Origin of the sequence: Nocardia vinacea (assembly GCF_035920345.1) — a bacterium.
Classification (GTDB): Bacteria; Actinomycetota; Actinomycetes; order Mycobacteriales; family Mycobacteriaceae; genus Nocardia; species Nocardia vinacea_A.
Window position 1 is genome coordinate 3,897,058 of the sequence record NZ_CP109149.1, and the last position, 461,373, is coordinate 4,358,430.

The following is a 461,373-nucleotide window of genomic DNA, read 5'->3' on the forward strand; positions in this document are numbered from 1 at the left end:
ATCGGGATCCTGCACCAGGAATTGAGCCGGATCCGGGCGCGCAACGGCCTCGCCTTCGAGCGCGGCGAATGCTATTCGCATATCGCCTGTGTCGGTGCGGCGGTGCGCGGGCCGGACGGGCCGATCGGCGCGATATCCATCGTCTGCGACGCCCAGGCCGCACTCGAACGACTGGCGCCGCTGGTCGCCAATACCGCGCACGCGATATCGGAGAAATTGTTCGGCGTCGCGCCGCAGCCGGACCGGCCACGTCACGTACCGGCCACGCCACGGATCGCCCTGCCCAGCGAAGCGCTCGGCGAACTGGTCGCCATGGGCGAGCGGGGCGCGTGGTTCTGAAATAGCGAACAGCAGGTCGATCACGCCCGCATCGTCTTAGCTTCTCGCGACCAACGGAAATTCGGGATCGGCTGGCCCCGCACCACCGGTGCGGGGCCGTCGAATTCCCTTATTCTGCTTGCGCTTTCGGCCGCCAACTCACGGCGAGCAGAACCGCCGCGCCGCCGACGCCACCGATCACCGCGATGGCCGATCCGAGACCACCGTCGAGCGTCGCATCGATGCCGAGCGCGCGATCGAGCGAGGCCTTGCCCGGCCCGATGGCCGCGACACAGGCGGCCACCACAGCAAGCATCAGCACGTACTCGTAGCCGTCCTTGAATACGAAGAAGCCGTTCTTCCGATGCGCGATGACTGCGGCCACCGCCATACTGCCGACGATGAACGCCGCCGCGGGCGCGGTGAGCAGTCCGGCCGCGAAGGCGATTCCGGCCGCCAACTCCCCCGCACCGCTCAATGTCGCATGGACGCGGGGCGGCCGCAGCCCCATCGAGGCGAACCAGCCCGCCGTACCGGCCACACCACCCGGGCCGAACAGGTGGTTATAGCCGTGCGCGGCCATGGTCAGGCCAGCCACCAGCCGGAGCACCAGGATCGCGGCATCGATCGTTGTCATACGAAAAGAGACTCCTCATTGTCGGGATCCGGCTACGAGGTCCACAGCCGCGCACAAGGCAGCGGAAGCAGCCCGTCGTCGAGCTTCGTATCGATGTCGACGTCCACGCCCAATCCCCGCACGGCCGCCGCGAAACATTCGGCGGCCTCCCGGGCGGCGCGGTACTGCAGCGGGGGGTGCCCGTGAAAATGCACTCGGATACGGCACTCGTCACCGCACGGGCGAGACCTCCGCAACGATATCGGGCGCCAGTCGGGCTGACATGCGAGCGCCGTGGGTGAATTGTGTCGAGCCATTGTCGTGTCCTCGCCGTGCAACACATCGATGTGTCCGCTCCTCGCACCGGGATGCCAGGCGAATGAGCGACAGCCAGATTCAGTGCACTCAATATAGACCTCACGGCAGACCCGAAACACGCGAGTGTGATCCACGCCACAAATGTTTTCGAGGGCTACTGCCGACCGGTACCGGCGGGCAGTAACTGCGTCAGAAATGACAGCGGCGTCCGGCGCAGCCCCGGATCGGTACCGATGAGCGCGACGACGGCGGGCTCGATGGCGGCTCCGGCATCGGCCGCCAACCGCGGCAAGCCGAGTTCCGCGCACTGCGCCAACACCGGATCCAGCACAGCGATGGCCTCTTCCAAGCGGTCCGCCGTTGCCAGGCAGCACGCCGATAGCAGTCGCGCCTCCAATAGCGCCCGCGGCCGGCCTTGGCGTTCGAGGCCCCGCACCAACCGCTCGGCCAATACGGTGGCAGTCTCGGTGGCCCCGGCCGAGTGATCCGCCAGTAGCAGCCGTATTGCCGAATCCCACTGGATTTCCGAGGTGAGAATGGTGATTCCATCGCCTTCGGCGCGGTAGGGCGCGAGCCGCTCGAGTGCCGCCGCCTCGTCCGCAGCGATGGGCAGGCCGAGGCGGATTCGCTCGTTGACGATGCGGGCGGCCAAGCGGGGCAGCGCGAGATTGCGGGCCATCTTCGCGCCCTCGGCAAGTCGCTCCCGCGCCGCCCCGAGATCGCCCCGCAGCGCCGCGATCCGCGCGCCGATTCCATAGGTTGCCGATACGAATTCGACCGCTCCGCCCTCGGGCCCCGCCTTGACGCTCTCGTCGAGCAGCGCCGCCGCTTCGTCGAGTTCGCCCCGCCAATAACACAGCGCACCGAGCAGTGCGCCCGTCATACGCGTGATGTAGGAATGGCGACCGGTTTCCAGTGCCAGTGACCGAGCGGTTTCCAAATGCGTCTGTGCCGCCGCGATATCGAGTTGCTCGAAGGCAGCCACACCGGTCAAGCCGTAGCTGTGCAGTAAGCCGGTCGGCCCCTTGACCCGGGCCCGATGCGGCGCGACCCACCGCTGCCACCGGTACACCTCGTCGAAGTCGAACCGATAGAGCGCGGCCGCCGATCCGACTCCCGCCGCGATGGTCGCGATGAACGGGTCGACTACCGACTCGAGCCGATGCGCGACCAGCTCCGGCATTTCGGCGGCTCGGTCGGCGGTGAGCCGGCATGCGGCCCGCGCCAGCGCGGCCTCGAGATGGAGATCGGTGACGTCATCCGCATCCGGCCGATCGGCGCCCAGCACCGCATCGACCCGATCCAAAGCCGCCTCGGCGGCCACCGGCCGCTGCAGCGATATATTGCCCCAAGCCACGAACAGTTGCAGGCGCGCACTCGATACCGCGACCGCGGTCGGCAGTTTGGCAACCAGCCCGAGCAGTGTGGCCGTCCGGGCACTCTCCAGCAGTTCCGTCGCGCGCTCCTCGATCAGGCGCAGCGCACCCGCCGAATCACGGGCGGCCAGTGCGTGATCCACCGCTTCGTTCAACATCGCGTGGTCGGCGAACCAGTCGGCCGCGATGCGGTGCAACCGGACGCATCTGTCGGGATCCTGTTCGGCCAGCCTGCGGCGCAGGAAGTCGCCGAACATACGGTGATAGCGGAACCACTCGAAGTCGTCGCCGACATTGTCCCGGAAGTCGACATTGCGCAGAAACAGATCTCGAGCCTTGACCTGCTGCAACAGCCGTGGAGCCGCCGGGCCGGACAGCGCCTCGGCCAGTCCGGCGCAGATCTTCTCGGTGATCGAGGTCGCCAGCAGAAAGTCCAGCAGGTCCGGATCGAGAGTGTCGAGCACGTTTTCGACGAGATACTCGCCGATCGCCTCATGCCGGCCCGACAGTTGATCGATGAACCCGGCGGGATCACTGCTGCCGCGCAGCGACAGTGAAGCGAGTTGCAGTGCCGCGATCCAGCCTTCGGTCGAGTCGAGCAGTTCGGCGACCTGCGATCTGCCCAGCGTCAGGCGATTGATGTCGAGCAGGAACGCCGTCGATTCGGCATCATCGAATCGCAAGTCGTCGGAATCTATTTCGACCAGTTCGTCGCCGACGCGCATCCGGCTGAGCGGCAATCCCGCACGCGTTCGGCCGGTGACGATCACCCGCAGGTGATGACATCCGTTGTCCAGCAGGAATTCCATGGCGGCGCGGGTACCGGCATCGGTGACGAGGTGCCAGTCGTCGATGACGACGGCTAGCGGCGCACCGCTGTCGTGCACTTCATCGATGAGCGATGCCAGCACGTATCGAGTGGCATCGCTGGAATGCTCCTCCAGCATGGTGACGAGCCCGCCGGCCAGATCCTGGCGAGCCCGGCGAATCGCCTCGACCAGGTGGGCGAGGAACCAGACGACATTGTTGTCGTCGTGGTCGATCGTCAACCACGCGACCGACATCCCTTGTGCAGTAAGAACATCGCGCCACTGCGCAGCCAGTGTGCTCTTGCCGAAGCCCGGCGGCGCGTGGATGAGCAGCAGTCGGCGATTGCCGCCCTCCTGCAGTTTGCGCAGCAGCCGCGGCCGGTCCACCAGGGGGCGGGCCGAGGTCGGCGGACGATATTTGGTCGACGCGACCGGCGGTGGCGCGGTGGTCCGTGGTCCGGTCCCCCGCTGTGCGGGCACCATTATCGGCCCGGACCGCGGTTCGTGCGCGTCGGCGGGCACCGCCATGGCGTCCACATCGAGCCCGCAATTGCGTTGGACATCGCGCAGCAGATATCCGAATTCGACTGCCGTACGCGGCCTTCGGTCCGGATCGGTGGCCATCGCGGCTTCGATCGCGGCGCGGAGTTCGGCGGGGACATCCACTTCGCCCAGGTCGGGCCCGGGTGTCGAGGTGACTCGAACGAAATGCGCGAGCACGGCCTCACCCGTCTGGCGTTCGACGGCCGCGTGCCCGGTCAGCAGGCAGAACATGGTAGCGCCGAGGCCGTAAACGTCCGAAGCCGCGCTCGGCGGCGCACCCCGCAGCACCTCCGGTGCGATGAATGCCGGTGTGCCGGTGATGCGTCCGGCGGAGGTCTCGAATCCCCCGCCGATATGCGCGATGCCGAAGTCCGCCAGTTGCGGCTCCCCGTAATCGGTCACCAGAATGTTCGCGGGCTTCACATCCCGGTGCAGTGTGCCCCTCGCGTGCGCCGCGGCGAGCGCCCCGGCGATCTTCACCCCGATCGACAGCAACTCCTGCCACGGCAGCGGCCCCGTCGCGCGCAATCGCGCATCCAGCGACCCGCGCGAATGGAAGGGCATGACAATGAACGGACGGCCGTCGGCGGTCACATCGGCTTGATGAATCGCAACGATATTGGGGTGACCCGAGAGTCGGCCGAGCGCGTGCTGCTCCCGGACGAACCGCTCCCGTTCGTCACCGCTGATCTCCGAGGTCAGCACCTTGACCGCGACAGTGCGATCGAGCGAGGGCTCCAGACACCGATAGACGACGCCGAAACCCCCACGACCGATCTCCTCGGCATCCTCGAATCCGGCGGCGGTCAGTTCCGCGGCGATTCCGAACCGGATATCGCGCTGGGTATGTTCGTTCTCGTGGTCGGGCATGGCGAATCGGCTAATCGACTGGTGTCGATCTGCGCGAATCCCCGAAGCCGCTATGTCCGACCATGTGATCACCTCTCGAGGCAGAACCGCCGACCCCGACCTGCCGATCATAGTCGGGAAAGCCGAGCTCCGGTGGGGTTGCCGAGGCAGTGCCGGGATTCCGGAAAGCCGTTGCGGGCGCGATCTCCAGGCACTCGAGATCGTTCCGCTCACCGGGATCCGACAGACGCAGTCGCCGGGCGCTCGCTATCGTCCAATATTCGTCATCAACTGACGAAATCCATCGGCAAGGAGTACCGGATGTGCGAGGAACAGGGCATTGCGCACGAGTCCGACCTGGTGATCGCTGACTTGCTGGTGGAAGAGGTCTCGATCGACGGTATGTGCGGCGTCTACTGACGCGAATACACCAGGTCACCGGCCACGATGGTCGCCGCGACGATCTCGGCATCGAGTCGATGGGCGGCCTCGTCCGGCGTTACCGACAGCAGTGTCAGGTCGGCGACCGCGCCCGGTGTGATCCAGCGCGCCGCCGCCGGACTGTCGGGTGCGCCGAAGAACAGTGACAGCGCTTTTGGGACCGACACCGCTTCCGCGGCATGGAATTCCGTCGGCCTATGTACCGCGGCACGCACGACCGACCACGGATCGGGTGCACCGAATGGCGCATCGGACCCGGCTGCGACACCCACCCCGGCATCGACGAGTGAACGCAGCCGCCACAGATCGGGCAGATCCGCCGCGGGCACCTCGTCTCGGTACTGCTCGGCTCGTTCGACCACGAAATGCGGTTGGGTGACGACCGAAACCCGCTGTCTGCGTAACCAATCCAGCGATTCGTGCGGTATCACCGCACCGTGTTCGATCCGATCCCCCGCTCGCACACCGGCCAGGTCCAGTGCGGCCATGGTCAAGATGAACTGCACCCGCGTGACGCAGTGCACCGCGACGGCCCGGCTTGCCGCGTGAATCGCGCGCAGCCGGTCGGCGAATTCGTCGAAGGGGGGCAGATCGAAATCGTCGAGCACGATCTTGGTAGGGCCCAACGTGAAACGTGCGCCGTCGGGCTGCGACACCTCGGGGGGCGCCATGCAGTGCACCCGCTGCACGATCCGCCCGGTTTCGACCGTCTCGGCCAGTTGGTCGATATCGGCTTGCGCGAGTCCCGGGGTCGCGTCGGTGAATCCGGTGATGCCCATTGCCGCTGCGGCGGCACTCACTGCGGCCAGATCCGTTGTGCGCGAGTCGACTCGCTCCCCCATCCAGGAGTCCATCCGGCGCAGCCGCCCGGTCGGCCGCCCGGTCTCGTCGCGTTCCACACCCGGCGCGTCATTGCTGTCCAGACCGACCAGCTCGCATGCCATCGAGTTGAGCTGCCACAGCACACCGGTGCGGTGCTGCACGCGCACGGGACGGTGCGGGAGCATCCGGTCCAGCACCGCACGATCGAGGGGTCCGGCTACCGACTCGTGGTATCCGGTGCCGCGAATCCACTTGCCAGGCAGCAGCTTTCGATCGGCCTCCTGTAGTCGCGCCGCGAACTCGGTTGCGGTGCGCACATGCGGCGGGCCCAGTGGAACAGATTCGTAGGTCGCCGCGAGTGAACGCAGGTGGATGTGGTGGTCGTGCAGTCCGGGCAGCAACCAGCCACCGCCCGCGTAGATCTCGTCCTCGCCCGGCAGGCGACCCAAACCGGTTGCGCATTCGGTGATGACACCGCCGTGGATGCGCACGTCCATCCGGCCAGCACCGAAGACCTCGGCATCACGAATCAACATGAGGCACAACTCGTTTCATGCCGCGCCGCCCAGTTGCGGCACCCGCGGACGCAGCACCCGTTGCGAACGACCGTAGTGCGGGCATTCGACAACCCAATCCGCACCATCGGCAAGCACTCGATGCGGTCCATGGGTGAGCGCGGGGGCCGAGGCAAAGGCGGCGGCAGTGGCGCGCATGGACAGGTCGATCAGCTGTCCTCCGCCACCGAGAACGGCGCAGCATACCGCCAATGCCGCACAGATTCCGGTGAGTGGATCGGCGATGGCGTCACCGCAGAACACCGGCTCGCCCGCATCCCAGCCGACCAGGCCGCCCGCCACCGCCGCATCGTCGCCGAATGCCACGCGCATCGGCTCGGCGCGACCATATCCGGTCAGGCTCAACCAGACCTGTCCGTCGCGATGCACACGGTCCCCGGGAGCCAGGCCCAGTTGAGCCAACGCCCGCGGCCGGGATGCCTCGATCACCACGTCCGCGGTGGACACCAGCTCGCGCAGCGTTTCCTGCCCTGCGGGCGTATGGAAGTCGACGGCGATCTGTTCGTGCCCGCCGTGGAGCCAGTCGAAGAAGCGAGGATCACCGCGGCGTGCGCCATCCGGGCGTCGGGGGCTCTCCACCTTGACCACCCGTGCGCCTGCGCGCCCGAGCAGGTGGGCACACAACGGTCCCGCCCACATCGAGGACAGGTCGACGACCACCGCCCCGTCCAGCCGTGCTCCGAGAACCGGTTCGGCTATCCGTGTTGTCTGCCACGGGAATTGAATGCCCGACGTCGCGGACATGGCGGCTGACGGTCTGGCGACGGGGGGTGCTGCGCCATCGGGCAAGCGAGTGGCGGGGTGCGCGTCGGCAGCCAATGCGTCGGCGGGGTGCGCGGCAGCGGGTAACGCCGCGGCGGGGCCAGCTTCGACAGGCACCGCAGCGACAGAGTCCGCAGCAGCAGGCACCACAGCGGCGCGGTCCGCATCGACAGGCACCGCAGCGGCGCGAGGCGCGATAGCAGGCACCGCAGCCACGGGGTCCGCATCGACAGGTACCGCAGCGGCGTGGGGCGCGGCACCGGACAGCGCAGCGGCAGAGTGCGCGTCGACAGGCGGCCCGGCGGCAGACAGCGCAGCGGCAGGGTACGCAGCGGAGGGCAGCGCGGCGGCGGGAACGCCGAGTAACTGTGCTCGGTCGGCGAGGTCGGTTGCGGTCCACTCGCGGGCGGCCCTGGTGAGCGTCGCCCACGGATCGTCGGACACCGAATCCGCCCCAAGGATCGCAGGCACCGAGTCGATATCGTCTTGGCGGCTCAAGGTGATCGCGCACCAGCCGTCCGAGGTTCGCAGCAATCGACCGGCTCGACCCACAGTCTCCCGACCGCCGCGCCGCAGGTCCAAGAACCCGGCTCGACCGGCCAGTAGCAGCCCTGGATCGGCACGGACCTCGGAGCCGATCTGCGCGGTGATTCGCGCCAGCGCCTCGGTGGCTTCGAGAAGCAGTCCATATGCCGCCGCGGGCGAGATGACGGGAGCGCCATCGGGGCGTCCGGTCAGATCCATGGCGCCGGACGCTGCCCAGGCGAGCGCCGCGCACTCCGGCTGCGTTTCGACCGGGCGCGACAGGACATCGGGCGGGCACAGCGACCGCACCCAATCCCGCAGCACCGCTGCCGTAGCCGAGGTATTCGTGTGCGATCAACTCCTCGTCTGTTCCACCGCGTCGACCATGCCCCACTCGAGCGCGGCCGCCGCGGTCAATCGCTGTTCGGTCAACATCAGCCAGGCGGCGCGCCAGCGGCCGATCCGCCGCGGCACGCTGACGGTACCGCCCGCTCCGGGCACCAGGCCCATCCGCAGTTCCGGGAATGCGAAATAGGTATCGGGGGTGGCGATCACCGTGCCCGCGAATGCGGCCACTTCCGCGCCCGCACCGATGCATGCCCCGTGGGCGCGCACCGTGACCCGGTCCCGGATGCGGTCGATGATCCGCCATGGCGCCCGGTCCAGCCGGACCAGATACGCGGCCACCAGATCCGTCGCCGTACCGAATTCGTCCAGATCGCCGCCGCTGCTGAAAACCGGTCCGGCCCCGTTTATTTCGACGGCCGTGAGCGTGGGATCGAGGTCGGCCAGGCGCACCGCCTCCAGCAGATCCTCACGCAGCCGCATGCTGAGTGCATTGCGTCGCTGCGGGTGATTCAGCGTGATCGTCAGGCGATCGTCGTCGCGGTGCGTCCGGACCAGGGCATGCTCCGGCGGTGTGACTGTGCGCGCCGCGCCGCGCTCGGCCAGCCAACGCTCGAATTCGTTGCCACCGAGGAGCATCGAGTACACCGCCGCCTCCGCCGCCAGCGCGGGCACGGTCGGCAATCGCACCGTCTGGCGCAGCAACTGTCCACACGTGACGGCCGCGCGGGGCGAATGTTGAACCGCCGCCCCCAACAGATCGAGCGCGGCATCGATATCGTCCACCACGACGGCCTGCGGCAACGAGTTCGCCGCGGCATCCGTGGTGAGGGTGAGCGTTGCCGCCTGCAGCAGTGGCGTCAGGCCGGGTGTCGTTGGCCCACGCAGCACCCCGACGACGAGCGGTAGCGCCTGATTCATCCGCTCGGCGGTCCGGGCGATTCGGTCCGGTGTTTCCGTGCCGAATGCGTCCAGCGGGACCACCACCATGGGGGTAGCGGGAGTTCCGTCCGCGGTGAGCTCCACCGCGAACTCGTCGAACAAATCGATCCCCGAATCCGGCATAACTAAAAACTAGCCGCGTCGACGAGAGGGACCAACTGCATCGACGCTCCAGTCGTTCATGGTCGGAACCGACCGGAAAGAGTATACCTAATCTGGTTAGATTAGCTCACGTCCGATTCTCGACCCGGAAGGCCCACAATGACCGATCAGCCCGATGTCCTCGTGGAACGCACCGACACGATCGTGCGGCTGACCCTCAACCGCCCCGAACGGCTCAACGCCCTTACGGCCGACATGATGAACGAGGCCGCGACAGCCGTCGAGAAATTCGGCGACGATCCGACCGTTCGGGTGTTCGTCGTGACCGGCAACGGGCGGGCATTCAGCTCAGGAGCGGATCTTTCCAACTCGGCCAGCAATGGTCCACAGGTCGCGACACTCGATGCGGCGAACCGGTTGATCCGTGCCCTGCGCGCCGCGCCCCAACCGGTGCTCGCGGCGATCAACGGTCCCGCGGTCGGCGTCGGATGTTCACTGGCGCTGGCCGCGGACATCACCGTCGCCCGCGAATCCGCCTACCTCCTGCTCGCCTTCGCCAATGTAGGCCTGATGCCCGATGGCGGTGCCACCGCGATGGTCCCGACGCTGATCGGATATGCCCGCGCCGCCCGCATGGCCATGCTGGCCGAGCGCATTCCCGCACCGCTGGCTGCCGACTGGGGTTTGATCGGCCAGGTAGTGCCCGATACCGACTACGATGCCGAAATCGCGAGGCTGACAACCAAGCTCGCCAACGGACCGACGGCGGCATACACCCGCACCAAGCGCGCATTCAACGCGATGGCCCTCGCCCAACTCGACCAGGCGCTCGACCTGGAACGCGAAGGTCAGTCCGCCCTCTTCGAGACCGCTGATGTCGCCGAGGGCATCGCGGCGTTCAAAGCCAAGCGCACGCCAGGTTTCATCGGCCGCTGAGCGAGTTCGTCAGATACCACAAAAATCTGCGGAACCTGTTCCAGAGGCTTCACAAAAGCCCTGCTCAGCGCGGATAGTGCGGCGCGACTGCGTCATTGACACCGAGGCGGACGACTCGTAGCTTCGGCGGACCGGAACGAGTTCCGGCCCGGCGAAGGGAACTCAGCGTTGATACGGCGTGCGCGGTCAGATCTCTGGTCGACGAAGCAATCATGGTGGCGCGCATCAACTTCGGCGATGGCAGGTGTCGCGGCGGCAGCCGTGCTGGTGCCCGCGCACGCGGAGCCGATCGACGCCGGGCGAACGGAAGTGCCGGCGATCTCGACATCGGCGATCTCCTCGGTCAGCGAATCCGTTGTGACCGTGACGATTCCGCTGCCGGAGTCGGCTGGACCGCATCCGAGCGCCTGCGACCAACTGTCGTATCTGCGCTACCGCGACATAGACGGTCCGCGTCGCTCGGCCGATGCGGACGCCGTTCTGGTCGCCCAGCCCGGCATCTTCGAAGGTGCGGGAGCATTCGACAGCGTCGCCCGTAACACTGTAGCCGCGGCCGCGAAAGTCGGCCGGCACGTGGAATTCTGGGCGCTGGATCGCCGTTCCAACTGCCTCGAGGACCACACCGGAATCCACGCCGCCCTCGCCGACGGAGACGTCCATCGCGCTGTCGACTACTACTACCGCAACGCCGAGATCAACGGTAACCGGTTCGACGGCTATCTGCTCGACGACCGTTCGGCCTGGCTCGCCCACCTCGGCATCGCACAAACCGTGCAGGACGAATTCGACCTGCTCACCGCCGAACTGCCGGATCCCACGGTACGCAGACAGAAGGTGCTGTGCGGCGGCCACTCGCTCGGCGGCATCGTCACCGGCGTATTCGCCGAATGGGATTTCGATGGCGTCGCCGGTGGTGATCAATGCGCGGGCTATTTCGCACTGGACTCCGCGATCGACACCTCACTCTCCGCGCTCAACGGCATCCCGGACATGGTCGATCTGTCCATCGGCGGCCGCGGCTACGATGCCGTGACGGCCGGGCTCGCCATCGGCGCACTCCCGCGAGTGCTTGCGCTACCGGCGGTCATCAACCCGGAGACGATGAACCTGCTCGGCATCGCGGGGCTGGCCGCATATCTGGCGCCGGACACCGAATCCGATCTGGCACACGACATTCCGAACAGCCTCAACCAGGACGCCACCTATCGGGTGCTGATGTCACGCGATGCCGCGACCGCGGCCACCGGCTCGCCATCGGTCCGCGACTTCCGAGTCACCAACGCCGCTGTGCTCGGCGCCTTCCTCGATGCCAACTCCCAGCCACTCGCACTGCTGCAAACCGGGTTCGGATTCTTCGACGGTGCACCGGTAGCCGAGAAGAACTTCCCGGTTCCCGGCGACATCGCCGCGATACCCGCGCTGCACGGACTGACCGGCACCATGCTCGGTCCCGATCGCAAGGCGATCCCGGCAGCCCCCAACGGACCGCTCTACACCTGGCGCGACTACGACCAACTCGCCGATGTCGCCATACCGGTCGACAGCCACGGGGTCCCGTTCACCGATTCCGGACAGGAGGTGACCGACCTGCGGGACCTCTCGCGCAGTCTGGCGGCACAGCCCTTGGACTTCACCGAGTGGTACTTCCCGACGAAACTGGCCGGCGATACCTACCAACTGCACGCCCCCGACATCGCTCGGCACACCACCCATCCCGGCGCCATCGATGCCCACCCCACCATCAATCTGATCGGCGGCTCCGGAATCGCCCTCGCCAGCGGACATCCCGGCCGCGGCAGCACCGTGGTGGCCCCCGGCTACCACCACCTCGACGTACTCACCGCCGCCATGAACCAGAACAACCGGCAACCCGAAATCGTCTCCACCACACTCGCCCAGTTCGCTGTCACTACCACCGGTCCACATTGATCGGAGGTGTACCCAGGTACACCATCGTTTCGGGACCGCACTCCCTGGGCTCGCCCCTCCGGCGAGGGCATCGTTGATGCCAACGAAGTCGTCGGCGTCGTACCGAGCCGACGGTGAATCCAGAGAGGACAGCCAACATGGCAACGATGAAGTCGGTTCAGACCAGCACACCCGGCGCGATCACAGTGGTCGAGGAGCAGCGCCCGACGGCGGGCCCGGCCGATGTGCTGGTACGGATCCGGGCGTGTGGAATCTGCGGCACCGACGCGACCTTCGTGCACATGGGCGGTATGCCGAAGGTGCTCGGGCCGCAGGTCAAGGCCGAGGCCCTGACGCCGGACCAGATGCGGCCGGTGGTGCTCGGCCACGAACCGGCGGGCGAGATCGTCGAGGTCGGCGCCGATGTCACCGGCCTGCGGGTCGGTGATCACGTCGTGGTCAATCCGCAGGCCGCCCCGTCGGGCATCATCGGTTGCGGCGGACCGCTGGGCGGTATGAGCGAATATCTGCTCATCGAGAATGCCGAGGTCGGCTCCAGCGTCGCCATCGTGCCGGATTCCGTGCCCTTCGCCGTGGCCGCGCTCAACGAGCCGATGGCCGTATCGCGGCATGCGGTGAACCGCTCCGAGGCCACGCCGGGTGATAAGGCGATCGTCTTCGGTGCGGGCCCGATCGGGCTCGGTGCGGTGATCTGGCTGAAGCTGCGCGGCGTCGAGCACGTTGTCGTCGCCGATGTGATCGCCTCCCGGCTCGACACCGCCCTCGCGGTGGGCGCGGACGCGGTCATCGACTCCGCCACCGAGGATGTCGCCGCCCGTCTCGGTGAACTGCACGGTTACGGAAGCAACGCCCTCGGCGCACCGCGCCCCGACACCGACATCTACATCGATGCCGCCGGAGTCGCCGCCGTCGTCAACACCGCCCTCGCCACCGGCAAGTGGGGCGCCAAACTGGTCACGGTCGCCGTGCACAAGAGGCCCGAGCCGATCGACCTGGGCGCCATCCTGCGCAACGAGATGACCATCATCGGTTCTCAGGGCTACCCCTCCGAGATCTTCGAGGTCACCCCCGAGATCGCCGAGCACGCGGACCGCTTCGCCCGGCTCATCAGTCACCAGGTCCCCTTCTCCGATGTGCAGAAGGCGTTCGAATTGGCCCTTACCCCGGGCGCGGCGGAAAAAGTGGTCGTCACCTACGAATGAGCCGCAGCCTGCTTCCGCTCGCCGGGATCGGCGCTGGCGGGCCAGGTCCAGCCGAAATAGCATTCTCTGAAATAAGAGAACCATTCTCCTACCTAGCCCCGACCGACAAGGACTGTGCATGACCGAAGTTACGGCGCGGCCATCCGAACACGCCGAACCCACGCTCCGCACCACCGCAGGTGCGGTCCGTGGGCGAAGGGAGCACGGCTTGGTCGTATTCCGCGGGATTCCGTTCGCGCAGCCACCGATCGGTGCCGCACGCTTCGCGGCACCGCAGCCGGTCCCCGAGTGGGCCGGCGTGCGGGATGCCTTCGAGTTCGGCCCACCGCCGCCGCAGGAAACCTCGTTCGGCAACCGCTCCGGCGGTGTCGTCCTACCGAAGGGCGACGACTGGCTCACCGTGAACGTCTGGACACCCGATCCCGACCCGGCTGCCCTTCGGCCGGTGCTGGTGTGGATCTACGGCGGCGCCTACAAGCTCGGTTTCTCCGGCAGCCCCGGCTACGACGCGCAACATATCGCACGCGACGGCGACCACGTGGTCGTCACGCTCAACTACCGGCTCGGTATCGAGGGTTTCGCGCGCATCGACGGCGCACCGGCCAACCGCGGTCTGCTCGACCAGGTCGCCGCCCTCGAGTGGGTGCGCGAGAACATCACCGCGTTCGGCGGGGATCCCGATCAGGTCACTGTCTGCGGGGAATCCGCTGGCGCCGGGTCTATCGCGGCGCTGCTGGCCATGCCGAGCGCGGCCGGACTGTTCCAGCGCGCGATCCTGCAGAGCCTGCCGGGCACGTTTTTCTCCGACGAGCTCGCCACCGATATCGCGACCGCCCTCGCCGCACAAATCGATCTGCGGCCGACGGTCACGGACCTGTCAGGGGTGGATCCATGGCAATTGACCGACGCGGGAGCCAAGGTCGGCGCCTCGATGCGGCAGTATCAGCGATGGGGCGCGGTGGCCCACACCATTACCGCGTTCTCGCCCGTGGTCGACGGTGACGTACTGCCGAAGGCACCGTGGCAAGCGCTCGCGGATGGCTCCGCCCGCGATGTCACGGTGGTCGTCGGGCACAACCGGGACGAATTCCGGCTGTTCCTCGCCCTCGGCGGCCAACTCGGCACGATCGATGACGCACAGGCGGCGCACGCGCTGCAGGTGTTCGGCCCGGGATCCGACGGTGCGCACGCATACCGCACGGCATTTCCGTCCGCCGGACCGGAAGAGCTGTTCGAACTGGTTCAGACGGACTGGCTGTTCCGGATGCCCGCACTACACCTGGCCGATGCCCAGGCAGCAGGCGGTGGCCGTGCTCATCTGTACGAGCTGACCTGGTCCGCGCCGGGCAACGGCGGCGTCCTCGGCGCCTGCCACGGCCTCGACGGACCATTGTTGTTCGCCGCCTTCGGCGCTCAACTCGGCCCGCTGCTCCTCGGTCCCGAACCGTCGGCTGAAGCTCGCGAACTGTCGGCCTATATGCGTACGCGCTGGAGCGGGTTCGTCAGGACCGGCGAACCGGGCTGGGCCGCTTACGATCCGGAGCAGCGCCTGACTCATATCCTCGATGCGAAACCTTCGGTCGTCGCCTACCCCGAGGAAACCTCTCGCAGTCTGTGGCGCGACCACGTCTTCTCGGCGCTGCCACTGCTTGATTAGTGCGCGCTCGGTGCGGTGCTCGCGGCGGTACAGCGCTCACGGCGGGGCCGCACCGAGCTCCTTTCGCCGGTGTCCGTGGCGCAGCCGGCCCGATGATCGGACCGGCTGCGCTACGGCGTGATGGGCTTGCTCGACGACTTACTTGGCGGGTGGCATCGGCGAGTTGATGGTGGTGAAGTACTGCACCGCAGCGGCGATCGCGATCGGGGCGGTAATCAGTATCTGACCGGCCAGAGTGCCGAGGGCGCCGATCGCCAGGATGCCGCCGACGCAGCCGATGGCCGCGGCCGGGATGAAGGCGCCGAACAGACCGACAATGGTGGCCGAGGCCACGGTCGCACCGGCGATGCCGCCGAGTATGCAGCCCACGGCGCCGCCGCCGATCCCGCCGACCATACCGCCGATGGTGGCACCCATGGTGATCGTGCCGATCAGTCGACCGAACGCCGCCTGCTCGCGGTCGTACTGGGTCTTCCACGGCGCCTGATCCTCATACGGCAGCGCCACCGGCTTGTACACCGCATGCGCCACATCGAACTGCGGAGTGAGGGTGGCGGTGCGGCCGGCGATATCGGCGGCGATCGGGAACTCGAAGTCGTCGACCCGGAACTTCAGTTCGGTGCCGGCGAGTACCGCGCCATTGGCCGCCCTGATCTCCAGCACGTCGTCTCGGATACCGATCGAACCCGCATCGGTCGAGATGATGGTCGACTTCTCATTCGTGCTCGCCTGGAAGTTGACCGCACCGGCCTCTTCTCCGGGAGTTGCACCGGCCGTGCCCATTCCGACGCCGAGTGCTGTCGTCACAACAGCCGCCGCCACAGTGAGGTTCCTCATCTTCACGGTAACTTCCTTCTTCCCTACGCGAATCTCTCTCTCCATTGAGAGAATGCCATTCTTACAAGGGATGCGGGCAGTTAGAGGGGTTTTTGCGAATATTCGGCGGCTACTGCTGTCCGGGCAGCAAGGTGAGAAATAGCGCGTGCGCGTCGGCGCACAGTCGGTCGCCGTCGTGCAAGGTCGCGACCAAGAAGATCTTGCGCCCCTCCTGCCGCTCGACTCTGGCGCGGATGGTCAGCTCTGTGTCGAGCGGGGTAATGGACCGATAGTCGACGGTCAGTGAAGCGGTGCGGATCGCCGCCCCCGAATAGGCGACCCCACTCATGCCGAGCACGGTGTCGAAGGCGAGCGCGACATAACCGCCGTGCACCGCCGAATTGCCACCGAGATGGAAGCGGCGAAAGGTAATACGAGCCGACACGCCGTCTCGGTCGGAGCGGTCGACGACGAACGGCGGCAAGGTGATGTTGCCGTTCGCGGGCAGGTCGGGCCGAACCCAACCGGGCACCGACCACTCGTCGACCAGGACCGTGTCGAGCAGGCCGTTGAGCTCCTTCAGCGTGGTGATCGTCTCCAGCGCCACGTCATCGGAGGGGCAGGCCAGTCGCACACGGTCCATCAGGCCGCGAATCTGTTCGATGAACTCCCCGTAGTGCGGACCGCCACGGGAGATATCGGGCGTGCGATCCAGCGACCGAGACCGTGCCGGCCGAAACCCACCTTCGTGGTGCTCTTCGGTGGGTAACGGCTCGAACTGGCTCTCATACATGAGAATTACATTATCGCCCGGCCCTGCCGCACTACAGACCGCCGCCCACCCTACGGAACGGCGGCACCGTCGTGGGTGATCGCCTTTCCGTTCAACTGGTCACCCAGTTGCGCGAGATCGTAGGACTGCCTGGCCAGCCAGAAGCGCAGGAATCCGGTCAGCGAATAGCGCAGGAACAGCGCCGCTCCGACCACGCTCGCGGCCACGCCGCCGAGTGCGAGGGTTATCGCATCGCGTTGTGCCAGTGGGTCTTTGGTGCCGTGCGCCATGAAATAGGACACCACGGCCACCAGCAGGCCGAGCACCATGAGGGTCACTCCGGTGCGCAGCCACAGCACGGCCCGGCCGGCCGCGGGGTCGGGAATCTTGGCTTCGTTGAGTTCGCGGACGAAGCGGTCCGCACGTGTTTCGGTCATTCGGAGCTTCCTAAGTAGAGGGCCGCCAGTTCGTCGCGGATGCTGTCGGGGTGGCCTTGTTTTTCGATGCGACCGCGCACGAGCACGGCCGCGTGGTCGGCGATATCCAGTACCGCCGCGGCGAACTGCTCGACGACCAGGACGGCCACGCCCTGGCGGGCGATTTCGGCGACCTGCTCGTAGAGCTGACCGACCACCAGCGGCGCCAACCCCATCGACAGCTCGTCGAGCATGAGCACCGCCGGATCGGTGGCCAGGCCGCGGGCCAGGGCGAGCATCTGCTGTTCGCCGCCGGACATGGTGCCTGCCGTCTGTTCGGCCCGCTTCCCGAGAATCGGGAAGCGGGTGAAGGCGATCTCCTGGATCTCCTCCCGGGAGCGACCCGTAAAGGTCATCATCAGCAGGTTGTCGCGGACCGACAGATTGGGGAATACGCCGCGTCCCTCCGGGATCAGGCACACCCCGGCCCTGGCCAGGTCGCGTGGGTCGGCACCGGTCATATCGCGTCCGCCCAACCGCAGTTGGCCGGACGCGACCGGATGCACACCGGCGGCGACCTGCAGTGTGGTGGTCTTGCCCGCGCCGTTCGGCCCGAGCAGGGCGACCACCTGCCCCCCGACGACGCTCAGATCGATGCCGTGCAGCACCGTGATCGCGTCATAGGCCGCGCGCACCTCGCGCAGTTCCAATAGCGGGCCGGCGACGAGATCCGGTGTCGCCGGTGCTGTTTCGATGCTGTCCACGGTCATGCCGCCCCCAGATAGGCCGCGAGCACGGTTTCGTCGCGCCGGATCGCCTCGGGTGGACCCGAGGCGATGATCTTGCCGAGGTCGAGTACATAGACCTCGTCACAGACATTCATGACCAACCCCATATCGTGTTCGACCAGCAGTACCGCCGTCCCGTCGGCGGCCAGCGAACGCAGTAGCGCCGCGAATCGTTCGGTCTCGCTGTGGTCCTGACCGGCCGCGGGTTCATCGAGCAGGATGAGCTCGGGTCGCGCGGCCAGTGCCCGGCCCACCTCGATCAAACGGCCGGTCCCCGTCGGTAGCGCGTCGGCACTGCTGTCGGCGACTTCGCGCAGATCCAGCCGTTCGATGATCTCGTCGACAACCCGGGCGGCATGCCGACGCTGTGGCCCGAGTTCCGCGGCGACCAGGAGATTGTCGCGAACGCTCAAGCGGCCGAACAGTTCCAGCCGCTGGAAGGTGCGAGCCATCCCGAGCCGGGCGCGGCGGGCCGTGCCGAGCCGGGTGATATCGCGGCCATTGATCAGCACCCGCCCCGAGGCCGGTTTGCGCAGACCACAGATCACGTCGAAGAACGTGCTCTTGCCTGCACCGTTCGGACCGATCAATCCGGTGACACGACCGGCTTCGGCCACCAACCCCGCGCTGTCGAGCGCGCGGTGGCCGCCGAAGACGACGCTCACATCCTCAACTTGCAGCAGCGGTGGCACGGCTCAGCACCTCCTCGTCCTGGGTCCGCCATGGCCGCCGAATCCCCCACCATTCGACCGGTAGTTCGGGTTCGGCCGGCACGCGCTGCCGCGCGATCCAGACGCGGGCTCCGACGACGACGAGCACCAATCCGAAGAACAAATGCCAGCCGGTGATCACATCAGCCAGTCGAAGCACCCACAGCAGCACCGAGACGACCAGCACCACCGGCATCACCACACGATCGCGGAACATCGGCAGCCATTCCTCCCGCATGGCGGCAATCGCACCCTGACCGAGCATGCCGCCGGCGAAGGCGATACCGCCCAGCGAAGGCAGCACCTGGGACAGGTTCAACAGCGACGGCCAGAGCACCGGAATCACCAGCAGCGGCCCGGCGTAAGCGACGCCGGTGAAGAAGCCGCTGCCGACCGCCCCGAGACCGGCGATCACCACGATCAGGAAGATCGGCAACCCGGAAACCAGGTTGAAGTGATCGGAGGTGACCGCCCGCAACTGCATGCCGTACAGCGCACCGCCGAGTCCGGCGATGGCCGCCGAGAGGGCGAACACCAGTACCTTCGCCATCAGCAGATCGCCGCCGAGGGTCGCGTACGCGGCCTCGCTGTCGCGCATCGCGATCAAACGTCGCCCGAACCGGCTGCGCCGCAGCATCGCTATCGCGAAGCCCGCCGCCGCCAGGCATACCGCCGCGAATACGGTCACCTGGGCGGTGCTGTCGAGATGCAGACCGAACAGTCGTGGCCCGACCAGACTCACCGAACCCTGTTCGAAGAAGTTGATCTCCAGGCCGAATATGTGCACGCTCGGCAAGGTGAATACCCACCGGTCCAGGACGACCGAGAACGCCACTGTCGCCAGGGCCAGATAGACCCCGGACAGCCGGAGCGCGGGCAATGCGATCACCGCACCCACCGCACCCGCGACAGCCATTGCCAGCAGCAATGCCCACCACTGCCCGTCCGCGCCGTACTGGGCATAGATGACCGCTCCGATTCCGGCGATGCTGAGCTGACACAGCGAGATCTGCCCCGCGTATCCGGCCAACGGCACGAACGACAACCCGATCACGCCGAAGGCGAAGATCTGCCCGTAGGTGATCAGATCGGCCTCACCGAGGACCGTGGCCAGCACGACGCCCAGCGCCACGACCACCGCCGCGAAGGCGGCCGATCCCGAAACCGTCGGTAGCGGAACCGGACTGAGCCGCCGATCCCGGCCGCGCAGCCGTCCGTGCGGGAACAGCAGCAGCGCGATGAACAGCAGCAGCGCGGGCGCGGCCAGCCGCAGGCCCGGCAGATATTCGTTCTGTGGCAGATAGCCGGTGAGGTAGCTCTCCAGACAGCCGACCACGATCGCGCCGAGGAAGGTCATCGGCAGGCTGCGCAACCGGCCGAAGATCGCCGCGGTGTAGGCGCTGACGATCAGCAGCGACAGCTGGGGCGCATCGAGCGCGACGGTCGGCGCCACCAAGATGCCGCCGATCGCCGCCAACTCGATGCCCAGAATCCACGCCACTCGGTTCGCCCGCCGCGGGTCGGCGCCGGTCAGACCCACCAGCGCACGATCGTCGACCGTGGCCCGCATCTCCGCACCGGTCCTGGTGCGGTACAACAGGATCCGCAGTCCCACGGCCACCGCGATCGCGACCACCATCGTCAATGCCTGATGCCAGGTGATGGTGACGACCCCGAAGTGCATCGGTCGCTGTTCGGCGAAGAACTTCGGCAGGGTGCGGGCCGTGTTGGGGTCCCACACCCATTGGGCGAGCAGGATCAGACCACTCAGCAGGGCAATGGTCATCACCAACTTCTCCGCGTCGCCGAGGCCCTGGGTAGGGGCCAACGCCCGCGCGAAGACCAAGCCGAACAGCGGTGCGAATACCAACAGCACCGCGGCGATCGCCAACGGCGCTGGCACGCCCCAGCCGATATGCAACTGCCAGTACACGAACGCCGACACCATGCCTGCCGCCCCGTGCGCGAAATTGAATACGCCGGTGGTGGTGTAGGTGAGCACCAGGCCACTGCCGATGATCGCGTAGATCGCCGCGGTGCTCAGCCCGACGATGCCGAAGGCGAGGAATTGCTCCATTGCCGAACGACTCCGCTACTTGAAGTCGCTGATACTGAGACCGACGTCGGCGAGGGTCAGACCCTTGCCGTAGTCGTTCTTGTACACGTAGGCGTTCATATCGCAGCGGTACGGGCCGTTATCGGGCTTGAATTCCGCGGGCTGCTGCCAGCCCTGCGGGGTGGCCTGCACGATGTTGTAGCACTTCGGCAGTGCTGCCCCGGTCGGGCGCATATCCGTCGGCGCCTGGAGACCGCCGGCGGTCCACGCCGTCTCCTTGGTGGCGGCGTCGTAGGCGCACTTGCGGGTCAGCTGATCACCGCAGGTCGCGGCTGACTTGGCGAAAAGCAGCCACGCGGAGAACGCACGCAGTACCGGATAGGTGACATCTTTGCCGGGGGCGTACTTGGCGAACAGGTCCTTCACCAGCTTGACGTCCGGCACCGTCGCGCCCGCCTCGACCGGCGCGATGCCGGCCAGATCGGCGAAATTGCTCTGTCCCGCAAGGGAGTTGCCTGCCAGCTGCAGGAACTGCGAGTTGTAGGCGTTGCTGTTGGCGTCGATCCAGTCCAGCTTGTAATCCATCCCGGTCAGCACATCCTCGAGCTTTGCCAGGCTGCGGAAATCGCCGAGGAAGATCAGCCCCTTGACGCCCTTGCTCTTGATCGACTGCGCGTATGGTGTCCAGTCCGCGACGCCAGTGGCCGGATAGAGCTCGTTGTAGACGACCGAGGCGTTCATCGCGGTCATTGATTCCTGGAATTTGGGCACCATCGCCTTGGTCGATGGCGAATCGCCGGTGATGATGCCGACCGCACCGGCGGAGGCCGGGTAGGTCGTGATCAGCCACTGGTGGTAACCGGTGTAGGGGTTGTAGGGGCGAGAGGCCGACGCGCCGCTGGAGACCTGCAGGTCGGATCCGGTGTTCTTGACATCGACGACCTGCGCCGGGAAGTCCGGCAGCAGGCACTTCAACCGATCCTCGGTGCCGAGCGAATCCAGCGCGGCGCCTCCACCGACCAGCGCGAAGTCCTCGCGGCAGGCCTCGATCATCCGCTGGCGGACTTCCCTGAGCTTCGCATCACGCACGGTGGCCACCACCTTGCGCCCGCCGATACCGCCGGCCGCATTGCACCAGGAGGTGAAAACGTTTGCCGCATCGACGAATTCGGTGTTCTTGGTGAACCCGACGTCACTGAAGACACCGACCTTGATCTCGCCCGCGGTCACGCCCTGCGCGGACGAACTCGACGGCTTAGCGGCCTGGCAGACATTCTTCAGATCACCGAAGTCGCCCGACGCAGTCGAGCTGGTGGTGTTGGTGCCCTCGACTTCCTCACCACCACGACTACAGCCGGCCGCCAGCAGCGCGGCTGCCAGCAGAGCAACGAGTATTCGCTGCGATTTCACGTTTCCTCCTCTACGGACGCCACCGCCGATCCACGATCGGTCGAGGTCACGTCCTTGTTCTTCATCGAGCGGCGGCCCTACCGGATCTGGCGCTCTCGCCGCTGGAAAAGCAGCTTTCCATATTAAGAGAATTAAGTGGACCGAATTGGGAAATGTCGTCTACGTCGACCTTCCGCCCGCACGACCAGATCGGCCCCGCAACAACCCGCCACCACCACCGATTGCCACTGAACGGGAATGAGAATAGGATTCTCACAAACAGTGAAGGAGGATCTCATGTCGGCGCAAACCAAGTTGCCGTACCCGCTGTTCGACGCGGACAACCACCTGTACGAGACCAAGGAAGCACTGACCCGCCACCTGCCCAAGCGGTACGAGGGCATCATCCAGTACGTCGAGGTCAACGGCCGGACCAAGATCGCGGTACGGGGGCAGATCAGCCAGTACATCCCCAATCCCACCTTCTCGGTGGTCGCGCGTCCGGGCGCGATGGAGGATTACTTCAAGAACGGCAACCCGGAGGGCAAGAGCCGCCGCGAGATCTTCGGCGAGCCGATGAAGGCCATCGACGCCTTCCGTGAGCCCGGGCCGCGCCTGGCGCTCATGGACGAGCTGAAGGTCGACCGGAGCTTGATGTTCCCCACCCTGGCCAGCCTGGTGGAGGAGCGCCTGCGTGACGACCCGGAGGCCATCCACGCCATCGTCCACTCGTTGAACCAGTGGATGCACGAGGAATGGTCGTTCAATTACAAGGACCGCATCTTCGCCGTCCCGGTCATCACCCTGCCGATCGTCGAGGAGGCGATAAAGGAGCTGGAGTGGGTCGTCGAGCACGGCGCGAAGGCGATCCTGATTCGCCCCGCTCCGGTGCCCGGCTTCCGCGGCCCGCGCTCGTTCGCGCTGCCGGAATTCGATCCGTTCTGGAAGCGGGTCGTCGAGCTGGGCGTCGCCGTGACCATGCACACCTCCGACAGCGGCTACGCCCGCTACACCCAGGAATGGGACGGCGCCAACGCCGAGATGCTGCCGTTCGTCACCAACGCCTTCAGCATGGTCAACGAATGGCGACCGGTGGAGGACGCCGTGACCTCGTTGCTGACTCACGGTGCTCTGCTGCGGCATCCGGATCTGAAGGTCGCCATCATCGAAAGCGGCGCAGCCTGGCTGGGCCCGCTCATGACCAAACTGAAGGAAACCTTCAAGAAGGCGCCCGAAGGCTTCGGCATGCAGGACCCGATCGAGACCATCAAGCGGCAGATTTTCGTCAGCCCGTTCTACGAGGAGGGCGTGTCCGATCTGATCGATCTCATCGGTGTAGATCAGGTGCTTTTCGGTTCCGACTACCCGCATCCGGAAGGCCTGGCCCAGCCCACAACCTTCGCCGGCATGCTCACCCATCTGCCGGTCGACGACCAAGCCAAGATCATGGGCGGCAATCTGGCGCGTCTTCTCGGCGTATGAGTGGTCAGGCCCGGAGGCGGCAGCGAAGCGTAACCACGCAGGGCCCCGCTCATGCACCGAGTAGGCAAAGCGTATGACCTGGGAGACCATCCCGCAGATGGTCATGAGTGCGGCCGACCGTTTCGGCAGTGCCGAAGCGGTCGTCGACGGATCGTTGCGGATCAGCTTTACCGATCTCGCTGATCGGGTACGCCGGTCCGCGGGCGCCTTCGCGAACGCCGGAGTCGAATCCGGTGACCGAGTGGCGATCTGGGCGCCCAATTCGGCCGAGTGGATCATCGCGGCGTTCGGGTTGCTGAGCGCGGGCGGGGTACTCGTCCCGGTCAACACCCGGTTCAAGGCCGAGGAGGCCGACGATATCGTGCGCCGCAGCGGGGCGAAACTGCTGCTGGTGCAGCAGGGCTTCCTCGGCGTGGAATACGCGGGGCCGGACGGCGTGCCGGTGATCGACCTGAAGTCGGACTTCCTGTCCAGCGGTATGCCGTTCGAACGGCAGGTGCGTGGCACGGATATCGCCGACATCATCTATACCTCGGGCACGACCGGAAAGCCCAAGGGCGTCATGATGAATCATCTGCAGACCCTGCGGCTGTATTCGGAATGGTGCGAGCTGGCCGATCTGCGGGAGGGTGATCGCTATCTGATCGTCAATCCGTTCTTCCACACCTTCGGATACAAGGCCGGGATCATCGCGTCGCTCATCCGCGGCGCGACGATCCTGCCGGTGCCGGTGTTCGATGTCGATCGGGTGCTCGAGCTGGTCGAGCGCGAGCGGGTGACGATGCTGCCCGGTCCGCCGACCCTTTATCACTCGCTGTTGGAGGCCAAGGACCGTTACGAGCTGTCGTCGTTGCGGACAGCGGTCACCGGGGCGGCCGATATTCCGGTCGAACTGATCCGCCGGGTGCACGAGGAGTTGCCGTTCCGATCGATCATGACCGGATACGGGCTCACCGAGGCGGGCACCGCGACGGCGTCGCGCCCCGGCGACACCTTCGAGCAGATCGCGACCACCGTCGGGACCGCCTGCGACGGCATCGAAGTGCGCATCGCCGGTGACGGCGAGGTGCTCGTCCGCGGGTACTCCGTCATGCAGGGCTACCTCGACGATCCCGAGGCAACCGCCGCGGCCATCGACCCCGAGGGCTGGCTGCACACCGGCGACCTCGGCAGCCTGGATTCCGCCGGACGGCTGCGCATCATCGGCCGTAAGAAGGACATGTTCATCGTCGGCGGCTTCAATGCCTATCCGGCCGAGATCGAAGGCGTACTCCTCGAGCATCCGGCCGTCGCCCAGGTGGCGGTGATCGGCGTTCCCGACGAGCGGCTCGGGCAAGTCGGTAAGGCGTTCGTGGTAGCGACCGGCCCGATCTCCGAACAAGAACTGATCAGCTGGGCCAAGGCCCGCATGGCGGGTTACAAGGTCCCGCGTTTCGCGGATTTCCGGGAAGCGCTGCCGTTGAACGCCACCGGGAAGGTGATGAAGGATCAGCTGCGGTAGGCCTACCGCGGATTCCCGATCACCTTCGCCCCGAATTCGGCCAATGTCTCCGGAGCGGCGAAATCGGTGAACCACACGTAGAACCGCTCGACGCCGCGCTCGACGAGGTCGCCGAAGTGTGCGACGAGTTGCGCGGCGTCACCGACGACAAGGCCGTCACCCAGCTGACCGAAGCGCCGAGTGCTGCGCGCGTGAACCTCCGCGGCATCCCGGCCATGGCCGACGAAGCCGACCATCTGCTGGACAGATACCCGCGCCGACCCGATCTCGGGTCGCAGTTCGGTCAGCCGATTCAGTTGCGGCGCAGGCAGATTCCACCAGGTCGCATAGCCGCGCACCAGTTCCAGCAGGGGTGCGCTGGTGCCGCCGATGACAATCGGAATCGGTGTACGCGGTGCCGGTACCTGCACCGGTCCCTCGGTATTCGGTGCGCCCCAATACTGGTGCAGCAGTTCCAGACTGCGCCGCAGCCGATCGCGTCGCGCCGCCGCTCGGTCCCGGGTGATGTCGAATCCCACCAGCTCGTGCGGTACCGAGCCGGCGCCGAGGCCGAGTTCGAATCTGCCGCCCGATGCCTCCTGCAGCGTCACCGCCTCCTTGGCGAGTATCGCCGGATGCCGGAACGAGTCGCACAACACCAGATGTCCGATCCGCAGCCGCTCGGTTCGCGCGGCCACCCAGGCGGCCACGGTCATCGCCTCCCACAGCGGTAGCTGTTCGGCGCCGGGCGCGACCAGATGATCGATGAACGCAATGCCGTCGAACCCGCTGGCCTCGGCCACGCGGGCCCGTTCCACGATGTCGTCGACGCGCAGCTTGATCTGCGGCAAGAACAGAAACCACTCGGGCGTCGGATTTTTCACAGCGCCAGGCCACCGTCGACGGCGACCGTCGCACCGGTCATCGCGCTGCTGTCGGGCCCGGCCAGAAAGGCGAGTACGCCGGCGATCTCACCCGGATCGAGCAACCGTCCGATCGGCTGTTGGCCGGCGAATCCCGTCACGTCGGGCAGCCGGTAAAGACGCGCGATCTCGGCCAGCAGCGCGGTATCGGCGGAGCCGGGACTCACCGCGTTCGCGGTTACCCCGGTACCACCGAGTTCCGCGCCGAGTGCCCGAATCAGCCCTGTCACACCGGCTTTCGCCGCACAGTAGACGGCGAGCTGAGGCAGACCCTTCGTCGCGGCGGCCGAGGCGACTGCCAGGAACCGCCCCGATCGCGGTGCGGGCCGGGCCAGCAGCGCCGGAACGGCCGCCCGCGCCAGATTCACGACCCCACCCAGGCAGACATCCAGGACCGCGCGCTCCTGGTCGATCGGCATCTCCCACAACGGAACTCCACCGGCGATCACCCCTGCCGCTGCGACCACCGCATCCAGCCCGCCCCAAGTACCGACCGCCTCGGCTACCGCGGCCTGCAGCGCAGACGGATCGCGCACGTCGGCGATATACGGTCGCACCGCACCGACCCGGTTCACCCGACTGCCCGCCTCGGTCGCCACCGCGACGAGTTCGCGTTTACTTCCCATCGGATAGGGCAGCGCGGGATCGTCGCTCGCCAGATCCACCGCGAGCACCGACCAGCCCCGAGACGCCAATTCCAGCACCGTCGCCGCCCCGATCCCCCGCGCGGCGCCGGTAACCAGCGCAACCCGCCGATGCTCCGACCGCGAAGTCACGCCGACCTCCGAACCGCCGGATGTTCGACAACCGGTCGACGCCGATGCGAATAATCCTCCGAGGGCGTCGCGGCCAGGCGGTCGATCCCGGCCGGCGCCGAATCACCGTGTCCACCTAAACGTTCCGCATACGCCCCGCTGCTCTGCGGCCTGCGCAGTTCGGTGAACCGTTCCGAGTTGTGCCAGATGGGTTCGAATCCACCTGCGGTACGGATATTTCCGGCGCGGTACCGGTCGTGGTCGGCTAACCCGTAGACATCGCCGACCGGGTCGATCAGACACATCACCGGCCCCGCGCCGTGCACGCTCGAACCCAGCAGCGATTCGCCGTAGCCGGACAGCTGGAAGAACGAATCTCCGGTGAGGACATCCACATCGTGCTCGCGCAGCCAGTCGTCGAGCATCCGCCGCTGGTCCGCCGTCGGGTGCAACTCGTCCCAGGTGTCCGTGCCGCGGCCCGACGGCCGCAACGGGTTCAGTCGCAGCCGCGCACCGAACATATCGGCAATCGCCGAGAGCGCGTCGAGATGGCCGACGTTATGTCTGCTCACGGCGACGGACAGCTCGAATCCATAGACCCCCGACGAAGCGAGCAACTCCATCGCGCGCACCGCCGCCCGGTATGCCCCGGTGCCGCGCACCGCGTCATTGACCGCCTCGGTCGCGCCGTCGAGGCAGATCTGCACGTCGATACTGCCGTTCCCGGCGATCCGCCGCGCGGCATGGGGAGTGATCCGAATTCCATTGGTGGAGAACTTCACTCCGATGTGCTTGGCGGTGGTGTAGTCGACCAGTTCCCAGAAGTCCGGGCGCGCGGTCGGCTCGCCACCGCCGATATCGACGCGGCAAATCCGCATCCGCTCGAATTCGTCGATCAGCGCCTTGCATTCGCCGGTGCTCAGCTCGCGCGGATCGCGGCCGCGACTGCTGGACGAGCAATGGATGCAAGACAGATCGCAGGCGTGGGTCAGCTCCCAGGTCAGGCAGGTCGGCGCGGCGACGGTTTCGCTGGTGTTGTCGATCATGGGGACTCCCGCGTCATTGCTTGCGCCACCGAAGTGGGAAATACTGTTCTCGTCACAGGATAATGACATTCTGTAACGGAAACAAGGAAAGCAGGGCCCATTCGATATCAGGCGACGGCTTCCTCGCCGACGAGGGTGGTGCGGTGCATCAACCGGCGCGAGCTAACCTCATAGTGCTGAGCGCGGTGCAGCATGCCGGTGTTGTCCCACACCACCAGATCGCCGGGCCGCCATTGATGCTGCAGGGCGAACCGCGGCTGGGTCGACCATTCGAGCAACCGATCCAGCAGCGCCCGGCTCTCGTCCGCCGACATGCCGACGACCTGCGCCGCCGTCGCTCCGATCAGCAGCGACTTACGTCCGTTCTTGCGCGTCCACACCAGCGGATGCACCCGGGTCGGCACCTTCGCCCAGGCGGCCCGCTCCCGATCCGTCGGATCCGGGTTGGCCAGCGACTGCGCGTGCGCGAAACTGTGCACCACGCGCAGGGTTTCGAGTTCGGTTCGCTCCGCGTCCGGCAGCGCCGCGTAGGCGGCGAAGGTGTTGGCGAATTCGGTGCCACCGCCGTCGGCGGCAACTTCGAGCGCGGTCAGCAGGGTGGCTTGCTGCGGGACCGCATCGGTCGCGCCATCGATATGCCAGAAGAAGGTGCCCTCCCGATAGGCGGCCAGCACGCTCTTGGCCGGATCACGGGTGATGGCGGATACCTCCGGATGCGCCTTCTCCCCGCCGAACGGCGCGACCACGACCTCACCGAGCAGGCGACTCAGCGCAACGAGCGCGTCGTCGTCGATGTGGGCGTCGCGGTAGATCACCACCCCGTAGCGGTCGAGCGCCGCGCGCAGGTCGTCGGCTACGCGCCGATCGGCGAGTCGCCGGCCGGTCAGGCCGGTGATTTCCAGTCCGATGTGGTCGGTCACGGGGATGGCAGTGACGGTCATATGCGCCTCTTCGGTACGGCAGCACGCGGGTCGATGCCCTTGCATGTGCTGAACAAGTGCCCAAACTTGATTTGTGCATATGCTTAACACCGTGACGGATGACAGGTCAAGAGGCCTCGCGAGCACGGACGAGGCGGCGGCTACGCGCGGCACCGCCCGGGTACGCCGGATCGGCGCGCAGGATTCGACCACCCGACTCGCCATCCTGGATGCCACCGCGCAGATCATGCTCGAGCAGGGACACGCCGCGGCGACGTCACGGCGGGTCGCCGCGCTGGCCGGGGGCAAACCCGCACTGGTGCACTACTACTTTCCGACCATGGACGACCTGTTCCTGGCGGTATTCCGCCGCGGCGCGGAGGCCACTCTGGAGCGGCAGCGCCGAGCCGTGTTCTCCGAGCAGCCGCTGCATGCACTCTGGCAGCTCAGCCGGGAACCGTACGGCACCCGGCTACAGCAGGAATTCATGGCACTGGCCAACCAGCGCCCGGCCATCCGCACCGAAATCGCCGCCTATATCGAACGTTTCCGCGATATCCAGGTGACCGCGCTGACCTTCATCGCCCGAGCCAACGGTCTCGACCTCACCGAGCTACCGCCGGTGGTGATTTCACTGCTCATCGCCAGCGTGTCCGGCGTCATCGCGACCGAGAATGCCGTCGGCGTCACGCTCGGCCACGCCGATCTCATCGCATTCGTCGAGCACTACCTGGACAGGTTCGAGGCGACCGCATCCGAACGCACAACGATCGAGGCCGCGGATTCGTGATCCGCGGCGCGTGCTCAGTCCGAGTTTGAGCGCTAGTTCAGCATCAGGGGCGAGGTAGCGCGCGGCTCCGACAGCTCGTCGTCGATATCCGGTGGGAATTTGTCGACCGCGCCCGCGCGCAGGGTGTATGGTCGACCTCACTGCGAGAGTGGCATTCTCCCAAATGAAGATTGACCATCTCTCCGCTTGTCGAGATCGGGGTGACGCACACCCCCGGCGTCGCACGAACAGCGAGGAGTCACGTGAACATCGACGACATGATCCTGGTGAGCATCGACGACCACGTCGTCGAGCCGCTCGATATGTTCGACGGCCGGGTGCCGAAGAAGTGGGCCGATCTGGCGCCGAAGGTGATCGTCGACGAAAAAGGCGTCGACCGGTGGGTCTACCGCGGGAAACCGACGGGTGTCACCGGGCTCAACGCGGTTGTTTCCTGGCCGCCGGAGGAGTGGGGGTACGACCCGGCCGGTTACGCGGAAATGCGGCCCGGTGTCTACGACATCCACGCCCGCGTACGGGATATGAACGCCAACGGCATCCAGGCCTCGATGTGCTTCCCCACCTTCGCCGGATTCAGCGCCGGCCACCTGAGTCACTTCAAGGACGAGATCACCGTCGCGATGATCCAGGCATACAACGACTGGCATCTCGAGGGCTGGTGCGACATCTACCCCGGCCGGTTCATCCCGAACGCCATTCTGCCGCTGTGGGATCCGCAGTTGGCCGTCGCCGAGATCCAGCGCGTCGCCGCGAAGGGCTTCCGCGGTGTCACGATGGCGGAACTGCCGCACCTGCAGGGCAGTCCCAGCTATTTCGACGAGGACTTCTGGGGACCGGTCTTCGGGGCGCTGAACGAAACCGGTCTGGTCATGAATCTGCATATCGGCACCGGATTCGGGGCGCTCAAGCTGGCGCCGGACGCGCCGATCGACAATCTGATGTGCCTGGCGCCGACGGTCTCCCAGATCACCGTCCAGGATCTGCTGTGGGGTCCGGCATTTCGCAACTACCCCAATCTGAAGGTGGCGCTTTCGGAGGGCGGCATCGGCTGGATCCCGTTCTTCCTGGATCGCTCCGATCGCCACTACACCAACCAGAGGTGGCTGCGGCGCGACTTCGGCGGCAAGCTGCCCAGCGAGGTCTTCCGCGAGCACGTGATCGCCTGCTACGTCACCGACCCGACCGCACTCACCTATCGGGACGCAGTCGGGATGGACATCATCGCGTGGGAATGCGACTACCCGCACTCGGACTCGCTGTGGCCCGACGCACCCGAATTCGTGTTGAAAGAACTGAACGCCGCCCACGCCGACGACACCGATATCAACAAGATCACCTGGCAGAACGCGTGCCGTTTCCTGAATTTCGATCCGTTCGAGCACACCCCGAAGGAGCAGGCCACCGTCGGCGCGCTGCGAGCGAAGGCCGTGGGTTGGGATATCTCGACGACGACGCGGCAGCAATACGCCGAAGCTTATGCCCAGCAAGCGCACTGATCGAGGGACGCGATATGAAGTTGATGGTTTTCTCCCGCCCGCAGCCCGGCCGGGACGAGGAATACAACACCTGGCAGCACGACGTCCATGTCCCCGAGATGCTCGCGATCGATGGCGTGAAATCCTGTACGCGCCATCGCCTGCGGACCACCGGTGATCAGCCCGTGGAATACCTGGCGGTCTATGACATCGATGGCGATATCGACATTGTGATGAAGGAGCTGATCACCCGCTCCAAGGACGGCCGGATGCGGCTCAGCCCGTCGATCGATCCGGCCAACACGCGGATGACGATCTGGGAGCCGATCTGACCGCAGCCCCGGGGCCAGCCCGTGCTCATGGAGCATGCCCTCACTGGATCCTGCCACTGATGTGGCAGATGGAACACTGTCTACGCGGCACAAGCCGTCGCTGGTTGATCAAGTGCAAGCCCTCGGAATACGTCAAGTGCCGGGCAGCGAAACCTGCAGTTCCCGATGCTGCTCGGTCGGCATCGAAAGCACCCGCATCCCGCTCTTGTTCGCCTGTGCCGCAAAGTATTCCGAACGTTCGCGCAGCGTTTCCGGCGCCAGCTCGCGCGCCGGATCGACCGTGAGTCGAATAACCGCGATCCGCATGTCTTCAGAACCCGAGATCGGCGAGCAGCCGCTCGCTTTCGGACCAGAGGCGGGCGGCGGCGGCATCGTCGAGGGCGGCGGGGGCCGGTGTTTCCACCGTCTTCCGGTAGAAGTAACGCCCGCCGTCGCGACCGCCCTCGGGATCGGTGGCCAGCCACATCAGGGTCTCGGCCGGTTCATCCGGAGGCACCGTATCGGCCGCGGCCATATGGGCTCGCATCGCCGCATCGCCGTGTGCGGCGAAGTTACTGGCGACGACACCTGGATGCATGGCCTGCGCGACGATCCGGTCAGGTGCCGCACGTCGCGCCAGTTCGCGGGTGAACAGAATATTGGCGAGTTTCGCCCGGCAGTAGGCGGCTGTCGGGTGAAAGGCGTTCAGGCTCTGCGGATCCGCCCAATCGAACCCCTCGGTCGCACGGTGCGCGCTAGACGATACGGCGAGCACGCGCACCGATCCGGATGGCAGGCCCGCCGCGCTCTTCCGCAGCAGCGGCATCAGTTCTCTGGTCAGCAAGAACGGGGCGAGGTAGTTGGTGGCGAAGGTCGCCTCGGCGCCTTCCACGGTGATGATCTTCCGGTCCCGCACGCCACCCGCGTTGTTGATCAGGACATCCAGACGCGTTGTGCGGCTCGCGATCTCGGCGGCCACGCGCGCCACCTCCGTCATCAGGGTGAAGTCGGCGCGCACCATGTCGAAGCCGCCGCCGCGCGCGGCGGCGGTGATCCGCGTTCGCGCGGCCGCACAACGCTGTCGATCGCGACCGACACCGATCACCTGCCAGCCGCGTGCTACCAGCTTTTCGGCGGTCGACGCGCCGATGCCGGAACTGGCTCCGGTCACAACCGCGACCGGACGATCTGCCTCGAACGTCAAAGTCATTGCCTCTCAGTCATTTCAGCGGGGCCGAAGGCCGTCGAGCAGGAGGCCGACGGTGAATTGGACCCGCTCGTCGAGTTGTTCGGGAGTGGGTGGGCGACCGGCCACGATGGAGCGCACCTGGCCGCCGACGACCATGCTCATGAAGGCGCGGGCGGCCTGCCCGGAGTTGGTCGGCGCGATCGTCCCGGCGGCGATCGCGCGGTCGAGGACACCGGCTACGAAGTCGACCACCGGCCCGGCACTCAGTTCGTAGTTGGCTACGAAGATCTCAGGAAAGCGATAGCTCTCGGTATTGATAATGCGTTGCAGGCGTAGCCCGTTCGGTGTCATCACCTGATCGATGCGCAACCGGGCGACCGCGGTCAGTGTCTCGGCCAGATCGCCGTTGTCGAAGCCGGCGAGCACGTCCGCGGGTACGACCTGTCGCTCGATGGCGCGCCGGACAGCGGCGAGGAACAGCGATGCCTTGTCCGGATAGCGGGCGTAGACGGTGCGTTTGGTCATGTTCACGCGACCGGCGATCATCTCGATCGTCGCCAGCTCGTAGCCGTGCTCCAGGAACAGATCCAGTGCGGTATCGAGCAATTCCTCGTGCCGAGCCTCGGCCTGTGCCCGGGTGGGCCGCCCGGCCGCGCGCCGAATAGGCGGTCCGACCTCGGTCATCTCCACCGCCTCGAAATTGCCGCTTGCGTCATCGTGTCTCCGATCGCTAATAATGATACGCATGAGTTGCCATTTTTCCAGCGGGCAACGTCACCGGGAAGGACTCCCCCGTGAGCTCAGCCATCGAAACCCTGACACGGCTGGCCGATGCCGCCGATCGCTTCGACCACTCCGCCGCCGACCTGCGGGAAACCCAGGTCGCGGCACTCGACGAAAAACTCCGACAGCACCACGACCGGAACAAGCTGCTCGGACACCGCGCGCGGGAAGCCGGTATCACCGAGATCCGCGACCGCGCGGATATGGTGCCGCTGCTGTTCCCGCACTCGGTCTACAAGAGCTATCCGGAAAGCTTTCTGATCGAGGAGAAGTGGGATCGGCTCGGCAAGTGGCTCGGCACCGTATCGCCCTATGCCATCAGCCCGATCGACACCTCGGACATCGCCGATATCGACGACTGGATCGGGCGGCTGCAGGCCGCTGGGCACTACGTCTCCTGTTCCAGCGGAACGACCGGTAAGTCGGCCATGCTGCTCGCCTCGGAGCGGGATATGGAATGGTCGCGCAAGGATACGGTCAATGTCTTCTCCTGGGGCTCGGGTGTGCGGCCCGCACAGGACCGGCGGATGGTCGGGATCGCCGCCACCGCGTCGGTCCCGAAGAACACCGTCATCGCCGCGGCCCAGCAGGCGGCGTTCGGTGATCCGGCCAAAGAGCGTTTCCGCCTGCCTATTCCACCGATCACCGTCGGATCGCTGACCAAAATGGTGGTGCTGCGCAAGAAGATCGCCGACGGCACCGCGCGACCGGAGGAGCTGGCCGATTTCGACCGGACCTCCCGGGAGCGGCAGGAGGCACTCGACAAAGCGATGATCGCCGGTGCTGAGGCGCTCGTGCGATACCGCGCGGACAAGCTCTATATCTCGGGCATGTGGAATGCGCTGTACCAGGTGGCCGCGATCGTGCGGGATATGGGCTACTCCGCCGCGGACTTCCACCCCGACAACTGCCTCTATGTCGGCGGTGGGCTCAAGCGCGCCCAATTGCCGCCGGATTACCAGCAATTCGTCCACCAGACCTTCAATATCCCAGCCGACCGCGACTTCCAGAACTACTCGATGCAAGAACTCAATTCCGGAATGCCCAAGTGCCGCAAGGGCGATCGCTATCACATACCACCATGGGTCGTGCCGTTCATCCTCGACGAGGACGGTGCGACATCGCTGCCGCACGAATCCGGTGAAATCGAAGGCCGCGCCGCATTTTTCGATCTCTCACTGGACGGACGCTGGGGCGGGATCATCACCGGCGACAAGATCGCACTCGATATCGACCCCTGTGCCTGTGGCAACAAGGGGCCGTCGGTGCGCAATGACATCGTCCGATACGCCGATATCAAGGGCGACGACAAGATCGGCTGCGCCGGAACCGTCGACGCGTATGTTCGGGGGCTGTCATGACCATCGCCGACGCCGTTGCTGCCGCGCCGTTCTTCCTGCGCGGCGAATTGCTCGAGGGTGACGACGTCACGCACCGCTCGCGCGATCTGGGCGTCACCTTCGCGACACCGAGCATCCCGATGGACCGCGCGGTGCATCCGCGCGGCGAGGTGCCGCCGCTGCTGAATGTCCCGCTCGCGGAGATCATCGATTTCCTCGTCGAGACCGGCCGTCGGCTGCGGGCCCCCGAAAACCCGTTCGTGCGCGACTGCATCGACCGGATGTCGTCCACCCATGTGCTGCCGCGCGCCGTGCTGCAGGCACAGGTCATGGGTGCGGCGGGCTATCTCGACAAGCGGCTGCTCGAGACCGTGGTCGAACAGAATTTTCCGAACCCGCGGGCGCTGGACGAGTGGATTCCCAAGCGCGACTTCACCGGTCGCCAGAGTTTCGTGCGGGCATTCGCACCCCGGCTGATCCATGTGCTGCCCGGCAACTCCCCCGGCGTCGCGGTGAAATCCATTGCCCACGGCGCACTGGTCAAGGCGGTCAATCTGTTCAAGATGTCCTCGAGTGATCCGTTCACCACGGTCGCGATCCTGCGGACCATGGCCGATATCGATCCCGACCACGCCATTGTGCGGTCGATGTCCGCGCTCTACTGGCGCGGCGGCGACGATACGGTGGAGCGGGTGCTGTACCGGCCGCAGTATTTCGACAAGATCGTCGCCTGGGGTGGCGGCGACGCGATCGATAACGTGATCAAATACCTCGGGCCGGGCTTCCAACTGGTGTCCTTCGACCCGAAGACGTCGATCTCGATGGTCGGCCGGGAGGCCTTCGCCTCGGACGAGGCGCTCGACCGGGCGGCAGAACTTGCCGCCGCCGATGTGATGGTGCTCAACCAGGAGGCCTGCGTCGCAAGCCGTTTCGTCTATGTCGAGGCCGATCAGGACGATGCCGACCGCTTCTGCGCACGGCTGCACGCCCGCATCGTCGACAAGGCCGCCGGATCGGACGACGCCCGACCGCTCGATATCGATTTGCGCGAGCAGATCGACACCCTGATGATGCTCGACGACGAGTTCCAGGTCTGGGGACGGACCGACGGCAAGGGCCTGGTGATCCGTTCCGATGAACCCGTGGACTTCCACCCGATCAACAAGACCGCCAACGTGGTTCGCGTGGACAGCCTCGACACGGCGATGAAATACGTCAATGTGGCGACGCAGACGGTCGGCTTCTTTCCGTTCGACCGGATGGCCGACTACCGCGACCGGTTGGCCAGCGGCGGCGCACAGCGCATCGTCCGCCTCGGCGAAGCCGGACCGAGCACGATCGGCAACCCACACGACGCCATGTACCCGCTGCACCGCTTCGTGCACTGGATGGCGCATGAGGACGGGGTCGCACCGAATTGCTAGTGCCGTGTCCGGATTGCTTCTGCCGTATCGAGCCTTGGGCTCGGAGGGATTCCGTCGAACGCAGTCGAATGGTGGTCGCCCACACCGCATTCGACCGCCATATCACTACCCTCGGCGAGCAGCCGGAGGGATGGCGCGGCAAGCTGCTGGACGAGGCACCAGCTAGGACACCGGGTCGTGGTCGGTGGCGGGGAGCCGCACCGCGACGCGGACCTGGAGCATCAGCGAGCGGGTCGGCAACACCATGGGCGCACCCAGCGCCACCGCCAGCCGCACCGCGACGGCGTGCGCGCCGACCGGCCCCCACCACCAACTCCAGCCGCAGCCGTGCGGGGCGAGAATACGGGCGGTGCTGGTGAAGTCCACGGCCTCGAGCCCGACGGCATCGACGAACAGTCCGCTCAGCGCAATGGATCCGAAGAGCATCGACGGCGAGATCCCATCACAAACCACGTGCACGGTGCCCGCCGCGCCGACACACCGTGCGGCCCGGTCCAACACCGCACGGCGACTCTTCGCGCTGCCCGAAACGAGGGCCACCGCCGCCGGCCTCGCCGTCAAGCGCGGGATCCTTCCAGAATCGTCACCGCCGAAACCGCGGTCGGCCCACCGAGGTTGTGCGCCAGGCCGATCCGCGCACCGTCGACCTGATTGACCGCCGTACCGCGCAACTGCTGGAACAATTCGACGCACTGGGCCACGCCGGTCGCCCCGGGCGGATGTCCCTTGGCCTTCAGGCCGCCACTCGGATTCACCGGCAGCGCGCCGCCGATCTCGGTGACTCCGCTCTCGATCAGTTTCGCGGCCCCGAATCGCTCGGCGAAGCCGAGGTCCTCGTAGCTGATCAGTTCGATACCGGTGAAGAAATCGTGCACCTCGGCGACATCGACATCCGCGGGAGTCAGACCCGCCATCGAGAAGGCCGCCTCGGCGGCTCGCACGGTGGCAGGAAAGGTCGTCATATCCCGCTTGTGCTGGTGCATCACCGAATCCAGGCCGAGGCCGACACCGCGGATCCACACCGGGCGATCGGTGTAGCGATCGACCACATCCGCCGCGGCGAGCACCAGCGCCGCCGCACCATCGCTCTGCGGTGCGCAGTCGTAGAGCCCGAACGGTCCGGCCACGATCGGCGCCGCCAGCGCCTGTTCCAAGCTGATCTCGAAACGCAAGCGGGCCTTGGGATTACGCACACCATGCCGGTGGTTCTTCACCGCGACCATGGCCAAATGCTGTCTGGTCGCGGGCGATTCGTGCAGATATCGGGCCACGTGCAGCGCGAATCCGACGGGCGCGATCAGGCCGAGTGGGTAGTCCCAGGCCATATCGCGCGCCATCGCCTCCCATTCCCACAGCATGTCCTTCTGCGCGGTCTCGCGTAACTTGTCCGCGCCGACGACAAGGGCCACGTCGAAAGCACCGGAGGCGATGCCGAACAGGGCATTGCGCACCGCATCATTGCCTGTCGCACAGGAGTTTTCGACCCGGGTCACCGGCAGATCCGGGAGCCCGAGCGCATCGGCGACAATCCCGGCCGGGAATCCGTCGGTATTGCCCATCGCGCCGAACCAGGCCGCCTGCAGATCGGAGGTGGCCAACCCCTTGTCGATGCTGGCGGCGCATTCGGCGAACGCCATCGGCACCAGATCCTTGACGCCGAGGGCGAAATGCTCGGCGAAGGGCGTCATGCCCGCACCGACGATAGCCACTTCCCTCACTGCGCGACCTCCGGTTCGAATGCGTATCCATAGTCGGGCACCCCCGAGCGCACCGCGACCCGGCGCAGCACCATGCGGCCACGGTCCCCGATCGCCACGGTGCCCGGATCGGCGCCCGTCACCTTCGCCAGCGCCCGCACCCCGACACCGTCGAGTTCGATGATCACCAGGGTGTACGGACTTCTCAGCCCCGGCACCGGTATCGCGACGGTGGCCTCGGTGTACACGGTGCCGGTGCGCGGCAGCGGCACCAGGGTGTAGTCGGTGCTCAGACCGCCGTCCGAGGCGACCCGATAGCGCGGCGGGAAGTCCAGTTCGTCACTGCCGGAGTGTTTTCCGGCCTCCCAGCGCACCTTCGCCTCGAATGCGCGCTCGTAGGCGGCCAGCGAGATCGGAATCTCGGATCCGGGCCACAGGTCGCCTTCGGGCAGCTCTCTGGCCGTCGACTCGCGCCGGTGCAGCACCGCCGTACCGGTGGCCACCGTGATACCGGACAGGCTGGCCTGCTCCACCCCCACCAACAGACCCGTGCTGCCCCATTCGGCCATGGCCGCCAAGGCGAACAGTCCGGCGCTGGCGCCCACCGTCGGCAGCGACGGCGGGCCGCCGAGGCACAGCGCGGCCGCCTGTTTGTCGTCGACCCCGGCCACCGCCACCGGCGTATCCAGCCAGGCCGCCGCCAGCGAGGCCAACAAGCCGCGCGTGTGCAGCAGTCGCGGATCGCCGTAATCGTGCACGGCCCCAACGGCATTACGGGTGCGCACCGGCAGGCTGCGCGCCACCCGGGCGGCGGTGCGCACCTGCAGGCCGTGATCGGAAACCAATGCCGCGGCCGCGCCCGCGGGCTCGGTATCGACCCCGATGATCAGGGTGCGCGGCCGGGCGGAACTGAGTGAGTCGAGGGTGGCGGGCGCGCCGCCGAGCCGCTCGATCACCTCCAGTTCCGGATCCAGCCCGAGCCCCGCCAGCAGGACCGCGGCATTACTGCTTCCCACCAGCGGCAGATCGCGACTGACCACGATCACCCGTTCCACCGGACCGGCGTCGTGCAGCGCGGCACGGCCGGCCTGCACGGCCAGGGTGATCGCGTCCTCGTCGTCACCGAGCACCCGATGGCGCTGGGCGCCCCAGCATGGCAGGTAGGTACCTATCGAAGCGATGTAGGTCATGGGTACTCCAGCGGATTACGTGATCGCACCCGCGGTTTTGAGCGCGATGATGCGGTCCCAGTCCAGGCCGAGTTCGAGCAGGACCTCGTCGGTCTGCGCGGCGAATTCCGGGCCGGGACGCAGGTCGGGAGCGGTGAGATCGAACTGCACCGGACTCGAAACCAGCTGCAGATCACCGGCTTTGCGGACATATTCGTTCGCCTGCACCTGCGGATCGTCGATCGCCTGGAGCGCGTCCTGCACCGGCGCCCACGGCCCGGACAGGGTCGCGAAACGCTCGGTCCACTCGGTGAGCGTGCGGGTGGCGAACACCTCGCGCAAGATCTGCACCGCCGCAGCGGTATTGGTCGCGATCGCGGCGGCATCGGCGAACCGCGGATCCTCCGCGAGGTCCGGCCGGTCGATATGTTGGCAAACGTCGGCCCAGAATTTGCCGGGCTGCAACATGACCAGCGACAGATACCGACCGTCCTTGGTGGCGTACAACCCCGACAGCGGATTCGACGGCGACCCGTGCGATCCGGTCGGGAACGCGCGCAGCGGCTCCCCCATATACGCCGAGAGCGCGATGGTGTGCCCCATCGACCACAGCCCGCTGCTCAGCAGCGACACATCCACGATCGACGGCTCGCCCGTGCGTTCGCGCTTCAGCAGCGCGGCCGCGATGCCGCCCGCCAGATTGGTTCCGGAGATGGTGTCGCCGAATGCCGGACCGGGCGGAGGGATCAGTCCGTCGATATCGGGCGGGGTGATGGTGGCGGCGACGCTGCCGCGGCACCAGTAGGCGGTCATGTCGTAGCCGCCTTTATCGGCCTCCGCGCCGCGCGGGCCGAGACCGCTGCCGCGGGCATAGATGATCTTCGGGTTCACCGCGCGAATGTCGTCGACATCGATACCGAACTTGCTTCGGTGCTGCGGCAGGAAACTGGTCAGGAATACGTCCGCGGTCTTGGCCAGGTCGTGGATCACCGCCCGGCCCTCCGGCACCGACATATCGACCCCGATACTGCGCTTGCCCCGATTGGCATGTTCCACATTGGGATTGGGGTCGCCCTCGACCTTGAACGTGGCGATCTGACGCAGCCCGCGCTGCGGGTCACCGGTGACCGCGTGCTCGACCTTGATCACGTCCGCACCCCAGTCGGAAAGCACGGCGCCCGCAGACGGCACGAACCCGTACATCGCGACCTCGAGGACGCGGATCCCGTCGAGTGGCCCCCCGCTCATGCCGCCACCTCGCTAGCGCTCGGCGGCGTCACGAGCGGGCGCCCGGCTGTGTTGATTGTTCGCTCGCTGCGCTCGCTCATCGGACCGCCGCCGCGAAGGTCTTGATCTCCAGGAATTCCGTCAACCCGTCGACTCCCATCTCCCGGCCGATGCCGGACTGCTTATAACCGCCGAAAGGTGCGTCGGCAGCGAAGTAGTTGCCGCCGTTGATGCTCATGGTGCCGGTGCGGATACGCCGCGCCACCGCCAGCGCCCGCTCCTCGTCGGCGCTGAACACGCCGCCGGACAGGCCGTAGATCGAGTTGTTCGCGATCCGTACGGCATCGTCGTCGTCCTCGTACGGGATCACCGCGAGCACCGGCCCGAAGACCTCCTCCTGGGCGATTTCGCTGTCCGGATCGACACCTGCCAGCAGCGTCGGCTGGTAGAAGAAGCCCGGATCGACCTTCTTGCCACCGGTTACCAGTTGGGCACCCGCCGCCACAGCGCGCTGCACCAAGCCGTCGACCTTGTCGCGCTGGCGCTCGCTGATCAATGGGCCCATATAGGTTTTCGGATCGGCGGGGTCGCCGTAGCGCACGTGCGCGAAGTTCTGCGCGACCAGCTCCACGATCGCGTCGTGGTCCTTGCGCGGCACCAGCAGCCGGGACGTCAACGCACAGCCCTGCCCGGCATGGACGACAATGCTGAACGCCGCGAACTGCGCTGCCGTCCGGTAGTCGGCGTCGTCGAGCACGATCGCGGCCGACTTCCCGCCGAGTTCCAGGAATACCCGCTTCAGCGTCACGCTCGCGGCGGCCATGATCTTGCGTCCCACCGGAGTCGAACCGGTGAAGGTGACCACGTCGACATCGGGATGTGTCGTCATCCGTTCGCCGACGGCCACATCCGAGGAGGTGAGCACATTGACCACACCGGCGGGAATATCGGTGTGGCGCGCGATGAGCTCGCCGATCGCCAGGGTGGCCAGCGGCGTATCCGGTGCACCCTTGAGCACCACCGTGCACCCGGCCGCGAGCGCGGGCGCGAGTTTGGCCAAGGCGAGCTGATGCGGATAGTTGTAGGCCGCGATGGCCGCCACCACACCCGCGGCCTCCTTCTCGACCCAGCGCCGATGGCGCTGACCACGGACTTCGATGTCGTCGAGCTCGTCGGTGAAGGAGAACTTCCGTACCAGCTCGGCGTAATAGCGGACGATCTCGAAGGGGATCTCGAGCTGATTACCGTGCGTGAGCTGCCTGGTCGCGCCGACCTCCGCGATCGTCAGCTCCCGCAGTTCTTCGACGTTATCGCGAAACGCCTGGTAGAGCTGTTCGAGGCAGTGCGCGCGGAATGCGGCGTCGGTGGCCCAGGTCGTGGTGTCGAAGGCCCGCCGGGCCGCGCCGATGGCCGCGTCGGTCTCGGCGCGGCCCGCCTCCGGTGCGTACCCGTACACCTCGCCCGTCGCGGGATTGAGCGAGGCGAGCGTGCGCCCGGTCTCGATCAACTGTCCGTCGACGAGCAGCCGCCGGGTCGGAATCTGCTCCGTCCGGGCGGCCACTTCTTCTTGCACTGACATCCGGTCTCCTCCGCTGCGCAATGGAAACTTCATTCTCGTTAATGGAGAATCATACGTTCATCGCTTGCGCGACTGTAGCAACAATCCCGAAATAGGCAACCAATGTCGCGCGCGGATGACATCGGTGCTCGCACGTCGATTCCCCCCATCACCCGGGAAGTCTTGCGCGTACGATCAACGCGAGAGTACGGTTCTCAACATCCGGAAGGGAGATTCTTGCGTGAAAACCGCTGTGGTCACCGGAGGCGCCTCGGGCATCGGCCTCGGCATTGTCGAGCGCCTGCGCGCCGACGGCCTGCACGTCGCCACCCTCGACCTGAACCCGTCCGCCGAGGACGATTTCGCCTATCAGGCCGATGTGACGAAACCGGACGAGATCGCCGCGGCGTTGACCGATGTGCGCGCGAAGCTGGGTCCGATCACCGTGCTGGTCAATGCCGCCGGAATCGAGAAGTACCGCCGCTTCCAGAACCTCACCTTCGAGGAGTGGCAGCGCATCATCGATGTCAACCTGCACGGCGTATTCCACATGGTCCAAGCCGTACTGCCGGATATGACGGCCGCGAACTGGGGACGCATCGTCAATATCTCCTCCTCCAGTACCCACTCCGGCCAGCCGTTCATGGCGGCGTACGTGGCGGCCAAGTCCGGACTCAACGGCCTCACCAAATCGCTTGCGCTGGAACTGGGGCCGTATGGGATCACCGTCAACGCGGTCCCGCCGGGCTTCATCGATACCCCCATGCTGCGCCGATCCGAGGAGAAGCAGCTGCTCGGCGGAACCATCGAGGAGCACATCCAGCGCACCCCGGTGCGCCGGGTCGGTCGCCCCGCCGATATCGCCGCCGCCTGCTCGTTCCTGATCTCCGAGGACGCCGGCTACATCACCGGACAGATCCTCGGCGTCAACGGCGGCCGTAATACCTGAACCCGTCCGTGCCCCGGCACGGGTGGTGCAGCCCAGAAGAAGTAGGACCGAAAGGAACAGCCGTGGGACGTGTGGAGGGCAAGGTCGCCTTCGTCACCGGAGCCGCGCGAGGCCAGGGCCGTAGCCACGCGGTGAAGCTCGCCGAGGAGGGTGCCGACATCATCGCGGTGGATATCTGCCGTGATATCGAGAGCATCCAGTACTCGCTATCGCGACCGGAGGATCTCGAGGAGACCACCCGTCTCGTCGAGAAAACCGGCCGGCGCATCATCGCCGAACAGGCCGACGTGCGCGACCGAGCGCAACTCGCCGCGGTGATCGAGCGCGGTATCGCCGAATTCGGCCATCTCGACATCGTGGTGGCCCAGGCCGGCATCGCCGGTATGAAGGGCGAACCGCAGTGGCAGGCCTGGACCGATGTCATCGATACCAACCTGATCGGCGTCATCAACGCCGTCCAGGCGGCGCTGCCGCATCTCGGCGCAGGCGCATCGATCATCGCCACCGGCTCGACCGCGGCGCTGATGGAACTGTCGAAGGTCGATCAGCCGGGCAAGGACCCGGGCGGTGTCGCCTATATGGTCGCCAAACGCCTTCTGTCGCAATATATCCACGAGATTGCTACACACTTGGCAGCGGGCAATATTCGCGCCAATGTCGTGCACCCCACCAATTGCAACACCCCCATGCTGCAGAGCGAGCCGATGTACCGGTCGTTCCGCCCGGATCTCGAGCATCCCACCCGCGCCGACGCCGAACCCGCCTTCTTCGTACAGCAGGCCATGCCGGTCCCCTATATCGAGCCGGAGGAGATCAGCAACGCGGTGTTGTTCCTGGCCTCCGACGAGTCCCGTTTCATCACCGGTACCCAGCTGCGGGTCGATGCCGGCGGCTATCTGAAGTGGTACGACTACCGCGTCTGAAGGGAAGAAATACCGTGAAGGTTCGAGTCGATGACGAACGCTGTCAGGGCCACACGCTGTGCGCGATGATCGCCCCGAAAGTGTTCGAACTCAGTGAAATCGACGGGCATTCGTCACCGGTCAGCGAAGACGTTCCCGCCGATCAGCAGGACAACGTCCGCGAGGCCGTCCGGTCCTGCCCCGAGCGGGCGATCTCCAGCACCGAATAGAGGAACCGCCGATGACCGATATCGCATCCGATGCCGAGCGCAGACAGCCGGAATTTCACTTCGATCGACACACCCCGCAATATCGCGGACAGTTCGTCGACATCACCCAGCAGATGCAGAGCGAGTGCCCGGTAGCCTGGACCGAAACCTACGGCGGGCACTGGGTGGCCGCGGGTAACCGCGAAGTGTTCGAACTGGCTCGCTGCCCGCACATCTCCAACGACAACGACCCCAATGGGGAGCGCCGCGGCTACAAGGGGATTTCCATTCCGACGCCGGAACGCGGCCAGGGTATTCGCGCGGGCATCCTGGAAATGGACCCGCCCGAACAGCGGGAACTGCGCTCGGCGCTGAATCCGTATCTGTCCCCAGCGGCGGTGCAGCGCTGGATTCCGTTCGTCGACGAAATCGTGCGCGCCGGCATCGACGAGCAGATCGAAAGCGGCAGCATCGATTTCGTCGACGAGTTGGCCAATATCGTGCCCGCGGTGCTCACCCTCGCGATGCTGGGCATCCCGCTGGACAAGTGGACCATCTACAACGAACCCGCGCACGCCTCGGTGTACACCCCACCGGATTCGCCGGACACCCCGCGGATCGCCGAGATGCACCGCACCATGGGCCTTGACCTGCTGACGAATTATCTGGAGGTCAAACAGAATCCACGGCCGGGCATGCTGCACGCCGTCGCGGAGTCCACCCTGAACGGCGAGCCGATCTCCGATATGGACGCGCTCGGCATGCTCAGCCTCATTATCGGCGGCGGTTTCGACACCACCACCGCGCTCACCGCGCACGCATTGGAATGGCTGTCGGAGAATCCGGATCAGCGCGAATTGCTCAGCCGCGAACGCGATCTCATGCTGGATTCCGCGACCGAGGAGTTCCTGCGCTACTTCACCCCCGCACCGGGTGACGGCCGTACCTTTGCCCAGGATTGCGAGGTCGGGGGCAAGCGGTTCGCCGAGGGTGAGCGGCTGTGGCTGTCGTGGGCGATGGCCAACCGGGATCCCGAGGTGTTCGACAACCCCAATGAGATCGATATGGAACGACGGGGCAATCGGCACTACAGTTTCGGTCTCGGCGTGCATCGCTGCATCGGTTCCAATATGGCGCGCATGGTGTTCAAGCGAATGCTGCTCGCGGTGTTCGACCGGATGCCGGACTATCGCTGTGATCCCGAGGACGCCGTACATTACGACACCATCGGCGTCATCCAGGGCATGCGGCATCTGCCTGCCACCTTCACCCCCGGTCCTCGGCTGGGCGCCGGACTCGACGAAACCCTGGCGAAGCTGCAGCGCGTCTGCGATGAGCAGCGGCTGGCCGAACCGGTCACCGTACGCAAGGGCGACGCCCAGATCTGACGAAAGAGCGAGGAGGCGATATGGGCGAAGCATCGGGACGTCCACTGCCATTGCTCACCCTCGAGAACGAGTTCTTCTGGACCTCGGGGAGCGATGGCACGCTGCGCATACAGGAATGTGAATCCTGTGCGGCACTGATCCATCCACCGCAGCCGGTGTGCCGGTATTGCCGTGGACACGAGATGGGAGTGCGTGCCGTCTCCGGCTTCGCCACACTCGCCGGCTTCACCGTCAACCACCGTTTCGGTGTGCCGGGATTGCCCGCGCCCTACGTCGTGGCGCAGGTAGCGCTCGAGGAGGATCCGCGAGTTCGGCTGACCACCAATGTGATCGACTGCGATCCGGATGCCCTGGTTCTCGGCATGCGGCTCGAGGTGGTCTTCCAACAGGACGACGACGTCTGGCTGCCGCTGTTCCGGCCCGTCGAAACACAGCCGAAACCGGCCCCGCTGCCCGTGGACGATATTGCGCCACAAGAGTTCTGGCGGCACGTGCGGCCTATGGTGCGCTCGGAGAAATTCGAGGACCGGGTCGCGCTCACCGGTATCGGCATGTCGCCGATCGGGCGGCGATTGCAGGTTCCGCCGCTGCGGCTGACCATTCAGGCCTGCGAACGCGCGGTCGCCGACGCCGGATTGACACTCGACGATATCGACGGCCTGTCGACCTATCCCGGCGGCGGCAACATGGGCGGATTCAGCGAGGGCGGTGTCACTGCCCTGGAGTCTGCCCTCGGCATCCGGCCGACCTGGTACAACGGCGGCATCGAAACCTTCGGCCCAGGTGGGGCGGTCATCGCGGCCATGCTCGCGGTCGCGGGCGGGCTGGCCAGGCATGTGTTGTGTTTCCGCACCCTGTGGGAAGCCACCTTCAATGATCTGATGCGCACGGGCAAGATCAAGCCCTCCGGTGGGCGCACACCCGGCTGGATGGCCCCCTTCGGCGCCACCTCGGCGGCACATACCTTGGCGCAGAACGCACAACGGCATTTCCATCGCTATGGCACCACTCGCGAAACCCTCGGCTGGATCGCATTGAATCAGCGCGCGAATGCCGAACTCGAGCCGACCGCGATCTACCGAGATCCGATGACCATGCAGGACTACCTCGAGGCGCGCACGATCACCACCCCGTTCGGGCTCTACGACTGTGATGTGCCCTGCGACGGCGCGATCGCGGTCATCGTCTCGAGCGTGGACGCGGCGCGCGATCTGGCCAAACCACCCGTTCTGGTGGAGGCGGTCGGCACCCAGATCATCGAGCGCATCGAATGGGATCAGAGCACCCTCACTCACGAACCACAGGTGCTCGGCCCGGCCGCGCACTTGTGGACCCGAACCACGTTGCGCCCCACCGACGTAGACGTCGCCGAGTTGTACGACGGCTTCACCTTCAACTGCCTGTCCTGGCTGGAGGCCCTCGGCTTCTGCGGTATCGGCGAGGCCAAGGACTTCCTCGACGGCGGTAAGAACATCGCCCGCGACGGCCTACTCCCGCTCAATACCCACGGTGGCCAGCTCTCGCACGGCCGCACCCACGGTATGGGCCTGCTGCACGAGGCGATCCTGCAGTTGCGCGGTGAAGCCGGTGCGCGTCAGGTCGCCGACGCCCGCATCGGTGTGGTGTCGAGCGGCGGGCTCACCCCCGGTGGGGCAATGCTGCTGCGGAGCGATTCATGACGATTACCGAATCCGATTTCTCCCTGCTCACCGACGACGACCCGATTCCGGTGGTCACCGAGGTCGACGGCATCCCGATGTCCGGGTTGTTGGCCGAGGCGCCGACACCGCGGGCGGTGCTGCTCGCACTGCACGGCGGCGCCACCACCTCGGCGTATTTCGACTGCCCGGACCATCCGCGACTGTCACTGCTGCGGCTGGCCGCCGCGGCCGGATACACCGTGCTGGCTCTGGACCGGCCCGGATACGGCAGCTCGCACACGCATGCCGACGAACTCGCCGACCCACAGCGCCGTGTCGATCTGATGTACGCGGCGGCCGAGCGGCATCTCGGGTCGCGGCCCCGCGGCGCGGGCACCTTCTTGCTCGCCCATTCCGCGGGCAGCGAACTGGCGCTGCGGATGGCGGCCGACGAGCGCGGCCGCGAGTTGCTCGGCCTCGAATTGGCCGGGACCGGATTGGAACATCAGCAGGAGGCCTACGACATCCTGTGGGGACCGGATCCGCAAGGGCGGCGGCGCATGCGGCGCGACGGCGTGCCGGGCGGCGTCACCGAACTGCTGTGGTATCCGGCCCGGCTGTACCCGCCCGAGCTGGTCGGCGGCGCGCGGATCGGGTCCTATGGCCCACGCTACGAAGGGAATTCGGTCGAGGACTGGCCGACGGTCACCTTCCCCACCCTGGCCGCCGAGGTTCGGATTCCGGTGCGGTTCACTGTCGGCGACCACGAACGGGTGTGGCGCAACGACGCCGAGGCACTCGCCGAGGTCGCCAACCGGTTCACCGCCGCGCCCAGGGTCGTGCTCAATGTCCAGCCCAACAGCGGCCACAACCTCAGCATGGGACATACGGCCGCCGCCTACCACCTCGGGCTGCTGGCCTTCGTCGAAGAGGCGGCCGTCGCCCGGAGCACCGGCGAATTCCACGGCCCGGCAATACAATTCAACGGCACCACACGGGAGGTGAACTGATGGACGTCGTCGACGTTGCCATCGCACTCGTGCGACTCGTCGTGGGGGCCACCATGATCGCCCACGGGGTCAATCACTGGGTGGGCGGCGGCAAGATCGCGGGCACCGCGCGCTGGTTCAGCGGCCTCGGACTGCGCGGTGGCGTCCTGCACGCGTGGCTGAGCGTCGTCACCGAAATCGGTGCGGGCGTGCTGTTGATCGTCGGGCTGCTCACCCCGCTGGCGTGTGCGGCGGTCATCTCGGTGATGGCGGTCGCGGGCCTGCTCGCCCACCGCACCAACGGATTCTTCGTATTCAAAGAGGGTTACGAGTATGTGCTCGTGCTCGCGGTCGTTTCGCTGGCGCTGGGGCTGCTCGGTCCCGGGTGGCTGTCCATCGATCACGCCGCCGATATCGAGATAACGGGTTGGGCCGGTGGCGGCATCGCCCTCGGGGTCGGCCTGGTCGCCACCGCGGGCCTGCTCGCCGTGTTCTGGCGGCCCGAAGCGGAAGGCGAAGCGTGATGCGGGTCGGATTCATCGGACTCGGCAGCCAAGGTGCGCCGATGGCACGCCGGATCGTCGACTCCGGATATGAGACAACGCTGTGGGCGCGGCGGCCCGCCTCACTCGAGCCGTTCGCCGATACGGCGGCGAAGGTCGCCGCAGCACCGGCGGAACTGGCAGCCGCGAGCGATCTCGTCTGCCTCTGCGTGGTCGGCGACGCCGACGTCCGCGAAGTCGTGACCGGCGCCGACGGCGTACTGGCGGGCATGGCCGCCGGCACGATCCTCGCCGTGCACAGCACGGTGCATCCGGACACCTGCCGCGATCTCGCAGATATCGCTGTGGCACAGGGGGTTTCGATCATCGACGCACCGGTCAGCGGTGGCGGCGCTGCAGCCGCCGAGGGCCGGTTGCTGGTGATGGTCGGCGGCTCGACCGATATCGTCCAACGCGCTCGCCCGGTATTCGAGACCTACGCCGAGCCCGTCGTCCATCTGGGCCCGCTCGGCGCCGGACAGACCGCCAAGCTGCTCAACAACCTGCTTTTCACCGCGAATCTCGCCACGGCGGCAAGCACTCTCGCGCTCGGTACGTCGATCGGTATCGATCCGACCCGCCTCGGCGAGGTGATCTCGCACGGCACCGCCGACAGCTTCGCGCTCGGTCGTGTCGTCTCCGCGGGCGGCACCCTGGACCGGATCGCCGCACACGCCGGGCCGCTGCTGCGCAAGGATGTCGGTCTGATCGCGGACCTGGCCGCCGCCGCGAGCGCCGAACCCGGCATCGTGCTCGACGCCGCGGACGCGACCCTCGCGATGATCGATCATCCGCGCTGATGCGCGTCGGATTCCTCGGCGCCGGGCGGATGGGGCGTCCCATGGTGGAGCGGCTGGTCCGGGCCGGACATGAAGTGTGCGCGCTCGGCCGGTCGCTCGATGCACGCCGGGCCCTCACCGAGATCGGCGCGCAGGCCGTATCCGCCCCCGCGGCGGTCGGGACCAACGCCGATCTGGTCATCGTGTGCGTCTTCACCGATGAACAGGTTCGAGCGGTATGTCTCGGCACACCGCTGCTCGCCGCCATGCCATCCGGTTCGACTCTCGTCCTGCACACCACCGGCAGTCCGCACACGACGGCGGCCATTGCCGCCGAAGCCATTGCCTCACATGGCATCCAGGTGCTCGACGCGCCCGTCAGCGGCGGCCCACCCGATATCGCGGCCGGGCGGCTCACCCTCTTCGTCGGTGGCCCGGTCGAGACCGTGGACCGGGTCCGGCCCGTGCTGGCCGCCTACGGCGACCCGATTCTGCACGTCGGTCCGCTCGGCGCGGGCCAGCGCGTCAAGTTGGTCAACAATGCCGTATTCGCCGCACAGCTCGGAATACTCACCGCGGCAGTGGATCTCGGGAAACAGCTGGGCGTCGCGGAGACCACCCTGTTGGCCGCGCTGCCGCACGGGAGCGCGGCAAGTCGCGCGCTGACCGGTGTCGCGGGGCGGGGTTCGGTGGCCGAATTCAGCGCATCGGTGGGCGAATTCGTCGGTAAGGATGTCGCGGCGGTCCGGTCGATCGCCGCCGAACTCGGCACCGATCTCGGCCTGCTCGACGCCGCTATCGACAATCGGCACTGACCCGCTGGTGCCGGACTGTCGGCGGCGGCCGAACCGTACTGCACGACAGCTCGTTTCGCGTAGATGAGGCTTCCACGCCAGCCGGACCACAGACGCGACGGCGCCCCGAACCTGCAGCCTGTGCAGGTTCGGGGCGCCGTTCCCAACCACGCCGCGCTGCGCGGGTGAGCGTGATCCGCGGTCTCAGACCCGCGCGGGGACTTCCGCTTCGGTCTGCTCGACCGGACGGGCGGCCATCGCACGACGGACCGGAATGGCCATCGCGACCAATGCCGCCAGCACCGAGACACCACAGCCGATCAAGAACGCGACGCGGAAACCGTCCTCGGTGGGGATGCTGTGACCGCCGACCGTGACGGTCAGCTGTGCGAGCACCGCGCCGACCACGGCCGCGGAGATCGAGGTGCCGATCGAGCGCATCAGGGTGTTGAAGCCGTTGGCGGCGGCGGTCTCCGACTGCGGCACCGCACCCATGATCAGGGCGGGCATGGCGCCGTAGGCGAAACCGACACCCGAGCTGCAGATGATGTTCACGATCAGCAGTCCCCAGGTGCTGCCCATCAGAACCTGCGCGGAGCCGTAGCCGATGGCCATGACGACGGCGCCGACGACAAGGGTGAACTTCGGACCGCGCATTGCCGACAGCTTGGCGCCGACCGGGGAGATCAGCATCATCATGATTCCGGCGGGAGCCATCCACAGCCCCATCGCCATCATCGACTGGCCGAGACCGTAGCCGAGTGAACTCGGCAGCTGCATCAACTGCGGGACACTCAGCTGCAACGCGTACATACCGACGCCGATGGCGACCGTCGCGAGATTGGTGACGAGTACCTGCGGCCGAGCGGTGACCCGCAGGTCGACCAGCGGCTCAACAGTCCGCAGCTCCCACCAACCCCACACCAGCAGCACCGCTACGGCCGCGACGAACAGGCCGAGAATGCTGCCGCTCGTCCAACCCCACGTCGCGCCCTTGGACACGGCGAGCAGCAGCGACACGAGGCCGGCGCCGAGCAGTACCGCACCGAGTCCGTCGAAACGACCCGACGGCCCTTCGGCAATACCCTCCGGGACGATCAGCGTGATCAGCGCGGTGGCGACCGCGACCAGCGCCGCCGCCGCCCAGAACAGCACCCGCCAGTTGCTGTACTCGGTGACCGCCGCCGCCAACGGCAGACCGAGCGCGCCACCGATACCGAGCGAAGAGCTGATCAGTGCGATGGCCGAGCCGAGTCGCTCGGGCGGCAGCACATCCCGCAACAGTGCGACGGCCAGCGGGATGGTGCCGAAGCCGAGGCCCTGCAGGCCGCGGCCGATGATCATCGGCAGCAATGAACCCGCGATGGCACAGACCACCGAGCCGACGATGAGCGGCACGGTCGAGGCGATCACCATCCGGCGCTTGCCGAACATATCGCCGAGGCGTCCGGCGACCGGAGTGGCGACCGCACCCACGAGCAGGGTGACCGTGACCACCCAGGACGTATTGGCCGCCGAGGAATTCAGAATCTGCGGCAACTCGCCGAGCAATGGCACCACGAGCGTCTGCATCAGCGACGCGACGATGCCGGTATAGGCCAGCACGGCCAGGATGGCGCCCGGCCGGACAGCGGAATCAGGCTTGTCCACGCAAATCTCCCTCGGACTCACAACAATCAGCGTGTATCGTACACTACATGTGTATCATGCATTCCACGTGAACAATACACGCACCGTGTGTGATGCACATCTCCGAGGAAGGAAGGCATGGACAAGCGCATACAACTGATCGAGTTCGAGACCTTGCTACTCGGCCACTACCGACTGAGCCCGCAGCATCGGCGCAATGATGACCATCTGGAGCGCAGCTCATATCTGCTACTGAGCCGACTGCGGATCCAGGGCCCGATGTCGCTGCGACAGCTCAGCGACGCCCTGGGATTGGATGTGTCGACGCTGCACCGGCAGACCGCCACACTCCTGCGCACCGGACTCGTCGAACGCATCCCCGACCCCGACGGCGGTATCGCACGCAAGTTCCGCCTCACCCCCGCCGGCGCTCAACGCCTCGACCAGGAGCGCGCCGTCATCACCGAGGTGCTAGCAGCGGTAACCCAGGATTGGACCGCCGACGAGCGCGCCGAATTCGCCCACTACCTAGAACGTTTCAACACCGACATCGAACGCCTACGCGGCCGCACCTGGCCGCGCCCCGCTCCAGCGTCCAGCTATCAAGATCAGGTGGAAACCATGGCGGCATCGCCCGAGTAGCCCCGCCACCAGCTCCACTTGATCTTGATCGCCGCGCGTCGTGTAAACGCCCGGTAGGTCGCTCAGCTGACCAGCGTGTCGTGGCCTTCCCAATACTGGGCGCGCAGTTGGCGTTTGTAGAGCTTGCCGCTGGGATCACGGGGCAATTCGGTGACGAAGTCGACTGTGCGCGGGCATTTGTAGGCGGCTAGTTCCGCGCGGCAGTAGGCGATCAGCTCGGCTGCGAGTTCGGCACCGGCGGCGGCCGGATCGACCAGTTGGACAACGGCTTTCACGGCCTCGCCCATTTCCTCGTCCGGTACGCCGAGCACGGCGACGTCGGCGACCGCGGGATGTGCGGCGAGGACGTTCTCGGCCTCTTGCGGGTAGATATTTACCCCACCGGAGATGATCATGTGGGCTTGCCGATCGGTCAGATACAGATAGCCGTCGGCATCGAGATAGCCCACATCGCCGAGGGTGCGCCACCCCTTCTCATGGGTCACCGACGCGGTCTTCGCGGCATCGTGGTGGTATTCGAAGGGCCGTCCCCCACCGAAATACACCACCCCGACCTGGCCGAGCGGCAACTCCTCGCCATCCGCGCCGACAATGTGACACTCCTGCGCCGGTCTGCCCACCGAACCCGGATGTGCCAGCCACTCCTCGGCGCCGATGTAGGTGTTCCCGACATCCTCGGTCCCGGAGTAGTACTCGCTGACGATCGGTCCCCACCACTGCAGCATCTGCCGTTTCACCGGCACGGGGCACGGCGCCGCCGAGTGGACCACATTCACCAGACTGGAGATGTCGTAGCGTTCGCGTTCGGCCTTCGGCAATCGCAGCAAGCGCACGAACATCGTCGGCACAAGTTGCGCGTGCGTGACCCGATGACGCTCGATCAGCTCCAAACATTGCCGAGGGTCGAAGCGTTCCATCACGATCACGGTCGCGCCGATTCGATGCCACGACATCGAGAACACCAGCGGCGCACCGTGGTACAGCGGTGCGGGCGACAGATACACCGCATCCGCACCGGCGCCGCTCACCAGCAGACCCCGCGCGATCTGCACCGGCGCCGACTCCGGATCGCCGAGCGGAGCGGCAGGCAGTGGTTTGCGAACTCCCTTGGGCTGCCCGGTTGTTCCCGAGGAGTACAGCATCTCCCGGCCTTCGCATTCGTCGGAGCCGAGCGGATGCGGCGATGTCGCCGTCAGTACATCCTCGTACTGTTCGAAACCGACCAGCTCCCCCACCGCCACGATCCGGACCGGGATAGCGGAGAGGTCGAGCTCGGCCACCACCTCAGCCATGGACTCGCTGGTCACCAGCGCGGTGGCGCCGCAGTCGTCCAGGATGTACTGCACCTCACCGGCTTTCAGATGCCGGTTGATCGCGGTGTAGTACAAACCGCAGCGCTGCGCCGCCCACGCGATCTCGAGAAACGGGCGATTGTTCTCCATGAGAATCGCGATGTGGTCGCCGACCGCCAGCCCGCGCGAACGCAGGGCCCTGGCGAACCGGATCGACCGCTGCTCCAACTGGGCATAGGTCACCACCTCGCCACTGGACGCCAGCACGATCGCCGGGCGATCCGGCGACCGATCGGCGTGCCAGCCGGGCGTCATCGGTGCCGCGGTGGTCCGCACAACGTCGTCGCCCGCCACTGGATCACCTTGTCCGGCAATGTGATTCTCGGCCATGGAACAACACTCTTCCTCGAATTCGATGCCGGTCAGCTGAATACAGGCGGCCGCACCGAACCGGTCAACTCGCGGTGATGGCATGCTCCGGGCAGGCCGACACCGCCACCAGGACAGCACTGGCGTGGTCGGCCGGAACCTCGGGAGTTTGCACCTCGGCGTAGCCGTCGTCGTTGAGGGCGAACACCTCCGGGCACAACGACAGGCACACACCGTGTCCGCGACAGCGGTCGGAATCGACCGAGACCTTCATCGGGTACCACCTTCCGCGATATCGAATTCCAGATGCAGCGCGGTCAGGCCGCGCAGGACGAAGGTCGGCACATACTCGTACTCGCGTGCGTCGGCGGCGCCGTGCACCGCTTCGTCGATGCGGATATCGGTCGTGCGGTCCAGCAGCCGCTCGATGGCCACGCGGGCCTCGGCCCTGGCCAGCGGCGCCCCCGGGCAGGTGTGGATGCCACGGCCGAAGGCGATGTGGGTGCGGGCATTCGAGCGCTCGGGGTCGAAGGTCGACGGATCGTCGAAGCGGCGCGGATCCCGGTTGGCGCCACTGTTCACCACCATCAGGGTGGTACCGGCGGGCAGGTCGACCCCGCCGACACCGACCGGCACCTTCGACAAACGGAAGTCGCCCTTGACCGGGCTCTCCATGCGCAGCGCCTCCTCGATGAAATTCGGTATGCGCGAACGGTCCTCGCGCAGCCACCGCTGCAGTTCGGGCTGCTCGGCGAGCAGTTTCAGCGCGGAGCTGAGCAGTCGAACGGTCGTCTCCTGACCGGCCGAGAACAGGTTCGCCGCCACCCGTACGACATCGAGCACCGTGGGTTCGGAGCCGTCCGGGAACACCGTGCTCGCCATGCTGCCGAGCACGTCGCCGCGCGGTTCGCGGCGCCGGTCCTCGATGTAGTCGGCGAACTTGCCGTAGAGGAATTCGATCGGGTTGTGGTGCATGGATTCACCCTCGGTACTGCCGAGGGTGGAGCCCTCCCGGTGCGGGTCGCGCTGCAATGCCTGCAGGAATTCCTCCTGGTCGGCCGCGGGCACGCCGAGCAGGTCGGCGATGACGTACAGCGTGAACGGTCCGGCGAAGTCACGGATGAAGTCGCCGCGGCCGGGTGCGAGGTAGCTGTCGAGCATCCGGTCCGCGAGCGTCCACATCGCGTCCTCGTTCTCCTTGAGGCGCTTCGGGGTGATCAGCCGCATCAGCAGGCCGCGATGCTGGGTGTGCACCGGTGGGTCCAGGGTCGGCAGCTGGTCGCTGAACGGCAGCTTGTCGCGGTGCTCGGCGATCAGCGCATCGATATCGCCCTCCAGCGGCACCGGGAAACCGGGGAACGGACCGGTCACCGAGGTGCAGGAGGAGAAGTGCTCGGTGTCGTTCAGCACCTCGAGCGCCTCGTCGTAGCCGGTCACCATGTACACGCCGTGGTGGTTCTCGCGTGCCACCGGGCACTGCGCCCGCATGGCGTCGAAGTACGGATACGGATCCGCTATGAGCTCCCGCCCGAGAAAGAAATCCATCTTCTCGAAGTCGTTCACCACTGATGGCTCCCTTCGCCACCGCGCGCTCGTCATGGACCTACCGACCGGCACGCGAGAATGCTACTCTCGATAACTGTTGAATCCGATTCTCACATCGGTATGGGAGACCGTCAAATAGGAGACGGCGGCGCGCGGTTTCCGACCAGCGCGTCTCAGCCCGGTGAGCATGTGCTCAGCGGTTGATTCGGAGGACCGAAAATCATGAGTGTCGAGCCGACCGGCGATCAGCGGTTGTTCCAGACGACGACCCGCGAGTTCCTCGACCACACCGTCCCGATCGAGACGGTGCGCGAACTCGCCGATGCCGCATCGGGTTTCGATGACCTGTGGTGGCGGCGGGGCGCGGAGTTGGGCTGGACGGCGATGCTGGTGCCCGAACATCTCGGGGGCGGCTCGATTTCCGGTCAACCGATGACCGAACTCGCGCTGGTGGCCGAGGAGTTCGGTCGCACCTGCGCGCCCGGCCCGTTGATCCCCACCAGTGCCGTACTCGCCGCACTGGCGGCCGCGGGCGATCGGTTCGCCGATGTGATCGCCGAGATCGTCAGCGGGGACGCGATCGCCGCGTGGGCGCTCTATGAGCCCGGCCACGGTTTGGATCTCACCGCCCCCGACACCCGGGCCGAACCCGACGGTACCGGCTACCGGCTCACCGGACTCAAGGACCGCGTCGAAGCCGGTGACCGCGCCGACCTGTTCCTCGTCACCGCACACGGCCCGGATGGCCCGATCCAGCTCCTGGTGCGCGCCGATACCCCGGGCGTGACGGTCACCCCGACCTGGACGCTCGACCTCGTTCGCCGTACCGCCCGGGTCGAGTTCGCGAATGTCTTCGTCGGCGCCGACGCCGTGGTCCAGCAGGGCGAAACCGCCACCGCGGCAGCGCAATCGCAACTGCATATCGCAGCGGCGCTCAGCGCCGCGGAATCGGTCGGCGCCGCCCAGCGCGCCTTCGACGCCACTGTGACCTGGATGTTCGACCGCTACACCTTCGGCCGCCCGCTGGCCTCCTATCAGGCCCTCAAACACCGCATGGCCGATAACAAGACCTGGCTGGAGGCCTGCCATGCGACCGCCCGCGCCGCGGCCGCGGCCATCGACCAAAACCCTTCCACAGCAGCCGAATTCGTCAGCGTCGCCAAATCGTATGTCGGTACGAAGGCGCCGGTGATCGTCCAGGACTGCGTCCAGATCCACGGCGGTATCGGCGTCACCTGGGAACACGACCTGCATCTGTTTCTGCGGCGCGTCACCTACGGCCGGGCCCTGTACGGCACCCCGGAGGAACATCACCGCCGCATCACCGACCTACTCGTTCGGAGCGCCGCATGACCACCGATCTCGAACCAGTCGACAGCTTCCGTGACCGTGCCCGGCGCTGGCTGAAGGAAAACCTTCCGCCCACCACGCAGACCTACACCGGCGCGGACCACGACGAAGTGTGGGATCGCGCGCGCGAACTGCAGCGCATCCTCTCCGACGGCGGCTTCGCCGGTATTTGCTTCCCGAAAGCCTATGGCGGCCAAGGGCTCACAGCCGCCCACCAGCAGGCCTTCACCGAGGAATCGCTCGGCTACGAGATGCCGCTGGTGCTGAATGTGCCGACGCTGGCGATCTGCGCGGCCACCCTGCTCGAGTTGGGCACCGAGGAGCAGAAGCGCACGCATCTGACCGCGGTGCTGCGCGGTGAGGAGATCCTGGCCCAGTTCTTGTCCGAACCGCGTGGCGGCTCGGATCTGGCCGGGCTGACCACCCGCGCCGATCGTGACGGTGCCGAGTGGATCCTCAACGGCTCCAAGATCTGGAGTTCGGGCGCCTATGCCGCCGACTACGGGCTGTGCCTGGCCCGCACCGATTGGGACGTGCCGAAGCACAACGGGCTCACCCTGTTCCTCGTCCCGGTCGCCGCGCCGGGTGTAACTATCCAGCGGATCAAACAGGTCACCGGATCGACCGAGTTCTGCCAGGAGTTCTTCGACGATGTCCGGCTACCCGCCGACGCCGTGATCGGCGAGGTCGGCGACGGCTGGGCGGCGGCGTCGCGGCTGCTGAATCACGAACGGGCCGCCATGGGCGGCACCTCGCCCTACACCAGCGGCCAACGCCCCCACCTCGGCGCGGAGGCCACCACGTTGGTCGACTTGGCGCGCGCGACCGGCCGCCTCGACGATCAACGGGTGCGTGCGGATATCGGGGCGGCCAGGGCCATGATCGTGGTCCGCAACCAGCTCATCGCGCACGTTTCGCACGCCATCGGCACCGGCGCACTGCCGCCCGCTGCCGGATCCATCGTGCGCCTGTTCAGTGCCGAAAATGCCTTGCTGCAAACCGATTCCGCGGTCACGATCGCGGGCGCGGCGGCGGTGACCGGCGATCCGGACGGTCCGGGCATCGGCCAACTCGGCATCGACTATCTGTTCCGCAACGCCTGGAGCCTCGCCGGCGGCAGCACCGAAATGGCCCGCAACATCATCAGCGAACGCGTACTCGGCATGCCCCGCGAACACGCCGCCGACCGCGACGTGCCGTTCAACAAGGTCGAGCGAGGTCGTTGAGTGACGGGTTGGTTCGAACAGCGCAGCGGCCTCGACGGCACCGTGGCCGTGATCACCGGCGGCGCAGGCGGTCTCGGGCAGGCGATCGTGCACGATCTGGTCGCCAACGGTGTCCGGCCCGCAGTCCTCGACCTCGATGCCGAAGCAGCCGAGGCCCTGCGGCACACGATAGCCGACCGCGACGCCCTGGTACAGGTCGGTGACGCCCGTGATCCCGATACGCTGGCGGCACTGTTCGCCGCCGCCGACGAGCGCTGGGGTCGGCTCGACACACTCGTCAATGTCGTCGGCGGCACCTTCCGTGCGCCGTTCACCGACACCACACCGAAGGGCTGGGACGCACTGCTGCGCACCAATCTGCTGCATGTATTCCACGCCTGCGCACTGGCGGCGCCGCGGATGCGGGCCGGTGGGCGCGGCGGCAGCATCGTCAATATCACCACCATCGAAGCGCACCGTGCCGCACCAGGTTTCGCCGTCTACGCCGCCGCGAAGGCGGCCGTCGAACAGTTCGGCCGCACCCTCGCCGTCGAACTCGCACCGGACCGGATCCGGGTCAACAATGTGGCCCCGGACTTCGTGCCGACCCCCAACCTCGCCAGGTTCTCGCACGGCGACGGCGCCATGTCCGATCCGGCCGGGGCCCGGGTCGCCATCCCACTGGGCCGCCCCGGTCAGGTCACCGATGTCTCGAACTGCGTGGTCTTCCTCGCCTCGGCCCTTTCGGCCTACCTCACCGGCACCACCCTGCACCCCGACGGTGGCACCTCGGCATCGGCCGGCTGGTTCAACTGGCCGGATACCGGTTGGGCCAATTACGCTCCGCTGCGCTATCTCCAGAGTTGATCGGGGTGATCGCGCGCAGGCAGAACGCGGTCGTGCGGTCGATATCGGCGGCGGTCGGCTCGACCCGGCGCCAGAGGAAATCGGTCAGACTGCCGACGGTCGCGTGCGCGACGAGCCCGGCATCGAATTCCGGGTCCCGGCTGCCCAATTCGGCGAATGCGCCGTACAGCAGTGTGGCGAGCCGACCGCTCGGCGTGGGCGATCCGGCATCGAGATCCGGGGCCGACCCGCCGGCGTTCCACAGCACCGCTCTGGTCAACGTCGCCGTGGCCTCGGCTGCCTGGGACAGCACCGCCTCGACCCAGCGGCGCACCTGGTCCTCCGGTGTATCCGCCGTGCGCATTCGGCGGCCGGCGTAACGCACCAGGCGCTCGGCGCCATCCTCGATGAGCGCGGATATGAGTGCGTCCTTCGACGGAAAGTGCCGGTAGAAGGCGTCATTGGACAGACCGGCGGCCGCGACGATATCGGCGACACGCGGTCGCGAGGTGGTGTCGCTGGCGCGGATGACGGCCAGTGCGGCATCCAGCAGGCGCCGCACCTCGTCGGCGTAGGTCGCCTCCCGTTTGGCGAGAGCCCGCGCTGCGATGCGGCCCACCACATCGACCTTTGGACCCGCAAGACTATTCTCGCTCACAAGAAGAGTATTCTCAGAATTAGGAGTCGGCGCAAATGCCCGAGCGTGTCCTCACCCTGCAGGGTGCGACGAACTTCCGCGATCTCGGTGGCTATCCGACCGTCTACGGCGGATACACCCGCTGGGGCATGGTCTATCGCTCCGACGCTCCGAACCGGCTCAGCATCGACGACCTCGCCATCATCGAACGCCTGGGGCTGCTGGTCGCCTACGACCTGCGCACCGACGAGGAACGCGACCGGTCCCCCTCGGCCCTGCCCGCCACCGTGCGCCGGATACCGCTCACCATCGGCGGCACCGCCGCCCACACCCGGGCCAATGCCGAGATGATCCGGACCCGGCCCGCCGAAATTCCCGACGACTTCCTTGCCGAAATGTACCGCCGGATGGCCGATTTCGACGCCGGGATATTCGGGCGGATTCTCAACGAGCTAGCTGACGCGGACGGTACACCGGCGCTGATCCATTGCACCGCGGGCAAGGATCGCACCGGCGTCGCCGCCGCATTACTGCTGGCGGCACTCGGTGTCGACGAGACGACGATTCTCGACGACTACGAACTCAGCGCCATCCACTTCACCGACCGGCGCCTGCCGCGCCTACTGGCCCGCCTGCCCGAGGATGTCGACCCCGCACGCTACCGCGCAGTGTTCGGTGCACCGCGACTGGCGATGTCCACCCTGCTCACCACACTGCGGGAACAACACGGCAGTATCGAGGGCTACCTGCGTACCAGGGCCGGGCTATCGCCTTCGACCCTCACCGCGCTGCGCGACCGGCTGGTCCAGTCAGCCGTTTCGTGACTCCGCCTGGTACCCGGCAACGAAGTCGGTGGCCTGCTTGTGCAGATGCCGCAACAGGATCTCCTGGTCATTGAGCGGGAACTCGGTGATCGCCCGTGATTCGAGCATGGTCTGGGTGGCCTCCAGAGTGTTGCAGTCCTGCAGGCCGAATTCCTTGAAGGTGAGCGCGGCCAGTTCCTGACGCAACCGGTCGGTGGCGTTGCGCGCGGGGGCGAAATAGCAGGTGCCCTCGAAGATGTGCTTGTTGTAGGCGGTCGGCCAGTAGTGATACGTCAGGTACCACCCCGGCGCCCACACGACGATCATGAAATTCGGGAAGAAGACATAGGAGTCCAGGCCCCATGCCCGGTGCCGGGCGGGGTTCAGGCCGGGTGGCAGATTGTCCAGCGCGGGGATGTCCGGGCGATCCCAGGCGCCGAAATTGCCGCTGCGCAATACCCTTTCGATCGGCTTGACCATATTCAGGTCCTTCGGCGGCGCCATGCCACCCCACGAGGACACCATGCCGTGCGGCCCGTCCAGTTCGTAGTGCAGCGCCTCGAAGCCGAAGTTCGACAGCTTCGATGACTCACCGGACACGTACTGCTTCGCGTGCAGGATGGGCGCGTGGTAGAACTCGGCGAAGGCGTCGATGTAGAGCTTCCAATTACTGCCGACCTCGGCCCGATACTTGTACACCTCGGTCATCTCCCCGAACGGGTAGCCCGCCAGCCCCTCAGCGAACTTGCCGAGATAGTCGGTCAGCGGCGCGGCATCGTCATCGAGATTGACGAAGATGAAGCCCTCCCACACCTCGCAGCGCACCGACTTCAGGCCGAACCGGCTCTTGTCGAAGTCGAAGAACTCCGGCTCCTGCTGCACGAAGGTGGCCTCGCCCTCGAGGCTGTAGCGCCAGGCGTGGTACTTACAGGTGAACTGTCGGCAGGTACCGGCAGCCTCCTGGCCCGGATAGTCGTCCCAGACCAGCTTGTTGCCGCGATGGCGGCAGACATTGTGGAAAGCGCGAATTTGCTGGTCGTTGTCCTTGACGATGATCAGCGACGTGTTCACCACCGCGAGCTCTTTGGTGAAGTAGCTGCCCTTGCGTGGAAGCTGTTCCACCCGACCGACATTCAGCCAGGTCCGCGCGAAGATCGCCGCACGTTCGAGCTCGTAGTGCTCCGGCGAGATCGAGTCCTCGAACGACACCAGGCCGGTGCCCAGCTCTGGATAGTGCTCCGTCCACGACCCCTCCGCGGGCTTCGCGAAATGCGGCATCTGTAGCTCCCGTCATATCGAATACCGCGGCCAACGGGCCGCCGACACGAGTGAATGCTAGTCGTTCGTAAAGTGAATCGCTAGCCGTTCGTAAAGTAAATGACTTGTCGATCGTCAAGTACAGTCTTAGGCGTCACAATGAGCTCACCGGAAGGAAAGGCATGACGAGGGCAGATGATGTCGTGCGAGAAGCCGACAGTCGGCAACGCCTGATCGACGTCGCGGTAGCACTTTTCATCCGGCACAGCTTTGCCGGGACCTCGCTGCAGATGATCGCCGATGAGCTCGGCTTCACCAAGGCCGCGATCTATTACCACTTCCGCACCCGCGAACAGCTACTCCTCGCCGTGCTGCGGCCACTGCTGCAACAACTCCGGTCGGTGATCGAGACCGCCGAACAGCAGCGCACCGCGCGCGCCCGCGCCGAGTCGATGCTGAACGGTTACGCCGAACTCGTCGCCGCGAGCCGATCGATCGCCGCCGTCGTGACCACCGATCCCAGCGTCATTCGCGTGGTACGTCAGCAACCGGACTGGCGCAAGGTGATCGATCAGCCTGTCGCACTACTGGCCGAGCTCACCCCGGGACCGGATGGTGTCATCGCGGCCACCGCGGTGCTGACCGGTCTGGCCGGTGCTGCGTCCGGCGCACCGAGCGATGTCGACCAGGAGACGCTGAACCGACAGCTGCTCGACATCGGTCGCCGCATACTCGGACTGCGCAGACCGCGAGTCACATAACGCCGCACCATATTTCGAGCCGCCGGCGGTCCGCTGGAGTCCGGGGTCGTGGCGCGTTCGAGCTTGTCGGCTATCGAACCTGCTCGGCCACTGACGTCGGCGCCTCGAAACCGCCGATCTCCTGCTCGAGCAGTTCGGCCAGCCGCAGCGGGGTGCGGTCCTCGAACATCGGACCGATCAGCTGCACCCCCACCGGCAGACCCTCGGGGGACCGGCCCGCAGGTATCGCTGTGGCGGGCAGGCCGGGCATGGTCGCCAGACCGGCCCAGACGAGCTGGTCGGCGAACGGGTAGGCCACGCCGTCGATGTCGATCCGCCGGTCTCCCAGACCGGGGGTGTGGTCGTGCGGGAATGCGGGAGTCGGCGTGATCGGACAGACCACGGCATCGAACTCGGCGAAGAGCTGGCGCCAGCCGTGGCGGTGACGCTCGCGACGGTTGTTGGCCTCGATCCAGTCGCGGTGGCTGAACACCGCGCCGCGCAACCGCGCCGCGTCGAGACCCTCGTCGTCCGCGTTCAGTTCGGCGGCGTGGGTCCGCAACTGCTCATACCGCTCCACGGGATACATTGCCGCGAGGTTCGCCAGCAGCAACTGCGTGTAGAGCGTCGCGGCCTCGGTCAGATCGGGCAGCAACGGACTGTGCCGTTCGACGCGGGCGCCGCCGCCAACGAGCGCGTCGGCGACTCGGTTCACCGCCGCCCGCACAGCGGAGCTGGTTGCAATGAGCGGATGTTCGTCGATAACAAGGACACGAAATTCGGAAAGCTGCTCATGGCGCGCGGCCGGAAGAGCCAAGTCGAATGCGACGCCGAGCGTCAGCGGGTCCGGGCCGGCCATCACGTCCAGCAGCAGTGTGAGGTCTCGTGCGGTGCGCGCCATCGGACCGACGACGGCCAGGTCGCGCTCAGAAGGCAGTGCCGGCGCGGGCGGCGGGACATGTCCGCGGCTCGCCACCAGCCCGTATGACGGCTTATGTGCGTAGACGCCGCAGAAATGCGCGGGGTTGCGCAGCGAACCGCCGATGTCGGAGCCGATGGACAGCGCGCCGAATCCACACGCGAGGGCCGCCGCTGATCCGCCGGAGGATCCGCCCGGAGTGCGGCCGAGATCCCACGGGTTGTTGGTGGTGCCGTAGATCTCGTTGAAGCTCTGCAGATCTCCCAGCATGAACGGCACATTGGTCTTACCGAGCACCACCGCGCCCGCGGCCTTCAGTCGCGACACCTGTACCGCGTCCTCGGCCGGCACATAGTTCTCATAAGGCGGCACGCCCCAGGTCGTGGGCAGCCCGGCCATGTTGTAGGACTCTTTGACCGTCACCGGAATGCCGAGCAGCGGCCGGTCCTCGCCGCGAGCACGCGCCTGGTCGGCATCGCGCGCGGCAGCCCGCGCACGGTCGAAGTCCGGCACACAGATCGCGTTGATCGACTTGTCGTCGTGCTCGATACGGGCGATCGCCTCGTCGGTCAGTTCCACGGAGGTCACCGCACCGGCACGCAACGCAGCCGCAAGTTCTTCGGCCGACCGGAAACTCCACTCCATCAGACCGACCCTACCGGCCCGCCGGATGGGCTGACCTCGGTCCTGTGCGAATTGCGTGGTGACGCTTGATTTTCAGATGGACAGGACACCAGCCCCCGCACCGATTCACCGCGCCCAGCACACTCTCGAACGGCCCAAAGCGCCAGTGATCACCTTTCATGGCTAGCTTTCGGAAAGGACTCCGTTGACCACGACGCTGACCAGCTTTTCGGGAAGGTCCGGCGTTATCGGCCTACCCGTCAGGATCACACGCATCTGGATCGTGGCGAATAGTGGCTCGAGCACATCAATGGCGGCGATTCCGGACTGCACCTCACCGCGGGTGATCGCGCGCTCGACGACAGGCTCCATCGCCCGAAGCCGGGTTTCGAAATACTGCCGTCGCGCCTCGCTCGCCGCGGGGTAGTCCGCCGCGGTGACACTCATTTGCAAAAGCGAACGCCCGACCGGGCTCCCGAGGTAGTCACATGCCTGTTTCATGAGATCGGTCAGATCTTCGCGCAGCGAGCCGTGATCGGGTACGACCAGCGACGCCTCGCTTCGCGTCGTCAGCGCGTCGAGGATCATGCGTTCGCGCGTCTTCCACCGTCGGTAGACCGATGTCTCGTGTATGCCGGCGAGCCGTGCGACGGCCGCGACGGACACAGCGTGTACCGGTGTGCCGTTCATGATTTCCGATAGCACCGCGTTGCGCACAGAAGTAACGATGTCCGGTGTATCGGCGACCTGGGGCACACTGAACTTGTCAGGCATTTTCGCAGTATAACGGCGCTAGCGCATTGTTCCCGCTGCTGGCATTCAATTGAGATTTCACAGAATGGGCCGGAGCTGACCGCACATCGAGCCGGACGGGTTCGGATAAATCACGGACTCGAATTCGACTGCAGGGCAAGCCGATCCGGACGCAATGGCGGAAGTAGTCGCGCGCTGCTGATGGCGCGCCCGATGCTCTGCGCCGTAGTTCGGTCGACCGGTACTCGGCACCGGATGGCACTCGACAGTCGACGACCGGAGCGCTCTCGGCAGGCACTCGCGGTGTCCGTATCCGCGCGCGGGCAGGCTGAGGAATGAGCGGCGTCACTGGCCCTTCCGGCGAATCGGCTTCGCTGCCAACAGGTTTCGATCTCGCGGGCATGCACCGAGCCTACCCTGACTAAAGATGCCTATAGTTACAGAAACTCGTGTTGCGCAGTCGGGCCGACCCGATTATGGTCATATGCAAGTCGACTTGCGCAGCGCCGAGCGGGGCCCGGTGGTGGGGATCCTGAAGCATTTGTTGTGTGTACCTACGGTGACCATGCGACGGGAAACGCTGCGCCTAAAAAGAAAGTCGACTCGAGCGCGACATCGCCGTCGCCGCGTTCGACAATGCTGTCGCTACGTTTATTGCAAACAACTGGCCCGCTGGGGCCGTTCTGCACAGTGAAGGGGAGATTTAAATGAGCCTCGAAACGGACGTGTACGACGATATCGCCGACTACCTGGAAAATCACTACAGCATCGAGGTCGACAAGGTTGACCCATCCGCGACATTCGAGGACGTGGGCCTGGATTCGCTTGGGCTGCTTGGCATTGCGGAGATCTTGGAACGCAAGTACACGATTTCGCTGAACGACGAACGCATCGCAAGCATCAAGACGTTCGGAGAACTCGTCGATGCAGTGCGGTCGCGCTCGGAGGAATCCAGCGCGAAGTCCCTATAACGGACCGAGTGACACAACCAATAGCATTGGAGTTCCGGTGACCGCATACATCACCAGCACTGGACGATTTTTACCAGGCGATCCGGTAACAAACGACGAAATCGAAGACTTTATCGGCAAAGCGGGGAATGCGAGTTCCGCCCTGCGGGACACGATTCTCGCCAATAGTGGTATCAAGACACGCTATTACGCACTGGATCGGGAACAGCAAACTGTGTTCTCGAATACGGAATTGGCCGCTCGGGCGGTGGAGGACGCAGTCGAACGATCGGAGATCGCTGCCGAGGATCTTCAGTTACTCGCCGCCGCCACGACGTTGCCAGACCTGATGGGACCGGGTCACGCGAGTATGGTCCACGGCCGCCTCGCCTATCCGCCCTTCGAGATCGTCACCGCGCACGGCATCTGCAGCTCGGGAATGATGGCGCTGAAGAACGCCTACCTGCAGGTCGCGATCGGCGAGAAGTCGGCCGCCGTCGCGGTCGCCAGTGAGTTCGCTTCCCGTGGCTTCAAGAGCAGCCGCTACAAGCCACTCGAGAGCCGGACGGAGGACGGTTCACTGCCCATGGAGACCGCGTTTCTGCGGTATATGCTCTCCGACGGCGCGGGAGCGGCGGTCGTCCAGGACAAGCCGAGGTCGAACGGGGTGAGCCTGCGTATCGACTGGATTTCGCTGACCTCGTATGCCAATACCGAGAAGGCATGTATGTATTTCGGCAGCGAGTCCAACGATGCCGAGAAGACCTGGATGGACTACGCAGACGCGACCGAGGCCGCGGCAGCGGGCACGCTGGTTGCCCGACAGCGCCTCTCGCTGCTGCCGCATCTGGTCAAGGTCGGCATCGACGAGTACGAGCGGCTACTCAACGCGGGCAAGTTCGACCCGACCACCTTGAAGTGGATTCCGGCGCACTATTCGAGTGAGCGCATGAAGTCGATGGTGCTCGGCGAATTGTCGCGGCGCGACGTGCCACGGCCGGGGCCAGAGGTGTGGTACAGCAACCTCACCCGCGTCGGGAACATCGGTAGCGCAAGCATTTTCGTGATCCTCGACGAGATGCTGCGCGAAGAACTCGTCACACCGGGAGACACCATGCTCTGCATGGTCCCGGAATCGGGCCGTTTCGCGATTTCGTACATGCACCTCACGGCAGTGGACGGCGGCATGAACGCATGAGCACCGCGCCACCGGATCTACCCGTGCGGGAGGTCGGCGCCGAACCCGCTGTGATCGCGGTGTACTGGTACTCGCAGACCGGGCAACTGCGAGAGTGTCTCGAACATTTTCTCGAGCCGCTCGTTGCCGCAGGCTGCGAGGTCCGGTGGGTCGAAGTCACCACCTCCGGTGACTTTCCGTTTCCGTGGTCACTCGGTCGCTTCTTCGGTGTGTTCGCGGAGGCCGCCGATGCCGAGTCGACAGTGGACATCTCCGTCGGAGACGGCAGTCGGCAAGTCGGCGACGACGTGGACTTGGTGCTGGTCGCGCACCAGGTGTGGTATCTGAACCCATCGATCCCGATGCGATCGTTGGTGCGGCGCTACCCCGAGCGGGTGACCGGTCTGCCCGTTGTGCAGTTCATCGCCTGCCGCAATATGTGGGTGTCCGCGGCGGTGAGTATGCGCAGCATGCTGACCGCCGCGGGCGCTCGCCCGGTCGGCGTGATCGCGGTGACGGATACCGCGAATCAACTCGTGTCGCTGTTCACCACCCTGCGGTGGCTGCTGTTGGGACGGCGGGAGGCATCGTTCGGTCTGCGTGCCGCTGGTGTGCCCGATGCCGAGCATCAACGGCTGCGCAGGCTCGGACGACAATTGGTCGAGGCCGGCGCGGACACGCGGGGGCAGATCACCGCGGTGCTGCCCGAGGTATTGGCGCGGGCCGAATCGGCCCGCGAGAATGCCGCGGTAGTAGGTCCGGATCTGTTGGCGGGCACGGCCTTTCGGTTCGCGTCACGGCTGATCCGCCGGTACACCGAACCGGATGGTCTCGGCGAGAAAACAGCACTGGCCGTTTTCGTCGGTGCACTGGGCACGGGGATCGCACTCGGCCTGCCGGTGGCCACGGTGCTGCGCATCGCCTTCCGTCGGCGCGTGGACGCCGCCATCACGAGCTATCTCGACCGCGCGCTGTACGCGGTCGCCGACGACGCTGTGCCGGCCCGGCGCAGACACGAGGTGTGACCATGGCTGTCGACAACTGCGAAGTATTGATCGTCGGTGGTGGTCCGACCGGCCTGATCGCAGCACATCTGTTGGGCCGCAAGGGGATTCGCACTCAGCTGGTGGAGAGCCGATCGAGTGCGTCCACACATCCGCGGGCCACGATGGTCAATGTTCGTACCGCGGAAATACTCCGGGACCTCGAGCTGCTCGGTCCAGCGCAGAAGGTCGGCACCAGCCTGGAGGCGTCCAGCCGGGTCAGTTTCCACACCACCCTGGTCGGCGCTGAGCTCGGCGAGATCGACATGGTAGGAGACGCCGAGAAACTCATGCGGACGGTGTCGGCGAGTCCGGTGCTGCCGCTGATCTGTCCGCAGAACGAGTTACAGACGCTCTTGCTGCGTGAGTTACCCAACTACCCCTCCGTCAGCGTCGAGTCGGGTGTGGAGATCACCGATCTGATCGTCGACCCCGATGGGGTCGGCGCGGTACGAGCGGACAATTCCGCGCTACGCGCTTCCTACGTGGTCCTCGCCGAGGGAATTCACGGTCGGTTGCGTGAGCGCATAGGCATCACAGTCCAGGCCTGCGCACCGCTCGGAACGATGTTGGACATCCATTTCACCGCCGATCTCGGCTCGACGGTCGCAGGCAAGGAGAGCGCCCTGTACTGGGTCATCAACGATGACATACAGGGGGTGCTCATCACCGTCTCGCCGCAGCGCGGTACCTGGCTGCTCGAGCTGACCGGCATCGACATCGACCCATCGGCGATGCCCGACAAAAGCGAATGCGAGCGCCTGGTCCGAATGGCCATCGGTGCGGCCGATATCGACATCACGATCGAGTCGGTCCGGACGTGGGCGATGGGTACGACGGCCGTCGACCGCTGGAGTGACGTCCACCAACGGGTATTCGTGGCAGGCGACGCGGCGCACAGCTTCCCGCCGACCGGTGGCTTCGGCATGAATACCGGCATCCAGGACGCGCACAACCTCGCGTGGAAGCTGCACGGTGTGCTGCGTGGCTGGTCGAGTCCGCGACTGCTGAACACCTACGAACCCGAGCGGCGGCCCGTCGCGGATTTCAACGCCGAGCGCAGCGTGCACAACGCCGTTGCCATGGACGAGTTCTTCACATCGGCACGGTCGCTGATCGGATCCGGAAACGGATCGGGGCCCGAGATCAGCGATGCCGCCGCACTGGCCGACGGCATCGAACGACAACGGCCGCATTTCGACTTCTACGGTCAGGCAAGGGGATTCGTCTACTGCACCGACGAAGACCACCCGCAGCCGGTTGTCGCGGACGTGGTCGAATATCTCCCCAGAGTGATAGTCGGTGCCGTCGCACCTCACGTGTGGCTGGAAGAGGATGGCCGGCGCACGGCTGTCACCGATCTGACCAACGGGGCCTTCGCGCTGCTGACTTCCGTCGAAGCCGCGCCCGAATGGCAGGACTCGTTCGGTGCATGGGCGTCGGTGCTCGGTGACATACCGCTGCGGGTATGGCCGGTGTCCCCGGTACCGCGTCCGGACGCCTTACACGATTTCCGCGACGACGCCATCGGGGTCTTCGGTTTGTCCGACGCGGCGGCGGTCGTCGTGCGTCCCGACGGCCACATCGGCGCGATATTGCCCGGTGCGGATCCGCACGGCGAATTGGCCCGATACCTCAACTCGATACTCGGCGAGAAAGCGGTGACCGCATGACCGACATTTCCCAGGACGACACCTCCGGCGTCGATCCGCAGCTTGCGGCGGATCTGCTCAGCAATGACCGGGGTCGGGTCAAGCGCGCAATCGAGAGCATCTCCGCACAGCGGCTCGCGGACCATCTCGAGACCGACACCGGCACAGCGGGTTTGGTCGCGGCATTCGATTTGATGCCGACGTTCTATCGCGGCGGTATGCCCGAGCGTGCGGTGATTCGCTGGGCCGTGACCCGGCGCTCGCACGGCAAACTCGAACGCGACGTCGAGCTGACCCCCGCCATCTGCACAATCGGTGAAAAGGGCGCCTTCTCCGCGCAACCGGCGGCGACACTTACCGCGCCCGCATCAGCGTTCGTCGCGCTTGCCTGCGGTGCGACGCGCGGTGTCGAGCTGATGTCGCGGGGTGATCTGCGGGTGGCGGGCAACGTGCAGCTCGCGATGAAGATGGAGCGCCTGTTCGATCTCGAGCCGAATGCGACATCGTCATGAGCGCGCCGAGCCTGCCGCGTGCGGTGACCGCCCGGCGCAGGGTCGCCATCACCGGGATCGGTGTGGTGTCGCCGGTGGGAAACTATCCCGGCGTGCTGTGGGACAACCTGCTCGAAGGCCGTTCGGGCGTGGGTCCCGTCACCACGTTCGACGTCTCGAACAAACGGGTTCGGATCGCGGCGACGGTCGATGATTTCGCAGCGACGGACTGGATGGAGCGCAGGGATGCCATCCGGTTCGATCGTTTCTGTCAGCTCGCGATGGCAGCTTCCGACCTGGCACTCAAAGACGCCGGTGAGCTCAGCGCCGATCTGTCCGACGTTGCGGTCATCATCGCCAGCGCACTCGGTGGGGCCGACACGATTCGCGCCACCGTCGGCAACGACCCGGACGGTGAACGGATCCCACCGACCTTCATCCCCGTGTCGATGTCCAACGTCGCCGCCTCGGTAGTGGCCCAACGCCACGATTTCGCGGGGCCGAGCTACGCGCCGAGCAGCGCGTGCGCGTCCTCGGCCGACGCCGTCGGCCAGGGCATGCGGATGATCAGGGACGGATACGCCGACGCGTGCGTTGTCGGCGGATCCGAAGCTTGTGTAAATCCCGTTATCATGGCCGGTTTCGCCAGCATGCGGGCATTGTCGCGGCGCAACGACAGTCCCGAGCAGGCCGCGCGCCCGTTCGACGCCGACCGCGACGGATTCGTGCTGGGCGAGGGCGCGGCGGTGCTGATTCTCGAGGATATGGATCGTGCCCTCGCGCGGGGAGCGACCATATACGCCGAGATCGCGGGCTACGGTCAAACGAATGACAGCCACCATCTGACCGCACCGAGGGCCGATGGTTCCAGTGCCGCCCGGGCGATCCGCATCGCGCTGCGCGACGCGGGCATCGCGACAACCGATGTGGACTACATCAACGCACACGGCACCGGCACGATACTCAACGACCGCGCGGAAATGGCCGCGTTGCGTACTGTTTTCGGTGCTGATCTCGCGAAAACCGTTGTGGCTTCTACCAAATCCATGACCGGCCACCTCCTCGGCGCGGGCGGCGCGTTGGAGGCCGCGATCGCCGCCCTGGCCGTCAAGACATCGATGATCCCACCGTCGGTCAATCTGGACCAGGTGGCCGAGGACTGCACGGGCGCGTCGTTCGTCTCGGCATCGACCGAGTCCGATGTCGCTGCCGTGCTGACGAATTCCTTCGCATTCGGCGGCCACAACTCGTCATTGGTCCTGCGCCGTAACGACCCTTACCGCACCGAGGAGTAGTCCATGGAATTGAAGTTCGAAGGTGAAGTCACCGCGTCATTGCATCCTCCTCGCATGGTGGGCAACACCCCGCACGGAATTCGCATGTTCATCGAGGTCGGTGAGGGAAAGCTGGAGGGTGAGCGCATCAACGGGCGGGTGCTGCCCGGCGGTGGCGACTGGGTGCTGATCGGCACCGACCAGTGGGCGCGCGCCGATGTGCGCGCGCAATTCGAGACCGACGACGGTGCGATCATCTACGCGCAATTCGATGGGCTGATCGAGATGACCGACGCCGTGCAGACAGCGTTCGCGGACGGGGTGCCCACCGCATTCGAGGACCAATACTTCCGGGTACTGCCGCGCCTGGAGACCGGTGATCCCGACTACGAATGGATCAACCAGACGCTTTTCGTCGGTGAGGGCCGATTCACCGAAGGCTTTGGTCTGCAATACCGCTTCTACCGGATCACCTGACCCGACCTGGCCGCCCCGCACAGTGTCACATCCTTCGAATGTCTGAAAGTGAGGTGATCGGCCCGATGAATTCCTCGGATGCCGACTCGTCGTCGCGTGCGATCGACGTCCGGTCGGTGACTGTGCGAAGGAGGCGGAAAACGATCCTCGACGACATCTCGTTCACCGTCGGCCAAGGCTCGGTGACCGGTTTGCTCGGGCCCAGCGGCTGCGGCAAGACAACTCTGATGCGCACCGTCGTCGGCGTACAGAGGTTCTCGTCGGGCACGATCACCGTGCTCGGCCGGCCGGCCGGGCATCGGCGGCTGCGCCGTGACGTCGGCTACGTGACCCAGTCGCCGTCGATCTACGACGATCTGACCGTTCGGCAGAATGTCCGCTACTTCGGGGTGATGTACGGGACGAAGGCCGAGTCGGTGGATCGGGCTATCGAGGACGTCGGGCTGCTCACCTACCGAGACACGCTGGCCGCCAAGCTTTCCGGCGGACAGCGTGCACGGGTGTCGCTGGCGTGCGCGCTGATCGCTCGGCCCAAACTACTGGTGCTCGACGAGCCGACCGTCGGCCTCGACCCGGTGCTGCGCCGTGACCTGTGGGCCTCCTTTCACAGCTTGGCCGATGGCGGCACGACGTTGTTGGTGTCCAGCCACGTGATGGACGAGGCCGAACGCTGTGATCGCCTGCTGCTCATGCGGGAGGGCAGCGTGCTCGCCGACTCCGACCCCGCGGGCTTGCTGCGGCGAACCGGAGCCGACACATTAGAGGGCGCTTTCCTGCGGCTGATCGAGTCCGGCGACGGAGCACGATCGTCCACCACCGTGAATTACGTTGCGACTCATCAGGTTTCCGAAGAGACCCGGCCGGAGGTTTCGTTGTGAATGCCCACATGCTGTTGCACACCACCGCGCGTGTGCTCACCCAGATTCGCCACGACCGCCGCACGGTGGGGCTACTGCTCGTGGTGCCGAGCGTGCTGCTCACCTTGCTGCGCTTCGTCTTCAACGGTCGCCCCGATATCTTCGACCAACTGGGATTGATGCTGCTCGGCATCTTCCCGTATGTGTCGATGTTCATGGTCACCAGCGTCGCCATGCTGCGTGAACGCACCACCGGCACGTTGGAACGACTCATGAGCACGCCACTGTCGAAGATGGATCTATTGCTCGGCTACGGACTGGCCTTCGCCGCGGTCGCCGTGGTGCAGGCGGCGGTTGCGGCTACGGTCGCCTACCAGTTCCTGGGGCTCGAATCGCAGGGGTCCATCGCGGCAGTGCTGCTGATCGTCATCGCGACGGCTGTGCTCGGCTCGTCGACCGGCCTGCTGACCAGTGCGTTCGCGCAATCGGAGTTCCAGGCAATGCAGTTCATGCCCGCGTTGGTGATCCCGCAGCTGCTGCTCTGCGGTCTCGTCTGGCCACGGGAGGAGATGAGCGGTTTCTTGCAGGGACTGAGCAACGTCGTGCCGTTGCGCTATGCCGCGCAGGGTCTCACGGAAATCGGCACGTACCCACACCCGACCACCACGATGTGGATCGACCTGGCTGTCGTGGCAGCGTTCGCCGCGGCCTCCTTGCTCACCGGCGCGGTAACGCTACGCCGACGCAGTTCGTAATCACCACCCGATCCCAGCAGGAGCTTCCACGTGACAGCACTTCGCGTTCTTCGCCGAATACTGCCCGTGCCCACCCAATCCGACGCGCTGTTCGCACGCCGTGGGTTCCCGACCTCGGCACCGATAACCAGCACGCTCGAGCAGGTTGGAGTAGTGGTGATCCGGGGTTTCGAGATGGGCGCAGACATTGCCGAGATCGATGACCTCGCAGCGGCTCTCGACCATATCGACCCGTTCTATCGCAGCCTGGCCTACGAAGGGGCGGTGACCGCGCTCGTCACCCGCGACCTCATCGGCCTTCGGCGGCGACACCTGGCCCGGCAATTCGTCGAGGGCCCGGGTGCCCCACACGCCTATATGGCTTATGTCGGCTATGGGCTGCTGATGCCGCGCCTGCCGAGGTTCCTGTGGCGACGGTGCACGCCGAACCTCGGCGACGATGCGGTGTTGTCGCAGCTGACCTGGCTGGCGGCCGACGGATTCGGTTTCGACGGAGCGTTTTTCCAAACGGCACGATGGATCGATAGGCAGTGGCGGCCCAAGCCGTACTCGTGGGAGGGGGACAGTTCCTACTTCCTGCGCGCAGTCGATCAGGGCGTCGGACGAGCGCTGTACTTCGTCAACGACGCAGACTTGGCGGCGATCGCCGACCGGATCGACCGCATGGATCCACACCGCCGAGCCGACCTGTGGAGCGGCATCGGCGCCGCCATCGCCTACCTCGGCGGGGTCGCGGAGTCCGACGTGCGCACGGCCCAGCGACGCGCCGGGCTCGCGGCCGCGGATATGGCGCAGGGTGCCGCGTTCGCGATCAAGGCCAGGGCGCATGCCGGGTACGTACCGGAATGCTCGGTGTCGGCGGCACGACTGCTCTGTGATCGTGATGTCGATGCGGTCGTCGCGGTTGTCGACGAGACGAGCACTCGATCGTTCAGTACCGGCGAGCCCGGTTATGAGCAATGGCGACGCCGGTTACGTGAGCGCCTCGCGCCACCGACGCTATTGCACGCGGTCGATCAACCACGAGGAGCTTAGATGTCGCGCTTTATCGATGACGTACTGTCCAACAGCACCTCCGACCGTGGCTTCTCCTACGGCGAGCCGGATGCGCTGCGCCGCAAGACGTGGGCGGAGTTGTTGCGGCACAGTCGATGTGCCGCGCAGTCGCTGACCGACCAGGGTGCGTCCATGGGGTCGCGGGTCGCCATCCTCGCCGGTGAACCGGAGGACGTCGTGGTGTCGGTCCTGGCCTGCTGGTTGCTCGGAGCCTCGGCCACCATGCTGCATCAACCGACGCACCGAACCGATCTCACCGTCTGGGCGCGTGACACCGTCAGATCCCTCGACGTCATCGACGCCAAACTGGTGTTGATCGGAACCCCTTTCGACAGCGCGGCGACCATCCTCGCCGAGCACGATGTGCCGAGTGTGTCGATAGCGCGACTCGGCGCGTCGACACCGTTGGAGCCTGCCGATGTTCCGGATGACACCCTGGCGCTACTTCAGCTGACGTCGGGGTCCACCGGTACCCCGAAAGCCGTCGCCATCACCCACGCCAACCTGTACGCCAGCGGCCACGCCATCGCGCGGGCCGCTGATATGGATCCGGCCAGAGAGATCGGTGTGAGCTGGCTTCCGCTGTTCCACGACATGGGCATGGTCGGATTCGTGGCGACGCCGTTGCAGTTGGGGGTGGAGGTTGTGTGTGTGAGTCCGACGCATTTCCTGCGTGCACCGCTGGTATGGATGGATCTCATCACTCGATATCGCGGCACGATGACCGCCGCGCCGAACTTCGCCTACGAGATCGCGGCACGGCGAATGGAGTTGGCTCCGGACGGGGCCTTCGACCTGTCGAGTATGCGGTTCGCATTGAACGGCGCCGAACCGATCGATGCGACCGCAGTCGCGCGATTCGTCGAGGCCGGAGCACGTTTCGGCCTGTCCCCCGGTGCGGTAGTGCCCGCGTACGGTATGGCGGAGGCCACGCTCGCGGTGTCGTTCAGTCCGGTCGGTCTCGGTGTGCGAACCGACGCCGTGCGGCCTGACGCCATCGAGACGGCGGGTTACGCGCAGCCGACCGACGCTGCGGACGCCCGGATGTTTGTGACGCTCGGGAAGCCGGTGACCGGTGTCGAGGCACGGGTGCTGGACGACACCGGAGCACCTGTCAGGCCGCGCACAGTCGGCGAGATCTTCATCTCCGGTGCCGCGGTCACCGATGGTTACTTCACCGAAAACGGTTACAGCTCAGCACGAAACGACCACGGGTTGTTGCCGACCGGCGATCTCGGCTACCTCACCGAATCGGGGGAGATCGTCGTGTGTGGGCGCAAGAAGGACACCATTATCGTCGGGGGCCGCAATATTTTCCCCACCGACATCGAGCGTGCCGCCGCGACGGTGGCGGGTGTCCGACGCGGCAACACGGTCGCCGTGCGACTCGAACCCGGGGAAATCCGTGAGGGTTTCGCGGTCGCCGTCGAGTCCGCCGACTGGAACGATGACAAGCACGTCGCACGCATCCAACGCGAGGTGACCCGCGTCGTCCGCGACGGCGTGGGGGCGACACCACGCTCGGTTGCCGTTGTCGCACCGGGTTCGATCCCGAAGACTCCGTCGGGCAAGGTGCGCCGAACCAACTCCGCCCACCTGATCCGATGATCGGCCGACGCGCCGGTATCGGCATCGCCATGGCCGCCCTGCTGTTGCTGATCGGCGGCACCGCGTGCACCGCGGATGGCGGTCTGCCGCGGCCCGCCCAGTTGCTGCGTAACGCCGCCGCTGCGGCGCGTGCGACGACAAGCGCGCACGTCACCTTGCAACTCAGCGGCGCGCCCCTGAGCGGAGTGAGTGTGCGGGCCATGTCGGCCGACGTTGTCCGTGACGGTGACGCGCGAGCGAAAGGTCAGCTCGTGGTGCCGTCGGCATTCGGTGACGCCCGCCTCGATTTCGTCGAGATCGACTCGACCATCTACACCCGCGACCCCTCGGGGCGATTCGCGTCGGCGCCGCCACAGCAGAACGGGTCGGCAAATCCGTTGCCCACCACGCTGATCGACCCACACCGAGGAGTCGCGAACCTACTGGCATCGATGTCTTCGGTGCAGACCGAGGCCAGGGAGACCATCGGCAACGTCGATGCGTTCCGTGTCACCGGACTGGTAGCGGCCCACGACATCGCGCAGGTGGTCCCGAGCGTCACCACGGACGGAAAATTGACGGTGTGGTTCAAGGTTGGTGGCCGACACGAGCCGGTCGCGACTCGGCTGGTGATCGGTCAGGGGGACCCCGCATCGCAATCCGTGCTCGATGTGACGGTCAGCGACGTCAACCGCCCCGTCCATGTCGCCGATCCCCGCAGCTAGCTCGACATTTCGACAACGGCCATGAACACCGTGACAACGAACGCGCCGCAGCCATTCGGCGGCCGATGGAGGGAATCCGATGGACGACATCACCGAGATCGACCCCGAGCAAGTCTCACCGGGTGAGTTCAAGAACCTCATCACCAGTACCTCCGATGAACAGCTGCGCGCCGCGCTGGCTGACCCGGACTTACGAAGCGCCATGTTCGACACCGTTTTCACGCGCATGCCGGACCGATTGAGTGTCGAGGAGGCACGCGGGGTCGACGCCACTGTGCTGTGGCGAGTAGGACAGACACCCGACGAGTGGCTGGTGACGATTCGCGACGGTGCGTGCACCGTGACGAAGGCGACGGCAGGTGTCAAACCGACGGTGTCGTTGACGCTGGGCGATGTGCTGTTCCTGCGATTACTGTCCGGGCAGGCGTCGGGAACGAAAGCAATGCTTTCTGGCAAGCTGCGCGTCAAGGGTGACCTACTGTTCGCCAGGCGAGTGGAGAAGCTGTTCAACACGGATTAGTCAGGTGTCAGCGTGGAATGGGGCATGAGCGGATATTCAGACGCAGCCCGGCTCCGGCGTCAGTGCTTCATTTGTCCTGCCATCGCCATCAGCGCATCGCGCCGCGGCATCGAGAGAAGCGTCTCGAACGTTGCCCGGTAGTAATCGCTGCTGATGAAGACGGGACCGTTGGGGAGATTCTCCAGGGTGAGTCGCGCTACTTCCTCGGCCGCCATCACTTCGGGCAGAGCCGACATGTCGATGCCTTGATTGGCTGCGGCTTCGGATTCCGTTGCGCCGGGGCATAGGGTCAAGACACTAGCAAATCCGGCTTCGTTATATCGGATGGTTGTGCTGCCGAGCAGACCACCATCCACCGGGTGGGACGACTCATCGTCCGTGCCACCGCGGGGAACGCTTTTCGGCAAATGCTCGCGGACCCTCCTGCGCATCTTCGCTGTGGTAGCAGTATTCGGCCGCGTGCCGTGCGGCTTGCAGAGCGGCCGAACGACCCATCTCAGTGGAGAGCATCACCGTTTCCCGGGCCGCCCGCACCGACAGCGGTGCGCCCGCGAGAACTTCGGCGGCCAACTCGAGTGCGGTCGCCAGCAATTCGGATGGTTCGGCGAGGCGATTGACCAGACCGATCTCATAGGCGCGGTGGGCGGTGATCGGCTTGCCGGTGAGCAGGATTTCCATCATGACCCGCTGCGGGATCATATGAATCAGCGGTGCCGCCCACGGCGCGCTCCGGCCCACCTTGACCTCCGTGATCGCGAAGCGCGCGGTGGTGCTCGCGACACACAGATCGCAGGCCTGGGCGATCATCCAGCCGCCCGCGTAGGCAACGCCATTGACCGCCGCGATGGTGGGTTTGGACAGCTCGATCGTGTCGTACGGGAGCGCGAACATATCGCGCGGCGGCACCCGCATACCGGTTTCCACCATCTCCTTCAGATCGCCGCCCGCGCAGAATGCCTGGTCACCGGCACCGGTGAGAATTGCGATGCGCAGGGCCGGATCTCGCTCGAACCGGTCCCAGGCCGCAGCCAGTCCCGCGCGCACATCGGTGGCCAGGCAGTTGCGGGTCTCCGGTCGGTTCAGCGTGATCACGGCGATGCCATCGCCGCGGGGGTCGAAGAGCACGGCGTCGCTCATTCAGAATCCTCTCTGGGCAATGGCGTGGGCGGCGCGCGCCAGGTCTTCTCGAAAGTCGGGGTGGACGATGGCGATCAGGCGACGTGCACGCTCGGCCAGGGTCCGGCCGCGCAGTTCGGCCGCGCCGAATTCGGTGACGATCACGTCCACATCGCTGCGCGCGGTAGTGACCGGGCCCGCGAGACCGACCGTGATCCGGCTGATGGTGCCGCCTTTGGCGGTCGCGGGCAGCACGATGATGGAATGCCCACCCGGCGACCGCGTCCCGGCGCGCACGAAGTCCACCTGACCGCCGGTACCGCCGAGGTAGGCCGAACCGCTCTGCTCCGCGTTCACCTGGCCGGTGAGATCGACCTCCAGCGCAGAGTTGATCGTCACCAACTTGTCCAGTCGGGCAAGCACTTCCGGATTGTGGGTGTACGACGTCGGGCACATGCGGATACCGAGGTTGCGGTGGGCGAATTCGTACAGTCGCTCGGTGCCGATCAGGGCGCCGGTGATCGACACGCCCCGGTCGATACGCTTGCGCGCATTGGTGACAACACCGGCCTCGACCAGATCGACCAGCCCGTCACCGATCATGCCGGAATGCACGCCGAGATCGCGGCGGTCGTGCAGCAGGCGCAGGATGGCATCCGGCACCGCTCCGACTCCGGTCTGCACAACCGATCCATCCTCGATGAACGCGGCAGCGTGCTCGGCGATGGCCGTGTCGGTCGCACCGATGCGCGCGGGCGGCACCCGCACCGGCGGCCGCGAAACCGTTACGGCGTAGTCGATTTCGGCTGCGGACAGCAGTTCGCCGTGGGTCCACGGCACCTGCTCGTTGACCTCCGCGACCACCACCCGGGCCCGCGCCACGGCCGCGCGGACATAATCGCTGATCAAGCCGAAGCTGTGGTTGCCGCGCGCATCCGCCGGGCCGACCTGAATAAAGGCCACGTTACAGCCGATGATCCCGTCCTCGATGAGCGCGGCAACCTGGCTGACATGGCATGGGATCACGCTGAGCCGGTGTGCGTCGGCCAGCGCGCGCAGCGCACCGATCGCGCCCATGCTCGACAGCGAAAAGCTTTGCGTCGCTCGAGCGGTGAACAGACCGGAGAAGCTGGTCGCGATGAATGCCGACAGCCCGCCGATATCGCCGCCGCCCGCGATCAGCGCCTCGATCAGGGTGGTCGGCTCGCCGCAGGCCTGACCTATGACGATGCGATCGCCGGGACGCAGGAATTCGCGCACATCCAGGTCGGTGTCGGAGATGATCTTCATGCGCGTGCCTCCCCCGCCGCACCGAGCTCGCGGACGATTTCGGCGGTGTGCTCACCGAGCCGGGGCGCCGGACCCGCGACACGACCGGGTGTCCGCGAGAACCAGGTCGGCGGACCGGGGAAACGCACTGCGCCATAGGGAGATTCGACTATCTCGAAGAAATCGGCCGCGCGTAGGTGCGGATTGTCGAACAGTTCGTCGAGGGTGCGGACCGGCGCGGCGGGAATATCGAGGGACCGCAGTAATTCCAGCCACTCCCCCGTCGAACGTTCCCGGAAGGTTTCACCGAGTAGCGCATAGACGGTATCGATCCGGCGGGCCCGCTGTTCGAGTGTGGCGAATTCCGCACTCGCCCAAGATGGTTGCACGGCATCGATGAAGGCGGACCACTGCTTGTCGTTGTACACCAGCGCGGAAATATAGCCGTCGGCGGTGCGGTACGGCTTCCGGTTCGGTGCCACCGCACGGGGATACACCGCGGCACCCAATGGCGGGTCGAACAGCGCGCCGTTGGCATGCTCGACCAATACGAACGCCGCCATGGTCTCGAACATGGCGACCTCCACCTCTTGGCCCGCACCGGTCCGCTCGCGATGGAAAAGCGCCATGACGGTGGCATACAGCGCTGTCAGGCCGGCCACCTTGTCGGCCATGATGGTGCCGACATAGCCTGGCGCACCGGTCAATTGCTCCTGCACGAACGGCAGGCCACATTCGGCTTGGATGGTGTCGTCGTAGGCGGTGAGATTCGCATCCGGTCCGCGGCGGCCGTAACCGTAGCAATTGGTGTAGACGATCGACGGATTCAGCGCGGCGACCGCGGCGTAGTCGAAGCCGAGATCAGCGATCGCCTTGGCGCGCATCGAATGGATGAAAACATCTGCGGTGCGGATTAATTCACGCAGTACGGACCTTCCGTCCGCAGAGCGCAGGTCCAGCACCGCACTGCGCTTACCGCGGTTCACGTTGACGAACACCCCACCCATACCCGATTCGGGTCCGACCGAGATGTAGCGGGTGTTGTCCCCGGCCGGGGGTTCGACCTTGATCACGTCCGCCCCCATATCGGCCATGATCTGAGTGCAGTAGGGCCCCATCACCATTGCCGTGAGATCCACGACTCGCACCCCGGACAACGGACCCGAACGTTCCATCTGCCTCAGCCTCCACGATTCGGCGCGGTCCCCAGAGCACCGCCGGCGTCGACAGACTATAAGATTAATCCTTGCAAGGATAGCAACGATGCTGATATCAAGAGGGCGTGGAAAGTAGCATCGCGCGGGTCCTCGACACCGCGCTTGCCACCCGCCCGGACGCGCCCGCGATCGAGGCGGCCTCGGGTATCTGGTCGTATGCGGAACTCGACGACCAGGCGCGGCGGGCGGCGGGCGCACTGTGGTCGCTCGGTGTGCGCCCCGGCGATCGGGTGGCCGCCTGTCTGCCCAACGATCTGACGATCGTCGCGGCTTTCCATGGCGCGCAACGGATCGGTGCGGTGTGGGCCGGCATCGGTGAGGCGCTGTCCGAGAGCGAACAACAAGATCTCTACGAGCTTTGTGAACCGACGGTCGTACTCGCGGGCCCGCGGTGCCGGTTGACGGCGCCGGAGTGCGTCGACAGCCGACGCTGGGCACAGCTCATCGCTCGGCCCGAGGCGGCTCCAGCGGTCGACCCCGATATCGACGCACCTGCCGCGATCGCCTTCACCAGTGGCACATCCGGGCGACCGAAGGCCGTCGTGCACAGCCAGCGCAATCTGCTGCTGCCGGGCGCCGCGCTGGTCACGACCCGCGGCTGGGGACCCGACCTGCGCAAGGGCGACAGCTTCCCGCTGACGATCCTCAACCTGATGGTGTTGTCCACCCTGCTCACCGCACAGGCCGGTGGTTGCGCGGTGATCATGGATCGCCGCGATGTCGACGGGGTGGCGGAGTGGATCGCCACGCGCCGGGTGACGGTCTGGAACGGTGCTCCCGCACAGCTTTTCGATCTGGCCGGGCGTCCGGAGTTGGATCTGAGCTCGCTACGGGAGGTGTGGAGCGGCGGCAGCGACACTCCGGACCAGTTGCGGATGGCCTTCGCCGCCGCGCACGGTGTCGTGCCGCGGGCCACCTATGGCCTCACCGAAGCACCGACGGTGGTGTCGATCGACCCCGCCGACGGCGCTTGGCGGCCGGGCTCGAGCGGCCGGGTGCTGCCGCAGTACGACGTCGCGGCCTACGACGAGGGCCAACGCCTACCCGCGGGCGAACTCGGCGAACTGGGGCTGTGCGCGACCACGGCCGGGCCGTGGGCGCATCGGTGGCGGCCAATGCTCGGATACTGGGAGTCCGGTGGTCTCCGGTCACTCGAATCCGGCCCGATCGCTACCGGTGATATCGGGACCGTCGACGACGAGGGGTGGCTGACGGTGCTGGATCGCAAGAAGCTGGTGATCATCCGGGGCGGGGCCAATGTCTACCCGCTGGAAGTGGAGCGGGTCATCGGAAGCCATCCGGATGTGGCCAAGGTCGCGGTGTGCCCGGTACCCGACGACCGACTCGGGCAGCGCGTTGCCGCATTGATCGAATCAGCCAGTAATGCAGTCGATTTCGGGGCTCTCACCGATCTGTGCCGGACGACGCTCGCCGGTTACAAGGTGCCGGAGATCTGGTGCCGGGTCGATACCCTGCCGGTCAATGCCATGGGGAAGATCGACCGGACCCGCCTCGTCGAGCTCGTCGACCGGCACCGGAGCATCGGGGAGACCAGGTGACCGGCATGTTCGGTCTCGACGGCAGGGTCGCGATCGTCACCGGCGCCTCGTCCGGCCTCGGCGCGGCGGCGGCGCAATCGCTGGCATCGTTGGGTGCGCGGGTAGCGGTGGTCGCCCGCAGGCACGACCGGCTGGCCGAACTCGCGAAGCGCATCGACGGCATCGCCGTCGCAGGCGACCTGTCCGATCTCGAGCGCGTCGACGGCGTGGTGTCGTCCGTGGTCGAGCAAATGGGTCCACCGGAGATTCTGGTCAATGCCGCCGGAAACCGGTTCACCACCGAACGCGCCGAATCCGAGGCGCTCGATGATGTGCGCGACACCGTGGATCTCAATCTGCTTGCACCATTTGTGTTGGCGCAGCAGGTATTTCCACATATGCGCGCCGTCGGCCGCGGCGCGATTGTCAACGTCTCGTCGATCAGCGGCCGCGTCGGCATCCCCGGCATCCCGCAGGCGTCCTACGCGGCGGCCAAGGCGGGCCTGTCGGGCCTGACCGCCGAACTGGCGGTGCAGTGGGCACGGTATTCGATCCGGGTGAACACCGTCGCGCCCGGCTTTTTCCGCAGCGAGATCACCGACTCGCTCTACGACAGCGAGCGCGGCGCCGAATATCTCCGCCGCAATACCCCACTACCCCAGCAAGCGAGCGCCGACGACATCGTCGGCGCCATCGTGTGGCTCGTCGGCGATGCCGCGAGCTACGTCACCGGTCAGACCATCGTCGTCGACGGCGGCTGGACCGCGCGATGACGGACTCCAGAAAGGATCTCCGCCAATGTTTTCCGCACTGCTGATCGAGAAGGATGAAGCCGGGCAATCAGTTTCGCCGACCAGGTTGGACGAGAGCCGCCTGCCAGACGGAAACGTCACCGTCGAGGTCGCCTACTCCACACTGAATTACAAGGATGCCCTGGCCATTACCGGCGCATCGCCGGTGGTCCGCAAGTTCCCGATGGTGCCCGGTATCGATTTCGCGGGTGTCGTCACGGCGAGCACCCACAGTGCGTGGGCGACCGGCGACAACGTCGTGCTCAACGGGTGGGGTGTCGGCGAAACCCATTGGGGCGGTTTGGCGCAGCGCGCCAGAGTCGACGGGGATTGGCTGGTGCCGCTGCCCGCCGTATTCACCGCCCGGCAAGCGATGGCCATCGGCACAGCCGGTTATACGGCGAGCCTGTGTGTGAACGGGTTGTGGGACCACGGCGTGCGGCCGGACCAGGGCGAAATCCTGGTGACCGGCGCGACGGGCGGTGTCGGCAGTGTCGCGGTCGCCCTGCTGGCGAAGGCGGGCTTCACCGTGGCCGCAGCGACGGGCAAGACCGCGGAGGTCGACTATCTACAGCAACTCGGTGCCGCGACCGTGGTGGACCGGGCCGAACTCACGGCCGGCGGCAAGCCGCTGCAAAAGGAACGCTGGGCGGGTGTCGTCGATGCCGTCGGCAGTCACACCCTGGCAAATGCCTGCGCCCAGACCAGATACGGCGGCGCGGTCGCCGCGTGCGGTCTCGCCGGGGGCATGGACTTTCCGTCGACGGTCGCACCGTTCATTCTGCGCGGGGTAACTCTGTTGGGCATCGACAGCGTGCAGGCGACCGAACAGCGGCGTCTCGCGGCCTGGAGCCGCCTGTCGCGCGATCTGGATCCGGCTGCGCTGGAAGCCATCACCCGCGAGATCGCGCTGGGGGATGCGATCGTTTCCGCGGGTCAGCTCATAGCAGGCACGGTGCGTGGCCGCATCGTCGTCGATGTCAATCGGTAATCCGTCACCCTCAGGAGAAGCAGTGAGCGCCAAGGCAACCCCCGAACCCGATGTCATCGAACTCGACCTGTCCGACGTGGAACCCCGTGTCGGACAACCGATCGGCGGTGGACAATTGTGGGAGCCGTGCAGTGCCTCCGACATTCGCCGCTGGGTGATGGCGATGGATTATCCCAATCCGCTGCACTGGGACCACGAATTCGCCGGGGAGTCCCGCTACGGCGGCATCATCGCACCGCAATCCATCGCGGTGGCCCTGGATTACGGACATGGCTGCGCACCCGCGTGCGTCGGACGCATCCCGGGCAGCCATCTGATCTTCGGCGGCGAGGAGTGGTGGTTCTACGGCGCCGCCGTGCGGCCGGGCGATAAGTTGCTCCAGGAGCGGCGTTTTCACGACTACAAGGTGGTCCAGACGAAATTCGCCGGGCCGACCATGTTCCAGCGCGGCGACACCACCCATCGCAACCAGCACGGCACCCTGGTGGCGCGCGAACGGTCCACCTCCATCCGGTATCTCGCCGCCGAGGCGAACAAGCGCGGCATGTACGAGAATCAGGTCGGCGAGGTAAAGCGCTGGAGCGAGCTGGAATTGAACGAAATCGCCGTCCTGCGCCATGAATGGTTGATGTCGAATCGCCTCGGTATTTCACCGCATTTCGACGAGGTCGAGGTGGGCGATACGCTGCCGAGGCGGGTGCTCGGACCGCACAGCATCGCCAGCTTCACCACCGAATACCGGGCCTTCCTGTTCAATATCTGGGGCACGTTCGGCTGGGTGACGCCCGAGGGCGTCGAGGATCCGTGGGTCTACCAGGATCCGGGCTGGACCGAGGGGTTCGCCTTCGACGAGGAGGGCGCCAAGATCGATCCGCGCAAGCGCGACGGTCTGTATGTCGGTCCGTCGCGCGGCCATATCGACGGTGACAAGGCGGGTGCGGTCGGCATGGCACGCGCCTACGGCTACGGCGCGACCATGGGCGCTTGGTGCACCGACTACCTGGCGTACTGGGCGGGCAACGACGGTCTGGTGCGCCACATCAAATCGGATTTCCGTGGACCGGCCTTCGAAGGCGATGTGACCTATTTCGACGCCGAGATCATCGGCAAGGAGGCCATGTCCACGTGGGGCGTGCCGCTGATCCAGATCAAGCTGCGACTGACCAATCAGGACGGCGGTGTGCTGGTGGACAGCACCGCCGAGGTCGAACTGCCGTTGTGAAAGTAGCCCGAGTGAGCAAGCGACCGATGGCCATAGCTGAACCCGCACAACCTGTTTCGATTGCCTCGGGGCCGCCGTTGGACGAGGAGCCCGGCATCGGGGCGCGCACGCTGCCCGGATTTCTGCGCGAGGTGACGCGGCTGTACGGCGATCGCGAGGCGGTGGTGGGGCGCACCGTTCGGTGGAGTTACCGCGAGTTGTGGGAGCGTGCGGTCGAGGTGGCACGCGCGCTGCGTGCGGCCGGGGTCGGGCACGGCGGACGGGTCGGTGTGCTGATGACCAACCGTCCCGAGTGGATCGCGGCGGTGTTCGGCACCTCCCTCGCCGGGGGCGTGGCGGTCACGCTCAGTACCTTTTCGACCGCAGCCGAACTGGAGTATCTGCTCGACGAGTCCGGCGTATCGGTCCTGCTGTTCGAACGCGACGTGGCCGCAAGGGATTTCGCCGCCATCCTGACCGAGTTGGAACCGCGGATCGGCACGGCCGCGCCCGGCGGCTTGCACTCGGTCCGCTTTCCTTTCCTACGCCGTCTTGTCGCAGTCGGAGAACCCGTACCGGACAACGCAATCGAGACCTGGGACGCGTTCCTGGCGCTCGGCCGCACCGAACCGGCCGATGTGATCGAGGCGATCGCGGCTGCGGCGCGGCCGAGCGATACCGCCGTGCTGTTCTTCTCGTCCGGTTCCACCAGCCGCCCCAAGGGCATTCTGAGCGCGCATCGCGGTGTCACGATCCAGATGTGGCGGTTCCGCCGCATGTACGGATTCGTCCCAGCCGACGATGTCCGCTGCTGGACCGCCAACGGATTCTTCTGGTCCGGCAATTTCGCCCTGGCGCTGGGCGCGACGCTCGCCAGCGGTGGTGCCATCGTGCTGCAGCCGACCTTCGACGCCACCGATGCGCTGAACCTCATGCAGGCCGAACGGGTCAACTTCCCCTTCGCCTGGCCGCACCAGTGGGCCCAACTGGAGGCCGCAGCCAACTGGGGCAGCGTGGACTTGAGCAGCATGCGGTTCGTCGACCGCCGCAGCCCATTCGCGCGACACCCAACGGTGTCGAGCCGCTGGGACGAGCCGAATCACGCCTACGGAAATACCGAAACATTCACCATCACAACGGCGTTCCCGGCGAATACGCCTGACGAAACACACGCGGGCAGCAGTGGCGTACCGCTGCCCGGCGTCACGATCAAGATCACCGACCCGATCGCCGGGACCGTCGTGCCCCGAGGCGAACGCGGCGAGATCTGCGTCAAGGGACCCACGCTCATGCTGGGCTATATCGGTACGCCCCTGGACGAGACACTCGACGCCGAGGGTTTCTTCCATACCGGCGACAGCGGCCACCTCGACACCACCGGCCGACTTTTCTGGGAAGGCAGGCTGACCGACATCATCAAAACCGGCGGCGCCAACGTCTCACCATTGGAGGTCGACGAGATACTCGCCACCTATCCCGGAGTCGAAGTCGCCCGAACCGTCGGCGTACCACACGAAACCCTCGGCGAACTCGTGGTGGCATGCATCGTGCCGCACACCGGAATCCACCTCGACACCGAGGAAATCCGCACCTTCGCCAAAGCCCGCCTGGCCAGCTACAAAGTCCCCCGCGCAGTACTGTTCTTCGACGAGGCCGACCTCACCCTCACGGGCAGCGCCAAAATCAAATCCAGCGACCTACGCGAATTGGCGGCCAAACGGCTGGCACAGTAGTCCCCCGTTCAGTCCAACCCGAGATCGAGCTGATTCATGTCCAGGTACATCGCCATATCGACAATCGGGATCGGTTTACGCAGCCACGACCAGTCGACAGCCTCGCTCATGCCGTAAGGCTAGCGTCACCGCTGGTCCCCGCACTCGATCCGCCTCGCGAGTCCGCGGTCGCGACCGCTGCCGAGACGCCCGCCGTATCAACGGTAGCGGGCGGCTATGTGGCGGCGAAGGGCGGCCGGGGAGCCGAACAGCGCACGGTTAAAGGTCGCGCGTTTCAGGTAGCGGTGGATTCCGCTTTCCCAGGTATAGCCGTAGCCGCCGTGCAATTGCATTGCCTTGCCTGTGATTTCGACTGCGGCGGTGCAGGTGTAGGACTTAGCCATCGCGGCCGCGGTAGTCACGTCGAGCCCGACGGGATCGTTTTGCCGCACTGCGGCAGTGTCGAGCTGCGACTGGTCGGCGGCTGCCAGCTGCCGCACTGCGGCGTCGACCAACTGCCGGGCGACGGTGATCTGTACGAGCATGTCCGCGCAGGCGTGTTTCACGGCCTGGAATGAACCGATCGAGCGGCCGAACTGGGTGCGGGTGCGCACGTAGGCGACCGTGGCGGCCAACATGGCCTCGCTGAGACCGAGGCTGTCGCAGGCGATCGCCACGGCCGCTCGATCGTGCAGCCGCCGGATCGCGGTGGATGGGTCGCCGTCGAAGTGCCACACCGCATCGTCCGGCACCGCGATCGCATCGACGGTGACTGTGCCGAAGCTCCGTGTCTCGTCGAGCATCGCTCGGCCCGAGCAGACCAGTCCGGTCGTATCCGCCGCGACGGCGACGATGACCGGTACACCGTCGGGATCCGCGGCGAGCAGGAGCAATCGATCGGCGCCTACTGCGTCGGGCACGAATTCTGCACAGCCGCAAATCGTTTGTCCGCCCGCGCCGCGATCGATCCGGAACGGTGGCGTGGCATCGCAGTCGTCGGGGTTTGCGGTGAATGCCACCGTCGCCATGGCCGTACCGGCGGCCATAACGGACAAAAGTGCGTCCCTGGCAGGTGCGGGGGCGAGCAGCCCACAGACTCCGGCGGCCAGTGCAGCGCCCAGATAGCCGCTGGAGACCACCGCGCGCCCCAACTCCTCCAGCACGATCGCCACCTCGGCGTAAGTGGCTCCGGCACCGTCGAACTCCTCCGGCACCTCCAATCCCAGCCACCCTTGGGCGGCCAGCACGCGAGAGTCGATGCGCTCTCCCGGCCCGACCGTCGCGAGCACGTCGCGGGTAACCGCTCGGAGTTCGTCGTGGATTTCGGTGAAATCCGGTTCGGTGCACACCGTTCCGGCCTTCATGTCGCTGCCGGTTCGCGGGGCAGGCCGAGGCCGCGTTCGCCGATGATGCTGCGCTGGATCTCGCTCGTCCCGCCGGGAATCGTCCATTCCCACGAGCCGATGAAATCGAGCACCCACGCACTGGACTCCCATCCGCCCGACATCGGTTTGCGCAGCACTGTAAGGGCCGCCGTGCCACCGATCTCCGCGCCGAAATCTGTTACCCGTTGCAGTAATTCGCTGTAGAACAGCTTCACGATCGAGGCGTCGGCCGGGCCGACGGTTCCGGCTTCGTGGCGTTGCACCAGGTCGCGGCACAGTGCGCGCAGACCGGCGATCTCGGTTTCGAACCCGGCGAGCCGATCGGCCACCACGGGATCATCGATCGGACGCCGCCCCGTCACGTCCGGCCGGGCGCACGCCTGCAGCAGCCACCGGAACCCGGCGTTGCCGAGTCGTTCGGCCAACTCCAGCATGGTCAATCCGCGCTCGGCACCGAGGGTCTGCTGCGCCACCTGCCAGCCCGCGTGCTCCGCGCCGACCAGTTGGGTGGCAGGAATGCGCACCTCGTCGAGAAAGATCTCGCAGAAGTGCGATTCGCCGGTGGCCTGCCGAATGGGCCGCACATCGATGCCGGGCGTGCACATATCCAGCAGAAAGTACGAAATGCCCTGGCGTTTGGGTGCTTTCGGATCGGTGCGGGCCAGCAGCAGGCACCAGTCGGCGTACTGCCCTCCGCTCGCCCATACCTTCTGTCCGGTCACGAGATAGCTGTCGCCGTCGCGGCGCGCGGTGGTGGTGAGCGCGGCCAGATCTGATCCGGCCGCGGGCTCGGAGAAACCTTGCACCCAGATCTCGCCGTCCAGGATGGCGGGTAGATGTCTGCGGCGCTGTGCCTCGCCGCCCGCTGCCAGCAGCGTCGCCGCCGCATGGTGGATGGCGACGAATGCCAAGACCAGCCGTGGCGCATCGTGTGCGGCGAGTTCCTGATAGAGCACTATCTGCTCGGCGACCGGCATCCCGCCGCCCCACGCCTTCGGCCAATGCGGCACCGCGAAGCCGCCGCCACGCAGTTGCTGGAACCACCACTGCTGAAATGCCACGAATTCCGCTGCTGTACAACCAGTTTGCGTCTGCCGCCAGTCAGCGGGGATGTGCGCTCGGCACCAGTCCCGTACCTCGGCCCGGAAATCGGCCGGATCGCGACCGCCCGCAGTCATCGGGCGACCGATCTCACCGCGTCGGCCACGCACCGTCGTCCCAGCATGCTCGAAGGTTTACGCCGAACCGCCCAGGTCATCGCCGAGCCGCTTTCTGCCGCAGAGCCGATAGCCGGTCACGATGCTCGGCGGACTGCATAGTCACCACCTCGGCGGCGAAACCCGCTTGCAGCGGACCGCCGAGCGCCTTCGAAAGGTACATATTCACAACACGTTTGGTGCTGCGCAGGGCCTCCATCGGCTGGGCGGCCAACCGTTCGGCGAGCAGCCGGGCTTCGGCGAGCAACTGCTCCGGCGGAACGACACGGGTGGCCAGGCCGAGTTGGACCGCGGTAGCCGCATCGATGCGATCGCCGGTGAACAGGTATTCCCTGGAACGCAGAATCGGGGTGAGCAGCGGCCAGAATGCGGCGCCGCCGTCGCCTGCGACCAGGCCCACCGCGACGTGCGGATCGGCCAGATGCGCCCGCTCCGATATGAGCACGACATCGCACAGCACGGCCACGCTCGCCCCCAGCCCCACCGCAGCACCGTTGACGGCGGCGATCACCGGCAGCGGAAAGCGCAGCAACTCCTCGACGATCTGCGCACCCTCGCGGATACTTTCGTCCCGCGCGGCCGGATCGTCGAGAAATGAAGTGATCCAATCCAAATCACCACCGGCACTGAAGGCCCGGCCCGCACCGGTCAGGATCACCACCCGCGCCTCCCGATCCGCCGCCAACTGCCGCCAGACATTGGCCAGCGCCCAGTGCAGCGGGGCGTCGACCGCGTTCGACTCGGCGGGCCGGTTCAGCACAACCGTGCGGATCGGTCCATCGCATTCGATCGTCAGCGCGGCCGGTAGGTCGTACTGCACGTCGCTCACACACCCGTCGGGTCGGAATACAGCCCGGCTAGACCGGCTCGATCGATGCTGCGAGCTAGCAAATCCTCGGTGGCCGAGCGTCCCAGCGGCAGTCGGCAAATCGGCCTGCTGTAACGCGATAACCACGACAGCGCCGACTCGTCGCAGAAACCGAGAGCGCCGTGCAGCTGGTGCGCGACGCGGAAGACGATATCGGCGGCCTCCAATGCGGCCAGCCGCAGCGCGAGCGCGTCGTCGACAACGGCATTGCTACCGGTATCGATGCTCCACAACGCGTACCTGGCCAGCATCTCCACACCCCGGCGCTCGACCTCCGCATCGGTCAACTGGAACTGCACCGCCTGGAACTCTGCGAGCGGACGGCCGAACTGCTCGCGCGTCAGTACATGCGCGCGCGCGAGATCCATTGCACGGTCCAGCATTCCGAGGAGCGTCCAGCAAGGCAGCACCAGCCCCAAAGCCAGCTCGGTCGTAGTGGCCTGGCCGGAGTCGTCCCGGCCTGAAAAGCCCTTGCTGTCAAGCGGATGCACATCCAGCTGTGCGACGAACATTGATTCTCGTGGCGACGAATGCGCCTGCCGCACCGATACTCGCCCGCGCACACCATCCAGTGTCACTGCCCCCCAACGCAAGTCGAGATCCGCCACCGGAGCGGCCGGTTCCCGGCCGTACACCACCACCAGCCCGTCGACATCCACGCCGACCGGCCGTGCCAACCGCTCGGCCACTGGATACGGCAGCGCCCAGTACCCCGCGCTGCGGCACAACGCGGCAGCGGCTTCCAGCTCGGCGACGTCGCGCAAAGGCTCGAGCTCCCAGGCCCCGAGTTCACCGAGCACCGGCGCGATCAGCGTCCGCCGCACCCCGACCTCCCCCTCGGTCCGCCGCACCAGTTCGTCGCCCCCGGCAGCATCCAGCGCCCGCAGCACCTGCCTGCCGAATTCCCGCGCCTCCGAGCAAAGTTCGATATTCACGCCCGCTCCTCCGCCCAGCCGGACACCCGCAGCACCGACTCGCCGCCGCTGGCGGCCTGCAGCGCGCGCAGCACCTGCCCGCCGAATTCCTGCGCCTCCACGCATAGTTCGATTTTCATGCTGCCTCTCCCGCGCGGTCGGACGCCCGCAGCACCAGCCCGTCGTCCCCGACCGCCTGCAGCACCGATCTACCGAATTCCCGCGCCTCCGAACATAGTTCGATTTTCATGCCGCCTCCCCCGCGCGGCCGGGCGCTCGCAGCAGCGACCGTGCCAGCAGAATCCGCTGCATCTCGATACTTCCCGAGGCGACCGTCGCGGCGTTGGCGTACCGCCAGTGATCCTCCACGGCACGTCGGAACCGATGTTGCGCTTGATCATCCGCGGCGGCGAATGCGGCGATCTCGGAAAGCACCGCGGCGCTGTCCTGGTCGAGCCGTGTCACCGCGATGCGATAGGCCGCGGCGTCGCCGGGTGCGACCTGCCCAGCGCTCTGCAGCGACAGGACCTGGTAGGCGAGCAGGCGGGCCCGTCGGCAGTGTGTGAGCAGGCGCGCCCAACTGCCGCGCAGCTCACGGGGCAACTCGTCCCAGCGCTCGCCCAATACCGCGGGCGCGGCCTGCAGCAAGCGTTCACAGCGGGCATATCGGGCAATGCCGACCCGCTCGAAGGCCAGCACTTCCTGCACCACCGGCCAGCCGTCGCCGACTCGGCCGAGCACATCGGCCTCGGTGGCCCGGACGCCGTCGAAGAAGACCTCGTTGAGGTGATGTGGTCCGAGCATGGACCGAATGGGGCGAACCTCGATGCCCGGATCCGACATCGGTAGCAGGAAGACGGTCAACCCCTGCTGCTTGCGCTCCCCCTTCGAGGTCCGCGCGAGCAGGAAACACCACTGCGCCATGGTGGCGTAGGAGGTCCAGATCTTCTGACCGGAGATGCGCCAGCCGTCGCCGTCGCGGCGGGCCGCCGTGCGCAGCGATGCGAGATCGGAACCGGCATCGGGCTCGCTGAAACCCTGGCACCAGATCACCTCGCCGCGTGCGATCGGCGGCAGATGCTTGCGCTGCTGTTCCGGGGTGCCGTGTCGCATGATGGTCGGGCCCACCCAGTTGACGCCCATATATTGCGCACCGCGCGGCTCGTGGTGCGCCCACATCTCTTCCCGGACCACGGTCTGTTCCCATACCGAGGCGCCGCGACCACCGAATTCTTCCGGCCAGGCCAGACACAGCAGACCGCGGTCGGCAAGAATGCGGGAAAACCGCTGGGCGACAGCGAGATCCGCGGGATCGTCGGTGAAAGCGCCGAGAAAGTCCGCGGAGACCTCGGCGGCTACCAGCCGGCGCAGCTCACTGCGTAGCTCGGCGGCGGCCTCACCCATCGTGAAGTCCATACGGCGGACATTACGTCAATCCTCATAAGGATAGCAATATTTGAATGGTCACGAGCCTATGAGTAAACTCCCTGCATGGACGAAAGGCGGCTTGCGTGACGATGGACGAATGGCGGTCCGCGTGACCAACGCCCGGCGCGGCCGGATTCCGCAACGCCGCATCGCGGAGAGCGTCGCCGCGGAGCTGCGCGCACGCATCCTCTCCGGCGACGACGACTACCGGCTCCCCACCCAGGATCAGCTGGTGCAGGATTTCGGTGTCAGCTACCCCTCGATCCGAGAGGCACTGCGAATCCTGGAGACCGAGGGCCTGGTCACCGTCCGTCGTGGCAATGTCGGCGGCGCCGAGGTGCACCGCCCGGACCAATCGTCGGCGGCATATCACCTCGGTCTCGCGCTCCAGGGCGCCCGGGTCACGCTGGGCGATCTCGCCGCGGGCCTGCGGACATTGGAGCCCATGTGCGCCGCCGAATGCGCTCGCCGCGAAGACCGCGCCGAGGTGGTCGTGCCCGCACTCGAGGCCAATATCGAGGCATCCGCGGCATTGATCGGCGAAGGCCTGCCCTTCACCCATACCGCGCGCGACTTCCACGATCTCATCGTCTCTTTCACCCCGAACGCGACGATCCGCTACGTGGTCAGCAGCCTCGTCGCACTGTGGTCGTCGCAGGAGGAGGCGTGGGCCGAGGTACTCACCAAACGCGGTGAATACCCCTCCGCGGCCGAGTCCGAGGAATCCGTTCGCACCCACCGCCGCCTCCTGAAGGAAATCGCGGCCGGACGGGCCGAGGCGGCGGAACGGCTCTATCGGGCCCACCTCACCGCGACCCAAGCATTGGTACTGGAGCGATTCGACAACGGCATCGTCAACGCCACCTCCGACATGGCACGCCAGGCGATCCAGGCCAGTCGGGGACCACGGATCTAGATTTCGCTCAGCGGTGCGGTCATGCGTCGTCGGGCGAATTCGATCCCTTTCGTCACACCGCGGGAAAGGCGATGGATTTGAGCTCGGTGTACTGGTCGAATCCGGCGATGCCGTTCTGGCGTCCCACACCGCTGGCCTTGTATCCGCCGAACGGGGTGTCCGCGCCGTAACCCGCGGTGCCGTTGATGCCGATGAAGCCCGCGCGCAATCGTGCGGCCACGGCAAGTGCGTGCTCCACGGATCCCGACATCACGTTGCCCGCGAGGCCGTACGGGCTGTCGTTGGCTATGCGAACCGCATCGTCCTCGTCGTCGTAGGGAATGACGACCAGCACCGGACCGAAGATCTCTTCCTGGGCGATGGTCATCGAGTTGTCCACATCGACGAAAAGCGTTGGCTCGACGAAGAATCCCCTGTCGAAGCCTTTTGGTTGCTCGGCGCCGCCGACGAGCAGCGTGGCGCCTTCGTCGATGCCGGTCCGGATATAGCCGCGAATGCGGCTGCGTTGCTTATCGGAGATGACCGGACCGCACAGCGTGGCGGGATCCTGCGGGTCGCCCGGTGCGACCCCCTCATACATCGCCTTCAGAATCGCAACCCCCTCGTCATACCTCGACCGCGGCAACAACAGTCGAGTGGGATTGGCGCAGCCCTGGCCGGCGTGCATGCACGGCGCAATACCCATCATGCAGCCCAAGGCCAGGTCGGCGTCCTCCAGGACGATGGTCGCCGACTTGCCGCCGAGCTCGAGGAACAGGCGCTTCATTGTCGCCGCGCCCTTCGCCATGATCCGTTTACCGACGGCGGTGGAACCGGTGAAGGAGATCATGTCGACCTTCCCGGACAGCGTCAGCTCCTCACCGACCAGATGATCCGATGCGGTGACGACATTCACCACACCCGGTGGTATGTCGGTCTTTTCGGCGATCAACCGGCCGAGCCTGGTGGCATTGAACGGGGTGTCCGGTGCGGGCTTCAGCACGACGGTGTTGCCCGTCGCCAGTGCTTGACCGACCTTGTGGATGGTGACCTCGAAGGGGAAGTTCCACGGCACGATCGCGCCGACGACGCCGACCGGCTCACGCCAGACCTGCCTGGTCGTGTGCACGCCCGTGACCGACACCAGGGCATCACCGAGGGAGGTTCGCCACGGATAACTATCGATCAGCTCGGCCGGATACCTGAGCGCATCCGCCAGTGGCGCGTCCAGTTGCGGACCCATCGTGATCGCCCGCGGGCAGCCGGCCTCGAGTATGAGTTCCTCGCGCAATTCCTCCCGCTCGGACTCCAATGCATCCTGCAACTGCAGCAGACAGCGTTGTCGGACGGCATGATCGGTAGACCAGGCCGTTTCGTCGAAGGCTCGGCGGGCCGCATCGATGGCCACCCGCATATCGAGTTCCGACGCGTCGGCGACCGCACCGAGCACCTCCTCGGTGGCGGGGTTGATGTTGTCGAATGTCCCGGCCCGGCCGTCGACGAGCTCCCCGTCGATCAACATCCTCGATTCGAAACGAACCCGGGGATGGGAGCCGGCGGGGTGGGTAAACACAGTGTCAGGCATTTCTCTCGCTCTCATGCGACTGGAGGTCGGCCGGTCGAGGGTGGCTCGCGGCACCGGATCGTGGAATCCCCAGCATCAAACGGGTCAGGTGGTGCAAGGCCACAGTGGGCAGAACGCGACTGGCGATCAACAGCATTCGCGCATCCGGGCCCACTGCGCGGCGTACAAACGGTGCGGTGCCGCCGAGCGCTCGGGCGAGTCCGGCGGCGAACTGTTCCGGCGAGCGGGCCGCGTGCTTCATCGCCGCCCGCCCGCGCCGGTCCATGGTGCGGTGATGGCGGGCGTACGGCCCGTCGAGATCACGGCAATCGGTGGTCCCCGCGTCGGTGATGATGTCGGTGTCGTAGGTGCCCGAGACCAGGACCGTGACACCGACGCCGAACGGCGCGACCTCGATGGCCATCGATTCACCCCATCGCTCGAGTGCCCCCTTGACCGCGGAATACGCTGCCGTAGCGGGCATTCCCCGCACACCGGCCTGGCTGGAAACCAACACGATGCGCCCACGGCCCGCCGCCCGCATCGCAGGTAGGAGCGCCTTGGTGAGTGCCACCGGGCCGAACAGGTTGGTCACGAACATCCGCTCCCACAAGCTCACCGGTGTCTCCTCGACCATTCCGGCCGCGGAGACACCGGCGTTGTGCACCACCGCGTAGGGAGCACCGACCGCACGGACGATGGCAGCCGCGGCCTCCTCGATCGACGACGGGTCGGTCAGGTCGAGCCGAACGCCGATCAAGCGCGGATCACCCTGTTGTGCACCGGTTTTCGCGCGTAACTGATCGAGCCCGGTATCGACGGAACGCATGGCTGCGACAACTCGCCACCCCTGCCGGTAGAGATACGCCGCGGAGGCGAGTCCCAGCCCCCTCGAAGCCCCGGTGATGACAACGCTGCGCGATTCGTTCGGCATAGAACCTCCGTGTCGTTGGCCGCAATCCCAACCTAATATTTGTTCAGACACTAGCGACGGATGGATCGGTCGGTCAATCACTATCGGTCCCATACCATTGCCGCATCGACGAACGGGCGAAAGCGAATTCGTGCAGCTTGCGATAGATCTGATGCTCGGGTTCCTGCATCTCGAGGATCGTCGGACCCTGCAGCGGACGCACGATCGCCTCGTAGCACCGTGTGCTGAAGGTCTTGTTGTCGGTGAATACGGACTTCACCGCGTCGAAGGTATATGCCGAAAAGATCTGCCGGCCGTCTGCCGGATTGTCGAATATGGACATCTCCGGCCACCCCGGATGCACCGCCGCCCGCGCCCGCAAGTCGGCCAGCATCGGATACGGCGACGCATCGCCGTCGGCACCCATGCCCGCATCGAATCTGGCCTGCGCATCCTTGACGCCCTGTGTCAGTTCATCGGCCATCTGACGACTCCTCACAACACCTAACTTTTGTTCGGATCGTAATCGTTCGCAAGGCGATCCATCGACCGTTGACCAAATATCTGTTCAGAGCTACAGTCCGAACGAACGGATGACAAGGAGCGCGGTATGGACATGAACGACTTCGTACTCGTCTCGGTCGACGATCATCTCGTCGAACCGCCGGACATGTTCGACAACCACATCCCCGCCAAGTACAAAAACGACGTGCCCAAGCTCATACAGCGAGCAGACGGCACCGACGCGTGGGTGTTCGAGGGCCAGGAAGCCACCAATGTCGGCCTGAACGCGGTCGCGGGCCGCCCCCCGGACGAGTACGGCGCCGAGCCGACCAAACTCAGCGAGATCCGCGACGGCTGCTACAACATCCACGAGCGCATCCGCGATATGAATGCCAATGGCGTTGCCGCGGCGTTGAATTTCCCGTCCTATCCGCAATTCTGCGGGCAGTACTTCGCCCGCGCCAAGGACAAGGATCTGGGCCTGGCCGTACTGCGCGCCTACAACGACTGGCACATCGACGAGTGGTGCGGCACCTACCCGGGTCGAATGATCCCGCAGGCGCTGCCCCCGATCTGGGATCCGGAACTCATGGCCGAGGAAGTGCGGCGGGTGGCGAAGAAGGGCTGCCACGCCGTGACCTTCTCGGAGAATCCGACCAAACTGAACTATCCGTCACTGCACGACCCGCACTGGGATCCGTTCTGGCAGGCGTGCAGCGACGAGAACACCGTGGTCAACCTGCATATCGGCTCCTCGTCGAGCGTGGTCATCACCTCGATCGACGCACCGGTCGACGTGATGATGACCTTGCAGCCCATGAGCATCGTGCAAGCCGCCGCCGACCTCATCTGGTCGCCGATGCTGCGCAAATTCCCGGATCTGACCTTCGCGCTATCCGAGGGCGGGATCGGCTGGGTGCCGTACTTCCTCGAACGCGTCGACCGGGTGTACAAGATGCACCGCGCGTGGACACACCAGAACTTCGGCGACCGGCTGCCCAGCGAGGTCTTCCTCGAACGCATCGCACTGTGCTTCATCGACGACGGCTTCGGCGTCGAGAACCGGCACAAACTCAACCTCGACATGGTCGCCTGGGAATGCGATTACCCGCATTCGGACTCGACGTGGCCACTGGCTCCGGAGACGCTGGCCGATTACCTCGACGGTGTGCCCGACGACGAGATCGACAGGATCACCCACGCGAATGCGTTGCGGCTGTACTCCTTCGACATGTTCAAGCATCTGTCCAAGCAGGACGCCACGGTCGGCGCACTCCGAGCGCAGGCCGCCGACGTCGACCTGGGATTCCGTTCATCCGAACGCCTCAAGAAGACCGGCACCGATACCGTGACGGTCCTCGACCTGGCCCGGCAACTACCGACGCCGTCGGCTTGAGACCCTCTGCTACCGTTGAACAAACATTGGGTACCCCAGTTTGTCAGGGGCCCCATCACGGCGGCGAGGTGTCGGGGAGGTGCTGTGGCGCGTGGCCAGGGCAAGCCGGCGCAGCGCGATGTGCAGCCGCGCGCCATCGCCGCCCATATCGGCCACGCCTACGACGACGGCACCCGACGCACCGAGATCCTGCAGACCGCCGCATCCCTGATCGCAACATCGGGGCTGCGCACGTCGCTGCAGGAGATCGCCGACGCGTGCGGCATCCTCCCCGGCAGCCTGTACCACCATTTCGAATCCAAGGAAGCCATCCTCGTCGAACTGCTGCGCCGCTATCACGCGGACCTGGACCAGGTCGCGCAGCGGGCACAGGACCGGTTGAATCATCCGGACTCGCGACCGCCTTTCGACCGAATCGTCGAGCTCGGTTCGGCGATCGCGCAGTGCGCGGTCGCCCATCGTGCCGCACTGCAGATGTCGTTCTACGAGGGGCCGAGCTCGAAACCCGAACTCGTCGAATTGACCAGGCAGCGACCGACCGCCGTACTCGAGGCAATGCTGCAAACCCTGCGCGCCGCGAGGTGGAGCGGCTACCTGAGGGCCGATGTCGATCTGCCGATACTGGCCGATCGGATCTGTCAGACGATGCTGCAGGTCGGTTTGGACGTCATCCGGCACAAGGGATCGCCGGATCAGGTGGCCACCTTGTTGTGCCGAATTCTGTTGGAGGGTTTGGCCACACGGCAACACACCGATGCGGAGCTCGACCGTTCCGCCGCCTTCCTCGCCGCCGACGAAGTCGTCCGGAGCTGGTCCGAGGAGAGCGAGCCCGATAACAAGGCGGCTCGTGTCCGCGCGGTCGCGCGGGCCGAATTCGGTCGCCGCGGATATGAGAATACGACCGTCCGCGATATCGCGTCGGCCGCGGGACTCGGCACCGGAACCGTGTACTGGCTGATCGGCTCGAAGGAGGAGCTGCTCGCCTCGATCATGCAGTCCTTCGGCGAGAAGATCGGCCTCGGCTGGACGAATGTCCTGCGGTCGGATGCCTCGGTTGTCGAGAAGCTGGATGCGCTGAGCTGGATCAATACCAACGCGCTCGAGCGTTTCGGTGACGAGTTCCGCATCCAACTGGCATGGATGCGGCAGTCGCCGCCCGACACCCCGAATCCGGGCTGGCTCTTCACAAAGCGGGTGCGACAGATGAAAACATTGCTCGCCGAAGCGATTCGGTCGAATGAGATCAAGGTCGACAGTCCGTCGAACGAGATGCTCGCCCGCTGTGTAATCGTCGTGGGTTGGATCCCGGAGAACATCCTGCGGGATATCGGGACTCACGCATCCCAGATTCACGTCCGCGACACCGTATTGCGCGGCGTCATCGACCGAGCAGGTTGATTCGTAAGAACCGGCAGCGCGGCACCCTGGCCGGTCCACTTTGAACAAATTTTAGGTTGGGAGTCTCCGTGACAACTCCTTTGCGAACGGTTGTCTGGTCGACCGGCGGCGTCGGCTCGATCGCGATCGACGCCATCCGACGACGGCCGGATCTCGAACTCGTTGGCGTGTGGGTCCACTCCACGGACAAGATGGGCAGCGATGTCGGCGAATTGATCGGCGGCGAACCACTCGGCATCACGGCCACCAACGATGCCGACGCCCTGATCGCGCTGCGACCCGACTGCGTCGTGTACGCCGCCAGCGGACCCGAACGCGACGCCGGTGCGGTTCCCGACTACGTCCGGTTACTCGAGGCGGGGATCAATGTCGTATCAACGACTTCCACCAGTTTGGTGTATCCCCCGGCGTACTACTCGCCCGAATGGCGCGACCAACTCGAGGCCGCTGCGAAGTCCGGCAATGCGTCGTTCTATGCGTCCGGCATCTTTCCGGGATTCGGGTCGGATCACCTGGCGTTGCTCTTGGCCACGCAGTCCAAGAAGATCCGATGCGTCAAGGCGACCGAAGTCGCGTTGAACGACCACTACCCGGTGGCCGACGTGATGATGGACGGGATGGGTTTCGGCAGACCGCTGGATTTCGAACCGATGCTCGCGACCCCGGGATTCATCGAAATGGCTTGGCGAGCACCGATCTACCTGATCGCCGAAGGGCTGGGCGTCGAGGTGGAGCAGGTGCACGGAGCGCTCGATCGGCAAACGACGGAGCGAGATATCGAAGTCGCCTTCGGCACGATCGCCGCCGGAACCTGCGGCGCCGTGCGCACCCGAGCCGCGGGCGTCGTGAACGGCCGGGTAGCGATCGTGATCAAGCACATCATCCGGATGTCTCGCGAGGTGGCGCCGGACTGGACGACATCGGAGTTCGATGCCACCTACCGGGTCGACATCGAGGGCGATCCGGATATCCACTGCGCGATGAACCTTGGCGCAGCCGAGGGGCACGGGGCAGGACACGCCGCGATGACCGCGACCGCGATGCGTGTCGTGAACGCCATCCCGTTCGTGGTGGACGCGCGGACCGGGCTGCTCAGTTCCCTCGATATGCCGACCACCCTGCCGCGGCACGCATTCGACTGAACACCACCGAGAACGAGATTCTCGAAACTCAGAATGTCGACTGGTGAAATTCGACCAGTCAAGTATTGCTATCCTTATGAGGATTGAAGTAGCGTGAGCCCACGAAAAGTGGCCTGCGTCACGACAACCGGCCCCGTCCGGCGTGCAGCACCACATCGTGGACATCGACCTTCTCTTCGCATGGGAGGCCCCGCCTTGACTCGAGGGGCGCGCTATACCAGCACCGCACCAGTAACTCTCGCCCCGGGCTGGAGTCTGGAACGACTCACACCGCCGAGCCGACTGTTCGGCGCCAACGGATTACGCACCGGTCCCGACGGCCGCATCTACGTCGCCCAGGTGACCGGCAGCACGATCAGCGCCCTGGACGTCAGCACCGGACAGGTGGAGACCATCAGCGCCAAGGGCGGCGACATCATCGCACCCGATGACGTCGCCTTCGACGACGCGGGCAATCTCTACGCCACCGAGGTGATGGACGGCCGGGTCAGTGCGCGCGGCACCGACGGCCGCAGTCGGCTACTGCGCGATGATCTGCCCAGCGCCAACGGCATCACAGTGCATCAGGGGCGGCTGTTCGTGAACGAATGCCGGGTCGGCGGGCGCCTGATGGAACTGCCGCTCGACGGCAGTGCACCGCGCGTCCTCGTGGAGCACATCGCGATGCCGAATGCCATGGAAGTCGGCCCCGACGGCCTTCTGTACTACCCGGTGATGGGGACCAACGACATCTGGCGCATCGATCCCGAAGGTGGCGAACCCGAACGCGTCGTCGGCGATCTCGGCGTCCCCGACTCGGTGAAATTCGACGCCGAAGGATTCATCGTCTCCACCCAGGTGGCCAGCGGCGAGGTGCTGCGCATCAATCCTCGCAACGGTGAACGCCAGGTGTTGGCCGCCCTGACGCCGGGGCTGGACAATTGCACCTTCGTCGACGGTCGGCTGTTCGTCTCGCACTTCACCGGCGCGATCACCGAAATCCTCGGCGGAGGTGAAACCCGGGAAACGCTTCCGGGCGGCCTGAATTGGCCGCTGGATCTGACCGTCGGCTCCGACGGAATCCTCTATGTCGCCGACGGCACCTACTTCTACTCGCTACCGCCCGGCGCCGAACCGCAGACGGTCGGGATGCTCTTCACACCGGGCTACCCGGGCTTCCTCCGTGGCGTAATCGCCGTCGGCCCAGGCGAATTCATCGTCACCACCGCGAACGGTGAGGTGGGCCGCTACCTGACCGGTGCATCCGAAACCGAAGTGCTGGCCGAGGGATTCGACCAACTCTACGGCGTGGCAGTGGCCCCGGGCGGGGCCGTCGTGACCGCCGAACTCGGCCAGGGACGGGTGCTGTCGATCCGGTCCGGCACGGTCGAGGTGCTGGCTACGGGGCTGAACGAGCCGCTCGGCGTCACCTTCGGCCCGGACGGCACCTGTCTGGTCTCCGAATCCGGTGCGGGACGGATCATTTCGATCACCGGCACCGGGACCGACACGGTGGTAGACGGCCTGGAAAAACCGCAAGGCATCCTCGTCCGCGACGGAGAACTGTTCGTGGTCGACGCCGGAGCCAAAACACTGATCAGTGTCGATCTGACCACCAACGCCCGCCGGATCATCGCCCGTGACCTGCCGGTCGGCGCACCGGCCGGAGTAACGCCCAAACCCCTGCACGGTTTGCCGCCGTTCTCCGGACCGCAGGGACCCTTCGCCGGGATCGCCGCCGGTCCGGATGGCACGCTCTACCTTTCCGCCGACGCCGAGGGCAGTGTCATGGCGCTGCGCCGGACCGAATGAGCCCGTTATGACCAACGCGGACAACGACTTCTTCGGCCTCGGCGGACGCATTGTCATCGTCTCCGGCGCGGGCGGCGGCGGCATCGGCACCGCGGTAACCCGCATGGTCGCCCGGGCCGGGGCCACCGTGCTCGCGGTGAGCCGATCCGCGGAAAATCTCGGTAAGCACGTCGAACCGCTTGCTGCCGAGGGACTTTCGGTCCTGCCGGTGGCGGCCGACGCGTCCACCGACGTCGGCGTCGCCACGGTGCTGGAGCGGGCGCGACAGCTCGACGGCGAACTGTACGGGCTGGTCAATGTCGCAGGCGGCGCCGCGCCGTCGACCTGGATGCCCTCGACCCGGGTGACCCGCGACGACTGGCGGGCCCTGTTCACCCAGAACCTCGAAACGATGTTCTTCATGAGCCAGGCGGTCGCGGCGAAGCTGAAGTCGCGGGGCCGTCCGGGTTCGATCGTCTCGATCTCATCGATCAGCGGTATGAACACCGCGCCGTTCCATATCGCTTACGGCACAGCCAAAGCCGCGCTGGTGGCGGCCACCCGGACCATGGCCGTCGAACTGGCGCTGGACGATATCCGGGTCAATGCCGTCGCCCCCGGCGTGACGGAAACGCCCGCCTCGGGCGCCTATGTCGGCGACGATGCCGAGCGCGACCGCCGGGCCATCGCGATGGGCCGCCGCGGCCGGCCGCATGAACAAGCAGGAGCGATTCTGTTCCTGCTGTCCGAGTTGTCGAGCTACATCACCGGGCAGACGCTGCTCGTGGACGGCGGTCTGAATCTCAAATGGCCCCACCTGGGCGCCGACAATACCTCCCTATTTCTCGAGGACGAGTCGTTCCGCGCGGCAATCACCCACTGACACCAGGAGAATGCCATGACCGAAACCGTCGAGAACGCGCAAGCGGCGGTCGAGCCGTTATCGACGCCGATGACGATCGGCGTGGAAGCGTATCTGTCCGAGCAGTACGCCCGCGCCGAGCGGGACAGGCTGTGGGCCAAGGTGTGGCAACAGGTCTGTCGGGTGGAAGAGATTCCACGGGTCGGTGATTTTCTGACCTACGACATCCTCGACGACTCGTTCATCATCCTGCGCACCGCGCCGGACACCATTCGTGCCTACTACAACGTCTGCGCGCACCGGGGCCGCCGACTGATCGACACCCCGCCGGGCGCGCACGATGCCCGCGGCAGCCGCAAACAGTTCGTCTGCGGTTTCCACGGGTGGCGCTACAACCTGGAGGGCGAGAACACCTTCGTACCGGAACGCGCGGACTGGACCTGCGGGCTGACCGAGCGCAACGATGGGCTGCAGCGAGTCGCGATCGACACCTGGGGCGGCTGGGTCTGGATCAATATGGATCCGGAATGCGAACCGCTGCGGGAGTATCTGGAACCCGCGGCCGGTCTGCTCGACCCCTTCCACCTGGAGAATATGCGCTACCGGTGGCGGCGGTGGCTGACCTTCGACTGCAATTGGAAGGTCGCCTTCGAGGCGTTCATGGAGACCTACCACGTGCCCTACACCCACCCGGAGTTCATGAACTTCGGCAACTTCCTCGGCTGGGGACGGGCCCAGGGCAAGCACAGCAATATCGGCTACGACGCGCCGAAAGGTATGGAGGAGAACCAGGGCAAGCTGCGGATCGGCAGCGGCCCCGACGCTCGACTGTCCACCGCCCAGCTGCAGAACTTCACGTGGGACAACGCCAATACCAACACCACCGAGTCGATGGTCGCCGTCGCCAATCGGCTGGCCGACGAACTGCCCGAAGGCACGCCCGCGACCGAGGTGCTGCGGTATTGGCTGGACACGTGCCGGCGCGAGGATGCCGAGCGCGGCGTGATCTGGCCGACCGTCGACCCCGAAACCGTCGCGAAGAGCGGCACGGCCTGGCAGATCTTTCCCAATTTTCAGATCGGCCATGCGCTGAACAACATGCTGTGCTACCGATTTCGGCCCTACGGCTACGACCCCGATAAATGCATTTTCGAGGCCGCGGTATTCGAACTCTTCCCGGCGGGCGAGGAACCGGAAACGGAGTGGATCTACACACCGGTCGGCGATAAGGACTGGCGGACGGTGCTGCCGCAGGACTTCGACAATATGGCCGCGGTCCAGCAGGGCATGAAGTCGCGCGGTTTCTCCGGCCCCAGACCCAACCCGTATCGCGAACGCACCATCGTCAACCTGCACCACAACTTGGCCAAATATATGGGCACCGGTGAACCGCACGAACTGCGCTGACGCCCGCCCTTTCCGAGATCCCTGTCGACCCGAATCATCAGCAGTAACAAAGGAATTGGCATGCGAGACTGCGCACCCACGCAGACCCCCGAGGTCGATAAATCGGCCCTCAGAGCGAAGTATCTGGTGGAGCGGGACAAACGCCTGCGCCCCGACGGCGGGAACCAGTACCTGCAGGCCGAGAACGAATTCGCGGAGTTCTACGAGGGCGATCCGCACCTCCCGGTCGTGCCGCGGCAGCCGATCAGCGATGACATCGAGGTAGTGGTAATCGGTGGCGGTTTCGCGGGTCTCATCACCGCACACCGCTTACTACAGGCCGGTGTCGCCGACTTCCGCATCATCGAATTGGGCGGCGATTTCGGCGGTGTCTGGTACTGGAACCGCTACCCGGGCATCCAGGTCGACTCGGATTCCTATTGCTATCTCCCGCTGCTCGAGGAAACCGGCTTCATGCCGAAGGAGAAGTTCTCCCACGGCGACGAATGCTTCGAACACGCCCAGCGCATCGGAAAGCATTTCGGCCTCTACGAGAAGGCGATCTTCCATACCCTGATCCGCTCGCTGGCATGGGATGAGCAGCTCGAGCGCTGGCACATCGGCACCAACCGCGGCGATCAGATCCGCGCCCGCTTCGTCGTCATGTGCCAGGGGCCGTACAACCGGCCGAAACTGCCTGGCATTCCCGGCATCACCGACTTCGAGGGGCACACCTTCCACACGGCGCGCTGGGACTATGAGTACACCGGTGGCGACCTGCACGGCGGGTTGGACAGAATCGCCGACAAGCGGATCGCCGTCATCGGCACAGGCGCCAGTGGCGTCCAAGCGATTCCGCACCTCGCGCGCGGTGCCCGACATCTGACCGTTTTCCAGCGGACGCCGTCCTACATCTTCGAACGCGACAACCACCCGACCGATCCCGAGTGGGTGCGGACGCTGCAACCGGGCTGGCGGGCCGAGCGGCAGCGCAACTTCCACAACGCGGCCTTCGCCTTCTACTCCCCCGGCGAACCGGACCTCATCTGCGATGGTTGGACCGAGGTCGCCCGCAACCTGGCCGCCAAGCTGAATCGCGGTAATCGCTGGGCGGAGCTGACGCCCGAGAAGTTCATGGAGTGGAAGGAAGACGAGGACTACCGGGCGATGGAACGGCTCCGGCGGCGCGTCGAGGAGATAGTCCGGGATCCGCAGACAGCGGAAAAGCTGAAGCCGTACTACCGCAATATGTGCAAGCGGCCGGTCTTCAACGACGATTACCTACCGACCTTCAATCGCCCGAACGTCACGCTGGTCGATGTATCGCAGACCAAGGGTGTCGAGCGTATTACCGAAAAGGGAGTTGTCGCAGGCGGTTTCGAGTACGAGGTCGACTGCATCATCTTCGCGAGCGGCTTCGAGATCACCACCGGCCTGGACCGCCAACTCGATATCGAGCCGTTCGCGGGCCGCGAAGGCAAGTCGCTCTACGACCACTGGGGCAAGGGATTCCGCACGCTGCACGGCGTCATGGCGCACGGCTTCCCCAACCACTTCGCCACCGGTTTCATCCAGGGCGGTGTGACCGCGGCGACGACCCTGATGTTCGAGCAGCAGGCCGATCACATCGCCTACATCATCAAAGAGGCGCAGCACCGTAGCGCGACCATCGTGGAGCCGACGGCGGAAGCCGAGGCGGAGTGGGTCCGGACGATCCGGGCGAACGCCTTCGACAACAGCACCTTCGTCATGGAATGCACACCCGGCTACTACAACGCCGAGGGCGAGCCGAACGGGCGTTCGTTCCTCGGTGACCCCTTCTGGGGTGGCTTCTACGTACTCGAGGAGTTGCTGCAGGCCTGGCGCGATGCGGGCGACCTGCGGGGCCTGACGCTGAGCGAGTGACGGCTATCGACCTATCGGGAGAGGAAACCCTTTGTCGGAACTGAGATTCGACGATCGCGTCGCCGTAATCACCGGCGCCGGACGTGGTTTGGGGCGCGCATATGCCGAATTACTCGCCGCCCATGGCGCGAAGGTCGTGGTCAACGATGTCGGCGGCACCGTGCGCGGCGACGACGCCGCGGGCAATGTCGCGGCCGAGGCGGTGCGGGCGATCACCGAGGCCGGTGGCACGGCGGTCGCGTCCACCGATTCGGTCGCCACCCCCGCGGGCGGTCAGGCGATCATCGATACCGCGCTGGATGCCTACGGCCGTATCGACATTCTCATCCACAACGCGGGCAACGTGCGCTACGGCTCATTGACCGAATTGAGCTACGAGGATTTCGATGCCGTTGTGGACGTGCACCTGCGCGGCGCCTTTCACATGGTGCGGGCGGCGTTCCCCCGGATGAGCCAGGCGGGCTACGGCCGAGTGGTACTGACGTCCTCGATCGGCGGCATCTACGGCAACCTGGCGGTCGCCAACTATGCGGTCGCCAAGGCCGGTGTGATCGGACTGTCCAATGTGGTCGCATTGGAGGGGGCTGAGGTCGGCGTCAAATCGAATGTCATCGTTCCGGCCGCGCTGACCCGGCTGGCCGAAGGCCTCGATACCTCTGCCTACCCGGATATGCGTCCCGAGCTGGTGGCACCGACCGTGGGGTGGCTGGCCCACGAATCCTGTTCCGTCAGTGGGGAATTGCTGGTATCAATCGCCGGACGGGTGGCGCGCGCCTATATCGCCGAGACGCCGGGGGTATATCAGCCGTCCTGGACCATCGACGAGGTCGGCGCGCGCATCGACGAGATCCGCGATACCGGGAACTCCTGGGTGCTGCCACCGGTGCCGTCCGCCTTCGGCGAACACATCGGGCGCAGCTTCGCGATGGCAACGGAATGGAAGTGAGCATGAGCGAGCGAACAATCAACACAGCCGTCATGGCGGTCATGCCGGAGCCGAGCGCCAGCGAGGCGCAGGCATGAGCGTCAAGGTTTACGAGCGCATTCTGGACCTGTTCGAGGCCGAAGGAATCAATACCCTGTTCGGCATCCCGGACCCCAACTTCGTGCACCTGTTCCATCGCGCCGAAGAGCGCGGCTGGCAGGTCGTGGCACCGCACCACGAAGAGTCCGCCGGTTTCATGGCCGAGGCGGTCTCGCGGATGACCGGCAAAGCGGCGGTGTGCATCGGCACGCTCGGTCCCGGCGTCGCCAATCTGGCGGGCGCCATGATGTGCGCCAAAGTGGAGAACTCGCCGGTCATCTTCCTCGGCGGACAGCGCGCCCGCATTACCGAGCAGCGGGTACGTCGCGGGCGGATCCAGTTCGTGAAGCAGTCCGGGCTGTTCGAACCGTCGGTGAAGTATGCGGCGAGCATCGAATACGCGGATCAGACCGATGAAATCATCCGGGAGGGCCTGCGCAAGGCACTCAGCGGGACGCCGGGGCCGGTCTATATCGAGTATCCGTCGCACGTCATCACCGAAGAGCTCGACGTCGCACCGGCATTGCTACCCGAGAGGTATCGCCTCGTCGGTCAGACCGCGGGACCGGACAAGATCGCCGCGGCCGTCGAGCTGATCCGCGCGGCGCGGCAGCCGGTCCTGCTTGTCGGCCACGGTGTGCACACCGCCCGCGCGGGTGCTTCGGTCAAGGCACTCGCGGACCTCATGGCGGCACCGGTCATTCAGACCTCCGGTGGCACGTCCTATATCGAGGGTCTCGAGGACCGCACCTTCCCCTATGGCTTCTCGCCGTCGGCGGTCGAAGCCGTGGTGCAATCGGATCTGGCCCTGGCCATCGGCACCGAACTCGGTGAGCCGGTGCATTACGGCCGAGGCCGGCACTGGGTCGCGGGCGAGGCCGACCGCAAGTGGATCCTCGTCGAGCAGGACCCCACCGCGATCGGCGTGAACCGGCCTATCGACGTGCCGCTGGTCGGTGACCTGCGCGCGATCGTCCCGCAATTGGTTGCGGCGCTGCGGGATTCACCGCGCACGGCCTCCCCCGAACTGGCGGGCTGGATCGAGCGGGATGCGGCCCGACTGGCCGAACTCGCCGAGACCGCCCCTTCCGGCGCCTCCCCCGTCCATCCCGCACGCCTGATCGTCGAGGCCACCAAGGCGTTCCCGCCGGAGGGCATCATGGTCCGCGACGGCGGCGCCACCACGATATTCGGCTGGACCTATTCCCAGGCCAAGCCGCACGACGTGATCTGGAACCAGAACTTCGGGCATCTGGGTACCGGCCTGCCCTACGCGGTCGGCGCATCGGTGGCCGAAGGCCGCAAACGTCCGGTCATGCTCATCACCGGAGATTCGTCGTTCCAATTCCAGATCGCCGAGTTGGAGACGGCGGCCCGGCTGAATCTGCCGCTGGTTGTCGTTGTCGGGGTCGACTACGCCTGGGGTCTCGAAGTCGGCGTCTACAAGCGCACTTTCGGCCAGGGATCACTCGAGACAGGCGTGCACTGGAGCACGAGCACCCGCCTGGACAAGGTCGCCGAGGGCTTCGGCTGCTACGGCGAATACGTCGAGCGCGACGAAGATATCGCCCCGGCGATCAAACGGGCCTATGCCAGCGGCAAACCGGGAGTCATCCACGTCGCGGTGGATCCGAAGGCGAATTCGGAGGAGATGCCGAGTTATGACGAGTTCCGCACCTGGTACGCGGAAGGAATGCAGTGATGGGTAGGTATTCGAAGTTCTATATCGACGGGCAGTGGGTCGAGGCGGCGCAGGAACGGACATTCGAGGTCGTCAACCCCGCGACCGAAGAGGTCTGCGGCACAGTCGCATTCGGCTCCGCAGCTGATGTCGACCGCGCGGCCGCGGCCGCCCGTGCGGCGTTCCCCGCGTGGTCGGAAACCGGTGTGCCCGAACGACTGGATGTACTGCGCGCCATCGCGGACGCGTACCAGAAGCGCCGCGACGATCTGGGCGCCGCGCTGACCGAGGAGATGGGCGCGCCGGCCGGGCTGGCGAATGGTTTCCAATTGGACCTCGCGGCCGGTCATCTCGCCAAGGCGATCGAGGTGCTGGAAACCTTCGCTTTCACCGTGCAGCGCGGGCAAACCCTGATCGTCAAGGAGCCGATCGGGGTCTGCGGCCTGATCACACCGTGGAACTGGCCATTGAATCAGATTGCGGTGAAGGTATTTCCAGCCCTGGCGACCGGCTGCACCGCGGTGCTCAAGCCCTCGGAGCAGGCGCCGTTCACCGGGCAGATCTTCGCCGAAATCCTCGATGCCGCAGGAGTTCCCGCCGGTGTGTTCAATCTGGTGCAGGGCGACGGCCCGAACGTCGGCGTGCCGCTGTCGGCACATCCGGATGTCGACCTGATCTCCTTCACCGGTTCCACCCGCGCGGGCATCGATATCGCCCGCAATGCCGCGCCGACAGTCAAGCGAGTGACTCAGGAACTCGGCGGCAAGAGCCCGAACCTCATCCTCGACGACTCCGACTTCGCCGACAATGTCGGCAGGGGCGTATCCGGGGTGATGCTCAACTCCGGCCAAACCTGCAGTGCCACAACGCGTATGCTGGTCCCGCGCAGCCGCATGGCAGAGGCCGTCGAGGCAGCACACGCGGCGGCCGTGCAAGTCACGGTGGGCGATCCGAACGGCGACGCCGCGATCGGACCGGTGGTGTCCGGATCGCAGTTCGACAAGATCCAGGCGCTGATCCAGCAGGGCATCAATGAGGGCGCCACGCTGGTGATCGGCGGCACCGGCCGCCCAGACGGGCTGGACAAGGGCTACTACGTCAAACCCACCGTATTCGCGAATGTCACCAACGATATGACGATCGCCCGCGAGGAGATCTTCGGGCCGGTGCTATCGATTCTCGGCTACAACGACATCGACGACGCCGTGGCGATAGCCAACGACACCGAGTACGGGCTGGCAGGCAATGTGGCGGGTGCGGATCTCGACCGGGCCCGCACTGTCGCCCGCCGCATCCGCGCCGGTTGGGTATCGATCAATGATGCCTTCGACTTCGCCTGCCCGTTCGGCGGTTATCGCAAGAGCGGCAACGGTCGCGAATGGGGCGAATTCGGTTTCGACGAATATCTGGAAATCAAGGGCATTCTCGGATACGCGGACCGGTAGGAGCGATGGATGGCCCCGCTTGTCACGAAGAAGCTGAGTGCGACGGTCGGAGTGGAGATCCTCGACGTCGATGTCGAGCGACTGGTCGGTGACGACGATCTGCCCGCCCGATGTCTCGAACTGCTCGAGCGGCACAGTGTATTGCTGTTTCGCGAATTGCACGCCGGTGACGATGCCCAGGTGGCGTTCGCTCGGAAGTTGGGGCCGCTGGCTCGATTTCCCAATTATCCGAATCCGAACGTCATGATCATCAGCTTCGACCCGGACAATCCGAATGCGAAGTACTACCCCAGCAACGACTACTGGCATATCGACGGAGCCATGGACGAGGTCCCTGCCAAAGCCTCGATCATGAGCGCCCATGTGATCACCGACAAGGGCGGCGAAACGGCATTCGCCAGCACCTACGCCGCCTACGACGCACTGTGCTCGGCGGAGCGGGAGCGCTTCGCCGACCTCCAGGTAATTCACCGGATGGCCCGGATCCAGCGGCTCACCAACCCGAATCCGACGCCTGAGCAGGAGGCGGACTGGGCACGATGGCCCGACCGCGCACATCCGCTGGTGTGGACGCATCGGACGGGCCGAAAGTCGTTGGTATTCGGTGCTTCCGCGTCACATATCGTCGGGATGGAACCCGAGCAGGGCCGAGCACTGCTGGACGATCTGACGGCACGCGCCACCGCGCCCGACCGGGTGTACAAGCACACCTGGTCGGTGGGCGACATGGTGATCTGGGACAACACCGGCCTGATCCATCGGGCCTGCGAATTCGACCGAAACCTGCCGCGCCGGATGCACCGATCCACCGTCGTCGGCGAGGAGTCGATCAAATGAGCTCTCGCACAAGCATTCCCACCCGTACAGCCATCGTCACGGGCGGCGCTTCCGGTATCGGCGGCGCGACCGCCCGTCGTTTGGCGGACGATGGTGTGCTGGTGGCGATCTTCGATCTCGACGGTGCTGCTGCCGAGGCTGCGGCCGCCGCGATCGAGACCGCCGGTGGCCGGGCCATCGGTCTGCCCATCGATGTGGCCGATCGCGCCGCCATCGATGCCGGTGTCGCCGAGGTTCGCGGCAGGCTGGGCAAGCCGACCATTCTGGTGAACAGCGCCGGGGTCACCATCGCCGGCCCCTTCCTCGATATCACCGCCGAGACCTGGAACCGGGTGCTCGCGGTCAACCTCACCGGGACGTTCGACTGCTGCCAGGCGGTGCTGCCGGACATGATCGACGAAGGCTGGGGGCGCATCGTCAATATCTCGTCGTCGAGCATGCATTCGGGTGTTCCCGGTATGGCGGCCTACGTCTCGTCGAAGGCGGGCGTGGTCGGTCTGACCAAAGTGCTGGCACTCGAATACGGCCGAAAAGGCATTACCGTCAACACGATTCCGCCCGGCTTCATAGAAACCCCCATGATGCGCGAGAGTCTGCGTCGAGGGGTATTCGACCTGGACAATCAAGTGGCCGCGACCCCGGTGGGCCGGATCGGCCAGCCCGAGGATATCGCCGCCACCTGCGCGTTCCTGGTAAGTGCCGAGGCCGGCTACATCACCGGTCAGGTCATCGGCGTCAACGGTGGCCGCAATACCTGACCGACTCGAAAGGATTCGACGACTATGGCTCGCATAGCACCGGTCCCCCGCGCGGAATGGTCGGAGGATATGACGGCATTCATTGCCCGATTCCGCAATTCGGTCATCGGCGAGGAACCGGACGACAGTCACCAGAGCGGTACCAATCTGCTCGGCACATTGGCGGGCTATCCGGCATTGACGAAGCCGTTCCTCAGCTTCAACCGGCACCTGCTGACGGAGAACACATTGTCGGTAAGGCAACGGGAGTTGGTCATCCTGCGCGTCGCGCACCTACGGCACTGTGCCTACGAATGGGCACAGCACGCGATCCTTGCCGAACGTGCCGGTATTGCTCCCGAAGAGATCGCCCGCGTGGCGCAGGAAGCTCTTCGGGACTGGTCGCCGGGCGAGCGGGCGCTCTTGGGCGCGACCGACGAATTGCTCGCCGACGGCACGATCGGCGAGGACACCTGGCGCGTTCTCGTGGGTGAGTTCGACGAAAAGCAGCTGATGGACCTGGTCTTCACGGTCGGCACCTATGCTTTGGTAGCCATGGCTTTGCGTTCGTTCGGCGTCGAGCCCGAAACCGAACTCCTCCCGCACCTCCCGAACGGCCACTGAATGCGAGCCATATGCTGAGCGACGAATTCGATACGCAGGCAGATATCGCCGCACCCGCGTGGAATCAGGCGGAACTACAACGCCTGATGGATGTGCAGCCGTCCGGCGCGGGCCGATATCTGGCCCCAGCGCACGGTCCGACGGCCCGCGATGTGGTCGAAGCCGGACAACTGCTCGGCGACGCGGTGGTGGCAGCGGCCAAACATGTACCGCACCAACGTGTTACCTCGGCATCGATGATCTTCTCGCGCGCGGCCGCACATACGGCCCCGCTCGATATCGAGGTCGATGCGCTGCGATCCGGGCGCACCTTCACCACCGCGCAGGTCACCATCCGCCAGCACGATTCGCCGCGCTGCGCTGGGATCGTGCTGCTCGATTCCGGTGCGCCCGACCTGATTCGCTCGGCGACCCCGATGCCGCAAGTCGATCCGCCGGATCGGCTGCGCCCACTCGCGATTCCGGGCACCGAGGTGGACGGCCGCGATATGCGGGTGGTCGACGATGCCTACGACCCGGATCCGAATCGGGTCGGCCCGCCGGAGTTGTTCGTCTGGACGCGATTTCGCGACGCACCGGAGCACGACTACCTCCACACCGCGCTACTGACCCAGTCCAGCACCCACTGGACGGTGGCCGCCGCGCTGCGCCCGCACGCGGGTTTCGGTGAGGCGATGGCGCATCGGTCGATCTCGACCGGAATCACGATGGCCACTATCACTTTCCACGACGAGGTCGACGTGACGCAGTGGCTGCTGTACGCCACCCGCGTCACCTACGCCGGGCGCGGCCACGCCCAGAGCGAGGGCCAGGTGTATACCGAGGAGGGGGCCGTGGTCGCCTCCTACAGCGTGCACGCGATGGTGCGTGGCCTCGAACCACGCACCACGTCCTCCGTCACACTGCTCTGACCCACAGGAGACCTCTTGGAGCCATCGGGCTATATCGACCGGCCGGACTATCGCGTCGATATCCGGCGCATCCGCAATCTGGTCCGAGTCACTTACGGCGATCGGATTTTCGGCGAGTCGACCGCGAGTCTGCTTGTCGCGGAACAGGATCACGGCATCGTGTGCTACCTGCCCGCTTCCGATGTGCGCTTCGACCTGCTCGTCCCCCACGAACAGACCTCGCGCTGTCCGTTCAAGGGCACGGCGCGGTACTGGCGTCCGGCCGATGGTCCGGATCCGATCGCCTGGGAGTACGCCGAGCCCTATGCGGAGGTCGCGATATTGAGCGGCCACATCGGTTTCTATCAGGATCGGGTCCGCGTCGAGGTCGGCGTGGCGACTCCCGCGGTCAGCCGGTGATTCCCCGGGCCGCGCGTCAGATGTGGTAGTCGTACCACCTGAGGTAACCACCGGCATCCACCCGCATCTGCATACCTGTCACGTAGCGTGATTCGTCCGATGCGAGGAATACCACCATCTCGCTGATGTCCTCGGGCTCCACATAAGGCACCGGCATCACCTGCTGCACCGGGAAGGCCACCTCGGCATCCTCGCGCGTGGGATTCTCCAGATCCGGACGGAACGCGCGATACATGGGCTCGCTGTGCAGCATCGGCGTATTGCAGTTGGTTGGGTGAATGACATTGGCACGAATCTTGCGTGGGCCGAACTGTGCCGCGAACTCGTGCATGTATTGGGACAGCAGGCGTTTGGACAGCGGGTACGCGATACCACCCGGATCGCTGCCGGGGACGTCCAGTTTCTTGGTGTCCATCAAGCCCGCGGTGGAGCCGGTCGCGATAACCGACGCGCCCTCCCCCAGATGCGGCAGTGCCGCCTGAACGGCGTTGATGGTGCCCATCAAATTGGTGGCGATCACGTCGCACCACGCCTGATCCTGCGGTTCGCCCCTCATCCCGGCGATACCCGCCTGGGCGACCACAATATCGAGCTTGCCGAATTCGGCGACACCGCGCTGGACCGCTCGACGCATCTGTTCCGGGTCCCGCACATCGGCTTGGATCGTCAGGATGCGCCCGCCGACCTTCTGCACCAGCCGGGCGGTTTCGTCTAAATCTTCCGGTCGCGCCAAGGCGTATCGTATCGTCTCGATATCGCGACACAGATCGACCGCGACGATATCGGCGCCCTCCTCGGCCAGTCGCACCGCGTGACTTCGCCCTTGGCCGCGGGCCGCACCCGTGACGAATGCGACCTTGCCTGCAACACGCCCCATCTCGATTTCCCTTCGCATAGTTTCGATTTCGATGCCCCCATCTGACTCGTCAGCTTACGGAACGAATATTCGGTTCACAAGTGAACCGAAAGAACCGCGACCGCAATCAAATACCGAGATAGGCATCGACGAGTTCGACAAGTCCCGCCGTCACGGCGGGGTCATCGCTGAGCGGACCGGCAATCGCCGCCAGTGCCGCATCTCGCGGGTGCAGTCCCTCGGCGATGAGTCGGCCGGCCGTGACCAGCACCCGGGTCGAGGCGACCTCACGGAGCCCGACACCGTCGGCGCGGCGGACGGCGTGACCTATCTGCACCAGTCGCGCGGCCGTCTGCGGATCGACACCCGCTTCGGCGGCGACGACCTTCTCCTCCACCTCGATCGGCGGGAAGCCGAGCTCGATGGCGACCATGCGCTGGCGCGTCGAATCCTTCAGATCCTTCAACACACTCTGGTATCCGGGGTTGTAGGACACCACGAGACAGAAACCTTCGGCGGCGTCGAGCGTAACGCCCAGCCGATCGATGGGTAGCTGTCTGCGATGGTCGGCCAGCGGATGGAGCACGACCGTTGTGTCCTGTCGGGCTTCGACGATCTCGTCGAGGTAGCAGATCGCGCCCTCGCGCACCGCGCGCGTCAAAGGTCCGTCCACCCAACGTGTTTCGCCACCGTGCAGCAGGTAGCGGCCGACCAGATCGGCGGTGGTCAAGTCGTCGTGGCAGGCGACGGTGATCAGCGGCCGCCCGACGACGTGTGCCATCGCCTCGACGAATCTCGTTTTCCCACAACCGGTCGGCCCCTTCAGCATGACCGATAAACCCTGCCGGAACGCCGCCCTGAAGACCTGTTCCTCGGTGCCGACCGGCACATAGTAGGGACGTAGCGAAACTGTCATGGGGGTCTCCTCGAGATTGTCTGCTGCCGAAGGTCTGCCGCACGAATTGCGTCGCGGAGTAATGGACCGATAACCGGCACCAGATCGTCCGGCCGGGACACGGTCGCATGTGCGGCGGTTCCGAAGACCCGGCGAAGTGCGGCGAGTTCCGCACCGGCACCGATACTCAGGCACAGACAACCTGTGCCGTGCGTGCGGGCCTCGGCCAAGGCACGCCGCGCGTCCGCCTCCGCATACGGGCCTTCGTAACCGTGGTCGTAGGCGAACCCATCGGAGAGCACGACCAATATGCGACGAGTCGTCCCACCGGAGGCCTCCAATAGTGCGGTGCCGTGCCGGATTACCGCACCCAGGCGCGTATACGCCCCCGGCACGAGCGCGCCTAGACGGCGCAGCGCGGGCAGGTCGAGACGATCGTCGAAACTCTTCACCCGCACCAAACGGACAGCGGAGCGCCCCTGGGAATAGAAGCCGTAGAGTGCGACTCGATTGCCCAGACCGTCGAGCGCGGTGGTGAGCGACGCGGCCGCGGCTCGCTGGAGTTCGTGCACCGATGCTCCGCCGGTGCTCGGCATGGCCGTCGAGCCCGAGACATCGAGCAGGACCAGAACCGCGAGATCGTGTCTGCGCCGGACACTTTCGATATAGACCGCGCCGTCGGGCGTCGCACCGGTCAGGGCATCGACCCGCTCCTCCACGGCCGCGTCCACATCCAGATCGTCACCTTGCGGCCGTCGATGACGGCGCTCCAGGCTCAGGCCCAGGCGGGCCAGCGGTCGATACAGTCCGGGACCGGTGACGAGGACCGGTGTGCCGAGATCGCGCGGATCCAGCTCGGTCACGGTACACCAGTCGGGCCGGTAGCGTCTGCGGCCGAGATCCCATTCCGGGTACGTGATACCGCGATGTCGGATCGCCGGAACCGCAGCACGCAGCGCGGCGGTACCGATCACCGGTCCGGTGCCGCGCAGACGCGCCGCGGCGACCCGCATGACTCGCGGCCGGTCCCCACCGGTGGCGCCGCCCTGCGAGGTGCGGCCGAATCCGATCATGCGCTCGAACAGCCTCGATAGTGCCCCTCGACCACCGACCAGGTCGATGCTCAACGATGGGGCTGCCGAATCGTCTTCGGTTTCGGATTCGGGCTTCCGGCGAGCGGTTTCGTCGTCGACCGGACGTTGCCCGAGAGCCGCCGCGACGACCGGAGGGATTTCCGAGGCAACCGTCAGGCGTTCGGGATGGACAGCACCGAAGCTCCGAGGCGGATCAGGGAGCGGGTCGGCTCCACGCGCGACGGCCAACGATGCCTCAGCCGAACCGGCGCGCCCAGCCAGTTCAGCGTCGACGAACGACTGCACCGACCATGGCAGCGCGAGCCTGTTGGCAGCCAAGGCCCGATGGCCCTCGATCGCCAGGTATCGCCGGGCGAGCGCGGGCCGACGGGCCAGTGGCCGAACGACTTCGGGCGCGAGGCTACCGGCGGCGAGCAACGATGCCTGCACCGCGACAGCAGTGATCTGCTCCCGGAGCGGGGCAGCCGGATCGAGGTGGACGCGGCTGCCGTCGGTCCAGGCGAGCTCGCCGGCCTGAGCCGAGGCCACCTCTAGCGGCCGACCGGCGATACCTGAAGCCAGCAATCCGAATCGGTCCGGGTGCCGCCCGGGATCAGGGCCGACCGCGATCATCCGATTCCCACGGCTCGTTTCGCCGCCGACTCGAATTCGGCAGGCCGAGCTCGCCGCCGACCTCAGCCATTGTTCGCTCCGCAGCGGCCGCCATCCGCGGGCGGGGTCACGGCGGGGCGGCCGGATTGCGCGCTCTCCCAGCCCGCCCAGATCCCGGCGGAGTACGGCCCGGGCTGTCCGGCCTTCTCGTAGAAGCCTTGCGGGTCATACACTTTCGCCTCCGGAAACGGCCATGGACAGGCCACCGATGTAGCGACTCGCGTATCGCGAATGAGCATGAACCCAGCGCCGTAGCAGAGGTAGGCGACGTTCACGATCACGAACATCACCATGAACGCACCCAGCACGGGCCTGCCGCGGAACAGTCGCACACGCAGCGCCATTTTCTCGGCGACGGTACGACCGGTGTCGTCCCGATAGAGCAGCACGCCCGCCGGGATCATCACGACCGTGACGAGCGCCGACTCCCAGATCAGCGGAAACTGGTAAGGCTCACCGGTGAATACCGAACCGAACGGAATGACCTGCGAGTAGATGTACAGCTGAGTCCGGACCAGAAAGCATTCCAGCAGCGCGTCGAAGACGAACCCTATGGCGAGAATCAAGGCGGCCAGGCAGATCAGCGGATGCCGCCAGATGAACGAGCCGGGCGCCCGGCGGGCCTGAATTCGTCGCAGCAGCCAGATGGCCGGAAAGAACGGGCCGAGATAGAAAGTCGCGTAACCGATCACGATGAACGGCTCGACCGTCGGCGACAGCGATACCAGCGGCCAATGCACCGGCCAGTGCCACAGCTGCGGGTTGTAGACGGCGTACGGCGCCCAATTCATGATCGGGTCCTGCCACACGATCGCCGTTGTCACCAGCACCATCAACAGCACCGGGTGGCGCGGATGCCGCCGCCACATGACCACCACCACCGTGATCAGCGCGACCATCATGACGACGGTCCCGATCTGGTGCAGCGTGATCCAGTGGTCCCAGCCGAACAGCGGCCGCACCGGGCGGGGCGCACCGCTCACTTCGGGGTTCGCGATGCGCGGATCGTCTGCACCGCGCCGGGCGTTGGCGGCGATCAACCCGATCACGACGACGATCAACGCCACCACCGCGATCGGCAGCCACCTTCGTGCGGCCTGCCCTCCTGTGACCGGATCCGTTGTGCCGAGCGATGTTTCGCTCGTATCCGATTTCGACGATGTCATGGTTTCAGTCCTCACCGAATCGCGCAACGAGATGCGAATTCTGTCCGTCCGGATCCAATTTGCGGGCAACGAGATAACCGGCGCCCATCCAGCCCCGCCGAGTCCACTTCCCGAAGGAAAGCCGGGTCCCGGGTGCACCCGCGGCGGCGGGCAGCATCTTCACCCGCTCCATGGCCTCCTTCACCCCACGCGGCGACAGCGGATGAGCGTCGGCGAACGCGTGCAGCAGCACGGTCGCGATATCCCGGTTCATCACCGGCACGCAATACTGCGGACGGCGTCCGTAGGCAGTCTCGAATTCGTCCAGGAACCGCTGTCCGACCGCATTTCCCTCGTCGTACTGATCCACACCCGTCCAGCCGAGGAATGCCCTCCACAGCAGCGGATTGATCCAGGCATTCTGGAATGCGGTGCCCATGAAGCGGGGCGGGTCCCAGTCGAGCGCGTGCAGCGCGGGCGTGACCATGGCGACGCCGAATCCGAAGCCGCAGTGCACAATTGCGCTTGCCTTGGCTTCCTGCAGGGTGCGCACCGCGGGGCTGATGTCCTGGGCAGTCTGCGGGATCTGCGCCTCGGCCACGATCCGGATGCCCTGCTCCCGGCACGCGCGGCGAAAGTTCTTGATGTAGCTCTCGCCGACCAGTGACTGTTCGACGAGTGCGCCGACGTCGGTGTGTCCGCCCTTGGCCAGCAGATGCGCCCAGAACACCGGTTCATCGGTCATCGAGCCCTGTGGCAAGGCGAATGTCCACTCGCCGAGCCAGTCGTCGGACCCGGACACATTGATCGCCGGAACGTGGAATCGCCGTTCGATCTCCTCGCGGGTGGGGACCGCATTGTCGGTGATGTGCGGTCCGAAGACCGCCAGGCAGCCCTCGTCGACGAGTTCGCCGTAGGCGTCGATCACCGCCTTAACCGAGCCCTTCGGCAACCCCTCCACCTCGCGGAACACGATCTCGACGGGGCGGTCGATGATGCCCTGCCTGCGGCCCTGTTCGAAGACCAGATCGAATGGGCGGGTCAGATCCGCTCGCATCTCGGGCGGATAGCCCTCCGGGAGTCGGAAGTCGAACAGATAACCGAGTTTGATCGGCTCGGCAGTGCTTTCGTAGGCCACGTCACTCTCCGTCCGCACGGCCATTCTCAGGCCGAACCTAAAATTCGTTCAGAATGTAACGTAGCGGTTCCGGCGCCGTCAACGGATCGATCAGGCCTGCTTGATGCCAATTCCCAAGCGCTACACCTGACCTGGCTGAACGGCCGCGATCGTCCGCAGAGACCGTTGACGGGACCATTCGACTCATTTACGCTGACCCGGAACGAATATTCGGTCAGATGCGAGGAGAAGCCGTGGACACCCCTGTTCGGACCACGACCGACAATGCGAATGCCGACCAGGATCGCCGCGCCGGCGACGACAGCGACTTCGAAGTGTTCGACGATGCCGTCGCGGGCGATGTCCGTGACCCGTACCCGGAGCTGGCCCGCGCCAGGCAAACCAATCCGGTGCAGCGGCTGGACACATCGAACATGCCGCACGCCGACAATCAGGCGGTGTTCTTCGTCTACGGCTACGACGACATACTCGAGGTGCTGCGCGACGGGGCGAAGTTCTCTTCCGGGCACATCATCGACATGCTGCTCGGCGACATCATGGGCAAGCACATCATGCTCGGAATGGACGATCCCGAACATCGTCGCTACCGCGGGCTGGTATCGACCGCGTTCCGGCAGAAAGCGTTGGCGCGCTGGGAAACCGAACTCGTCGGCCCCGTCGCCGACGAACTCATCGATGGCTTCGCCGACCGCGGACGAGCCGAGCTGGTCAAGGAATTCACCTTCCCGTTCCCGACGAAGGTGATCGCGGGCATGCTCGGGCTGCCGCGTGAGGATTACAAGCAGTTCCAGCGCTGGTCGATCGCCATTCTCAGCTTCCACACCCAGCGCGAGCTGGCCGTCGCGGCCTCACAGGAGGTCAAGGAATACCTCGCCATAATTCTCGACGAGCGGCGCCGGTCTCCGCGGGAGGATTTGATCAGCGATCTGGCCCGCGCTGAGCTGGACGGCGAGCGCCTGACCGACGAAGAGATCTTCTCGTTCCTGCGACTGCTGTTGCCCGCCGGTGTCGAGACGACCTACCGCTCTACCGGGAACATGCTGATGGCACTGCTGTCGCGCCCGGCCGAACTCGAAGCGATCCGCACCAATCGCGCGCTCGTGCCACGGGCGATCGAGGAGGTGCTGCGGTATGAGACCCCATTGCTGAACATCACTCGATTGGCCACCCAGGACACCGTGCTGTCAGGTGTTCCCATCCCGGCAGGGTCGACGGTCATGCTCATGCTCGCCGCGGCCAATCGGGACGAGAACCGCTGGCCGGACCCGGACCGCCTCGATATCGTCCGCGCCTCGCGGCCGCATATGTCGTTCGGTCAGGGCGCACATCTGTGCCTCGGAATTCACTTGGCGCGCACGGAAATGCGCGTGGCGCTCAATCGGTTGCTCGATCGCCTGCCCGATCTGCGCCTCGATCCGGACGGCGACGACCCTCATATTCGCGGTCAGGTGTTCCGCTCCCCCACCACGCTGCCCGTCCTGTTCGGGTAGGTCCGCGTGGACTTCTCCCTGCCCGCGCACGTCGAGGAATTCCGAGATGAACTGCGCACCTGGTTGGCCGAGCATTTGACCGATGACATCGTGGCGGCGAGCAAACACATCGGCGACGATCCCGCCGCGTTCGAGATCGTGCGCGATTGGAATCGCACCATGGCCGACGCCGGATGGGGCGCCGTGTCCTGGCCGGAAGAGTACGGCGGTCGTGGGGCGGGCCCGCTGGAGCAGTTGGTCTATGTGGAAGAAACGGTGCGTGCTCGTGCTCCGCTGCCCGTCAATATCATCGGCCTGAACAATATCGGCCCGGCAATCATGCACTACGGGACGCCGGAGCAGAAACGAACGCTGCTCCCGCGCATGGTCCGCGCGGACGATATCTGGTGCCAGGGCATGTCCGAACCCGACTCCGGCTCGGACCTCGCATCGCTGCGCACCCGCGCGCTGCGCGTGGGCGAAGAGTACGTGGTCACCGGTCAGAAGATCTGGACCTCGCTGGCCCAGCGCGCACACTGGTGCCAGCTGTTCGTCCGCACCGATCCGGCCGCCCCCAAACACCAAGGCATTTCGTGCCTCATCGTGAATATGAGACGGCCCGGAATCAAGGTGCGGCCGCTGACCACGCTGACCGGCGAGGCCGAATTCGCCGAGATATTCCTCGATGAGGTACGGGTGCCGCGCACCGCCCTACTCGGTCCGGTGCACCAGGGCTGGCAGGTGGCCACCACCACGCTCGGCCACGAGCGGGCCAATGCCGCCCGGCTGTATTCGGAACTGCAGGTCCGCCTCGACGATCTCGTCGTCGACCTCGACGAGACCGGCGGCGATGGCGACGCCCCCCTGGACGATCCGAACACCCTGCATCGACTCGGGGAGGTGGCAGTACGGATCGCATTTCTCGAAGACCTTTGCCGCCGAGCGGTTTCGGCGGCGATGGCAGGCAGCGACGCGATCGGTTCGGCCAGCCTCGCCAAGACCGTATGGGGCGAGCTGGGCCAAGATCTGGCCACGCTCGGTTTCGATGTGCTCGGTCCGCATGCCGCCGGCGGCAAGTGGGCGAAAATGCGGTTGGCCGCACGCGCCCTGACGATCGCGGGCGGCACCACACAGATCAACAAGAACATCACCGCAACTCGCGCCCTGGGGCTGCCGCACCGATGAACCTCGAATTCACCGAAGAGCAAGTGGCATTACGCGACCTGGTTCGTCGCTTCCTTTCCGAAAAGGCGTCGATCAGCGAACATGTGCGCACGATGCTCGACCATCCCACCGGCACCACGCAGCCGCTGTGGCAGGGCCTGGCCGACCTCGACGTGACCGGCCTGCTCGTCCCGCACGATTACGGCGGCGCAGGCGCCACCATGGTGGAAGCCGGAATCGTGCTCGAAGAAATGGGTCGCGCACTGGATCCGGGGCCGTGGCAATCCACCGCGGTCGCCGCGACCCGAACCCTGGCCCGGCTCAACGCGACCGAGCACGCCGCCGATGTGCTGACAGGCATCGCCGACGGATCGGTGACGGCCACGGTCTGCCTGCCGCACGCACAAGACGTCGTTGCGACCGCGCTCGTTACCGACTCGTTGGTGACCGGCACATTCACCGCAGTACCCGATGCGGCGGCCGCGAACGTGCTGCTGATACCCGTCCCGACGGCAACGCGCATATCGTTGTTCGCCGTCGAAATACCTTCGGCCGGAGTGGAAATCACGCCCCAACCCACCGTGGACCGGACCCGCAAGCAATTTCGGGTGACTCTGGTGAACACGCCCGCTCGACACCTCGGCACCGCGTCGACGACGGGCCTCGCGGCGGTGATCGACGACGTTCTCATCGCATCGGCCGCCGACGCTCTCGGTGCGGCACAACGCATTCTGGAACTGAGCATCGACCATGCGAGGACCCGTCAGCAATTCGGCCGCCCGATCGGCGCATTCCAGGCGGTTCAGCACCTGTGCGTCGACATGTTCGAAACCGTGGAATTGGCTCGCGGCGGCGTGCTGCGCGCACTGTGGGCCGCCGATTTCGCCTCGGACGAGTACCGGCACCTGGCGGCAATCCGGACCAAGGCCTTCGCCGGCCGACTCGCGACCGTCGGCGAAGCCTCGATCCAGATCTTCGGCGGCATCGGCTTCACCTGGGAACACGATGCCCATCTCTACCTGGAGCGGCTGCTGAGCTGGAGCGCGTTCCTCGGTGGACCAGACCGGTACCTGCAGGAGATCGGGTCACACGTCGCCCGGGGCCGTCAACGGACAGCTACACCGCGCAGCACGGTATCGCGTGCGTGAATGAGCGCGGCGCGCTTACCTATCCGACGGACGATTCCCTCGGGCATCCAGGTCAATTCCAGGACGCATCGCGCGGTCAGTTCGGCCGCCGGGTTGGCGAGGCGGATCTCCCCCTGCTCGGCACCGGTGCCGAGCAGGGTCCGCAACTGCCGAAGCACCGCCGGAAACGACATTCCGGGATTGCTCACCTCGGGCGGCGATTGACGTAGCCAGGTCAATTGGATCTTGAACTCGTCATTGAACCGGTCCACGACATTGATGTGCAGCCAGGCCAGGGCGTCGAGCTTCTGGACGGCGGTCGAATCGGAGCTGAGCGCGGCCTCCCAGCCCGCGACGGTCTTCCTCGAAAACGAGCTCATGATCGACGCGAGCAGTTCCTCTTTGGAGCCGACCGCCCGATAGACGGTCCCGATGCTCATGCCCGCGGCCGCGGCGATATCTCGGATCGTGGTGACCTCATAGCCGCGGCGGCCGAATTCCGTCCGCGCGACCTGGCGGATCAAGGCAACCTTGCTATCCGCGTCGGCCTCGTCCGTCTCGTTCCACAGTCGGATGACTCGATCGACCGCGACCAAAGCATCCGACTTATCCAATTCACCGTTTTCCGGCGACGCCGTGGCCACGCCGTGCAGCAGGATCTCGCAGAACAGGTCGGCCACCCGATCGACCGCCGTGTAGCGGTGGAACAAATACAGGCCCACGTGCAGAAACGTCTGGCACATTCGATCGGCGAGCGTCACCAGATCGATACCCGGACGAATGAATCCAATCGACCGCCCGGCGCGCAGCGTCTCCAGCACGGCGAATTCGATCGCCGTCGCACCACGGCTGGTCAACCGCACCAGCTCGAGTCCGGCGCCCGCCGACGGCTCATAGAAGGTGAACTGCAGGGCGGCACTGTTTCGGGCGGCGCATTGCGCGATCGCCTTACCCAGTTCGACGATATTGTCCGGGGTGAATCGGGAACCTTTCAGGCCCGCTAGAGCCGTCTCCGCCACGCGATCGATTTCGGCGTGATAGCGCTGAACCAACTCGACGACGATGGCTTCTTTCGAACCGAAATGGTGATAGAGACTCTGCGGTTTGATACCGCACGCATCCGCTATTTCCTGCAGCGAGGTGCGCAAGCCGGAGGAGGCGAACAGGCGAGAGGCCGTCTCGAGAATTTCATCCTTTCGGCGGCCATCCGTCGACAACGCACCGACGCTCGTTTTATCCCCGTGCCCGACTCTCACTTGCCCGAGCCTACCGGACGATGATTCCGGCTCCTACCCCTGATCGGCTATGTCATCGGATGCCGTAATGGCAAGTGTCGGACAGGAAGCCACCGCCGCTCGGATGTCCGGCCAGGCCTTGTTGTCGGGTGCCGGATCGATAACTCTGGACAGGTCGTCGTCACCGACTTCGAACACGGTCGGCGCGATGGCCGCGCACAGCGCGTGCCCTTCGCATTTCTGCGGATCGACAGATATTTTCATACATATCTCCAAGCGTTTGTGCTCAGACGTACAAGCCGCCATTGACGCCGATGAGTTGCCCGGTGATGAAACCGGCCTGATCGGAGCACAGGAATTCACATGCGGCGGCCACATCCTCGGCGGTTCCGGCGCGACGCACCGGCGTCACCGCGGCAATGGCATCCAAACCGGGGAACCAACCCGCCTTCGTCGCATGGTGTGCCATGGGTGTATCGATAATGGACGGCGGAATGGAGTTCACCGTAATGCCTTTCGGCGCCAACTCGGCGGACAACGCTTTCGTCAAGGCGATCACGCCACCCTTGGACGCAATATAATGAGCCATATTGGCGGCACCGGATTGTGCGCTGGACGACGATATCGTGACAATCCGGCCCCACCCCGCTGCGATCATATCCGGGACGACGGATTGAATGCATGCGAAGGTGCCGGTGAGGTTTACCGCGATAATTCTTTCCCACTGTTTTCTCGTGATGTCGGTGACCGGGGTGTGCTCCTGAACACCCGCGCTGGTGACGATTATCTGCACCGGACCGAATTCGCTGCGGACGCTCGCGATCGCCTCGGCGACCGAAATTTCATCGGCCACGTCCACCGCGTAGGTCAATACCTCGATACCGACAAACCGCAATTCCGCGGCGACCTCGCCGAGCGCCTCGACATCGCGGTCGAACAAAGCCATGCGGTGCGGGCCCCGGGCCAATTGCCGGGCTATTGCCGCCCCGATCCCGGACCCGGCTCCGGTCACAATGGCAACTCGTTTCGCTGCGTCCTGTGTCATCACTCCTCCTCACCGATGCGAAATGCGATCAACCGACCGGGGTGAATTCCACATGCAATGCGCTGAGCCCGCGCAAGATGTACGTCGGCTCGTATGTGTAGCGCCGGGCGTCGGCCGGGCCGTGCTCGGATTCGGAAATCCTGATATCGCGCCAGCGCTGCAGGATCCGCTCGAAGCTGATGCGCGTCTCCATGCGGGCGAGCGGGCCGCCGGGGCAGGTGTGGATGCCGCGTGCGAATGCGATGTGCTCGCGCGCGTTCGCACGGTCGTAACGGAACTCGTGCGGATCCTCGAACCGGCTCGGTTCCCGGTTGGCAGCACCAGGAGCCACCATAACCATGGTCCCGGCCGGAAGGTCGACGCCGCCGAGTTTCGTTGTCGTGCGGGCCAATCGGAAATCGCATTTGACCGGGGCCTCCATGCGCAGGCACTCCTCGACGAAACCCGGAATGACCGAACTGTCCTCCCGCAGTATCTGCTGCAGCTCCGGCCGTTCGGCAAGTATGCGCAGACCGGATGTCATCAGCTTGGCGGTGGTTTCCTGACCGGCGGCGAACAGGAAGGCGGCCAAATGGACGAGTTCGTCGACGGCAGGCAGTGAACCGTCCGGGAATTTCGCAGAGGCCAAAGCGGTCAGCACGTCACCACTCGGGTTGCGGCGGCGCTCCTCGATGTAGGACGTGAACCGGTCGGCGAGAAATTCGAGCGGATTGCCGACCATCGCGTCGCTTTGCACGGCTCCCGGCGGTGTCTGCGACGCGAGTGCCTGCCGAAAGTCCGGATAGTCGCGTTCAGGCACACCGAGCAGATTCGCGATCACCAGCATGGCGAGCGGCTGTGCGTATTCGCGCAGGAATTCGAGCTCGGAGCGGGTGTCGAACTCATCGAGCAGCTGATCGGCCTGCCGCCACATGAATTCCTCGTTCTCCTTCAGCCGCCGCGGCGTGAACAGAGTTTTCAACAGGTCGCGTTGCGCGGTGTGCTCGGGCTGATCGAAGGTCACCATGTGCTCGTGCAGGGGGAATTTCTCCCGATGCTGTTCGATCAGCGGCCCGATATCGTCACCGGCCGGCTCGAATGGCAGCGGCGGGAAGGGACCCGTCGGCGCGACGCAACTCGAGAACACCTGATGGTTGCGGTACACCTCCACCGCCTCGTCATAGCCGGTCACCGCGACGACGCCGTGGTGTGGCTCGCGAAAGACCGGACATTGCGCACGTAACGCGTCGAAGTAGGGGTGCGGATCGACAACGGTCGACATGTCGGTGAAGAAATTGATTTCGTCGGACATGCTCACGGCAGGCTCCTAGCGAGAAAAAGCACCGCACGACCCACCGGCCAGCACGGGAGAACATCCCCGCCGGTCGACGCCATGCTAACCAAGTGCTCAGCATCAATTGCTGAGCACATGCTTAGCACGCGCGGCCGAGCCCGGTCAAGGCATGGAATCCGGCGCGCGGGCTGCCGTCGGCGATCAAGCGGGCGGGTTACTCGGGCTCGACAGGCAGCGGACCGAACCGGTCCAGCTGCCGTTCGACGAACTCCGTCATCGCCGCATGCGCGCTCGTCATCCCGAACCCGTTCTCCAGGACCATGGTTCGAGACACACTCGCCATCACGAACGCCACCACGGCGGCGGGCCACTCGGCGGAGTCGACACCGTAGCGCTCGAGCAGCTTCTCCATCGCCGCGATCTCAGCCTCCCGGAAGCGGCTCGAATAGTCGGCAAGCGCGGTGCGAACCACCTTTCGATGGTTGGCCAGCGCGACGAACTCCGTCGTCAGCGCACCACTGGCCGCCGCCTCCAGGTTGAACTGCCACAGCGCACGCAGCGGATCCGGCGCCTGCAGGGCGGCCGCCTGGCGCTTCAACCCCTCTTCGGCGCGGCGCTGGAAAACCGCGAGAAACAGGTCGTCCATCGTGCGGAAGTAGTAGTAGACGAGCTGATATTTCAGTCCAGCCTTGCGCGCGACACTGCGCGAACTCACTGCGGCATAGCCTTCTTCGAGCATCAACTGCTCGGCCGCATCCAACAGTACGGCGCGATTCTTCGCGTCGGGCGTACCGATCCTCCTCGGCGATGCCATCACAACAACCTCCATAACCCTCGTCATCGACTCGACGTCGACCTCGCCCGCAACTATTGACCGCGCCGGACCCAACATGCTAACCATATGCTCAGCATTATTTGCTGAGCACATGCTTAGCACGGGCCCGTCGGCGGTGGCCACCGTACGCGCGGCAAGCCCCGAATCGAGGTAGACGATGAGCGAAGCCGACGCAATGGAGCAGTTCGTCTTCGCCGCGGTCGCGGACGAGCGGCGGCGAATCGCGGATCTGCTCGACGAATTGGATGAAGCACAGTTGGCGACGCCGAGCCTCTGCGCGGGCTGGGATATCAAGACGGTGGCCGCACACCTGGTCAGTGTGCTCGCCGACAGTTTCTGGACGTTCCAATGGCGGACAGTGCGCCACCGGAGTCTGGCCGCTGGGATCGATGAGCTGGCACGGCGTCGCGCTCGGGAACCGGCCGCGGAGATCGCCGACACACTGCGTCGCTGTGCCGATCGCCCGATCAGTCCGCCACTGTTCGGGCCACTCGACCCGCTGGCCGACATCGTTGTGCACAGCGGCGACATCAGGATCCCGCTCGGCCTGCCCTTCGCTCCGGACCCGCGGCGGGCTGGTCTGGCGCTCGACTTCCTGACCGGACCCTGGCGGATCGGCTTCGTGCCATTGGGCCGACTGCGCGGTATTCGCCTGTGCGCCACCGATATCGATCGGACGTGGGGGCGCGGAGACGAGGTTCGTGGGTCGGCGGCCGCGTTGCTGATGAGCGTCGGCGGCCGCACCGCACTCCTGCACCAACTGGACGGCCCCGCCCTGCCACTGCTGCGCCGCCGGTTGTCCGGCTAGTTCGGCGGATCCGTGAGTATGTGCGGACAGCAGGGCGCAGTGCCGGACATGGATACGCCGAACGGCTCCACCAATTGAGCCGCAGCCAGGCACAGTCCATACAAGAAGGCAGGACCGGGTGTCGCCCGGCCTCCGCAGGCACTTTCCGGATCCGACGCGACGAAAAATACGCACTGAGGGCGAAAGTATCCGCTCAGACCGGCTTCCGGCAGACCTCCGACGCCGTGGGCGGGTCAGCCCCGCGACGTGCGCAGGTCATCGCCGCGACGGTGGTTGCGTGATCGAGGATATCGGTCAGCTCCGATTTCGCGATGTCCCGCAAGGCATTCCGCCGATCAGCACCGAGCAGATCGCGCCGGTACAGGCCGGCCAGCAACCCGGCCGAGAAGGCGTCACCGGCGCCCACGGTGTCGACTACCGGAACTTGTTTGCCCGACCGGTACATCGGCGTCGGGTCCGCGCCGGTCGCGGCGAGGCAGCCGTCGGGGCCGAGGGTCACGACGACCAGGGCGGGTCCGTGCGCGGCCCAGTCCACCAGGATGTCCTCCGGCGCAGTGTGCGGATACAGCCACGCGAGATCCTCGGCGCTGACCTTGATCACGTCGGCGAGCTGCAGCAGCACCTCGATACGCTCGCGGGCGGTGGTGCGAGCCATCAAGTGCGGCCGGAAGTTCGGATCGTAGGAGATCGTCGCCGTCCGCCGGGCCCGTTCCACCAGGCGTAGCAGCGCCGCCGCACCGGGCGGGAGCATCATTGCCAGCGAACCGGTGTGCAGCGCTACCACCGCATCGTCGACGGCGTGCGCCAATTCGGCGTCGGTCCACTGCCAGTCCGCGGTGGCGTCGATGCGGAAGTCGTAGTGCGCCATACCCATCGCATCAACGTCGACCACCGCCAGGGAGGTCGGTTCGGCCGCGGCAACGACATGGTCCAGGCTGATGTCGTTGTCCTGCAGGTATTTTCGAATCTGCCCCCCGAGCGGATCCGTGCCGAGGCGAGCCAGCATGCGCACCGGCGTGCGCAACCGCGCCAGACCCACCGCGACATTGGCCGGACTGCCGCCCGGCACCGCCTGGAATTGCCCCGGCACCCCCGTCGGCATCAGGTCGACGAGCGCCTCACCGGCGACCGCGACGATCCGCTCAGCTGCGGACACGGTGGGTATCCACCTCGGTGCCGGCCATCGCCCCGGTCATGATCGCGACCGCGTCGGACATGGAGAATTCGTGTGGTTCGATCACCGCCACCCGGCGGCCGAGTCGCTGAATGTGCACGCGGTCGGCGATCTCGAACACATTGGGCATATTGTGGCTGATCACGATCACGGCCAGGCCGCGGTCTCGGACCTCGTGAATCAGGTCCAGCACCATACCGGTCTCCTTGACCCCCAGCGCCGCGGTCGGCTCGTCCATGATCACGACATGCCGGGCAAACGCCGCACTGCGCGCGACCGCCACTCCTTGCCGCTGCCCACCGGACAGCGTTTCCACTGCCTGCTTCATGGACCGGATGCCGATCTTCAGATTCGCCATGTGCAGCTGGGATTCTCGAACCATGCGGTCCTTATCGATCATCCGGAACACCGATCCGAGAATGCCGCGGCGGCGGACTTCCCGGCCCAGGAACAGATTGTCGGCGATGTCGAGCGCGGGCGCGACCGCCAGATCCTGGTAGACAGTTTCGATGCCGGCACGTCGAGCGTCGACGGGCCGCCGGAAACGCACCCGCTTGCCGTCGAGGTAGATCTCGCCCTCGTCCGGGATCAGCGCACCCGACAGCGCCTTGATCAGGGTGGATTTCCCGGCGCCGTTGTCGCCTATCACCGCGAGAATCTCGTTCGGATACAGCTCGAAATCCGCCCCGTCGAGGGCGGTGACGTGGCCGTAGCGCTTCACCAATCCCTTCGCCTGCAACACCGGAGCCTGCTGTTCGCTCACTTCTGCCTCCCGCGGTTGAACTGGTCCACGGCCACCGCCGCGATCACCAGGATGCCGGTGATCAGGGTCTGATAGATCGACGGAACTCCCATGAGCTGCAGCCCGTTTCGGATGATGCCGACGATCAGTGCGCCCAGCAGTGTGCCGATGACGCTACCGCGCCCGCCGAACAGGCTGGTGCCGCCCAGCACGACCGCGGTGATCGAGTCGAGGTTGTCGGTCTGCCCCGCGTTCGGGTCGCCGACACCGGTGCGCGCCACCAGCAGCAGCGCCGCGAGGCCGTAGATCAGCCCCGCCGCGGTATATACACCCAGCAGCACTCGCCGCGTGTCGATTCCGCTCAGCCGTGCCGCCTCCGGATTGTTACCGACGGCGTAGACGTGCCGCCCGGCCGCGGTCTGGCGCAGCACATACCAGGCGAGCGCGAACAGCACCAGCATCGCCACGGAACCGTAGGTGATGTCGGTGTCGCCCAGCGGGAACGTCTTGTCGAAGTAGGTGAGCGTGCCGGGCAGACCGGAAATCGTCTGCTCTTCGGAGTAGATGTGCGTGAGGGCGAACGCGATGCCGTAGGTGCCGAGGGTCACGATGAACGGCGGCAGCTTCACCAGACTCACCAAAGAGCCGTTGAGCAAACCGAACCCGGCCGTGAGCGCGAGCCCGAGCACGATCGCCACCAGTGGCGGCAGCCCGGAGTCGACGGCCAATTTGGTGATGGCGATATTGCCCAGCGCCATCACCGCGCCGTTGGACAGGTCGATGCCCGCTGTGAGGATGATCAGTGTCTGGCCGATCGCCAGCGTGCCGACCACCATCACCTGCTGCACGATCAGCGAGAAGTTGCCGCCGGTGAGGAATCGATCGGACTGGGCGGCGAAGAAGACGACGGCGATGATGATCGCCGCGATCGGCCCGAAGTTGGGGATGGCGAGCAGGCGAGTGAGGGTCGACGGTTTCGGCTGCGGCGGTGCCTGCGAACTGGTGGCGGTGCTCATGTGAATCCTTGCTGCTCCTTGCGGTTACGACGGCGAGGCCCCGGCGCTCACCCCCAGCAGTTGTCCAGGCCGAACTGCACGTCCTTGGAGTCCACGCCCGCTTGCGGTTTCGCGGTGATCAGCGTGACTCCGGTATCGGTGTAGCCACTGACCTTCTTGCCGTTCTTGGCGTAATCGACGACCGCCTTCACGCCCTCGGCGGCCATCTTCAGCGGGTACTGCTGCGAGGTCGCCGCGATCTTGCCGTCCTTGACCGCCTGCACACCGCTGCAGCCGCCGTCCACCGACACGATCAGGGCACTGTTCTCCTTGCCCGCGGTCTTCAGCGCGGTGTACGCACCCAGCGCGGACGGCTCGTTGATGGTGTAGACGAGGTTGATGTCGGGATCCTTCTGCAGGCAGGTTTCCATGGCGGTCTGCGCCTTGGCCTGGTCGCCCTGGGCGGGTTGCGCACACACCACATTCGGCGCGGTGACGTCCTGGGTCATGTCCTGAGTGGCCTGGGCCGCGCCGTAGCCGGACAGGAAACCGTTGTGCCGCAACACACCGACGGTGACGCCGGGGTTGAGGTCGATCATTGCGATCTTCACCGGCTTGTCGCCCTCGGCGGCCTTTGCGTACTTGCCGATCAGCTGCCCCGCGGTGAAGTTGTTGGTTGCGAACAGGGCGTCGACGGCGCTCTGCGGGTCGGTCGGGGTGTCCAGCGCGATCACCTGCACCCCCTTGGCGCGCGCCTTCTCGACGGCGGGCACGATCGCCTTGGTGTCGCTGGCGGTGATGAGAATGCCCTTGGCGCCGGCGTTGACCATGTTCTCGATCGCCGTCACCTGGCTGGCGTTGTCCCCGTCGAATTTGCCGGCGGCAGTCAGCAGTTTGACGCCCGCGGCGTCGGCCTCCTTCTGGGCGCCCTCCTTCATCTTGACGAAGAAGGGGTTGGTGTCGGTCTTGGTGATCAGGCCGACCGTGATCTGCCCGGAACTGGAGCCCTTGCCACATGCGGTGGCAGAGAGGGTGAGGGCGCTGACGGCCAGACAGACGGCGGCGAGGCGGACGGCACGAGAGGACATCGATGTGCTCCTGCGATACTGGGATGACAACGTTGTCATGACGATAGAACGTGATCAAGCTCACGTCTAGAGGAATCTCCTAAGATGTTGGCCGAGAACAGCAGCGTTCCACGACACACAGAAGCAGGTGGCGATGTCAGCGTTGTCAGACCGGTTGCCGCGCCGGAGCGCCACCATGCGCGAGGTCGCCGCGCTGGCGGGGGTCAGTATCAAGACAGTGTCGCGGGTGGTGCGCGGCGAGGGCGGCGTTTCGCCGGAACTGGCCGCACGGGTGACCGATGCCGCCGCAATGCTCGACTATCGGCACAATCTCGCCGCCAGCACGCTACGCGGCCACGGCCAGAAGACGGCCGCGATCGGCCTCGTGCTGATGGATGTCGCCAACCCCTACGCATCGGCACTGCATCGCGCGGTCGAGGATTTCGCGCACGGCCGTGGCACTTTGGTGTTCGCGGTCAGCAGCGACGAGGATCCCGACCGGCAGCGGGAAGTCCTCGACGCCCTGCTGTCCCGGCGCGTGGACGGGCTGATCGTGATGCCGGTAGGCGCCGACCACGGCGCGCTGCTCCACGAGCAGAGGCGCGGCACACCCATCGTTTTCGTCGACCGCGCGCCGGCCACCGCTGAAATCGACAGTGTCACCGTCGACAACCACGACGGCGCACGTCGCGCGATCGAGCATCTGGCCGCCCACGGGCACCGGCGGATCGCGTATCTCGGTGACCTGCAGACGATCTGGACCGCCGCCGAACGCTACGCCGGCTACGTCGAGGGTCTGGCCTGCACGGGAATCCCGCTCGACCCCACCCTGATCTGCGCCGACCTGCACTCACCGGAAGTAGCTGAGGCCGCCGCGGACGCCCTGCTGTCTCGCCCCGATCGCCCTACCGCATTGTTCAGCGCGCAGAACCTGGTCACGGTCGGCGCGCTGCGCGCCATCCAAAAACGCGGCCTGCAAACCGAAATCGCGCTCGTCGGCTTCGACGACCTCCCCCTGGCCGAACTCCTCTCCCCCGCCCTGACCGCGGTCACCCAGGACCCATCGAGCATCGGCCGCACCGCCGCCGAAATCCTGTTCACCCGCCTCGACGGCGACATCTCCGCACCCCGGCACGAGGTGATCCCGACTCGTCTTCTCGTTCGCGGGTCCGGGGAAATAGCGGCGCCCGGAATTCGTGCCAACGGCTAGCCGGCATTCCGGCTCCGCGATACGCGTGTCCCGCTCAACGATCCAGCCGTCAACGCGGCTATCGCCGCGGCCTGGGCAACCACCGACTCGGCAAGTCGCCTATAGGTCGGCTACGGCATGAACACAGCCCTCACACGCCGATCCGCGCAATCAGATCCATAGCCCCCGCACCATGCCGAGCCAAACCATGCATGATCGCGAAAAACAGGCGACGCCGTAGTCCCTCCTAAGAGGGCGAATCCCCCTGGCGCTCATCATCTCTCGTGTCGTCGATCCCCTCCTCGCCCGGAATTCGGCCGCCGAACATGCGCCCCAGATCGCCCACAAACGCCCGCTGCGACTCCGGTCCGACCTCTCGAGACCCCATCCGGTAGCGGTTCCGGCCGGCTGCGTCGACGCAGGGGCCTATTCCGTGGTTCCTGTGTTCGGGCCTTGGAGGCGAACAAAGCCTTTGCGGCCGAATGGGCTTCCTCCGACGCGGGCGGCGCAACCGTCAACGCGGGTTGGAACTTCGGCGCGAACGGCACCGGACGCGCCGACCGAATCAGAGCGGTCACATGCGCGGGCATGATCCGCTCCGTCGACACCGCGTAGTGCGCTCCAATCGCCTCCAGTGCGGCATCACGCTGCCAACCAACCTGGTAGCGGCGTCGAGCCCGGTTATCCGGCTAGTCCGGCTCGGCCATCCGGGTTGGACTCGGTGCGGCAGCGGGCGGGGTCCGGCCCCGGCGCCGCCCGGGTGCCAATGCGCCGATGGCGAGTGCGGCGGCCAAGGTCAGGGCCCCGAGAATAGCCGCTGCTTGCCGGACGCCGTGGACGAACGCGGCCTTGGCCGCGTCGGCGAGCGGTTGCGCTTGCGGGCCCAGATGCTCGACCACGGCCAGTGCGCCGACCAGTGAGCCGGAGACCGGACCGCGTAGCTGTTGCGGGAGCATCGGCAGGATCGTCGCGATCTGGCGGCTGTAGCCCGCGGCGAGAATGCTTCCGGCCAAGGCTATTCCGATCGCGGCGCCGACCTCGCGCGATACGTCGTTCACGGCCGCCGCGATGCCGTGCTGGTCGGCAGGCACGCCCGCCATGATCGCGGTGGTGGCGGGCGCCGCTGACAGGCTGATGCCGAGGCTGACGATCAGCAGGGGCCAGACGACATCGAAATAGGTGCCATCGACCGACAAGCGGGCGACCGCAAGGAGCCCGACGCCCAACAGCGCGAGACCGCATAGGGTCTGCAGCCGCAATCCGAATCGCTCGGCGAGCCACGGCGAGATCGGCGAGATGGTCACGAACGGAATCATCATCGGCGCCATGGCCAAAGCCGAGATCAGTGGACGGTAGCCGAGGATCAATTGCAGGAACTGCACGACAAGCATGAACATGCCGAACGAAACCAGGAACTGAATCGCGACGGAGGCAGTCCCGGTGCCGAATCGACGATCGGCGAACAACCGGACGTCGAGCAGCGGATGCGCCACCCGCAGTTCGATCAGCGCGAATGCTACGAGCGACACGATGCCACCGATGGCGGCACCGATCACCAGCGGATGCGACCAGCCGAGCTGCGGCGTCTCGGTTGCCGCCGCCACGATCATGCCGACGCCGATTGCCGAGGTCGCCGTACCCCACGGGTCGAAACCGGGCCGCGCCGATGCGATCGATTCGGGGATGACGCATCCGGTGGCGGCAAGCAGCGCGCTGCATGCGCTCATCGCCGCCATGATCGAAAGCCAGGTCCAGAACTGCAACAGCAGACCGGAAACGAGGATCCCGCCCACTGCGCCCATACCAACGGAACCGGCCCACATCCCGACGGCGACGCCGCGCCTGCGCTCCGGCAATCCGGCGGTGAGCAGCGACAGCGTCGACGGCATCACCAGGGCGGCGCCGACACCGGCCGCCGAACGAGCCGCGATCAGCCATATCGGACCGTCCAACAGCAGCGGCACAGCGGAAAACAGTGCGAACACTCCGAGACCGATAAGCAGCATCCTGCGGCGTCCGTACCGGTCCCCCAATGCGCCGCCGGGCAGCACCAGACAGGCCAGCGCAAGGGTGTAGCCGTCCACGATCCAGGTCAGCTGCTGCTGGGTGGCGCCGGTGGCCGCGGCGATCTCGGGTAACGCGGTGTAGAGCGCGGCCATCGATGCAACGACCAGCGCCACCGCGGCACAGGACAGCATCAGCGCCCACCGTTGCATGACCGATAACCGTGTCGCGGTGGATTCCATGGCCTGCCTACTTGAGCATCATGCCGCCGTCGACCGGTAATGCCACCCCGGTGATATAACGGGCGTCGTCGGAAGCAAGGAACAGCACCGCGTTGCTGATATCTTCCGGCTCCACCCAGGCGATCGGCAGCACGTGGAACATCTGCGCGACCGGGATGAAGTCGTCGACGGTCGGATTCTCCAGATCCGGTCGGAACATGCGGAAGGTGGGCTCGTTCAGCAGCATCGGCGTCGCCACGTTCGTAGGGCAGATCGCGTTTACGCGAATGCTCTTGTCCCCCAACTCCATTGCCAGCGAGCGCATGATGCCGATGACACCGTGCTTGGCGGCGGCGTAGTGGCCGATATTCGGAACGGCGCGCAGGCCGCCGATCGAGCTGGTGAGCACGATCGACCCGCCGCGGCCGCCCGCGACGATATGCGGCACCGAGACCCGGGTGGTCATCCAGACACCGGTCATATTGACGTCGATCATGTCGCGCCAGGTCTGTTCGCTCATCTTGTCCATCGCATCGCCATCGCTGGCCAACCCGGCATTGGCCACCACGATGTCCAGGCGACCCAGTTGTGCGACACCGTCGTCGACCACAGCCTGCATGGTCTCCAGATCGCGCACATCGGCCTCGACGGCGATGATGCGCCTGCCGGTCGCCTCGACCAGCGCGACCGTTTCGGCCAGGTCGTCCGGTGTCGACATCGGAATGGTGACACCGTCGAGCTGCTTACAGACATCGACGACGATGATGTCGGCGCCCTCCTGCGCCAGTTTCACGGCGTGGCTGCGCCCTTGGCCGCGCGCGGCACCCGTGATGAAGGCGACCTTGCCCTCTACTCGTCCGGTCATCGGTATCACTCACTCCCTGGATTCGTGGCCGCCGCCGGCCCGGTGCCGACGGCGAAGCAACAGCAGAACGGTCAGCAGCACAGCGGTGACGGCGATCGCGCCGCAGCGCGCCGCACCGCCCATACCGCTGGCGGCGAGCAGGTCGATCGGTGCCGCGGACGCGCGCGGCGCCGCGACCGCCGCGACCGCGGCGGACTCGGCGCTCGAGGTGTCCTCGACTTTCCCATCGGCCGAAGCGGATTCGGGCTCGACGGGTGCACCGGCGGTGATTTCGGCCGCGAGATTGGTGGCGAAGGTTCCGATAAGTGTGCCCGCGACGTCGGCGAGCGCGCCGCGGCCGAATTGGGCCGGTTTGCCCGTGATCGCCAGCTCGGTTTCGACGAAAACATCTGTCACGCCCGCGTTTTCGACCAGCCTGCAGGTGATCGTCGCCTTCGCGGTGCCGTTACCGCGCGCCTCGCGGCCGCCGCCCTCGAGCACCGCGATCCCGGCCGCCTCGTCCTGCGAGGCGATCTTGATGGTGCCGTTATAGGACAGGGAGACGGGACCGAGTTTGACCTTGATCTTGCCGCGGAAATCGTCGCCGTCGCGCCCGGTGATGGTGGCGCCGGGGACGCAGGGGGCGATCCGCTCCAGGTCGAGCAGCACCTGCCAGGCTTGCGCGGCGGGAGCGGGAATACTGAAGGTGTTCTCGAACTTCATGCGGACTCCTTCGCGATCGATTCCGCAGCCGTACGAACAGCTTTCACGATTCCCTGATATCCGGTGCACCGACATACATTGCCGGACAACGCTTCTCGGATCTCCGCATCGGATGGATCTGGACTTTCCTGCAGGAATGCGGTCACGCTGGTGATGAAACCCGGTGTGCAGAAACCACATTGGAGCCCGTGACAGTCACGGAAGGCGGCCTGGACCGGTGACAGGTGGCCGTCCGGCGATGCGATCCCCTCCACGGTCGTCACCTCCGCACCGTCGGCCTGCACGGCCAGGACCAGGCAGCCACGCACCGCCTGCCCGTCCAGCAATACCGTGCACGCACCGCACACCCCGTGCTCGCAGCCCAGGTGGGTCCCGGTCAGCCCGCATATTTCGCGCAGGTAGTCGGCCAGCGTCAGCCGAGGTGGCACCCGATGGCGCCGGGCCCGCCCGTTGACCCGCACCTCGATATCGATGTCAGTCATTGCTCGCCTCCTCAACGGCGCGGCGCCAGGCGCGCGCCACCATGACTGCCCCTACCCGTTTGCGGTAGTCGGCCGTGCCGTGCAGATCGGATGGCACCGCATCCAACGGTTCCGTCGCCGCATGACCGACCTCGTCGGGAGCGACTTCGGCGATGTCGCGACCGATCAGCTCCCCCTCGAGGGCGGTGGCCCTGCTCGGGGTGGGGCCGAGTCCGAAAAGGCCGATACCGCACCGGTCTATGCGGGAGTCGGCATCGAGGCCGACGGCCACGACAGCACCCGCCAACGCGAAATCGCCACTGCGGCGGGCGAATTCCTCGATCGCGAAACCACACCGGCCGCGTCGCGCCGGAAAGACGATCCCGGTCACCAGTTCGTCGGCGGCCAGTTCGGTGCTCCACATGCCGGTGAAGAAATCCGACGCGGACAGGGTACGGCGCCCGCGCGGCGACTCAGCCTCGATTCGCGCGTCGAGAACCATGGCCACCGCCGGATATTCGGCCGCGGCATCGGCGTGCGCGATCGAGCCGCCTATCGTGCCGCGGTTTCGGATCTGGGCATGACCGATCAGCGGGGTGGCCCGTGCCAGCAGTGGCACCGCTCGGTTGACTTCGGCGGACCGGCCGACCGTGGTGTGGGTGGTCCCCGCGCCGATCCACACCGAGTCCGCGCGCGACTCGATACCGCACAGTTGATCGATGCGGCGCACGTCGACCAGATGCTCGGGGACCGCCAACCTCAGCGCCAGCATCGGCACCAGACTCTGCCCACCGGCGATGAGCTTCGCATCGTCACCGAGTTCGGCGAGCAGCTCGACGGCCGCCATGGTGGAGATCGGCGAATGATATTCGAACGGCGCGGGTTTCATGCCGACACCGTCCCGGTTAGCTCGGCGCGCGCCCGGTCCACCAGTGCCACGATCGCCGCGGGCGAGAGCGGCAGCTGGCCGACTTCCACACCGAACGGCGCCAGGGCATCGACCACGGCATTGATCACCGCGGGCGCGGCCCCGATGGCGCCGCCCTCGCCGACACCCTTGAAACCGCCGGGACCGGGGCTCGGTGTCTCGACATGCCCGACCTCGATGACCGGCACCTCGGTCGCGGTGGGCAGCAGGTAGTCCATGAAGGTTGTGCTGATCGGATTCCCGCTGTCGTCATAGGCGAGGTGCTCGTACAGCGCGCCGCCGATGCCCTGTACGGTGCCGCCGAAGATCTGGCCCTCCACCACATCCGGGTTGATCATCGGCCCGCAGTCCTCGCTGACGATGTAGCGCAGCAATGTCACCGCACCCGTTTCTATGTCGACCTCACAGGTGCACACGTGGGTCGCGTTGGCCCAGATCATCATGTGCGGCGTCCGATATCGGCCGCTGGCCTCCAAGCCCGCGGGCACGCCCGGAGGCAGGTCGTATCCGTTGAAATAGGCGATATCGGCTATCTCGGCCAGCGTCATCGCCACATCGGGCACGCCGCGGACCCACGCACGACCGAGGGTCAACTCCACGTCCTCCACGGGTGCGCCCAGTTTATGCGCGGCAATCGCCACTATCCGCTCGCGCAGCACGGCGGCCGTCTCCGCGATCGCACCGGCCAGCATGGAACCCGACCGGCTGCCGCCGGTGCCGCCACCGAACGGAGTCAGTGCGGTATCACCCTGAATGGTGTGGACATCGGCGATGTCCACACCGAGCGCGTCGGCGGTCAGTTGAACGACCGTGGTCTCCAGACTGTTTCCCGAGGATCCGCCCGAGACATACACATTGACCTTCCCGGAGGGTTCGACCCGGATGGTCGCGCCTTCGGTGCTGTGCAGCGGAGTACCGCCGGTGGTCGGTTCGAGGTAGGTACAGGTGCCGACCCCGAGGTAGCGTCCGTCGGCCCGCGCGCGCCGCTGCTGATCGCGGAAGGCGTCGTAGTCGAGCATGGCCAGTGCCTGCTCGAAGGTCTCGGACGGCGACACATCGGAGTACGGCATGCCATTGGCGTTGAACGTCGGAAACTCGTCCCGCCGCAACATATTTCGTCGTCGCACCGCCACCGGGTCCATGCCCATCCGGCGGGCCGCGGTATCCAGCAGCACCTCACGGGCCACCGACTCGAACTGCCAGGGACCGCGATAGGCGACACGTCCCACGGTGTTCGAATACATCAGCCGCACATCGAATGTCGCGGCAGGCACGCGGTACGGTCCCGGGAACAGCATCCCGACCGGGATGGCGGCCGTCAGCGGTGACGGCGTCGGATAGGCGCCGACATTCTGCACGTAGTCGATGGCGGCGGCGAGGATGGTGCCGTCCGCGTCGAAGGCCATGCGGACGTCACCGTGCTCGTGCCGGGCCATACCGCCCGCCATCAGGTTTTCCTGCCGGTCCTCGATCCATTTCAGCGCCACCGGAAGCTTGCGGGCGGCCAGCACGATACAGACGTCCTCACGCAATGGCGCGGCCTTCAGTCCGAAGCCGCCGCCGGTATCGCGCATGATGACCCGCACGCAATGTTCGGCGATGCCGAGCAGTCGCGCGCAGAAGCCGCGGATCTCATGCGGTACCTGAGTGGATGCCCAGACCGTCAACTCCCCGCTCGGCGCCCACCATTCCGCGACCAGGCCCCGCGTCTCCATCGGCACCGGCGCGTACGCCTGCTGAAAGATCTGCTGCCGCACCACATGTGCCGCCGATTCGAAGATCGGGTCGAGCTCCGCCGCGGGGCGCCCGCTCAGCGCGCCCGCCAGGTTACCGGGAGACTGCGCATGCACGAGTTCGGTGGTTTCGTGTGCTGTTCGGTAGTCGACGACCGGCTCGAGCGGTTCGTAGTCGACGACCACCAACTCGACCGCATCCTCGGCCACATATCGATCGACCGCGATCACAAGGGCGACCGGATCACCGACGAAACGCACCTCGTCCTCGGCCAGCGCCGGCCGCGGCACCGGCGGCAGTCCGGGGGCGTCAAGCGAGTACGAAAACTGGTGCACGCCAGGATTCAGGTCAGCGGCGGTGAACACGGCATACACTCCGTCGAGCGCCAAGGCCTCCGCGACATCGATGCCGAGGATCCGGCCACGCGGGATGGGACTTCGGACGAAGCAGGCGTGCAACATGCCCGGCCGGTGCACATCGTCGACGAATACGCCGGCGCCGGTCACCAATCGGAGATCTTCGACTCTGGGCACCCGGGCGCCGACGAATCCGGCCGACGCTTCGGTCACCTGACCGATAGCGATATCTGTCATCAGGCGGCCCTCCCATTCACTGTTCGGGACGTTTCCGCCACAACCAGGTAAAAGGGCCTTCGGAAACGTTCCGCCGGAAGAAATGTGCACCACGGCGATGAAAATCGAGAAGCGGGTAAAAAGGGCATCACAATCCGTTCGAGATCAACACGGTCCGGCACCCTCGGAGCCGCCAATTGCTGCTGAGGAATTGTCTAGCATCGCGCCGATAACGGTGTCAAGAGTGTAATTTGTCTAGACTGAGAATTATGGTCTCATCTCGGGCACTTGTGATTCTTGCATCTGCTCCTACCGTCGCGCAATGTCGTCGAGAGGGTCGATCATGCGGGAACTGACCGCGTCATTACTGCGCTGGCATGCGACCGGCACGCCTTACGCGGTCGCGACCGTCGTCGGAGTGGCCGGAAGCGCGCCACGGCCGATCGGCGCCGCACTGGCCGTCGACGCCGCAGGCACGGTTATCGGCAGCATCTCGGGCGGCTGTGTCGAGGCCGCCGCATACGATCTGTGCCGCCAAGTCCTGCGCTCGGGCACGCCGATGCGAGCGAGCTTCGGCTATGCCGACGTCGACGCCTTCGCGGTCGGCCTGACCTGCGGCGGCACCATCGATGTGTTCGTCCATCGGGTGTGCGCGGTCGATTATCCGATCGTCGAGGCCGCGCTGCGGCAACCAGGTCCGGTGGCACTGGTCCGCGATCTGGACAGCGGGGCCATGACCACGGTGGATCCGAGCCACACCGTCGGAACGCCACTGGACGCCGCGGTCGTTGCCGAGGTGCGCGCCATGTTGGATATCGGCGCCACCGGCGTACGCCGGATCGGCTGCGGCGGTGCGGAATCGACGATCCTCGTCGAATCTTTCGCGCCGCCACCACGGATGATCGTCTGCGGGGCAACTGATTTCGCCGCGTCGGTGTGCCGGGTGGGCAGCCTGCTCGGCTATCGGGTCACGCTGTGCGACGCGCGCGCGGTATTCGCGACCCGGGATCGTTTCCCGGATGCCGACGAGGTCGTCGTCGGCTGGCCGCACCGGTATCTCGCGGATACCCCGGTCGACGCCAGAACCGTGGTGTGCGTACTCACCCACGACCCGAAATTCGATATCCCACTGCTGGAGATCGCGCTGCGACTGCCGATCGCCTATGTGGGCGCCATGGGTTCGCGCCGAGCCGACGCCGACCGGCGAACGGCGTTGCGCGCGGCCGGCCTCACCGATGCCGAGCTGGCGCGCCTGCATTCCCCGATCGGCCTGGATCTGGGTGGGCGGACCGCCGCCGAGGCCGCCGTCGCCATCGGCGCCGAAATCATCGCGGTCCGCCGCGGCGGATCGACCCGGCCGTTGCACGCCACCGACCGGCCGATCCATCCCGCCGAACCCGGCCGAGGCGCACCGAATGCCTCGGAATTCGATCTCGAAAGCGCTCCCTCGAGTCAGTAACACGGTTACCATGGTAACCGTGTTACAGTTCTCGCGTGAGTCGGACAGCAGCACGGATTCCGTCGCAGAAGATCATCAAGACCGTGCTCGCACTGTTGCAGTCGGACGGCTACGACGCCGTTCAGCTACGCGAGGTAGCACGTCGCGCACACGTATCGCTCGCGACGGTGTACAAGCTGTTCCCCACCCGGGACGCGCTGATCATCGCCGCGGTCCACGAGTGGATGGCCACCAATACCTATCCCGACATCGCCCCGCCCACACCCGAGGAATCGATCGCCGACGGCGTGATACGGATTCTGCGACATGTGTTCCAACCATGGGAGCGCAATCCCACGATGCTCGAAGCGTTCTACCGGGCCAACTCGGCCCCGGGCGGTGCGCGCCTGAGCATCGATGGGTTCGCCACTGTCCTACCGGTAGCCGCGCAGATCTTCGAAGGTGCCGATCCCGATTACATCGAGGACATGACACTGATACTGCCCAACATGGTCTACGCCCTGATCGGGCGGGTCGCGGACAAGACCCTCGATGTCGACGAGATCCTGCCGATACTCGAGCGCACCGTGCGGCGGCTCACCGCGGACAACATCGCCCAGGACCGGGCTGTACGCGAGCGGCGCAACGCCACCGACCAGCCGGAACCGTTGGTTCTGGGTCCGGAGGTCGCCGCGCCGTTCATATACGACCGGAACGCCGACACATCGGCGACGGCGCAGGATGGCGCCGTGCGTCGACCGAACGCGGGCTAGCAGGTCCCGAATCCAGCCTTGCCGTCCGCCGGGGCACCGCGACACCGCGCCCCGACGGCAACGGGAGGTGGTATTTCTGATCGGAAATCCGATCGCTGAACAAAAATAGAAATTACGGCAAACAGGTAACCGAAATTCGGCGGTTATCGAATTCGACGCACCCTCCGGTTTATATGCGGTGAAGGTGCTGATTCAGTACGCCGAAAACAGGAACAAGCAGCCGCGAAAAATATTTGCTCGCACCTATTGACCGGATCTGTGACCGCGCGCACAATCATCGACGTAGCGAGTCGGACCGAAAATCGGATTCGATGTCGAGCAGCATTCTCCGCATTGCGCTGCCACCATAATCCCACGAAAGTGATTTCGCGATCGATGTTGATCCCGCACACTCCCGCGCCCGCCGAATCCGGGCCAGTTCCCGATGCGGTGGCAAACGCAATAGTGACAATTCACTTGGACGGCGCCATAACGTCACAGCCCGGCCGAGCCGACGAGACGGTACTGGAGACCGCGCGCCGTGCCGGGCTGACACCACCGTTTTCCTGCGAGGCAGGCAACTGCGGAACTTGTATGGCCACCCTCGTCGACGGGCGGGTCGCGATGAAGGTGAACGACGCGCTGACCGACGACGACCTCGCGGCCGGCTACATCCTCACCTGCCAGGCCCTGCCCCAGACCACCTCGATCACCGTGCAGTACCCGTGACCTACCGACTCAGGAGCCGACGTTGACCGATTTCGACACCATCGACTACTTCACCGATCCGGCACTCGTGCCCGATCCCTATCCGTACTTCGATCACCTACGCGCCAAGTGCCCCGTCACGCGGGAGCCGCACTACAACGTCCTCGCGGTGACCGGATACGAGGAGGTCTCCCAGGTAATGCGGGACGCCGACACGTTCTCCTCGTGCATCGCGGTGGGCGGCCCGTTCCCGCCGCTGCCGTTCGAGCCCGAGGGCGAGGACATCAGCGCGCAGATCGAGCAGCACCGCACCCAACTGCCCATGTACGAGCACATGGTCACGATGGACCCGCCGCAGCACACCTACGCCCGGTCGGTTCTGAACCGGCTGTTGACACCCGCGCGGCTGAAGGAGAACGAGGAGTTCATGTGGCGGCTGGCCGACCGCCAGCTCGACGAATTCCTGGCCAACGGCCGCTCCGAATTCGTCGCCGAGTACGCGAAACCGTTCTCGCTGTTGGTGATCGCCGACCTGCTCGGTGTTCCGGAGCAGGACCACCAGGAGTTCCGGACCGTGCTCGGCGCCGACCGACCCGGCAGCCAGGTCGGTTCGCTGGACAAGGTAGCGATGGGCATCAATCCCTTGGAGTGGCTCGACGAGAAGTTCAGTGCCTACATCAGCGATCGGCGGCGCGAGCCGCGCGATGATGTGCTGACCTCGCTGGCGCTGGCGAAATATCCGGATGGGTCGACCCCCGAGGTCCTCGATGTGGTCCGTTCGGCGACCTTCGTTTTCGCCGCGGGTCAGGAGACGACCGCCAAGCTGCTCGCCGCCGCGGTCCGCGTGCTCGGTGACGATCCTGAGCTGCAGCGGACACTGCGTGCCGATCGCAGCCGCATCCCGGTCTTCATCGAGGAGACACTGCGCATGCACGCACCGGTCAAGAGCGGCTTCCGGCTCGCCCGCCGGTCCACCGAGGTCGGTGGGGTCGACGTACCGGCCGGATCCACGCTCATGGTCTGCCCCGGTGCGGCCAACCGCGACCCGAGCCGGTTCGAGAACCCGCACGAGTTCCGCCTGGATCGCGCGAACTCCCGCGAGCACATGGCTTTCGGACGCGGTGTGCACTCCTGCCCAGGAGGTCCGCTGGCACGGGTGGAGGGTCGGGTATCGCTGGAACGAATTCTGGATCGGATGCTGGACATCACGATCGATGCGGATGAGCACGGTCCCGCGGACGACCGCCGCTACAGCTATGAGCCGACCTACATCCTGCGCGGGCTCACCGATCTGCACATCCGATTCACGCCGCGAGACGCATCCGCGCCGCGAGAGTGAGTGGATTTCGTGTCGATCATGTTCGAGCCCGACGGCCGAGGCCCCTCCTCGGTTCGCCTGCTGTTGACCGGTGTCTGTTGCGTCGTCGCTATCGCGGCAGCCGCCACCCTGATGGTCGCGAATTCCCGAGGGGCACTGCGCAAGTCCGTGACGGTGACGGCAGTCATGGCGAATGTCGGCGACGGGCTGCCCGCCAAGTCGGATGTGAAATTCCAAGGCGTTCGCGTCGGGTTGGTCACGGCGGTGACCCCCGCCGCCCAGAGCGGAATGAACGATGTCCGCATCGAGCTGGATCCGCATTTCGCGCAGGCGATTCCGGCGACGGTGACCGCGCGGGTGGTACCGAGCAACGTATTCGCGGTGCCCTCGGTGCAACTCGTCTACAACGGTGCGGCACCGGCGCTGGGTTCGGGAGCCCGCATCAGCCAGGATCACAGCCTGGCGACCGTGCGCCTGCAGACCTCGCTCGATCAGCTGCGGCGGATCATCGCCGCGGTCGGTCGGGACGAAACCGATGACGCGGTGGGCATGTTGGCGATCCTCGCCGAAGCCACCAACGGGCGCGGCGCCGGCATCGAGAATGCGGCGGCACGGCTGCGCGATATCGTCGTCGAACTCGACAAGGTCGTCTCGGTGCAGGCGGCGCCGTCCACGCTCGACTCGCTCTCGGCCGCGCTGCGTGAACTCCAGTCGGCGGCACCGGATCTGCTCGACGCCATGCACCAAACGATACTGCCGCTGCAGACGCTCGCACAGCAGCGCGCGAAGCTCACCGCGCTGCTGTCCGGCGGCCTGCACACGCTCGGCACCGTCGGTACCGCACTGGACAACAACACCGACAAAATCATCGATATCACCACGCATATGTCACCTGCCCTCGGCGCATTCGGTGACGGCGCGAGCAGTTTTCCGCAGATCAGTGTTTCGCTCACGCGAATGATCACCGGTTTCACCGGGTTGTGGAATCCGCAGACACAACGGCTTACCCCGCGCGTCATTGTGCAGCTGACACCGAACCGGCAGTACACCTCGGCGGACTGCCCCCGATACGGCGAGCTGGCCGGTCCCAACTGCGCGAGCGCTCCGGCGACACCCGCCCCGGCCGAGGGCTTACCGCCCGGCTTGGATCCGCGCCGCTTCCAACCACCGGCCTCGCTACTCGATAGCGATATCGGGCCGGTCGGCAGTCCCGCCGAACAGGAGCAGATCGCGGACATCCTCGGCGGAAAGCCCAATGCCGCCGCGGACATTCTGTTCGGTCCGCTGGCCCGCGGCGCCAACGTCTCGATCACGCCGGACCCGAGCGGAGGCACCCGATGAGCTATCGCGGATCACTGCTCGTGCTGATCGCTTTCCTGATCAGTTCGGCGCTGCTCAGCTGGTCGGTCGCGGTCACCCTGCAGCGCGGCATCGGCGGCGAGACCACCGAGTACTCCGCGCTGTTCACCAACGTCTCCGGCCTGCGTGTCGGCGATGACGTCCGGATGGCCGGGGTACGGGTCGGGCGGGTCGAATCGGTCGAGTTGGCGGGCACGCTCGCGCGGGTCGGTTTCCGGATCCACACCGATCAGGTGCTCACCGGGAACACCACCGTATCGGTGACGTATCAGAACCTGATCGGTCAGCGCTATCTCGGTGTGGCCATGGGCAACCACGGCGACCCGACCGTACTGAAACCCGGCGCCGAGATTCCGGTCGACCACACCGAGCCGTCGTTCGATATCTCCAAGCTGCTCAACGGTTTCGAGCCGCTGTTCGGCACACTGGACCGGACCGCGGTCGACAACATCACCGCTGCCCTGATCAAGGCTTTGCAGGGCGACAACGGCTCGATCACCATGCTGATCGCGGAGACGACCCGGCTGGCCGAATCGTTCGCCGGGCCGGACGAGGTGCTCGGACAGGTCATCTCGAATCTCGCCACCATCGTCGGCAATCTGGCCCAGCAGAGCGGAAATCTGACCACGGTGATCGACCAGACACGAGCCGTCTTCGAGGGCCTGCAACAACATCAGCGAGCACTGTTCGATTCCGTGGACCAGATCGCGAAGGTAGTCGGCCGAGCGTCGGAGATCGTGGCCGCCGACCAGCCCACCCTGGTCGAATTCCTGACTCGGGAACCCGGATTCACGCAGCACTTCCTGGACAACAAGGCCAAGTTCGAATACCTCGGCTACAACCTGCCACTGATTCTCAAAGGGCTGGCCCGCATCACGCAGGAAGGCGGCTACGTCGACGCCTACATCTGCGAGGTGACCGTGTCGCTCGTGCCGGGCCTGACACCGCTGATTCCGCAAATAGTCGACGCGGTATCCCCCGGCGGGGTTGCCCAACACACCTCCAAGTGCAGGTGAGGCGCATGCGCATACCGTGGAAGCACAACGGCCGCAACCGAATCGGGCGTCGGCAACTCGAAGAACTCAGCAGGCCCTGGCTCGGATTCGCGGCGATCGCGCTGCTGGTAGTCGCGGTCGTCGCCGCACTGGTCGTCAATTCGCTCGATATCGGTGAGCGACGTCTGGAGGCGGATTTCGCACAGGCCGCGCAGCTCGGTGCCGGCGATCAGGTGACGGTGGCGGGTGTGCCGGTCGGCCATGTGGTCGGCCTGCGGTTGGCCGGCGAACACGTGACGGTCACGCTGAGCATCGCCGATAATGTCGCGCTCGGCCCCGCCACGACCGCGTCGATCAAACTCACCACTTTGCTGGGCAATCGGTATGTGGAACTCGCACCGGCCGGTTCCGGTGCGCTGCCGAATGGCCGAATCCCCTTGGCGCAGACCAATGTTCCCTACGATCTGCAGTCGGCCCTGGCCGACGCCACGACCACCTTCACTCAGGTCGATGCCGATAAGGTCGGCCAGGCGCTCACCGAACTGTCCACCCAGCTACAGGGGCTGCCACAGCTGATTCCGTCGGTGATGCAGAACGTCACCACCCTGTCGGGTGTGATCGCGGAACGACGCGGGCAGATCGGCACATTGCTGACCAGCACGAGCCAACTCACCACGGTCATCGAGAATCAACGGGCCGGCCTAGGCGTGCTGTTCGACCAGGGCCGCGACCTGCTGCGGGAGATCGCGGCCAAGCGGCAGTCCATTGCCGCCCTCATCGCAGCCACCAGCAATGTGGTGCGGACACTGCAGCCGATTGTCGTGGACGACCAGCCCGAAATTCAATCCCTGTTCGACAACCTCGGCCAGCTGGTGCAGATGCTCAGCAGGCACGACGACCTGCTGCGCAACATATTGCAGATCCTGCCGGTGCCGTGGCGCAGCTGGGCGGACCTGACCGGCTCCGGGCCGGAACTGGAGGCCAACGCGTCCTCGGGAGCGTTCATCGACTCCTTCATGTGTGCGCTGGTCGGCCGCGCGCAGATCCAGCTGCCCCCCTATTCGGAGGACTGTCGATGAGATCGTTACCCCGTCCCGTCAAACTGGTTCTGGTACTAGCGGCCACCGCGCTGATCGCCGGGGCAGCCAGCGCTCCGCTAGCCCGGCTGAACGAAACCATCACCGTGACAGCGCATTTCGACAGCGCAGCCGGTGTCTTCGTCGGTAATCCGGTGGATGTGCTCGGCATGCGGATCGGTAAGGTCGACCGCGTCGAGCAACGTGGCGCGTATGTCGAAGTGACGATGGGGGTGGACGCCTCGGTGCGGATTCCCGCCGATGTCACGGCGGTGACCGTCTCGGATTCGGTGCTGACCGACCGGCACATCGAACTCACCCCGGTCTACCGCGGCGGACCGACCCTGGCGGACGGGGCGACGCTTGGTACCGATCGCACGAAGACGCCGGTCGAGTTCGACAGTCTGCTGGCCATGGCGGAGAAGCTGTCCACGTCACTGCAGGGCGACGGGCAGGGGCACGGCCCGATCGCCGACGCGGTCGGTGTCGGCGCGGCGGTGGCAACGGACAACGGCGATGAGATCAAGGCCGCGCTGGACCAGCTGTCCCGAGCGCTGCGCATGGGCGACGATCATGGCGTCGCCACCAAGAACGCGATAACCACTCTGGTGCACAATCTGGACTCGCTGTCCGCCGCGGCCGCGCGCAACGACCAGACGATTCGCGAGTTCGGCAGCGGGGTCCGCCAGCTGAGTGAGCTGCTCGCCGAACAGAATCTCGGCACCGGCGACACCGGCGCGAAATTGAACGAAATCCTCACCCGGACAACCGATCTCATGCAGCGCAATCGTGGCGCCCTGTCGAATACGGCGAGCGGTGCGAACGTCATCTTCCAGAGTCTGTCGGATTACAACCGCAACATCGCGGAATTCATGGATCTGTTCCCGCTGGTCGTCGACAACGCCTATGCCGTGATCGACCAGAACGTGGGCGCCGGTCGGGTGCACGTGAATGTGGACAAGATCGTGCTGGACGGGCAGATGGTGAAGCAGGTGTGCAACCTGCTCGACTTGAAACAGCTCGGCTGCAACACCGGGAAATTGTCCGATATGGGGCCGGACTTCGGCATCGTGGCCATGCTGGCCGGAATCGCGGGTTTGCCGAAATGATTACCAGGAAAGCAACTTTCACCAGTGCCGCCGTCGTGCTGCTGTGCACGGTATCGGCGAGCGCTTGTTCGATGGGGCTGGATCGGATGCCGCTGCCCGCGCCATCGGTCGGATCGCACACGTTCACGCTGACGGCCACCTTCGCCAACGCGCTCAACCTCCCGACCAAGGCCAAGGTGAAGGTCGACGGCGCCGATGTCGGAGAGGTCGGGTCCATGACGGCACGCGATTACACCGCCGTGGTCACCCTGCGGATCCGATCCGAGGTGCTGCTACCGACGGGCACGACCGCCGAATTACGGTCGGCCACACCGCTCGGCGATGTATTCGTCGCACTCGATCCGCCACCGAATCCAGCTCCCGGTGCCGCGGTGCTGCACGATGGGGACAGCATTGCGCAATCGTCGACCTCGGCGGCGGCGACGATCGAGGAAGTACTCGCCCGGGCGGCATTGCTGGTCAACGGTGGTGTGATCCGAGATCTGACGAAGGTGATCAACGGTCTCGGCGCCGAATTCGGTGGGCGGGGCGACCGCATGGGTGAGCTGATCGCCCAAACGACCACATTGGTCGGGACGCTCTCGGCACGATCGGACCAGATCCGAGCGGTAGTGCAGGACACCGCAACGCTGACCGCCACCGTGGCCGCGCAACAGTCGGTGGTGAACGATGTGGTGGCCGCCGCGAGCCCGGCCCTGGATGTTGTGGCCGCCAGCACCCAGGACATCGTGGATCTCGCAGCCCAATTGAATCGGATCGCCGGCCAGCTCGCGAAGTTTCCGTCGATCAACGGAACCGGAAAGCGCAGCCTGGTTACCGACCTCAACAATCTCGCCGCCGGACTCAACACCGCCGCGATAGACCCCAACGCCAACCTCGACCCGCTGAACCACACCCTGGCCATCGTCGGTGGCAAGGTAGCCAACGCCGCAGCCGCTACCGCCGACGCCGATATCTATCAGATAGTGCTCGGAGCGGCACCCGACCCGAACTTCCCGGGTAATCCGGAAGCCCGGGTGCCGAGCCAGACCGACTGGGAGAACTTCGCCGGTTCGTTGGCGTACTCGTTGGGCCGGTTGTACGGCCGAGTGATCGGACCGGGACGATGAACCGCCCGGACCCGAATCGGGCCTTCGGCGTCCGCCTGGAGTCGGCGGCGGGCGCGGTCCTCGCAGTCACCGACCGGTTGGTCCGTCATCGACTCGTCTTCTCGCTGGTTGCCCTGGTGGCCACGCTGATAGCGGGAGCGACGTATGTCGTGTTCGGATCGCTCGAGCTGAACCCGTTTGCGTCGACCTACCAGATCCGGGTCCACCTGGCGCAATCCGGTGGTCTGCTGCCCGACCGGGACGTCACCGTGCGCGGTGTCCGCGTCGGCCGAGTGTCTTCGGTCGACATCGTCGACGGTGACGTGGTCGCGGTCGCGTCGATCGAGGCAGGCACCAGGATCCCGACCGACAGTGCGGTCCGGGTGGCCGGATTGTCGATGGCCGGTGAGCAATACCTGGATTTCGTTCCGACTGACTCCGGTGGCCCCTATCTCGCCGGCGGCGCGGTCATCGGCAAGGACCGGACCACAGTGCCGGTGCAGCTGGCACAGTTGCTCGGCGACCTCAACGGCACCATCGCACAACTCGATCCCGACAAACTGCAGGCGATCGTGCACGAGTTGGGCGCGAGTTCGGCGGCGCCGGAGAAGCTGGCGGCGATCATCGATGGTGGCGCCTTCCTGATCACCACACTCGGTGCGGTACTTCCGCAGACTGTCAGCCTGGTGCACACCAGCGAGGTGGTGCTCGGCACCGCACGCGAGCTCGGACCGGCGCTGGCGGCTACCGCGGCCGATCTCGAACGCACTGCCGCTGGTGTGAATTCGATGACGGGCGGGTTCGACACCCTGCTCGACGTCGGGCCGGAGGCACTGCGGACCATGGACCAGATCATCGCCGACAACTCCCCGACCATGGTCCAACTGCTCGGCAATCTCGCGACCGTGGCCCAGATGTCATACGTGCACGTACCGGCCATCAACAATCTGTTCTTCCCCACGCGGCGGGCCGGCTCCACCGCAGATGCTTTGGGCACCGCATTCCACGACGGCGCGCTCTGGGCGATCGCCAGCATCTATCCACGAAAGCAGTGCGATTACAACCTGCCGCGCCTGCCGGTCACCGTCGCGAACCATCCCGAACCCTACTTGTACACCTACTGCACCGACCCGGATCCGACGCTCGTGCCGCGCGGAGCACGCAACGCGCCACGGCCGCCAGGCGACGACACCGCGCACCCCCCGCCCGGAGTCGATCCGCTGGCGACCGCTGATCCGACACCGCAGGGGCCGCTGTCGATCCCGACACCGTACGGCGGTGCATACGTTCCGGCATATGTACCACCGAAGTAGCAAACCAACAACGAAGGCCAGGAGGTTTCGATGAAGAAATCAGTGCTGGAGACCGAAACCGCTACCGAGACAACCGATTCGGCCGCGGACACCGACGACTCGTCCGTGCCCGAGCAGGAAACGGCCACCGAGACAACCGATTCGGACCAGGTGGCCGATGACTCGCCCGTGAGTGCGGACGCCGCACCACCCTTCTGGCGGCGTCGTTGGGTGCCGCGCGCCGCGGTCGGCGCGATCACCCTCGTCGCGGTATCAGCCTCGGTGCTCGCCTGCGTGCTCGGCTGGAAACTACACGACCGCAACGAGATCGATGCCGCGGCCCGGCAGGCCGCGAGCACCGCGCAGACCTACGCGGTCACACTGACCAGCATCGATTCCCAGAATATCGACCAGAATTTCGCCGCCGTCAGCAGTGGCGCGACCGGCGAATTCAAGGACACCTATACCCAATCCAGCAACCAATTGAAGGCACTGCTGGTGGAGCACAAGGCGGTCAGCAAGGGACGCATCGTGGACTCCAGTATCAAGTCGGCGACCAAGGACCGTGTCCAGGTAATGCTGTTCATCGATCAGGAGGTCACCAACTCGGTGAGCCCCGAGCCACGGATCGATCGCAGCCGCATGGTCATGACGATGCAACGGGTGGGCGAGCGCTGGCTGGCCGGCAAAGTGGATCTGGTGTGATGTGATCGATCAATCCTCGGCACCGTCGCTCACCCGGATCAGGAACTGGGGCCACGGCTATGTACGCCGTCATCCGGTCGCATCGCTGGATACGGTAGGCGCCCAGTTCATTTTGGGTGTGCGTGCCGTGCAGTATCTGGTAATCGACATCGCGACAGGCCGTTTCGCATTCAAGGAGTTCGTGCGGCAGGCCGCTTTCATGATCAAAACCTCCTACCTGCCTACCGTCGCGGTCGCATTGCCCATCAGCGCGACCCTCTCGATTCAATTCGGGCTGATCGCGGGTCAGGTCGGCGCGACCTCGCTGGCCGGCGCGGCCAGCGGTCTCGCGGTCATCCGCCAGGCGGCGCCGGTGGTCACGGCGATGCTGCTTGCGGCGGCGGTCGGTTCGGCGATCTGCGCCGACCTGGGCTCGCGCACCATCCGAGAAGAGATCGACGCACTCGAGGTTATGGGTGTCTCGGTGCTGCGCAAGCTGGTGGTGCCACGGGTGGCCGCCGGAGTGCTTGTCGCGGTCGGGCTGACCGGGCTGAGCGCCTTCGTCGGATTCCTCGCCGGATATATGTTCAATGTCTATGTCCAGGGCGGTACGCCCGGCAGCTTCATCGCCACCTTCTCCTCGTTCGCGCGCATCGGCGATATGTATCTGGCGGTGGTCAAGGCCGTGGTGTTCGGACTGATCGTGACCGTCGTCGCATGCCAGAAGGGATTGAGCACCAAGGGCGGTCCCGGCGGTGTCGCGAATTCGGTCAATGCCACCGTGGTGGCCTCGATCGTGCTGCTCATGGTGGTGAACGTGGGCTTCACCCAGATGTACACGATGCTCTTCCCGCGGCAGGCGCTCTGAGATGGCGGCGCCGTACTATCCGCTGCACTTCAGGCAGGTGCTGCGCGTTGCCAACGCACCGCTGCACGGGGCCATGCGCCTCGGGCATATGGCCATATTCTTCCTGCGCGCGCTCGCCTCCATTCCGATCGTCCTGCGCCACTACCGCAGGGAACTACTGCGCCTGATCTCCGACATCACCTGGGGCAACGGGTCTCTCATCGTCGGCGGCGGTACGGCCGGCATCATTGTCGTGCTCGGCGCGAGCGGCGGTGCACTGGTGGGGATCGAGGGCTACAGCGCACTGAAATTGCTCGGCATCGGCCCAGCGACGGGTCTGGTGTCCGCGACCGCGTCGACCCGCGAACTGGCCCCGATCATGGCTTCCATCGCCTTCGCGTCCCAGGCGGGCTGCAGATTCACCGCGCAACTCGGCGCCATGCGCATCGCCGAGGAGATCGACGCGATGGAAACACTCGCCATCCGGTCCATCCCCTACCTGGTGACCACGCGGCTCATGGCCTCGGTGGCCGCCATCGTTCCGCTTTATCTCGTCTGTCTGGCAATGAATTTCGTCGCGGTCGAGGTGGCCATCGGCGTCGCGGGCAGCCAATCGCCCGGCACCTACGACCACTACTTCCGCATGGTGCTCAGTGCGACCGATGTCGCGTATTCGCTGGCGAAAGCCGTCGTCTTCGTCGTGATCACCACGACCATCCAGTGCTACTTCGGCTACTACTCCGCGGGCGGTCCGGTGGGCGTCGGCATTGCCGCCGGTCGCGCGATGCGCGCCAGCATCACCGTCATGATCTGCGTCAACCTGCTGATGACGCTGGCACTGTGGGGCTTCGACTCGGGAGCGCGAATCAGCGGCTGACCGCTCCGATATCGGCGCCACGATGACCACCATCAGGTCGGCCCAGATGCGGCGGATCAGGCGCCGGTCAGTGTCTGCAGCACCGTGTCGGCCAATTCGGGTCGGCAGATCAGCAGGTCGGGCAGGTAGGGATCGGGGCGGTTGTAACGCAACGGTGTTCCGTCGAGGCGGGATACGTGCAGCCCGGCAGCCGCGGCGACGGCGACCGGGGCACACGAATCCCATTCGTATTGGCCGCCGGAGTGGGCGTAGACGTCGGCGCCGCCACGGACGACGGCCATCGCCTTCGCCCCGGCCGACCCCATCGGGACCGGCGTCGCCGACAGCGCATCCATCAGCTGCGTCACCTGTGCGGAGAGCCTGCTGCGGGATACGGCCACCCGAATGGGTCCGGGCACGGCGGGCGCGAGCTCGGGTGGTCGCCCGGTGTGCAGGACCAATCCCGTGGCCGGCAGCGCCACCGCTCCGGCGACCGGGCGGCCGTCCACCGCGAGGGCGACGTGCACCGCCCAGTCCTGTCGGGGCGGCTCACTGTATTCGCGGGTGCCGTCGAGCGGGTCGACGATCCACACCCGCGAACGTTCCACGCGGGCACGGTCGTCGGGGCTTTCCTCGGACAGTACGGCGTCGCCGGGCCTGGCCTGCCGCAGCCGGTCCAGCAGTAGCGTATTGGCCTGCCGGTCCCCGGCCGCTCCGCCTTGTGATCGGATGGTGAGCAGAAGTTTCCCGGCCGCCTCGGCGAGGGTGGCGGCGAGATCGTGGTCGTCCATGGCTAACCTTCTACCGCAGGGGCGAGTTTCCCCGCCAGGCGCAGGTGTTCGATCACCTGGTCGGCCAGTTCGTCCGGGGTCTGCGTGCCACTGGCATCCAGGTGCAGTTCCGGCGAGACCGGCGTCTCATACCGCGAGTCGATTCCCGTGAAGTTCGCCAGTTCACCGCGACGAGCCTTGGCATACAAGCCTTTTCGGTCCCGGGCCTCGACCACTTCGAGCGGTGCGTCGAGGTGGCGGTGACGGCGGCACCTCGTCCCAGCTATTGAATGCTGCGCCGTCGTGAGAATAAAATTCTCCTAGAATGCGAAGGAGAGTTTCATGCCCAAATGGGATCTGCCCTACCCGCTGTTCGACGCCGACAACCACCTCTACGAGACGAAGGAGGCGCTGACCACCTACCTTCCCAAGCACTACCGCGACGCGGTCAAGTACGTCGAGGTCGACGGTCGCACCAAAATCGCGATCCGCGGCCAGATCAGCGAATACATCCCCAACCCGACCTTCGATGTGGTCGCGCCTCCCGGGGCGATGGAGGAGTACTTCAAGAACGGCAATCCCGAGGGCAAGAGCATGCGCGAGATCTTCGGCAAGCCGATCCGCTCGACGCCCGCCTTCCGCGAACCGGCGCCCCGCCTGGAACTGATGAACGAGCTCCAGATCGACCGCGCCCTGATGTTCCCGACCTTGGCCAGTCTGGTCGAGGAGCGCATGAAGGACGACCCGGAGCTGATCCACGCGGTCGTGCATTCGCTCAACCAGTGGCTGTATGAGACCTGGTCGTTCAACTACTCCGACCGCATCTTCACCGTGCCGGTGATCAGCCTGCCCATCGTGGAGAAGGCGATCGAGGAACTGGAGTGGGTCGTCGAGCGCGGCGCCCGGGCGATCCTGGTCCGGCCGGCACCGGTGCCCGGCGTGCGCGGACCGCGCTCGTTCGCACTGCCGGAATTCGATCCGTTCTGGAAGCGAGTGGTCGAACTGGATGTGCTGGTGACGATGCACTCCTCCGACAGCGGATATTCCCGCTTCGCCTCCGAATGGGACGGCCGCCAGCAGGAGATGCTGCCGTTCGTGACCAACACCTTCAAGATGATCAACGAGTGGCAGCCGATCCGCGACGCGATGGCGTCCTGGGTCTGCCACGGCGCGCTGTTCCGGTTCCCGGAGCTGAAGATCGCGGTCATCGAGAACGGCGCCGAATGGCTGCCCGGACTGCTGGAGACCCTCGCCAAGGTCTACAAGAAGGCCCCGCAGGGCTTCCCGGGCGATCCGGTCGAGGCGGTCAAGAAGATCTACGTCAGCCCGTTCTGGGAGGAGGATCTGGTCGCACTGTCGGATCTCATCGGGGCCGACCATGTGCTGTTCGGATCGGATTATCCGCATCCGGAGGGACTGGCCGAACCCGCCCGCTACGTGAACGAGATCAAGGATCTCCCCTTGGACGACCAGGCGAAGATCATGGGCGGCAACCTCGCCCGGCTGCTGAAGGTGTAGCAATCCCGTTGCCCGCGTTGCTGTTTGCGGCGCGGGCACCAGGGACTAACCGGCTGTCCGCACCGCCGCCATAGCGCCGCCGTCCACGAGCAGGTCGATACCGTTGAGAAAGCTCGCCTGGTCCGACAGCGCGAATGCGACCGCGGCGGCGACTTCGTCCGCGGAACCTCTGCGCCGCAACGGTGTTCGCTGCACCAGCGCCGCCATGCTCGGATGATTGTCGGCTTCCTGGCGGCCCTGCGGAGTGTCGATGATGCCGGGTGAGACCGAGCAGATGCGCGCGCCGACCGGACCGAGGCGCACCGCCTCATGTGCCACGAAGCGGTGCACGCCCCGTTTCGCCCAGCTGTATGCGAGACCGGGATCCTCGACGGCAGGGCCGAGCGCATCGTAGATGCGCTCGAGAAACTTCTCATCGAGCGGATCGTCCACAACCGCGAGGCCGGCCGGGTCCGGCGCGACAGGATCGAGCAGCGGCGCCATCGAAGCGAAACACACCATGGCCGTGCCGGTTACGGCTAACGGGCGCAGCGCCTGCGCGAGCAGCGCCGTCCCGATCAGATCGACGGTGAAGATCCGGCGCCAGTCAGCCATCGTCGGAGAGATACCAGCGGCATGGGCGACAGCTCGCAGTGTGCCGTGCCGATCCACCCGCTCGGCGAGCCGCGCCAGCCCTTCGGCGTCGGTGACGTCGAGCTCCACCGCTTCGACTGTGGCACCGCCATTTTCGGCCAACTGTTCCCGCGCGGCAGCGGCGGCGGCCGCGTCCCGATCCACCAGCAGCAGTACGTCGACCATCTCGGCCAGTCGTTGTGCGCAGGCGTAGCCCATACCGCGACCCGCGCCGGTCGCTATACCCACCGTTGTCATGTGTCGCTCCTCGTGGTCGTGGGTGTGGCCCAGCACTGCGCCAGGCTCGATTCCGCGGCCCGGTCGACAAGTTCCACCCGAAAGCCGTCCGCGCCGCGCAGGAATGCGAAGAACAGCCGCCCGTCGGCGCCGGGCCGGGTGGCCTCGGTGATGTAGCCGTGCCGCACCAGGTCGGCGGCATCGGCGGCCACGTCGTCGGACCAGTACCCGACGTGGTGGAGTCCGGCTGCCCCCGCAGGTTCCCACAGCGTGCCCGCGACACTGCGCACGATCTCGAGGCGCGGCACGGTCGTGGAGTATCGGCATTTCAACTCCAGGACAGCCGTCCGGGTGTCCGGCAGGTCCACCGAGACCGACCCGCCGACCTCCGGCCCCCACTCGTATCCGAGTACGGCCGACAGCGTCGCCACGGTGGCCTCGAAGTCCGCCGCGACGATCCCGATATGGAACTGATCCTCGGCCCTCACGACATGAGCTCCACTCGGCTCGAAATTCCTAGAAGAATTGCATTCCGTATCACGAGAAGCATATTCTCATCATGCGAGAGGAGATGCAATGGCATGGGATTTCGAGACTGACCCGGAGTATCAGAAGAAGCTGGACTGGGCCGACGAGTTCGTGCGCGCGGAAGTCGAACCACTCGATCTGGTCTGGGAGCATGAGCAGTTCGTGCCCCTCGACGGGACACGGCGCAAGGCGATCCAGCCCCTGAAAGAGGAGGTGCGGCGTCAGGGTCTGTGGGCCACACATCTGGGCCCGGACCTCGGCGGCCAGGGCTATGGACAGCTGAAACTGGCCCTGCTGAACGAGATTCTGGGCCGCTCGTCCTGGGCGCCGATCGTATTCGGCTGTCAGGCGCCCGATACCGGCAACGCGGAGATCATCGCCCACTACGGGACGGCCGACCAGAAGCAGCGCTACCTGCAGCCACTGCTGGACGGTGAGCTGTTCTCCAGCTATTCGATGACCGAACCGCAGGCCGGCGCCGATCCGACCCAATTCCAGACCCGGGCGGTGCGCGACGGCGACGACTGGATCATCAACGGCTGGAAGTACTTCTCCTCCAACGCCAGAACCGCCGCATTCCTGATCGTGATGGCCGTAACGAATACGGACGTCAGCCCCTACCAGGGCATGTCGATGTTCCTCGTACCGGCCGACACCCCGGGCATAAATATCGTCCGCAACGTCGGCCTCTACGGCGAGCCGATGAACGACGGCAGCCACGCACTCATCCATTACGAGAACGTGCGCGTGCCCGCCGAATCCCTGCTCGGCGGCGAGGGCCAGGCCTTCGTCATCGCGCAGACCCGCCTCGGCGGCGGCCGCATCCACCATGCGATGCGCACCATCGGGCTCGCACAGAAGGCCATCGACATGATGTGCGAGCGGGCGCTGTCGCGTACCACCGCGGGCAGCAGGTTGGCCGATAAGCAGTTCGTACAGGGCTACATCGCCGATTCCTACGCCCAGCTGGCCCAGTTCCGGCTGTTCGTACTGCACACCGCCTGGAAGATCGACAAGTACAACGACTACAAGAAGGTCCGCAAGGACATTGCCACGGCCAAGATCGTCATGCCGACGGTGCTGCACGATATCGCCTGGCGCGCAATGCAAGTGCACGGAGCCCTGGGCACCACCAACGAGATGCCGTTCTTCCGGATGATCCACGGTGCCGGTGTCATGGGGCTGGCCGACGGGCCGACCGAGGTGCACAAGACCACCGTGGCCAAGCAGGTGCTGCGCGACTACCAGCCCACCGACGGCATGTGGCCCACCGAATGGATTCCCGGAAAGCAGGAAGCCGCCCGGGCGAAGTTCGCCGAATATCTCGAGCACGAAGTAGGGAACCAGTGAGCATCGACACCACCCGGCTCGCCGATTGGATGGACGGCCAGGGCCTGCCCGGTAAGGGCGAACCCCTCGAAACCCGCTTCCTGTCCGGCGGTACCCAGAACGAGATCTATCAGATCCGCCGCGGCGAACACATCAGCGTTCTGCGCATCCCACCTGCCGAGGCGCCCGCCGAACGGGATGCTGGCATTCTGCGCGAGTGGCGGATCATCGAGGCCCTCGACGGCACCGATGTCCCGCATACCGCAGCCGTCGGAGTCTGCACCGACTCCGACGTGCTCGGCCGCACCTTCTACCTGATGGGCTTCGTCGACGGCTGGTCACCGATGGACCATCGCGGCATCTGGCCCGAACCGTTCGACTCCGACCTGCAGGCGCGGGCCGGACTCGGCTACCAGCTGGCCGAGGGAATCGCGTTGCTGTCCAAGGTGGATTGGCAGGCGAGGGGCCTGCAGGATCTGGGACGTCCGGACGGCTACCACGAGCGACAGGTATCGCGGTGGCTGAGCTTCTACGACAAGATCGATGGCGCCCGCACGCTCGACGGCATGGACGTGGCCACCGAATGGCTGCGCACCCACCGCCCGCTGGACTACATCCCCGGCCTGATGCACGGCGACTACCAGTTCGCCAATGTGATGTTCCAACACGGCGGACCGGCGCAGCTCGCGGCGCTGGTGGACTGGGAGATGGGGACGGTCGGCGATCCGAAGCTCGATCTGGGCTGGATGCTGCAGGGGTGGCCGGAGGACACCAGCGATCCTGCCGTTGCCACCAAGGGCTACGCCAATATGCAGTACATGCCCTCGCGTGACCAGATGCTCGCGCACTACGCGCAGGTGTCCGGACGCCAGGTCGACGATATCGACTACTACCTGATCCTGGCCAAGTGGAAGCTGGCCATCGTGCTCGAGCGCGGTTTCCAACGCGCCAAGGGTGACGTCAAGCTTGCGGCGTTCGGACCGATCGTGGTCGACACCATGCGCGCCGCCGCCGAATTGGCCGAGAGTACGGAGTACAAATCATGAGCGAGCGAACGATCGACACAGCCGACCTGTCGGTCATGATGGAGCCGAGCGCCGGCGAGGCGCAGGCATGAGCGACGCGGAGTTCGTACTCGACCGGCACGGCCCGGTCATGGTCGTCCGGCTCAACCGTCCGGATGCGCGAAATGCGTTGACCGGCACCATGATGCGCGGAATCGGCGCGGCGATCATCGCGGCCGAGGCCGATCCGCTGGTGCGGGCCGTAGTGCTCACCGGCACCGGTGATCGCGCCTTCTGCTCCGGAATGGATCTGCGCGCCTTCGCCAGTGGCGAGGACTTCGGCAGCGGCGCGGAAGCCGAGGCCTACGGCCGACTGGCCAAGGGGCAGGTGAGCGTGCCGGTGATCGGCGCGGCCAATGGCAGCGCCGTCGGCGGCGGACTGGAACTACTGCTTGGCTGCGATCTGATCGTGGCGTCCGCGGCGGCGAAATTCGGCTTCCCCGAGGTCAAGCGCGGACTCTTCGCCGGTGGCGGCGGTACCTTCATCGGCACCCGGATCCCGCTCGGCATCGCACTCGAACTGCTGCTGACCGGTGATCTCGTCGACGCCGAGCGCGCCGAGCGGATCGGTCTGGTGAACGCGGTGGCCGAACCGGATGCCGTGTTCTCGACCGCACTGGCCATGGCCGAGCGGATCGCCGCCAACGCGCCACTCGGGCTGGCTGCTTCGAAAGAGCTTGCCCGCCTTGCGGTCTCGGATGCGGCGGCGGCCACCGATCGACTCGGCAAGTGGCAGGCATTGGTATTCGCCAGCGAAGACGCCAAGGAGGGCGCCCGCGCCTTCGCCGAGAAGCGCACGCCGAACTGGCGAGGCCGGTGAGATGCGCGCGGTGATCTGCCCGGCCTACGGGCCGCCGGAGGTCGTGCGCATCGAAGACCGTGCGGCGCCCGCACTCGAATCGGGACAGGTTCGAGTGCGGGTCGGCGCGGCCGCGGTCAATTTCCCGGATGTTCTGGTGATCGCGGGCGAATATCAGATCAAGGTGCCGACACCGTTCGTGCCCGGCAGCGAATTCGCCGGCGCGGTCACCGAAACCGCCGACGACGTCACCGAATTCGCCATCGGCGACCGGGTCACCGGCACCGGGATCGTCGGGGCGTTCGCGGAAGAGGTCACCGCGCCCGCCGCGGGACTCGGCCGCATCCCCGACGGAGTCGACGACCATCGCGCGGCCGCGTTCGGTGTCGCCTACCGGACGGCATATCACACACTGCGTTCGGTGGCCCGGGTGCGGCCCGGGGACCGGCTGCTCGTACTCGGGGCCGGTGGCGGAGTCGGGCTTGCGGCGGTGCAACTCGGGGTACATTTGGGGGCCGAGGTCACAGCCGTCGCGTCCTCCGCCGAAAAGCTCAGTGCCGCAGCCGCTCACGGTGCCGGCGGGCTGATCGACCACACCAGCGGTGACCTGCGCGCGGCGCTGAAGAAAGCACTGCCCGACGGCGCCAACGCCGTCATCGACCCGGTCGGTGGGCGACTATCCGAGCCCGCGCTGCGGTCGCTGCGCCGCGGCGGGCGGTTCGTCACCGTCGGCTTCGCCTCCGGCGAGATTCCGCGGATCCCGCTGAATCTGGTGCTGGTCAAGGGAATACAGATACTCGGCTTCCAATTCCAGGATCTGGATCCCGGCGAATTCCGCCGCAATGAGGACGAATTGCGGGAACTGCTCACCACCGGCCGGGTACTTCCGCATATCAGCGCTGTGTATCCGCTCGCCGAGGCCGCCACCGCACTACGGCAGGTCGCGGACGGCCAGGCCATCGGCAGGATCCTGCTCGATATGAAGGCATAGTCCGAAGCAACGAAACCTATTGACCACCAACTCGAGCCACGCTAACCAGGTCGACGACGTGATCGAGACGTAGCGGAAATGGTGTCGCTGCGCACATCCAACCATGACCGAATCATCGTGGGGCAATATCTGCGCCGAAGCCGCCGTACCCGTGGACGATGCGCCCCTACGCGATGAACTCGTCGATGGAGTCGGCCTCGACGGCGCGCTCGAGCCAGGTGGTCATCTGGTCGAGGTCTGTGCAAGTAGCAATACGGGCACGCATATCCTCAGGTACCGCAAACTCACGCAGTTCCAAGATTCGCAAGATGGACTCGGCCGGACCACTGGCCGCAGCTTTAGCACAGCGTTCAGCACGGCCCGCAGCGCGGATTGCCTGCCACCACTCGGAACGGAAGAACCACGTGGGGGCATTGTCATCAACAACCTCCTGTGCGGTGAGAGCGTCCTACGCGAAGAGATCTTCGATGGATTCGGCCACGAGGACGCGATCGAGCCAGGCGGCCAGTTGATCGAGATCCGTGCAAGCAGCGATTCGGGCATGCGCATCGTCGGGTACCGCAATCCCACGCAGTTCCAGCAGCCGCAAGATGGATTTGGCCTCACCTTTGGCCTCACCTCGAGCAAGGACTTCTTGCCAGTATTCGGAACGGAAGAACGAGGTATCCACGGTCATCAACTGCCTCCAGGTCTGTCCGGCCGGGCCTTTGCCCAATCCGAGTGCGGTGAGTTCGGCAAAGATCACGCGATCGGGTTTATCGATACTGCGCAGTGCGGTGGCCAGCGTGCTCATTATGTCACCGATGACGGAATCGTCGGCGGCGTGCGTGATTGCCGAGAGCGTCGCCAACGGAATATCTTTGATGGCTGCCTCCAGGTCCACCACTGCGGGAACATTGTCCGGGCCGAATACCAGTGGGTGAACGGTGAGACTGGTCCATTGCGGTGGGCCGATGGTGAGTGGCCCACGGGCCCAGGCGGCCGTGGCAGCATCTTGGCAGACGACCAGCAGCACGGGGTGAAGCCGGTATTTGGCGTGCAGATGCGCCAAGTAGTACGCCCAGGCACTTGGTTTCTTCTTGTCGTCGTGCCCCTGAGCTTCGACGAGCAGCAGGAAAGCTCCTTCCGCAGTTTCTACGCGGAGCAGGGTATCGACGCGGCGCTCCAATGGTTCGATCTCCGTGAGATCGGTCGGCAGCAGCGCGACATCGATCGGATCGGGAAACGGCAGGCCCAGATCACGGATCGTGCGGGCGAATACGCCCGGATCCTGCCGAAAGAGGTGATGCATCGCCTCGTGCTGGGAGCTGACCATGCGCGCGACCGTACAGGCAACTATCGCAAGTATGTTCGATACTGCGAAATCGGTCCAGAATCGCCGGAATAGCTTGGGACACGCCGGATGTCGTCCCGTGTCGGTCCTGGACGGATTCCACGGGGCGCCACCGCACAGCTACCCGGCAGATATACGCATTTCAGAAGTCACTCAACCCACCGGAAGCAGATCCGCCGCCAAGTGCTCCCGGGTTTCACTGCAGCGGAACATCTCCACATCCTCGAGCACGTCGACCGGCTGCGCCAATGCCGCCAGTGCCCGTGCCTTGAACGCTCGCGCGGCCACGCTCAGTCGGTGCTGCACTCCCTCGGTCCGGCAATCGAGTTCACTCGGACAGGCGGCGCCCCAGACCGTCACCTCCAACGACCGATCCTCGATATTCTTCAGCACCCCTTGGTGGACCCGCGGATCGGTTTCGAAAACCTTTGCGGCGACCGCGATTCCATTCGGCCACACGCCCGCATCCGATAGCGATGCCATCGAAGTCTCCAGATCCAGTACGGTCGCCCCGAGGATCCGCAGCGGTCGGATATCGGCGACGTCGCCCACGCAGACGGTCACCTCCCACCCGGCCATCGCCCGGTCGAATAGCCAACCTCCCGAGTACCGCACCACATCCGCGATATCGGGGGCGATGACCGCCAGCCGATATCTCAAAGGGTGCTTGCGGGCATGAGCTCGCGCTCGAGCGAGCGGACGTACTCCGTGAATACCCGGTTCAGTGGTATCGAGGGGTCGAGCAGCCATGAGGTTTCCATCCCGTTGAGAAATGCGACTATCTCCACAGCCTTGACGGCAGGGTCCAGATCGGTGCGGTAGCGGCCTGCGCGCTGGCCGCGGCGGATGCCGCCGGCAATGGTGGCGACGGCGGCTCGGTACCGACCGAGCAGGCGATCGTGCAGCGGCGCATCCGGATCGAGATTCTCGACGAGCAGCACGGTGAACATGCCGACCAGATCCGGCGAACGCCGGAAGCGGTCGGCGACGTGTTCGACCTGCTCGATCAGATCGCCTCGGCGGTCGGAATGGAGTTCGTCGTCGGTGTCGCGAGCCTCGAGTACCGCATGCAGCAGTTGTTCCTTGGACTCGAAGTGATGCAGCACCCCGGCCGTACTGACTCCGGCCTCCCGCGCGATCTGCGCCAGCGTCGTATTACGCCAGCCGTTGCGCGTGAGCAGTCGCTGTGCGACGGCGAGAATCTGCAGCTTGCGGTACTCGCCTTTGGCGAGCAACGTCTCATATGGCCGCGGGGTACCGGCTTCGGGATCGGACACCGAACTCCTTCGTTCGATCAACCTACTTAAGACACAGTAGGTTGGTTTCGAGACTGTGACAAGGGTCTCAGATAGCCCAAATTTTGTGCTGAATCACAGGCCGAGAGATTTGGCTATGATCATTTTCATCACTTCACTGGTACCGGCATAGATGCGGGCGACACGCGCATCGGCGTAGAGCCGGGCGATCGGATATTCCGTCATGTAGCCGTAGCCGCCGAACAGTTGTAGGCAGCGATCGACCACCCGCGCCTGCACCTCGGTGCAGAACAGCTTGACCCGCGCGGCATCGGCCCCCGAGAGCTGCCCCTCGACCAATTCCAGCACTGCGCGATCGACCATGGTCTGCGCCGCCTCCACCTCCGTCGACAGCGCGGCCAGCTCGAATTTCGTGTTCTGGTAGGCCGCCACCGGCTGGCCGAAAACCTTGCGCTGCTGCACATATTCGATCGTGGCGGTGATCGCGGACCTGGCCTGCGCCACCGATCCGACGGCAACCGTTATCCGTTCCTGAGCGAGGTTGTGGCCGAGATAGGCGAACGCCTGCCCCTCCGCGCCGAGCCGGTTCGCCACCGGCACGCGCACATTGTCGAATGCCAACTCCACCGTGTCCTGCACCTTGCAGCCGAGCTTGTCCAGGACCCGACCCTTGGTGAACCCGGCTCGGCCGCTTTCCACCACGATCAGGCTCAGGCCGGCGCGCCGGTTGTCCGGATCGGATGACGTGCGGGCCACCACAATCACCAGATCCGCGAGCAGACCACCGGTGATAAATGTCTTGGCGCCGTTGAGTATGTACTCCTCGCCGTCGCGAACCGCGGTGGTCCGCACACCGGCCAGATCGGAGCCGGTGCCCGGCTCGGTCATGGCGATCGCGGTCAGCAGCTTGCCGCCGGCCAGACCCGGAAACCAGCGGTCGCGCTGCTCGGCGTCGGCGTATTCCAAGAAGTAGGGCAGGATCACGTCGATCTGGGTGCGGACGGTACTGAGCGTGACGAGCGCGCGGTAGGCCTCCTCCTGCAGCACGGCGTTGAAACGGTAGTCCCGCATGCCGCCGCCCCCGTATTCCTCGGGGATCGCGGTGCCGAGCAGGCCGAGTTCGCCCATCCGCTCGAAGATTTCGCGTGGCATCTGCCCGGCCCGCTCCCAGTCCGGGTAGTGCGGCACCACCTCCTTATCGATGAATTCGCGGGCCAGCTGCCGGAATGCTTCGTGGTCTGGGGTGAAAATGTCTCGGCGCACGGTCGGCTCCTTCAGTGCACGAGTTCGACGACGGTGGCGTTGGCGGTGCCGCCGCCCTCACACATGGTCTGCAGGCCGTAGCGAATTCCGTTGTCGCGCATGTGGTGGATCATCCGGGTCATCAGTACGGCGCCGGAGCCGCCGAGCGGGTGGCCCAGGGCGATCGCGCCGCCGAGCGGATTGAGCAGGTCCGGGTCGGCCCCGGTTTCGGCCAGCCAGGCCAGCGGGATCGGGGCGAATGCCTCGTTCACTTCGAAGACGCCGACCTCCGACAAACCGATACCGGCCTTGCGCAACACCTTCTCGGTGGCCGGAATCGGACCGGTCAGCATGAGTACCGGATCGGCACCCGTGACCGCGCCTGCCCGATACCACACCAACGGCGTAAGCCCCAACTCGCGCGCCTTTTCCGGGGTCGTCACCAACAGCGCCGCGGCGCCGTCGGAGATCTGCGACGAGTTACCGGCATGGATGACGCCATCGGCCTGGAAGGCGGGTTTCAGCCCGGCCAGTTTCTCGACCGTGCTGCCGGGCCGGATGCCCTCGTCGGCGATCACCGTCCCGGAATCGGTTGCGACGGCAACGATCTGCTCCTCGAACGCGCCGCGGTCCTGAGCTGCGGCGGCCCGTTCGTGCGACAGCACCGAGAACTCATCGAGCCGGGTGCGGTCGAAACCCCATTTCTGCGCGATCAATTCGGCGGAGATGCCCTGGTTGAACGCGAAATCGTCGTAGCGGGCAAGAGCTTTCGGGCCATAGGGCATGCCGTCGGCGCGCGCGGAACCCAGCGGCACCCGGCTCATCACCTCGACGCCGCCCGCGACCACGACCTCCTGTGCACCGGATGCCACCGCCTGCGCGGCGAAATCCAAGGCCTGCTGGCTGGATCCGCAGGCCCGGTTCACCGTGGTGCCCGGAATGGTTTCCGGCCAGCCCGCGGCGAGCACCGCGTAGCGCCCGATATTGCTGGACTGGTCGCCGACCTGGGAGACACAACCCCAGATGACATCGTCGATGACCGCCGGGTCGATGCCCGTGCGGCCCGCCAGCGCATTGAGCACGATCGCCGACAGATCGGCGGGATGCGTACCCGACAGTCCGCCATTGCGTTTGCCGATCGCGGTCCGCACCGCTCCGGCGATCACTACCTCACGCATCTGCTGTACTCCCCTGTTCGGACCGGTCCGCGCCGCGGACCGGTGGTCTGTGCACGGTCCAGCGACCGTCGAACTGCGGTTCTCGTTTCTCGGCGAAAGCCGCGAATGCCTCCGGGGCGTCCGAGGTGGCGAAATTGAGGCCCTGCGCGGCGGCCTCCCCCGCGAGCGCTTCGCGCAAGGTGTGATCGACACCCGCGTTCAGCAGTGCCTTCGTCTGTGCCAGCGCTACCGGCGGGCCAGCCGCCAGCCGCGCGGCGAGATCGGTTACGTAGACATCGATTTCGTCCACAGGGACGACCCAGGTCACCAGGTTCAGTTCCCGCGCCTGTTCGGCGTCGATCATCTCGCCCAGCAATGCCAACCGCTTGGCCTGTTGCAGCCCGACCAGTTTCGGTAGCAGCCACGAGCCGCCCAGATCCAGCGAAAGTCCGCGGCGGGCGAAGATCTGCGAGAAGCGGGATTCGGGCGTGGCGACCACCAGATCGCAGCCGAGCGCCAGATTCCATCCGGCGCCGACGGCAACGCCGCTCACCTTGGCGACCGTCGGCATCGGCAGTTCGTGCAGAAGCAACGCCACGTCGGTCAATGCCCGCATGCGATAGATCGGATGCCCGTTATCGGGCACCGAAATATCGGCGCCGGAACAGAACGCGCCACCGGCTCCGGTGAGCACCAGTGCTCGCACGGTGCGATCGGCCGCGGCGGCCCGCAGCGCATCCGCCAGCGCCTGCCACAGTTCGGCATCGATCGCGTTCTTGCGATGTGGCCGATTCAGGGTCAAAATTCGTACGCCGTCACGATCCTCGGTCAGCAGCGAACTCAGCATGCCCGCTCCGCGGGTTGCCGGTATGCGGGACCGATTGCGCCCGCCGCGCGGAGTTCGGCGATTTCCGCACCGCCGCAGCCGATTTCGGATAACACAGCGTCGGTATGCTCGCCGAGTCCGGGGACCGCGCCCATGGGTGGATCGAATCCGTCGACAATGGCCGGTGGCAGCAGCGACGGGATCGGGCCGGACGGGGTGTCGATGCTGCGCCAGCGATCGCGGGCCGACAGTTGCGGGTGGGCGATGACCTCGCTGGGCAGGTTGTAGCGGGAGTTGCCGATTCCGGCGGCGTCTGCGAGCTCCTGAATCCGGGCGAGATCGTGTCGGGCGCACCAGGATCCGATGGCCTCGTCGAGGAGGTCGCGCCGCTTACAGCGGTCCGGATTGGTGCGCAGGCCCTCGTCGTCGGCCAGGTCAGGACGGTCGATGATGTCGCGGGCCAGCCGCTGCCACTCCCGATCGTTGGTGGTGCCAATCACCACGGTCTGTCCGTCCGCAGTGCGGTAGGCGCCATAGGGCGCGACCGCCGCCGAGCTCATGCCCAGTGGTTGCATATCGATTCCGGAGTGCCTGGCGTAGGTGAGGTGATAGCCCATCACATCGGCCATGGTGTCGAACAGGCTGACCGCGATCGTCGCGCCCGCATCGGATCCCCGACGCTGCCGTCCGCACAGCGATGCCAGAATCGACAGCGCCGCATACTGTCCCGTGATGACATCGGCCATCGGCGGGCCCGGTTTCGCCGGGGCATCCGGATATCCGGTGACCGCGCACACCCCCGATTCGGCCTGCACCAGCAGGTCGTAGGCGCGCTTGTGCGACAGCGGCCCACCCGAGCCGAATCCGTCGATCGATACCGCGATGAGGTCCGGGTGCCGCTCGGCCAGATCCGCCGGTGCCAGACCGAGCCGGTCGGTCGCACCCGGCGCCAGATTCGATACCAGAACCTCGGCCCGATCCAGCAAGCGATGCAGAATCGCCACGCCCGCAGGCGTTTTCAGGTCCAGCGTCACCGATTCCTTGCCGCGGTTGACCCAGACGAAATGCGCCGCCTGCCCCTCGACCACATCGTCGTAATACCGGGCGAAGTCGCCACCGTCCGGATTTTCGATCTTGATCACGCGGGCACCGAAATCGGCGAGTGTCCGGGTGCACATCGGCGCCGACACCGCCTGTTCCAGGGCGACGACGGTAATACCCGCCAACGGTCCCGCTTGCGCCGTATCCGGCATCACATCACCATGCCGCCGTCCACCGGCAGCACCTGCCCGGTGACGAACGAGGCGGCGTCGGAGGCGAGGAAGACGAAGGCGCCGGCCACCTCCGCCGGATCGGCCCAGCGCCGCAATGGAATTCGGTTCAGCATCTGCGCCGCGAACTTGTCGCCGGTGCGAATGGTTTCGGTCATCGGCGTGGCCGCCAGCGGCGCCAGCGCGTTCACCAGGATGTTCTTGCGCGCCAATTCGCGAGCAAGGGATTTGGTGATCCCGATGATGGCCGCCTTGGCCGCGGAGTAGTTGACCTGCCCAAGTGTGCCGACCAGCCCGGCCGACGAGGTGACGTTGATGATGCGCCCGGTGCCGTCGGTCGGCAGGTACGGCAAGGCCGCCTGCGAGCAGTTGAAGGTGCCCAGCGTGTGGATCTCGAACAGTCGCCGCATCGAGTCGACACTGGTATCGGCGAACATGTGCGGATCGGTGACCCCGGCGTTGTTCACCACGATATGCAGTGTGCCGCCGGCCAATTCGGCCGCCTTGGCCGCGGCGGCGTCGGCGGCCGCCCGATCGGACACGTCGAGGGCGAAACTCGCCGCGCTGCCACCGTTTCCGGTGATCTTCTCGGCGACGGCCGCGGCCGCGTCCGCATCGACGTCGGTGACCAGCACCGCCGCGCCCTGCGCGGCGAGGGCCTGTGCCACCGCTGAGCCGATGCCGCCTGCCGCGCCGGTGACCATTGCGGCCCGCCCGGTCAGCTCGAAAAGTCCGTTCTTGGCTGCCATTCGGTAATTTCCTGCCTCTGCTAATAGCTTCTGGGTAGGCCCAGCGTGTGGGAGCCCAGGTAGTTCAGAATCATTTCCTGGCTGATCGGGGCGATCCGCATGACGCGGGCCTCCCGGAAATAGCGGGATACGCTGTATTCCTCGGCGTAACCCATGCCGCCATGGGTCTGCAGCGCCCGGTCGGCGGCGGTGAATCCCGCGTCGGCGCACAGATATTTAGCGGTGTTCGCCTCACGCCCGCACGATTTTCCGTTGTCGTAGAGCCAGGTGGCCTTGCGCAGCACCAATTCCGCGGCATCCAGGTGGGCGAGCGAATCGGCCAGTGGGAATTGGATGCCCTGGTTCATGCCGATCGGCCTGCCGAACACCACTCGCTCCTTGGCGTATTTCGTGGCCCGATCCAGTGCGACCCGCCCCAGCCCCAGTGCTTCGGCGGCGATCAGCATGCGCTCGGGATTCAGGCCGTCGAGCAGATAGCGGAATCCCTTGCCCTCCTCCCCTACTCGGTCCTCGACCGGGATGCGCAGACCGTCGATGAACACCTCGTTGGAGGTGACGGCATTGCGGCCCATCTTCGCGATCGGCCGGATATCGACGTGCGCGCGATCGAGGTCGGTGAGGAACAGCGTCATGCCGTCGGTCTTCTTGGCGACCTCGTCGTAGCGCTGGGTGCGGGTCAGCAGCAGGATCTTCTCCGACTCCATCGCCTTGGAGATCCATACCTTGCGGCCGTTGACGACATAGTGGTCGCCATCGCGACGCGCGAAGGTGGTGATGTGGGTGGTGTCCAGGCCGGCACCGGGTTCGGTGACGCCGAAGCACACGTGCAGATCACCGGTGGCGATTCGCGGCAAGGTCCGCTGTTTCAATTCCGCGGACCCGTGCACGACGACCGGATGCATGCCGAAAATCGACATGTGGATCGAGCTGGCGGCATTCATACCACCGCCCGATCGGGATACCTCCTCGGCCAGCAGCGTGGCCTCGGTGATGCCCAGCCCGTGTCCGCCGTATTCCTCCGGGATGGTGATGCCCAGCCAGCCGCCCTCGGCGATGGCGTTGTAGAACTCGGTCGGGAATTCGTGTGCCTGGTCTTTTTCCATCCAGTACTGGTCGTCGAACTTGCGGCACAGTTCGGCGACCGTGCTGCGGATCAGCCGCTGATCCTCGGTGAGTTCGAAATTCATGCCTCCGACGTTCATGTCGTCGCGCACCAGCAACCCCTTTCAGTCGGAGGCAGGCAGCGCTTTGGCGGCCTTGCGGGTCATCGCGGTCCCGTTGCAGGTCAGCTCGCCGGTGCCCGAGCTGGTGCACAGCAGCTCGACGGTCTCCGCGGCGTCGACATAGCGTTTCCCGATCAACGTGACCGCATCCGCTCCTGCTTTTTTCCCGGGCGGGGCCGAGGCCGCGGGCACCATGGGCGCGCCACCGCACGCGATTTCCGGCCGAGCGTCGGCGGGCGCCCGGACCACCACCACCCGCGTGCCGCATACGGTGCTGGCGAACTGTTCACCGGGACGAATCGGCGCCGTCATGGTGAATCTCCTTTCCACTCGGGCTGACCTCTCCAGTCATTACGCTCTCGCTATCAGAAAACTATATTCTCATTCTAGGAGAATCAACATCCGATCGGAAGATGGGCATGACTGAGCAGCGACGAGCACGGGCGATCGCGATGACCGCCACCGAACGCGACACCTTCCTGCAGAGCCAGCCGATCTGCCGGGTCGCCACCCTCGGCCCCGGCGGACACCCACATACGAGCCCACTGTGGTTCGCCTGGGACGGCACGGCCCTGTGGCTCAACTCGCTGGTGCGCAGCCAGCGGTGGACCGATATCACTCGCGATCCACGGATCAGCGCGATCGTCGACGACGGCGGGACCGACTTCCTCCAGCTGCGCGGCGTCGAACTGCGCGGACGCGCCGAAGTGGTCGGCGAAACGCCGCGCACCGGCACACCGGTCGAGGAGCTCACCGAACCGGAGCGGCTGTTCGCCGACAAGTACATGGGCGGGCAGCCGTTTCGGTACGACGGCCGCCACGGCTGGCTGCGGCTGACGCCGGACCACGTCGTCAGCTGGGATTTCGCCCGGTTACAACCTCGACGTTGACTATCGCATCTGTCCGTGGAAATCTAGTCTTCAGTTTTGGAGAATCTAATTCTCATGAGAGGAGGACAGGAATGCGTCTGCCGCCGTTGCCCGCGGAGCAATGGAACGACCGGACCCGCGACGCCTTCAAGGCGCTACTGCCGCGCGCGATCCGCAATGCGGAAGGGGCAGGCCCCGCCATGGGACCGCTGGCCCGGCACCCGGACCTGACCGAGGCCTATCTCGGATTCAGCGTCTACCTGCTGTTCCGGTCCACGCTGCCGCCCCGGGTGCGCGAGTTGACGATCCTGCGGGTCGCCCACCGGCGCGGCTGTGCCTACGAGTGGGCCCATCATCTGCGGTTCGGCCAGGATGCCGGACTCACCCTCGACGAGATCGAGGCCGTCACCCGCGGTGAGGCCGCCGACGATTTCGACCGCCTCGTCCTCACCGCTGTCGACGAACTCGACGACAAATCCGAACTGTCCGACCAGACCTGGGCGGCACTTGCCGAACGACTCGATGAAAAGCAGCGCATGGATCTGGTTTTCACGGTCGGCGGCTACATCCTGCTGGCCATCGCGCTCAACACCTTCGGCGTACAGCCCGACCCTGAAAGGTAATCCCTTGCCACACTTCACCAAACCGACGGCGGGCAGCTGGACGGAGAACTATCCCGAGCTCGGCACCGAGGTGGTCGACTTCACCGACTCGACCGATCCCCAGTTCTACAAGGACGAACAGGAAGCCATCTTCAAGAAGAGCTGGCTCAATGTCGGCCGGGTGGAGCGGCTGCCCCGCGTCGGCAGCTATTTCACCAGGGAGCTGGCCTGCGTCAACGCCTCGATGATCATCGTCAAGGACCACGATCAGCAAGTGCGGGCCTACTACAACATCTGCAGGCACCGCGGCAACAAACTGGTCTGGGACGACTTCCCGGGCGAGGAGACCGCCGGTAGCTGCCGACAGTTCACCTGCAAATACCACGCCTGGCGCTACAGCCTCGAGGGCGAGGCCACCTTCGTCCAGCAGGAGAAGGAATTCTTCGACCTCGACAAGAGCAAGTTCGGGCTCAAGGCCGTGCGCTGCGAGGTGTGGGAAGGCTTCATCTTCATCAACCTCGACGACGACGCCCAGCCACTGGAGGCGTACCTCGGCGCATGGGCGAAAGGCCTGGAGGGCTACCCCTTCCACGAGATGACCGAGGTCTACAGCTACAAGGCCGAGATCGGCAGCAACTGGAAGCTGTTCATCGATGCCTTCGCCGAGTTCTACCACGCGCCGGTGCTGCATATGAAGCAGGCGGTCAAGGACGAGGCCGACAAGCTGCTCAATGTCGGCTTCGAGGCACTGCACTACGAGTGCTGGACCCCGCATTCGATGGTGTCCTCGTGGGGCGGTATGGCCCCGCCCAAGGACATCAATATGGTCAAGCCGATGGAGCGGGAGCTGCGCAGCGGCCTGTTCGGTCCGTGGGACCGGCCCGATATCGAGGGGCTGGATCCGCTGCCGTCCGGGGTCAACCCCGCCGGCCACAAGGCCTGGGGCATCGACGAATTCGAGGTCTTCCCCAACTTCGGCATCCTCATCTGGGCGCCGGGCTGGTACCTGACCTACCACTACTGGCCGACCGCGGTGAACAAGCACATCTTCGAGGCGAATCTGTACTTCGTGCCGTCGACGAGCGCGCGTGAACGTCTCGGCAAGGAACTGGCGGCGGTCACTTTCAAGGAATACGCGCTGCAGGACGCCAACACCCTCGAAGCGACCCAGACCATGCTCGAGACCGGTGTGATCACCGAATTCCCGCTCAACGACCAGGAAGTGCTGCTGCGCCACCTGCACCTCACCGTTCAGAAGATCGTCAAGGAGTACCGCGATGCCCGAAACAACTGAGAAGGCGCTGCCCGCCGAATTCGCCGACCTGGACCGGTTTTCGGACTGGATCCTGGCCACCGAGCCCGAGCGTTACGCCAAGCGGCTGGCCTCCCCGATGGAGGAGATGCAGGACCTGTACGACACCGTTTTCCCGCGCCTGCAGGCGGCGCTGGACTACTGCGACAAGTTCGAGTGGTCCGACCTGCCCGATGACGCCCGGCACCTGTTCCACCTGCTGCAGTCGCTGGTGATGGTGTCGTTCCCGATCGAGGTGTGGAAGCAGCCGCGGGTGCCCGATTCCGGCGCCGCCTACCTCGACGTGATCAAGGAGCCGGTGGTCTAAACCATGCTGACACTGAAGGCGGCCGGTCTACTCGATATCGACACCGGCGAGATAATCCGACCCGGCATCGTTCGCATCGACGGCGATCGGATCGTCGGCGTCGGCGCGACCGCGGACGACGGCGACGAGGTCATCGATCTCGGTGATGTGGTGCTGCTGCCCGGCCTGATGGATATGGAGGTCAACCTCCTCATGGGCGGTCGCGGCGAGACCGGCCTGGCCTCCAGTGTGAAAGACGATCCGGCACTGCGCATGCTGCGTGCGGTGGGCAATTCCCGCCGCACGCTGCGGGCCGGTTTCACCACCGTGCGCAACCTCGGGCTGTTCGTGAAGACCGGCGGCTACCTGTTGGATGTGGCGCTCGGCAAGGCGATCGACGCGGGCTGGATCGAGGGCCCGCGGATCGTCCCGGCGGGCCACGCGATCACACCCACCGGTGGCCACCTGGATCCGACCATGTTCTCCGCCTTCGCGCCCGACGTGCTGAAGCTGACCCTCGAGGAGGGCATCGCCAACGGCGTCGACGAGGTGCGCAAGGCGGTGCGGTACCAGATCAAGCACGGCGCGCAGCTGATCAAGATCTGCGTCTCCGGTGGCGTCATGTCACTCACCGGAGCTCCTGGGGCGCAACACTATTCGGACGAGGAGCTGCGCGCGATCGTCGACGAGGCGCACCGGCGCGGGCTCAAGGTCGCCGCCCACACGCACGGTGCGGAGGCGGTCAAACATGCCGTCGACGCCGGAATCGACTGCATCGAGCACGGCTTCCTCATCGACGACGAGGCGATCAAGATGATGGTGGCGGCGGGCACCTGGCTGGTGCCGACCACCCGGCTCGCCGATGCGATGGATGTATCCAAGGCGGATCCGGCCTTGCAGGCCAAGGCCGCCGAGATGTTCCCGAAGGCCCGCACCTCGGTCCGGGCGGCCTACGAGGCCGGAGTGAAGATCGCCGTCGGCACCGACGCACCGGCGATCCCGCACGGCCGCAACGCCGACGAATTGGTGGCACTGGTCGATCGCGGCATGAGCCCGATCGATGTCCTGCGCGCGGCCACTGTGCGCGCGGCCGAACTGATCGATGTCACCGACCGTGGACGGCTGGCCGAGGGACAGCTGGCCGACATCATCGGCGTGCCGGGAGATCCGTTGCGCGACATCACCGCCACCCAGAACGTGCGGTTCGTCATGAAAGGCGGCAAGGTCCATGTCCAGAAATGATGATCTGCTGGAGATCCAGCAGCTGCTGGCCCGCTACGCGGTGACGATCACCAAGGGCGATATCGATGGCCTGCTCGCGGTATTCACCCCCGACGGCACCTACAGCGCATTCGGCGACACCTATACCCTCGACCTGTTCCCGGAGCTGGTCGCCGCCGCGCCGAAGGGGCTATTTCTCACGGGCACACCGGTTCTCGATATCGACGGTGACACCGCCGCGGGCACCCAGCCGCTGTGCTTCATCGACCACAGCACCCACGATATGCGCATCGGCTACTACACCGACAGCATCGTGCGAACCGAAGCGGGATGGCGGCTGAAGACGCGCCGGATGACCTTCATCCGCCGCAGCGGCGTGCACGATTCGGGCATCCCACACGCCTTCGAGAACACCCGCGGATGACCATGGACGTGTCCGAATTCCGGTCCGGCGTGCGGGCCTGGCTGGACGAGCACGATCTGTCCCCCGGTCCGGATCATTCGCTGGACGGTCAGGTCGCCCAGTTGGCACGGGTGCGTCGGGCCCTCTATGACGCGGACTGGATGCGCTACGGCTGGCCCGCCGCGATCGGCGGTCTCGGCGGGCCCGCCATGCTCCGCGCGATTCTCGGGGAGGAGGTCGCCACCCGCGACCTGGCCGAGCCGGGACTCTATTCGATGGTCGAAGTGCTTGCGCCCACGATGATTTCGTATGCGCGCCCGGAGCTGGCGGCGGAAATGGTGCCGTTGCTGCTGTCGGGTCGTGAGCAGTGGTGCCAGGGTTTCTCGGAGCCGGGTTCGGGCAGCGACCTCGCCTCGCTGACGACGAAAGCCGTTGCGCGCGGAGATGATTGGGTGGTCAACGGCCAGAAGGTGTGGACCAGTCTGGCCCAGTACTCGGCGCGCTGCGTCCTGCTGACCCGCACGGCACCCGGACACGACGGGATCACCGCGTTCTTCCTCGATATGGACTCCCCCGGCATAACGGTGCGTCCGCTGCGGACGATGCACGGCGTCGACGAATTCGCGGAGGTGTATTTCGACGATGTCGTGGTGCCCGGCGACCGCATGCTCGGGCAGCCCGGCGATGGCTGGCGGGTCGCGATGGATCTGCTCCCGCACGAGCGCTCCACCTGCTTCTGGCACCGCGGCGCCTATCTGTTCACCCGGCTCGACCGCTTGGCGGCCGCGGCCACGGTGGCCGACGATGCCGACCTCGGTGCCGCCTATCTGGCATTGCATACGTTGCGCTGCCGCTCCCGGCTGACCCAGCAGCGGTTGGCCGCCGGCGAGCATCTCGGACCGGAAACTTCGATCGACAAGGTGCTGCTGGCCGGTGCCGAACAGCAACTGTTCGACACCATGCGCGATGTGCTGCCCGGTGCGGTGGAGCTGACCGATCCGGAATTGCGTACCGAATTCCTCTATTCGCGCGCGGCCACCATCTACGGCGGCACGGCCGAGATCCAGCGCAATATCATCGCGCGCCGTCTGCTCGACCTGGGCAAGGAGTAAGCCGTGACCAGCATCGATACCGATACTGCCGAGCTCGAACTGCTCACCGACACGCTGCGCAAGACGATGACGGTGACGTGGGGGCAGCAGCTCGATCGGGCGCTGACCGACCTCGGTTGGCCCGACCTGCTCACCGAAATACCCGACGTGGCAATACCTCTGGTGTTCCGCCTGCTCGGCGAGACCGGTGCGCACGCGCCACTACTCAACGATGTCATCGCCCACGCCGCCGGTACGCCCCTCGGGGCAACGCACCCGCTGCCGTTCGCGGGCGGGTCGTGGGTCGTCTGGGAGCGTGCCGATCGGCCCGGTACCACGGTGGACGAGGAACTCCCCCTGCACCCGGTGCGGACCGGAACCGCTGTCGAGGTGGCGGCCGGTCGCCATGCCCTGGCCTGCTGGCTGCTCGGCAGCAGCCGCGCCATGCTGTCGCTGGCCCGCCGACATGCCTTGGACCGCAAGCAATTCGGTCGTCCCGTCGCGTCGTTCCAGGCGATCCGGCATCGCCTCGCCGAAACGCTGGTCGCCATCGAAGGCGCCGAAGCCACCCTCACGGCCGCCGACGACGATTTCGGCGCGCTGCTGGCCAAGGCCGCCGCCGGACGCGCGGCACTGATCGCGGCCCGACACTGTCAGCAGACACTCGGCGGTATCGGCTTCACCGCCGAACACGACCTACAGCGGCACATCCGTCGCGTCCTGATCCTGGACGGATTGCTGGGCAGCACACGGGAACTCACCCGCGAGGCAGGCACCCGCATCCGCACCGCGGGCGCGGCACCGCGCCTGGTTCACCTGTAGATCCGAACCGCAAACCCCGAGGCGCCCGCCATGAAATTCGCTCCAACCGCGATCGGCTATCTCCGCAGCGATGTATCCGGAATACGGCAGGGGTGGGACGAAACCCAGATCCGGAGCCTAGCCGGGCGTCTCGGCTACAACCTCACCAAAACCGTTGCCTTCAGCGCCAAGACCGACAATCCGGTCGCACAACTGGTCGCCCTGGCTCGGAAGATGAACGCGGACGCGGTAATCGCGCCCGACCTGATCCATTTCGGCGGTGCGATACCGCGCGAACTGGACCAGATCACGGCCGTGATCACCGTCGTCTCAGAAACAATCTGAACCAGATACGAAGGAGTACCAGGTCGCATACGCGGCGAGGCGGTGTCAGCTATGCGCCATGACGAGATCGCGGTAGGGAAGGTCGATCACACGGTGGTCTGCGATTCCGAGTTCGATCTCGACCTGTTCGAGATGGGTAGTTGCTGCGACGGTTTCGGTTGCGGTGACCTCGGTTTCGACGAAGGTTCCGGCTTTGGTGACTGTGTCGATGCTGACCACGATGTCGTCGTGGTGGGGGTGGCGGTAAGTGGTCCGGGCTTTCTCGACACGGACAAGTTCGATCATGCCGATTGCGGTGAGGAGATGGTTGGCGGCCTCGGCCTGGTCGGCGCCGTTGAGGAGCACGTTTGTTTCGCGCTTCGTGATCAGGTCGGCGTGGCTGTGTGTGCTGGCGGTCGACGGCGGCTTGTAGGTGACTTCGGCGAAACCGTCGCGGTGTCGAACCCGAAGGCACTCAACGGGGGTGCGAGTGGCACGGGTCGATGAATCCGGGCAAGGTAGCGGCCCAGGTCGTCGGCGAGATCACTGTCTCCAGATCGCAAACGTCGCATTCGTCGTGTTCAGGCGCTCCGACAACCCGCCGAAGCGGATGGAGCACCCCACACTTCTCGGCCAGATGCTCGCCACCGCCCCAGACCTGAAGAACTTGTGGCTGCAAGTGATTACCGACTACGACATGGAACGCCGCCCACTGATGGGCCTGTCACCGTCGATGACGTTCACCCGCCGCACCGATTCACCGAGCTCCTGGCAACAGGAACGGACATGTCAGCCGTAATCCTTTTCTCCCGCCTGCCGTGTAACCCATTTCCTTCCTTGGTGATTCGGCTGCTTCCAACCAACTCTTCACAAGGCTATTGCCGTTCGGTCACCGTCGCGATGACCGGGAACTTGGTGTTGAGGGTCAGCGCGGAGATCGGTGTGAGGTCCGGGTTGTCGATGGTCAGCTCGAACCGGCTGACTATGGTCGAGAGCGCCAGCTGCATCTCCATCATCGCGAATGCGTTGCCGATGCAGAGGTGTCCGCCCGCGCCGAAGGGCAGCCACAAGTTCCGGTCACGGCCGGCGACCGCGTCGGCGGCGAAGCGGTCCGGGTCGAAGGTATCGGGCCGGTCCCAACACTCGGGGTTTCGGTGCGCGTGGTAGAAGCTGTACATCAGCGGCGTGCCTGCCGGGATGTGGTAGCCCCCGATCTCATCGTCCTCGGCGGCGCGCCGCTGCCCCATCCATGCCGGCGGTTTGAGCCGCAACACCTCCTCGAGTACCTGCTTGCTGTAGGGCAGCGTGGGCAGGTCGGCCAGGGTGGCATGCCTGCCGGTCAAGGCGCTGTAAACGTCATCGCGCAGCCGCTGGTGCACCTCCGGATGCAGTTGCAACAGCAGTATGGCCGACGTCAATGCCGAGGAGCTGGTCTCGTGACCGGCGAAGAGCATGGTGACGACCTCGTCACGCAGTTCCAGGTCCGTGAGTTTCTCGTTGGTATCGGCGTCCGTGGAGTTGATGAGCATAGACAGCAGCCCACCGGTGCCGGAGTCGCGCAAGTCGTCGATCACCTTGTAGACGATGGCATCCATTTCGGCGATCCCGCGCCAGAAACGGCGATGGCTGGGCGTCGGAAACTTCAAGGGAACCAAGGGCATTCGCACGAACTTCCCCAACTCGGCGTTCACCTTCTGCGTCGCGCGGGCGAAGCCGGTGACCTCCGGGCCGTTGGGATCCAATCCGAACAGCGCCCGCACCACGATCCGCAGCGTGAGGTGGCTCATCTGCTCACCGATATCGACCGTCCGTCCGGCGCGGGCGTGTTCGGCCCATTCGTCACACATGGAGTCGATCTCGGCCACCATGATCTCGCTCAGCGCACTGATCTTCTTGTGGTGGAAGGCCGGTTGGACGAGGCGCCGGTTGCGTCTCCACCGGTTGTGGTCGGCGATGGTCGCCAGCCCTCGCCCCACGAACGGCTCGATGATGTCGTACATCTGGGTCTCGCGGGTGAAGTTCGCCATGCGTTCCTGCAAGACGTACTTGATGTGGTGGGGATGGGTGATCCCGACCATGCTCCCGTTGATCAGTTGGAACCGAAAGACGTCGCCGTGGTGGGTCATGGAGTCGGAGAGGAACGAGATCGGGTCGACGACAAAATGTTTGGTATTCCGGAGGCGGCCGGCGACCATCGGGGGCAGGCCGCTGACTGTGGAGGTGGAAGACATGACAATAAGTAGAACCGATCTCCTCGGAATCCGGCTGATTTTCAGTGGTTGTGACTGGAGGCCAACTCCCGCAACAGGTCCCGGCCGGCAAAGCCGCTGGCATTCTCATCGCAGGCGAAAGTGGCGCTGTCGTAACAGATTCCGATGGCAGCGCGCACAGCCTGACTGCGGAACATACCATCGCGGCAAGCCCGGCCATTGCTCCGCTCTTGCTCGATCTGATCGCAAGCGCCCGGTAGCAACGCCACCAGATCGGCAAGCGAGAGATCGTTCTCGCCGCCGAGTGCTCGCCGCCTCGCCTATCTGCCGATTCGACACCGAAACCATCCGCATTCGGCGAAAAGCCATTCCGCCACAACCAGAATCAGCTCCCAGGTCGCCGTCACCCGCACACGCCGCAGTCGACCTACTGCATCTTTTGCTTCATCTCGTCCAGATGCGCCAGAATCGGCAGCCCGGCGTGACTGAGGGCATTGCCGTGGCCGGTCTGGTGCACATCGAAGACCGATTGGATGGCGGCGTAGAAGCCCTGTATGTCCAGCGTTTGATTCACCGCGCGCTTGGCCTGACGCAGCCCGAACGGCGGCATCTTGGCGATCTGCGTGGCCAGCGCGGTGGTCTGCGCATCCAACTCCGCACGAGGCACCACCTTGTTCACCATGCCGACCTGCTCGGCCTCGCGCGCGGTCACCGGACGTCCGGTGAACAGGATCTCCTTGGCCTTGCGCGGGCCCAATTCCCAAGTGTGCCCGTGATATTCGACGCCGCCGATACCCATCAGCACGACCGGATCGGAGAAGAGCGCGTCCTCGGCGGCGACAATGAGATCGCACGGCCAACACAGCAGCAGGCCACCGGAAATACAGCGCCCCTGCACCGCGGCGATGGATGGTTTCGGCACATTCCGCCAGCGCAGCGAATACTCCAGATACCGGCGCGATTCGACGTTGTAGATCATGTCCAGGGTGATCTTGTCCGGTAGCGGCCCGCCCGAGCGCAGATCATGACCGGAGGAGAAATGCTTGCCTTCGGCCCGCAGGACGATCACCGAGACGTCGTCGTCGGCAGCCGCCCGAGCCCATGCCGCATCGAGTTCGTCCAGCAGCTCACCGTTCTGGGCGTTCGCGACCTCGGGACGATTCAGGGTGATGGTCGCGATCTTATCGGCGACGGCGTACAGAATATGCATTGCGAACTCCGCTACCTGGGCAGTCCGAGCACCCGCTCGGCGACGATATTGCGCTGAATTTCGGAAGTGCCGCCGGCGATGGTTCCGGCGAAGCTTCGGACGTACCGCTCGAACCAACTGCTGATGAAATTGTCATTGTTCAGCGGATTGAACGGCGCGGTCATTGCCGGATGGATCAGGCCGTCGGGGCCCTGCGCGGACAGCGCCTGTTCCGAACCGTTCTGCACCGCCTCCGAGCCGAGCAGTTTCAGCACCGACAGCGCGGCCACATCCTGTTGGCCCCGCGCCTCGCGCGCCAGCGCCGCCGACCCGAGCAACCGCAGCGCCTGAGCATCCATGACCAGCGTCGCGTAACGGTCGCGATCGAGGACGGTGCGCGGGTGGAAGTCCTCGATCAACTCCTGCAGCCGGTCGGCGAAACTGAGCCACAGCAGCGTGCGCTCATGTCCGAGCGAACCGTTGGCCACGCCCCAGCCGCCGTGCAGCGGGCCGACCAGATTTTCCGCGGGCACCCGGACGTCCTCGAAGAACACCTCGTTGAAGTCCAGATCGTGCGGGCCACAGATGGAGGCGAACGGTCGCCGGGTCACGCCGGGAGTATCGGTGGGGATCAGCAGCACGCTGATGCCCTTGTGCTTGGGCGCATCCGGATCGGTGCGCACGAAGGTGAGCAGTACGTCGGCGTCGTGTGCACCGGAGGTCCATACCTTCTGCCCGTTGACCACGAAATGATCGCCGTCGCGCACGGCGCGGGTGCGCAGTCCGGCCAGATCCGACCCTGCCCCCGGTTCGCTCATGCCGAGCGCCGCGGTGATCTCGGCACGCAAAATCCTTGCCGCCCAATGCTTCTTCTGCTCCGCGCTGCCGAACGACAGCAGCGAGGCGGCGATGATGCCGAGCCCCTGCGGATTGAAGCTGTGATAGATGCGCCGCTTGGACAGCTCCTCCAAATGCACATACTGCTGCAGGATTCCGGCATTGCGGCCGCCGAATTCCGGTGGGTTGCCGGGCAGCAACCAGCCGTGGTCGAACTGCAGCCGCTGCCATTCCCGCGCCCACGGCGGGACCTCCGCACTGGAGATCGGTCGATCCCGGGCGGCCACCGCCTCGTCGGGCATGAATTCGGTGAGGAAGGCGATGAATTCGGCCCGGAACTCCTCGACCTCGGTATCAAAAGTCAGTCGCACGGTACTCCTCGGCGATCAGCGCCCGGTGCTCGGCCGCGCCGCCGAGCAACAGCTCACCGGCTTTGGCCCGCTTGAGCGCGAACTGCAGGTTGTTTTCCCAGGTAAAGCTCATGGCGCCGAACAACTGCATGCCGCGGCCGAACACCTGCGACTGGCACTCGCCCGCCGCGGCCTTGGCCATCGACGCGGCCAGCCGCCGCCGCGGATCGTTCTCCCGGATCGTCATCGCCGCGAAATATGCCAGGGCGCGGGCTCTTTCGATCGCGATGTGCATATCGGCGGCCTTGTGTTTGACCGCCTGGAACGAGCCGATCGGCACGCCGAACTGCTGTCGATTGCGTACATGCTCGAGCACCATGTCCAGTACCCGTCGACACGCGCCGACCATGGTCAGCGCCATCCCGGTCGTAGCCAGGTGGCGCGCAGGCTGCGGATCGACGCGCAGGTAGCGATCGTCCGGAACCCGCACCTGGACAAAGCTCACTTCGGCGATATGCAGCACCGGATCGAACACGGCTGCGCGCCGCACGGTGACGTCGTCGGCGGGCACCACGAACACCCCGGCCTCGGTCGTGACGGCCAACTGCCGCGCCCGATCGCCGTCGAGCACATGACGCGCGGTGCCGCTCAGCAGCCAGCCATCCCGGTCGCGCACTGCCGATACACCGTCGTACACCGCGGCGCCCGGTTCACCCGTGCGCACGAAATCCGGTGCGAGCGGGGCGAATTGGGTCATGGTGGCCAGATACGGGGTGGGGTCCGTGGCCCGCCCCAACTCCTCCAGCACGATCGCCAGTTCCACCGCGTCGGCCGGGTCGGTCAGCTCCATCCATCCCAGCTCCGCATAGGTGCGCCACAGCCCCTCCGGATCCGCGCCCTTATCGGCAACCTCGCGGATCAGGGTCGGTGGGCACTGCTTGGCGACCACCTCGCGCACGGTTTGCTGCCACAGCAGTTGATCGGAGTCGAACTCCAAAAGCATCCGGCCTGCCTCCTTGCCACTCCGACACACTCCAAAGCTGAGAATATCATTCTCCAGTTCGGAAAGTAAGAGTCTCGCATTTGTTCGCTGACACAGCGTCCAGCCAACACGGACACACCACGTTCTCCGGTACAGTGCATCCATGTTCTCTCTACATGACCGAGGACCGGAGCGCCGGTGACCAGCCCGAGCGAAGAGCCAGCCTGGAAGCAGCGCGCCGTCGAGCGCTCGTTACGGACCGCGAAACTGCGTGCCGAACAGCGCGTTCAGCGCTTCCTCGACGCAGCGCAGGCCATCATCACCGAGAAGGGCAGCACCGACTTCACCGTGCAGGAAGTCGTCGATCGTTCACGCCAGTCGCTGCGGAGTTTCTACCTGCAGTTCGACGGCAAGCACGAGCTGCTGCTCGCCCTCTTCGAAGACGCACTCGTGCGCACCGCCGACCAGTTGCATGCCGCCGCCGATGCCAAGGCCGATCCACTAGAGCGGCTGCAGGTCACCGTCGAGCTGCTGTTCGAGTTGTCCCGGCCCGATCCGGCCGCACAGCGCCCGCTGTTCACCGACTTCGCGCCACAGCTGCTCGTCACGCATCCGGCGCAGGTCAAGGTTGCGCACGCACCGCTGCTCGCGCTGTTCACCGAGCTTATGGAGCAGGCCAAAAAGGCCGATCAGCTGCGCTCGGATGCGAACCCGCGGCGCACCGCCGCGATGGTCATGCAGACGGTCATGTTCATCGCCCAGTCGACCGGCGGCGCCGACGAGGAGACCGTGCACCCGATCACCGCGACCGAGGTCTGGAACTTCTGCGCACACGGCTTCACCAAGGATTGAGAATATTATTCTCAGTTCAGGAGAGTTTCACTTACACTCGGAGGCATGCCCGACCTCTGGAATGATCTTCTCGGCTGTCTCGACCTGACCGCTCGGCCGTCCCTCGACGACGAATCCGTCTTCGAGGGACGCAACCAGCAGCTCGAGTACTACCGCGTCTTCGGCGGGCAGTTGCTCGGGCAGTTCATCCGCGCGGCCGATCTGACCTGCCCGGAGAAATCGGTCAAGTCGTTGCACGCACTGTTCGCCCGCGAGGGCAGGACCGATGAGCCGATCCGCTATCGGGTGCGCCGGCATCACGAAGGCCGCTCCTTCGCCACCGTGACCATCGTCGCCGAGCAGAGCTACGGGGTCGTGGCCACCGCATCGGTGTCGTTGCACGCGGAGGCGGAGGGACCGGAGCATCAGAGCGTGCCCGCCGCTCCCCCACTGCTGAGCGCCGAGCACAAGGTGACGTGGGACCTGCTGCCCTGGGAAACCCGATCCGCCGTCGATCTCGACGACACCGCCTCCGCCCCACCGGAATTCGAGTTCTGGATGCGCACACCGGACGTCGATCCGCAGCTGGCCCCGGCGATCATCGCCTACGCCACCGATCTCAACCTCATCGGCACCGCACTGCGACCGATCGAGGATGTGTGTCAGCGCGGCAACGGCACCGCATTCCATTCGGCGGTGACCTCGCACAGCGTGTGGTTCCACCGACCGTTGCGCACCGACGATTGGTTGTTACTGCGCCAGCACAGCCCGCTCATGGCGGGCAGCCGCTGTTTCGGCCGCGGCGATGTGCTGACCGAGAACGGCCGGTTGGTCGCCTCATACGCGCAAGAAGCCATGGTGCGCTTCCCATCCGAGGTCGCGTGAACCCGTGGTCGTGAATCGAATGGTGATCAAGCGATCCTCCGACGCACCCGGGAACCGGCCGCACCGGGTGGTGCAATGGGCCACCGGGACCATCGGCGCGCGTGCACTGCGCGGGGTCGTCGAGCATCCGAAGATGGAGCTGGTCGGCCTGTTCGTGCACAGCGCGGACAAGGTGGGGCGCGACGCGGGCGAGTTCTGCGATAGCCCGGCCACCGGCGTGCTGGCCACCGATGACATCGAGCGGATCGTCGAACTAGACGCCGACTGCGTGCTCTATATGCCGCTCGTGTTCGACACGGAGGTGGTGATCCGCCTCTTGTCATCGGGCAGCAACGTGGTGACGACGTGCGGCCTTTTCCACCACCCGCCGAGTATGGATCCCGCACTGCGCCAACGCATTCAGCAGGCCTGTGCGCTCGGGGGCACCTCGATCCACAGCACCGGCAGCAGTCCGGGTTTCATCACCGAGGTAGTGCCGCTGGTGCTGTCCTCGATCCAGCGCCGGCTGGACCGGCTGATGATCGACGAGTACGCGGATCTGTCGCAACGCGATTCGCCCGCCATGCTGTTCGACGTCATGGGTTTCGGGCGGCCACCGGGTGATTCCAACACGGCTCGTGCAGAGCATCTGGCCGCGAGTTTCGGCCCGTCACTGCGGTTGGTCGGCGACGCGCTCGGCTGCCCGCTGGATTCGATCGAGGCACACGGTTCGGTGGCGACGGCGCGTGCGACCACCCGGATCGCGGCGGGCACGATCGAGCAGGGAACCGTTGCGGCCCAACGCACTACGGTCTCCGGTCTGGTGGCAGGCGAACCGGTGCTGAGCTTTCGCGCCAATTGGTATTGCACCACTGATATCGAGGCCGATTGGGACCTGCGCGATACCGGATGGCACATATCGGTGGTCGGCGACGCGCCACTGGAGGTCGACCTGCGCTTCCCGATCCCTCTCGAACGCATGGCCGCCGTATCCCCCGCCTATACCGCCAACCGTGCGGTCAATGCGATTCCGGCGGTGTGTGCCGCCGATCCCGGGATTCGGTCGACCCTCGACTTACCGCACATCGCGGCCCTACTCGGCTGAGCGCATCGCGGCCGTACTTCGCGGCGCGCATCACCGCCGCACTTCCCGGCGCGCATCACCGCCGTACGCGGCTGAGTGTTGTCGACCCTGGGCCCCTATCGCCTCGGTATCTATTGCCGCAGTGGCTAATTCGCGTCAGGCGACGGTAATGCCTGCACATCGCGGCGGTAACTCGGCTGAGCGGTTGTCAACTTCACGCGATATCTGTTACCGCTGTGGGCAATTCACGGGTCAGGCGACGGTGATATCGGCCAGCAGCGTGTCTACCCGGGCCCGCGCTCGCGTGGCTACACCGTCGCCAGGAGCCACATGGACGCGACCGGCTTCGATCGCGGCGAGTGCGGACTCGGCAACCTCGCGTGGGGAGAGGATTCCGCCGCGGGCGGCAGCGAGACTGCGCATCGAGGGTGACGCGCCAGCCGGTAGTTCGATCGCACCCAGCGCGGCGGAGTTCTGCCCGAGCGGGGTGTCGACCAACCCAGGGCAAAGCACAGTTGCGCCCAGCGCGGGCGCTACCTGCTTGAGCTCGAGGTCGAGCGTCTCTGTCAGACCGACCACTGCGTGCATTGTGCCGGTGTAGGGGGTGCGGCCGGGCAGCGGGGCGAGGCCGCCGGAGGAGGCGGTGTTGAGGAAATGGCCGGTGCCCTGCTCGATGAGCAACGGCGCAAATGCCTTGACGCCGTGGACGACACCGAGAATCTTGACCCCGATCATCCGCTGCCAGGTGCGCGCGTCCTGATCCCACAGCGGCGCGGCCGGGCACACCACGCCGGCGTTGTTGCAGACCAGATCCACCCGGCCATAGGCCGCAGTGGTGCGCTCGGCCAGCGCGCGCACCGATGCCTCGTCGCTCACATCGGCCACCACGGCCGTGACCTCGGCGCCGCGCAATGATGCCGCCGCCGCGATCAGGCCGTCCTCGCGAATATCGGAGATGACGAGCCGTACCCCGCGCGCGGCGAGCGCCTCGGCCAGGCCGTAGCCGATGCCGCTCGCACCGCCGGTGATCACGGCGACTTGTCCCTCACGTATCAGCATCGGCTACTCCTCTTTGCCGGGTGGTGGGTCGAAATGCCGTCAGAGGCTGAGAACCGATGCCGCCGCGGTACCGGGTGCCCCATAGACCTGGGCATAGCCGACGCGGGGATTACCCGGCACTTGACGCTCGCCCGCCTGGCCGCGCAACTGCAGCACCAGTTCGTACACCTGCCGGATACCGGAGGCGCCGATGGGTTCGCCGTTGGCGATGAGCCCACCATCGGTGTTCACCGGCAGGCGGCCGCCGATCTCGGTCGCCCCCTCGGCGAGCAGCTTCTCCTGGTCGCCGTCGGCGCAGAAACCGTTCTCGGCCATATGGATAACCTCGGCGCCCGCGTCGGTGTCCTGCAGCTGGATCACGTCTACATCCTCGGGTCCGATTCCGGCCGCCTCGAAGGCGGCCCGAGATGCGTACACCGTCGGCGAGACGTCCTCGTCGATGGCCGCCCAGGTGCTGTGCACTTCGTACGCGCCGTAGCGACGCGTACGGATCGCGGTCGAGCGCAGGTACACCGGATTGCTGGTGTAGCGGTGCGCGATATCCCCGCGGCACATGATCACGGCCGCGGCACCCTCGTCGGGCGAGCAGAACATGTACTGGGTCAACGGATAGTTCAGCATCGTCGAGTTCAGGATCTCGTCTTCCGGAATCGGCTTGCGCCGGAGGGCATTCGGATTGAGTGCGCCATTGCGGAAGTTCTTGGCGGCGACCTTGGCCAGGGTGCGCTGGGAGATGCCGTGCTCGTGGAGGTAGCGGTTCGCCTTGATCCCGAAGAACTGGGTGGTGACGAACTGTCCGTTCTCCGCGTACCACGCGGGCAGCCCGAGCTTGGCCGGATCGTCGGTGAACGCACCGCGGGGGTGTTTGTCCATGCCGACCGCGATGCCGATGTCGTATCGTCCGGACCGGATCGCCTCCGCGGTCTGTTCGATCGAACTGGCCGCGGTGGCACAGGCATTGAATACATTGGTGAACGGGATTCCGGTCAGCCCGACCAGCCGGGTCACGGCATCGGGATTGCTGACCTCATAACTGCCGCCGAAGCCGAACTGGATGTCCTTCCACTCGACACCGGCGTCGGTCAGCGCCAATTGGATTGCGTCGGCGCCCATTTCGATGGCCGACTTGGCGAAGCGGCCGAACGGGTGCAGGCCGACGCCGATGATGGCAACGTCGTTCATTCAAATCTCCTCGGTAGCCGTAGCCGCTGTTCAGGCCGGTGCGAAAGCGACCGTGACGACTTCGTTCCCGTCGTCGTCGACATAAAGGGGGACGAAGGCCAGCTCGACATCCATCCCGAAGCGCAGCTCGGCCGGTTCGGCCACGGTCAGCCGGGCCTCCACCCGCACGTCATCGCCCAGCTGGATCAGACCGATCCCGAACGGCTCGAAGCTTTCGGCCGTCTCCTTGCCCGCGTACGGCAGTTTGGGGACGAAGCCCTGGGTGGTCCACGCCACGAGCGTGCCGCGTCGGGGCAACAGCCGTTCGGACATGTCCGGGCCGCTGCAGCGCGGGCAGCGTGGTTGTTTGGGCCAGGTGACCGCGCTGCACGCGGCGCAGCGACTGCCGATCAACTGCGGATTCTCCGCCGGCCACGTCGAGACATCGGGCGCGAGGGCCTTTGCCATGCCGTCCTCCATCAGGTGGAAATCTCATTCTCATAAACTGTATACGCTATTTCCGAAGAAATGCGAACAGTGAGTAGTTGCTCTGCGGCGGTGTACGCGTCCAACTGTCCCGCCGCGACCGAGTCCGCCAATGCCGTCAATGCCGGATCGGTCCGCAAGCGGGTCTGCGCCAGGGACAAAATCTGTGCGCGCGCTCGCGCGGTACGCCGGTCGTGCGTGTCGGTGCGGTGGTGTGCGTCGATCGCGGCCACCAACTCGGCGATGCCGACGCCCTTGGCCGCGACCAGGGTGAGGATCGGGGCGGCGGACTCCTGATGCAGATCCCGCACGGTCTGGTCGGCGCCCTCTCGGTCGGCCTTGTTGACGACCAGGATGTCGGCGACCTCGAGCAGACCCGCTTTCGCGGCCTGAATTGCGTCTCCCGCACCGGGATTCAGAATCACCAGGGTGGGGTCGGCGATCGCGGCGATCTCGATCTCGGACTGTCCGACACCGACCGTTTCGAGCAGGATCAGCTCGTGGCCGAGCGCGCCGAGCAATCGGATGGCGGCGGGCACCGCCGCCGCGAGACCACCCAGATGACCGCGCGTGGCCACCGACCGGATCAGCACATCGGGATCATTGATGTGCTGCGCCATCCGAATTCGATCACCCAGCAGCGCGCCACCGCTGTACGGCGAGGACGGATCGACCGCCAGCACCGCCACCCGCAGGCCCTGCTCGCGGTAGGCGGCGACCAGTGCCGCGATCGTGGTCGATTTACCCGCGCCCGGCGGGCCGGTGACCCCGATGACCCGAACCGGGACCGCGTCGAGCAGCGCGAGCACCTCGTCGCGCCGTGGTCCCTCGACCGCGCTCAGCAACCGCCCCGCGGCCCGCACCGATCCGGCCCGCGCGGCGGCGATGAGCTCCGCAATGGTCCCCACGCGCTACGGAGCCGGAACCTCGATGACGGTGGCCGAACCCATCCCGCCACCCGCGCACAGCGCCGCGATTCCGAAACCGCCACCACGACGCCGCAATTCGTGCACCAGCGTGACGATCATCCTGGCTCCGGTGGCGGCAACCGGATGGCCGAGCGAGCAACCGCTGCCGCTGAAGTTGACCCGATCGGGATCGATATCGAGTGCCTTGGTCGCCGCGATCGGCACCGAGGCGAATGCCTCATTGATCTCGTAGAGACTCACCTCCGACAGCGAAATACCGGCCCTGGCAACGGCCTTGGTGATCGCCTCGATCGGCGCCAGCCCGGTGTCGTGCGGATCTACGCCGACCGAGGCCCACCCGCGGATGATGCCGAGTGCGGGCAATCCGAGCCGGTCGCTTGCGATAGCCAAGGCCGCGGCACCGTCATTAGAGCCCGACGCATTGCCCGCGGTGATGCTGAAGCCCTCGATCTCCGGGTGCAGCACCTTCAATCCGGCCAGCTTTTCCAGACTGGTGTCCCGGCGCGGATGCTCATCGACCGCGAACAGTCCGTGCGGAGTGCCGATCGGCACGATCTCCTCCTTGAACCGGCCCTCGTCGATGGCGGCGATGGCATTGCGGTGCGAGCGAAACGCCCACGCATCCATCTCCGCGCGCGAGATGCCGGACGCCACCGCGGTGTTCCAGCCGACCGTGATCGACATGTCCAGGCAGGGCGCGTCCGGCCGGTCCGGATGGCTCGGCGCGACCCACGGGTCGATCCATTCGTCCGCGCCGACCCGGAAACGCACACGCGGCGCGGTGGATTCGGAATTCACACCACCGGCGATGACGAGTTCGTCCATTCCCGCCCGGATCCCGGCGGCCGCGGTCTGCACGGCGGCCATGCCCGCGGCGCAGTGCCGGTTGTGCGCCACACCGGCGACATTGGTCAGCCCGGCGGTTATCGCCGCGTGCCGTGCCAGCACGCCGCCGCCGTAGCGGCCCTCGCCGAGGACGACATCGTCGATACGGGCCGGGTCGAGGCCCTCGGCGGCCGCGGCGACCACATGCTGGGCCAGGTCGAAGGCATTGGTATCGCGCAGCGTGCCCTTGCGGGCGGTTCCGATCGGAGCGCGCAGGGCGGACACGATGACAGCTTCAGGCATTGGTGTTCTCCATTTCGGTGACGAGGTTGCGGCGCAGCAGTTTTCCGGTTTCGGTCTTGGGCAGTTCGCGGCGGAACACGATGGTGTCGGGCGTCTTCGACGACCGCAGCCGCGTGCGGACCCACTGTTTGATCTCGTCCGGCCGGCCGGACCCGACGAGCACCGCGACCAGCCGCTGCCCCCACTCCGGATCCGGCACCCCGATCACCGCGGCCTCGGTGATGCCCGGATATTCCAGCAGCACGTCCTCGATCTCGGCGGGCGCGATGTTCTCGCCGCCGCGAATGATGGTGTCGTCGGCGCGCCCCTCGATGAACAGATAGCCATCGGCGTCCAGCCGCCCCAGATCCCGGGTGGGGAACCAGCCTTCGGCATCCAGGGCGCTGCGGCCGCCGTATTCACCGGAGATCTGCTCGCCGCGCACGAATACCAGCCCGACCTCCCCCACCCCGGCGGGCTCGCCGGACTCGGCGCGGATCTGGATCTCGATTCCGGGCAGTGGCTGCCCCACGGAGCCGAGTCGATCGCGGACGGCCGGATCGCCCGAGGCGAAGGCCGCACGGTGATCGTCGGGTCCGAGTACCGCGATCGAGGACGCGGTCTCGGTGAGTCCGTACGCATTGACGAAGCCGGTGTCCGGGAACACCCGCAGCGCGTGCTCCAGCACTGGGCGCGGCGTGCGGGAGCCGCCATAGGCGAGACTGGCGAGCGTCGGCACTCCTGCGTCGGCGCCGTCGACGGCCGCGACGATGCGAGCCAGCATGGTCGGCACCAGCATGGCGTGGGTGATCCGTTCGCGCCGAACGGTTTCCAGCCAGCCGGACGCGTCGAACGCCGCCAGGTAAACCACCCGGCGGCCGGAGTAGAGATTCGACAGCAGATTCGTCAGACCCGCGATGTGATAGGGCGGCACCGACACCAGCGCCGCATCGGTCTCGGCCGCACCGCCGAACTCCACGGTGTTCAGCAAGTAGGCCATCAGATGCCGATGCCGCAGCAGCGCCGCCTTGGGTTCGGAGGTGGTGCCACTGGTGTAGATGATCGCGGCGACCGCATTGCCATCCCATGGCGCCTCGAGTTCGGGCGCATCGGCGCCCTCCTCGACCAGGGAGTCGAGGTCCTCGGGCCGCAGCGCCAGTGCCCCTGGATGGCGATCCAGGAGCATGGCCAACTGCTGCTCGCCGAGCCGATAGTTCAGCGGCACGAATGGCACCCCGGCCAGCGCCGCGCCGAAGAGCGCGACCGGATAGGCCAGGTGATTCGCACCCAGATACAGCACGGCGGGGTGCCGCTGGAAGCGGACGGCCGCGCGACGCGCATTGCCGAGCAGGGCGGCGGCGGTCAGCGAGCGATCGCCGACCGTGATCACGGTCCGATCGCCCGCCGATGCGGCCATGTCTAGGATCATGCTGATATTCATGAGAACATTATTCTCTCCATAGGAGAGTGTTAGTTGCAAGAGAGGATTGCGATATGCAGATCATTGGGAGCGCTGCCATCGTCGTCGGCGGCACCGGCGGACTCGGCGAGGCCACCGTGCGTCGCCTGCACGCCGCCGGAGCGAAGGTGGTGGTCGCCGATGTCGCCGACGACAAGGGCAAGGAACTCGAGAAAGAACTCGGCATCCGCTACGTGCACACCGACGCGACCAGCGAGGAGTCGGTGCTCGCGGCCATTGCCGAGGCGGAATCACTTGGACCGCTGCGCATTTCGGTCGACACCCATGGCGGCCCGGCCACCGGCGGCCGCCTCGTCGGCAAGGACGGCTCGCCACTGGCACTCGACGGTTTCCGCACCACCATCGAGTTCTATCTGACCGCCGTATTCAATGTGCTGCGCCTGTCGGCCGCGGCCATCGCCAAGACCGAGGCATTGGATGAGGGCGCCCGCGGTGTCATCGTCAACACCGCCTCGATCGCGGGATACGAGGGCCAGATCGGTCAACTCCCCTATTCGGCGGCCAAGGGCGGCGTCATCGGCATGACCCTGGTGGCGGCCCGTGACCTGTCCCCGCTCGGCATCCGGGTGGTCACCATCGCGCCGGGCACGGTCAACACGCCCGCCTACGGCAAGGCCGCCGACCAGTTGGAGGGCTACTGGGGCCCGCAGGTGCCCTTCCCCAAGCGGATGGGCCGCTCGGTGGAATACGCGCAGTTGGCCCAGTCGATCATCGAGAACGACTACCTCAACGGTGAGATCATCCGGCTCGACGGCGCACTGCGCTTCCCACCGAAATGAACGGGCAACCGTACCCCGGGTTGGGTGAAACACTCAGCGGCAAGGTCGCATTCGTCGCCGGTGCCAGTCGCGGCATCGGTGCGGCGATAGCCGCCGGGTTGGCCGGAGCGGGTGCTGCGGTGGCCGTCGCCGCGCGCTCGGAAACCGAGGGCAAGCTGCCGGGCACCATCGGTTCGGTCGCCGAACGGATCACCGCCGCCGGCGGAACGGCACTGCCGGTGGCGTGCGATGTCACCAGTGAGGAGTCTGTCGAAAATGCCGTGGCCGCAACGGTTTCGGAGTTCGGCGGTATCGATATCCTGGTCGCCAATGCGGGCGTGATGTGGTTGGGTCCGATCGAGACCACACCCCTCAAGCGCTGGCAGCTGTGCATGAATGTCAACCTGACCGGCGTCTTCCTCGCGACCAAGGCCGTCATCCCGCATCTGAAAGCGCGCGGCGGCGGCTCGCTCATCGCGATCACCACCACCGGCGTGGATATGATCCGCGGCGCCAACGCGTACTGGGTGTCCAAGGCCGCCGTCGAACGCCTCTACCTCGGTCTGGCCGCGCAACTGAAGGACGACAACATCGCGGTCAACTGCCTGAGCCCCTCCCGAGTGGTACTGACCGAAGGCTGGCAGGCCGGTGGCGGTGGCCAGGAAATTCCAGCGAACATGGTCGAGCCGCCGGAAACGATCGCCCGTGCCGCGGTGCTGCTGGCGGGCCAGGATGCCGCCGGTATCACCGGCACGGTGCAGCGTTCGGAAGTGCTGATTCCGAGGGGCTGATCGACGCGAGGGCCCCGAAGAAGTATGGTCTTCGGGGCCTTGCGCGGACCTCAACACTCGGCGGCATCGGCACAGAACTCTCGCCCTGGAACATCAGATCCTCGGCTGCGCTGGGCGGTCTTTCCATGCCGTACGAGTTCACGTCGAACTGGTGCCGATTCCAGTGATCCCGACACTGCGGTACACAGATGCGCGATCGCGCGGTGCGAGGTTCTACGTGACCTTCGTGTAGGACAGGTCGAAGTCGGTCTTCCAGGTTCTTCGGTCCTCGGCCAGCTCCCAGCGACCCTGGATCGTCGTCCCATCGTCGGAAAATCTGCCGGTGAATCGCTGGGCGAAAGGTTCGCCGTCGCGGTGCAGCGTCCAGATGCCGTCGGTCAGGGTCATTTCGTACATTCGCTGAACGTCTCGGTCGTCGGTGTAGAGCTGGTAGTAGGTGTCGCTCATGCCATCGCAACCGATGACGGCGACACCGTCGGGAGCCTCGGGCAGGTCGATATGCCAGCGCTGGACCAACAGCGGTGTGCCCGTGAGCCATTCGAAGGTGACGCGGCCCGCACCCGGCCACGGCGGCCCGCCGGGAGGTCCGGCCTGCATCGTCCACTCTCCGACGAAGACCTCCAGGCGCTCGCGTGCCGATTCGTTGGTGGACTGGTTCATCGCGCTCTCCTCTCCGGTGGCTCACTGATATCGACGCCGCGGGACGATCGATTTCATCGGTGACGGAAGAATGACCATTCCCGGCTACCAGTCGGGATCGTCACGATGTGCCCGCGCGGCACCCCTCCGTTGGTGAACGGTCCGAGCCGGATTTCGTAGCTGTCGGTGTCGATCGCGCGATGGACTCGTTTCACGGCGGCGGTATAGGTGTTGTTCGGTGCTGGATACATACGGACCGTGTCGGTGCGATGCATGAACAGGCCGACCGCTGCCACGGTCGTAACGAGCGCTCCCCGATCAAGGCGAGGATCAATCCCGAGGTGAAATACCGACCGGCTGCCGGCCTGCGGGAGTTCGCTATATCCCGGGGCGGCGTCGGTATCGTCATGGCCTCATCATGTCCCACATATCTGAATCCCTCACGTGATGAACAGGAGGCCGAGGTGGCCGAAACGACGGTGGCCGAGGTGATGGCCGAGCTGGCCGCACTCGAGGACCCGAGGACGCGTGTGGTGAACGAGAAACACGGTGACGGTCACGGTGTGAACCTCAGCAAGCTGCGCGCGCTCGCGAAGCGGCTGAAAACACAGCAGGAACTCGCGCGCCAGCTCTGGGAGACCGATGACACCGCGGCAAAACTACTGGCGACCCTGATCTGCCGCCCGAAGGCGTTCGAGCGTGACGAGTTGGACGTCATGGTGCGCGAGGCGCGCACACCCAAGGTGCACGACTGGCTGGTGAACTACGTGGTGAAGAAGAACCCGCACGCCGAAGAGCTGCGCCTGTCCTGGTTCGCCGATCCGGACCCAGTGGTCGCGAGTGCAGGCTGGGCGTTGACCACCGAACGCGTGGCGAAGCAGCCCGAGAGCCTCGATCTCGCAGGACTACTCGACGTCATCGAGGCACAGATGAAGGACGCCCCGGATCGCCTGCAGTGGGCGATGAACCACTGCCTGGCTCAGATCGGGATCGAGCACGCCGAGCAGCGCGCCCGTGCAATCGACATCGGTGAGCGCTTGAAGGTGCTCGAGGACTACCCGACTCCACCGAACTGCACGTCTCCGTTCGCGCCCATCTGGATCACGGAGATGGTGCGCCGACAGCACGACAAGTAGGAAGGCTCGCGCTCGCGACCTCCGTCAGAACGCGGCAACACGATCAACGGACCGAGATCATACAGATTGGTCAGCTGATCAGGTGGAAACGGTGGCGGCATCGTCCGAGAGGAGCGCGCCGCCAGTTCCACGTGATCACTTGTCCAGCAGTGCATCTCGGATGTCATCAGCCGAATGCGGCATCAGGTGAGTCCTCGAATTGCCCATCCGCTTGCGCCCACGAGATGTAGTCGATGCGAATCGCAACGCCGTGCTGCTGCGTTGGCGGGGCGAATGTCAGCGGCACGGTGCGCGGTAGCGCTCACTCGTAGTCAACGGTGATGGAGTCCGTATCCGGCACGGCCTGACAGGTGAGGACATACCCCTCGGCAAGTTCGTCGTCGGTCAGGGCGTCGTTGCGGCGCAACGTGGCATGACCTTTCGTCACCTTGGCCATGCAGGTGGCGCAGTTACCGGCCTCGCAGGAGAACGGGGGTGTGAGACCGGCGCGGCGGGCGCTGTCGAGCAGGGTTTCGCCGTCCTTGCGCGGAACCGACTTCTTCTTGCCGTTGAGAATGATCGTGACGGTGTTGTCAGTGGTCGCGACGGGGGTGGTGACAGTGGGGGTTTCGACGGTCACGGCGGGGGTTGTGACCGTAGGGGTTTCGACGGCCGCGGGGGTAGCGGACAGCACCGGGGCCGGCGCACCGAATCGTTCGCTGAACACCAGGCCCGGTCCGGGCAGGGCGTTCTCGACCATCTCCATGAAAGCCTCGGGTCCGCAGATATAACTGTCGCCGCCGCCGTCCGCGCCGACGAAATCGCGGATCGCGTCGGGTGTCAGGAAGCCGCCGCCGGCGTCGAGGTGGCGGATCACCTCCAGCCGCCCCGGGTAGCGGTCGACCAGTTCCGCGAGTACCGCCTCGAAGATCACCGACTCCCGATCGCGGTCCGCGCACAGCAGTCGCACCCTCCTGGCGGTGCTCGCCAGCGCGCTCTTGGCCAGCGACAGGATCGGTGTGATGCCGCTGCCGCCGCTGAAACCGAGCAGCGGTGCCTCGGCGGGGCGCAGACAGAATCGGCCCGCCGCCCTGGTCAACTCCAGTTCGTCGCCCTCGACCACGTTGTCGTGCAGCCAGTTCGAGACCTGTCCGCCGGGCACCCGCTTGACCGTGGTCATCAGTTCGCGGTCGGTTTCCGGCGCACTCGACATCGAGTAGGAGCGGAACAGGTCCTTGCCGTCCAGGTGGACTCGGAAGGTGCAGAACTGCCCGGATTGATATGCGATCGGCCCGTCGTGCGGGGCGAGCACATAGGTGCGCGCGTCGGCGCTCTCTTTAACGATCCGCGTTACGGTCGCGCGCTGAAATAACGGGGGTCTCGCCATGAACTGCCTCCTCCTGGTATTAAGATTCTAGTACAAGGAGAATTGTATTCTCTCCGACGAGACGGGATCTTCTCATATGGGGTCGAACGACAGCCGCCGCGGTGCCGCCCCTGCCGCGACCGTGCGCGCCGAACCGGTCGCCCTCGCGTTCGAGGACCGCGGGTACACGTACGGTCAGCTGGATCGGCTGGCGGGGGGTCTGGCCGTGGAGTTGGTGGCGCGGGGTGTTCGCGCCGGGCATCGCGTCGCGCTGATGTCGACGAACCGGCCGGAATTCGTGGTCGCCGTGCTGGCGACCTGGCTACTGGGTGCGACACCTGTCCTGATCAGTCCGGCCTGGAAGCGTGCCGAGGTCGAACATGCCCTGACGCTGACCGAACCGGCGCACGGACTCGGCGATGCGCCGATATTGGCCGAGCTGCTGCCGACGCGCCACCTCGACGATCCGATCACACCGCTGACGCATACCTTCGTGCGACCCGATCCGGAATCCGACGCGGTGCTCGTATTCAGTTCGGGCACTACCGGATTACCGAAGGCGGTGCGGCACACCCACGCCTCGCTCGCCGCCGCGGTGCGGCACTGGACCCGGGTGCTGGAGCTGAACTCCTACGACCGCCTGCAGATCGTCACACCGCCCTCGCACATCCTGGGGCTGCTCAATATCGTCACCGTGCTGGAGGCGGGCGCCTGGATGCGGCTGCACCGGCGCTTCGACCTGGAACGGATGCTGCAGTGCATCGCCGAGGACCGGATCACCATCGAGATGGCTGTCGCGCCAATCGCTCTGGCGCTGGCCGCGCATCCCGAACTCGAGTCCTATGACCTGTCCTCACTGCGCTACATCATGTGGGGCGCAACGCCGGTCACCGCAGCCGTCGCCGAAACCGTCACCGCCCGAACCGGTGTCGGCTGGCTGCCCGCGTACGGAACCACCGAACTGCCGGTCATCGCGTGCAGTCCGATCGGGGACGTGCGGTACGACAGCGTCGGAAAAGCGGCGCCGGGCGCGCGACTGCGGGTGGTGTCGACGGCGACCGGAGAACCGTTGGGCCCGGGCGAGATCGGTGAAATCCAGGCGAAGTCGCCCTCGCTGATGGCGGGTTATCTACCGGCCGAGGCGACAGGCGAAGTCTTCGACGACGGCTGGTACCGGACCGGTGATATCGGCCGCATCGATGCCGACGGCTGGGTCCAGGTGACCGACCGATCCAAGGAAATGATCAAGGTCCGCGGCTTCCAGGTCGCCCCCGCCGAAATCGAGGCCGTGCTGCAGGGACATCCCGCGGTGGGCGACTGCGCGGTGTTCGGCATCGCCGACCCCGGCGATGGGGAAGCGATCGTCGCGGCCGTCGCCCGCACCGCGGCGGTCACCGCCGACGAACTCATCGCACTGGTCGGCGACCGGCTGGCCGGCTACAAGCGACCGCGCGGCGTGGTGTTCGTCCCCGAAATCCCGCGCTTGCCCTCCGGCAAGGTGTTGCGCCGAATTCTCAAGGAGCAGTATGGACGTTCGTCTCACGAGTGAACAGCGACAATTGCGGGACGCCGCCGCGAAATTAGCCGATGACCTCGGCCCCGGCTCGGTACTCGACCTCGACGACGCGGCGCGGGTGACCCGACTGGAGAAAGCGGTCGACCAGACCGGCTGGCGGGCACTGCGTTCGGACGGCGCCTCGGGAGTCGAGGTGGCGATCGTGGCCGAGGAGTTCGGGCGCGGACTGGTAGATGTGCCGTTCCTGGGACCGGTACTGGCCGACGATCTGCGTGGTCCGGCCGATGACGATCAGCGCTGGACCGTCGCTGTGGCGGCTCGGGCGATCGACGCGCAGGGCGCCGACCGGGCGCTGGTGATCGACGACGGCCGGCTGCTCGTCGGCGGGGTCGGTGCCGAACTCCCCGGTGCGGATCTCACCAGGGTCGACGCGGAGCTCATCGGTCGACCCGACTTCCTCGGCGAACTGTCCGCCGATCAGGTGACCCAGTGGCAGGCCTTGGCGCTGGTGGCCACCACCGCCGATCTGGTCGGTGTCGCCCGCGGCGCGCAGTCTCTCGCCGTCGACTACGCAAAAGTCCGTACGCAGTACGGCAATACGATCGGCTCGTATCAAGCGGTCGCGCACCTGCTCGCCGAGAGCCAGGCCCTCATCGAGGGATCGATCAGCGTCGCGCGCCACGCGGCCTGGTCGGTCGACGAATTGCCGCACGCCGAGTCGATGCGGGCGGCGCGGATCGCGAAGCTGTACTGCGCGCGGGCTGCGCGGACGGTATGCGAGACCGCGATTCAAGTGCACGGCGGCATCGGCAACACCTGGGAGTGCCTCGCGCACGTATACCTGCGGCGGGCCCTGACCTCGACCGAATTGTTCCCCGTCAGCCTGGAGGAGATCGACCTTGGACTTTCGTGATGCACCGCAGGAGGCCGAATTCCGGGACCGGCTGCGCGCCTGGCTGACCGAGGTGGCCGGTACCTTTCCGACCTCGGGCGACGAATACTGGGCGCGGCAAGGCGAATGGCATCAGGCGCTCTACGCGGCCGGATTCTTCGGACTGTCGTGGCCGCGAGAATTCGGCGGCCACGACCTTTCACCGGTCTACGACGTCATCCTGGACGAGGAGTTGGCGATCGTCGGGGCGCCGCCGCGGCCCAGCCTCGGCTACCTGGTCGCAGGCCTCGGACGGCACGCGAGCAAGGAACTGCAGCAACGGTTCCTGCCCGGCATGATCAACGGCACCGAGCGCTGGTGCCAGGGCTTCAGCGAGCCGGGAGCGGGTTCGGATCTGGCCGCGCTGACGACCACCGCTACGCGCGAGGGCGACCACTACGTCATCAACGGCCACAAGATCTGGACCAGCTATTCCGATGTCGCCGACTGGTGCCTGCTCTTGGCACGTACCGATCCGGATGCGCCACGGCACAAAGGCATTTCGGCATTCATCATCTCGATGAAGCAGCCGGGTGTGCAGCAGCGGCCATTGCGGATGATCAGCGGGGTGACTCGGGAATTCGGTCAGGTGGAATTCGACGGGGCGATCGTGCCCGCGGATCAGCTGGTCGGGGCGCCCGGGGAGGGCTGGAAGCTGGCGATGACCGTCGTCGGACACGAACGCGAGCCGTCCACCCTGGGATTCGCGGCTCGATACGGAAAACTGGTGCGCCAGTTGGCTGCTCGCGTCGAGGGCACGGCGCCCGAGGAACTCGCCTGGGCGGCGGTGCAGACCGAAATGCTGCGCCTGCACGTGCGGCGCCGGCTCTCCGAACAGCTCGACGGCGTCACCCACGGGCCCGACGGGTCGCTGGACAAACTGCTCATGACCTGGGTCGACCAGGCGGTCGGCCATGCGGCGCTGGCTGTCGGCGGTACCCGCGATCCGGAGCTGCTCGGGTCCTACTTCTACAGCCGCGCACAGAGCGTCATGGGCGGCACCTCGCAGATACAGAAGAACATCATCGCCGCGCGCATCCTGGGATTGGGAGTTTGAAATGTACGACATGCCAGCCGAAATCGATGTCCGTGCCGAGGGACCGGTCCGGATTGTCACGCTGAACCGACCCGATGCCCTCAACGCCGTCAACGATCCGCTGCATGCCGGGCTCGCCCGGCTGTGGCCGCGGCTCAGCGCGGACAGGGGGGCGCGGGTAGCAGTGCTGACCGGCGCGGGCCGGGCCTTCTCCGCGGGCGGCGATTTCACCTACCTCGAAGAACTCAGCCGCGATAGCGATCTACGCGCCAAGACAATTGCTGACGGCCGTGACATCGTGCTCGGCATGGCACGCTGCCGGATCCCGGTGATCGCCGCGGTCAACGGTCCGGCAGTCGGTCTCGGCTGCAGCCTTGTCGCGTTGAGCGACATGGTCTACATCGCCGAAACCGCGTATCTGGCCGATCCGCACGTGCAGGTCGGGTTGGTCGCCGCCGACGGCGGCCCGCTCACCTGGCCCCTGCACACCAGCATGCTGCTGGCCAAGGAATACGCGATCACCGGCGCGCGTATCCCCGCCGTCAGGGCACGCGAGATGGGTCTGGCCAACCACGTCGTCGAAGATCCGGTCGCCGAGGCGCTGGCCTGTGCCCAGCGGATGCTCGAACTTCCGCAGCAGGCGGTGGAGAGCACCAAGCGCGTGCTCAACCTGCAACTCGAGCATGCCGTGCTGGCTACACTCGACTACGCCCTGGCGGCCGAGGATCTGACGTTCCAGAGTGCGGACTTCCGGGCCAACATCGCCAAGCTCACGGCCAAGCGCTGAGGGTTCCGGCAAGGTCCTGTTCAAGCCGCCGTCTCCTGGGCGATGGCGGCCGCGAAGGCGTCCACGTCAGCCTCGGTGGTGTCGAACGAGCACATCCAACGGACCTCGCCGGTGCGTTCGTCCCAGATGTGGAAGCGGAACCGCTTCTGCAGCCGCTCGGTGACCTCCCGGGGCAGTATGGCGAAGACGGCGTTGGCCTGGACCGGCCGGACGATCTCGACGCCGGGCACCGGGGCGACGGCCGTGGCAAGCCGGGCCGCCATCGCGTTGGCGTGCCGGGCATTGCGCAGCCACAGGTCGCCCTCGAGCAGCGCGACGAGCTGCGCCGACACGTACCGCATTTTGGAGGCCAGCTGCAGCGCTGCCTTGCGCAGGTACCGCACGCCACGCACCGCGTCCGGGTTGAGCACCACGATCGCCTCGCCGAGCATCAAGCCATTCTTGGTGCCGCCGAAGGACATCACGTCCACCCCGGCGTCGGTGGTGAACGCGCGCAGCGGCAGGTCGAGCGCGGCGGCCGCATTGGCCAGCCGGGCGCCGTCCACATGCAGCAGCATGCCGCGCTCGCGCGCCAGCGCGCCGATGGCCGCGATCTCGCCAGGCGTGTAGAGGGTGCCGAGCTCAGTGCTTTGGGTGATGGAGACGACCTTGGGCTGGGCGTGGTGCTCCTCGCCGAAGCCCCGCGCGTACCGGTCGAGCAGTTCCGGCGTCAACTTGCCGTCCGGGGTGGGCACCGGGATCAGCTTGAGCCCGGCCACCTTCTCGGGTGCGCCGCACTCGTCCAGGTTGATGTGCGCGGATTCCGGGCAGACCACCGCGCTCCACCGGTCGCACATCGCCTGCAGCCCAACCACGTTGGCGCCGCTGCCGTTGAAGACCGGATAGACATCGGCGCGCTCGCCGAAATGGCCCTTGATCAGCTCGCGCAGCCGAGCGGTGTGGACGTCCGCACCGTAGGCCGACTGGTGGCCCTCGTTGGCAGCCGCCAGCGCCGCCAATACGTCCGGATGCACGGAGGCGTTGTTGTCACTGGCGAACCCGCGTAACGGCTCGCGCTCGGGAAAGGTATCGCTCACTTATCCTCTTCCGTCAGCAGTGGGAAGGCGCCGTTCTCATCGTGGACCTCGCGGCCGGTGAGGGGCGGGTTGAACACGCACACCGCGCGGAAGCGGGTGTGGGCGCGCAAAGTGTGATGCTGATGTGCGTCGACCAGGTACATCACCCCGGGCTCGAGACGGTGCTCTTCACCGGTCTCGTCGTCGACCAGTTCGCCCCGACCCTCGATGACGTAGACGGCCTCGATGTGGTTGGCGTACCACATCTTGATCTCGGTACCCGCGTCCACCACGGTGTCGTTCAAGGAGAAACCGACCTTCTCCTCGGCGAGCACCAGGCGACGGCTATTCCACGTGGGGCCCTTCACTTCTCGCTCGGTGCCGATGATCTCTTTCAGTGAACGGACGATCATGGAGTACGTTTCCTTTATCTCGTGCGTTTCCTGCGAACACTAAGATCATGGCTGCTGGTGCGGCATCCCCGACAGTGGCAGGAACGCCCCCTATCTCTAAGATCGCGCCATGCCTCCCTTGGTAGCTTGAGCTGCGCCACCCACTGAACTCGCCGTGCTCGCGGGAAGCCATATGGTGTAGGTCCACCTCTAGCCTGGTCGGCGGGAACGACGTGGGCAGTTACGAAGCGCAGAAATGCGGCAGAAGCGGACGTCCTGTGCCACAGCGGATCTCGTCGGGTCGACCGCCCCATAAGCAGCAGGCGAGGTGGTGGTCGGACAGGAGTCCGGCGGCGTAGATTTCCGCGGGCTGGCCCGTTTGCGGGGCGATGCCCGCCGACTGATCGCCTTGCCCAGCGGCTCGAACGGGGCGATGACCAGGCCCGCGGCCGAGTGCTGCTACCAGTACTGATGCTGTCTTCCATCGGTATCGGCGATGAAGATGACCGCGTCGGCGCCGTCCAATTCTGCTGGGGTGAGCGGGATGTGGCCGGGCACGATCGGTTCGCCCGGACCGATCGACGGGGGAAGCGCGGAACGCAGGGCCTGTGTCGGGAACAGGGCGCGGCGGCTGGTCGCCTCGGCCAACATGCCCTGGAGGGTACCGAGATCACTGTGGGGGTTGGCGTCGGTTGCCAGGAACGCATAGCGCTCGCCGAGGGTGAGCGCGACGAGCGCTCCAGCGCTTCCCCGGCTCGCCGCGTCCTCGCCGACCGACTGCGTGCGTTGCAGGAGGGCGTTGTGCGCGAACACCAGGCTCGGCCCGCGGCGCTGTTCCTGGGCCACGATCGCGAGCAGGTTCTCGGCCATCATCTCGGCACGCAGGCTGAGCAGGATCGCGATGCGATCAGGGGCGGGGCCGGCCATGGCCGCGTGATAGCGCAGCAGGCCCAGGGCGGTGCGCGCGTGCGCGGCGGCGAGTGCGTAGCCGGTGGGGTCGGCACGGTGCAGGTCGGGTGCCGCGCGGCGCAGCGTGCTGGCGAGGTCGTCGGCGACGATGCGTAGGGCGCGGGCACGGTCGGAGTCGCCGATGGAGGCTGCCGGATCGAACATGGCCGCCGGGTTCGTCCAGTCCGTGTCCTCGCCGAGTAGTGTGTCGAGGTCGTGGACTGATTCGGGCCGCAGCGCCGCGGGCAGATAGTCGTTGATCGAGGACAGCGCACGTCGCGGGCTCGGTGCCCCGGAGTACTCCGTCGGCGCGTCGAAACCGTGGAAGCGAACCCGATCTTGCGGCGCGCGGCCGACATTGTGCGCGCGGAGCCATTCGACGAGTTCGCGGTTGCCCGGCACGGCGCCGAACCCGTGGCTGAACCCGGTCGCGAGCACCGTGTCGATCTCCGCTGTTGCCCCGGCCACGTAGTCATCGACCACGGACGCGGCAAAGACATCGGTCTCCAGCACGATCGACCGGTACCCCCGTTCGACGAGGTGGCCGAGGATTTCGTTGCGCAGCAACGGGAACGCCTCGATCCCGTGGGTCGGCTCGCCGAGGGCGAGCAGGGTCGGCGGCTCGGTCCGCGCGGCGATCAGCTCGTCGAGGGCACGGCCCAGGCCGGCCAGGTCGTCGAGTTGGCGGCCGATCCCACGCAGTGATGCGGCAATAGACATGAACACCCCTTCCGGAAGGAACTACCCTCGACGGTATCGTTGAAGATTCGGGTGAAACTTCCGAAACTTCTACCTGTAGTCCATCGATGAAAGCCTCAATCGGAGGTACCGGCTGCGCCCCATCGACCTCGCCCGAGAGCACGGGTTGTCGGCCCAGGCGATCCGCAACTACGACGATGCAGGCATCCTCCCGCCGACCGAGCGCAGCGATGCCGGTTACCGGCGATACACGCCCCTGCACGCGCGGGCCCTGCGCGCCTTCCTCGCATTACGCGGCGGCCACGGGCACCAGCAGGCAATGGAGATCATGCGCGCGACCAACCGGGGCGACACCGAGTCCGCCTACCGGCTCATCGACGCCACGCACGTCGCGCTGCTCGCCGAACGCAACACCCGCACCGAGGTCGCGACGGCCCTCGACAGCCTGTCCACCACGACACCGCCCCCTGTCAACGGCCGACCGCTGACCGTGGGCGAACTCGCGCGCCGGCTCGGCGTGCACCCGGCGACGCTGCGCACCTGGGAGACCGAGGGCATCCTGCGCCCCGAACGCGACCGGGCAACGGGCTACCGCGAATACGGACCGGACTGCGTGCGCGACGCCGAGATCGCACGACAACTGCGCCGAGGCGGGTACCCGCTGCACCAGGTCGCACAGTTCATCGAGTCGCTCCGAGAGGCGGGCGGGGCGGACGCGTTGAGCGATTTCCTCGACTCCTGGCAGGACCGGGTCACCACGCGCAGCCGCAACCTTCTCGCCGGCGCGGCCCAACTCGACGCCTACCTCGCCCTGCTCGATCAGACGTAGCGAGGGCGGCCGCCCGCAGTCGGCCATCGGCTTTGCTCGCTCGAACGACCGGATCGCGACGTTACGGGATATCCAGGCTGACAGTGCATCCCGGCTGCCCGATCCGCGCCGACACATGGTGCGCGGACTCAGCTTCGGTCGTCCCGACTTATGCCGGGCGATGCTCCTGGACGCGGCGAAGCCATTCGGTGATGAGCGCCTTGACGAGGTCACCCTGCTCGTACGGCAGCGCGTGCCCGGCGCGGTCCAGCACCGCGAATGTGCCGCGGGGATAGTGCTCGACCAGATCCCAATGGCCTGCGAATCCCATTGAGGAGTCTTGGCGGCCGGTGACGATGAGGGTTGGGTTGGGATACGGCGGTCCGTCCTCGGGACCGGGGCTCAGCCGCCAGCGTTCGCCGATCCGCGCCATCGCGCCCTGGTCGGCCAGGGGGATGGCGGGAGCCACATAATGCCGGAACCGCTCTTGCATGGCCGATGTGTGCACCACAAAGTAGCCCTCGAATTCGGTCCGGTCGTCCGGGCTCAGAACGTCGCCGAGGTCGCCTGCGGCATGCACCACCTGGTGTGCGGGTATGTCGCGCGGGTCCTCGATGAGGGGACAGCTGACGGCCAGCCCGATCACCTGGTCACGGCGCCTGTTCGCGACCGCCCTGGCAAAATAGCCGCCGGCGGAATGACCGATGACCAGCAAATCCCGATCACCGATCACAATGTCGACCAACCCGAGGACGAGCTCGACCACATCGTCGGAGCTGTTGATCGTTTCGGGCGCCGGAGTGCGCCCCATACCCGGGAGATCCAGATAAATCCGCCGATAATCAGGTATATCACCGAAGATCGGCTCCATCGTCCCGACCATCTCGCGATGATCCACTCCCGAACCGTGCATCATCAAGATCGGAGTCCCGTTGCCGTATTCGACGTAATGCACGGAAACGCCGTTGACGTTGCACTCCATATCGACACCCTAGTCAGCTGGAAGCGGCAGCAGAGCGCGGTTGCGCATGAGGGCGATCCGCGCAGGTTCACTGAGCGGTGAGGTGCGTCGATACCCAGAACCCCCGCAGCGCGAAGGATGCACCGAAGCACGAGTGATCAAGCGCAGCAACGAGTTACACCGGACGAACATCGAACGAGGGCGCTACACAGGGCCGAGCGCCCAGGCACGGCAGTCGGATTCCGAGAGTAAATGGAAGGGACAGGCTGCGCGCCGCGCGTAGTCGAAAGGTGGCTCGCCACGCCCTCCGACACCGCAATTCGACTGCGCTCGACGGGATGGGTTGCGGGCTGTTGAGTTCGGCGGCGACGGAGTCGAAGTGGTCCGGCCAGATACAGGATTGCGATCCCGAGCGCCTACATCTCGTGCGCGCCGAGCCGGTGCGGCGGTCGACGGCGGCAGGGTCAGCGCGGTGACTCGGAGGCCGAGCCGGACGCGATGTCGTCGGCCAGCGGGGCAATAGCCCCGATGATCTGTTCCACCAGCGCCGTCGGCACCCCGGCGCCGGTCAGCGCATCGGTCAGATGTCCGGCCACGAGGGTGAAATGCTGCATCGTGATGCCACGGCCCTGATGGACCTGCTTCATCGGGGCACCGCTGTAGGGGCCGGGGCCGCCGAGCGCAGCGGAGAAGAACTCGACCTGACGCCCCTGCAACCGAGACATGTTCGTACCGGTGAAGAACGGCGCCAGCTGGTCGTCGGCGAGGACACGGACGTAGAAGTCCTCGACTACCGCCTCGAGCGCCTCCTGTCCCCCGATCTGCTCGTAGATTGTGCTGGGCTCGGCGATCGTGGCCGCCCCGGACTTGGACCTGAACCATGACGTGATATCCATGCATTCAGGACAGCACCGGTCGGTTTCCGCACCGTTAGTCGGCTGTCGCAGTCCGTTTTCCATTCGTAGCCAATATATTTCACGGAACTCACAGCAGGCTGACGCACCTGTGAGCAATGTTTCGAACCTCACTCATCCCGCGGAAACCGTACAGACTCTTCGTGCCCACTCAGGGCACCACGAGCCCCCACGACTACACGTCATGCTCACCCAGCACCGGCGGCGGACCGTATCGCGGCTGGTATCCGGCTATCCGGATCGGACTGCCGATCAGTCGATAATCGCCTACGGTGACGATGGTTTCGGGGGTGGCGGCCAAGGCCTCGGGCAGGGTGCGCACGGCCGCCGCCGGGATGCCGAGTGGGCGCAGGCGAGATTCCCAGCCGGATGCGGTATCGGTGGCCAGGGCTGTGGTTACCGCGGCGAGCACCTCGTCGCGGTGCGCGGCCCGCTCGGCCATTGTCGCGAATCCGTCGACACCGGCCTCGGCGGCGAAGACCTTCCAGAAGCCGTCGTGGGTGATGAACAGCGCCAGGTAGCCGTCGGCGGTCGGAAAGAGCTGTGCTGGAACGTAATACGAATGCGCACCGAACTTTCGGCGTTGCGGCTGTTTGCCGTCGTTGAGATAGGCCGACGCATGGTAGTTCAGCTGCGAGAGCATCACCTCGTACAGCGAGACGTCCACCTGCCCGCCCCGGCCGGAGACGATCTGGGCGAGCAGGCCGAGCGCGGCGGTGAGGCCGGTCGAGTTGTCGGCCGACGAATACCCGGGCAACGTGGGCGGCCCGTGCGGATCGCCCGTCATCGCGGCGATGCCCGTGGCCGCCTGGATCACGTAATCGAAGGCGGGGTCGTCACCGCCGTCCAAGCCGAAACCCGTGATCGCCACACACACGATCCGCTCGTTGAATTGCCGCAGCGACGCATACGTCAGGCCGAGCCGCCGGATCGCCGACGGCTTCAAATTCACCAGCAGCGCATGCGATTCCGCGACGAGTTCGGCCAGCCTGCGCTGTCCGGTCGGGCTGGTCAATTCGAGTCGGATACTGCGCTTGCCGCGATTGAGGCTGGCGAAATAGGAGTCGCCGACCTGCCGCGAGATCTCCCCGTTCGGCGGTTCGATCTTGATCACCTCGGCACCGAGATCGGCAAGCATCATCGTGGCGTAGGGACCGGCGAGCATAGTGCCGACCTCGAGTATCCGGATACCCGCCAGCGGCCCAGCGGCCCCGCCGGATATCGGTCGGCTCACGACTGTGCCTCGCTGGTGCTCGGCTCCGTCGTGCGCCATTGCGCGCTGTGTCGATGGTTCTCTCGCTGGCGCTCGGCTCCGCCATGACCGAGCGATGCTCGGCTGTGTCGATGGTTCACTCGCTGAGGCTCGCTCACCGCAATTCCTTCGCCAGTTCGGCGATCATCTCCCGGGTGCGGCGCTTGGAGGCGATGAGTTCGTCGCGGGTGTCGCCGATGGGCAGCAGCCGCACCGACAGATCCGTGGCGCCGGCGTCGGCGAAGCGCCGCAGTCCCGCCGCGATCGCCCGCTCGTCGCCCGCGACGCAGATATCACCGATATCGCGGGCCGACCCCTGTTCCAGTAGCCGCTGGTAGTTGGGTGAGACCTCGGCCTCGCCGAGAATCCGGTTGGCCCGCGCCTTGGCCTCGTCGACCTCCGACGGCGAGCACAGGCACACCGGCAGCCCGGCGATGATGCGTGGTGCGGGCCGCCCGGCCTCGGCGGCGGCCTTGGTGATTTTCGGGACGACATGGTCGGCCACCGCACGCTCGTCGGCCATCCACAGGATGGTGCCGTCTGCCTGTTCCCCGGCGATGCGCAACATGACCGGTCCGAGTGCGGCGATCAGCACCGGCACCGGCGCTACCGGGCCGAGGTCGAGCGGATTGTGCACGGCGAAGGTGTCGTTTTCGATATCGACCTGGCCGGGCCCGCGCAGACCGGCATTCAATACGTCCAGGTAGTCGCGGGTGTAGGCCGCCGGTTTCGTATAGGGCAGCCCGAGCATGTCCTGCACGATCCAGTGATGCGAGGGTCCGACACCGAGCGCGAGCCGACCACCGGCCGCGGCCTGCGCCGAAAGCGCTTGGCGGGCAAGGGCGATCGGATGCTGTGCCTGCAACGGCACGACCGCGGTGCCCAACTCGATGCGGGTGGTCTTCATACCCATCAAGGCGATGGTGATCAGCGCATCGAAATCGGTGGGTATCTGCGGAATCCACGCGGTGTCCAGCCCCGCGGTTTCGGCCCATTCGATATCGTCGAGCATCCTGCTGAGCTTGCGCGCGGAGTCCCCCTTCTCCGGCCCGATCATCACTCCGATTCGCACGAATTCCTCCAGTTTCCAAGCTCTTTCAGACGACTGCGGCCGCTCAGGATCACGACGGCGTCGAGGTTTCGGTCTCGGGGACGGCAGTCGGCGGAGCCGACGGGGTGGGTGAGCACTCGGGGACGGCAGTCGGCGGAGCCGACGGGGTGGGTGAGCACAGCGCGCGGATCTCGGTGACCAGCGTCTCCAGCGCGGTACCGGTCGGAAAGACCGCGGCAGCACCGGCTTCCAGTAGTCGCGGCACATCCGCCTGCGGGATGGTGCCGCCGACCACCACCGCGATATCCCCGCCGTCAGCGGCCCGCAGCGCGTCCACGACGCGCGTCGTCATAGACACATGGGCGCCGGACAGGATGCTCAAACCGACCACGGCGACGTCTTCCTGCAACGCGATCGACACGATGTCCTCCACACGCTGGCGGATGCCGGTGTAGATGACCTCGAACCCGGCATCGCGCAGGGTGCGGGCGACGATCTTGGCGCCGCGGTCGTGACCGTCCAACCCCGGCTTGGCGACGAGTACGCGTGCGGGCATCAGAACACCACCGGCTGCTGGAATTCGCCCCATACCGATTTCAGTGCGGCGGTCATCTCGCCCACCGTGCAGTACGCGTTGGCGCAGTCGATCAGATTGTGCATCAGGTTTCCGTCTCCTTCGGCGGCATGCGACAAAGCGGTGAGACAGGCACGCACCGCAGCGGGATCGCGTTCGGACTTCACCCGAGCCAGGCGCTCGAGCTGCAATTCCCGTCCCTTGGCGTCGAGTTCGTAGGTGCCGATATCGGGTGCGGGCTCGTCGGAGACGAATCGGTTCACTCCGACCACCGGACGCGAACCCGACTCCACCTCCTGATGCAGCCGATAGGCCTCGTCGGCGATCAGCCCCTGCAGATACCCGTCTTCGATGCAGCGCACCATGCCACCGTGCTGCTCCAGATCGGTCATGATCTCGACGATGCGGGCCTCGGTGGCGTCGGTGAGCGCCTCGACGAAGTAGGAGCCGCCGAGCGGATCGGCCACCCGCGTCACACCGGTCTCATAGGCGAGGATCTGCTGGGTTCGCAGCGCTAGCGTGGCCGACTCCTCGCTCGGCAGCGCGAACGGTTCATCCCACGCGGCGGTGAACATCGACTGCACCCCGCCGAGCACCGAAGCCATCGACTCGTATGCGACCCGCACCAGATTGTTCTGGGCCTGCGGCGCGTACAACGACGCGCCGCCGGCGACACAGCCGAACCGGAACATCGCCGCCTTATCCGTGCTCGCGCCGTAGCGCTCGCGCACCAGGGTGGCCCAACGACGCCGACCCGCACGGTACTTCGCGATCTCCTCGAAAAAGTCGCCGTGGGTGTAGAAGAAGAACGAGATCTGCGGCGCGAATTGATCGATCGTCATCCGGCCGCGTTCCACTACGGTGTCGCAGTAGGTCACGCCGTCGGCGAGGGTGAAGGCCATCTCCTGCACCGCGGTCGCCCCGGCGTCGCGGAAATGCGCGCCCGCCACCGAGATCGCGTTGAACCGTGGCACCTCGGCCGCGCAGAACTCGATTGTGTCGGCGATCAACCGCAGCGACGGTTCCGGCGGCCAGATCCAGGTGCCACGCGAGGCGTATTCCTTGAGGATGTCGTTCTGGATGGTGCCCGTGAGCTTTTCCCGCGGCACGCCCTTTTTCTCCGCGGCTGCCACATAGAACGCCAACAGGATCGCCGCGGTGCCGTTGATGGTGAAGCTGGTGCTGATCTTGTCCAGCGGGATGCCGTCGAAGAGCACCTCGGCGTCGGCGAGCGTGTCGACGGCGACGCCGACCCGGCCGACTTCCTCGCTCACCTCGGGATCGTCGGAGTCGTAGCCGCACTGCGTCGGCAGATCCAGCGCCACCGAAAGTCCGGTGCCGCCTTGGTCGAGCAGATACCGGTAGCGCCGGTTGGATTCCTCCGCGGTGCCGAAGCCCGAGTACTGCCGGAACGTCCACAACCGACCCCGGTAGCCGGAGGCGAAGTTGCCACGCGTGAAGGGATATGCGCCCGGCTGGGGCGGATCGGCACGCCGGTCTTCCGGTCCATAGACCGGCTCGAGCGGGATACCGGACGAGGTCTGCACTTGGTCGTTCATCAGTGAATACGCTACTTGCCAAAAAAGAGAATGCCAATACCATCTGAAGCGAGTGAGTTCTCACAATCCGTTTCCCGAGGAGCACGATGCCCGAGCAGCACCGACCGTTGACCGACCGCACGATGGTGATTTCCGGCGCCAGCCGCGGTATCGGACTGGCCATCGCGGTCGCCGCCGCCCGCCGGGGCGCCAACGTGGTGCTGCTGGCCAAGACGGCCGAACCGCATCCACGGCTGCCCGGCACCGTCTACACGGCGGCCGCCGAAATCGAGGCCGCGGGCGGCAAGGCGGCCGCCGTGGTGGGAGATGTGCGCCGCGAGGAGGATGTGCAGCGGGTGGTGGGCACCGCGCTGGAACGCTTCGGCGGCATCGATATCTGCGTCAACAATGCCAGCGCCATCGCGACCGAGCCGACCGAGCGGTTGTCACCCAAGAAGTTCGATCTGATGATGGACATCAATATCCGCGGCGCCTTCCTGCTGACCCAGTCCTGCGTGCCACACCTACGCAATTCGGCCAACCCGCATGTGTTGACCATCGCGCCACCGGTGAATATGAACCCGCGCTGGCTCGGCGCGCACCCGGTCTACACGCTGTCGAAGTACGGGATGACGCTGCTGTCGCAGGGCTGGGCCGTCGAATACGCCAAGGCCGCAATCGCATTCAACTGCCTGTGGCCCGAGACCTTCATCGCCACCTCCGCGGTGGCCAACCTCGACGACGGCACGAATCAACTCGCGGCCGCGCGCAGTCCGGAGATCATGGCCGACGCCGCGGTCGAGATCGTGTCCCAGCCCGCGCGGGAGATCACCGGCAACTGCTTCATCGACGCCGAGGCACTGGCGCGATTCGGCGGCGTCGAGGACCTGTCCCGCTACGGCGGCGGCGCGCACCCGACACCGGACCTGTTCCTCGACTGATCGCCGAAAGGATTGCCGGATATGACAATCGATCCCGACCAACGGCCGCGCTACGAGGCCGGACTACAGGTCCGCCGCGAGGTCGTCGGCGCCGACTACGTCGACCGGGCGCTGGCGGCCGCCACCGACTTCTCCGAGCCGCTGCAGGATCTGGTCACCGAATACTGTTGGGGTGCGGTGTGGACCCGCCCCGGCCTGGACCGCCGGGCCCGGTCGATGATCACCCTGGCAATGCTGACTTCGCTCAACCGTTCCACAGAATTCGCCACGCACGTGCGCGCCGCATTGACCAACGGCGTCACCCCGGACGAGATCCGGGAGGTGCTGCTGCACGCGACGGTCTATGCCGGTGTCCCGGCCGGAGTCGAAGCCTTCCGAATCGCCGGACCGATCCTGCAGGAGCACGCTGATGCCTGAACGCGCTACCAGGCACATCGCCTTCCTCGGCCTCGGCACCATGGGCGCGCGCATGTCGCGGCGGTTGGTGGCGGCGGGCTTCGACGTCACAGGATTCGACCCGTCCGAGAATGCCCGCGAAGGCTTGGCCGCGGTCGGCGGACGAGTCGCGACCAGCGCCGCCGCAGCCGCCGCCGGAGCCACCCACCTGATTCTCATGCTGCCCAGTTCCGCCGTCGTCGAATCGGTACTCGGTGACGAGCAGGTCCTGGCCGCCCTGGCCTCGGACGCGATCGTGGTCGATATGAGCTCATCTGAACCAGTGTCGACGCGGCGGCTGGCCACCGCATTGGCCGAGCGTCGGATCACGCTGGTCGACGCACCGGTGTCCGGCGGCGTGCGCGGGGCGGCGGACGGTACCCTGACGATCATGGTCGGGGGCCCGGAAGACACTGTCGCCCAAATTGTTTCGGTGCTGGCGCCGCTGGGCAAGGTACGGCGCATAGGTGCATCGGGGGCCGGTCATGCCGTCAAGGCGATCAATAATCTGCTCGCCGCGGTCAACCTGCTCGCCGCCGCCGAGGGGGTCGCGGCCGGACGCCGTTTCGGCCTGGACCCCGCCGTGATCGTGGAGACCATCAATGCCGCCAGCGGCCGCAGTGCCGCAACCGAACTCAAGTTCCCGCAGGCGATTCTGCCGGAAACCTTCGACTCCGGATTCGCGCTCGCACTCATGCTCAAGGACATGCGCATCGCCACCGACTTGGCGGCCTCGCTCGGCATACCGGCCGCACTCGGCGAACGCGCCGTCGAGCTGTGGACGCGCGCCGCGGCCGACCTTGGTCCGAGCGCCGACCAAACCGATATCGCGCGCTGGGCGGACGCGCAGTCCGCAGAACACTAAGGCCTACACCATGAATACGCCCATACGATTCTCGGTCGTCGACGTGCTCCATTACTTCGGCAAATGCCCGCGCTGCGGCTATTCCGCCACCGCCGCGGCGATGATCCAGACCTTCGCCGACGGCGCCACCGAATCGCAACTCGTCGCCACCTGCGGGCAGCCGTGCGGGTGGAGCGGCCCGGTGGCGCTGACCACGATGACCGACGCCCGGTCCAGTTGACTCGGATTCACCACCGTTGCACGGCGGTCGGCGCGGCAATGCCGGCATTCTCCGCGGCCAGCACCGCCGTCGGGATCACAACGACGGCGCGAACGCCCCCGTAGTCGGATTCGGTCAGGCGCACCGAGATGCCGTGCCGAATCCCCAACCGGGCCACCACGAACAGCCCGAGCCGTGAATCCGACGACAGTGTCGCGACGCTGAAATCCGGTGGGGCGGCGAGCACTTCGTTGGCCCGCTCCAGTTCTGAATCCGACATACCCATGCCCTGATCGCTGATCGCCACGACAACGCCCGTCCCGATCAGATTGCCGGTGACATCCACGCGCGACTGCGGTGGCGAGAACGCGGTCGCATTGTCGACCAGTTCGGCAAGTAGATGGATGAGATCGGCCACCACCGCACCGTTGACGAATACCGAGGGCAGTCCGGCGCCGGTGAACACCCGTGCGTATTGAACGGTTTCCGCGATCGCACCTCGGACGAGCTCCCCGAGCGGAACCGGACGTCGCCACTGTCGACCCGGGCGGCCGCCGCCGAGAATTATCAGATTCTCGGCATTGCGGCGCCCGCGGGTGGCGAGATGGTCGAGCTGGAACAGCGTTTCCAGCAGTGCCGGATCCTCCTGTCGCCGTTCGGCCGCGTCGAGGATCTCCAACTGTCGGTGCACGACGATCTGGCTGCGGTGGGCGATATTGCTGAATACCGCGCGCACACCCTCGCGGGTATTCGCCTCGGTGACCGCGGCCGCGACCGCCGCGCCGTGCGCCCGATTGAAAGCCTGGGCGACCTGACCTATCTCGTCGTTACCGAAATCCAACTGTGCGGCTTCGGTTTCCGGGTCGATCCGCACCCCTTCGTTCAGGCGCCGCAACGTCTGCGGCAACCGAACCTCGGCCACCGCAAGTGTTTCCGAGTGCAACCGTTTGAGTCGTCCGATCAATTGGTTGGCCAGCCACAGCGACAACAGGAACGCCAGTACAGCGACCGCACCCAAAACGCCCGCGGCCAGCAACGAGTTGCGAGCGTGCCGGGCACCCGCATCGGCGGCGTACTGTTGGGCCTGCTTGGCGTGCCCCACCCACAGTGTCACCAACTGCTGGCTCACCTCGTCCGCGGCTGCGCGCCACTCCGCGACGCTCATCGGCAACTGCGGCGCACCTACGGGCCGCGCCTCGACGATGGCGCTCTCCATAGCGCTGACCTGCTGCCAGGCCGGGGAAGCGGTGAGGTCCTTTATGCGCTGCGCGTTGGCGGCGTCGAGTACGGTTGCCAATCGCGCGATCTCGACGTGGTAGTAGCTCACCAGGTTGCGGTATTCGGCGAAAAGGGTCGGCGACACATTCTGCGGGTGCACGACAGCCGTGGTCAACGCGCTGGCGCGCGACATGGATTCGACCACGTGCAGCAGACCCATATTTCGGGCGAGGTCGGCGCCGGAGGCCGCGTCCGGAGCAAACTGTCCGATCGTTGCCGAACCCTGGTCCATGCCGTCCAATAGTCGGCTGTAGAAGTCGTAGGCGTCGGCGATCGGTAGCCGACCGGAATCGATGGCACTGCGCAGCTCCGGTAACCGAGCCTTCAACTCGTCGAAGGCCGCCACCGTGTTTCCCATCGCGCTGCCGCCCACACGTTGCAACGCGACTTCGGTGACTGCCAGCGACTTCAGCGCGGAGTCGAACCGTATACGAGCGGTGACCAGCGCACCGGGATCGATGACCCCGCCTGCCAGCTGGGACACCGACAGCAGTCGCTCCTGTTCCACGGCCAGGACCAATTCGCGCGTGGGAGTGAGGTGCGTGTCCAGCGTGCGCGCGAAGTCCTCGGCGTGTCGCCCGTCATTGAACAGGTAGATCGACGTACCCACCCCGAGGCAGATCAGCACAAGGCTGGGTACCAGCGCAATGACAAGAATCCGTGTCCGGATCCCACGGAATCGAGCCTTCACCATCGCGATAATATAACTTACATATTCGAGAATGACATTCTTGATCCATGCCGACCCAGGCACACGGAGGACCCGATGCGATTTATCCTGCATTACCCCGAGACCACCGGCTACGACGGTGACATGCTCGATGTCGGCGCACTGCACGACGTGGCGATCGCGGCCGAACGATCCGGATTCGACGGACTGTCACTGAGCGAGCACCCCGTTCCCGGCGCCCGATGGCTGGCTTCCGGTGGACATCAGACGCTTGATCCGTTCGTCGCACTCGGCTATGTCGCCGGTGTGACCGAACGTCTGCGGCTGATCACTTATCTCGCGGTGCTGCCCTACCGCAATCCGTTCCTGCTGGCGAAGGCGGCTGCAACGCTGGACAAACTGTCGGGCGGGCGCGCGATCATCGGTCTGGGCACGGGTTATCAGAAGAGCGAATTCCACGCCCTCGGAGTCGATTTCGATGAGCGCAACGCACTGTTCGACGAGGCGCTGGACGTGCTGCCACTGCATTGGAGCGGCGAGCCGTTCAGCTATCAGGGCCGCTATTTCAGCGCCCGCGATGTGATCGCCCGGCCGCGGCCGGTGCAGAATCCGATCCCGATCTGGATCGGCGGCAATTCGAAGCTGAGCCGCCGCCGGGTCGCCGCACGCGCACAGGGCTGGATCCCGATGACCGGCGGCGCGGAGCTGAGCACCTCCGCCCGCACACCCGAACTCGGCACGCTCGACCAGCTCGCCGCGAAAATGGCCGAGGTGCGATCGGCGGCCCAGGACGCGGACCGATCCGAGCATATCGATCTGGTGTACTCCTACCCCGACGCGAGCATCGCCACCCCGGCGGTGGATGCCGACCGGCACCGCGAAGCCTTCGCGGCGTTGGCCAAGGCCGGTGTCGACTGGATCGTCGTCTCTTGTCGCACCCGCGAGCCCGGCGCGATATTCGACTTCATCTCGGAATTCGGCGCGACCTACCTGACCGCGCCCGAATCCTAGGCTTCGCCGCCGATCATCGCGGCCGGCTCAGCACGTTATCCGCCGCCGCCCAGTGCTCGTCCGAAACCCAAAGCCGCGCAAAGGCATTCACCGCCTCGGCCGGGGAAACCCCGGACAGCACCCGCTTGATCTCACCCGCGGGCGCGTTGGCCAGCGAGCGAGCCAGTGCCAGCCAGCCTTCCTCGAACGACGCACGGGGCAGCACCCGGTCCACCAGGCCGACGCGTTCGGCCTCGGCGGCGTCGAGCACGGTTCCCGAACCCGCGAGCAGCAGCGCTCGGCTCCGACCGACCAGCGCGCCGAGCCGCTCGGCACCGCCCCAGGCCGGCATGATCGCCAGCGCGACCTGATTGAACGCGATCTTGATGTCGTCGGCGGCGACCCGGATATCCGCGGCGACCGCGACTTCGGCGCCACCACCGAAGGCGTGGCCGTTCATTGCGGCGATCACCGGAGCGGGAAAGTCCGCGAGGCGATCGCAGATGCCCCGCATCCGCCAGGCCATCTGCTCGGCGGCCTCGAGGGTACGAATCGCGCTGAGCTGCTTGAGATCTCCCCCTGAGACGAACGCCTTGTCCCCCGCGCCACGGATAACCAGCGCCCGGGCCCCCTCGGCCGCATCGAGCGCCTTCTCGAGCTGGTCCATCGTCTCCGGCGCGATGGCATTGCGCGCCTGCGGGCGATCGATGGTGACGACCGCAAGCCCGTCGCTCAGCTCGAGTTCCACCATTGTCAGTTCTCCGATCAAGATATTGGCATTCTACTTTCAGGAGAATAGTATATTCGGAGCGGCAGCCCCCGACACTCATCCCGTAACCGCCCGACCGCGCCGCGGGTGTGGCCGACTCGTGCCCGCGCGCCGGGTACTTGGAGTCCATATGCGCACAATCCCCGCCGAACTGGTCAAACGGTACGAAGACGAAGGATGGTGGAACCGCGATTCGCTCGGCGATCTGCTGGCCCGCGGTCTGGCCGCCGCACCCGATGCCCGGTTCCGCGTGCATTCGGCGGTCCGGCCCTATACCGGAACCTTCCGTGACGTCGAACTGGTCGCCCGCCGACTGGCGAAGGGCTTGCACAAGCGGGGAGTCGGTCCCGGTGATGTGGTGGCCTTCCAGCTGCCCAACTGGATGGAGGCCGCCGCGACCTTCTGGGCCGCAACCTTTCTCGGTGCGACCGTGGTTCCGATCGTGCACATCTACGGACCACGGGAAGTCGGCTACATTCTGGGCGCGGTGCGTCCGCGCGCCTTCGTCACCACCGACCGATTCGGTTCGATCGACTACGACCCGGCCGTCTACGCGGATGTGCCGATCGTCGGCGTCGTCGGACGCACCTTCGACGATCTGCTCGATGACGAGCCGTTCACCGGGGTCGTCGAGGTCGACCCGGCCGGTCCGGCGCTGATCGCCTTCACCTCGGGCACTACCCGCGCGCCCAAGGGCGTGATCCACAGCCATCAAACCCTCGGCTGCGAGACCCGCCAGCTGGCCGAGCACTACCCGGCCGACCTCGGCCCGCAGATCACCGCCGCGCCGGTCGGCCATTTCATCGGCATGCTCAATGCCTTCCTCATCCCGATCCGCGACGGCATCGCGGTCAACCTCGTCGACACCTGGAATCCGGCCCAGATCCTGACCCTGATGACCAACTACGGCATCACCGTCGCGGGCGGCGTGCCCTACTACCTGACCAGCCTGGTCGACCATCCCGACTTCACCGCCGAACATCTGCTGCACATGAAGTACGCGGGCATGGGCGGCGCCTCGGTGCCGAGTTCGGTCACCGAGCGGCTGAACGAACTCGGCCTCATCGTCTACCGCTCCTACGGCAGCACCGAACACCCCTCGATCACCGCCTCCGACTGCACCGCCCCGGAGGGCAAACGGCTCTACACCGACGGCGATCCGCAGCCCGGCATCGAGATCCGACTGACCGAGGACGGCGAAATCCTCAGCCGCGGACCGGATCTGTGTCTCGGCTACACCGACGAGGCGCTCACCGCGAAGGCTTTCGACGACGAGGGCTGGTATCACACCGGCGATATCGGCGTACTCGACAACGACGGGTTCCTCACCATTACCGACCGCACCTCCGACCTGATCATCCGCGGCGGTGAGAACATCAGCGCGCTCGAGGTCGAGGAGGTCCTGCTGACCATGCCGGCGGTCGCCGAGGCCGTTGCCGTCGCCGCGCCCGATGCTCGACTCGGCGAGCATGTGGCCGCGGTGGTGCGCCTGCACCCGGGTTCGGACGCCCCGACGCTCGCGGATCTGCAAGCGCATTTCGCGGAGGCGGGCCTGGCCAAGCAGAAGTGGCCGGAACAGCTCGTGGTGGTCGAGGACTTTCCGCGCACCCCGAGCGGCAAAGTGCAGAAGTACCGGATCCGGCAGAGCCTGCGCGAGGCGTGATCAGTGGCTGATGATGGAATGCCGCGGCCACGGACGGCCGTGGTAGCGCTCGATATCGGTGTTGAAGCGTTCGAGATAGGCGGCGAAGGCGGCGACATCGTCGGGCGTCCAGTCGGCCATGATGGTGTCCAGATCGCGAACGCTCTGCGTGCGGTCGGATTCGAGTCGGCTACTTCCCTCGGAGGTGATGCGGAACAGTCGAGCCATGCCGCCCTCGGGATCCGGGATCCGCTCGATCAGCCCCGCACGCATCATCGCGGCGGTTTGCCGACGCAGCGTGGACGCCTCCAACCCCAGTGCGTCGCTGAGCTGACCGATGGACATCGGCCCTTCCCCGTGCAGCCGGTTGAGCAGGGTGTACGCGCTGCGGTCCATGCGACTGGCACCACGCCGAGACGCGAGGCTGTACCGCCCGAGCAGCATGGTCTCGAATTCGATCAAATGCGTGGGCTTGTCCATCCCGACCCTTCCGCCGATGCGCGCGTCACCAATGACGCATTGTGTATCACACAGGGCGCATACCCATACATGTATACTACACGCAGTATGTATTATACACGCCTCATGTTTACTGGGCTCAGCGAAGGTGGGCGGCCGGCCACGACTTATGCGCGATCGAGAACGCAGCGGCAGCTTGCGCGGTCGCCCGCCTGCGCGCGGGAACCCCCGAAAGGCGCGCCTGCTCAGGGCAGGCGCGCCTCCGGTTGGGGCGAGTCAGGAGGTGGGCTGGCTCAGGTCGTAGACCGTCGTGCCGCCGACCGTGATGGCGGTGTAGTGCGCCTTGACCCATGCGGTGATTTCGCTTGCGCTGCTGTTGGATCCGCCGCCGGGGCCACCGCCCATGCCGCCGCCCGCGATGAAGTAGGCGATATCGCCGTTGGCGACATACTGCTGGAATTGCGCCAGCGTCGGTGAATTGTCGCCGCCCGTGAAACCGCCGATCGCCATAATCGAAGCGCCGGTGGACAATTCGAGGCCGCTCGCCGACTGCGAGCCCACCGCCGCTGCGGCCCAACGGGTGTCGGTATTGCGCACCAACTGCTGCAGTTCGGTGTTGGACGAATTCGAGCCGCCCGGTCCGCCGCCGTCACGGTTGGTGGTCGCGTCGGTTCCCGTCTGCTCGGTACCGGTCTGCTCGGTACCCGCTTGTCCAGGTGCCGTGCCGTCGAATGACGGTGCGCCGGTTCCTGATTCGCCGGAACCATCGGGGGCCGCTCCCCCGCCGCCACCCGGTCCGCCCATACCCATCCCCTTACCCGCGACAGCCGGGCCGGAGGTCGGAATGGAACCGGAATGCGCGGTTGACGCAGTCTCGATCGCGTACGCGGTGGTCCCCGCGAGGCCGAACAGCAGTCCGGCGATCGCGACGACGGCGGTGAACCTGCCGAGCTGGTGTGCGCCGACCGCGACGATGGCCGCGACCACGATCGAACCGATCAGCACGATCCAGCGCAGTGCCGGGTACCAGTCGGGTGTGCGATCGAGCAGGATGAAGTTCCAGATACCGGTCGAGGCGGACATGGCCGCGAGTGCGATACGCGCCGTGACGAATTGGCGACCGCGCCACAATTCGACCACCGCGACACCGACCAGCGCCGCGATCGCCGGGGCGAGGGCGACGGTGTAGTACGGGTGCATGGTGCCCTGCATGTAGCTGAATACGACACCGGTGACGAGCAGCCAACCGCCCCACAGCATCAGGCCCGCGCGAGTGCGTCCGGTCCGCGGCGTGCGCCGGGTGAACCACAGACCAGCCACCAGACCGATCAGGGCGGCGGGCAGCAGCCAGGAGATTTCGGTGCCCATCGAATCGCCGAACAAGCGGGTGATCCCGGTGCTGCCGCCGAAGCCGGTGTTGCCACCGCCACCACCGCCACCACCACCGCCGTTGCCTTCGCCGCCGAGGACACGGCCGAGACCGTTGTAGCCGAGCGCGAGGTCGAGCAGGCTGTTGTCGGTCGAGCCGCCGATGTACGGGCGCGAAGCAGCGGGCCACAGGCTGACCAGGGCGACGAACCAGCCACCCGAAATCACCATTGCGACAAAAGCGCCGAGCAGCTTGGCGATACGACGCCAGAAACCGATCGGTGCGGCGACCAGGAACACCAGTCCGAGCGCGGGAAGAACCAGGAAGGCCTGCATCATCTTGGTGAGGAAGCCGAATCCCACTGCCACACCGGCCAATGCGAGCCAGCGGCCGCTGCCGCGCTCGGTGGCGCGGACCGTGCAATACGCGGCGACGACGAGCAGCAGCACCAGCAGTGCGTCCGGGTTGTTGAACCGGAACATCAGTGCCGCAACGGGAGTCACGGCCAGAGCCACACCCGCAAGCAATCCGGCCGCCGGGCCGCTCCACCGGCGCACCGCGGCATACACCAGTCCGACCGACGCCACCCCCATCAGTGCCTGCGGCAGCAGCATGGAGAACGAACTGAAACCGAGCAGCCTGCCGGACAAGCCCATCACCCACAGCGATGCGGGCGGTTTGTCGACGGTGATGGCGTTACCCGAATCCAGCGAACCGAACAGCAGCGCCTTCCAGCTCTGCGTGCCTGCCTGGACCGCAGCCGCGTAGAAGTCGTTGGCCCAACCGGATTTACTGAGTCCCCACAGGTAGAGGACGGCGGTGGCCGCGAGCAAGGTCCACAATCCGGGGCGTGCCCACCGCGGCTGGTCGGGCGGGCCGAACAGCCAGCGAGTCGATCGTTTCGGACGCGTGTCCGCATGCCGCGGACCCGCTGGTTGGGCGTGCCGCACGGGCGGCGCATCGGTCATGGTCATATCGAGTCCCTCTCGTGTAGTCATGGTCAGTGAGTGGCGGTGAGGTCGTAAACCGTGACGCCATCGATCGTCTGGGCGGTGAAGTTGGCCTCGACCCAGGCCGCGATTTCGCTGGCGGCCTGGCTGCCGCCGCTCCCGGATCCGCGCATCCCGCCCATGATCTGGGCGCTGATGAAGTAGTGGATCTTGTGTTGGGCCACATAGTCTTCGAACTCCGACAGCGTGGGTGCCGGGTCGGTGCCGTTGAAGCCGCCGAGGGCCATGACCGGATCACCGGTGGCCAGTTGGTATCCGGCGGCATTGCTGGAGCCGACGACGGCGGCGACCCAGGTGTAGTTGTCGGCGTCGGCGCTCAGTGCCGCGGTTAGGTTCGCGCCCGGTGTGATACCGCCGAACATTCCGCCCATCGGGGCACCGCCACCCGCGCTACTGCCTCCGCCCATGCCGGTTGGCGCACCCGCACCACTGCCGGTCCCGGTCGATGCACCCGCGCCACCGCCGGTCCCGGTCGATACACCCGCGCCACCGCCGGTCCCGGTCGATCCGCCCGCGCCACCGCCTAGCGCACTCGCAGTGCCGTCCTGCGCACCCGTGGCGCCACCTTGCGCACCCGCGCCACCGTCAGTGCGGCCCGGCGCACCCGCGCCACCGTCAGTGCCGCCGGGCCGCCCGCCGCCCGGGAAGGACCGGCCCGCCCCGGCTGGTCCTGCGGACGGAATCGCACCGCTGTGTGTAGTCGCCGCAGTGGCAAGTGAATAGGCACCGGGTGCGGCCAAGCCGACGGCCATGGCGACCGCGAGGACACCAGTCGCAACGGCCTTCGGCAACCGACCGACCACCAGCAGCAATGCCGCCGCTCCGACACCGGCAATCGCGACCACCGGCCCCAGCCACGGCAGCCGGTCGCGGGTCCGTGCGAGCAGGACGCAGGCCAGCACGACCGTCACCACCAGCGCACCGGACAGCATCACCGTCGCCCGAATATCGTTGCGGCGCTGCCACAATAAGCTCGCGCCGACCCCGATTGCGCCCGCGATCGCCGGTGCCAGCGCCACCGTGTAGTACGGGTGCAGGATGCCATTGGCGTAGCTGAACACCACGCCGGTGACGATCAGCCAGCCCAGCCACAGCAATAATGCCGCCCTGGTCGGATCGGTGCGCGGGGCCCGACGGGTGAGCCACAGTCCGGCAACGCCGAGGATCAATGCGGCGGGCAGCAACCAGCCGATCTGGCCGCCCATTTCGGAACCGAACAAACGGGCCCAGCCGACGTCGAAATTCAGGTTCCCGAGGCCACCGGTCTCGTTACCGGTCAACCGGCCGAAACCGTTGTAGCCCAACGCCAATTCGAGCACGCTGTTGTGCTGAGATCCACCGATATAGGGCCGCGACGACGCGGGCCACAGCGTGACAAGCGCCAGATACCATCCTGCGGATACCACCATCGCAAGCACAGCGGCGGCCGATCGAATGATCCTGGTGCGCAGCGGCGCATGCGCGGCGAGCAGATACACCAGCGCGAACGCGGGCAGCACCAGGAACGCCTGCATCATCTTGGCCAGGAAGCCGAAGCCGACCGCGACACCGGCCAGCGGCATCCACCAAGCGCCGCTGTCCTTTTCGATGGCCCGCAGCACGCAATAGGCCGCAACGGTCAGCAGCAGCACCAGCAGCGCGTCCGGATTGTCGAACCGGAACATCAGTGTCGCCGCCGGTGTCAGCGCCAGCACCGCACCGGCCAGCATCCCAGCCCAGTGACCGCTGACGCGGCGCACCGCCGCATACAGCACCGCGACCGCCGCAACGCCCTCGAGCGCCTGCGGCACCAGCAGACTCCAGGAGTTGAAGCCGAACAGCCGCGCCGAAATATCCATCACCCAAAGCGCTGCGGGGGTCTTGTCGACGGTGATCGCATTGGCCGCATCGCTGGAACCGAACAGCATCGCCTTCCAGCTCTGCGATCCGGCCTGCACCGCGGCGGCGTAGAAGTCGTTGGCCCAACCGCTGGCACCGAGATTCCACAGATACAGCAGTGCTGTCGCGCTGAGCAGCACCGCGAGCGATACCCGCCGCCACAGCGGGCCGCGCCCGGATGACCGCGCATCCGATGGCTCGGCCGCCGCGGCGGCAGGAGCTCCCAGCAATGTTGTCGTCATGCTTTGATCGTCGCGGCCCGACGTAGTTGCAAGCTCTGTCGTAACTGTGAGTTCGCTGTGTGGCGCAGCGCTCAGTTCGCGGCGGTGGCACCGGGCAGACGCACGGTGAATTCGGTGCGGCCGGGCGCACTGTCCACGGAGATATCGCCGCCGTGCGCCTTGACGACGGCCGCGACGATCGCCAGCCCGAGACCGGTGCTGCCCGCCCGCCGCGAGCGCGACGAGTCACCGCGCGCAAAACGCTGAAAAACCATCGGCTGCAAGCCTTCCGGGATGCCCGGACCATCGTCGGTCACGCGCCACACCGCTCCCCCGTCGCCGTTGAATTCCAGCGACGTGAGCACCGTGGTGCCGGGACTGGTGTGGACGCGCGCGTTGGTGAGCAGATTGGCGAGCACCTGATGCAGCCGGGCCGCATCACCGGTGGTCACCACCGGCTCGTCGGGCAGCTCCAGATCCCAGCGGTGTTCGGGACCGGCGATATGCGCGTCGCTCACCGCGTCCACCGTCAGCTGGGTCAGATCCACCGGCTCATGCTCGAGCCCCCGTCCGGAATCCAACCGCGCGAGCAACAGCATGTCCTCGACCAAACCCGTCATCCGCCGGGATTCGGAGTCCACCCGGCCCATCGCATAGGCCACCTCGCCCGGCACCTCGGCCCGTTTGCGTTGCGCCAGTTCGGCATAGCCGCGAATGGCGGCCAGCGGGGTGCGCAGTTCGTGACTGGCATCGGCGAGGAATTGCCGGACCCGGGTCTCGCTGTCGTGGCGCGCCGACAACGCGCTGGTGATGTGATCGAGCATCCGGTTCACCGCCGAACCGAGCTGCCCGACCTCGGTGCGCGGATCGGCGTCAGCTGCCGGAACCCGAACGGGCAGTACGACTTCGCCGCGATCGAGTTCCAGATCGGCCACCCGCGCCGCTGTCGCCGCGACTCGATCCAAGGGTGCGAGCGCCTGCCGGATGAGCCAGATTCCGACCGTTATCGCGATGATCGACACGATCGCGGTGACGATCCCCAAGATCAGTAGGACACGCAGCAGCGTGGCGTCGACGGTGGTCAACGGCATACCGGTGACCACGACCTCGCCCGACCATGTCGTATCCGCGACCACTCGATAGCGGCCCTGACCATCGAGCGCGAGAGTGACCGGCTTTCCGTTGGCCGGTACCGCGGTGAGCTGCCGTTGTGCGGCATGCGAGAGCGAACGCTGCGTGCCGTCGCCATCGATTCGGCCCGCCTTGGTGACGCTCCCCTCGTGGACGATGGCGCCGATCGTGTCGGGCTGGATGCCACGCCGGTCCAGGAAGTCCGGTCCCGGACCGGAACCCGATGGCGGCGGAGGTGGCGGTGGCGGCATCGACGGCTGGCCGCTGGGTCGTGGCCCGAGGCTCGGACCGCCGCCGACATCACCGAGTGAACGCTTTTGCACATCGACCAGTTCGGTATCCAGCTGATGCACGAGGAACTGCTGCAATGCGAATTCGGTCACGGCGCCGATACCGACGACCACGATCACCAGCAACAGCACCTGCCCGACCAACAGGCGGGCCCGCAGCGACCAGCGCCGCGGCTTCAGCATCCGGCGCGCCACCTCAGTTCGCGGGCTTGAGGACATATCCGGCGCCGCGCAGGGTGTGGATCATCGGTGCCCGTCCACTGTCGATCTTCTTGCGCAGATACGAGACGTACAGCTCGACGATGTTGGAACGGCCGCCGAAGTCGTAGCTCCACACCCGATCCAGGATCTGCGCCTTGCTCAGCACCCGCTTGGGGTTGCGCATGAAGAACCGCAGCAATTCGAATTCGGTGGAGGTCAGCACGATCAGCTCACCGGCCCGGATGACCTCGTGACTGTCCTCGTCGAGCACCAGATCGCCGACCACCAGCTGCGCGCCGCTGTCCTCGGTGGCCACGCCGGTGCGGCGCAGCAGCGAACGCAGCCGCAGCACCACCTCTTCGATGCTGAAGGGTTTGGTGACGTAGTCGTCGCCGCCCGCGGTCAGTCCGGCGATGCGGTCCTCGATCGAATCCTTTGCGGTCAGCAAGAGCACCGGCAGGTACGGCAGCTGTGCGCGCAGCTTGCGCAGCACCTCGAGCCCGGTCATATCCGGCAGCATCACATCGAGCACCACCACATCCGGGCGGACCTCGCGCGCCTTCGCGACGGCCGTTCGACCATCGCCCGCGGTGCTGACCTCCCACCCCTCGTACCGCAGAGCCATCGACATCATGTCGGCCAGCACGGGCTCGTCGTCGACGACCAGCACGGTGATGGCGCTGCCATCGGCGCGGCGCATGACAACTCGTTCGGCCGGCCCGTTCCCGGCGCTCATCGCGGACATCGTCCTACCATGACCGCGAACGCTGAGGGGTAGCTGTGCCGAAACTATGTGTCAGCTGTGAGCGCACACCCAGCGGATCCAGAACTAGCGCACAGCCGACGCCAAGGTAGGCGGACCAAGGTCGGATCCGAGCATTTATTCGGTCCGCACCCGCAAGGAGCACCATGAGCCACCCCACTCAACAACCGTCATCGGAACCCGACACGGTCTGGGGCGCACCAAAGCCCGCGCAGGCGGGCACCTGGTCCACCAAGAAGACCCTGGCCGCGGTCGGGATCGCTGGAGCGATCGCCGCGGCGGGCGGCGGTGCCATCTACGCGGCATCGTCGTCCAATTCGAACAGCAGCCATGGCCCGGGCGGTCCCGGTGGCATCGGGTTGTCGATGAACGGCGCGTCGGGTCGGTCCGGTCAAGCGGGTGGTCCGGGTTCCGGAACCATGATTCCCGCGGCGCTACACGGGGAGTTCGTCGTCGCCGATAGCAATGGCGGTTACACCACCGAGCTCACCCAGACCGGCACCGTCACCGCTGTGAGCGCGACCTCCATCACCGCCACCAGCATCGACAACTACACCCAGACCTACACCATCTCCGGCGCGACCAGCGCGTCGACGGTGAAAGCCGGGGATGCAGTGAGCATTCGCGCTACCAAGACCGATGGCACCGCCACCGTGACATCGATCACCGCAGGCAATGCGACCGCGCCGGGCGGTATGAGCGGCGCGCCGGGTGCGATGGACGGCGGACCGGGTCAGATGAGCGGTGGACCCGGCCAAGCAGGCGGCAAACCGACCGGATAACCCGTGGACCCGGCCAAGCAGGCGGCAAACCGACCAGATAAACCGTGAACCCCGGCCAGACGGGCGGCAAACCGACCAGATGGGCGGAACATCCGCGGCCGGCGGGGGCGGTGGGCAGAGCCGAACCGGCAACTGATCGGTTCATAGCTGGCACTTAACTTCCGCCAACGAAGGACAAATGTTGGGGCTCAACGATTCTCGGGGTCGGCCCGAAGAAGCGGTCGACGGTTTCGGATCTGATCCGACAACAGGAGGAACGCAGATGAGTTTCACATCGAAGCTGGCAGTGACCGCGGCGGCCGGTGCCGTCGCGCTCGGCATGCTCGGCATCGGAGCCGGTGCGGCGAGCGCCGACGGACCCCAGGGACCGGTGCCCGGACAGCAGTGCCAGCCTCCTGGCGACCACCCGCAAGGCCCGCCGCCCGGTGACCACCCGGATGGTCCGCCGCCCGGCGACCACCAGGGCCCGCCTCCGGGCGACCACCCGGACGGCCCGCCGCCCGGCGACCACCCGCAGGGCCCGCCGCCGCAGTGCCAGCCCGGCCAGTAACCCGTTGCAGCCCAACACATCCCGATAAGCAACCGCGGCGGTGGACTCGATAGTCCACCGCCGCGCTGCGTCGGCATAGGCGAGTGATTGCAATGAGTCGACCACATGGCGAAACACCGCGACCAGCGCATCCGCAGCGGCAGGCCCTGATCAAGATCAGGTGGAACTGAGGGCAGTGGCTTCTCGCCCGATGCCGCCATAGATTCCACCTGATCTTGATCAGGGCAGCGCGAGCGGGAGCGGGAGCGGGATTCTCGTGCAAGCGAGGATCGATGGTGGGTCGAACACCTTGCGAAACAAGGCATTTCGAATCACGCAAAGTGAAGTATGATGACACGGGCTGTCGCTTCGAAGTACCAAGCGGCCGTCTCGAATCTTGTGCCAATCGACCGAGGTGGCGGATGTGGGTCTGAGTGGTAAGCGGTTCCTGGATGTGGCCGGGAGCCGGGAAGCGGCCGTGACGGTGCTGGCATCGATCACCGCGTTGTACTACCTGATCGTCGCGGTCACCAACTGCATCGACACCGATACCAACCGGCGCGGGGTGCAGGCGGTGCTGTCGATGCAGGCCACGATCCACCACTCCGGTACCGACTGGCATGCCATCACCAACAGCACGGTCATTCTTATCGCCTACATCCTTATCGTGACCTGGGAGTATCTGACCGGCTTCGTGCTACTCGCCGGGGCAGCGACCGGCTGGTGGGCACTGTTCGGCCGGAACTCCGCCAGGACCGCGCTGGCCGCGAAGTTGTCGAGTCTCGGCTGGACCATGGCCGTGCTGCTGTTCGCGGGCGGCTTCCTGACCATCGGCGGCGAATGGTTCCGGATGTGGGCGAACAAACAAGTGAACGCCACATCGGCGGCGCTGCAGAACTTCCTCCTCGCCGCGGTCGGCCTCATCCTCGTACACATGTCGAGCCGCTCCGAAGCCCGAGAGCAGCCGTAGCAGAAGACGTTTCGTCCAGGTGCAGAAGTGCGCGGGCCGCTCAGTGGGTCGTGCGACATTCCTGCGGCTGGAGAATGCCGAGTTGCCGAACGAATTAGCCTCTGACTCCGGGTTTTTCTTTCGGTGGTTGCTGAATTTGTTGTCTGCGTTGGCCGATGCACCCGCCTCCGTCGATTCGGCGGCGGAACGCGGTCGGCATTTCGCGTCTCAACCAGAGTAGGGATAGCGGCGCATCCACTTAGTCATGATCCATTTTTCGCCGGCGAGGACCGGTGCGCCGGCGTGCTTTGTCCCCGGGTCGACCTGTCCGAGGTTATTGAAGTATCGGAAATAGACTGCATGGCCTTTGCGCGGGAAAATCGAAATGCCTGCCTCAGGAAAGACGGTGTCACCGCCGCCTTCGACGTCATTGAGATAGACCACGAGAGTCGCCGTTCGCTGGCCGCCGCGAGCGATATGAGCGGCGTGGCCGGGTTGCTCCGGCGGAAAGTAATCGAAATGGGAACGGTACTCGCCTCCGACGCCGTACCGCAGAATTTGCAGCCCCTCACCGTTTTCCATCGGACAGTTCATCAGGGCGGAGATCCGCCGATCGAGTCGGTCGATCAAAGGGGTCTCGGACAACTGAAAAGACGTGCCTTCGCTGGAGCGATTCCTAATTGTCTCCGGACGCCCGGTCTCGGGGTCGACGATCGTGGACCGCTGCAATTTTCCTTCGGACAGCTCGATCACCTGATCACATTCCTCGGCGGAGAGCACATTACCGAACAGAATCAGCTGCGGCCGTTCCAACCGCAACACCGAGTAAATCGCGCGGTCGTGAGCATGAATAATTCGATCGGGGGAAACGGGACAGGCGTCGTATTCGTAGCCCGAGGATCCTGGAAGCTCTCCCGCCAGCAAAGCGCGCACCGCCGCGGAGGCCACATCCTTGTCGAAACCACCCGTGATCATCGATTCGACTACCGATTCGACAGAACAACCACGTGCGAGGTTTTCCTCCAGCCAGTTCCGCCACGAAGCATCCATTGCCATCGTCATATTCGCAGAGTTTATGCTCCGATACCAGGAGCCTGACTTTCCACTGCTGGGAATTATGTTTCCGAGTTGCCACAACGGCTGCGACGTTGTCGGCTCCCGGCGCTGCGCTGGGACTGGGCAGATCCGCCGTTTCGGCAGGTCAGCGACTCAGCACTGTCGTATCGAAGAAATGCCGCGAGGCCCGGTAGACATGCCTGCCCATTTCGATCGGACGCCCGGAATCATCGAAGGCGACCCGCTGCATGGTCAGCAACGCCGCATTCGTGCGCTCGTCCAGCAGCTGCGCCTCGGCCCTGGTGGCACCGCGCGCACCGATCCGCTGGCGCGCGAGCGCAATGTGAATTCCCTTGGCCCGCAGGCATTCATAGAATCCGTGCAGTTCGAGCTGGTCGGGCGCGGGTGCGAATTCGGCGGGCACGTAATTGGTCATGACGGCCAGCGGCTCACTCCCGGCACGGCGCAGCCTGCGGAAGGTCACGAAGCGGGCATCCTCGGGCACGCCGAGTTCCTTGGCGATATCGGGATCCGGGGCGCCGAGCTGATAGTCGAGCAATTCGGTAGTCGGTTCCTGACCTGCGGTGAGCAGATCGTCGTACAGACTGGTCAATTCGACCGGGCGATGCACCTGATTCTGTACGACCTGGGTGCCCACACCGCGCCTGCGCATCAATAGCCCTTTGTCGACCAGCGCCTGGATCGCCTGCCGCGTGGTCGGCCGCGACAGATTGAGCCGTTTGGCCAGGTCGAGCTCGTTCTCGAGGCGATCCCCCGGGGTGAGCCGACCTTCCAGGATCGCGTTCTGGATGCCCTGTGCCAGTTGGAAATACAGCGGGACCGGGCTCGAGCGGTCGATCGCGACATCCAGTGGCGCGGGCATCGTCGGCTCCTCGGGGCGAGCGGGCGCAGGTGAGCGCCATTTCTTCCACTGTAAATCACACCGAGCAGTTCTTGTTACGTATGTCCTTATGTCCTGACAAAGTCTTGACAAGCAGGTATGACGAGCGCACAGTCTGGATACGCGGCCATGCCCGTCCGAGGACCGAACCCTGGAGTCAGCCTGTGAACGCTCAATTCGAGGTCGTGTCGACCGGTCGGGTCGGCGTCGACATTTATCCGCTCCAATCCGGAGTGGGGCTGGAAGATGTCGACACCTTCGGCAAGTTCCTCGGTGGCAGTGCCGCCAATGTCGCCGTCGCCGCGGCGCGGCTCGGTCGGCGCGCCGCGCTGTGGTCCGGTGTCGGCGCCGATCCCTTCGGTCGATACGTACGGCGTGAACTGGTCCGACTCGGTGTATCCGACGCCCTCGTGCAGACCACCGATCGCCTGCCGACCCCGGTCACCTTCTGCGAGATCTTCCCGCCGGACGATTTCCCGCTGTACTTCTACCGCGAACCGAGCGCGCCGGACCTGCAGATCACCGGCGGCCAGGTGGATCCCGACATCATCCGCGGTGCGGGCGTGTACTGGTCGACTGTCACCGGCTTGTCCCAAGAGCCTTCTCGTGCAGCGCATTTCGATGCTTGGTCGATCCGGGAACGGCGGCCGCTCACCGTACTCGATCTGGACTACCGGCCGATGTTCTGGTCCGACGAGGAACAGGCCCGCACACAGGTACGCGAGGCTCTGCCCCAGGTGACGGTGGCGGTCGGTAACCGCGAGGAGTGTCGCATCGCCGTCGACGAGACCGATCCGCATCGGGCCGCCGACGCGCTGCTGGATCTGGGAGTCGAACTGGCCATCGTCAAACAGGGACCGGATGGGGTGCTCGGCAAGACCCGCCACGAATCCGTCGTGGTGCCGCCGGCCACCGTCGAGGTGCTCAACGGCCTCGGCGCGGGCGATGCCTTCGGCGGCAGCCTATGTCACGGCCTGCTGGCCGGATGGGAGCTGGAGACCATCCTGCGCCGCGCCAATGCCGCCGGGGCCATTGTGGCCGCGCGGCTCGAATGCTCCACCGCCATGCCGACCAGCGCCGAAATCGACGATCTCGTCGCCCTGTCATTGATTGGAAAGGCCCGGAAATGAAGGTAGCCTCGCGCGGCGATTCGGTGAGGGGCGGTGACCAGGAGACGGGCTGGCCCGAGTCGACCTCGGCACCCGTGGGAGTGCGGTCCTATGCCGAGCTGACCGAGTTGCGTGCGGCCGATCCCGGCGCCATCGCCCGAGCTTTCGGCACGCGGACCCGTCGCGGTCTGGTGCGCGGCGACGGCCGGTTGATGATCATCGCCGCCGACCACCCGGCCCGCGGCGCACTGTCGGCGTCCGGCAACCCCTACGCCATGAACAGCCGCAGAGAACTGCTGGACCGGCTGATCACGGCATTGGCTCGGCCGGGCGTGGACGGTGTGCTCGGCACCGCGGACATCATCGAGGATCTGCTACTGCTCGGCGCGCTCGCGGACAAGGTCGTCTTCAGCTCCATGAACCGCGGTGGCATCGCGGGCGCGGATTTCGAACTCGACGACCGGATGACCGGATATACCGCGCGGGCGACCGCCGCGGCCGGACTCAATGGCGCGAAAATGCTCAACCGGTTCGATCTCATCGATCCGGGCACCCTGTCGATGATGACCGCGAGCGCCGCCGCCATCGATGAACTCGCCGCGCTCGGTTTGGCCGCGATGCTCGAGCCGTTCATATCGCACCGGCCCGATGGGCCGGGCACCAAGGTGGTCAACGATCTGTCACCGGATGCGGTCATCAAAAGCGTGCATCTGGCGCAGGGATTGGGCTCCACTTCCGCCTATACCTGGTTGAAACTGCCCGTCGTCGCGGAGATGGAGCGGGTCATGGATGCCACCACCCTGCCCACCCTGCTGCTCGGCGGCGATCCGCAGACCGGACCGGACGAAACCTACGCGCGCTGGGCGAAAGCCCTTGCGCTGCCGGGTGTTCGGGGCCTGATCGTGGGTCGTGCGCTGCTGTATCCACCCGACGACAATGTCGCGGGTGCAGTCGATACGGCCGTAGCACTGGTCCGGTGATCGCGATGCACAGCAAGCATTACGTGCCCGCCGCCCGCACCTATCACGCCCCGTACACGGTGGCGCTCACCCAGGAGGTGGCCGGGTGGGATCACGCCAGTCTGCACATCATCGAGCTCGCGCCGGGACAGTCGCATCGCACGCACAGCCGAGCCGATGAGATCGTGGTGGTACCGCTATCCGGTTCGTGCACCGTGGCCAGTGCTGGCGAGTCTTACGAATTGGCCGGGCGCACATGCGTTTTCGACGGTCCGACCGATTTCGCCTATATCGGACGGGACAGCTCCTACACCGTAACCAGTACCGGCGGTGGACGATTCGCGCTCGGCGGCGCCGTCGCCCAGCGCCAGCTGCCGTTCCGCTATGTGCCTGCCGCCGATGTGGCCGTCGAGTTGCGCGGTGCGGGCAACTGCAGCCGTCAGGTGCACAATTTCGCGACGGCAGACGCCTTCGAGGCCGATTCGATCATCGCCTGCGAGGTGATCACTCCCGGCGGCAACTGGTCGTCGTACCCGGCGCACAAACACGATGAGCTCTCCGATACCGAGACCCCGCTCGAGGAGATCTACTACTTCGAATTCGCCCGTGGCGCGGACGATTCGCCCGGCTTCGGCTACCACCGTGTGTACGGGACCCCTGAGCGGCCGATCGATGTGCTCGAGGAGGTTCGCGACGGCGATGTGGTGCTGGTGCCACACGGCTACCACGGACCGTCCATCGCCGCGCCCGGCTACCACATGTACTACCTGAACATCATGGCCGGCCCTGGACCGGAGCGGGCCTGGCGGATCAGCGACGACCCGGCACAGACGTGGCTGCGCGACACCTGGGCGGATATGGCGATCGATCCGAGACTTCCCATGAGCGCGAAGGAAACTCGACAGTAAATCCGATCGACCAAACCACCGGTTCGGTCGCGGTCGCGGCGGACTGAACCTCGGCTTCCCACAGAACAACTGAGCGGCAGGCTCGGACCCGACCAAGTCCGAGCCTGCCGCATCGGGTTCTCACTGCGGGGAAGAGCCCGCGGCCGTCCGATGACGCACAATCTGTCCTGGCTCGAAGTGGGCCTGCCCCAACGCTTTTGCGCCGCATCGCACCGAGCGGGTTGCCGGTCGGGCAGCGACTGCGAAATCCACTCCAGGACAGGAGTTCTCGTGATGGCCAGCGATCGGGACGCGCTCTCGGACAGATACCGCAAGTTCCGGGTCGAGAACTTCCCGCAGACGGATTTGGCCGGTTATCTTCCTGTCGACGGCGTCGAAGTCAAATTTCTCGACGGCTGCAATCGGTCGTGCATCTTCTGTGTGAACGAGGACTACATCGGAAAGCGGTTGAATCCGTTGGACGCCGGTCGCTTCGCACAGTCGCTGTTCGACTGGATCGATTCACCCACCGAGCCGGAACGGCCCGAGGCCGTCTACGGCACCGGCGGTGAGCCTCTGATGGCGCTGGATCTCGTCGAGGAGGTCTTCCGTCCGCTGGGCGAACGCGGCATCACCACGCGACTGGTGACCAATGGCACCTTGCTGGACGGGAAGCGGATCGCCCGACTGGTCGATATGAAGTTGTCCGGGGTGAAGGTCACGTACAACACCGCCGATGCCGCTCGGCTGGCGGCCCTGATGAAGGGTTCGAAATCCAATGACGCCGAACTGATTCTGCGCAACATCGAGCTGGCCAAAGCGGCCGGACTGTGGGTGTTCATCCGAATCGGACTCGGCAAGCACAACTTCGACGAGGCACCGAAGATCTACCGCACCATGCGCGAGATCGGCGTCGATGTCGTGCAGATCAAGCCCTGGATTCCGTCCGGACTCGCGGCGGCCAATCAGACCGAGCTGAGCCTCAGTCCCCCGGTGCTGTTCGATCGGTTCACCGGAATTATGGAAGAGCTGTACGACGAGATCCAGCAGCCCGGGGGTCCCGAGGTGACCGTCTCCTGCTATCCGCCCGCGCGGGATCTGGGATTCACGGTCAAGGATTGCGCCAATGTGGCCAAGATCTACTGTGAACCCTGCGGCCATGCGCTGGTGTGCAATTTCTCCGACGAATACCTCGGCAGCTGGTTTCCCGAGGACGGTGGCCTGCTCGCGTGTGTACAACGTCGCCGTGAGTTGTATCCGAGGATCATGGACGCCCATGGTGTCGCGTCGTGCCCGGCCCGGCTGAACTGGTCGTCCCCGACCCGGGTGGTCAACCCGGCGCCCGAATGGAAGCCCGCTGCACTATTACCGCTCGCTGTCGTCAATGCCGAATGAGGTCGTGCCGCAGCGGATCTTGCTCCTCTCGCGTAAACCGCTCAGCGAACGCCCACTGCACGAATGGCTCCCGGAGGTCGTGACGGACACCGTTCTCATTACCGTGCCGGGGGCGCTGGCGGGCATCGGCGCGGATGTGCGCGACCGGTTTCGCGACTGCCGCACCGTCTCGGATTACCAATCGTGGTCCACCGAGTGGCTGGCCGAATGCGCGGCGCGCGAACACCGAGTCGGTCTCGTCGCCAGTTCGAGTGAGGACGATGTGCTGCGTAGCGCACGGCTGCGCGGGCGGCTCGGATTACCAGGGCAGACACTGGAATCCGCGCGTGCCTACCGCGACAAGCTGATCATGAAGGATACGGTGGCGCGGGCCGGAGTAGCTGTCCCCCGCCGGCGGGCCATCGACCGGCCCACCGACCTGATCGAGTTCATCGAGGAGGCCGGATTGCCCGTCGTCGTGAAGCCGCGTCGCGGCTCCGCGTCCATCGGAGTGCGCATTCTGCGCGGCGGAGGCGATGTCACCGCATTCCTGGCATCGGGCGAATTGCCTGCGGCACCACAGCATCGCGACCGGTGGATTGCCGAGGAATACGTCGACGGCGACTTCTTCCATGTGGACGGGGTTATCGCCGACGGGGCGGTGGTGCACTGCTGGCCGAGCCAGTACAGCAGCGGCAATGCCGAAGCGGCACAAAGGGAGTCCGAGCTGTCCAGCGTTCTGCTCGCGCCCGACGACCCGAGAACGGAGCTGCTGCAACGCTTTGCCGCCGATGTCCATCGCGCGTTGCCGAGTCCCGCGTTCCCGACGAGTTTCCACCTGGAGGCGTGGATACCGGCCCATGGCAAGCCGGTGCTCTGCGAGATCGCCTCGCGAACCGGCGGTGCCCTCATCGCGCGCATCTATCGGGAAGCGTTCGGCGTGCATCTGTCCCGGGAGAATCTGCGCGGGCAGTGCGGACTCGACCTCGAACTGACGCATCAACCCGCGGCGCCGCGGCGCGCCGGTGGCTGGGTGCTCTTCCCACCCGGACACGGCCGATTCGAGCCGCCCACGGATGCCTGTCCGACTGCCGGGTCTGAGCTCGAATTGCACATGGCGCCAGGTACTTTCGCGCACGGACCAGAGTACGCCGCGCATTCGGCAGCTGCGGTCGCGGTGTACGGCGACACCGCCGACCAGGTGCGGCAACGAATCCGGGACACGACACGCTGGTGGGGCGAGGTGGCCCGGTGGCTGAATTGAGCCGCGAGCGCCGGGTGGCCGTGCTGTCGAAGAAGCCGCTGACCACGCATCGCTACGATCATTGGCTCTCGGAATTCGGTATCCAGACCACACTTTTCGCGGAAGACACGCCTACGAGTCGTACCTTTCTCGCTGGGACTCATCGATATTCGACCGCACCTCGTCTCTTCCCGGATTGGAAGCGCAATCGAGCCGTCGATGAAGCGGTGGTCGCCGAACATGCCGAACAGCCCTTCGACCGGATCGTCGCGCTGAGCGAATGTGATCTCGTCCGAGCCGCCGAATTGCGCGCCTACCTCGATATTCCGGGCCAGAGCTTGGCTTCGGCAACCGCGTTTCGCGACAAGTCCGTCATGAAATCACTGGCAGGCCGGGCCGGGCTGCGCGTGCCGGACCACGCGCTCGTCGATTCGGTTTCCACCCTGATGGACTTCGCGGACAACCACCCCGACGGTGTGGTGATCAAACCGGTCGACGGATCGGGCTCGGTCGGCGTCGTCGTGCTGCGCGACCGGGTCTCGATCGAGTCCTGGGTGCAGACCCGCGCGCTGTCGGGTGACGATCCCACCGACTACCTCGTGGAGGAATGGGTTGCGGCCCCGATGCTTTCGGTGGACGGATTGATGCGAGCCGGACAGGTCCAGGCGATTATGGTCGGGGCCTACACCCGGACCTGTCTGGACTCGCTGGTCGACCTGGCGCCGCATGGCATTCTGCTGCTCGACGCCGACGATCCGCGCGTCGCGGCGGCCCGCGATTACCTGGCCCGGCTGCTGCATGCACTGCCCGCCGCCGGGGAGACCATGAGTTTCCATTGCGAGCTCTTCGATCACCCCCGCCACGGCCCCATACTCTGCGAGATCGCCTGCCGCACCGGAGGCGGCAATCTGAACCTGATCGCCGCCGCAGCCCTCGATGTCGATCTGGAACAGGCTTCCTGTCTCGGGCAGGCCGGTGTCGTCGTGTCGGTCGAGCGCACGATGCCCGAATCCGGCCGCTGCTACGGGGATATCGTGGTGCCGCGGTCTCCGCGATCGTTCCCGCCGGGTCTACGGTGCGATCTGCCCGGTGTCCTGAGCTTCCACACTCACCTGAATGAGGGACCCGGGCGGGCGGCGAAGGTGTCGGATTATGTGTTCGATGCGCTGCTGGCCCACGACGACCATATCGGTGTGCGCGGCGTGTACGACTCCGTCATCGCATGGCTGGACGAGCACCTGACACCCGAGTCCGCGAAGAGGCGGTGCTGACCCGCGATGGATCTCGGACTGGCCGGACGCGTCTATTACGTCACGGGCGGCAGCCGCGGTATCGGACGCGCGGTGGTTACACTGCTGCTCGCCGAAGGCGCCGCGGTCGCGGCCTGTGCCAGAGACGTTGCGGCGCTGGAACAGCTGCGTGCCGCCCTGCCACCCGGCCACTGCGACCGGTTGCTCACGCACATCGCCGACGTTCGGGATCCGGCGGCCCTCGACCAGGCCGTCGGCCAGGCTCGCGAACGATTCGGACGACTCGACGGTGTGCTGGCCAATGCCGGAGCCGGCGTCTCCGGCAGCGTGCTGACGACACCGGAGACCGAGTGGCACAACCAATTCCAGGTGAAGGTGGGATCGGTGTTGAACCTGGTCACCTCGGCGCTGCCCGCGCTGCGCGAATCGGATGCCGGACGGGTTGTGGTCATGAACGGTGTCACCGCGCACGCACCCGAGGCGGATATGGCCGCCGTCAGCGCGACGCGCGCCGCCGTGGCCAATCTGACTCGGTCACTGGCCGTCGAACTGGCATCATCCGGCATTCTCGTCAATACGATCAGCCTCGGTCCGATCGCGACCGACCGTCAGCGCGCTCGATATCTCGCCTCCGGAGCGGATGAGCCCTTCGAAAACTGGTGCGCGGGCGAGGCGAGCCGCCGAGGTGTGCTGCTGGGGCGCTTCGGAACACCACAGGAGGTGGCTCCGGTTGCGGCACTGCTACTTTCGCCGAGCTGCTCCTACGTGACCGGCAGTTCCATCGATGTCTCGGGCGGCTCCGGTGGCCGCACCTGACTGGGAGATCGTCATAGCCAGGCACGGCCCGACCGAATGGTCACGCGCAGGGCGATTCAGCGGTCATATCGACATCCCGCTGTCGGCAGAAGGGCGCACCCGCGCGGCCGAACTCGGGCGGGCACTTCGGCGACCGGTACCGGAGCGCATCCTCAGCAGCGACCTGACTCGCGCACGACAGACCGCCGAAGCAATCGCCGGTGCCGCCGGGCTCGACCCGCGCGGGATCACGATCAGCAGCGGTCTGCGCGAAGAATCGCTCGGATCGTGGGAAGGTCGCACTCGGACCCACATCGCCGGAACCAACCGGAATGGTTACGCCCGCTGGCTGGCCGGCGATATCGGGGCATTCGACGGCCGGGAAGGACTTGCGGCGGTGGCGCGGCGGGCCGTTCCCGTACTGCTCGACCATTGCGCCGAGCGGCCCCGGACCACGGGTCGGTTGGTCGTGGTCACCCACGCGAATACGGCGGCGGCGCTCATCGGCGCACTCGTTGGTATTCCGTTCGGTCATTGGGCGGATCTGCCGTGTCCCGGACCGGCTGAAGCCATGGTCCTGTGGTGAGCGGGCCCGCCCGGACGTTGGCCTGCGCGATACTGGTCACCGCCATCGGCAACGGTCTGTATCTCGCCGGTGCGGTGCTGTTTCTGACCCGGTCGGTGGGGCTGAGCGGCACGGACGTCGGGATCGGACTGACCATCGCGGGCATGACCGGACTCGGTGCGGGACCCGTGGTGGGCCACCTCGCCGACCACTTGGGTGCGCGCGAGGTCTATCTGGTCACGCTGACCGCCGAGGCGCTGGCCACCGGGGGCCTGGCCCTGGTCCACAGCTTTGCGGCATTCGTGGTGGTCGCAGCCGCGGCCGGCATTGCCGAGCAGGGCAGCAGAGCGGTGCGCGGCGCGCTGATCGCACGGATCGGCGGGGAGATGCGAGCGCGTCTGCGTGGCTATCTGCGATCCGTGACCAATATCGGCGTGGCGCTGGGGGCCGGGGGTGCCGGTCTGGTCATCCGATCCGACACGCGCACAGCATATTTGGCGCTGCTCCTCGTCGATGCCGCCAGTTTCCTGCTCGCCGCCCTGGTAATCGCTCGCATTCCGCGACAGGCCCCGCTACCTCGAACCGACCGGGACCGCACTGTGCGCCCCGACCGGTTGGACCTGCCGTTCCTTGCCGTCACCGCGGTGTACGGCGTGCTGTCCCTGCAGTATGCGGTGCTCACCGTGGCACTGCCGCTGTGGATCGTCACCCACACCACTGCCCCGGCGTGGCTGGTCTCGCCGCTGCTGCTGACGAACACCGTGCTCGTCGTCTGTCTCCAGGTGCGAGCGGGCCGCCGCGTCGATTCGATCGCCGACGCAATCGCGATCACCCGCCGAGCCGCTGTCCTGCTAGCGCTGGGATGCCTGCTGTTCTGCATAAGTGGCGTGGGCTCGCCGGTATTCGCCGCGCTGGCCTTGACAGTCGCGGTGACGGTGCACACATTGGGCGAAATCGGCCAGGCCGCAGGCGAATTCGAACTGAGTTTCGCGCTGGCGCCAGATCACGCACAAGGCCGCTATCAAGGAATCTTCGGCATGGGAACCGGAGCCTTCATCGCCGCCGCCCCAGCTCTGCTCAGCGTGATCTGCATTGATCGGGGCCGGGCCGGATGGATTCTGCTCGGCGGCATACTGCTCACCGCCGGAGTCTGCATCGGGCCGGTCGCGCGCTGGGCGCAGCGCCGGGCCGCGAATCTGATCGATGCGTGAAACCCGAGCAGTGCGCCTGCACAACTTCCGGGCACACCCGTGCGTGTGGAATGGGCCCACACCCCCGGCGCGGCCGTCACCATGGAATTCGATGCCGCAGAACAGATCTACCACTTCGCCCACCCCCTCCTGATCCCTGCGGACGACCGCGAACTCTGCATCCCTCAGCGCAATGGCTTCGCCGAGAATGCGCTGGTGATCCCGTGACCTGGGGGTGGTTACAAGTCTGCGGGCGTGGGCGTGTGGTCGTCGTGTAGCACAGCGCTCGGGTCGCCCGCGGTGATCAAATGACCGTCACGCAGCAGGAGGCAGTTGTCGGCGCGCAGGGCCTCGTCGCGGTCGTGGGTGGCCATCACCACGGTGACGCCGTAGGCGCGGATTTCGTGCAGGACTTGGGAAATCCGTTGTTGGGCTCGGGTGTCCAGGCCGGTGGTTGGTTCGTCGAGTAGCAGTAGCTCGGATTCTTGGACGAGAGCCTGGGCCAGCAGGGTCCGCTGGCGCTGACCGCCGGACAGGGTGGTGAGGCGACGTCCGGCCAGGTCGGTGATGCCGAGGCGGGACATGCCTTCGCCCACGATGGCGATGTCGGTGCGGGTGAGGCGGCGCCACGGTCCACGGTGGGCCCAGCGGCCCATGGCGACGGTCTCGCGTACGGTGATCGGCAGAGTTGCGGGGACCGCGCTGTGCTGCACGACCAGTGCGGGTCGCCGTGTACTCCCCCGCTGAATCGTGCCCGACGTCGGCGTGAGCACACCGGCGAGCACGCTCAGTAGCGTGGACTTTCCGGATCCATTGGCGCCCACGATCGCCGTGACCTGCGCGGCCGGGATCGCGGTGGTGATGTCGTGCAGCACGGTCCGCGACGGGTAGCCGGCAGATAGCGCATCGATTCGAACTGCCGGGGTCATCCGTTTGTGCACTATCTCACCTTACTTGTATTGAAAATCATTTCCATCATAAGGTATCGCGCCATGGATGTCCTATTCGCCCCATTCGAGGTTTCGTTCGTGCAGAGAGCGATGTGGGGCGGCCTGCTGGTGTCCTGCATCTGCGCGCTGGCCGGGACCTGGGTTGTGGTGCGCGGGATGGCATTTCTGGGGGATGCCATGGCGCACGGGATGCTCCCCGGAGTTGCGGTGGCGTCGCTGCTCGGCGGAAATCTGCTGTTGGGCGCGGCCGGTAGCGCCGTGGCTATGGCGCTGGGAATTACTGCGCTGCAACGAAATCCGCGCTTCACCGCAGACACCGGCATCGGGCTCGTTTTCGTGGGGATGCTGGCCGCGGGGGTGATCATCGTGTCGCGCTCGCAATCCTTCGCGGTCGACGTGACCGGATTCCTGTTCGGTGACGTACTCGCCATCCGGGACCAGGATCTCGGCTACCTCGCGGCTGCGCTGGCGATCGCTGCAGTGGTCACAGTGCTCGGGCATCGCGCCTTCGTCGCGCTGGCCTTCGACACGCGCACCGCGCATACGCTCGGTCTGCGGCCGCGCTGGGCGCAGGTGGCGCTGCTGGGTCTGCTAACCCTGGCGATCGTCGCGTCCTTCCACATTGTCGGCACCCTGCTGGTGTTCGGGCTGCTCATCGCACCACCCGCGGCGGCAATGTTCTGGGCCGCGCGCATTCCGGTGATCATGCTGCTGGCGGCACTGTTCGGTGGGTTCGCGACCGTGGCCGGGCTGTTGGTGTCCTGGCATGCGGGTACCGCGGCGGGCGCGACCATTGTCGCCATCGCGGTCGCGGTGTTCTTCGCATCGGCCGCGGCCTCGTGGCTGCGCGATCGGATACGGATTTCCGGTTCCGCTATGAGCACCCTGGCGGTGCTGGTCACTGTGCTGCCGCTGGTCGGATGTGGTTCGGGCACAGGCAATTCCACCGACAGCGAGGAAACACCGCACGGATACGTGGCAGGCGCGGAGGAGACCGACGCACCGCAGACCCGGCTGGTTCTGGCCGATGCCGAGGGCGCGATCCGGGTCGTCGATCTGACCGATGAACACGTCACCGACGCCGGGCGGGTTGCCGGTGTGACCGGGATTCGAGGCGATGCCCGATTCGCGTATCTCCGCAGCGGGGAGGGGGTGCGAGTCATCGATGGCGGCGCGTGGACCGTCGACCACGGTGACCATATGCACTACTACCGGGCGGCGATCCGGGAGGTCGGAACCGTGCGGCGCAGTGGACTTTTCGCAGTGCACAGCGATCCCGCCGTGACTGCGGTCGTCACCGATTCCAGCACCCTGCTGCTCGACCGGACCGACCTGGACAGTGGCCGAATCACCGAACGCGGTGCGATCGGCGACGGGCTCGCGGTGCCGTACGCCGAACATCTCGCCGTCATGACAAAGGGGGGCAGGGCCGAGATCCGCGACCGTGACGGCAATGTGTCGGCACCGCTGCCCGAGGCCTGCCCATCGCCGCGCGGGTCCGCGGTGACCAGGCGAGGTCTCGTATTCGGCTGCGCCGACGGCGCTTTGGTGGTGACCGTATCCGACCAACAGTTCAACGCCGTGAAAATCGCCTATCCGCGACAGATTCCGGACAGCGAGCGCGCAGTCGAGTTCGCCCACCGCCCCGGCAGTACCACCCTCGTCGCGAAGGCGGGCGAACTCGGCGTCTGGGTGCTCGACATCCGCGCGCGGACATGGCGATTGGTGCCGACCGGTCCGGTAATCGCGACCAATACCGCGGGCGAGGGCAGTGTCCTGCTCACTCTGACCCGCGACGGCGTGCTGCACGGCCACGACATCAGCACTGGTGCGCAGACCGCACAGGTGCAGCTGCTCGCACCGGTACCGGACGGCGCGCCGCCGCCGGTGATCCAGATCGACACCGGACGCGCTTACGTCAATGACGCTGTGGCCCACGTCGTGCACGAGATCGACTACCGCGACAAACTCCGTCGCGCACGCACATTCACCCTCGACATCGCACCCGTGCACATGGTGGAGACGGGCCGATGAGGACCATGATCCGGGTTTGCCTGGCCCTACTCCTGGCGGCCCTGACACCGGCCTGCACGGATCAGCGCACCGACCGTCACGAAATCGTCGTCACCACAAATATTCTCGGTGACATCACCCGCACCATTGTCGGCAACACCGCCGCTGTGACGGTGCTGATGCCGCCGAACGCCGATCCACACCAATTCGCGATCTCCGCACAGACCGCAGCACGAATCGAGCGCGCCGTCCTGCTCGTACACAACGGACTCGGTCTCGAGGAGGGCGTGCTGCGCCACGTCAGCGCCGCCGAACAGCAGGGGGTGGCGTCGATTTCGGTCGGTGAGCAGGTGGATCCGATTCGCTATCGAGGCACCGACGGCGAGGGTCCGGATCCACACTTCTGGACCGATCCCAAGCGGATGCGCCGGGCGGTAGCGGCGATCAGCACCCAGGTAGCGGAAATCGATGGAATCGACGCGAATGCGGTGCGCGCCAACACCGCGCGCTACCTGGCCGAGCTGGACGAACTCGACCGCTGGATGACCGAGCGGTTCGCTACGATAGCGCCCGCCCGGCGGAAGCTGGTTACCAACCATCACGTATTCGGTTACCTGGCACAGCATTTCGGATTCGAGGTGGTCGGCGCTGTCATCCCCGGCGGCTCCACCCTCGCCTCACCGAGCGCCTCGGATCTAGCCGAACTGGCCGGAACCATCCGAACCGCGGGCGTTCCCGCCATCTTCGCCGACTCCTCCCAGCCCGACCGCCTCGCGCGCGTCCTCGCCGAACAGGTCGGCGTGCAGGTGCAGGTCATCGCGCTGTACTCGGAATCGCTTACCGAACCCGACGGCGGGGCGGCCACCTACCTGGACATGATGCGCGCCAATACCGAGGCCATCGTGCGCGGGTTGGCAGCGTCCTGACCGAACTTCGAACAAGAGAAATGGAGCAGCACATGCGGTTACGAGCACGCGGCGCGGTGGCCCTGTCCGGACTATTGGCGTCGGTGGTCGCCCTCACCGGTTGTGGCACAACCGGGAGCGACTCGGATCATCCGACGATCATCGATCCCGTCGCGATCACCTATGACGGCGGCATCTTCCTGCTGGACGGAAAATCCCTCGCCATCGCCGAGGAGCTGAAGCTCGACGGCTTCAACCGCCTCAACCCGGCAGGCGACGACCACCACGTGCTGGTGTCGACGAAGGACGGCTTCCAGGTCCTCGACGCCGTCCACGGCGAACTGACCGACATCACCTTCCCCGGCAGCAAACCCGGACATGTGGTGCGCCATGCCGGAAAGACCGTCCTATTCGCCGACGGCACCGGCGAAGTCACCGTCTTCGATCCACATCAACTCGCCGGCGGCAAGCCACAGCCGGAGATTTATCGAGCGCCTGCCCCGCATCACGGAGTGGCGATCCAACTGTCCACCGGGGAACTGGTCGTCACCCTCGGCACCGAGGACAAGCGCACCGGCATCGCGGTGCTGGACAAGAACCGCAAGGAGATCGCCCGCAACGAGGACTGCCCCGGCGTGCACGGCGAATCCACCGCGCAGGGCGAAGCGGTCGTCATCGGCTGCGAAACCGGCGCTCTCATCTACCGCAACGGCACCATCACCAAGGTGACCGGCCCGACCCCGTACGGCCGCATCGGCAACCAGGCAAGCAGCGATGCCTCGCCGATAGCGCTCGGCGACTACAAACAGGACAGGGACGCCGAACTCGAACGGCCACAGCAGATTTCGCTGATCGACACCCGCAGCGGCAGCCTGCGGCTGGTCGATATCGGCACCAGCTACACCTTCCGCTCCCTGGCCCGCGGCCCGCAGGGCGAGGCATTGGTGCTCGGCACCGACGGTCGCGTGCACGTCATCGACCCGGTGACGGGAACCGTCACACGCACCATCCCGGTCACCGGCACCTGGGAGGAGCCACTGAGATGGCAGGAGCCGCGACCGGCGATCTTCGTGCGCGGCAACGATATCTACGTCTCCGACCCGGCCACCAAACAGGTCCACCGCATCGACCTGACCACTGGCGCAATCGCCGCGACCACCACACTGTCCGCTACCCCCAACGAACTCAGCGGCGTCCGCGCCAACTGACCACACGCCGGTCCGTCCGCACCGATTCGCCCGGGATGTTCCCGCACACCGATTCACGCGCCACGCACGTTTTGGCCCCGCGATTACATGCGCGGCGTGCCAAAAGGTGCGCGGGGACATCGATCCCCTCTGCGCGACCTGACAACACCGCTACCGCCCGCCCCGGGCGCGACCCCGATAACCGTCGCGGGCCATCGAGCCGTCCCGATCCGCGAGTCCTCCCGGTAGCTGTTCGGTGCTCGTGCGATCCAAAACATATCCAGTCCGCGGGCGAGATCGGCACAGCCCTGGCCGATCTCGCCTCGGAAATATCCAGCTCAGTACCGAGTCCCTCGGATCAGGCACGAACGTGTAGTCCGAACCCGGTGCGCCCCTTGGGTTCCAGACCTTCGCGCAGGCGCAGGGCGGGCATTTCGTAGTCGCCGCTGTTCTGGGTGCGGAAGGCGATGGGGTCGGTCTGTTCGATCGACAGTAGGCGCTGCTCCCAGGCCTTGGCGGTGTCGGTGAAGTCTTCGGCCGAAAGGCGATCCGTGCCATAGGTCACGAATGGGGGCAGCACGTCCATGCCGGGGTAGTAGAAGATGCCGTGCTGGATCGGGAAGAGGAGATCGTCGATGGGGCCGTTGATGCCGCGATCGGTGTAATGCGGTTCGCGGCCGCCGATCGTCACCGACAGCATGGCACGCTTGCCCGCGAGGGTGCCCTCGCCGTAGCGGTCGCCGTAGCGGGTGTCGCTGTGTTCGCCTACGCCATAGGCGAAGTGGTAGGTGAAGACCCGGTCGACCCAGCCCTTGAGGATTGCGGGCATCGAGTACCACCACAGCGGGAACTGGAAGATCACGGTATCGGCCCAGAGCAGTTTTTCCTGCTCGGCCGCGATATCGGCGGTGAGTGTGCCGGTGTCGTATGCGTGGCCGGAGTCTTCGACGACCCGCAATCGGTCACTCGTCTCACCGAAATCATCGGCGTCGACCGTTGGCTTCCATCGCATCGCGTACAGGTCGCTGATCTGCACCTCGTGCCCGGCGTCGCGCAGAGTGGTCACCGCGATGTCCTTCAATGCGCCGTTGAGTGACCGCGGTTCGGGGTGGGCGTGGACGATGAGTGTCCGCATGGGCTGCTCCTTCACATCGGATGTGATCGATCTTCGGCGTCCGCGCGGCCGCCGTTCAGGGACGCTTCTTCCATCGGACGGGACTTCCTGGTACCGGCAGGACCACCCTCGCCACGCGAAGCCGTGGCAATACTGGAGGGATGGACGAGCTCAGCGACTTCCTGCGCACGCGGCGGTCCCGGGTGGATCCCGGATCCGTCGGCATCGCGACCGATTCACGCCGTCGCGTGGCCGGATTGCGCCGGGAGGAGGTCGCGCATCTGTCGGGGGTGAGCGTCGATTACTACGTGCGTTTGGAGCAGGGGCGGGCTCGGCAGCCGTCCGCGCAGGTCCTCGATGCGCTGGCCCGGGTGCTCGGCCTCGATGAGGTGGAGCGCGAGCATCTGCATCGGCTGGCCCGCCGCCCGCAGCGCCTGGCGAAGTCGGCACCGAACGTTCGCATCCGCCCCGGTTTGCGGCGGGTGCTGGATCTCATCCCCGACGCGCCCGCATTCATCGTCGATCACCGCCTCGAAGTGATGGCAGGTAACCGGCTCGCGGAGTTGCTCTACGGGCACAGTCCGATGAAGGGCCTGAATACCGCCCGGCATATCTTCCTGGACGACGACGGCCGCTCGCTCTACGCCGAATGGGAGGTCTGCACTCGCGATGTCGTCGGCCACCTGCGCCTGGCCGCGGGCAAGTATCCCGACGATCCGAAACTGTCGGCCTTGATCGGCGAACTCGCCGTGCACAGCGACCGCTTCCGCAAGCTGTGGGCCCGCGCCGACGTCCGGTCGCGGACACATGGCCGCAAGGCCTTCGCCCATCCGCTCGTCGGCGCCCTGGACCTACACCAGGAAAACTTCGCCCTGCCGGAGGAAACCGGCACCGAACTGGTCATCCTGTCCGCCGAACCCGGCACTGAATCCCACGACAACCTGCGCATACTGGCCAGCCTCGGTGCCACGGATGCCGCGGTTGCGCCCGACCGGCGCATGACATAACCCTAGCGAACGTCATGTTCATGTAATACGGTGAATCGGGGGCCACAGGAGAACCGGGGCCGCTGATGACCATCGAACGCAACATCGTCACCGATTTCAGCTCTCGCATGAGCTACGGCGCGTACCTGGACCTCGACACTTTGCTGAGCGCGCAGCATCCGGTCAGCCGACCGGAGCAGCACGATGAGCTGCTGTTCATCATCCAGCACCAGACCACCGAGCTATGGCTGAAGGTGGTACTGCACGAATTGCGAGCCGCGCGTGCGGCTTTCGATGCCGACGACATCGGCGTCGCACTCAAATGCATTGCGCGGGTGAAACATATCCAGAAGACGCTGACCGAGCAGTGGTCCGTGTTGGCGACGCTGACGCCCACCGAATACGCGCAGTTCCGTGATTTTCTCGGGAACTCGTCCGGCTTCCAGTCGTACCAGTACCGTGCGATCGAGTTCATTCTCGGCAATAAGAATGCGGCCGTACTTCGGGTGTTCGAATCCGACCCCGTGGCGTACGAAGAGCTGGCCACGCTCCTGCGGGAACCGACCCTCTACGACGCGATCTGGCGTCACCTCGCCCGTACCGGGCTCGCGGTGCCGCGCTCGGCGCTGGAACGCGATGCGACCGAGGCCCACGAGCTCGACCCCGAACTGCTAGCCCTCGTGCAGTCGATTTACGAGGCCCCAGAAGAACATTGGTCCATATACGAGACATTCGAGGAACTGGTCGACCTGGAGGAGAACTTCCAGCTGTGGCGCTTCCGGCACCTGCGCACCGTGCTGCGCGTCATCGGAAGACGAAGCGGAACAGGTGGATCCAGCGGTGCCGGATTCCTGCAACGTGCACTCGAGCACACCTACTTCCCGGAGCTGTTCGCCGTCCGCACCTGGACTGGACACTGACGAAATCAGCGGATATTCCGGACGAGCCGTGTCGAGTCGCCGCTCGACACCTGACCTCGACCTCGACCTCGAAGGGATACCCGACACGCGATGACCACTGACCAACAGGCGCTCGCGTCCGCGGTGCTCGATGACTTCGATGCACGCCCCGGCAGCGCGACCTCACTTACCCGCACGGTGCTCGGCGCGTATATCCGCGACCTCGGCGGCTGGATCGCGGTGGCCGATTTCACTGAACTGCTTGCCGTGCTCGGCATTCCGGCACCGAGCACGCGCACCGCGATCACGCGCCTGAAGAGAAAGGGCGTGCTGCACGCCGAAAGCCGTAGCGGGCGTGCGGGTTACGCGCTGACCGACGCTGCCTTGGCCATGTTCGCCCGCGGCGACCCAAGAATCTTCGGATTCCGCCAGATGACCTCGGGCGATGCGTGGCGGCTGCTGTCGTACGGCATCCCGGAGACCGAACGCGCTGCGCGACACCAGCTTCGGCGACGACTGTCCGCGATCGGTTGCGGCACAGTCGCGGCAGGTCTGTGGATCTACCCGGAGTACCTCGCGGCCGAGGCATCCGCCATCGTCACAGCCTTGCACCTCGACGACTACGTGACCTCGTTCCGCGCAACCGACCCCGCTGTGCCCGGCAGCCTTCGGGACGCGGCCGCACAATGGTGGGACCTCGATGCCCTCGCGGCGGCACACCGAACCTTCTACCAGCGGCACCGCAATATCCTCGACCTCGACGACACGAGCGACAGAAATGCCTTCGTGCACTTCACCCTGATGCTCGACGAGTGGCGGATAATCCCCTACGTCGATCCGGGATTGCCCGACGAAATCCTGCCCACCGACTGGCCGGGCCCTGCCAGCGTGCACCTATTCGCAGACGCCCGACGGCGGTATCTGGAACCGTGTCGCCAGTGGGTACGAGCATTCATCGGTGGTTGAGCAAAGCACCGCCACGCGCTGGCACATCAACTCGGTCGGATCGACGGCCTTCGCCACCTGCAGCGGGGGCAGGAGCGATGCGATCGCACCCACCACGGCAATAGCGGTGCAGACCCACAGCATCGTGGCAAACCGGCAACGAACAGGATCAGCACGCCGCCGGCGTCTTCTTGCGACCGAGCAGTCGCCGAGCGAACCGGCAGGCAGGGCCGGGTACGACGTGGAGCGCGGACACCCCCGAGCGGACAGCGACTCGCCCAGGCCGTCGACTTGTTCGACTTCGTTCAGCAGGATCTGTACGGCCGCATCGCCCGTTGGCGCGAACACCAGCGAAAGGCGCAACAGCACTAGGGCTAGGCTGCTTGCGGTAGGTGAGAAAGCCGAACGGAGAGGGCTGATATATGGCGTCCGCAACAGCATCCGCGCAGATCGGGGTTACCGGCTTGGCGGTCATGGGTAGCAATATCGCCCGGAACTTCGCCAAGCACGGCTACACCGTGGCACTGCACAACCGCAGCATCGCCAAGACCGACGCACTGCTGGCCGAACACGGCGGCGACGGCAACTTCGTGCGCACCGAAACGATCGAGGACTTCGTCGCAGCGCTGGAGAAGCCGCGCCGGGTGCTGATCATGGTCAAGGCGGGCGATCCGACCGACGCCGTCATCGAAGAACTCGCCGCCGCCATGGAGCCCGGCGACATCATCATCGACGGCGGCAACGCGCTCTACACCGACACCATTCGCCGCGAGGCCGCCATGAAGGCGCGCGGGTTGAACTTCGTCGGCGCGGGCATCTCCGGTGGTGAGGAGGGCGCGCTCAACGGGCCGGCGATCATGCCGGGCGGCCCCAAGGAATCCTACGAATCCCTCGGTCCGCTGCTGGAATCCATTGCGGCGCAGGTGGACGGCACGCCGTGCTGCACGCATATCGGCCCCGACGGCTCCGGACACTTCGTCAAGATGGTGCACAACGGCATCGAATACGCCGATATGCAGCTGATCGGCGAGGCCTACCACCTGTTCCGCGACGCGCTCGGCTTCGACGCCAAGCAGATCGCCGATGTGTTCACGCAGTGGAACTCCGGCGAACTGGAGAGCTACCTCGTCGAGATCACTGCCGAGGTGCTGAACCAGGTCGATGCGAAGACGGGTCAGCCGCTGGTGGATGTCATCGTCGACGCGGCCGAGCAGAAGGGCACCGGGCGCTGGACCGTGAAGTCCGCACTCGATCTCGGCATCCCGGTCACCGGCATCGCGGAGGCGGTCTTCGCGCGGGCGCTGTCGGGCTCGCGGGCGCAGCGTAAAGCCGCGGTCGGGCTCGCCGCTGGCAAGCTCGGCGAAAAGCCCACGGACGTAGTGCAATTCACCGAGGACATCCGTCAGGCGCTCTACGCGTCGAAGATCGTCGCGTACGCCCAGGGTTTCGATCAGATCGCTGCGGGCAGTGCCGAATACAACTGGGACCTGCGTCCCGGCGACATGGCCACCATCTGGCGCGGCGGCTGCATCATCCGAGCCCGCTTCCTGAACCGGATCAAAGAGGCATACGACCAGAACCCGGAACTGCCGAGCCTGATCCTCGCCCCGTACTTCCGCGAGGCGATCGAGACGGCCATCGACAGCTGGCGCCGCGTGGTCGCCACCGCCACCCTGCTCGGCATCCCGGTGCCCGCGTTCGCATCCTCGCTCTCGTACTACGACGCCCTGCGCGCCGAACGGCTGCCCGCCGCCCTCACCCAGGGCCAGCGTGACTTCTTCGGAGCCCACACCTACGAGCGGATCGATGCGCCCGGCAAGTACCACACGCTGTGGAGCGGCGACCGCAGCGAGGTTTCGGCCGACTGATTCGAGCGCCGTCCCAACTCTGGGAAGGCTCGACAATGGGGCACCGGGCTTCCCGGTGCCCCGCGCTCGAATGAGGAGGACTGTTTGGCGGACGAACCACGCGAACCAGCCGCCGAGCAGCGGCTCGCCGATGCGCTGAAAGCGCTCGGACCGACGGGCTGGCAGCAAGCGGATGCAGTATTCGCGGTCACGGTGGCGGGGGAAGTCGGGCAGCTCGCGTACTCCGTCGGCGATCAGGTAGTTCCGCTATCACCCCCGGAGTCGGTCCTCACGCTGGTCCGGGAACTGCGCACGCTCGCGGCCCGATCCAATGGCGGACCATGGTGGCGCATGCTGGTCGTACTGGCCGAGTCCGGCGAGATAGATATCGATTACGACTATGGCGAGCAGCCGTTTCCGCCCGGACAGTTGTTCGCTCCGGAGGCGTATCGCGCCGACCTCGAGGCTTATCCGCGCGCCAAGATCCCGGTGTGGATGGGCGCCTACATCGGCCACGGCGACCGTCAGCGGCGCACTCCGCAACAGGCCGCCACCCAGGCGCGTGGCGATCGATCCCGCCAGGTATGGGCGACGCTGGCGGAATACGAATTTCCCCCGTTCCCGCAGATGTGGGCGCGCTGGGCGACGATCGCCGCGGCCTTTGTCGCGGCCGGGTCGGATCACGGCCCTCGCATGCAGCCGTGGACGGGAGTTTTCGACGGCGCGGGCTTGGACGGGTCGACGTTGCATGCGCTTCCGGCCGGGCGGGCGGTGCTCTCGGGCGGGGTGTGGAATGCACCGACCCTGGACGCGGTCTACAACGGCGGCGAGCCGATGCCGAATCTCTATGCCGGTGCGCCGGATTGGGTGGCCGATCCGGTGCTCGACCCACGTGCCGCATCGGGTCTGCTGTCGTTCTGCTACTGGTGGGAGGCTGGGCGCTGGTACCGCGGGGCGTCGCCGGCGGCGGAGGAGTGCGCCGTGGCGGTCCCGGGGGTGTGGACCAGGGAAACGGTGCTGGGGATCGTCGCCGACCTGCTCGGCACAGAGCCGAATCCTGGTGCGCGCGAAGCGATTCCCGCGCTGCTGGCCGCGGCCGAGGGTGGCAGGGTCACGCACCGGGAACTGGTCGAGGTTTTCGGCGAGGATGGCCGGTTCGATATCGACGGTGCGCTCTATCAGTACTCACTGGCCGGATTGGCGCCGCCGACGCTGGAGCCGATACCCGCGGCGGAGGCGATCTCCCGGGTCCGCGATTACATCACCGGGCGGGTGCTGGACACCACGGGATATCCGCTCGAGCAATTGGTCGCCGAACGAATCAGCGTCGGCTGGATGGTGCATGTGCCGGTGCCCGCCGGGATGGTCGCGACCGATCGGGCGATCTTCTACCTCGGCGACGACGGTCTGCTGGAGCAGTCGTCGTCGTCCATCGATCCGCCGGTCTACATCGCCGACTTCGAACGGCGATACGCCGAACGCCACGGCTGATCCGGACCGGAGGAAGGTAGTCATGGACCGTTGGGAACGAGAAGGACTGCGCTCGGCCAACTTCGGGATGCGCAATCAGGTCGAGAACATTCTCGACGCACTCACCGAGCAACGCGCCCACCGAGCCGAGGTCCAGCGGGAGTTGGACACCGCGCGGTGCACCGCGACCTCGGCGGATGGTCTGGTGGAGGTGACCGTCGACAACTCCGGTGTCCTCATCGACGTGCGGTTCACCGCGGACGCCGCGCGCAGTACCGCCGACCAACTGGGCCGGTCGGTCACCGAGGCCGGGCGTGCGGCGGCCAGTCGCATGCGGGAGCAGACCACACAGATTCTGGCCCCGGTTGCCGCGGCCGTCCAAGCGATGCCCGACCTGCCCGACCTGGTGCTCGGCGCGTCGAGCCTGCGCGAGCCGGTGGAAGCCGAGAGCCGCAACGAAAACCCGGACAATTATTCCCAGCGTTGAGAAGGCTCGCCGCGCACGCAGTAAGATTCTTCGCCAGGCAAATCGCCTTCTCGGTTTCGCTGGTGAGGGTTGAAGGGTGACCGGGTAATGGGCCAGTCGTTGCATATCGATCCCGACCGTCTCCATGCACTCATCACCGAACTCGCCGCGGTCGCCGAGTCCGCGCACCAAGATCTGACCGAACTGAAGGACGCCTTGGCCCGTGAAGGCCAGCCATGGGGTGACGACGAGCCCGGACGAATGGTCGGCGATACCTATGAGCCACAGGCGAAGAAGGGGCTCGAGGGATACCAGAACCTGGTCGACAATCTGCGCGCGCTGAGCAAGGGCGTCAGCGAGGTCGGCGACGCGCTCGACGAGCAGGACCAGAACAGCGGCCAACAGATCCGCACCACCGGCTCGAATCAGCCGGTATCCGTCGCGCCGGATTCGATGTGGCCCGGTACCGGTACACCCCGAACTACTTCGCCCGCAACCGATTCCGGATCGAACGCGGACAACGGAAATACGACGCCGACACTTCCGAGCGGTTCCGCGCCCATCTCGTCTACCCAGCCGAACGCTACCCCGAGCGCCTACCCGCAGCCGGAGGCCAACGGCTACAGCCCGATCGGCGAACCCACACCCGTCGGTCCGCAGCCGATGTACCCGGATTCGAGTACACCGAGGACCGAACCGGACTCCGCGCCCCAGCCCACTGCGCAAAACTCGGCCGAAAACGGTGAGAATGCCGCAGCACCGTCGGCCGCGGACGATTCGATCCCGGCCGCGCCGGGCACAACATCGCCCGCGGCCACGGCAGCACCGCGGACCGGTGATCCCGCGGTCGCCGACAAGCCCGCAGGCACACCGTGGTCGCGAACGCCAGGGACAGCGTTCCCGCCGATACAGTCGGGGACCCCATGGTCAGGAGCCCGCACTGGCGCTCGCCCACCGGCACAGGTTTTCGCACCACAGCCGACCGGCGTCGGTGCGGCGCAGCCTACCGATCAGAAGCGAGAGGACAAGCCCCGCAAGAAGAAACGCGAAAAGACCGAGTCGGCGCAAATCCGAATGCCGACCGATGCGGCAGCGTTGGCCGCGGCCCAGGAACTCGCCGATCGGCACGAACTGCGGATCGTCGGCTTCGACGCCTCGGGTATCGGTCAGGAGATGGTCGGCCAACTGGCCGCGGCCATCGACAACATTCTCGGCAAATATCCGTTCGTCGATCTCGGTGGAATCGAGATCACCGAACTCGGCGACGGCCAGATCTCCCGGGTTACCCGTGATCGAGGCGATGACGAGTCGGAATCCGCGAGCACCGGCTCATGGATCCTGCTCGACCGTGCCCTCGTCGCGAATCCGGCACAATTCAGCGAAAGGGTCTACACCGCAATACAATCCGGGAACTCTGTAGCCGGATCCGAGGAGCGACCGATGTATTCGACGATCGTCGGCGACCTCGGCCGGATATTGGCGGATCAGGCGGGGCAGCCCATCCAGCGGCTGGCGCAGCGGTCCCTGATCACCGAATATCGGCGCATCGACGGCCCGTGGGATGCCGGGGACACCCTGGCGCGCATCGTCGGCGGCTACCGGCGGTGGCGAGACCAGTTGGGCGGCAACAGCATCGTCGACGGCCGGTTCCAGCCGCGCGCGGCGTTGGTTGCCGCATTCGCCGAAGTGGAGTTGCGTGGCGACGACGCGTGTGGTCCGGCGCGGGTGCTGTATCGGTTGCTGGTAGAGGGAGCAAGAGGGCGGTCGGCGCCCCCATGAGTGTCACGATCCCACCCGACTGGCCAGACTGGCTGACGCGCTGGGTGATCGGCCACTTCCCGGTCGGTAAACCCAAAGATATCCGCGCCGCGGCCGACGCCTGGGTGCGCTCGGCCGAGCGTCTCACCGTTACCCTGCGACACCTCGAGCGACTCGCACAGGAAGTGCCCGCGGCAATCCAGAGCGAGGCGGGCGAGGCGATCCAGCGACAGCTGAAGACCGAGATCGCCAACACGCGCAATCAAATCGAATTCTCCGACGGCATGGCCACCCTGCTCTACGACTCGGCCAACGCCATCGAACTCGAGCAGTACATCGTCATCGGTATCGGGGCCGTCCTACTCGCCAACCTGCTCATCGATACCGCCGTACCGATGAAAGCCGCCAGCGACCGCATCGCCGCCGATGTCGCCGCCACCGCCGCCCGCCGCGACACCTCCATGTTCCTATTCCAACGCATCGCCGCCTTCGCGGGCCGATACCCGCACATGGCGCTCGCCATTCGCGCGACCATCATGGGCGCGGTCTCCATGGGTGGCGTCGTCGCCGGTGCGCAATACGCCCAGATCGTCCAGGGCCACGGCAAACCCGGGCGCCGCACCACTATGGATTGGGGCCAGGTGGGGGTGGCGGCGACCGCCGGTGGCGCCGGCGGCCTGGTCGGCTCCCTGGCTACCGTCGCGGTGCTGCCCGCGCTCACCCGCATCGCGGCCAACGCCGCGACACCGGTGGGACGCACGACGGGACGGGTCGTCGCCATCATGCTGGCCAGCGCCACCGGTGGCGCCGCCGGTGGCGCCGGCGCCGCGGTTGTCGTATCCGAGCTCACCGGCACCGAACTCACCGGCCGATTCCTGGTCCAGATGATGGCGATGGGTGGCGCCAGTGGCGCCATTGCGGGCATCGGCGCGGCGGTGCGCGCCACCCGAGCCATGAGCTCCGCCCGGCCTCCTGCGGGAACCGTCCCCGAGATCGGCGGATCCCGAGGCAGTGGCGACGGCCTCCCGGTCCGATCAGCGTCCGACTCGGCCAGGCCGCACAGCAGCGCCGACACACCCCGGCCGCGCGAGGAGACCATCCCCGAGACCAGCGGATCCCGGGACACCACTGGTGACGGTCACACACCTCGGCCGCACGAGGAGACCGTCGCCGAGATCAACGAACTCGGCAAGTCGTACGACGAGGCCTTCCGCCTACTCGATAACGGCGACACCCCACCGCCCGCGGATCCCAACCAACCACCGCCGGGCACGCCGCAGGCCCCGCCGGCATCGCCGACCTCCCCTGGCAAGTCATCCGAACCCGGCCACGGCTGGAGTTCTTGGGATATGGCACTGCAACAACTCACCGAAGGCACATACACATCCGCGCCGCACGACCCCATGGCCGCACCGGGCGGCTCGTCGTCGACCAATCTTCCGGGCACCGCCCAATTCCACAGCAGCCGACCCGAGTCTCCGCAGATGAGCCTCGCCGGAACCATTCTCGCCGCGGAGGGCCAGCCCAACGCCACACCGGGATCGGTGATGACGATGAATGCCAACCCCCATGTCGAGAACAACACCCATATGGGCACCGCCAAGGATTTCACCGGCACCGGCGGCGGCAACGGGCCCGGAGTCACGGCGGGACCGCCTGTCACACACGGAAATTCGCCGACTGGAGGCGGACCCGGCGGGCGCCCGCCGGGACACGGGGCAGGCGAACTACCGCCCAACCCCGACGAGCCCAGCCCCCTCGACCTCGACTTCTTCGATTTCGAGTCGAATTTCAACGAGCCCGCCACACCAACCGGTACCTCCCCTGCCGCGACACCGCACACCGCAGGCACCACCCCGGTCGAACCGGGGATGGGCACTGGGCCCGGTTCGACACCGTCGGGCAGTTCGACGGAGGCGCAGAGCCCTACCGCACAGGTGGGTGCAACGGCTGGTACCGGCGGCGCACCGGCTCCCACGCCTGTGGCCAACACACCTCACGCCACGCCGCAGGCCAACCCTCCCCAACAACCCCACGCCAACCCACAAGGCGCGCAAGCCAACACACCACAACCCCAGGCCACACCACAAGCCAACGCGCCCCAACCGCAGGCCGGACAAGCCAATCCACAACAACCGCAAGCCAACCCACCGGGCGGGCAAGCCACCCCGCAGGGCGGGCAGGCCAACTCACCACAGCAGCCGCACGCCGCCACACCGAATCCCACTGCGGCAAACAACCTTGCAGCCCAAGCGATCCCACCAGCAGCACTGGCAGGCGCAGCGGCACTGGGCGGGGATGACGCGTCGAATCCCGATGCCGCTGCCGGATTCTCGGCACCCGCGCCCGCGTTGTCCGGCGGTCAGCCCACCGATAACGACCAAACTCCCAGCGATCCCGAAGAATTCCCCGACCGCATCGGCACTGTCGTAACACCCCCGATGCCAAGCTACGTCCCCGCACAACCACAGGTGGACGAGTATCCGAACAACGCACCCGACGAATTCACCCAACCCCAGGGCACCAGCTACAAGATCCCCGGCCAACCGGACGCGCCGGACGGCCCACCCCCCAACGCAATTCCGATCGTCCCGCACCCGTCGACCCCGGCTCTACCAGATACCGGACCTGCCATACCGCTGACCGACCGACCACAGGTCCCGATTCCCGACCACGCCGTCCCCGGCGCACCCGCCGAAAACGACCAGGACGGACAAAAACCCCGCGTACACGACTCCGAACCACCCCTACCCCGCCACGCCAACACCCCCGCACCACACCTGCCGGCCACACCCGCCGACCGGCCCACCGAACTCAACCCACCATCCCACTACGCCACCACACCCAACCCCGGAACCCCCGGCGCTCCAACAGATCCCAGCGCCGCTCCACGACTCGACCAGCACAGCACGAACTACATCCCACCCCTCACCACCGAACCCACGCGCGGCGGCGTTCCCCCAACCGCGCCCGCCGGACCCTTGCCGCAACCGGTGGTCCCCGCACGCCCGGTCCCAATGGCCCAAGCTTCGGTCGAGGCGCCCAAGAAACGCAAACGCAAAGCAGAAGCGCCACCACCCGAGCCACCCAAGCCGACGCCGAAACCGCCTGCGCCGATACCGATACCGACGGCACAACCCAGGCCCGACAGGCGCCCCCAACCGTTTACCTCACCGGTCCGCACGACCGTCACCAGACAGTCGGCACGCACCACGGGACGCGACCTGGCGCGCACTCTCGCCGGCCCCGCCAGTGCTGCCGCCGGTGCGATAACCCTCCCCGCGCTGACCCACACCGAACCACGCGGCCGCAACCTCGCCGAGCAGGTACTGAGCGGCGGCCTCGCCACGGCGATCCGCCCCACCCGTGCCACGGACACACTGGTCCGCCCCGTCGAGGAACCCGCCACCGAGATCGGTCGAATACTCGATAACCCCGACGACAACTGGCTCGAGGGTCTCCTGCTCCCCGCGGAGCCCGAATCCGCCGAAAAACACACCACCGTCGACGGACACACCCCCCGGCCGCACGAGCAGACCATTGCCGAGATCGAAGAGATCGGCCGCGCCCTCTTCCACGAACTCGGCCTACCCGACCACGAGGGCGGCACCCCACCACCCTCGGGCTCCACCCAACCACCGACCTCCCCAGGAAACACGGCCGGGAACGGCTGGAGTGCCTGGGACACGGCCCTGCAAGAACTCACCGACGGCACCACCACATCCGTACCGCCGGACCCCATGGCCGCGCCGGACAGCGCGCCTTCAACCGGCCACCCCGGCACCACGCAATTCCACAGCAGCCGACCCGACACCGAGACACCCCTCGCCGGAACCATCGACGGTCAGCCGAACGCCACATCGGAATCGGCGCCGACGATCGGTGCCAACCCCCGTGCCGACAACAACACCCACGTCGGCACCGCCGAGGATTTCGGCGCCACCGGCAGACCGGCGGACACAACGGAACCGCCTGTCTCACAGAGGGATTCCGCACCGAGCAGCGGAAACGACCCGACCGCACCCGAGCACAGCCCCAGCGAACCCAGCATTCCCCATCTCGACTTCCTCAACAACGAGACGGCCGTCGACACTCCCGTCACGCCATCCACCGCGACAGCGGCGAACAACCCAACCACACCGGCGGGTCCACCGTCCGGTCCCCCCGGCGGACCGACACCCCCCACACCCGGCGCCAACTCACCTCAGCCACCCAACGCCGCACCCGGCACGGCAACGAACAACCCTGCCGCGCAGGCGATCCCACCAGCAGCACTCGCCGGTGCCATGCCGAGCGTTCTCGGATTGTCGAATACCGATACCACCACGGGACTCTCGACACCCGCAATGGCCGGGCAGGCCTCCGACGACGAATTCCCCAGCGACCCAGAGGAATTCCCAATCCCACCGGGCACCATTGTGCCCGACCCACGCGAGCACAACGTGTGGAAAGACCCCCGCGAACACAGCGTCTGGAAAGACCCTCGTGACCACAACGTGTGGAAACCCCCCGCAGGTGACTACGTCACCATCCCCGGTGTCACATACCCATTGGACAACGAGGTACCCGACAACGCCATACCCGTAATCCCGCGCCCACCCGCCCTCACCCCCATCAACCTGCCCGCCGACTCCGCCCGCTTCACCCCTGCCCCCCAAGACCCCAACGCCCCAGCGGACCCCACCCCGACGCGCCCCCCGGAAGTCACACCGCTGCCACGTGATTCGGCCGCGCACCCAACCCACCAGGACGCCGTCCCCGAAAAGCCCGACACCCCGATCCTGCCGACCAAGTACGCCACCACCCCGAACCCGGAAGCCCCCGGCGCACCCCACAAACCCGCTGCCCCGCAACTCAACCCGCACAGCCTCGACCACAACCCCCAAGACAGCGGCGTACCCAGCATCGGCGGTGTCCCACACCTGACACCCGCCGCACCACCCAAAAAACAGGTGGAACGCCGAAGCCTGGTCCGAGCAACGATGGGCGAGAAACCCAACAAGAAACGCAAAAAACGTCCCGAGGAACAACCGCCACCCCCGCCCCCACCACAGCCTGCGGCCGAACCGCCACCAGCACCCACACCCGCACCACCGACACCCGCCGCTGCGCCCAAACCGCGAAAGCGCGCCCAACCAGCCACACCAGCGATACGCGAACACTTCATCGTCCGCCGAGACGGCGAAGATGCCGGCCCGATAGGTGCGGAAGGCGAGCGCGTCAAACCCGTCCAACGCGCCCGCGCCTGGGTGCAATCGCTGCGGCAGAAGTACTCCTGGCTCACCGAGGATCTGGTCGACACCTCGAATCTGCTGGTCTCGGAAACAGCGGCGAATTCACTGCGGTGGACCATGGACGAGGTCGCGGTCACCTTCACCGTGACCGACACCGACGACGTCCGCAACATCCGGTTCACGGTCACCGACAAGAGCCCAGTTGTCCCGGAAAACACCGACATGCCCGACTGGGACGCCGAACGCGGCCGCGGCGGCCCATTGGTAGAGATGCTGTCCGACGCCCACGGAACCACCGTGCAGGACGACGGCACCGGCAAATCCACCTGGTTCGAACTGCACCAGCCGCACGGCGGTGCATCCGGCCACAGCAATCCGCCCACCGCACCGGACAACAACCCCGGCACCCCCGATGCCACACCGACCACCGCGCCATCCGCTCCGACACCAACCGACGTCAGCAGCAATGACTCAGCCACGCGGGACGATCCAGCACAAGCGCGAGCGGGCGATCAGACCTCCGAGGATGCCGACGCCACCGCGACAATCCCCCACGAGCAAGGCACGACGAACTCTCCCGCGGACGGTCACCAGGCCGCCGACCAGGAGCTGATACGACGCTACGTGGAAGCGGCACTCGCCTTCCACCGCGCCCGATTCCGCGCCGCCATGCAACCACAACAGGGCCCCCGTGTCGGCTTCTGGCATCCCAGCCTGGCCGAACAACAAACCACCGACAACCAACAAACCACCCACGACAACAACACAACACCAACCACCCCAGACGGCCACATCGGCTTCTGGCACCCCAACATGAAAGCCGCCGATGTCACTCTGGCGGCCATCGACCAAACGTTCTCGAAAAAGGTCCGCGACGCTCTGGCGGACCTGCCGGACTCTGAGATGGCCGAGCGTCTGGTCGAACTCGTCCTGCTCCAAAACGCATCGCTGGACGAGGCCGCCGCAGAGTTGCACATCGACGACGCCACCGCACGCAACATGCTCGGGCAGGTCGTCAGCGCGCTCGCACCGGTACTCGACCCACCCGCCGCGGACACCGACAAGCCTGAACCGGACAGCACCACCCCAGAGGACGCACCAGCCCCCGAGCACCCAGAACAGGAGGCCGTCGATCCGCGGCAGGCGTGGTTGGCGCAGCGGGTGGCAGACGAGCTGGCGGGGTTGCCGTCGCCAGATCCGGCGACGAAGGCGGATCTCACCCCGGAGCAGTCGGCGCAGTTGACGGCGGCGGCGAAATTGGGGCGGGCACTGCATCGGATGCGCAAGAAGGAGTTGGCTGCCGAGTCGTGGGCGAAACGGCGACGGATGATGGAGAACGGCGACGACGTGGAGTCGATGTTGCGCTACATCGAAGCGATGCGGGCGGGCACGGGAATGACGCCGCGGTGGAATCAGATCAAGGCGTTCTTGGTGCAGGGGTTCCTGCGGCAGATGGGCACGGGGCAAGGCAAGTCGATAGTCGGCTCGCTGGACGGGATGTGGCAGTTGTCGCGCGGGAAGCCGGTACAGCTCCCGAGTGGGCGGTGGGCGCGCGTGCACCACGTGATCACCACGACTGAGACGCTGGCCAATGAGGGGGTCCGGCAGTTCGAGCCGATGCTGCGGAGCCTGGGCTATCGGGCGGCCCGCTGGGATCCGCACAATCCATCGCCGGAGCCGGAAGAACCGACGGTGTACTACATGACCTACGACGAGCGGGCGACGGCCAAGTTGTTCAATAACTCGCCGCCGGGGGTCACCGCGACGATCGATGAGGCGGACGCGGTTCTGGTGCACAACCAGACGGTTCACTACCTGTCCGACGGACAGCGTGAGCCTGCGTTGGCGGAAGAGAGCGCCGGGGTGTACCGGGTGCGGGACTTCCTCAAGGGTGTGCTGAAGGATCGGGTACTGACCTCAGCGGATCTGCGTGCCGACCGCGAGGCGTCCCTGGTGACGGCGAGTCGGTTGTGGGAGGAGCACGCCGGTCGGGCTTTCACCACGGAAGAGGTCAACATGGCCGGTGCGTTCCTGGATGTCAAAGCGGGCCGCTTGAAGCTGAATCGGGATTTCCAGAAATTCGACGGGAAGATCCAGATCCTCGACGAGTACGGGAAACCGCGCAGTGATCCGAAGGTCGGCACCGACAGTCGCTGGTTCGGTGGCCGCCACAAGATGCTGGAAGCGATGTTCGGTGTCCAGGTGTACTCCGATGGGAAGGGGCTCAAGCAGGTCACCGTCGAGGACGTGCTCGGCGACTACGAGAGTTTGAATCTGATGTCGGGCACGCTGGAGGGGACCGCTGAGGAGATCAAGCAAAATTTCGCGGTCCAGGGCGGTTTGGCGAAGATCGAGGACTTCGGCAAGTCGAAACGCGTTGGTGAGGAAGATCGGATCTTCCTCACCGTGCCGGAGAAGTTGAAGGACGCCCTCGCGCGGGTTCAGCAGTTGCAGGCCGAAGGGCGGCCGGTCCTGGTGATCAGCCCGTTCAACGATTTGGCGGTGCAGTTCTCGCTGATGTTGACGAAGGCCGGTGTCGAACACAACGCGATCGTGTCCCGGTGGTTCGCCGAACACCGGGACAACAACGCGGCCGAGGAAAACCTGTTGGGGATCAAGGACAAAGCCGGTGCTCGGAGCGCGGTGACTGTGGGGACGGGCATGCTGGGTCGCGGTTTCGACGTGTCGATCACCGATGAGGTCAACGAGTTGGGCGGGGTACACGCGCAAATGCTGGGCCGCTCGCTCCACAATCCGGACGAGGATCATCAGTGGTCCGGGCGTGCCGGGCGCAAAGGCCGCAACGGCAGCTACGGCTTCAACGTCGCGGTCACGGACCTCAAAGACGCGGCGCAGCATCCGATTTGGCAGGTCGCGGTCAGCCATTTTCGGACCGCCGTCGCCAAGCACACCAAAGCGACCGACCAATATGCCAAAGCCGCTGGCCAGGCCAGCGAACAGCAGGGGGCGCAACCGGCAGAGGCCGACAGCGAGGTGCTGCAAGCGGCAAAGGAGATAGTCGATGCCGCGGCCGCCGAGGTCGAGTTGGCCGCCCAAGGGATACGCATCCTGACCCCCGTTTTCCAGAGCGTTGCCGCCCAGCACGCATACCTGGGCCGCGCACAGCAGCGAGCCAACCGCGCCAACGCACCGCCTGGCGGAGGCGATTCCGCAACACCACCGACAAACGCACCCGTCCCTGACGACGAGTGGACTGCGATCATCGCCCAACTCTTCGGCGTGTCCGGAGAGGAGGTCGACAAGCTTGCCCAACAGCTCACCAAGAACGCCACCGCCACGGAACTGAGCCAGCCGACCGAGCCAACCAACAGCAGCGAGAACACCCCTCCCGCCGCGAGCGAAACGCAGTCGGCCGCACAGCCTCCCGCATCCTCCAGTGTCCGTCCCGCTGCGGGGACCGGCAGTTCTGGAACGTCCGATACTCCGACCGACGGCAACGGCGGTAGTAGCGGTGGCAACGGCAGCAGCAGCAGTGGTAGCGGCAGCAGCAACGGCAACAACAGCCCCGGCGGCCCTGGTGGCCCAGTTGGCCCCGGCAGCCCTGGTGGCCCCGGCAACAACGGCAGCGGCAGCAGCAGCACCGGCGGAAGCGGAAGCGGCGGCAGCAGCAGCAACAACACCGGTAGCACCGGTAGCACCGGTAGCAGCACCGGCGGCAACGGCAACAGCACTGGTAACGGCAGAAGTAGCGACACCGGCGACAGCGGCAGCAGTACCAGCAGCGGCACGGGCGGTAGCAACAACGGCAGCAGCAGCAGCACCGGTAGCGGCGGGAGCGGAAGCGGCAACAACAGTAGCGGCAGCGGCAATAACAGCACCGGCGGCAGCGGCGGCACCGGTAGCAGTAGCAGTAGCAGTAGCGACGACAGCGGAAGCAGCAACAACAACGGCGGCAACAACGGAAGCGGAAGCGGAAGCGGAAACTCGTCTTCCAGTTCCACTGCCGCAGCAGTCAGTGGATCGCTCGCCGATGCCGATCTGATGCGAAAAATAAAGGAATGCGTCGCCTTCGTATTTCATGTAACGCGCGCACTGGGCGTGAACGACGGACGTGAACCCAAAGAAGACGAAGACGAACAAGATATGCTGGCACTTGAAGCAGCGATTATCACCCAGCTAATAAAAGTCCAACGGCGGCACCCCGCCGAAAACTCCGCCAAAAATGATCCGATGGGATGGATCACCGATAACATCAAAAAGAAAGTGGGCGGCGCCGACACCGCAGTCATCACGGTCGGCCAGGGCAAGAAGAAACACGCATACGCCATAACAAATTTCGACGGCGAAATATTCGTATTCGACACCCTCGCTCGTAAAAAGGTCATCGATAGCGTTACCGACGAGAAGATCAATGCTCCCGGAGTCCGCCACTACGACGACTGGACACCTTCCTACGAAAACCCCACCGAAGCATTCGTCGCCTACCTGAAATACGAGAACGACGAACTGACACCCCTATTCGAACCCCTTCCAGACGAGAACCGGACGATTGCCCTCGGCCCCATCACCGGCTCCCCCGACAACCCAGAACCCGAGCCGGGGCAACCACAACACCCACCCACCAGCCAAGCCGACACCGGAACGACTGAAGTCCCCGGCGCGGATCCCCAGACTCCTGTCGTTGGAGCCGAGCAAACACCGGGCCCGAAGCGCGAACCCGAGCGAGCCCGTACGGAATTCGCGACAGACCCCGTTGGGGTGGCGAACGCGCATACCGCCGTTGGCCAACTACTCGGTGCCGACGGCGACATCGCGGCGGCCACCGCGCTGGTCGATGCTCTGTTACGCACTGCGGAGAGTCCCGGAACCATCTCGTTGAAGCACGGCGGGACGGGACCGACGCGATGGGTACGGGTCGAAGTGACCGACCAGAGCCGAACTTTGCCAGCGCGCGACAAGCCGGATAAGCACACGGGATTGGTGACGCCCACCGAATCCGGACAGGTCACCGAGCTGTTGGACAAGTCATGGCAGTGGGGTGCGACGCTGCACAAGAACGGGGAACGGACGAGGTGGTTCGAACTCGCCGCACGCGACGGTCGAGCGCGATCCAGTGCCGAACCCGCGTTGACGATGACATTCAAGAAGGGCCAGGTCGCGCCGGGCGTGTCGACTGCACGCAACGGAGTCGCCGATTTCCTGCGACAGACTGCTCGACTCGATGAGAAGAAGATCGAGGCCGCTCGACTGGCAGTGTCGGAATTCCTCGGTAACGCGGGGCTGCACGCGAAGGAGGGCGGTGCCGAGCTCACCGTCGAGGTATACGACGATCGCGTGCGAATCACGGTTGCGGACAAGTCCCGAGGATTGCCGGTATGGCGGCCGGAGAGCAACGTCGATGCAGCCGACGAGGTGGCGCCGTCGGCGGTAGTCGACCAAGCCGATGTAGACCTCCTGCTGGCCGGAATGAACCTGGATGCCTTGGAATCCGGCGGCATGGATCCGTCTGTTCTGGGTGAGCGCGCAGACGGCGAGCACGGACGCGGCAACGTGCTGGTCATGGCCGATGCGATCAAGATCGGCGTCGACCTGGCACCGAACGGACGGCCAGGAAAGAAGGTCTGGGTCGAGTACCGCACCCCCCCAAGGGATTATCCGGGTTCACCGGACGACTTACTCGACAGCGCTCCGGGACGCGCAATCCGCGCAGACGGCAACCCCGTCGCGATAACACCGTTTACAAAGAAGGGAATGCCGGTCGAGGGATTCCTCACCTTCCATACACCTCCCGATGACGTGCCGGGCGTCGGGAAGTCCGAAAATGATCCGCAGACGACAGCGGGCTCGGCATCGACCAATGTGGAAACCACCCGTGCATCGCGGTCACCGGTCAGCGAGCCGCCTGATCCGCAGGAATCGCCGAGTCACGGGTTGTCCGGGCGCGAGATCGAAGTACTCACCTTGATCGCCGAAGGTAAATCGAACGCCGAAATCGGTACCGACCTGGGAATCTCAGAATCCACCGTCATCAACCACCTCACCAACGTCCGTCGTAAGCTCGGCACCGGTGATCGAACGGCAATGGCAATTGCGGCGCTACGCGCAGGCCTTCTCCCCAGCGAGGACCCCACCACCGCAGACACACCCACCCCCACGTTGTCCGAGCGCGAGATCGAAGTACTCACCCTCGTAGCGGAGGGGAAATCGAACGCGGAAATCGGCACCGACCTTGGAATCTCAGAGCGCACCGTTCAGTCCCATCTCCTGCGCATGGGTAAGAAGTTCGGCACCGGTGATCGAACGGCAATGGCAATTGCGGCGCTACGCGCAGGCCTTCTCCCCAGCGAGGACCCCACCACCGCAGACACACCCACCCCCACGTTGTCCGAGCGCGAGATCGAAGTACTCACCCTGGTCGACGAGGGCAAGTCGAACGCGGAAATCGGTGCCCACCTGGGAATTTCAGGTCAAACCGTGGTAGTCCATCTCAGAAATATCCGCCTCAAGCTCGGTACCGGCGATCGGGCGACCATTGTCGCGCGAGCGCAGCATGTACAAAACCTTCGAGAATCCGCGACACAGCGATTTCCCCACCCCGCCGATTTCGACCCGGACGACCCACATGCGGCGAATGAATGGCTCGCCGCGCTACGCCGCACCCTCGGCCGTTCCCGAAACCAGTTCGCTGGGCCGGTCAGCCCTGCGCTTGTGACGCATTTCGAAAGCCGGAGACGTAACCCGAGCGCGCAGGCCGTCCGCGACCTCTGCGCGGCGAACGACATCCCGGACGCGCTCGCACGCGAAGCCCTCCTACTGTTCTTCGACGGTGAAGGGCTCGCTTGGTACGACCCCGACGGGGAACACATCCCTCGACCCGCGGCTTTCGATCCCAGCGACCTATTCGCGGTGAACAAATGGCTCACCGAGTTGCGCCGCTACCTCGGCAAGAGCCGAAAAGATTTCGCGGGTCCATTGAACCAAAGAACGGTGCGCAATATCGAGGAGCAGGAGTATCAGCCGACCGCGGCGACTCTGCGTGATCTGTGCACCACCAACAACGTCCCGACCGACATCGCCCGCGAGGCCATTGTTTGGTTCTACGACCGCGAAGGACTCGCCTGGTACGACCCCGACGGCCAACACCCGCCCAACCCCAACGACGGCTTCGACACTGTCAACGTATGGCTCGCAGCGTGGCGCCACTACCTCGGCCGCAGCCAAGAGAAGTTCTCCGGCACCCTCAGCGCCGGAGCACTGAAGCACATCGAGCACGCCCGCACGATACGGCCGCGGTTGTTGTCGCTGCGAATGCTGCGCGATGCCAATGGCATCCCGGCCCACTTGATCACCGCCGCCATCGAGCGCTTCTATCCGCACGAGGACACGACCGAAGTCGACCCGGACGAGCAGGCCCTGTTCTGGCGATACATCGCCACCCGGGTCGGATCACCGGAAGAACGCGCGATCCGAGACGAGATCTTCGCACGCTACGCCAGGATTCCCGAGGCGGTGGTACGCCGGATGGCGAAGGAGGGCGAGGACCCTCATCAACTCGATGAACTCCGGCAGCGGTGCCGAATCGCGGTCATGTCGGCGATCGCTAATCACACTCCCGGTGGCTCGTTCGCCCAGCATGCATGGGCGGCTGCTGTGTGGACGGTCATCTCAGCCCGCTACGAGGCCGCGAATCGCCGCCGCCTGAACCGTTCGGACCGCGAACTTGTCCTCCAAGTGCATCGTGAACTGGCCACACAAGCGTCAAGACTGCACATGGACGAGACCCGTGTGCCAGATGCGGCGGTTGCCGAAGCCCTCGGCCTCACCCTCGCCGACGTGGACTGGGCACGCCAGGTCCTCACCGGAGGATCCGTTTCGTTCGATCGATCGGTGGTCGACGACGGCGGACGTGACCTCGAAGAGGTAGTCGGCGACGAGACGGCGGAATCCCCCTTCGCCGATGTCGAACTCGCTGAGGTCATCCGCGCGGGCCTTGAAGGCCTCCCCGACCCGCGTATGGCATGGAACCTGGTCGTTCTCCATGTCGTTGACGGAGATCCGCTGCCCGAAGTTGCCGAGCGCCTCGGCCTGTCGGTCGAGAAAGGCCAAGAGCTCCTCGCCCAAGTCACTACCGCGCTCCAGACCGTACTCCCACCCTCTGCCCGCGACAGCGACGCCCCACCGGACGAGAACGAGCCCGAACCAGGCGATACCCCCGCCCCCGCACCGCCGAAGCGGTCCGGGGGCGGCGGGCGGCCACCTGGCCCAACCGCCGGACCAGACGCTCGACACCGCCACGGGGGAAGGCCGCATCAGCGATCCATCGGCGGGATCGAACCCGCCCAACACGACCCATTCGCTCGGCACCACCATGAGACACCCGGCCCGCATGGACGCCGCCGACGCCAATCGGGCGCAAGGGACACCTACACGGCGGACGCTGCGAGAACCGATGCGAATGAACCTGATTCGGCACACGCCGATGCTGCGTCCGAACAAAACACCCCTGGGGTCAGCGATGCGGCACACGCCAACCCCGAAGGCATGCGGACGAATCCGCGCCCAGAGGATGCGACGCCCGCAGCCAATGCTCCGACCTCGCCGGATGCTGCCGGACACCACATGGGCGACGCCGGACGGGCGACCGAATCCGCGGCTCCAGATTCGCCGTCACCGCGCGATTTCGCGACGCCAGTATTCGCCTATGCACTGAACGCGGTGGCGCAAGGAGTCGGACAGGGCGTTATCGAACTCGATCCAGACCAACAGCGGCAGCTGGCTCATGACATCACCGAGCAGACACTGCTCATCGCGGACGAAGCCGGTATCACAACCGATTTCGGTCAAATACTCGCGATCGCGGATGCCAACACCCAGTTTCTGCTCGGATACACTCGGCACAGCTTGCCGACCCAGCCCACCGAGGCCGTCGAAGAACGGCCCAAGGACCGGGCAGAGTTGCTGCTGGAAATTTTCCCGGCGGATTACTCGGCAGCAGATCTGACGGAGATCGCGCAAACTATCGACTGGCGCGAAACCGTGAAATTGGCATTACGCCAGGCGATCCTGTCCGGCCGAATTCCAGCGGAGACGCACCTGCCCTCGAGCAGAGCAGTCGCCGACCGTCTCGGTTTGTCGTCGTCAACTGTGGCAGCGGCGTACCGGGAACTAGCAGGCTATCTCGAGAGCCGCGGCAGGCGCGGCTGGACGGTGGCCCACGACAGCCAGTGGCCGAATGAACCGGCATCGGACCCAGGTGTACCGATGCTCGCACAGAAATTGGTGGATACGCTCGCCACGGAATCACCGACCGGGAAGCTGGCCGACATCGCGCAAGCCATCGGCTGGCGCGACACCGTGACATTGGCGTTGCGCCAGGCGATCCTGTCCGGCCGGATACCAGAGGACACCCGACTGCCCTCAGCCAGAGCGCTCGCCGACAGGCTCGGTGTGTCGCCGGCAACTGTGGGAGCCGCGTACCAGGAACTAGTCGCCGCAGGCAATCTCGTGAGCCGCGGCAAGCGCGGCACCACGGTGGCGAAACACCGTCAATCGCGCGATGCCACGGCCACCCCTGATGCGAATCGGACTACCGGCGGTGCCGCAGGACCCACACGTCGACGCCCGGCCGGTCCAGGCACACCACACCGCCACACCACGAGGCCGCAGCTATCCCCCGGCGGGATCGCACCCGCCGAAATCGACGGCAGGCGGCACCACCACACCCCACCAGGTCCCGACGGACGCCGCCGACCCCAATCGGGCGCAAGGAATCCCGAACCCGACGGCACCACAGCACACCCCAGCGAAACACCAGATATGTCGGCCGACTCCGACGCGAGCACCTCGGCGAGCGATACACCCCACGATCCCGCGTCCGCTCCGCTCGCTGTCGCCGATCGCGACTCGCCGGAACGACAGGAGTCCGTTGACCCAGACGAGTTCTGGCGGCGAAATCCGTTCGCGGTCGATTTCAGCGACAGCCTCGGATTTTCGTTTGCGAAGCCCACCAAACGCGGCCACCACCAGGAACTCGTAATCACCGCGAACACACTCGACTGGCAGGTCCAAGAGTTCCTAGGCGCGTCTATGTGCCACTGGCTCACCGGCGCGCTGCATTATCTCACCGGGTGGGAGATTGTCGCGATCGATAGCCTGGTCGGCAGGGTATGGCAGCCCATTCACACTGCCGTCCGAACTCCCTACGGTGACCTGCTCGACATCTTCGGTCGTGCCGACGTAGATGCCGTCGGCGCGAGGTGCGCAGGCTCGGACCCGTTCAGTCACCGACCCGTGGCCGCGGATCGCGTGCCCGGCGACGTGGTCGTCGGGATCGAACACCTTCGTGGCGACAAGCTGTGGTGGGCGGCCGAAACATCGCTGGAGGTTGTCGCCGTCATTGTGCATTTCGCACGATATCTGTTACGCCACAATGGATTCGCCGATATCGCCGATGCCCCGGCTAGCCACGGCGAGCAACCCGATGCCAGCGAACGGCGGACCGAGACGCGGATGAGGACGGGGTCCACAGCGTCGATCGAAACGGACGGGCGCCCAACACCCACCGCCCGGGCATCTGAGTGGCTAACCCAGTGGCTTCCGGACTGGCCGCCGGAGCAGGTCGCCGACGCGGTTCAGCAGTTGGCCGAGCTGGTCGCCCCGGAAGAAATGCGTCCGAACCATGAGATCCGGGTCGTGCTGCACGAATCCGGAGAACCCGGCGACCGGAAGCTACGAGTCACGGTCGGTGACTCGAGCTTCGAATTGCGCGAAGCGACTCCAGTGGCTACGGAACCGGCGCTCACCCTCGACCCCACCGTAATCAAGAACTGCGCCATCCAACTCGCTCGCGTATTCCGGGCGGTAGCACTCATCAACGACGGCTCATCCGAACCCGACGACACCAACCGCCAATGGGACTCCAAAAAGAACTGGAAACCCGTCGAAGCCACCCTCAAAACCCAACTCCAACCCACCGCATACGACGGCGATCCCCGCTTCACCACCACCGCCGAAACCGTTCGCAACGCCGAACAAACCGGCATCCACATAGCCGTCCGCGTCGTCAACGACGGCACAAAGACACACATCCTCGGCTTCGTCAACGCCGAAAACCAAGTCCTCGTCTTCGACACCCTCACCGACGATCCCACCCCCGACCCCGACGATCCCCACCCCGACATCTACATCCCCCACGTACGCAACTACGACGGCGACGAAAGCGACAAAAACAAATGGGATCCCAAATACCAGACCGTCACGGAACTCTTCGCCGCCGACTACACCATCAGCGACGACGGCACCCTCACCCCCACCAACAAACCACTCCCCTGGTACCGACACACCAAACACCCCCGCAAAATCGAAGGACCACCCAGCAACCAGCAAAACCCACCGGACCACCCCGAACCCGGACAGCCGACCCCCGACAACGCCGCCAGCGAGCACCACCCCACACCAGCCGCCAACATCGATCCTGTGGCCGTGGTTCGGACATCGCCCGACACCGCGGTCATCGAATACCACGATCGCTCCAGGTCGGCAACCGCGACCGAGGTATCGGGCGCGATTGTCGTCCGCTCGTTGAAACCCGGGCCGGTCGACCTCTTCACCGTCTGCGGCATTGTGACGGCCGTCTGGCCGGAGGGCCATGCGGAGCCGACTTCGGCTACCGAGGGACCATCAGCGCCACGCCCAGATGCCACATTGGTACTGCACGCCGTGGAAGCGAAGGGCAAGGGCCACCCCGCGATTGCCAAAGAGCTCGGCGGTCTGCCTTCGATCCCTGTCCAACACGGCGATCTGACCGTACATCTCACGATGCTCTACCGGATTTACCACTCGGGCGGTGTCGAGGCGACGATCATCTACGTTCTGCCCGATGCTAACAATCCCGACTTCGACGCCATAGGCAGCCAGGTCGATGCGACTCTGATGTCCCGCTTCCCCGGCGCCACGATTAAGATTCGCGAGTTCCACCAGGGCGCCATCGACGACTCCTTCGACCGCGAGCTGCACTCCGATCCCGCTGCAGCAGGCGGAGTTGCTGGCGCAGGAGGGGGTGTCGGGGGAGGCGGTGGGAGCGGGTCCGAACCGCCCGAAACAACCGACGAGCGCGTCAACGAAATCGAGGTGATCGATGAGTCCGTCGACGACGTCGGCGGTGAAACCACCACGACCGCAAGTAGTTCCGAAACGCCGGCCTCAGCCGATGAGACACAAGCAATTCCCCCCGGACCGGCCCCTGGCCCGGGTGACGGTCCGCCCGTTGCGGATCTGCTGGCGGCTGTCGATCCCGTGCGGTTGGAGTTGTTGTGCGCGGTCATCGCGGCGGAACACCCTGACGCGGAGCCGAATCCGACCGATGCGGTATCGGACGCGGACGTAGCGCGCAACCAGCATCTGGACGGTATGCTCCGCCGACTCGATGAGTTGCGCGCGGTGCTGGATCAACCGGATACGGTCACACCACGCCGACTTCAGTTGCTGGTGCACCATTTCCACGCCGTGGCAGAGCGGCTGGCGGCGTTGGCGGCATTGATGAACGCAGACGACGCCACTCACCCGGATCAACAATTCCCGCAAAGTGCCCTGGAACAGGACCCGCTGCGCGTGGCTGCGGTCGACCGCTATCGCATCGCCGATGATCGAGTCCGCGCACTCGGCAACGTATTGCCGGACAATCCCCCCAATCGCCCGGTACCGCCCAATCCTGCAGCACCACAACCTGCCCCGGTTTCGGCGCAGAACCGGCGCGGGCTCGCGCGCACAACCGACGAGCAACTTGTGCAAATGGTCCGGGAGCGGGCGGGGTTGCCTCCGGAACGCGAGCACGGGCACCAGGATCTCCGCGCTGAGCGTGCCCGAGAAATGCGTCAGATCCATGCGATGGATGAACGCTACGCCACCTACGGACCGGAAGGTGCTGATCACGCCGGCATCGGTGGCACGCCGAACGAGCTTCGTACCGAGCCGACATCCGATCTCTCGGCCCTGCTTGCGGAGATCCGCGATGCCGGTGTCGAAGCACGGCTGGTGGTCGGTGGAGGGCACAACTACCGGCCGGCGGAACCAGGAGAGGTATTCGTCAATATCGCCGAGCAAGTCCGGCCCGACCTGGTCACCGATGTCCGCGATCTATCTGCCCTTCCAGACGATGAATTCGACGTGGTCTACCTCGAGCGGGCACCGATGGATGTCATCGTCGCAGAACCGGACTCGCTGGCAGAGGTTCACCGTGTCCTGAAGCCGGGCGGCAAGCTGCTGCTCAGTCCAGGCATCGGAAGGATGATCGCCGCCGATAGCCGCACCCACACCATCCAACGGCTCGACGAGGCAGGATTCGAGCAGGTCGAATTCCGGATCGGTAAAGAAAGCCTGTTCATCGATGAACGGCCGGATGACTGGTACGAAATCACCGCCGTCAAGCCGCCGCAACGCTCCGAGGGCGCACAGGGAGCCGCCGAATCTCCACGCGGCGTCGCAGCTGTCCATGATGATCCCTCAGCACCTAGCGCTCTAACCGGGGCTGCACCCGCGAGAACCGATGCGGGCCAACCAGGTACTCCCCCGTCCCCTCGAGAGCCAGCTCTGTCGGGCGCGATCGCTTACCGAGAAATCGGCCGAGAATTCGGCGCAAACACCACATCGGTAGGTGGACTGGTGACCGGAGCCAGTGCCGAAGGTGGACCGAATTCCCTTGTACTGCACGCGATCGAGGGCCGTGGTCCGAGTCACCCCGAGCTTCAGAAAGAAGCCGGCGTTCCCTTCTTGATCACGATCGAATACAACTCGATCACGGTGAATTGCAATATTCGCTACCGCGATCACGATGATGGGAAACTGCGCGCCTGGGCGTGCTACCACAATCCGGATCGCGACAACCCGGACTTCGTCGCCCTGCGAACAATCGTCGATGACGCTCTGCTGAAACGCTTCCCCGGCAGAGTGATAGAGATCCAGGACTGGTACCACTTCGGCGAAAGCTGGCTGAACCCCGATACCACGAGTTCTGATGCGCGGCGACTCGGCCCGCAGGCAGCGACATCGAGCACCCGGCCGTCCCATCCTGAACGAGCCGAGTCGGCCACCGCGGAGCCTATGCCGGACACCCCCACCGGCGTGCCGCCTGCGGCGGGCGGGGTTGCTGGCGCTGGCGGGGGTGTCGGCGGAGGCGGTGGCAATGGGAGCGGGTCCGAACCGCCCGAAACAACCGACGAGCGCCAGACCACCGCCCTACCCGAGTTCCGCGGTCGGCCCAGCGATGACGCGGTGGAATTGTTCGAACGAATCCTCGATGCGGAACAGACCGGTGATCCGCAGGCGCAGGAACTTCGGGCCGAGGCGGAGCAACTCATCCCCGACGACGCCGAGCGTGCCTATGCCGAACGTTATGTCGGGAATGCGCGCCGTGCTGCGGCGTTGGCCGCGGAACTGGGGATGACGCCCGAGCAACTCGATGCGCAGATGACCGAGGAGCTGCGGCAGGCATTCCGCGGCCAGATCGTCGTTCGCGTCACGTCCTCGACGCTGCGCAAGATTCTCGCCGACGGCAGATATAAAACTCTGTTCGAAGTTGCCGCAAAGGGCAGGCTTGCACAATTACCGGTGGCGGCAAGGGCGCAGCGCGAACGTGAGTTGTTCGGGCATGCGCTCGATATGCCCGAACAATCGCGGCCGGTCTACGGACGCATTCGCTCCGGTCGGCTCTCCTGGCTGCAGGAGGGCAATCTCCCGACCATTCTCGAATACGGCGACGTCGATATCGTCGTCGCCCCATCGGAGCGAGCAAGGACAACGGCATGTGTCGGCAGCCCGACGTTCGTGCAGGCAATACCGAGCAGCGTCGACGATCCGCGGCCCGAGTCGTTCGGCGCGACACCGAGCCAGCACGGCGAGTACGGCTACTTCGGACTCGAAGGCATCGGCCGCGACTATGACGGGGCGCGGTTCCACCGGAACGCCCACATTCTGACCCAAACCCATGGCGGTCTCCGGGCTCCGGACATGACCTTCATCGTCTTCCATCACGAACGTCCGGACGAGGAGCTACAGCAAGCGCTGGCAAACGCCGGAATCGGGTGGTCCCATGCGGTCGACATGGACACAGCGACCGAGACCGTGTCGGCCGCCGCTACCCCCGAGGCCGCCGCCCCCATCGCCGGCTTCGACGCGGCGCACGCGAACAGGCGCGGCGCTCGATCGACTCCGCCGCCCGACCGTGTAGATACCGCTCCCAAAGGTGACGAGCCGGATGGTGCCGTTGCGTCAACTCCGGATACCTGGACTGAAATACCCACTGGCAGTGCCAGCTCGACGACCACCGAGTCGACGGGCGGCACTGCCCCGGACCCGGGTCCCGAATCAGCGCACACCGCAACAGATTCCGGCGAAACCACAGATGTTTCCGACCAGCTGGCACCACCTGCTGAAAACAGCCGGGTCTTCCACCTGCTGATGGCCCGAGTCGGCAACCCGGTGGTAGCACGAGACCTCGCCGCCAGAGTCCATGCGCGCGCCGTCCAAGAACAACTACCCACCCAATCCGACGACGCCCCAGAACGACTGCACGAAATCGCCGAAAACGTCCTGGCCGAACACCGAGCCGCCATGGCACAACTCGACGACGCCATCGGCGACAAACCCAAGCCCGCGAGACAACAACTCCCCGCCCACCTCCAACACGCCGACCGCTTCTTCCACCACCTCCCCGACAACCATCAACCAACACCCCAAAACCCAGACGAATCTGCCGTACCCGCTTCCCAGAGCAACGCGAGACCCGATAGGGACCCGGCCACCGAAAGCGCCATCCCAACACCAGCCGACACGGCGGACGATGCGCCGAGCGAACAGACACTGCCCCGGAACACCGGTGACGAGTCGAGAACCGGTGCGAGCCAATCGGATTCGGAGCCACAAGCAGCCGCTGAGCACTCCAGCACCGAACAACCAGCACCCACGAACCGGTCCGACGAACGACCGGACCACAGGCCCGATCCTGCCGCACCGACGGCACCGTCGGCGCTCTTCCGGTTCAGCATGCCGGGACCAGAGCATCCGGTCGCCCCGACCCCATGGAGCAGTCACACGACGCCTTGGTCGGGTAAGAGTGAGCCCGCATCTGCTCCGGCGGATAGCCCCGCACAGCCCAGCACGGCTGTTGGCAACCAAGCACATCGACCACCCACCGCGGCGACCACACCCGAGGGACCGAGTGACCGCGAGGCCACCAATCCGTGGTCCGGACGGAAAGCTGGGTCGCCCGCATCGACTCCGGCCCGGGCAGGTCAGGGAGCCGACCCGGCCGTACCTGCCGAGCCGCTTCGACAACTGATCGATGAGCATGTGGTTCTCCGGCAACCGGACCAGGCGGTCGATCTGCTCCGGGAGCACTTCGGGAAGAACGTACTTCCGTGGATCCAGGCGAACATACGCGAACCTCGAGTCGCTCGGCAGATCTTCGACGAGGCGTGTGCCGGCGCAATCAGTCGTCTCGGCCAAATTCGTGATCGGGATATCAAGGATTGGGTCGTCCTCAACGCTCGAAACCTGATGAACGAACACCGCGAATTCGTTCAGTTCCGACAGCGCATCTGGGACATCTTCAGCGCAGGTGCCGGCGCCGATGAACTCGGACCGGCGAGCCGCATACTTGCCGCTGACAGAAAAGAAATCGAAAACGGCATCCGCACATTCCTCCTGCCCGAACAGCAGCGAAAGGTCTGGCAGCTCTGGCCGGTCCGGCGCGGCTCGTCGGCTGTGAACCCGCAACCACCCGCCGATATCGCGGCCACTGACCTCGTGCTGTGGACTGCCGTACGGAGGTTGGCCATTGCCATCGCTGCCGAGGGCACCGGAATCGATGCCGCCAGTACCCGGCTGTCCGCGATGCTGGCACCGACAGCAAAGGAATCATCTCCGCCGCGCGCGCGAACGGCGCCGCGGACACCCAGTGGGTTGTCCGCGCGTGAAGTCGAGGTGCTCGAGTTGGTTGCGGGCGGAATGACGGATCGGCAGATCGCGACGACGCTCGAGATCACCCACCACGCCGTGCGCTACAGTCTCGAACGCATTTCGCTCCGGCTCGGTACTAGTAAAGACCGGAACACATTGGTGTCGGTAGCCTCGGCGCGGGGAATTATCAGTCTGGACAATTCCGCAGATCGTGCATCGCAGGCAACGCCTTCCGAATCACCTGCGCCCGTCATCCGCCCAGATGCGGCCCCGGCTGGTACCCCTGACGATTCGGTGGCCACGGGGCTGGGTGCGACGGTCGATACAGCCTCGCCGGAAACCGCACCTGCACCAGGAACCGTCGTCGCGCAGGAGAGCGAGCCGATCGAGGGCGATAAGGCACCCGCACCACCGCTCCGCCTCACCCGCGCGAAACCTGCTGGCCGAACCAACGCCGAAGGCGCTGTGGATCCCACGTGTGCGGTAGGAGCGTTCGCGGATGCCAGGAATCTCGGGTTCGACGTGCAGCAACCGGTGGAGGTGGACGGACCGGTGCCGCCAGCGGCGGTGGCCTGGCTGGCCGGGGCGCACCACCGGCGGTTCGATGGCGGACTCGGTGAAGCGGCGCAGTTCCTGACCGATTTGGAGGCCGGTGCGGGGATGCTGGTGAACGCCCGCCCGGTCGGTGCGGCGATCGGGCATCTATTCCTGCTGCACAACGACGGCAAACAGATCTGGATCTACGACCGGCAGGCAGCGCAGCCGAGGGCGGTGTTCGACCCGGAGAATCCGCCGTTCGCGGCGCAGACCACACATGGTCTGGTACTGACTCGCCGGGATGGCGCCAGCACACTCGAGTCACGACAGCAGCAGCTCGAACACAACCCTCACGCCGACCCGGACATGACACGAGGACGAGCCCTCCGACCCGTCGATGCCGGCGCACTACCCCCCGGAGGGGACGAGCCACACCGGGCCTCGGCAACCGAAGCAACGCAACCGACCACGCCCACTGACTCAGCGGAGACCGGCGAAACCCGTTCGGCAGCTACGAGTTCGCAGCCGGATGGGCCCGCGAGCCCGCGCGGCAACAAGCCGGTCGAATCGAGCCAGGAAACGGCCGCCGATCGGATCAGGATGCTGCGGCAGCGAAATACCGAACTGATCCTCACATACGCGCAACTCGCGCGGGAAGGCATCACGTTTCGGGCCCATATCGTGAACCAAGCCCACGATCAGATCCGCGACGAGATATCTCGTCTGGGAAGCACCGGAACAATAAGCGATGACGTGCCCGTGGTCGCCGGTCCGGACACGCAACTGGCGATCGATTGGGTGTTCCCCCACCGCATGGGGCCACGGGCCATCGAAATGGCGCACAGCTATCTTGCTGGCCGCGGGGATAGGGCACCGGCTGAGGCCCGCGACCAGCTGAACGAACTGTGGCGGGTGATCACTCGCGCGGCTGCGGTGTCCTCCGGTACCGGCTATGCCCGCGATGTCGCCAAATTGGAGGCCGTCATAACGATTGCCGGCTGGACGGATCAGCTGGGCGCCGTGGGGCAACCGTCACCTGTTCGGCTCGATCCGGCCGATCCTCACGAGGTCGACCCCCTCGCCGCACTCGATCTATCCGCCCCACGCCGACAGCACCGACCACGTATGGGCGGCGGGCCCGGATTCGCCGGAATTCCGGACGGCGCAGTCGCACAGTTCCATGCGGGTGACGAACCGATACCACGGCCGCTCGTACACTCCAGCACCGAAGCGGACAGCACAACGAATCCGAATAATGTTCGACAGGAACAAAATTCGACCGAACGCCGACACATCGTCGACCACCACACGATGCTGCCCGAGGACATCGTGCGCTTTGTGCCCGAGCCTGCCGAAACCGCCGACCTGGGCGAGATCTCGAAACTCCACGCAGCGCGGATGCCGGACGGCAGGACCGTGTATTTCCGTACGCTCGGGGACCCCTCGGGTTACCCCATCATGGTGTCTCCCGGCACTCCGGTCGGGGTCGACGGTCCACTGCCGGACGCACAAGCGTTGGCCGACCGCGGATACTTTGTTGTCGTCGTGGAGCGACCAGGGTACGGCGACTCCGACCCCCTGCCCGGGCGCACGGTGGCCGACTGCGCCCGCGACATCGTTTACATCGCAACAGCGCCGTTCGGCTTCGAGCACTACTCGGTACTCGGACGCTCCGGCGGCGGCTCGGTGGCGATCGCCGTCTGTGCGCTCGACCCCGACCACGTGGACCGAGGCGTCGCGCTCGTCGGCACGTCACCGGTCCTCGGCGATCGTGGTCCCTGGATGAAGGGCATGGCCGAGCAAAACCAGGCGGCTTACCGGAGCCCGGATCTGCGGGCCATCAGGAACATGGCCAGGGAAACCGCGCAGGACGGAACCTGGCTGATCAGCCACAACTGGAATGCTTACACGATCGTGGACCTCATATGGGTGGAAGCATTTCTGAATCTGCTAGCCCGTGGCTATCAACGTGCGCTGCGCAACTATGAGGACGCATGGCCCGACGACATGGTGCAGTTGGTTCAGCCCTGGGGAATCGATTTCGACATCCGCGTACCAGTCGATCTCGTGCACGGTAGCGTCGACCAGTTCTCGCCGGTCCACCACAGCGAGACCAATGCCGCGCTAATCCCCACCTCGACGCTGTATCTCTTCCCCGGCGTATCCCACATGCTGGGCATGGACATGCTGCCCGTCATCACCCACTATTTCCGCGCCGAACGAGACGCGTACTTCGATGAGGATCTGCCACGAAAGGCCGAAATCGAGCGCATTGAATCCGAGCCACGGCCTTTACCAGCCTGGTTGAAACAATGGATGCTGGCCCGTCTGGATGCGGTTGTCCGCGACGACGATGTCTCGGCGCGACTGCTCGATCTCCTCTCCCTGGTCCAGCCCACAGCGGCAGGCCATGATGACGGCGAAACCTCCCCGCCACCACCAGCTCGCCCCGAACCGCGGCAAAAACCACGACGCGACCCCCTGATCGGCCAGGGCGGCGGAGTCCCCGACCCCGACGCCCCCTGGGACGGCGGAGAATTCAAGTTCGGCCGGGTACGGGACCAGATGGACGAACTCGGTGTGTGGCACAACGACGGCGGTGGCGCGGAGCGCGGAAATCGCGAACCCGACCGACCGGATACACCAGCCGCCCTGCCCGGTGGCGACGAAAGCGACTCGACCACAACGGAAACCGACGATGCGCGCACGCGGCAGGAGACGGCGCGGGCCGAAGACGCGGGCTCGGTCACGCTGACCGAAGGCGAGGCCCGGCCCGAGAGCGGCGAAGGCGCCTCCGGAGTCGCCGCGCCAGATGTCGAGTCCGACGATCTCGACCCCGCGACGAATCCCGTCCTCGCGGCAGCACTGGACCCGACCGGAGTTCCGGCCTTCGACTGTATGGAAGCGCGGCATTTCCTGCCCGTATTCGAATTTGCGATGAAGGAGCAGCTCGGCGCACTCGACGATCTCGTCACGAACCCGGGTCCACGGCCTGCGGACACTCTGCGCCGATTTGCCTTGTCGGGCCTGTTGCTCGGCGCGGTGCAGCAACTTTTTTCAGAGAAAGCGGCAGTGGACCGGGATTCCGAAACCGCACGCTTGGAGCCGGAGATCGCGGCGCTGAGCAAAATGCACGATCAAAAGATCATGGCGAATCCGTCATTGCTGAACATCTTCTCCGAAATGCAAGCGAACATCTTCGATTTGGAGTTGACCGCTCGGGAGCGATGGTTCGTATTGCACATGTTCGAGAGGTTCAGATACGCCGGAGCATATCTCGACGAGCAAGAAACTTCGATAATCCATGAAATCGATGCCAAGGTGGCCGGTCTGCAAGCCGACTACAAGGCGAATCAGATCAACGCGGCCGATGCCTTCGAGATCCATGTGGACGATGTCGGGAAACTGAACGGTCTGACTGCCGACAAAATAGAAAATGCCAGATCTCGCGCCGGCGAGAAGGGCGGTTACTCACTGTCCAAGCCCCCGTCGATCAGCGGCATCTACCACCCCGAACTGGCGTCACTAACAGATCGTGCGATGCGGCAACAGGTGTACGAGAAGGTCTCGTCGTTGTCTGTCGGTGGAGAATACGACAATTCGCCAAACGTGCTGAATCAGGCCAGGGCATTTGCCGAACGTGCCGAAAAGGTCGACTACAGAAACTATGCGGACTTCCTTATACCTACGGGCCTTTTCGGATCCACCGAGGAGATAAAAGATATCCTGCATGCTATCGCGCCGATCGTAAGGACTGCGGCCCGAGCCGAACTACAACAATTCGCCGAGGCCATCGGCGTAGCGGAGATACAACCGTGGGATTGGTCGTATGCAAAAGACACCCTGCTCCTTCAGCGGGTCGGGATAGACGAGAAGGCCATCCGTGAGTATCACGAGCTCGATCGTGTTCTGAACGACGGCCTGTTCTTCGCGGCGGAGAAACTGCTTCGACTTACCATTACCGAGCTCCAAGGAGATCACAAGCCTCCGGTATGGCACGACGACGTGCGAGTTTTCGCAGTCGTCCACGAGCAGGGACAGTGGCTCGGGCACATCTACTTCGACCCCTACTCGCGCGAGGGCAAGAACGGCGGGGCATGGACCGACCCGGTTCGGCTCAAGTTCACGCCGACAGGCCAGACACCGTTGGTGAGTGTTCACCTGAACATCGAGAAACCAGTTGCCGACGGGCCGGTACTGCTGAGCCAGGACGACGCGGATATGCTGTTCCACGAGTTCGGGCATGCATTCCATTTCCTGCTCAGTGAGGGCACTTTCGATCCAGCCAACCGTCACCTGGTGTTCGCCTGGATCGAATTCGTCGCCAAAGTTTTCCAGCGCTTCCGGAAACATCCGCAGGTGCTGGCGAACTTCGCCAAGCATCACGAGACCGGCGAGCCGATGCCGCCCGAAATGGTCGAAAAGCTGGACGAATGGACAACCGCTTACCGTGGCGTATCCACAGTTTTCCGAATGGCGGGCGCCATAATCGACCTTGCATGGAGTTCATTGTCGTCCGAGCAGATACCCAGCGGTAAATTTTTTACAGATGATACAGTGCTGGTGAAAGACTTCGAAGAAGCCGCTCTGGCCGAGTTCGGTCTGAATTTCCCGCAAATCGGGAACAGCTACCCATCTCAGTGGTTCCGCCACATATTCGCGCATATGGGCGGTTTCGGAACCTACTATGCGCAATACTGGTCGTATCTGGTGAGCGACATGCTCGCCCTGATGGTTTTCGCGCAACACATTGATCCGATACTCGAAGAAGAGGGCGGACTTACCCCGAAGGCCGGAAATTTCATCATCGACAATGTCTTCGCTCCATTGGAAACAAACCTGGTCCAGGCATTGCGCCGACTGATCGGACTGAATCCCAATACCGAGTCCTTCCTCGCGGATCAAGGCCTCCTGTGGGCACATGCGCTGCTGAAGCTGCACCCGGAAGCAACCCCCGAATGGCTGACCATTCCCGACATGTGCCCGCCCGGGATCGACCTCGAGTCGTGGTGGAACCGCCGGCTGACCCAGGCCGAACGCGCAGCGCTGATCCGGGCGTACCCAGCCGAAGTGCTCGCGATGGATATGACGCACTCGCCGGAGACCGTGGACGCCGCCGACCAGCGGCGGATGAAACTGCGCGCATACGCGCGGGATGCCCAGACCCGCGCGCAAAGCGCGGGGCCGATCGCCGACGATGCGCAGACCACCGAGCCTTCTAATCCACAACCGCACTCGGCACAACCTGGTCAGCCGTCGAACCAGGGCGCTGAAAATCCCTCGGCCGCAGCGGGTACCGCCGATCCCACACCCGATGCAGAACCTGCCGGCGACGGCGAAAGCGATTCGACCACAACGGAAACCGACGATTCGCGCGCGCGGCCGGAGACGGTGCGGGCCGAAGACGCGGGCTCGGTCACGCTGACCGAAGGCGAGGCCATCACCCTTCGATTGGTCGCGCAGGGCGAGTCGCACGAGCGGATCGGGATCGTACTCGGCATGGCGCCGAGCCAGGTCGATCGGCTCCTTGCGCAACTGGCCGACAAGGTCGGGACCGCCGACACGGTTCGAGTGCTGCCATCCGATAGCGAGCCCGCCTCGACCGATGCGCCGACGAATCTCATCGAACTGTCGTCCAACCAGGTAGAGATGCTTCGTGTCGTGGCCGGAGTCCTCTCCGCCACGACCGACGACGATACGACGACAGTCTCCCCGGACACGGTGCGGGACTTCCGAACCAAGATGGACGAACACAGCGCCGCGAACGCACAGACCGCCGGCGCCACCCAGACCGAGCCGACCGACCGCGAGCGAAACGTACTTCGGCTGGCCGCAGAAAGCTTGTCGTTCAAGGCAATCGCACGGATCGTCGGCGTATCGGACAACACCGTACGCAACGACCTCGAATGCCTTGTGGGCAAGCTCGGCGCCCCGGACCGAGCGACGCTGCTGGACGCGGCGCAACGTGTGTGGATCGCCGACCACCCGTCCGCCGAACCTGTGCCCGACCCGCCCGCCGACGTCAAGCTGGTGCGACGGGAGATGCAGGTCTTGCGCCTACTGACTGAGGGGCTTTCGAACAGGGCCATTGCCGTGGAGCTGGACGTGAAAGAGCGCGGGGTGCAGGTCCTCCGATCTCGGCTCCGGTCCAAGCTCGGTATCAAGGACACCGACGCGATGGTCGAGTGGGCCGTGCGCAACGGTGTCGTCCCCGCCCCTGCGAACCGGCCCACCCCGCCCCCCGAAGAGGCGGCTGCCGAGCAGGCGCGCATCACATTGCAGGCACGCGTCGCGGCGGTGCTCGCCGACGGCGCCACACCGCCCCCGCTCAGCGGCGCACCGGATAACCCGGTAGCGAATCAGCCGACCGATTCCGAATCAACCGATCCCTTCGCGGTGGAACCGGCTTCGCAAGCCGACCGCGACCTTGCGGCGCAAGCATTGCGCAAAGCGGCACCGAACGCGACGGCCGCGTGGATGACACGACCCGACGACGCCAGCCGTCGCAGTGTAGGGCTCGGGATCAAGCGCTGGTGGCACCAACGTTTGAGCGATGACGAGCGGGCGGCGTTGATCAAGGTGTATCCGCGTGAAGTGAGCGCGCGGGATTACTTTGCGACGAACGTAGCAAACGAGGCTTGTGAACGGTCCTTGAAACTGCTTGTGCAGGAACTGCGTTCGGCGCCGGTCGCGGAACGCGACGATGCGCGGAAGCGGCAGCTGGAGTACGCCATTCGCCTGTGGGACGGCCTGACCCGGGCCAGAGCATACGACCTGGACATGCCGTTTACCGTGCAACTACTGCAATTCGACCCGACGACGCTGGTGAGTCGAGTCGGGTTGAGATTGATCGTGCCAGATGCAGAGGACGGCGGATTCTGGCACATCCGGGTCGGTCCGGACGACACATTGTGGCCCAACCAGCTTTTCGAACAAGGTCCGGGCGAGGATGACATGGCGGTCCACCCAGGACGCCGTGTCGGAGTCCCGCCGTTCGAGGTGACTGTGGGCCCACCCGGTGTGGCAGGCGCACAGCTGACCGCCGCCGAAGTGGAGCATGCTGCGGCGGCCGCGGCCGATGAGGTGGCCAAGTGGTTGGGTCTGAGGGTCTGGCGCAGCGACGAACAGATTGAAACCGTCCGCGCCGGCGTCACAGAATTGGCAGCGCGAGCGCGGGCACACAGCACCGGCGAGGTTCGTGTCGTTGTTCGAATCCCCGGGCGCCAGCACAGACCCGGCGAGCGCGAGCTGATTGTCGAAGTGATCGACAACAACCCCGAATCGTCTGCGGTGCAGGAGTTTACGGCCACGCAGAAGGCGGATAACGCTGGTGTCGTACAGCTCGACGACCGCAAGTCGACGTGGCTCGAATTCAGCGAATCGATGATTCATGCACTCCTGCCTCCGAATGTAGTCGGGGAGGAGCTCTTGGGGCAGCGGCGCGTCGAGAACTTGGGTGGCGAAGACCCGGGTTTCATGTGCGGCCGAATGGCGTTGCACCGCCTCGGGTTCTCCACCTTCGGCGCGCCGGGATTCAATGCGAGTTCCCGTCCCGAATACCCGCTGCCCACACCATGGCCCGACGAGGTTGTCGGCGCCATCACCATGCCTGCCCCGTTCTGCCCGCCCAGCTTCGCCGCGGCGGTGGTCGCCCATGCTCGGGACTTCCGTGCGATCGGCATCGGCGTCGGCGAGCACCAACCGTTTTCCCACGCCGGGCAACCGGGCGCCTTCCTCAACGACGAGGAATGGGCTTGGCTACAGAACGTCGGCGGCCAGGACCTGATACGCGACGGGGTCCATTTGGAACGATTGTTCCGCGTTATCAAGGACGCGGCCAGTGAGGTCGCGGAGGCGTTAGTCCCGGACGGAGTACCCGACCACGACATCCACGTCACGATCGATCTGACCACCGGAATATTCCGAGCCCACCTGTCAGACGATGGCCTGACCTTCTTCGGTCCATCGGTCGCGCTCATCGAAGGGAAATGGCGGATACGCGACGGCATCGTGCTCGCGGTGGCGACGGTACCGCAGGCTGGTGGAAACCAGGGCGACGAGCACACCCCAACCGCAGCCGAAGAACACCAGTCCACTCCCACCGACCCACCCGACACCTCACCCGAACGGAATGCACGGCCCGACCCCCTCATCGGAGATGGAGGGATCGTTGCCACCTGGGACGGACGCGAAGGCGACTGGGCTGGAGAGAAGAAGCGCCAGCCGCGGTGGAAGCAGATGCAAGAGCAAATGCAGCTCCATATCGATGGCGGTGGCGCGGCACGAGGAAACCCGACGGGCCTGATCCAGCATGTTCTGCCTCCCGACGTACATGTCGCCGAAATGGTAGGGAATGAACACAGTTCCGTGCTGAGCGTGCGGCTCTGCGCCTTGCGAGTACTGGGCGATCTCGGTCTGGGCGATGCGCCGATCCCAATGGGCGCCGACGGTGAGCCGGAGTGGCCGGAAGGACTGATCGGGATAACCGTCCGAGCGCCGAACTACACGGCCGTAGCTCTCGCCGACGCCGACAAGTTCCTGGCGATCAACATCGACACCAAGAATCATGTCGCCGTCCGGACCAACACGCTGATCAATATGACCCAACCCGAGGAGCGCGCCCACTTGCGGGGACTCGCCCAGGCGCACACCGGAATGCACTGGGATCAAGTGCTGGGCTCGGCGAAGCACAACACCCTGGTCCTTTACTCGCGACTGACCGGACACCACCTCAGGCACAACCAGGTGGAGGTGACGATCCACCCCGGTGCCGACGCCGCGACCGGTACGTTCGAGGTGCGGCTCCCCGATGACACGGCACTGTCCGATCCGTCACCACCGGTGTTCTCGGGCCGCTTCCACGTCCACGACAACCTCGTACTCACCGCGATCACGGTGCCGAACGAGAATGGCGCGAGTGAGCACGACAACCTCGTTGTCACTCCAAACACGGTGCGGGAGAACGTCGCCGAAGAAGACCGTGGTGTGTCCGCCGAGGAAGCGGTCCGATCCGGCCGGTCCGAGCGCCGGAGCACCGCCGAACTCGTCGCGGCCGTGCGCGGCGGCGATGCGGATGCTTACGGCGAGTTGTACAAGCGGCATGTCGCCACTGCACGAAGGGCAGCCGAACGTCTGGCCCAATCTTCCGACGTCGTGGACGACGTCGTATCCGAGGCATTTACGAAAGTGTTCGCGACGCTGCTCAACGGCCGCGGACCCCGGTGGGACTTCCGTCAGTACCTGCTCACCACGATCTACCACTCGGTGAACACCGGGCAATTCCGGCCCGAAACCCATCTGGTACTCAGCGGCGATATGACCGACTACGACGTGGCCGAGCCATACACCGATACCGCGGTAGCAGGCCTCGAAAAGTCCATGGCGGCACGGGCATTGAACTCCTTGCCGGAAACCATGCAAACCGTGTTGTGGCACACCGAGGTTCACGATCTGACCACAACCGAGACAGCCGAACTGCTGGAGTCCAACGCGAATGCCATTGCGGCGGCTTCCTTCCGGGCGCGAGAGCACCTGCGCCGGATGTACCTACAGATGCATCTGAAGCAGACCACCACCGAGGCCTGCCGCGCCACGGTGGAAAACCTTGGTGCGTGGGCGCGCAACGGTCTGCGTAAGCGGGCCGACAGCAAGATCGCGACCCATCTGAGCGAGTGCGAGAGCTGCCGAGAGCTGGCCGCATACGTGTCAGAGGAGAACCGCAGCCTCGGCGGTCCGCCACGCAGCGCCGCCGTCGCGGATTACGAGACACCCCCGGTCGGTAACGCCGCGCGCGCAAACCCGCTGGGCGGACGGCCGGTCAACGAGCCACCCACGGCGGCTGCACTCGGAGACACCGTAACGCCCGGCGAAGACACACCGACGGACTCGCCCGGCACTGCCTTCGGCCGGATACTGCCGGAGGCCAGCACAGCGGAAGTGATCGGCCGCGGGTCGGCCACGGTGTCCGAGAACCGAGCCTCGACACCGCTTCCCGAGGAAACAGCGACGCGCGTGCGTGGAATCGCCAACGAGCGGGTCGCCGCCCAACAAGCCCTCGCCGAACGGGGTCACCCGGACGCACTGGTACTTGCCGGCCCGGACGGCACACTGGAATGGCCGACCGGCATGATCGGCACAACCACCAGCATCGACGACGAATACGCCGCCGCCGCGGTCGTCGAAGCGGACAAGGTGACCTCGATCGGAATCGATGCGGAGCCGAACGCCGCCCTGCCGAGCCGCCTGCTGGACAACGTGGCACAGCCTGCTGAGCAGACCTGGCTGCGCGAGATCGGCACCCGCGACCGGGTGCACTGGGACCGAATGCTGTGGTCCGCCAAGAAGAGTGCGAATGCGGCAGCCCTCCCGCTGACCGGACACCGACTCGGTTTCGCCACCATGCACACAACCGTGAATCCGGCCGCCGGAACGTTCCACGTCCACCTGCAGGCTCCCGTCACCACCGAATCCGGTCTGACCCTGACCGAGCTGTCCGGCCGTTTCGCGATCGCGGACGGTCGAATCCACACCGCCACAGTCATCCCCAAATTCGAACCCACCGCTGCCGTGGTCACACCAGCAGAAACATCAGCGGATCCAGCCGTGCAGACCGAGCGTCACACGGAAGCCGAATCGGCGAGTGTCATGCCCGACCCGACCGCCGCGACAACTGAACCCGCCATACCGCAGACACATGCAACGGCAACGCCCGCACCCCAGCAACGACCCGAGCCAGACGCCGCGTCAGCTGTGTCCGACGGCCCGCCAACCGCCGTCACGAGCGAGACCACACAGCACAATCCCTGGGCAATAGCGCGGCCCAGCCAACCGGCACCTTCGGATTCTGCCCAGCTACGAGCGGAGCTGCTCGGTCACGGCTACGACTACATCGCCGATCTGCCGAAGCCCGCGGCCGACGAGCCGCGAGGCCAGGCCTGGATCGGTAGCCCGGAACAGCGCGCCTGGGAGCTGTCCTGGCTGGCGGAGCGGAGTGCTCGGTTGAGCGCGCTTGCCGCGATCACCGCGGCCTCACTGGAGGCGGCAGTGCAACTCGGCCTGCCGAATTCGGCGCCGGGCGCGCTGCTGATCGTGCAGTATCGGCAAGAGCTGCCGGGTGTGCTGATCCCGGTGTGGAAGTTTCAGACCCAGACCGAGGATGGATCGTCCAACGTCATCGCCCGGACTGCCCGCGCCGTATCCCTCGACGAACTTCCGCAATATCCCTACCTCCCATTGGTGGCGCCCAGGCCGCTGCTCCCCGCGGAACACGACTGGATGGCTCCGGTATTGACGCCCACCGAGCATGCGCACTGGAACCAGATCCGGCGGGGCGGAGTGTTCGGACTGCACTTCCCGGGCTGCCGACTGCTCGTGCGCCAATCACCGACATACCTGCGCACACGAGGTACTGCCGATGTCCTTTATGAAGACCATCTCGCCTCTCCGACGGTCGACAAGAAGTACCTCAACACGGTTGTCGAGCCCTACCTGCTGGGCGAGGCACGCGAGATAGCGGCAAGTTTCGACGGCGCGACATCAGCCGAGGATCGGATCGGTCAGTGGTTCGCGACGACCGTGGCGAAAATGCTTGCGGCACCCCCCGATTCCGCACCTGAGCTACTCCGACGGGCCCTCCGAGTGCGAAGCACCGACACATTGTCGAGCGAGGAGCGAGCGGTCGAACAATTCGTATCGACGGTACGAGACCTGCTGGCCGGAGAGCACGATTTCGGCCGGTACCTGCACCGCCGGGGGCTCTCCGAGGCGCAGGCGTTCATCCACGATGTCAGAGATGCCGTCCAGAGGCGCGCCCCGCAGAACGCCACCATCGCTGTGCCGTTCATCGATAATCTGATCGGATCGTCGACAACGCACACATCCCCAGCGCCTGAGGCGGATTCCACAACGGGGACGCGGACCGCGACCGAGCCGGACAAGTCCGCGAAGCCGCGCGGTGGCGGCGGCACCAGCTCGCCGGGGCCAGTAGTCCCCTTCCACGAATTCGACGTACGCGAAGCACTCGACCTGCCCGCCCGACGCGCACCACGCCGACCACGCATGGGCGGACCCGGATTCGCCGGAATCCCCGACGGCGGAATCGCTTTCCACCACGACCCGGAAAACGACCGGGAATGGGGTCCCGCCGAACAGTCGTCGACACCACCGGACGCGGACCCGCCGGCACAGAATCCTCCCGACGATCAGATCGCAGCGACTCCAGAACTCGCACCGCCCCTGCGCCGCGCGCTCGACACCGCCGAGAACGATGCGGCGCAGGTGGCGGCGGAAGGACTGCGGCTGGCTCGCAACCTCGGGATGCGGACGGAGGGGGCGCACGGGAAGGAGATCGAGGGCGTCGAGCAGGTGATCGAGGATCTGCGGGCGAGGCAGCGTCGGCGGTTCGATGCGGCTTTGCGTGGGCTCGTCGTCGACGGGTTCGCGACGCTGGTGCTGCGCGATGAGAGGTTGGTCCCCAAGGCGGCCGAGCATTTCGAGTCACTGAAACCGCATATCATGGCCGCCCGGAACTACGTGCGCACGGTGCGCACGGCGTTGGCGGTGCTCGCGGCACGAGATGTGCTGACGGCTGTCGGCGCGGAACCGGTCCTGGATGACGACGGTCACCGGATCGAAGGGTTCGGGATAGTGCCCGGTGAAGGCTTGGTCGTCGCGTCGCCTCTGCTCGGCCAGCAGAGGCTGGCGGACGAGCTGATACCGGGAGTACGGGAACGGTTCGCGCGGCAAGGAATACCGATCAGGTACCTGCAGGTCTTGATAGACGAGAACGCCGAGCTGACCGTACAAACCGTATCCGGCAACCACATCGGTCCGGAGCTGGCGACGCAGTACTACGTCGACCGCAAGGCCATCGAATGGCTGACAGACCTCGCCGATGAGCGATCGTTCGCCGAGAAGTTGGCCGAAGCGGAAGCCTCGGGTGAGGTGGCGCGCACACGTCTGGAGACCAGGCACCATTACACCTCGTCGGCATCGGTCTGGTTGATCCTCTACCGGAATGGCTACCGGGCGGTCAGGAAAACGGTCCGGGAGATCGACCACGCCGATGCCGAGGAGTTGGCTGCACGGACACTTCGGGATGTCGGAACACGGGCCCCGGCAGTGCTGCGCCGCGGCGACCTCACGCTGATGGTCGAATTCGTGCCGGGAATTCCCGCGGATAGGCTGTTCTACCACGGAAAAGACGGGTGGCGCGAATATTACCCCACACCTGCCGCAATGCGACAGGGCTTGGGCGACATGCTGATTCGCCCGTGGGATCGACATGAGGGCGGCAATTGGCTGCTCGCGCACGGGTTCTACATTGTGCCGATCGATAACAGCAACGCCTACCAGCGGAAGTGGCCGTCGCCGAAAGGGTTCAGCGATCATTTCATGGCAGTCGAACGCGGCCTGAACGTACTGCGCATGCATCACATCCCGAGCGCGGAACTGGAGGCCATACGAGACCGAATCCGCACCTCGGAATCCGACTACCTCCGTCTCGACCGTTGGGAGTGGTACCGGGATATGGTCCGGATCTTGGAGCAGATCATGGCAAAGGCGGAGGACGCCATGCCGCGGACTCCCGAACCCATCGAAGTGCTGCCCATGCTCGAACAACATCGCGACGAGCTCGCGGATCTGCTCGGCATGGAGTATCCGCACGACATGCGAACGCCACGTGAATGGCGCAGCGCGGTCGTTAACCTGCGACAGAGGTACACCGACAATCCCGACTCGGAAATGCTCGGCTATGTCGAAACCTTGGACGGGCTGGTCAAACTGCACCTGCACGCGCAGCTGAACGAGGTGAGCGCCGACGAACTCGACGACACCTGGGTCGGGTTGGCCGACGTGTACCTGGATGGTCTTTCGGTGCGACTTGGGGATTTGGCGGAAGGCGCACGTTACCCCGATCCCAATGGCGAGACCGACGCGCAATGGCAGACCCGCTTCGACCGCGAAATAGCAAGTGCCACATCGAAATCACAGGGATCTCCGGCCGATCCACGCTTCCACGAATTCGACGTCCGCGAGGCACTCGATCTACCCGCCAGACGCGGACCACGCCGACGCATGGGAGGGCCTGGATTCGCCGGAATTCCGGACGGCGGAATCGCTTTCCACCACAACCCCGATGACGGCCAGGAGTGGGGCCCCGCAGCCTCGGCGGCAGCAGGCGAGGATATTTCGTCGTCCGGGTCGGCATCCGATCCAATCGGCGACCAGCCGGGTGACGGATCCACGCCTCGGGTCGGTTCTGAGGAACAGACGGAATCCGAACTCGGCGAGATCGTCGAACCTGTCGGTGCCGCGCCCCGCGAATCCCGAGGGTCTCGTGTCGATACAGAGTTGCTGTGGGTACTCGACGATCGGTTGTTGCGCGCGAAGCTGGAGGCGGGCTTCCCCGCGATTGCGACCTTGGCAGACGCGCTGGGTGCGGCGATTCGGTCCGGTCGGCTGGCCGCGGGTCAGCGGCTGCCGTCGGCGGCGAGGTTCGCCGAGCACTTCGGGTTGTCGCAGGCGACGGTTGGGCTGGTCTATAAGCAGCTGAAGAACGAGCAGCTATTGGTCGGCCGCCATGGCTATGGGACCGTGGTGGCGTTTACCGGCGGGCGGCCGGGCAGCCGCGAGTCCGGGGCTGATTCGACTTTCACCGTGCGTGGGGTGCTCGACTCAGCGCGTGTGCGGGAGACGCTCGAGGATTGGTCGCGCAGTGCCGAGCCGGAGGTCGGTACGTGGAATGTCGCGCTCCTCGTGGAAGGCTTGCGTGCGGCGATCCGCTCTGAAGAACTGCTGGTGAACTGGAAGATGCCCGCGACCGCGGACCTCGCGCATGCTCTCGGGGTGTCGAAATCGACTGTGGCAAAGGCATATCAACGATTGCGCGACGAGGGGTTGATAGCGATCCGCCACGGTGCGGGCGCCGTCGTGGCGAATGGTGATGAACCGCAAGGGGTCGGCCGAGCGCGAACCGGCCCGACGCAGCTGTTGTCGCGCGCAGGCACCGGTGTCACAGAAATCATGACGGACCCCGACAGCTGGACGGATAGCATTGCGCCAGAGAGCTATTCGAACTTGATCTTGCGCGACCTTGCCGACTTGACGGACGTGCAACGGCTACTCGAGGACTGGTCGTTCGGTGAGTTGACAGCGGCCGGCCTCCCGGATTTCCTGGCACTGGCGGATGCCTTGCGCGACGGGATCATTGACGGCAAGTTGCGCCCCGGTCAGCTGCTGCCGTCAGACCTCGACCTCGCTGAGGATCTCGGGTTGTCCGTGAAATCGGTGACGACGGCGTACGGACTGTTACGGGACGAGCGGTATGTGCTGATCCGCCCTGACATCGGAACTGTGGTGGCGGATTCCGGCAGATGGTCGGATGATCGCGAGCCTGGCGACAATCTGGATCTAGGTGCACGCACGGTGATCGGTGTGGCAGATCTGGTGGGGATACTCCCGGACTCGTACTCGAACACAATGTCGGAAACAATTACTCAGCGCGTCGCGATCCTCATCGAAAGCTTGCGGGCGGCGATCCTCGACGGCAGGGTCCCGGTGGGCGGACTGCTGCCTCCAGACCACGATGTTGCGGCAGCGCTCGGGCTGCAGTCGCCCAGCGTCGAGTACGTCTATCGCTTGTTGCGGGACGAGGGGCGTTTGGCGAGCGAGGGGCGTGCGGGGACCCCGGGCGGCGTAAAAACTTGGGTGGCAATCGGTCCCGATTTCGTTGAGGGCGGGCAAGTCTCGTCAGCGGGACTGCGGCGGCTACTCAGGGACCGGTCGCTCGACACAGCAGGTCCCGCCCCGAGTGGCCCGGATCTATTTCGCGCGTTGCGGAAGGCGATCCGCTCGCGCATGCTGCGCGTGGGCTGGCGGCTCCCCTCGACTCGAGACCTTGCCACGGAACTCGGATCGTCCGCGCCGACCGTGTCACGCGTATTCGGACGGTTGCGCGACGAGGGGTATCTGACAATCGACAACGGAGCAACGACGGTGATGAGTCGCCTCGGAGCGGGGGAACGTCCGCTACTCGGAGACTGGGCGGCAATGAAGACCGTCATCGCGGCGGGGTGGGATTCGGAGACGAGTATCGGCGAACGGCTGTACACCGCGTTGCTGGTCGGCGGGGGGTTTGCGGATTCCGATCGCCTGCGAACGGTGGTGGCGCGAGCGGATAGGAAAGCGATGGCGGGGGCCCTCGTAGAGCGCAGTCGGTCTGGGCGAATCAGTATTGCGCAGCTGTTCGTGCAGGGCAAAACAGTCGATCAGACGGCGCAGTCGCTTGGTTTGAGCGACGCGATGCTGCACGACGTGTTGCGCAACTCACTCATCGGGTTGGTCGAGTCACTGAGCCGTTCCGCGAACGTCACGGCAGCCGACACCACCGATTCCGAATCTGATGCCGACGCCCGCGCGGCCGACAATCCTGAGCCGCCGGCGCACCCGCCGCACGAGCCGGCTGACGGCGCGTACCCGGAAGCTCTCGCGGACACGGTGTTTCGCGAGGTCTTGCGCCTGGTGGGTGCGGACCAGGTCGCCCACAGGATTGCCGCTGAGGCGCTGGCGCAGGCCGGCGATCGCGATCAGGCAGCGCTGGTCACCCTTGCCCGAAAGCTGGCGGTGGACCACGTGCGGCACGCACGGTTCCGGCAGGCGATGCTGTGGGAATTCATGGGCCCCAGCAGGGACGCGTCGCACCCATTGGTCCGAGCACTGGCGGGGGCGGATAGACAAAAGTGGGACCGCGGTTTCGACGCTCTCGAGCCCCATGAGCGCGAATACCTTCTGCTGTGGTTCTGGGAAGGGCTTCCTGATGTGGTAGCCGCGGACACCCTGCACCTCGCCGGGAAGCCCGGGAAGCTGGCGGCCGACACAATCAGCAAGTTGGCAAGGTTTCTCGCCGCCGACAGGTCGTCCACAAGTGCAGACACCGACCGACCGGAGGGGCAAGACGCAAGCGCGAACCCTGTGCCAGGCATCCTGCCGATCGAGGAGTATCGGTTTCTCGGTGGGACAGCAGGCGTGGACATGCCTGACGACGTCGCCCTGGCCATTATCGAGAGAGCATTGCCATCACTCGCCTCGGCGATGGGGGGAAACTACAATCTGAACATTCGAGTCGGCCAATTCATGGTGCGCTTCGCCAAGTCCGGGGGCGATGGCCTCGACACCCGAGTCGAGAAAGAGTGGCGGGTGCTCGAACTGCTCGCGCGATATGGTGTCGGCGGCGGGCCACGGGTGTACGTACCACGGGTGTTCAAGAGGCTCCGCGGCGTCGAAATGCACGATGGCAGCCGCATTGATGAGGTCCAGATCCAAGGATTCGTGGACAATGCCGAGCGATTTGCCGATATGGCAAATCCACCGGTCGAGCAGTTGGTTGCCGCCATCCAGGAGCTACACAGGCAAATGCGTCCCATCCCAGTTGGATCGGGCGACCCGGTAGAAACCGGAGAACCTCGGGATGATCCCGGAGAATTCATACGCCAACTGGTGGACGAGCAGATGAAAATCCTCGAAGCCGCGCTCCCCGAGTTCGGCGCCATACTTGCCGAGTTGGAAGTGCCTCGGAATCCGTTCGGACCCGTCATCAAAATGTCGTGGTACCACGATTTAGTACGGAACCGTTTACTCCATACCGACCTGCATTTCGGGAACATTCTCTTCTCCCATTTCGAGAAAGTTTTCCTCACCGTAGCGGACGGCCGAATAACCGTCTTGGACTGGGAGTTGGCCAGACCAGGCCCCACAAGCTATGACTGGGCCCGCCTCTACCACCTGGAAGGTGTTGGGCCTTCCGGCGGCACCATCTACGTCATCCTTCTGCAGATCCAGCGGATCATTCACGACGTCATCCGACTAACGCGCGCGGCGGCCTTCGGACTCCTCACACCAGAACAGATTCACTTCGCCCGTACCAAGTTGCGGCAGGCTTTCATGACGGCCCGGCCAGAGTGGGGATACTCGCAAGGCCTGCCCCGCAGGCCGATCGGTGCTGCGATCGGCGTGTTCGACCCGCCTCCGGCACAGTGGACCGCCCCGACTGTTCAGCCGGCGACAACAGAAGGACGCGCCCAACCGGCGACTGCCGGGTTGGAGACCGTCGGCGCTCCGTTTGCCGCCACACGACACGCGGCTCCAGCGCCGACCACCATACCGACACCCCGAGTCGTCCCCACGACGCCGCCGACAGTCGAGATCGCGATACCCGATCTCAGCGCCACATTGACAGAACTTGAATCCTGGGCCCAACACCTTTCCGATGATCAGGCCCGACAGTTGATGACTGATCTGCGTACAAGAATCACCGCCCACCTCGCGGCATTCGACGATGGCGAGCCGCAGTCCACAACCGAGGAGTTGGCCGGCGCGGCACGTGCGCTGAATGTGCTGGTCGTCGAATTGACTCGTCGGCTCGACAAGAATGCTCCCGGCCCGGTTTCCGACTACACCTCGCTTTTCGAGGTAGCGCGGTACCTCGTGGATCAATTGCCGACGGCACAAGAGATCGCCGCCAGTGCGAACGCGGTGCGGGACAGTGTCGGGGCCATGATCCCCCACCCCACGGATCCCCGCTATGCGACCGAACTGCACAAAATGCCATCGCTGCTCGGACGGAACGCTCAGTTCGTCGAGCGGGCGGTAGCGGCTGTCCCCTGGGACGAAGAATCCGCCTTGCCCGGAGATTCCGATCCTGTGGAAACCCATCGGGGACCGGTCACTGCCGCCCGCAAACTAATGGCGTCGGATTGGCTGTGGAAGGAGATCCGCTTCTGGTCAGAAGTTATCGACAGTTACTTACTGATGCGATCGATGAATGGGTTTGCCCCCGAACTTATCCACGCTCTGCGGTCTCTGCCCCACCATGCAGCGGCATTCGCCCGCGCGCGGCCCGGGTCGGCCCGAGATTTCGCCACCGCGGCCGAGCCATACCTGTCAGGCCGACTCGAGGCCGCAACGTACTACCTTATCTACACCAGCAATTACGCGGCCGGGCTCGACCTCATTCGCCAAGCCGATGAAGCGCTCGCCGAGGTCGCCACCCTCCTGACATCCCACCAGGCACCGCAGGATGCCTCGAACGCAATACACCAGTTGCACATCGAACTTGCGGAACTGTACGAAGACCTACCGGTCTACATGCGTACGGAGGAGATGTATGAGATCACGCTCGATCAACTCCTGACAAACGCACAAACCCAGGAGGCGATCGAGCAGACGCTGACGCTACTGCGCAGGATGGGGAATCCACCGAACGGCGAGCCCGCGGATTCCGGAAGAGTCGATTGAACACATAGAAATCGCTGGACAGGCTGTCGCGCGCCTCGCGCGGCAGCTACTCCCTCGAACACCAAGACCGATATCGAGGCGAAGAAAGGCCGCTATGCAGGCGCCGGGATTCCGTCGTACTGGGAAGTGACATTGGATCGTGAATCCAGCGCCATCGCAACGGTACGCGCCTACGGCCTCGACATCGGGCACGTCCAACTACCGGATGGTGTCCCTCCGCTGCGCCCGGCCAACTATATTCTCCCCGACGAATGGACCCACGAGAACCCGGACGGCATCGCCATCGACTCCCCGTTCCCCATCGCCATCCCCTGAACCGAACTCGAACATTGACCGCAGCGACGACCTTTCGGTCCGAGCTCACGACAGTGGGAAAGCCGCGGCGTCCACCGAGGTTCAACGACAAGCGGCCGCACTCCGAAGCTGTTTCAGAATGCGGCCGTTCACGGTCACACCACCTCGAGCCGAATGTCCGGGTCGAGAGCGCGGAGATCGCCGGGATCGGAGGTGATAACGGCGCGGGCGCGGGTCAACCGAGCGCACACGATTACGTGCGCGTCCACCACATCGGCGGTGCCGGAACCGGCGAGGAGCGCACCGACGGCTTGGGCATGGCGTCGGTCGAGGTCGATGATCTCCACACCAGCCGCACCGAGCAGCCGCCCGATCGGATGCTGACGGGGACTGTTACGCCACACCTGTGCGAGCACAGTAGCCGGCACGTGCACTTGCAGCCTGTTATCCATAGCGCGCTTGATCAGCGCGGTTGCGTGTGCGTTTCCCTTCTCGATGCCGATCAGCGCCCCCGCATCGAGAATGATCATGCGGCACCGCCGATTTCGGCGTCGTCGAGTCCGAGCACCCGGTCCGCCCAGGCGAGATCTTCGTCTGTCACGCCGGCCTCGCGCGCGAGTTCGTCGGCGATCTCCCGCGCGGTGGCCCAGTCGGGTTCGCGGCGGGCAATATCGGAAAACCAAGCGGATACGGAGGGGGCTTCACCGTGCGAGACGGCGGCCTCGGCCTTGGCAGCCACATCATCGGGAATGCTGATGGTAATCCGTTTCATACTCCAATCATACCATCGGGTATGAGGATGTTCATACTATTCTCGACAGCGCCGGATTACCGAACCGGCGACCGGCGAGGTCTGCGGTCAGCGGGCCGCGGCGTGGGGTGCCGGATAGGTCGTAGAACGTCGCGCTCGCCGATCCGGTGAACTCGTCACCGTGCACGATCAGCTCGAAACGCACGATTCCCTTCTGCACCAACTCGGGATCCACACGGTCGACAGTGAATTCGAGGAAGGCGCCTAACACCGTTGCGCCGTCAGCCTTCCAGGTGCCCATGCCGTTGCTGTCGCTGGTGGTTCGGTTGCCGTGGTCCGGATTCGATTGCAGCATGGTGCCATCCGCGTGGAAGGTCATGACGTGGTAGCCGAACGGCGCGCCGTCGGCGATCACTTCCCAGACTCCGACGATACTCATGCGCACAGTCCGGCCAGCAGTTCGATGCCGGGCTCGATCCGATGTTCGGGCACGGTGGCGAAGCTCAGCCGGAGCGCATTGCGTGGCGCATCGGTAGCAGCGAAGAACGCGGATCCGGGCAGGAATGCGACTCCCCTGTGCAACGCTGGAACAACCAGCGCGTCGGCGTCGAAATCGGTTGGGCCCTCGACCCATACGAACATTCCGCCATCCGGTTCCGTCCAGGTGAATCCGGCCGGAAAGTACTTTTCCAACGCGGCAGCCACCGTATTCAGTTTGGCCGCATAGGTTTCCACGAGCAGACTCAGATGCGCGGATCCCACTGACGTGCCGAGGAATTCGGCGGCGATCGCCTGATTGAAGGCGGAGGTCTGCATATCGATGCCCTGTTTGAGGGCGAGTACCGGTTCGAGCAGGTCGTCGGGCAGCACCGCGATGCCGATACGCAACGCGGGAGCAAGGGTTTTCGACAGCGAGGTTATGTAGGCGGTGCGGTCCGGCGCGAAAGACCACAGCGTCGGCAGCGGCTCACCCCGATACCGCAGGTCGATGTACACATCGTCCTCCACGACCAGTACATCGTGCCTGGTGATCACCTCGGCCACCTGCGCGCGCCGGGCCGCGGACATGGTCCGCCCGGTCGGGTTCTGGAAGGTCGGCAGCAGATAGACGAACGCCGGATCATGGTGTGCCAGTGCATTGTCCAGCGCTTCCGGCAAGATGCCATCCGCATCGGAGGCGACCTCGACCACCAGCGCACCGTGGCTGCGGAACACCTTCACCGCGGGGCCGTAGGTCGGTGTCTCCACCAACACCACCCCGCCGGGATACAGCAGCGCCATGCAGATGTTGTGCAGTGCACCGGATCCGCCCGTGGCGATATGCACCCGCTCGGGCGAACATCCGATGCTACGGCCGGACAACAGTATTCGCGCCTGCTCCAGCAACGGCGGGAAACCCTGCGTTAGTCCGTACTGCAATGCGGTATTCCCGTACTTCGCGATCGCGGCCGCGGCCAGTGACGCCACCAGATCCCCCGGCAGCAGCGCCGGATCCGGCGCGCCGACCGCGAAGGAGATCACGTCCGGTCGGCGCGCCAATGTCGCGAATGCGTCGTCGATCGGCCCGCTGCGCATGGCCGTTTCCCGGCCGAGCGCGACACCAGTGCTCATACCCGAGCCAACTCCCGCCGCAGTCGCGCGGCGACTTCCAGTGCCGCGGCATCGAACTCCGGCGTCAGCACCAGGTCATCGCTGAACAGCGGGTCGGTGCGAATATCCACCGCCACCAAACCCTCGGTGTCACTGAGATTCACCGCCACGTGCACCACGCCCTCAGGGATGTACAGAAATTCGCCCGGCCCGTGCACATAGGGTTCCAACTCCGGACCGATCAGTGTCACCGCACGTCCGGTCACGCAGAACACGATGGTCTCACTACGCGCGTGATAGTGCGCCCGCGCCACCTTCCCCGGCGCCATATTCACCATGGCCGCCGAAATGCCTTCGGCACCACAGGTATCCCTCGTTATGCAGGGCAGCAGATGCTGCTCCTGCGGTCCAACGACCTCCGCGACATCGGCTGCGGCAACCACTCGCACGGACTTGGCAATATTTCCCATTCGGCAATCCCAGACATCATTGTTTCGGACAGGGCAAATACTCGATTTCACGACTTCGCACGCAGTTGGTCGAGCTCCGCGCGGAGTTCGGCGATCTGGTTGTGCAGAGCCTGAATACAAACCAGCGCGACACCGCTGGCATCGACGTTGTAGATCCGCTTATCGCTGTCCCCGAAGCCGAAGGCAGCCCGAAAGTCTTGTGCCATCGGACCCAGGTGTCGAACATCCGGCGATTCCCATTCGTACCGCCAGGTGCTGATCGGCAACCGCACGACCTCCGCGAGAATTTCGTAGCCGTTCACGGCTCGCTCATATCCCGGTTCATCTGCCGGCCCGGGCTGGATCTGCGGGGCCGACGCCCGACGGCGCCGACCCCGAAGTAGACCGAACACGTTCAGCGATCCCACACCACCGCGACGCGATCACGCTTGATCGCCCGATCGCTCTCGATGGTCGCGCTCGCGACGCCTGCTGCGGCCGAGGCCAAACCTGTGCTGGCGGCAGCAATAATTGCGATTCGTGTGAGCACGGCCACGCGTGTGGTCATCGAGCTGATCTTCTTCATGAATTACTTCCTTTCTCCCGAGGTCCCAGCCGACGGCTGCGGATCCACGTATCTATGCGACTATTCGGGAACTCTCCGGAACGCGAACCGGAGCAGCACCAGGTGCTCGTTGTCGAATTGGCCGGCGGAGACGTCGAGGTACCGCTCGTAGGTGTGGACGGAGGCCTCGCCGACGACTTCGGTCGCTTTATCGCGATTCGCCCGAAGTCGTTCGAGCCATTCCCGGCAGGTCTTGGCGTAGTCTTCCCGCCCGTTGACTACCGAGCGCACCTCGAACAATTTTTCTGCCGCGTGCGCCACCTCCGCGAACCTGGGCATATCGGATTCCGGGAAGATCTCGGCCCAGAGGAAGGCGTTATCGGCGATGACGGCGTGGTCGATCGGCCGGTTGCCCTTCGCGATCGTCTGCACGACCAGCCGTCCACCCGGCTTCAGAATTTTGTAGCAGTGCTCGAAGAACTGCCGATAGGCCGCGACCTTCTCCTGTCGAGAAGACCCGAATCGAACGAAGTGCTCCATCGCGCCGACGCAGAAGATGGCGTCGTACGGCTGGTCCGGCTGATGGTCGACCCAGCTCTCGAGTCGAACATCGATGCGGTCATCCGACAAACCCTTGATGTGGTCGTATTGCTGACTGCTCAAGGTGATTCCGGTAGCGTGCGAGACTCCGTACCGGTCGAGGGCCGCGCGCATGAGACTGCCCCAACCGCAACCGATATCGAGAATGCGCTGCGATTCGCGCGCCGCGCCCGATTCCAGCAGGTAATCGATCTTGCGCACCTGGGCCTGCTCGAGGGTGTCGCCGTCCTCCCATAGCGCGCACGAATAGTTCAGACCTGCATCCAGCCACAGTTCATAGAACGAATTTCCGAAATCGTAGTGGTGCTGAATGGCATCCTGGGATGCTCCCCGGTACTCGGTCGTTTCCGTCATGATTCCTCCGCATAGTCGATCAATGAGCGCATCGGCTCGAGATTGGTTTCGGTTGTCATCCGGCCCGTTGGTGCGGCATCTCGGTTCCCGCGAGCGCGTCGTGCTCCTCGAACGCGTCCGCGCCCAGCTGCCGATCGTCAGATGAGCGACCGCCGGAGCGGGCGGCTTGGATAAGCACCGCGACCAACGTGACGAGCACGACGGCCAGGGCGGCGATGAGCCCGGCCCGGTAGCCGTCGATGAACGCAAGGTGGATGTCGCGCATCAGCAGCGCCCCGGCAGACCCACCGACGCGGTCGGCCACCGCCACACCCTGCCCTACCGAATCGCGTGCCGCATCGGCCAGCGCGGCTGGAAGAGACTGCGGCAGTGTCAGATTCGCGCGATAGCAGATATCCGTCAGAGTTCCGATGATGGCGACCCCGATCGATCCGCCCACCTGCATCACCGTGGTGTTCGCGGCACCGCCGACACCGGCCCGGCGCGGCGGCAATGCGCCCATCACCGTGTCCTGTCCAACGCTCAGCACCATCCCGTAGCCGAGCCCGCCGATCACCAACACCACGAGCGTGGGCGCCACCGACGACTCGATGCTGGTGGTGAGTCCGTACACCAGCCCGGCCAGCATGATCGTGAGTCCCGCACTGAGGACACCGCCTGATCCGAGCGACCGCCGCAGCATCGGCCCCAGCCGCGCCCCGACCGCGATCGCCGGTGCCCCGGGCAGAAAGGTCAGCCCCGCGGCGAGCGGCGAATAACCCCGCACCGACTGCAGATATTGGGTTACCAGAAACAGCACCCCGAACATCGCGAGGAAGACCGCACCGAGGCTGAACATGGCGATCGGCACATTCGAGCCACCGAGCAACTGCCGGTCCAGCATCGGCTGCCTGCTTCGAACCTGCACGACGGCGAACACCGCCAGGATCACCACCGCACCGATGAGCGCCACCAGTGTGCTCGGCGCGGTCCAGCCCTGCTCGGGCGCCTCGATGAGACCGAAAACCAGTGCACCGCAACCCAATGCAGCAGTCACCGTGCCGAGCCAGTCGATGGCGCGAACCTGATCGGCCCGAGTGACCGGCACCAGCGCCAGCACCGCGATCAACCCGAGCAGCACCGCGCCGGTGAACACCACGAAGATCGAACCCCACCAGAAGTGGCCCAGCAGCAGTCCACCGAGCGGCGGACCCACCACAACGCCCGCCCCGTTCAGAGCCGCCCAGAGGGTGAAGGTCGTCGCGCGAGAGGCAGCGGTGTCACAGATGGTCGCGATGGTCGACAAGGTGGCCGGAACCATCACCGCCGCACCGACTCCCATGACCAGGCGAGCCACGATCAGTGTCGCACTGTCCGCGGCCACTGCCGCGACGACGCCGCCGAGCAGGAACAGCAGATACCCGCCCACCAGAACGCGCTTGCGCCCCAACCGATCCGCGAGCGTGCCGCCGGTCAGCAGCAGCACCGCGAAGGCCAGGGTGTAGGCATCGACGATCCACTGCAACACGCTGGTCGAGGCGCCGAGTTCGCGCGACAGTGTCGGCAACGCGACATTGAGGATCGTATTGTCCATCCCGACCAGGAAACTCGTGCCGCACAGTGCGGCGATCACGAGACCGCGCGGCCGGGGCGTGGCCTCGGCGACGTTGTCGTGCACGCTCACGTCTCCTCCTCGTCCACGCTCGGCTCCGCCACCACCGAGCAATGCCCAGCGGCATCGACTGCCCGCTCGCAGCACTTCCTCATATCTCCACCTCGCCGCCACTCGGCTCCACCGTGACGGCGGCCGTGTTGACTGGCTCGCTCACTCAGGCCGCATTCGCATGGTCAGATTCCGCGGCGGCGCGAATTGCGAAGTCGCGGACCAATTCCTGCATGATCACCAGGCGATGCGCTTCCTCGGTCCCGCCGGCAATGCTGACGCAGACCGCGTCGAGCCACATCTGATAGAGCCCCGCGTCCTCCTGGACGCCGTAGCTGCCGCATATCTGGATGGTGTCGGTGACCGCATCCATGCAGGCCCGCATCGAGGTCATCTTCACTTGCGAGGCCTCGAGGGTGTAGCGCTGCCCGGCCGCCATTTTGGCTACCGCGTCGGCGGTGAGCATGCGGACACTGTCCAGGCGCAACTTGATATCGCACAGGCGGCGCTGGATGTGCTGATGGTAGGCGATGACCTTGCCGCCTGCCTCGCGCGTCGCGGCAAAGCGCATGGCGTGCTGCAACATTCGATCCATCGCACCGGTCCCGACGAAGCCGGCCATGATGCGCTCCCGGCGCAGCGCTGCATTGAGCAGTTCCTTGCCCCGGCCCCGGCCGAGGACGTTCCGATGCGGGATGTGCACACCCTCGAACGCATAGCGACCGACCGGCGCCGATCGGGTGCCCGCGGGCTCCAATGGCGTCACCGACACCCCTGGCGACGCGGTCTCCACCAAGACGCCGACAAGTTCGCCATTCTCGGCGTCCTTGGCCCACACCAGTGCCACATCCGCGACCGGCGCGCTGGTGATATGCCATTTGACGCCGTCGAGCCGGTAATCCTCACCATCGCGGGTGATGGTGGTGCGCGGGCGCAGGGCGTCGGTGCCGCCGTGTTCCTCGCTCAGCGCGAAGGCCAGGATCTCCCCACCGGTCGACAATCGACGCAACCACTGTTCACGCACCTCGGGTGCGGCCGCCTCCGCGATCACTCCCATGCCGAGCAGACCGTGGGTGATCGGCACGATGGTAAAACCTGGATCACCGCTGCCTGCCGCGATACCTTCCAGCGCCGCACCGAAATTCGCGACCGTGCCGGCCTGATCACCGGCATCGATCAGGTCGAGAATGCCCTCGGCCACGATCGCATCCCACAGCACCTTGTTGAATGTGCGGTTGGTCCAGGCGTGGCGCGACGCCTGTTCGACCTTCGCACTGGCCCGTTCGAAGCGAGCCCGGATATCCGCCGCGCTTTCCGGTCGCCGCGCAGAAGCGAGAACAGCCGCGACTCCCGGCACTAACGATGCCGATCTGGTATCAGTGTCCATTTACTGCTCCAAGAAATGTACGCAGGATCATCGCTGGTAGCGATGAATAATTCATCGAAGGTTTCTCCGGGAACGGACGTTACGCATGTGACCAAGGCGGCTCCACCGGAGGAGGAAACATTAACGCAGATCTCACAATGTGTTAAATGTTGTTACTTAACAGTTATCTTAAGATTTGCTAAAGACGAAATGGCGCGGAAAATAAACCGCTCGGATAGCCGACGCCGCCCTCAACTTCAATACAGCGCCGCTTCGCTGACAGCCGAAAATCACACGGCTACAGCCTGATACTGCGCCGAACCGGCGCAGCCATAATCGCGCACGGCGGCGAACCGCGGCCATGCTCAGTTATTCGATGAACAGTTGCTGAAGCTCTTATTGCCTCCGTGGATTCGACATCTCAGATTTCTCCCAGACCGTTCAGGGATATGTCTGTACGCAACGGACAGATAGATGGAAATGACCTCTTCGCCATGCCGGTCGGCCCTCGCCAATTCTGACTCGAGCGACGCCGCCGGAAACGATGGACCTCCCCATCCGTGGGGAGTCTGCTATAACTGGACAATGAATCGACGGTTGATGTACCGTTGGATATCGGCACATTCGAATTGGCCAGGTTCGCGGGCCATCGCCTATCCGGCCGCAGGCGGAGGATGAAACCATAGGACGTCAATGGCTGACCTCTTCTCGATAGTCGGCACGCTATGGCACATGTCCACCGGGAACATCCGCCCCACCAGACCGAAATATCCGTACTATTCGTTCGTCGTATCGGGCCCGGTGTCGCACTTGCTCGAGCCCGCTGACCAGCCGCGACGGCACCCTGTGGGCCGGATGATGTACCACCCGGCGATCCGCGGCGAATCGATGCGGATATTCCCACCCGAAATGGCGGATGATCCAACTCCCCGACTGCCCTAGTGTCCGAAATGCGACCGCTCGAACCTTTCGAAATCGGCCGGGCACAAAGCATTCGAATGCAGAGGGATCGGGTATGCGGGTGATCGTGGTCGACGGCAACGACGATACGGGCGACGCACTGGTGCACAAGTTGCGCGTGCGTGGGCACCATGCCGATCGCAAGCGTCGGGGTGCGGACCTGCTGGTCGCGCATCATCGGTATCACGCGGTCATCCTCGATCTCGAGCTACCGGATATGTCCGGACTGACGGCGCTGCGCAAACTGCGCGAAGTCAGCTCGGTGCCGGTGGTCATGCTCACCGCTGATACCGATGAGCGCTCTGTGGTGCGGGCGTTGCGCAGTGGCGCCGACGACTACCTGGTGAAACCGCCGCGGGTGGCCGAGTTGGCGGCTCGGCTGTACGCGATCACGCGACGCCTCCCGGTGCCCGCCGTGCCCGAGCCGACAACGACGGTCGTCGCGGGCGATGTTCGGGTGGATCTGGAAGCCGAGACAGTCGAGGTCGCCGGTCGACAGGTGCAGCTGACTCGAGTCGAGTTCGCGGTATTGCGCGCCCTGCTGGAGCAGCCCGGTGCGGCGGTCAGCCGTCAGCAGCTGCTGGATCGCATTTGGGGCGATGCGTTCGTCGCGGTATCGCATTCGCTGTACGTGCACGTCAATGCGCTGCGGACCAAGTTGAACCGCCCGGGACTGATTACGACCATCCACAGCTATGGCTACCGGTGGAATCCCGTTGCCATGGCAATGAAACCGGTCGATGACGAAGCAGCAATGGCGATGAGCGTCCTGGCGAGTCACACCGCGTAACCGATCATCGACGATTGCCACCATCGCGGCATCAGGCTCGATCATCCGACCGGTCGCCGTATCGGTGGTTCCGACCATCGCGGCATCAACGTCGCGGCAAGCACCGCACCGGTAAGAAGCAGCGCGCCGCAGATCAACAGGGCAATGCGGAAGCCACTGCCGAAGGCAATGGCATCGGTGAGCCGCGCGCCGGAAATGCCGACGAGCCCCGGCAGTGCGGCGACGGCGAGCAATTGTGCGGTGCGGGCGACCGCATTGTTCACCCCGGAGGCGATCCCGGATTCCGTTGCCGACACCGCGGCGAACACCGCACCAGTCAGCGGAGCCACGAACACCGCCAATCCGACACCGAGCACGATGGTCCCTGGGAGTACCGCGCTGAGATAAGTTGCGCGCGGGCCGATCTCGGTCAGCAATACCGCACCGAGCGCGGCGAGCGCGGGCCCGAGGATCATCGGGATACGCGCGCCGTGGCGCTGCGCCCACCTACCGGCCGACGCGGACGACACCAGCATGATCCCGGTGATCGGCACCGTCGCCAAGCCCGCCGCCAGCGGCGAGTACCCCGCAACCATCTGTAATTGCAGTGGCAGCAGGAAGTAGACGCCGCCGAGACCCGCATATACCGCAGCGGTCACCAAGTTGGCCGCGGTGAATACGCGCGAGGAGAACAGTGCGGGCGGCAGCAGCGGGTGATCGCCACGTACCTGGATCAACGCGAATACCCCGAGCAGTGCCATACCGAGCAGCGAAATCCACCCTCGCGCACCGATGAACCCGTAGGTCAGCGCACCCAGCCCGGCCACGGCGGTCACCGCACCCGGCAGATCGAGCGGCCGCGCATCCGCATCCCGCGATTCCGGAAGGTAGCGCACCGCTACGACTGTCACGGCCACGGCGAACGGCACGTTGATGAGAAATACCGAGCGCCACCCGGCCAGCTCCGTCAGCCAGCCTCCGACAATCGGTCCGACCGCCTCGACAACGCCGATGAACCCCGCCCACAAGCCGATTGCCGCGCCATGGTCGCGACGATCGATCGAGGCCGAGATCAATGCCAGGCTGCCCGGAGTGATCAGCGCACCCGCGATCCCCTGCACTACCCGGGCCGCGACGAGCATTTCCATGGAAGAGGCCAAGCTGCACAACAGCGATGCCAGCGCGAAACCGACACTGCCCCAGATGAATACCGTGCGTCGACCCAGCCGATCCCCCAATGCTCCGCCAACCAGAATCAGCGATGCCAAGGCCAGTGTGTAGCCACCGACTACCCACTGCAGGTCGGCCACATTGTCGCCAAGACTCGAACCGATCCGTGGCACCGCGATATTGACGACCGACGCGTCGAGCACCACCACGGCTGAACCGAGCACCGCCGCCGCGACAACCCAGCGTCCGGCGACCGAACGCAGGCGCGGCGGTGCGGACGCAACCCGGTTCGGTGCAACGAGATCGCTCATCCTCTGCAGGCGAGAACCAGCGCGAACCGATCATCGGAATCGGTCCACGAATGCTGCACCTGGAAGCCGGAAGTTTCGAGCTCCCGATGAAATTCGGTCAGCCGGAACTTCGCCGAGATTTCGGTGCGCAGCTGCTCCCCTGCCGCGAACTCGACGACGAGATCCAATTCGGCGACCGTGACCGACATGTCGGCCGTGGCCTCGAGCCGCATCTCGATCCACTCGTTGTCGGGATCCCATACCGCTATGTGCGCGAATCGGTCGGGCTCGAAGTCGGCGCCGAGCCGCTGGTTCACCACATGCAGGATGTTCCGATTGAATTCGGCCGTCACGCCCGCGGCATCGTCGTATGCCGGGACCATGACGGCCGGATCGACCACCAAACCGACTCCGAGCAGCAGTTGTTCGCCGGGCTCGGTCACCTCGTGGACACACCGGTAGAAATCCGCGCGTTCCTCGGGTACCAGGTTGCCGAGCGTGCCTCCGAGCAGCGCGATGATTCGCCGGTCAGCGCGCGGCAGCGTATGCAGCATGCTGGTGAAGTCACTGACCACCCCGTGCACGGCGAGTTCGGGATACTCCTCGTGGATCCAGGTCACCGCCGCCCGCAGCGCGGATTCGGAAACATCCTGCGGCAGATAGGATTTCAAAGATTTGTGCGCACTCAATGCGGTCAACAGCAGTCGCGTCTTCTCCGATGAACCCGACCCGAGTTCGATCAGTTCCCCGGCCTCGGCCGCGGCCGACGCGATCGCATCGGCAGAGCGGCGCAGCAGCGTTCGCTCAGTGCGGGTGGGGTAATACTCGGGCAGTTCGGTAATCGCTTCGAACAGCTTGCTGCCCTGCGCGTCGTAGAACCATTTGGACGGCAGCCACTTCCGGCTCCCGGTCAGTCCCCGCAGGACATCGGCACGCAGTGCGGCCGCGAGATCGTCTTCGGAGAGTTGGATGTCGATACTGACGTGAGGCCGCACTGGCTTACTCCGATCGATGCTGAACGCCGACGCAAGGTCAGGTGTGGAGTACAAACCTTGCGGTCCACTTCTCCGACAACGGAATTGTCGACGCCACCACCACACCCCCGCCAACCGGCGAATCGCACATTTACATCGGCTTAAGTTTTGGCCACCCGCGCCCACACGCTACGGATCAATGCCCAGTTCGGAGAGGTTCACGGCCATCTTCTGTTGGGGACGGACGAGACCCGGTCCAGGCGGATGACCACGGCGAGCGTCGGGGTCGGCGATATCGTGGCGTAGCACCGTATCCAGCGAGTTCGAACAAGGTGGCCGAATGGGACCAGAACGAATCGCGGGCACGCCGTTCGTGCCGGATGACGTATCCGATGTCATGGTGGTGGCGGGCCCGGCGCGGTCGTATCGGAACAGTGTGCACGAGGAGATCAAGCTGGTTCAGGTGACCGGCTCCGGCTTCACCGTTCGCAGGCGTGGCGCCGTCCATCACGCGGCGCCGGGCGAGTTGATCGCGCTGCATGCCGATGACGCGCATACCGGGGCACCCGATAACCTCGAATCGGCCAACTGGCGGATGATGTGTCTGTCGCCTGCCTTGATCGCCGAGGTCATGCCGACGGCGGCAATGCGGTTCGGGGATGTCGTCATCGGCGATCGCGCCGTGGCGAACCATTTCCGCTCGCTGCACACTGTGCTGCACCGGCCAGGTGGCCGTCCCGGTTCCGCGCTGGGCCGGGAGGGTGGGCTGCTGGAGTTCGTCTCGGCATTGGCGCTGCGTTCGGACCGCGCCGAGATTCCCGGATCGGATGCGGTCGGCAGGGTCGCGGAGATCGTTCGGGATTACCTGCGCGAGAACGTCTCTCGCAACGTGACGCTCGACGAGCTCAGTTCCGTTGCGGGCACCAGCAAGTATCAGCTCGTTCGAGCCTGCACGGCACATTTCGGTTTGCCGCCGCACAAACTGCATGTTCGCCTACGCCTGGATTACGTCCGATGGATGCTGCGCCGGAATATGGATATCGCCGAAATCGCCTATGCGACAGGCTTTCACGATCAATCACACCTGACTCGTGTGTTTACCGCCGCCTACGGCATCACACCGGCGAGCTACCGGTCGAGCTTCCGCGGCACCGCACGGCGGAGCTGGACTTCGAGTGCCGCGCAAGAACGTACAAGACCGACCGCGCCGAGTGCACCTAGTGTCTTTGTCCGGCCATAAGAGAGGGATAACCATGACGCGGATCGAAAAGATCGAGTTCACCAGTGACGGACATCGCCTGGTTGGCGATCTGCACCTGCCCGAATCGGGCACCGAACGCGGCGCAGTAGTGCTCACCGGACCGTTTTCCGGTGTGCGAGAACAGGTTACGGGCTACTACGCGGAGCGGTTCGCCGAGCGCGGCTATGTCGCATTGTCCTTCGACCACCGCAACTGGGGCGATAGCGAGGGCCTGCCGCGCCAGCACGAGGATGCCATCGCCAAGGTGGCCGATCTGCGGTACGCGGTGAGCTTCCTGGCAGCCCGCCCGGAGGTCGACGCCGATAAGATCACACTCTGCGGGGTGTGCTTGGGCGGGATCTACGCGACGCAACTGGCCGCATTCGATCCGAGGATCAAGGCTGTGGCCCTCATCGCCGCCGCCTACAACAATCCGACGCTGATCCGGAATCGCTTCGGGGCGGACAATTTCGCCGCGCTGATGGATCAGTTCGCGCAGATCACGCAGCGCCAGTTCGACTCCGGTGCAATCGAGTACTGGCCGGCGGTCAATCCGGAAGGGATGCCCGCGGGCAATCCCGGACCCGAACCATTCGAGTACTACGGCACCCACCGTGGTGCGCGCCCCGGCTGGGAAAACCGTTGCACCGCACTGTCGGTGCTGCAGGAGCTGACCCTGGACGTGGACGCCTACCTGCCGCTGCTCACCACTCCGCTGCTGATCGTGCACGGCCGCGGCGACCAGGCCATTCCGGTCGGCGATGCCGAAGCGGCCTACGCGAAAGCACCCGAGCCCAAGGAACTTCTGCTGCTCGACACCAGCAACCACATCGACCTCTACGACAACGACACCTACGTGCTGCCCGCCATCGAGCGAGCCGTCGCCCACTTCGACCGGAACCTCTGATACGCCGCCGCCTGCTCGGCAAGACCGGGCTGCGGGTGTCGATCCCGACCGACCGATAACTCGGCAGGCCCGCAACTGGATAGATGATCACCATGCATCAGCGGGGAGGGCTCTCGGGCGATGCAGCCAAGAACGCATGGTGATCGTCTGACCAGCTGTGTTGTGGCGGAACGCCGCGTGCAGGGGGCTTATGCGTGCAACGATGTGAGGTGGGGCTATCTCGTGTAGGGAGGTGGCGTAGGTGTCAGGAGATTCGCGGGGGGCACGGCGGCCGACCAGTCATGAGCGGATGACCGGGCGGCCATGGGACGCGTCGTATCAGGACGGGCCTGCGCCTTGGGATGTGGGCATGCCGCAGCAGGCGATAATGCGGGTGGGGGCTGAAGGCGGGTTCGCGGGGGCAGTGCTCGATGCGGGGTGCGGGAGCGGGGAAAATGCGCTGTACGTTGCGGCGCTGGGATTTTCGGTGCTCGGCGTCGATGTGGCGGAGACGGCGTTGGCGATCGCGCGTGCGAAGGCCGCCGAGCGCGGCATCGATGTGGAGTTCATCGCGGCCGATGCGTTGCGGTTGGACCGTTTGAGGCGCGGGTTCGAGACCGTGCTGGACTGCGGACTGTTCCACACCTTCGACACGGACGAACGCCCGGGATACGTGACGAGTCTGGCGTCGGTGACCGAGCACGGTGGCACCCTGTACGTGTTGTGCTTCAGTAACGAGGGTCCCGATACCGGCCCACACCCCGTCAGCCCGGAGGAACTGACAGCGGCGTTCAATTCGGGCAATGGATGGAAGGTCGTCGCGATCGAACCGGATCGGCTCGACACCAGATACCACGACAACGGCGCACCAGCATGGTTCGCGACCATCAAACGGATCTAGCACCTCATCCAATCGGCCTCTGCGGTAACCGAGTCTCGGGTCTGGCACCTCCCGTCGAGCGCAGTCGAATTGCGGTGTCGGACCTTCAGCTATCGCCGTTCGATTACCTTGGCGATGACGGGGAACTTGGGGTTGAGGGTGAGGCCGGACATCGCGGTGAAGTCCGGGTTCTCGATGGTCACCTCGAACCGCCGGGCGATGGTGGACAGCGCCAATTGCATCTCCATCATCGCGAAGGCGTTGCCGATACACAGATGGCCGCCCGCGCCGAAGGGCAGGTATACGTTCCGGTCCCAGGCGGCGACGGCGGCGGGCGCGAAGCGGTCCGGGTCGAAGATGTCGGGTTGGTCCCAGCACTCGGGGTTTCGGTGCGCGTGATAGTAGCTGTACACCACCGGAGTGCCCGCCGGGATGCGGTAGCCAGCGATCTCGTCGTCCTCGACGGCGCGACGCTGCCCCATCCATGCCGGTGGCTGCATCCGCAAAACCTCCTCCAGCACCTGCTTGCTGTAGGACAGCGCGGGCAGGTCGGCCATGGTGGCACGCCCGTCGGGCAACGCACTGTCGACGTCGGCGCAGAGCCGCTGGCGCGCAAGGGGATTCGACTGCAACAGCAGCATCGCCCAGGTCAGTGCCGACGCGCTGGTCTCGTGACCGCCGAAGAGCATGGTGACGACCTCGTCGCGCAGCTCCTGGTCGGTGAGTTTTTCGTTGGTGTCCTCGTCCGTGGCGTTCATGAACATGGACAGCAGGCCACTGTTGTCGGAGCCGCGCAAATCGGCGATCACCTGGTAGACGATGGCGTCCATCGCGTCGATCGCCCGCCAGAAGCGGCGGTGGCTCGGCGTCGGAAACTTCAACGGCACCAAAGGCATTTGCACGAACTTCCCCAATTCGGCAAGCATCTTGTGCATTTCGCGGGCTAGGCCGGTGACCTCCGGGCCGTGCGGGTCCAATCCGAACAGCGAGCGCACCACGATCCGCAATGTCAGGTTGCTCATCTGCGCGCCGAGGTCGATTGCCCGCCCGGCGCGGGCATGTTCGGCCCATTCGTCACACATGGAGTCGATTTCGGCCACCATGATCTCGCTGAGCGCGCTGATCTTCTTGTGATGGAACGCAGGTTGAGCGAGGCGCCGGTTGCGTCGCCACCGGCTGTGGTCGGCGATCGACGCCAGTCCACGCCCCACGAACGGTTCGATGGTGTCGTACAACTGGGTCTCGCGCGTGAAGTTCGCCATGCGCTCCTGCAAGATGTACTTGATGTGGTGCGGATGGGTGACCCCGACCATGTTCCCGTTCAGCAGCTGGAGCTCAAAAACGTTGCCGTACCGCGTCATAGCGTCGGACAGAAGCGCAATCGGCTCTCCGATGAAGCGCTTGGTGTTACGCAGACGACCGGAAAACCTCGGGGGTAGCCCACTGGTTGCGGCAATTGATGACATGTGCCAAGTAAAACCGATCAGGTCGACATCCGCACCGTGAGAATCGATCCGCCACACGCCGCCAACGACTTTCGAAGGCAGCGCTACTTTCCCGATAGCGCGGCGGCGATGTCGCGGCGGGATGTGATGCCGAGCTTCGCCAGGATGTTGGAGACGTGGGACTGAATTGTCCTGCGCGACAGGAACATCTGGGCGGCGATATCGGAGTTGGAGAAGCCCTCGGCCACCAGGGCGGCGACCTTGCGTTCGGTATCGGTCAAGGCGGCGCGTCCGGACTTGGGGCGGTTGCGGGGTCCGCGGACGCCGCGGCGAATTCCGTACGGGCGCATGCGCGCGACGGCGCGGGCGGTGTCCCAGGACGCGCCGAGGCCGGTGTAGAGCTCGACCGCAGCATCCAGGGCGCTGCGGGCATCCGCGGCGTGCCCATCCGCGGCGAACAATACGGCGGCGTTCTCGAATGCCTGCGCCTCGTAGAGCGGTCGTCCCGCCTGTCGGAATTCGGCGGCGGCCGCGCGAAGGAGAGCAGGGTCGCGCTCGGCGACGCCGCGGCACAGCAGGGCGGTACCGGTTCGGGCCGCCGTCGGCCGACGCGCCAGCAGCTCTGTCGATGCCACAACCGCCGAACGGGCAGCGCCCTCGTCACCGATGTCGGCGGCGAGCCGGGCCATGTCCGGATAGATGTAATACAGCGTGGGTGCCGACAAACCGTCGGCCAGTCGCCGGTGCGCATCGACAAGGAGATCCAGCGCACCACGCGGATCGCCGCGTGTCTCGAGCAGCAATGCCTTGACCCACGAATAGAACTGCGCGTAGCCGCTGCTCCCGAATTGGTCGGTCGGTGGCGGAATATCATCCGGATCCGGTTGGAAGGTGCCGCGATGGATTCCGATCAGCGCGGCCAGGCTGTGCAGAATCGGGGCGTAACCGAAGACGTCGGGCACCGCCAGACCCGTGGCGCATTCGACCATCGCATCGTCCCAGCGACCATTCAATACATACAGCCGTGCCTGGGCGGCCAGATTCGCACCGAGATACACACCGTTGATCCGGCGATTGTGTCCGATGGCCTTGTGTAGAAACTCTTCCGCGTCGGCAAGCCGATCGAGCTCGATCAAGCAGTGCGCGTAGAGCACATACGGATCGAACTGGTCGGATCCGAACCCGCTCTCGAATACCGCCAGGATCCGGCTGCTCAGCTCCAGCGTCTCGTCGAGATAGCCATGGGTATAGCGCAGAGCGCCCAACGTCAGCAGCCCGTAGCCGGTCGCGATCGGGTTCTCGTGAGCCTCCCCGATCGCCACCGCTTGCTTACCTGCTACCTCCGCCGCATCGAATCGACCGAGGAAGAAGTTGTCCAGTCCGCTCATCCCATAGAACCGGCCCGCATCCTCGACCGCGAGATTCGGTGTGGCCAGGGCCTTTTCGGCGACGGCAACCACTTCGCGCAGATCGCCCCGCGCATGGCAGGCCTGCATCAGCAACCACCGCAGTTCGATATCGTCCTGCGGCCGGCTCAACAACGCCGCACGCACCAGGGCTTCGGCCTCGACCGCGCGACCGTTCCACAGCAGCGCCTGGGTATGCAGCCGCAGCAGTATCGGACGCATGCCGAGGTCCGCAATGCCGGCCGCGCGCTGCAACAGCTGCACCGCGATCTCGGGCACGCGCACGATCAACTTGTCGGCCACCGCGATCAACCAGTCGAGCGTCGGTTTGTCGAACTCGTTCTCCCCCGCCAACAGGTAGTAGGCGATCCGCTCGATCGGTGCGTCGGTGGCCAGCAGGATCTGTCCGGCCCGGCGCAGCAATCCGGCGCGCAGCGAATCGGGCAGCTGATCGGCGAGCACTTGACGGATCAGATCGTGCCGGAAGACCAGTTCAGAGTCGGCACGGGTGAGTAGTCCGCCGTCCGTCGCCTCCGTGACGACGTTCCAGATTTCCAGGATCGGACTGTCCAGCACCGCGGCCAGTTCCGCGACGTACACCGTCGGCCCCAGTGCCGCGGCCATCGGAAGGACTTGCCGCGCCGAACGTGACAGGAATTCCAGCCGCTGCGTGATCGCCCCCGCCAGCGATGCGGAGGGACGTTCATCATCGGCGGATTCGGTCGGATCAGCGGTATCCGCGACCACCGTGATCGCCTCGTCGCGCAACAGAGAGGCCACCAATTCCGTGATGTAGAGCGGATTCCCGCCCGCACCGACCACCTGCCGCATCAAACCCGGCCCTGGAATCGCACCGACCATATGGCGAACCAGTTCCGTCGTCGCAGGTTCGGGCAGTGCGCCGAGCCGAAGCGTCGGCGCACGACGTTCCGCGAGTTCGGCCGTCAACGCGACGAATCCGGTGTCCCTCGGCAGTGGACGCGCCGCGAGCATCAGCAGCAGGGGCAGATCGTCGATGACCCCACAGATCCGATGCAGCACCGCCAGACTCTGCCGGTCCGCCCAATGCACATCGTCGATGATCAACGCGACCGGACCAGCGGCACACCAGGTATCGACCAGATCGAGGATCGCCTCGCTGATCGCGAACTCGTGCGTCGCCGCGCCGTCGCCCGCTCGATCCCCACTGCGCAGCAGCGCACGCACCGGATCGGAACCGCGGTCGCTATCCAGCCAGGAACACACGGCAGCGAACGGCACCTGCCACTGCAACTCCTTCGCGGCTCCCCGGCGCACACTCAGGCCGTCGGCCGCATATCGAGCAACGGCCGCATCGAGTAGCGCGGTCTTACCGATACCAGGCTCGCCCTCGACAAGCACCACCACCCCCTTCCCCGCAGTCGCTCGCAGACTGAGCGCGACAACACGCTCGACCTCGGCATCTCGACCGACGAATACGGGGATAAGGGGACCCTGCACTCAGGAGATCCTATGCGTCCGCGCGACGTTACGCAGAATGCACACCCCCCGCTCAGCGCGAGATTTCGCCGTCCGATGCGGATATTCCCACGGGCTATGACGGATGTTCCCGCCGCGCGGCTGCTATAGGGTCCGATGTCGGCGGCCCGCGTCCGGCGAATCTGCCGGTTGAAGCACATCCGAGCGGCCGCCGAGCAGAGGAGATCCGTTGCAGTCCGAGGCACCGACCCGGTACCCGGCACTCGCGGTGGTGCGCGGAATCATCCGCATCGGTGGTCATTTCGCGCGGGAAGCGGTCACCCGTCCACAGGCCGTCCGTGCGGCCGATGTGCCGGTGACCGGTCGAGAATTGACCACCGATTGCTGACCGCTGTGCTGAGCTACGACCATCCGAGTGCGGTGGTCGAGGCGTTCGACACCACGGATAAGACCAGCGGGGCCTCGATACGGTGGAAACTGACCGTTGGCTACAACGAGATCGCCCAGGTCGCGGGCCTACCGGGAAAGCAGTTCACGAAGACCACCGCGGACTTCGAACAGCGGCTCTCCCGCGACCCGGCCGGCATCCTGCACGGCGACAGCCGTTGTCGACCTCGATGCCGCCGGAGCCGTCGAGGCGGCCGGAGGAGCGGACCGGAGGTAGCCGATGCGCATTGTCAGTAATCGTTGCCGCACCGTCGAATACACGGTGACGATGGCGAGCCCGTGCGCCATTGATATCGAACCGTCGGTGATCGGAGCACGCCGATACTTCCACGACTGCCTGCTGGTGACGATCGGGGTGGATCGCGGCGACCGCGCACTCGCGGGCACCGCCGTGCAACTGCTCCGGCGCATGGTCACCGAATCCGATGCCGGACCGATCGTCGTCGAGGGCTTCGTGTGCCTGCCCCGACCCGGCGAAAGACACAGCACGCCAGCGGGATTCGATGTGCTCTCCGAACTCGCCGAGGCTCTCGACGTACTGACCGAGGTCGCCGAGCGGCTGGAGGAACGCGGTGAGCAGGTACATCTGATGCCGTTCGGCTGGTACAAGAATTGTCGTATCGACCCGCTCGGGACACAGCATGTGATCCATATGTCGGCCGAGGACAACCGACAGTGCGAGCCGGTGCTGCGCTGGCCCGGTCCGCGCTCACAGTTCCTGGCGCATGCGGCCCTCGCCGCACGGGTCAGGAAAGTATGCGTCAGCCCTGAGCGTGGCCGACGCTGAAATCTGGAACGAACGCTGGCAGGCCGATGTCCTCGACGGTGAGCGGGAACAGCGCGTCGTCCATCTGCCGATCTGAGAAGCGCCGGCTCGCATAGACCCCGAAATCCTCCCCGCTGCTGGAAACACTCCCGCGCGACAAGCATTACGCTGTCCGACCGTGGCCGAATATGCGGGTGGTGGCCAGGCACGCCACCGCTGAAACTCGGTGCAGGCTCCGCGAATTGGGCGCCGGCCCCCATGTCGCGGCATACTTCGGAGTTCGCGTCCGGGCGGGCCACCTGAATCACGCTGAGCGGAATCCGCGCCCCTGCTCCCAGAAATGGGGATGCGGCCGGGATTTGCAGAACTTTCACAACGAGACACTATTGATTGTGCCGTCAAATAGCGGCACAATAGACCTCATACAACCTGCATCCCCGGCACACCCACTACCGACCAAGTCCGGGCTCGGCGGGACGAAGGAGATATCGGTAACCATGAACCTCAAGTCGAAGAAGGTCGTCATCGCCGGCGCTGTCGCCGGTGCACTGGTGATCACACCGGCCGCCATGGCGATTCAGTCGACCATCGCGGCGCCCGGTAACCACAGCAACAGCAACGGTGGCGGCGCACGAGGCGGCGGGTACAGCAACAGCAACTCCGGCGGCAACCGTCGCGTCGCCGATCAGGATCACGCCGCCACCGGCAACAACTCGAGCCGGGGCACCTACGAGAGCGGCAGCGACGGCGGACGCTGGGTCTGGGTGCCCTCCGAGGGCAGCCGCTGACCCGCTCCCATTGCGGCTCTTCATATTACGAATGCGACCGTCGCTCCGAAAGGAGCGGCGGTCGCATTCGTTTGCGCACCCGATGCGTCGTACCACCTACCCCTCGAAAGACAGACTTGCGTCGGGTAGTCAATTGCACTCCACCAGGGGCTAATCGACCGTCAACACAGACCGATACCCTCCCGGGCGGCGTGCGGAATTGCACGACCCGCCCGAAAGGGCATCAGCGGTAAGAAGTTTCGGCGGTTACTCAGGTCAGGTTGCCGTCGATGCACAGGCTCGACGAGCGCCACGAGGGTCCCGGCCGGTTCGCGGCCATATCGAAGGTCCAGTCCGAAATCGGTCCGGCCGCACGCCAATACAGCCCGCCGCGGCCGTCCGCAACGGCCTCGTAGATGTCTTCGCGACCCTCGATCAGCTGACTGCCGACGCAGTAGTCCATGTAGTCGGTGCCCGGCTGCTGCGCACCCGGGCTGAACTTGCCGGCGGGGTTGCCGTTGGTACCGGGGTTGTACACGGAGCTGCGGCCGCGGGCGTAGCCCTCACGGGACCAGCGCGCGAAGCCGAAGAAATCGGACTGGCACCGGTATGTCCAGCCGCCCGCGGAGATGGCCACGCCCTGCGGCACAGCTTCACCGGCCCACAGGCAGCGCACGCCGATATCGGCGTTGGCCGCCGGTATCTCGGTGCCGATGCCGAATCCGCCGACTCCCGCCGCGATCGCCGCAAGCAATGACAGTGCTCGGATCTTGTTGCGCCCCTTGGCATTACGTGCCTGGTCGGGACATTCCGTAGGTCTGGGTGCGCCGCGCAGTTCGCTGACGTTGATCATCGACGTCTCCTTCATCATTGTCTCGCCCGCCGGCCGACGTCGATACGGGCCGACGGGAGGTGCTGTTCCCGTTGTCTAATGTAACGCTATTTAACGGCACGTTAGGCTAAGTATCACCACACGTGGGAACGATGACGAAGGAAAGCCTGGCCAGGGACGTGTCATAGGCGAAGATCGGCCGCAAGCCAGGTAAGAAAAATGCGCGCCTTGGCGCGTCAGGCGTCGGGCAGCGCCTCGGTGAGTTCGCTGTCCTGTTCGAGATACTTTGCGATAAAGCGGTTCACCAGCTCGGCGGTCGCCTGCCCCGGGCGGATCCTCGTCTCGGCCACCCGGTCGGCGAGTACCGCCGTATCCGCAGGTGTGCGCTCGGAGTGCTGATACGGCTCCCACGCCGACCGATGGAACAGATCGACGAAGCGGCGGGCGATCCGGTCGCAATCCGCGCGCAGCCGCTCCAATTCGCCGAGCAGCGCATCGCCCGGCATGCCCGCGCCCTCCAACTGATCGAAGATGCGGATCAGCTGCGGATCGGCAATACGGTAGGTCGCGGCGTCGACCGGTTCGTACAGACCGGCCGAGACCACGCGGGCCAAACCGTGGGGCACGTCGCGATAGCGCTGCTCGAGTTCGGTCGCCGCGATCGTGTCGCCGGCTGGCGGCGCGGTGGACTGCGTCGCACCGGGCTCCACGACACCGAGGATGTCGCCGAGATCGTCGCCGCGATCCCACGCCTCCAGCAGTTCCCTGATCCCGTTGAGCTTGATACCCCGGTCCAGCAGACGGCTGATCGTCTGTACCCGATTGAGGTGATCCGGTCCGTAGAAACCGGTGCGGCCCTTCACCTGTGGTGGGGGCAGGATGCCGCGCTCGGCGTAAACCCGCAGGCTGCGCACGGTCGTACCAGCCTGGCGCGCCAGCTCATCGATCGTGTATTCCACGTCCCCTGCCATATGTCTAGGAAACCACACAGAAACATTACCCACAGGTAAGCATACGTCAGTGATGTCAGGCACCTATGGTCGGCGAGGTGCTGTCAACCCCCAATGACGCCCCTAACTATTCCCGCCGTTGGCAATTCGTTCCATCGACACGGATGCGGCGGGGCTTATCCTTCGGATATGACCGAGGCGCAGGCTTCTCGAATTACCGTGACGGAACGGGAACGGGCGCTGGAACAACTGTCGCACCATCTCGGCACCGGGCGATTGAGCCTCACCGAGTTCGACGAACGCAGCGCCGTTGCCGCGGCGGCAACCACCAAAGGACAATTGGCGGAATTATTCGCCGACCTGCCCGGCACTACACCGGCCGCACCGCCCACGCCCACCGGCGGTAATGCGCTGCAGCGACTGCGGACGATCGCCGCGGTGATCTCGATTGTCGCGGTCGTGCTCGCGGTCGCCACCGGCAACTGGCTGTGGCTGCTGGCGGGCACCGGAACCATCGTCGCCTTCGTGGTGCAACAGCTGCGCTGAGTTCACCCACCCCGTCGGCTCCGCCGACTGCCGTCCCTGTAAACCGCAGGCCTACCAGCGGGTGCGCGGCCGAACGGAATTCGCCAGATCGACGAGCCGGTAGCGGTGCCAGCGATCCGGAGCTGTCCTGGCCAGGGCGCGCAGGCTGGTTTCGAGCCCCTGCCGCAGCCCCGCCGAGGTGACCGGGAAGCCGAGGATCATCCTGCTCGGTTTCCGCGGCCGCCCGCCGACCCGCAGCCACTCCAAGGCCGCACCGACCACGATGACCTGCAATTGCAGAGTTCGCGCATCGTCGGGCAGCGCCTCCAACCGACCCGCCGCCGTGCAGATATCTTCCTCGGTGATATCGGCGATCGGCCGCGAGACCAGCAGCAGACAGCCCGTCGTATGCGCCACGCTGTGATGCCGGGACGCGGCGGGTACCTGGTCGAGCACCGCGACAGCCTCGAGCAGTTCGCTGTCGGCGGCGAGCCGGCGGGCCAGGCCGAAGGCCGCGCTCACCACGCCGTGGTTGGTCCGCCAGACCGCACGGTAGTGCTCGGCCGCGGCCCGGTGCCAGCGATCCGATTCGGCCGGGTCGTCCAGATGTTGCAGCACCAGTTCCGCGGTGGCGGCCAATGCGAGCTCCGGGCCGATCTCGCCGGGCAGCATCGAATGCACGGTCTCGAAATGCTGCCAGGCCCGGTCGTAATGGCCGTCGAGCAGCGCGGCGACGCCGACATACCATTCGATGCGCCAGTCCGCGCCGTAGTCGGGGCGCAGATCGGCCAGCAGCTGGCAGGCCGGAACGGTTTCGCCGAGGTCGAGGTAGGCGCGGACCGCGGTCAGCGGTCCCTCCAGGTCGAAGGATTCCGGGGCGACGATCGTGCCGGCACGGATGCGTTCGTGTGCGCGGCGCAGCGCGTCCAGCGCGTGCCGCGGTTCCCCGTGCAGTAGCGAGGACAGCAGTTCGGCACTGGGATCCTCGCTATCGATCAACGGGGTTGGTAGGGCCGCGACGACATCGCGTGCCTCGAGCACCGGCATCCGGTCCATACCGTCGACGATGCCATCGGTCTGGCCGATGAGCGTGTCGATGCCGAAATCGTCTCGCATGGAGCTCAATTCGACCGAAGGCTGCGGATGCTCCAGGCCGGTATCGATCGCGAGCACCATGCGCAGCGCACCGGCGAGCTGGCAGTACATCGAGTACGCGGACGGGAAGCGCCGCTCCGGCTCCGGATCGGTGGCGCGCAGCAGCAGGCGGTACAGGCACGGATAGCGCGCCAGCAGCGGATCCTCATCCGGTTCGGGTATCCCGCCGAGAAAGTGCCCGTCGCGGTCCCGCGGCAGATCCAGGGCCAGGGCCGCCAGGGTCCGGCCGACGGTATAGATATCCGAAACCACGGTCGGCCCGGTCTCGGTGATCTCCGGCGCCTGATAGCCGGGAGTTCCGTAGATGCTGCCGTAGGAGTCCATGGCGGCGACCGCACCCAAATCGATCAGTTTGACCTCGTGCTCGCTGACCATGATGTTGTCGGGTTTCAGGTCGTTGTATGCCAATCCGAAAGAATGCAGATAGTCCAGCGCAGGCAGGATTTCCATGATGTAGGCGATGGCCTCGACGACCGGAATGTGCTCCTTGCCGCGCAGATCGAGCATCTTCTTCAGCGATTGTCCGCCGACGTATTCCATGACGATGTAGCCGTCCGGAATATCGCGGGCAGACCGATGTTTGACGAAGTTGTAAATCTTGACCACACCGGGGTGTGCCACCTCGGATAGGAATTGCCGTTCGGCGAGCGCGACCACATGCGCCTCGAAGTCCAGCGGGTTCTGCAAACCCTTCAGCACGACCCAGCGATCGCTGACATTACGGTCGACCGCGAGATAAATCCAACCGAGTCCACCGTGTGCCAGCGATCCCTGCACCTCGTATTGATCGGCGACGAGTTCGCCGCGCTGCAGGGTTGGACGGAAGTTGAACGGCGAGCTACAGCGGCCGCATTCGCCGACCACCTCGCCCGGCCCGTCGGCGGTGCGGCGCCCGACCGGTTCCTGACATTTCCAACAGAACCGTTTGAGTTCGGGCACTTCCGGATCGTCGAGGATGGCGGCACGCGGGTCGACCGGCGCCACCCGCGGCATCGGCACCAGACCCGCGCCGAGTCGGCGCACGCTCGGCCGGGAGCGACCACTGCGTCCGGAGACCGGCTCGTCGAGTTCCAGGGTCGGCTCGGCGCCCGTCACCGGATCGCTCACCGGCATGGTGTCGCCAGGTGCCGGGGGCACGGAGAACCGTTGCGCCGGAGGACGTTCCACGGTGCTCGGCCCGGACCATGGATGTTGGCGGCGTTGCGACGGTTCGAATTTCGGCATGCCGCGGGTAGCCCAGGGATGTGGCGTCCGTCGCGGAACCTCGGTACCGCGCATCCGCCGATTCGCCCATGGGTGCGGCAGCGGATTCTCGGAGGCGCTGGGATGTTCCGGCATGGGAACCTTTCGAGCCTGGTGAATAGGGGACCTATTCTCTTCCGCCGCCCGCCGCCGTGCGCATGCCATATTCCCTGCAATGGGAATAGCTCCGCCCCGGACATGTTGTCCGGGGCGGAGATCGGATTATTTACTCCTCGTCAGGCTTGTCGAGAACGACGACCGTGTCACTCTCGCGGCGCGGCCGCTCGGCCAGCACCGGGAACTGACCGGTGATGCCCTCACGTTCCTGCGCCACCTGCAGCACCCGCCTGCGGGCCAGGAACCAGCCGCCGACGAATGCCGGAACCACGACCACCGCCATGGCGATAACAGCACCGCGCTGCTCGATTTCGTGGCTGCATGCCATCAGCACGATCACCGCGACCAGGAACACCAGCGTGGCGTAGCTGGTGTAGGGCGCGCCGATCAGTCGGAACGACGGACGTTCGATCAGCCCCTTCTTCGACCAACGGAACAGCTGCAGCTGGCAGATCACGATCGCGCCCCAGGCCGCGATGGTGCCGAGTGCGGACATGTTCAGCACGATCTCGAATGCCTTGTCCGGCACCATCGCGTTGAGCCCGACACCGACCAGCGCGATCGCACCGGTGGCGAGGATGCCGACGTAAGGCACACCGCCGCTGGACATCCGCGAGGCGATCTTGGGCGCACTACCGTTCATCGACATCGAGCGCAGGATGCGGCCGGTCGAGTACAGGCCGGCGTTGAGGCTGGAGAAGGCCGCGGTCAGCACCACCAGATTCATGATCGAGCCGGCACCGCCGACACCGAGCTTGGAGAAGAAGGTGACGAACGGGCTCTCACCGGACTTGAAGACGACGTAGGGCAGCAGCAGGCCGAGCAGCACCAGAGAGCCGACATAGAACAGCGCGATGCGGGCGATGACCGAATTGATGGCCCGCGGCATGATCTTTTCCGGATTCTCCGCCTCACCGGCGGCCGTGCCGATCAATTCCACTGCGGCGTAGGCGAATACGACACCCGTGGTAACAGTGACCAGCGGCAGCAACCCGGTTGGGAACAGCCCGCCGTTATCGGAGATAACGTTGAAACCTGTGGTCTCACCGTCGACCTTGAAACGGCCCGCCAGGAAGATGGTGCCGATGATCAGGAAGGCGACCAACGCGACGACCTTGATCAGCGCGGCCCAGAACTCCAGCTCACCGAACCATTTCACCGAGATCAGGTTGATGCTGACCACGATGGCCAGCGCCACCAGCGCGATCAACCACTGCGGTATCGCCTCGGTGGCTCCCCAGAAATGGACATAGGTGGCGATCGCGGTGATGTCTACGATGCCGGTCATGCACCAGTGGAAGAAGTACATCCACCCGACCGCGAAAGCCAGCTTCTCGCCGTAGAACTCACGCGCGTAGGAGACGAACGATCCGGAGGACGGACGATGCAGCACCAGCTCGCCCAGCGCCCGCAGGATGAAGAACACGAAGATGCCGCAGACCGCGTACACGATGAACAGTCCGGGACCGGCCGTGTGCAAACGACCACCCGCACCAAGGAACAGTCCGGTCCCGATCGCGCCACCGATCGCGATCATCTGCAGCTGGCGCGGGCGCAACGCCTTGTGATAGCCCGCATCCTCAGCATGCAGAGCGTCCGCGGGCGCCGGCACTTCCGCGGAGTGTTGAACGGTTGTCATGGTGAGGCCTTTCACGTGACGGCGATCATATCGCTGCTTAATGTATCGCTATTCAACGGCACGTTCAATAGCGAGTCAAGAGTTGTAACTTCACGGAAACGAAGCGCAGCCCCGCCACCCGCCGTGACCTCGGCGTTAGTTGATCGTGCCGCTGAACATCGGTACGCTGGTTACGTTTACGGCTGATGGAGCGCGAGCATGGCATGGTTCGAACGGGAGTTCATCGCGGTCCCCGAGGGCCGCAAGAATCAACTGGTCTACAAGTGGCCGGATGTCAACATCCGCCGCTACAGCCGTGCCATCGTCAACGCCGACGAGATCGCCCTGTTCGTCAAGTCCGGGCAGGTCGTGGCCGCGATGGGGCCGGGGCGGCATCGGATCGATGCCGATGAGCTGCCGGTCCTCGGCGCGCTCGTGGATACGCTGACCGGCAACAACTTCTACCGCGCCGAACTGTATTTCGTCTCCACCCGCGAGTTCCCCGGCATCAAGTTCGGCGGCCGCCTGGCCGATATCGCCGATCCGGTCAGCGAACAGGTCGTTACGCTGCGGGTCTTCGGGGAATTCGCGCTGTCGGTGCGGGATCCAGCCGAACTGGTGACATCACTGGCGGGCACCACCGATCTGAGCACTCCGGCGACGGTGGAGTCCTGGAGCTCGGACCTGCTGCTGAAGTCCATGAAAGTTGCTGTTACACAGGGCATTTCCCGAGGCGACTGGCCGATGCTCGGCCTGTCCGGACAGTTGGAGCCGATCGAGGCCGCCGTGGTGCGCCAGACCAATCTGACGCTCTACGAATACGGCCTGCGCATCCCACGCCTGGGCAACTTCGACATCACCCTGGCACCGGAAGATGCGGAGCGCATCAAGCGACTCGCCAAGGACGTCACCTACATACGCCTGGCCGGAGACTTCCAGCGTTACGCCGCAGGCGAATTGGCGCTCGGAGCGGGCCAGGGTTTCGCTCATGGCAATGGCGGTGGCGACGGATTCCTCGGCGCCGCATTGGGTTTGAATGCCATCCAGCAGCAGGCACCGAGCAATCCATGGCAGCGGCAGGCGGTTCCGGCTGTCGCACAACCGGTTCCGCCGGTGTGCGCCGGCTGCGGGACCGACAATCCCGCGAATGCGCGATTCTGCATGAACTGCGGTGACCCATTGGCGGCCCGACCACGCCACTGCACCGAATGCGGCGCAGACCTGACCGCGGCAGCTAAGTTCTGCGGAAGTTGCGGCACCGCCGCCGCGAGCTGATCAGCTCGCATCGACTCCCGAAGCGCGTCAGCCGCAAAGTGTTCGACTGCTTGTGCGGCGTCGACAACACCGCTTGTGCCTCGATCGTTTCTGCTGCTCATCGCGGCCGTTTCGGTACGCGTGGGCGGCGGGTGTGCGTTAGATTCCTTTCGGCCGCAGAACGTTTCGGCCGGCGGTGGATCGAGAGGATCGGGGAGTCAGGTGGTTCTGGCCGCGGGGGATGTTTTCGCCGGATTCGTGATCGAGCAAGTCCTCGGCGCTGGTGGGATGGGTGTGGTGTACGCCGCGCGGCACCCACGCATGGATCGCCTGGTCGCGTTGAAGGTACTCAACGACGCCCTCGCCGCCGACCCGCGCGCCCGGGCGGCGTTCGACCGCGAAGCCGCCCTGGCCGCACGCCTGGATCATCCGAACATTGTCACCGTTCACGATCGCAGCGCACCCGGTGATCCGGTGTTGTGGCTGGCCATGCGCCACATCCGAGGCGGAGACGCGGGCACGCTGCTCACCGGGTCCCCCGGTGGGTTGGCGCCGGAATTGGTGGTGGAGTTGATCGCCGATGCCGCGGCCGCCCTGGATTACGCACACACCCACGGTGTGCTGCACCGGGATGTGAAACCGGCGAACCTGTTGACCGAGGCCGACTTCCGGCACGGGCAGCGTGCCCTGCTCACCGATTTCGGGATCGCCCGAACCCTCGACAGCACCGTCACCCTCTCCTCGATCTCGGCCAGCATCGCCTACGCCGCCCCCGAGCGCTTCACCCGCGCGGGCGCCGACCAGCGCGCCGACATCTACTCCCTCGGCTGCACCCTGTATCACCTGCTCACCGGCCAGCCGCCGTTTCCCCGCGCCGACCAGGCCGCCGTGATCGGTGCCCACCTCAGCGAACCCCCACCAGCACCCACCCGGATACGACCCGATCTACCCGCACGACTCGACAGCGTGATCGCGTCCGTCCTGGCCAAGAACCCCGAGGACCGCTACCAGACCTGCACCGCCCTGGCCAAGGCCACCCGACACGCCCTCACCTCGACAGCAGCCCGAACCACCCACGGGGCACCACCTTCCGCGCCGACACCCGAACCACCACAGCCCACTGCCGCCTCCCTCGAACGGACGTTCGCGGAGACCGTGGTCGAAGCTCCGACACCGCCGCCGGCAGCCTCGCCTGGCCGCCGGATCGGTCGGCGCCAACTGTTGATCGGCGCAGCGATCACCGTTCCGGTCACCGCCGCCGCAGCGGGGATCATCATCGCCCGTCGCCCCTCGACCGACGAGCCCCCCACCGTTCTCACCGTTCTCACCGGCCACACCGCGTTTGTGAATTCGGTGGCGTTCAGTCCCGACGGCATCCTGCTGGCCACCGCCGGTGGGGACGCCACGGTGCGGGTGTGGGATACCCGCACGCATCAATCGGTCTGGCGGCTCACCGGCTACGACGGTTCGGTGAATTCGGTGGCGTTCAGTCTCGACGGCACTCTGCTGGCCACCGGCAGCTGGGACGCCACGGTGCGGGTGTGGGATACCCGCACGCGTCAACCAGTCGGGCAGCCCCTCACCGGCCACACCGCGTATGTGAACTCGGTGGCGTTCAGTCCCGACGGCACCCTGCTGGCCACCGCCAGCGGGGACGCCACGGTTCGGGTGTGGGATACCCGCACGCGTCAACCAGTCGGGCAGCCCCTCACCGGCCACACCGCGTATGTGAACTCGGTGGCGTTCAGTCCCGACGGCACCCTGCTGGCCACCGCCAGCGGGGACGCCTCGGTTCGGGTGTGGAGTACCCGCACTCATCAACCGGTCGGGCAGGCCCTCACCGGCCACGACGGTTCGGTGAATCCGGTGGCCTTCAGTCCCGACGGCAGTCTGCTGGCCACCGGCGGCGGTGGGGACGCCACGGTACGGATGTGGGATACCGGCACCCATCAACCGGTCGGGCAGCCCCTCACCGGCCACGACGCGTTTGTGAGTTCGGTGGCGTTCAGTCCCGACGGCACCCTGCTGGCCACCGCCGGTGGGGACCCCACGGTACGGGTGTGGAATACCCGCACCCATCAACCGGTCTGGCAGCCCCTCACCGGCCACGACGGTTCGGTGTCATCGGTGGCGTTCAGCCCCGACGGCACCCTGCTCGCCACCGGCAGTCGGGACGAGACGGTGCGGTTGTGGAAGGTGACCAAGCCGCAGTAGATCCACCAATCCGGCTGTCAGCTCGCCATTGATCAACAACGCACCGATGCCCGCCGATGTCGACAGTTGCGCCCTCCCTTGATGCGGTCCGCGGCTCCGGTGACGTTGGTGTTGTCGGCAAACGTCTTCCAGGCATCCGCCGCGATGCCGAGCTTCGTGGCATCTCCGTTGGGAATTTTCTTGACTTGGTCCAACAGTCCGGTGATCGAGGTTTCGATTCCGGCACCGTTGGGGCCTTTGGCACTAGTCGGCAGTGCCATGCCCGAGTCGTACAGCGGTTCGGACTGGGTGGGGCGTGCCGGCTCAGCGCCGCTGGTGGCCGATCGGTTGGACTGCCACCAGTTGTAGCCGTTGGCGGCCAGCACATCTTCGAAGCGTTGCAGTGCATTGCACAGGGTCGCGGCGAGAGTGACGATGTCGCAGGCATTCCGGTCATATGTGGTCGTCCACCCCAGGGACTTCTCGTGATCCCCGGCCATACCGCCGCAGTCATGTACCAGAGCACGCTGCAGCGGCCCCAATGCAAGCGAGATGTCGCTGGCCAACGACTGGCATTTCTTGGCGGCGTCGAAGTACATGCCGGAGTCGATGACCCAGGTGTCGCCCATGGCTTACCCGCGCTGAAGCATCTGCTTGTCGGCTTCGGCGGCAGTGCTGTAGCGCGTGTGTGCCTTGCGGGCGGCGGCGCTCATTTCACGGACGCCCTCGGCGAACTCGCGCGCTCCCGTCATCCACTGCTGGTGCGCATCGGAATATGCCTGGGCGGCAACGCTTTCCCAACCGGTACCGGTCAGTGTGGCGACCTTGTCATCGATGTCTTCTCCGCCATGGCGGCGAGCGCGACGATGATCTGACCGCCACCGTCGCGGATATCGCACCAGCCATCAGCGAATTCCGCCGCCAGGCCACCGGTCCAACTGCCATTGGCCACCGCATCCACATCCGTGGCCGCGGAATCCAATGCCGTGCACAGTGTTTCGGCCAGTTCGTAGACGTACTCACCGACGTCACGAACCTGCTCGTGCACCACCGAGAGCCACTGGGCCGAAGCTGGCGTCCCCCGTCGCTCACGCTGACGAATGCTACCGACCTCGGATGTTGGTATCGAACGCGAGACAGCGGCCGTCCAGGGGGATGTTCCAGTCCCGCTCGACTTCTTCGCAGTCCGGAATCGGCTGCGCGCCGGAGCCACTGGGTTGACCGGGGACTCGCTGGCGGGCCGCTTGTAGGCGGATCAACCGGCCGGTACGGTCGAACCAACTGAACAGGGGGCGGGAGCCGGGCCGGCCCTGATGCCGTCGACACCACCGGCGATCTGGAGGAACGGATGATCAGCAGGGGGAAGTCGCTGCTCGGCGCTGTGTTGGGGGTTGGTGCCGTCGTTCTGCTGTCAGGGTGTGGGTCATCGACCGACGGAGATGCGAAGCCGGTCTCGACTTCCGCGAGCGCCGGGCCGTCGCTGGCTGCCGATGTTCCACACACCTATGACCCCTGTAAAGACGTTCCGCAAGACGTGCTGGATTCGGAGAAGCTGCACGGCAAGGACCCTGCCAATGGCGATGCGGACGGCGGGGTCAAATGGCGCGGTTGTGCCTGGGTTCGATCCAGCAGCTACTCGGTCAGCATTCGCGCCACGAATCTCACGATCGATCTCATTCGCAGCCGCAACTTCCCTGAGACCACCGAGTACACGATCGACGGCAGGCGGGCGATCTCGACGCGCCAGTTCGACGGCCCGTTCATCAAAGAGGCGTGCACGGTGGACGTGGAGATGAAAGGCGGCAGTCTCGAATTCAACCTGAACAATCCGAAGTCGACCAGCACGGGAAGCCTCGACTCGTGTGACTTGGCTCGTAGTTTGGCGGAGAAGGTTGTTCCGAGTCTGCCAGCCTCCGCCTGACCACCGCCGCCGCACGGACCGAACTGGGAGGGATCGACATGGCCGACGACACGACTTCAGCGAGCCCGTTGACGAATCTGATCACCGAGGCCCGTGAGGGCCGGTTGACGATTCGGATGGATCTCGAGAAGTTCGTCTATATCGACCGCGACTGCGAATACTTCAAGGACGTGATTCTGAAGATCCAGCGAACCATGACCGAGACCTCACAGCAGGATAAGTGGGGCCTGGGTGAGGGTTTCCCCACGCAGGGCGACCGAGACCTGATCTCCGCCAAGACGATGGTCACGCGGTGGCGAGAAAAATCCCGAGGCTCGGAGAACAGCGTCTACGCGGTGATGGAGTCGCACTACAAAGTTATCGAAGACTTCCAGACCCTCTTCCGCACCGTCCGCGAACGCATCACCGGCGTCGACACCGAGCAGGCGGCGAAATACCAAGACCTGGTAGCGAATCTGCCGCAGCAAGCACCCGCGCAAGCCAAGATCTTCTCCTGGCCAGGACTATAGAATTCCGCGCTCGCGCACACCTTCGCCACAGGGCACACATCGACGCTCCGCATGACACGCCGGTCTGAAATCAGAAGCTCTGTGCGAGATTGGTTTTCGACCGAGCTGAGACGGAAGACGGCCCCATCACGACATCAAAGTCGTCGTGATGGGGCCGCCATGGTGCTCGGAGATACGTCAGGCTCAGGCGCGACGGTCGAACTCTCCATCCACGATGCCCACGGTGAATGCGCCCCACTCGCCGGGAGTGAAGATCAACGCCGCGCCAGTCGGGTTCTTGCTGTCACGCATTCCGACCATTCCGTGGTCGAGAAAGGCGACTTCGACGCATTCCCCACCCTGTTGGCTGTGGCTACTCTTGAACCACTCGGCGTTCGAGATGTTCACCGAGGTAACTCCTTCGCGATCTTAGACAGGTAAGCGCGGGTCTTGGCAGCGCTCAACGTGGACCGTTCTATGTCGGCCCAGGACCGACGATACCGTGCCACCTGCTCCGGTTTCTGGAGGTACAGGTTGCCGCTGCCTGCGCCCGTTTCGACGTACACAACGGGGGGTTCCGGTTCGAGGTCCGGCGTCCCGATGAATTCGAGGATGATGAAAGAGCCGATCTCGGTGCCGCGATAGATGCCGACGTCAAAGGGCACGAGCCGAATACTGACATTGGACATCGTTGAGACCTCGGCGATGTGGCGCAACTGGCCCGTTGCGAGTTGAGAGTCACCCAGCGCCCGACGAATCACGCTCTCGTCGAGTACCACATCCAACTTCGGCCGCGATTCGGTCAGAACGGCTTGTCGCCGCATTCTGACCTGGACATGTCGCTCAACTTCCTCGGCCGTGAGGTCGGGGCTGGTACGAAGCAGGGCGCGGGCGTAATCCTCGGTTTGCAGCAAACCGGGGATGCGGGCGCTCTGGTACATCGAAAGAGCGGTGGCGATGCCTTCGAGGGTGATGTAGACATCCAACTTGTCGGCCGACACGACATCGTCAAAGTCGTACCACCAGCCTCGCGCTGATTCAGCTTGCGCGGCAAGAGCTTTCAGGTTCATCCTGGCGCTGGGTGTGGCGCTGTAGATGTCGCAGAGCTTGTCGATGTAGATCGGCTTCAGCTTGCACGGCTGCCCCTTGAGCATCTTCGTCACGGTGGTGTGGTGCAGGTTGACCTGTTCGGCCACGTCCTTGATATAGAGCCCTGACTCTCGATGCAGCTTCGACAGGACGCGCGCCACCTGACGACGAGGGACGGATGGGGCGGCAGGCTGTGCGGGCATGCGATGACCTCCTTGTTTGACCAGGGCGAACGCCGATAGACGTTGAGCGTACTCGTTTTTCCGAAGCGAGGAATTTAATGATCAGAGATTGCGAATTCGCTTTCACAGGTGTGAGCTGAAACACGCGTCCAGCGGCTAGCTATCAGCGGCCAAGGCTCGCGGCAAAGCTCCGAAGGCTTCACTGACGACCACACCAACCAGGTTCTGGGGGAACCATGACACCCACGCAAACCATCGAGCCGCAGACGATCACTGCGGGCGAAAAGCCGAAAGCCATTGGCTTCGTTCGCAATGACGTATCCGGCCTGCATGCCCCACGCCATGCGCTCGACGTGCAGCGGCACGCGAACACGCTCGGCTATCAATACGTTTACACGGTTCGGCCGCCTGCCGATGTCGACGATCCGATCGCGTACGCGCTCGGCATAGCGGCCGGGCTCGACGTTCAAGTGATCGTGGTGTTCGACCTCGGTCACGTCGACTGCCAGCCCGCGTTGATCTGTGACGCGGGGTTCGACCTGGAAACCGTTTGCCCGCAGAGCACTTGGGCGCGTTCCGCGCAGCGTGTGCCCGGCGGCGAGACAGGGGCGGCGTGATGTACGAAGATGCTCTGCTCAATCCGCCGAATATCTGCGGGTCAGCCGAGGTCGAGTTGGCGCATGAGCAGATGCGCCGACACCGAGCATGCCGGATCCAGCGGTGCGCGTGGAAGCGGGTCGCGTATTACACGCTCGTGCGGCACGGCCGGATCGCACCACCGAAGTCGAGTCCGCGCGAACGCGCCCGACTGCGCGGTATCGACTTCCCCGTCGACACCACCGACCACCCGCTGCCCGAGGGCATACCCGAACTCCGGACATTGCACCAAGTGCTCGACGGGCTCGCCCAGCTGGCACTACCGCCGACCTCCTCCGGCAGCGGCGGCGAGAGGTGAACGGCTATGGGGGCGTGGCAGATAGTGCACAGCATCCTCGTGGTTGTCGTGGGCTGTGTTTTCGCGATGGTCGGGGTGGCGTGTGTGTGGCCGATGAACCAGCCGCGCCGCGACCGGCGCGCTGTGCGTCGCTGCCGATTGCGCCCGGTCGAATGGCCGACGGCGTGGACATGCGGCCCACCCGAGCAGCCGCTCACCCTCGCCGACGCCCATGTGGCGATGCAACTGCACCGCGAGCACGACTGCGAACGCAAGCACGCGGCGTTCGATGTGCTGGTCGCGGCCGGACGCATCCACCGCGATTCGGCACGGCAACATCGGCTCTGGGGCAAACCCTGGTGAACCAGCACGGACGCTCGGTGCCATCCGACCCGGATTCGATTGCCGCGCAAGTGCGCTCACTGCGCGCACGGGCCGAGCGAGCCGGGTACCGACTGGTCCGCAACGAGCATCCGCCGTTCGGCTGGAAGCTGCTGGCCGCCGAGGGCGATGAATGCGTCTTCGGCGGCAGCCTCGACCGGATCGACGTGTGGTTGACGTCGTAGCGGCGCAAAGACATACCGCAACCTCGATTGGAGCTTGTTCAATGGCCGAATGGACCTGGGAACCTGACGATTTCGCCGCACTCTGGTTCGCACCCGGAATCAACCAATTCCCCAATCCCCTCCGCTTCACCAGCCGCTTTCCCTACCGCGAGGACTTCGATGCCCACCGAATGACCGTGCGCGAGCGCTATTCCCGCGATGAAGGAATCCGAGTTGCCCTGCGCACTCTGACCACCTGCGCGGTCCGCATCGAAATCTTCGGCGGGACGACCGAACACAACGATCCCAACGGCGACGTGCACGTCTATCGCGTCGTCGGTGCAAGCGCCGGAGAACACGCGATGTCGTTGGCCCAGAGCACCTTCGGCGACGCCAACGGACCGATCTGCTGCCGCCTCTTCCCCGCCGACCATCTCCCCGCACAACTCGTCGACTGCCTTCCACCCTGCAAACCCGGCACCCGACCGCAGGTCACCGAAGACCTCGGCGACCGACCTGAAAGCGACACCCCGCCCGACCGCTACCAACACCTGCTGCATCGCCCCGCCGATGGCGGTGGGTCCGCCCTGCTCTACACCGGCCCCGCCGACAAACCGAATAAACCCCTCGCCACTGTCCAATGGCACGACATCACCGATGACGGCCGCTACACCGAACTACACGACCGACATCGCACCGTCAGGCCCACCACCCCAACCGACCTCGCCGCCCACTTCACAACCTGGATCGTCAACGCCACCCGACCCCAATTCGGAGCCGAACCGGATCGTACGTAGTCGCCGCGACACAACTCGGGCCAGTAATCGTCGACGTCCCTACGGTCACGAACGACTCGCGCCTCGCGAGGCTCCCGCCGACCCTGAGCTCTGCGCGAGCCTCGGATTTGGCGCGGATGCCGACAGCTGATCCATTCGCTTTGGCTCAACAATCAACACCCAGGGATCTAGTGTACACATACCGTGTACACTAGATATGTGACCGACCATGTGACCGTCCGTGAACTTCGCGCCGGACTAGCTAAAACCCTGGATGCGGCAGAGCACGGTGAGACGACCATCGTCACCCGCGACGGCCACCCAGTCGCCGCCCTGGTCCCGGTGAGCATGCTCCAAGCTTTGGAGAACTGGGAAGACGAACAGCTCGCCGATATCGCCAAACACCGCTACCAGCAGTACAAGGGCGAGGGGGCGATCAACCTCACCGAGATGTTCGCTGAAATCCTGGACGAACCGAAGTGAAATACAGGTTCGAGTTGACCCCGGAAGCACAACAGGACATCCGCAACATTCCCAAAACGGACGCTATCCGGCTACTTCAGAAGCTCGCCCAATTGGGTGATGATCCATACGCCCCGAACAATGCGGTCAAGCCGATGGCAGGCGAATACGTCGGTTTCTATCGGCTCCGGTGCGGTGACTATCGTGCCATCTATCGGGTAGAGAACAATCGATTGCTGATTCTGGTTATCGCGGCTGGCGGCAGGGATGTCGTCTACCGGTAACGAGCACTCGCTCGGATAGCCTCTCGCGCAATCGATGTCGAGCTCTCGAGTGGTTCCCCGTCATCCCGGCGAACACCGGGACCCACTGCGGAGGTATGGGTCCCGATGTTCGCGGGAATGACGGGGAAATTCACCGGAAACGCTTTGCGCACCCCCGCGGCCTCGGCGGACCGACGGCCGAGACCGCGGGGGCGTGCCGCCAGTTAGCTCGAAACAGGTGCTGCCGCAGCGGATTCCCCGCTACTGACCATGCTGCGCACCTGCCGTGCGGCCACCGAAAGCGTCGCCAGGTCGTGCGTGCCCGCAGCGAAGATCTCGCCGAGTGAGGCGCCGGCACGCGCCAGGCGGGGGCGGTTGACCGACTCCCATTCGGCGATCTTGTCGGCGGTGCTCTCGTTCGGTTCGGATGCGGTGATCACGTCCAGGGTGAGCGAGCGCAGCGAATCGTAGAGGTCGTCGCGGACCGCGAGCCGGGCCAGGGTGCGCCACCGGTCGTCGCGGGGGAGGTTGCTCACCGCGGTCAGCAGCCGCTCGATCTGGAAGTGATCGTCGAGTGCGTAGTAGAGCTCCGCGACCTCCTCCGCGTCGCGCTCGGCGATATCGGCCACGTCGATGATGTCCAAGAGCGGGAACAAGTGGATGAGCCGATACACCTCCTCGGCCAATTCCGCCGGCGCACCGCGCTCGACGGCGGCGCGCGCATGCGTCGCCAGATCCTCGGCGTGGGCCGCAGGAAGCCGGGCTGGCAGCATGTGCCCTGCGAGCTTGCGGACACCGTCGCGGTACCGGGCGATATCAGCGCCGATGGCAATCGGTTGCGGGCGACTGGTCAGCAGCCAGCGGGACACGCGATCGAGGGTGCGCCTGGTCTCCCGCTCGAGTTCGTCACGCGCCGCCGTCGGCATCGGCGTGGTCCGAATGCGCTGCCAGAGCGTGTGCAGATCGAAGATCTCCACCGCGACGGTAAACGCACGCACCGCGTCTTCAGTACTCGCACCCGCCTCCTCCGCAAGCCGGAAGGCATAGGTGATGCCGCCGTGGTCGACCATGTCGTTGATCACCATGGTGGCCACGATCTGACGGCGCAACGGATGCCTGCCGATCGCGTCGGCGAACCGGGTCCGCAGCGGCTTCGGAAAGTACGACCGAAGCACCGACGCAAAGGCCGCGTTATCCGGCAGATCCCCGGACAGCACATCGTCCTTCAGCGAAAGCTTCACGTGCGCGAGCAGATTCGCCAGTTCCGGCGAGGTGAGCCCACGCCCTTCCGCCGTCCGCTTTTTCAGCTCGGCGTCCGACGGTAGCGCCTCGAGCCGCCGGTCCACACCTCGCCGGAACTCGAGGTCGGCGATCAGCCTGCGATGCACGCCGGACAAGGGCACCGACTGGGCGCGCGACAGACCCATCCGGAAGTTCTGCGAAATATTATCGCGCAGAACAAGTTCGGCGACCTCATCGGTCATCGCGGCCAGCAGTTCGGTGCGATCGGCAGCGGCAAGCTCGCCGCCGGAGATGACCGCATCGAGCAGCACCTTGATATTGACCTCATGGTCCGAGCAGTCGACGCCCGCCGAGTTGTCCAGGGCGTCGGTGTTCATCCGACCACCGTTGGCGCAGTATTCGATGCGGCCGAGCGCGGTCGCGCCCAGATTGCCGCCCTCACCGATCACCCTGGCGCGCAACTGATTAGCGTCGACCCGCACCGCGTCGTTGGACTTGTCACCGGCATCGGCATTCGTCTCGGTGGAAGCCTTGATATAGGTGCCGATACCGCCGTTCCAGAAGAGATCGACCGGTGCGAGCAGAATCGCCCGGATCATCTCCGGCGGGGACAGGGTGGTCACACTCGGATCCAGGCCCAGTACCGCGCGCACCTCAGGGCTGACCGGAACAGCCTTCGCGGACCGGTCGTAGACACCGCCGCCCGCACTGATCAGCGACTTGTCGTAGTCGGCCCACGACGAACGCGGCAGTGCGAACATCCGCTGCCGCTCCCGGAACGACGTCGCCGCTTCCGGATTCGGATCCAGGAAGATGTGCCGGTGGTCGAACGCGGCTACCAGGCGGATGTGCTCGGACAGCAGCATGCCGTTGCCGAAGACATCGCCGCTCATATCGCCGACCCCGGCGACCGTGAAATCGGTTGTCTGCGTGTCGATATCCATCTCGGCGAAATGCCGTTTGACGCTCTCCCACGCCCCCTTGGCGGTAATGCCCATCGCCTTGTGGTCGTAACCGACCGAACCACCCGAGGCAAAGGCGTCACCCAGCCAGAAACCATATTGGCGCGCAACATCGTTGGCGATATCGGAGAAGGTTGCGGTGCCCTTGTCGGCGGCGACGACCAGGTAGGTGTCGTCACTGTCGCGGCGCACCACCCGCTCCGGTGGCAGCACCTCGCCGGAGGCGTGGTCGACGTTATCGGTCACATCGAGCAGACCGGAGATGAAGGTGCGGTAGCAGGCGATGCCTTCGTTCAACTGCGCTTGCCGATCCGCGGTCGGATCACCGGTCACCGTCGGCGGCTGCTTCACCACGAAACCGCCCTTGGCGCCGACCGGCACGATCACCGCGTTCTTCACCGCCTGCGCCTTCACCAGGCCCAGGATCTCGGTGCGGAAATCCTCCAGACGGTCCGACCAGCGCAACCCACCACGCGCCACCGCACCGAAGCGCAGATGCACACCCTCCACCCGCGGCGAATACACGAAGATCTCGAATTGCGGCCTCGGCCTGGGCAATTCGGAGACGGCATGCGGATCGAATTTGAACGACAGGTACTCCGGCGCGTTGCCGTCGGCGTCGCGGCGATAGTAGTTGGTGCGCAGCGTCGCGGTGATCAGCCCGAGTACCGCGCGCAGGATACGGTCGGCGTCGAGGCTCACGACCGCGTCGATCTCGGCCTGCAGCCGTTCCGCGATGCCCGCGGCCCGCGCCGATGCCACCGCTCCGACACCCTCGGGATCGAAGTAGGCGTCGAACAATTCGGTGAACAGCCGGGCCATGGTCGGCTGCGCCAGCAGCACACGGGAGATATTGCCCAGCGTGTAGGCGAATCCGGCCTGCTGCAGATACTTCCCGTAGGCACGCAGTATCGAGATCTGCCGCCACTGCAGTCCGGCGCGCAAAACCAGTTCGTTCAGCGCGTCGACCTCGGCGCTGCCGTTCCACATGGCCGCGAAGGCCTCCGGGAAGTACTGCCGCACACCGCCTTCGACCGATGATTCGTCGGCAGAGCGGGTGAGGTCGGCCTCGAGGTCGGCGTCGATCGCGGTGCGCAGCAGCGTCGCCGGGACGCGCAGCCCGAAATCGTAGATCCACTTGCGGGTATCGTCCGGCAGCGTGATGCGGTGCGGCCGTTCGTCGACCACCTCCACCCCGAGACTTTGCAGCACCGGAAGCACCCGGCTCAGCGAGACGCCCTCGCCCGCGACATACAGCGTGAAACGCCACTCCCCCGAAGGCGATTCGGCGTTGCGATACAGATTCGTATCGATGGCGCCGTCGGCGAGACGGTCCAGCCGCTGCAGATCGACCAGCGCGTGCTCCGGCTCGTACTCCTGCTGGTAGCCGACCGGGAAGGCGTTCGCGTAGGCGTTGGCCACCTTCGACGAGACCGCGGGTACGCCGGTCGCGGCCGCTACCAAGCGGTCGGCCCAACTCCGGGTGCTCGCGAAGAGCAGCTCCTGGATGCGTTCGCGATTGGATTCGGAGATGTCGGCAGGCTCCGCTTCGGGACCGCGATGCACCGTGAAATACACCACGGCCAACTCGGATTCGCTCGCCCTTGCGGAGTAGGCGACCTGCTCCCCGTCGAATTCCGCGCGCAGGATCTCCTCCATGCGCAGCCGGACCTCGGTCGAGTACCGATCGCGGGGCAGGTAAACCAGGCAGTAGACCGCACCGCTGCGCCCGTCGCGCCGGATGAACAGGCGCACCTGCCTGCGCAGCCCCAAATTCATGACCGCGGAGACGGTTTCGAACAGCCGCCGGGCATCGGTGGAGAACAGCTCCACCCGCGGGAAGGACTGCATCATCTCCAGCATCGCCTGCCCGGAGAACGAATTCAGTTCGAAGCCGGCCCATTCGATGACCTGGTGCACGCGGCGGGTGATGACCGGAATATCGAGGATGTTCTCGTGCAGGCCGGTCACCGTGAAGGAGCCGACGAAGACGTGCTCACCCTGCACCTGGCCGACGCCGGTACCGCCACTGCCGTAATCGGCAACGCTGACGAAGTACAGCTCACCCGATCCCGGGATCAACGCATCCACCGATCCGTTGGACAGCCGCAGGACCGGTCGGGTATTGCCCATTACGGGGACATCGAGATCGACGTTCGAACCGTTCCAGAGCACGCCGAGGCCGGTGCCAGGCACCTGCTGCGGTTCGTTTCCAGCGTCGGTCCGGCTGCTGCGGTAATACCCGTAGCCCAGCACCGTGAAGTGCCCATCGGCCAACCAGCGCAACAACTTCGCGCATTCGGGCACCTCCGGATCGTCGGAGCGATGCGCGATATGGTCGAGCCGACCCGCCAGCGCGACCATCGCGTTCGCCATGCCCGACGTATCGTCGACGACCTTGCGCAGCACCCGCAGCAGCGCGGGCAGTTCGCGATCGATCCGGTCCAGCAGTGCGGCACCGACGGTCGGACTCAGCTGCACATGGATCCACGATTCCGTGACGGTGTGGCTGCCGTTCGCCGGTACGGTGTCGGGCTCCTTGGCCGCGATCGCGCGCAACCGCCCGCGCCGGTCCCGCACGATATCGAAGACCGGGTGGACGACCTCGGTCACCGCGGCGCCGAGGCGACGCAGCGCGGTGGTCACCGAGTCGACCAGCAGCGGCATATCGTCATTGACGATCTGGATGGCCGCGCCGAGTCCGCTGCCGTCCTCCGGGCGGTACACCCGGGTGATCGCCGCGCCCGGCAGCCGGATCGCCGCCAGTTCCAAGTGGTTTCGGAAGATCTGTTCGGCCCGATCGGTGATCGTCGGCGCGGTGGCGCCGGGCTGGATCCAACGGAAGTAGGCCGCCTCCAGATCGGTCGGATCGTCGCGGAACCGTTTGAATGAAATCGTCTGCTGGGTGGTTGCCACCATCGACTCGTGCCTTCCCGAGATCTGAGCCCGTAACCGTACGGTTCCCATACATTACATGGTTTGATGTGCCGTTGTATAGCGGCACGTTAAATGCGTAACACATTCTTGAAAGAAATCAGCACTGGTCAAGTGCACTGACCGGCCGGAGTCCGGTCGGTCAGGGGGTTAGACCGGATCGCGACATGAAGGTCTGCGCGGCCGCGCGCCCGATGAAGGCACCCGTCTCGACCCGAAGTCCGACAAGGGTATTCACGTATCGCAGGGTTGCCGACGGACTGATCGCAACGAAGACGACACCATCGGCCAGGACCGTTCCGCCCGCCGTTCGCCAGTTGCGCACGGTATCGGCCCGGCGCTCGGGCGAATCCAGTGCCACCGAGAGGGTCAGATCCTTGCCACCGGTGATTCCGCCCGCGAGCAGCGGGTCGGCCGCCGGGATGACACAGTTCTCGGCCTTGGAATCGACCGGCTGACAGGAAGCGGCCGCACGCAACTGGCTGGGCAAGGCCTGATCGATACCCACACCGGGCAGCGAGCTCAGCGGCGTCGAACACGAACGGACGGCCGTAAAGCCGAGGCCGAGGACCATGGCCACGGTACCCGCGATCGCGGCACCCCACTGCCAGCGCGGATACTGTTTGGCGGCAAACTTTTCCGCACCCGCCACCGCGTGCTCCGCACCCACTACCGCGTGCTCCGCACCCGCCACCGCACTCCCGGTGGCCGCCACGGCCCGCTCGGCACCCGCGACCACCTGCTCGGGCTGCCCCACATGGGTCAGGCTCGATAGTCGATGCACGGCGGCCAGCGGCGCACCACAATGCCCGCATTGCGCCGGATTACCGATATTGCGGTGTGAGCAGTACTGGCAGACCAACTCGGCTACTGACATCTCAGTGCCCGGTGATCACGATGGAGGAAACCGCTGTCGTATTGATCGTCGGATCGCCCTTCGATTCCTGAATTGTCAGTACGACCTTGGACGCCTGCACCGGAACTTCGAACTTGGTGACGACCAGAGTGCGCTGATCCATGGTCTGTTGGGTGTAGCTCGTTTTGTTCGGATCATCGAACGTATATCTGACCCGGCTGGCGGTGCGGAATTTCGTCCACTGGTCCACACCGTCGCTGCCGACGCTGTCCCAGCCGGGAACGATGCCGATCGAATCGATCTGATAGGTCTTGCCGAGATCGATGGTCAGCACCTGCCCGTCGACCTTGTATGCGCGCACGCATGACCATGCCTTGCCCTGCTGCCCACCGAAGGCGTCCATGCCCGGTGTACTGCCCGGCGGGCAGTTGGCGGTGGCGGCTTTCGGGGTGATCGTTCCGGAGGAAGGTGCCGATGATTCCGGTTTCGATGTCGGGGCCGCCGCGGTCGCCGAAGGAGTGATGACCGCGATGCGATCCGGCGCCTGCGAATCATCCTTCCCACCGGTGGAAACCAACGCGATGATGAGCAAAAGGGCCAAGACGCCGCAGACCGCCAACGCGACCTTGGGATTCTTGAGCTTCTTCGCCAGCACGACGACCCGCTCCGCGGGGTCGGGTGCACGCGTCTTGGACGACCCGGACGCGGACCGCGCCGGTTCCTCGGGTGGCGGCTGCTTTGCCGACACTTCGGAGTAGTCCGCTGAAAAGTCCATTGCCGGTGCGGCATCCTGCTGCTGACCGTTCAGCAGCGCGATGATCCGCTCGCTGGCCTTGGGCCCGTCGGAGGACCGCCGCGGCGGCAGATCCGTTTCGGGCGGAGCGCCCTGGGCGGAACCGGCAGCCACCGCGGCACTGGAATACGGATCATCACCGAAACCCGGTTCCCCGAAACCCGGTTCCCCGAATTCCGGATCGCCGACCAGGGGCCCGCTCAGCACAGATCCGGTGGCCGGATCGTTTTCGCCGAATGCGGGATCCGAGAGCAGCGCATCCAGGACCGCGCCTCGATGGCGGAGAATTACATCTCCCGGGTCCTCGGCAGCCATGGTCGGGATCGTATCCAGACCGGCCTGCGCTGCGGTCCTGCGTTATTCCCGCTGGCGGGAATAACGCGATCAGCGATTCTTCTGCTCGGTGACGAAATGTTCCGGCGGCACGTCGAATACCCGTGCCAAGGCGATGATCAGATCGAGCCGTGGTACCGCGTCACCATGAATGAGCCGGTACAGCCCCGACTGGGAAACCGGAACATCCGGATACGCCTGTTCCAGATGCTGGGCAAGCGAATAAAGGGTCAACGACCGAGTCGACCCGTCCTCGGTCGATACCACCGATTCCGCGATCAATTCCGACAGCCGACTCGAGAAGATCGCCACCGCAGCCTGTCTCGGGGTCAGTGCCTCCCCGTTATCCTCCTGCACAAATTCGCCGTCATTCGGCTGGGAGTCCACAACCACGCTGATAGACACTACCTGTCTCCGATCAGCTCATGCGCCGAACGTCGGGCCCTGGCGTGGCACCATTGCCACCCGCGGTGATCGCGGGTTGTTCGGCGGCGGAATCGAAATAGCGGGTTTCACCGCGCGGCTCGATCAAATCGACGCGCACGGTCCGCATCGGAATACTGATATCCACCGCGGTCGCGCTGACCTGGTTGATCGCCAGATCGACCGACCGCCGCCGCGGCCCACCGGGCTCACTGATGGTGACGGTGGTCTGCGCGGTCGATACCTGCGGCGGCAGATTGTCGAAGACCGTGATGGTCGCCGAGGACGGTGGCGGACCCGAACCGGCTTGCCCCGCAGCGGCATTCGCGGCACCGGCCTCCGGAGCCAGCCGCAGCGATTCCGGATCACCGACCGCGGCGACCAGCTGCCACCAGCGGTGCGGGCGCCCCGAATGGACCTCGACATCCGCGCCGACCACCATGGCACGCAAAACGATCTGCTGTGCCACCGGCAGGTCGGCATGCACATCGATGGTGCGCCTACGCGGGTTGTAGCGGGCCGGGTCGAACAGCGGCAGCGCCAAAGTATGTCGTGGCTGACCACTGATGGAACCGAGAATCTGGCCATTGGGACCGATCGCGATCGTGAGCTCCGACAAGAGCTCATCGGGGGCGATATCGCGGCCCGATTCATCGACGGGCACCGCGCGGATCGACGTCCCGGTCGGCATGGTGGCCAGCAAGGCGACGGCCTGCCTACCGGTCAACCGGCGCAGATAGTCCGGCGGCTCGGTCGTGACCGGCGGGCCGATATACCGCGCGAGCGCGCGCGGCCCGGCCGTGGCATCGGTGAGGCTGACCACCAACGTGGTCCGGCCGCGGTTCCACGACCAGCAATCGTCCATGCCGGCACCGTCCATCCGCGTCCAGTCGATCAGGAAGCTCGTCACACAGCGACCTGGTACCGAGGACTCCATACAGGTCCAGGTCTCACGCAGATCGCCGAGTTCGACACCGGCGTGCAGCACCCTGGTGGCCTCTTGCATTGCCACCGCGGGCAGCGCGTGCGCGGCGATACCGCGTTCCCGCAATCGGCCCGCGATGCGGTGCGCCGCCGTGGCCAACGCTCTCGGCCCGACCATCGCGACCAGTCCGCGCCGCTGCAGCAGATCCAGGTTCCGCTCCATGTCCAGCCGCACGACCAACCAGGTGAGGCGATGGCCGACGACCGGATGGGAGCCGATCAGCTGGTCGTAGAGCATGCTGTAGTTGCCGGTCGGACGAACCCGCTGACCGGTGGTCACGATATCGATATCGACCGCGAGACCGAATTGATCGAGCAGGCCGATCAGCGCATCGACCGGGACAGTGTCCTCGGTGTAGATGGATTTCTCCGCGATGACCGTCGGCAGATCGAGATTGGGGGCTAGCTGGATCATCGCCGTGAGCACGGTGCCTTCGGAACGAATGCCGCAGACCCCGGCGGGAACCTCGATATCGGCCACATCCACCGGACCGGCGAGCGCCTCGGCTCTGGCGACCCTGCTGAATCGGTAATCGATCCAGTCGAGCAGCCACCTGCTGGTCGTGCGGCCGTTCACCTCGACCGCCACGGTCACCAGCAGCACGGTGATCACCGCCGCGCTCGCCCAGATCGGGGTATGCGACCACAGCCCGGTCACCACCAAGCTGCCGCCGATCACGGCGAAGGCGAACGGACCACGTTCGACACCGCCTACCCGAATGCTCGGAAGGCTCACCGCCGCCTCCGGACCGCGGAGCTCGCATAGGTGGCGCCGACCCCGAGCAGCACAGCGGCGACGATGACGACGGCGGCCGCGAACGGCGGACGACGATCCTTGGCACGCGGCGGATCCGGCATGACCAGAACCGAGGACCGGTAGAGCCCGATCGGCGGCTTGGGCGCGGTGCGGTAGCCGAGCGCGGTGAGCGGATCGATGACACCGGCACCGACGACGTTATCGATGCCGCGCGCCGGCGCGTGCGCGCTGGCGGTCAGTCGAGCCATGATCTCGGCCGGGGTTTCGTTGGGGAATCGAGAGCGCAGCAGCGCGGCCACTCCGCTGACATAGGCCGCCGCAAAGGACGCGCCACCGACCGGCACCAGTTTTCCGGGCTCACCGACACCATTGATCAGACCACCGCCACCGGGACCGATCGATTCGATCGCGGTACCCGGTGCACCGACCGAAACCCATGGACCCGTCATCGAATCGGGCATGGCGGCACCGGTGGCGGTCGTGAAGCCAACTGTCAGTACGTCCGTACCGAACCAACCCGGTGCGGACACGGTCTTGACGTCGCGCCAGTTCCTCGGGTCGCTCGGTCGGGTCGGGTCGATATCCGGATTCTGATCACAGCCGACACCCACATTGCCGGCACCCGCGACGATCAGCGCGCCCCGCACATGTACGGCGTAGCCGATTGCCACCGACAGTATCGACTGATCCACCGCGAGCCCCACCGGAACACAGACCGGCAGCGCCACCGTGATCACGCCGGCACCCAGATTCGCCGCATGCACGATCGCCCGCGACAACGTCCGGATATCCATCGAGAGTTGTTGCGCCTGCTCGCCATTCTGCCGCTCGGCACTGAAGGCGCCGGAGCGATAGCGAATGGATATGATCCTGGCGTCCGGGGCGACCCCGGTGAATCCGTCCGTGGGATCGGATGCGGCGCCGATGATTCCGGCGACCAGGGTGCCATGCGCATCGCAGTCGGACAGACCGTCGCCACCTGCTGCGACATAGTCACCGCCGCCGACCAGACCGGGCAGGCGGCTAGTGGGCGTAACACCGGTGTCGAGCACCGCGACGGTCACCCCGGCACCCCGGCTCAGCGCACGAGCGTTCGGTAGATCCAGTGCCAACTCCGACGGGGGCGTGCGCGTCAGATCACTGTCCTTCAGTACGCCGGTCGCCAAGCAGCCCTTGTCCTGTTTCGTCGGCAACTCCGGGCCGGGCGGGTCATCCGCGGGCGCGCCGATGACCACCTGCGGCGGTTCCACCGCCAATGCCGGTGCGGCGGAGGCGATCAGCGCGAATCCGGCCAGCACCGCGATCGCGGTTGAGCCGATTCGCATCAGATCGCCCGCATCGCGGTATAGATGCCCATGATCCAGCAGGCGATTATCGGGATCACCAGAATGAGCGCATACTCCGCTAGATCGATCATCCGCCGGGTGACCGGCGAGAGCCGCCGACCCGGCAACTGCACCGCCGCGACGCATGCCGCGACGGCCGCCACGCCGACCACAAGGACGACAACCAGCCGTGCCGGTGCCGTTTCATACGCACTGACCAGCACGAACCCGATGCCGATCACGGTGACCGCCGACGCGATGACGAGCGCGATGGCCTGCACCCGGTCCGGGAACCAGCGCGCGCGCAGGGCCAAAAGTCCCGCCACAGCCGCGGTCAGCACGATTTCCCGGATACCACCGGGGCTCACCGCGGCCGACAGCACCGCGGCGCCCGCCAAAAGTGCCGAGGTCGCGGCGATGAGCCCGCGCAGACTGGTAACCGCCAGTCGAGCCCGGCCTTCGATACCGGCGCCGGCCTGCTCGCGCTGTCGTTCGATGTCCTCGGCGGAATCGAGTTCGGCGTCATCGCGGGCGGATTCGGCATCGAAGATGTCGGTCAGCGTCGCCGGGTTGACCTCGTTGCCGGGGTCCGGCAGATCCGGTGGCCGAATCCGGGCGACTACAACGGAAAGGCGCGGTGCGGCGGTCAGCAGCACCAGTCCGACAAGTGCCGCGCCACCGGATATCTGGCGCACCGACAGATTCAGATAGGTCAGCGGAATCGCCGCGGCCGCCACCGTCACGCCGAGCACGGTGACCGCCATCAACGTCGCGATGCCGAGCTTGGTCACGCGCAACATGGCCGCGGCCGCGACGGCCGCGACAACCGATCCGGCGGCCAGATTGGCGGCGGCGAACGGACCCGGCTCACCGTAGGCAGGCGGCACCAGCATCGCGCCGCCGGCGAACAACAGCGGAATCGAGGACAATGCCAACCCGAGACAGATCCGCGGCGCGAAGTTGCGTTGCCGCGCTTGCACCGCGCCGCCCCAGCACACCGCGCCGAGCAGCAGCGCTGGCAGCGCGTACCACCAGATCGCCCCGGATTCGGTCCACGCCACCGACAACATCGCCGCGATGGCGACCGCGCCGACACCCAGTGTGCTCAGGCCGACGACCGCGGCGGTCTCGCCGTCGAATTCGGCGAATTCGCGCTCGTTGATCAGGGCGAGCGCGTCGGTGATGTCCTCCACGACCGGCGTGAAGACCTCCGCGGATTCGACCGCGGCCAACACCAGCACGGTGCCGTCGACGACATCGTGGTCGGCGAGGCTGCGCCAGCGCGGCATCGGCGCTTCGCCCGGTCGAGCCAGGCTCCACTGTCCGGTCGGCGGGGTGAAATCGACGGTTTCGTCGTCGATGGCCTTGGCCAGTACGACGAGCAGATCATCGATGAAAGTCTCGATGGTGAACTTGGTCGGCACCACGACGTCGACCTGGTAGCTGGATACCAGGACCGCCATGCGGGCACGCGCCACCTCAGCGGATGCCGCGGGTGCCGAACCCGGTGGCGAAGCAACGGCAGTACTCATCGCCACCCTCCGGCGGTCCGCCCGCCGCTAGTGCCACCCAGATAATTCGGGAATCCATCGGAAAGTCCGGCCGCGAGTTCTTCGAAGGCGAGCAGGGTTTCCTTCTCCACCAGGCGCAGATCGATTTCGCCGCCCTCGGCCAGATGGTCGTCATAGGGCAGGATGCAGGTCGGGCGCTGCCCGGTGGCGAACAGCTTCTCGATCGCCGCGACATCGACGACCGGCTTGGTCGGTTGCTGGTGCACAATCGTCACGACCGATTTGGCGATCAGATGCTGCATACCGTGCGAACTCAGCCAATTCAACGTGGCCACCGCGCCTTTCACCCCGCCGACGGTGGGCGGGGTGACCACCACGACGGCGTCGCTGGTCTGCAGCACGCTCATTGTCACCGAATCCAGCACGCCCGTACCGCAATCGACGAGCAGCAGATTGAAGTGGCGGCGCAAAACCTCTACGGCCGTGGCGTATTCGCGACCCGAGAGGGCTTCGTTGGCCTCGATGGTCCACGGCGAGGCGATGACGGCGAGATCGGCCGAATTGATCGACATGAACGACTGCACCGTCGAGAAGGCCTCCAGATTCGACGCCTGCGCCAGATCGCGCAGGGTCAGGCCATACGGGTGCGGGGCGGTACGGGTGGGCAGATCACCGAAGTCCGGATTCCCGTCGACGGCGACAACTCGGTCCGGGCGCAACGCCGCGAAGGTCGAGCCGAGTGTGGCGGCGGTCGTGGTGCGGCCGACGCCGCCCTTCACGCTGATCACCGCGATCTGATACGGGGTGTTCAGCTGGGTCCGGATTCGGGCGCGCCGGTCCTCGGCGCGCTGCTCGGCGGGTGAGAGGCCGAGCCGGAACCCGACCTTGTTCAGCGCGCCGCGTACACCGGTGCTGGACTGCAGCCTGGCCCGATTGGCCGCCGAGATATCGGCCAACAGATCCATCGAGGTCAGTGCCGCGGGCAACACCTCGACCGGCGCCGCCGTCGTGCGGTCGATGCGATCGGGCACCCAGCTCGTCGACTGGGCGGGTTGCCATGGTGTGTCCGCGGATTCGGCGCCGGGTCTTTCAACGCTGGGTCCGGTATCGCCGCTCGATGTATTCGCCGAATTCGATGCGGTTTGTGTGATCCGAGCGGTGGCGGGCTCGGCCCCGGCGTGGGCCGTCCACGTCTCGGGCGACGACGATGTCGCCGTCCCATAGGTCTCGCGCGCTGAATCCGCCGTCGGCCCAGCCACATTCGGTGCAGCCGCATGTGGCCCGGCGGTGTGCGCCACACCGGCCTGCGGTGCGGTCGCGCTCTGCGGTGCCGCCGGACCGGCTGGCGCCGCCTGCGGTGTCGACTGACCGGGCGCGCCGATCACCGGTTCGTTGAAGCCTGGGTTCGGGCGTGCCGGGACGTTGCCGGCCACTGGGCCGCTGCCCGGTTCCTGCTCTGCCTGCATGAAAAAGGCGTCGTAACCGCCCTTGTGACGGACGGACTCGGCCGGATGACCATTAGTACTCGGCGCTCGGCTCATATCTGTCGTCCTCTCCAAAAACCCAGTACCACCGGAAACCGGTGCGCCGCGACAACTCCGACGTACCGATCACCCGACCCGACTGGTGTCGAACCAACTTCGGCCCGGCAACAGTTCGACCAGTGCACCGATGGCAGCATGCAAGGCGGCGTCGTCACCCGGAGCGTAGGTCGATCGGACTTCCCCGTCCATCGCCACACTCGGAGTCACGATGACCCGTCCCGAAAGTGTATCCAGCACATTGACACCGGCGCGCGGCCGATGCTCGCTACCGTCCCGGTGCTCGATCATCGCCACCTCCGCACGCCGCACGACCTCGTCGAATACGCGGCTCAGCACCCCCGCGGTATGCGGCTGCGCGCCCAACTCCAGCAAAGCCTGCCGACATTCGTCCTGATCATCGGGCACTTCGGCCAATTCCGCCTGTGCTGCGGTCATCGACTCGAAACGCAGTGCCGGACAGGGGCCCAACGCCGCGGCCAAGGCCGCGGAGATGGCATCCAGCTGGCGTCCCTCCTGGAATACCGGCTGAATAACGACCTCGTCGTCATGGCGAACGGCCAAGACGTGCGCATCACCATGGCGGACCAGAGACAGCCGCAGCATGCCCTGCGGTTTACCGTCCGGGCCGAAATCCAGTACCCGTGCGACCAATTCCACATCCGGTCGGTAGAGACACTGCAGCCAGTCCTCGACCACCGGGTGCACCCGATCGCCGTCGATGATGCCCGCTTCCGCGAGATCCCGCGCGACAACGGTGCGCACCCGGTCCAGATCGTCGAGTTGGTAGACGTTCGGCAGCAATGCCAATACCGGAGGATAGGTGTCGATGCCCGCCATGTCTTGCAACAGCAGCGCGGCATCGACATTCAGGTCGACCGCGATCGGATCGGTCTCCACTGCCTACCGTTATGCCTTGATCGAGCCGAACCGGTTTCCCTGGATGATATCGATCTGGTTCATCGTTCCGCCGCTGTTCATATGCTCGGACATTTTGGCGTTCAGCGCCTTGACCTGGCCGTCGTAGGCGGTGATCTTGCTGTCGAAGACGCTCATGATCCCCTGGTATCCCTCTGCGGCAGAACCCTGGAATTCCTGCATGAGCAAATTGTAGAGAGCGCGCAGATTATCCGAGTTCGTCTGCATCGAAGCGACAAGGGATCCGATACTGCCAGTGGCCGCCTCTGCGGCGCCGTAATTGAAGTGGATAGGTCCGGTCATTGTAATAGCCCTTCTTTCTTGAGCCTAGTTTATTTACTCAGTGCCAAGTGTTGAAATCGACCTTCGATGATCCGGCGTTATAAGCCGCCTGACCTGTGGCGCCCAGGAAGCTGTGGTCGCCCCCCGCAGTCACGAGGCCGTCGGCGTTGCCGCTGTGGCTGACCTGTGACGCCGCGTCCAAGTCACTGGCATCGATCTTGACATGGGCATCGGTCAACGCGTCGATGATCTCTTGCAGCGTGCCACCCAGAGATTTCCCCGCGTTGTACGCGTTGGACAGCGCCGTCTGAGCCGCCCGACCGGTGGCACTGGTGGGCGGTACTGCCGCGGCCAGCTCGTCCTGGGCACTCCACATCCCGCTCAGGTTCTTCTCGAGTTCACGGAGGCAGGCATCCGAGTTGGCTGCTCCTGTCTTCAACTTCTCGGGGTCGACGTGTGTGAATTGAGCCATTGTTGTTCCTCTCCATCAACTGGAATTCGACCTCGGTGATTTACCTCGGAAGAACTGGGGTATTAATATCCGCATCGTCGTCGGATCGCTCGATGACTCCGACCAGAACTTCCTGATCGGTATCCGATTCCTCCGGACGATCGGTGTACTCGATGACACCGACCACCGGAGGCTTCTCCAGAACCGGCACTTCGAACTGCTCGCCCGGCACGAAGACCTTTTCCGACTTGCGTTCCTCGTCGCGACGACGCCGCCGCATCCGAGCGCTCGCCGCGACCACTCGCCGCGGTGGGCCGCCACGGGTCGCGGGTCCGGCCGAAGCCGGATTCGAGGTGGGTCCGAAGCTCGCACCGGGGGCGCGCAGCCAGCTCGACGGCATGCGAAATCCGGTCGAGGCACCCGGCATCGAACCGAGCCCACCGCTCATCATGTTGATGGCGACGAGACTGCCGATCCCACCGTTCAAGCCAGCCAATGTCGTCGAGTTCTGCGATGCGCCGTACAACCACTCATCCCCCACACCGGAGTCGACGCCGTTCACGCCCGAATCACCGGACAGCGAACTGGGATCCACCTCGGGTGCCAACTGCTGCGGATCGGTGGTCGCGTTCGTCGGATCAGTGGGCTGAGTGGTGTCGGTGGGCTGAGTGGTGTCGGTGGGCCGAGTGGTATCGGTGGTGTCGGTGGACCCGGTGTCACCAGTGCTGTCCGAACTGGTTTGAGTCGTGGTGGTTTGGGTTGTCCCGGTATGAGTGTCGGTCGGGCCGTTGAATGTCGAGTCGTCAAAGGTGGAATAGTCCATCGACCGGCCCGGATCATCGCCGCCGGTCACGATCGGCGGCGCCATAACCGGTGGCGGCAGCGCGGCCAGTACGGGCAGGAGTGCGCCGGCATAGCCCGCCATCACACCGAGCGCGGCCCCCCTGACCATCAGCAATTCGGCCTCGGCCTCGAGCAACGCCAGCCCGGCACCGATTCCAGTGGCGGGGGCCAGCGCTTCCTGCGCCCGAACTTTGGCGCACCATGTGGCGACAGCCTGCATGGCACCTTGGGCCTGGTTGAAAATGGTGGCTGCGGCATTCGCGAGCTCAGCGGTCTGCCGCGCCACCATGGCCTGCTCACGCATCCAATTCGCATGGTTATGGAACGCGGCCTGCGCTTGATCGGACGACAATCCGGTCCACGGTCCTCCGCCCATCTGAGTCATGGAGCCGTCGGTATTGGCCGCAGCCGCATCCAATTGTGTGGCTATTCCCTCATAAGTGAGTGCCGTCAACCGCGTCGTCGCGGCTCCGTCACCCAAGAGCAACGGGTAGATTATTGCTTCCGGCGCCAATGCACCGAATACCACTTGAAGCGGCATGTCATCAGCCTTTGCTCGGGCTGTCCCCGACTACTTTTCGAATACCGTGCCCCTGCTGAGAACTTGCCCACCATCGTGCACATCGGTAGTGGTGTAGCTGAAATCCACCTGGGGCAGCGCGGCCGCCCCATCAACTCCTTGCACTACACCGTTCGCAGTGGTGGGGAAGAACGCCACCGCATGCTTGCCGAAGGCCGCGGGAATGAGTTTGCTGACATCGTCGAGACCCGGCGGCACCGGGACAGACTCGGGGGCAGCCGAACTGAGCATCGCCATCAGATCCTCCGCGCTGATACCGAGTCGTGCGGCTATGACCGGGAGTTCCCCCGGAAGAAGATCGAGGTTCATGACAGTCTCCTAACGACTGGTGCCAGTTGCCGACAAGTGGCACATCAAGAACGTTCCGTCATAGAGAACGCTATGCCATTCCCATCTATGGGAATGGCATAGCGATCGAAACTCCGGAAGAGCTATACCCACTGGCGATCTCGGACAAACCACCACCTACTCCTCTGGCGGCACCCAAGCGGACTGTACGAGATCCTTGCGGGAGTGCAGCGGCTCGACAAAGATGCCGCGACCGACCGGCTGCTTCATCGGCTTCACATCCCCGATGAGAATGCCGTCCAGTTTCGAGCCGTCCATGATGAGACCCGACGAGTTGAGGTTCTTGATCTGACCGAGCACGTTGTCGTACATCGCGGTATCGGCCTGAGCGATATTACGCGCGACGATGACATGCAAACCGGTGTCGCGACCGTCGATGATGATGTCCTTCAACGGTTCCAGAGGATTGCGCAGACCACGCTGGGCGACCATGTGATAGTCGTCGATCACCACAAAGATCTCTGGACCGCTCCACCACGAGCGCTCCTTGAGCTGCTGGGAGGTGACCCCGTCCGGCGGCCGGCGGCTGCGCATCTTTTCCGCGAACGCCGGCAGTCCGTCGAGCAGGTCGCGCTCGCTGGTCAGGAAGCCGATCGACTGCTCGTCCGGGATGGCGTCCATATGCTGGCGGCGGTAATCGATTAGCAGTACCCGAGCCTGATCCTTGGTGAACTGCCTGCGGATCGACGCGAGCAGCGCGGCAAGCACCGTCGACTTGCCCGAGCCGGATGACCCCAAGACGACGAAGTGCGTCGAAACTCCGAAATCGACTGCGGCGGGGTGCAAATCGGATTCGCGAATGCCGAACGGCACCACCAGTCGCTGGGCCGGGCTCGCCGGGCCCGGACGGCCTGCGAGGATTTCGTCCAAGGTGATCTGGGCGGGCAGCAGCTTCACCTCCGGCGCCCGGCGGCCCTGGTAGGTCTGGTGCAGCTGCTCGATCGCGGCCGCCATACCCGAGCCCGCCGAGTCCGCCGCACCAATGCCGTCGATGCGCGGCAGTGCGGTCAGCATGTGCAGCGCGTCGTTGGAGATACAGCGACCGGGGCGATCCGGCGGGATCGCGGCGACGACATTGCGGTGCCCCATGAACACCGTGTCGGTCAAGTCGCCCAGGCGCATCTCCAGCCGGGTCTGCAACAGATCCTTGATGGCCGGACGGATCGCCGCCCACCTGGAGCTGCTGACGACCAAATGAATTCCGTAGTTCAAACCCTGCAGCGCGATCGACTCCATCACCGGCAGGTACTCGTCGAAATACGGTCCGGTGACGGCGAATCCGACATCCCAGCCATCGACGACCAGGAAGACATCGCCATGCTCGTCACCCCGCGCGGTGAGTTCCGCCGACTCCAGAGGCAGGCTGCGGCGGCGGCGGAACTCACGCATGGAATCGATGCCGAGTTCAGCGAACAGCGCCTGCCGACTCGCGATGAGATTGGTGATCAGAGCGAAGGTTCGGCGGATCCGGTCACCGTCTCGGCCCGGGGCGACCGAGCCGACATGCGGCACATTGCGCACACTCGGCAGGCCACCGGAAAAGTCGAGGCAGTAGAACTGCACCTGTTCCGGGGTGTGGGTCAGTGCGGCGGCCATGATCAACGTCTGCAAGGCGGTCGACTTACCGGACTGTGGACCACCGACGACGGCCACATGCCCCCCGGCCGCGGACAGATCGACAGACCACACGTCCTGGCGTTGCTGGCGCGGCTTGTCCACGATCGCCAGTGGCAGCTGCAGTGCGCCCGCTGTGACAGCGGGAAGCAGCTTGTCCAGAGTCGGTGGCACGGTCAGCGGCGGCAGCCACATCTTGTGCGCCGGCGTACCGAATCCGCCCAGCTGTTGCAGCACCGTCTCCATCACGGTCACCGGCTCACCGTCCGGCGCTTCCGGTTGCTGCACAACAGGTTCGGGCTCGACGGCCGCGGGCCGCACATCGATGACGTGCGCCGTGGTGAAATGCTGTGGTGGCCGATAGCCACCGCCGGGTCGCCTGGCCCGTTGGGCGCTGGACGCCGATGCCTGCGCGGGCGCGACATACGGTGAGCCGACATAGGCGGCCTGGAATCGCTGCAGATCACCCGAGCCGACTCGCAGATAGCCCGAACCCGGCTTCTTCGGCAGGTGATACGCGTCGGCGGTGCCGATGGCGTCGCGGGAATCAGCGGTCTGATTGGTGCGCAACGCGATTCGGTACGACAGGTGCGCTTCCAGCTCACCCATCCGGTTGGCGGGCACCTTCTGGGAGGCCAGCAGCAGGTGGATGCGCAGCGAGCGCCCCAACCGACCGATCGCGACGAACAGTTTGGAGAAGTTCGGATGCTGCTCGAGCAGTTCGGCGAACTCGTCGAGGATGATCAACAGCGTTGGCAGCGGGGCGAGTTGCGCGCCCTGTTCACGGGCCCGCTCGTAGTCGGCGACGCTGGCGAAGTTGCCCGCATCGCGCAGCATCCTTTGCCGCCTGCCCATTTCGCCGTTGATCACGTCTTCCATACGAGTGACGAGATCGGCCTCCTCCTCCATATTGGTGACCACGGCCGTCACATGGTGCAGCCGGTCGAACCCCAGGAAGGTCGCACCACCCTTGAAGTCGACCAGCAGCAGGTTCAGCGCATCCGGGGTATGCGTCGCCACCGCCGAAAGCACAAGGGTGCGAAGGAATTCCGACTTTCCGGAACCGGTGGCGCCGATGCACATGCCATGCGGGCCCATGCCCTCCTCGGCCGATTCCTTGATATCGAGATAGACCACGCCACCGGCCGGATCGTGGCCGAAGGGAACGTTCAGCCGGGATCGGTCCGCGTCACGTCGGTGCGGCCACTGCTGCTCGACCCGGATCGCCCCCGGATCGACAATGCCGACCAGATCCTCCCACGACGTGCCGCCGCTGGCCTGATCCGCGACCACGGCCTCGACCACGGTGGACAACCGGTACGGGGAGATGTTGCGGGCCAATGACTTCGCCGTCGCCACCGACATCGCGTCGGCGGCTCCGACTCGCCGCAGCCCACGCACGGTCACCTCGTGCAGCGCTCGATCGGGCCCCACCGTGAACTTCAGCGCCCGTGGCAAGGTCTGCTCGGCCCGCCCCAGCCGCAACCAGGTGCAGCCATCGACACCGGAAATATCCCGATCGGTGGCCGGACTGGTGTCATCGACGATCAGCAGATAATGCTTACGATCCAGCGTCGGTTCGGAATTCGCGGAGAACGGACCACGATTCAGTCCGGCAAGTGCCTTGGCACGCAACTCCGAAACGCTGCGGTACACCATCCGGCTCGACCCGATCGCATCCGTATCACTCGGATGTTGGGTGTGCGGCAGCCATTTCAGCCATGACCACTCCGGTGCGTCCGGATTCGACAGCACCGCCGCGACCGCGACCTGATCCGGGCCATGCAGCACGACGACCTCGGCAACCATCGCCCGCGCCAGCGCGGCCACGGCATCGGGATCGCCGTCGACACCGATCTGCGGCGCCGAAAGCAGATTGATCGCGACCGGCATACCCCCGACAGTCGAATACGCCTTCGCGAATCGAGTCACCTCGACGACGCCGACCGGATCCAGATCGGACGTCGGCGCGGCCTCGGGCACGATGACCCGGACCTGGTTGGCGATCCGGCCCCGCCCGATCCGCACCCGCAGGAACTGCGGACTGGCGACCTGGACTTCCCACATGCGCTTACCGCCGATCAACGCGGCGATCTCGGCCGGACCCGGATGGGTGTAGCGCAGGTAGGTATGCAGTTCGGACTCCGCGGCGTGCACGGTTTTGCGGTTATCGGTAATGCTGCGCAGATAGTCCTTGCGTTCTTCGTTCAGACTCGCAGCGCCCCCGCTACCGCCACCGGAGAGCGCGCCGCCCATCATCCCGCCCATGGAAACCAGCATCATGATCGGGAACATCAGCATCATCGGGTTCAGCTGCCCGCCGCCGCGGAACATCATCACCATCATCCCGGCCATGGCCGCAACCATGACCACCGGCATGATCATCTTCAGCCGCGACGGCGGCACCGGTTTGGGCAGTTCGGTCGGCGGCTGCAGCCGCAATTCGGTTACCGCGGGGGCCTTGGGCCCACGCACCATCCGAGCGGGCCGCACGAACCGGCGGGTAGCCGTCACGAAGTACCTCCCGGAAGTCCTCTGACAGCCTTATTCGTCGGGATGCCGTCGTGCTGGATCTTGGCGTCCTTCTGCGACAGGGTGGGGCCGACCGCGAACAGCGACACGATGGACCATGGAGCGGGCACCGGAGTCCGCAGGCCGAGCGAGGTCAAGGTCGAATCCGGGGTGGAGTTGGACTCGACCACGGCGTCGATGCCGTAGCGAACGCCGCTGTCGGAGATCCAGAACAGCGACTCCCGCCGCGGCGATCCGGATTCCGCGCCGGTCACCTGGACGAAGCGTCCGGTGGTGCGCGGCAGATATGCGGCGTCGGCGGTGGTACCGCGCGATCCGGTCGCCGTCACCAGGCCGACGGTTCGGTTCTGTTCGTCCACCTTCAACGGTAATTGCCGTCCCACGAGCAACTCGGTCGCGGCATTCGGATCCGTGCCCGCGCGCGACCAGTGATAACAGGTCACCCCCAGGCGCATCGGATCGATGACATGCACCGGTCGAGTCGGGTAGCTGGCGGTCCCCGGCCACGCACCGGGCCGCAGATTCGCCGCGATGACATCCGGGCCGACGGTCCGCGTCGTTACCGAACCGTGCGAATTGGCGTTGCGGATGATCGATGCGAGTACCGAATTGATCTGCACCACACCGGATTCCGAGGCCAGATAATAGAATGCGCCACGATCGGGCGCCGATACCGTGAGCACCGTACCGACCGGCACGCTCAGACCCGAGGAGAATGTCACGGTGCTGCCCGCACCGGGCACGTCGGGCACGCGCAGCGGCGGCACCTCGGGGATGGCCGAGATGAAACCCTTGGAGGCCGAGACCACGGTCGAGGTCGGGTCGATGCCCAAAGCCAGGATCACCGCAGAATTACTCATATCTATGGCCGCCCGGACAATGCCCTGCTGCTCGTCGGAGTACACGAGCCAGGTGGTGCTGTCATCGCGCAGCAGTCGCGCCTCATCGGGGCCCAGCCCGCGGACCGCATCGCCGTCGACGGTCAGCGGACCGCTGATCGCGGTCGTCACCACCGGCGACAACGCGACCGTCGGCAATCCGGTCTGCGGATTGACCGGTGCCGCCGCCCCGACCTTCGCGGTATCACACACCGTCCATGAGGAATTCCGGTCGCCGTTGTCCGCGATCACCCCGGGTGCGCCCGGAATACCGACCCATGGCCCGCGCGGATACTTGGCCAACTCGTCACGCGAGACCGGCACCGGATTGTCCGACGAACCGGCGATGAGTCGCGCCGAGGTCAGATTCAGCGCCGGATGCATGCGACCGCCGACGCGCACATACAGCGCGCCGGTGTCCTTCTCCGCGACGATCTTCGAGTCGCCGACCTTCTTCGCCGGTTTGAAGAATCCGAGCATCGCCGCACCGGCGATCACCACGCAGGCCAACGCGATACCGATCGACAGTGCGGTGGAGCGACCGCGCTGCGGATCGTCGATCATCGAGGCGTCCCGACGGACCAGCGCATGCTCGATCCGGCGCAGCAGAAACCGCCAGCCCGATATCTGGTGCTTGGTCACCACCCGGAAGCGCGCCATGCGAATCAGCCAGTCGCGGCCGGCGCCAAGCCCGCGAGCGCGGCGGTGATATCTGAGGAGTCGATGGTCATCAACTCCTCATTGGTCATCGAAAGCACATCCGCGTTTTCCCTGGTAAACCGATAGTCTCGCTCGGCTTCGGCGGACTCGACGACATTGCGGACGAAACGACCGTTGCCCGCCAGATCGATGAGCCGCCGACCGTTCTTGGTCTGCCCCGACAACTGCTCGCACCGTGCCCGCAGCACTTCTTTGGCGTCGGCGGCGAGAATCGAATCCTTTTTGTGCGCAATATGATCGGCAATCCGCACCAGTTCATCGGCGTTGTAGCTGGAGAACCGGATGCGCTTGGTGAAACGCCCGGCGAGACCGTCGTTGGAGGCCAGGAATCGGTCGATCTCCTCCTCGTAACCCGCGATGATCACGACCAATTTGTCGCGATCGTTCTCCATGCGGGCCAGCAAGGTGTCAACGGCTTCCTTGCCGAATGCGTCACCACCGGACAGCCCCTCCTGGATCAGCGTGTACGCCTCATCGATGAACAGCACGCCACCGAGCGCGGAATCGATCAACGCGTTCGTCTTCGGCGCGGTGTGGCCGAGGTGGGTGCCGACCATATCGTTGCGCGATACCTCGATGACTTCGGCGTTCTCGACGACGCCGAGTCCGGCGAAGATCTTCGCGATGACGCGGGCGATGGTCGTTTTTCCGGTGCCGGGCGGGCCGGAGAAGATCAGGTGCTGCGATCGGGAATCCACGGCCAGCCCGCGTTTGGCCCGGACCTGATCCATCAGCACACCCGACTTGAGCCGGTCGACCTGCTCCTTGACCGAATCCATACCGATCTGGGCCCGCAGCAGATCGGAGGCCTCCTCCAGCTGGGACTCGCGTGCGAGCCGCGCGGCGGATGCGGCGACTTCGGTCGGATCGTCACCGGACTTCGGATCCCACTGATTCGTGCGCGAAGCGATGACCTCGGCGGTGGTGATCTCGAGTCGATAGCTCTTGTCCCGCACCGCACGCTGCCATTCGGGGCGGTCCTGCCACAGCGCCGACCCCTGCAGGCCTTTGAGAATCTTGTCAGCGGCTTCTTGATCGCCGTCGTGGCGCAGCAGCATACCGAGCAGGTAGTGCGCGTCCGCCCAGATGTAGGAAAGATTGCCGGACTGACTGTCCTCGACGATGCGCTGCGCGCGCGGCAGGGCTTCGCCGAGCCGACCCAGATGCGCCAGCGACTGTGCCGTCATCAGCTCGGCCGCGATATCCAACAGCCCATCGTCGAGCGAGGGCTTGGCATTGCGGGCCGTGAGCACATCGATCCACTGCTTGGTTCGGAAGAACAGCGACATCCGCACGAAGTCGGCGACATCGTCGCGCGGCACTTCGGCGAGAATGGCCGCGGCCTCCCCCCATTCGCCGCCCTCGGCATAGGAGCAGGCCTGGGCGATGGCGATCTGATCCCGATCCGCCATGGCCACGCGCAGCCCGAAAACGCCGATCTCGACCTGACACCACAGCGCACGATCGACCAGACCCGCGCGTTGCTGATCCCGGTACAGGTTATGCACCGATCGATACGCACCGTAGATCACCTCGGAGGTGACCTCACCGGCCATGGCGCGCCCCAACCAGGCGTCGCACATATCCGGATCCAGGTCCGTAGCGGCGCGGAAGGCAGCCGCCGCCTGCTGTTCATTTCGCACGCCCCCGGCGACGAGCGCCAGACTTTGCACACCTGTGTAGAACGCGTCCTCGGCCGCAGACAACTCGGACTTCCCTTCCGACGATCCTCGTGGACCGAAGATAGCCATTTCCGCCCAGGTTGGGACCGCCGAACCATTCCCAACGCTGGGAAGGCGGCATTGTTACCCGACGTCCGGATATATGTACACATCAATTATCGGCTCGATATTGAATGTACCGCTATTTAGCGGTATGTTGATGGTGGGTCGACGGTCCCTCATCCCGAAGACCCAGCCCCGTCCAGTGGTGGCCGGCGGCCGAGATCCGGCAGCCGGCCACCACCTGGCAAGCGGCGGATCGTCACCCCCAAAACCCCGGCGATCTGTCGTGCGGCGGCCCTCGGTACCCCACGCACCGTCGGCCGCCGCACCCCTGCTTCGCGGCCCGCTCATCGGCCGCCATCTTCGCGGCGCCGGACCGTCGGTACGGTGACCGCCATTTCGCTCGATGCCTCCTCCGGTTGCCGAGCGAGCTTCGACCACGGCGTTTCCCGCGGCTTGCGTGCCGTTGTCGCGCGCCGGTCCAGTGTTTGGAAGACCTTGGAGGGCACCCCTTTCGAGAAGGCCGCGCGCTGTGCCGAGGCCCGGACCGCATGCGCCCACGGTGTTACGAAGCCGCGCGAACGGCTCGGTCCGAGCGGAGGTTGCATGCGGGGGGCGCGGCCGCTTGGGACGACGCCGGAGGCCGCCGCGTCATCGGCGGGACCCACGCTGGGCAGCTGCGCTTCGGCAGGAGAAATACCGGGCATACGCGGTTCTGCGGGGGTAACGCCAGGCACCACCGGTTCGGCCGAGGTCAGGCCAGGCTTCTGCGGTCCCCCAAGCGCCGCACCAGATTTCCGCGATTGAGCGGGGGCCATATCAGGCTTCTGCGCTTCGTCAGGCGCCGCACCGGGTTCCTGCGATTCGGCATAGGCCACACCAGATTTCCGCGAATCCCCAAGCGCCGCACCGGGCTTCTGCGATTCGGCCGAAGTCACGCCAGGCATCCGCACCTCGCCAAGCGCCGCACCAGGTTCCTGCGCCTCGGCCGAAGTCACGCCAGGCTTCTGCTCTTCGATACGGGCCGCACCAGGCTTTTGCCGTTCACCAGGGGCCACACCAGACTTCTGCGGTGCGGCAGGCAACTGCGCTTCGACTGGGGCAGCGGCAAGCAACTGCGGTGCGGCAGGGGCCGCAGCAGGCGTCAGCACATCGCCAGAGGTCACGCCGGACAGCTGGGGTTCGGCAGCAGCGGCGGGCAGCGGCGCTTCGGCCTGCGGTGCAGCAGGCACCTGCAGTTCGGCACGGGGTACCTGCGGTTCGGCAGAGGCAGCGCCGGGCAGCTGTGGTTCGGGAGCCGGTTCAGCGGGCGACGTGCTGACCGACGCCGCACCGCTGAACAGCTTGTCGACGCCGCGTCCGAGCGGTTCGACGGCCCTGCCGATCACCTCGATGACGAGGTAGCCGATCAGAGCTCGCTCCATCTGGGTGCACAGTCGACGCGCCGCAGCAGTGACGAGTGGTCCGGTGATCCGGGCGGCAGGTGTGGCCGTCATGGCCGCGTAAGTCGTTGCCAGCGCGGCGAGTTCGGTCAGGACCACTGCCTTCGTCACGGTAATGACGTAGGCCACCGCATCCAGTGCCTTCGCGATGATGGCGCACACCCGATCGAGTTCGGCCTGATGGTCGTCATCGGAACCGGCCCAGCTCGCGGCCAGGCGCTCATACGCGGCGAGAGCGTCCCCGTTCTCGGAGACACCAGGCCCGCGAGTATTCGTGGCAAAAGTGCGCACCTTGACCGCCAGCCCCCGCACATCGCCTTCGTCGATATCCGGGTATCGAACCCCACAACAGTCGAGGAAATCCGCGACCTCCGGCGGAATCTCCACCGCCACTACAGCACCCGCACCACAATGGCGTCGCTGGACATGCGCGACCACTTCACGGTCGAACCGGAATACGGCGCCTCGATGACCATGCCGTTGCCCGCGGCCAACTGGACATGCTCCGGCCCACGCGCGCTGAACGAACTCGCGGGAAATACCAGGTCGCCGGGGCGCACATCGGCCGCGGAGATCCGATCCCCGCTGTAGATCTGCTCGTAGGTCGTCCGTGGCAGCATCACATGGCCGTCGGAGGCCTGCGCGATCGCGTACTGGGTCAGACCGGAGCAGTCGAAGCCGCCGCCGGTCGGTCCGCCTGCACCACCGCCGCCCCAGATGTAAGGGGTGCCCAGCCATTCACTGGCCGAGGCGACGGCCTTGCTCCCCGCGGTTCCATCCGACGGCACCCGAGGTCGGCCGCGCCGACGACCGTTGGACAGCACCGCGGATCGCGAACGAGCCCGCCGCCGCCGACGCGGTGCCGAAGTCGAGGCTTTTCGGCGGGACAGTTCGGGCATACTCGGCGGCATGATCTGCGCCGCCCGCTGACGCGCCGCCGCGACATCGGTATCGACCTGCTTGGCCGCTTTGGCGATGGTCGTATGCGCCGCTTCGAGCAGGGCGGGCCCGCTGAACCGGGTATCGCCGACCGATGCGATCGCCTGGATGCGCGATTGCAGATCGGCGATCTGATTGGTCAACCGATTCCGCCCGACGACCGTGCCGTCTCCTGCCTCGCCCACGGTCTTGTGCACCACGCCGTCTTTGCCCGCATGGGATTCCACGATCGTCGTTTGGATGCCGCGCGCGTCGGTGTAGCGGGCAACTCCGGTTCCACCGTGCGCACTCAGGTCGGCGTTCATCGCTTGGGCAATGCTCGCCGCGGCGGCCGGATCGGGTTGCCCGTTGCCGTACAGCCCAAGCAGGGCTCGCAGGACCTCTTGGAGGTCGCCCGTCAATGCCGGCGACATTCGACCGACTCGCTCTCGCTCATCACCGACCGCCTCTCAGGACCTGCTCACCAAATGCACTGCCGGTTGGCACCGGTCGCCCCGAATGTCTGGGGCTGACAACGACTATGCGGCAATTTCGCGAATGATTCATCTTCCCAGCGGCGGGAAGCCACGACAATGGGAACAACTTCTGGGAGGCGGTGGCGACAATATGGCGGAGCTGGCGGGTACCGCGGCCGAGACGTGGCAAACACTATTCGGCTCCCCCACCGCCGGCAATTCCACCGAAACCGGCGCTTCATACGGAGCGTCACCAGGTGGTCTTTTCGGCCAACCCCCCGGTGGTCCGCCCGGCCAGCCCCCTGGCGCGCCACCCGGCCAGCCACCAACTGACGGATCCGGGCCACCACCCGGTGGTCCGCCCGGTCAGCCCCCCGGCTCGCCACCCGGCCAACAACCGCCAACCGACGGATCCGGCCCACCACCGGGCCAGCCGCCAGCCGACGGATCCAGTCCACCAGCCGATGCCACCTTGTTCGGCGCACCGCCCGGCGCGACCCCCACCGCTGCCACCACGGCGAGCAAGGCCAAAACCGGCCACTACTGGACGGTGGAACTGACACCACCTCCAGGCGCGTCGGCGGGTCTGAAGGCATTTATCGAAATGGCCGAGGAAGCCATCCAAACCGCCGTCGACCTGCTGGGCCGGGGAACCCCCGAGTTGCCGCCGAACGTCGACGATCTGCTGCGACCGGTGATCTACGAGAGCATCGGCGACAGCCTGATGAAGGAGCAGTACCAAGAAGCTCTAGCGGAGGTCCAATCTCGGCAGACCGCACTGCTGACCTACGACACCAAGGTCATGAAGACCTCCATCGTGGTCGCCGCGGGCAGTGACGAAACGCTGCGAGCCATCAAAGCGATCGTGGCCGAACTCCAGGCGAAGCTGAAAGCCGCCGGAAGCGGGAAGCTCAAACCCGCTCAGGAGGTGGCCCTCATGAAAATTGCCGCCCAAGCAGTAGAACTCGTATATGAGAAGGTCGAGGCGGTCTACCAGCTCAACAACGATATGGCTGGTAGCGGCAACCAGGGCTCCGACGGCAGCGGGTCCGGCAGCGGCAGCGGCCAGTCCGGGGCGAGCGGCTCCGGTGGTGGCGGCGACGGCGGGCTCGGGCAATTGGTGTCGATGCTCGGAATGTTGCCCATGATGGCAATGCCATTGATATCGCAGCTGCCGGAACTGTTGAAGCAGCCGGACAAAGACAAAGACAAGGACAAAGACGGAGCCCAGGACGGCGCGCAGCCCGGCGAGCCGCAAGCGGCGGCGCCCGGCGCCGCGCCCGGCAGTCCCGCCCCCGCGGCGGCGGCACCGGCACCCGGCACCGGCCAACCCGCGGCGGCGGCACCGGCAGCGACGGCAAGCGCGAGTACACCCTCGGCGACGCCGGTGGCGAATACGTCAGGGGTGTCGGCTCGCGCCAATGTCCGGCGCGCGGTGAATCGGACCGGATCGACTCCGACCGATACCGAGACCGACGAAACGCACGAAGACGATCCCGACGACGAGGTCACCGTGGATTCGCCTGTGGTGCAGGCATAGTCGCTGGTTCCCTCGGCCCGAGTCGGCAGACGATATCGTCTGCCGACTCGCCCTGGCCGAATTGGTTCGGCGCGAACCAAGCTCCACCTGGCCATTGCCGAGCCCCGTGAATTTCAGCGGGACCACAGTGCCATCGTCGTCGGCGCGGGAACCGCACGCAGGGCTGTCGGCGTAGACAACACGCGGTGGCCGCTACGACGACGAACGCGCGGCACCGGTGGACTCGAATCTGGGCCGCCGCGGTCCCACCGTGAATCTCAGCGGGACCGCATTGCCGTCATCGTCGGCGCAAGAACCGCACGCGGCGCTGTCGGCGTCGACGACGCGCTACGACGACGAACGCACGGCACCGGTGGACTTGCCCTGAGCCACTGCGGTCCCCGGTGAATTCCAGGGGACCGCAGTGCCATGTCAGATCGTCGTCGGCGCGGGAACCGCAGGCGGAGCTGTCGGCGTCGTCGGCGCCGCGGTGACTCCCGGCGCACTCGGCGTCGGCGTCTCTTGCTGCTGCGCGGAGGTGTCCAGATCGGCCCCGCTCGGGTGGAAGAACCCCTGGAACTCGCCGTAACCGCCGTTGCCGCCATCGGGTGGGTTGTTCGGGTCCAGCGGCACGAGCTGGCCGTTGATGATGACCTCCAGTCCGGAGGGATCCACCACGACAATCGCACTCCGATTCGCCCACTGAACCACGTCACCGGTCTGCAGGTGCGAGCTGTCGACCGAGACCCACGGAGTGCCCGCCGAGGGCTGTCCGGACGTGCCCGAGTAAGCCGACCTGGCATCGCTGCCATTCGGATTATTGAGCTCCTTGTTCACGGCCTGCGCGACCGCCGAGGACACCTTCTGTGTCGTACCGTCGGGCAGCTTCATATCGACCATCGACCGCCCACCGGCGCCGACCGCCGGTGGTGTACTGGCGTCCGCCTGTACGACATTGGTCGGCGCGTCCGTCGCGACGGCCGGGGCGGCCTGTGCCTGCGCCTGCGCGACAGCCTGCTGCTCTTCCTCCCTGCGCCGCCGTCGCTCTTCGCGCTCCTCTTCCTCGCGCTCCTTCTGGGCGTCCTGGCCGTTGTTTCCCATCATCTGCTGCATCATCTGCGACATCATCAACGGCATCATCATCGAGCTCATATCCATACCGCCGCCGGAGCCCGACGAACCGCCGCCACCCGAGTTGTACCCGGCCTGAGTCGCGTTGGTTCCCGTCTTACCGTTCTCGAGCGCGCTGATCGCCGAATTGATCGCCGACATGATGCCGCTGTTCGAGCCGGTGGCGTCGGTTCCGGTGGTCGTGGTGCCGTCGGTCGTGCCATCGGTGGTCGAAGTCGAACCGTCGCCCAGCAGATCGTCGTAGGTGTCGCTGTAATCGGCGTCGGTCGGGGTAGGTGTGGGAGTCGGCGTAGGAGTGGGAGTGGGCGTAGGAGTGGGAGTGGGCGTAGGAGTGGGAGTCGGCGTAGGAGTGGGAGTGGGAGTGGGAGTGTCGACCGCCTCGGCATTTGTATGGAATTTTGTCTCCGCCGCCGTGTACGCCTTGTCCCATTGCTCCATAGCCTCGTGGATGTGCTGGCCGTAGTATCTCTGTTCCGCCTCGTAGGTCAGGAAGTACTTGCCATATCCATCGCTACCCTCCGTCGTATTCTTCTCGTAGACGGGAATTTGCCTTTGTTCCTCGGGTCGTCCCCCCGAGTTTTCTGTGAGCTTGTTGTCGGTGGGCGCCGAGACCTCCGGCTCGAACTTGAGATGCTCGTTTAGTTCGTCTTTGATTCCCACGAGCTTTTTGAAGGCATCGGAGCCCGTTATATCGGAGTCGTACGTGAGTTTTGTGACATCCTTGTACTTATCGGTGTACTCGGTATGCCGCGCGTCCAACTGTTCCTTCAGGCCCTCGTGCGAGCTTCTGACCTCGCCCCAGCCGCTCGCAGTCGTGAGCTGGTCGCCGTCGAACGCGTGAGTGAACTCGGGTGTGCCCTTCGTATCACCGACACCGAGTGAGTCGATATCCCACTGCATAGTGCTCTCGGTGTCCGTGATCGCGAGTTTCAGCTCCGGACTGGCCCCCTTCGGCACCCACAGGTCAACGTACTCCGCGTGTACGAACTCATCGCGATACGAGTTTTCGCCGTATCCCTCCTCGAACTCCGGCGTTTCGGACGCCTCCTGCTTCTTATTCTTGGCGTTGACGACTTCTGTCGGGTCGCCGGTGTCGAGCGCGTTGACAATCTGGCGGTATTTGTCCTGATCGGCCAAGCCCTGGCTTTTGCTCGCGTTGACAAGCAAATCCACAGTGGTGCCGTCGAGCTTCTCCAATGCCTTCTCGAACTCGGGCCCAGACAAACCATCCAGCTCATTCAACGCCTCGGTGGCGTGGTCCGCTATGTCATGACTCAACCCATAACCGTCATCCCAATTATGGATCTTTTCGACGGCTTCATCTGCTGTTGCCATTAGACCCTCCTCTGCTCGCCGGAGCTCTCGGACACCGCCGGACGATTCAGCAATCCGGCTATGGACGGAGGAGGCCCGCCGCGGACAGTTGAACTGACGCTGATCGACCCGACACTGGCAGCGCTAGGTCCAGCATTGTGGGCAACCTGGCCGTTCTGAACCGCCGTACCCGCGTCGACTGTCTTCGCCCCTTGTGCCGCCTCTGTACGACGCGCTGTCGCCTGGAATAGCGGGTGCTCGACGATCTGGCCGTATGCGTAAAGCGCGTCGCGCAAAGTCTGCCGGTCGGGTTCTCCTGCGGCGAGCAACAACAGCAGTTCGTCGGCACGACGCTCGAAAACCATGGCGCGCACGGCTTCCGTGTCGGATGTGACCGGGCGGACGCCGCCGACGGGAACGAAGGACACATGCACCCGCGCCGAGCGCGATGCCGCCGCCATGCCATCGGCTGCGCGTAGCTGATCCCAGTAGTTCGCCGGCACGGGCTGACCGGTATCGAGCACACCGAGAATCCGGTGCCGCAGGGCACGACGGGTGACGGTCGCCTCGTCGAGGCCGGAGAAGGCGGTGCGGACCCGCGCGTCCGCGACTCGAGCCAGCTCGAGGCACTTGGCCCGAATTTCCGTGTCGGGCACCGTGGCCGCCTGACTCAGCGACTCGTCCGAGCCTGCCAGCGCGAGCCGGTCGACCAGTCCGACACCGGGCGCGGCGAGGTCGACGGCGGACTCGGCGGCGGACACCCACTCCTCGATGGCGACGTTGCCGCCTACCGCTGCGCGTATACCGTCTGGGATTGCCGCAGACGACACCAGGGCGCTCGGCACGATAGGCCCGCGACGAACCATCATCAAGCCGAACTCGGCAAGCATTCGGGCCGGGTCGGCAGTCCCCTCCAATGCCGCGATGACCTCGCGCCCCGCAGCGCCGACAATGGAGCTCCACTGCCATAGGAGGGTGACCTCCGACGGCAGGAACAGTCCAGGAGGCAGCCAGCCACGGCCCTCAGTGGAGGTCAAGACAACCATGGGTCCGGCTGGGGTTCGTGCCACGGCCACCGCCCACTCCAAACCGAGCGCCGAATCATCCACCGCGTCGAGGATGGCGGCAAGCAGAGTGCGGGCAAGCATCAAGTCGTCTTCAACCTGTTCCCCTACCACAAACGACGGTAGCGCTCGCCTTTCCTCGGCCGTACGCATAGCGGCCGCGAACGGGCCTGCGGCCAGTGGTGCGGGGATCCGGGCAGCCGCGCCGCTGGCGACCGCTGCCGGGTATGGATCCGTCGCCACTGGTGCGGTTATTCCGCCGACCAGGCTGGGGCCACCGGTAGCGCCCGTGGCACTGCTCGAATCGCCCGCCGTAGTGACCGGCATGTCGGCGGCACCGTACTCGGATCCGCCGCCCGAGGGTGACGTGGGTTCGATCGATGCGATCGCTCCAGTTGGGAAGGTGTTGTAGGTCTGTGGCGCCGATGCGGCCGGTGACACGGGTACCTGATCAGAGCGGACCGGCTCGTCTGGCATGCCCAAGGTGGGAGATGCGGTTACGGGAGGCTGCCCCGGTTGAATGTTGTTCGCCATTGGCGTGTCCGGCTGGGTACGCTCCGGAAGCGGGGCTGTTGGTGTGCCGTGTGTCGGACCGCCCGGAGGGGCTCCGTGGTCGTTACCGCCCGGAGGGGCTGGGTGTTCGTTACCTCCCGCCTGGACGATCTGATGCCCACCGGCCTGATCGCCTTCTTCGAGCGCCCTTGCCGCCGCGAGCAATTGATCTCGCGTCCGCTCATGGTTGTCGGCGAGGCGTTCGGCTCGGTCGTGGCGCTGGTCATAGTAATCCACCAGAGCCGTCCGCATCGGTTCGGCAATCGTGCCGTATGCACGTTTGAAATCAGCGAGCCAAGCCTGCGGGATTTCACCCCACTTCCGGAGCTTCGCCGCGGCCAGATGATGCTGCTCGGCGATTCTGCGCAGCTCATCCGGCTCGACAGCCATGTATCCGGCCATGCTCGATTGATTCCTCCCGCCAGCTATCTCAGATTCATTGTTCCGCCTTCCCAAAATTGGGGGGCTGCCAGTCCGACCCTGGCCTCGCCCGCCATTCCCGAATGACCTCCGCGAGCGGTCGCGGCAGATTGTCGGGGTTGCTCCTGGAGATCTGGTACTGCCGCCGCGCGTCCGCCGCACTTTCGGCAATGGCGACCACGATTTCGTCGGCCAGTTCCCGATTGTCGAACCGGTCGCAGGTTCCTGGCGCCAGATACAGATCCCGCAGCCGTCCCATCGCGTCGACCTCGGGAATAACCAAACCGCTCGGGGACGGCCGTCGCGCGACGATCGCCTCGTTCCGTTCGCGCATCTCAGCGAGGCGGTGCCGCAACTCTCGCCGCAGGCTGCGTCCGAAACGTACATCTGGGTGGATATCTCGCATAGATCCTCACTCATCCGCGGGCAGAACGCCCGCCTGTGCGTCGCCTGGCCGCGGAGCCCATCTCGTTCACGACACGTCAGGAACGCGGCTGAAGAGTGTATCCAGCCCCATCGAGCGCCGCTCGCCCTCCAGGATGCGACAGGATGGACACACATTCTTCCCAGCGCTGGGAAGAAACAATACTCGGGTGCGAGCCGGTTTCCTGAAGGCGAGACCACAAGTTCCCGCGAGGTCCCCATCGACGAGTTCGCCACCGACTTCGGCGGCATACGGCACGCCGTCCCACGGGCTGTGCACCGGATGCCCGCCGCGTTTCCCTCCGCACTGCTCGGCTCCGGTCGACCGTTGACGCTGCGCGGTGCGGGTCATTCTTGTGATGGACAGACTGTCACCGACAGTGAATTGCTGGTCACCTACGCACCCGACGCCGCGGTACAGCAGGTGCGTGACCTCGGCGACGGCCTCATCGAGGTGCCCGCCGGAATGGGCTGGTACGGCCTGGAGCGTTACCTGAACCATCGCGGCAGGGCCGTCCCCGTATTGCCCAACTATCTGAACATGTCGGTTGGCGGCACCCTCTCGGTCGGCGGCGCCGGAATCGACTCGCTGCGATACGGCATGCAAGTCGATCATGTGGAGCGGATCCAACTGATCGATGGGACAGGAACCAGCCGCTGGTGCTCGCGTGCCGATCATCCCGAGCTGTTCCGGTTCGCGCTCGGCGGTCTCGGCACGGTCGGGCTGATCGAACGGGCCGTGCTGCGCACTGTGCCATACCTCGGCGAAACCCACGTGCACCGCATAGAGCACGGCACATCAAAGGAGTTCGTCGAGTACACCGAGCGGATTGCGCAGAGCGACGATGTCGACGTCTACTGGGCGACCCTCCAGCGTGGCAAGCTCTTTTCTATTACTGGCTGGCACGGTAGTGGTCTGAGACGTTGTGGCCATAAGAACTGTGCGATTGTGCGCGATCTGCCGGTGCGCAACCACCGCGCAGGGGTGGCGGACCTGCCCTCGGACAGGGTTCGCCTGTGGTCCGATTATGTGGTGCCTGCCGGGCAGTTCGCGGCAATGCTGGCGGCTGTCGAGCCTCTGCTGCGTCGAACTCCGCTGAACCGCGTCCTCACGATGTTGTACATCCTGATCGTGCGCCGCCCTCCCGACGCCACCCCGTTCGCCTTCACCCCGAATGGCACTGTGCCCATCTCGATGGGGCTAGGCGTCTATACCTCGGTCGACCGCGACCCAGGCACCATCGCCGCCACCCGCCACGTACTTTACGACCTGCTGGAACGCTGTTGCGAACTCGGTGGGCGTCCATACCTCTACGGTGTCACCAACCTCGGCGCCGCGCTGGCGGAGCAACTGTACGGAACTGACCTGGACCGGCTTGCACAATTGCGGTCGAAACATCGACTGGAACACGTCAACGCCCACCTCCCACTCGTGCGGGCCGCCGTACCAACCTGACCCGTCGCACGCTGCCCGGGAGGGGAGATACGAAAGGGTGGAGTGTCGGTCGCGATGAGAGGTTGTCGATATGGGAGCTGCCGGAGAATTCCTGGTCAATTTGGCCGAGCGGTTGACACTACGCTGTGACCCGGCGCCCATCCGCGCCATGATGGAACGCGCCTGTGGCGGACAGCTGGCGGCGCTGGCGCCGGATGGACTCAAGGCCAGTACGCTGACCATGTCCGGCGTTCCGTTCGAAGTCAGCGTCAGCGGCGGCCGAGGGGAACTCACACCCGCCATTCGCTATGCCACGGAGACCGCGACACAGGAGATGGAGTTCAGCGCTCGCGTCACTGCGCAAATCGCGGCGATCCGGGATCTTGTCGCATGGTTGCCGAACGGAGATGAGACGGTCGCGGACATGCTGCAGTCCTTCGTCACGACGCTATATCCCGATCCCGCGAAGGTCCCAGCCCGCCACCGGTCCGCCACGTGGATCGGGGTTGTCCATCACACCGCAGCGCCACACCATGCGGTCCGTCTCAAGGTATACGGCGGTCCGACGATCGTGCCCGGGGCGCTGGACCGTTTGTGCAGCACATGGCCCGAATTCGCCGGATTGGCGTCCGTGCCGGATCACGAGGAGCTTATTAAGCCCCAGGGGGTCGCGATCGAGGTGGACGCCCGCGGCGATGTGAACCACAAGATCTACCTGAAGACCTTGCCCAGCAATGTCGCCGTGCCGATGAAACTGGTCCGCTACTTCGGCGATCCGGCATGGGAAGTGCTGTCCGAGCTCGTGCGCTGTGGCGTCCCCGCGGAAGAGCTCCACCGAAACAACTATTTCGTCTGCAGTGCACGAGGTGCAGGTTCCACTGGTTTCGGCCTCACCGTGATGGCGAGGCGACACCAAGACCTGACCGAGCTGGCCTACGAACTCGCATCCAGGCACCACGGCACCACCCATGCCGTCGATGCTCTAGCCCGGGCAGCAGAATCGACCGGGGCAACCTGGCGTTATTCGGCAGTCGGACTGGGCTTCTCCCCCGACCACGGCATTGACAAACTCAACGTCTACGGCACGCCCACCTGGAGTGCCGCCTAGGGAGTGGCCGGACGTCCAGGACGGTGACGCACGCCGTCGAACTTCCGCGTGCGGTCACCGTCCTACGACCTCACTGTCGATCCGGCGCCACGACAGGCGGCGGCGAGGTCGGCGCGACCACGGCGCCCGTCGGCGGCCCGGCCGTAACCGGAGCGCTGACTGCGGGAGCAGTGACCGCTGGCCCGGTGACAGCGGCCCCTGCCGGGCGGGAAACCCGCTCGTCCTCGGCAACCGACACCGCGGCCGGAACCTCCACGAACTGCGGATGTTCCACGATTTGCTCGTGTGCGTAGATCGCGTCGCGCAGGTTCTGCCGCTCCGCCTCCTCGGCCAGCAACAACACCAGCTCGTTGCACCGACGCTCGAAGATCATGTCGCGCAGAGCGGAAGACTCGGTGTCGATCCGCAAGTCGCCGAGTCCGACTCGGCCCACATCGACGCGGCGCGACATCATCGACGCAGCCAACAGATCGTCGGCATCGCGCAGTTCGTCCCAAAGCTGCCGGGATACGCTCTGCCCCGCCGCCACGCTCGCCAGGATCCGCTCGCGCAGTTGCCGCGCTCCGGCGGCATCGGCGCTGGCGGCTATCGACCGGCCGACCCGGGTGTGCGCATCCGTCGCCAATTGCACGCAGCGCTCGCGGACCTGCTGATCCGACACGCTCGCAACGGATTGCAGGGCGGTCGGGGAACCGACCAGACCGAGCCGGTCCGCCGTATCCGGGGTGAACTCGCGCAAGTCGACATCATAGGTCGGGCCGACGAGTCCTTCCATCGCCACATCGCTCAGCTGTGACCGCAGACCGGAATCGATCGGGCCGGAGGAGACCAGCGCCGACAGGCTCGCGTTCGCCTTCGGTCCCCAGGCCAGGCCGAATTCGACCAGTACCCGCGCCGGATCCGACACACTTTCCCACGATGCCGTGCCGCTATCGGTTCCGAGCACTTCATCCCACAGCCATGGCGTCGAGACTTCGCGTGGCAGGAAAAGCCCGGCGGGCAGCCAGCCGCGGCCCTCGTTCGAGGTGATGAATATGCCGGCACCGGCCGGACCGCGCATCACCGCTACCGCCCAGGCCATGCCCACCGGTGAGTCGACGGCCGCGAGCACACTGCTGAGCAGGGTCTTGGCCAGCACCAGATCGTCGTTCACCCCATTGCCCACCACATAGGCCGGTTCGGCCTCTTTATCCTTCGCGGCGGCGACGGCGGAGGCGAACGGTGTGCCCATCGGCACGGGTATCGGCATGCCATTGGCGCCCGAGGTAGGCCCGGCCGGTGGCTGAGCCGAACCGCGATCATCGGTCGGACCGGCGTACACCGGTCCCACGCCCGGACCGGCGCCAAGCGGCCCGGCCGACACCGGAGACGGTGTCGTTCCGCCGGCTGTCACACCGGATGTTCCTGTCGACGTCGACTGCTGGTCCGGGTGCGACACCGCGCCCGGCGTCCCGGGCATGCCGCCGGGTGCCCCGCTCGACGGTGTCGAACCGTTCGATGCAGCGGGTGCCATGGGGGTATCGGTCGACGTGGGTCCGCCGCCTGGCCCGCCACCGGGGCCGCCGCCCGGTCCACCACCGGGCCCGCCGGGCGGCGGGCTGTACTGAGTGTTCGGGTTGACGCCGTTCTGCGTCGGCCCCTCCTGTGGACCCCCGAGGTCGTTTCCGATCCGCCCCAGGTTCGATGCCATCTCGTTGTCGGCATTTTCATAGGAGTCCGCCGACTCCCGCAGCGACTTCGCGGTGTTGAAATGCTCCTGCGCCAGCGCCTTACCGGCCCGCTCGCGGGCACCGTAGTACGAAACAAGTGCCTTGCGGACGGGATCGGCGATGGTGCCGTAGGTCGACTCGAAGCTCGCCAGCCACGCGTGCGGCGGCTCTGACCACGCAAGAGTATCGCGCCCGACCTGGTCATGCTGCAGCGCCAGCTGGCGCAGCACCGCGGGGTCGATATTCACACCGGTCATTGCTCGATCAGACCCTTTCCCGCCGCTGTTCTCAACATTGTCGATCCTTCCCAGTGCTGGGGATTCAGAATCGCGCCGGACCACTGACCGCGAGAATCCGTAAATGTATGCAGCACAAGCTATTTCGTGCTCGCAACTGAACAAACTCCCAGCTACGGGGAAATCCGCATCGGCCGAGTGAGGCAGCCGGTCCATAATCGGCGGACAGTAGTGCCGAGGCGCTGCGGGCGAATCCCGCCGATCGGGTGCCCGACCCGCGCCGACGACTAGTACGAGGTGGGAGCCGGCAGTGGATCAATGGGAACGCGAAAGCCTCCGGTCGGCGAACAACGGCATGCGCAACCAGATCGACTACATCATGGATGTCTACGAGAAGCAGCAAGCCCAGCTCGCCGAGATCCAGCAACAAGTGGACGCGCTGCGCGCACGGGCCAGTTCATCCGATCAGTTGGTCGAAGTGACCGTGGACAGTGCCGGAGTGGTTACCGACGTGCAATTGACCGCGCAGGCGATGCGCGCCAAGCCGGAAAATGTCGGGCGGGCGATTGTCGAGGCCGCACAGGCGGCGGCGCGGTCGGCCCGCTCGCAGCATGATGCGCTGATCGCGCCGATCGTCGATATCACCGAGCTCATGCCCGATCTGCCCGATCTGGTACCAGGGTCGCCGAGCTGGCGCGATGCCCGTGAATCCGCCGAAAACGACGGTCCGCGCGCCGACTGAATACTCCCACCGTTGGGAAGGCTCGGCGGGGCACGTGAGAATTGACCGCAGGGAGGCGTGAGGAGCTCATGTGGCGCAGTCGTTGGATGTCGATGTGGAGCGACTTCGTGCACTGGTGCCGGAATACGAGGACATCGGCGCCGACGCACAGCGCCTACTCGATCAGTTGAAGGCCGCGCTCGCGCGCGAAGGCGAACCCTGGGGCAAGGACACTCCGGGCCAGGCGTTCGCCGAGACCTATGTACCGGATAGAGACAAAGGAATCGCGAGCCTGGCGAAGACGGTCGCGAGCCTGCGCGAAGAGGGCAAGGTCGTCAGCGACCTCCTCGAAAGCTTCGACCGCGAGGATCGCGAAGCCGCTCGTTCGATCAGCGATGCCGGGGACCAGTCGCAGCCCACCAGTCAGAACGTCGCCCCGACCGCACCTACCGATCCGTACTCGCAGGGTCAGCAGACTCCGATCACGACGGACACCACGCCCGACACCACCCAATCGTCGCCCCGATCACAACCCGATCCGGGCTATCAGCCCGCTCCGACTTCGACCCCTACACCAGGGACCTCGGGCACACAGTCTGGCCCCGCGTCCACCGCACCGACCCCGAGCAGCCCGAACGGAAACGGCATGCCCGGCATGGGCAGCCCATTCGGTGAAAGCGCGGGGTCACCGAACGCACGCGATACATCCGGGTCCCGGCCGGAATCGACGCCCACAACAGGTAATTCAGCGCCGCCGACCACTGCCCGACCAACCGTCGACGCTCCAGCCGCCGACCCCAAACAACCGAATACACCCTGGTCGAGAGGTGCGGTCGGTACCGGTTTCACACCGGATGCTCCCGCGCCGAAGGCGGCGGCCGCCGGACCTGCACAGACATCGGCACCGGGCAACGCCACTCCGCGGGTATCGGCACCGTCGAGTGTGCCGCCGCGGATGTCTGCGCCGTACCTGCCCGACCAGCACCAGCAGCAGCAGGCCCGTCCGGCGCCGAAGGCGGCGGGCAAGGCCTTCGGTGCCGAAGGAAAATCCGCCGCGCGCCATCCGTGGGCGGCCGATGGCCTGGCCGGCGGTGAGAACGCACTGCTCGCACGGAAATTGGCCGAGCGACACGATCTCGAGTTGGTCGGCTTCGACGATCCGAGCGTCGACGGGTACACGATCCGAGAGATCGCGGCCGCACTGGACGACGTGCTCACGCAGTACCCGTATGTGGATCTGCGGCAGATTGCGATCGCCGAATCCGCCGACGCGGCCACCCGCCTGGAATGGGACTGGGTCGCGGGGGCCACCGGCCCGGAGCCGTTCACCCGTCGCATCGTGCTCGATACCGTGGTCGCCCGCAATCCTGGGGTATTCGCCGAATACATCCGCAGCGCAACACATTCCGGAAAGCTCGCGCGCGGATCGGACCGGCGGCCGGTGTATTCGACAATGGTCCGCGAACTCGGGCACGCGCTCGATGTCGCGGGTAGCTTCCGCGCCAGACAGGCGGCTCAGGACGCGCTGATCGCCGAGTTCACCCGCACCCGAGGAACCGCACCGCGGGATAAGGCGGACACCGCGTCGAATTCGGAGTACGAGCAGTGGCGCGCCCAGCTGAGCGGCTACGGATTCCACGACGGTCGTTTCGACCCCGGGATGGCGGTGGCGGACGCGTTCACCGAGGTACAGATCAACGGTTCCGAGGCGGCGGCGCCCGCAAAGGTGTTGCACCGCCTACTGGTCGACACCGCACGGAAAACGGCGACGCCGTGATGGCCGGCGGTGGACACACCGCCGAAGCGCGGCAAAGCACCTTCGACTCCGAACTGTCGGCGGCCATCGGCGGTCGGCCCCTCCGGATGCACGTCGGGTTGGGGCCCGACACCGACTCGGCACTGATCACCATCGCCCTGGCCCATCCGGATGCCACCGACGACATGATCGCGACGGCACGTCGGGCATTCGTCACGGAATCGGTTGTCGCCGAGAGCGATACCGAGGTTCCGGAACTGCCCGAGGAACAAATCGACCTACCAGGTGTGTCGCTGTGACACTGACGCTGCCGGCGTTTTTTCCGAAGTGGCTGGTCGAAGCCTTAGCGGGGTACTGGCCGGATTGCGACGAGGATGCGGTGCGCCGCGAGGGTGACCACTGGGCGGCGGGCGGCGACGGCTGCCACAAACTCGCCACACGGCACGATACGGCCTCTGCCACGGAAAAGACTGCCCTCAACGGCTTCAGCGCAGACACGAAGGCGAACAGGAATGTGCAGCTCGGCGACGATCTGCGCAACCAGGCCGAGTACTGCGACTCTATGGCCGAGCAGTGCTATCAGAAGGCCAACGACTGCGAATTCATCAAACTGCAGGTGATCGGAACCGGAATCGCGCTACTGACCCAGCTGGCGGTGGATGCCATGCTGTCCGCACCAGGTGTCGTGAAGGCGGCCGAGGACAGGGCGGCCGCCGAAGCGTCGTGGGCCGCGAGCGCCAGACGGTACTTCGGCAGGGTCAAGAAGGTCGGGCTGGACTGTGCCACCAAGCGCAGGGGTCTGCCACTGGCCAAGGCCACCGCCATCGGGGCCGCGATCGGTGCCGGTACCGGCGCCGCCGTCAACGCCGGTGCCCAGTTCTACCAGAAGGAGGTACTGCATCACCGCGACAAGATGGAATGGGACCTGGTAGGAGACGCCGCGATTATCGGTGGCGTCGCGGGTGGCGTCGGCGCACGAGTCGCCTCGCGGGTGGCTCCCCGGATCAACAAGTTCCTCGGTAAGGCCGCCGGCAAATCGGATTCCAACATCGTCCGCTACGGTGCGCATGTCACCGCGGGGGTGCTGATCGGCGGTGTCGGCGGTGTCGCGGGTGCGGTCGCCGGTGCGGGCGCGGGGATACTCGTCACCGGACATATCCCGGACGGCAAAGAATTGCGAACCGCGGTACTCCAGGGTTTCGTCGGCGGCTTCGTCGGTTCGGCGACCATCTTCGCCCGGCCATTGCCGCCGCGGGTCGTACGGTCCAGTAACAGGACGTCGTCGTCGAACTCCACTTCGACCACGCCGCCGGGCACCACACCGCCCGGCGGTAGTGGACCGCACCCGGGCACAACGCCGCCCGGCACAACACCACCGACCACACCACCTGGTACCACTCCACCCGGCACAACACCACCTGTCACACCTCCGGGCACCACCCCACCAACGCCACCGGGGGTCACGCCACCACCGCACACCCCACCACCACGGGCCACCACACCACCAGCGACGCCAGGCACGCCGCCCGCAACACCAGGCACCACACCGCCTGCCACACCAGGCACGCCGCCCACGACGCCGGGCGCACCGCCGACCACACCAGGCACGACACCACCGCCGACCACAGGCCCGGACGGAACCCCCAGGGTCACACCACCACCCCACGTAGCCCCACCAGCGACACCACCGGGCACCATCACACCACCCGGCACCACCGGGCCACACCCCGGCGGCACCGATCCCGGTTCCAGTGGTCCGGCGAGCGGCAAACCCGCCAAACCGTCGACCGACGACACTGCCGCTCCCGAACGCCGACCAACAGACGACCCCGAGACTCTCGCCCGACCCCCGCGCGAGCCGGACCTTTATGACCCGAATCGCCCGCGCGAGCCAGAGCTTTATGACCCGAATCGCCCGCGCCAGCAGCCGGAAGAAGGGACCCCACCACGCGACCACACCCAGGGCGAAACGGATCCGCCTGAGTCCGCAGGTGCCGTGCCATCGCGCGAGCGCTACGAACTGTACGAGCCGCACGAATTGCCCGATCACCTCAGGCGCTACCTGGGCGAGTACTCCGATCCGCCAGAGCCCCACTCCCCGGCTCGGCCAGTGCCAGGAGGCGAGGAACCACAGGTCACGCCGCAACGACCGCACGGCGAGGAGGAGACTCCGCCACCGGACCACAGACAGGGCGGACGCGATCCGGACGACCCGGGCGCTCCAGTCCCGCTGCATCCCGACGAGACCGCCGCCGATTTTTACAACCCGGAGAACCACTCCCCGTTTGCCTGGCACCCGGACAGGGCCCTACTCGAAGATGCTGTGGCGAGATTCCCCGAAGTCTTCGACCGCCCGCGCACACTCGAGGAATTGCATCAGGCCATAGGTCGGGGGATGTCGTTCGAGGAAGTCCACCAGGCGTTACGACCCGATCTCTCCCCCGAGGAGTTCGAGCGACTCGCATCGTCGGCAATGACATTCGGCGAAGCACATCAGACTCTACGTCCCGACATGTCTTTCGATGAATTCAATGCAGCCGCGCGACCGGATATGTCGTTCGACGAGCTGATGGCGGTGCGCGACTTCTCGTTTCAGCACAATGGAGAGGAAGCACCCCCGCTGTCCCGGGAGAATCTCGAGTTGTTCCTCGACCGCGTGTGGTCGATGGATAATATCCACAGCTCGGACGACGTCTACAGCCTTTACCGTTCCGCATCCGACCTCAACCGGCCGACTAGTTCGCAAGGCTATGTCAGAGAAATGGGAGATATTCTGCGTCACCGGACCGGAGATGGCCAGAGAGCCTTTATCCACGGCGGTCGGGAGTATATATTCCTCACCCCGGAGAACGCCGGAAATGTCCCGCCATGGGAAGCCAGCTTTCTTCGTTTCAACCGGGCGGGTACTGATCCGGACAACGTCAATTACCGCGTCTTTGTCAATCCAGAGGCAGATGCCGCTCCGGCTTTGATGGATGGCATCGTGCGTGAGATAGTCGATCGGCCCGATGACTTCCCTGGTATCCACGGCGCGAAAGTCGCCGGTCCATACCGGCTGAGCGCGGACGGTCTAGTTATTTATGTGAACGATTTACCCGAGGCCTATCGCGTCGTCGACTGGCTGAAGAACTATCAGGGACAGCACCCTGATGCATTCCGGTGGGACGTCCCCGCCTTGTCCAACCAGGTCATGGAGGGCGTCGCGATCGGTGCCTCGACACCGGAAGGTGCCAGCAGCTTCGGCGACGCCCGGTCGAATGCGATCTTCGACGCACTCCAGTCGACCCGCGCCGCCAACGGCGACTTCGCGGCATTCCGCGAAGCAGTGCTGGCGCGCCTGCGAGAGGCCGGAGTGGATCCCGACCTTCCACACGAGAATTACACCCGCTGATCGATGGGGAGGACCAGATGGACCGTCAACAGCGGATAATCGCCGCCCGCGAGATCGTGACAAAGTACCTGCACGGTGAAATCGATCCGGAACGGAATCCGGAAATATTCGACGACGACATCGTGTACTTCGCAGTCGCCCGCCTTGACCACCACGACATAGACTGGTTACTGGCCCAGCTCGCGAATCCGCAATGGCCGCAGAAGATTCGAGCCGAGATCGCGGCGATGATGCCCGGACATCGCACCGAGGCGCAGGCCGCACTCGAGGTTTGAAGCGTCGGCCTCACGCCTCCGGAATCGTCCGCCGCACCTGCGCGCCGCCATCACCATCTGTTGTCTCGAACGCATTCGCGGCGACTGTCGAGTTGTCACCGGTAGCGTTTCGCCCGTCACCCACTTCGGAATAGCCGATTTCGCGCTCGATGATGTATCGACTGGCGAACACCCGGTACGTATTGGCCGCCTTGCCATACCGGGATTCGAACGCAGCCTCCCATTCGGGATCTCCCTCGGCCCGCGCACAGGCAGGAGCGCTGGCGGCGCGGTTGCATCACCCAGTCTGCGCAACTCCTCCGGATCTCGAGCGAATTCCTGGACCATATCTACGAACTCTCCATTCTTGACGATCATGCCGGCGCGGTCACATGCCACACCAACCGAATAGTCGGGGTTGAACACCTCATAGATCAAAATGTGCCAATCGGGCGGGGTGGCTACCGCCTCGGCGTCGTCCGATGTATCCAGATCTGTCACGGCGTCACTCCCGGGCATCTTCTACCGTGCGGTCGAGTCAGGTTGCGGCCACGGCACTTTCGGCAAGGTCGTCTCCTGAACAACGATCCTGTGCTGCCGCAGGGCGTCGAAAGTACTGTCCCGAAATCGCCGCCATAATGTCGCCTGCCACTCAGATCTCCGGCGGTGCGACCGGCGGTGGACCGGCTTGCTGCGGTGTGCTCACGGTCGGCGGTCCCGCCGCAGCGGTTCCACGGTCGGCATCGGAGCCGACATCATTACCCGTCGGATGGAAGTAGCCCGAGAAGTTCCCATACTTTTCGGTCAAGGGGGGGCTGTTGAGATCCAAGGGAATGAGTTGACCTCGATCGAGGATGTGCAGGCCGTTCTCATTGTTGATGATCAGCGCACTGTGTTTCTCCCACTGCACGACATCGCCGGTCTTCAGCTGGGCGACGTCATTGACGGTTGCCCACGGATGGTTCGGCGTCGACTCGCCCGGTGTTCCCGAATATGCCGCCACCGCGTCGAGAGCGGTGTTTTGCTGCTGCTTCTGCAAGGCATCGGCGATCGTCGACGACACTTGTACGGTCGAACCGTCCGGAAACTTGTAGTCCACCATCGCGCCGGGCGTCGTGATCGGAGGGGGAGTACCCGCGTAAGTCGGTGCTGCAACGCCGGGAGGCGCGGCCTGAGCGCCGGAAGCGGCATTCGCCGCTTGGGCGGCGCGGTTCCGCTCACGAGCCCGCTCTCGCTCCTCGCGCGCGTCCCGCTCCTCGCGGCCTCTCTCATCGCCGACCTGAGAGTGGGACTGGTTCGCCTGCGCAAGAGCGCTCATCATAGCCATCGGTCCCATCAAATCGGCCATGTTGTTACCTGTGCTGGCCGCCGGGGTTGCATTGGCAGTCGGCGCGGTCGTGCTGGTTCCCGTCCCAGTGCCGGAGCGGTTCTGCATCGCCGCATTCAGCAGGGCATCGATGTCCGGACTCGAGGCAGTATCACCGGTACCGCTGCCCTGGGTGGGCTGTGTGCTGTCCACCGCACCCTTGGCATCTGTCGGCGTCCCGAGCAGATCGTCGTATGTGGAACCGAAATCCTCGTGAGTACTCTCCGGAGTCGTATTCAGCGGCTGGCCTGTGGGGGCCTCAGGCGGATTTTGAGAATCGGCGGACCCGCCGTTGCCCCCACCATTACCGCTCTGACCATTTCCCGAGCCAGAACCAGAACCCGGATTCTGCTGCCCCTGGCCTTGAGGTGGATTCTGCTGACCACCACCCTGTGGATTCTGCTGCCCCTGAGGCGGATTCTGCTGCCCTGGAGGCACAGGCGGATTCTGAGTCTCAGCTGGAGGCCGGAGGTCTGGCGGAAGTCCTTCGATCAGCCTCGTGTATTCGACGACCTGATCGACGCAATATTTGACGGCACGCGCCATAGGCGGATACACAAGCGTTTCGGATACCTGTTGCTCGCTGGGCGGTTGCGTGCCGGGCGGTATGAAAACCGGAGCAGGGGCCTGCGGTCCTGCCTGTCTCACACGGAGTGTTTCAGCCACAGTTTCATGGGTTTCCTGTATTTTATTGTACATATTTTGATACGTCGCCAGATTCCAGCGAGTGAGCTGGCCGACCCTTTGTTCGAAATGGACATCGTCGGCTTTCCAGAACGCGGCAAGAATATTCAGCTTGAAATTACCGGAATCAGCTGCGTCTTGAGTGGCTCCAGAACCCGTGAGCGTCTCATAAAAATTCTCTGCAAGATTGTTATCGTGCTCATTATTGTCCACTCCCTTTTCCGGAGATATCAGAAGACTGGGCTTTTCGGGCTTTCCCTTTCCCAGTTGATCCGCCAGCGAAGAGAGTTGAGCATTCATGACTTTGACGGCGGTCTGAAAGCCAGGCGAGCCGAGGCCAGGGGGAATTCTGAATTGCAATGGAAAGTCTTTTAAATTGGCTTCCGCCGGGATCTGCGCCTTGTGCCCCGTAAAGGCTCGCATGTCATCATCGTAGGCTCGCTTATCAGCAACGTTGGGAAGCTCCTGATACCATAAGACGGTCGCGTTCGGAGGGCGTTTACCATCCCAGCTTGCAGGATCTACTGGGACTTTTAGCGCTATGAGCTCGCCGTTGTCAGTGAGAACGTACTGCTGCGCACCTTTCTTTTCATTATTCGGATCCTGCCAATCTGGAGTCCACGCGCCACCTTGTTGACCACTACGATCGTCCAACAATTGCGAAGGGATAGTTTTACCATCAGCATCTTGGAGCTCTAGTCGCTGGCGTGTATCGTCCCCGACTTCATCTTCGAACCTGACCGTAGTGGCATAATGATTTGGATCCCCGAAGGAGTTGACTCTGGTGTTCGTGGGTACATGCTCGATAACCAACTGGCCCTCTCGCAAACCCATTCTGTACTCGCCATTTTTAGAGGTCATCCACTGGTTCGGCCCGAGTACATCTTCCCGGTTGATGATGCCGGCGGCAGGTAGATGGTGTTCTTCTTTTTTCGTCACTACAACCCCCGATCACACGCGTGACGCCGAACTACTCGTGCGCCGGGCACAATCATCACCAAATTCTCCTACTCGTACGCCCTTGGACCCTGCGGTCTCATGCCTCCGGCATCGCCCTACGAACCTGTGCACCGCCCTCGGCATCAGTGGTCTCGAACGCATCCGCTGCGGCATACCGACTATCGCCCATAGTGTTTCGGCCATCTCCTATCGTGGTGTAGCCGATGCTGCGATCAGCTAGGTACTGCCGGACGTACATTCGGAACGGGTTGGCAGCCTTACCGAACATGTTCTCGAACTCGGCCTCCCACTCGGGATCTCCCTTGGCCTGTTCATAGGCAGGGGCGCTGGCGGCACGATCGACATCGCCCTGTCTCCGCATACCTTGTGGATCCTGCATGAAATCCTTGACCATATTGACGAACTCCCTCCATACCGGCTGAGTGCCATTTCCTCACACAAATCCCTTAGCTCCCACCGAACTCGGTCTTCTCCTGAAGGGTGTACTCCGCCTCCGTCGGCAGGCCCAACTCGTCGGCGACATAAGGAAAAGCGCCGTTGTACAGCAACTCCGTACGCCGACCTACCCTGGACTTCAGGTGGGCCAGCCGGGCAACCCGGAGCACCTCGCCGGCGAGCCAACTGTCAGTGTTCTGCCACACTTCGTCGCCCAGATGCAGACCGACGATCATGCCGCTGTGGTCACACGCCACGCCAACCGAATAGTCGGGGTTGAAAACCTCGTAGATCAGGTTGCGCCAATCAGGCGGCGCTTCAGCCTCATCGCCATCCCCGGTATCCAGATCCGTCACCGCACTACTCCTGATTCGGACGATCGCATCGACAAGTCACGGGCGCGGCGACGGCACGTCCGGCCATACCGTCTCCTGGACAACAATTTCGTGCTGCCGCAAAGCGTCGGCGGTGCTGTCCCGAATCGCGGCCATGATCTCGTCCACCAACGCCTGGCCGCTCACGAAACTTGCGATCGTTCCGGGCGCGATGTACAGATCAGTCAGTCTGCCCATTCCGTCGATTTCCGGAATCACCCGCGAGGATGGCGAGGGGCGCCGGGCGCGGACTCCGTCGATCCGCTCCAGCATGTCATAGATAACATGCACCAGATTCCGCCCGGATTCCAGTGCCGACACAGTGTCGGGGTGCATATAGCGGCCCCAGTTCTCCGCCACGATTACCGCACCTCCGACACGTGACTGAATTTCCGTCCGACGGTGGATCCCTGACCGGACATTGGGCCATTCACCATGCCCGTCCGGTACTGCTCACTCGGCGAATAAAGCCATTTTCCCTGCCGAATTCTTTGATCCGGAGTCAGGATTCCGCCCTCATTGTCTTCAAGCAGACCACTCTCAGCCATCAGGCCAACCCCATCACTCGGGTGATGCCAAAATATTCCCAAGCCGGGAACAGCGATACCGAATCCGCCTTCCCGGATACACTGATAGAACAGGAGCGCGGATGAAAGTCGCGGAGCCGCACGGTTCAACGCTGTCCAGACGTGAGATGGTTCGCAATGACCGTTCGTTGAATCTGATTTGTACCCTCTCCGATCTGCAGCACCTTGGCCTCGCGAAGATAGCGTTCTACCGGGAAATCCCGTGTGTAACCAACTCCACCGAGCAGTTGGACTGCGTCGGTGGTGACTTGCATGGCGGTGTCGGTGCAGAAGAGCTTTGCCATCGCGGCCTCTTTCGTGAAATCGGCACCGTCGTCACGTCGTTCCGCGGCCGCGAGATAAAGCGCGCGACCGGCCTCGATCTGGGTGGCCATGTCGGCGAGCATGAATCGTAAGCCTTGGAAATCGGCAACCGGGTGGCCGAATTGGCGTCGGGTGGTTGTGAACGCGAGGGCTTCGTCGAGCGCGGCCCGAGCGAGGCCGATGGCACAGGCGGCAACACCGAGTCGCGCGGAATCGAGTGCGGACATCGCAATACTGAAGCCCTGCCCCTCCGCACCGATTCGACTGCTGTCCGGAATGCGCACGCCGTCGAAATGGAGTCGCGTGGTGGGTGAGCCCATGAGCCCCATCTTCTGCATCGGCTCGGTCGCCGACAGCCCATCGGAATCACCGGGCACCAGAAACGCCGTTATGCCTTTGGCTCCGTCGCCGCCGGTACGGGCCAGCACCGTGTAGAAATCGGCCGCTCCGCCATGCGTCACCCAACCTTTGACGCCATCGATGACCCATTCGTCACCGGCGCGCACCGCGCGGGTGGTCAATGCGGCGGCATCGGAACCCGCGGACGTCTCCGAGAGACAGTAGGCACCGAGCAGTCCGCCGGTAAGCATGTCGGGCAGGTTCGCCGCCCGCTGCTCCGCCGTGCCGAATGCGGCGACAGCGTGGCAGGCCAGAGTATGAACGCTGACACCGAGACCAACCGTCAGGTGAGCCGCGGCCAGCTCCTCGAGGACACGTAGGTAGACGGTGAAAGGCTGTGCGCCACCGCCATACTCCGCCGCGAACGGCAGTGCCAACAGGCCTTCCTTCGACAGCAACACAAACAGTTCGCGGGGGAACAGCCCGGCCTCTTCACGCTCGGCCGCCTGCGGCTCGATTTCAACGCACAATTCCCCGATACGGGTGAACAGTTCACCGGCCGGTACTTCAGGTAGTCGAGTGTGTACTCGGGCGAAGGGCTCGGTCACTACATGATCCTCTTCGTAGACAAAGCGTTCCAGGGCGTCATCGATCCACCTCACGAGGTAGGGAACAGTTACACGATGCATTCTCGGTGCAAGTATGCCGACACCCTGATTATCGTCGCCTCAGTCTGACAAAACACCAGCCTCTGGACACTCCCCAACAATGGGAAGTTTGTTAACGGTCCTAGATATCAGATCAGGCTGTTGTCGACACATGAAACCTACTTAAGTATATTTTGCCACTAATATACGGATGCACAGTTCCGGTGGTTGATGCCACAATTCCGGCTGACGCGAGAAACAGCAGCCCAGCGACGGTGATGAAATGCGCTGCGGTGGATTAATCCGTCACTGGAAGGATTGACGGATAAGCCCGTTCCGTGATGGCGGAGCTGACCCAGAAACAACCGTGTTATCGGGTATGTATTCATGACTCTGACAATTCCGGAGGCATTTCCGAATTGGTTGGTCGAGGCCGTGGCGGGGTACTGGCCGGAGTCCGACGAGGACGCGGTTCGCCGCGAGGGCGACCATTGGTCGGATAGTGCCGAAAGCTGCCGTGTGCTGGCCAAGCGGCACGATGTCGCGGCCGCCGCCGAAAGCGCCGCCCTCAACGGCAGCACCGCCGACGCGAAGTCGACTCGGAACATGCAGCTCGGCGACGATCTGCGCAACCAGGCCGCGTACGCCGACGCCATGGCCGAACAGTGTCACAAGAAGGCCAACGATGTCGAGTTCACCAAACTGCAAGTGATCGGCACCGGATTCGCACTGCTCGCACAGCTGGCAGTGGACGTCTGGCTGGCCGCTCCCGGCGTCGCCAAGGCCGCCGAGGACAGAGCAGCCGCCGAATCGTCTTGGGCCGCGGCAGCCCGCAAACACCATGGCAAGATCAAGAAGGTCGGGCTGGATTGCGCCACCAGGCGCAGGGGCTTGCCGCTTGCCAAGGCCACCGCCATCGGGTTCGCACTCGGCGCCGGTACCGCCGCCGCCGTCAATGCCGGTGCGCAGTTCTACCAGATGGAGGTAACGCATCACCGCGACAAGATGGAATGGGACCTGGTTCAAGATGCCGCAATCATCGGTGGCGTCGGCGGCGGTGTCGGAGCGCGATTCGCCGCGCGCGTCGCCCCGGGCATCAACAAGTTCCTCGGCAGGGCCGCCGCAAGATCGGATTCCAACGTCGTTCGATACGGTGCGCACATCACATCCGGGGTGCTGATCGGCGGAGTCGGCGGCGTCACGGGTGCGCTCGGCGGCTTGGTCGCCTCGATACCGGTCACCGGGCATATCCCGAAAGGCGATGAACTGCGCACCACCGTGCTGCACGGTTTCGTCGGCGGCTTCGTCGGTTCGGCCAGTATCTTCGCCCGCCCCTTGCCGCCGCGGGCCACGCCGACCAACACCACGACACCGAACTCCGCTTCCGCCACACCTCCGAGCACCGCACCTGTCATCGGCACCAGACCACATCCGGACACCCCACTACTCGGCATGCCCGACGACCAACCAACCGCCGGACCGCCCCGTGCTACGCCACCGGCAGCACGGCCTGCCGTCCCACCCGCCGAACCGCCCAACGCCGCACCACCTGACGTCCCACCCGCCAACACCACACGACCGCCTACCGCTGCACCTCCGCCAGGCGGTACTGGGCCGCATACAGTCGCCCCACGAGTGCCCACGGCACCCGACGGGACCGCACCGCCGGGCACCACCACGCCCCGGCCCGGGCCAGGACGTGATGGCACCGATACCGGTTCCGGCGGTTCGACACGCGACAAACCCACCGGAACCGAGCGTCGGGGTTCGCAGGGCGACGAGAGAACTCGGCCACCCGGCCGCCCCCAGCGCGAAGGGGATACGGCCGACGCCCCCACGGGCGAGACGGAACCGGCCGCCCCACATCAGAGGACTCCGCCGGATACCCACGAGACCACAGACCTCGTCGACCCGCCGGATTCGAGAACCCCGCCAGAATGGACTCCATTATCCGACCATTCCGATGAAATGGTCGACCCGCCTCTTTGGGCCACGAGGGTCACTGTGGCAGACGCCGAAGGAAACCCGCTCACTGCGAACGCCAACGACCCGCCCCCAGCAGTCCGGGCGGTGGCAGCCGATGAAATCCTGCCCACTGTCGAACCGCAGGGCGACCCGCCGTTCGCAGGACATCCGGACGACCAGCCCGCATCTCGAACCGGAGAACCGGGGAACGAGCCCCGGAGTCCGCTGGGACATCGGCCGCCCGAGGAAACAGATCCGCTACCCGATCTCCCCCAGCCCGAAAGGGAGCAGTCCATGGGGTTGCCGCCCGACCTACGCGACCGCGTGTTCCAAATAATCGGCGAGGACCCGTTTCATGACGCAAGGATAATCCTTGATGCCAAGGAGAAATTCCCCGGAGTATTCGACCGCCCGCGTACGCTCGAGGAGTTGTATCAAGCCCTCGGTCCGGTACCGTTCGAGGATCTTGTGCTGATACGCAACGCTTCCTATTTCCAGAGGATCGATGAACCACCCTATTTCCGGAAGACAGAGGAACCACCTGATCTGTCCCGTGAGAACCTCGAAGGGTTCATCCAGCGAGCGTGGGATGACCGGTACAAGCTTCTCGACGATACCGATTTCTATAGCTTCGGCGGAGTACATTCGGACGCGACCTTCATCTTCGATGCGTTGCATTCGGCTCGCGAGCACGGCATGATCTACGCAGAATTCCGCGAAACCGTCCGACAAAATTTGCCGAGCGCCGCCGATGAATCCTGATCCGCACCAGCGCGGTACAACCATGACCAACGGTGCCGCACATAAGAACGATATGGATGCGCCGAATCTCGACCGTCGCGATATCGAATGGTTATTGACGGAACTCACGAGTCGGCAATAGCCGCAGAAGGTACGTGCTGATATCGCAGCGATGCTGCCCAAGCAGCGCGCCGAGGCCCCGGCCAGCGCTCCAGGCGGGCAACCGCTACGGCGAGTTCCGCGACGCGGTCCTGCACAATCTACTGAGTGCCGGCGTGGATCCCGAGCAACCGCACGAGCGGTACAACCCATGATCAACCGCGCCGCACCTGGAGGACGAAATGGAACGCCGAATCTCGACCGCCATGACATCGATTCGTAGTCGACGCAGCTCAGGAGTCGGCATTGGCCGTGGAAGTAGCCTGAACTCGACTCGACTCGACGCGTTTGTCGCAGCACCAAACTTACTTACGTATATTCCGACCTCGAGATACGGATGCGCCGTGCCGTCGTTCCCCGGAACAATCTCACTGGTACATGAGACGTCAGGTGGGCAAAGTGAGACCAGGTCGACACTATCGATACAGATTCCGGGTAACCGACTTCGACAAAAGAGTCATGCTGCGTGAACCACGCTGTGGTCGGCTGGTCGAGGCAGGGCGCAACCATGGTTGACTGTCAGGCCCCGATTCGGGATCTCCCGAATAGCGCTGATCGAAATACGCTGAATGACGGCGAGACCCTTGAAAAAGGTCAATCGCTCGTCTCCCAGAACGGACTGTTCCGGTTGACAATGCAGCAAGATGGCAATGTTGTGCTCTATGGCCCGACCGCCGACCCAACCAGGGGGCCGAACAGTACGGCGATGTGGAGTTCCCGAACTCGCGGCAGTGGGTCGCACGGTCTCGAAATACCCTGCGATCGGCTCGACAGCGAACGAAACCTCCAACTCCGCCTGGAGGATGACGGGAACCTCGTGCTCTACGACCTGGCTGACAACCGGTCGATCTGGAGCAGTGGGACTCACGTGGACCTCGATCCGAACAAAGTCGTCCTGGTACACCCCGAGGGCGAGAACGACGTGGTGTACGAGGCCGTGAATGCCGCCCAACGAGCACTGCAAGATAGCGTTGATTTATTCGGCCGCCAGGACGGCACCGTTCCTGTTCCGCTCGATCTCGACATGCTCGTACTCGGCCTGACCATCCCCGATCTGACCGGCGGCATCCAGGATCTGATCGAAGAAGCAAACAGCATTGCGGCGAAATTCGACTTCGTAGACGACTTGAATCGAAGTACGCTCGAGCGAATCAATGCCGAGATCGCATTTCTGAATGATGCGATGAGAAGCGCTCGACCGCCGATGGACTCGCCTGCCAACGACACGGGCAACAGGCGCTGCTATCTCACTGATTCGGATACACAAGCGGTACTGCGGATCATCGGCGATTCGGCGGCCAGGGTGGCCGAGTGGGTCGCCGAATGCCAGCGACTCAACAAAAAGGCCGCTCCGGCCGTACGACAGAGCTGCAGGGAATCATGAAGGTACGTATCGTCGGCGCCGGTGCGTCGGTACCTCCGGTTGTGATGAGCAACGAGCGGTTGCAGAACATTCCCGGGACCCCGCAAGCAGCCATGGAAACCAACAAATTTCGCAAAGACGACCGGGATTCGTGAGCGCCGCTTCAGCTCCGACCTCGACGAGCGAACCGGTCGGGCCATACTTCCCGACGGGTATGGCGAACCGCCCGGCCCCGCCGGACTGCTGACCGAGAATGCGCTCCTGGAAGCACTCAGTGGTGTCCGCAAACGCGTCGCGGTGGTCATGTCCAACGTGATGTCGCCGTTGTTCGATCGCGAAATATATTCCGGCGGCGTCGAATACGGTGCCTCGGCACCGCATGACATTCGATCTCGCGAAACCGGTAGCGCCAACACTGTGGCGGTAATGTGCTGATGATGTGGTTGGGCGAGATGACCATGAGCCGCAGCGGGCTTGTTTTCCACGGCGCTGTCGGCACCACCGAACTGCATATGTACCACTGGGTCAAGCTGCTGACCGCCGACAAGGGCGATCTGGTTCTCGCCAACGCCGCCGGAAATATGGTGTCCTGCCGCGCCGCCGTCATTCCCCCCGGCGTTCCGCACGTGCAAGTTCGCGGCACCCCCACCGGCAAGGCGATCATATTGCCCCCAGAATCCGCTGCGGGCAGCGAATTGGCACGGATGGCTTCACCTCCGGATTCGCCTGAAGCATGGGCTAGAGCAGGCGCGGCGGTCGTCGAGCAAATCGACAATGTCGAGCACTGGAGCAAGCAGTTGCTGCTGTCGCCAGCACAGTCGGCCGCGTTGCTACGCCACCCCGCAGTCAACAAGGCATTGCGATTGCTACCCAGCCGCATCCAGGAGGGCACAGTCCGGCTGCGCGATATCAGCAAGGAGGTCGGACTCTCCGAAAGCAGGTTCGCCCATCTGTTTTCGGCACAAGTCGGCATGGCGTTCCGTCCCTATGTTCGGTGTCTGCGCGTGACGCGCGCGGTAGAACTGGTGGTACAGGGACACTCGCTCACCGACGCCGCGCATGAAGCGAAGTTCGCGGACAGCTCCCATTTGAACCGTGCCTGCCATCTGTCACTCGGTATCGCACCAACCGTGCTCACCTCCCGATTCCACATCACCCTCGAGGCGTAGCAGGTTTGTTCAAGGCGGCATGGAAAGTCGCGGCTAGCTTACGTCGGTATGTGCTCGGTACCGATTCGCCGCAATCCCCAGGGCGCTGCCGTCATCGGCCTGGGGACGGTTCATCGTGGCGGTGGTCTCTCGGCCGCTGTTCCTGGATTCGTGGGCAGACACGGGGAATTGCAGCGGGTCGAAACGTTGCTGTCGTCCGGTGCGGCACGGCTGATCACCTTCGTCGGGCCGGGTGGTATCGGCAAGACGACGCTGGCAGCTGAGGCGCTGCGCCGGTTTCGAAATGTCTCGAATCGCAGGGTCTGTTGGGCTCGGCTGGCTCGGTTGGCGCCCGATGCGGATGCCGACTCGGTGGCCGAAGAAGTGATGCGTTCGGTCGCGGAGGGCGATGTCACCGGGCAGTCGGCATGGCAGGGCATGGTGGACGCACTGACCGATCGGGATGTGCCGGATGCACGCCCGACCGTGCTGGTGCTGGACAACTGCGAGCATGTGCTGACCGGGGTGGCTCACCTGGTCGCGGTGCTACTCGGTGTTGTTCCTGGGCTGACGATCACCGCGACGAGCCGGGAACCGATCGGCTGGATCGATGAACACATCGTGGCCGTGCCACCACTGCCCGCAGGCCAGGCGGTGGAATTATTTCGCCAGCGTGCGGAACTTGTCGGCCTTGCCGAAGATCATGGACAACCCGCGATCGCCGAACAGATCTGTCGGCACGTGGATAACAATCCTCTGTTTATTCGGCTGGCGGCCGCGCGATTGCGGCATCTACCACCCGCGGTCGTATTGCGTGAGCTCACCGGCGATGTCGATGACAGTCGCCTGCAGTGGTCGCATGGCACCAGAGCCGGAGTAGAGGACCGCCATCGCAGCGTGCACGATGCGATCGGCTGGTCGTACCGTCTGTGTACCGAGCAAGAACAGCTACTGCTGGATCGAATGTCGGTGTTCGCGACCGGCTCCGACATCGCTGATAGCGAAATACCAAGTGGTGGAGCCGAAGCCGAAGCCATCCGCGCGGTGTGTGCCGATTCGGCGCTGCCCACGGAAGATATCGAGAGACTCTTCGAACGGCTCGTCGAACGATCGCTGGTGTCCAGCCACATTTCACCGACCACCGTCCGATATTTTCTGCTCGAGAGCGTACGGGTGTTCGCCAGGGACCGTTTGCGCCGCCGCGACGACGATCTGGACGAAACGCGACTGCTGGCTCGGCACCGGCGCTACTACCGTGACAAAGTCGTTGCGGGGCAGAAAATTTGGTTCGGCCCGGCGGAGCAGGACTGGTTCTACTGGATGAGCTCCGTCTGGGAGAACATTCTGATCGGCATCGAAACCAGTTTCGATGAGCCTGCTGAGGCCATTGTCGGCCTGGAGACTGTCGCGGTCCTCATGGCGCTGCTCGTTCCCTATTTCGGAGTCGCCAATCGCACAGCCACCTCACTAGCCGAACACGCCCTGCACGCCATCCGTCACATCGACCCGGCATCGACTCGGCTTCGGGTCGACGCAACCGCGCTGATGGCGTGGAATGCGATATGGCAGGGCGAGACAGCCGACGCCGCGCAACTCCTGGACGAATGCGCGCACATGTGCGTATCCGACCCAGTTTTGCGCAAGACGTGGCGTGAGACGCCGACTGCCGACATCGGTCTGCCCGCACAGGTGGAGTTCTCCTGGGGAATCGAGTTGATGTGTGAGCGGCATCCGGCAGCCGCGGATGTGTTGTCCCGTGCACGAACGAAATTCACCGCAGCCGGTGACCGGGCGGGCGAGCAACGCAGCGAGTTGTTCGAAGGGCTGGCATGCACAATTGGCGGGGATCCGCAGCGAGCACTCAGCACGGTCCGGCGACATCTCGATCGTGCCATCGCATCGCAAGCCTGCTGGACGCTGTCTTGGGCGGAGTCGGTTTGGCTGTACACGGTATCGGTACACGGCGAGATCGATCAGGCGATACGGGCCGGCCGCACCGCCCTGGAGCAGTTTCTTACCAAGGGAGATACCTTCTCGGCGCTGTGGTTCATCCCTTTCAAATTGATGGCACTCGGTCACATCGCCGCGCGTCAGCTCGCATCCGGCGCCATCGACCCCGTTCGACTGAACGCCGCGGCCGCCGAGATCGCCTATATGCGCGGTATGACCGCGATGCTGCACCGCACACAGGGCATCACACCGACGAAGTTGACGTGGCTCGGGCAAGAGGTCCAGCTGGCCGTCGACGTCGCGACCGCAGTACTCGGCACAGACGCGTACGCGGCCGCGGTCCAGCGCGCGGAAGCGGTGCGGCCGGAGTTCGCAGAATTGCGGAAGTTCCTGCTGGGTTCCGTCGCTATCGACCGGTTACCGGCCGCCGTGCAGCACGTCGCTACCATTCCCTCGCGGTGGCAAGAACTATCGCCCGCGGAACAAGAGGTCGCGGTGCTCGCGTCCGCGGGCTGGGCCAATAGCGCGATCGCGGCGCGCAGAGGTAGCTCGATCAGAACCGTCGACGCTCAGGTCGCGAGCATTCTCCGGAAATTGCTGATCGTGAATCGTTTGGACATCATCGAACATGTTCCTGGTGAGCTGGAGGACCGGATCGCGGTCGAATCCCGGCAACGCCCTCCTCGTTCCCGTGCCGTTCGGTGAGTCCGGGTCGAACCGGGGCACAGGATGGTCGAGCCCGCACAGGTGGTCAACGGTGCGGTTCGGCATGCCGAGCCGAAGTGTCATCGGCGACGAGAACGCCTGGGGCGCTTTCGAGATTCGGATGCGATTCGGTCCCCGAGCTCCTCGGGAATATGTCCGATGATTTCCGAACGGCTGGTGACCATCAGTTTCCGGAGAACGGTCGCGATCTGGGCGTCGACGGTGCGCATGGAGCTACCTCTGCGCGCGGCGATCGCGCTGTTGGCCCAGCCCGCGGACGCGAGCAGCGCGACCTCTCGTTCCGCGGCGGAGAGCTCGCGCCACCTCGAATCCGTTGTACCGGCGCGCGGCAACTGGTCCGTAGCGTATGCACGCATGAACGTCTGGAGCTCTTCGTATTCCGGCCGCAGCCGTTGCGCTCGCTGTACGACGGCCGTGAATGCGTCTTCCCCGAGAACTTTCGTGGCAGCGCCGACAGCCAGATCGATCTCCTGGGCCATCCAGGTCAGCTTTTCGTTTGCGATGCCCAGAGCGCGGTATACCGCCCCGCTCATGCCCAGCAGGTAGGCGACCTCAACGGCGCCCGCTTTCAGTTCGGCAGGGTCGCCGTCGGCGGATTCGATCTGTCGAGCGACGGTATGGGCAACTGCCATCATCTTGATGGGGACATACCAATGGACCAAGAAAGTGTCACCCTCGGTAAGAAACTGGTCCAGTGCCGTTCGTCCTGCCTGCGCCGCTTCATCGATCTCGCCGTGAACGGACAGAGCGTACAGCCATATCAGCTTCGCCCAAGACAGAGTCCAGCCCGCCTCCGAATCGATGGCACGATCGAGATGCCTCCGCGCGGCGTTCATGGCCTGCCTCGAGTCGCCGACGATCGCGCAGGCCAGTCCCTCGAACAGTTCGCTGCGTTGTTCGCCTGCCCGGTCACCTGCCTCGGCGAATTTCCTGCGCGCACGCGACACCACGGCGGCGGCAGCAGGATGTGATCCGAACATCAACTCGATACCCCAGGTGAATTCCATACAGGCGGGCAGACCGATGTCGGCCGTCGGCGCATCGCGCCATGTTTCACCAGGTACGGCGTCGGGTAGGCACAGTGGGGCGCACTCGTCCAGTAACCGCGCAGCGTAGGTTGCCTCGCCCTGCCATATCGCACTCCATGCCAGCAGGGCAGTCGCGTTGATCCGCAGCCTGGTTGATGTCGGGTCGACATGGCGGATGGCATGCAGCGCCCGTTCGGTCAGGTAGGTCGCCGTGCGATTGGCAAAACCGAAAAATGGCACCAGCAGCGCCATCAGGACGGCGACGGTCTCGATGCCGACGGCGACTTCGGTGGGCTCGTCGAAACTGGTTTCGATGCCGATCAGAATGTTGTCCCATGCGGAAACGACCCAGAAGAACCAGGTCCTTTCCGCTGGGCCGAGCCAAATTTCCTGCCCCGCAACGACTTTGTCCCGGTAATAGCGCCGATGACGAGCTAGCAGCTGGGTTTCGGTCAAGTCGTCGCGTCGGCGTCGTAACCGGTCCCTGGCGAAAACCCGGACACTCTCGAGTAAGAAATATCGGACCGTAGTCGGCGAGATGTGTGCCGACACGAGAGAACGCTCGGCGAGTCGTTCCAAGAGCCGCTCGATATCCGCCGAAGCGAGTGCCCCGTCGGCACACACCTCCCGGATTGCCTCGACTTCAGCTCCACCACTTGGTATTTCGGCATCATGGGAGTTGGAGCCGGTTGCGAACACCGACATCCGATCCAGCAGAAGCTGCTCTGGTTCGGTGCACAAACCGTACGACCAGGCGATCACATCGCGAACACCGTGATGGCGTTCCTCAGCACCTACTCGGGCGCCATGTGACCAGCGCAGTCGGCTGTCGTCGATATCGCCGGTGAGCTCGCGCAGCACTCCCGCCGGTGGCTGATGGAGCAACCGTGCCGCTGCCAGCCGGATGAACAGGGGGTTGTTGTCCACGTGCCCACAGATCTGTTCAGCTATGGCGAGTTGTCCAGGATCGTCGGCAATCGCCTGTCCGGTGAGTTCCGCACGCCGCCGGAACAATTCGACCGCCTCGGCCGCGGGCAGTGGTGGCACGGCCACGATGTGCTCATCGATCCAACCGACCGGTTCCCGGCTCGTCGCGACGATCGTCAGTCCGGCAACGACATCCAGCAGCACCGCGACCAGCGGCGCGACCCCGGTCAGCACATGTTCGCAATTGTCCAATACCAGGACGGTCCGGTGTTGTTGCCCACGATCGGCTCCGATGAGTACTTCCACCAAGCCCGTCCACGCGGACTGCCCGCTGGCATCGTCCTTCGCGACCGACTGCATCACCTCTTCCGCCACGGTATCGGCGTCCGTGCCGGGCGCCAACCGAGCGAGCCGTGTCCAGAAGACCTTGCGGTTCAGAGTGTTTCGGTATCGATGCAGCGCCTCGGCCGCCAGCGTTGTCTTACCGATACCACCGGGTCCGACCAACGTGATAAGTCGTGCGTCGTCGGACGAGATCAACGTTTCGATGCGCTGTAATTCGATCTCTCGACCGACAAATCCATGGACTTCGACCGGAAAAGCACCGCGACGCTGAGTCCAGCCGGGGCTTGTCATAGGCGCGGGCACAAGTTCGCCGCGACCCGATACCGAGAACATGTCGTCACAAGATAGCCGACCGGCGCACAACCCGCTGAGCAATCACGGAGCCGACTCGGCTTATCTATTGCATATTTGCGGCTCGGCTTCATTCGTTTGGCGCAGCGGCTGATCAGGCGGCGCTGCGGGTACCCAAGTATGTTTCGGCACGAACATACGGATGCGCAATGCGGCGGTCCCCGTCACAATCCCGTCGCGTGCAGCACAACGGGTGATCGACAATCTCCGTGGGCGTAGACCGCACCGCGCAAGCGCAGTCGATTCGGCTCATCGACGGGCAGCTGCATAATCGGATAGGTAATTGCGATGGCGAGCAGTAATGCTGTGGATACAGGGTCGCTCGACTGCCGAGTGAAAGCCACGAACAAAGACAGCAGGCCCCATTTCCGACGAAACGACCGGTGGCGACGGCAACGTGCTCCGCGGGAGATTCGGCCGTATCCCAGAAGAAGATGTCACCGCGTGTCAATCCGGCTTAGCGATCCATATCGGCCATCACGTGGGCCGTATCGCGCGAAGCCGCGGCAGTGGCCCGGATCGGGCGTTCGCGGCTTGTGGCCAAGTCCTCGCAGACGCGAACCAGGCGGGCAGCCGTTATCCGGTAGGAGGTGGCTACCCCGCTGTACACAACGCACCCGTAGCTCCACATTGTCGTCGCGCGACGTCCGCACCCATGGCTTCACATTTCCATTGCATTTGTCCATCTGTTGCCCGTGCCACAGTGAGATTTTTGCGAGGCCACTGCGGCAGTGCATCGGCATATTTCGCACGAAACCTACCTAGGTAGATTCGCCACGATCTGCTACGTCATTACAGCAACGACCGGACACCGCACCGGCGTGCAATTCAAGTCCCCGCACGATCGACGCCAGGCGTCGGGAATGTCCCGCAAGAGTGCGGCAGAAAATGTGGACGTCGGCTATCTTATGGCCGTATGTTCTCTGTTTCGGATCGCGGCGAACATCTGCCCGTTCCCATTGCCAGCCTCGGCTGGTCCCAACCCAGTGGCGCCATACCCGCAGAAGTCCACGGAGTCGTCGGTCGACAGCCAGAATTGCGGCGGATCGAAACCTTGCTCGCATCGGCCGCCGCACGGCTGATCACCCTGGTCGGACCAGGCGGTATCGGCAAGACAACGCTAGCCGCCGAGGCCCTACACCAATTGCGAAAGCCCCTGAACCGCAAGGCATATTGGGCTCGGCTCGCCCGGTTGGCTCCGGGCACGGACACCGACACCGTGGCCGAAGAGGTGATGCAGTCGGTCGCGAAGGTCGATGCAACCCGGCAGTCCGCTTGGAAAGGGCTGGTTGAGGCGCTGTCCGAAAGCGATCCGGTGGAACCACACGAGACCGTGCTGGTGCTCGATAATTGTGAACATGTATTGTCTGGCGTCGCATCGCTGGTCGCGGTGTTACTGGACGTCATTCCCCAGCTGACCATCATCGCGACGAGCCGGGAACCGGTCGGTTGGATCGATGAGCACATCGTGGCCGTGCCACCACTGCCCGCGGCCGAGGCGGTCGAATTGTTCCAGCGGCGTGCGGAACTCACCGGACGAGCGATTGCCGACGATCCTGGACAACTCGCCATCGCCGAACAGATCTGTCGGCACGTCGACAACAACCCCCTGTTCATCCGGCTGGCAGCGGCACGGTTGCTCCATCAGCCACCGGCGGGCGTGCTCCGTGAGGTCGCCGGCGATATCGACGACAGCCGACTGCGCTGGTCACACGGCGCCCGAGCCGGTGCCGAACAACGCCATCACAGCGTTCGCGATGTGATCGCCTGGTCGTACGGTTTGTGCACCGAACCAGAGCAGCTTCTGCTGGATCGAATGTCGGTGTTCGCGACCAGTTCCAACACCGATAACGCTGAAATACCAAGTGCTGGGGCCGAAGCCGAAGCCATCCGAGCGGTATGTGCCGACACTTCGCTACCTGCCGAGCAGATCGAGGAACTATTGGAACGACTCGCCGAGCGGTCCCTGGTGTCCACGCACATCTCGCCGACTACGGTCCGATATTTCATGCTCGAGAGTGTCCGGGTTTTCGCCAGGGACCGACTGCGACGCCGACGCGATAACCTCGATGAAACCCGACTGCTGGCTCGGCACCGGCGCTACTACCACGACAAAGTCGTTGCGGGGCACGAAATTTGGCTCGGCCCAGGAGAAAAGACCTGGTTCTTCTGGGTCATCTCCGCATGGGACAACATTCTGATCGGCATCGAAACCAGTTTCGACGAACCCACCGAAGTAGCTATCGGCATCGAGACCGTCGCCGTCCTGATGGCGCTGCTGGTGCCATTTTTCGGTTTTGCCAATCGCACGGCGACCTACCTCACCGAACGAGCGCTGCAAGCCACCCGCCATGTCGACCCGACATCGACTCTACTGCGGGCCAACGCAACCGCACTGCTGGCGTGGAACGCAATCTGGCAGGGCGAGATTGCCTACGCCGGACGGCTATTGGACGAGTGTGCCGCACTGTGCCTACCCGACGCCGTACCTGGTGGGACATGGCGTGATACGCCAACCACCGATATAGGTTTGCCTGCCTATATGGAGTTCAGTTGGGGTATCGAGCTGATGTTCGGACCAGAGCCTGCCGCGGTCGACGTGTTGTCGCGTGCCCGCAGGAAATTCGCCGAGGCCGGGTGCCGCGCCGGGGAGCAACGCAGCGAACTGTTCGAGGCGTTGGCTCGCTCGATCGTCGGCGACTCGCACGCCTTGAATACCGCACGGCGACATCTCGATCGGGCCATTACCTCCGAGGCCGGTTGGACCCTGTCCTGGGCCCGGCTGGTGTGGCTGTACGCAGTGTCTGCGCACGGAAAGGTCGACGAAGCGGTGACGGCGGGGCGAACGGCGCTGGACCATTTTCTCGCCGGTGACGATACTTTCCTGGCCGGGTGGTTCGTCCCTTTCAAGATGATGGCACTCGCTCATACCGTCACCCGCCAGATCGCATCCGGCACAGGCGATCCTGCCGAACTGAAAGCAGGCGCCACCGAACTCGCTTACATGTTGGGCATGAACGCGACTGTGAACCACGCCCAGGGCATCGCAACGGAAGGGCTCACCTGGATGCGCCAGGAAATCGAACTCGCCGTCGAATCCGCCACAAAAGTGCTCGGTGAAGACGTATTCACGTCCGCTGTCCAACAAGCGCAGGAACTGCGGCCAGAGTTCGAAGAGCTCCAGCGGTTCATACGCAATCTTGTCGAGGACCAGTCACCGCGCACCGGTACGACGGACTCCAGGTGGCATGAACTCTCTCCTGCTGAACGAGAAGTCGCGCTCCTCGCCGCCGCAGGGTGGGCCAACAGCGCAATCGCGAAACGAAGAGGGAACTCCACCCGCACCGTCGACGCCCAGATCGCGACAATCCTCCGGAAATTGTTGATCACTAACCGATTCGACATCATCGGACACGTTCCCGAAGAATTCGGGGACCGTATCGCGTCCGAATCGCGGCGCCGCCCCACTCGTTCGCGCAGCCGTCGGTAAGCCTCGAGCGCGCCGAACTGCGGGCCTTGCACTACATCAGGGCGGAAACCATGTGCCGCCGGAGCTGAGTTGCGCTGATTCGGCCTTGCCGACCAGTACACCATGCAGCACCGTACGCAGCTGCGCCACGATCGCGGCCACAATACCGCCGATCCGATCGAACTTCGGTGCGAGGGCCCGCAGCCGATCCGGGTCGACCGAAACTGTTCGGTAACAATAGTTTCCCTACGTCTCGGATACTCGACGGTATCGGCGGACAGCTGCTGCCGAAATTTCCATGGCCGGAAATAGTCGCAAACCGAACCGAAATGAAATGCAATAAACCCGGTCACACCGAAGCTGCTTAAGCATGTTCCGCGCGAAATGTACCGATGCGCGCACGCATGCGGCCACGACACAATCCCACTGTTATCGACTGCCACGCGAAACCGCCGGACAAACACAACAACTGGCCGAGCGGATGACGATCGGATAGGTGATCACAGTGGGTTTCAAATGTTCGGCCTGAGCAAGAAAGACTTGGCCATCGGTGGCGTCACGCTCGCTGCCTCCTTGCTCCCTGGGGGTGTGGTTCTCGCTCCACTGGCTGGTGCCGCGATGAGTACATACTTCTCCGTGAAAGACGGCAAAGGCTTGGATGATGCCATCCAACAGGGGCTTGTGGTCGGCCTCGTGGGTGCGCTTCCCGGCGGGAAGATCGCTGGCGGCACGCTTCAGCGCTTGGCGGCGAACCAGGCCGGGCGGGTGGGCAGGCTCGGCTTGCAGAACGGTGCGCAAGGGATACTACGATCGGGCCAGAGATGGGCCCGCGGTATGCCCCGTCACGCCCCTACAGCGCTGCGTGGCGACTCCTGGGGGCTGGAAGGAACGCGAGCTATCGGGCGCGGCGTGGGTGCCGCGTATATGAATAAGTTCTACGATTCATGGACCTCGTCGTCGCCCGCTGGCATAACCGAACTACCCGTCAAGATGATCTCCTAATAGACCCCTTGGCCCACGTCCGTGGCGAAGTGAGCCTGGACGAGGAACGCATCGGAAACACATGACCGAGTCGGCTGCGCCGCCGCCGGAGAATGTCCGCTCGCGCTACGAACCGATATCGTGGTGACAATGCGCAGATAGCGCTGAAGGCCGAGCGGCGCTCGAGGTGGACAACGGCTGATGGATCATTGGCAATACGAAATGCAGCGAGCTCAGCTCGCCGATGTCCGGGATGAGTTGTCCGCCATAAGCGCTACGGCCGGTTCGCGCGATGGTGCGGTCGAGGTAACCGTCGATCATTCCGGCATTGTCACCGATGTGCGTGTGGAGCCGCGCGCGCTGCGTGGTGCGGCGGCGGATCTCGGGCGGGCCGTTACCGAAGCGGCCAGAGAGGCCGCACGGCTGGCACATCAAAAGGTCAGCGAGACCATCGGCCCGATCGAGGATATCGTCGGCCGAATGCCCGATCCGGAGGATCTGCTGCCGGGTGCGCCCAGCCTGCGGGAACCGGACGTCGTCGAGCAACCAGCTCCGGTCGCCTACGAAGACGACGAGTACGACGACTATTACGACTGACGCGTGGGTCCCGTGCTGATCGTCGGTCGGCGAGCGGTCGTGGTTGCGGCGGGTGCGCGTGGCGCGTCCACGAACAATGGATGATCGACGATCTGTCCGTGGGCGTAGGTCGCATCGCGCAAGCGCTGTCGATTCGGCTTATCGACGAGCAGCAGCACCAGTTCGTCACAGCGACGCTCGAATACCATCGACCGCAGCAGCATCGCCTCCGATGCCGAACGTCCGTCGGTGTCGGATCGCAACTCCCCCAATGCCACTCGGGATACGTCGGATCGGCGCGACAGCATCGACGCAGCGAGCAGATCGTCGGCGTCGCGCAGTTCCTCCCACCAGTCGGCGGGCACCTCCCGGCGCTGCCGGATCGCCTCCAGGATCCGCTGCCGCAGCCGCGGCAACCCCAGCGAATCGGGCGCACCCACCTGTCCGACGCGCCGATGCGCATCCCAGGCGAGGTCGATACAGCGTGATCCGATCCCCTGCGCCGGCACCTGTCCGATCCGATCCAGTAATTGCGGGGCGGATACCAGGCCGAGCCGATCCGCCAAACCCGCTGCCGCCGCGCTCAAATCCATTGCCGACGAGGCGGATACCGGGCCCTCCATCGGTACCTCACGCAATTGGGTGCGCATAGCCGAATCGATCGCCTGCGACGATACGATGGCCGTGACTTTCGCCCCCGTCCGCCGTCCCCAAGCCGCGCCGAACTCGGCTAGCACTCGCGCCGGATCGGACACACCTTCCCATGCCGCGTCGGCTACCTCCCACATCCAAGGCGTCGAGATCTCACGTGGAAGATAGAGGCCCGAGGGTAGCCAGCTTCGGCCCTCATTCGAGGTGACGAACGCGTTGATACCGCCGGAGTGCCGCATCACCGACACCGTCCACTCCAGCCCGATCACCGACGAATCCACAACGGCCAGCACACCGCCCAGGATTGTCCGTGCCAGCACGAGATCGCCGTCGACCCGCTCACCGAGCATGAAGGTCGGAGCAGCGGCGGCCACCATCGCGCCGCCGACGACATCGCGGATCAGTTCGTCGCTGCCGCCGGAATTCGGCCGGCTATCCGCTGCCTGCGGATCACGCTGCGGCGCACTCGGTTTCGTGGGCGGGACGGCCGCATTCGGCACCGGTGTGGCAGGTCCGGCGGATACCTTCGGGACCGGGGACCCGGATCCGCGCGCATCTATCTGCGGGGCTTTCGATTCCATCGCCCCCGGCCGCGACTGCGCGGCTGAGGAATGCGCCGACGTTTGAGCCGCGGACTGCGCCGACACGGGCGGCGCTGACGATGCGGGCGCGGAGATACCGGTCGAACCGGCCGCTGGCGGCAGGATGGTCGGCAGCATCGGCGACGTCTGACCCGCTGACGCCGCCTCCTGTGTGATCTCGGGGGAATCGGCGCCGTGACCGGAATAGGTTGCGGCCGTGCCGGTTTCCCCGTGCTGCGTAGATTCGGTGGTCTCGCCTGCCGTCTCGCCGTGGGCACCCGCATCGGTGCCATCGTGGAATTCGCCGGAGCCGGTCGCGGCTGACGGCCCACGCGACGAGACACCGGTCGTGGAAGCACCTGGATCGGCACCGTCCGGCTGCCCCGCCGGTGCATAGCCCGTGGTAACGCCTGGAGTCGCGGTCGGGGCCGAAACCGCGGGCGGCATGCCCGGGCCGGTGGGCGAATCCGTTGGCGTGCCCTGCGACGGCGAATCAGCGGGAAGTTCGAACTGCCCGCTCCCCGGCAACTGAGTGTCGGATGGATCCATCACCGGCGCATCGAACTGCGGGCCGAAGCCGAGCGGAGTCGGGAACTGGTGGTTCGGTCCGCCCCCCGGATGCGCGATCTCCTGGTGCGGGCCGGGCACATGTGGATGCGCGGGCCGGTGTCCCGGCTGACCATCCGGCAGATGGGGACCGCCGGAGGTCCAGGGCGGCGGCTGCCGCAGCTCGTCGTAGAGTCGCTCCAGCGTCGGCAAAATCGACGGGCCGACCGATCTCAGCGCGGTCCGCGCCACATCGTCTACTTCGGCCCGGGCCTCGGCGATGATCCGGGCGACGCGATCGCGCAGTGCGGCCGCCTTGGCCTCGCGTTCGGATTCGTCATCGGATTCGTCGTCCTCGGCGGCTTGCTGCGCCTTGCGAATCTTGTCGGTGGCCGCCTCGACGATGTCGAGAATGGAATTGCGGGTGCGGTAGACCAGATCGGAGAAATCCCGGAAGATATCCGCGGCGGCATCCAGCGCGTCCGCGAAGGCCTGCGGATTCCCGCGCTGCTTCAGCATATTTTGTTTGACCGGCTCGAGCCCCGCGCTGGCGCGAACCCGATTGTCGAACTCGTTGCGGGCTTGTTCGGTGCCGAGGGTATCCAGCGCCGCGGCACCCTCACGCGACGTGTTTTCCAGTGCGCTCCAGTCACCTGGCGGGACTTCAGGCCAGTTGTCCTGGACTATCTCATCCCAGTACGGACTTTCGTGCTCTGGTGGCATCCGATGATCAGATCGAGTCGTATCGCTGGATGTCCGCGCCGCCCTGCACGTCGGCGGCGCTGAGGACATTCGTCGTGCTCACCGTCGCGGTGTGGGTAGCCCGCGCCCCCCGATTACTGGCAGCCAGAGCGTTGCCGAATGCAGTCACGATGCCCTGCCGGTGCGTGTCGAGCGTCCGATCCAGCGCCGATCCCGGCCGATGGTGCAGGACCAGGTCCGAGACCGTCCCGGAAACCTGACCCGAGACCGTTTCGATGGCGCCGGCGAATCTGCCTGCCGCAGCGTTCACTTCATGCGGTTCGTCCATATCCAACATGTCGGCATCCCGTCTGAGAGGTTCGGCGCGGAAATTTCGGTTCAGCTGGTGGCGCCGAATTCGGCATTCACCATGGCGCGGAAGGAAGCTTCGGTGGGCAGATCGAACGAGTCGATCGTGTAGGGACGCGTGCCCTTGTACTCCATTTCGGCGCGCAGCCCGACCCGGGACTTCATATGCGCCAAGCGCGCGAGCCGCAGAATCTCCCTGGCCAACCAGGCATCGCCGTTGTCGCGAGCGTCGTCGGTGATGTGCAGCCCGACGATCTCACCGTCACGATCGCAGGCGACGCCGCAGGTGTGGTCGGGATTGAACACTTCGTAGACCATGCTCCGCCAGTCGGGAGCAGGCGCGGCCTCGTCCACATCGAGCTCGTCCGGATGTGTATCGGTCACCGGGATCCCTCCTAAAGTCGTTCGGCGTGTTGACGATTCGAGGATGCGCTACGCACGGACGGATCCTCATCGGGTACTTCCAGCCGCTCGGCCAGGGCACTCCACGCGGCATCATCGATGCTCATGATCTGGCGCAGCTGCCAGAATCGAGCGCCGAGGTACATCTCGGCGGTGCCGTCTGGGGCGATATCGAGATGATCGGGCCCCTCGTTCGACGGATTGAGCGTAACCGTCGTTATCGGGGGACGCGCGTCGTCGACATTCATGATCGTCGCGCCGCCACCGGGAATGAAACTCTGCCGACAGCGCGGACTCGATGCGATCGCGACATCGGCGCTATTGGTGGTCACCGTGATCTCGGGGTTGAGCAGCAATTGCACCGCCCAGGCGCGGGCCGCGACTTCGGGCCGATCGGCATTGATGGCGATGGTCAACGCGGTCGCCAGGTCGACGACCAGCAATGTTTCGGTGGTGGTGACACCCACGATCACCAACCGCTTCGCGGTGCCGACCGGAAAGGGCAGATCGTCAGCGCCGAGGGTCACCACATCCGATCCGACACCGGCACCGGTCGCGGGATGGGCGACGACGGTTCCGGTCGCGACGTCGATGGTGTACGCGGCCACCAGACTCGGCATCCGCTCCGCGACCCCGGCCAACCGGACCAGGCCCTCCTCGTGCAGCCACCGCACGGTATCGGCAACGGTGACCGCGCCGGGTTCGGTCATGACGGCACCGCACCAGCTGTCGCCGGGGACGACCCAGACGGACCGGATGGGCCGGACGGACCCGACGACTCCAACGGCTCGGGCGGCGGCACCGATTCCATCACGGCCTGGTACTGGCGCGCCGCATCGGCGGTGCTCTCCCGAATAGCCGCCATGATCTCGGTGACCAGTTCCTGATTGGTGAGACGGTCCACGGTGCCCGGCGCCAGAAACAGATCCGTCAGCCGACCCATCGCATCCAGCTCAGGGATGATCGCACCGCTGGGCGAGGGCCGACGAGCTCGGATACTGTCGATCCGCTCACGCATATCAGCGATTCGATGCCGCAACTCGCGGGCGGCGTCGAGGGCCGCCTGTACATCGGGGTGGATATCACTCACACGGAACCTCCGGATTGGTTCGGGCCCTGGCCGCCTTGCGCAGGCGTCGGCGGTGTCACGGTCGGGGCGATCGTCGGCCGTTCCCCGATTACCTGTTCGGTATGGGGGGTGTCGTCGACATACATCAATCGGTCGGGATGCCAGGCGACCACCCGATTGCGTTCGTTGCCGTTGGCGCCGCCACCACCGCCCATACCCGGGGACATCGGCATATACGGCATCATCCCGGTCCCGGTACCCGCACCGCGCGCGGCCGCCGCGGCCGACGAAGTGGACGACGCCGCGTCGATGACCGGTGTTCTCGGCATCCCGACCGCGGTGCTCGATGCCGCACCCGCGGTCGCGACGATCGGCATCGCGCCGACCGAGACCGAGGTGCTCGCGCCGGAGATGTCCGGGATCCCGGCGCCGGAGATCGAACTCCCGGAGCCCCCGGAGCCCAGCGATCCGAGGCCCGAGGGGATGCCGAGATCGTCGTATCCGTAGTCGCTGTACTCGTCATCGAGGCCACCCGAGGTGTCCTGGTTCTGCGCCATCCCGGCAGCGGAAGACATGGCGCTCATCATCGCGGGGAGCATCTGGGACAGCATGCTGCTATCGCTGCCACTGCTGCTTCCGTTGCCGTTGCCACCGGCCTCGCCCGTACCACCCTCGGCGGGAAGCTTGGAGTTGACGGTCGTGGTATAGCCGGTGATCGCCTCGGCGGAGCGGGCGTTCTGCTCCTGGAATTCTGCAAGCGCCGCTTGCAGCGCCACCTCGTTCTTCGACTTCATCGCGGCCAGCAACCGCTTGCGGGCCGCGATAATCTCCTCCGGGGTCGGATGTTTCGCCTTCGCGGTCGAGAAGGCGGCGCCGTAGGCGTCGACATTGTCGGCGAGTGCCCCCAATTCGGTACCGAGCTGACCCAACCAGTTCCGATGTTGGGTGAGGTGCTCGGACACCGTGGTGCCGACCGGGCTCCAGTTCTGCATCAGGGTGGCCGCACCGTCGACACCTTCGGCGGCCGCGGTGTGGAAACTCCCGGTGTAGTTGCGGACCTCGGTCGCGAATCTGGTCGCCGGGCCGGGGCCGGGGCCGGTGTGCAACTGCTTTGCGAAGGTGAGCGGGTCGACGGATCCGGTGGCCGCGGGCAGGTTGAAGGTCGGCGCCTGCCGGGCACCGAATTCCTGCACATCGCCTACCGGATTGGCGAGGATCTCCGCGCCGCTGCCGTTCACAATGCGCGCGCCCAAATCATCGGTCGCGGTGTAATCGGCTGCCGCACCGCCGATGTGGTGTGCGTGGCGTTGGACCTCGTTGAGCACGCCGAGCACGCCATTGAACAGCGATGCGGCCTGGGCGTTGAGCCGGGGCACATGTGCTCCGGAGATCGGGTCAGCCCCTGCGGGCTGCACCCAACTGTTCGGCAGTCCCGCCCCGGTGTCACGCGCCAGTGCGGCCAGCTTCGAGGCCACATCGACGAGTTCCGCCGGATCGACATTCAGCGGCGCCATCGCCTCCTCCTCTCACATCCGGCTCACGATCACGCCGGAGCGGCCACTGCGGGCATGGCCGCACTCGCCGACGGATCGCCGGTAACCGGCATACCCGACATCTTGCCCTGATCCTCCTCGCCCGGCGCGGTCGCTTCGATGCCGTGCGGATGGTTGAATCCGACGAACTGGCCGAATTCCCCAGCGCTGTCGGACATCTCCGTCGGAGTGAACTGCTTCAACTGGCCGTTGACCACGACCTCCAGTGTGCCACCGTCATCGGCGGGGAAGGCCACCACGATCGCGGTGCGCTCGTCCCAGGTCGCGACATCGCCGGTCATCAGCTGGTACGGATCGACCGGGGTCCCGATCTGCTTCTTGTCCGACCACTTCGCCGGAGTCTTCGCGTAGGCCGCCTGGGCGTCGGTGCCGCTGGCGTTGCCGAACGCCGCATCCAAAGCCTGTGCGACAGTGGCAGATACCTTCTGGGTCCGGCCGTCCGGAAAGGTGTACACCACGGTTCCGTCGGAATTCGGCGTGCGGCCCGGCATTCCGGCCGTGGGCTGCGAGGAGGACGAATTCGCCGGGGGTGCGGTGCTGTGCGCGGGTGCGGGGGTGTTGGTCGCGGCCTGCACCGCGGGCTGGGCAGGCGTGACGGCCGCGGGTACGGCGCGGACTTGGTCCTCGTACGGGTCGTATTCGCCGCGCCGACTGTTGAGGTCGGTGTCATTCTGGCCGCGGTTCATCATCTGCGACATCAACATCGGCAGCATCGAACTCATCATGTCCATACCGGAACTCGCCGGCGATGCGGCCGCACTCGGCACCGATGGTGTGGCGGTACTCGGATCCGTGGCGCCGTTGTTGAGGTTGTCGAGCGCCTGCTGCACCTTGTCGTCGAGCGAGTCACCGGTCGGCGTGGTTCCGGTGTCGACTCCGGGTGTGGTCGGATTGAGATCGTCCAGCCCGGGGACAGTGGAACCATCGTCGATGGGGGTGACGCCGGTAGGGTCGATACCCGGAGTCGTCGGAGTCGTCGGCACGGTAGGGACGGTCGCCGGATCCAGCAGCTTCTTCTTCAGATCCGCGTTCTCCTGCTGGAGCTTCTTGATCTGCTCTTCCAGCTCTTTGAGCTTCGCGGCCTCTTTGTCGGCGTCGCCTGCGACCTCCGAGTTTGCCGAACTCGCCTCGTCGAAAGCAGTTGCGACCGACTGGATCGCCTCGTTGCAGAACTCGTAGATGTGCTGATCTTCCTTCTTCCCCGGGCCAGGCAAAGTCGGGGCTTTGTTGGAAATGTGGTCGATTCCGGCATTAACGGCCTTCTGCGCGGCAATGGAGATGGCCTCGGTCTCCTTAGCCTTCGGCGCAATCGCCTTGGCCGAGTCATCGATCAGGGCGGCCGCCTGGCGCAGGCTGGTCGCCGTGCTCCCGTAGTTTGTGAAATGGGACAGATTCGAACCCTCGACCTGAGGGGGCACTGGCATCTCCGGTGGGGCGCCCTTATTCTCCTCGCCGTTGCCACAGCTGTCGAAATAACCTTGAAACGTCGTGGGCAGCTTCTCGTACCAAGTTATCGTGCTTGGCAGCGGCTCATACTCTGGTGCCACCTGCCTAATCTGATCGGGATCAGGCATCCACATTTGGTGAATTTTCAAGGAGTTGCTCCTCGGCCGGATCCGTTACGAGATGGGCTTGATGGGTAGTTCGGCAAGAGCGGTCGGCGATCCTGCCGTCATCGAATCGTAGAGTTTGTTCATATACGCGGCACCCAAGCCGCGGCCGAGTGCCTTGACACTCCGTTCCCCCCAACTCGTCGCCAGGCCCTTCGTGATCTTTCCCTTGGCCGCCCCCGTGGCACTGCCATACAGTAACTTCTGGGCGCCTTTCTGCATGCCCAGCTTGGCCAACTTCCCGCTCCCGCCTTTCGCTAGTGCCCGGAGAGCACCGCCCGCGAGCTTGCCGCCGGGAAGCGCACCGAAGAGGCCGTCGACGAGTCCCCCTTGGATGGCGTCGTCCCAATCCTTACCCTCCGCATGGCTCCAAATCGCGCTTGTCGCAGCGCCCGCGAGCGGACCGAGGACCACGCCAGCTCCAGGAATCATGGAGAACGCGGCCGTGATCCCGCCGACAGCGAGGTCCTTCCCGCTGAGGCCGAACAAACTGAAACCCATTGTGATCACCTATCCGATGACGCGCGCACCTACCCGCAATAGATCGTTGACGACCATGCGTGGACGGTCTATCGACCCCCTCATTGTTGAGGATTCCCAATAGTGGGAACCTGAGGTGCACACCGAACGAGTCAGGATGATGACGGTAGGGCATGCACTGACGTGCACGAATTGCCATGGCCACCACGTTGTTCCGGTCCGCCGGGCATCGACACGGGAGGAAGTACCGGATGAGCCTCCACCGCCTACCGCTCGGGCGTCCGGCACCGCCGGTCACTCATGCCCGCATGCGGTGGGCGCACGGCGGTGCCCGGTGACGAGCGCCGAGGCGGAGATCGCCGTCGAGCATCCGGAGGATGCAGGCGATGCCGAACAGGAGCAATCCGCTCCGGTAACCCCGTGGACGAACAGACAGCGGCGCACGAATCCGTCGGCGCCCGGCCAACCGGTGGCATCAGGACCGAACAGTTCGTCACCAGCAAGTCAGGGAACGACGAACAACAATGCCGTGCCGGGGCAGAATGGGGCGCCGGCGACGCCGCAGGGGCAGGCGGCGCCGGGGGGATCCGCTCCGGGTTCGTCGGCGGTGCCGCAGGGGAATGTTGTCGCGCCGCCGGATGCGGCGGCGGGGCAGGGGCAGCCGCCCGCTACACAACCGCAGGCCCAGGCGCAGGCCGCGCCCGCTGAGCCTGATCATTTGGTGGATCCGGATACGGTGGCGGCGTTGGCGCCTGCGGCGTTGTCTGCGGGGGCGATGGCGTTGGGTGTGTTGCCGATGCTGGCCTCGGCGTTGGCCGGGCTCGGCAGCGGTGGTGGTAGCGGTAGTGGTTCGGGTACCGGTACCGGTGCCGATAGTGGTGGTGCGGACGGGTCAGAGGGTGGGTTGTCGCCGGAGGCGCAGAAGGCGTTGCAGGCGTTGAAGTTGCTCGCCGCTGTTTATGGTGATGGGAAGACCGATGATCCCGAGGTCAAACAGTTACGGCAGCAGTTGGGGATCAACGGGACCGGTTCGGGAGCGACCGCGATCAAAGCGCGGCAGTTGTTCCAGAAGAACGCGGCGACCGCGTTCAACAACCTCGACAACCAATTGGCTTCCTACATCACCGGTTTGGCCGGTAACCACAAGGTCGACAAGAAAGCGGTCACCGCGCTGATCCGCGAGGTCAACGTCGCCCTGGCCGAACTAGGCCCCCAGGCCTACACCAAAGCCGGACGCCAGAAAGTCCACCAAATCCTCACCAACGCACTACAAAAAGCCAGCCAGATCGTCACCGGTACCACAGCCAACGCCACCGACACCGCCAACGCGATCAACCGGCTCACCAACCAATACCTCTACAACATCGCCGGGAAAAAGTATGCGGGCGGCGGCAGCAGTGGCCAGATGCCCGGCGGCACTGTCGGTGACTGGATCCAGCAGGCACTGCAGGTGCTGCAGCAGATGGGCTACGACATCAGCAAGATCGATCCACAGGCGATCGCGCTCATCATCCAGCACGAATCCGGCGGCAATCCCAACGCCACCAATAACTGGGACAGCAATGCCGCGAAGGGCACACCCTCTATCGGCCTCATGCAGACCATCGGCCCGACGTTCAATAGTTACGCCGCGCCGGGGCACAAGAACATCTACAACCCGGTCGACAATATTGTCGCCGGGGTCCGCTACTCGATAAGCCGATACGGTTCAGTCAGTAATGTGCCGGGTGTCAAGGCGGTACGCAGCGGCCGAGCGTACGAGCCCTACTGATGCCACCGCCGCAGCGGGACACACCGGATCCGAGCCTCGACAACACACACGAGGCCCGGCCGGGCACAACGACATCCGAACCACGCCGGAACACGACGCGGCGCAGTGCGGCGCGGGCACCGACCGGGATTCCCGCCGCTGTCCCGCAGCAGCCCGCCACGGCCGCGCGCGGTCCGGCCGGGGCGCCGATCGCCGAATCCGGTACCGCGGCAACCGGATCCCCCGTCGGCGCCCGCCCCGACGCACTCGCCGGATTCGGTGCGAGCGCACCGTACGCGGCGGCGGCGCTCGGTGCACTGGCATCCATGGCCGCCCAGTACGGCAACGCGAACCCCACCGCGGATACCGGTCAGCCGTACGCACCACCTGCGCTCGGCTCCGGACAACCGACTTCATGGCCCGGCGAATCGGGCACTCAGTACGCGGCGAACAATCTCGACACCGCCCGGCGCGGTCAATCGTCGCAATCGTTGAACGCCGAACTCGGCCGCCTGCTCGGTGGCGCCGCGGATACCACCATCCGGGGCCGAGCCGCCATCGATGGCATTATCGCCGAGGTCAATACGGCCATGACCGCACTCGGCGGCGTCGCGGATACCACCGCCGGGCGTCAAATGCTGATCACTACGCTCGGCAATGCCTTACAGCGCGCAGGCACCGTACTCGGACAGGGCCAGGCCGCGACGGCGATCACCGCGGATAAGGTTGCAGCACTGGCCGACCGCTTCCTGCAGAACGCACGTCCGACCCGGCAGCCGCAGCGCCGGGCCCAGCCGAGCACCAGTGGATCAAGTGCACGTCCGCCGCGCACCCGCCCGTCCGGTCGTCAAGGTCAGTGGATCAACGACGCGCTGCGCATCCTGGCCGCCAACGGCTACGACACCCGATACATCAATCCCGCCGATATCGCCGCGATCATCCAGCACGAATCGGCGGGCGATCCGAATGCGATCAATCTCTGGGACAGCAATGCCGCCAAGGGAACTCCGTCCAAAGGCTTGATGCAGACCATCGATCCGACTTTCAACGCCTACTCGCTGCCCGGTCACCGCGATATCTGGAATCCGGTCGACAACATCATCGCCGGTGTGCGGTACGCCATCTCCCGCTACGGTTCGGTCAGCAATGTGCCCGGTATCGAGGCGATGCGCAATGGCGGGCACTACGTCGGTTACTGAGCCGGGATACGCCGATCTCGGCAGCCGACCGCTACGACCACCGGGTGGCGTGATAGCTACTCGGCAGATTGCTCACTTTGACCACATCTCCGGTGTGCGGCGCTTGGACACATTGGCCGTTCCCGATGTACATCATGACGTGGCCAGGATTTCCGTTATTGAACTGCTCACCGGGGAAGATCAGGTCGCCGGGGCGGATATCGGCCGGGTTGATCTTCTGCAGCTGCTTGTACTGGTCGGCGGCAACGCGTGGGATCTTGACGCCCGCCTGCGCGGCCGCATATTGCATGAGTGACGAGCAGTCCCAGGAGTTCGGACCGTTGGCGCCGAAGACGTACGGATCGCCGAGTTGAGCCATCGCGGCCTGAATCGCCTTCTGCGCAGCCGCGGTCGTCCCGGTGGCTGCGGCGCCTGTGTATTTTTTTCCGGCGATGTTGTAGAGGTATTGGTTGGTGAGCCGGTTGATCGCGTTGGCGGTGTCGGTGGCGTTGGCTGTGGTACCGGTGACGATCTGGCTGGCTTTTTGTAGTGCGTTGGTGAGGATTTGGTGGACTTTCTGGCGTCCGGCTTTGGTGTAGGCCTGGGGGCCTAGTTCGGCCAGGGCGACGTTGACCTCGCGGATCAGCGCGGTGACCGCTTTCTTGTCGACCTTGTGGTTACCGGCCAAACCGGTGATGTAGGAAGCCAATTGGTTGTCGAGGTTGTTGAACGCGGTCGCCGCGTTCTTCTGGAACAACTGCCGCGCTTTGATCGCGGTCGCTCCCGAACCGGTCCCGTTGATCCCCAACTGCTGCCGTAACTGTTTGACCTCGGGATCATCGGTCTTCCCATCACCATAAACAGCGGCGAGCAACTTCAACGCCTGCAACGCCTTCTGCGCCTCCGGCGACAACCCACCCTCTGACCCGTCCGCACCACCACTATCGGCACCGGTACCGGTACCCGAACCACTACCGCTACCACCACCGCTGCCGAGCCCGGCCAACGCCGAGGCCAGCATCGGCAACACACCCAACGCCATCGCCCCCGCAGACAACGCCGCAGGCGCCAACGCCGCCACCGTATCCGGATCCACCAAAGGATCAGGCTCCGCACGGTGCTCCGCCCCCGGCTGAGGCCCAGGCTGCGCAGCAGGCGGCTGACCCGGCTGCCCCACCGACTGATCCGGCGGCGCCACAACATTCCCCTGCGGCACAGCCGTCGAACCCTGACCAGGGCCGCCCTGCGCCGCCTGCCCCTGCGGCGTCGCGGGCGCCCCGTTCTGACCCGGTGCCGGTGATGAACCGTTCTGCCCGGGCGACGTACCGGATCCCGGATTCACCGGACCGGTGCCCGCGCGCGGTCCTTCCTTGCGCTCTTGCTTACCCGACCACGGCGTCACCGGGCCGGATTGCGAATCACCCTCTCCCCCAGCACCTTCGGTCTGTTCGTCGACCACTTCGACCTGGTAATCCGCGGGCCACACCTCCGCACTGGTCACGATCCACCCCCCAGCACTCGCTTGATGCGGACATCACGGCCGGTCGGCATCGACTGCTCGACGAACCGTCCGGAATAGGCATCATAAGTCATGACTTGTGTTGCACCGAGGGCGATTCCGGTCCGGGTGGGTGCGTTGCTGCGGTAGTCCCAGAAGACCAGATCACCCGCCGAAACCGCGGCGGGATCGACCCGCTGTCCGCACGCCGCCTGGGCCGCAATGGTTTTCGGAAGCACGATCACCGCTTTGCCGATACTCGACGATTGCCCGCACGCGACCGCCGCCGATCCCGGCTGGGCCGACGTACCACTCGCCGTCGGTGCCACCGTGGCGGGTGCGGTGTCGTCCGGTGGAAGCGCCGTCGGATCGCAACGCCCAGTCACTGCGCCGGCCGAGGCCTGATAAATCACATCCCGCGTCAGCCCTGCCGCACTCGACGGGCCACTCGGCGCACCGTCGGCACTTCCTGACGACGCTTTCAGCGCATGGTTGATGGCCAATTCGCGGGCACAGTCACCGAGCAATCCGCTCATAGTCGTCTGCAGCGGCGGCAGTTGATACGGCGCGGATTTCAATGCGCTGACGCAGGCCCTCTGCCATTCGGAGGCGTCGGTGTCATCCGGGGCGATGGTCAGCTCCGCATAGGGGTTGGTGGTCGGTATCGACGACCTCGCCGAGGCGGTTCCGACCGACCGGGATCCACCACTCGCGATTGCGGTTGTGCTGGCAACCACGGTCGCGGTGCTGGACGGATCCGGGCCCACCGCGCTGTCGCACTGATAGCTGAGATCAGCGGCGGATGGCGAGGTCACCCCGCCAACCGCCAGCACCACCACCGCCAGCATGCCGCTGCAACCCCCCATCACCAACAACAACACCCACACCCAAGCCGGAATCATCGCGAGGACCATGAGGCGGTTGATCATCGAATGTCCTTCCTCGGTATTGCATGTATATCGGATCGCCGCCGAGCGTCGGTCTTGCGCTGCGGATGCGCGGCAGATCTATCTCGGACGAATCGCCACTCCGGTCAGTGCCTCAGTTGACCCGCCATCCCGCCCATCGCTCGGGCATAACCGGCGGGGTTTGGATGGGGATTCGCTCCAGGCGACGGCAGTGAATTCCACGGTGTTCGCTGGACGCGAGCGGCCCACTGGTCGGAATCGGTGGCGGCGGAGACCACTCGTCTGACCTCACGCATATTCTGTGCGTTGCCGGGGGCCGCAATGAGGTTATCGATGGCTGCCTCCGACAGCATGGCGTGTTCATTTCCGATCCAGGCGATCATGCGTCCCGCGCCTTCACGGTCGACACCAGCCAACCCCGGTCCCGTCAACCCCGTGGGTACAGCGCCGCCCCCTGCCAGGGCTTGCAGCGCCTCCATTTTTCTCTGCGTCGGATCAGCCATGTAGTCCTCGACAAAGAGGCGTTGGGCCCCGATGGGCGCACCACCGTCGAGCGTGACACCGCCCGGATTCGCCCGTCGGAATCGGAACGCCGCCGCCTGCAACGTCGCGTAATCGGCCGCGGCCTCCTCGATGTCACCGCCGCCATTCGCGACGCGCAACGCCGATGCTTCAGCGCGTCGCACGGCGGCGACAACATGGCCGAGGTGTTTGTCCGCCAATGTTTCATCCTCGGCGTTCTGGGCGACGATCGCATGGGAGCGAATGGCGTTGAACATGACTCTCTCGTCGGTGAACCCGGCGCCGAGCATGGCGCCGTAGGCGGCGTCGAGAGTTCCACCGGCATCCATCACACCTTGCACGGCCGACGCCGCGCCCAGGACCGTGTCGACGCCGTAGTGCTGGGCCGCCACCTCGGCGCCACGCGCGTATTGCATCCGGTTCATATAGGACTGGACATAAGCGCCGTCGGCCCCGCCGAATCCTTCTCGCAACCACACGCCTCCCTGCGACTGCGTCATCGCCCTCTTAATCCTGGATTGCGGGTGGATCGATCCAGGCAGTCCGCCCATCGCCCATTCGGTCAATGGCGAGTTGGCAATTGTGCTTAAACCGCCCATCAGCGCCATCAATCCCAAGCCATGCATACCGTTACCGGCACCCATGGTTCCCATTCCGAGCGCTGTGCCACCGCCGGAGTAGGACGGATTCACCTTCGCGCCGCCATTCTGAATTGCCAACGCGAACCGGTTGGCTATCCAATCATTGCCCTTGTGCAAACCCGCATTGAGGCGTTTCAGCTGAAAAATGGCGACGATCTCGACAACCGCCACGATGACGAATACCGACATCACCCGGCCCTGCGCCTGCTGGAACAGGTTACCCAGAAACAGCACATAAACACCGAGGAAGACGATGTTGATGGTCATCCACAGGGCCGAGAAGAACCCGTGCACCACACATCGGATCGTGAACGCCTGGGTCGGTCCGTACACGAATCCGCCCGCCGCGAACCCGAAAATCGTCAAAAATCCATAATAGATCGCGTCGAGTGCGGCCCAGATGACCTTGATGGCCAGGTACGATGCGAACAACAACAATATGAACGCGCAAAGCAGCAATAGCAGACCGGCGCCGATCTGCCCCACGCTCGGATTGTCCGCCGCACTGTACGCGGCGGTGTCCCCACAGCTCTTCAGGCCGCTCTTGACTCGATCCTCGCTGCCGGCCATCATCCCCGCCGACCACGCCGACTTGCATGCTGGCCGGTCGTCGATCACATGTCCGAAATTCCACACTTGCAGCGGCTTCCGCGCGAAATTGTCCGCCAGATCGGCCTGCATAGTGGATATCAGCTGGGCGGCGTTCGGATTATTGTTTCCATTCAAGCCCGCCGCCACCGAAACCCCCAGATTGCGCCCCTGCGCCAGCATTCCGTCCTGGGAGAATTCCTCGGCCAGCGGCTCGGCCAGAAAGAGCGGACCGAGCACCGCGACCGCCAGCATCGTCACCACCTGTACCGTCGCCTTCGCGTGATAGCCGCGCACAATGAACCAGCCGACGAAGAACGCGCCGATCGCCGCCGCGACGGCCAATACCATCGGCGTCGCGATCTGGCCCGACAGACTCTTGGCCGCCCGTTGCAACGGTGGACCGAACAGATTCAGCCACCCGAAGTCGAACGCATTGCCGATCATCCAGTCCGCGGTGTTCACACCGACTATCCACAGTGCGAAGATCAGCACGATCACGAACGCAAGCACCACATTCCCGGGACTGAATATGCCGCCGTGGTCGGTGACGAATGTATAGTTCGACAGCGGCACCCCTTCCGAGTCTCGGACATTCATCCAGCTGGTCGCGCTGTTGACCGTTGACGGTGTGGTCTCGGTGCCGGTCTGCGCGGTCGCCATCGCATTCAGGACACCGGGAAATACGAAGAGCACGAAAGCCGCGAAGAGAATCCACGCGATCCAGCGTCGGCGGCGGGTCGCGCCGATCCAGGCACGACCCCGCCGGAATACGGCGTGCGGCGCCCGGTCGGCCGGATCCCAGTCCGGCGCCCAGATCATTGAATGGCCTGTCTTTGCGGTACGGCGGTCCGGGCTCCGGCCGCTGCGGCCGGTGTGCTGGTGATGGCCGCCGCGCGGTCGGGCCGGGCCGGGCCGAGTACCTTGCCGCGTCCGATTCGGTTCAGCGCATCGCGCATAAACATCTCACCACGGCGTTCGTCGGGCACCTGCCGGCCCGGACCGACCGGCGGGGAGGTCTCCTCTCGCAAGATCTGCAACAGGAACGGGGCCTCGTCCAAATCCACACCGAGCCATTTCAGACTGTTGCGAGCCAATGTCTCATCACGCTGGCGGAAGACGAACCTGTTTGGAATCAGATTATGTGCCGCACCCTGGAAGTCGGTGGCGGGATCATGCGAAGCCAGCCCGATCGCGGCGAGGTGTTTACGACCGTCTCGGCTGAAATCCGAGGTCACCGACGCGCCGACCTGGGTCTGGGTGAAATGGTGTGCCTCGTCGCCGACCAGCAAGCCGAACCGGCCATTATCGGTAAGGAACGCCTCTCGAGCGGCGACGCCGACCAATTCGTACAGCGCAGTGCCGAGTCGTTTCGTCAGCGGCAATCGGTTGTACAGGTGCGGGGTGGTGAGTTCCTCCGCACTGGGCAACGCCAGATTGTGGCTGCGGACCACAGTCGCGGCGGCGTTGAGCCGCAACGGCCGCAGCTTCGGGTCGAACAGCACCGGCACCCGCTCGACAATCGTGCCGAGCCGTGCCGCCAGGTCGGCATACTCCTCCTCCCGGCCGGGCTGGTCGCGCAGCCGCTGGACGACGCGATACAGATCGAGCAGACTCCGAATGCCGTGCTCGGCAATGCTTTTGGGCGTCAGAAGATTGCTGGCGGCGGCTCCGGCACCAGAGGTCGGCGACAGATCCAGCAGCGGCAGAATCGAGTCCAATGCCCGGTCGCCAGCGATCCGTGGATCGAACAGCCGCAGCGGATCCAGGGATACGGTCGGATTGGCCAAGTCGATGACCACGGCATTATCGATCGAAGAGGCGAAGTGCTCCCATTCGCCGACCTGGCTGCGGTCGATGGCGAGGAACTGGCCGCCCATATCGTGGACGAGCACCGCCATGAGTTTGAGGAAATAGGATTTGCCCGACCCGAGTTCGCCGGTCACCGCGAACGACGCGGACAAATCGTGTAGCGCCGCCTCCATAATGCCGAAATGGATCGGCTCGAAATTTCCGGACAGCAGATTGACCCCGATCACCGGGCCACTGTCATCACCGACCTGGCTGGTGGTGAACGGTACGAAACCGGCCCACATGTCCGAAGGGACGATATGGGCGAAATCGTCGAATGCCCGCCGCGGCGGGCTGCCGGGAATCAGCATCGACCATAGATCGACCTGCGCGCCGACCGGTGCGGTCATCTCGACCTGGAACCGCTTGTACCGGCGCTTGAGCGTATTCACCGCGTCCATCGTCGCATCGCGAGTTGGCCCGCCGATCGCGACCACGGTGGTGAACGACACCTCCGATTCGCCGCCGTTGACCTCGAAGTGCTGGTTGTACTCACCGAGCATCTGTGCCTTCGACATCAGGGTATTCTGCGCGAAGGAAACCTCCTGGTCGCGCTGGTCCATCTGCTCGCCGAGCCGCCGCAGACTCAGCTCATTGTTCTTCAGCACCACTTCCGCGGGCTTCGTCGACACCCGCATTCCCCAGTCGACGGTGACATCCCCCAAACCCTCGAGCACATTCAGGAATTCGCTGCCACCGGGAAATGTCATCCCGGAATAGGGGAATGAGCGTGGTGTGAGCATCGACTGATAGGACTGCCGATAGTCGTAATCCGGCTGCACCACCTTGATCACCGGAATGAAGGACGGGCGGATGCGTCGGTTGCTATCGGCCTGCGCGCCTTCGTCGAGCGCCGCCGCGGCGAATACCGCCGCCGTCGCGTCCTCGAGTGCACCGGACCGCGTCGGCGCGACCGGATCGCCCACAGCGCCCCGCGCCAGGTAGTGCTCCCACAGCCACTGGAACAACGCGGCCGGCACCGGAACCGGATCGAAATCGCCGCCGATCCGAGACAGGATCTCATTGGCCTTCTCGTCGTAGCCGTCCAGGTCGGCACGCGCGATCGCGGTGGCGTCGATCGTGCTGGTACTGCCGCGCCACACCCGCGAAAGGGCGGAGATGCTCGAACTCGAGGAGCCGACCGGAATCGAGAGCAGGAATATCCGCGTCTGCGGCATGATCGCCCGGATCCGTTCGAAGGAGGCGACCACCTCGTCGGCATATTCCTCGCACTCGTCGAGGTCCACGCCCTCCACCATCTTGGTCAGCACGTCGATAGTGTTGAGGCGGGCCTGAATACCGAGCAGCAGCGAACCATTCGGCAGATTGTTGATCAACGAGTGGTGGGCGACTTTCACATCGAACTTGTCACCAGCATTGCGCAACCCATATCCGAGCGGACTGATGAAATAGGTGGCGGTGACCAGGCCCGAATGGGTGAATTGCAGATTCCCGCGAATCGCGGCGGTTGGCTGGATATCTTGTCCGAACGCCATCAGCCGCGCCCTTCGGTGGTGTAGTGACCGTTACCGTTCATTCGAACACTCAGATCCGCCCCGCTCCCGCCCACCCCGAGCGCGCCCAGCAACTGAGCGCCGCCGAGCGCGCCGCGCTCGGCGGCGTCCGCGGCGGCCACCGGATCGGGCAGGATGACAACCACGGATTCCTCGATGAACATGGCATGGCGAGGCGAGTTCGCGTCGATCGGCATGCCGGAGGCGGAGACCGGTTTGCGGAAGAGGATGAGCCGACCCACCCACATCGCCCGCGAGATCATTCGGACGCCGGTATACGGCACCAGCCCGAGACCGAAGACGGCCGCCACCGTCCCCACCAGACCCGCTACGAAGACGACCGCGGGGTTGACCGGAAAGGTCATGGCACACACCGACGTCACCAGCATCAGCACCACCCCGCCCGCCACCTGCGGCAGCGTGTAAGGCCCGAAGGGCAGCTTCTGCCCGTTCTGAGCCTTGCCGATCATGGTGGGAACCCGTTTGATCGGCGTGAAGACCTTGATCACCTGGGTCATCGATAGCCACCGATGGGGTGATCGGGGACCACGATGTTGGAGTCGGTGCGCGCGTAGTTGACCAGTGTCGGAAGTATCCAGAACAGGACCGCGGCGAGCACCGCCGATCCGGCGACGGCGAGGATCTTCCCGGGCGACAGCTTGGATTTGGCCGCCTCGGATATCAGCACACCCATGCTCAGGATAGTGATCAGGATCAGGCCTGCCCAGCGGACGAAGATCAGGATGTTGTACAGGATGGCGCTCAAATTACCCACGGCCGTGCCTCTTTCGTATCAGTTCTGGGTAGCCCGCGGAATCTGCACCGTCGTCGACGGCACCGACGTCGTCGAGCTTGGCGCACTTCCGCGCGAGTTCTGCTGGTCGGCGATCACGGCAGGCGGGTTGGTCATCGCGGGTACCGCATCGACCGACTGCACCTGCCATTGGCCACCATCGCGGACCATGGTCAGCGGGTAAGCGAGCGTCGCGACCGCCCCGCCGTCGGCCTTGGGATTGACGGTGACGAGCACCTGCGCGCTCGAACGCGCGGTACCACAACTGTTGTCGTCCGAGGTAACCGCGACGGTCTCCACGGCGGTGAACGGGGCCGGGCGCAGCGCGGCGATCCCCGCGTCCAGGGTGACGTAGCGGCCTACATCGCCACTACCCGTCAGATACGTGGTCAGAAAGCCCGAAGCCACTTGCGTGAGCGGCGTATCCGCCGTGCACGGTGAGGAGTATGCCTGCGACAGGTCGGCGCCGCGGCTGGGCGGTTCGACCAGGGCGGGCAGCGCGAGCGCCCGCAGTCGACCGTTGAGAACCGATACCCCGACCCGATAGAACTGGCGGGTGTCCGCGCCGGTGCTGCTGTTGGCGCTGGTGCCGGTAGTGCCGGTAGTGCCGGTAGTGGTGCTGGCAGTCGAAGCGGACTTACCCGTCCGCACCGATACGGTCACCGACCAGACCTCGAGTGTGTCGAAGCTCCCCACGCGCGATACATACACCACGGCAGGATCCGATACCTGCCGGGCCGTCGAGGGCAGCGTGATCTGCTGTGCACTGGCTCCGACATATTCGCCGAGCCGATCCTGTTGTCCGGCAACCGAACTCAGGTAGGTCACGATGAACTGCTGAGCGAAGGAGCCGGCCAATTGCGCGCGGCCGATAGTCGCCGGCGTCGCACTGTCGGACGGGGGCGGCGGATCCGAGGCGAAGAAATCGAGGATCGCGTGCCCGCCACCGAGTACGGCCAGCACCGCGAGTACCGCGACGATCACATTGTCGCGGCGGCGGCGTGCGACCATTCGGCGAAGTAATTCATCGCCTGAATCCGTCGATCTGCCAACCATTGTCCGCACTCTCGAAATGGTAGAGAGGACCATCATTTCCAGCCCCCGTCATCGTTCCCAAGATTGGGGACAGCGGATCAGTACACAGGGCTACGTTTCAAGCGATGTGCGAGCCGATACTGCAGCTGATCGTCGTACCCGATCGGCGCCTGCCCCTGCGGGGTTTCCAGCGCGTTGCGCCCGGATTCCAGCATCGGCATGTCATCGGCGACGCGCACCAACTGGGCGATCGCGAGTTGCCGACTCGGATAGCCCGGATACGGATAGAGCAGCAGCGACGTCGGCGTGTAACCGCCGCCGTAGTTGAGGGCTCGCACCGTGACACCCGCCGTATCGCCGGACTGCAGCCGATCGCTCAACGCCATCAAACGGACGCGGTCGTCCGGATGGAAGACGTCCACCGGCCGGAACAGATAGTCCCATCGAATCCAGGGCGCCGGATCCGTGAGCCAATGCGAGATACTGGCGCGCTCGGTCTGGACGATCGCGAGGTGGGTTCCGGCCCGCCGGTGGGCCTCACGCAATCCGACCCGCTCCAGGGTCGGCCACTCCGAGGGCTCATTGTCCGAGGTGACATCCTCGATCAACAACCACGCGCCGTGCGTGCGAGCGTCGGCGCGGGCCCGGATACTGATCCGCCACCGTCCCGGCCGCTCGGGACCATCGGTCACCGTGACCTCGAACTGGAGCTTGTCACCGACCCTCGGACTGTAGAGCAGATCCAGGACCTCGGCATGTCGATTGAAGGCCGAGATCCGATGGAACAACTCCGCGATCGACATCACCGGCACGTGTTGCTCGGCCGAGTTCCCCGTCAGCCGGGTCGCACCGATCGGCTGCTGAATGGTCTGGGTATCGAGGTCCCAGATCGCACCCACAGCAGGCGGTAGTTCCGGGCAGGTCGTCCCTGCGGAGCCCATCCACAAACGCACGGCGTGCACATCGCCACCCGGCCCGAACACCGGTCGTATCCGCAGTGCGTGCGGACCCGAACCGGTCGCGAGCGTCAGATCCACGTCCTCGGCTTCGTCGCGCGCCGCCCGGATCGCATCGATCAAGCTCCGGGTTTTGAGGCTGTCGTAGAGTGCCGGAGTCCGCGCCATCAGCCGCTGCAGTACTCGCTGCCAGTCGGCGAATGCACGCGGTGCGTCTCCGACAGATGCCACCGACATCGCCTCGGGCGTCAACGTCTCGATCGTTATCCAAGGATTTACTGCGCCACTTGTCATCGCACTGCCCGTACCAACCGTTCGTCGGAAGCCGTCACCTGTGTGTGACACGGATAATGTACCGCTATATAACGGCTCGTTCAACAGGTTTACGGATGTCGACATCAGTTGCAGTCTGCATGACGTGACCACCCCACGTTCACCCAGCGGTCGTTTCTTAACGTCCGCTTAAGAACGTATGTACACACGTCAGAATTCCCGCAGCTCAGCGCAGTTCGCGCGAGATGCGGCAAATCGCGCCACAAAGCCTGGGACCAGCGACGAACGCACTGGCCCCAGGCTGAATTCCACGCCCGCAACCGCGACGGGCTAGCCCTCTCCCGCCGTCAAGGCCAGTACACCGGCACCCGCCAGCACGCCCACCGCGCCGAGTTCCGATGGCACGACTCGCAATCCGGTCAGATAGCCGAGCCGGGCATGCGTCGCGACCGCAGCGCCGAGCGCTTTCCACAGCGAGGTACCCGGCACCGCTAGCGTGCCGCCGATGACCACCAGGTCCAGGTCGAGCAGTGCGGCCACCGAGGCGATCGCGCGGCCGAGCGCCGTCCCGGCCCGGCTGAGCGCGGCATCCGCGAGTTCGTCACCCGCACGCGCCTGACCGACCAGGTCGTCGACCGAGGTGCCCTGCCAGCCTTGCGCGCGTGCCCATTTCACCGCGGAGATGCCGCCGGCGACCGTCTCCAGACAGCCACGTCCGCCGCATTCGCAGAGCTCATCGAAGCCCGGCACCAGCACATGGCCGAGGTTTCCCGCGTTTCCGGTCCGACCGACCACCACGAAACCACCGACCATGACCCCGGCACCGATCCGATCCGAGACCATGACCGCAAGGGCGTCGAGTACGTCGTTCGTTGCGCCGAAGTTACGCTCGGCCAGGCCGAGGCAGACGCCGTCGAGTGCCAACAAGACGATGGCGTTCGGAAACAGCTTCTCCACCGCCGCCACGATCCCGAAACCCGCCCCCCACTCGGCGATACCGGGCGGTGCCACCACACCGGCGGCCATATCGAGCGGACCCGCGGAGCCGATTCCCACCCGGGTGACATCTTCGCCGCCGGCGGCCTCGAGCAGCAGGTCACGGCAGGTGTCCCAGGCCGCACGAGCCGGAATCGGGACACGCCGGATCTCGTCCTCGCCGACGTTGTCGGCCACCCGACTCGCCGCGAAACCGTCCGGCCCGATCTCCAGAGCCAACATCGTCATGAGTTACACACCGCCAGAATGAAGTCCGTCGTGAATACTGGACGAAAGCATAGGTCAGTGTGCGCCGGTTCCGGTCGGCTCCAGCCGACGACCCAGCACGATGTGGCGCCGCGGCGCCGCCGAGATCGGATCGGCCGGTGCGGGACGCGAGCCGGTTCGGATGATCCGCAGTGGCCGCTTGTGGTCGACGGGAGTGATGCGATGGCGGTCCAGATCCGCGACGACCTTGCCCGCACTGTCATAGGGCACTCCCGCCCAGATCATCGCGCGTGGGCCGGTACCGCGCTCGATAAGTGTCTGCGCCAGCTGTTCACATTTCGCGAATACCGGGCAGCTCTCGCAGATTCGCATCGCCGCACGCCACGAGTCCGGAGTGCCGACGTCCAGATCCCAGTCGTCGGGACCGTCCGCGCAGGGCGGCCGATGGGCCGACCCGCTGGGAAGCGTCGAAACCTTTGCTGTCACAACGGTTTCCACGACCAGGGAAGAAGATTGCGTGATGCTCATAGCCGTCTCCGGGGATGCCGAGGGCGCGCCAACTCCGTTGTGCGGGCCCATTGGTCGGGCGGTCATCAGGGCTGCTCAACAGTCCCCGGAAGGTCCAGCATGTACTGGTCTACGCACGTTAACCCACGATTGGCCAACTCGGCAATCGCTTCTGCCGCTACTTAACGGCACGTTGACCAACATGTGATCTTGGCGTATCGTTAGTTAACGGTACATTTGTTCGCGGGCCATCCGCTGAGGAGCGAATTGTGGTTTCCTATGGATATGGCTGTTGAGTCCGAGTACACGATCGACGAGCTAGCGCGGGCAGCCGATACCACCGTGCGCAGCGTCCGCGTGTACCACGAACGAGGACTCCTTCCATCCCCCGATGTCCGGGGGCGCATCGGCTATTACGGGTCGGATCACCTCAACAGACTGCAGACGATCAGTCGTCTGCTCAGTCGGGGCATGAAGTTGAACGGGATTCGGGAACTGCTCGAGGCCTGGGATCGTGGTGACGGATTGGCGGAGGTGCTCGGTGTCAACGACCAGCCCGTCTCCGAGCCGACGACGGTCGCCGCCCCCGGCTCGCCCCGCGCGCAGCGCAATCAGGCACCCCCGGAACTTCCGGAGTACGTGCAGCAGGCGCTCGCCGCCAGCGGCGATCCGCACGAGGCCTACCGGGTGACCAATCCGCGCTGCGGCGACCTGACCACCCGACTCGTCGATGCGGGGATTTCCGCGCGCGATGCCTTCGAACTGGTCGAGCGCCTCAGAGCCGATTGCAATCAGATCGCCGATCAGTATGCGACCCAACTGTTCTATTTCCTGGCGGGCCAGACCTACGAACAGTCCGGGCGCACACCGAAGGACCGCGCCAAACTCGAATCGGATTTGGCCATCGCGCGGCTGATCGCCACGCGCGCCACATCGGAGCTGATCGATCAGGCCTTCGCCAGACATTCCGAACTGCCGCCTGCCTGAAATCGAATTACACCCAATCAATTCGATGTGCTGTCGGTAACAGTCGCCCGTATTCCATACGAATTCAATACGAATCATCCTGAGCCCAATGGGTTTTCGGTGCTCGACCAGCCATTACGTTAGTATGTGTGTTTGGGCGATCGGATAATCTTATCGGCACGCGACTCGGATCGGGCAAGATCGACCGCCCAAACGCGTTGTCGGACTTGGAGTTCTGGGATGCGGCGCGGTGGCGTCCGCGCGCGGTGATCCGTCGATGCGGGTATTGGGTCAGCGCGACTCGGCTGCGCAGAATAACGGCACGGCTGCTGCTCGGCGTATTCGCGCTATTCGTTGTTCCCATGACGATCGGCGCGGTGGCGACGGCGCAGACGGGAACCACGACCGCCGGGTCGTCGACGATCGATGGCGTCGGCTGGATGAATGTCCGGGATTCGCACGGAGTTCCGCTGGCCAATTATGTCTTCGCCACAAATCACGGCAGCATTCTGCATCCCGGAAATGTCGCGTTGTCGACCGCGCTCGATCTGGAATTCGCAGGGTTCATGGCCACCGAGGTCACCGGAATCTGGGTGATCGAGTACGTGGTGAGCTTTCGCTGGCTCGACCTGATAGCAGACCCGTTGACCCACGTCGCCGACACGCTCGCCGGACAAGTCGGCACGCCCGTCATCCTGGTGCTCGCGGTGACCGTCGGCGGAGTACCCGTTGGCGTGTTCATCGTTCGCGGATACTTCTCCAAGGCCACACTTCAGGTCGTGACGATGATCGGTGTCGCCTTGTTCAGCGTGCCCTACCTGGCACATCCGATGGCCGATGTCCTTTCCTCGGACGGATTGCTCGCACAGGGACGCGACGTCGGCGTGGCGGTAGCCGCGGGCCTCAACGGCCAATCGAATCCGAGCCCGAATGTGGTCGTCGATTCGATAGAGGGCACGCTAGCCGACAACTTCGTGCGTTATCCGTTGCAGGTGTGGAACTTCGGCCATGTCGTAGACGACTCACCGGCGTGCCGGGCCGCATGGTCGGAAGGGGTATTCGCCGGTAGCGACGACAAGGTCACCAGCGGTCTGAAACGGTGCGGCGATGTCGCGGCGTACACCAAGAGCCAGAATCCCAATGCGGGCCAGATCTGCACCGGCCTGCTATTGCTGGTTTTCGCCTTCGTCCTGCTGATGTTCGGCGTGTATCTGTCCGGAAAGATCGTGGTGGCCGCGGCGGAGGCGATCTATCACGCGTTCATGGCCATTTTCGGCTTCGCTGCAGGCGGATACGTCTATGGACCGAGCCAGACCTTCCTGCTGCGCAATGTCGTCGATGCCTTCGTATCGGCAGGGAAGATGGTCGCGTTCAACCTATATCTCGGCATCTACGCCCTGGTCCTCGGCGATGTTTTCAAACAGGCGAAGGGCCACGGCATCGCGGTGATCTTCATCGGTGGATCGTTCATGATCATCGGAATCGTCCTGTTACGCCGGATGAGCAGCAGCCTTGCCGCCGCGCCCGCCCGGATAGCGGGTCGGATCAGTGGTGTGCTCGCAACCGGACATGCGTCCCAAGGTGGTGGCGGAGGCGGAGGCGGCCCCATGATGGCAGCGGGCGGCAGCATGTCCGGAACCCAGCGGCTCATAACCGGACTCGCGGCGCTCAACACTGTGAACGCCTCGCCGGTGACCGAATACCTCATGGGCCGCAGGCGCTCGCCGTTGAGTTCCCGCGCGAAGCTACGTCAGGAAGCCGAGCTGGCCAATATGGTGCAGGCTGCGGAGGCGGGCCGCTTCGGCTGGATCCGCAATTACTACCGGACTCGCGAGCAGATCATCGACTCCGCGCGATCGGCCGCGGCCACATATGGCCACACCCCAATGGGCGCCGCCGTCGCGGTGGATCGGGTGATCGACCGTGGAGCAAGCCTCGGCGATGCCGAAGCGGCTTTGTTCAGTGCCGGATTCACCGATAAGGAAATGCGGACCAACGCCATCAAGGCCTACAACTACCGCACGAGTTGGGGGCCGAATATGTGGGACGGCGACAAGCATGTCGGGCAGGCCATCGCATCGCTCGGCGTGCTCAAATTGGGCGAGACCCCGGCCAATATCGCTCTGTTCAAGCGAACCGCGCACCGGCTCGCGGACCGTCGCTTCGCCGATCCGAGCCTGCAGTTCAGCAGCTTCACCGCGCCGGAGCAACAGTTCCTGCGCAACTACTTCGACAGTCCCACCGAGCCGGTCATCCACGCGATTCGGGATGTCGTGTCGGGCACCGGAAATACCTTGCCCAACCTGACCGGAACCGTAACCCGGGATCGTGCCGCACTGATGAACAGGTTCATCAACGTGCACCTCAGTCGGGAGTACCTAACCGCGGCCGAAGCCGAGAACTTTGCCGGAGCCTCGGAAATCCTGCAGAAGATGGCACTGCCCGAGTACTGGACGGGGAGCAGCACCCTCACCCCGTCCAAGGCCATTCCAACGTTCTAGCCTCGGTCTTTCGCGCGCGAAGCGTGCTTAGGGTGCGCCATCGGTATTCGGCGGCGCGGGAGCCCGCATGCTCGTCGATCGCAGTCCACTCATCGGCCCGTGGGTCGAAGAGCCGCTCCAGAGCCGTGCGTGCGGGCGCGCCGAGGCTGGACGCGCGGTCGTCGATGGTGGTCATCTCTACCTTCCTTCGAAGACGGGGGTGCGGCGTTCGGCGAATGCGGCGACGCCCTCGGCCCAATCCCGGGTGGCCATCAATGCCAGGAGGTCGCGCGGTTCGGTGGCCAGCGCGACGTCGAGGGGGTCATCGCGGTGCAGTGCCGCCTTCATCCGAGCCAGCGCGAGTGGCGCCTTCGCCGCGAGGGTTTCGGCGAGCGCTCGAGCCGACCCGAGCAGCAGATCCCCGGGTACCGCGGAATGGGCCAACCCCCAATCGAGTGCCTGCCGACCGGTGAATCGCTCTCCGAGGATCAGCATGTCCGTGGCCCTACGCAGACCGACGAGACGCGGAAGCCGGTTGGTCACACCACCACCGACGAAGGTGCCGATGCTCACCTCGGGAAACCCCATCTGCGCGTCCTCGGCCATGACCAGGAAGTCCGCGCTGACGGCCAGCTCCGCACCCGCACCGAGGGCATATCCGTTGACCGCCGCCACCACCGGGGTGGACATCGTCTGGATCTGCTCACAAGCACGCTGGCCCAGCTCGACGTAGCGCGCCTGCTCCGCGGGCGTCGTGGTGCCGGACTTGTGCGCTTTCAGGTCGGCACCCACACAGAACGCCCGTCCGGCACCGGTGAGGACGACACAGCGGATACCCGAATCGCAGTCGGCGACATTCAGTTCGTCGACCAGGATCCGGTACAGCTCCGCGCTGACGGCGTTGAGCCGTTCGGGTCGGTTGAGAACGAGCGTCGCGATGGAACCGGATCTGCTGACCAGCACGGTGGACATGGGCCTCACTTCTTCCTCGGCGGGTCCGACACCCGCACTATGCCATATATTTTGCAGTATGTACATCTTCTGCAATTTCTATTGCGTCAGGCTGGTTGAGCGTGTTTCATGTCACTACTTGCGATCGGGCAACGGTCCCACGGCTTATGGAAGAAGGCATCGTGCCTACCTCGGGAAATCTGAAGCACAGCATCAACACTCGGCAGCTGACGATGATCGGCATCGGGGGCGTGATCGGCGCCGGTTTGTTCGTCGGCAGCGGCAAAGCGATCTCCGCGGCAGGCCCGAGTATCGTCATCGTTTACCTACTCACCGGCCTGGTGATCATCCTGGTAATGCGCATGCTTGCGGAGCTGGCGACGGCCAGCCCCGAAACGGGATCGTTCTCGAGCTACGCCTCCCGTGAACTCGGTACCTGGGCCGGACTGTCGGTGGGCTGGGTCTACGCCTATCACTGGTGTGTCACAGTCGCTTTCGAGGCAATTGCCGGCGCGGCGGTCGCCGATCAGCTCCTACCATCGGTGCCGACCTGGCTGTATTCCCTGATCTTCATGAGCGCCTTGACCGGCGTAAACCTCACGGCGGTAACGTCTTTCGCGCGTTTCGAGTTCTGGTTCGCCATGATCAAGGTCGTCGCGATCGTCGCCTTCATCGGAATCGGCATCGCGGCCATCTGTGGCCTGCTTCCGCACTACCAGGCACCGGGAACGGCCAACCTGCTCGGGCACGGTGGCCTGTTTCCGAATGGCTCGACACCCTTGCTCGTAGCGTCGTTGACGGTGTTCTTTTCCTACTTCGGCACCGAGCTGGTAACGATCGCCGCGGGCGAGGCGCAAGATCCGGTCAGCGCGGTGCGCGCGAGCATGCGCAGCGTCGCCGGACGCATCCTGATCTTCTACGTCGGCTCGATACTTGTTGTCGTCACGCTATTGCCCTGGAACGCAACAGAAGTCACGCAGAGCCCGTACACCGCGGTGCTGAACCTGCTCGGCATTCCCGGTGCGCAGACCATCATGAATCTGGTCGTACTCACGGCGGTGTTGTCGTGCCTGAACTCGGGTCTCTACTCGTCATCGCGGATGCTGTTCTCGCTCTCCCGCCGCGGTGAAGGCCCTCGCGTGCTGGGCAGGACCGCCCGCTCCGGGGTGCCTGTCGCCGGTGTTCTCGCCGCCTCCAGCGCCGGATTCCTGGCGGTCGTGGCGAACTACTTCCTGCCCACCGGAGCGGTTTTCACCTTCCTGCTCAGCTCCTCGGGTGCGGTCGCAGTCGTTGTCTACCTGTGCATCTGCGCCACCCAGATTGTCGGACGCCGCCGTAAGACCGCGGCGCAGATCACCGCACTGCCTGTGAAGATGTGGGGCGCCCCGTACCTGTCCTACGCGGTCGGAGTCGTTCTGCTGGCCATCGTCGGTGGAATGGCCATGAGCTCCGGTACCCGTACGCCGCTCGCGCTGACCCTCCTGGTCACCGCGACCGCGGTCACTGCCGGCCTGATTCATCAGCGCCGCGCCGGTGCGGCACAGCTGGCTACGACGGAGTAGCCGACCGCCCCGTGTTAATCGGGGGCGTAGACGCCGAACTCTTCCAGCAGCTTTTCCTCCTCGAGCAGTGTCGTGCGCACTTCGTGCCCCAGGGTTTGTGCGACGGCACCCGTCATTGCCTGGGCGAGGGAGGTAAAAGCGGTCATCGATCGCAGGATGCTGGCGCTGGACGCATCGACGTAAAACGTGTCGTGCGCGGACGCCGCCAGCGGCGATACAGCGGTATCGGTCAATGCGATGACGTGGGTACCGCGCTGCCGAGCCCACTGCGCGGCACGCACGGTGTCGAGGCTGTATCGATGAATCGACATCGCCACGAAACAATCACCGGCCCGCACCCGACGCAGTTCATCGGTCAGCGTTCCCGCAGTGGCATCGATCGCCGACACATCCTCGCGCAGCATCCGCAGCAGGTACGTCAGCAGATACGCCGGGGCATGGCATTTGCGCAGACCCATCACATGCACCCGGGGGGCGTGGGCCAGCCGATCTACTGCCGAATCCCACATCGCGTCGTCGATGCGCGCGAAGGTGCGGGCGATATTCGCTTGATCCAGCGCCACGGTCTGTTCGCGTACCCCGACACCTTCGGCCATGAGGTGCTCGAGATTGTCGAAGCGACGTAACAGCTGCGCTTGCTCCTGCAACCGTTCGCGACACAATCGCGTCAGCCCCGGATACCCCTTCAGACCCAGACCATTGGCAAAGCGCACGACCGTGGCCTCATTGACATTGACCGCGGCGGCGAGCTCGGAGACAGTCATGAACGCCACCGCTTCGGGATCCGACAGCACTCGCTGAGCCAGCTTCTTGTGCGCGGTGGACAGCGAACCCATCCGGCGGCGTATCTCGACTGCCAGCTCGTCGAAGCTCGCGGAACCGGTCGTCGTCTCCGCGTTCGTATCCACCGAACCTCCTCCGAAACCTCGCACCGCTTGCCCTGCACACGCGGTTCTCTGCCAAGTTAGCCGATTCCGCTGACCGTCCTCGAGGCCACACCGCTACACCGTCCAGAAAGTCCATGCCGCAACCCGGTCGTCAGGGCGCGAACCAGTGCTCCGCCGGTCTTGATCAAGATGGGCTGGTGCGCCCGGGTCCAGACCTACCAGCCGTGGTCACGGCCGGGCGTTCACAAAGAATGAGCTGGGTTAGCGGAAAAGCCACGCTCGACAGGAGGATTCCGATCGAGCACGGCTTCAGGTCGCTCGCTACTCTCAGCCGGCCTCGAACAACTGCGCCGCCATGCGACGACTGGGCTTTCCGTTCGGCAACTGGGGCAGTCGCTGCACGATGCGCAGCTGCCCCGGAATCTGGTGCTCGGCCAAATGCGCGTGGCAGTGGCGCATGATGTCGCGTTTGGTGGTCTGTGAACCCGCCCGCAAATGGACGACGGCCGCGACGTCATCACCGAGATGTGGATGCGGCACCCGCGTCGCGAGCGACGAGACGACATCGGGATGTTCGTCCAGCGCGGCCTCTACATCGACCGGCGCCACCGCGTGGTTGCCGCGGTGCGCGATTTCACTGAGCCGCCCCAGGATTCGCAGGCGCCCGTCGTCTTCCCGGCGCGCCACGTCACGCGTCCGCAGCCAGCCGTCTGGAGTGAAGGCGGCAGCGGTGGCCGCAGGGTTGCCGACATATCTGCTGAACAGTGCCGTGCCGCGGACTTCCAGTTCGCGCCCGCCCGCGATTTCGTCACCGGCCAAACGGAATTCGACACCGGTCGGTGTACCGACCGTACCGGGCACCCGTTCCCACGACGGCGGATCGGCCGCCGCCTGGTGGCTGGTTTCGGCGAGTTCCAGTGCCTCCACGACCGGGCAGTCGAGCAGCCGTTCTGCGCGCTCGGCCGCGAGGCGGGACAGCGGGGCCGAGGCGGTGCGCAGAAAACGCATGCCGCGCGCCCGCTTTCGCGATGCCACCAGTCCGGCGGTGATACCGGCCAGCTGCATCGGCATCACCGTGAGCCAGGTCGGCGCCGCCGCGTCCAGCAGTCGGTGCGTTTGTCGCGCCTCGCCTGCGGCGGGCAGCACCATGGTGCATCGGCTGCGCAGTGTCGCCATCAGATTCGCGAACAGGCCGTGGCTCTGCGCCCACGGCAGCAACGCGATGGTGCGGTCGTCCGGTGTGAGTGCGAAATGGTCTGCGACGGCGGCGATTCCGGCCGCGATATTGGCCTCGGACAGTGCCACTGCCTTCGGCGCTCCGGTGGAACCGGAGGTGAACAGGATCAGCCGGTCGTCCTCGTGCACCGTGGGTGCGGGCACCGTCGGCATCCAGCCGCCGCGGCGCGCGGGCGGGGCCGGGATCCACTCCAGCTGCGCCGGGGGCTCGAACGGTTTGCGCCACAATAGCGTCGGCGACTCGATCGAAGCGAGGGTCGGCGCGACCACCACTCGGGGCCGAGCCAGTGTAAGAATCTGCTGTTTCTCCCGCGCACTCAGCCGCGGATCCACCGGCGCGAATACCGCACCGATATTCCAGGCGGCCGACATTACGACGGCGAAGGCAGGCGAATTCGGTAGTTCGGCGACCACTACGTCACCCGCACCGACGCCATTCTTCTTCAAACTCCGTGCGACGGTCTCGGCCCACGCCTCCAGCTGACCGAATGATAAGAGCGGATCGGCATCGGTGGAAACAAGAAACGGCCGATCGCAGGCATCCATCAATTGTCCTTCCGATGGCGCGGGTGGTGTCCCACTCCCGTTGCGGAATTCGAGATTCCGCAATCGGGAGTGGGGTCACGAACGGCACCCATCGCAGGTCGCGGCAGCTTTCCCCGGCACCTCCCGGCAAGGGGGAACAAGAGGTGAGCAATGGAACCCGAAGGGCCGCGCGACCAACGCCTTCCGCATCGTGACGCCTCCAGCACCACATCGAGGTCCAATTCTTAGCGGTGCCAGGGCAGAACAGTACCGCCACAACACGGCCGCCCGCACAATCCCCGTTCCCATTTTTGGGAACGCGACTTACGCTGCACTGTCTGGGATCAACCGGAGGGTTCATGTCTGGTCATTACGAGCCGGTCGGCCGCAAAAGGGATGCGACCGCAACGCGACTCGCCATTTTGGCGGCGGCACAACAACTGTTCGCCGAACGCGGCTACGAGCGCGCCACGGTACGCGAGATAGCCGCACGTGCCGGGGTGAATCAGGCCGCCGCCACGCCACGAGGTGCGAAGCTTCCGTTGCCGATGCATGTGCAGGTTTGCACGTTGTCGGCAGTCGCGTATCGCTACGCGGCGTTGCCCTCGTGGGGCTTCCCGTGGCGGTACCCGCTGCCAACGAGGTTGGTCTTACATGGGTTTCCAGCGGGCTCGTTTCTCGTCGCCCCGCAACTCGGGGAGGACGTGTCATCGCCTGTGGCCCGGTTCGCGAGTGCGGCCAGGTTCCGGGCGGCGTTAAGATCACGATCCGCGCGATAGCAGCACGAATCACAGCAAAACACTCGATCACGCAGGCGCAGTTTGGCTTTCACCACGCCGCAAACCGGGTTGGAGCAGGTTTTCGACGACGGATACCAGCGGTCCGCGACGGTCAGCATGCCGCCGCACCACCCCAACTTGTAGCCGAGTTGGCGACGGAACTCACCCCATCCGGCATCGGCGATCCGGCGCGCCAGCCGATGGTTGCCCAGCATCCCGGCCACGTTGAGATCCTCGACCACGACGGTGCCGAACCGGGCGGTCAGCGCGGTGGTGAGCTGATGCAGGCCGTCACTGCGCGCGTTGGCGACCTTCGCGTGCAGCTTCGCGACGTGGGCGTTGGCGCGTTGCCATCGATTCGACGGTGTGGTGCCAGCGCGTTTGTCCGGGCCGCGCCGTCGGGCGGCGCGGCGTTGCAGCCGCCGCAGTTTCTGTTGGGCGCGCTCGAGACGGCGCGGGTTGGCGACCATGCCGCACTCGTCGGAAATCCCCGGGACCGGTTGGGAGAGCACCGCCAGGTGCGTGATACCGAGGTCGACACCGACCACCGCGTCCGACCGGGTTTGGGCACGGTGGGTGCGCTCGACTTCGACGGAAAACGATACGAACCAGCGGCCACGGCTGAACGATATGGTCGCTGACCGGATCCTGGCGGTGCCACGCTCGATGTGGCGAGCCAGTTTGCGGGTGGACTCATGGGTGCGCACCACGCCGATACGCGGCAGCTGCACATGCCGACGGTCGGTATTGGTCAGGCCGAACGCGCCTGTGGTGAACCGGCACGACAATCGCGTCCTACGAGTCTTGAACCGCGGGAAACACATTCGTGCCCCAGTGCGGTTCCCGGCGCGCGAGCTCGACCAATTACTCAGTGCGGCGGCCAGATTCGCCAAACCAGAGGAATACGCCTCCTTCGAATTCTCCCGCCACCACGGCGCGACATCGTCCTTCGCGCCGTTCCACGTCTTACGCAGCCCATAGGCCGACCAGTTCACCGGTGGGGTCAACTCGACGTCGGCGATGCCATAGGAGCGTTCCGCGGCCCGCTGATCCAGATTGGCCTTCACCAGCGCGAGGCCCCAGTTGAACGCCTTGCGTTGAGCTCCACAGTGCGAGCGCAGCATCTGCTCCTGGGCCTCGGTCGGATCCAACGCGAACCGGTACGCCTGCAGCACGGTCGCGTCGTTGGTCACGAACCAACAATGACACACACCACCGACACATCCATTCGAACGCCCTCAACACCGAGCAGTCCTCTCCCCCTCCGAGACATCCGATCTCCTTGCGGCTCGATTCCCTACCTTCCACCTCGCCCTACCGGTCGACGAGGTGCCGTGGAAGACCGGTCTGCTGGTGCGCGGACCCAAAAGCCCTCCCGGTCGCCTGGTAGGCGTCTCCCGAGGCGACAGGGTGCCGCGATAACGCCAGATCTTCTGTCGTGTCGCGTACGGACCACGGGCAAAACATTCGCGGCGGCTGAATCGGTGCGCGGGAACATCTCGAGCGAGGCGGCACGGACAGCCAGCCGTTACTGCGACTCTCCGAGGGCGGCGGCGACTTCATGGCACGACTCCCGCAGGATGTCGCAGTAGTCGTCGAGATCCGGGACGATATCGGGATCACATGCCACGGATACGGTGAAGCTGTCGCCGGCGCCGACGAACGAATGCGCCAAACCGATTTCCGGATACACCGGCGGCAGCATGCCCGCGAAGCGAAACGCCTTGCCCGACAACGACCATTCGGCGGTCGGCTCGCACCTGATACTGGTCAGGATCGTATGTGCGTGCGCTGGGGCGTCCGGGTCGGCGGGCGCGAGCGTCCCGAATCGCGCCCGATAGGTGCGGCTCGGCAGCAGGTCGATGAGTGCGAGACGATTGAGTTCCCGGCGGCCCGACGGCGAGTGACGGCGCGCCCGCAGCGTGGCGTCGACCGCCCGCGCACGAGCGGCGAGGTCGGGCTCCGCCGCGGCCAGCGCTACCGCATCGGCGCCGACATTATTGACGCCCATGACCGGCGCATCGGGCACCGCGACGGTCACCAACACCGCGAGATCGGCGGGGCACGTGCCGTCCCGTTTTTCGAGATAGCGCTGCATGGCGTGCGATATCGCCGTCAGCCCGACAGCCGTCACGGTGATCCCCGGCGCACGGACGTCGCGCAACTCCAAGGGAATCGTCCGCATGGCGCGTCCGGACCCGATCCGGCCGTTGAGCCGGGTGGAGGTAACCGGTGGAACGTTCGGCCCGCTGTCGTCGTTTTCGCGGGCGATCCGGCGCATCTCACCCCGGACGCGGACGTTGAAACGCAAGGCCTGCAACGGCCAACGCAGCGCACCGAGCACGGCGGCGAGCACCGGGCGTGGACGCCGCGTGGCCGGACCCTGCCCCTCGATCCGCAACGGCACCGCGGCGAACAACGCGTCCGACAGCGATGTCATGGCCGGACCCGCCATCAGCGCATGACTGACCTGCATCAGCACAACGGTGCCCACGCCACTCGGCGTCGCGGTACCGGTCACGTTGGGAAATACGTGGAGTTGCCAGGCACTGACCCGAGCATCCAGTGGTTGCTCGAGAACGCGCCCCATCTCGTCCTGACACTGCGCCCAATCCAGTTGTGCCGCAGCATGAGTGACGATGTGTGCGTCGATCGGACTGTCATCGACCACCCACAACGGATGCCCGAGCCCGCCTGGCACCTCCTGGATCCGACGGCGCAGCGGTTCGAGCAGTTCGGCTCGCGCCCCGAAGTGGTCGGCGATATCGGCAGCAGTCAGCGGTGTGTCGCCGTTGTCGAATACCCACCACATCGGCCAGTCGGTGCCCCGGCCCGAGCGGGCCAAGTAGTAATAGGCGGCGTCATTGGCCACCAGCTGCGCTTCATACATCATGCTGCTCTCGTCGATCCGATTGCTGCACTATGCCATCCGTCAGGGGCCATCACGTCCGCCGGAATCGAAATCGGGTACCGATCCAACTCCAGGGTCCCCAGCCACATCGCAGGGACCCGGCGCTTCCTCAGCTACGCGACACTTTCGGCAGCAGGGAACGCCAACCGCGTGCGCCCCCCGCAGCCGGGGTGCTGACCGCGGAAAGGGCGACGAATTCGTCGTCGGTGAGTGTGATGGTGGCGGCGGCGGTGTTCTCCTCGAGATGCGCCACGCTGGAGGTGCCGGGAATGGGCAGGATGACCGGCGAGCGGCGCAGCAGCCAGGCCAGCGCGAGTTGGGACGGGCTGGCTTCCGCGTGCACGAGGGTGTCCAGCGGACCACCCGGACGCGCGAGATCGCCGGTGGCCATGGGGAACCAGGGGATGAAGGCGATGTTGTTCGCCTCGGCGTATTCGAGTACGTCCTCCGCGCTGCGGTTGGTGAGGTTGTAGTGGTTCTGTACCGAGACGATATCGGCGATCTTGCGGGCCTTGTCGAGCTGAGCGACGGTCACCTCGGAAAGGCCGATATGGCGGATCTTGCCCTCTTGCTGCAGCGACGCCAGCTCGCCGAGCTGGTCGGCAAGCGGCACCTGCGGGTCGATCCGGTGCAGTTGGAAGAGATCGATGCGGTCGACGCCGAGATGACGCAGGCTCAATTCCAGCTGCTGGCGCAGATATTCGGGACGGCCGATCGGCACCCACTCACCGGGACGAGGCCGGGCCAGCCCGGCTTTGGTCGCGATAACCAGGTCGTCCGGATACGGGTGCAGGGCCTGGCGGATGAGAGTTTCGCTGACGAACGGACCGTAGGAATCCGCGGTATCGATGAGCGTGATGCCGAGTTCGACGGCACGACGCAGTACGCGCACGGCCTCATCCGGATCCTTCGGGTCGCCCCACACACCGTCACCGGTCAGCTGCATTGCGCCATAGCCCAGGCGAGTGACCGGTAGGTCACCACCGAGGGTGAAGGTGCCCGAGGAGGCGGCGGGACGGGACTGGGCTTCGGCGGTCATGCTTTCCTCTCTACAGCTGAACGTCGCTCGGGGCGGGGAAGAAACCCGCATCGATGAAGGACCTGACATAGGCGTCCAAGGCCGCGGCATCGATGGGCGGGCAGTGGATACCGTACTGCGCCAACTCGATTCGTGTGTCGGTGTCATCGACGGCAGCCGCGGCTCCGCCGTAGTTGCCGCTGACCAAGGCGGCGCGCACCAGCGAATCGTCGCCGGTCGCATCGCGCGCCGCCGCTTCCTCGGCCAGTTTGGTCGCGATCTCCTCGATCGATGCGATCTCGATCGGAATCCCGTGCCTGCGCAGGGCTTCGAAGATATCGCCGATCGCCACCGGACGAGTGTTCACCAGGTGATAGGCCGCGCCGACCGGCGGCTGATCCGCCAGCGCGACGATGGCGCCCACCACATAGTTCACCGGCACCAGCGACATGGTGGCGTCGCCGATATCCGGGGCGAGTCCGAGAATGGCGGCCGCCCGGATCATGTTCCAGAACGAGTCGTCGACGCTGTTCACTCCGAGCCGCGGATCGCCGGACACGGTTCCCGGACGGTAGATGCTCACCGGCACACCGCGTGCACCGGCCTGGCGGATCAGTTGTTCGGCGACCCATTTACTTGCCACATAACCGTTTCCGGATACCTCGTCGACGTGCAGTTGCACGTCTTCACGGGCGATGAAATCCGGTGCGGGCGCATTCGGAATCACGGCATTGACCGTGGAGACGAAGTGCACCGGTTTGATCCGACCGGTGGTCGCCAGCCGCAGTACCTCACGAGTGCCCGACACATTGGCGGCGCGCAACCGCGCGTACGGCTCGATGTGATTGACGCGAGCTCCGTTGTGGTAGATAGCGTCGATCTGCTCAGCGAGCCGGGCCCAGTCGGACTGGTCGAGCCCGAGTCCGGGTGCGGCCAGATCACCTGCGACAGCGACGATTCGACCCTGATAGGCATCGTCCCAGATCCGGTACAGCTGCATGGCGTCGCGAATCCGTTTGTAGGCCCGCTCGCTATCGTCGCCGCGCACCAGGCACCAGACCGTTGCCCCGGTGCTGGAGAGCAGTTCCCGCAGCAGATGCACACCGACGAATCCGGTTGCGCCGGTAAGTAGTACGCCACGCGGGGCCTCGGCACGAGCCGGTGCGCGACCCGCACCATCGATCTCCGGTTCGAGCACAGCGTCGGTGGTGATCGTCGCGGTGTCGGTGCCGGGGACCACTGCCGCGGGCTCGTCCGGATTGTCGAGACGGGTGGCCAGGCCGCGCACGGTGGGCGCGATGAACAGCGCCGCCATCGGCACATCGATACCGAGCCGGGTGGCCAACGCGCGCTGCAGCGTGAAGGCGAGCAGCGAGGTGCCACCGAGATCGAAGAAATCGTCCTCGGCTCCGGCCCGGGCGATCCCGAGCACCTCGGCGAATACCTCGGCGACGGCGCACTCGGTATCGGTCGCCGGTGCGACGAACTCGCGGGCGCGCAGGGCCGGCCGCGGCAGCGCGGCCCGATCGAGTTTGCCGCTGCTGTTCACCGGGAAGGATTCGAGGACCATGATGGCCGAGGGCACCATATAGCCCGGAAGCACGTGTGACAGCGACTCGCGCAGGGTATCGGCCTCGAGCTCGGTTACGGGCACCACGTAGGCGACCAACTGATCGCCGGTCTCCGATTTCGCCACCACGACAACGGCCTGGGCGACGGACGGATCCGCGAGCAGCGCGGCCTCGATCTCGCCCAGCTCGACTCGGTGACCACGGATCTTCGCCTGGAAGTCCGTGCGCCCCAGATATTCCAGTACCCCGTCGGCGCGGCGACGCACCAGATCACCGGTCCGGTACATCCGGGCACCCGCCGGACCGTGCGGGTCGGCGACGAACCGATCCGAGGTCAGGTCGGCACGACTGAGGTAGCCGCGCGCCAATTGGCTTCCTGCCAAATACAGTTCGCCAACGACACCGGCGGGTACGAGATGCAGCCGGGAATCCAGCACATAGGTGCGGGTATTCCACAGCGCCACACCGATCGGCACCGTCAACCGGTCGTCGATGGAGGCGGGCCGATACGTCACCGATACCGCCGCCTCGGTCGGACCGTACAGGTTGTGCAGTCCGGCATCCGACAGCGCGGCGAAATCGCCGACGGTGTTGGGCGGCAAGGCCTCACCGATAACGAAAACCGCACGCAGCGACGCCAATTGCGCCACCCGGGCGGCGGCCAGGAAGACCTGCAGTACCGACGGAACGAAATCGGTGACCGTGACCTGGTGGGTCGCGATCAGCTCGGCGATATAGCCGGGATCGCGCTGTCCGTGCGGTGCCGCGAGCACCAGCTGCGCGCCGACCCACAGCGGGGCGAAATAACCCCACAGCGATACATCGAAGGTCGTCGCCGTCTTTTGCAGATAGACATCCTCGGCACCGAACCCGTACTCCGCCACCATCCACTCGATCTGGTTGGTGATCGCGCCGTGCGAGACCATGACGCCCTTGGGCCGACCGGTCGAGCCGGAGGTGAACAGCACATACGCCGGATGATCGGCGTGCAGCGGCGCACGCAGCTCGCCGAACTCGACCGGCGCGCCGGTGTATTCCGCCAGCTCGAGGGAGTCGATATCGATGACGGGAACTCCCGTGACGGGTACCGAATTGCCGTCGGTCGTCAGCACGCAGACCGGCTCGGCCGTCGCCACCATGTACCCGATCCGGTCGGCCGGATGGTCGAGGTCCAGCGGAAGATACGCGCCGCCCGCGGTCAACACCGCATACATCGCGGCGACCAGCTGCGGCGAACGCGGTATCCCCAGCGCCACAACGGATTCGGGACCTACGCCCTGCGCGATCAGGTGCCTGGCGAGGCGGTTGACGCGCTCGTCGAATTCCCGATAGGTCCAGGCGGTCTCGTCGTGCACGACGGCCACCGCATCCGGTGTCGTCGCCACGGCACGGCGGTAGCCGGTCAGCAGGAAATCCGCCGAAACCGGGTGCGCGGTATCGGCCGCATCCGACAGCAGCGCGGCGCGTTCGGTCGCATCGGTCAGCTCGATCTCGCCCAGCACCACATCGGGATCGGCGGCGATAGCGGTGAGCAGGCGCGCGAACCGGTCCACGAAACCCTGCACGGTGGCGGGATCGAACATATCGGCGGCGTAGGTGACCATACCGCCGATACCCAGCGGCGTGCCCGCCTCGTCGTAGGCATCGCCGATATACCAGTGCAGATCGAACTGCGATACCTCGACGCCGATATCCAGGCTCGCGACGGTCAGTCCGGGCAGTTCCAGTGCGACGCGGTCCAGGTTCTGGAACGACAGCCCCACCTGGTACAGCGGATGCCGCGAGGGCGAGCGCACCGGGTTCAGCACATTGACCAGCCGCTCGAACGGCACATCCGAGTTCGCGAAGGCCTGCAGATCGGTCTCCCGCTGCCGCGCGAGCAGTTCGGTGAAACGCGCGCCGCCGTCGTATCGGGTTCGGAATACCAGGGTATTGATGAACATGCCGATGAGGTCGTCGAGCGCGGCGTCGCCGCGTCCGGCGGTCGGCGTACCGATAGAGATATCGTTGGTCCCGGACAACCGCGCCAGCAGCACGGCGAGTGCGGTGTGCACCACCATGAACACCGTCGCACCTTGGGCCCGCGCCAATTCGGCCAGCGCGCTGTGGGTTTCGGCGTCTATCCGCACCGACACCTGGCCGCCCGCGAAGGACCGCACCAGCGGCCGGGGCCGATCCGAGGGCAGGTCGAGCTGCTCCGGCAATCCGGCCAATTCCTGCTGCCAATACCCGATCTGCTTGGCCGCCAACGATTCCGGATCGTCCTCGGCACCCAGCAGTTCGCGCTGCCAGATGCTGTAGTCGGCGTACTGCACCGGCAGCGGGGCCCAATTCGGCGCCTGTCCTGCGCTGCGCGCCACATACGCTGTCATCAGATCGCGGGCCAGCGGGCCGATCGACGAACCGTCCCCCGCGATGTGGTGCACGACCATCGCCAGCACGTATTCGCGCCCGTTCGCACCGTCGCCGAGGTCGAACAGGCTGACCCGGACCGGCACCTCGACGGTGAGATCGAAGGCGGTCCGCACCATGGTGGCCACCGCATCCACGATTTCGGCCGGGTCGATGGCCTGGACCAGCATCGGCGGAATCGCCTGCGCCGCAGGCAGGATCACCTGCACCGGCCCCGCATCGATGGGTGGGTAGACCGTGCGCAGGATCTCGTGGCGGGTGACCAGATCCCCGATCGCCGCCCGCAGCGCCTGCGTATCGACGGCACCGGTCAAGCGCACAGCCATCGGCACGTTGTAGGCCAAAGAGTTCGTATCCAGGCGGTTGAGGAACCACATGCCCTGCTGCGCCGCCGACAGCGGGATCCGCTCCGGCCGCGGACCGGCGATCAGCTCCGGACGGTCGCTTCCGGCCTCGTTCTCACTCAGCCTGACCGCGAGCGCGGACACCGACGATGCCTCGAACAGCAGACGTACCGGAACCCTGGTATCGGATGCGGCGCCCAGCCGCGCCGCCAGCCGGGTGGCGATCAGCGAGTTGCCGCCCAATTCGAAGAAGTCGTCGTCGGCGCCGACCGGTGTCGCGGGCGCGAGCAATTCGGTGAATACGCTCGCAACCAGCTCTTCCCAACGCCCGGACGGGGCACGGTATGCCCTGGTGTGCAGCACCGGCGCGGGCAGGGCAGCACGGTCGAGTTTGCCGACCGGGGTCAGCGGAATCTCGTCGAGCACCATGACGGTGGTCGGCACCATATGCGCGGGCAGGCTGTTCGCCGCGAATGCGGTGAGCTCGTCGGCATCGGCCACCGCACCGGCGGCGGCATGCACATAGGAGACGAGAATGGTTGCACCGCTGGCGATTTCGTGTCCGATGGTGACGGCGAAGTCGACGGTTTCATGCGCCGCGAGGACGGCGTCGATCTCGCCGAGTTCGATGCGGAAGCCGCGTACCTTGACCTGGAAGTCGTTGCGGCCCAGGTATTCCAACGCACCGTCGACCGTTCGGCGGACCAGATCGCCGGTCCGGTACAGCCTGGCGCCGTCGCGATCGAACGGATTCGCCACGAACCGGGCGGCGGTCAGCGCGGGACGCTCATGGTAGCCGCGGGCCACCTGCGCGCCGGTGATATAGAGCTCGCCGACGGCGCGGTCCGGCACCGGCGACAGCCGATCGTCCAGTACGTACTCGGTGATGGCGCGGATCGGCCCGCCGATGGTGACGGTCTCCCCCGGCACCAGCGGCGCGCTGATATTGGTCATGATCGTGGTCTCGGTCGGCCCGTACCCGTTGTAGAACTCGCGGGTGCGCCGTCCGGCGATCGGAATCGTCCAGCGCCGCACCAGCTCCGGCGGGCAGGCCTCGCCACCGGCGATGACGACACGGAGCTTGTCCAGGCCCGCTGGATCGACGGAAGCCAGCGCCGCGGGCGTGATGAACGCATGCGTCACCCGCTCCCGGCGCAGCAGCGCGGCCAGTTCCTCGCCGCCGTAGACCGACGGTGCGGCCACCACCATCGTCGCGGCGCCACCGATGGCCAGCAGCAGTTCCAGCACCGACGCGTCGAACGACGGCGATGCGAAATGCAGGGTGCGTGAACTGCTGGTCACCCGGTAGCGCTCGCGCTGTTCCTCACAGAAACTCGACAAACCGGCCTGCGTGACGACCACGCCCTTGGGCTTACCGGTCGATCCGGAGGTGTAGATGACATAGGCCGGATGCGTCGCGCGCAACGGACGCAACCGATCCGCATCCGTCACCGGATCGGCGCTGTAGTCGTCGAGCTGCCGATCGATATCGTCGGCATCGATGGTCAGCCACTGCACCTCGTCGGGCAGGTCGGCGCCGATCTCGGTGACCGTAAGCCCGAGTACCGCATGCGAATCGGCGATCATGTGCCGGACCCGCTCGATGGGATAGTTGGGATCCACCGGGACGAATCCGGCGCCGGTCTTGGCGATCGCCCACACCGCGAGCACGGACTCCGCCGAGCGCGGAATGCCGATCGCGACCAGATCCTCCGGGCCGATGCCACGGTCGATCAGCAGTCGAGCCAGCCTGCTCGAGCGCTCGTCGAGGTCGACGTACTCCCATTCGGCCAGCTGCTCGGTGGCATCGGCGAAGATCACCGCGACACCGTCCGGATTGGTGTCCACGGCATCGGCCAACAGCTGCGGCAGCAGCGTGACCTCTTCGGCCGGGACCGGTTCGGCGGTCCGGACGGGCGCGGCGAGCGCCCGGTCCCGTTCGGCCTCGTCGAGGATGTCGATGGCACCGACGATCACCTGCGCGTCGGCGGCTACCGCGGCGAGGATCCGCTCGAATCGGCGGCCGAGGCCCTGGATGGTGGCTTCCTCGAAAAGGTCTGTCGCATAGGCGAAGCCGATGACCAGCTCGTCCGGCGTGCCATCGTCGTTCTGGCGCGCCTCGACGATCACCTGCAAATCGAATTTCGCGACGATCTCACCGGTATCGACGGCCGAAACCGTCAAACCGGGCAGCTCCAGTGTCGGCTGCTCGATGTTCTGGAACGACAGCATCACCTGGAACAACGGATTAGCCGAGACGGCCCGGGCGGGCAGCACCTCCTCGACCACCCGCTCGAACGGAATCTCCGCATTGGCGAAGGCGGACAGGTCGGTTTCGCGGACCTGCTGGACGAATGCCGCGAACGGGGCGTCGCGATCGACATCGGTGCGCAGGGTCAGCGTATTGACGAACATGCCGACCAGATCGTCCAGTTCGGCCGAACCGCGACCCGCGATCGGCGTGCCGATCGCGATATCCGAGCCACCCGACAGCCGGGCGAGCAGCGCGGCCAGCGCGGCGTGCACGACCATGAACAGCGACGAATTGTGTCGGCGCGCAAGGTCGGCCAGACCGGCGTGTACCTGCGCGGGCACGGCGATTTCGGTCGCCGCACCACGCATCGATGCCTGCGCCGGACGCGGACGGTCCAGCGGCAGCCGCGCGGTATCGCTCACACCGGCCAGCTGTCGCCGCCAGTAAGCCAATTGCTGTGCGGCAATCGAGTTCTCGTCGTCTTCGGTGCCGATGACTGCGCGCTGCCAGAGCGCGAAATCGGCGTACTGCACGGGCAGCGGAGCCCAACCCGGGACGATCCCCGCGGTACGCGCGAGATAGGCGGTCGCCAGATCCCGCGCCAGCGGTGCCAGCGAGACGCCGTCCGCCGAAATGTGATGCGTGACGAGGACGAGCAGATGCTCGTCGCGGGCCGGGTCGGAGTACAACCGGATGCGCACGGGTGGATGTTCGGTGACATCGAATCCAGCGGACAACAGTGCCGCGACCCGGTCCGGATCGGCAGTCGTCTCGACCTCGAGTCCGTTCGGCAGCGTTTCGGCCACGGACAGGATCTCCTGGCGCGGCGTCGCGTCCGGGCCGTCGACCGGGAACCGTGTGCGCAGCGCCTCGTGCCGCTCCAGGACATCCGCGACGGCCGCGCGCAATGCGGGCACGTCCAACGTGCCCGTGAGCCGGATGGCGAACGGCAGGTTGTAGGACGGGGATTCGGTGTCGACCTGGTTGAGCACCCACATTCGATGCTGCGCCAGCGAGAGCGGAATGCGCGCCGGTCGCACGGCCCGCGTCAACGGCGGCCGATCCGCGTTCTCGGAATCCGGCACGATACGTGCCGCCAGCTCGGCGACCACCGGTGCGTCGAACAGCGTGCGCACCGGCACCCGCGCGTCCAACGCCGCACTCAGCCGGGCCACGACCTGGGTGGCGACCAGCGAGTTGCCGCCCAGGACGAAGAAGTCGTCGTCGGCGCCCACCCGGTCCACACCGAGCACTTCGGCGAATACACCGGCCACGATCTCCTCGAGCGGAGTGGACGGCGCGCGGAATTCCCGGCCGGCCAGGGTCGGCCGCGGCAGCGCCTTGCGGTCCAGCTTGCCCGCGGTACTGAGCGGGAACTCGGCCAGCTCCACGATCGTGGCCGGAACCATGTACGCGGGCAGCGTGCCCGCCAGCGCGGCACGCAGCGGCTCCACCTCGAGGTGCGTGCCGGGCACCGGGACCGCGTAGGCCACCAGCTGGTCGCCGAGCTCGGTGGGCACCACCAGGACGGCCGCCTGGTTGACCGACGGCTGCGCCAGCAGCGCCGCCTCGATATCGCCGAGTTCGATGCGCTGTCCGCGCAGTTTCACCTGGAAGTCGGTGCGGCCCAAGTATTTCAGGACACTCGGCGCGCTCCAGGCCACCAGATCGCCGGTCCGATACATCCGCTCGCCCGTTCCGAACGGGTTGGCGACGAACCGTTCGGCGGTCAGATCCGCGCGCCCCAGATAGCTGCGTGCCAGCTGATCACCGGCAATGTACAGCTCACCGGTAACCCCGCCGGGCACCGGCCGCAGGCGGGCATCCAGTACGTACAGACGGCTGTTCCAGACCGGCGATCCGATCGGCAGGCCGCCCTGATCGTCAACGGTCGCGAGCCAGGTGGTGACGGCGACCGCGGTCTCGGTCGGCCCGTACACGTTGAGCACCGACGCGTCGCAGACCGCTCGCACCGCGGCGACGGTCTCCGCGGGCAACAGCTCGCCGCCGACGATGATGTGCCGCAGCGTCGGAAGCGTACCGACGGGCGTGTGGGCGGCGAACACCGCGAGCATCGACGGCACGAAGTCGGTGACGGTAACCTGCTGCGCTGCAATGGTTTCCGCGATGTACGTGGCGTCGCGATGGCCGTCGGGCGTGGCCATCAGCAGCTTGGCGCCGAGCCGCAGCGGAATGAAGTAGCCCCACATCGATGCGTCGAAGGTGAAGGCGGCCTTCTGCAGGTACACATCGTCGGCATGCAGCGGATAGCGGGACTGCATCCAGGCCAGATGGTTGCCGATCGCCCGGTGCGAGACCGCGACACCCTTGGGCCGTCCGGTGGAGCCGGAGGTGAACAGCACATACGCCAGGCTCTCCGGGCGCACCGGCCGCAGCAACTCCCCGGCCGCCAGCGGGGTACCGGCGAATCCGTCCAGATCCGCGGTGTCGATGTGCAGCAACGGAATTCCATCCGGCACCGGCACGGCGTCCGCGGTCGTGGTGAGCACGCACACCGGCCGCGCCGCGGTCAGCACGTGCTCGACTCGGTCGGCCGGATGATCCGGGTCCACGGGCACGTACGCGCCACCCGCGGTGAGGACCGCGTACATGCCGACGACCAGATCCAGCGAGCGCCGGACCGCGAGGCCGACCAGCGATTCCGCGCCGACACCCTGCGAGATCAGTAGCCGGGCAAGGCGATTCACCCGCTGGTCGAGTTCCCGATATGTCAGCGTCGCGGAGCGACTCGTTGAGGGGTGGTGGTCGGGTGACGGGTGGGCGAGCTCGGCGCCCTCGTAGGCCACCGCGACCCGATCCGGATGCGCCGACACCGCGCGCCGGTAGCCGTCCAGCAGCAGCTCGGGTTCGACCGCATGACCGGTATCGTTCCACTCCAGCAGGATTCGATCCCGCTCGGCGCCGCTCAACATGATATCGATATCGCCGACCAGGGCCGCGGGTTCACCGACGAGCGCGTCGAGAACCCGGATCAGTCGCGCGGCAAAGGTTTCCACCTCATCGGCGGTGAACCCGCCACCGGCATACCGCCACGTCAGCTCGATCGTCGACGCCGCGATCGCCACCAGCGTCAGCGGGTAGTGCGCGCCGTCCTCCATACCGACGGCGGTCACCGACATGCCGTCGATGGAATCGGCGGCGGCGATCGCCTCCCGGTCTATCGGGTAGGACTCGAAGACCAGCAGGGTGTCGAATTGCGCTCCGGCGCCGGCGATCCGCTGGATATCGGTGAGACCCACATAGTGGTGGTCGAGCAGACCCGCCTGTTCGCGCTGCAGCGACTGCAGGAACTCACCGACCGCGAGTCGGCCGTCGACCCGCACGCGCACCGGCAGCGTGTTGATGAACAAACCGACCATCGACTCCACGCCGGACAACTCGGCCGGACGGCCGGACACCGTGGTGCCGAACACCACGTCGTCGCGACCGGTGAACCGCCCGAGCAGGATGCCCAACGCCGCCTGCAGCACGGTGTTCACGGTGACGCCGAGTTCGGCGGCCAGCTCGGTGATCCGGCGGGTGCGCTCGGTGTCGATCTCGGTGACCACCTTGCCGCCGTGGCCTGCGACCGTCCGCGATTGCGGGGCGAGCAGAGTCGGCTCCGCCACACCGGACAGCGCCTGTTCCCACGCCCGCAGCGACGTCTCCCGATCCCGGCCGGCCAGCCAGCTCAGGAAGGTGCGGTAGGAGGGCACCCGCGGCAGCGCGGACCGATCGCCCCGAGTCGCATAGAGCACCAGCACATCTCGCATCAGCAACGGCATCGACCAACCGTCGAGCAGGATGTGATGGGTGGTGATCACCAGATGCCACTGATCCGTGCGATACAGGGTGAACCGCATCAGCGGCGCGGCCGACATATCGAAGCCGGTCTCCCGCTCCGCGGCCACCTGTCGCCGCAGTTCCGCCAACCGCTCCGATTCCGGCAGATGCGTCAGATCCACTGCCCGCCAAGGCACTTCGACCCGATCCAGGACCACCTGCACGGCGCGGCCGTCGGCGCCGGCGACGAATGCCGTACGCAGATTCGGATAGCGCTCCAGGATGGCCTGGGCCGCCGCCCGCAGTCGCTCGGCGTCCACGTCGCCGCCCAGGTCGACCGTCGCCTGGGAGGTGTAGACGTCGATACTCGACTCGGCGAGCTGCGCGTGGAACAGCAGACCGGACTGCAACGGCGAGAGCGGCCACACATCCGACAGCGCCGGGTAATTCCGTTCCCACACTTCGATATCCGACTGGCCGACCGTGACCAACGGCAGATCCGACGGCGTCAGCCCACCGGCATCCGGATGCCGCGCATGCTCGGCCAGTGCGTGCAGCGCCGCGACCCACAGATCGGCGAACTCCTGCACCCGCTCCCGCGACAACAATCCGCGCGGGAAGGCGAGCGACGCACCCAGCTGCGGTCCGTCCGTACCGTCGGTGACGATCGCATTGATGTCGATCACGCCGTTCGCGGGCATATCCGGATCCATCTCGGCATCCAGCTGCCCCAGATCCCCGACCGGCACCCAACCCAATGCACCGAGCTGCGCCGGGATCTCCCCCGTCGACATCCGGCCCAAGTAGTTGAAGCTGATCTGGGGGGCACCGGCCAGCTCGGCGGCGGTGCTCAGTTGTCCGGCGGTCTCGGGGTTCAGGTAGCGCAGCAGGCCGTAGCCGAGTCCCTTGTCGGGGACCGTGAGCAGCTGCTCCTTCACCGATTTCACGATGTCGCCCAAGGCTTTTCCGCCCGCGAACGCCTCGGCGAGATCGGCGCCGGCGAGATCGAGCCGGACAGGGTACGCACTGGTGAACCAGCCGACGGTCCTGGACAGATCCGCGCCGGGGATGATCCCCTCTTCGCGGCCATGGCCTTCCAGCTTGACCAGCGCGGTGCCGCCGGCGCTTTCGCCACGCCACTTGCTCACCGCCAGCGCCAGCGCCGAGAGCAGGCCGTCGTTGACACCACCGCGATACCGGCCCGGGATCGCGGTCAGCAGCGCATCGGTCACCTCGACGGGCAGCGTCACCTCGACCCGATCGACGGTGCCGAAGGTGTCCACCGCTGGATCGAACGCGCGCGCACCGAACAACGGGTCTTCGGTGCCCGAAACCTGTTGCCAGAATGGCAGTTCCGCAAGCCGCGCCGGATCCTGCGCCGCATCGCGCAGAGCGTGCGCCCAACGCCGCATCGAGGTTCCGTTGGCGGGCAACGCCACCTGCTGCCCCGCCGCGAGCTGCGACCAGGCCATCGCCAGGTCCGGAATCAGAATCCGCCAGGACACCCCGTCGACCACAATGTGGTGCGCGACGACCAGCAAGACATCACGACGGCGACCGCCCTGCGGGAAAGCGAACCAGACGCACTGCACCATCACCGCGTTCGCCGGATCGAGGCGACCCAGCGCCGCATCGTACTCGACACTCGCCCGCCGCGACAACTCGGCATCGTCGATATCGGCGGGCACCTCGACCCGATGCACCAGCGCGTCGACGTCCACCGCGCCGCGCTCCAAGGCCTCGAAGGTCCGGACGGTATCCGAGGTGGCTTCACGCAACCGAGCGCGCAGCATGTCGTGGTGATCGAAGACCGCGCCGATGGTCGCGACCAGGATCTCCCGATCGATGCCGTCGGGCAGCCGCAGCGCCATCGTCTGCGAGAAGCGCCGGTACGAAGAGTCGCTCGGCAGCATCGCCGTCATGATCGGCAGCAACGGCAGCTCGCCCACCCCACCGCCGGGCAGTTCCGCCAGCCGCGGCTGTTCCACCGCATCGGCCGATCTGGCGATCTCGGCCAATGCCTCGACCGTGCGATGTTCGAACACCTCCGCGGCGGTGAATACGACACCGCGCGCCTTCGCCCGCGAGACCAGCTGGATCGACAGGATCGAATCGCCACCCAATGCGAAGAACGAGTCGTCCCGGCCGACGCGCTCGACACCGAGCAATCCGGCGAATACCTCGGCGATGATTTCCTCGACCGGCGTCTCGGCGGCCCGGAACGCGCGCGGGGCGAAGACCGGCTCGGGCAGTGCCGCACGGTCGAGCTTGCCGACCGGGGTAAGCGGAATCTCGTCCAGCACCACGAAGGCGGCTGGAATCATGTACGCGGGCAGCGACTCTCCGAGGAATTCGGCGAGCGCCTCGGTGTCCACAACGGCCCCGGTCCTCGGCAGCACATAGGCCACCAGCGCGGTCGCACCCGACGGCAGCGTCTTGCCGAGGGTCGCCGCGAAGTCGATATCAGGGTGGCCGGTGAGTGCGTTGTCGATCTCGCCGAGCTCGATGCGGAAGCCGCGAATCTTCACCTGGAAGTCGGAGCGACCCAGGTACTCGATGACGCCGCTCTCTTCGGTGCGCCGCACCAGATCTCCGGTCCGGTACAGCCGCGCGCCCGGATTGCCGATATCGGCGCCGAACGGGCTGGCCACGAACCGTTCCGAGGTCAGCCCCGGACGCCCGAGATACCCCTGTGCCAGCGCGGGACCCGACAGGTACAGTTCGCCGATCACCCCGGCGGGCACCGGGCGCAATCGCGCATCCAGGACGAACGCACCGACACCGGCAATGGCCGTGCCGATCGTGATGGGCTCGCCCGGCACCAGCGGCGGGGTGCCGGTGGCGAGAATCGTCGCCTCGGTGGGGCCGTAGCCGTTGTGGAAAGCGCGCTCGCCCGCCCAGCGGCCGACCAGCTCGGTGCCGAACTTGTCACCGGCCACCACGACGACCCGCAGCTCGTCCAGCCCGTCCGGATCCACCGATTCCAGAGCGGCCGGGGTGATGAGCATGTGGCTGACGCGCTCGCGCCGCAGCAGATCCGCGAGTTCGGCCCCGCCGAACACCGAAGGCGGCGCGATCACCAAGGTCGCACCGGCGGAAAAGGCCAGCAGAAGCTCGAGCACCGAAACGTCGAAGTTGGGCGAGCAGACATGCAGGACCCGTGACTCCCCGGTCACCGCGTACTGCTCGCGCTGCGCGGCGACCAATCCGGCCAGGCCGCTGTGCGAGACCACGACGCCCTTGGGCCGTCCGGTCGATCCCGATGTATAGATGACGTAGGCGGGGTGCCGCTCGTCCAGCCGACGAACCCGATCGGCGTAGGAGATCGGATGGGCCGGGCGTTCGGCGATGCGCCCGGCGTGCGCCGGGTCGTCGAGTTCGATCCAGTCCACACTGGTGCCCAGCGCCGAGCTGTGCGCCGTGGTGGTCAACCCGAGGACGGCGCCGGAATCGTCGAGGATGTGCGCGATCCGGTCGGACGGATATCCGGGATCCACGGGCACGTATGCGGCGCCGGTCTTCGCGATCGCCCACACGGCAAGTACGGATTCGATGCTGCGCGTGATACCGATCGCAACCACATCGCCCGCGCCCACACCGTGTTCGATCAGTTCGCGCGCCAACCGCGACGACGACTCGTCGAGTTCGCGATAGGTCAGCTGCCTGTCGTCGGACGGATCGCCCGAAGGGTTGAACCGAATGGCGACGGCATCGGCGGCGGACTCCACAGCGGCCGCGAGCAAATTTCCGAAGAGTAGACCGACTCGGCGACGACTACCACGTGCGGAACGACGATCCCTTGCCATTTCCGGTACTACACCTCTCACCTATTGCGCGCCTAAAGACCGCAACCGCATAATGGAACGCACGTACTTCACTAACTGACTGCCATAACGCCGCGAGCCAAGCGTTCGAGTTTACAAGGGCGAACTTGTCACATATCCCCAAGAGCGGGAATCTGTTACGACATTCGCTCCAGGAGACGCGATCGGCCTCACAACGCGGCCTGTAACAGCCTAGGTGAAGGTCCGCCACGACGTTCCCACGCGCGGGCGCCACCCCCGAATCAGTACGCTCTCGCTATCACAGCAATGACCCACGCCCTATCGGGTCCCCGCGTCCGAATCGGAGTCTCCGCAGTTGATCAGTACCCGCTGACAACTGCATTCGCACCATCAGTGCAGATAACCAGCCGATCACCGGCTACGCAATTCGTCGGATAGTTCGACCTGCGACCGGGCTGGTCACCATCAGTAAACGTGATTTCCGCGACATTCTCGAGGAAGCGGCTTCGACGCCGGAAGTCGACGTGACTGCTGTCACAGCGATCAGCCGAAGTAGTAGAGCTCGAAGCCGACAGCGCGCGCCGCGGGGAATCCCGGCTTCGGGGCGGTCGCCATGTCGATCACCGCGCGCACCTGATCCGCCACCGGCTCGGGGCTGAGCACCTCGAGATAGCGGCGATGCTCGGCCAGCGAGGCGGCGGCCTGCTCGATGGTGTCGGTGACGTCGACGACGTGGGTGGCGTTCGGGCCGACCACCGCGGCCAGCCGGGGCGACCACGGCGGTTCGGTGAGATCCGGAAAAATCCACTCGTTGCCCGCATCGGATATGGCATCGAGGGCGGCGCGGCCGACCGCGCGATGGTCGGCGCTGTTGGCATAGCCGGGAGCCCAGGTGTCGCCGAAATTGAACAGCACCACGAATTCCGGACGATGACGACGAATCACGGCGGCAAGGTCACGGCGCAGCGCAAGGGTTTCTTCGACGCGACCGTCCGGATAGCCGAGGAATTCCACCTCGTGCACCCCGACCACCTTGGCGGCGGCGATCTCCTCGGCCTCCCGCAGCGGTCCGGCCTCCGCCGGCGGCATGCCCGCGATCCCGGCCTCGCCGGAGGTCACCAGCACGTAGCGAATGTCCTTGCCCTGGCCCGTCCAACGCGCCACCGCGGCGGCCGCACCGTATTCGATATCGTCCGGATGCGCCACGACGACGAGGCCGCGCTGCCAATCCTCGGGAACCTGCTCCACATGGGTCATTCAAGCAGACGTCCCGAACGCGGGTAGGCCGCGCGCTGCCCGCGGCGGACGGCGCACGGCCACCTCTCGAAACCGCGGCGCCCGAAGTCCCGGCGGACCTGCGGGCCTGCGGACCTGCGGGCCTGCGGGCCTGCGGGCCTGCGGGCCTGCGGGCCTGCGGGCGCTACAGCTTGCTCACGGAGTTGTCCGAGCCCGCGACCGCCTTGTACAGCAGGTACAGCCCGAAGACGACCGCGCTGATCACCAGAATCGGGAACAGCCCCTTGATCAACGCACCGATGATGGCGAGCGCGATCCAGACGACCGCTACGACACCGATGATTTTCCACAACATGCCAGCCTCCAGAAGGTCTCGGGCGAACCGTCATCCGACGATCCGACTCCTCCATGCTGGCAGCCGGATAGCGATAAATCACCAGCTCAGCACCGATATCGGGGTGAAGATCAGGGTTAACCCTGACCTCTGCCCAGCATCCCGACAGCCCGTCCGATTTCCGAATTCGCCAAGTGCGGCAACGGAAACCGTCGAAGTTGTCGGCTCCGCGCACCTGCGCCACTATTGGCTGTCCGCTCGCATGTATTCCGAACCTCAAGGGGGCCACCCATGACCAGGTACGCACATTATGTCGGCAGTCTTCCGGCGGACCTGATGACGGGCGATCGCGCTGTCCTGCAATGGTTTGCCGACCGCACCGCGGGCCGGCCGGTCACCGCGCTACCCTGCGATCTGGACCCCGACTGGATCATGGACTATCTGCGGACACGCAAGCAGCATTCCGATGTCTTCGAGATCGTCCAGGACGGCGGATACGCCGACTACAGCGACTTCCCCAGCTATGGACTCCGATCCGGTCGCAAGCTCGAACCGCGGCACGTGTCTATGGACCGGGTCGAGCGCATCGGTGAAGTGGTGGCGGCGTTCGAGTCATTACAGCGCGAACAGCCGCAGCTGGCCGAGACGAAAGTCCAGATAAGCCTGCCGAATCCACTGGATCTGGCCATGTTCGTATTCGCGGGCGCGGCTGTGTCCGGCGGGCTGCCGGTTGGAAAGGCATTGCGGCACTTCGATCTTGCGGTCGCCGCATTGCGCCAGTTGCCGGTGTTCACCGAAGCGGTGGTACAGGAGGTATCGGAGGTGGTCGCTCGGCACGGCGACCGTGTCGTCTGGCAGTTGGAGTCGCCTTTCGCTCTGTTGAGCATGGTCAAGGCGACACAACTGGGTTCGCGATGGGCGCTGGCCCCGCTAGTGGCGCGCCAGCTCGCCGGCGTCCTCGGGCAGCTGCACGAGATCGGCGCGGACACCATTGTGCACCTGTGCTATGGCGACTATCAGCACAAGAGCCTGCTGTCCCCGCGCAGTCTGGCTCCCGCCGTGACACTGCTCAATCGCACTGCGCGACTGCTGGATCGACAAGGAGCGCCACTGCCCCCGGTGCATGTTCCGTGCGCGTACGGCGCCGAGCCCGCACCACTGGAACCTCGCTTCTACGCTCCCCTGCGATCACTCGCCCCCGAATGGCGAGTGATCGCAGGTGTGGTTTCCACGGATTCCGTCGAGAACAGCAACCGCGCGCGTGCGCTTTTCGAGGAGGCGTTGGGTCGCAATGCCTTCGGTGTCGCCACTGCGTGCGGACTCGGACGATGCACCCCCGAGGTCGCCCGCCACACCGCCGAAGCCACGGTCGCGGTGGCAGGGGCCGTCGAGCAGACACCCGAATAGGCGTCGTGATCAGGCAACGCGGGTGCACTTGACAGTTCGCACCCGCGTTGCTGGCGTCTGACTTGGGGAAAGCACTTCCGCCACAGCGGAATCCGCGTATTGATCGCCGCGCAGCGGTCGCCAACCGCAGAAGTCAACTTTGCGAACGCCTCGCGCGGACCCGGTTCGGGCTTTACTCTGAATTTGCCGGAAGAGCGGGGTGATGCCAAACGACACCGAACGACCTCGCCTGTCACGCCCAGGCGATTCCCACCGATCGCGGCGCACGATCTCGACGAAAAGTGCTGCTCTGAGAAGCATGCACGGACTCGCGCGGCCGCAGCCGACACCAACCCGGGCGTGTTTTGTCGGGGCGGTTCGGTATGCAGGTCCGAATCGGAGGTTTTGGCAACCCTTCAGACACCGGTTACTACCAATTGCCTGCGATCACCAAATCGACTCCGGCGGTTGATGATTCGATAGTTGCCGCTACAATCTGACGAGGGCGTCGTCACGTGTGGCTAACTGATGGCGATGCTCGGTCCGGGTTGATCCACCACCGTGGGACCGGAGTTGGTTCGGTTACCGATGTGGACGTACCGTCCGCGTCGGTGTCCGCTGTTCCAAGGAGTGTGCAATGGCGAACGATCCGCATGTCCTCGTTGTCGGTGGCGGCCCAGCTGGGTCGACAACCGCAGCTCTGCTGGCTCGAGCAGGAATCCGCGTGACGCTTCTGGAACGAGATACGTTCCCGCGGTATCACATTGGCGAGTCGATGCTCGCATCCTGCCTGTCGACCCTGCGTCTTTCCGGCGCGTTCGACAAGGTCGCGGCGCATGGATTCCAGATCAAACGGGGTGGTTATTTCCAGTGGCAGGACGATAACTGGCTGCTGGACTGGTCCCAACTCGTGGACGCAGAAGCCTGGTCCTACCAGGTCGAGCGAGACGCATTCGACGACATTCTACTGCGCAACGCTGCCGAACAAGGCGCACAGGTGATCGAGAACGCCAATGTCGAGAACGTGATTTTCGATGGTGACCGCCCGGTAGCCGTCGAATGGACCGGACCCGGCGACACCGGTAGTCGGACCACCGAATTCGATTTCCTCGTCGACGCCTCGGGACGATACGGCCTGCTGGCCAAGCGGCGCTTCAACATGCGTCGGCAGCATCCCGCGTTCCGCAATGTCGCGGTGTGGTCGTACTGGGAGGGCGCGCGCCTGCACCCGGACAGCCCAGAAGGCGCGATCAATGTCGTGTCCACGCCCGAGGGTGGCTGGTTCTGGCATATCCCCCTGTCCAACGGCCGATTCAGCGTCGGCTATGTGGTTTCCGCGCGCAAGGCGGGCGAGCGACTACGCGAGCAGGGTCGAGACGCCTACTACCACAACACGATTCGTGACAGCAAGGCCATGAGCGCATTGCTCGAAGGCGCGAAGCAGGTCGCCGAGGTCAAGGCCGAGCAGGATTATTCCTATGTGTCGGATCGGTTCTGCGGTCCGGGCTACGCCCTCGTCGGTGACTCGGCGGCCTTCCTCGATCCGCTGCTGTCCACCGGCGTGCATCTGGCAACCTACGGCGGGCTGGTCGCCGCGGCCGCGATCGCGACCACCCTGCGTGGCGAAATGAGCGAGACCGACGCGATGGCCTTCTACGAGCACACTGCCCGACGGGCCTACTCACGGTTCCTCGTGTTGGTCTCCCGCATGTACGAGCAGTACATCGGTTCCGACGAATACTTCTCGCACGCGGACAAACTCACCGAGACGCACGAAGGCGACACCCCAGAAGTGTCGTTCACCCGAATCATGGCCGGGCTCACCGATGTGGACGAAACCTCGGGAGACCAAGAGCGCACCCCGACCGACACCATCGCCTCCGCGCTCACCGAGACCGAAAAACTGCACTCGGACTCAGCCAACCTCGAATACATGGGTCATCTGGACATGTCGGTCGTCTGGGACCACTGGCGTGACCCGTTGGCAGACACCGTGCTGAACGATGTGCGGATTACTACCGAACCGGTACTCGGCCTGACCACGCGGCCCCGCGACGCCGCCGAAATCGAGGCCATAGCGCGTCCAGTGCTACCCCCGAAGGCGGCCGACGTCCCCGTACTCTAGTTCCGGCCTTCGTGAAAACCACAGCGCGAAGCCGGTCACTATGACGATCACGCGCTCCGATCCCGAACCACCGGGCGATTCCTCGGTCGGTGGTTCGGGCCCCCGGACAGCCACACAACAGATCGCGCGCTTCGGCCATCCGATCACCCGCCGGCTGCTGGCCAGCGACGGCTTCACCCAGCCGAGACTCGAGGCCATCCTCGGCACGGATCTCCAGGTGCGGGTGCTGCGCCAAGACGAACTCGCGGCCGAGCAGCTACCCGCCACCGTCTCCGACGCATTGCGGTTGGCCGGTCCCGACCGCGTCATCGTCCGTCGATCATGTCTGATCAATGCCGATATGGTGACCGCATCGATGAACTATGTCGTCGCCGTGAGCGGCCCTGCGGCCGCGGCAGGCACCGACGATCTGCATGTGCCGATCGGACGCGGCTTGATTTCCCGTGGTGTATCCCAGCGGCGACATGTGCTTCGGGCGGGCGTCACGAGATGGCCCGATGGTCGCCTCTGCGCGGCCAAGGCGTACGTCATCATGCTCGGCGATCATCAGCCGCTGTGCTATATCCGCGAGATATTCAATCCCAGCGTCGTGCCACCTGAACATGCCCCCATCTCGAATGAGGATCTGAGCTGGGCCGATGAGCCGGATTACACCCGTTCGCAAACGCCTGCACGCCGAGGTGGCTGCGATACCGAGCCGGCGCGCACCAGCAAACCGTGTTCGCGAGCGCTGCCCGCACTGGTCCATCCGCGCGAATCCGACTCGCTCACCACCGATTTGGCGGCGGCAGCGCGCGGACAGGCATTCGTTGTCCATCTCGGCGCGCGCACCTCCACTGCCCTCGATGTCGCGACACTGCCCGCCCGCCGTGTGCTGGCTATCGGTGCCGCCGCCGTGCTGAAGCACGGACTGGACACGCCGATCGTGACCATCGGCCAACTGCGATATGACGGCGAATCATGCTGGACACCAGCCAATTCCGGCGCTGCCGCGCGAGATCGTCTGCCGGAGGGATACCGCAGGGCCGCGGCGCTGCTCGAAAGCTGGCGCGTCTCGAACCCCCCTATAGCGCTCTGCACGGACATGCTCCGCAGCGCTGCGGACCACTACCCGGCGTCGGTGGCACGCGATCTGCTGGTCGAGGTCGCCGCAATGCTCCCCATCGCGGCAAGCGCACCGGCGGCCTCCCGTGAGCTGTACAGTTCCATTGCGCCCCTGCATATCTCGCGCGCGGCGAAGCCCTGCGATTCGAATGCGACCAGACGTCGGCTGAAGCGGCCGGAGTGGGACCGTTCGACCCAACTGCTGTGGATCGGCAATCGAAACCACGAATTCACCCACCAGCACCTGTCTTTCGCCGCCCGCGTTCGCAACCCACTTGCAGTAACCCTCGGCCCCACCGCAACGCCGGACGACGTCGAGTTCCTGTGCCGATACCTGAATCCCGAGCGTCGGCCCGGTCGGCTCACGCTCGTTCCCGCACTGTCGGGCACCCGGACCGCCGACGCACTTCCCGCGTTGTTCGAGGCCGCCGCCCGGTTTGCTACCCCGGTGGGCTGGGTGTGCGATCCGATGCACGCCGACGATCCCGCCACCGCGATCCACACCTTCGTCAGCGCCTGCCGGACCACGGGCACCGCGCCGGGCGGCCTGCACCTCGACTGCGAACCCCGAAGTCGCCTGGACACCAGACTCGATACCGGACGGGCGCTGCACTGTGTCATCACCACACTGAGCGCGATGTGGGCAAGCTGATCGGCCGCAGCCCGTCGAATCGCGAGGGAGAAGTAAGTGCAAAGTAGTCAAATCGTCGTGGTCCTAATGGATCTCGCCCTCATCATGGCAGCAGCTCGGATCTTGGGGTGGCTGGCCGAACGCGTCGGCCAGCCCGCGGTGATCGGTGAGATCACCGCAGGAATACTCGCGGGCCCGACCGTGTTGGGGCCACATCTGTCGGACATGTTGTTTCCGCACGAGATCCGCTCGTATCTGACCCTGCTCGCCAATGTGGGCGTCGCCGTATTCATGTTCGTCGCCGGGCTGGAACTCGACCGCGGCGTATTCGCGGGCAGCCGACGGTCGATCCCGGCAGTATCGGTCGCCGCCTACGCCGTCCCGTTCCTCCTGGGCTGTGGCATCGCCGCGACCGCGCTGGCGCGCCACCGAACCGGCGACCTACCGAGCTTCACGCTATTCATCGGCTGCGCACTGGCGGTGACCGCATTTCCGGTGTTGGCCCGGATCCTGCACGATCGCGGACTGACACGCACCGGAATCGGTCAGCTCAGCCTCGCCTGTGCGGCGCTGGTCGACATCTTCGCCTGGACAGCGCTGGCAGTCGTGCTGGCCGTCGCCCACCCCGGAACGGGCAGCCAATGGCGACTGGCGCTCCTGGTGCCTGTTGTAGCTGTGACGTGGTGGATCGTGCGTCCGGCATTGGCGCGGCTGGCCACGGCCGGCACCGAGCAGACGATGATCGTCGTCGGTGTCGGCGGCGCGCTGCTGCTCGGCGCGATTACCGAATGGATCGGACTGCATTTGATCTTCGGTGCATTCGCCTTCGGTGTGGTGTTCCCGCGAGCGCGACGCGAGGCGGTCGAATCCGGCGCCCGGATTCTGAGCTTGGTGCTGCTGCCCGGATTCTTCGTCGTGGCGGGGCTCGCGGTCGATCTCGGGTCGATCGACCGGGCCGCGATCGGCGAGTTGGTGGTGATCATGGTGGTGGCCGTCGCTGGGAAGCTCGGAAGCGTCTATGTGGCCGGGCGGCTGACCGGTCTGCCGTCGCGATCGGCGGCCGCCTTGGCGGCCTTGCTGAACACCCGCGGATTGACAGAACTCGTCATACTCAACGTCGGTCTAAGCGCGGGACTCATTGGTCCACAACTGTATTCAGTGCTGGTGGTGATGGCTTTGGTGACAACGGCGATGACGGCACCGATGCTGAAGCTGATCGGTTTCTACCAAGCGCCACGAGCCGATCCGGCTACCCCGGTCAACCGCTTACCCATCGGCAGTCCGGTCGAATAGTCGTCCACGACACGCTCGGACCAACCGGGTAGCAACCAGGTTCCCCGGGCATCGCCGTCTGCCCGTTGCTATGTTGCTAGCGTGGGCGAGTCGCCAGGTTCCGGAAAGGTCCTAGGAAGGGTGTGTCGTTTCGAAGGCTCGACGACGCACCGCTGACCTTGGTCGAGGAATCTGCCCGCGCTCATTGATTCAGTCTTTGTCGAATTCTGTTCCACCGTTTGGAGTAACGTCTTTGACCACACCGCACACCCCCACGTCCGATCCGCATACCGGCACGACCGGAGTTTGCCCCGTGCAGCACGGATCATCGAGCACTACCGGTGAGCGGATTCCGCTGTACACACCGGAGTTCGTCGCCGATCCGCACCACGCCTATGAAGAGATGCGGCGTAAGTACGGCACGCTGGTTCCGATCGAGTTGGCCCCCGGAGTGCCGGCCACACTCGTGATCGGCTACGCGACCGCAGTACGAATCCTCAACGACCCCACCCACTTTCCCGCCGACCCCCGCACCTGGCAGAAGACCGTCCCCGAGGACTGCCCGGTGCGGCCGATGATGGCCTGGCTCCCAGCCGCGCGCAACAACGACGGACCTACCCACGCCCGCTATCGGGATGCCTCCGTCGTGAGCATCGACGGAATCGATGTGCACGGACTGCCTTCGACCATCGAGCAGATCGCCATCCCACTGATCAACACCTTCTGCAAGGCCGGAAACGCCAATCTGGTTACCCAGTACGCATTTCCGCTCGTCCTCGGAGTCCTGAACCAAATGGTCGGCTGCCCACCCGACATCGGGCAGCGCGTCGCCAGCGGCATGGCGGCACGCTTCGACACGGTCCGTAGCGCCCAGGGCATGGCAATGCTCAAAGAGGCACTACTGGAGCTGATCCAGCTCAAACGCGACCATCCCGGCGACGACGTCACCTCACGGCTGGCACACCACCCGGCCGCCATGGACGACATAGAAATCTTCGCCCAGTTGATGAGCTTCTACGGCGCCGGATTCGAAGCACAGCGCAACCTGATCACCAACGCGCTGCTACTGATGATCACCGACGACCGGTTCAAGTGCGCGGACGTCCTCGGACGAAACCTGTCGACGATCACCGCGATCGACGAAGTTCTCTTCAACGACCCGCCCATGGCGAACTTCTGCACGACCTACCCGCGCCAGCCGATCATGGTCGACGATATCTGGTTGCCCGCGGACCAACCGGTCGTCATCAGCCTCACCGGCTGCAATAACGATCCACAGATCCGCGGCGGCGGCGACGACGCCGACGGACGACGTCTCGGCAATCGCTCACACCTGGCGTGGAGTGCCGGTCCGCACGCTTGCCCGGCCAAAGGCGTTGCGTACCTCACTGTTCAGTACGCCATCGATCAGCTCTTCGACGCACTGCCCGACATCCAGCTCGGGGTGCACCCGGATCAGCTGATCTGGCGGCCGGGTCCCTTCCACCGTGCGATGGCGGCATTCCCGGTCGTTTTCACACCGTCCGCACCGATGAAACTCATGTAGGTGTCGGCGACCGTAGCGAGGGCC

The 461,373-nt window shown here is 65.5% G+C and carries 375 protein-coding genes and 5 pseudogenes (1 of these 380 only partly in view); 184 read left to right on the forward strand and 196 right to left on the reverse strand.

Annotated elements, in window-relative coordinates:
* On the forward strand, positions 1-339 hold the 3' end of the coding sequence (locus OIE68_RS18240) for an IclR family transcriptional regulator (RefSeq protein WP_040699384.1). The gene continues 477 nt to the left of window position 1, outside the view; only the last 339 of its 816 coding nucleotides appear in the window; the start codon falls outside the window, past its left edge; the stop codon is at positions 337-339.
* 109 nt (positions 340-448) lie between these two features.
* Here the strand turns inward: OIE68_RS18240 and OIE68_RS18245 are convergent, their stop codons facing one another.
* The 3 genes from OIE68_RS18245 to OIE68_RS18255 all read right to left on the reverse strand — a co-directional run bounded on the left by OIE68_RS18245 (position 449) and on the right by OIE68_RS18255 (position 4,850).
* Positions 449-955, reverse strand: coding sequence for a DoxX family protein (locus OIE68_RS18245; protein WP_327100564.1), 507 nt, complete (start codon positions 953-955; stop codon positions 449-451).
* A gap of 32 nt (positions 956-987) precedes the next feature.
* Positions 988-1,149: a hypothetical protein gene (locus tag OIE68_RS18250; protein ID WP_327100565.1), complete on the reverse strand. Its 162-nt coding sequence runs from the start codon at positions 1,147-1,149 to the stop codon at positions 988-990.
* A gap of 257 nt (positions 1,150-1,406) precedes the next feature.
* Positions 1,407-4,850 (reverse strand): protein kinase domain-containing protein, encoded by a 3,444-nt coding sequence (locus OIE68_RS18255; protein WP_327100566.1) that lies wholly within the window; start codon positions 4,848-4,850, stop codon positions 1,407-1,409.
* Positions 4,851-5,150: 300 nt separating this feature from the next.
* Between OIE68_RS18255 and mftA the strand changes: the two genes are divergently transcribed.
* Complete coding sequence (gene mftA / locus OIE68_RS18260; RefSeq protein WP_327100567.1) at positions 5,151-5,249, forward strand: mycofactocin precursor MftA; 99 nt, start codon at positions 5,151-5,153, stop codon at positions 5,247-5,249.
* On the opposite strand, the gene OIE68_RS18265 is transcribed toward mftA, so the two are convergent.
* Genes OIE68_RS18265 through OIE68_RS18275 form a run of 3 tightly spaced genes read right to left on the reverse strand, consistent with a single transcriptional unit; the run spans position 5,243 to position 9,364 of the window.
* Entirely contained in the window at positions 5,243-6,628 is a 1,386-nt protein-coding gene (locus tag OIE68_RS18265) for an amidohydrolase family protein (RefSeq protein ID WP_327100568.1), read from the reverse strand. The genes mftA and OIE68_RS18265 overlap by 7 nt on opposite strands.
* 15 nt (positions 6,629-6,643) lie before the next feature.
* Positions 6,644-8,278 carry a CoA transferase gene (locus OIE68_RS18270; protein ID WP_327100569.1) on the reverse strand — a complete coding sequence of 545 codons (1,635 nt, stop codon included), beginning with the start codon at positions 8,276-8,278 and terminating at the stop codon, positions 6,644-6,646.
* Positions 8,279-8,308: 30 nt separating this feature from the next.
* The gene (locus OIE68_RS18275; RefSeq protein ID WP_327100570.1) at positions 8,309-9,364 is read right to left on the reverse strand and encodes an enoyl-CoA hydratase/isomerase family protein; all 1,056 of its coding nucleotides are present in this window, start codon (positions 9,362-9,364) and stop codon (positions 8,309-8,311) included.
* Between the two features lie 138 nt (positions 9,365-9,502).
* Between OIE68_RS18275 and OIE68_RS18280 the strand changes: the two genes are divergently transcribed.
* The 4 genes from OIE68_RS18280 (at position 9,503) to OIE68_RS18295 (ending at position 15,067) form a co-directional block, all read left to right on the forward strand.
* Positions 9,503-10,279 carry an enoyl-CoA hydratase gene (locus OIE68_RS18280; protein ID WP_327100571.1) on the forward strand — a complete coding sequence of 259 codons (777 nt, stop codon included), beginning with the start codon at positions 9,503-9,505 and terminating at the stop codon, positions 10,277-10,279.
* A 237-nt stretch (positions 10,280-10,516) separates the two neighbouring features.
* Entirely contained in the window at positions 10,517-12,208 is a 1,692-nt protein-coding gene (locus OIE68_RS18285; protein ID WP_327100572.1) for a hypothetical protein, read from the forward strand.
* 146 nt (positions 12,209-12,354) lie between these two features.
* On the forward strand, positions 12,355-13,410 hold the full coding sequence (locus OIE68_RS18290; protein ID WP_327100573.1) for a zinc-dependent alcohol dehydrogenase: 1,056 nt from the start codon (positions 12,355-12,357) through the stop codon (positions 13,408-13,410).
* A 118-nt stretch (positions 13,411-13,528) separates the two neighbouring features.
* On the forward strand, positions 13,529-15,067 hold the full coding sequence (locus OIE68_RS18295) for a carboxylesterase/lipase family protein (protein ID WP_327100574.1): 1,539 nt from the start codon (positions 13,529-13,531) through the stop codon (positions 15,065-15,067).
* Positions 15,068-15,205: 138 nt separating this feature from the next.
* Here OIE68_RS18295 and OIE68_RS18300 read toward each other — a convergent pair whose 3' ends face one another.
* The 7 genes from OIE68_RS18300 to OIE68_RS18330 all read right to left on the reverse strand — a co-directional run bounded on the left by OIE68_RS18300 (position 15,206) and on the right by OIE68_RS18330 (position 22,035).
* Positions 15,206-15,904 (reverse strand): hypothetical protein, encoded by a 699-nt coding sequence (locus tag OIE68_RS18300; RefSeq protein WP_327101710.1) that lies wholly within the window; start codon positions 15,902-15,904, stop codon positions 15,206-15,208.
* Between the two features lie 109 nt (positions 15,905-16,013).
* On the reverse strand, positions 16,014-16,676 hold the full coding sequence (locus OIE68_RS18305) for a PaaI family thioesterase (RefSeq protein WP_327100575.1): 663 nt from the start codon (positions 16,674-16,676) through the stop codon (positions 16,014-16,016).
* 50 nt (positions 16,677-16,726) lie between these two features.
* Complete coding sequence (locus OIE68_RS18310) at positions 16,727-17,092, reverse strand: hypothetical protein (RefSeq protein WP_327100576.1); 366 nt, start codon at positions 17,090-17,092, stop codon at positions 16,727-16,729.
* On the reverse strand, positions 17,089-17,841 hold the full coding sequence (locus OIE68_RS18315) for an ABC transporter ATP-binding protein (protein ID WP_327100577.1): 753 nt from the start codon (positions 17,839-17,841) through the stop codon (positions 17,089-17,091). Before OIE68_RS18315 ends, OIE68_RS18310 begins: the two co-directional genes overlap by 4 nt.
* A complete protein-coding gene (locus OIE68_RS18320; protein ID WP_327100578.1) occupies positions 17,838-18,551 on the reverse strand; it encodes an ABC transporter ATP-binding protein in 714 nt (237 codons plus the stop codon). The genes OIE68_RS18315 and OIE68_RS18320 overlap by 4 nt, the downstream gene beginning before the upstream one ends.
* The gene (locus OIE68_RS18325) at positions 18,529-20,646 is read right to left on the reverse strand and encodes an ABC transporter permease (RefSeq protein WP_327100579.1); all 2,118 of its coding nucleotides are present in this window, start codon (positions 20,644-20,646) and stop codon (positions 18,529-18,531) included. The genes OIE68_RS18320 and OIE68_RS18325 overlap by 23 nt, the downstream gene beginning before the upstream one ends.
* A gap of 15 nt (positions 20,647-20,661) precedes the next feature.
* Positions 20,662-22,035, reverse strand: coding sequence for an ABC transporter substrate-binding protein (locus tag OIE68_RS18330; protein WP_327100580.1), 1,374 nt, complete (start codon positions 22,033-22,035; stop codon positions 20,662-20,664).
* 276 nt (positions 22,036-22,311) lie between these two features.
* Between OIE68_RS18330 and OIE68_RS18335 the strand changes: the two genes are divergently transcribed.
* Positions 22,312-23,496, forward strand: a complete 1,185-nt coding sequence (locus OIE68_RS18335; RefSeq protein ID WP_327100581.1) for an amidohydrolase family protein — start codon at positions 22,312-22,314, stop codon at positions 23,494-23,496.
* Positions 23,497-23,569: 73 nt separating this feature from the next.
* On the forward strand, positions 23,570-24,997 hold the full coding sequence (locus OIE68_RS18340) for a FadD3 family acyl-CoA ligase (protein ID WP_327100582.1): 1,428 nt from the start codon (positions 23,570-23,572) through the stop codon (positions 24,995-24,997).
* Between the two features lie 2 nt (positions 24,998-24,999).
* On the opposite strand, the gene OIE68_RS18345 is transcribed toward OIE68_RS18340, so the two are convergent.
* The 4 genes from OIE68_RS18345 to OIE68_RS18360 form a co-directional block, all read right to left on the reverse strand.
* Positions 25,000-25,860, reverse strand: a complete 861-nt coding sequence (locus tag OIE68_RS18345; protein WP_327100583.1) for an LLM class flavin-dependent oxidoreductase — start codon at positions 25,858-25,860, stop codon at positions 25,000-25,002.
* Positions 25,857-26,675 carry a mycofactocin-coupled SDR family oxidoreductase gene (locus OIE68_RS18350; protein WP_327100584.1) on the reverse strand — a complete coding sequence of 273 codons (819 nt, stop codon included), beginning with the start codon at positions 26,673-26,675 and terminating at the stop codon, positions 25,857-25,859. The genes OIE68_RS18345 and OIE68_RS18350 overlap by 4 nt, the downstream gene beginning before the upstream one ends.
* On the reverse strand, positions 26,672-27,700 hold the full coding sequence (mftC, locus tag OIE68_RS18355; protein ID WP_327100585.1) for a mycofactocin radical SAM maturase: 1,029 nt from the start codon (positions 27,698-27,700) through the stop codon (positions 26,672-26,674). The genes OIE68_RS18350 and mftC overlap by 4 nt, the downstream gene beginning before the upstream one ends.
* Before the next feature lie 107 nt (positions 27,701-27,807).
* Positions 27,808-28,641 carry a TauD/TfdA family dioxygenase gene (locus OIE68_RS18360; protein ID WP_327100586.1) on the reverse strand — a complete coding sequence of 278 codons (834 nt, stop codon included), beginning with the start codon at positions 28,639-28,641 and terminating at the stop codon, positions 27,808-27,810.
* A gap of 169 nt (positions 28,642-28,810) precedes the next feature.
* On the opposite strand from OIE68_RS18360, the gene OIE68_RS18365 reads away from it, so the two are divergent.
* From OIE68_RS18365 to OIE68_RS18375, 3 genes are all read left to right on the forward strand, one after another.
* On the forward strand, positions 28,811-29,410 hold the full coding sequence (locus OIE68_RS18365) for a TetR/AcrR family transcriptional regulator (RefSeq protein WP_327101711.1): 600 nt from the start codon (positions 28,811-28,813) through the stop codon (positions 29,408-29,410).
* 242 nt (positions 29,411-29,652) lie between these two features.
* Positions 29,653-30,906: an amidohydrolase family protein gene (locus OIE68_RS18370; protein WP_327100587.1), complete on the forward strand. Its 1,254-nt coding sequence runs from the start codon at positions 29,653-29,655 to the stop codon at positions 30,904-30,906.
* A gap of 14 nt (positions 30,907-30,920) precedes the next feature.
* Positions 30,921-31,217 carry a hypothetical protein gene (locus tag OIE68_RS18375; protein WP_327100588.1) on the forward strand — a complete coding sequence of 99 codons (297 nt, stop codon included), beginning with the start codon at positions 30,921-30,923 and terminating at the stop codon, positions 31,215-31,217.
* 132 nt (positions 31,218-31,349) lie between these two features.
* On the opposite strand, the gene OIE68_RS18380 is transcribed toward OIE68_RS18375, so the two are convergent.
* From OIE68_RS18380 to OIE68_RS18390, 3 genes are read right to left on the reverse strand one after another with little or no spacing between them, the layout of a single operon-like run.
* The gene (locus tag OIE68_RS18380) at positions 31,350-31,523 is read right to left on the reverse strand and encodes a hypothetical protein (protein WP_327100589.1); all 174 of its coding nucleotides are present in this window, start codon (positions 31,521-31,523) and stop codon (positions 31,350-31,352) included.
* A 4-nt stretch (positions 31,524-31,527) separates the two neighbouring features.
* On the reverse strand, positions 31,528-32,406 hold the full coding sequence (locus OIE68_RS18385) for an SDR family NAD(P)-dependent oxidoreductase (protein WP_327100590.1): 879 nt from the start codon (positions 32,404-32,406) through the stop codon (positions 31,528-31,530).
* A gap of 15 nt (positions 32,407-32,421) precedes the next feature.
* Positions 32,422-33,069, reverse strand: coding sequence for a TetR/AcrR family transcriptional regulator (locus OIE68_RS18390; RefSeq protein ID WP_327100591.1), 648 nt, complete (start codon positions 33,067-33,069; stop codon positions 32,422-32,424).
* Between the two features lie 110 nt (positions 33,070-33,179).
* On the opposite strand from OIE68_RS18390, the gene OIE68_RS18395 reads away from it, so the two are divergent.
* On the forward strand, positions 33,180-34,529 hold the full coding sequence (locus OIE68_RS18395) for a hypothetical protein (protein ID WP_327100592.1): 1,350 nt from the start codon (positions 33,180-33,182) through the stop codon (positions 34,527-34,529).
* Entirely contained in the window at positions 34,526-35,932 is a 1,407-nt protein-coding gene (locus tag OIE68_RS18400; RefSeq protein ID WP_327100593.1) for an acyl-CoA reductase, read from the forward strand. The genes OIE68_RS18395 and OIE68_RS18400 overlap by 4 nt, the downstream gene beginning before the upstream one ends.
* 162 nt (positions 35,933-36,094) lie before the next feature.
* Here the strand turns inward: OIE68_RS18400 and OIE68_RS18405 are convergent, their stop codons facing one another.
* The 5 genes from OIE68_RS18405 to OIE68_RS18425 form a co-directional block, all read right to left on the reverse strand.
* Positions 36,095-36,493: a hypothetical protein gene (locus tag OIE68_RS18405; RefSeq protein ID WP_327100594.1), complete on the reverse strand. Its 399-nt coding sequence runs from the start codon at positions 36,491-36,493 to the stop codon at positions 36,095-36,097.
* Positions 36,490-37,650, reverse strand: a complete 1,161-nt coding sequence (locus OIE68_RS18410) for a thiolase C-terminal domain-containing protein (protein WP_327100595.1) — start codon at positions 37,648-37,650, stop codon at positions 36,490-36,492. The genes OIE68_RS18405 and OIE68_RS18410 overlap by 4 nt, the downstream gene beginning before the upstream one ends.
* Positions 37,647-38,819, reverse strand: a complete 1,173-nt coding sequence (locus tag OIE68_RS18415; RefSeq protein WP_327100596.1) for an OB-fold domain-containing protein — start codon at positions 38,817-38,819, stop codon at positions 37,647-37,649. Before OIE68_RS18415 ends, OIE68_RS18410 begins: the two co-directional genes overlap by 4 nt.
* Before the next feature lie 15 nt (positions 38,820-38,834).
* Positions 38,835-40,046 (reverse strand): CoA transferase, encoded by a 1,212-nt coding sequence (locus OIE68_RS18420; RefSeq protein ID WP_327100597.1) that lies wholly within the window; start codon positions 40,044-40,046, stop codon positions 38,835-38,837.
* A 76-nt stretch (positions 40,047-40,122) separates the two neighbouring features.
* Entirely contained in the window at positions 40,123-41,604 is a 1,482-nt protein-coding gene (locus OIE68_RS18425) for an aldehyde dehydrogenase family protein (RefSeq protein WP_327100598.1), read from the reverse strand.
* A 220-nt stretch (positions 41,605-41,824) separates the two neighbouring features.
* On the opposite strand from OIE68_RS18425, the gene OIE68_RS18430 reads away from it, so the two are divergent.
* The 9 genes from OIE68_RS18430 (at position 41,825) to OIE68_RS18470 (ending at position 49,796) form a co-directional block, all read left to right on the forward strand.
* Positions 41,825-42,532: a 3-oxoacyl-ACP reductase FabG gene (locus OIE68_RS18430; RefSeq protein ID WP_327100599.1), complete on the forward strand. Its 708-nt coding sequence runs from the start codon at positions 41,825-41,827 to the stop codon at positions 42,530-42,532.
* A gap of 62 nt (positions 42,533-42,594) precedes the next feature.
* Positions 42,595-43,455 (forward strand): mycofactocin-coupled SDR family oxidoreductase, encoded by an 861-nt coding sequence (locus OIE68_RS18435; protein WP_327100600.1) that lies wholly within the window; start codon positions 42,595-42,597, stop codon positions 43,453-43,455.
* A 14-nt stretch (positions 43,456-43,469) separates the two neighbouring features.
* A complete protein-coding gene (locus tag OIE68_RS18440) occupies positions 43,470-43,664 on the forward strand; it encodes a ferredoxin (RefSeq protein WP_063039407.1) in 195 nt (64 codons plus the stop codon).
* Positions 43,665-43,675: 11 nt separating this feature from the next.
* Entirely contained in the window at positions 43,676-45,031 is a 1,356-nt protein-coding gene (locus OIE68_RS18445) for a cytochrome P450 (RefSeq protein WP_327100601.1), read from the forward strand.
* A gap of 20 nt (positions 45,032-45,051) precedes the next feature.
* Entirely contained in the window at positions 45,052-46,710 is a 1,659-nt protein-coding gene (locus OIE68_RS18450; protein WP_327100602.1) for a thiolase C-terminal domain-containing protein, read from the forward strand.
* Positions 46,707-47,681: an alpha/beta fold hydrolase gene (locus OIE68_RS18455; protein WP_327100603.1), complete on the forward strand. Its 975-nt coding sequence runs from the start codon at positions 46,707-46,709 to the stop codon at positions 47,679-47,681. Before OIE68_RS18450 ends, OIE68_RS18455 begins: the two co-directional genes overlap by 4 nt.
* Positions 47,681-48,184 carry a DoxX family protein gene (locus tag OIE68_RS18460; RefSeq protein ID WP_327100604.1) on the forward strand — a complete coding sequence of 168 codons (504 nt, stop codon included), beginning with the start codon at positions 47,681-47,683 and terminating at the stop codon, positions 48,182-48,184. The genes OIE68_RS18455 and OIE68_RS18460 overlap by 1 nt, the downstream gene beginning before the upstream one ends.
* Positions 48,184-49,002, forward strand: a complete 819-nt coding sequence (locus OIE68_RS18465) for an NAD(P)-dependent oxidoreductase (RefSeq protein ID WP_327100605.1) — start codon at positions 48,184-48,186, stop codon at positions 49,000-49,002. The genes OIE68_RS18460 and OIE68_RS18465 overlap by 1 nt, the downstream gene beginning before the upstream one ends.
* Entirely contained in the window at positions 49,002-49,796 is a 795-nt protein-coding gene (locus tag OIE68_RS18470) for an NAD(P)-dependent oxidoreductase (protein ID WP_327100606.1), read from the forward strand. Before OIE68_RS18465 ends, OIE68_RS18470 begins: the two co-directional genes overlap by 1 nt.
* 183 nt (positions 49,797-49,979) lie before the next feature.
* On the opposite strand, the gene OIE68_RS18475 is transcribed toward OIE68_RS18470, so the two are convergent.
* The gene (locus OIE68_RS18475; RefSeq protein WP_327100607.1) at positions 49,980-51,425 is read right to left on the reverse strand and encodes an MFS transporter; all 1,446 of its coding nucleotides are present in this window, start codon (positions 51,423-51,425) and stop codon (positions 49,980-49,982) included.
* A 117-nt stretch (positions 51,426-51,542) separates the two neighbouring features.
* Between OIE68_RS18475 and OIE68_RS18480 the strand changes: the two genes are divergently transcribed.
* Positions 51,543-52,046: a MarR family winged helix-turn-helix transcriptional regulator gene (locus OIE68_RS18480; RefSeq protein ID WP_327100608.1), complete on the forward strand. Its 504-nt coding sequence runs from the start codon at positions 51,543-51,545 to the stop codon at positions 52,044-52,046.
* A 62-nt stretch (positions 52,047-52,108) separates the two neighbouring features.
* Here OIE68_RS18480 and OIE68_RS18485 read toward each other — a convergent pair whose 3' ends face one another.
* From OIE68_RS18485 to OIE68_RS18495, 3 genes are all read right to left on the reverse strand, one after another.
* Positions 52,109-53,653: an acyl-CoA synthetase gene (locus tag OIE68_RS18485; protein ID WP_327101712.1), complete on the reverse strand. Its 1,545-nt coding sequence runs from the start codon at positions 53,651-53,653 to the stop codon at positions 52,109-52,111.
* A 139-nt stretch (positions 53,654-53,792) separates the two neighbouring features.
* A complete protein-coding gene (locus tag OIE68_RS18490) occupies positions 53,793-53,981 on the reverse strand; it encodes a ferredoxin (protein ID WP_327100609.1) in 189 nt (62 codons plus the stop codon).
* Entirely contained in the window at positions 53,978-55,252 is a 1,275-nt protein-coding gene (locus tag OIE68_RS18495; protein WP_419150775.1) for a cytochrome P450, read from the reverse strand. The genes OIE68_RS18490 and OIE68_RS18495 overlap by 4 nt, the downstream gene beginning before the upstream one ends.
* 222 nt (positions 55,253-55,474) lie before the next feature.
* Between OIE68_RS18495 and OIE68_RS18500 the strand changes: the two genes are divergently transcribed.
* Genes OIE68_RS18500 through OIE68_RS18510 form a run of 3 tightly spaced genes read left to right on the forward strand, consistent with a single transcriptional unit; the run spans position 55,475 to position 58,674 of the window.
* On the forward strand, positions 55,475-56,605 hold the full coding sequence (locus tag OIE68_RS18500) for an acyl-CoA dehydrogenase family protein (RefSeq protein ID WP_327100611.1): 1,131 nt from the start codon (positions 55,475-55,477) through the stop codon (positions 56,603-56,605).
* Positions 56,602-57,828 (forward strand): acyl-CoA dehydrogenase family protein, encoded by a 1,227-nt coding sequence (locus OIE68_RS18505; protein WP_327100612.1) that lies wholly within the window; start codon positions 56,602-56,604, stop codon positions 57,826-57,828. Before OIE68_RS18500 ends, OIE68_RS18505 begins: the two co-directional genes overlap by 4 nt.
* Positions 57,829-58,674: an SDR family oxidoreductase gene (locus OIE68_RS18510; RefSeq protein ID WP_327100613.1), complete on the forward strand. Its 846-nt coding sequence runs from the start codon at positions 57,829-57,831 to the stop codon at positions 58,672-58,674.
* On the opposite strand, the gene OIE68_RS18515 is transcribed toward OIE68_RS18510, so the two are convergent.
* Positions 58,616-59,311 carry a TetR/AcrR family transcriptional regulator gene (locus OIE68_RS18515; protein ID WP_327100614.1) on the reverse strand — a complete coding sequence of 232 codons (696 nt, stop codon included), beginning with the start codon at positions 59,309-59,311 and terminating at the stop codon, positions 58,616-58,618. The genes OIE68_RS18510 and OIE68_RS18515 overlap by 59 nt on opposite strands.
* A gap of 35 nt (positions 59,312-59,346) precedes the next feature.
* Here OIE68_RS18515 and OIE68_RS18520 point away from each other — a divergent pair, with 35 nt between their 5' ends.
* Positions 59,347-60,114, forward strand: a complete 768-nt coding sequence (locus tag OIE68_RS18520) for a tyrosine-protein phosphatase (RefSeq protein WP_327100615.1) — start codon at positions 59,347-59,349, stop codon at positions 60,112-60,114.
* Here the strand turns inward: OIE68_RS18520 and OIE68_RS18525 are convergent.
* On the reverse strand, positions 60,100-61,371 hold the full coding sequence (locus tag OIE68_RS18525) for an aromatic ring-hydroxylating dioxygenase subunit alpha (RefSeq protein WP_327100616.1): 1,272 nt from the start codon (positions 61,369-61,371) through the stop codon (positions 60,100-60,102). The genes OIE68_RS18520 and OIE68_RS18525 overlap by 15 nt on opposite strands.
* A gap of 161 nt (positions 61,372-61,532) precedes the next feature.
* Between OIE68_RS18525 and OIE68_RS18530 the strand changes: the two genes are divergently transcribed.
* Positions 61,533-62,111: a helix-turn-helix domain-containing protein gene (locus OIE68_RS18530; protein WP_327100617.1), complete on the forward strand. Its 579-nt coding sequence runs from the start codon at positions 61,533-61,535 to the stop codon at positions 62,109-62,111.
* Positions 62,112-62,181: 70 nt separating this feature from the next.
* Here OIE68_RS18530 and OIE68_RS18535 read toward each other — a convergent pair whose 3' ends face one another.
* A complete protein-coding gene (locus OIE68_RS18535; protein ID WP_327100618.1) occupies positions 62,182-63,654 on the reverse strand; it encodes an amidase in 1,473 nt (490 codons plus the stop codon).
* A gap of 162 nt (positions 63,655-63,816) precedes the next feature.
* A complete protein-coding gene (locus OIE68_RS18540; RefSeq protein WP_327100619.1) occupies positions 63,817-64,407 on the reverse strand; it encodes a TetR-like C-terminal domain-containing protein in 591 nt (196 codons plus the stop codon).
* Positions 64,408-65,093: 686 nt separating this feature from the next.
* On the opposite strand from OIE68_RS18540, the gene OIE68_RS18545 reads away from it, so the two are divergent.
* From OIE68_RS18545 to OIE68_RS18605, 13 genes are all read left to right on the forward strand, one after another.
* Positions 65,094-65,357, forward strand: coding sequence for an acyl carrier protein (locus tag OIE68_RS18545; RefSeq protein WP_327100620.1), 264 nt, complete (start codon positions 65,094-65,096; stop codon positions 65,355-65,357).
* A gap of 37 nt (positions 65,358-65,394) precedes the next feature.
* On the forward strand, positions 65,395-66,534 hold the full coding sequence (locus OIE68_RS18550) for a 3-oxoacyl-ACP synthase (RefSeq protein ID WP_327100621.1): 1,140 nt from the start codon (positions 65,395-65,397) through the stop codon (positions 66,532-66,534).
* Positions 66,531-67,538, forward strand: coding sequence for a hypothetical protein (locus tag OIE68_RS18555; protein ID WP_327100622.1), 1,008 nt, complete (start codon positions 66,531-66,533; stop codon positions 67,536-67,538). The genes OIE68_RS18550 and OIE68_RS18555 overlap by 4 nt, the downstream gene beginning before the upstream one ends.
* A 2-nt stretch (positions 67,539-67,540) precedes the next feature.
* Positions 67,541-69,229 (forward strand): FAD-dependent monooxygenase, encoded by a 1,689-nt coding sequence (locus OIE68_RS18560; protein ID WP_327100623.1) that lies wholly within the window; start codon positions 67,541-67,543, stop codon positions 69,227-69,229.
* Positions 69,226-69,720: an SCP2 sterol-binding domain-containing protein gene (locus OIE68_RS18565; RefSeq protein ID WP_327100624.1), complete on the forward strand. Its 495-nt coding sequence runs from the start codon at positions 69,226-69,228 to the stop codon at positions 69,718-69,720. Before OIE68_RS18560 ends, OIE68_RS18565 begins: the two co-directional genes overlap by 4 nt.
* Entirely contained in the window at positions 69,717-70,994 is a 1,278-nt protein-coding gene (locus OIE68_RS18570; RefSeq protein WP_327100625.1) for a beta-ketoacyl-ACP synthase II, read from the forward strand. The genes OIE68_RS18565 and OIE68_RS18570 overlap by 4 nt, the downstream gene beginning before the upstream one ends.
* Before the next feature lie 3 nt (positions 70,995-70,997).
* Positions 70,998-71,450: a DUF3237 domain-containing protein gene (locus OIE68_RS18575; protein ID WP_327100626.1), complete on the forward strand. Its 453-nt coding sequence runs from the start codon at positions 70,998-71,000 to the stop codon at positions 71,448-71,450.
* A gap of 38 nt (positions 71,451-71,488) precedes the next feature.
* The gene (locus OIE68_RS18580) at positions 71,489-72,328 is read left to right on the forward strand and encodes an ABC transporter ATP-binding protein (protein ID WP_419150715.1); all 840 of its coding nucleotides are present in this window, start codon (positions 71,489-71,491) and stop codon (positions 72,326-72,328) included.
* Positions 72,329-72,336: 8 nt separating this feature from the next.
* Positions 72,337-73,062, forward strand: a complete 726-nt coding sequence (locus tag OIE68_RS18585; RefSeq protein ID WP_327100627.1) for an ABC transporter permease — start codon at positions 72,337-72,339, stop codon at positions 73,060-73,062.
* Positions 73,063-73,092: 30 nt separating this feature from the next.
* The gene (locus OIE68_RS18590; RefSeq protein ID WP_327100628.1) at positions 73,093-74,097 is read left to right on the forward strand and encodes a DUF1702 family protein; all 1,005 of its coding nucleotides are present in this window, start codon (positions 73,093-73,095) and stop codon (positions 74,095-74,097) included.
* Positions 74,098-75,726 (forward strand): fatty acyl-AMP ligase, encoded by a 1,629-nt coding sequence (locus OIE68_RS18595; protein WP_327100629.1) that lies wholly within the window; start codon positions 74,098-74,100, stop codon positions 75,724-75,726.
* Positions 75,723-76,430, forward strand: a complete 708-nt coding sequence (locus tag OIE68_RS18600; RefSeq protein WP_327100630.1) for an LppX_LprAFG lipoprotein — start codon at positions 75,723-75,725, stop codon at positions 76,428-76,430. Before OIE68_RS18595 ends, OIE68_RS18600 begins: the two co-directional genes overlap by 4 nt.
* A 79-nt stretch (positions 76,431-76,509) precedes the next feature.
* Positions 76,510-76,950 (forward strand): SCP2 sterol-binding domain-containing protein, encoded by a 441-nt coding sequence (locus OIE68_RS18605; RefSeq protein ID WP_327100631.1) that lies wholly within the window; start codon positions 76,510-76,512, stop codon positions 76,948-76,950.
* A 59-nt stretch (positions 76,951-77,009) separates the two neighbouring features.
* Here the strand turns inward: OIE68_RS18605 and OIE68_RS18610 are convergent, their stop codons facing one another.
* The 4 genes from OIE68_RS18610 to OIE68_RS18625 are packed head-to-tail and all read right to left on the reverse strand — an operon-like array spanning position 77,010 to position 80,510.
* Entirely contained in the window at positions 77,010-77,306 is a 297-nt protein-coding gene (locus tag OIE68_RS18610) for a hypothetical protein (RefSeq protein ID WP_327100632.1), read from the reverse strand.
* 13 nt (positions 77,307-77,319) lie between these two features.
* The gene (locus OIE68_RS18615) at positions 77,320-78,087 is read right to left on the reverse strand and encodes an enoyl-CoA hydratase-related protein (RefSeq protein WP_327100633.1); all 768 of its coding nucleotides are present in this window, start codon (positions 78,085-78,087) and stop codon (positions 77,320-77,322) included.
* The gene (locus OIE68_RS18620) at positions 78,088-79,356 is read right to left on the reverse strand and encodes an acetyl-CoA hydrolase/transferase family protein (RefSeq protein ID WP_327100634.1); all 1,269 of its coding nucleotides are present in this window, start codon (positions 79,354-79,356) and stop codon (positions 78,088-78,090) included.
* The gene (locus tag OIE68_RS18625) at positions 79,353-80,510 is read right to left on the reverse strand and encodes a CoA transferase (protein WP_327100635.1); all 1,158 of its coding nucleotides are present in this window, start codon (positions 80,508-80,510) and stop codon (positions 79,353-79,355) included. Before OIE68_RS18625 ends, OIE68_RS18620 begins: the two co-directional genes overlap by 4 nt.
* Positions 80,511-80,617: 107 nt before the next feature.
* Here OIE68_RS18625 and OIE68_RS18630 point away from each other — a divergent pair, with 107 nt between their 5' ends.
* From OIE68_RS18630 to OIE68_RS18650, 5 genes are read left to right on the forward strand one after another with little or no spacing between them, the layout of a single operon-like run.
* Entirely contained in the window at positions 80,618-82,111 is a 1,494-nt protein-coding gene (locus OIE68_RS18630) for a class I adenylate-forming enzyme family protein (protein WP_327100636.1), read from the forward strand.
* Positions 82,112-82,116: 5 nt separating this feature from the next.
* Positions 82,117-82,863, forward strand: a complete 747-nt coding sequence (locus OIE68_RS18635; protein ID WP_327101714.1) for an SDR family NAD(P)-dependent oxidoreductase — start codon at positions 82,117-82,119, stop codon at positions 82,861-82,863.
* A gap of 25 nt (positions 82,864-82,888) precedes the next feature.
* Positions 82,889-83,872: an MDR family oxidoreductase gene (locus OIE68_RS18640; RefSeq protein WP_327100637.1), complete on the forward strand. Its 984-nt coding sequence runs from the start codon at positions 82,889-82,891 to the stop codon at positions 83,870-83,872.
* 22 nt (positions 83,873-83,894) lie between these two features.
* Positions 83,895-85,094: an FAS1-like dehydratase domain-containing protein gene (locus OIE68_RS18645; RefSeq protein ID WP_327100638.1), complete on the forward strand. Its 1,200-nt coding sequence runs from the start codon at positions 83,895-83,897 to the stop codon at positions 85,092-85,094.
* An 11-nt stretch (positions 85,095-85,105) separates the two neighbouring features.
* Positions 85,106-86,806 (forward strand): class I adenylate-forming enzyme family protein, encoded by a 1,701-nt coding sequence (locus OIE68_RS18650; protein WP_327100639.1) that lies wholly within the window; start codon positions 85,106-85,108, stop codon positions 86,804-86,806.
* Between the two features lie 197 nt (positions 86,807-87,003).
* Here OIE68_RS18650 and OIE68_RS18655 read toward each other — a convergent pair whose 3' ends face one another.
* The 6 genes from OIE68_RS18655 to OIE68_RS18680 all read right to left on the reverse strand — a co-directional run bounded on the left by OIE68_RS18655 (position 87,004) and on the right by OIE68_RS18680 (position 92,585).
* On the reverse strand, positions 87,004-88,149 hold the full coding sequence (locus OIE68_RS18655) for an acyl-CoA dehydrogenase family protein (protein ID WP_327100640.1): 1,146 nt from the start codon (positions 88,147-88,149) through the stop codon (positions 87,004-87,006).
* Complete coding sequence (locus tag OIE68_RS18660) at positions 88,146-89,348, reverse strand: acyl-CoA dehydrogenase family protein (protein ID WP_327100641.1); 1,203 nt, start codon at positions 89,346-89,348, stop codon at positions 88,146-88,148. Before OIE68_RS18660 ends, OIE68_RS18655 begins: the two co-directional genes overlap by 4 nt.
* Before the next feature lie 76 nt (positions 89,349-89,424).
* Positions 89,425-90,207 carry an enoyl-CoA hydratase/isomerase family protein gene (locus OIE68_RS18665; RefSeq protein ID WP_327101715.1) on the reverse strand — a complete coding sequence of 261 codons (783 nt, stop codon included), beginning with the start codon at positions 90,205-90,207 and terminating at the stop codon, positions 89,425-89,427.
* Between the two features lie 5 nt (positions 90,208-90,212).
* A complete protein-coding gene (locus tag OIE68_RS18670; RefSeq protein WP_327100642.1) occupies positions 90,213-91,190 on the reverse strand; it encodes an acyl-CoA dehydrogenase family protein in 978 nt (325 codons plus the stop codon).
* Positions 91,187-91,309 carry a hypothetical protein gene (locus OIE68_RS18675; protein ID WP_327100643.1) on the reverse strand — a complete coding sequence of 41 codons (123 nt, stop codon included), beginning with the start codon at positions 91,307-91,309 and terminating at the stop codon, positions 91,187-91,189. The genes OIE68_RS18670 and OIE68_RS18675 overlap by 4 nt, the downstream gene beginning before the upstream one ends.
* A 106-nt stretch (positions 91,310-91,415) precedes the next feature.
* Positions 91,416-92,585 carry an acyl-CoA dehydrogenase family protein gene (locus OIE68_RS18680; RefSeq protein ID WP_327100644.1) on the reverse strand — a complete coding sequence of 390 codons (1,170 nt, stop codon included), beginning with the start codon at positions 92,583-92,585 and terminating at the stop codon, positions 91,416-91,418.
* A 109-nt stretch (positions 92,586-92,694) separates the two neighbouring features.
* Between OIE68_RS18680 and OIE68_RS18685 the strand changes: the two genes are divergently transcribed.
* The gene (locus tag OIE68_RS18685) at positions 92,695-93,513 is read left to right on the forward strand and encodes a FadR/GntR family transcriptional regulator (RefSeq protein ID WP_327100645.1); all 819 of its coding nucleotides are present in this window, start codon (positions 92,695-92,697) and stop codon (positions 93,511-93,513) included.
* A gap of 52 nt (positions 93,514-93,565) precedes the next feature.
* Here the strand turns inward: OIE68_RS18685 and OIE68_RS18690 are convergent, their stop codons facing one another.
* The 3 genes and pseudogenes from OIE68_RS18690 to OIE68_RS18700 form a co-directional block, all read right to left on the reverse strand.
* Entirely contained in the window at positions 93,566-95,014 is a 1,449-nt protein-coding gene (locus OIE68_RS18690; protein WP_327100646.1) for an aldehyde dehydrogenase family protein, read from the reverse strand.
* 55 nt (positions 95,015-95,069) lie between these two features.
* The gene (locus OIE68_RS18695; protein WP_327100647.1) at positions 95,070-95,990 is read right to left on the reverse strand and encodes an SDR family oxidoreductase; all 921 of its coding nucleotides are present in this window, start codon (positions 95,988-95,990) and stop codon (positions 95,070-95,072) included.
* Between the two features lie 94 nt (positions 95,991-96,084).
* Positions 96,085-96,453 (reverse strand): annotated as a pseudogene (locus OIE68_RS18700) (cytochrome P450); the annotation flags it as partial.
* Positions 96,454-96,579: 126 nt separating this feature from the next.
* Between OIE68_RS18700 and OIE68_RS18705 the strand changes: the two are divergent.
* From OIE68_RS18705 to OIE68_RS18775, 15 genes are all read left to right on the forward strand, one after another.
* Entirely contained in the window at positions 96,580-97,869 is a 1,290-nt protein-coding gene (locus OIE68_RS18705) for an amidohydrolase family protein (protein ID WP_327100648.1), read from the forward strand.
* A 120-nt stretch (positions 97,870-97,989) separates the two neighbouring features.
* Positions 97,990-99,267 (forward strand): TetR/AcrR family transcriptional regulator, encoded by a 1,278-nt coding sequence (locus tag OIE68_RS18710; RefSeq protein WP_327101716.1) that lies wholly within the window; start codon positions 97,990-97,992, stop codon positions 99,265-99,267.
* Between the two features lie 68 nt (positions 99,268-99,335).
* Positions 99,336-100,409 (forward strand): dihydrodipicolinate reductase, encoded by a 1,074-nt coding sequence (locus OIE68_RS18715; RefSeq protein ID WP_327100649.1) that lies wholly within the window; start codon positions 99,336-99,338, stop codon positions 100,407-100,409.
* A gap of 180 nt (positions 100,410-100,589) precedes the next feature.
* The gene (locus tag OIE68_RS18720) at positions 100,590-102,200 is read left to right on the forward strand and encodes an SMP-30/gluconolactonase/LRE family protein (protein ID WP_419150716.1); all 1,611 of its coding nucleotides are present in this window, start codon (positions 100,590-100,592) and stop codon (positions 102,198-102,200) included.
* 7 nt (positions 102,201-102,207) lie between these two features.
* Complete coding sequence (locus OIE68_RS18725) at positions 102,208-103,062, forward strand: SDR family oxidoreductase (RefSeq protein ID WP_327100651.1); 855 nt, start codon at positions 102,208-102,210, stop codon at positions 103,060-103,062.
* Between the two features lie 15 nt (positions 103,063-103,077).
* Complete coding sequence (locus OIE68_RS18730) at positions 103,078-104,448, forward strand: aromatic ring-hydroxylating dioxygenase subunit alpha (RefSeq protein ID WP_327100652.1); 1,371 nt, start codon at positions 103,078-103,080, stop codon at positions 104,446-104,448.
* A gap of 60 nt (positions 104,449-104,508) precedes the next feature.
* Complete coding sequence (locus OIE68_RS18735; RefSeq protein ID WP_327100653.1) at positions 104,509-106,332, forward strand: NAD(P)/FAD-dependent oxidoreductase; 1,824 nt, start codon at positions 104,509-104,511, stop codon at positions 106,330-106,332.
* A 31-nt stretch (positions 106,333-106,363) separates the two neighbouring features.
* Positions 106,364-107,278 (forward strand): SDR family NAD(P)-dependent oxidoreductase, encoded by a 915-nt coding sequence (locus OIE68_RS18740; protein ID WP_327100654.1) that lies wholly within the window; start codon positions 106,364-106,366, stop codon positions 107,276-107,278.
* 73 nt (positions 107,279-107,351) lie between these two features.
* Complete coding sequence (locus OIE68_RS18745; RefSeq protein WP_327100655.1) at positions 107,352-109,058, forward strand: thiamine pyrophosphate-binding protein; 1,707 nt, start codon at positions 107,352-107,354, stop codon at positions 109,056-109,058.
* The gene (locus OIE68_RS18750; RefSeq protein ID WP_327100656.1) at positions 109,058-110,482 is read left to right on the forward strand and encodes an aldehyde dehydrogenase family protein; all 1,425 of its coding nucleotides are present in this window, start codon (positions 109,058-109,060) and stop codon (positions 110,480-110,482) included. Before OIE68_RS18745 ends, OIE68_RS18750 begins: the two co-directional genes overlap by 1 nt.
* A 9-nt stretch (positions 110,483-110,491) precedes the next feature.
* Entirely contained in the window at positions 110,492-111,319 is an 828-nt protein-coding gene (locus tag OIE68_RS18755; protein ID WP_327100657.1) for a TauD/TfdA family dioxygenase, read from the forward strand.
* Positions 111,316-112,077: a 3-oxoacyl-ACP reductase FabG gene (locus OIE68_RS18760; protein ID WP_327100658.1), complete on the forward strand. Its 762-nt coding sequence runs from the start codon at positions 111,316-111,318 to the stop codon at positions 112,075-112,077. The genes OIE68_RS18755 and OIE68_RS18760 overlap by 4 nt, the downstream gene beginning before the upstream one ends.
* A gap of 24 nt (positions 112,078-112,101) precedes the next feature.
* Positions 112,102-112,680 (forward strand): carboxymuconolactone decarboxylase family protein, encoded by a 579-nt coding sequence (locus OIE68_RS18765; RefSeq protein ID WP_327100659.1) that lies wholly within the window; start codon positions 112,102-112,104, stop codon positions 112,678-112,680.
* Positions 112,681-112,691: 11 nt separating this feature from the next.
* A complete protein-coding gene (locus tag OIE68_RS18770; RefSeq protein WP_327100660.1) occupies positions 112,692-113,591 on the forward strand; it encodes an acyl-CoA thioesterase in 900 nt (299 codons plus the stop codon).
* 15 nt (positions 113,592-113,606) lie between these two features.
* The gene (locus OIE68_RS18775; protein WP_327100661.1) at positions 113,607-113,990 is read left to right on the forward strand and encodes a DUF427 domain-containing protein; all 384 of its coding nucleotides are present in this window, start codon (positions 113,607-113,609) and stop codon (positions 113,988-113,990) included.
* 16 nt (positions 113,991-114,006) lie between these two features.
* On the opposite strand, the gene OIE68_RS18780 is transcribed toward OIE68_RS18775, so the two are convergent.
* From OIE68_RS18780 to OIE68_RS18800, 5 genes are all read right to left on the reverse strand, one after another.
* The gene (locus tag OIE68_RS18780) at positions 114,007-114,867 is read right to left on the reverse strand and encodes a mycofactocin-coupled SDR family oxidoreductase (protein WP_327100662.1); all 861 of its coding nucleotides are present in this window, start codon (positions 114,865-114,867) and stop codon (positions 114,007-114,009) included.
* A gap of 106 nt (positions 114,868-114,973) precedes the next feature.
* Complete coding sequence (locus OIE68_RS18785; RefSeq protein WP_327100663.1) at positions 114,974-115,762, reverse strand: CbbQ/NirQ/NorQ/GpvN family protein; 789 nt, start codon at positions 115,760-115,762, stop codon at positions 114,974-114,976.
* Positions 115,759-117,447, reverse strand: coding sequence for a nitric oxide reductase activation protein (locus OIE68_RS18790; protein WP_327100664.1), 1,689 nt, complete (start codon positions 117,445-117,447; stop codon positions 115,759-115,761). The genes OIE68_RS18785 and OIE68_RS18790 overlap by 4 nt, the downstream gene beginning before the upstream one ends.
* Positions 117,448-117,509: 62 nt before the next feature.
* Entirely contained in the window at positions 117,510-118,652 is a 1,143-nt protein-coding gene (locus tag OIE68_RS18795; protein ID WP_327100665.1) for a spirocyclase AveC family protein, read from the reverse strand.
* 4 nt (positions 118,653-118,656) lie between these two features.
* A complete protein-coding gene (locus tag OIE68_RS18800; RefSeq protein ID WP_327100666.1) occupies positions 118,657-119,769 on the reverse strand; it encodes an ABC transporter substrate-binding protein in 1,113 nt (370 codons plus the stop codon).
* Positions 119,770-120,083: 314 nt separating this feature from the next.
* Here OIE68_RS18800 and OIE68_RS18805 point away from each other — a divergent pair, with 314 nt between their 5' ends.
* From OIE68_RS18805 to OIE68_RS18815, 3 genes are read left to right on the forward strand one after another with little or no spacing between them, the layout of a single operon-like run.
* Complete coding sequence (locus OIE68_RS18805) at positions 120,084-121,259, forward strand: cytochrome P450 (protein WP_327101717.1); 1,176 nt, start codon at positions 120,084-120,086, stop codon at positions 121,257-121,259.
* Positions 121,260-121,265: 6 nt separating this feature from the next.
* Positions 121,266-122,423 (forward strand): acyl-CoA dehydrogenase family protein, encoded by a 1,158-nt coding sequence (locus OIE68_RS18810; protein WP_327100667.1) that lies wholly within the window; start codon positions 121,266-121,268, stop codon positions 122,421-122,423.
* Positions 122,420-123,550, forward strand: a complete 1,131-nt coding sequence (locus tag OIE68_RS18815; protein WP_327100668.1) for an acyl-CoA dehydrogenase family protein — start codon at positions 122,420-122,422, stop codon at positions 123,548-123,550. Before OIE68_RS18810 ends, OIE68_RS18815 begins: the two co-directional genes overlap by 4 nt.
* Here OIE68_RS18815 and OIE68_RS18820 read toward each other — a convergent pair.
* From OIE68_RS18820 to OIE68_RS18840, 5 genes are all read right to left on the reverse strand, one after another.
* The gene (locus OIE68_RS18820; RefSeq protein ID WP_327100669.1) at positions 123,508-124,785 is read right to left on the reverse strand and encodes a TetR/AcrR family transcriptional regulator; all 1,278 of its coding nucleotides are present in this window, start codon (positions 124,783-124,785) and stop codon (positions 123,508-123,510) included. The two genes, OIE68_RS18815 and OIE68_RS18820, sit on opposite strands and share 43 nt — an antisense overlap.
* Positions 124,786-124,818: 33 nt before the next feature.
* Positions 124,819-125,028, reverse strand: coding sequence for a ferredoxin (locus tag OIE68_RS18825; protein WP_327100670.1), 210 nt, complete (start codon positions 125,026-125,028; stop codon positions 124,819-124,821).
* Positions 125,029-125,050: 22 nt separating this feature from the next.
* On the reverse strand, positions 125,051-125,809 hold the full coding sequence (locus OIE68_RS18830) for an SDR family NAD(P)-dependent oxidoreductase (RefSeq protein WP_327100671.1): 759 nt from the start codon (positions 125,807-125,809) through the stop codon (positions 125,051-125,053).
* A gap of 28 nt (positions 125,810-125,837) precedes the next feature.
* Complete coding sequence (locus tag OIE68_RS18835; RefSeq protein ID WP_327100672.1) at positions 125,838-127,106, reverse strand: cytochrome P450; 1,269 nt, start codon at positions 127,104-127,106, stop codon at positions 125,838-125,840.
* A gap of 190 nt (positions 127,107-127,296) precedes the next feature.
* The gene (locus OIE68_RS18840) at positions 127,297-127,896 is read right to left on the reverse strand and encodes a helix-turn-helix domain-containing protein (RefSeq protein WP_329411707.1); all 600 of its coding nucleotides are present in this window, start codon (positions 127,894-127,896) and stop codon (positions 127,297-127,299) included.
* 178 nt (positions 127,897-128,074) lie between these two features.
* Between OIE68_RS18840 and OIE68_RS18845 the strand changes: the two genes are divergently transcribed.
* Positions 128,075-128,725: a maleylpyruvate isomerase family mycothiol-dependent enzyme gene (locus tag OIE68_RS18845; RefSeq protein WP_327100674.1), complete on the forward strand. Its 651-nt coding sequence runs from the start codon at positions 128,075-128,077 to the stop codon at positions 128,723-128,725.
* Positions 128,726-128,918: 193 nt separating this feature from the next.
* Here OIE68_RS18845 and OIE68_RS18850 read toward each other — a convergent pair whose 3' ends face one another.
* The 4 genes from OIE68_RS18850 to OIE68_RS18865 are packed head-to-tail and all read right to left on the reverse strand — an operon-like array spanning position 128,919 to position 132,724.
* Positions 128,919-129,881, reverse strand: coding sequence for a carbohydrate kinase (locus OIE68_RS18850; protein ID WP_327100675.1), 963 nt, complete (start codon positions 129,879-129,881; stop codon positions 128,919-128,921).
* A complete protein-coding gene (locus OIE68_RS18855; RefSeq protein WP_327100676.1) occupies positions 129,868-130,662 on the reverse strand; it encodes an ATP-binding cassette domain-containing protein in 795 nt (264 codons plus the stop codon). Before OIE68_RS18855 ends, OIE68_RS18850 begins: the two co-directional genes overlap by 14 nt.
* Positions 130,659-131,657, reverse strand: a complete 999-nt coding sequence (locus OIE68_RS18860) for an ABC transporter permease (RefSeq protein ID WP_327100677.1) — start codon at positions 131,655-131,657, stop codon at positions 130,659-130,661. The genes OIE68_RS18855 and OIE68_RS18860 overlap by 4 nt, the downstream gene beginning before the upstream one ends.
* A 47-nt stretch (positions 131,658-131,704) precedes the next feature.
* Positions 131,705-132,724, reverse strand: coding sequence for a sugar ABC transporter substrate-binding protein (locus OIE68_RS18865; protein ID WP_327100678.1), 1,020 nt, complete (start codon positions 132,722-132,724; stop codon positions 131,705-131,707).
* A gap of 133 nt (positions 132,725-132,857) precedes the next feature.
* Between OIE68_RS18865 and OIE68_RS18870 the strand changes: the two genes are divergently transcribed.
* Both OIE68_RS18870 and OIE68_RS18875 read left to right on the forward strand, forming a co-directional pair.
* Positions 132,858-133,913 carry a LacI family DNA-binding transcriptional regulator gene (locus tag OIE68_RS18870; protein ID WP_327100679.1) on the forward strand — a complete coding sequence of 352 codons (1,056 nt, stop codon included), beginning with the start codon at positions 132,858-132,860 and terminating at the stop codon, positions 133,911-133,913.
* A gap of 432 nt (positions 133,914-134,345) precedes the next feature.
* On the forward strand, positions 134,346-134,507 hold the full coding sequence (locus OIE68_RS18875; protein WP_327100680.1) for a hypothetical protein: 162 nt from the start codon (positions 134,346-134,348) through the stop codon (positions 134,505-134,507).
* Between the two features lie 74 nt (positions 134,508-134,581).
* On the opposite strand, the gene OIE68_RS18880 is transcribed toward OIE68_RS18875, so the two are convergent.
* The 6 genes from OIE68_RS18880 to OIE68_RS18905 are packed head-to-tail and all read right to left on the reverse strand — an operon-like array spanning position 134,582 to position 141,400.
* The gene (locus tag OIE68_RS18880; protein WP_327100681.1) at positions 134,582-136,138 is read right to left on the reverse strand and encodes an MFS transporter; all 1,557 of its coding nucleotides are present in this window, start codon (positions 136,136-136,138) and stop codon (positions 134,582-134,584) included.
* A 7-nt stretch (positions 136,139-136,145) separates the two neighbouring features.
* Positions 136,146-136,982 carry a mycofactocin-coupled SDR family oxidoreductase gene (locus tag OIE68_RS18885; RefSeq protein WP_327100682.1) on the reverse strand — a complete coding sequence of 279 codons (837 nt, stop codon included), beginning with the start codon at positions 136,980-136,982 and terminating at the stop codon, positions 136,146-136,148.
* A gap of 9 nt (positions 136,983-136,991) precedes the next feature.
* Positions 136,992-137,684: an SRPBCC family protein gene (locus tag OIE68_RS18890; protein WP_327100683.1), complete on the reverse strand. Its 693-nt coding sequence runs from the start codon at positions 137,682-137,684 to the stop codon at positions 136,992-136,994.
* A complete protein-coding gene (locus OIE68_RS18895) occupies positions 137,681-138,166 on the reverse strand; it encodes a (2Fe-2S)-binding protein (RefSeq protein ID WP_327100684.1) in 486 nt (161 codons plus the stop codon). Before OIE68_RS18895 ends, OIE68_RS18890 begins: the two co-directional genes overlap by 4 nt.
* The gene (locus tag OIE68_RS18900; protein ID WP_327100685.1) at positions 138,159-139,034 is read right to left on the reverse strand and encodes a xanthine dehydrogenase family protein subunit M; all 876 of its coding nucleotides are present in this window, start codon (positions 139,032-139,034) and stop codon (positions 138,159-138,161) included. The genes OIE68_RS18895 and OIE68_RS18900 overlap by 8 nt, the downstream gene beginning before the upstream one ends.
* Positions 139,031-141,400 (reverse strand): xanthine dehydrogenase family protein molybdopterin-binding subunit, encoded by a 2,370-nt coding sequence (locus tag OIE68_RS18905; protein ID WP_327100686.1) that lies wholly within the window; start codon positions 141,398-141,400, stop codon positions 139,031-139,033. Before OIE68_RS18905 ends, OIE68_RS18900 begins: the two co-directional genes overlap by 4 nt.
* A gap of 322 nt (positions 141,401-141,722) precedes the next feature.
* Between OIE68_RS18905 and OIE68_RS18910 the strand changes: the two genes are divergently transcribed.
* The 13 genes from OIE68_RS18910 (at position 141,723) to OIE68_RS18970 (ending at position 154,922) form a co-directional block, all read left to right on the forward strand.
* Positions 141,723-142,838: an XdhC/CoxI family protein gene (locus OIE68_RS18910; protein ID WP_327101718.1), complete on the forward strand. Its 1,116-nt coding sequence runs from the start codon at positions 141,723-141,725 to the stop codon at positions 142,836-142,838.
* Positions 142,839-142,873: 35 nt separating this feature from the next.
* The gene (locus OIE68_RS18915) at positions 142,874-143,590 is read left to right on the forward strand and encodes a TetR family transcriptional regulator (protein WP_327100687.1); all 717 of its coding nucleotides are present in this window, start codon (positions 142,874-142,876) and stop codon (positions 143,588-143,590) included.
* Positions 143,591-143,953: 363 nt separating this feature from the next.
* Complete coding sequence (locus OIE68_RS18920) at positions 143,954-144,298, forward strand: 2Fe-2S iron-sulfur cluster-binding protein (RefSeq protein ID WP_419150776.1); 345 nt, start codon at positions 143,954-143,956, stop codon at positions 144,296-144,298.
* 22 nt (positions 144,299-144,320) lie between these two features.
* A complete protein-coding gene (locus OIE68_RS18925) occupies positions 144,321-145,616 on the forward strand; it encodes a cytochrome P450 (RefSeq protein ID WP_327100688.1) in 1,296 nt (431 codons plus the stop codon).
* Between the two features lie 18 nt (positions 145,617-145,634).
* Positions 145,635-146,936, forward strand: a complete 1,302-nt coding sequence (locus OIE68_RS18930) for an MlaD family protein (protein ID WP_327100689.1) — start codon at positions 145,635-145,637, stop codon at positions 146,934-146,936.
* A complete protein-coding gene (locus tag OIE68_RS18935) occupies positions 146,933-147,970 on the forward strand; it encodes an MlaD family protein (RefSeq protein ID WP_327100690.1) in 1,038 nt (345 codons plus the stop codon). Before OIE68_RS18930 ends, OIE68_RS18935 begins: the two co-directional genes overlap by 4 nt.
* Positions 147,971-147,975: 5 nt before the next feature.
* A complete protein-coding gene (locus OIE68_RS18940; RefSeq protein WP_327100691.1) occupies positions 147,976-149,028 on the forward strand; it encodes an MCE family protein in 1,053 nt (350 codons plus the stop codon).
* Entirely contained in the window at positions 149,025-150,134 is a 1,110-nt protein-coding gene (locus OIE68_RS18945; protein WP_327100692.1) for an MlaD family protein, read from the forward strand. The genes OIE68_RS18940 and OIE68_RS18945 overlap by 4 nt, the downstream gene beginning before the upstream one ends.
* Positions 150,131-151,243: an MCE family protein gene (locus tag OIE68_RS18950; protein ID WP_327100693.1), complete on the forward strand. Its 1,113-nt coding sequence runs from the start codon at positions 150,131-150,133 to the stop codon at positions 151,241-151,243. The genes OIE68_RS18945 and OIE68_RS18950 overlap by 4 nt, the downstream gene beginning before the upstream one ends.
* The gene (locus OIE68_RS18955) at positions 151,240-152,535 is read left to right on the forward strand and encodes an MlaD family protein (protein ID WP_327100694.1); all 1,296 of its coding nucleotides are present in this window, start codon (positions 151,240-151,242) and stop codon (positions 152,533-152,535) included. The genes OIE68_RS18950 and OIE68_RS18955 overlap by 4 nt, the downstream gene beginning before the upstream one ends.
* Positions 152,536-152,565: 30 nt before the next feature.
* The gene (locus OIE68_RS18960) at positions 152,566-153,219 is read left to right on the forward strand and encodes a hypothetical protein (RefSeq protein WP_327100695.1); all 654 of its coding nucleotides are present in this window, start codon (positions 152,566-152,568) and stop codon (positions 153,217-153,219) included.
* Between the two features lies 1 nt (position 153,220).
* Positions 153,221-154,066 (forward strand): ABC transporter permease, encoded by an 846-nt coding sequence (locus tag OIE68_RS18965; RefSeq protein ID WP_327100696.1) that lies wholly within the window; start codon positions 153,221-153,223, stop codon positions 154,064-154,066.
* Position 154,067: 1 nt separating this feature from the next.
* Positions 154,068-154,922, forward strand: coding sequence for an ABC transporter permease (locus OIE68_RS18970; protein ID WP_327100697.1), 855 nt, complete (start codon positions 154,068-154,070; stop codon positions 154,920-154,922).
* Between the two features lie 56 nt (positions 154,923-154,978).
* On the opposite strand, the gene OIE68_RS18975 is transcribed toward OIE68_RS18970, so the two are convergent.
* Together OIE68_RS18975 and OIE68_RS18980 are read right to left on the reverse strand one after the other, a co-directional pair.
* Positions 154,979-155,692 (reverse strand): 3'(2'),5'-bisphosphate nucleotidase CysQ, encoded by a 714-nt coding sequence (locus OIE68_RS18975; protein WP_327100698.1) that lies wholly within the window; start codon positions 155,690-155,692, stop codon positions 154,979-154,981.
* A gap of 2 nt (positions 155,693-155,694) precedes the next feature.
* Positions 155,695-155,982 carry an adenylyl-sulfate kinase gene (locus tag OIE68_RS18980; RefSeq protein ID WP_327101720.1) on the reverse strand — a complete coding sequence of 96 codons (288 nt, stop codon included), beginning with the start codon at positions 155,980-155,982 and terminating at the stop codon, positions 155,695-155,697.
* A gap of 31 nt (positions 155,983-156,013) precedes the next feature.
* Between OIE68_RS18980 and OIE68_RS18985 the strand changes: the two genes are divergently transcribed.
* The gene (locus tag OIE68_RS18985; protein ID WP_327100699.1) at positions 156,014-157,189 is read left to right on the forward strand and encodes an amidohydrolase family protein; all 1,176 of its coding nucleotides are present in this window, start codon (positions 156,014-156,016) and stop codon (positions 157,187-157,189) included.
* Between the two features lie 45 nt (positions 157,190-157,234).
* On the opposite strand, the gene OIE68_RS18990 is transcribed toward OIE68_RS18985, so the two are convergent.
* Both OIE68_RS18990 and OIE68_RS18995 read right to left on the reverse strand, forming a co-directional pair.
* Complete coding sequence (locus OIE68_RS18990) at positions 157,235-158,059, reverse strand: SDR family oxidoreductase (protein WP_327100700.1); 825 nt, start codon at positions 158,057-158,059, stop codon at positions 157,235-157,237.
* A complete protein-coding gene (locus OIE68_RS18995; RefSeq protein ID WP_327100701.1) occupies positions 158,056-158,526 on the reverse strand; it encodes a VOC family protein in 471 nt (156 codons plus the stop codon). Before OIE68_RS18995 ends, OIE68_RS18990 begins: the two co-directional genes overlap by 4 nt.
* Before the next feature lie 88 nt (positions 158,527-158,614).
* Here OIE68_RS18995 and OIE68_RS19000 point away from each other — a divergent pair, with 88 nt between their 5' ends.
* The 4 genes from OIE68_RS19000 to OIE68_RS19015 all read left to right on the forward strand — a co-directional run bounded on the left by OIE68_RS19000 (position 158,615) and on the right by OIE68_RS19015 (position 162,749).
* Positions 158,615-159,916, forward strand: a complete 1,302-nt coding sequence (locus OIE68_RS19000; protein ID WP_327100702.1) for an acyl-CoA dehydrogenase family protein — start codon at positions 158,615-158,617, stop codon at positions 159,914-159,916.
* Between the two features lie 29 nt (positions 159,917-159,945).
* Entirely contained in the window at positions 159,946-160,941 is a 996-nt protein-coding gene (locus OIE68_RS19005) for a phosphotransferase family protein (protein ID WP_327101721.1), read from the forward strand.
* Positions 160,942-161,008: 67 nt separating this feature from the next.
* A complete protein-coding gene (locus tag OIE68_RS19010) occupies positions 161,009-161,779 on the forward strand; it encodes an enoyl-CoA hydratase-related protein (protein WP_327100703.1) in 771 nt (256 codons plus the stop codon).
* A 1-nt stretch (position 161,780) separates the two neighbouring features.
* Positions 161,781-162,749, forward strand: a complete 969-nt coding sequence (locus OIE68_RS19015) for an NADPH:quinone oxidoreductase family protein (RefSeq protein WP_327100704.1) — start codon at positions 161,781-161,783, stop codon at positions 162,747-162,749.
* Between the two features lie 166 nt (positions 162,750-162,915).
* Here OIE68_RS19015 and OIE68_RS19020 read toward each other — a convergent pair whose 3' ends face one another.
* From OIE68_RS19020 to OIE68_RS19070, 11 genes are all read right to left on the reverse strand, one after another.
* Entirely contained in the window at positions 162,916-163,047 is a 132-nt protein-coding gene (locus OIE68_RS19020; RefSeq protein WP_327100705.1) for a hypothetical protein, read from the reverse strand.
* Between the two features lie 150 nt (positions 163,048-163,197).
* Positions 163,198-164,064 carry a hypothetical protein gene (locus OIE68_RS19025; protein WP_327100706.1) on the reverse strand — a complete coding sequence of 289 codons (867 nt, stop codon included), beginning with the start codon at positions 164,062-164,064 and terminating at the stop codon, positions 163,198-163,200.
* A 171-nt stretch (positions 164,065-164,235) separates the two neighbouring features.
* Complete coding sequence (locus OIE68_RS19030) at positions 164,236-164,742, reverse strand: hypothetical protein (protein ID WP_327100707.1); 507 nt, start codon at positions 164,740-164,742, stop codon at positions 164,236-164,238.
* Positions 164,739-165,359: a TetR/AcrR family transcriptional regulator gene (locus tag OIE68_RS19035; RefSeq protein ID WP_040701885.1), complete on the reverse strand. Its 621-nt coding sequence runs from the start codon at positions 165,357-165,359 to the stop codon at positions 164,739-164,741. The genes OIE68_RS19030 and OIE68_RS19035 overlap by 4 nt, the downstream gene beginning before the upstream one ends.
* A 93-nt stretch (positions 165,360-165,452) precedes the next feature.
* Positions 165,453-166,601, reverse strand: a complete 1,149-nt coding sequence (locus OIE68_RS19040) for an acyl-CoA dehydrogenase family protein (protein ID WP_327100708.1) — start codon at positions 166,599-166,601, stop codon at positions 165,453-165,455.
* An 11-nt stretch (positions 166,602-166,612) separates the two neighbouring features.
* Complete coding sequence (locus OIE68_RS19045; protein WP_327100709.1) at positions 166,613-167,758, reverse strand: thiolase family protein; 1,146 nt, start codon at positions 167,756-167,758, stop codon at positions 166,613-166,615.
* Positions 167,751-168,584 (reverse strand): enoyl-CoA hydratase/isomerase family protein, encoded by an 834-nt coding sequence (locus OIE68_RS19050; protein ID WP_327100710.1) that lies wholly within the window; start codon positions 168,582-168,584, stop codon positions 167,751-167,753. Before OIE68_RS19050 ends, OIE68_RS19045 begins: the two co-directional genes overlap by 8 nt.
* Positions 168,578-169,816, reverse strand: a complete 1,239-nt coding sequence (locus tag OIE68_RS19055) for a CaiB/BaiF CoA-transferase family protein (RefSeq protein WP_327100711.1) — start codon at positions 169,814-169,816, stop codon at positions 168,578-168,580. Before OIE68_RS19055 ends, OIE68_RS19050 begins: the two co-directional genes overlap by 7 nt.
* Positions 169,816-170,583, reverse strand: coding sequence for an SDR family NAD(P)-dependent oxidoreductase (locus tag OIE68_RS19060; RefSeq protein ID WP_327100712.1), 768 nt, complete (start codon positions 170,581-170,583; stop codon positions 169,816-169,818). Before OIE68_RS19060 ends, OIE68_RS19055 begins: the two co-directional genes overlap by 1 nt.
* Before the next feature lie 20 nt (positions 170,584-170,603).
* Positions 170,604-171,770, reverse strand: a complete 1,167-nt coding sequence (locus tag OIE68_RS19065; RefSeq protein ID WP_327100713.1) for an acyl-CoA dehydrogenase family protein — start codon at positions 171,768-171,770, stop codon at positions 170,604-170,606.
* Positions 171,771-171,809: 39 nt separating this feature from the next.
* Positions 171,810-172,118: a hypothetical protein gene (locus tag OIE68_RS19070; protein WP_327100714.1), complete on the reverse strand. Its 309-nt coding sequence runs from the start codon at positions 172,116-172,118 to the stop codon at positions 171,810-171,812.
* Between the two features lie 107 nt (positions 172,119-172,225).
* Here OIE68_RS19070 and OIE68_RS19075 point away from each other — a divergent pair, with 107 nt between their 5' ends.
* The 9 genes from OIE68_RS19075 (at position 172,226) to OIE68_RS19115 (ending at position 178,736) form a co-directional block, all read left to right on the forward strand.
* The gene (locus OIE68_RS19075; protein ID WP_327100715.1) at positions 172,226-172,696 is read left to right on the forward strand and encodes a pyridoxamine 5'-phosphate oxidase family protein; all 471 of its coding nucleotides are present in this window, start codon (positions 172,226-172,228) and stop codon (positions 172,694-172,696) included.
* Positions 172,697-172,767: 71 nt separating this feature from the next.
* Entirely contained in the window at positions 172,768-173,298 is a 531-nt protein-coding gene (locus OIE68_RS19080) for a carboxymuconolactone decarboxylase family protein (RefSeq protein ID WP_327100716.1), read from the forward strand.
* A gap of 4 nt (positions 173,299-173,302) precedes the next feature.
* Complete coding sequence (locus OIE68_RS19085) at positions 173,303-174,571, forward strand: aromatic ring-hydroxylating dioxygenase subunit alpha (protein ID WP_327100717.1); 1,269 nt, start codon at positions 173,303-173,305, stop codon at positions 174,569-174,571.
* Positions 174,555-174,896, forward strand: a complete 342-nt coding sequence (locus tag OIE68_RS19090) for a hypothetical protein (RefSeq protein ID WP_327100718.1) — start codon at positions 174,555-174,557, stop codon at positions 174,894-174,896. Before OIE68_RS19085 ends, OIE68_RS19090 begins: the two co-directional genes overlap by 17 nt.
* Before the next feature lie 3 nt (positions 174,897-174,899).
* On the forward strand, positions 174,900-176,117 hold the full coding sequence (locus OIE68_RS19095; RefSeq protein WP_327100719.1) for an amidohydrolase family protein: 1,218 nt from the start codon (positions 174,900-174,902) through the stop codon (positions 176,115-176,117).
* On the forward strand, positions 176,104-176,520 hold the full coding sequence (locus tag OIE68_RS19100; protein WP_040700292.1) for a nuclear transport factor 2 family protein: 417 nt from the start codon (positions 176,104-176,106) through the stop codon (positions 176,518-176,520). Before OIE68_RS19095 ends, OIE68_RS19100 begins: the two co-directional genes overlap by 14 nt.
* Before the next feature lie 2 nt (positions 176,521-176,522).
* Entirely contained in the window at positions 176,523-177,611 is a 1,089-nt protein-coding gene (locus OIE68_RS19105; RefSeq protein ID WP_327101722.1) for an acyl-CoA dehydrogenase family protein, read from the forward strand.
* A 66-nt stretch (positions 177,612-177,677) separates the two neighbouring features.
* The gene (locus OIE68_RS19110) at positions 177,678-178,412 is read left to right on the forward strand and encodes an acyl-CoA dehydrogenase family protein (RefSeq protein ID WP_327101723.1); all 735 of its coding nucleotides are present in this window, start codon (positions 177,678-177,680) and stop codon (positions 178,410-178,412) included.
* 30 nt (positions 178,413-178,442) lie between these two features.
* On the forward strand, positions 178,443-178,736 hold the full coding sequence (locus OIE68_RS19115; RefSeq protein WP_327100720.1) for a hypothetical protein: 294 nt from the start codon (positions 178,443-178,445) through the stop codon (positions 178,734-178,736).
* Between the two features lie 45 nt (positions 178,737-178,781).
* On the opposite strand, the pseudogene OIE68_RS19120 reads toward OIE68_RS19115, so the two are convergent.
* Positions 178,782-179,132, reverse strand: a pseudogene (locus tag OIE68_RS19120) (CYTH domain-containing protein); the annotation flags it as partial.
* Positions 179,133-179,292: 160 nt separating this feature from the next.
* Here OIE68_RS19120 and OIE68_RS19125 point away from each other — a divergent pair.
* Complete coding sequence (locus tag OIE68_RS19125; protein ID WP_327100721.1) at positions 179,293-179,514, forward strand: hypothetical protein; 222 nt, start codon at positions 179,293-179,295, stop codon at positions 179,512-179,514.
* Between the two features lie 76 nt (positions 179,515-179,590).
* Here the strand turns inward: OIE68_RS19125 and OIE68_RS19130 are convergent, their stop codons facing one another.
* The 4 genes from OIE68_RS19130 to OIE68_RS19145 form a co-directional block, all read right to left on the reverse strand.
* Positions 179,591-180,946 carry a cytochrome P450 gene (locus OIE68_RS19130; protein WP_327100722.1) on the reverse strand — a complete coding sequence of 452 codons (1,356 nt, stop codon included), beginning with the start codon at positions 180,944-180,946 and terminating at the stop codon, positions 179,591-179,593.
* Positions 180,947-181,352: 406 nt separating this feature from the next.
* The gene (locus tag OIE68_RS19135) at positions 181,353-182,135 is read right to left on the reverse strand and encodes an enoyl-CoA hydratase (protein ID WP_327100723.1); all 783 of its coding nucleotides are present in this window, start codon (positions 182,133-182,135) and stop codon (positions 181,353-181,355) included.
* Positions 182,136-182,146: 11 nt separating this feature from the next.
* Positions 182,147-183,322, reverse strand: a complete 1,176-nt coding sequence (locus OIE68_RS19140; protein WP_327100724.1) for an acyl-CoA dehydrogenase family protein — start codon at positions 183,320-183,322, stop codon at positions 182,147-182,149.
* Positions 183,306-184,304: an acyl-CoA dehydrogenase gene (locus tag OIE68_RS19145; RefSeq protein ID WP_327100725.1), complete on the reverse strand. Its 999-nt coding sequence runs from the start codon at positions 184,302-184,304 to the stop codon at positions 183,306-183,308. Before OIE68_RS19145 ends, OIE68_RS19140 begins: the two co-directional genes overlap by 17 nt.
* 177 nt (positions 184,305-184,481) lie before the next feature.
* On the opposite strand from OIE68_RS19145, the gene OIE68_RS19150 reads away from it, so the two are divergent.
* Genes OIE68_RS19150 through OIE68_RS19160 form a run of 3 tightly spaced genes read left to right on the forward strand, consistent with a single transcriptional unit; the run spans position 184,482 to position 187,083 of the window.
* The gene (locus tag OIE68_RS19150; RefSeq protein WP_327100726.1) at positions 184,482-185,135 is read left to right on the forward strand and encodes a TetR/AcrR family transcriptional regulator; all 654 of its coding nucleotides are present in this window, start codon (positions 184,482-184,484) and stop codon (positions 185,133-185,135) included.
* A 45-nt stretch (positions 185,136-185,180) separates the two neighbouring features.
* The gene (locus OIE68_RS19155) at positions 185,181-185,999 is read left to right on the forward strand and encodes an acyl-CoA thioesterase (protein WP_327100727.1); all 819 of its coding nucleotides are present in this window, start codon (positions 185,181-185,183) and stop codon (positions 185,997-185,999) included.
* Positions 186,000-186,003: 4 nt separating this feature from the next.
* On the forward strand, positions 186,004-187,083 hold the full coding sequence (locus OIE68_RS19160; RefSeq protein ID WP_327100728.1) for a dihydrodipicolinate reductase: 1,080 nt from the start codon (positions 186,004-186,006) through the stop codon (positions 187,081-187,083).
* Positions 187,084-187,314: 231 nt separating this feature from the next.
* On the opposite strand, the gene OIE68_RS19165 is transcribed toward OIE68_RS19160, so the two are convergent.
* Genes OIE68_RS19165 through OIE68_RS19190 form a run of 6 tightly spaced genes read right to left on the reverse strand, consistent with a single transcriptional unit; the run spans position 187,315 to position 193,245 of the window.
* Positions 187,315-188,121 carry an SDR family NAD(P)-dependent oxidoreductase gene (locus tag OIE68_RS19165; RefSeq protein WP_327100729.1) on the reverse strand — a complete coding sequence of 269 codons (807 nt, stop codon included), beginning with the start codon at positions 188,119-188,121 and terminating at the stop codon, positions 187,315-187,317.
* Positions 188,122-188,160: 39 nt separating this feature from the next.
* On the reverse strand, positions 188,161-189,303 hold the full coding sequence (locus OIE68_RS19170; RefSeq protein WP_327100730.1) for a thiolase family protein: 1,143 nt from the start codon (positions 189,301-189,303) through the stop codon (positions 188,161-188,163).
* Positions 189,304-189,333: 30 nt separating this feature from the next.
* Positions 189,334-189,750, reverse strand: a complete 417-nt coding sequence (locus OIE68_RS19175) for a Zn-ribbon domain-containing OB-fold protein (RefSeq protein ID WP_063039589.1) — start codon at positions 189,748-189,750, stop codon at positions 189,334-189,336.
* A gap of 11 nt (positions 189,751-189,761) precedes the next feature.
* On the reverse strand, positions 189,762-190,676 hold the full coding sequence (locus tag OIE68_RS19180; protein WP_327100731.1) for an ArgK/MeaB family GTPase: 915 nt from the start codon (positions 190,674-190,676) through the stop codon (positions 189,762-189,764).
* A gap of 3 nt (positions 190,677-190,679) precedes the next feature.
* Positions 190,680-191,825, reverse strand: coding sequence for a thiolase family protein (locus tag OIE68_RS19185; RefSeq protein WP_327100732.1), 1,146 nt, complete (start codon positions 191,823-191,825; stop codon positions 190,680-190,682).
* The gene (locus OIE68_RS19190) at positions 191,818-193,245 is read right to left on the reverse strand and encodes a class I adenylate-forming enzyme family protein (RefSeq protein WP_327100733.1); all 1,428 of its coding nucleotides are present in this window, start codon (positions 193,243-193,245) and stop codon (positions 191,818-191,820) included. Before OIE68_RS19190 ends, OIE68_RS19185 begins: the two co-directional genes overlap by 8 nt.
* Positions 193,246-193,298: 53 nt before the next feature.
* On the opposite strand from OIE68_RS19190, the gene OIE68_RS19195 reads away from it, so the two are divergent.
* On the forward strand, positions 193,299-194,063 hold the full coding sequence (locus OIE68_RS19195) for an SDR family NAD(P)-dependent oxidoreductase (protein ID WP_327100734.1): 765 nt from the start codon (positions 193,299-193,301) through the stop codon (positions 194,061-194,063).
* 20 nt (positions 194,064-194,083) lie between these two features.
* A complete protein-coding gene (locus tag OIE68_RS19200) occupies positions 194,084-194,833 on the forward strand; it encodes an SDR family NAD(P)-dependent oxidoreductase (RefSeq protein WP_327100735.1) in 750 nt (249 codons plus the stop codon).
* Positions 194,834-195,046: 213 nt separating this feature from the next.
* On the opposite strand, the gene OIE68_RS19205 is transcribed toward OIE68_RS19200, so the two are convergent.
* Positions 195,047-195,493 (reverse strand): hypothetical protein, encoded by a 447-nt coding sequence (locus tag OIE68_RS19205; protein ID WP_327100736.1) that lies wholly within the window; start codon positions 195,491-195,493, stop codon positions 195,047-195,049.
* 386 nt (positions 195,494-195,879) lie between these two features.
* Between OIE68_RS19205 and OIE68_RS19210 the strand changes: the two genes are divergently transcribed.
* A complete protein-coding gene (locus tag OIE68_RS19210) occupies positions 195,880-196,608 on the forward strand; it encodes a DNA alkylation repair protein (RefSeq protein ID WP_419150777.1) in 729 nt (242 codons plus the stop codon).
* Positions 196,609-196,909: 301 nt separating this feature from the next.
* On the opposite strand, the gene OIE68_RS19215 is transcribed toward OIE68_RS19210, so the two are convergent.
* Positions 196,910-197,974, reverse strand: a complete 1,065-nt coding sequence (locus OIE68_RS19215) for a ferredoxin--NADP reductase (protein ID WP_327100738.1) — start codon at positions 197,972-197,974, stop codon at positions 196,910-196,912.
* Between the two features lie 76 nt (positions 197,975-198,050).
* Here OIE68_RS19215 and OIE68_RS19220 point away from each other — a divergent pair, with 76 nt between their 5' ends.
* The 4 genes from OIE68_RS19220 to OIE68_RS19235 are packed head-to-tail and all read left to right on the forward strand — an operon-like array spanning position 198,051 to position 202,223.
* Entirely contained in the window at positions 198,051-199,502 is a 1,452-nt protein-coding gene (locus tag OIE68_RS19220; RefSeq protein WP_327100739.1) for a class I adenylate-forming enzyme family protein, read from the forward strand.
* Positions 199,480-200,382 (forward strand): acyl-CoA dehydrogenase family protein, encoded by a 903-nt coding sequence (locus OIE68_RS19225; protein WP_327100740.1) that lies wholly within the window; start codon positions 199,480-199,482, stop codon positions 200,380-200,382. The genes OIE68_RS19220 and OIE68_RS19225 overlap by 23 nt, the downstream gene beginning before the upstream one ends.
* Entirely contained in the window at positions 200,369-201,457 is a 1,089-nt protein-coding gene (locus OIE68_RS19230; RefSeq protein ID WP_327100741.1) for an acyl-CoA dehydrogenase family protein, read from the forward strand. The genes OIE68_RS19225 and OIE68_RS19230 overlap by 14 nt, the downstream gene beginning before the upstream one ends.
* A gap of 1 nt (position 201,458) precedes the next feature.
* Complete coding sequence (locus OIE68_RS19235; RefSeq protein WP_327100742.1) at positions 201,459-202,223, forward strand: enoyl-CoA hydratase/isomerase family protein; 765 nt, start codon at positions 201,459-201,461, stop codon at positions 202,221-202,223.
* Positions 202,224-202,243: 20 nt separating this feature from the next.
* Here OIE68_RS19235 and OIE68_RS19240 read toward each other — a convergent pair whose 3' ends face one another.
* The 3 genes from OIE68_RS19240 to OIE68_RS19250 all read right to left on the reverse strand — a co-directional run bounded on the left by OIE68_RS19240 (position 202,244) and on the right by OIE68_RS19250 (position 205,338).
* Entirely contained in the window at positions 202,244-203,299 is a 1,056-nt protein-coding gene (locus OIE68_RS19240) for a low specificity L-threonine aldolase (RefSeq protein ID WP_327100743.1), read from the reverse strand.
* Complete coding sequence (locus OIE68_RS19245; RefSeq protein WP_327100744.1) at positions 203,296-203,691, reverse strand: ectoine synthase; 396 nt, start codon at positions 203,689-203,691, stop codon at positions 203,296-203,298. Before OIE68_RS19245 ends, OIE68_RS19240 begins: the two co-directional genes overlap by 4 nt.
* A 438-nt stretch (positions 203,692-204,129) precedes the next feature.
* A complete protein-coding gene (locus OIE68_RS19250) occupies positions 204,130-205,338 on the reverse strand; it encodes an erythromycin esterase family protein (RefSeq protein WP_327100745.1) in 1,209 nt (402 codons plus the stop codon).
* Between the two features lie 112 nt (positions 205,339-205,450).
* On the opposite strand from OIE68_RS19250, the gene OIE68_RS19255 reads away from it, so the two are divergent.
* Positions 205,451-206,146 (forward strand): TioE family transcriptional regulator, encoded by a 696-nt coding sequence (locus tag OIE68_RS19255; RefSeq protein WP_327101724.1) that lies wholly within the window; start codon positions 205,451-205,453, stop codon positions 206,144-206,146.
* Between the two features lie 148 nt (positions 206,147-206,294).
* Here OIE68_RS19255 and OIE68_RS19260 read toward each other — a convergent pair whose 3' ends face one another.
* From OIE68_RS19260 to OIE68_RS19285, 6 genes and pseudogenes are all read right to left on the reverse strand, one after another.
* Positions 206,295-207,107, reverse strand: a complete 813-nt coding sequence (locus tag OIE68_RS19260; protein ID WP_327100746.1) for an alpha/beta hydrolase — start codon at positions 207,105-207,107, stop codon at positions 206,295-206,297.
* Positions 207,108-207,550: 443 nt separating this feature from the next.
* Positions 207,551-207,982, reverse strand: coding sequence for a group 1 truncated hemoglobin (locus OIE68_RS19265; RefSeq protein WP_327100747.1), 432 nt, complete (start codon positions 207,980-207,982; stop codon positions 207,551-207,553).
* 193 nt (positions 207,983-208,175) lie between these two features.
* The gene (locus tag OIE68_RS19270; protein ID WP_419150717.1) at positions 208,176-209,234 is read right to left on the reverse strand and encodes a CaiB/BaiF CoA transferase family protein; all 1,059 of its coding nucleotides are present in this window, start codon (positions 209,232-209,234) and stop codon (positions 208,176-208,178) included.
* A gap of 133 nt (positions 209,235-209,367) precedes the next feature.
* Positions 209,368-210,324: an LLM class F420-dependent oxidoreductase gene (locus tag OIE68_RS19275; protein WP_327100748.1), complete on the reverse strand. Its 957-nt coding sequence runs from the start codon at positions 210,322-210,324 to the stop codon at positions 209,368-209,370.
* Between the two features lie 157 nt (positions 210,325-210,481).
* A pseudogene (locus tag OIE68_RS19280) lies at positions 210,482-210,859 on the reverse strand (cobalamin B12-binding domain-containing protein); the annotation flags it as partial.
* Positions 210,859-212,436 (reverse strand): methylmalonyl-CoA mutase family protein, encoded by a 1,578-nt coding sequence (locus tag OIE68_RS19285; RefSeq protein WP_327100749.1) that lies wholly within the window; start codon positions 212,434-212,436, stop codon positions 210,859-210,861. The pseudogene OIE68_RS19280 and the gene OIE68_RS19285, both read right to left, overlap by 1 nt.
* 86 nt (positions 212,437-212,522) lie before the next feature.
* Here OIE68_RS19285 and OIE68_RS19290 point away from each other — a divergent pair, with 86 nt between their 5' ends.
* Genes OIE68_RS19290 through OIE68_RS19305 form a run of 4 tightly spaced genes read left to right on the forward strand, consistent with a single transcriptional unit; the run spans position 212,523 to position 214,876 of the window.
* Positions 212,523-213,356, forward strand: coding sequence for an NAD(P)-dependent oxidoreductase (locus OIE68_RS19290; protein ID WP_327100750.1), 834 nt, complete (start codon positions 212,523-212,525; stop codon positions 213,354-213,356).
* Between the two features lie 21 nt (positions 213,357-213,377).
* Positions 213,378-213,773, forward strand: coding sequence for a 4-carboxymuconolactone decarboxylase (pcaC, locus tag OIE68_RS19295; RefSeq protein WP_040700335.1), 396 nt, complete (start codon positions 213,378-213,380; stop codon positions 213,771-213,773).
* On the forward strand, positions 213,766-214,656 hold the full coding sequence (locus tag OIE68_RS19300; RefSeq protein WP_327100751.1) for an NAD(P)-dependent oxidoreductase: 891 nt from the start codon (positions 213,766-213,768) through the stop codon (positions 214,654-214,656). The genes pcaC and OIE68_RS19300 overlap by 8 nt, the downstream gene beginning before the upstream one ends.
* Positions 214,657-214,666: 10 nt before the next feature.
* Entirely contained in the window at positions 214,667-214,876 is a 210-nt protein-coding gene (locus OIE68_RS19305; protein ID WP_040700338.1) for a hypothetical protein, read from the forward strand.
* A gap of 7 nt (positions 214,877-214,883) precedes the next feature.
* On the opposite strand, the gene OIE68_RS19310 is transcribed toward OIE68_RS19305, so the two are convergent.
* Positions 214,884-216,827, reverse strand: a complete 1,944-nt coding sequence (locus OIE68_RS19310; protein WP_327100752.1) for a nitrate- and nitrite sensing domain-containing protein — start codon at positions 216,825-216,827, stop codon at positions 214,884-214,886.
* 72 nt (positions 216,828-216,899) lie between these two features.
* Between OIE68_RS19310 and OIE68_RS19315 the strand changes: the two genes are divergently transcribed.
* The gene (locus tag OIE68_RS19315; protein ID WP_327100753.1) at positions 216,900-217,814 is read left to right on the forward strand and encodes an LLM class F420-dependent oxidoreductase; all 915 of its coding nucleotides are present in this window, start codon (positions 216,900-216,902) and stop codon (positions 217,812-217,814) included.
* A gap of 13 nt (positions 217,815-217,827) precedes the next feature.
* On the opposite strand, the gene OIE68_RS19320 is transcribed toward OIE68_RS19315, so the two are convergent.
* Complete coding sequence (locus OIE68_RS19320; protein ID WP_327101726.1) at positions 217,828-218,544, reverse strand: enoyl-CoA hydratase/isomerase family protein; 717 nt, start codon at positions 218,542-218,544, stop codon at positions 217,828-217,830.
* Positions 218,545-218,692: 148 nt separating this feature from the next.
* On the opposite strand from OIE68_RS19320, the gene OIE68_RS19325 reads away from it, so the two are divergent.
* On the forward strand, positions 218,693-220,225 hold the full coding sequence (locus OIE68_RS19325; protein ID WP_327100754.1) for an AMP-binding protein: 1,533 nt from the start codon (positions 218,693-218,695) through the stop codon (positions 220,223-220,225).
* Here OIE68_RS19325 and OIE68_RS19330 read toward each other — a convergent pair whose 3' ends face one another.
* The 5 genes from OIE68_RS19330 to OIE68_RS19350 all read right to left on the reverse strand — a co-directional run bounded on the left by OIE68_RS19330 (position 220,226) and on the right by OIE68_RS19350 (position 227,463).
* A complete protein-coding gene (locus OIE68_RS19330) occupies positions 220,226-220,684 on the reverse strand; it encodes a MarR family winged helix-turn-helix transcriptional regulator (protein WP_327100755.1) in 459 nt (152 codons plus the stop codon). It abuts the gene before it with no gap.
* A 255-nt stretch (positions 220,685-220,939) separates the two neighbouring features.
* Positions 220,940-223,030, reverse strand: a complete 2,091-nt coding sequence (locus OIE68_RS19335; RefSeq protein ID WP_327100756.1) for an ArnT family glycosyltransferase — start codon at positions 223,028-223,030, stop codon at positions 220,940-220,942.
* A 2-nt stretch (positions 223,031-223,032) separates the two neighbouring features.
* The gene (locus tag OIE68_RS19340) at positions 223,033-225,162 is read right to left on the reverse strand and encodes an ArnT family glycosyltransferase (protein WP_327100757.1); all 2,130 of its coding nucleotides are present in this window, start codon (positions 225,160-225,162) and stop codon (positions 223,033-223,035) included.
* Between the two features lie 71 nt (positions 225,163-225,233).
* Positions 225,234-226,781, reverse strand: a complete 1,548-nt coding sequence (locus tag OIE68_RS19345) for a HAMP domain-containing sensor histidine kinase (RefSeq protein WP_327100758.1) — start codon at positions 226,779-226,781, stop codon at positions 225,234-225,236.
* The gene (locus OIE68_RS19350; RefSeq protein ID WP_040700370.1) at positions 226,759-227,463 is read right to left on the reverse strand and encodes a response regulator transcription factor; all 705 of its coding nucleotides are present in this window, start codon (positions 227,461-227,463) and stop codon (positions 226,759-226,761) included. The genes OIE68_RS19345 and OIE68_RS19350 overlap by 23 nt, the downstream gene beginning before the upstream one ends.
* A 209-nt stretch (positions 227,464-227,672) precedes the next feature.
* Here OIE68_RS19350 and OIE68_RS19355 point away from each other — a divergent pair, with 209 nt between their 5' ends.
* The 3 genes from OIE68_RS19355 to OIE68_RS19365 all read left to right on the forward strand — a co-directional run bounded on the left by OIE68_RS19355 (position 227,673) and on the right by OIE68_RS19365 (position 229,807).
* Entirely contained in the window at positions 227,673-228,308 is a 636-nt protein-coding gene (locus OIE68_RS19355) for a hypothetical protein (protein WP_327100759.1), read from the forward strand.
* A gap of 262 nt (positions 228,309-228,570) precedes the next feature.
* Complete coding sequence (locus tag OIE68_RS19360; RefSeq protein ID WP_327100760.1) at positions 228,571-228,858, forward strand: hypothetical protein; 288 nt, start codon at positions 228,571-228,573, stop codon at positions 228,856-228,858.
* 403 nt (positions 228,859-229,261) lie between these two features.
* Complete coding sequence (locus OIE68_RS19365; protein ID WP_327100761.1) at positions 229,262-229,807, forward strand: DUF2165 domain-containing protein; 546 nt, start codon at positions 229,262-229,264, stop codon at positions 229,805-229,807.
* A 207-nt stretch (positions 229,808-230,014) separates the two neighbouring features.
* Here OIE68_RS19365 and OIE68_RS19370 read toward each other — a convergent pair whose 3' ends face one another.
* Together OIE68_RS19370 and OIE68_RS19375 are read right to left on the reverse strand one after the other, a co-directional pair.
* Positions 230,015-230,848 (reverse strand): 2OG-Fe(II) oxygenase, encoded by an 834-nt coding sequence (locus tag OIE68_RS19370; RefSeq protein WP_327100762.1) that lies wholly within the window; start codon positions 230,846-230,848, stop codon positions 230,015-230,017.
* A gap of 139 nt (positions 230,849-230,987) precedes the next feature.
* Positions 230,988-231,725: a GntR family transcriptional regulator gene (locus OIE68_RS19375; protein WP_327100763.1), complete on the reverse strand. Its 738-nt coding sequence runs from the start codon at positions 231,723-231,725 to the stop codon at positions 230,988-230,990.
* 182 nt (positions 231,726-231,907) lie between these two features.
* On the opposite strand from OIE68_RS19375, the gene iolC reads away from it, so the two are divergent.
* The 10 genes from iolC to OIE68_RS19425 all read left to right on the forward strand — a co-directional run bounded on the left by iolC (position 231,908) and on the right by OIE68_RS19425 (position 241,343).
* Positions 231,908-232,873, forward strand: a complete 966-nt coding sequence (gene iolC, locus OIE68_RS19380) for a 5-dehydro-2-deoxygluconokinase (RefSeq protein WP_327100764.1) — start codon at positions 231,908-231,910, stop codon at positions 232,871-232,873.
* A complete protein-coding gene (locus OIE68_RS19385) occupies positions 232,870-233,832 on the forward strand; it encodes a Cgl0159 family (beta/alpha)8-fold protein (protein WP_327100765.1) in 963 nt (320 codons plus the stop codon). The genes iolC and OIE68_RS19385 overlap by 4 nt, the downstream gene beginning before the upstream one ends.
* 5 nt (positions 233,833-233,837) lie before the next feature.
* Entirely contained in the window at positions 233,838-234,719 is an 882-nt protein-coding gene (gene iolB / locus OIE68_RS19390; protein WP_327100766.1) for a 5-deoxy-glucuronate isomerase, read from the forward strand.
* Positions 234,720-234,992: 273 nt separating this feature from the next.
* Positions 234,993-236,093: a radical SAM protein gene (locus OIE68_RS19395; RefSeq protein ID WP_327100767.1), complete on the forward strand. Its 1,101-nt coding sequence runs from the start codon at positions 234,993-234,995 to the stop codon at positions 236,091-236,093.
* Positions 236,083-237,336 carry a hypothetical protein gene (locus OIE68_RS19400; RefSeq protein ID WP_327100768.1) on the forward strand — a complete coding sequence of 418 codons (1,254 nt, stop codon included), beginning with the start codon at positions 236,083-236,085 and terminating at the stop codon, positions 237,334-237,336. The genes OIE68_RS19395 and OIE68_RS19400 overlap by 11 nt, the downstream gene beginning before the upstream one ends.
* Positions 237,324-238,586, forward strand: a complete 1,263-nt coding sequence (locus OIE68_RS19405) for a hypothetical protein (RefSeq protein ID WP_327100769.1) — start codon at positions 237,324-237,326, stop codon at positions 238,584-238,586. The genes OIE68_RS19400 and OIE68_RS19405 overlap by 13 nt, the downstream gene beginning before the upstream one ends.
* Positions 238,587-238,592: 6 nt before the next feature.
* Positions 238,593-239,381, forward strand: a complete 789-nt coding sequence (locus OIE68_RS19410; RefSeq protein ID WP_327100770.1) for an SDR family oxidoreductase — start codon at positions 238,593-238,595, stop codon at positions 239,379-239,381.
* A complete protein-coding gene (locus OIE68_RS19415) occupies positions 239,368-239,946 on the forward strand; it encodes a histidine phosphatase family protein (protein ID WP_327100771.1) in 579 nt (192 codons plus the stop codon). Before OIE68_RS19410 ends, OIE68_RS19415 begins: the two co-directional genes overlap by 14 nt.
* Positions 239,943-241,136: an MFS transporter gene (locus OIE68_RS19420; protein ID WP_327100772.1), complete on the forward strand. Its 1,194-nt coding sequence runs from the start codon at positions 239,943-239,945 to the stop codon at positions 241,134-241,136. The genes OIE68_RS19415 and OIE68_RS19420 overlap by 4 nt, the downstream gene beginning before the upstream one ends.
* A gap of 39 nt (positions 241,137-241,175) precedes the next feature.
* The gene (locus OIE68_RS19425) at positions 241,176-241,343 is read left to right on the forward strand and encodes a hypothetical protein (protein ID WP_327100773.1); all 168 of its coding nucleotides are present in this window, start codon (positions 241,176-241,178) and stop codon (positions 241,341-241,343) included.
* Between the two features lie 11 nt (positions 241,344-241,354).
* On the opposite strand, the gene aztA is transcribed toward OIE68_RS19425, so the two are convergent.
* Entirely contained in the window at positions 241,355-242,044 is a 690-nt protein-coding gene (gene aztA / locus OIE68_RS19430; protein ID WP_327100774.1) for a zinc ABC transporter ATP-binding protein AztA, read from the reverse strand.
* 99 nt (positions 242,045-242,143) lie between these two features.
* On the opposite strand from aztA, the gene aztB reads away from it, so the two are divergent.
* Genes aztB through aztD form a run of 3 tightly spaced genes read left to right on the forward strand, consistent with a single transcriptional unit; the run spans position 242,144 to position 246,191 of the window.
* A complete protein-coding gene (gene aztB / locus OIE68_RS19435; protein ID WP_419150718.1) occupies positions 242,144-244,099 on the forward strand; it encodes a zinc ABC transporter permease AztB in 1,956 nt (651 codons plus the stop codon).
* Positions 244,096-245,004 (forward strand): zinc ABC transporter substrate-binding protein AztC, encoded by a 909-nt coding sequence (gene aztC, locus OIE68_RS19440; RefSeq protein WP_327100776.1) that lies wholly within the window; start codon positions 244,096-244,098, stop codon positions 245,002-245,004. The genes aztB and aztC overlap by 4 nt, the downstream gene beginning before the upstream one ends.
* A 32-nt stretch (positions 245,005-245,036) precedes the next feature.
* Complete coding sequence (gene aztD / locus OIE68_RS19445) at positions 245,037-246,191, forward strand: zinc metallochaperone AztD (protein WP_327100777.1); 1,155 nt, start codon at positions 245,037-245,039, stop codon at positions 246,189-246,191.
* 337 nt (positions 246,192-246,528) lie between these two features.
* Here the strand turns inward: aztD and OIE68_RS19450 are convergent, their stop codons facing one another.
* Positions 246,529-247,305 (reverse strand): NAD(P)H-dependent oxidoreductase, encoded by a 777-nt coding sequence (locus OIE68_RS19450; RefSeq protein WP_327100778.1) that lies wholly within the window; start codon positions 247,303-247,305, stop codon positions 246,529-246,531.
* A 140-nt stretch (positions 247,306-247,445) separates the two neighbouring features.
* Between OIE68_RS19450 and OIE68_RS19455 the strand changes: the two genes are divergently transcribed.
* The 3 genes from OIE68_RS19455 to OIE68_RS19465 all read left to right on the forward strand — a co-directional run bounded on the left by OIE68_RS19455 (position 247,446) and on the right by OIE68_RS19465 (position 250,135).
* Positions 247,446-248,291: a helix-turn-helix transcriptional regulator gene (locus tag OIE68_RS19455; RefSeq protein ID WP_327100779.1), complete on the forward strand. Its 846-nt coding sequence runs from the start codon at positions 247,446-247,448 to the stop codon at positions 248,289-248,291.
* Positions 248,292-248,356: 65 nt separating this feature from the next.
* Entirely contained in the window at positions 248,357-249,190 is an 834-nt protein-coding gene (locus OIE68_RS19460) for a tryptophan 2,3-dioxygenase (RefSeq protein ID WP_327100780.1), read from the forward strand.
* A 90-nt stretch (positions 249,191-249,280) separates the two neighbouring features.
* Positions 249,281-250,135, forward strand: coding sequence for a PaaX family transcriptional regulator C-terminal domain-containing protein (locus OIE68_RS19465; protein ID WP_327100781.1), 855 nt, complete (start codon positions 249,281-249,283; stop codon positions 250,133-250,135).
* Here OIE68_RS19465 and OIE68_RS19470 read toward each other — a convergent pair.
* A complete protein-coding gene (locus OIE68_RS19470) occupies positions 250,064-250,483 on the reverse strand; it encodes a hypothetical protein (RefSeq protein ID WP_327100782.1) in 420 nt (139 codons plus the stop codon). The genes OIE68_RS19465 and OIE68_RS19470 overlap by 72 nt on opposite strands.
* Positions 250,484-250,536: 53 nt before the next feature.
* On the opposite strand from OIE68_RS19470, the gene gndA reads away from it, so the two are divergent.
* The 6 genes from gndA (at position 250,537) to OIE68_RS19500 (ending at position 297,948) form a co-directional block, all read left to right on the forward strand.
* Positions 250,537-251,982 (forward strand): NADP-dependent phosphogluconate dehydrogenase, encoded by a 1,446-nt coding sequence (gene gndA, locus OIE68_RS19475; protein WP_327100783.1) that lies wholly within the window; start codon positions 250,537-250,539, stop codon positions 251,980-251,982.
* 84 nt (positions 251,983-252,066) lie between these two features.
* Complete coding sequence (locus OIE68_RS19480) at positions 252,067-253,452, forward strand: hypothetical protein (protein ID WP_327100784.1); 1,386 nt, start codon at positions 252,067-252,069, stop codon at positions 253,450-253,452.
* A 22-nt stretch (positions 253,453-253,474) separates the two neighbouring features.
* Positions 253,475-253,918 (forward strand): YbaB/EbfC family nucleoid-associated protein, encoded by a 444-nt coding sequence (locus OIE68_RS19485; RefSeq protein WP_327100785.1) that lies wholly within the window; start codon positions 253,475-253,477, stop codon positions 253,916-253,918.
* A gap of 87 nt (positions 253,919-254,005) precedes the next feature.
* Positions 254,006-255,676 carry a hypothetical protein gene (locus OIE68_RS19490; protein WP_327100786.1) on the forward strand — a complete coding sequence of 557 codons (1,671 nt, stop codon included), beginning with the start codon at positions 254,006-254,008 and terminating at the stop codon, positions 255,674-255,676.
* A complete protein-coding gene (locus OIE68_RS19495) occupies positions 255,673-297,633 on the forward strand; it encodes an alpha/beta fold hydrolase (protein ID WP_327100787.1) in 41,961 nt (13,986 codons plus the stop codon). The genes OIE68_RS19490 and OIE68_RS19495 overlap by 4 nt, the downstream gene beginning before the upstream one ends.
* 132 nt (positions 297,634-297,765) lie before the next feature.
* Positions 297,766-297,948, forward strand: coding sequence for a hypothetical protein (locus OIE68_RS19500; RefSeq protein ID WP_327100788.1), 183 nt, complete (start codon positions 297,766-297,768; stop codon positions 297,946-297,948).
* Positions 297,949-298,082: 134 nt separating this feature from the next.
* Here the strand turns inward: OIE68_RS19500 and OIE68_RS19505 are convergent, their stop codons facing one another.
* The 10 genes from OIE68_RS19505 to OIE68_RS19550 form a co-directional block, all read right to left on the reverse strand.
* Positions 298,083-298,457 carry a PIN domain-containing protein gene (locus OIE68_RS19505; protein ID WP_327100789.1) on the reverse strand — a complete coding sequence of 125 codons (375 nt, stop codon included), beginning with the start codon at positions 298,455-298,457 and terminating at the stop codon, positions 298,083-298,085.
* Entirely contained in the window at positions 298,454-298,699 is a 246-nt protein-coding gene (locus OIE68_RS19510) for a hypothetical protein (RefSeq protein WP_327100790.1), read from the reverse strand. The genes OIE68_RS19505 and OIE68_RS19510 overlap by 4 nt, the downstream gene beginning before the upstream one ends.
* A 31-nt stretch (positions 298,700-298,730) precedes the next feature.
* On the reverse strand, positions 298,731-299,117 hold the full coding sequence (locus tag OIE68_RS19515; RefSeq protein ID WP_327100791.1) for a hypothetical protein: 387 nt from the start codon (positions 299,115-299,117) through the stop codon (positions 298,731-298,733).
* Positions 299,114-300,289: a PLP-dependent aminotransferase family protein gene (locus tag OIE68_RS19520; protein ID WP_327100792.1), complete on the reverse strand. Its 1,176-nt coding sequence runs from the start codon at positions 300,287-300,289 to the stop codon at positions 299,114-299,116. The genes OIE68_RS19515 and OIE68_RS19520 overlap by 4 nt, the downstream gene beginning before the upstream one ends.
* On the reverse strand, positions 300,286-300,738 hold the full coding sequence (locus OIE68_RS19525) for a cupin domain-containing protein (protein ID WP_327100793.1): 453 nt from the start codon (positions 300,736-300,738) through the stop codon (positions 300,286-300,288). The genes OIE68_RS19520 and OIE68_RS19525 overlap by 4 nt, the downstream gene beginning before the upstream one ends.
* Positions 300,739-300,785: 47 nt before the next feature.
* Positions 300,786-301,040 (reverse strand): tail fiber domain-containing protein, encoded by a 255-nt coding sequence (locus OIE68_RS19530; RefSeq protein WP_327100794.1) that lies wholly within the window; start codon positions 301,038-301,040, stop codon positions 300,786-300,788.
* Positions 301,041-301,132: 92 nt separating this feature from the next.
* Positions 301,133-301,303 carry a hypothetical protein gene (locus OIE68_RS19535; RefSeq protein ID WP_327100795.1) on the reverse strand — a complete coding sequence of 57 codons (171 nt, stop codon included), beginning with the start codon at positions 301,301-301,303 and terminating at the stop codon, positions 301,133-301,135.
* A gap of 60 nt (positions 301,304-301,363) precedes the next feature.
* Complete coding sequence (locus OIE68_RS19540) at positions 301,364-302,236, reverse strand: cyclopropane-fatty-acyl-phospholipid synthase family protein (RefSeq protein WP_327100796.1); 873 nt, start codon at positions 302,234-302,236, stop codon at positions 301,364-301,366.
* A 55-nt stretch (positions 302,237-302,291) separates the two neighbouring features.
* A complete protein-coding gene (locus tag OIE68_RS19545) occupies positions 302,292-303,899 on the reverse strand; it encodes an MFS transporter (RefSeq protein ID WP_327100797.1) in 1,608 nt (535 codons plus the stop codon).
* 145 nt (positions 303,900-304,044) lie between these two features.
* Positions 304,045-305,265: an acyl-CoA dehydrogenase gene (locus OIE68_RS19550; protein WP_327100798.1), complete on the reverse strand. Its 1,221-nt coding sequence runs from the start codon at positions 305,263-305,265 to the stop codon at positions 304,045-304,047.
* 994 nt (positions 305,266-306,259) lie between these two features.
* On the opposite strand from OIE68_RS19550, the gene OIE68_RS19555 reads away from it, so the two are divergent.
* On the forward strand, positions 306,260-306,994 hold the full coding sequence (locus tag OIE68_RS19555; protein WP_327100799.1) for a response regulator transcription factor: 735 nt from the start codon (positions 306,260-306,262) through the stop codon (positions 306,992-306,994).
* A 41-nt stretch (positions 306,995-307,035) separates the two neighbouring features.
* Here the strand turns inward: OIE68_RS19555 and OIE68_RS19560 are convergent, their stop codons facing one another.
* Together OIE68_RS19560 and egtD are read right to left on the reverse strand one after the other, a co-directional pair.
* Positions 307,036-308,454: a DHA2 family efflux MFS transporter permease subunit gene (locus tag OIE68_RS19560; protein ID WP_327100800.1), complete on the reverse strand. Its 1,419-nt coding sequence runs from the start codon at positions 308,452-308,454 to the stop codon at positions 307,036-307,038.
* The gene (egtD, locus tag OIE68_RS19565) at positions 308,451-309,428 is read right to left on the reverse strand and encodes an L-histidine N(alpha)-methyltransferase (RefSeq protein WP_327100801.1); all 978 of its coding nucleotides are present in this window, start codon (positions 309,426-309,428) and stop codon (positions 308,451-308,453) included. Before egtD ends, OIE68_RS19560 begins: the two co-directional genes overlap by 4 nt.
* 319 nt (positions 309,429-309,747) lie before the next feature.
* Here egtD and OIE68_RS19570 point away from each other — a divergent pair, with 319 nt between their 5' ends.
* The 3 genes from OIE68_RS19570 (at position 309,748) to OIE68_RS19580 (ending at position 312,434) form a co-directional block, all read left to right on the forward strand.
* Positions 309,748-310,647, forward strand: a complete 900-nt coding sequence (locus OIE68_RS19570) for an AraC family transcriptional regulator (RefSeq protein WP_327100802.1) — start codon at positions 309,748-309,750, stop codon at positions 310,645-310,647.
* 13 nt (positions 310,648-310,660) lie between these two features.
* Entirely contained in the window at positions 310,661-311,554 is an 894-nt protein-coding gene (locus OIE68_RS19575) for an alpha/beta hydrolase (protein WP_327100803.1), read from the forward strand.
* 289 nt (positions 311,555-311,843) lie between these two features.
* On the forward strand, positions 311,844-312,434 hold the full coding sequence (locus tag OIE68_RS19580; RefSeq protein ID WP_327101727.1) for a class I SAM-dependent methyltransferase: 591 nt from the start codon (positions 311,844-311,846) through the stop codon (positions 312,432-312,434).
* An 89-nt stretch (positions 312,435-312,523) separates the two neighbouring features.
* Here the strand turns inward: OIE68_RS19580 and OIE68_RS19585 are convergent, their stop codons facing one another.
* Positions 312,524-313,879, reverse strand: a complete 1,356-nt coding sequence (locus tag OIE68_RS19585) for a cytochrome P450 (RefSeq protein ID WP_327100804.1) — start codon at positions 313,877-313,879, stop codon at positions 312,524-312,526.
* Between the two features lie 83 nt (positions 313,880-313,962).
* The gene (locus tag OIE68_RS19590) at positions 313,963-316,743 is read right to left on the reverse strand and encodes a helix-turn-helix transcriptional regulator (RefSeq protein WP_327100805.1); all 2,781 of its coding nucleotides are present in this window, start codon (positions 316,741-316,743) and stop codon (positions 313,963-313,965) included.
* Between the two features lie 208 nt (positions 316,744-316,951).
* Between OIE68_RS19590 and OIE68_RS19595 the strand changes: the two genes are divergently transcribed.
* From OIE68_RS19595 to OIE68_RS19610, 4 genes are all read left to right on the forward strand, one after another.
* Entirely contained in the window at positions 316,952-317,110 is a 159-nt protein-coding gene (locus OIE68_RS19595) for a hypothetical protein (protein WP_327100806.1), read from the forward strand.
* Positions 317,104-317,406, forward strand: a complete 303-nt coding sequence (locus tag OIE68_RS19600) for a hypothetical protein (protein WP_327100807.1) — start codon at positions 317,104-317,106, stop codon at positions 317,404-317,406. The genes OIE68_RS19595 and OIE68_RS19600 overlap by 7 nt, the downstream gene beginning before the upstream one ends.
* A complete protein-coding gene (locus OIE68_RS19605) occupies positions 317,390-317,956 on the forward strand; it encodes a hypothetical protein (RefSeq protein ID WP_327100808.1) in 567 nt (188 codons plus the stop codon). Before OIE68_RS19600 ends, OIE68_RS19605 begins: the two co-directional genes overlap by 17 nt.
* A 476-nt stretch (positions 317,957-318,432) precedes the next feature.
* On the forward strand, positions 318,433-318,723 hold the full coding sequence (locus OIE68_RS19610; protein WP_327100809.1) for a hypothetical protein: 291 nt from the start codon (positions 318,433-318,435) through the stop codon (positions 318,721-318,723).
* Between the two features lie 250 nt (positions 318,724-318,973).
* Here OIE68_RS19610 and OIE68_RS19615 read toward each other — a convergent pair whose 3' ends face one another.
* Together OIE68_RS19615 and OIE68_RS19620 are read right to left on the reverse strand one after the other, a co-directional pair.
* Positions 318,974-319,555: a hypothetical protein gene (locus OIE68_RS19615; protein WP_327100810.1), complete on the reverse strand. Its 582-nt coding sequence runs from the start codon at positions 319,553-319,555 to the stop codon at positions 318,974-318,976.
* A 215-nt stretch (positions 319,556-319,770) separates the two neighbouring features.
* On the reverse strand, positions 319,771-320,505 hold the full coding sequence (locus tag OIE68_RS19620) for a MerR family transcriptional regulator (protein ID WP_327100811.1): 735 nt from the start codon (positions 320,503-320,505) through the stop codon (positions 319,771-319,773).
* 168 nt (positions 320,506-320,673) lie between these two features.
* Here OIE68_RS19620 and OIE68_RS19625 point away from each other — a divergent pair, with 168 nt between their 5' ends.
* Entirely contained in the window at positions 320,674-321,030 is a 357-nt protein-coding gene (locus OIE68_RS19625) for a DUF1707 SHOCT-like domain-containing protein (protein ID WP_327100812.1), read from the forward strand.
* Between the two features lie 51 nt (positions 321,031-321,081).
* Here the strand turns inward: OIE68_RS19625 and OIE68_RS19630 are convergent, their stop codons facing one another.
* The gene (locus OIE68_RS19630) at positions 321,082-323,502 is read right to left on the reverse strand and encodes a serine/threonine-protein kinase (protein WP_327100813.1); all 2,421 of its coding nucleotides are present in this window, start codon (positions 323,500-323,502) and stop codon (positions 321,082-321,084) included.
* Positions 323,503-323,632: 130 nt separating this feature from the next.
* Entirely contained in the window at positions 323,633-325,162 is a 1,530-nt protein-coding gene (locus OIE68_RS19635; protein WP_327100814.1) for an amino acid permease, read from the reverse strand.
* A gap of 198 nt (positions 325,163-325,360) precedes the next feature.
* Between OIE68_RS19635 and OIE68_RS19640 the strand changes: the two genes are divergently transcribed.
* Together OIE68_RS19640 and OIE68_RS19645 are read left to right on the forward strand one after the other, a co-directional pair.
* Positions 325,361-326,416, forward strand: coding sequence for an SPFH domain-containing protein (locus OIE68_RS19640; protein ID WP_327100815.1), 1,056 nt, complete (start codon positions 325,361-325,363; stop codon positions 326,414-326,416).
* Between the two features lie 201 nt (positions 326,417-326,617).
* Complete coding sequence (locus OIE68_RS19645) at positions 326,618-328,609, forward strand: serine/threonine-protein kinase (RefSeq protein WP_327100816.1); 1,992 nt, start codon at positions 326,618-326,620, stop codon at positions 328,607-328,609.
* Between the two features lie 32 nt (positions 328,610-328,641).
* On the opposite strand, the gene OIE68_RS19650 is transcribed toward OIE68_RS19645, so the two are convergent.
* Genes OIE68_RS19650 through OIE68_RS19660 form a run of 3 tightly spaced genes read right to left on the reverse strand, consistent with a single transcriptional unit; the run spans position 328,642 to position 329,636 of the window.
* The gene (locus OIE68_RS19650) at positions 328,642-329,217 is read right to left on the reverse strand and encodes a hypothetical protein (protein ID WP_327100817.1); all 576 of its coding nucleotides are present in this window, start codon (positions 329,215-329,217) and stop codon (positions 328,642-328,644) included.
* Between the two features lie 3 nt (positions 329,218-329,220).
* The gene (locus OIE68_RS19655; protein ID WP_327100818.1) at positions 329,221-329,487 is read right to left on the reverse strand and encodes a WXG100 family type VII secretion target; all 267 of its coding nucleotides are present in this window, start codon (positions 329,485-329,487) and stop codon (positions 329,221-329,223) included.
* A complete protein-coding gene (locus tag OIE68_RS19660) occupies positions 329,400-329,636 on the reverse strand; it encodes a WXG100 family type VII secretion target (protein ID WP_327100819.1) in 237 nt (78 codons plus the stop codon). Before OIE68_RS19660 ends, OIE68_RS19655 begins: the two co-directional genes overlap by 88 nt.
* 300 nt (positions 329,637-329,936) lie before the next feature.
* On the opposite strand from OIE68_RS19660, the gene OIE68_RS19665 reads away from it, so the two are divergent.
* Entirely contained in the window at positions 329,937-330,509 is a 573-nt protein-coding gene (locus tag OIE68_RS19665) for a DUF3558 domain-containing protein (RefSeq protein ID WP_327100820.1), read from the forward strand.
* A 38-nt stretch (positions 330,510-330,547) separates the two neighbouring features.
* Positions 330,548-331,018, forward strand: a complete 471-nt coding sequence (locus OIE68_RS19670) for a hypothetical protein (RefSeq protein ID WP_327100821.1) — start codon at positions 330,548-330,550, stop codon at positions 331,016-331,018.
* A 183-nt stretch (positions 331,019-331,201) separates the two neighbouring features.
* Here the strand turns inward: OIE68_RS19670 and OIE68_RS19675 are convergent, their stop codons facing one another.
* Positions 331,202-331,405, reverse strand: coding sequence for a DUF397 domain-containing protein (locus OIE68_RS19675; protein ID WP_327100822.1), 204 nt, complete (start codon positions 331,403-331,405; stop codon positions 331,202-331,204).
* Positions 331,402-332,289, reverse strand: coding sequence for a Scr1 family TA system antitoxin-like transcriptional regulator (locus tag OIE68_RS19680; protein WP_327100823.1), 888 nt, complete (start codon positions 332,287-332,289; stop codon positions 331,402-331,404). The genes OIE68_RS19675 and OIE68_RS19680 overlap by 4 nt, the downstream gene beginning before the upstream one ends.
* Before the next feature lie 215 nt (positions 332,290-332,504).
* Between OIE68_RS19680 and OIE68_RS19685 the strand changes: the two genes are divergently transcribed.
* From OIE68_RS19685 to OIE68_RS19715, 7 genes are all read left to right on the forward strand, one after another.
* Positions 332,505-332,885 (forward strand): hypothetical protein, encoded by a 381-nt coding sequence (locus OIE68_RS19685; protein ID WP_327100824.1) that lies wholly within the window; start codon positions 332,505-332,507, stop codon positions 332,883-332,885.
* The gene (locus OIE68_RS19690; protein WP_327100825.1) at positions 332,885-333,223 is read left to right on the forward strand and encodes a hypothetical protein; all 339 of its coding nucleotides are present in this window, start codon (positions 332,885-332,887) and stop codon (positions 333,221-333,223) included. The genes OIE68_RS19685 and OIE68_RS19690 overlap by 1 nt, the downstream gene beginning before the upstream one ends.
* Before the next feature lie 6 nt (positions 333,224-333,229).
* Positions 333,230-333,565, forward strand: a complete 336-nt coding sequence (locus tag OIE68_RS19695; RefSeq protein WP_327100826.1) for a hypothetical protein — start codon at positions 333,230-333,232, stop codon at positions 333,563-333,565.
* Positions 333,566-333,582: 17 nt separating this feature from the next.
* On the forward strand, positions 333,583-333,768 hold the full coding sequence (locus OIE68_RS19700) for a hypothetical protein (protein ID WP_327100827.1): 186 nt from the start codon (positions 333,583-333,585) through the stop codon (positions 333,766-333,768).
* A 41-nt stretch (positions 333,769-333,809) separates the two neighbouring features.
* Positions 333,810-334,544 (forward strand): ESX secretion-associated protein EspG, encoded by a 735-nt coding sequence (locus OIE68_RS19705; RefSeq protein ID WP_327100828.1) that lies wholly within the window; start codon positions 333,810-333,812, stop codon positions 334,542-334,544.
* 198 nt (positions 334,545-334,742) lie between these two features.
* Complete coding sequence (locus OIE68_RS19710) at positions 334,743-335,006, forward strand: type II toxin-antitoxin system Phd/YefM family antitoxin (RefSeq protein WP_327100829.1); 264 nt, start codon at positions 334,743-334,745, stop codon at positions 335,004-335,006.
* Positions 335,003-335,269 (forward strand): type II toxin-antitoxin system RelE/ParE family toxin, encoded by a 267-nt coding sequence (locus OIE68_RS19715; RefSeq protein ID WP_327100830.1) that lies wholly within the window; start codon positions 335,003-335,005, stop codon positions 335,267-335,269. The genes OIE68_RS19710 and OIE68_RS19715 overlap by 4 nt, the downstream gene beginning before the upstream one ends.
* 203 nt (positions 335,270-335,472) lie before the next feature.
* Here OIE68_RS19715 and OIE68_RS19720 read toward each other — a convergent pair whose 3' ends face one another.
* From OIE68_RS19720 to OIE68_RS19805, 18 genes are all read right to left on the reverse strand, one after another.
* Positions 335,473-340,371 carry an NAD-glutamate dehydrogenase gene (locus OIE68_RS19720; RefSeq protein ID WP_327100831.1) on the reverse strand — a complete coding sequence of 1,633 codons (4,899 nt, stop codon included), beginning with the start codon at positions 340,369-340,371 and terminating at the stop codon, positions 335,473-335,475.
* 157 nt (positions 340,372-340,528) lie between these two features.
* Positions 340,529-341,263: a hypothetical protein gene (locus OIE68_RS19725; RefSeq protein WP_327100832.1), complete on the reverse strand. Its 735-nt coding sequence runs from the start codon at positions 341,261-341,263 to the stop codon at positions 340,529-340,531.
* A gap of 1 nt (position 341,264) precedes the next feature.
* The gene (locus OIE68_RS19730; protein ID WP_327100833.1) at positions 341,265-342,350 is read right to left on the reverse strand and encodes a discoidin domain-containing protein; all 1,086 of its coding nucleotides are present in this window, start codon (positions 342,348-342,350) and stop codon (positions 341,265-341,267) included.
* A 69-nt stretch (positions 342,351-342,419) separates the two neighbouring features.
* Positions 342,420-342,773, reverse strand: coding sequence for a helix-turn-helix domain-containing protein (locus OIE68_RS19735; protein WP_327100834.1), 354 nt, complete (start codon positions 342,771-342,773; stop codon positions 342,420-342,422).
* Between the two features lie 13 nt (positions 342,774-342,786).
* Positions 342,787-344,511 carry a type VII secretion protein EccE gene (gene eccE / locus OIE68_RS19740; RefSeq protein ID WP_327100835.1) on the reverse strand — a complete coding sequence of 575 codons (1,725 nt, stop codon included), beginning with the start codon at positions 344,509-344,511 and terminating at the stop codon, positions 342,787-342,789.
* Positions 344,508-345,857 carry a type VII secretion-associated serine protease mycosin gene (gene mycP, locus OIE68_RS19745; protein WP_327100836.1) on the reverse strand — a complete coding sequence of 450 codons (1,350 nt, stop codon included), beginning with the start codon at positions 345,855-345,857 and terminating at the stop codon, positions 344,508-344,510. The genes eccE and mycP overlap by 4 nt, the downstream gene beginning before the upstream one ends.
* On the reverse strand, positions 345,857-347,389 hold the full coding sequence (eccD, locus tag OIE68_RS19750; protein ID WP_327100837.1) for a type VII secretion integral membrane protein EccD: 1,533 nt from the start codon (positions 347,387-347,389) through the stop codon (positions 345,857-345,859). Before eccD ends, mycP begins: the two co-directional genes overlap by 1 nt.
* Positions 347,386-348,909 carry an AAA family ATPase gene (locus OIE68_RS19755; protein WP_327100838.1) on the reverse strand — a complete coding sequence of 508 codons (1,524 nt, stop codon included), beginning with the start codon at positions 348,907-348,909 and terminating at the stop codon, positions 347,386-347,388. The genes eccD and OIE68_RS19755 overlap by 4 nt, the downstream gene beginning before the upstream one ends.
* A 69-nt stretch (positions 348,910-348,978) precedes the next feature.
* Complete coding sequence (locus OIE68_RS19760; RefSeq protein ID WP_327100839.1) at positions 348,979-349,809, reverse strand: ESX secretion-associated protein EspG; 831 nt, start codon at positions 349,807-349,809, stop codon at positions 348,979-348,981.
* A 9-nt stretch (positions 349,810-349,818) separates the two neighbouring features.
* Entirely contained in the window at positions 349,819-350,130 is a 312-nt protein-coding gene (locus OIE68_RS19765) for a hypothetical protein (protein WP_327100840.1), read from the reverse strand.
* Between the two features lie 37 nt (positions 350,131-350,167).
* The gene (locus OIE68_RS19770) at positions 350,168-350,581 is read right to left on the reverse strand and encodes a hypothetical protein (protein ID WP_327100841.1); all 414 of its coding nucleotides are present in this window, start codon (positions 350,579-350,581) and stop codon (positions 350,168-350,170) included.
* A gap of 40 nt (positions 350,582-350,621) precedes the next feature.
* Entirely contained in the window at positions 350,622-351,944 is a 1,323-nt protein-coding gene (locus tag OIE68_RS19775; protein ID WP_327100842.1) for a PPE domain-containing protein, read from the reverse strand.
* Positions 351,945-351,974: 30 nt separating this feature from the next.
* Positions 351,975-352,292, reverse strand: a complete 318-nt coding sequence (locus OIE68_RS19780; RefSeq protein ID WP_327100843.1) for a PE domain-containing protein — start codon at positions 352,290-352,292, stop codon at positions 351,975-351,977.
* Between the two features lie 156 nt (positions 352,293-352,448).
* A complete protein-coding gene (gene eccCa, locus OIE68_RS19785) occupies positions 352,449-356,459 on the reverse strand; it encodes a type VII secretion protein EccCa (RefSeq protein WP_327100844.1) in 4,011 nt (1,336 codons plus the stop codon).
* Positions 356,456-358,015 carry a type VII secretion protein EccB gene (gene eccB, locus OIE68_RS19790; protein WP_327100845.1) on the reverse strand — a complete coding sequence of 520 codons (1,560 nt, stop codon included), beginning with the start codon at positions 358,013-358,015 and terminating at the stop codon, positions 356,456-356,458. Before eccB ends, eccCa begins: the two co-directional genes overlap by 4 nt.
* A gap of 5 nt (positions 358,016-358,020) precedes the next feature.
* The gene (eccA, locus tag OIE68_RS19795; RefSeq protein ID WP_327100846.1) at positions 358,021-359,826 is read right to left on the reverse strand and encodes a type VII secretion AAA-ATPase EccA; all 1,806 of its coding nucleotides are present in this window, start codon (positions 359,824-359,826) and stop codon (positions 358,021-358,023) included.
* A gap of 320 nt (positions 359,827-360,146) precedes the next feature.
* Positions 360,147-361,628 carry a hypothetical protein gene (locus OIE68_RS19800; protein ID WP_327100847.1) on the reverse strand — a complete coding sequence of 494 codons (1,482 nt, stop codon included), beginning with the start codon at positions 361,626-361,628 and terminating at the stop codon, positions 360,147-360,149.
* Between the two features lie 5 nt (positions 361,629-361,633).
* On the reverse strand, positions 361,634-362,593 hold the full coding sequence (locus OIE68_RS19805; RefSeq protein WP_327100848.1) for a C40 family peptidase: 960 nt from the start codon (positions 362,591-362,593) through the stop codon (positions 361,634-361,636).
* A gap of 514 nt (positions 362,594-363,107) precedes the next feature.
* Here OIE68_RS19805 and OIE68_RS19810 point away from each other — a divergent pair.
* Complete coding sequence (locus tag OIE68_RS19810) at positions 363,108-364,175, forward strand: hypothetical protein (protein WP_327100849.1); 1,068 nt, start codon at positions 363,108-363,110, stop codon at positions 364,173-364,175.
* Positions 364,176-364,586: 411 nt separating this feature from the next.
* On the opposite strand, the gene OIE68_RS19815 is transcribed toward OIE68_RS19810, so the two are convergent.
* The 3 genes and pseudogenes from OIE68_RS19815 to OIE68_RS47110 form a co-directional block, all read right to left on the reverse strand.
* On the reverse strand, positions 364,587-366,620 hold the full coding sequence (locus OIE68_RS19815) for a hypothetical protein (RefSeq protein WP_327100850.1): 2,034 nt from the start codon (positions 366,618-366,620) through the stop codon (positions 364,587-364,589).
* Complete coding sequence (locus OIE68_RS19820) at positions 366,620-367,990, reverse strand: hypothetical protein (RefSeq protein WP_327100851.1); 1,371 nt, start codon at positions 367,988-367,990, stop codon at positions 366,620-366,622. The genes OIE68_RS19815 and OIE68_RS19820 overlap by 1 nt, the downstream gene beginning before the upstream one ends.
* Positions 367,991-368,383: 393 nt before the next feature.
* Positions 368,384-369,310: pseudogene (locus OIE68_RS47110) on the reverse strand (type VII secretion target); the annotation flags it as partial.
* Between the two features lie 31 nt (positions 369,311-369,341).
* On the opposite strand from OIE68_RS47110, the gene OIE68_RS19830 reads away from it, so the two are divergent.
* On the forward strand, positions 369,342-370,514 hold the full coding sequence (locus OIE68_RS19830; protein ID WP_327100853.1) for an FAD-binding protein: 1,173 nt from the start codon (positions 369,342-369,344) through the stop codon (positions 370,512-370,514).
* Between the two features lie 70 nt (positions 370,515-370,584).
* Positions 370,585-371,601 (forward strand): hypothetical protein, encoded by a 1,017-nt coding sequence (locus OIE68_RS19835; RefSeq protein ID WP_327100854.1) that lies wholly within the window; start codon positions 370,585-370,587, stop codon positions 371,599-371,601.
* 70 nt (positions 371,602-371,671) lie between these two features.
* Here OIE68_RS19835 and OIE68_RS19840 read toward each other — a convergent pair whose 3' ends face one another.
* Positions 371,672-373,567: a type VII secretion target gene (locus OIE68_RS19840; RefSeq protein ID WP_327100855.1), complete on the reverse strand. Its 1,896-nt coding sequence runs from the start codon at positions 373,565-373,567 to the stop codon at positions 371,672-371,674.
* Between the two features lie 289 nt (positions 373,568-373,856).
* Here OIE68_RS19840 and OIE68_RS19845 point away from each other — a divergent pair, with 289 nt between their 5' ends.
* The 5 genes from OIE68_RS19845 to OIE68_RS19865 all read left to right on the forward strand — a co-directional run bounded on the left by OIE68_RS19845 (position 373,857) and on the right by OIE68_RS19865 (position 379,689).
* Positions 373,857-374,288, forward strand: a complete 432-nt coding sequence (locus tag OIE68_RS19845; protein ID WP_327100856.1) for a YbaB/EbfC family nucleoid-associated protein — start codon at positions 373,857-373,859, stop codon at positions 374,286-374,288.
* A gap of 70 nt (positions 374,289-374,358) precedes the next feature.
* A complete protein-coding gene (locus OIE68_RS19850) occupies positions 374,359-376,044 on the forward strand; it encodes a hypothetical protein (protein ID WP_327100857.1) in 1,686 nt (561 codons plus the stop codon).
* Positions 376,044-376,322, forward strand: coding sequence for a hypothetical protein (locus tag OIE68_RS19855; protein ID WP_327100858.1), 279 nt, complete (start codon positions 376,044-376,046; stop codon positions 376,320-376,322). The genes OIE68_RS19850 and OIE68_RS19855 overlap by 1 nt, the downstream gene beginning before the upstream one ends.
* Complete coding sequence (locus OIE68_RS19860) at positions 376,319-379,414, forward strand: T3SS effector HopA1 family protein (RefSeq protein WP_327100859.1); 3,096 nt, start codon at positions 376,319-376,321, stop codon at positions 379,412-379,414. Before OIE68_RS19855 ends, OIE68_RS19860 begins: the two co-directional genes overlap by 4 nt.
* Before the next feature lie 17 nt (positions 379,415-379,431).
* On the forward strand, positions 379,432-379,689 hold the full coding sequence (locus tag OIE68_RS19865) for a hypothetical protein (protein ID WP_327100860.1): 258 nt from the start codon (positions 379,432-379,434) through the stop codon (positions 379,687-379,689).
* 10 nt (positions 379,690-379,699) lie between these two features.
* On the opposite strand, the gene OIE68_RS19870 is transcribed toward OIE68_RS19865, so the two are convergent.
* The 6 genes from OIE68_RS19870 to OIE68_RS19895 all read right to left on the reverse strand — a co-directional run bounded on the left by OIE68_RS19870 (position 379,700) and on the right by OIE68_RS19895 (position 385,324).
* Positions 379,700-379,861 (reverse strand): hypothetical protein, encoded by a 162-nt coding sequence (locus OIE68_RS19870; RefSeq protein ID WP_327100861.1) that lies wholly within the window; start codon positions 379,859-379,861, stop codon positions 379,700-379,702.
* Between the two features lie 459 nt (positions 379,862-380,320).
* On the reverse strand, positions 380,321-382,657 hold the full coding sequence (locus tag OIE68_RS19875) for a hypothetical protein (protein WP_327100862.1): 2,337 nt from the start codon (positions 382,655-382,657) through the stop codon (positions 380,321-380,323).
* Between the two features lie 97 nt (positions 382,658-382,754).
* Positions 382,755-383,072: a hypothetical protein gene (locus tag OIE68_RS19880; protein ID WP_327100863.1), complete on the reverse strand. Its 318-nt coding sequence runs from the start codon at positions 383,070-383,072 to the stop codon at positions 382,755-382,757.
* A gap of 52 nt (positions 383,073-383,124) precedes the next feature.
* On the reverse strand, positions 383,125-383,469 hold the full coding sequence (locus tag OIE68_RS19885; RefSeq protein WP_327100864.1) for a hypothetical protein: 345 nt from the start codon (positions 383,467-383,469) through the stop codon (positions 383,125-383,127).
* A gap of 36 nt (positions 383,470-383,505) precedes the next feature.
* Positions 383,506-383,847: a hypothetical protein gene (locus OIE68_RS19890; protein ID WP_327100865.1), complete on the reverse strand. Its 342-nt coding sequence runs from the start codon at positions 383,845-383,847 to the stop codon at positions 383,506-383,508.
* A gap of 313 nt (positions 383,848-384,160) precedes the next feature.
* On the reverse strand, positions 384,161-385,324 hold the full coding sequence (locus OIE68_RS19895; protein ID WP_327100866.1) for an acyl-CoA dehydrogenase family protein: 1,164 nt from the start codon (positions 385,322-385,324) through the stop codon (positions 384,161-384,163).
* A gap of 426 nt (positions 385,325-385,750) precedes the next feature.
* Here OIE68_RS19895 and OIE68_RS19900 point away from each other — a divergent pair, with 426 nt between their 5' ends.
* From OIE68_RS19900 to OIE68_RS19915, 4 genes are all read left to right on the forward strand, one after another.
* A complete protein-coding gene (locus OIE68_RS19900; protein WP_327100867.1) occupies positions 385,751-388,090 on the forward strand; it encodes a hypothetical protein in 2,340 nt (779 codons plus the stop codon).
* 955 nt (positions 388,091-389,045) lie between these two features.
* The gene (locus OIE68_RS19905; RefSeq protein WP_327100868.1) at positions 389,046-389,612 is read left to right on the forward strand and encodes a hypothetical protein; all 567 of its coding nucleotides are present in this window, start codon (positions 389,046-389,048) and stop codon (positions 389,610-389,612) included.
* A 413-nt stretch (positions 389,613-390,025) separates the two neighbouring features.
* The gene (locus OIE68_RS19910) at positions 390,026-390,760 is read left to right on the forward strand and encodes a helix-turn-helix domain-containing protein (protein ID WP_327100869.1); all 735 of its coding nucleotides are present in this window, start codon (positions 390,026-390,028) and stop codon (positions 390,758-390,760) included.
* 150 nt (positions 390,761-390,910) lie between these two features.
* Positions 390,911-393,394, forward strand: coding sequence for an ATP-binding protein (locus tag OIE68_RS19915; RefSeq protein WP_327100870.1), 2,484 nt, complete (start codon positions 390,911-390,913; stop codon positions 393,392-393,394).
* Between the two features lie 80 nt (positions 393,395-393,474).
* On the opposite strand, the gene OIE68_RS19920 is transcribed toward OIE68_RS19915, so the two are convergent.
* Positions 393,475-396,048, reverse strand: coding sequence for an ATP-binding protein (locus OIE68_RS19920; RefSeq protein WP_327100871.1), 2,574 nt, complete (start codon positions 396,046-396,048; stop codon positions 393,475-393,477).
* 934 nt (positions 396,049-396,982) lie between these two features.
* On the opposite strand from OIE68_RS19920, the gene OIE68_RS19925 reads away from it, so the two are divergent.
* Positions 396,983-399,556, forward strand: coding sequence for a helix-turn-helix transcriptional regulator (locus OIE68_RS19925; protein ID WP_327100872.1), 2,574 nt, complete (start codon positions 396,983-396,985; stop codon positions 399,554-399,556).
* Positions 399,557-399,964: 408 nt separating this feature from the next.
* Here the strand turns inward: OIE68_RS19925 and OIE68_RS19930 are convergent, their stop codons facing one another.
* Positions 399,965-400,333, reverse strand: coding sequence for a hypothetical protein (locus tag OIE68_RS19930; RefSeq protein WP_327100873.1), 369 nt, complete (start codon positions 400,331-400,333; stop codon positions 399,965-399,967).
* Positions 400,334-400,717: 384 nt separating this feature from the next.
* On the opposite strand from OIE68_RS19930, the gene OIE68_RS19935 reads away from it, so the two are divergent.
* On the forward strand, positions 400,718-401,113 hold the full coding sequence (locus tag OIE68_RS19935) for a YbaB/EbfC family nucleoid-associated protein (RefSeq protein ID WP_327100874.1): 396 nt from the start codon (positions 400,718-400,720) through the stop codon (positions 401,111-401,113).
* Here OIE68_RS19935 and OIE68_RS19940 read toward each other — a convergent pair.
* From OIE68_RS19940 to OIE68_RS19975, 8 genes are all read right to left on the reverse strand, one after another.
* A complete protein-coding gene (locus tag OIE68_RS19940; protein ID WP_327100875.1) occupies positions 401,104-403,593 on the reverse strand; it encodes a hypothetical protein in 2,490 nt (829 codons plus the stop codon). The genes OIE68_RS19935 and OIE68_RS19940 overlap by 10 nt on opposite strands.
* 7 nt (positions 403,594-403,600) lie before the next feature.
* A complete protein-coding gene (locus tag OIE68_RS19945) occupies positions 403,601-403,900 on the reverse strand; it encodes a hypothetical protein (RefSeq protein ID WP_327100876.1) in 300 nt (99 codons plus the stop codon).
* A gap of 50 nt (positions 403,901-403,950) precedes the next feature.
* The gene (locus tag OIE68_RS19950) at positions 403,951-404,304 is read right to left on the reverse strand and encodes a hypothetical protein (protein ID WP_327100877.1); all 354 of its coding nucleotides are present in this window, start codon (positions 404,302-404,304) and stop codon (positions 403,951-403,953) included.
* An 11-nt stretch (positions 404,305-404,315) separates the two neighbouring features.
* On the reverse strand, positions 404,316-405,032 hold the full coding sequence (locus tag OIE68_RS19955; protein ID WP_327100878.1) for a hypothetical protein: 717 nt from the start codon (positions 405,030-405,032) through the stop codon (positions 404,316-404,318).
* Positions 405,029-405,412, reverse strand: coding sequence for a YbaB/EbfC family nucleoid-associated protein (locus tag OIE68_RS19960; protein WP_327100879.1), 384 nt, complete (start codon positions 405,410-405,412; stop codon positions 405,029-405,031). Before OIE68_RS19960 ends, OIE68_RS19955 begins: the two co-directional genes overlap by 4 nt.
* Complete coding sequence (locus OIE68_RS19965; protein WP_327100880.1) at positions 405,409-406,905, reverse strand: PPE domain-containing protein; 1,497 nt, start codon at positions 406,903-406,905, stop codon at positions 405,409-405,411. The genes OIE68_RS19960 and OIE68_RS19965 overlap by 4 nt, the downstream gene beginning before the upstream one ends.
* Positions 406,906-406,934: 29 nt before the next feature.
* On the reverse strand, positions 406,935-408,368 hold the full coding sequence (locus tag OIE68_RS19970; protein ID WP_327100881.1) for a hypothetical protein: 1,434 nt from the start codon (positions 408,366-408,368) through the stop codon (positions 406,935-406,937).
* Between the two features lie 195 nt (positions 408,369-408,563).
* Positions 408,564-409,055 carry a hypothetical protein gene (locus OIE68_RS19975; protein WP_327100882.1) on the reverse strand — a complete coding sequence of 164 codons (492 nt, stop codon included), beginning with the start codon at positions 409,053-409,055 and terminating at the stop codon, positions 408,564-408,566.
* Positions 409,056-409,368: 313 nt separating this feature from the next.
* Here OIE68_RS19975 and OIE68_RS19980 point away from each other — a divergent pair, with 313 nt between their 5' ends.
* Both OIE68_RS19980 and OIE68_RS19985 read left to right on the forward strand, forming a co-directional pair.
* Complete coding sequence (locus tag OIE68_RS19980) at positions 409,369-410,805, forward strand: DUF4226 domain-containing protein (protein ID WP_327100883.1); 1,437 nt, start codon at positions 409,369-409,371, stop codon at positions 410,803-410,805.
* Positions 410,805-411,983 (forward strand): transglycosylase SLT domain-containing protein, encoded by a 1,179-nt coding sequence (locus OIE68_RS19985; protein WP_327100884.1) that lies wholly within the window; start codon positions 410,805-410,807, stop codon positions 411,981-411,983. The genes OIE68_RS19980 and OIE68_RS19985 overlap by 1 nt, the downstream gene beginning before the upstream one ends.
* A gap of 31 nt (positions 411,984-412,014) precedes the next feature.
* On the opposite strand, the gene OIE68_RS19990 is transcribed toward OIE68_RS19985, so the two are convergent.
* The 3 genes from OIE68_RS19990 to OIE68_RS20000 all read right to left on the reverse strand — a co-directional run bounded on the left by OIE68_RS19990 (position 412,015) and on the right by OIE68_RS20000 (position 416,374).
* The gene (locus OIE68_RS19990) at positions 412,015-413,463 is read right to left on the reverse strand and encodes a C40 family peptidase (protein WP_327100885.1); all 1,449 of its coding nucleotides are present in this window, start codon (positions 413,461-413,463) and stop codon (positions 412,015-412,017) included.
* Positions 413,460-414,389, reverse strand: coding sequence for a hypothetical protein (locus OIE68_RS19995; RefSeq protein ID WP_327100886.1), 930 nt, complete (start codon positions 414,387-414,389; stop codon positions 413,460-413,462). Before OIE68_RS19995 ends, OIE68_RS19990 begins: the two co-directional genes overlap by 4 nt.
* Before the next feature lie 104 nt (positions 414,390-414,493).
* Positions 414,494-416,374 (reverse strand): hypothetical protein, encoded by a 1,881-nt coding sequence (locus OIE68_RS20000; protein ID WP_327100887.1) that lies wholly within the window; start codon positions 416,372-416,374, stop codon positions 414,494-414,496.
* 43 nt (positions 416,375-416,417) lie between these two features.
* On the opposite strand from OIE68_RS20000, the gene OIE68_RS20005 reads away from it, so the two are divergent.
* Complete coding sequence (locus OIE68_RS20005) at positions 416,418-416,681, forward strand: hypothetical protein (protein WP_327100888.1); 264 nt, start codon at positions 416,418-416,420, stop codon at positions 416,679-416,681.
* Between the two features lie 256 nt (positions 416,682-416,937).
* Here the strand turns inward: OIE68_RS20005 and OIE68_RS20010 are convergent, their stop codons facing one another.
* From OIE68_RS20010 to OIE68_RS20040, 7 genes are all read right to left on the reverse strand, one after another.
* Complete coding sequence (locus tag OIE68_RS20010; RefSeq protein ID WP_327100889.1) at positions 416,938-419,466, reverse strand: ATP-binding protein; 2,529 nt, start codon at positions 419,464-419,466, stop codon at positions 416,938-416,940.
* On the reverse strand, positions 419,466-420,002 hold the full coding sequence (locus OIE68_RS20015) for a hypothetical protein (RefSeq protein ID WP_327100890.1): 537 nt from the start codon (positions 420,000-420,002) through the stop codon (positions 419,466-419,468). The genes OIE68_RS20010 and OIE68_RS20015 overlap by 1 nt, the downstream gene beginning before the upstream one ends.
* Positions 419,999-420,259 (reverse strand): hypothetical protein, encoded by a 261-nt coding sequence (locus OIE68_RS20020; protein ID WP_327100891.1) that lies wholly within the window; start codon positions 420,257-420,259, stop codon positions 419,999-420,001. The genes OIE68_RS20015 and OIE68_RS20020 overlap by 4 nt, the downstream gene beginning before the upstream one ends.
* 18 nt (positions 420,260-420,277) lie before the next feature.
* Entirely contained in the window at positions 420,278-421,288 is a 1,011-nt protein-coding gene (locus tag OIE68_RS20025) for a conjugal transfer protein (RefSeq protein ID WP_327100892.1), read from the reverse strand.
* 122 nt (positions 421,289-421,410) lie between these two features.
* Positions 421,411-422,562 (reverse strand): GAF domain-containing protein, encoded by a 1,152-nt coding sequence (locus tag OIE68_RS20030; RefSeq protein ID WP_327100893.1) that lies wholly within the window; start codon positions 422,560-422,562, stop codon positions 421,411-421,413.
* Positions 422,563-422,871: 309 nt separating this feature from the next.
* Positions 422,872-423,765, reverse strand: coding sequence for an ROK family protein (locus tag OIE68_RS20035; protein WP_327100894.1), 894 nt, complete (start codon positions 423,763-423,765; stop codon positions 422,872-422,874).
* Between the two features lie 54 nt (positions 423,766-423,819).
* A complete protein-coding gene (locus OIE68_RS20040; RefSeq protein WP_327100895.1) occupies positions 423,820-424,272 on the reverse strand; it encodes a hypothetical protein in 453 nt (150 codons plus the stop codon).
* A gap of 264 nt (positions 424,273-424,536) precedes the next feature.
* Between OIE68_RS20040 and OIE68_RS20045 the strand changes: the two genes are divergently transcribed.
* Both OIE68_RS20045 and OIE68_RS20050 read left to right on the forward strand, forming a co-directional pair.
* Complete coding sequence (locus OIE68_RS20045; protein ID WP_327100896.1) at positions 424,537-425,238, forward strand: MerR family transcriptional regulator; 702 nt, start codon at positions 424,537-424,539, stop codon at positions 425,236-425,238.
* Positions 425,239-425,366: 128 nt separating this feature from the next.
* On the forward strand, positions 425,367-427,718 hold the full coding sequence (locus OIE68_RS20050) for a hypothetical protein (RefSeq protein ID WP_327100897.1): 2,352 nt from the start codon (positions 425,367-425,369) through the stop codon (positions 427,716-427,718).
* On the opposite strand, the gene OIE68_RS20055 is transcribed toward OIE68_RS20050, so the two are convergent.
* Together OIE68_RS20055 and OIE68_RS20060 are read right to left on the reverse strand one after the other, a co-directional pair.
* The gene (locus tag OIE68_RS20055; RefSeq protein ID WP_327100898.1) at positions 427,687-427,893 is read right to left on the reverse strand and encodes a hypothetical protein; all 207 of its coding nucleotides are present in this window, start codon (positions 427,891-427,893) and stop codon (positions 427,687-427,689) included. The genes OIE68_RS20050 and OIE68_RS20055 overlap by 32 nt on opposite strands.
* A gap of 2 nt (positions 427,894-427,895) precedes the next feature.
* A complete protein-coding gene (locus OIE68_RS20060) occupies positions 427,896-428,669 on the reverse strand; it encodes an enoyl-CoA hydratase/isomerase family protein (RefSeq protein WP_327100899.1) in 774 nt (257 codons plus the stop codon).
* Positions 428,670-428,830: 161 nt separating this feature from the next.
* Between OIE68_RS20060 and OIE68_RS20065 the strand changes: the two genes are divergently transcribed.
* On the forward strand, positions 428,831-430,210 hold the full coding sequence (locus OIE68_RS20065) for an amino acid permease (RefSeq protein ID WP_327100900.1): 1,380 nt from the start codon (positions 428,831-428,833) through the stop codon (positions 430,208-430,210).
* 14 nt (positions 430,211-430,224) lie between these two features.
* On the opposite strand, the gene OIE68_RS20070 is transcribed toward OIE68_RS20065, so the two are convergent.
* Complete coding sequence (locus tag OIE68_RS20070; RefSeq protein ID WP_327100901.1) at positions 430,225-431,118, reverse strand: MurR/RpiR family transcriptional regulator; 894 nt, start codon at positions 431,116-431,118, stop codon at positions 430,225-430,227.
* A gap of 306 nt (positions 431,119-431,424) precedes the next feature.
* Entirely contained in the window at positions 431,425-432,879 is a 1,455-nt protein-coding gene (locus OIE68_RS20075) for a class I adenylate-forming enzyme family protein (protein ID WP_327100902.1), read from the reverse strand.
* 338 nt (positions 432,880-433,217) lie between these two features.
* On the opposite strand from OIE68_RS20075, the pseudogene OIE68_RS20080 reads away from it, so the two are divergent.
* Positions 433,218-433,361, forward strand: a pseudogene (locus tag OIE68_RS20080) (TetR family transcriptional regulator); the annotation flags it as partial.
* A gap of 86 nt (positions 433,362-433,447) precedes the next feature.
* Here the strand turns inward: OIE68_RS20080 and tnpB are convergent.
* From tnpB to OIE68_RS20110, 6 genes are all read right to left on the reverse strand, one after another.
* Positions 433,448-434,830, reverse strand: a complete 1,383-nt coding sequence (tnpB, locus tag OIE68_RS20085; protein WP_327100903.1) for an IS607 family element RNA-guided endonuclease TnpB — start codon at positions 434,828-434,830, stop codon at positions 433,448-433,450.
* A 335-nt stretch (positions 434,831-435,165) separates the two neighbouring features.
* Positions 435,166-436,530 carry a wax ester/triacylglycerol synthase domain-containing protein gene (locus tag OIE68_RS20090; RefSeq protein ID WP_327100904.1) on the reverse strand — a complete coding sequence of 455 codons (1,365 nt, stop codon included), beginning with the start codon at positions 436,528-436,530 and terminating at the stop codon, positions 435,166-435,168.
* Between the two features lie 127 nt (positions 436,531-436,657).
* Positions 436,658-437,587 carry an aldo/keto reductase gene (locus OIE68_RS20095; protein WP_327100905.1) on the reverse strand — a complete coding sequence of 310 codons (930 nt, stop codon included), beginning with the start codon at positions 437,585-437,587 and terminating at the stop codon, positions 436,658-436,660.
* A gap of 10 nt (positions 437,588-437,597) precedes the next feature.
* Positions 437,598-451,673, reverse strand: coding sequence for a non-ribosomal peptide synthetase (locus OIE68_RS20100; RefSeq protein WP_327100906.1), 14,076 nt, complete (start codon positions 451,671-451,673; stop codon positions 437,598-437,600).
* 585 nt (positions 451,674-452,258) lie between these two features.
* Entirely contained in the window at positions 452,259-452,963 is a 705-nt protein-coding gene (locus tag OIE68_RS20105; protein WP_327100907.1) for a PIG-L deacetylase family protein, read from the reverse strand.
* Between the two features lie 172 nt (positions 452,964-453,135).
* Positions 453,136-453,306 carry a hypothetical protein gene (locus OIE68_RS20110; RefSeq protein ID WP_040692895.1) on the reverse strand — a complete coding sequence of 57 codons (171 nt, stop codon included), beginning with the start codon at positions 453,304-453,306 and terminating at the stop codon, positions 453,136-453,138.
* Between the two features lie 270 nt (positions 453,307-453,576).
* On the opposite strand from OIE68_RS20110, the gene OIE68_RS20115 reads away from it, so the two are divergent.
* The 5 genes from OIE68_RS20115 (at position 453,577) to OIE68_RS20135 (ending at position 461,349) form a co-directional block, all read left to right on the forward strand.
* Positions 453,577-454,692 carry a hypothetical protein gene (locus tag OIE68_RS20115; protein ID WP_327100908.1) on the forward strand — a complete coding sequence of 372 codons (1,116 nt, stop codon included), beginning with the start codon at positions 453,577-453,579 and terminating at the stop codon, positions 454,690-454,692.
* A 616-nt stretch (positions 454,693-455,308) separates the two neighbouring features.
* Entirely contained in the window at positions 455,309-456,796 is a 1,488-nt protein-coding gene (locus OIE68_RS20120) for an NAD(P)/FAD-dependent oxidoreductase (RefSeq protein WP_327100909.1), read from the forward strand.
* 40 nt (positions 456,797-456,836) lie between these two features.
* On the forward strand, positions 456,837-458,552 hold the full coding sequence (locus OIE68_RS20125) for a 3-deoxy-7-phosphoheptulonate synthase (RefSeq protein WP_327100910.1): 1,716 nt from the start codon (positions 456,837-456,839) through the stop codon (positions 458,550-458,552).
* Between the two features lie 36 nt (positions 458,553-458,588).
* Complete coding sequence (locus OIE68_RS20130) at positions 458,589-459,824, forward strand: cation:proton antiporter (RefSeq protein ID WP_327100911.1); 1,236 nt, start codon at positions 458,589-458,591, stop codon at positions 459,822-459,824.
* A gap of 232 nt (positions 459,825-460,056) precedes the next feature.
* Entirely contained in the window at positions 460,057-461,349 is a 1,293-nt protein-coding gene (locus OIE68_RS20135; protein ID WP_327100912.1) for a cytochrome P450, read from the forward strand.
* The last annotated feature ends 24 nt before the right edge of the window (positions 461,350-461,373 follow it).

Bases quoted from the DNA above. Each gene is read 5' to 3' on its own strand.
- OIE68_RS18245 (WP_327100564.1), bottom strand. From the start codon at position 955: ATGACAACGATCGATGCCGCGATCCTGGTGCTCCGGCTGGTGGCTGGC.
- OIE68_RS18255 (WP_327100566.1), bottom strand. From the start codon at position 4,850: ATGCCCGACCACGAGAACGAACATACCCAGCGCGATATCCGGTTCGGA.
- mftA (WP_327100567.1), top strand. From the start codon at position 5,151: ATGTGCGAGGAACAGGGCATTGCGCACGAGTCCGACCTGGTGATCGCT.
- OIE68_RS18265 (WP_327100568.1), bottom strand. From the start codon at position 6,628: ATGTTGATTCGTGATGCCGAGGTCTTCGGTGCTGGCCGGATGGACGTG.
- OIE68_RS18275 (WP_327100570.1), bottom strand. From the start codon at position 9,364: ATGCCGGATTCGGGGATCGATTTGTTCGACGAGTTCGCGGTGGAGCTC.
- OIE68_RS18280 (WP_327100571.1), top strand. From the start codon at position 9,503: ATGACCGATCAGCCCGATGTCCTCGTGGAACGCACCGACACGATCGTG.
- OIE68_RS18285 (WP_327100572.1), top strand. From the start codon at position 10,517: ATGGCAGGTGTCGCGGCGGCAGCCGTGCTGGTGCCCGCGCACGCGGAG.
- OIE68_RS18290 (WP_327100573.1), top strand. From the start codon at position 12,355: ATGAAGTCGGTTCAGACCAGCACACCCGGCGCGATCACAGTGGTCGAG.
- OIE68_RS18295 (WP_327100574.1), top strand. From the start codon at position 13,529: ATGACCGAAGTTACGGCGCGGCCATCCGAACACGCCGAACCCACGCTC.
- OIE68_RS18300 (WP_327101710.1), bottom strand. From the start codon at position 15,904: ATGAGGAACCTCACTGTGGCGGCGGCTGTTGTGACGACAGCACTCGGC.
- OIE68_RS18305 (WP_327100575.1), bottom strand. From the start codon at position 16,676: ATGTATGAGAGCCAGTTCGAGCCGTTACCCACCGAAGAGCACCACGAA.
- OIE68_RS18310 (WP_327100576.1), bottom strand. From the start codon at position 17,092: ATGACCGAAACACGTGCGGACCGCTTCGTCCGCGAACTCAACGAAGCC.
- OIE68_RS18315 (WP_327100577.1), bottom strand. From the start codon at position 17,841: ATGACCGTGGACAGCATCGAAACAGCACCGGCGACACCGGATCTCGTC.
- OIE68_RS18325 (WP_327100579.1), bottom strand. From the start codon at position 20,646: ATGGAGCAATTCCTCGCCTTCGGCATCGTCGGGCTGAGCACCGCGGCG.
- OIE68_RS18335 (WP_327100581.1), top strand. From the start codon at position 22,312: ATGTCGGCGCAAACCAAGTTGCCGTACCCGCTGTTCGACGCGGACAAC.
- OIE68_RS18340 (WP_327100582.1), top strand. From the start codon at position 23,570: ATGACCTGGGAGACCATCCCGCAGATGGTCATGAGTGCGGCCGACCGT.
- mftC (WP_327100585.1), bottom strand. From the start codon at position 27,700: ATGATCGACAACACCAGCGAAACCGTCGCCGCGCCGACCTGCCTGACC.
- OIE68_RS18360 (WP_327100586.1), bottom strand. From the start codon at position 28,641: ATGACCGTCACTGCCATCCCCGTGACCGACCACATCGGACTGGAAATC.
- OIE68_RS18375 (WP_327100588.1), top strand. From the start codon at position 30,921: ATGAAGTTGATGGTTTTCTCCCGCCCGCAGCCCGGCCGGGACGAGGAA.
- OIE68_RS18380 (WP_327100589.1), bottom strand. From the start codon at position 31,523: ATGCGGATCGCGGTTATTCGACTCACGGTCGATCCGGCGCGCGAGCTG.
- OIE68_RS18385 (WP_327100590.1), bottom strand. From the start codon at position 32,406: ATGACTTTGACGTTCGAGGCAGATCGTCCGGTCGCGGTTGTGACCGGA.
- OIE68_RS18390 (WP_327100591.1), bottom strand. From the start codon at position 33,069: ATGACCGAGGTCGGACCGCCTATTCGGCGCGCGGCCGGGCGGCCCACC.
- OIE68_RS18400 (WP_327100593.1), top strand. From the start codon at position 34,526: ATGACCATCGCCGACGCCGTTGCTGCCGCGCCGTTCTTCCTGCGCGGC.
- OIE68_RS18415 (WP_327100596.1), bottom strand. From the start codon at position 38,819: ATGACCTACATCGCTTCGATAGGTACCTACCTGCCATGCTGGGGCGCC.
- OIE68_RS18420 (WP_327100597.1), bottom strand. From the start codon at position 40,046: ATGAGCGGGGGGCCACTCGACGGGATCCGCGTCCTCGAGGTCGCGATG.
- OIE68_RS18425 (WP_327100598.1), bottom strand. From the start codon at position 41,604: ATGTCAGTGCAAGAAGAAGTGGCCGCCCGGACGGAGCAGATTCCGACC.
- OIE68_RS18445 (WP_327100601.1), top strand. From the start codon at position 43,676: ATGACCGATATCGCATCCGATGCCGAGCGCAGACAGCCGGAATTTCAC.
- OIE68_RS18450 (WP_327100602.1), top strand. From the start codon at position 45,052: ATGGGCGAAGCATCGGGACGTCCACTGCCATTGCTCACCCTCGAGAAC.
- OIE68_RS18455 (WP_327100603.1), top strand. From the start codon at position 46,707: ATGACGATTACCGAATCCGATTTCTCCCTGCTCACCGACGACGACCCG.
- OIE68_RS18460 (WP_327100604.1), top strand. From the start codon at position 47,681: ATGGACGTCGTCGACGTTGCCATCGCACTCGTGCGACTCGTCGTGGGG.
- OIE68_RS18465 (WP_327100605.1), top strand. From the start codon at position 48,184: ATGCGGGTCGGATTCATCGGACTCGGCAGCCAAGGTGCGCCGATGGCA.
- OIE68_RS18470 (WP_327100606.1), top strand. From the start codon at position 49,002: ATGCGCGTCGGATTCCTCGGCGCCGGGCGGATGGGGCGTCCCATGGTG.
- OIE68_RS18480 (WP_327100608.1), top strand. From the start codon at position 51,543: ATGGACAAGCGCATACAACTGATCGAGTTCGAGACCTTGCTACTCGGC.
- OIE68_RS18485 (WP_327101712.1), bottom strand. From the start codon at position 53,653: ATGACGCCCGGCTGGCACGCCGATCGGTCGCCGGATCGCCCGGCGATC.
- OIE68_RS18490 (WP_327100609.1), bottom strand. From the start codon at position 53,981: ATGAAGGTCTCGGTCGATTCCGACCGCTGTCGCGGACACGGTGTGTGC.
- OIE68_RS18495 (WP_419150775.1), bottom strand. From the start codon at position 55,252: ATGGATTTCTTTCTCGGGCGGGAGCTCATAGCGGATCCGTATCCGTAC.
- OIE68_RS18500 (WP_327100611.1), top strand. From the start codon at position 55,475: ATGAGTGTCGAGCCGACCGGCGATCAGCGGTTGTTCCAGACGACGACC.
- OIE68_RS18505 (WP_327100612.1), top strand. From the start codon at position 56,602: ATGACCACCGATCTCGAACCAGTCGACAGCTTCCGTGACCGTGCCCGG.
- OIE68_RS18520 (WP_327100615.1), top strand. From the start codon at position 59,347: ATGCCCGAGCGTGTCCTCACCCTGCAGGGTGCGACGAACTTCCGCGAT.
- OIE68_RS18525 (WP_327100616.1), bottom strand. From the start codon at position 61,371: ATGCCGCATTTCGCGAAGCCCGCGGAGGGGTCGTGGACGGAGCACTAT.
- OIE68_RS18530 (WP_327100617.1), top strand. From the start codon at position 61,533: ATGACGAGGGCAGATGATGTCGTGCGAGAAGCCGACAGTCGGCAACGC.
- OIE68_RS18535 (WP_327100618.1), bottom strand. From the start codon at position 63,654: ATGGAGTGGAGTTTCCGGTCGGCCGAAGAACTTGCGGCTGCGTTGCGT.
- OIE68_RS18540 (WP_327100619.1), bottom strand. From the start codon at position 64,407: ATGCCTGACAAGTTCAGTGTGCCCCAGGTCGCCGATACACCGGACATC.
- OIE68_RS18545 (WP_327100620.1), top strand. From the start codon at position 65,094: ATGAGCCTCGAAACGGACGTGTACGACGATATCGCCGACTACCTGGAA.
- OIE68_RS18555 (WP_327100622.1), top strand. From the start codon at position 66,531: ATGAGCACCGCGCCACCGGATCTACCCGTGCGGGAGGTCGGCGCCGAA.
- OIE68_RS18560 (WP_327100623.1), top strand. From the start codon at position 67,541: ATGGCTGTCGACAACTGCGAAGTATTGATCGTCGGTGGTGGTCCGACC.
- OIE68_RS18565 (WP_327100624.1), top strand. From the start codon at position 69,226: ATGACCGACATTTCCCAGGACGACACCTCCGGCGTCGATCCGCAGCTT.
- OIE68_RS18570 (WP_327100625.1), top strand. From the start codon at position 69,717: ATGAGCGCGCCGAGCCTGCCGCGTGCGGTGACCGCCCGGCGCAGGGTC.
- OIE68_RS18575 (WP_327100626.1), top strand. From the start codon at position 70,998: ATGGAATTGAAGTTCGAAGGTGAAGTCACCGCGTCATTGCATCCTCCT.
- OIE68_RS18580 (WP_419150715.1), top strand. From the start codon at position 71,489: ATGTCTGAAAGTGAGGTGATCGGCCCGATGAATTCCTCGGATGCCGAC.
- OIE68_RS18585 (WP_327100627.1), top strand. From the start codon at position 72,337: ATGCTGTTGCACACCACCGCGCGTGTGCTCACCCAGATTCGCCACGAC.
- OIE68_RS18595 (WP_327100629.1), top strand. From the start codon at position 74,098: ATGTCGCGCTTTATCGATGACGTACTGTCCAACAGCACCTCCGACCGT.
- OIE68_RS18600 (WP_327100630.1), top strand. From the start codon at position 75,723: ATGATCGGCCGACGCGCCGGTATCGGCATCGCCATGGCCGCCCTGCTG.
- OIE68_RS18605 (WP_327100631.1), top strand. From the start codon at position 76,510: ATGGACGACATCACCGAGATCGACCCCGAGCAAGTCTCACCGGGTGAG.
- OIE68_RS18615 (WP_327100633.1), bottom strand. From the start codon at position 78,087: ATGAGCGACGCCGTGCTCTTCGACCCCCGCGGCGATGGCATCGCCGTG.
- OIE68_RS18620 (WP_327100634.1), bottom strand. From the start codon at position 79,356: ATGAAGATCATCTCCGACACCGACCTGGATGTGCGCGAATTCCTGCGT.
- OIE68_RS18625 (WP_327100635.1), bottom strand. From the start codon at position 80,510: ATGGAACGTTCGGGTCCGTTGTCCGGGGTGCGAGTCGTGGATCTCACG.
- OIE68_RS18635 (WP_327101714.1), top strand. From the start codon at position 82,117: ATGTTCGGTCTCGACGGCAGGGTCGCGATCGTCACCGGCGCCTCGTCC.
- OIE68_RS18640 (WP_327100637.1), top strand. From the start codon at position 82,889: ATGTTTTCCGCACTGCTGATCGAGAAGGATGAAGCCGGGCAATCAGTT.
- OIE68_RS18655 (WP_327100640.1), bottom strand. From the start codon at position 88,149: ATGAAGGCCGGAACGGTGTGCACCGAACCGGATTTCACCGAAATCCAC.
- OIE68_RS18660 (WP_327100641.1), bottom strand. From the start codon at position 89,348: ATGACTGCGGGCGGTCGCGATCCGGCCGATTTCCGGGCCGAGGTACGG.
- OIE68_RS18675 (WP_327100643.1), bottom strand. From the start codon at position 91,309: ATGAAAATCGAACTATGCGTGGAGGCGCAGGAATTCGGCGGGCAGGTG.
- OIE68_RS18680 (WP_327100644.1), bottom strand. From the start codon at position 92,585: ATGGACTTCACGATGGGTGAGGCCGCCGCCGAGCTACGCAGTGAGCTG.
- OIE68_RS18685 (WP_327100645.1), top strand. From the start codon at position 92,695: ATGGCGGTCCGCGTGACCAACGCCCGGCGCGGCCGGATTCCGCAACGC.
- OIE68_RS18690 (WP_327100646.1), bottom strand. From the start codon at position 95,014: ATGTTGATCGACGGGGAGCTCGTCGACGGCCGGGCCGGGACATTCGAC.
- OIE68_RS18695 (WP_327100647.1), bottom strand. From the start codon at position 95,990: ATGCCGAACGAATCGCGCAGCGTTGTCATCACCGGGGCTTCGAGGGGG.
- OIE68_RS18705 (WP_327100648.1), top strand. From the start codon at position 96,580: ATGGACATGAACGACTTCGTACTCGTCTCGGTCGACGATCATCTCGTC.
- OIE68_RS18720 (WP_419150716.1), top strand. From the start codon at position 100,590: ATGGGAGGCCCCGCCTTGACTCGAGGGGCGCGCTATACCAGCACCGCA.
- OIE68_RS18725 (WP_327100651.1), top strand. From the start codon at position 102,208: ATGACCAACGCGGACAACGACTTCTTCGGCCTCGGCGGACGCATTGTC.
- OIE68_RS18730 (WP_327100652.1), top strand. From the start codon at position 103,078: ATGACCGAAACCGTCGAGAACGCGCAAGCGGCGGTCGAGCCGTTATCG.
- OIE68_RS18735 (WP_327100653.1), top strand. From the start codon at position 104,509: ATGCGAGACTGCGCACCCACGCAGACCCCCGAGGTCGATAAATCGGCC.
- OIE68_RS18745 (WP_327100655.1), top strand. From the start codon at position 107,352: ATGAGCGTCAAGGTTTACGAGCGCATTCTGGACCTGTTCGAGGCCGAA.
- OIE68_RS18750 (WP_327100656.1), top strand. From the start codon at position 109,058: ATGGGTAGGTATTCGAAGTTCTATATCGACGGGCAGTGGGTCGAGGCG.
- OIE68_RS18755 (WP_327100657.1), top strand. From the start codon at position 110,492: ATGGCCCCGCTTGTCACGAAGAAGCTGAGTGCGACGGTCGGAGTGGAG.
- OIE68_RS18760 (WP_327100658.1), top strand. From the start codon at position 111,316: ATGAGCTCTCGCACAAGCATTCCCACCCGTACAGCCATCGTCACGGGC.
- OIE68_RS18765 (WP_327100659.1), top strand. From the start codon at position 112,102: ATGGCTCGCATAGCACCGGTCCCCCGCGCGGAATGGTCGGAGGATATG.
- OIE68_RS18770 (WP_327100660.1), top strand. From the start codon at position 112,692: ATGCTGAGCGACGAATTCGATACGCAGGCAGATATCGCCGCACCCGCG.
- OIE68_RS18780 (WP_327100662.1), bottom strand. From the start codon at position 114,867: ATGGGGCGTGTTGCAGGCAAGGTCGCATTCGTCACGGGTGCGGCCCGC.
- OIE68_RS18785 (WP_327100663.1), bottom strand. From the start codon at position 115,762: ATGACAGTTTCGCTACGTCCCTACTATGTGCCGGTCGGCACCGAGGAA.
- OIE68_RS18790 (WP_327100664.1), bottom strand. From the start codon at position 117,447: ATGATCGCGGTCGGCCCTGATCCCGGGCGGCACCCGGACCGATTCGGA.
- OIE68_RS18795 (WP_327100665.1), bottom strand. From the start codon at position 118,652: ATGACATCGTCGAAATCGGATACGAGCGAAACATCGCTCGGCACAACG.
- OIE68_RS18815 (WP_327100668.1), top strand. From the start codon at position 122,420: ATGAACCTCGAATTCACCGAAGAGCAAGTGGCATTACGCGACCTGGTT.
- OIE68_RS18825 (WP_327100670.1), bottom strand. From the start codon at position 125,028: ATGAAAATATCTGTCGATCCGCAGAAATGCGAAGGGCACGCGCTGTGC.
- OIE68_RS18830 (WP_327100671.1), bottom strand. From the start codon at position 125,809: ATGACACAGGACGCAGCGAAACGAGTTGCCATTGTGACCGGAGCCGGG.
- OIE68_RS18840 (WP_329411707.1), bottom strand. From the start codon at position 127,896: ATGGCATCGCCGAGGAGGATCGGTACGCCCGACGCGAAGAATCGCGCC.
- OIE68_RS18845 (WP_327100674.1), top strand. From the start codon at position 128,075: ATGAGCGAAGCCGACGCAATGGAGCAGTTCGTCTTCGCCGCGGTCGCG.
- OIE68_RS18860 (WP_327100677.1), bottom strand. From the start codon at position 131,657: ATGAGCACCGCCACCAGTTCGCAGGCACCGCCGCAGCCGAAACCGTCG.
- OIE68_RS18865 (WP_327100678.1), bottom strand. From the start codon at position 132,724: ATGTCCTCTCGTGCCGTCCGCCTCGCCGCCGTCTGTCTGGCCGTCAGC.
- OIE68_RS18870 (WP_327100679.1), top strand. From the start codon at position 132,858: ATGTCAGCGTTGTCAGACCGGTTGCCGCGCCGGAGCGCCACCATGCGC.
- OIE68_RS18880 (WP_327100681.1), bottom strand. From the start codon at position 136,138: ATGGAATCCACCGCGACACGGTTATCGGTCATGCAACGGTGGGCGCTG.
- OIE68_RS18885 (WP_327100682.1), bottom strand. From the start codon at position 136,982: ATGACCGGACGAGTAGAGGGCAAGGTCGCCTTCATCACGGGTGCCGCG.
- OIE68_RS18890 (WP_327100683.1), bottom strand. From the start codon at position 137,684: ATGAAGTTCGAGAACACCTTCAGTATTCCCGCTCCCGCCGCGCAAGCC.
- OIE68_RS18895 (WP_327100684.1), bottom strand. From the start codon at position 138,166: ATGACTGACATCGATATCGAGGTGCGGGTCAACGGGCGGGCCCGGCGC.
- OIE68_RS18900 (WP_327100685.1), bottom strand. From the start codon at position 139,034: ATGAAACCCGCGCCGTTCGAATATCATTCGCCGATCTCCACCATGGCG.
- OIE68_RS18905 (WP_327100686.1), bottom strand. From the start codon at position 141,400: ATGACAGATATCGCTATCGGTCAGGTGACCGAAGCGTCGGCCGGATTC.
- OIE68_RS18910 (WP_327101718.1), top strand. From the start codon at position 141,723: ATGCGGGAACTGACCGCGTCATTACTGCGCTGGCATGCGACCGGCACG.
- OIE68_RS18930 (WP_327100689.1), top strand. From the start codon at position 145,635: ATGTTCGAGCCCGACGGCCGAGGCCCCTCCTCGGTTCGCCTGCTGTTG.
- OIE68_RS18935 (WP_327100690.1), top strand. From the start codon at position 146,933: ATGAGCTATCGCGGATCACTGCTCGTGCTGATCGCTTTCCTGATCAGT.
- OIE68_RS18940 (WP_327100691.1), top strand. From the start codon at position 147,976: ATGCGCATACCGTGGAAGCACAACGGCCGCAACCGAATCGGGCGTCGG.
- OIE68_RS18945 (WP_327100692.1), top strand. From the start codon at position 149,025: ATGAGATCGTTACCCCGTCCCGTCAAACTGGTTCTGGTACTAGCGGCC.
- OIE68_RS18950 (WP_327100693.1), top strand. From the start codon at position 150,131: ATGATTACCAGGAAAGCAACTTTCACCAGTGCCGCCGTCGTGCTGCTG.
- OIE68_RS18955 (WP_327100694.1), top strand. From the start codon at position 151,240: ATGAACCGCCCGGACCCGAATCGGGCCTTCGGCGTCCGCCTGGAGTCG.
- OIE68_RS18960 (WP_327100695.1), top strand. From the start codon at position 152,566: ATGAAGAAATCAGTGCTGGAGACCGAAACCGCTACCGAGACAACCGAT.
- OIE68_RS18970 (WP_327100697.1), top strand. From the start codon at position 154,068: ATGGCGGCGCCGTACTATCCGCTGCACTTCAGGCAGGTGCTGCGCGTT.
- OIE68_RS18975 (WP_327100698.1), bottom strand. From the start codon at position 155,692: ATGGACGACCACGATCTCGCCGCCACCCTCGCCGAGGCGGCCGGGAAA.
- OIE68_RS18985 (WP_327100699.1), top strand. From the start codon at position 156,014: ATGCCCAAATGGGATCTGCCCTACCCGCTGTTCGACGCCGACAACCAC.
- OIE68_RS18990 (WP_327100700.1), bottom strand. From the start codon at position 158,059: ATGACAACGGTGGGTATAGCGACCGGCGCGGGTCGCGGTATGGGCTAC.
- OIE68_RS19000 (WP_327100702.1), top strand. From the start codon at position 158,615: ATGGCATGGGATTTCGAGACTGACCCGGAGTATCAGAAGAAGCTGGAC.
- OIE68_RS19005 (WP_327101721.1), top strand. From the start codon at position 159,946: ATGGACGGCCAGGGCCTGCCCGGTAAGGGCGAACCCCTCGAAACCCGC.
- OIE68_RS19010 (WP_327100703.1), top strand. From the start codon at position 161,009: ATGAGCGACGCGGAGTTCGTACTCGACCGGCACGGCCCGGTCATGGTC.
- OIE68_RS19015 (WP_327100704.1), top strand. From the start codon at position 161,781: ATGCGCGCGGTGATCTGCCCGGCCTACGGGCCGCCGGAGGTCGTGCGC.
- OIE68_RS19025 (WP_327100706.1), bottom strand. From the start codon at position 164,064: ATGGTCAGCTCCCAGCACGAGGCGATGCATCACCTCTTTCGGCAGGAT.
- OIE68_RS19045 (WP_327100709.1), bottom strand. From the start codon at position 167,758: ATGCGTGAGGTAGTGATCGCCGGAGCGGTGCGGACCGCGATCGGCAAA.
- OIE68_RS19050 (WP_327100710.1), bottom strand. From the start codon at position 168,584: ATGCTGAGTTCGCTGCTGACCGAGGATCGTGACGGCGTACGAATTTTG.
- OIE68_RS19055 (WP_327100711.1), bottom strand. From the start codon at position 169,816: ATGCCGGATACGGCGCAAGCGGGACCGTTGGCGGGTATTACCGTCGTC.
- OIE68_RS19060 (WP_327100712.1), bottom strand. From the start codon at position 170,583: ATGGCAGCCAAGAACGGACTTTTCGAGCTGACCGGGCGGGCCGCAATG.
- OIE68_RS19065 (WP_327100713.1), bottom strand. From the start codon at position 171,770: ATGAATTTCGAACTCACCGAGGATCAGCGGCTGATCCGCAGCACGGTC.
- OIE68_RS19070 (WP_327100714.1), bottom strand. From the start codon at position 172,118: ATGACGGCGCCGATTCGTCCCGGTGAACAGTTCGCCAGCACCGTATGC.
- OIE68_RS19075 (WP_327100715.1), top strand. From the start codon at position 172,226: ATGACTGAGCAGCGACGAGCACGGGCGATCGCGATGACCGCCACCGAA.
- OIE68_RS19080 (WP_327100716.1), top strand. From the start codon at position 172,768: ATGCGTCTGCCGCCGTTGCCCGCGGAGCAATGGAACGACCGGACCCGC.
- OIE68_RS19090 (WP_327100718.1), top strand. From the start codon at position 174,555: ATGCCCGAAACAACTGAGAAGGCGCTGCCCGCCGAATTCGCCGACCTG.
- OIE68_RS19095 (WP_327100719.1), top strand. From the start codon at position 174,900: ATGCTGACACTGAAGGCGGCCGGTCTACTCGATATCGACACCGGCGAG.
- OIE68_RS19100 (WP_040700292.1), top strand. From the start codon at position 176,104: ATGTCCAGAAATGATGATCTGCTGGAGATCCAGCAGCTGCTGGCCCGC.
- OIE68_RS19105 (WP_327101722.1), top strand. From the start codon at position 176,523: ATGGACGTGTCCGAATTCCGGTCCGGCGTGCGGGCCTGGCTGGACGAG.
- OIE68_RS19110 (WP_327101723.1), top strand. From the start codon at position 177,678: ATGACGGTGACGTGGGGGCAGCAGCTCGATCGGGCGCTGACCGACCTC.
- OIE68_RS19115 (WP_327100720.1), top strand. From the start codon at position 178,443: ATGAAATTCGCTCCAACCGCGATCGGCTATCTCCGCAGCGATGTATCC.
- OIE68_RS19130 (WP_327100722.1), bottom strand. From the start codon at position 180,946: ATGTCTTCCACCTCCACAGTCAGCGGCCTGCCCCCGATGGTCGCCGGC.
- OIE68_RS19135 (WP_327100723.1), bottom strand. From the start codon at position 182,135: ATGCATATTCTGTACGCCGTCGCCGATAAGATCGCGACCATCACCCTG.
- OIE68_RS19145 (WP_327100725.1), bottom strand. From the start codon at position 184,304: ATGCTTTTGGAGTTCGACTCCGATCAACTGCTGTGGCAGCAAACCGTG.
- OIE68_RS19155 (WP_327100727.1), top strand. From the start codon at position 185,181: ATGCCCGACCTCTGGAATGATCTTCTCGGCTGTCTCGACCTGACCGCT.
- OIE68_RS19165 (WP_327100729.1), bottom strand. From the start codon at position 188,121: ATGCTGATACGTGAGGGACAAGTCGCCGTGATCACCGGCGGTGCGAGC.
- OIE68_RS19170 (WP_327100730.1), bottom strand. From the start codon at position 189,303: ATGAACGACGTTGCCATCATCGGCGTCGGCCTGCACCCGTTCGGCCGC.
- OIE68_RS19175 (WP_063039589.1), bottom strand. From the start codon at position 189,750: ATGGCAAAGGCCCTCGCGCCCGATGTCTCGACGTGGCCGGCGGAGAAT.
- OIE68_RS19185 (WP_327100732.1), bottom strand. From the start codon at position 191,825: ATGCCTGAAGCTGTCATCGTGTCCGCCCTGCGCGCTCCGATCGGAACC.
- OIE68_RS19190 (WP_327100733.1), bottom strand. From the start codon at position 193,245: ATGAATATCAGCATGATCCTAGACATGGCCGCATCGGCGGGCGATCGG.
- OIE68_RS19195 (WP_327100734.1), top strand. From the start codon at position 193,299: ATGCAGATCATTGGGAGCGCTGCCATCGTCGTCGGCGGCACCGGCGGA.
- OIE68_RS19205 (WP_327100736.1), bottom strand. From the start codon at position 195,493: ATGAACCAGTCCACCAACGAATCGGCACGCGAGCGCCTGGAGGTCTTC.
- OIE68_RS19210 (WP_419150777.1), top strand. From the start codon at position 195,880: ATGGCCTCATCATGTCCCACATATCTGAATCCCTCACGTGATGAACAG.
- OIE68_RS19215 (WP_327100738.1), bottom strand. From the start codon at position 197,974: ATGGCGAGACCCCCGTTATTTCAGCGCGCGACCGTAACGCGGATCGTT.
- OIE68_RS19220 (WP_327100739.1), top strand. From the start codon at position 198,051: ATGGGGTCGAACGACAGCCGCCGCGGTGCCGCCCCTGCCGCGACCGTG.
- OIE68_RS19225 (WP_327100740.1), top strand. From the start codon at position 199,480: ATGGACGTTCGTCTCACGAGTGAACAGCGACAATTGCGGGACGCCGCC.
- OIE68_RS19235 (WP_327100742.1), top strand. From the start codon at position 201,459: ATGTACGACATGCCAGCCGAAATCGATGTCCGTGCCGAGGGACCGGTC.
- OIE68_RS19245 (WP_327100744.1), bottom strand. From the start codon at position 203,691: ATGATCGTCCGTTCACTGAAAGAGATCATCGGCACCGAGCGAGAAGTG.
- OIE68_RS19250 (WP_327100745.1), bottom strand. From the start codon at position 205,338: ATGTCTATTGCCGCATCACTGCGTGGGATCGGCCGCCAACTCGACGAC.
- OIE68_RS19260 (WP_327100746.1), bottom strand. From the start codon at position 207,107: ATGGAGTGCAACGTCAACGGCGTTTCCGTGCATTACGTCGAATACGGC.
- OIE68_RS19265 (WP_327100747.1), bottom strand. From the start codon at position 207,982: ATGGATATCACGTCATGGTTCAGGTCCAAGTCCGGGGCGGCCACGATC.
- OIE68_RS19285 (WP_327100749.1), bottom strand. From the start codon at position 212,436: ATGAACGACCAAGTGCAGACCTCGTCCGGTATCCCGCTCGAGCCGGTC.
- OIE68_RS19290 (WP_327100750.1), top strand. From the start codon at position 212,523: ATGCCCGAGCAGCACCGACCGTTGACCGACCGCACGATGGTGATTTCC.
- pcaC (WP_040700335.1), top strand. From the start codon at position 213,378: ATGACAATCGATCCCGACCAACGGCCGCGCTACGAGGCCGGACTACAG.
- OIE68_RS19300 (WP_327100751.1), top strand. From the start codon at position 213,766: ATGCCTGAACGCGCTACCAGGCACATCGCCTTCCTCGGCCTCGGCACC.
- OIE68_RS19305 (WP_040700338.1), top strand. From the start codon at position 214,667: ATGAATACGCCCATACGATTCTCGGTCGTCGACGTGCTCCATTACTTC.
- OIE68_RS19310 (WP_327100752.1), bottom strand. From the start codon at position 216,827: ATGGTGAAGGCTCGATTCCGTGGGATCCGGACACGGATTCTTGTCATT.
- OIE68_RS19315 (WP_327100753.1), top strand. From the start codon at position 216,900: ATGCGATTTATCCTGCATTACCCCGAGACCACCGGCTACGACGGTGAC.
- OIE68_RS19320 (WP_327101726.1), bottom strand. From the start codon at position 218,544: ATGGTGGAACTCGAGCTGAGCGACGGGCTTGCGGTCGTCACCATCGAT.
- OIE68_RS19325 (WP_327100754.1), top strand. From the start codon at position 218,693: ATGCGCACAATCCCCGCCGAACTGGTCAAACGGTACGAAGACGAAGGA.
- OIE68_RS19330 (WP_327100755.1), bottom strand. From the start codon at position 220,684: ATGGACAAGCCCACGCATTTGATCGAATTCGAGACCATGCTGCTCGGG.
- OIE68_RS19335 (WP_327100756.1), bottom strand. From the start codon at position 223,030: ATGACTACACGAGAGGGACTCGATATGACCATGACCGATGCGCCGCCC.
- OIE68_RS19340 (WP_327100757.1), bottom strand. From the start codon at position 225,162: ATGACGACAACATTGCTGGGAGCTCCTGCCGCCGCGGCGGCCGAGCCA.
- OIE68_RS19345 (WP_327100758.1), bottom strand. From the start codon at position 226,781: ATGTCCTCAAGCCCGCGAACTGAGGTGGCGCGCCGGATGCTGAAGCCG.
- OIE68_RS19350 (WP_040700370.1), bottom strand. From the start codon at position 227,463: ATGCGCCGCGCCGATGGCAGCGCCATCACCGTGCTGGTCGTCGACGAC.
- OIE68_RS19355 (WP_327100759.1), top strand. From the start codon at position 227,673: ATGAGCCACCCCACTCAACAACCGTCATCGGAACCCGACACGGTCTGG.
- OIE68_RS19360 (WP_327100760.1), top strand. From the start codon at position 228,571: ATGAGTTTCACATCGAAGCTGGCAGTGACCGCGGCGGCCGGTGCCGTC.
- OIE68_RS19370 (WP_327100762.1), bottom strand. From the start codon at position 230,848: ATGACGATGGCAATGGATGCTTCGTGGCGGAACTGGCTGGAGGAAAAC.
- OIE68_RS19375 (WP_327100763.1), bottom strand. From the start codon at position 231,725: ATGCCCGCGCCACTGGATGTCGCGATCGACCGCTCGAGCCCGGTCCCG.
- OIE68_RS19385 (WP_327100765.1), top strand. From the start codon at position 232,870: ATGAAGGTAGCCTCGCGCGGCGATTCGGTGAGGGGCGGTGACCAGGAG.
- iolB (WP_327100766.1), top strand. From the start codon at position 233,838: ATGCACAGCAAGCATTACGTGCCCGCCGCCCGCACCTATCACGCCCCG.
- OIE68_RS19395 (WP_327100767.1), top strand. From the start codon at position 234,993: ATGGCCAGCGATCGGGACGCGCTCTCGGACAGATACCGCAAGTTCCGG.
- OIE68_RS19400 (WP_327100768.1), top strand. From the start codon at position 236,083: ATGCCGAATGAGGTCGTGCCGCAGCGGATCTTGCTCCTCTCGCGTAAA.
- OIE68_RS19410 (WP_327100770.1), top strand. From the start codon at position 238,593: ATGGATCTCGGACTGGCCGGACGCGTCTATTACGTCACGGGCGGCAGC.
- aztA (WP_327100774.1), bottom strand. From the start codon at position 242,044: ATGACCCCGGCAGTTCGAATCGATGCGCTATCTGCCGGCTACCCGTCG.
- aztC (WP_327100776.1), top strand. From the start codon at position 244,096: ATGAGGACCATGATCCGGGTTTGCCTGGCCCTACTCCTGGCGGCCCTG.
- aztD (WP_327100777.1), top strand. From the start codon at position 245,037: ATGCGGTTACGAGCACGCGGCGCGGTGGCCCTGTCCGGACTATTGGCG.
- OIE68_RS19450 (WP_327100778.1), bottom strand. From the start codon at position 247,305: ATGCGGACACTCATCGTCCACGCCCACCCCGAACCGCGGTCACTCAAC.
- OIE68_RS19455 (WP_327100779.1), top strand. From the start codon at position 247,446: ATGGACGAGCTCAGCGACTTCCTGCGCACGCGGCGGTCCCGGGTGGAT.
- OIE68_RS19460 (WP_327100780.1), top strand. From the start codon at position 248,357: ATGACCATCGAACGCAACATCGTCACCGATTTCAGCTCTCGCATGAGC.
- OIE68_RS19465 (WP_327100781.1), top strand. From the start codon at position 249,281: ATGACCACTGACCAACAGGCGCTCGCGTCCGCGGTGCTCGATGACTTC.
- gndA (WP_327100783.1), top strand. From the start codon at position 250,537: ATGGCGTCCGCAACAGCATCCGCGCAGATCGGGGTTACCGGCTTGGCG.
- OIE68_RS19485 (WP_327100785.1), top strand. From the start codon at position 253,475: ATGGACCGTTGGGAACGAGAAGGACTGCGCTCGGCCAACTTCGGGATG.
- OIE68_RS19490 (WP_327100786.1), top strand. From the start codon at position 254,006: ATGGGCCAGTCGTTGCATATCGATCCCGACCGTCTCCATGCACTCATC.
- OIE68_RS19495 (WP_327100787.1), top strand. From the start codon at position 255,673: ATGAGTGTCACGATCCCACCCGACTGGCCAGACTGGCTGACGCGCTGG.
- OIE68_RS19505 (WP_327100789.1), bottom strand. From the start codon at position 298,457: ATGATCATTCTCGATGCGGGGGCGCTGATCGGCATCGAGAAGGGAAAC.
- OIE68_RS19510 (WP_327100790.1), bottom strand. From the start codon at position 298,699: ATGAAACGGATTACCATCAGCATTCCCGATGATGTGGCTGCCAAGGCC.
- OIE68_RS19515 (WP_327100791.1), bottom strand. From the start codon at position 299,117: ATGAGTATCGTCGGAGTCTGGGAAGTGATCGCCGACGGCGCGCCGTTC.
- OIE68_RS19520 (WP_327100792.1), bottom strand. From the start codon at position 300,289: ATGAGCACTGGTGTCGCGCTCGGCCGGGAAACGGCCATGCGCAGCGGG.
- OIE68_RS19525 (WP_327100793.1), bottom strand. From the start codon at position 300,738: ATGGGAAATATTGCCAAGTCCGTGCGAGTGGTTGCCGCAGCCGATGTC.
- OIE68_RS19535 (WP_327100795.1), bottom strand. From the start codon at position 301,303: ATGAAGAAGATCAGCTCGATGACCACACGCGTGGCCGTGCTCACACGA.
- OIE68_RS19540 (WP_327100796.1), bottom strand. From the start codon at position 302,236: ATGACGGAAACGACCGAGTACCGGGGAGCATCCCAGGATGCCATTCAG.
- OIE68_RS19550 (WP_327100798.1), bottom strand. From the start codon at position 305,265: ATGGACACTGATACCAGATCGGCATCGTTAGTGCCGGGAGTCGCGGCT.
- OIE68_RS19555 (WP_327100799.1), top strand. From the start codon at position 306,260: ATGCGGGTGATCGTGGTCGACGGCAACGACGATACGGGCGACGCACTG.
- OIE68_RS19560 (WP_327100800.1), bottom strand. From the start codon at position 308,454: ATGAGCGATCTCGTTGCACCGAACCGGGTTGCGTCCGCACCGCCGCGC.
- OIE68_RS19570 (WP_327100802.1), top strand. From the start codon at position 309,748: ATGGGACCAGAACGAATCGCGGGCACGCCGTTCGTGCCGGATGACGTA.
- OIE68_RS19575 (WP_327100803.1), top strand. From the start codon at position 310,661: ATGACGCGGATCGAAAAGATCGAGTTCACCAGTGACGGACATCGCCTG.
- OIE68_RS19580 (WP_327101727.1), top strand. From the start codon at position 311,844: ATGACCGGGCGGCCATGGGACGCGTCGTATCAGGACGGGCCTGCGCCT.
- OIE68_RS19585 (WP_327100804.1), bottom strand. From the start codon at position 313,879: ATGTCATCAATTGCCGCAACCAGTGGGCTACCCCCGAGGTTTTCCGGT.
- OIE68_RS19605 (WP_327100808.1), top strand. From the start codon at position 317,390: ATGCGCATTGTCAGTAATCGTTGCCGCACCGTCGAATACACGGTGACG.
- OIE68_RS19610 (WP_327100809.1), top strand. From the start codon at position 318,433: ATGAACCTCAAGTCGAAGAAGGTCGTCATCGCCGGCGCTGTCGCCGGT.
- OIE68_RS19615 (WP_327100810.1), bottom strand. From the start codon at position 319,555: ATGATCAACGTCAGCGAACTGCGCGGCGCACCCAGACCTACGGAATGT.
- OIE68_RS19620 (WP_327100811.1), bottom strand. From the start codon at position 320,505: ATGGCAGGGGACGTGGAATACACGATCGATGAGCTGGCGCGCCAGGCT.
- OIE68_RS19625 (WP_327100812.1), top strand. From the start codon at position 320,674: ATGACCGAGGCGCAGGCTTCTCGAATTACCGTGACGGAACGGGAACGG.
- OIE68_RS19630 (WP_327100813.1), bottom strand. From the start codon at position 323,502: ATGCCGGAACATCCCAGCGCCTCCGAGAATCCGCTGCCGCACCCATGG.
- OIE68_RS19635 (WP_327100814.1), bottom strand. From the start codon at position 325,162: ATGACAACCGTTCAACACTCCGCGGAAGTGCCGGCGCCCGCGGACGCT.
- OIE68_RS19640 (WP_327100815.1), top strand. From the start codon at position 325,361: ATGGCATGGTTCGAACGGGAGTTCATCGCGGTCCCCGAGGGCCGCAAG.
- OIE68_RS19650 (WP_327100817.1), bottom strand. From the start codon at position 329,217: ATGGGCGACACCTGGGTCATCGACTCCGGCATGTACTTCGACGCCGCC.
- OIE68_RS19665 (WP_327100820.1), top strand. From the start codon at position 329,937: ATGATCAGCAGGGGGAAGTCGCTGCTCGGCGCTGTGTTGGGGGTTGGT.
- OIE68_RS19670 (WP_327100821.1), top strand. From the start codon at position 330,548: ATGGCCGACGACACGACTTCAGCGAGCCCGTTGACGAATCTGATCACC.
- OIE68_RS19680 (WP_327100823.1), bottom strand. From the start codon at position 332,289: ATGCCCGCACAGCCTGCCGCCCCATCCGTCCCTCGTCGTCAGGTGGCG.
- OIE68_RS19685 (WP_327100824.1), top strand. From the start codon at position 332,505: ATGACACCCACGCAAACCATCGAGCCGCAGACGATCACTGCGGGCGAA.
- OIE68_RS19690 (WP_327100825.1), top strand. From the start codon at position 332,885: ATGTACGAAGATGCTCTGCTCAATCCGCCGAATATCTGCGGGTCAGCC.
- OIE68_RS19695 (WP_327100826.1), top strand. From the start codon at position 333,230: ATGGGGGCGTGGCAGATAGTGCACAGCATCCTCGTGGTTGTCGTGGGC.
- OIE68_RS19705 (WP_327100828.1), top strand. From the start codon at position 333,810: ATGGCCGAATGGACCTGGGAACCTGACGATTTCGCCGCACTCTGGTTC.
- OIE68_RS19720 (WP_327100831.1), bottom strand. From the start codon at position 340,371: ATGGTGGCAACCACCCAGCAGACGATTTCATTCAAACGGTTCCGCGAC.
- OIE68_RS19725 (WP_327100832.1), bottom strand. From the start codon at position 341,263: ATGTCAGTAGCCGAGTTGGTCTGCCAGTACTGCTCACACCGCAATATC.
- OIE68_RS19730 (WP_327100833.1), bottom strand. From the start codon at position 342,350: ATGGCTGCCGAGGACCCGGGAGATGTAATTCTCCGCCATCGAGGCGCG.
- mycP (WP_327100836.1), bottom strand. From the start codon at position 345,857: ATGCGAATCGGCTCAACCGCGATCGCGGTGCTGGCCGGATTCGCGCTG.
- eccD (WP_327100837.1), bottom strand. From the start codon at position 347,389: ATGAGTACTGCCGTTGCTTCGCCACCGGGTTCGGCACCCGCGGCATCC.
- OIE68_RS19755 (WP_327100838.1), bottom strand. From the start codon at position 348,909: ATGAGCCGAGCGCCGAGTACTAATGGTCATCCGGCCGAGTCCGTCCGT.
- OIE68_RS19765 (WP_327100840.1), bottom strand. From the start codon at position 350,130: ATGACCGGACCTATCCACTTCAATTACGGCGCCGCAGAGGCGGCCACT.
- OIE68_RS19770 (WP_327100841.1), bottom strand. From the start codon at position 350,581: ATGGCTCAATTCACACACGTCGACCCCGAGAAGTTGAAGACAGGAGCA.
- OIE68_RS19775 (WP_327100842.1), bottom strand. From the start codon at position 351,944: ATGCCGCTTCAAGTGGTATTCGGTGCATTGGCGCCGGAAGCAATAATC.
- OIE68_RS19780 (WP_327100843.1), bottom strand. From the start codon at position 352,292: ATGAACCTCGATCTTCTTCCGGGGGAACTCCCGGTCATAGCCGCACGA.
- eccB (WP_327100845.1), bottom strand. From the start codon at position 358,015: ATGGCGCGCTTCCGGGTGGTGACCAAGCACCAGATATCGGGCTGGCGG.
- eccA (WP_327100846.1), bottom strand. From the start codon at position 359,826: ATGGCTATCTTCGGTCCACGAGGATCGTCGGAAGGGAAGTCCGAGTTG.
- OIE68_RS19805 (WP_327100848.1), bottom strand. From the start codon at position 362,593: ATGTCGCCGGCATTGACGGGCGACCTCCAAGAGGTCCTGCGAGCCCTG.
- OIE68_RS19815 (WP_327100850.1), bottom strand. From the start codon at position 366,620: ATGGCAACAGCAGATGAAGCCGTCGAAAAGATCCATAATTGGGATGAC.
- OIE68_RS19820 (WP_327100851.1), bottom strand. From the start codon at position 367,990: ATGCCGGTCACTACGGCGGGCGATTCGAGCAGTGCCACGGGCGCTACC.
- OIE68_RS19830 (WP_327100853.1), top strand. From the start codon at position 369,342: ATGCCCGCCGCGTTTCCCTCCGCACTGCTCGGCTCCGGTCGACCGTTG.
- OIE68_RS19835 (WP_327100854.1), top strand. From the start codon at position 370,585: ATGGGAGCTGCCGGAGAATTCCTGGTCAATTTGGCCGAGCGGTTGACA.
- OIE68_RS19840 (WP_327100855.1), bottom strand. From the start codon at position 373,567: ATGACCGGTGTGAATATCGACCCCGCGGTGCTGCGCCAGCTGGCGCTG.
- OIE68_RS19855 (WP_327100858.1), top strand. From the start codon at position 376,044: ATGGCCGGCGGTGGACACACCGCCGAAGCGCGGCAAAGCACCTTCGAC.
- OIE68_RS19865 (WP_327100860.1), top strand. From the start codon at position 379,432: ATGGACCGTCAACAGCGGATAATCGCCGCCCGCGAGATCGTGACAAAG.
- OIE68_RS19880 (WP_327100863.1), bottom strand. From the start codon at position 383,072: ATGGTCAAGGATTTCATGCAGGATCCACAAGGTATGCGGAGACAGGGC.
- OIE68_RS19900 (WP_327100867.1), top strand. From the start codon at position 385,751: ATGACTCTGACAATTCCGGAGGCATTTCCGAATTGGTTGGTCGAGGCC.
- OIE68_RS19910 (WP_327100869.1), top strand. From the start codon at position 390,026: ATGATGTGGTTGGGCGAGATGACCATGAGCCGCAGCGGGCTTGTTTTC.
- OIE68_RS19920 (WP_327100871.1), bottom strand. From the start codon at position 396,048: ATGTTCTCGGTATCGGGTCGCGGCGAACTTGTGCCCGCGCCTATGACA.
- OIE68_RS19925 (WP_327100872.1), top strand. From the start codon at position 396,983: ATGTTCTCTGTTTCGGATCGCGGCGAACATCTGCCCGTTCCCATTGCC.
- OIE68_RS19935 (WP_327100874.1), top strand. From the start codon at position 400,718: ATGGATCATTGGCAATACGAAATGCAGCGAGCTCAGCTCGCCGATGTC.
- OIE68_RS19940 (WP_327100875.1), bottom strand. From the start codon at position 403,593: ATGCCACCAGAGCACGAAAGTCCGTACTGGGATGAGATAGTCCAGGAC.
- OIE68_RS19945 (WP_327100876.1), bottom strand. From the start codon at position 403,900: ATGGACGAACCGCATGAAGTGAACGCTGCGGCAGGCAGATTCGCCGGC.
- OIE68_RS19955 (WP_327100878.1), bottom strand. From the start codon at position 405,032: ATGACCGAACCCGGCGCGGTCACCGTTGCCGATACCGTGCGGTGGCTG.
- OIE68_RS19965 (WP_327100880.1), bottom strand. From the start codon at position 406,905: ATGGCGCCGCTGAATGTCGATCCGGCGGAACTCGTCGATGTGGCCTCG.
- OIE68_RS19970 (WP_327100881.1), bottom strand. From the start codon at position 408,368: ATGCCAGTGCCCCCTCAGGTCGAGGGTTCGAATCTGTCCCATTTCACA.
- OIE68_RS19975 (WP_327100882.1), bottom strand. From the start codon at position 409,055: ATGGGTTTCAGTTTGTTCGGCCTCAGCGGGAAGGACCTCGCTGTCGGC.
- OIE68_RS19985 (WP_327100884.1), top strand. From the start codon at position 410,805: ATGCCACCGCCGCAGCGGGACACACCGGATCCGAGCCTCGACAACACA.
- OIE68_RS19995 (WP_327100886.1), bottom strand. From the start codon at position 414,389: ATGATCAACCGCCTCATGGTCCTCGCGATGATTCCGGCTTGGGTGTGG.
- OIE68_RS20000 (WP_327100887.1), bottom strand. From the start codon at position 416,374: ATGCTGGCGGTCGCGGTGCTCGGTCCGCTCTTTCTGGCCGAGCCGCTG.
- OIE68_RS20005 (WP_327100888.1), top strand. From the start codon at position 416,418: ATGAACCAGCCGACGAAGAACGCGCCGATCGCCGCCGCGACGGCCAAT.
- OIE68_RS20010 (WP_327100889.1), bottom strand. From the start codon at position 419,466: ATGGCGTTCGGACAAGATATCCAGCCAACCGCCGCGATTCGCGGGAAT.
- OIE68_RS20015 (WP_327100890.1), bottom strand. From the start codon at position 420,002: ATGACCCAGGTGATCAAGGTCTTCACGCCGATCAAACGGGTTCCCACC.
- OIE68_RS20025 (WP_327100892.1), bottom strand. From the start codon at position 421,288: ATGGTCGCACGCCGCCGCCGCGACAATGTGATCGTCGCGGTACTCGCG.
- OIE68_RS20030 (WP_327100893.1), bottom strand. From the start codon at position 422,562: ATGACAAGTGGCGCAGTAAATCCTTGGATAACGATCGAGACGTTGACG.
- OIE68_RS20035 (WP_327100894.1), bottom strand. From the start codon at position 423,765: ATGACGATGTTGGCTCTGGAGATCGGGCCGGACGGTTTCGCGGCGAGT.
- OIE68_RS20040 (WP_327100895.1), bottom strand. From the start codon at position 424,272: ATGAGCATCACGCAATCTTCTTCCCTGGTCGTGGAAACCGTTGTGACA.
- OIE68_RS20045 (WP_327100896.1), top strand. From the start codon at position 424,537: ATGGCTGTTGAGTCCGAGTACACGATCGACGAGCTAGCGCGGGCAGCC.
- OIE68_RS20055 (WP_327100898.1), bottom strand. From the start codon at position 427,893: ATGACCACCATCGACGACCGCGCGTCCAGCCTCGGCGCGCCCGCACGC.
- OIE68_RS20060 (WP_327100899.1), bottom strand. From the start codon at position 428,669: ATGTCCACCGTGCTGGTCAGCAGATCCGGTTCCATCGCGACGCTCGTT.
- OIE68_RS20075 (WP_327100902.1), bottom strand. From the start codon at position 432,879: ATGGATGCCTGCGATCGGCCGTTTCTTGTTTCCACCGATGCCGATCCG.
- OIE68_RS20090 (WP_327100904.1), bottom strand. From the start codon at position 436,530: ATGATGTATGAAGCGCAGCTGGTGGCCAATGACGCCGCCTATTACTAC.
- OIE68_RS20095 (WP_327100905.1), bottom strand. From the start codon at position 437,587: ATGACCGCCGAAGCCCAGTCCCGTCCCGCCGCCTCCTCGGGCACCTTC.
- OIE68_RS20110 (WP_040692895.1), bottom strand. From the start codon at position 453,306: ATGTTGTGGAAAATCATCGGTGTCGTAGCGGTCGTCTGGATCGCGCTC.
- OIE68_RS20115 (WP_327100908.1), top strand. From the start codon at position 453,577: ATGACCAGGTACGCACATTATGTCGGCAGTCTTCCGGCGGACCTGATG.
- OIE68_RS20120 (WP_327100909.1), top strand. From the start codon at position 455,309: ATGGCGAACGATCCGCATGTCCTCGTTGTCGGTGGCGGCCCAGCTGGG.
- OIE68_RS20125 (WP_327100910.1), top strand. From the start codon at position 456,837: ATGACGATCACGCGCTCCGATCCCGAACCACCGGGCGATTCCTCGGTC.